Raw genomic sequence first — 381,050 nt, 5'->3', positions numbered from 1 at the left:
CGAGCAGGAGCCATCGCCCGCTGACCGTGCACCGCGGTCGGCCGAGCAGGAGCCATCGCCCGCTGACCGTGCACCGCGGTCGGCCGAGCAGGAGCCATCGCCCGCTGACCGTGCACCGCGGTCGGCCGAGCAGGAGCCGTCGCCGGCCGGCGTCGTCCCGGCGGCATCGGCGACGCACGAGACACCGCCCCATGCCCCGGCGACCCCGGCGACCCCGGAGCCCCATGAGACCCCGCGCCACCCCACGGCAGCCCCGCATCAGGCGCCGCAGGCCGCCGCACCGGCGGCGCGTCAGGCCCGGATCCACGCGACGGCGCCCGCGCCCCGGGAGCCGCGCCACCCCACGGCAGCCCCGCACCAGTCGCCGCGCCCCACAACACCGGCCGCGCGCCAGTCGCCGCCCCACGCCACGGCAGTCGCACGCCCGGTGCCGCCCCACGCCACCGCCTCACGCCCCCGGCGCCGGGGCGGGGCCGCCGTGCATCCCGGTGCCTGGTGGCTCTGGGCGATAGCGCTCGGGACCGCCGCCACCCGCACCACCAATCCCCTCCTCCTCGCCCTTCTCATCACCGTCTCCGCCTATGTGGTGGCGACCCACCGCAGCGCCGCCCCGACAGCCCGCTCCTACACCGCCTTCGCCAAACTCGCCCTCGCCGTGCTCCTCGTCCGCCTCTTCTTCGCCACCGCGCTCGGCTCCCCCATCCCCGGCACCCACACCCTCCTCACCCTCCCCGAGGTGCCGCTCCCCCACTGGGCCCAGGGCATCCGCCTGGGCGGCGAGGTCACCGCCGAAGCGCTCCTCTTCGCCGCCTACGACGGTCTGAAACTGGCCACCCTCCTCATCTGCGTCGGCGCCGCGAACGCCCTCGCGAGCCCGGGCCGCCTGCTCAAGTCCCTGCCGGGCGCGCTGTACGAGACCGGCGTGGCCGTCGTCGTGGCCCTCACCTTCGCCCCGCACCTGGTCGCGGACGTACAGCGCCTGCGCGCGGCCCGCCGGCTGCGCGGCCGCCCGGACCGGGGCGTCCGCGGACTGCTCCAGGTCGGACTGCCGGTCCTGGAGGGCGCGCTGGAGCGTTCCGTCGCGCTGGCCGCCGCTATGGAGGCGCGCGGTTACGGCCGTACCGCCGAGGTCCCGGCCCGGGTCCGCCGTACGACGACCGCGCTCACCCTCGGCGGCCTGCTCGGCGTCTGCGCGGGGACGTACGGCTTGCTCACCGCGGAGGGCGGCAGCTATGGGCTGCCGGTCCTGCTGGCCGGGGTTGCCGCCGCGCTCGCCGGGCTGCGGCTCGGCGGCCGCCGCTCGCTGCGGACCCGGTACCGGCCGGACCCCTGGGACCTGCGCGCCTGGCTGGTCTCCGGCTCGGGTGCCGCCGTCGCCGCGCTGCTCACGCTCGCCGCCGCACGCGACCCGGAGGACCTGCACCCCGGTGTCGTCCCCCTCGTCGCCCCCGCCCTCCCCCTCTGGCCGGCCGCGGCCGTGCTGCTCGCCCTGCTTCCCGCCTTCATCGTCCCCCAGGCCCCCGAGGAGCCGTCTTGATCCGCTTCGAGGACGTCGGCGTGACCTACGACGGCGCGACCGGACCCGCCCTCCACGGCGTCGACTTCGAGGTGCCGGAGGGTGAACTGGCGCTGCTCGTCGGGCCGTCCGGGGTCGGCAAGTCGACCGTGCTGGGCGCGGTCAGCGGGCTGGTCCCGCACTTCACCGGCGGCACGCTGCGCGGCCGGGTCACGGTGGCCGGCCGGGACACCCGTACCCACAAGCCGCGGGAACTCGCCGATGTCGTCGGTACGGTCGGACAGGACCCGTCGGCGCACTTCGTGACGGACGTCGTGGAGGACGAACTCGCCTACGGCATGGAGTCGTTGGGCCTCTCCCCGGCCGTCATGCGGCGCCGCGTCGAGGAGACCCTCGACCTGCTGGGCCTCGCCGCCCTGCGCGACCGCCCCCTCGCAAGCCTCTCCGGCGGTCAGCGGCAGCGGGTCGCGATCGGCTCGGTCCTCACCCCGCACCCCCGGGTGCTGGTCCTGGACGAGCCGACCTCGGCACTGGATCCGGCCGCGGCGGAGGAGGTGCTGGCCGTGCTCCAGCGCCTGGTCCACGACCTGGGTACGACGGTCCTGATGGCCGAGCACCGCCTGGAACGCGTCATCCAGTACGCCGACCGCGTCGTCCTGCTCCCCGGCCCCGGCGAAGCGCCCTTCATCGGCACCCCGGCCGAGGCGATGGCCGTCTCCCCCGTCTTCCCGCCCGTGGTGGCCCTGGGCCAGCTCGCGGGCTGGTCCCCCCTCCCCCTCACCGTGCGAGACGCCCGCCGCCAAGCCACCAGCCTGCGAGAACGCCTGTCGGTCGCGCATGGAGCTGCGGGCAGTCGGGCCGCCGGGCAAGCGACACCCCACCCGGCCAGCACAATCGCCGCGCGCCCCTCCCTCTTCCGCCGCCGCTCCAGCCGTACCGCGGACACCCCGTCCACCAACCTCGCCGACATCCACAACCTCTCCCTCCGCCGCGACAACAACCTCCTCACCCTCAACAAGATCAACCTCACCCTCACCCCCGGCGAGACCCTCGCCCTCATGGGCCGTAACGGCGCCGGAAAGTCGACGCTCCTGAACACCCTGGTCGGCCTGCTCGCACCGACCTCCGGGACCGTGCAGGTCGGCGGAGTCACCCCCCACCGCACCTCGCCCCGCGACCTCGTCCGCCGCGTCGGCCTCGTCCCGCAGGACCCCCGCGACCTCCTCTACGCCGACACGGTCGCCGACGAGTGCGCGGCGGCCGACGTGGACGCGGGCGCCCCGCCCGGCACCTGCCGCGCCCTGGTCTCCGAGCTGCTGCCGGGCATCACGGACGACATCCACCCCCGCGACCTCTCCGAGGGCCAGCGGCTGGCGCTCGCCCTGGCCGTCGTCCTGGCCGCCCGCCCGCCGCTGCTGCTCCTCGACGAGCCGACCCGCGGCCTGGACTACGCGGCCAAGGCCCGGCTGGTGACCGTACTGCGCGGGCTCGCGGCCGAGGGGCATGCGATCGTGCTGGCCACGCACGATGTGGAGCTGGCGGCGGAGATCGCCGACCGGGTGGTGCTGCTGGCGGAGGGCGAGGTGATCGCCGACGGTCCGACCGCGGAGATCGTCGTCTCCTCCCCCTCCTTCGCCCCGCAGGTGACCAAGATCCTGGCCCCGCAGCGGTGGCTGACGGTGTCCGAGGTCCGGCAGGCGCTGTCATGACCGCCGCCCGGGCCTCCCGGCTGCACGCCGTCCGTCTCGGCCCCCGCTCCCTGGCCGCTCTGGCGCTGGTCAGCGCGGTCGGTGTGGTCGCCTTCGGCTGGCCCTTCCTGGCCCCGCCCGACTCCCGGCTGAGCGCCCACGCCCAGGACGCGCCCTGGCTCTTCGCAGGCCTGCTGGTGCTGCTGGTCGCGGTCGTGGCGGCGACGATCGCCGAGTCGGACCTCGGGCCGAAGGCGGTGGCCATGCTGGGTGTGCTGGCGGCGACGGGGGCGGCGCTGCGGCCGATCGGTGCGGGTACGGCGGGGATCGAGCCGATGTTCTTCCTGATGGTGCTGAGCGGCCGGGTGCTCGGTCCCGGGTTCGGCTTCACCCTGGGTTCGGTGACGATGTTCGCGTCGGCGCTGCTGACCGGCGGGGTGGGGCCGTGGCTGCCGTTCCAGATGCTGGCGATGGGCTGGTTCACGATGGGCGCGGGTCTGCTGCCGGGCCCGGTGGCGCTGCGCGGCCGGGCGGAAGCGGTGCTGCTCGCCTGTTACGGCTTTCTCGCGGCCTTCGCCTACGGCACGGTGATGAACCTGGCCGGCTGGCCCTTCCTCGGCGCGGCCGCCTCGGGCATCTCCTTCGACCCGCACGCCTCCGTCCCGGCGAACCTGGCCCGTTTCGTCGCCTACTGCACGGCCACCTCCCTCGGCTGGGACCTGGGCCGGGCGCTGTGCACGGTGCTGCTGACCCTCACCCTGGGTCCGGCGGTGCTGCGGGCGCTGCGCCGGGCCACCCGGCGGGCCGCGTTCGAGACCGCGGTCACATTCGAGGGTCCCGGGCGGTGACCGCTGGGTGACGGGTTCCGTGCGGGCCGTGAGCGAGACGGTGAAGCACCCCACATGACGCAGGTCACCTACGACCCGGGACCGTAGCCCTAAATGTCCGATACATCCTTTCGGGCACCCCTTCTGACCTGCGCTTTGAGACCCACGCCACAGAGCCGATATTTCCGCTCGATCCGGCCACAACTAGTAAAAGGGGTCATTGCGGACGGCTGTGCGGGCTGCTTGTCTTGAGGACGTCGCCAGGCGCCACGAGCCCAAACGGGCCGCGGCGCCGACGCATGCCGGACCCACCACGTGGTCCATCCCGTGCAGGCGATCCCCTGTCCCCGACGCAAGAGGTTCTCCGTGTCCGTCGCTTTCATCCGCCGCATCGCTTCCCCGAAGAAGGCCCTCACCGCCGCCGCCCTGGCCGCCGCCACCGCCGGCATGGCGCTGAGCGCGGCGCCCGCCCAGGCCGCCACCACCTCGGCCTCCTCCGCCCAGGCGATCGCGCACAAGATGATTCCGGACGCCGCGCAGTTCAACGCGTTCAGCAAGATCGTGGAGCACGAGAGCGGCTGGAACCCCTCCGCCACCAACTCCTCCTCCGGCGCCTACGGCCTGGTCCAGGCGCTGCCGGGCTCGAAGATGGCCTCCGCCGGTGCCGACTGGAAGACCAACCCGGCCACCCAGATCAAGTGGGGCCTGGACTACATGAACTCCCGCTACGGCAGCCCGGTCAAGGCCTGGTCCTTCTGGCAGGCCAACGGCTGGTACTGAGCCGTTCCCCGCGCGTCGACCGCGCTGATGTGAGCTACCGCACCCCCGCCCTTCCCGGGCGGGGGTGCGCGTGTATGCGCGCCCGTTCCCCGTCCCGCGCCGCCGCCCGTGGTGGAGTGGAGCGGTGACGAGGACGCCCGCCCCGCAGGAACCGCCGAAGGCCCCGGACCGGGAGGCGCGCGGAGTGCGCCTGGTGGCCGTGCTGCTGGCACTGACCGTGGTGAGCGGGCTGATCGACGCGGTCAGCTATCTGGGGCTGGGCCGGGTCTTCACCGCCAACATGACAGGCAACGTCGTCGTCCTGGGCTTCGCGGCCGCCGGGGCGCCGGGCTTCTCGGTGCCCCACACGGCCGCGTCGCTCGGCTGCTTCCTGACCGGCGCGGTGACGGGCGGCCGGGTGGCGGCCCGCTTCGCCGCGGTGTCGCGCAGACGGTGGGCCCGGCTGGCGCTGGCGGCGGAGGCCGTGCTGGTGGGCGGGTCGGCGGCGGTGGCCTTCGTCTGGCCGGGCACCGTCGGCACGACGTACGCGCTCATCGCGCTGACCGCCCTGGCGATGGGCCTGCGCAACGCCACCGTCCGCAAACTGGGCGTCGCCGACCTGACCACCACGGTCCTGACCATGACCCTGACCGGCCTCGCCGCCGAGTCCCCGCTGGGCGACGCCACCGGCCACCGCACCCGGCGCCGTACCGCCTCCGCGGTCGCCATGTTCGCCGGCGCCTGCCTGGGCGGCTGGCTGGTCCTGCACCACGGCCTTGCGCTCCCCCTGCTGATCGCGGCCGTCACCGCCGCGGTCCTGGCGGCGCTGGCCTCCGGCCGGGAGTGAGGGACGGGCCGGGTCAGACCCGCACCCTCAGCTCCTTCACCCCGTTGATCCAGGACGAGCGCAGCCGCCGGGGGGCCTCGGTCAGGGTCAGGGTGGGCATCGCGTCGGCGATGGCGTTGAAGATCAGGTCGATCTCCAGGACGGCCAGCGACTTGCCCAGGCAGTAGTGCGGGCCGCCCCCGCCGAAGCCGAGGTGGGGGTTGGGGTCGCGGGTGATGTCGAAGGCGTCGGGGTCGGTGAAGACCTCGGGGTCGTGGTTGGCGGAGGCGTAGAAGAGGCCGACCCGGTCGCCCCGGGCGATCCGGACCCCGCCCAGCTCGGTGTCCTGGGTGGCGGTCCGCTGGAAGGCGTGGACCGGGGTCGCCCAGCGCACGATCTCCTCGGCGGTGGTCGACGGGCGCTCGCGGCGGAACAGCTCCCACTGGTCGGGGTGGGTGAGGAAGGCGTGCATGCCGTGCGTGATGGCGTTGCGGGTGGTCTCGTTGCCCGCCACCGCCAGCATCAGCACGAAGAAGCCGAACTCGTCGGCGTTCAGGTTGCCCTCGTCCTCGGCCGCGACGAGCGTGCTGACGATGTCCCGCGCCGGGCACTGTTTGCGCTGTGCGGCCATGGCCATCGCGTAGGCGATGATCTCGGCGGCCGACTGCGCGCCGACCTCCTCGGTGATGGCGTACTCGGGGTCGTCGTAGGCGATCATCCTGTTCGACCAGTCGAAGATCCGGGACCGGTCCTGCTGGGGCACCCCGATCAGCTCGGCGATGGCCTGGAGCGGCAGTTCGCAGGCGACCTCGGTGACGAAGTCGAAGGGGCCGGTGCGGGCGCGGGCCGCCGCGACGATCGCCTCCGCGCGGGCGCGCAGCCGCCCCTCCAGGGCCCGGATGGAGCGTGGCGTGAAGCCGCGCTGCACGATCTGGCGCACGCGCGTATGTTCCGGGGGATCCATGTTGAGCAGGATGAGCCGCTGGGCGTCGATCGTCTCGCGCCGGATGTGCGCGTCGAACCGGATGACCGCGGTGTTGAGGGAGGAGGAGAAGAGTTCCGGGTGGGTGGAGACGTACTTGACGTCCGCGTGCCGGGTGACGGCCCAGTAGCCCGTGTCCGCGAAGCCGGCGACCCTGCCGGCCTGCGGGATCCAGCGGACCGGTTCGCTGCGGCGCAGCTCGGCGAACTCGGGCAGGGGCACGCGGTGGTGCAGCAGATCGGGGTCGGTGAAGTCGAACCCGTCGGGCAGCGCTGGACAGGGCATCGGCGGCTCCAGCCATCTGACGGTCCATCAGCGAGTGGGGCGAACGTAGTAACGGGTTCTACAACTGACAAGAGGTACGGCCTCCCCAATCCGCCGGCCGCGCACCCGTAATCCGCTGCAAGACTCTTGCGGTGATGCACGTCACGTCAGCAGACTGCACAACAGAACTAGAACGCGTACTAGTTCGGAGGAGAGCCCTCTCGGAGAGGACCCGCACCCATGGCCGCCGAACCCGTGATCGTCGAAGCCGTACGGACCCCGATCGGCAAGCGCGGCGGCGCGCTCGCCAATCTGCACCCCGCCTACCTCCTGGGCGAGACCTACCGGGAACTCCTCGGCCGCACCGGCATCCCCGCCGACGCGGTCGAACAGATCGTCGGCGGCACGGTCACCCACGCCGGCGAGCAGTCCATGAACCCCGCGCGCACCGCCTGGCTGGCCATGGGCCTGCCCTACGAGACGGCCGCGACGACGGTCGACTGCCAGTGCGGCTCCTCCCAGCAGGCCTCGCACCTGGTCGCCAACATGGTCGCGACCGGGGTGATCGACGTCGGGATCAGCTGTGGCGTGGAGGCCATGTCCCGGGTGCCGCTGGGCTCGGGGTCGAAGCACGGCCCCGGCAAGCCGTTCCCGGACGAGTGGAACGTGGACCTGCCCAACCAGTTCGAGGCGGCCGAGCGCATCGCCCGCCGCCGGGGGCTGACCCGCGAGGACGCGGACGCGCTGGGCCTGCGCTCGCAGGAGCGGGCCGCCGTCGCCTGGTCCGAGGAGCGCTTCAAGCGGGAGACCTTCGCCGTGCAGGTGCCCACCACCGAGGAGGAGCAGCACGCCGGGCAGGGCATGTGGCGGCTGGTCGACAAGGACGAGGGGCTGCGCGACACCTCCCTGGCGGCGCTGGCGGGCCTGAAGCCGGTGATGCCGACGGCGATCCACACGGCCGGGAACTCCTCCCAGATCTCGGACGGCGCGGCCGCGATCATGTGGGCGTCGAAGCGGATGGCGCGGGCGCTGAAACTGCGGCCCCGGGCCCGGATCGTGGCCCAGGCCCTGGTCGGCGCGGACCCCCACTTCCATCTGGACGGGCCGGTGGACGCGACCCGTGCGGTGCTGGGCAAGGCGGGCATGTCCCTGAAGGACATCGACCTGGTCGAGATCAACGAGGCCTTCGCGTCCGTGGTCCTCAGCTGGGCCAGGGTCTTCGAGCAGGACCTGGACAAGGTCAACGTCAACGGCGGCGCGATCGCCCTGGGACACCCGGTCGGCGCGACGGGCGCCCGGCTGATCACCACCGCCCTGCACGAACTGGAGCGCGCCGACAAGGAGTTCGCCCTCATCACCATGTGCGCGGGCGGCGCGCTGGCGACCGGGACGATCATCCAGCGGCTGTAGCCTCACCACCGCCGAAGCGGCGGCGCACGTCGGCAGCTCAGCGCCCCACCCGGTGCAGGACGCCGTGCGGGCCGACCCAGGCCTCCAGGCCGGTGAGGCGTTCGCCGCTGGGGGCGGTCAGGGCGCGGGCCGTCTGACGGGCGGCGAGGAGGGCCGCCACGGCCCACAGGGCGAGCCGGGCGGCGCGCAGTCCGGCACCCGATGCGCTGCCGAAGGCGTCCCCGGGCCGCCTGCCGCGCTGCACATTCGCGTTCGCCACGTCTCGCCGGCCTCCCACCCCGTTCGTCCGCGGCGCCCTGCACGCCGAGGGGTTCCGTCGCGCACCCCATGAGGCGCGCGAGCCCCGGGAGGGAGACCCGGGATACGCCCGTTTCGCTTGACGTTCCTCCTTCTTTTGTCCGGAAAGACCATCATCCGTCCGGCCTCCGGACGCCCACGGGACGCGAGAAGGATCACAGCGAGCCCTCTGACCGGGGCGGAGCGAGCGGCCGGAAACGCCTGGGTGCGGCGCATTAAATTGCACCATGCACTTATTTGCATACGCCACGTAAGGGCCCCGAGTCGCCCTATGGTCGATTCAGTGTTCTTCGGTCCCGGGCGTCACCGCCGCCGCCCCCGGACCGCGTCCCTGTCCCCGTCGAAAGGCAGGCGAGCCCCGTTTTGGCCAGCGCCACAGCCGTCATCCCGCAGACCCGGCCGGTCGTACCGGCCCGCGACCGCAACCGCGACCTCACCGTCACCGACCCCGCGCTCGTCCGGCGTGCCGTGAAGGCGGCCGCGCTCGGCAACGCGATGGAGTGGTTCGACTTCGGTGTCTACAGCTACATCGCGGTCACCCTGGGCAAGGTCTTCTTCCCGTCCGGCAACCCGACCACGCAGCTGCTGTCGACCTTCGGCGCCTTCGCGGCGGCCTTCCTGGTCCGCCCGCTCGGCGGCATGGTCTTCGGCCCGCTGGGCGACCGCGTGGGCCGGCAGAAGGTGCTCGCGGTCACGATGATCATGATGGCGGCGGGCACGTTCGCGATCGGCCTGATCCCGTCGTACGGGGCGATCGGCGTGGGCGCGCCGCTGCTCCTGCTGGCCGCCCGGCTGGTGCAGGGCTTCTCCACCGGCGGTGAGTACGCGGGCGCCTCCACCTTCATCGCCGAGTACGCCCCCGACAAGCGGCGCGGCTTCTTCGGCAGCTGGCTGGAGTTCGGCACGCTGGCCGGGTACATCGGCGGCGCGGGCCTGGTCACCCTGATGACGGCTCTGCTGTCCACGGACCAGCTGCTGGCCTGGGGCTGGCGGATCCCGTTCCTGATCGCGGGCCCGATGGGTCTGATCGGCCTCTATCTGCGGATGCGGCTGGAGGAGACCCCGGCGTTCGCGGCCGAGGTGGAGAAGGCGGAGGCGGCCCGGCCGAAGGTGCCGCTGCGCGAGATGGTGGCGGGTCAGTGGAAGGCGCTGCTGCTGTGCATGGGCCTGGTGCTGGTCTTCAACGTCACCGACTACATGCTGCTGTCGTACATGCCGAGCTATCTGACGAGCGAGCTGAAGTACGACGAGACGCACGGGCTGCTGGTCGTGCTGGGCGTGATGGCGCTGATGATGATCGTCCAGCCGTTCGCGGGGGCGCTCACCGACCGGGTGGGCCGCCGCCCGGTGATCGCGGCCGGCTGTGCGGGCTTCCTGTTCCTGTCGGTTCCGGCCCTGCTGCTGATCCGCCAGGGCAGCCTGCTCGCCGTCGCGCTGGGCATGGGCGCGCTGGGCCTGCTCCTGGTCTGCTTCACGGCGGCCATGCCGGCCGCGCTGCCCGCCCTCTTCCCGACCCGGGTGCGCTACGGCTCCCTGTCCATCGGCTTCAACGTGTCCGTGTCGCTGTTCGGCGGGACGACTCCGCTGGTGGTGACCGCGCTGATCGGCGCGACGGGCAACATGATGATGCCCGCGTACTACATGATGGCCGCGGCCGTGGTCGGCGGTTTCGCGGTCTGGCGGATGGCGGAGTCGGCGGGCCGCCCGCTCCCGGGTTCCGCGCCGTCCGTCGAAGCGTCGTAAACCGGCAGGTGCCGGGGGTGCCTTGTGAAGGCCCCTCGGCCCCGGAACCGTCCGCGCGCACGTACCGTCTGTAGCCCTGGCGACGATCAACAGGGGGGCGGCACTTCATGCGCGGACGACTCGTACGGGGACAGCGGGCACATCCCGGGGCACAGCGCAGAGCCCGCGTCCTCGCGGTCGTCCTCGCCCTGCTCGGCATCCAGCTCGGCTGGCTGATCTCACCCGCCTACGCGTGCGGGTGCGGCGCCATGGTGCCGGACCCGTCGACCCGGATCGCCGTCTCCAGCGAGCAGTCCGTGCTCCGCTGGGACGGCCGGCAGGAACAGATCGTGATGCGGCTGACGGTGAACGGGGACGCCCGGCACGCCGCCTGGATCATGCCCGTCCCGCACCGGGCCGAGGTCCGGCTCGGTGACGCGGCCCTCTTCGACCAGCTGTCGAAGGCCATCGCCCCCGTGCACCGCACCCGCTACCACTTCTGGCCGCAGACCGGCGACTGGCCCTTCGACAGCCCTCTGAACGGCGACGGCGCCCTGCCCGCCCAGGCCGCCCCCGGGGTCGGCGTGGTCGACCGGCAGCGGCTCGGCCCCTTCGACGTGGCCCGCCTCACCGCCACCGACCCGGCCGGCCTCGCCGACTGGCTGCACCGCCACGGCTTCGGCTTCCCCGACCGGCTCCGCACCGCCCTGAAGCCGTACGTCGACCAGCACTGGGAGTACGTGGCGGTACGCCTCGCCCCGAAGAGCGAGGGCACCGCCCTGCGCGGCGCCCTGGACCCGCTGCGGCTCACCTTCGCCAGCGACCGGCCGGTCTACCCGATGCGGCTGTCCCGGCTGGCCAGCACCCCGCAGTCGCTCGGCCTGTATGTGCTCGCCGCGCACCGCATGGAGACCAGCGGCACCATCGGCGGCCTGACGCCCGAGGTGGTCTTCGCCGGCCGGCTGCACACCGGCTCCGCCGACGCCCTGGGCAGGCTGGCCCGCGGAACGCCCTACCTGACCGCCCTGACCCAGTCCTTCCCCTCCCCGGAGCAGATCACCGGCGACCACGAGCTGCGCCGGGCGGCCGCCGACACGCCGGTCCAGCAGGTGATCTACGACGACGAGCTGCGCCGGGTCGCCGGGATCCCGGCCTGGGTGCTGACCGCCGGCGGCGGACTGCTGGCCGTCGTGGCGGTGGTCGCCCTGATCGTCGTACGACGCTCCCGGCGGCCGGTGATCCCGCCGCCGCCCGTGCAGGCGCCGCCGCCGGTCACCCCGCGGGCGCCCCTGGGCTGAGACGATGGGACCGCACCATGCGCAGCCACACAGCCACCACCGAACTCTCTTCCACCGGTCACTCGGGAAAGGCAGCAGGAGCATGAACGGGTCGCAGGTCTGGGACGACGTCGACGACTACTTCATCAACCGTCTCTCCCCGGACGACGAGGTGTTGCAGGCCGCGCTGCGGGAGAGCGAGGCGGCCGGGCTGCCGCCCATCGCCGTCACGGCCGCCCAGGGCAAACTGCTGCATCTGCTCGCCCAGGTGCAGGGCGCGCGCTGCATTCTGGAGATCGGCACGCTCGGCGGGTACAGCACCATCTGGATGGCCCGCGCGCTGCCCGAGGACGGCAGGCTGATCTCACTGGAGTACAGCGCCAAGCACGCCGAGGTGGCGACCCGGAACCTCGCCCGGGCCGGCCTGGACCGGATCACCGAGGTGCGGGTGGGCCCGGCCCTGGAGTCGCTGCCCAAGCTCGCGGACGAGAACCCGGCCCCCTTCGACCTGGTCTTCATCGACGCCGACAAGGTCAACAACCCGCACTACGTGGAGTGGGCGCTGCGGCTGACCCGGGCGGGCAGCCTGATCGTCCTGGACAACGTGGCGCGCGGCGGCCGGGTCGCCGACCCGGACAACACCGACCCGGACGTGGTCGGCACCCGGGCCGCCCTGGAGCTGATCGCCACCCATCCCCGGCTGACCGGCACGGCCATCCAGACCGTGGGCCACAAGGGCTACGACGGCTTCGCCCTGGCCCGGGTGCTGGGCTAGGGCCTTTCTTTCGCCGGCAAGATCCGAAAGAGAGGCCCTAAGCAGCCCGGTCCGGTCTCACCCCTCGTGGTAGAAGCCGACGTTGACGCTGCGCGGCGCGGTGCGGTCCTGGACGATGATCTCGCCGGACGCCCCCCGCGGCAGCGCGACGCTGGTGCCGTAGGCCACCGTCTGCGCGTACTCCCCGACGACCAGCCGCACCTCGGAGGCCGGGTCGGCCTGGGAACCGCGCAGCCAGGTCAGCTGCCAGCCGCCGTCGGGGCCACAGCGGAACTCCAGATGGACGCGGGAGACGAACAGCCAGTCCTCCGGGGTGACCAGCCGGCACACCGCCCCGTCCCGGCCGACCCGCAGCACGGCGTCCGGCTCGCTCGGCGCGTCGGCCATCGTCATACCGGCCGTGGCGCCCGTGTCGTCCCCGGACACGGTGGCCATGGTGAGTTCGAGCACGCGTCTTCCCCCTGAAACGTCCCTGAGCGGCGGGCGGTTCGCCGTTCGTACCCGCCGCCGCATGATAAAACGCCCGGCGGGGTGGCGTCCGGCACAATGGGTTCATGACCGAGCGAAAGCCACCGGGCGTGTCGTTCGAGACCTGGGCGGACAAGCAGATCCGGGACGCGCAGGCGCGCGGGGAGTTCGAGCATCTGGCCGGGGCGGGGGCGCCGCTGCCCGCCGAGGTCGACTCGACCTATGACGAACTGTGGTGGGTCAAACGCAAGATGGTCCGCGAGGGGCTGTCCGTGCTGCCGCCCGCGCTGGCGCTGCGCAAGGAGGCCGAGGACGCACTGGCGGCGGCGTACGCGGCCCCCTCGGAGCGGATCGCGCGGAAGATCATCGAGGACGTGAACGTCAAGATCAAGGACATGATGTTCAAGCCTCCGCCCGGCCCGCCGCTCGGCAGGAAGCCGTACGACGTGGAGGAGGTCCTCCGCGAGCGCCGCCGCCGCAGAGGACCGTCCCCGTCGCCCGGGGCGTCAGAGGTGTAGCAGCCGTCCGGCCAGCTCCCGGTAGTCGCGCATCGCGAGCCGCAGCTGCTCGGTGTCGCTCTCGGAGTCCTGCCAGGACATGCGCAGGGTACGGCGCCGGCGGCTGACGGCCTCGCCGAACCGCTGGGCGATGTCCTCCAGCGCCCGGTCGGCCTGCGCGACGGCCTCCCCGGGCTGCTCCACGAACCCCGCGGCCAGCTCCCGCAGGCGCTGCTCCCAGCGCTCGGTCTCCTCGTGCGGGAGCAGCGGGGCACCGGCGCCGGCGGGTGCGGGGCCGCCGCCCGGCCAGGCGTCCCGGTCCGGGGCCTCGGAGCTGCGGGCCTCCCGTGCACTGGCCGGCTGCGCCGCGGGCGCGCCCAGCCCGTCCTCGGGCATCGCGCCCTCCTCGCCGCCGCTCGCCAGCTCCTCGGTGCCCGGCCGCAGCCCCTCTCCGCCGGACCACGCGTCCTCCCGGGATCCGGCGGGGCCCCGGTCGTCCCCGGTCAGCCCGTCCCTCCCGGGTCCGGCGGCGCCGGGCAGCCGGGAAGGCGGCTCGTCGGGAGCGGGTGCGGCCCCGCCGGGCGCCGACCGGGCGCCGGGCTCACCGGGCAGCCGCTCCTCCGGCCGCGCCGCCCGTGCCGCCTGCCGCCCCGGGGTCGCGTCCCCCGGCGCCCACTCGGCCCCGGTGTCGGCCCACTCGTTCCCGGTGTCCTCGTAGCGTTCCTGCCCGCTCGCCTCGACGCCGTTCCCGCCGCGGTCCTCGAAGCGGTCCGAGCGGGGCGCGGCGGAGTCGTCCGGCGGCCTGTCCCTCCGGTCCGGCATGGCTATACCCCCTCTTGCGAGCGGCCCCTGGTGGAGGAGCCGGCTGTGGTGGTCAGGTCGTCGAAGAGGGCGCGGGCGCCGACGAGGGCCCGGCGCATCTCCTCGGTCCCGGCACCGTTCCCGCCCGCGGCACCGGTACCGCCGGCCCCGCCCGACGCCACCCGGTGCACCTGCCGGTAGCCGTCGACGTGGTCGGGGTGGTGGACGGAGAGCGCGGCGAGCTGCTCCTCGTAGCGCGCGCCGTCCGGGTAGCCGCGGGCGGCGGCCAGTTCCGCGAGCAGCCGGTCGGCCTCGGCGACCGCCTCGCGCGGTGCCTCGACGAAGTGTTCCTGGACGGTCGCCCAGCGGTCCGTGTACTGCCGCAGCGCCGCCTCGTCCAGTGGACGTTCGCGCAGGTCGCCGTGGTGTTCCAGGCGGTCGGCCAGCTCCCGCTCGGCGGCTCCCGCGTCCCCGTCGTGCCGGGCGACCGCCCGGTCGTACTCGGGCCCGAAGCGCTGCTCCAGGCTGGGCCCGTGGCGCCGTGCCCGGCCGCGCAGCGCCAGGGCGACGGTGCCGACGACCACGACTGCCGCGATCACGATCAGAGCGATGATCAAGCCTGTGGACATGTCCTCCGGGTGACCCGGAAGGGGACCGGCAAACAGCGGCGCGCGGGAGTCGGCCGACAATGGCCCCCATGACATGGACCATCGCCCCGGAGCCGTACGACTCGCCCACGGCCGCCGCCCTGTGGCGGGCGTACTACACGGAGGTCAGCGACCGCTGGTACCTGCTGCACGAGGGGCGCCGCACCGACCCAGCGGAGCTGGAGCGGGAGATCGCGGCGGAGACCGGCGCCCATCTCGCGCCGCCCGGCGGGCAGTTGCTGGTCGGCCGGTACGACGGCGTCCCGGCCGGCTCGGCGGGCGTACGGCTGCTGAATCCGGACACCGCCGAGCTGACCCGGGTCTTCGTGGCCGAGGGCAGGCGCGGCACGGGCGGTGCCGCGCTGCTGGTGGCCGCCGCCGAGGAGGCCGCCCGCGCCCTGGGCGCCCGGCGGATCGTCCTCGACACCCGCTCCGACCTGCGGGAGGCCCGCGCCCTGTACGCCCGGCTCGGCTATGCGGAGACCGCACCGCACAACGCGGAGCCGTACGCCGAGCACTGGTTCCGCAAGGAGCTGCGGGTGGTCAGCTGACCTCGGCCCGCGGGCCGTGGTGGACCGGCTGCCCCTCCTCCGGCCCCTCCCGCGACGAGCCGCACAGCTCCCCGGTCAGCTCCTTCACCAGCTGCACCAGGTCGGTCGAGCGGCCCGGCTGCCACCAGTCGCCGAGCAGCTCGGCCAGGGACTCCTCGCGGGCCGCCGCCAGCCGTTCGGCGACCTCGCGGCCGGACGCGGTCAGGTACAGCTCCACGCCCCGGCGTTCGGCCAGCCGCCGCTCCTCGACCTGGCGGGCGGCGGCGAGGACGGCCTCCAGCGGGACGGGGCCGCGCTCGGCGAGCTGGGCCGGCTCGACGCAGCCGTGCTTGCGGATGCGCAGCAGCACCCAGCTCGCGGCGGGCAGCAGATCGTAGCCGGCCCGTTCGGTGATCTTCCGGTAGACCTGGCGGCGGCCCTCCCGGGTGCCGAGCACGGACAGCGCCCGGCAGACCTCGTCGTACGAGGACCGCTCGACCGGGTTGGGCGCGAGCGTCTCGGAGACGTCCGGCGCGGTGACCGAGCCGCGCAGCGGGTCCTCCTTCAGGAACCACGCCAGCACGAAGCCGAGGAGGGCGACGGGGGCGGCGTAGAGGAACACGTCGGTGATGGCGGACGCGAAGGCGTGCAGGGCCGCCGGGCGCAGCGCGGGCGGCAGGGCGGCGATGCCGCGCGGGTCGGCCTTGAGGGCGTTCGGGTCGGCCCCGGGCGGCAGCCGCACGCCCGCGAAGGCCGCGGTGAGCTTGTCGGCGAGACGGCCGGAGAAGATCGTGCCGAAGATGGCGACGCCGAAGGAGGCGCCGATGGAGCGGAAGAAGGTGGCTCCGGAGGTGGCGACGCCCAGGTCCTCGTACGCCACCGCGTTCTGCACGATCAGCACCAGCACCTGCATGACCAGGCCGAGACCGAGGCCGAAGACGAGGAAGTACACGCTCATCTCCGCGGTGCCGCTGTGCTCGTCGAGCCGGTGCAGGAGCAGCAGGCCGAGGGCGGTGACGGCGGTGCCGGTGACGGGGAAGACCTTCCACCGGCCGGTGCGGCTGACGATCTGCCCGGAGACGGTGGACGACAGCAGCAGGCCGAAGACCATCGGCAGCATGTACACGCCGGACATGGTGGGGCTGACCCCGTGCACGACCTGGAGGAAGGTCGGCAGATAGGTCATCGCGCCGAACATCGCGAAGCCGACGATGAAGCTGATGACGGCGGCGAGGACGAAGGTGCGGATCCGGAACAGCTTCAGCGGCAGGACGGGTTCCGCGGCCCGGCGCTCGACGGCGACGAACGCCACGGCCAGCAGCACACCCAGCACGGCCAGCCCGATGATCTGCGCCGAGCCCCACGCCCAGGTGGTGCCGCCGAGCGAGGCGTCGAGGACCAGGCAGGTGGCGACCGCCGCGATCAGGAACGTACCGAGGTAGTCGATGGCGTGCCGCTCGGTGCGGCGCGGGATGTGCAGGGTGGTGGCGATGACGGCGAGCGCGACGACACCGACGGGCAGGTTGACGTAGAACACCCAGCGCCAGCTCAGATGCTCGGTGAACAGGCCGCCGAGCAGCGGCCCGAGCACGCTGGTCGCGCCGAACACGGCTCCGAACAGCCCCTGGTAGCGGCCGCGGTCGCGCGGCGGTACGACGTCCCCGACGATGGCCATCGACAGCACCATCAGCCCGCCGCCGCCCAGGCCCTGCACCGCCCGGAACGCGATCAGCTGGGGCATGTCCTGGGCGGCCCCGCACAGCGCCGAGCCGATCAGGAAGATCACGATCGCGGTCTGGAACAGCCGCTTGCGCCCGAACTGGTCGCCGAGCTTGCCCCACAGCGGGGTGGCGGCGGTCGAGGCGAGCAGATAGGCGGTGACCACCCAGGACAGGTGCTCCAGACCGCCGAGGTCGCTGACGATGGTGGGCAGCGCGGTCGACACGATCGTCTGGTCGAGTGCGGCGAGCAGCAGCCCGAGCAGCAGGGCGCCGATCGAGACGAGCACATTGCCGGGGACGTGTTCGCCGTCCTTCACGTCCTTCGCCGTTCCGTGCGTGTCCAGGGCCATGGAGACCTCCCGGGGCTCGGTGCGCCTCTTCCATCGTGGTGGGTGTCACCGTTTATGGCCTGTTGAGTCCTGTGTCGCGGCGGGAGATGCGGAGAAGGTCTGCATAGTCTCGGAAGGCCGCGAGGGGGAGGGGCGAACACATGAGCGAGCACGGCAACGAGCACATAGGCGCGCGCAGCGCCGCCGTCTGCCCGGAGTGCGGGGCGCCGCGGGGAGCGGACCGCAGCCCGTCGTGCGACTGCACCGCGCGGGCCGCAAAGGTGCTGCGCGAGACGCGGACGGCCGAGGCAGCGGCGGCGGAGGACTTCGATCCGCTGCGGATCCGGCCGTACGTCGAGATGCCCGACCAGGACCCGGGAGCGGCGGCCACCGCGTCCTTATCGGTGGCCGTGGGGGCCACGCTGCCGCCGGGCCCGGACCGTGCGGACCCGCCGGTGTGGCAGAGGGACGGCGGACCGGCCGCGCAGGAGACCGGCCGGGGCCGGCGCCGTACGGTTCTGCTGTCGGTCGCGGGCGTGGGGGCCGCGGTCCTGGCGGTGGCCGGTTTCGCGCTGTTCTCCTATCACGCGCCGTCCCGGGACCGGGACCGGGCGGCGGCCGAGGAGGTCAGGGCGAGCGTCCCGGACGTCACCGCGCAGCGGTCCGCCTCGCCGACGGCCCGGGCGTCGGCCGCGACACCCCCGCCGCCCCCGCAGGCCCCGCCGGCCGCGTCGCCCCCCTCGCCTTCGGCCACCGCCGGCGCGTCCCCCTCCCCGACGCCCTCGCCGACGCACAGCGCGACCGCGTCCCCCTCCGCCTCCCGCACCCCGTCGGCGACGGCCAGCGCCGCTCCGGGCGCCACACCGGCCGCCGGCCCGGTGCTGCGGACCGGCGACTCGGGCCCGCAGGTCGTCGAACTCCAGGAGCGATTGCGCCAGTTGAATCTCTACGACGACCCGGTCGACGGCGTCTACGACCGCCCGGTGCGGGACGCCGTACGCACCTACCAGCTGGCGCGCGGCATCCAGGGCGACACGCTCGGCGAGTACGGCCCGGCGACCCGGGCGAGCCTGGAGGCGGAGACGTCGAAGCCCTGAGGGCAGGGGCCGTCAGCCGATGTGCAGCCGGATGGTGCCGTCCGCCGCGGGCTCGACGCGGACCCGGGTGAGGTCGGGCACGGTCACGTCGGGGCCGTGCGCGGCGGCGCGCGGGCCGACGCCGACCACCCGCATACCGGCGGCGCGCCCCGCCGCGATACCGGCGCCGGAGTCCTCGAAGACGACGCAGTCGGCCGGGTCGACGCCCAGCTCGGCGGCGCCCTTCAGAAAGCCCTCGGGGTCGGGCTTGCTCGCGCCGACCGACTCGGCGGTGACCCGGACCTCGGGCAGGGGCAGCCCGGCGGCGTTCATGCGCGCGGTGGACAGCGGCACGTCGGCGGAGGTCACCAGCGCGTGCGGCAGGCCGTGCAGGGCGGCGAGGAAGGCGCTCGCGCCGGGGATCTCCACCACGCCGTCGGTGTCGGCGGTCTCCTCGGCGAGCAGGCGCGCGTTGTCGACGAGGTTCTCCGCCACCGGCCGGTCGGGCAGGAGGACGGCCATGGAGGCGTGCCCCTGGCGGCCGTGGACGACCCGCATCACCGCGTCGCCGTCCAGCCCGTGCCGCCGGGCCCAGCCTCGCCAGACGCGTTCGACCACGGCGTCCGAGTTGACGAGGGTGCCGTCCATGTCGAGCAGGAGGGCGCGGGCGGTCAGGACGGCGGGCGTGGCGGTGGCCGGCATCGGCAGCTCCAGGACGGACGAGCCCCCGGGGAGACGCCGGGGTGCGGGACAAGGCGGCCCCGCCCGCCGGTCAGGGAGAACGGGCAGGAGCCACTTTGTTTCTCCACGGTACAAAACCGGGGGGCGTTTCCGCCACCGGCTTTCCCGGGTGCGCCGCCGGCGGACTCAGCCCGCCACCGCCTCCCACAGGGTCCACACGCCGAGCGCCAGCATCAGCAGCGCCGCGATCCGTGTGATCAGCCGCAGCGGCACCTTCCTCATCAGGGCCTTTCCGCCCACGATGCCGAGTCCGGCGACGGCCCACAGGCCGAGCGTCGCGCCGAGGCCGACGGAGAGCGGGTCGTCGTAGCGGGCGGCGAGGTTGGCGGTCATGATCTGGGTGAGATCGCCGAACTCGGCGACCAGGATCAGCATGAAGCCGGTGCCGGCGACCTTCCAGAAGGACTGGTCGGCGGGCTTCCTGATCTCCTCCTCGCCGTCGTCGTGCTTGAGCAGCAGCATCGCGGCGCCGCCGAGGAAGAGGACGCCGGTGACGGCGTGCACGAGCCACTGCGGCAGCAGGGTCAGCACGCTGCCGGCCGCGACGGCGAGCACGACATGCAGCAGGAAGGCCGCGGCGACACCGACGAAGACATGACTCGCGCGGTAGCGGGTGCCGAGGACCAGGCCGGCGAGCGCGGTCTTGTCCGGCAGCTCGGCGAGGAAGATGACGCCGAAGACGAGCGCCGTCACGGTGATGCTGATCAAGGTTCCTCAATCGGTCGGGGCTGCCCGCCGAGAGTGTGGTGCGTCCCACGATGACACCTCGGCACGGCAGCGCACTGGGCGCCCGCACCGGGGCACGGGCCTGCACTGCTTGCCGAAGGTCTCGCTGGCGGCCCGCACGAGGTCCGCCTCCGGGCGCCGGCTCAGCCTGGCTGAGCAGTATGTCGACGGTCCGGCGAAGAGCTACTCCCCTTCTGCGCTCCCCATCGTACGGGATGTGAAGGTTTTCCCGTGAACCTTGGCATGACATGAACACGCCATTACCTTCTTACCGAGCGCTCACCTCCCGGCAACACACCGCGGCGAGCATTGCCTCGCCCGCGCCCCAACCCCCCACATCCCACAGGGAGTTCGCATGCCGCAGAGCTACGCGCGTCGACGCTGGAGCATAGTCGGGGCGCTTACCGGACTCATAGCCTCCGCAGCCCTGTTCAACAGCCCGAGCGCCTCCGCCGCCCTGCCCACCCCGGTCAGCGCCGCCACCGCCCGCACCTACCTCGCCGAGCTCACCGTCGCCGCCGAGAACCGCACCGGCTACGACCGGAACCTGTTCCCGCACTGGATCACCATCAGCGGCACCTGCAACACCCGCGAGACGGTCCTCAAGCGGGACGGCTCGAACGTCGTCACCGACTCCTCCTGCGCGGCCACCGGCGGCAGCTGGTACTCGCCGTACGACGGCGCCACCTGGACCGCCGCCTCGGACCTGGACATCGACCACCTGGTCCCGCTGGCCGAGGCCTGGGACTCCGGGGCGAGCGCATGGACCACCGCCCGGCGCCAGGCCTTCGCCAACGACCTGACCCGGCCCCAGCTCATCGCCGTCACCGACAACGTCAACCAGGCCAAGGGCGACCAGGACCCGGCCACCTGGGTGCCGTCCCGCTCCGCCTACGTGTGCACCTATGTCCGCGCCTGGGTGCAGGTGAAGTACTACTACGACCTCTCGGTCGACCCGGCGGAGAAGACGGCGCTCACCCACTACCTGGCCGGCTGCTGAACCGGCGCCGCCCGGCGCGTCAGGAGACCGGGCGGCGGCGCACCAGGAAGCCCGCGACCGCCCCGACCCCGAACAGCGCGGCCACCGACACCCCCGTCGCCACCCAGGTGGCACCCAGCCACCGGGCGCCGTAGTAGCCGAGGGCGACGCTGTAGCCGGCCCAGGACAGACCGGCCAGGGCGGACCAGGGCACGAAGTCGCGGGCGCGGCGGTGCGCGGCGCCCGCACAGAAGGAGACCACCGAGCGGCCGGCCGGGGCGAACCGGGCCAGCACCACCAGCGCGCCGCCGCCCCGGGCGAGGGCCTCGCCGAGCCGCTCCTGGGCGCTGGTCAGCCGCCGGGAACGGGCTATCGCCCGGTCCAGCCGCTCACCGCCGCGCCAGGCGAGGCGGTAGGCCACCAGGTCGCCGAGGACGGAGGCGGTCGTCGCGCTGAGGATCAGCGCGAGGATGTCCGGCACATCGTGCGGCACGCGTCCGGTCGCCGCGCCCGAACCGGCCGCGGCGGCGGTGGCCGCCGTGATGACGAGCACCCCGCTCGGCAGCACCGGCAGAAAGACGTCGAGCAGCACGGACAGCGCCACCACGGCATAGATCCACGGCCCGGCCGCCAGCGACCCCAGGCTCTCCCACACGACGACTCCCGTTGCTCCCCCGTTGACAGCCATACAGCGTACGCGGGGGGTGTGACACCGGGGTCCCTGGGGCCTCGGGAGGCGGATGCGGCGGAGCCGCACGCACACACATCGGCGCCCTCCCCGAGGACCGGGAAGGGCGCCGTGGCACGGGTGACGCGGGATCAGGCCGCTATCGGGGCACGGTCGGTGGCGCGGCCGCCCTCGGCGGCGGTGCGGCGGCCGAACAGGCGGTCCAGGCCGAAGGCGCCGGAACCGGTGAAGACGAGCAGCAGGAACGCCCAGCAGAACAGGACGGACAGCTCGCCGCCGTTCTGGATGGGCCACAGCGCGACCTTCTGGTGCACGTCGAAGTACGCGTACGCCATCGAGCCGGAGGCGACCAGCGCGGCCCCGCGGGTGCCGAGGCCGAGGAGCACCAGGGCGCCGGCGACCAGCTGGATCACCGCCGCGTACCAGCCGGGCCAGGTGCCGGCCGGGACGGTGGCGCCGGTGCCCATGGCGCCGCCGAGGACGCCGAAGAGCGAGGTGACGCCGTGCACGGCGAAGAGCAGACCGATCACGATGCGGTAGAGCCCGAGGACGTAAGGCTGAGCGGAGTCGAGACGTGCGGACATGGGGGGTTCTCCTCTTCGGTGTCTTACGGGCCGGCCCGCCGGGGACGGACGGGACGGATGGGGAGCGGGTACCGAACGGAGAACTCAGGTTAGGCCGACCTAAGGAGTACTTGCAACTTCAACATTCAGCCGATTTTCCGCTTCCGCTTGCGGGCAGGCCGAGGACCCGCACCGCAACGTAGAGCCAATTCCGGGGCGGGGGAAGGAGATTGACGGCCAGTCAGCGCACGGGGTGGCCCCGCACCTCGAGGCCGCCCAGCAGCTCCGCTGTGGCTCGGGCCACAGCGTCCACGGCCTGGTCGAAGACCTCGCGGTTGTGGGCGGCCGGGGCCCGGAAGCCCGAGACCTTCCGTACGTACTGAAGGGCGGCGGCGCGAATGTCGTCCTCCGTGGCCTCACCGGGCAGCACGGGCGGACGCAGCGTCTTGATACTCCGGCACATACCCGAAGTCTCCCGCGCGCCCCGCGTTCCTGCGATGATCACGTGCGAAGGCGGCCACCGATCCCCGGGGCCGACCGTCGAAGGGAACAACTCCATGACCGACCAGCACTCTCCACAGCCTGCCCGGACGCCGTACAGCGTGGCGGTGCTCGGGCCCGGCGGCACGGGCGGTCTGCTCGCCGCCCTGCTGTCCCGGGCCGGCCACCGTGTCGTCTGCCTGGCCCCGGAGGCCACCGCGGACACCCTGCGGCGCGACGGAATCACCGTCCGCAGCGCCCAGTTCGGGAACTTCACCGCCCCCGTCGAGGCGGACACCGAGCTGCGCACCCCGGTGGACGCCTGCCTGATCACCGTCAAGCACACCGCGCTCGACGCCGCCCTGACCCGCGTCCCGCCCGCCGCACTCGGCGACGCCCTCGTCGTACCGCTGCTGAACGGCGTCGAGCACCCGGACACGCTGCGCGCCCGCTACGGCGCCGGCCGGGTCGCGCCGGCCGTGATCCGGGTGGAGTCCACCCGGGTGGCACCGGGCGTGATCGAACACGGCAGCCCGTTCACCGAGATCGACCTCGCCGGGCAGGCGGTACCCGGGCCGCGGCCGGCCGCGCTCGCCGCCGCCCTCACCGCCGCCGGTACGACGGCCCGGCTGGTCGAGGACGAGACGGCGGCGCTGTGGGCCAAGATGGCCTTCCTCGCCCCGTTCGCCCTCCTCACCACCCGCTACGCCCTCCCCCTCGGCGAGGCCCGCACCCGCCACCGGGAGGAGCTGGAGGCGCTGGTCGCGGAGACCGCCGCGGTCAGCCGTGCCTGCGGCGCCCCCGCCGACCCGGCCCAGGCCCTCGCCCGGTACGCCGCCTTCCCGGCCGCCACCAGGTCGTCCATGCAGCGCGACGCCGAGGCGGGCCGCCCGCTGGAGCTGGACGCCATCGGCGGCGCCCTGTTGCGGGCGGCCGAGCGGCACGGCGTACCGGTACCGGTGACGGCCAGGCTGGTCGCCGAGGTGGCGGCGGCCGGGGCCGCCCGCCCGCGGGACTGACCCGGGACACGACGAAGCCCCCGGCCGTGGTCGGCCGGGGGCTCCTCGTCGGTGGGCGCGGACGGTTTCGAACCGCCGACATCCTGCTTGTAAGGCAGGCGCTCTACCCCTGAGCTACGCACCCGCACCCCGGGCCGTACGCCCAGGACGAGTCGACAGCCTACCTTGCCCGGACGGGTGCACCGCAAACCCGTACCGCCGGGCCACAGGCCTATAGGGGGGTTATCCCCACCCTGGGCCGGGAGCAGGCCGGAATCCCTTCCCGGGCTTGATCGTCTACGGTCGTGGCAGACCATCTCAGGGGGAGTTCTCGCATGACCCGTTCCGTTCCCGTCCGCGCCGCCATCACGGCCGTACTCGCCGGTGCGCTCGTCGCCGGGCTGAGTGCCTGCGGCGCGTCCGCCGACGACGACAAGCACCCGGACCACCGGTCCTTCGCGCTGCACGGCCGCACCCTCACCGTCGACTCCGACGACGCGGCCCTCGAAGTCGTCCCCGCCCGGGGCGGCGGCAAGGCGGGCACGGTCGCGGTCACCCGCTGGTTCCAGGGCTCCGTGACCGTCGGCAGCGGGCCCTCGCTGAAGTGGTCTCTGGACGGCGACCGGCTGGTGCTGCGCACGGACTGCTCCGGGCTGATCGCCGACTGCTCGACCCGCTACCGCGTCGAGGTGCCGGCCGGGGTCGGCGTCCAGGTCGTCGACGGCAACGGCAGCGTGCGGGCGCACGGCTTCACGACCGCGCTCGGGATCCACACCAGCAACGGCGAGGTCCACGTCACCGACTCCACCGGCCCGCTGGACCTGCGCTCGGACAATGGCACGGTGCAGGCCACTGTCTCCTCGCGCCGGGTGCACGCCGAGTCCAGCAACGGCACGGTGGACCTGGAGCTGAAGGCCGTACCCGACTCCGTGGACGCCTCGACCGACAACGGCGCGGTGACGGTCACCCTGCCCCGCGCCGAGTACCACGTGCGGGCCGACTCGGACAACGGGGCGGTCTCGGTGGGGGTGCAGCAGCGCGACCGCAGCCCGCACCGGGTGACCGCGAACTCCTCCAACGGCTCGGTCACGGTACGGAACGCGAACTGACCGGCCCGTGTCTTCGTCCGCACCGGGTGGGAGAATGACTCCACGTCCGCCACCCAGGGCGAAGCACAGCACGGGAGAGGGATGTGACGGCGACACCCGGCACGCCATCGACACCGCCGTACCCGCCGCCGTCCGCCGCACCGGCCCGGCGCGGGCCGGGGTCGGCCACGGCCGTGCGGGACACCCTCACCCTGCTGGGGCTGCCGGTGCTGCTCGCGCTGGCGCTGCCCGGCGCGTTCGCCGGGGGCGGTACCCGGCGCTGGTTCGGCGGGCGGGCGGAGAGTCTGCGCGCCGAGGCGCAGGCCGCGAAGGACGCGGCGGCGGCCGCGTTCTACGAACTCGACACCGCCCAGCGGGATCTGCGGATCTCCGTGGAGACCATCACGGCCGTGGACGACTCCCCCGCCGCCCGCCGTACCGTCACCGACTTCGAGGCGCTCGGACAGCGCATCGACGAGGTCAGCCGGCGCTACATCCAGGCCGTCGACGCGCACGACCTGGACCGGGACGACCTGGAGGCCGCCGCCGCCACCCGGGCGCGGTCGGAGCTGACCGCGGCCCGCGACGAACTGGTGCGGGTCAAACAGGAGCTGGACCGGTTCGGCAGCTCGCTCGGGCCGCTGCTCGACAAGGCCGAGACCCAGCTGGCCCGGGTCGCGCCCGCCGTGGAGCGGGCCCGGCAGGCGCTGCTGGCCGCGAGCAACGCCCTGGACGCGGTACGGGAGCAGGGGCTGCGGGCCGACGACCTCGCCGCCCGGCTGGCCGCCCTCTCGCCCGAGCTGACCCGGCTGAACCAGGGGGCGGGGCAGCACGGGGTGCAGCAGACGCTGGAGCGGGCCGAGCGGGTGCAGCGGGAGGCCGGGGCGATCCGGGCGGAGGCCGAGCGGCTGCCGGAGCGGGCGGCCGAGATCGACCACCGGCTGGTCTCGCTGCGCACCCGGGCCCAGGCGCTGACCACCCGGGCCGGTCAGGTCGACCCGGTCCTCAGCGAGCTGCGCCGGCGGTTCTCGGCCGCCTGCTGGCAGGACCTCCAGCAGGTGCCGGAGCGGGCCGCGGAGGCGGTACGGCAGGCCGAGGAGAAGCTGCGCGAGGCGCAGACGGCGCGGGACGCGCAGCGCTGGGCGGACGCGGCCTCCCTGCTGTCGACCGTGCGGGCACTGCTGAACAGCACGGACGAGGCCGTCTCGGCCGCCGGGGAGCGGCTGAACCGGCTGAACGCCGTACAGAAGGACCCGCGGGCGGAGGTCGAGCGGACCCGGTTCGCGATCCGGGACGCGCAGCGGCTGGCGATGGCGGGGCGTACGACACCGGATCCCCGGCACGCCGGTCCGCTGGACGAGGCGGTGGCCCGGCTGGAGCGGGCGGCCGCGGCCGTGCAGGAGGGGCGGCACCCGGACTACTGGCACTTCCTGGGCGAGACGGAGGCCGTGCGGCGGGTCGCGGCGGCGGTGGTGGCGCGGATCCGGGAGGAGCGCGGCGGCCACTGAGCGCGGCGGCCGTCGGCGGCGGCCGGGTGCCGCCGGTTGCAGGGCTCCGGGCGGCGGGCGGATATTGGGGGGAACGGACGTATGGCCTCCGCTAGGGCTTTCTTTCGGATCAGGTCGGCTGCGGTGGCGGTGCCGTTCGGCGTCGGCAAGATCCGAAAGAGAGGCCTTAGCGCCCGAGGGAGGCGGACATGGCCACACATGCAGCTCACCCGGAGCCGCGACAGCAGCGGATCCGGTTCGACGAGCACCTTCCCGTCGACCACCGGCTGAACACCGTCTACCGGATCGGTGCGGGCCTGATCGGCGTGTTTCTGCTGGTCTTCGGCATCCTCGGGGTGCTCGACCACATCGGCTTCTTCAACACCGGCGGTGACACGGTCGCCGGGCTGAACACCAACGGCGCGCTGAGCTGGCTGTCGATCGTCGTCGGGGCGATCCTGCTGGCCGGCATGGTGGTCGGCGGAAACGTGGCGTCCACGCTGAACATGGTGTTCGGCGTGCTGTTCCTGCTGAACGGCTTCCTCAATCTCGGCCTGCTGGACACGACCCACAACTTCCTGGCGTTCAAGATCCAGAACGTGTTCTTCAGCTTCGTCGTGGGCCTGCTGCTGATGACCTTCGGCATGTACGGCCGGGTCGGCTCGGCCCTGCCGCACGACAACCCGTACTGGCGGGCCCGCCACCCCGATGCGGAGGAGCGGGCACGCCGGCTGACGCGGCAGGGCGAGCTGGACGGACCGGACCGGGGTCCGGGCCCGGGTCAGGTGCGGTAGGCGTAGAAGTACGCGTTCGGGTACGACGCGACGAGGCTCGCCACCGACCGGTTGTAGGTGTTGGTGGAGTGGTACGTCACGTACGGCACGCCCCAGCGGTCGCGGTAGGTGACGATCATCGAGTGGTCCTTGGACCCGTCCCGGTTGAAGTCCATTTGGATCACGTCGCCGAGGTCCGCCTGGTAGACGTTGGCGAGCGGCGTGACCCGCTTGGAGGACAGGGCGAACCAGGAGAACTCGTTGACGCCGACGAAGGAGTCCGACTGGATGTCGGCGTTGCCGAACCACTTGTGGAAGTCGTTCGTGTAGCCGGGCACGTGCTTCCAGCCGCCCGCCTTCAGGGACTGGCTGACGAAGTTGGTGCAGTCACCGCCGTCGGCCTCGCCGTTGAAGTCCGGGTAGTCCGGGTTGTAGTTGCGCCAGTACTTGGTCGCGTACGCCACCATCGCCTGGTAGTCGTAGGCGCCGCCGGTGAGGGTCTTGCGGTTGGCGGGCGCGGGCCAGCTGGTGGCCGCGCGGGGCGCGTCCGGCGGGCCGTCGTCCGCGGGGGTGGTCCGCGACTTGGCGACGGAGGGCGTGGCGACCTGGTTCACGGCCAGGTAGCCGTCGTCGGTGTCGCGGATCCCGGTCAGCTGCCAGTCGCCGCTCGCGTCGGCCTTGAAGCTCAGCTCGTGGTGGGCCTGGAATCCCGTGGTCTTCGGGCCCTTGGCCGCCGGCTTCTCGTAGGTCAGCGTGGTGGTCTCGGTGACGGCGACCTTGGCGCGCCGTCCGTGGACCTCGGTCGCGTCCAGGGTGACCCGGGTGCTGCCCGCGCTGTACTTCTCGCCGAGCTTGGCGAGCCGGGACTTGCGGGCGCGCAGCTGGCCCACGGCGGCCGTCTGCTGGTCCTGCTGCCCGCCGGACATCCGCACCGAGCCGGTGAACCCGGCGGTGTGCTTGGTCCCGGCGTTGCCGGCGCCGTCCACCAGGGCCTGGGTGCGGTCGGTGAACACCGCGTCGGCCAGCTTCTGGAAGGTCGCCTTCGTGGCCGCGTCCACCGTCGGGTCATTGGTGACGGCGGCGCCCGCGCTCCAGTTGGGGACGAGGGCCACCGCGGCGACCACGGCGGCGGCCGAGGCCGTGACTATGGCCGTACGGCTGCGCTTACGGCTCAGTTTTCTTGATCTCAATGATGTTCCCCTCTACGCCGGTACACCTACCGGGCGAGGGGCATCTTCGCATGCATCGAGCGTCGGTTGTGAAGGGGGTTGCACAAGTGGAATCTCCTGTGCCCCAGGGCTATTTGACGACCGATGACCAGTCCGGTGACTGTGCGGGATCAAGGCTGCGCAGAGCGGTGAGCGTTTCCGGCTTCTGCACGTCCAGCCAGTCGGCGAGTTCCTTGAACGACACGCACTTGACGCCCTTTTTGGTGCAGATCTTCGGAATGATCTGGTCGATGGCCTTCATGTAGATGCCGCCGTTCCAGTCCTCGAAGTGGTTGCCGATGAACAGCGGCGCGCGGCTGCCGTAGTAGGCCCGGTTGAAGCCGTCCATGTAGGAGGAGACGGTCTGCTGTTCCCACTCGGGGTACTTGGCCGGATCACCGTGGGTCTCGCCGTTGGACTGGTTGTAGAGGAAGTTGAAGTCCATGGACAGGCCCTGGAACTTGCCGTTCTCGTACGGCAGCATCTGGAGCGGGAAGTCCCAGACGCCGTTCTTCTTGGTCGGCCATATCTGGAAATCGCCCGGGGAGCTGGCGTCATAGCGCCAGCCGTAGCTCTTGATCGCTTTCAGCAGATTGGGCTGGCCCTCCAGACAGGGCGCGCGGCCGCCGGTGACCTCCTGCTTGAAGTCGAAAGGCAGGGCGGGAACGTCCGTGAAGCCGGTGTTGGTCTTCCATTTCTCCACGAACGAGTAGAACTGGTCGATCTCGCTCTTCCACTGGTCCACGCTCCAGTCGCCGCCGCCCTTGGCGCCGCAGAAGTGGCCGTTGAAGTGGGTGCCGATCTCGTTGCCCTGGTCGTAGGCGAGGCGCAGCTGTTCCAGGGTGCTGCGGATGTGGTCGTCGGTGGCGTAGTCGATCGCGGCGTCGCCGGGCGCGTGCATCGGGCCCTGGTACAGGGACTTCTTGCTCTTGGGCAGCAGGTAGATGCCGGTGAGGAAGAAGGTCATGTGGGCGTCGTACTGCCTGGCCATCTCCCGGTAGTGCGAGAAGAGGTGGTCGCTGCCCTCCAGCGCGCCGTCCCAGGAGAAGACCACGAACTGCGGCGGCTTCTCCCCGGGCTTGAGCGGCACCGGCTTCAGCTCGCCCTTCTGCGGGCCGGTGTAGGAGGTGGAGCCGTCCCCGAGGACCTTGGTCCTGCCGTCCCAGGAGGGGGTCGGCGAGACCTTCGGAGCGGCCTTGCCGCCATGGGCGCCGCCGGAGGCCGCGGTCGGCGCGGTGTCGTCCGGGCGGGACAGGGCGAGATAGCCGGCGACGAGCGAGGCCACGACGAGGAAGGCGGCCAGCGTCAGCACCTGCGGGCGGGTGGCGGCGGGGACACGGCGCCGGCGGCCGGCGGCCCGGCGGCGGCCGGTCGGTGACTTCTTGCGGGACATGCGCGGCTCATTCTCCGAGAGGGGCGAGTGGGGTACGGGTCTTGCTGTCAGCCAAGACCCATCGCGGCCGACCAGAGGTTGTACGGAACGCTGTCGGATGTTCCGGCCAGCCCCTCCAGCGGGAGGGGCTCCAGGGACTTGGCCAGATCCATCCGGTAGACCACGACCGCCGTCGACACCGAGCCGGCGGTGCCGGCGTACCAGGAAGCGGTGGGCTTGCCGGAGCCGTCGGTCTTCCCGACGGCGATCCCGGTGTCGGCGCTGCCCGCCTTCCCGGCCACCCCGTCCTGGGCGGCCGCCGTGGCCGGGTGGGTCAGGCGGAAGGACTCGGTGAGGGCCTCGGTGACGTCGTGGGCCACCTGCGCGCTCACCGCCGGGCGGGGGCGCGGGGTGTTGAGGGCGACGGGTGCGCCGTTGCGGGTGATGCGGCTCACCGAGTAGGGCTCGGTGTGGCTGCCGCCGGCGGCGAAGGTGGCGTACCCGCTCGCCATCCGGATGGCGCTGGGCGTGGAGGTGCCCAGGGACAGGGCGGGCACCTGGCTGCCGATGCTGGAGGACAGCAGTCCGGACGACACCGCGGTCTGCCGCACCTGGTCCAGGCCGGTGTCCATGCCGAGCTGCATGAAGGGCGTGTTGACGGACTTGGCGAGGGCCTCGCCGAGAGCGATCTTGCCGTAGGACCTGCGGCCGTCGTTGTGCGCCGCGACCTTCTTGCCGCTGCGGTCCCAGTAGGGCCCCTCCGGCGTGGTGACCGGGATGCCGTCGTCGCCGTCGTAGACGCTCTCGGGGGTGACCGGGGTGGCGGCTCCGTCGCGTGTCTTGTGCACGCCGTGTTCGAGTCCCGCCGCGTAGACGAACGGCAGGAACGCGGTGCCGGCCGGGACGGTGGCCGCGTTGGACTCGTTGTAGCCCTGGGTACGGTGGTCCGGGCCGCCGTAGACCGCGAGGATCCGGCCGTCGGTGGCGACCGAGGCGGCGCCGTAGTGCCCGTCCTTCGCCGCGCCCGGATGATCCCTCCTGGCCTGCTTGCGGGCCTGGGTGACGGCGTCGGTGAGGGCCTGCTCCCGCTTACGGTCGAAGGTCGTGTAGATCTGGTAGCCGCCGAGGTCGAACTGCTTGTCGGTGAGGTGCCCGGCCTTCTTGGCGTACTGCGCCGCCAGCTCCACCAGATAGTCGCTCTGCGCGCCGGTGTTGTAGAGCGGGTTGCTCTTCAGCGGCTCGGGGAAGGTGGTGTACCGGGCACGCTCCTGCGGCGACAGCCGGTGGATCTTGACCATCCGGTCCAGGATCCACTTCCAGCGCTCCTCGGCCCGGTGGTGGTTGGCCTTGCCGAGCGTCGGGTCGTACAAGCCCGCGCCCTTGAGCAGGCCGGCCAGCATGGCCGCCTCGGAGGCGTTGAGCTTGCTGACGTCCTTGCCGTAGTAGGCCTGGGCGGCGCGCTGGATGCCGTAGCTGCCGCGGCCGAACCAGCTGGTGTTGAGATAGCCCTCCAGGATCTGGTCCTTGCTCATCTTGTTGTCGAGCTTGAGGGCGATCATCGCTTCGGTGAACTTGCGGCTGACCGTCTGGTTCTGGGTCAGATAGACGTTCTTGACGTACTGCTGGGTGATGGTGGAACCACCCTCGGTGTCCCCCTGGCCCACCGTGCGGTACAGCGCCCGGGTGAGACCTTTGACGGATATGCCCGGGTCCGAGTAGAAACTCTCGTTCTCCGCGGCCAGCACCGCCCAGCGGACGTCCTCGGGTATGTCCTTCAGCGGCATCGCCTGCCGCTGCACCCAGCCCGTCCGGGCCATCGGGGTCCCGTCGGACCAGAAGTACACATTGTCCTGTTGTGTGGCGTACGAGTTGAGGTTGCTGGGTATGTCGGTGAGGGCGTACGCGGTCACCAGGAAGGCGCTGAGCAGCCCGAAGGAGGTCAGGACGCCGCCCACCCACTGCCGCCAGGACGGCATCCAGCGGCGCCAGCCGGTCCGGCCGGGACGCGGATAGCGGGGCCTGAGGCGGCGTATGTACGGCGCGAGGCGGCGCGCGTAGGGTGCCAGCGGCCCGAGCAGGCGGCCGACGGCGGCCGTGACGCGCTCCCGCGCGGCCGGGCGCGCACTGCGCCGCCGCTCGGCCCGGCCGCCGGCGGGCGGCTGGGCGGGCCCGCCCGGAGGCGGTGGCACACGCAGCTGCATGGTCTCGTCCGCTCTGAGAGCGTCCACTCTCAGATGCAGGGTCTCGTCGGCGGCGACCGGCTTGTCCGCACGGCCGCCGTCCCCCCGGGGGCGACCCTCCCCCTGCGACGCATCGGTCACGCCTGCGTCTCCCTCCGCACTCGCTGTTGCTCGCGCGGGGCTGAGCGTCCTCGCAACGGCGTTCACAAGTTATCAGCGATGTTTTCGAAACCCCCGCACAACTGTCGGGTGGCAAGGAACACTCACCAAAGATTGAGACACCGTTGTCGGCGGCTCCGTACAGCTACTCTGGCCCCATGCCTCGCTATGAGTACCGCTGCCGGAGCTGCGGCGACACCTTCGAACTGAGCCGGCCCATGGCCGAGTCGGCCGCCCCCGCGAGCTGCCCCGCGGGCCACGACGACACGGTGAAGCTGCTGTCCACCGTGGCCGTGGGCGGAAAGGCCTCCGCCGCCCCCGCTCCCGCCCCGGGGACCGGCGGCGGGGGCGGCTGCTGCGGCGGCGGCTGCTGCGGCTAGGGGCTCCGCCCCGCTCAGCCCTCCTCCGCCCGGCTCAGCCCCCTCCGCCCGGCGGTCCGGCTCGGCCCGGCGGTCCGGCTCGGCCCGGCGGTCCGGCTCGGCCCGGCGGTCCGGCTCGGCCCGGCGGTCCGGCTCAGCCCGGCTGTCTGGAGGCCCGCAGGAACTCCCGCAGGATCCGCTCGCCCGCCAGTACGCCCCGCTCCGGCAGGGCGGCGATCCGGGGGGCCGTCCACATCGTGTCCGCCAGCTCGCCGTGGCCGGGGCGCCAGCCCCGGTCCGCGGCCAGCAGCAGATCGGCGTCCAGCAGGGAGTCCCCGGCCGCCAGCGTCAGCTCCGCGCCGGTCCTGCGGGCCACCTCCCGGACCGCCGCGCTCTTGGTGAGCGGCCGCGGTACGGCGTAGATCTTGCGGCCCTGGAGCGAGACGGTCCAGCCCCGGTCCTCGGCCCACACCGCCAGCTCCTTCACCCACTCCTCGGGCAGCAGCTCGCGCTCGACGACGAGGTAGGTGAACAGGTCCTCGGCGACGCGGTGCTTGCGCACCCAGACCGGGTCGGCGGAGCGCACCAGATGCTCGTGGACCTCGCTCAGCGGCGCGCACTGCTCGGCGAGCCGGGCCTGCACGGCCGTGTGCCAGCCGGCGTCGGTGACCCCGTCGACCAGCAGATGGCCGCCGTTCGCGCAGATCGCGTACTTCGGCGGCGGGCCGGGCAGGTTGATGCGCTGGTACTGCTTGCGGGTCCGGGTGGTCGTGGGCACGAAGACCGCCGCGTCCCCGAGATCGGTCAGCAGCTGCCCGGCCGTCTCGGTCATGTACGACAGAGGCCTGCTCTCGTGCACCTCCACGCACAGCAGCCGGGGCGCCCGCGCGTCCGGCATGGTCAGCGCGAGGGCCGCCGAAGAGTAGATCAGCGTGCGGTCGAGGTCGCTCGCCACCAGCACCGGCATCAGACGTTCACCGCCTTGCCGTCGGCGCCCGTGGCGCCCCGGGTGTACTTCGGGTGGATCAGCCCGACACAGGTATACGGCAGCCCGCCGACCTCCTCGACGGGGACGCCCCGCTGCTCGGCGAGCAGGCGCACATGGTCCAGGTCGGCGCCGGCGCCCTCGCGGGCCAGGATCTTCCAGGGCACCCGGCGCAGCAGCACCCGGGTGGTCTCGCCGACGCCCGGCTTGACCAGGTTCACGTCGTGGATGCCGTACTCCTCGCTGATCCGCTCCACCGCCCGCCAGCCCTCCCAGGTCGGGGTGCGGTCCTCGGCGAGCAGTTCCTTCACCGCCGTGTCCACGCCATCGGCGACCTCCGGGAAGCGGGCCGCGACGGAGTCGAGGAAGACCCCGGAGACATCGGCCGCGGCCAGCTCGCGGTAGAACTTCGCGCCGTGGAAGTCGTCCGGGCCGACCAGGTCGGCCCGCAGGACGGTACGCGAGATCAGGCCGGAGACGGTGGAGTTGAGGCAGGCCGACGGGATGAGGAAGTCCTCGCGGGTGCCGTAGGTGCGCACGCAGGAGCCCGGGTCGGCGAGCACCGCGATCTCCGGGTCGAACCCGGTGATGCCCTCGGCCGCCTCGAACTCCGCTATGGCCTGGGCGAGTTCCCGGGTGATGGCGCCCTTGCCGGTCCAGCCGTCGACGAAGACGACGTCCCGGGGGTCGTGCCGGTCGGCGAGCCAGCGCAGCGCGTTGGCGTCGATCCCGCGGCCGCGCACGATCGACACCGCGTAGTGCGGCAGCTCGAGCCCGTGCCGGAACTGCGCCCAGCGCCGCATCAGCACGCCGACCGGGGTCCCGGCGCGGGCCAGCGAGACCAGGACCGGGCGGGGTGAGCGTTCGGCGATGACAGTGTCGGTCACCACGCCGACCGCCTGGGCGATCCGGGCCGCCGAGGCGTCCAGGGCGGTGTGGAACAGCTCCTGGTACTGCGCGCTGGGCTGGTACTCCACCGGCAGCGACTCGGCGTAGTGCGCGCCGCCGCTCTGGATGGCCTCCTCCCGCTCCTCGGTCGGGGCCTCCAGGGTGACGTCGGAGAGGTCCTGGAGCAGCCAGCCGACCTCCTCCGGTGCGTACGAGGAGAAAGCGGGGCCGCGGAGGGGCTCGGGCAGCATGGCCGGCCTTTCGGGAGCGTGCGGTGCGTACGACGGGACGACCGCGAGCAGGACGTGCGGAACATGGGCGGCGAGGCGGGCCAGCAGGCCGTCGGGCGCGTGCAGGGCCGGGGTGTCGGCGACGGAGTCGACCACGGCCACGACGGCGTCGAAGCCGGCCCCGGCGACGTTGTAGGCGTAGCGCTCGCCGGGCCCGTCGGCCGGGTCGTCATGGGCGGGGAAGGCCAGCCGGGTACGGATCGCGTACCCGGGGTCGTCCACCGCGAGGACGGGCGAGCGGGTGGTGGTGGAGAACCGCACCTCGGCAGCGGTGCCCCGCTCCAGCTCCCGGGCGAGGCGCAGCGGGGCGTACATCAGCTCCTCGAAGCCGAGCACGAGCACCCGGCGGGCGCCGGCGGGCAGGGCCTCGGCGACGCGCGCGGCCATCGCGGGCAGCGCGGCGTCGAGACGGGCCCGGTGGGCGGGCGTGAAGCCGTGCCGCCCGCCGTCGGGGAGACCCTGCGGCCAGTGCAGATCGACCCGGCTGACCTGGGGCGCCCCTGCTGCCGCCGGGTGGGCGCGCTCCGCCGCCTCGTGGTCGGCCACCAGCCGCCGCCCCTTCTCCAGCACGTCCGACGGCAGCCGTACGACCCCGGACGCGGCGGCGACCAGATCCACCCGCGCCCCGATCTCCGCGGCGAACCGCTCCAGCCGCCCGGCGTCCTCGGCCGACCGCATGTCGACGAGCGCGACCACCACGTACCGCTGCCGCGGATAGCGCTCATGCAGGTCACGGATAGTGTTCAGCACGGTGTTGCCGGTGGAGAACTCGTCGTCGACCAGCACCAGCGGGCCCTGTCCCGCCAGCAGACCGGGGTCCTCCGGCAGCAGCAGGTGGGACGTGGCGTGCGAGTGCGCCTCCTCGAAGCCGCCCGCGCGGGCGGCCCCGGCCACCGGCCGCCGGGTGGAGTGCAGATACGGCGCCGTGCCGAGCCCGTCGGCGACCGCGTGGCCCAGGCCGGTCGCGGTCTCCGCGTAGCCCAGGACGACCGCCGCGGCCGCCTCGGCCGGGGAGAGCAGCTCGGCGACCTTGCGGCCGAGCCGGACGCCATGGCCGTACACCACCGTCGGCGACTGCGGGACGTGCTTGCCGAGGACGTGGGACACCAGCAGATGGGCCCGCTTGGGATTGCGGCGCAGGGCGAGGCCCAGCAGGGCGCGCAGCCCGTCGTCCCCCTCGAGTTCGACGCCGAGCCGCTCCGCGACCCAGCTGCCGGACCAGATGCCGTCGTTCACTGCCTGATTCATGCATTCCTTGGACATGTCGAAGGCTCAGCCGGGTATGCCCGCGGCGAGCAGCTCCACGAAACCGACGTCCTCGTTGGCGACGCCGAACACCTCGGCGCGCAGCAGGGTCCGCTCGGCCCAGGCGCGGTGCGGCTTCACCTCGTTCATCTTGTTGGTGTAGGCCGAGCGAAGTACACCCCCGCCGCCGCGTTCCGGCCGCAGGATGTCCTGGGCGTCGCTGAACTCCTCGTGGCTGACCACGGACAGCGCGTGCACGGGGAGCACATGGGAGGGGTGGATGCAGGTCTTGCCGAGCAGGCCGTTGGCCTGGTCGAGGGAGATCTCGCGCAGCAGTCCGTCCATGGCGTGCTCGATCAGCCTCTCGCGCAGCTCGACGGCCTGCACCTCCAGGAAGGGGCTCTGCCGCAGCTGCGGCTTGAACATGCGCTCGGAGGCGCGGAAGTACTCCCAGACCGGTCCGGTGACGGTGAAGCCGGTGCCGTCGGCCCGGCCCAGCATGTTCACCACGTCGGCGATCACCGAGGCGACGATCTGGACGTCGTAGGCGGTCATGTCGGGGGCGCGGCGCAGGCCGTAGGAGGAGCAGAAGTCGGTCACGCCGAGGCGGAGGGCGAGGACCCGGTCGCGGAACTTGTCGACGGCGCGGAAGATCCCCTCCAGGGTCTCCACCCGGCTCTCGCGGTAGAGCAGCTCGGGGGATTCCAGCACCGGCATGGCGAACAGCCGGCGGCCGCTTTCGGCCTCGGCGGCGGCCAGGGCCTCCAGGAAGGGCAGCCCGCGCTCCTCGGTGAATTTCGGCAGCACGAACCCGGACAGCAGCCGCACGGACGCGCCGAGGCGGCGGACCAGGGCGGGTATCTGCTCGGGGGTGCGGACCCGGATGAACAGCAGCGGCGGCTCCACGCCCGCCCGGGCGTCCAGCTCGGCGAACTGGCGGACCAGGTTGTCCTCGCCCGCCGGCACGTCCGCGTCGTCGATCGAGTCCTCCAGGCAGAGCACCATCGACACCACGCCGTTCCCGGCCTGCTTGAGGATGTCGTCGGCGAGCCGGGGCCGGGTGGCCGGGCTGTACAGCGTGGCGCCCAGGGCGACGGCGAGCAGCCGGGCCGGGGAGTCGGCGGTGAACGCGCACGGCTCCTGGTGGAAGAGGCGCTCCCGCACCTGTGGGGCGATGTGCCCGAAATGACGCATTGGACTCCCCAGGGCTGCGAGCCGAGTCTCTGAGTTCGGTAAAGGGTGGCCGGTAATAGTACGTACGGGGTCGTGTCGGGGGTTCCCGCCGGGCATGAACTTCCGGTAACTCCCCCATGTCCGCCGCAACACCCCCGCATTGTCGTGACCAGGACCGAGAGGGCAGGATGACCGCATGACGCACGCGATGCTGAAGGGGTCGAACGTCCCGCTCGAGGCCACCACGGTGCGCGCGGTGCTGCGCTGGACCCCCGGAACGGGGGTCCCGGACGTGGACGCCTCCGCGCTGCTGCTGGGCCCCGACGGCCGTGTGCGCTCCGACGAGGACTTCGTCTTCTACAACCAGCCCCGGCACCCCTCCGGGAAGGTGTGGCGGCTGGGCAAGAAACGGGTCACCGACGGGCTGACCGACACGATCCAGGCGGATCTCTCCGGGGTCGAGCCGAGCGTTGGCCGGATCGTGCTGGTCGCCTCCGCGGACGGCGACCGGTTCGACCGGGTGCCCGGCCTGAGCATCCGGCTGTACGACGCCTCGGTGGCCGACGCCGAGCCGCTGGCCGTGTTCGAGATCAAGCCGGAGACCGGCGCGGAGACGGCGCTGATCTGCGGCGAGCTGTACCGGCGCGGGGAGGGCTGGAAGTTCCGCGCGCTGGGCGAGGGCTACTCCAACGGGCTGAAGGGGCTCGCCACGGACTTCGGCATCTCGGTGGACGAGTCGGAGGCGGAGCCGGAGCCGGCCGCCTCCCAGCCGCTGCCTCCGGAGCAGCCGACCTCGGCGGTGCCGCAGCAGCCGCCCGCGTACGGCTACCCGCAGCCGATGAGCCCGCCGCCCGGCCCCCCGGCGTACGCCGGAGCCTTCCGGCTGCCGCCGCAGGGGCCGCAATTCATCGGACGGTGACCTACACCTTGCTCTTGTAGCCCCGCCCCCACTGGAGTCCCCAGCCGTACAGCCGGTCCAGCTCGCCCTGGAAGCCGTACACGAACTTCACCTCGCGCCGGACGATCAGCTCGTCCTTCACGTTCTCGATCATCACCACCGCGCAGGAACGGGCCTGGGGGTGGCGTTCGTCGAGGCTTATCTCGATGCGGGGGCCGTTGCTGGGGTACAGGGTGACGATGGCGTGGGTACGGTCGAACGCCGGCGTCTGGTCGTAGATGTAGACGAAGACCAGCAGCCGCTTGATGGCGTCCCGGTGGTCGAGATTGACGTACATCGTCTCACCGGACGCCGAGCCGAACCGGTCGTCGCCGCTGAGCTTGATGTACGGCGGTGCGTTGACGTCGCCGAGGTAGTTGCCCAGCGGCTGGACGACCCCCTTGGTGCCGTCCGTCAGCTCGTACAGACAGCCCAGGTCGAGGTCGACGTCGACCATGCTCTGGCCGTGACCCTGCACCTCCGGCGGCCGCAGGGCCCGGAAGGGGTGCCGCAGCAGGCTGGTGCCGCCCTGGGTGTCGAAGTCGGAGGTGCGCATCCGCCAGGTGAGGTTGACGCGCAGGTTGCCGGTGGCCGCGCCCTGCTTGTTCAGGGACACCGCCGGGTGCCGTTTGCTCAGCTCGATCGCGTTGGTCGCCGCGCTGCCGGAGTCGAAGTCGGCGGCGCGCCCGCCCAGCAGTCCGTCGAAGAAACCCATTCCCGCCCCCAGGTATGCAGCTGTGCACAGACGCCGTCGGGGCGGCCGACCACGTCGGCCGCCCCGCTCAGAGCGTTCCTCACCGGCCGGGGTGTCACACCCCGGAGGAGAGGGCCGCCTTGTCGTCGGAGTCGCCGGAGCCCTCTTCCGCGGCCGCGAGGGCGCGGTTGCGGCGGACGGACGACCAGAACGACCAGGCGATCAGGACCACACCGATCAGGCCGGTGATGACCTCGTTGATCTCGTACTGGATGGTGACCATGAGGATCACGGCCAGCGCGCCGATCGCGTAGTGGGCGCCGTGCTCCAGGTAGACGTAGTCGTCGAGGGTGCCCTGGCGGACCAGGTAGACCGTCAGCGACCGCACGTACATCGCGCCGATACCGAGGCCCAGGGCCATCATCACGATGTCGTTGGTGATGGCGAAGGCGCCGATCACACCGTCGAAGGAGAAGGACGCGTCCAGGACCTCCAGGTAGAGGAACATGAAGAACGCGGCCTGGCCGGCCAGCAGCACCGCCGACTTCTGCTTGCCGGTGCGGGCGGCCTCTTCCTCCTCCTCGTGCTCGCGCTCCTCCTCTTCCTCCAGCTTGTCCTCGAAGTAGCCGGAGAGACCGCCGACGATCATGTACGTGATCAGGCCGGCGATGCCGGAGATCAGGACCGTCTGCGCCTTGTCGACGTGCACGCCGCCGTGCTGGTGGGCGTGGGTGGCGAAGGTGAAGGAGGTGATCAGCAGGACGATCAGGGCGATGCAGACCGACAGCATGTCGACCTTGCCGAGCTTGGCCAGGGGCCGCTCGATCCAGCGCAGCCACTGGATGTCCCGGTCCTCGAAGATGAAGTCGAGGAAGATCATCAGCAGGAACATTCCGCCGAACGCGGCGATCGCCGGGTGGGCGTCGGTGACCAGCTGCTGGTAGCGGTCCTTGTCGGTCAGGGCGAGGTGGACCGCGTCGTACGGGTTGAGCTTGGCGGTGATCGCGACGATGACGACCGGGAAGACCAGCCGCATGCCGAAGACCGCGATGAGAACGCCGACCGTGAGGAAGATCTTCTGCCAGAAGGCGTTCATCTTCTTCAGGATGCCGGCGTTGACCACCGCGTTGTCGAAGGACAGCGAGATCTCCAGGACGGCCAGGATCGCGACGACCCCGAAGGCCTCCCACCCCCCGTAGAAGACCGCGGCGACCAGGCCGAGCGCGGTGACCGCGAACGACCAGCCGAAGGTTTTCAGAAGCACTGGCTACCCAATCGTGTGCGTACGGGGCTCCCCCGCGCCGTACTCGGCTTTGCTAAACGTTGACCTGAGTCTAGAGGGGCACCCTACCCGTGACAGTGACCAGGGCAACCCTCACGGAAAAGCCACAGCACGCGACCGGAACGGGACCGGCCGGCTACGAGACGTTCACACCGAAGTCGAGAGCGATGCCCCGCAGGCCCGACGCGTACCCCTGACCGACCGCGCGGAACTTCCATTCGCCCTGGTAGCGGTAGAGCTCGCCGAAGATCATGGCGGTCTCGGTGGAGGCGTCCTCACTGAGGTCGTACCGCGCCAGCTCCTGCCCGTCCGCCTGGTTCACCACGCGGATGAAGGCGTTGGAAACCTGGCCGAACGTCTGGCCCCGCTCCTCCGCCATGTGGATGGAGACCGGGAAGACGATCTTCTCGCAGTGCGGGGGCACCTTGGCCAGGTCGACCAGGATGGACTCGTCGTCGCCCTCGCCCTCACCGGTGAGGTTGTCACCGGTGTGCTCCACCGAGCCCTCGGGGCTCTTCAGCTGGTTGTAGAACACGAACCACTCGTCGCCGAGCACCCGGTTGTCCGCGCCGCACAGCAGCGCGCTGGCGTCCAGGTCGAAGGGTGCGCCGGTGGTGGAGCGCGCGTCCCAGCCGAGTCCGATCATGACGTTGGTGAGGTTCGGTGCGGCCTTGGAGAGGGAGACATTGCCCCCCTTGGCGAGCGTGACGCCCATGCTGTTGGTCCTCCCCTGCTGCTGCTTGTCTGGTTGTCCTGCACGTCCGGCGCCGACCGTAAACGGTGCGGCGCCGGATCGGGAGCGGCTCTGCGTCAGACGTTGACGCCGAAGTCCTGGGCGATGCCGCGCAGCCCGGAGGCGTAGCCCTGGCCGATGGCGCGGAACTTCCACTCCGAGCCGTGCCGGTACAGCTCGCCGAAGACCATGGCGGTCTCGGTGGAGGCGTCCTCGCTGAGGTCGTACCGGGCGATCTCCTGCTGGTTGGCCTGGTTCACGACGCGGATGAAGGCGTTGCGGACCTGGCCGAAAGACTGCTGGCGGTTCTCGGCGTCATAGATCGACACCGGGAAGACGATCTTGTCGACGTCGGCCGGGACACCGGCCAGGTTGACCTTGATCATCTCGTCGTCGCCCTCGCCCTCACCGGTGAGGTTGTCACCGGTGTGCTCCACCGAGCCGTCGGGGCTCTTGAGGTTGTTGAAGAAGACGAAGTGCTGGTCGCTGATGACCTTGCCGGAGGTGTTCAGCAGCAGCGCGCTCGCGTCGAGGTCGAAGTCGGCGCCGGTCGTGGTGCGCACGTCCCAGCCCAGACCGACGTTGACCGCGGTCAGGCCCGGGGCCTCCTTCGTCAGCGATACGTTGCCGCCCTTGCTGAGGCTGACTCCCACGAGTCCTCCATGTGGTGTCCAGGGGCGGGGAGCCCCGTCGTGCTTCGGATATGGGATCAACGTGCCGATCCTAGTGACGGGTTCCCGCCCCCCGCAGACCCTGGACCCCGACTTTCGAAGGTGTCGGACCGGGGGTCCGCCGGATCAGAGGGTGTCGAGCGCCTTCACGTAGTCGTTCAGGTCACGGGCGTCCGGCAGGCCGTTGACCACGGTCCACCGCACGACGCCCTCCTTGTCGATGATGAAGGTGCCCCGGACGGCACAGCCCTTGTCCTCGTCGAAGACGCCGTAGGCGCGCGAGACGTTGCCGTGCGGCCAGAAGTCGCTCAGCAGCGGGTACTCCAGGCCCTCCTGCTCGGCGAAGACGCGCAGGGTGTGGATGGAGTCGTTGGAGACGGCGAGCACCTGGGTGTCGCGGTCGGAGAACTTCGGGAGGTTGTCACGCAGCTCGCACAGCTCACCGGTGCACACACCGGTGAAGGCGAACGGGTAGAAGAGCAGGACGACGTTCTTCTCGCCCCGCAGCTCCGAGAGCTTCACGGTGCGGCCGTGGTTGTCCTTGAGCTCGAAATCGGGCGCCTTGTCGCCGACCTGGATCGCCATCGTCGTACATCCCTTCGGTGAGCTGTTCGGGTGAGCACAGCGGACGCTCGGGTCCACCCTACGCAGCGATCACCGGGGGCTCCGGACGGGCCGGGGCGAGATCCGGCCCGTCCGGGGTGACCTCAGGTCACTTCTTGGACTTGGTCGCCTTCGGCGTCGCGAGTCGCGAGCCGCTCCAGTCCTTGCCCACACTGACGCTCTTGGCCGCCGTCAGGCCGGCCGTCGAGGCGGCGTCCTGGATGTCGCTCGGCTCCACATACCCCGATCGGCCGGTCTTCGGCGTCAGGAGCAGGATGGCGCCGCCTTCTTCGATGTACGTGGTGGCATCCACCAGCGCATCCGTCAGGTCGCCGTCGTCGTCACGGAACCACAGCACAACGGCGTCGGCCACGTCGTCGTAGTCCTCGTCCATCAGGTCGCCCTGAATGGCTTCCTCAATGGCCTTGCGGAACTCCTGATCGACGTCGTCGTCGTAGCCGAGCTCCTGGACCACCTGCTCGGGCTGGAACCCCAGCCTGGCGGCAGGGTTCGTCCGCTCCTCCGCGTGGTCCGCGGTCGCGCTCACGGGTTGCCTCCTGATCATGTCTTGGGAATAACTCAGCCACGCGCGTGCGCGAAGCATTGGCCGTAGTCCACACGGGCGGGACGGATCGCGCAAGTACCCGGCCGACGGGACCGCCGAAACGGTGACGATCCGGGCCGTGTCGACGCAACCTCTGGCAGCGTATCCCGCCTCCACGTGAGCCACACCACACCGATGTGCCCGGTTTGCGAGGTTCGGAACCATCCATCAGCGCCCCCCTCGAACAACTTTGCCGATCACATCACACCCCGGGCGTATCGTTGCGTTTTGACCGGTGGAGATGACGTACGCCTCCCCGAGGTACACGATGGGGACGGTGCAGGCACGAGTGACATATCGGCCCTCTGACAGGTAAGGAACAGCGTGGCTTCCGGATCCGATCGCAACCCGATCATCATTGGCGGCCTTCCGAGTCAGGTTCCTGACTTCGATCCCGAGGAAACCCAGGAGTGGCTCGACTCCCTCGACGCCGCGGTGGACGAGCGCGGCCGGGCGCGGGCCCGTTACCTCATGCTCCGGCTGATCGAGCGGGCCCGCGAGAAGCGCGTGGCCGTGCCGGAGATGCGCAGCACGGACTACGTCAACACGATCGCCACCAAGGACGAGCCGTTCTTCCCGGGCAACGAGGAGATCGAGCGCAAGATCCTCAACGCGACCCGCTGGAACGCGGCCGTGATGGTCTCCCGCGCCCAGCGCCCCGGCATCGGCGTCGGCGGCCACATCGCCACCTTCGCCTCCTCCGCCTCGCTCTACGACGTCGGCTTCAACCACTTCTTCCGCGGCAAGGACGACGGCCGCGGCGGCGACCAGATCTTCTTCCAGGGCCACGCCTCCCCGGGCATCTACGCGCGCGCGTACCTGCTCGACCGGCTCAGCGAGCGGCAGCTCGACGGCTTCCGGCAGGAGAAGTCGAAGTACCCGGACGGCCTGTCCAGCTACCCGCACCCGCGCTCGATGCCGGACTTCTGGGAGTTCCCGACGGTCTCCATGGGCCTCGGCCCGCTCGGCGCGATCTACCAGGCGCGGATGAACCGCTATATGCACGCGCGCGGGATCGCGGACACCTCCGCGTCGCACGTGTGGGCGTTCCTCGGCGACGGCGAGATGGACGAGCCGGAGTCGCTCGGCCAGCTGTCCATCGCCGCCCGGGAGGGGCTGGACAACCTGACCTTCGTGGTCAACTGCAACCTCCAGCGGCTGGACGGCCCGGTGCGCGGCAACGGCAAGATCATCCAGGAGCTGGAGTCGGTCTTCCGCGGCGCCGGCTGGAACGTGATCAAGCTGATCTGGGACCGCACCTGGGACCCGCTGCTCGCGCAGGACCGCGACGGGGTGCTGGTCAACCGGATGAACACGACCCCGGACGGCCAGTTCCAGACGTACGCCACCGAGTCCGGCGCGTACATCCGCGACCACTTCTTCGGTGACGACCTGCGGCTGCGCGCCATGGTCGAGAACATGACCGACCACCAGATCCTGATGCTGGGCCGCGGCGGTCACGACCACCGCAAGATCTACGCGGCGTACAAGGCGGCCCTGGAGCACCAGGGCCAGCCGACGGTCATCCTCGCCAAGACGGTCAAGGGCTGGACGCTGGGTCCGAACTTCGAGGGCCGCAACGCGACCCACCAGATGAAGAAGCTGACGGTCGACGACCTCAAGCGCTTCCGTGACCGGCTGCACCTGCCGATCTCCGACAAGGAGCTGGAGTCCGGCCCGCCGCCGTACTACCACCCGGGCCGGGACTCGGAGGAGATCCAGTACATGCACGACCGCCGCCGGGAGTGCGGCGGCTATGTGCCGACCCGGGTCGTCCGCTCCAAGCCGCTCCCGCTGCCGGACGACAAGGCGTACGCGACCGTGAAGAAGGGCACGGGCCAGCAGTCCATCGCGACGACCATGGCCTTTGTGCGCCTGCTCAAGGACCTCATGCGGGACAAGGAGATCGGCAAGCGGTTCGTGCTGATCGCGCCGGACGAGTACCGCACGTTCGGCATGGACTCCTTCTTCCCGAGCGCGAAGATCTACAACCCGCTGGGCCAGCAGTACGAGTCGGTGGACCGCGAGCTGCTGCTCGCCTACAAGGAGTCCCCGACCGGCCAGATGCTGCACGACGGCATCTCCGAGGCTGGCTGCACGGCCTCCCTGATCGCGGCGGGCTCGGCCTACGCCACGCACGGCGAGCCGCTCATCCCGGTCTACGTCTTCTACTCGATGTTCGGCTTCCAGCGCACCGGCGACCAGTTCTGGCAGATGGCCGACCAGCTGGCGCGCGGCTTCGTCCTGGGCGCGACCGCCGGCCGTACGACACTGACCGGTGAGGGCCTCCAGCACGCGGACGGGCACTCCCAGCTGCTCGCCTCGACCAACCCGGCGTGCGTGGCGTACGACCCGGCGTACGCCTACGAGATCGCGCACATCGTCAAGGACGGCCTGCGCCGGATGTACGGCGGCGACGAGGAGCATCCGCACGGCGAGGACGTCTTCTACTACCTGACCGTCTACAACGAGCCCATCCAGCACCCCGCCGAGCCGGCCGACGTGGACGTCGAGGGCATCATCAGGGGCGTCCACCGGATCAGCGCGGGCACGGAAGGCTCGATCCCGGCGCAGATCATGGCGTCCGGTGTGGCGGTGCCGTGGGCGCTCGAGGCCCAGCGGCTCCTCGCCGAGGAGTGGAACGTCAGGGCGGACGTCTGGTCGGCTACCTCCTGGAACGAGCTGCGGCGCGAGGCCGTGGAGTGCGAGGAGCACAATCTGCTGCATCCGGAGGAGGAGCAGCGGGTGCCGTATGTGACCCGGAAGCTCAGCGGCGCCGAGGGTCCGTTCGTGGCCGTGTCCGACTGGATGCGGTCGGTTCCGGACCAGATCGCGCGGTGGGTGCCGGGCACGTACCAGTCGCTCGGCGCGGACGGCTTCGGCTTCGCGGACACCCGGGGCGCGGCGCGCCGCTTCTTCCACATCGACGCCCAGTCGATCGTGGTCGCGGTGCTGACCGAGCTGGCCCGCGAGGGCAAGGTGGACCGGTCCGTGCTGAAGCAGGCCATCGACCGGTACCAGCTGCTGGACGTCTCGGCGGCGGACCCGGGAGCGGCGGGCGGCGACGCGTGACGCGGCGCTGAGCGGCGGCGATTCGGCCAAGGGCGGTGGAGTTCGATTCTCCACCGCCCTTACCTTTTCTTTACGATGCGTTCATGGAGCAACGGGCGGCAGCGGCACGGCTTTCGGCGCAGGCGCGGTGGGAGAGGCGCACCGAACGGCCCTTGCTGGCGCTCGCGGTGGCCTTCGCCGTCGCGTACGCGGTGCCGATCGTGGACGGCTCGGCGGGCTACTCGCTGACGTCTGTGTGCACGGCCGTGGAGTGGGTGGTGTGGGCGGCGTTCGCCACCGACTACCTGGTGCGGCTGGCCCTGGCCCCGCGGCGGCGGGAGTTCGTCCGGCGGCACTGGCCCGACCTGGGCGCGGTGATACTCCCGATGCTGCAACCGCTGCGGTTGCTGCGGCTGGTGGCGACGCTGCTGCTGGTGGGGCGGCGGGCGCGGATGGCTCCGCAGATCCGGCTGACGACGTATGTCGTGGGCTCGGTGATCGGGCTGCTGATGTTCGGGTCGCTGGCGGTGCTGTCGGTGGAGCGGGACTCGCCGCACGGGAACATCAAGACGCTGGGTGACGCGGTGTGGTGGTCGTTCACGACGATGACGACCGTGGGGTACGGGGACCACGCGCCGACGACGGGGCTCGGGCGGATGATCGCGGTGGGGCTGATGCTGTCCGGGATCGCGTTGCTGGGTGTGGTCACGGCGAACATCGCGGCGTGGTTCATCTCGCGCTTCGAGAAGGACGACGTGGAGGAGCGGCGCCAACGGGAGGCGCTGGCCGCGCTGACCGAGGAGGTGCGGCTGCTACGGCTGGAGGTGGCGCGGCTGAGCGCGGAGCGGAGAGAAGAACAGCGGCGCTGAGGCGCGGTAAGGGGCGCGGGCCCCGTAAGGGGCGCGGGGAACTGCGCGACCGGCCAGACACGGACCCGCACCCGGCGACGGTGAAGCACCCCCACGGCGGGAGGCCGAAGCGGACGCGCCCCCGGCGACGGTGAAGCAGCCCCACGGCGACGGACCGAAACGCCCCGCCCCCGGCGACGGCGAAGCACCCCCACGGCGACGGACCGAAACGCCCCGCACCCGGCGACGGGACACGCACCCCCCGCCAAGCCGGCGGCAGCCCAGCGCGCGCAGCCCCCTCCGCAGCGCGCGCCACGGCCCGCCGTCCTCCCATGCCCTGCGGAGGACGTGACCCACTGTGACCTGGGGCGCGCACCCAGGGCGAGCGATCTTTAGCGGAGTCACCCTGATAGGGGAACTCCGCCGCTCACTCCCCCCGCCGGAAGCACGTCAGATGTGCCCCACGCCCCCGCCGGCCTCCGCGTTCGCGCCCCGCTTGGTGAGCAGCGCGACCAGCACGGCGAACGCCGCCACCCCGGCCGCGACCAGCGCGGCCAGGCTCATACCGGAGATGAAGGTGTGATGGGCGACCTCGGCGATCTTCGCGGCGACCGGCGCCGGGGTGCCCTTGGGCACCGGGGCGACGCCCTGCTGGACGGCCTCGGCCACCTGGTCCAGCTGCCGCTGCGGCAGCTTCGGCAGGCCCGCGTCCGCCCAGTTCCCGGCGAGGGTGCTGTCGACCTTGGAGGCCATCACGGCGCCCAGCACGGCCGTACCGAGGCTGCCGCCGACCTGCATCGCCGCCTGCTGGAGGCCACCGGCGACACCGGCCAGCTCCAGGGGCGCGTTGCCGACGATGACCTCGGTGGCGCCGACCATGACCGGTGCCAGGCCGAGGCCGAGCAGCACGAACCACAGGGCCAGCGGTCCGTTGCCGGTGTTCTCCTTCAGCGTGGAGACGCCGTACATGGCGAACGCGGTGATCGCCATGCCGCCGGCCAGCGGGATCCGCGGCCCGAACCTGCTGATCATGGCTCCGGCGAGCGGCGAGCCGACGATCATCATGCCGGTCAGCGGCAGCAGGTGGAGACCCGCGTCGATCGGGCTCATGCCGTGCACGTTCTGGAGATAGAAGGTGACGAAGAACAGGCCGCCCATGAACGCGATGGCCATCAGCATCATCAGCACGACACCGGCGGACAGCGGCACCGAGCGGAACAGCGCCAACGGGATCAGCGGCTCGGACACCCGCCTCTCCCAGACGGCGAACAGCGCGAACCCGACGACCGCGACGACGATGAACAGCCAGGTCCGGCCGGCGCCCCAGCCCCAGGCCGGCGCCTTGATGAGCGCCCAGACCAGGCAGAACATGGCGCCGGAGAGCAGCGCGATGCCGAGCAGGTCGAAGGAGCGGGGTGCGTTCTCGGCGCGGTGGTCCCGCAGGATCAGCAGGCCGAGGAGGAGGGCGAGCGCGCCGATCGGCAGGTTGATGAAGAACACCGACTGCCAGCTGACGTGCTCGACGAGGACACCGCCGAGGATCGGGGCGCCCGCGGTGGACGCGCCGACCACCGACCCCCAGATGCCGATGGCCATGTTGAGCTTCTCGGCCGGGAAGACGGCCCGCAGCAGGCCGAACGCGGCCGGCATCAGCAGCGCGCCGAACAGCCCCTGGAAGACCCGGAAGGTCACCACGGCGCCGATGCTGTCCGACAGGCCGATGGCGGCCGAGGCGGCGGCGAAACCGGCCACGCCGATCAGGAAGGTGAGCCGGTGGCCGAAGCGGTCGCCCAGCTTTCCGGCGGTGATCAGCGAGACCGCGAGCGCCAGGAAGTAGGCGTTGGTGACCCATTGCAGCTGGGCCCAGCTCGCGTCCAGATGCTTGCCGATCGCGGGGTTGGCGATGGCCACGATGGTGCCGTCGAGGGCCACCATCATGACCCCCACGGCGACGGTCATCAGGGTGAACCAGGGATGGCCGCGCAGGCCCGCGGGCGGCGCCGGCTCCGCCGGGGCTGCCGGTGCGCCCCCCGGCCCGGTCGCGTCGATGGTGGTCCGACTAGTCATACCGACGAGGTTAGTGACAGTCGCTGACAATTGACAATCGGCCTCACTAGTCGGCAACTGACACGTCGCCGCCGCATAGGCTGAGCCGGACGGACATGCACCGAGGAAGGCCAGATGGAGACCCTGCGCGAGCGAAAGAAGCGGCGGACCCGGGAGGCGCTGCTGCGAGCGGCTCTCGAACTGTTCACCACGCAGGGTTACGAGCGCACCACCGTGGACGAGATCGCCGAGGCCTGCGAGGTCTCCCAGCGGACCTTCTTCCGCTACTTCGCCGGCAAGGAGGACGCGGCCTTCGCGGTGCAGGAGATGGCGGAGGCGCGCTTCGCCGAGGCCGTCCGCGCGCGCCCGCCGCACGAGGCGCCGCTGGAGGCGCTGCGCCAGGCGGTCCTGGAGGGCTGGGACGGGATCCGGGAGACGGTCGAGTCGGCCGTACCGGTGGAGCTGTATCTGCGGATGTACCGCACGATCGACTCGACGCCCGCGCTGCTCGCCGCGCATCTGGCGCGCTCGGCGGCCACCGAGGAGACCATCGCGCGGATCCTGGCCGACCGGGAGGGCGTGGACGTGGACACCGACCCCCGGCCGCGGCTGGCGGTGGCGGTGTTCGGTGCGGTGATGAGGGTCACGGACCGGCAGTGGTGTGCCGGCGACGACTTCAGCCTGGAGTCGATCCGCGCGCTGACCTCGTCCTACCTCGATCAGGTGGGCCCGGCGCTCACCGGGAACTGGCGCGCCCCGCAGGCCGGTTGACGGCCGGTGCGGCGAAGGGGAGATCATCCGCGCGGCGGCCCGGAGATCATCGGCACGGGAATGCCCTGATCATCGGCGCGGTGGGCCTCAACTGTTCGACTCCTGCCGAAACGTGAGACCTGTCACTCGGTTACCCCGAGACCCTCTCGTTCTCCTAGTGTGTCCTCCCAGTGACTTCCTTCGACACCTCCCCGCCCCTCAACGTCTGGCGCGCCCTGCTCGCGCTGGCCGTGGTGTTCGTGATGCTCGCGACCACCGGCTGGACCGCCCTGCACAGCCACCGGAAGCCGTCCGCGCTCCAGGCCTCGCGCACCGCGTGGCAGCACGGCCGGCTGCACGGCGCCCGGCTGCCGGACCCCGAGGCCGGGCCCGCGCCGCTCGCCCGGTTCTTCTCCTCCGTCGACGCCGCGGACCGCGACCGCCTCGCCCACCGCTACCCGCTCGCGGTCGGCAACATGAACGGCGCCCCGGTGGACCTGCGCTACCGCGCCAACCGCATCGCGCTGGAGCAGGCCCGCAGGGCCGAGCAGAAGCGCATGCACGACAGCCGGCTCAGCACGGCCGGGCAGCAGGACGCGGGCCGCCGGATGCACCGCTACGAGTCCCTGCTGGAGCCCGGCCGGCACATCCTCGCCTTCGACCCCGAGGGCTCGGGCCGGATCGCCGAGGTGTTCGGCGACCTCGACCACGCCCAGCGGATCTCGGTCGTCGTCCCCGGCGTCGACACCGACCTGCTCACCTTCCAGAAGACGTACCGCCCCTACAGCGCCCCGGTCGGCATGGCGACGGCGCTGTACGCGGCGGAGCGCGCGGCGAGCCCCGCGACGCGTACGGCCGTGATCGCCTGGGCCGACTACACCGCCCCCGACGGCCTCGGCATGGACGCGGCCACCGGGCGGCGCGCCGCCGAGGGCGCCCTGCGCCTGAACGCCCTGCTGCGCGCCCTGCCCGGCCGCGCCCCGGTGGCGATGTTCTGCCACAGCTACGGCTCGGTGGTGTGCGGGGTGGCCGCCCATGAGATGCCCGGCCGGGTGTCCGACATAGCGGTGGCCGCAAGCCCCGGCATGCGGGTCACCGGCGCCTCCCACCTGGGCACCGAGGCCCGGATCTGGGCCATGCGGGACGCCACCGACTGGATCCAGGACGTGCCGTACCTGGAGCTGGGCGGACTCGGACACGGCGCCGACCCGGTCTCCGCCGGCTTCGGCGCCCGGGTGCTGTCCGCCCGGGACGCCCAGGGACACGCCGGCTACTTCCAGCCCGGCACCGACAGCCTGCGCAACCTCGCCGCGGTGGGGGTGGCCGCGTACCCCGCGCTGAGCTGCGCACAGGACGACGACATGTGCCGGGCCGGGTTGCCCGGCACGACGACCGCCGGACGCGCGTAGAGACAGCAGGAAGTGCGGTCTGCGCGGGTGGCGACGGAGGAGCACGTGCCGCATACGATGAGCCGCATGGGTGACGTACTGGCGGGTTTTCATGCCGTCTGGGAGTTCGAGTCCGACTCCGTGCTCATCCGTTACGAACGGGGGATTCGGACTCCGAAGCTGTTCCAGGCCCTCGGCGAGCGGCGGATCCCGCTCGCCGCGGTCGAGGATGTGACGCTCGCACCGGGCAGACGCGGCACCGTCGTGCTGCGCCTGGTGCCGCGCCCCGGCGCCGATCCGCTGATGGAGGCGGCCGACGGGCAGTTGAAGGAGGGGGCCGATCCGTACCGGCTGGTGCTGCCGGCCGCGCGGGAGACCCTTGCCGAGTCCTACGCCGACGAGCTGAAGGGGCTGCTGACCGGGTCCGGGCCCGCCGACCGCCATCTGGTGGCCGCGCCCGAGGCGCCGCTGCACTTCAAGGCGTACGACGCGAAGGTGTCCTTCGACGGGACGTCCGTGCAGTTCCGGTGGTCGTGGGCGGGCGCGTCCTCGGCGAAGTGGAAGGCCGGCGACCAGAGCTTTCCGGTGACCGGCATCAGCGGGGTGGAGTGGCGGTCGCCGGAGGCGTTGGAGGGCTATCTGCGGCTGCGCACCGCGGGCTCCACCGATCCGGTGCAGCCCGACCAGGACCCGGCCGCGGTGGTCTTCGGCCGGGGCTACGGGCCCGTGCACGAGTCGTTGCCGTTCGCCGCGGCGGTGCTGGCGGCGATCCGCTCGCGCGGGGCGGCGGCAGTCGCCGCCACCACCGCGCGGCCGGACCCGGCGGACATCGCCGAGCGGATCCGGCATCTCGGCGAGCTGCACCGGGCCGGACTGGTCACCGACGAGGAATTCGCCGGCAAGAAGGCCGAGTTGCTGGCCGAGTTGTAGCTACTCCCGGCCCGCGGAGGCGAAGGACATGTCCGGGTAGCGGTCGCCCGCGACCTTGCCCGCGATCGGCTCCAGCCGGGCCAGTTCCTCGTCGGTCAGGACGAGCGAGACGGCCGCCACGTTCTCCTCGACCCTGCCCGGCTTGCGGGTGCCCGGGATGGGGACGACGGGCATGCCCCAGGCCGTGGCGCGCTGCTGGACCCAGGCCAGGGCGACCTGGGCGGGGGTGGCTCCGCGGGCGTCGGCGATGGCGCGCAGCGGGTGCAGCAGGGCGGCGTTGGCGGAGGCGTTGGCCCCGGTGAAGCGGGGCTGCCGGCGGCGGAAGTCGTCGGCCGTGAGGTCCTGTTGGGCGTCGGTGAAGGCGCCGGTCAGGAAGCCGCGGCCGAGCGGGGAGTACGGCACCAGGGTGACGCCCAGCTCGCGGGCGGCCGGCACCACCTTCGCCTCGATGTCCCGGCTGAACAGGGACCACTCGGACTGCACGGCCGCGATCGGGTGCACGGCGTGTGCGGCGCGCAGCTCGCCGGCGGTGACCTCGCTGAGGCCGAGATGCTTGACCTTGCCCTCGCGGACCAGCTCCGCCATCGTGCCGACGGTCTCCTCGATGGGGACGTCCACATCGCGGCGGTGCATGTAGTAGAGGTCGATCACATCGGTGCCGAGCCGCTTCAGGCTGGCCTCGACGGCCTCGCGGATGTACGGCGCGTCGTTGCGGATGATCCGCCGCGTCGGGTCGTCCGGCGGGATGGTCAGGGCGAACTTGGTGGCGATGACCACCTCGTCGCGGTGGTCCCGGAGGAACGGCGCGAGGAAGCGCTCGTTCTCACCGGCGCCGTAGACGTCGGCGGTGTCGTAGAGCGTGACGCCGAGTTCCAGCGCCCGCTCCAGCGTCGCCCGCGCCTGTTCGGTGTCGGTGGGGCCGTATCCGAAGCTCATGCCCATGCAGCCGAGCCCCTGGACGCCCACCTCCGGCCCCTGCGCGCCGAGCCGTGCCGTCGGAATCCTGGCGTCGGTCATCGAGTGGTCCCCTCCGTGGCATAGAAGCTGATCTTGCGGTCGAGTACCGCGAGTGTGTCGTGCAGTTCGGTGATCCGGTTGAGCACGTCCTGGCGGGTCGCCTCCAGCAGCGCCTGCCGCTCCGCATAGGTGCCCTCGCCCTCGCGCACCAGTTCCGCGTACCTGACCATGTCCGCGACCGGCATCCCGGTCAGCCGCAGCTTGGTCACGAAGTCCAGCCAGTCCAGGTCGCGGTTGCGGTAGCGGCGCTGGCCGGTGTGGGAGCGGTCGACGTGCGGCATCAGGCCGATCCGCTCGTACCAGCGCAGGGTGTGCGCGGTGAGGCCGGTGAACTCGGCGACCTCGCTGATCGTGTAGCGGTCCTGGCCGTCGGGCCGGGGGTGGCGCCGTGGCGGGGCGGAGCAGATGTCGGCGTGGGGGGCGCGCTGGGGGGCCGCTGGCGCGGTCTGCATCACCGTCATGGCCCCCACGCTATGACCTTGGAGTGCACTCGAAGCAAGCGGCTCCGGTGAGAAATCCGCAGGACACGATCATCGGTCGTTGATTAGCGTGCGCGCCATGAGTCTCGTACGGCGGGCCCGGCCCGAGGACGCCACGGAAGTGCTGCGGCTGCGGCAGGTGATGATCGACTCGATGTTCGAGGCCGGCGGCGGGCCGACCGGCTGGCACTCCGCGTCCCTTCCGGGTCTGCGAAGCCGACTGGCCGAGCCGGACGGGGAGTTCGCCGCCTTCGTCGTGGACCACCCGGACCGGCCGGCGGCGCTGGCCGCGCTGGCGTGCGGGACGGTGGAGTACCGCATCGGACGCTCCGGGAACCCGCACGGCCGGGTCGGGCACGTGTTCAGCGTCGCGACCGATCCGGACGCGAGGCGGCGCGGGTACGCGCGCGCGTGCATGGAGGAGCTGCTGGAGTGGTTCCGGTCCCAGGAGGTGCGGCAGGTCGATCTGAACGCGTCCGCGCAGGCCGAGCCGCTGTACGCGGCGCTCGGCTTCGTCCGCAAGCCCGACCCCTCGATGCGGCTGGAGCTGTGAGCGGCATAGGCTCGCCGGCATGTCGTTGCAGAGCCTGGCACTGATCGAGAACTGGCCCGTCCCGACCGCGGCGGCGGGCGTCGTACGAGCCGACGGGACCGTCCTCGGGACGTACGGCCCCGAAGCGCACCGCTTCCCGCTGGCCTCGGTGACCAAGCCGCTGGCGGCCTACGCGGTGCTCGTGGCGTACGAGGAGGGCGCGATCGAGCTGGACGAGCCGGCCGGGCCGCCCGGGTCGACCGTCCGCCATCTGCTCGCCCACACCTCCGGGCTGGCCTTCGACGAGCACCGGATGACGGCGCCCCCCGGCGACCGCCGTCTCTACTCCAACGCCGGCTTCGAGCAGCTCGGGGACCATGTCGCCAAGGCGACGGAGATCCCCTTCGCCGAGTATCTGCGCCAGGCCGTGCTGGAGCCGCTGGGCATGACGTCGACGACGCTGGAGGGCTCTCCGGCGAAGGACGGCGTGTCCACGGTCGGGGACCTGCTGCGCTTCGCCGCGGAGGTGCAGGCGCCGCGGCTGCTGGACCCGCGCACGGTCGCCGAGGCGATGAGTGTGCAGTACCCGGGGACGAAGGGGGTGCTGCCGGGCTACGGCCACCAGAACCCCAACGACTGGGGTCTCGGCTTCGAGATCCGCGACGCCAAGTCCCCGCACTGGACGGGCGCTTCCTCCTCGCCGCGCACCTTCGGGCACTTCGGCCAGGCGGGCACGTTCCTGTGGATCGACCCCGCGGCCGGGGTGGCGTGCACCGCGCTGGCCGACCGGCCCTTCGGCCCCTGGGCGGTCGAGGCCTGGCCGGCGTTCACGGACGCGGTGCTGACGGAACTGCGCGGCGCCTGACCGTCAGTCGGCCAGCTCCCACACCAGCAGCTCGGCCCGGGACGCGGCGAGTGCCTCCAGGTTCTCCGCCCGGGTGATCCGGGCCGAGTCGCCGGCGTGCAGGGTCTCCCCCGCCAGCGCCACCTCGCCGCGCACGACATGGACGTACACCTGCGCGGCGTCCGGTACCGCCGTCCGCCCGCCCGGCTCCAGCCGCCGCACGTGCAGCGTCGCGCCCGCGGCCGGGACCGCGTAGGGCGTGGCGTCGGCGATGCCGGGGACGACCCGGTAGGAGGGCTCGCCGCCCGGCTCCCGGGGGCTCAGCCACATCTGGACGAAGGTCAGCGGGCGGTCGGTGTCGTTGCGTTCCACATGGCGGACGCCCGCCGCCGCGCTGAGGTGCTGGACGTCGCCGGGGCGGACCGTCGTCCCGTGGCCCGTGGAGTCGCGGTGGGTCAGCTCGCCCTCGACCACCCAGGTGACGATCTCGGTGTGGCTGTGCGGATGCTCGTCGAAGCCGGCGCCGGGGGCGAGCCGCTCCTCGTTGCAGGCGACGAGCGGGCCGAAGCGCAGGTTGTCGGGGTCGTAGTGCGGGCCGAAGGAGAAGGCGTGCCGGGAGTCGATCCCGGCCTCCGCGTCTCCGCCGCGGTAGCGCTCGGCGGCGCGCCGTACGTCCATCACGCCCCTCACGGTAGCCCCCGGCACGGGCCTCCCCGAGGCCCACCCCGACCCGGCGACGCACGTCCACGTCCGGATAAGGCAGTCTTGTCCCCGTGCCCGAACCCGAATCCCACCGCAGCGACCCTGCCGCACACGCCGTCCACCAGCACTCCGCGACCCTGAAGCGACTGGAGAAGTCCTCCGGGAGTCTCGCCGCGCAGGCCATCGCGCGGATGGACGAGACCCTGCCGTGGTACCGGGCCATGCCCCCGGAGAACCGTTCCTGGATCGGACTGGTGGCCCAGGCGGGCATCGCGGCCTTCACCGAGTGGTTCCGGCACCCGGACGCCCCGCAGGCCATCTCGACCGATGTGTTCGGGACCGCCCCGCGCGAGCTGACCCGGGCCATCACGCTGCGGCAGACCGTGGAGATGGTGCGCACCACCATCGAGGTCATGGAGTCGGCCATCGACGAGGTGGCGGCCCCCGGGGACGAGAACGTGCTGCGTGAGGCGCTGCTCGTGTACGCCCGGGAGATCGCCTTCGCCACCGCCCAGGTGTACGCCCAGGCCGCCGAGGCACGCGGTGCCTGGGACGCGCGGCTGGAGTCCCTGGTCGTCAACGCCGTACTGAGCGGGGAGGCCGACGAGGGGGCCGTCAGCCGGGCCGCCGCGCTCGGCTGGAACTCCCCGGAGCATGTGTGCGTGGTGCTCGGTACGGCGCCCGACGGGGACAGCGAGCTGACCGTCGAGGCCATCCGGCGGGCGGCGCGGCACGCCAAGCTCCAGGTGCTCACGGGGGTCCTCGGGGACCGGCTGGTGGTGATCGCGGGCGGCAGCCCCCATCCGCTCGCCGTCGCCAAGTCGCTGATCGGGCCGTACGCGGCCGGGCCGGTGGTGGCCGGGCCCGTGGTGCCGGACCTGCTGGCCGCGACCCGGTCCGCGCAGGCCGCCGCCGCGGGGCTGAAGGCCTGTTCCGCCTGGCAGGACGCGCCGCGGCCGGTGCTGGCCGACGACCTGCTGCCGGAGCGCGCGATCGCTGGTGATCCCAGCGCCCGCGAGCAGTTGGTGGAGGAGATCTACAGACCTCTGGAGGAGGCCGGTTCCGCTCTCCTGGAGACCCTGAGCGTCTATCTGGAGCAGGCGAGCAGCCTGGAGGGCGCTGCCCGGATGCTCTTCGTTCACCCGAACACCGTGCGCTACCGGCTTCGACGTGTGACTGACGTCACCGGTTGGTCGCCTTCCGATGTACGATCCGCGTTCACGCTGCGGATCGCGCTCATCCTCGGGCGTCTGGCCGATGGCGAACCTCAGTCATAGGGTTTTGTCGGGGGCCCACAAAAGCCCTTCGTGTTCTTCGTCCCTGTCCCCACGGGCGGCCGTGCCCGTCCCCAAGAGAGAGTGTGAGAGTGCTCGTACTCGTCGCTCCCGGCCAGGGCGCCCAGACGCCCGGCTTCCTGACTCCCTGGCTCGAACTGCCCGGTGCCGCTGACCGCGTCGCCGCCTGGTCGGACGCCATCGGCCTGGACCTTGTGCACTACGGCACCCAGGCCGACGCCGACGCCATCCGGGACACCGCGGTGGCCCAGCCGCTGCTGGTCGCCGCCGGGCTGCTGTCCGCCGCGGCACTCGGTGACATCTCCGAGATCGCGCCGGGCGCGGTCGCCGGTCACAGCGTCGGTGAGATCACCGCCGCCGCCTTCGCGGGCGTTCTGGACGACGCGGCCGCGCTGGCCCTGGTCCGCAAGCGGGGTCTGGCCATGGCCGACGCCGCCGCGATCACCGAGACCGGTATGTCGGCGCTGCTCGGCGGCGACCCGGAGACGTCCGTCGCGCACCTGGAGAAGCTGGGCCTGACCCCGGCGAACATCAACGGCGCGGGCCAGATCGTCGCCGCGGGCACGCTGGAGCAGCTGGCCGCGCTGAACGAGGACAAGCCCGAGGGCGTCCGCAAGGTCGTCGCGCTGAAGGTCGCCGGCGCCTTCCACACGCGCCACATGGCGCCCGCCGTGGAGACGCTGGCCAAGGCCGCCGCGCAGCTGTCCCCGGCGGACCCGAAGGTGCCCTACGTCTCCAACAAGGACGGGCGGACCGTCGCGGCCGGCGCCGAGGTGCTGGAGCGGCTGGTCGGCCAGGTCGCCAACCCGGTGCGCTGGGACCTGTGCATGGAGACCTTCAAGGAGCTGGGCGTCACCGCGCTCATCGAGGTGTGCCCGGGCGGCACGCTGACCGGACTGGCCAAGCGTGCGCTGCCCGGCGTGAAGACGCTGGCCCTGAAGACCCCCGACGACCTCGACGCGGCCCGCGAGCTCATCTCCGAGCACGCAGGCACCGGCGCCTAAGGAGCCGTACATGGCGAAGATCAAGCCCAGCAAGGGCGCCCCGTACGCGCGCATCCTCGGTGTCGGCGGCTACCGGCCGACCCGGGTGGTGCCCAACGAGGTGATCCTCGAGACGATCGACTCGTCCGACGAGTGGATCCGCTCGCGCTCCGGCATCGAGACCCGGCACTGGGCGAGCCCCGAGGAGACCGTCGCCGCGATGGCGATCGAGGCCTCCGGCAAGGCGATCGCGGACTCCGGTATCGCCGCGCACCAGATCGGCGCCGTGGTGGTCTCGACCGTCTCGCACTTCAGCCAGACCCCGGCCATCGCCACCGAGATCGCCGACAGGCTCGGCACGGACAAGGCCGCCGCCTTCGACATCTCGGCCGGCTGCGCGGGCTTCGGCTACGGCCTGACGCTCGCCAAGGGCATGGTGGTGGAAGGTTCCGCCGAGTACGTCCTGGTGATCGGCGTGGAGCGGCTGAGCGACCTGACCGACCTGGAGGACCGCGCGACGGCCTTCCTGTTCGGCGACGGGGCCGGCGCGGTCGTCGTCGGCCCCTCCCAGGAGCCCGCGATCGGTCCGACCGTGTGGGGCTCCGAGGGCGACAAGGCCGGCACCATCAAGCAGACCGTCCCCTGGGACCGGTTCCACATCGGTGACGTGTCGGAGCTGCCCCTGGACAGCGCGGGCAACATCAAGTTCCCCGCGATCACGCAGGAGGGCCAGGCGGTGTTCCGCTGGGCCGTGTTCGAGATGGCGAAGGTCGCCCAGCAGGCGCTGGACGCGGCCGGGATCAGCGCGGACGACCTGGACGTCTTCATCCCGCACCAGGCGAATGTGCGGATCATCGACTCGATGGTGAAGACTCTCAAGCTGCCGGAGCATGTCACGGTCGCCCGTGACATCCGCACCACCGGCAACACCTCGGCCGCCTCCATTCCGCTCGCTATGGAGCGGATGCTGGCGACCGGGGAGGCGAAGAGCGGCGACACCGCGCTCGTCATCGGATTCGGGGCGGGTCTCGTGTACGCCGCCACGGTCGTTACCCTCCCTTAGGCACTCCGTGCCGGATCTTGTGGTCCGACTCGGGGACAACTGCCACCAACCGTCTGGATTATCGAAGAAGGAGCGCCCGACATGGCCGCCACTCAGGATGAGATCGTCAAGGGTCTCGCGGAGATTGTGAACGAGATCGCTGGCATCCCGGTTGAGGACGTCCAGCTGGACAAGTCCTTCACCGACGACCTGGACGTCGACTCGCTGTCCATGGTCGAGGTCGTCGTCGCCGCCGAAGAGCGCTTCGACGTCAAGATCCCGGACGAGGACGTCAAGAACCTCAAGACCGTCGGCGACGCTGCCGACTACATCCTCAAGCACCAGGCCTGAGTCACCTCTTAGGCAGTCAGGCTGCTGGCCCCGCCACCCGGCGGTGGCGCCGTCGAATCCCGTATCCGTTGGAGAAAGAATTCCCGTGAGCCCGACCAATCGCACCGTGGTCGTCACCGGTATCGGCGCAACCACACCGCTGGGTGGCGACGCAGCCTCGACATGGGAGGGCCTGATCGCCGGCAAGTCCGGCGTCAAGCCTCTGGAAGAAGACTGGGCGGCCGACCAGGCCGTCAAGATCGCGGCCCGGGTCGCCGTGGAGCCGACCGAGGTCATCCCCCGCCCGCAGGCCCGCAAGCTGGACCGCTCGGCGCAGTTCGCGCTGATCGCGGCTCAGGAGGCCTGGAAGGACGCGGGCTTCACCGGCAAGGCCGGTGAGGACGGAAGCGTCGACCCGGACCGGCTGGGCACCGTCATCGCCTCCGGCATCGGCGGTGTGACCACGCTCCTCGACCAGTACGACGTGCTGAAGGAGAAGGGCGTCCGCCGCGTCTCCCCGCACACCGTCCCCATGCTCATGCCGAACGGCCCCTCGGCCAACGTGGGCCTGCTCGTGGGCGCCCGCGCGGGTGTGCACACGCCGGTCTCCGCGTGCGCGTCGGGTGCCGAGGCCATCGGCTACGCCATCGAGATGATCCGCACCGGCCGGGCCGACGTCGTCGTCGCCGGTGGTACGGAGGCGGCCATCCACCCGCTGCCGATCGCCGCGTTCGGCAACATGATGGCGATGTCCAAGAACAACGACGACCCGCAGGGCGCCTCGCGTCCCTACGACACCGCCCGCGACGGCTTCGTCCTCGGCGAGGGCGCCGGTGTGCTGGTCCTGGAGTCCGCCGAGCACGCGGCCAAGCGCGGGGCGCGGGTCTACGCGGAGGCGGTCGGCCAGGGCATCTCCGCCGACAGCCACGACATCGTGCAGCCGGAGCCCGAGGGCCGCGGCATCTCCGCCGCGCTCCAGCACCTGCTGGACAACACCGACCTGGACCCGGCCGAGATCGTGCACGTCAACGCGCACGCCACCTCGACGCCGGCCGGTGACGTCGCCGAGCTGAAGGCGCTGCGGAAGGTGTTCGGGGACGACGCCGACCACATGGCCGTGTCCGCGACCAAGTCGATGACCGGTCACCTGCTGGGCGGCGCGGGCGGTATCGAGTCCGTCGCGACCGTGCTGGCGCTGTACCACCGGCTGGCGCCGCCGACGATCAACGTCGACAACCTCGACCCCGAGGCCGAGGCCAACGCGGACGTCGTCCGCGGTGAGGCGCGCAAGCTTCCCGTCGAGGGGCGCATCGCCGCGCTGAACGACTCCTTCGGGTTCGGCGGTCACAACGTGGTGCTGGCGTTCCGTTCCGTGTGACGTCGCGTCAGCCGAAAGCGGCCCGGTCTCCGTGGGGAGACCGGGCCGCTCGCTGTTCGGGGGGTCACACCACCTGGTGCAGCCAGCGCACCGGCGCGCCCTCTCCGGCGTACCGGAAGGGCTCCAGTTCGTCGTCCCAGGGCTTGCCGAGGAGCTTGGCGATCTCCGCCTCCAGGTCCGTCTCGCCCCGCTGGCTGCGCAGCAGGGCGGCGCGCAGCCGGTCCTCGGGGATGAGGATGTCTCCGTGGATGCCGGTGACGGCGTGGAAGATGCCGAGGTCGGGGGTGCAGCTGTAGCGCTCGCCCTCGGCGGTGGGGCAGGGCTCGGCGGTGACCTCGAAGCGGAGCAGGTGCCAGCCGCGCAGGGCCGACGCGAGCTTGGAGGCGGTACCGGCCTGGCCCTGCCAGGAGAACTCCGAGCGCCAGGTGCCGGGGGCCGCGGGCTGCCGGATCCAGTCGAGGTTGACGCGGGTGCCGAGCACCCCCGCGACCGCCCACTCGACGTGCGGGCACAGCGCGCGCGGCGCGGAGTGCACGTACAGAACTCCACGTGTCGTCACCGGAACCTCCGGGCAGAGCGGGACATCTTGCGGACTGGCTGGCGGCAGTGGCACGACGGCCGCGTTGATGGCGAGGCTACCCTGCGGCGGCGCAAGGAGTGTGACGTACCGTCGGTCCCGGTGCCAGGAAACCTCTGCCATTCACCCAGGGGGACGCTTGTACGGGTGCGGACCGTTCCAGGGGGCCCGGCCGGGAACCCGCACGCGTTGTTATGGGGGGAAGCACCGGGAATGCACCGGATCCGACGACGAGGGGATCACCAGGGATGCGGAAGGGAAGCAGCCGTGCGCGGGCCGCTCTCGCCGTCGTGGCGGCCGCCGTGCTGGGGGTCGCCGGGTGCGATGCCGGGGGCGGGAGCGCGCCGGGGCCGGAGGTGACCAAGGCGCGTGCCGAGCCTCCGCGGTGGGACCGCAGCCCCGCGTCGATCGCCGCGGTCGGTGACTCCATCACCCGCGGCTTCGACGCGTGCACGGTGCTGTCGGACTGCCCGGAGGTGTCCTGGGCGACGGGCAGTGACGCGAAGGTGGACAGCCTGGCGGTGCGGCTGCTCGGGGTGACCGGGGCGGCGGAGCGCAGCTGGAACTACGCGGTGACCGGTGCCCGGATGGCCGACCTGCCGACGCAGATGGCCCAGGCGGCGGCCCGGGCCCCGGAGTTGGTGACGGTGATGGTGGGCGCGAACGACGCCTGCCGTGCGTCGGCGGCGGCGATGACCCCGGTGGCCGACTTCCGCGCGGACTTCGAGAAGGCGCTGCGCACCCTGCGCGCGGCGCGGCCGAGGGCACAGGTGTACGTGGCGAGCGTGCCGAACCTGAAGCGGCTGTGGTCCGAGGGCCGCACCAGTGCGCTGGGCAGGCAGGTGTGGCGGCTCGGCATCTGCCCGTCGATGCTGTCGGACGCGGACGACCTGGGCAGCGTGGCCACCGCGCGCCGGGACCGGGTGCAGCAGCGGGTGGTGGCGTACAACAAGGTGCTGAAGGAGGTGTGCGCCGCGGACCTGCGCTGCCGCTTCGACGACAACCAGGTGTTCGACTACGACTTCGGCACCGGCCAGCTCAGCCAGTGGGACTGGTTCCATCCCAGCAGGGACGGGCAGGCGCGGCTGGCCGAGATCGCCTACCGCACGATCACGGCCGTCACCTAGGGTTTCCCACATGAGTGAACTTTTCGGCACACTTTCCGACGGCACCCCCGTGCACCGCTGGACGCTGGAGCGCGGCGGAGTGCGGGTGCGGGTGTTGTCGTACGGCGGGATCGTGCAGTCGGTGGAGGTCCCGGACCGGGACGGGCAGACCACCGACGTGGTGCTGGGCTTCCCGGACCTGGACGGCTATCTGAGTCACCCGGGACCGTACCTCGGCGCGCTGGTGGGGCGGTACGCCAACCGCATCGGGGGCGCCCGCTTCCCGCTCGACGGCCGCACCTACGCCCTGGCGCCGAACGACGCCCCGAACTCGCTGCACGGCGGTGAGCGCGGGTTCGACAAGCGGGTGTGGGAGGTGACGCCGGTTCGGCACGGCGTCCGGCTGAGCCGGGTCAGCCCGGACGGCGAGGAGGGCTTCCCCGGCCGGCTGGAGGTGACGGCGACGTACACGCTCGACGCGTCGGGCGCGCTGCACCTGGCCTACGAGGCGGTCACGGACGCGCCGACCGTCGTCAACCTCACCCATCACGGCTACTGGAACCTGGCCGGCTCGGGCCTTGCCGGCGGGCACGAACTGCGGCTGGACGCGTCCCGGTTCACCCCGGTGGACGCCGGGCTGATCCCGACCGGGGCGTTCGAGGACGTCACCGGGTCCCGCTTCGACTTCCGCAAACCCCGTGAGATCGGTGCGGGCTACGACCACAACTTCGTCCTGGACAAGGGCGTCACCGGCACCCCGCAGGAGGTCGCGGAGCTGCACGACCCCGGCTCCGGCCTCACCCTGACCGTGGCGACGACCGAGCCCGGCCTCCAGCTCTACACCGCCGACCACCTCCCGGACCCGTTCGTCCCCTGCGCGGGCGTGGCCCTGGAGACCCAGCACTTCCCGGACTCCCCCAACCGCCCGGAGTTCCCGAGCACGGTGCTGCGCGAGGGGGAGGTCTACCGCTCGGAGACGGTGTACGGCTTCGGGGTGCGCTGAGCCGGACCCCGCCGGCCGGACACGAAGGCACGAGCCCCGGCCCAGGGGTCAGGTCCCGGGCCGGGGCTGCTCGTGGGGGACTTGTCCCGGATCAGACGTTAATCGGCGCGGTCGGCCCGCGGTCCGCGATCGGGCATCCGGCGGGGATCTCGTACGAACCCTTCACATACGCCCACGACTTCGCCTCCTCGTCGGGCCGGCGCCGGCAGGCACCATGGCGTGGGCCACTTCGGGCACGCGATACTTCCGCCGTCCACCGCACCACGCGCCGCACAGCGACGGAAGGACCGACTCCCGTGCCTGCTCTGCCGTTCCAGCGCTTACGTCTCGGTGTTCTCGGCCTGGGCCTGGGGCTGGCCCTGACGGCCGGGCTGTCCGCCCCGGCCGCGGGCGCCTGCGCCGCGCCCGCCGCCCCCTCCCCCACCGTCGAGGAACAGCGGCTCGACCGGGCGGTCCCGCAGGAGATCCTCCGGCGGTCCGGATTCGACACGGTGGCGGAGGAGTTCGCCGGCGAGCTGGGGCGGGCCCGCTCGTACACCGAGGCCCGCCGCGTCGTCGTCCGCGCGGGGTCCGCGCTGTGGCGGCGGGCCGTGGCGCGGGCGCAGGGGCGGGGGCCCGCGGGCGGGGACCTGGACCGCGCCGACGACCGGCCGCTGTACTGGGCGCGGCTGGGCATGACCCGTGCGCTGCGCCTCTGGGAGCCGGACTTCGGGCTCGACGGCGGCCGGCGGGCGGCACTGCTCGACCGGCTGGAGCGCAGCTCGCGGGGGCAGGACGACATCCGGTATCCCGGCGACCCACGGCTCAGGCGGGTGCTGCTGACCGGCTTCGACCCCTTCACCCTGGACCGGGACATCCGTATCTCCAACCCGTCCGGGGCGGCCGCGCTGGCGCTGGACGGCACGGTGATCGAGACGGCGGACGGCCCGGCACGGGTCGAGACGGCTCTCTTCCCGGTGCGCTGGCAGGACTTCACGGACGGCACGGTGGAGCGGACGCTGCGGCCGTATCTGCCGCGGGTCGACCTGTTCACCACCGTGAGTCAGGGCCGGGTCGGCCGGTTCGACATCGAGCGCACCAACGGGGCCTGGCGGGGCGGCTTCCCGGACAACGACGGCATCGGCCGCACGGAGACCGTCCCGGTCGCCGGCCCGGCCGGCCAGCCGCAGTGGACGACGACCACCCTGCCGTACCGGGCGATCACGTCCGCGCCCACCGGACGGTTCCCGGTGTACGACCACACGGAGGTGACCGAGATCCCGGCCGGTGGCACGGAGCCCGTCGTACGGCCGGACGGCCCGACGCCCGGGTCCACGGCCCGTGCCGGGGGCGGCGGGGACTACCTCTCCAACGAGATCGCCTACCGGGCCACCCTGCTGCGCGACCGGCTGGGCCTGCACGGCACGCTGCCCGGCGGCCATGTGCACACGCCGGTCCTCCAGTTCGGGGCGGGCAACACCGACCCGGCGAACGGGGCGGTCACCGACCCGGAGTTCGAGCGCAACCGGGCGGACATCGTCGCGCAGGTGCGGTCGGTCGTGCGGGTGGCGGTGGAGGCGGCGCCCCCGGTCAGGCGGTGACCTGCGCGGCCTGGGGGTCCTGGGGGTCCTCGTGGTCGCCGGGGCGCTCCTCGGGGCCGTCCTCGGCGTTCTCCTCGCCGAGCAGGTCGCGGGCGAGCAGGGTGGCGCCCGCGACCGCGCCCGGCATCAGGAACACCGCGACGAACGGGACCAGGAAGGCCAGGCCGAGCGGGGTGCCGAAGCCCCAGACCAGCGCCTTGCGGGAGCGGAGCAGGGCGAGCCGGGCGCGCAGCTCCACGCCGCGGCGCTGGAGGGCGACGGCGGTCAGCTCCTCGGTGAGGAAGAAGCCGGTGACGAAGAATCCGGCCACGGGTACGACGGTCTGCCCGACGAAGGGCAGCAGGCCGAGGGCGAAGAGCAGCACGCCCCACAGCCCGGCCCGGACGAGGATGCGCAGGCTGTCACGGCCCGAGATCCACAGCTCCCGCCACAGGGGCAGCTCCGAGCGGGGGGCGGTGCCGTCGGGCGAGACGTCGGCGTCGACCCGCTCCGAGAGGGCCTCGTAGAAGGGCTGGCCGACGAGGAGGGTGACGGCGGTGAAGGTGAGGACCGCGAGGAGGAGGGCGAGGGCGAACAGGACGACGGTCAGGAAGCCACGGAAGAGGCCCTGCCAGGGGCTGGACCAGTCGTCGGCGAAGGGGGTGGCCCAGCCGACGGCGTCCTCGCCCCACAGGGCCAGCGCGAGGAGCGCGGCCGCGTACAGCACCAGGGTGATGAGGCCGGGCAGCAGACCGAAGCCGTAGCTCCGCCGGTGCCGGCCCACCCAGCGCTGGCCCTTCCACAGATGGCCGAATCCCGCCCCCAGCTCACGCATACACCCCACCCTACCGACCCGGCTGCGCCGCACCCGCCGGCTAGGCGTGCAGCATGCGGTGGAGCAGGTCGCGCAGTTTCAGGCGTTCCGTTTCCGAGAGGGCGGCCAGGGGTTCTCGGGCGAAGTGGAGTCCGTCCCGCAGTTCCCGGGCCACCCGCCGGCCCTCGTCCGTGGCCGCCGCGAGCTTGACCCGGCGGTCGCCCGGGTCCGGGCGGCGTTCGACCAGGCCGCGCGCCTCCAGGCGGTCCACGATCCCGGTGACGTTCGACGGCTCGCACTTCAGCTTGTGCGCCAGCTTCCGCATGGGCAGCGGCGCCAGCGCCAGCAGGCTGAGCAGCTTCGCCTGGGCGCCGGTCAGCGCATGGGCGGCGGCGGCCTCGTCGTAGTCCGCGTGGTAGCGGGCGACGACCTCGCCGATGAGATCCACGACGTCCAGGGTCACCTGGTCCGGGCGGGGTGTGTGCGGTGCGGGCATGGCTCCAGCCTACCCCTTTACTTGACAAGCTGAAATATTCAGCTGCACAGTTGTTTCAGTTACTGAACTAAATCCGGAAAGGCCCCCGTCATGATCAACCGCGAATGGCACCTGCTCAGCCGTCCCGTCGGCTGGCCGAAGCCCGAGGACTTCGCCCTGGTCGAGACCGAGGTCCCCACCCCCGGTGAGGGCCAGGTCCTCGTCCGGAACAAGTACCTCTCCGTCGACCCGTACATGCGCGGCCGAATGAGTGCCGCGAAGTCGTACGTCGCCCCCTTCGAGCTGGGCGAGGTCATGCAGGGCGGCGCGGTCGGCGAGGTGGTCGCCTCCCGCGCCGAGGGCCTCTCCGTCGGCGACCACGTCCTGCACTTCCTCGGCTGGCGCGAGTACGCCGTCGTCGACGCACAGCAGGCCGTCAAGGTGGGCCCGGCGGCCGTCCCGGCGGTCAAGGTCGACGCCGAGAGCCACGAGGTGCCGCTGTCGACGTACCTGGGCGTGCTCGGCATGACCGGCCTGACCGCCTACGCCGGTCTGCTGCGCACCGCCTCCTTCAAGGAGGGCGACACCGTGTTCGTCTCCGGCGCGGCGGGCGCGGTCGGCAGCCAGGTGGGCCAGATCGCCAAGCTCAAGGGCGCCTCCCGGGTCATCGGCTCGGCCGGCTCCGACGACAAGGTCAAGCTGCTGGTCGAGGAGTACGGCTTCGACGCCGCGTTCAACTACAAGAACGGCTCCGTCGCGGAGCAGCTGCGCGAGGCCGCGCCCGACGGTGTCGACGTCTACTTCGACAACGTCGGCGGGGACCACCTGGAGGCGGCCCTCGGCGCGCTGAACGTGGGCGGCCGGATCGCGATCTGCGGCATGATCTCGATCTACAACAACACCGAGGCGGCCCCCGGCCCGAAGAACCTCGCCCGGCTGATCCAGACCCGCGGCCGCATGGAGGGCTTCCTGGTCAGCGACCACTACGACCTCCAGCCGCAGTTCGTCCAGGAGGTCGGCCCGTGGGTCGCCTCGGGCGCGCTGAAGTACCGCGAGACGGTCGTCGAGGGCATCGAGAACACCCTGGAGGCGTTCCTCGGGGTCCTGCGCGGCGACAACACCGGCAAGATGGTCGTCAAGCTCTAGGCACTTCTTCACGGAGTTTCCGACATGCGGTAGCTTCTTTCCGAAATCCGCCGTCGATCGTGGGCGCGAGTCACGGCGGACCGAGGAGGAAGACAACCGCATGCCCATTCAGCAGTCCGACGTCCTGTACACGGCTGTCGCCACCGCCGAGAACGGCCGCGACGGCCGCGTCGCCACCGACGACGGCAGGCTCGACGTGATCGTGAACCCGCCCAAGGAGATGGGCGGCAACGGTGCCGGCACCAACCCCGAGCAGCTCTTCGCCGCCGGGTACAGCGCCTGCTTCCAGGGCGCGCTCGGTGTCGTCGCCCGCCAGGAGGGCGCCGACGTCTCCGGTTCGACCGTCACCGCGAAGGTCGGCATCGGCAAGAACGACGACGGGTTCGGGATCATCGTGGAGATCTCCGCGAACATCCCGAACGTCGACGCGGCGACGGCCCGGGACCTGATCGAGAAGGCCCACCAGGTGTGCCCCTACTCCAAGGCGACCCGGGGCAACATCAGCGTGACGCTGGTGTGAGGTCAGTCGTTTCCATCGAGGCAGCCGCACCCTTGGACGTGGGGTGCGGCTGCTCTCTTTCCGGCCTCGTGCAGGCCTTCAGAGCGCCAGCGCCGCCCGGTGCAGCGCCGCCACCAGCCCGTTGTTCTCCGGTGCCGCTCCGGGCGTGAGGGACCTGCGCCGGCGGGTGTAGCCGTAGGCCAGGCCGGTGTGCGGGTCGGCGAAGGCCTGGACGCCGCCCGCGCCCTCATGGCCGAAGGTGCCCGCGCCCAGGAACGGGTGAATGGTGTCCGAGGTCGCCTGGAAGCCGAGGGCGTACGCCTTGTGGGCGCGGAGCACCACGTCGTACCCGACGCAGTGGATCTGGGCCACCTCGGCGAGCGCGTCCGGCTTCAGCAGCGGTGAGCGGTCGTCCACCTCGCTGATCGCCGAGGCGTACATCCTCGCGAGGCCGCGCGCGGAGGCGACCCCGCCTCCCGACGCCGGCCCCTGGGCGCGCACCGGACGGGAGTTGATGTAGTCCTCGGGCGAGACCGGGTCCGGCACGTGCCGGTTGCCGGCGATCGCCATCAGGCTGCGCGGGGCGGGCGGCTGGGCCGCCGCGAGCGCCTGCTGCTCCGGGGTGAGGATCATCGACTGCACCGAACGGAAGCGCGGCTCCTCGGACTCCGGCAGGCCCAGATGGAAGTCCGTGCCGTACGGCGCCCGGATCCGCTCCTCGTAGACCTCCTGGAGCGTACGGCCCAGGACCCGGCGGACCACCTCGCCGGTGAGCGCGCCGATCACCAGCCCGTGGTAGCCGAAGGCCTTCCCCGGCCGCCAGAACGGCCGCTGGTCCGCGAGCCGTTCGGCCATCGCCCGGTCGTCGGCCAGCTCGGCGAGAGAGAACCCGGCGTCGGTCCCGATCACTCCGGCCTGATGTGTGATCAGCTCCCGCAGGGTGACCGACTCCTTGCCCTCGCAGCCGAACTCGGGCCAGTAGTAGGTCACTTTGCGGTCCAGCTCCAGCGTGCCGTCCTGCACCAGGAGCGCGACCACGAGATGCGCGGCGCCCTTGGTGGCCGAGAACACGCCGTAGAGCGAGTCCGCCTCCCCGCCCGCCCAGAGGTCCACGACCCGCCGTCCGTGCACATAGGCGCAGACCTGGCCCTCGTAGTCGGCGCGCTCCCCGGCGACGAAGCGGGCGAACTCCTCGCGCACCGCCTCGAACCCCTCGGCGACCGTGCCGTGGACGGTGATGTCCTGCGTCATCCGCTCTCCTCAACTAGGCCGCTGCCCGGCGCTCCTCCACGGCGGACGGTGTCACCGTTGCCCGGGACGGCGCAAGCGGGAAAGCGGGGCGGCTCAGGTGCACCACCACAGGAAGTGGTTGCAGGTCTTGGTGGGCGTGGGCTGCGGAGCGGGGGCGGAGGTCGTCGGGGCGGTGGTCGGGGTGGCCGGAGGTGGGGAGGCCGGCGCGGCGGAGGTCGTCGGGTCGGCGCCGGGGCCGGGGCCGGTGGTGGCCGACTGCACGGCCCGGTCGCTGACGGAGGCGGACGGGGAGGCCGACTCCTTGTCCTTCTTGGCCTTGGCGGCGGACGCGGAGGCGGAGGGGTCGGGAGAGGCCGAGACACGCGTGCCGTCACGGGCCGTCCGGGCGCCGGGCGCGGCCGGGCCGTCCGTGTGGCCCTGGTCCGCGGGGGACGCGGAACCGTCCGCCGCGGTGCCGTCGGGCGAGGAGGGCGCGTCGGGAGCGAAGGGCGAGAACGGGGCGTCGGTGCCGAGCGAGGCGAGGCTGAGGCCGCCGGCCGCCAGCACGAACCCGGCGGCGACCAGCACGGTACGGCGCCGACGGCGCCGGTGCGCGGCGGCCTTGCGGTCCCGCCGGCTGGAGTCGGCCTCGGCGGGGCCCGCCGTGCCGGCCCCGCGCCCCCTGCGCCGCCCGGCCCGCCCGCCGCCGTCCTCTTCGTCCTCTTCGTCCTCTTCGGCCCCTTCGCCCTCGTAGCCGCCGTCGTAGTCGTCCTGGTACTCGTCCTCGCCCCGCTCGGAAGCGGAATCAGGGTCGGGGTCGGGATCGGGGCCCAGATCGGGGCCCGGGCCGGGTTCCGGATCGGGATGAGCGTACGGCTGCGTCGCGTCGTACGGCTGCGTGGCGTCGTACGGCTGCGTCATGCCGTACTGCTGCTGCTCGTACCGCTGCTGCTCGTACTGCTGGGGTGCGCCGTACGCCGGGTACTGCTGCGGGTACTCCTGCGCACCCGCGTACGCGGCCGACACGTCGGCGGGTACGGCGAGTCGGTCGGCCGGTGTGCCGCAGCCCGGGCAGGCCAGGGCGCCGTTGAGGTGCCGTTGGCACGGGTGGCAGTAGTCCATGACGCGGGAAGACTAGAGTCCGCACGGGTCACGTTCCTAGCCGCCCCTGTGAAGGTTTCGTAGGGGAGCGAAAACATTCTCGAAAGGCTTGTCGAAACCGTTACCTGTTCGACCCATTGACACCCCGACCGCACCGTCCTTACTGTCACGCCAGCATTTCGAACGTGTGACGAAATCTCGAACAGCTGAGGGGCAACTGCCGTGCGCATCACCGGAATCAGCACGCACGTGGTCGGCACGCCGTGGCGCAACCTGACCTACGTCCAGGTGCACACCGACGAGGGGATCACGGGAGTCGGCGAGACCCGGATGCTCGGACACACCGACGCGCTGATCGGCTACCTGAAGGAGGCCGAGACCAACCACATTCTCGGATCGGACCCGTTCGCTGTCGAGGACCTGACCCGCCGGATGAAGTACGGCGACTACGGCCGCGCGGGCGAGATCGTGATGTCCGGCATCGCGGTCGTCGAGATGGCCTGCTGGGACATCAAGGGCAAGGCCCTGGGCGTGCCGGTGTGGCAGCTGCTCGGCGGCAAGGTCACGGACAAGGTGAAGGCCTACGCCAACGGCTGGTACACCACCGAGCGGACGCCGGAGGCGTACCACAAGGCCGCCCAGGGGGTCATGGAGCGCGGGTACAAGGCGCTGAAGATCGACCCGTTCGGCACCGGCCACTTCGAACTGGACCACCAGGAGACCGTGTACGCCGTCTCGCTGATCGAGGCGGTCCGGGACGCCATCGGGCCGGACGCCGAGCTGATGCTGGAGATGCACGGCCGCTTCTCCCCCGCCACCGCCGTGCGGCTGGCCAAGGAGATGGCCCCCTTCAAGCCGGCCTGGCTGGAGGAGCCGGTGCCGCCGGAGAACCTGAAGGCGCTGGAGAAGGTCGCCGCCAAGGTGGACATGCCGGTCGCCACCGGCGAGCGGATCCACGACCGGATCGAGTTCCGGGAGCTCTTCGAGAGCCAGGCCGTGGACATCATCCAGCCCGACCTCGGGCACATCGGCGGCATCTGGGAGACCCGGAAGCTCGCCGCGACCGCCGAGACCCACTACATGCTCATCGCGCCGCACAACGTCGGCGGGCCGGTGCTCACCGCCGCCTCGCTCCAGGTCGGCTTCACCTCCCCCAACTTCAAGATCCTGGAGCACTTCAACGACTTCGCCGACGCGGAGATCAAGAAGGTGGTCAAGGGCGCGCCGCAGGTCGTGGACGGCTACTTCCAGCTGTCCGACGCGCCGGGCCTGGGGGTCGAGCTGGACGTGGACGCGGCGGCGGAGTTCCCGCAGCAGCGGGCGCACTTCGACCTGTGGGCCGAGGGCTGGGAGAAGCGCAACCCGAAGGACGGCAAGTGAGTTCGCAGGTCGTCGTCGAGGCGCCGGGCACCCACCGGGTGGAGGCGCACACCCCGCGCGAGCCCGGCGCCGGGGAGGCGCTGGTGGCCGTGCACGCGGTGGGCATCTGCGGCAGCGACCGCGAGGTGTACCAGGGCAACCGGCCCGAGGGGTATGTGCGCTATCCGCTGACGCCCGGCCACGAGTGGTCCGGGACCGTGCGGGCGGTGGGCGCGGGGGTGCCCGAGGCGCTGGTCGGCCGGAAGGTCGTCGGCGAGGGCTTCCGCAACTGCCAGGTCTGCGACCGCTGCCACGCGGGCGAGACCACGCTGTGCACCTCCGGGTACGAGGAGACCGGGTTCACCCAGCCGGGTGCCATGGCCGCCACCCTGACCCTGCCGGCGCGGCTGCTGCACGTCCTGCCGGACGACGCCGACCTCGGCGCCGCCGCCCTGCTGGAGCCGGCCGCCTGTATCGCGGCCGCCGCGCTGAAGGCGGACGCGCAGCCGGGGCAGCGGGTCGCGGTGGTCGGCACCGGGACGCTCGGGATGTTCGCCGTGCAGTTCCTGAAGGCGATCTCGCCGACGGAGCTGCTGGTGGTGGGCACCCGGCGGGACCGGGAGGCGCTGTCCCGGCAGTACGGGGCCACCGGCTTCCGGCTCCGGGACGAGGAGTTGCCCGACGACTTCGACGTGGTCATCGAGACCGCCGGGTCCGCCTCCGCCGCCCGCACCGCCGCCGGGCTGCTCCGGCGCGGCGGACGGCTGGTGCTCACCGGGATCCCGGCGCCGGGCGCGGACGGGCTCGACCCGACCGATCTGGTCGTACGACAGCTGGAGGTGCACACCGTCTTCGGGGCGCCGCCGGACGCCTGGGCGCACGCCGTGCGGGTGTTCGCGGCCGGACTGCTCGACCCGCTGCCGCTGGTCACGCACGAGCTGCCGCTGACCGAGTTCTCGCAGGCCATCGAGCTGGTCGGGGCCGGTGACCCGAAGGTGGGCAAGGTGCTGCTCCGCCCCTAGCCGTACGCCGGTCAGGGTGAGACCTGACGGCGCCCTGACCGGCGTACCTCCATCGCCCCTTCCCCGCCTTTTTCGTACCCAGAGCCGCGAACCCCGTCCGACATATCGAACATCGCGCACGTCGCGTACCCCGCGTACGTCTCGAACGCCTCACCCGAAGGACACCTTGTGACCGACGCTTCCGCCCCGGCAGCCCGCAGGCCCGGCGAGCAGGTGCTCGCCGCACTCGGCCTGGGCGCGCCCGCCCTCGACCCCGCCGACGCCTCCGCCCACAGCTTCCCGGGCGGCGGCCGCTGGCGCACCGAGATTCCCTCGTGCGAGGGTCCCGAGGCGCTGGCGGTCGTGCTGAAGGAAGCCTCCCGGCTCGATGTGCCGATCCACCGGATCAGCCAGGGCAGCGGCGTGTGGATGCTCACCGACGCCGAGATCACCGAGATGGTGGACGCGACCCGGGAACGCGACATCGAGCTGTGCCTGTTCACCGGCCCGCGCGGCACCTGGGACATCGGCGGCTCGGTGCGGTCCGACTCGCGGGGGGCCGGACTGCGCGCCCGGGGCCACGACGCCGTCGCCGGCTGCCTGGAGGACGCCGTCCGCGCCACCGAGCTGGGCGTCAAGTGCCTGCTCGTCGCCGACGAGGGTGTGCTGTGGGCGCTGCACCAGGCGCGGCAGCGGGGCATCATCCCGGCCGACACCACCCTGAAGGTCTCGGCGCTGATCGGCCCGGTCAACCCGGCCTCGTACGCCGTGTACGAGCGGCTCGGCGGCGACTCCATCAACGTGCCCAGCGATCTGACGCTGGACCACCTGACCGAGATCCGCCGGGTGTCCGGCGCTCCGATGGACATGTACATCGAGGCCCCCGACGACCTCGGCGGCTATGTGCGGATGTACGAGGTCGCCGAGCTGATCCGGCGCGGCGCACCGCTCTACCTCAAGTTCGGTCTGTCCAAGGCTCCCGGCATCTACCCGTGGGGCACCCACCTGCGGGACGTGACCCTGGACACCGCCCGGGAGCGGGTGCGGCGCGGCCGCCTCGCCCTGGACCTGCTCGCCCGGCACGGCGCGGACGGCGACATGGCGCCGCTCGGCTCGCGGCTGCCCGGCACCCTCAACCGCTTCCCGAGCGAATAGCCCGCCGTATCCCGACGGCTGCATCTCAACGACGAGAAGACCAAGGACTGATCACCATGCGCAACCGCAGAGCCGCCATCGCCGCGATAGCCGGAGCCGCCTCGCTCGCCCTGACCCTGACCGCCTGCGGGCAGAGCGGCTCGGGCGGCAGCAAGGAGAAGACCGGTGACGTCAAGGGCGCCACCATCGGCATCGCCATGCCGACGAAGTCCTCCGAGCGGTGGATCAACGACGGCAACGACATGGTCAAGAACCTCCAGGCCAAGGGGTACAAGACCAAGCTGGTCTACGGCGAGGACGACCCGAGCACCCAGGTCTCGCAGATCGAGAACATGATCACGCAGGGCGTCAAGGGCCTGATCGTCGCGGCGATCGACAACAAGTCCCTGAACAACGTGCTCCAGGAGGCCAAGCAGGCCAACATCCCGGTCATCGCCTACGACCGGCTGATCCTCGGCACCAAGAACGTCGACTACTACGCCTCGTTCGACAACGAGAAGGTCGGCACCCTCCAGGGCACCTACATCGTGCACAAGCTCGGCCTGGACAGCGGCAAGAAGGGCCCGTTCAACATCGAGCTGTTCGCCGGTTCGAACGACGACAACAACACCCAGTACTTCTTCGACGGCGCGATGAAGGTGCTCCAGCCCTACATCGACAAGAAGCAGCTGGTGGTCAAGTCCGGCCAGACCAAGCTCAACCAGGTCACCACGCTGCGCTGGGACGGCACCACCGCGCAGAAGCGCATGGAGGACATCCTCACCTCCTCCTACAAGAGCGGCCGGGTCGACGCGGTGCTCTCGCCGTACGACGGCATCTCCATCGGCATCATCTCCGCGCTGAAGTCGGACGGTTACGGCTCCGGCAGCAACCCGCTGCCCGTCATCACCGGCCAGGACGCCGAGCTGGCCTCGGTGAAGTCGATCATCGCGGGCCAGCAGTCGCAGACCGTCTTCAAGGACAGCCGCAAGGAGACCGCGGTCGCGGTGTCCATGGTCGACGACGTGCTGCACGGCAAGAAGCCGCAGGTCAACGACACCAAGACCTACACCAACGGCGCCAAGGTCGTCCCCTCCTACCTGCTCCAGCCGGTGAGCGTGGACAAGACCAACTACGAGGACGTCCTGGTCAAGGGTGGCTACTACACCGACTCCCAGCTCAAGTAACCGGCCCTGACTCCCTACGGATTGAAAGGCACGACCATGGCGGGACCCGTCCTGGAAATGCGCTCGATCGTCAAGACCTTTCCCGGTGTCAAAGCGCTGTCGGACGTCTCACTGACCGTCCGTCAGGGCGAGGTCCACGCCATCTGCGGAGAGAACGGCGCCGGCAAGTCGACCCTGATGAAGGTCCTCTCCGGCGTCCACCCGCACGGCACCTACGAGGGCGAGATCCTCTTCGAGGGGGAACTCTGCCGCTTCAAGGACATCCGGGCGAGCGAGCAACACGGCATCGTCATCATCCACCAGGAGCTGGCGCTGGTGCCGTACCTCTCCATCGCGGAGAACATCTTCCTCGGCAACGAGCACGCCACGCGCGGGCTCATCAACTGGCGGGCGACCCTGCGGCACGCCACCGAGCTGCTGCGCCGGGTCGGACTCGACGAGCACCCGGAGACCCGCGTCGCCGACATCGGCGTGGGCAAGCAGCAGCTCGTGGAGATCGCCAAGGCGCTGTCGAAGGAGGTGAAGCTGCTCATCCTCGACGAGCCGACGGCGGCGCTGAACGACGAGGACAGCGGCAAACTCCTCGATCTGATCCTGGAGCTGAAGAACCAGGGCATCACCTCGATCATCATCTCCCACAAGCTCAACGAGATCCGCCGGGTCGCCGACTCGGTGACGATCATCCGCGACGGGCGTTCCATCGAGACGCTCGACGTGCGGGCCGAGGGCACGACCGAGGACCGGATCATCAGCGGCATGGTGGGCCGCGACCTGGACCACCGCTTCCCCGAGCGCACCCCGCACGAGCCCGAGGAGGGCGCGGCGCCGGCGCTGGAGATCCGCAACTGGACCGTCCACCACCCCATCGACCAGCAGCGCAAGGTCGTGGACGACGTCTCGCTCAGCGTCCGCAGGGGTGAGATCGTCGGCATCGCGGGGCTGATGGGCGCCGGCCGCACCGAACTCGCGATGAGCGTCTTCGGCCGCACCTACGGCCGGTACGCGGGCGGCACGGTCCTCAAGGACGGCGTCGAGATCCGTACCAAGACCGTCGCGGAGGCGGTGGACCACGGCATCGCGTACGTCACCGAGGACCGCAAGCACTACGGCCTCAACCTCATCGACACCATCAACCGGAACATCTCGCTGACCGCGCTGCGGAAGGTCGCCAAGCGGGGCGTGGTGGACGAGCAGGCGGAGCGGCGGGTCTCCGAGGGCTTCCGGAAGTCGATGAACATCAAGGCGCCGACCGTCTTCGAACCGGTGGGCAAGCTCTCCGGCGGCAACCAGCAGAAGGTCGTCCTCAGCAAGTGGATCTTCGCCGGCCCGGACGTGCTCATCCTGGACGAACCCACGCGCGGCATCGACGTGGGCGCCAAGTACGAGATCTACACGGTCATCGACCAGCTGGCGGCCCAGGGCAAGGCGGTCGTCTTCATCTCCTCCGAGCTGCCCGAGCTGCTCGGCATGTGCGACCGCATCTACACGATGGCCGCGGGACGGCTGACCGGCGAGGTGCCCCGGTCCGAGGCCACGCAGGAAGTGCTGATGCGCCATATGACGAAAGACAAGGCGCCCACGGACAACGCAAAGGACGAAGAGGTAACGCGATGAGCACGGACGTCACCGACAAGACCCCGGCCGCCGCGCCGCCGGGCAAGGGCGGATCGGCCGCCGACGAGAGCCTGTTGCAGCTGGTGCTCGGCGGCCTGCGCCGCAACATGCGCCAGTACGGCATGCTGATCGCGCTCGGTCTGATCGTCGTCCTCTTCCAGTTCTGGACCGGCGGCGACCTGCTGCTGCCCCGCAACGTCTCGAACCTGGTGCTCCAGAACAGCTACATCCTGATCCTCGCGATCGGCATGATGCTGGTGATCATCGCCGGGCACATCGACCTGTCGGTCGGTTCGATCACGGCGTTCGTGGGCGCGTTCGCGGCCGTGCTGACCGTGCAGCACCACGTGGCCTGGCCGATCGCCGTGGTGCTGTGCCTGCTGGTGGGCGCCGCGGCGGGCTCCGTACAAGGCTTCCTGATCGCCTATCTCGGCATACCATCCTTCATCGTCACCCTCGCCGGGATGCTGCTCTTCCGCGGTCTGACGGAGATCCTCCTCAAGGGCCAGACCCTCGGCCCCTTCCCGGACGGCCTCCAGAAGATCGGCAACGGCTTCCTGCCCGCGGTCGGCCCGAACACCAACTACCACAACCTCACCCTGCTCCTCGGCCTCGTCCTGGTGGCCGCCGTGGTCTGGCAGGAGGTCCGCGACCGGCGCCGGCAGCAGGAGTTCGCCCTCGACGTGGTGCCGCGCAACCTCTTCCTGCTCAAGCTGGTCGCCCTGGTCGCCGCGATCGTCGCCCTCACCATGCTGCTCGCCAGCTACGACGGTGCGCCGATCGTGCTGATCATCCTCGGTGTGCTGGTGGGCGGCTACGGCTACGTCATGCGCAACTCGGTCTTCGGCCGGCACATCTACGCCATCGGCGGCAATCTGCCGGCGGCCAAGCTGTCCGGTGTGAAGGACAAGCGCATCACCTTCCAGGTGTTCCTGAACATGGGCGTGCTCGCGGCCCTGGCGGGTCTGGTGGTCGCCGCCCGTCTGAACGCGGCCTCGCCGAAGGCGGGCGACGGCTTCGAACTGGAGGCCATCGCCTCCTCGTTCATCGGCGGCGCCTCCATGAGCGGCGGTGTCGGCACCGTGCTCGGTGCCATCATCGGCGGTCTCGTCCTCGGCGTGCTGAACAACGGCATGAACCTCCTCAGCGTCGGCACCGACTGGCAGCAGGTCATCAAGGGCCTGGCCCTGCTGGCCGCGGTCGGGTTCGACGTGTGGAACAAGCGCAAGTCCGGTTCGTAAGTCAGATCGGGCCCCGCCGGAGGAACCGGCGGGGCCCCTCCTTTTACAGGAGCCGCAGTGATGGAACTGAACAGACGCACGGTCATCGCGGGCGCGGCGGCGGCGGGAATCGCCGCCACCTCCCTCGGCCAGGGCACCGCCCAGGCCGCAAGCCGTCCGCAGGACGGCAAGCCGCGGAAGGAGCTCTTCGGCACGCTCGCCGACGGCACCAAGGTGTACCGCTGGTCGCTGGAGAACGGCGGGACCCGGCTGAAGGTCCTCTCCTACGGCGGCATCATCCAGTCCCTGGAGATCCCCGACCGGCACGGCCGGCACGTCAACGTCTCCCTCGGGTACGACAACCTCGACGCGTACGTCAAGGGGACGACCTTCTTCGGCGCCACCATCGGCCGCTACGGCAACCGCATCGCCAAGGGCCGGTTCACCCTGGACGGCACCACCTACCAGCTGTCCGTCAACGACGGCGAGAACAGCCTGCACGGCGGCGCCAAGGGCTTCAACACCAAGGTGTTCGACGTGGAGCCGTTCGTCTCCGGCTCCGACGTCGGCCTGCACCTGTACTACACCAGCGTCGACGGGGAGATGGGCTACCCCGGCACGCTGCGCACGAAGGTCACCTTCACGCTGAACCGGCACGGCGACTGGCGCATCGACTACCGGGCCACCACCGACAAGCCGACCGTCGTCAACCTCACCAACCACACGTACTACAACCTCGCCGGTGAGGGCAGCGGCAGCATCTACGGCCACGAACTCTGGCTGGCGGCGGGCCGGTACACCCCGACCGACAAGGGGCTCATCCCCACCGGCGAGCTGGCGAAGGTCAAGGGCACCCCCTTCGACTTCACCCACCCCAAGCCGGTCGGCCGGGACATCCGCACCGGCCACCCGCAGCTGGTCACCGCCAAGGGCTTCGACCACAACTTCGTGCTCGACAAGGGCGTCACCGCCCACCCCGAGCACGTGGCGACGCTGCGCGACCCCGGGTCCGGCCGCACCCTGAAGATCTACACCGACCAGCCGGGGGTGCAGTTCTACTCGGGCAACTTCCTCGACGGCACCCTGGTCGGCCCCTCGGGTCACACCTACCGGCAGGGCGACGGGCTGTGCCTGGAGACCCAGCACTTCCCGGACTCGCCGAACGAGCCGTCGTTCCCGTCGACCGTGCTGCGGCCGGGGCAGACGTACCGGACGACGACGATCCACCGGTTCAGCGCCTGAAAGCGGCCTCTTCGCGGCTGAGTTGAACGGCTCCGCCGCGGCCCGCGTATCCAAGGGCGGCCCGTGCTCCCCCGCACGGGCCGCCCTTGGACGGAGGTTCCCTTGGCCGGCAACGTCACCTCGTTGTTCCGCGGCACCGGCCCGGTGGACTTCCTTGTGCCGTGCAACCCGTACTTCCCCACCCCGGCCATCTTCGAGGAACTCTCGGCCCGGCTGCACGAGATCCTGGCCTCCGCCCCGAGCGGCGCCGACACCGTCACGGCCGAGCTGTGCGCCCTGCTCCAGCTGCCGCCCGCCTGCGTGGCGATGGGCAACGGCGGCACCGAACTGATCACCTGGATCGACCACCTGCTGGTCCACGAGTCCCTGGCGGTGCCGGTCCCCGCCCTCGGCCGCTGGACCGAGCAGCCGATGGAGACGGGCAAGCGGGTCGACATGTTCCCGCTCCAGGAGGCGAACGGCTTCGCCCTGGACCTCGCCCAGTACGCCGAGTTCATCCGGGCGCGCCGGACCCGGGTGGCGGTGATCTGCAACCCCGGCAACCCCGACGGCGGCGCCGTGTCCAGACAGTCGCTGGTGCGGTTCATGGACGCGATGGCGGACGTCGACCTGGTGGTCGTGGACGAGTCCTTCCTGGAGTTCGCCGACGCGGAGGCCGAGCCGAGCGTGGTCCAGGACGCCATGCTGCGGCCCAACGTCATCGTGCTGCGCAGCCTCGGCAAGAGCGTCGGCCTGCCCGGCGCCCGCCTCGGCTACCTGGTGGCGAACCCGGCCCTGGCCGGCCGTATCCGCGCCATGCTTCCCAAGTGGAACCTCAACTCCCTCGCCGAACACCTGGTGTTCATGCTGCGGGAGTACGGCACCGAGTACGCGCAGGCCCTCCAGCAGATCCGCCGCGACCGGCTGGAGATGGCCGGCCTGCTCGCCGCGCTGCCGGGCCTGACCGTCTACCCGTCCCAGGGCAACTTCCTCTTCGTGCGCCTCCCGGTCGGCGCCGAGGGCACGGTCGTCCGGGACCGCATGCTCGCCGAACACCGGATCCTGGTCCGCGAGTGCGGCGACACCATCGGATCCTCCAGCCGCTTCCTGAGACTCGTGGTGCGCCCCCAGGCCGACGTGCGTCGCCTGGTGTCCGGCCTGGAACAGGTGCTCTACGGGTCCGGGAGGGGAGCCGCCGTACCCGGGCCAAGCACCGGGACCAGCTACAGCTCGGGTACGGCGGCGGTGGACCGGCTGGTCGGCTCGACCAACGGGTCCGGCATACCGGGAGCGGCCGCATCGGCCCGGCCGCTTCCGCCCGCCGCACCCCTTCCGGCCGCCGGCACCGGCATGCCGCTCCCCGCCGCCACCCCACTGGCCGACGGGATGCCGGTGCCTGCGGCGCCTCAGCGGGTGCCTGCGGCGCGTCAGCCGGAACTGGTACCGGGGCCTGCGGTGCGCCAGCCGGAGCTGGCACCGGGGATGCCGATGGCGCCGGCGCCTGCGAGCCCCGAGCCGGTGCTGATGCCTGCGGCAGCCCAGCCGGTGCCGGGGCCGGGGGTCATCCAGCCAGTGGGTATGCCAGCGGCGCCCCAGCCGGTGCCGGTGGCAGCGACAGCCCAGCCGGCGGGGGTGCCTGCGGCGCCCCAGCCGGTGCCGATGCCTGCGGCAGCCCGGCCGGTGGGGGTGTCGGCGGCCATGCAGCCGGTGCCGGGGCCGGGGGCCATGCAGCCGGTGCCGGGGCCGGGGGCCATCCAGCCGGTGGGGATGCCTGCGGCGCCCCAGCCGGTGCCGGTGGCAGCGACAGCCCAGCCGGTGGGGGTGTCGGCGGCCATGCAGCCGGTGCCGGGGCCGGGGGCCATCCAGCCGGTGGGGATGCCGGCGGCGCCCCAGCCGGTGCCCGTGGCAGCCGCGCCCCAACCGGTGCCCGGGGCAGCCGCGCCCCAGCCGGTGCCCGGGGCAGCCGCGTCCCAGCCGATGGGGATGTCGGCGGCCTCCTCATTCGCGCCGGCGCCCGCGGCCTCCCCGCCGATGCCGGTCGCCGCGGCCTCCCGCCTGATGCCGGTCCCTACGGCCTCCCAGCAGGCGGGGGTGGCAGCAGCCCCCCAGCCGGTGCCCGCGGCCCTGGCCGCCCCGGGGCCGCAGTCACCGGGGCAGCAGCCCCTGATGCCCGTCCAGCAGCCCATGGCCCGGGCGCCGCAGGCCATGGCGGCCCCCGCTGGCCAGCCCATGGCCCCGGCACCACCGTCCCGGGCAGCCGCCGCACAGCCCGCGGTTTCCGCCACCCTGATGGCCCCGCCGGCCGCGTCCGCCACGCCCACCCCGCCCGGGGTCCCCGCCCGTGGGGGGCTCACCGCGGCCCAGGTGCGCGGTATGACGGCGCCGGCCCCCCTCTCCGCCCAGGGGCTGACCCCGGCTCCGGCCACCGGCTGGCCGAACGCGCAGAGCTGGCCGGACGCCGCCGGGCTGGACCAGGCCGCCGGATAGCCACGCACCCGGCCCGCGGGGGACACCCCCGCGGGCCGGGGCCTCGGTCGGTGCCTCGGTCAGCCGGCCGGGCACTGCTTCCAGGCCAGGTGGTACACCGTGCTGATGTCGCCGTCGGTCGAGTCCATCGTCATGAAACTGACCTTGCCGGGGGCCGTGCCGCCCGCGTTCACCCGCAGCTCCGTGTTGATGTTGAAGTTGCGGAGCACCCCGCAGGGCGCCCAGACGAGCTGGGCCCAGTCCGTGCTGTCGGTGGCCTGCCAGTCGTCGTTGTAGGGGCCGGTGAAGGGGTGTGTCCTCGGCACCGTGCTGGAGGAGCCCTGGAAGTAGTACGAGGCCCGCTGGGCGGCGCTCGCTCCGGGCTGGAGGGAGAGGAAGCCCCGGTAGTCCGCGCTGGCGACCGCGTAGGTGAAGCCCTGCGGGACATGGACCACCAGGTTGAGCTGGCAGTTCTTGCGGAAGGCCGTGGGGTCCGAATTGCCGCCGGCCTGGGCGAGATAGGAGCTGTAGGTGACCGTGAAGGCCGTGTTGTCCGGGGACACGGCGACCGCGGCCGTGCCCGCCGGACAGCCGGACCCGTTCACCGTGGCCACATCGATGACGATCTTGTCCGGGGGCGGGTCGTCGACCACGGGGGACGAGGCGCGCGCGGGGCTTGCGAGGGCGAGGGTGGTGAGCAGCGCGGCGAACGCGCCGCTCACCAGGGGTCTGCCGGTCATGGCTCTCCCTTTCCGGGTGGGGGGTGGCTGTCGCCCCCGGCCTGTGGAGAATCCATGGACGTGCCGTGAAGGCCGGGAGCGGTCCGCAGCGTACGAGTCGCCGCGGCGAGCCGACAGGCCGCTCCCCGGCCATTCACAGTCCCCTTTTCACACCCGCTCCCTCGCCGGTTCCGCGCTCCGTCACAGCTCCTCGAGGAGGCTCGTCACCGAGCCGTTCTCGAAGATCTCCCGGATCGCCTGGGCGATCAGCGGGGCCACGGACAGCACCTCCACCTTGTCCAGGCCGGTCGCGGCCGCGGTCGGCAGGGTGTCGGTGAAGACGAACCGGCTGACCCTGCTGTTCTTGACCCGGTCGACTGCCGGGCCGGACAGGATGCCGTGCGTGGCGGCGACGATGACGTCCTCGGCGCCCCCGGCGTACAGGGCGTCCGCGGCCGCGCAGATCGTGCCGGCCGTGTCGACCATGTCGTCCACCAGGACGCACACCCGGCCCTCGACGTCGCCGACCACCTCGTGCACGCTCACCTGGTGCGCGACGTCCTTGTCCCGCTTCTTGTGCACGATCGCCAGCGGCACCCCGAGCCGGTCGCACCACCGGTCGGCGACGCGGACCCGCCCGGCGTCCGGGGAGACCACGGTCAGCCGGTCGCGATCGACGAGCCCGGCGATGTGGTCGGCGAGCGTCGGCAGCGCGAACAGATGGTCCACCGGCCCGTCGAAGAAGCCCACGATCTGGTCGGTGTGCAGATCGATGGTGATGATCCGGTCCGCCCCGGCCGCGGTGAGCAGGTCCGCCACCAGCCGGGCCGAGATCGGCTCGCGGCCCTTGTGCTTCTTGTCCTGGCGCGCGTAGCCGTAGAACGGGGCGACCACGGTGATGCTGCGCGCGGAGGCCCGCTTCAGCGCGTCGATCATGATGAGCTGTTCCATGATCCACGTGTTGATCGGGGCGGTGTGCGACTGGACGACGAAGCAGTCCGCGCCGCGCACCGACTCCTCGTGCCGGACGTAGATCTCACCGTTGGCGAAGTCCCGTGCCTGGGTGGGGATCAGGGCCGTGCCCAGCTCGGCGGCGATGCGTTCGGCGAGGGCGGGGTGGGCCCGCCCGGTGAACAGCTGGAGCCTGCGCTCGGCGGTCCGGACGACCGGTCTCGGCTTCACCGGCCGCTGCCCTGGGCGAGCACCGGGTAGTCGGTGTAACCGCGGTGGTCGCCGCCGTAGTACGTCGACTCGTCGGCGGTGTTGAAGGGGCCGCCGGCCTGGATGCGGGCGGGCAGGTCGGGGTTGGCGAGGAACAGCGCGCCGAGCGAGACGGCGTCCGCGAGGCCGTCGTCGAGGACCGCCTGGGCGCTCTGCACACCGGCGGGGAAGGAGTCCGGGGTGGCGTGCGGGTTGACGACGAGACCGCCCTGCCACAGGTCGCGGATCGCCCGGGTCACCGGGCGGCTGACGATCTCGCAGACCTCCAGGAAGGCCAGCTCCGGCAGGGCCGGGACCAGGGCCGCGTAGAGCGCCTCGGTGTCGCCCTCGGCGATGTCGTTGTAGGTGTTGGCGGGCGAGACGCGCACGCTGGTGCGCTCGTTGCCGATCGCCGCGGCGACGGCCTCGGTGACCTCCACGGTGAAGCGGATGCGGTTCGCGAGGGAGCCGCCGTAGGCGTCGGTGCGGTGGTTGGTGTTCTCGGCGAGGAACTGGTGCAGCAGGAAGCCGTTGCCGGCGTGGATCTGCACCCCGTCGAAGCCGGCCTCGATCGCGTTGCGGGAGGCGGTGACGAAGTCCTCGACGGTGGCGGCGATCTCCTCCACCGTCAGCTCGCGCGGGAGCGGGTAGTCCTGCATGCCGTCCGGGGTGAAGCACTGGCCCGCGGCGGCCACCGGGGAGGGCGCGACGGACTGGTGGGCGCTCTCGTAGAGGGAGGGGTGGCCGATGCGGCCGGAGTGCATCAGCTGCACGACGATCTTGCCGCCCTTGGCGTGCACCGCGTCGGTGACGGTGCGCCAGGACTTCACGTGCTCCGGGTGGTGCAGGCCGGGGGTGTTGAGGAAGCCCTGGCCGACCTGGGAGGGCTGGGTGCCCTCGGTGATGATCAGGCCGGCGCCGGCGCGCTGGGCGTAGTACTCGGCCATCAGCTCGGTGGCGTCGCCGCCGGGCGTGGCCCGGTTGCGGCTCATGGGCGCCATGACGAGCCGGTTGGCGAGGGTGATCTTGCCGAAGGAGACGGAGTCGAACAGCGAGGTCATGATCTTCCTTTTCCGGTTCAGGAGGTGGCGGTCAGGTGGCGGGCGTGGGCGGCGGCCAGACGGCCCCCGACCTCCGCCGTGGAGATGAGGACGGCCATGTTGGCCTGGGCGGTGCGGCCCCCGGTGGCCCGGTCGACGGCGTGCATCAGGTACTTGGTGAGGCCCTGGCCGGTGACGCCGTCCCGCTCGGCCTGGGCGAGCGCGTCGGTGATCGCGGCCTCGGCGACGGCGGGGTCGACGGCGTCCTCGGCGCGCGGCGGGGTGGTGACGACGACTCCGCCGGGGTGACCGGTGGCCCAGTGGGTGGTGACGACCCGGGCGATGAGGTCCTCGTCGTCGATGCGGTGCGGGGCCTTCACACCGCTGGAGGCGCAGTAGAACGCCGGGAAGTCGTCGGAGCCGTAGGAGATGACCGGGACGCACTGCGTCTCCAGGTACTCCATGGTCAGCTTGAGGTCGAGGATCATCTTCGCGCCGGCGCAGACCACGGCGACCTTGGAGCGGGTCAGCTGGATCAGGTCGGAGGAGATGTCCATGGTGGTCTCGGCGCCGCGGTGCACCCCGCCGAGGCCGGCCGAGGAGAAGAACGGGATCCCGGCCAGTTCGGCGGCGACCAGCGAGGAGGCGACGGTGGTGGCGCCCCGGCCGCCGCGGGCGAGCACCACCGGCAGGTCCCGGCTGGAGACCTTCGGGATGCCGGACCCGGAGGCGAAGCGCTCGATGTCCCGCTCGGTCATCCCGACCCGGATCGCGCCGTCCTCGACGCAGATGGTCGCCGGGACCGAGCCGCCCTTGCGGACCGCGGCCTCGACCTGCCGGGCGGTCTCGGCGTTGTGCGGGTAGCTCAGTCCGTGCGTGATGACGTTGGACTCCAGCGCGACGACCGGGCGGCCCTCGTGCAGGGCCTCGCGCACCTCTTCGGTGTGGACGAGCGGGATCGCGGGGCTGGTGGGGCTCATCGGTTTCCTTCGGTCGGGACGGGCTCGGAGTAGTGCGGCTGCTTCCACAGCAGGTGGGCCTTGGCCTCGATCTCCGGGGTGTGGACCTCGGTCGTCCACACGGCGGGCTCGACGGGCTCCACGGCGATCGACACCGCGCCCGGTTCGACGCCGAACACCCGGGTGACGGTCCGGGTCAGCGCGGCGGTCAGGTCGGCCTTCTCGGCCTCGGTGAACGTGCGCGGGAAGTGTTTGATGCTGACGTGCGGCACGGCAGCGGACCTTTCGAGTGCGAGGGGGACCCCGCCCCGCGCCGGGGGAAGTCGCGCGGGGCGAGGAGTTTGGGTCGGGATCGTCGGCCGGATCGCGTCAGGATCCGTGCGGGATCACCCGTGGAACGTCACGTGCCGGATGCGGCCGATGAGTTCGTCCACGCCGTGCTGCTTGAGCACGCTGTAGTGGTCACCGTCGAGGTCGATCACCCGGGGCGGGCGGGCGGAGTAGCCGGAGCTGTTCTCCAGGAAGGAGTAGTCGTCGCCGCGCGCCTTGAAGATCGTCACCGGTGCGTCGATCCGGCGCTCCCGCAGTTCGCGGAAGCTGTACTCGAACTCGTAGGTCTCCGCGACGATCCGGGTGATGCGGCGGATCGTGCCCTCGTCGAGGGCGGGCATCCGGTCGTGGACGAAGGAGACGAAGGAGTCCTCGTCCGTGACCCGGCGCAGGCAGGCGTCGACGGCGGGGCCGTGGGCGGTGCCGGCGAAGACGGAGAACAGGATGGTGAGGTAGGCGGGGTTGGCGAAGGAGGCCTCCCGGCCCCAGCGTTCGGCGCCCTTCACCCGTACCTCGGGGTTGCCGGGGCAGATCAGCAGCAGGTTCTCCACCTTCTCGCCGAACTGCTCCAGCTGCCAGGCCGCCTCGAAGGCCACCCGGGCGCCGAAGGAGTAGCCCCACAGGGTGTACGGCCCGGACGGCCGGCTGCGGCGGATCTCCGCCACGTCGGCCATCGCCATCTCCCGGATGGTGGGGTACGGCACCTCGCCCGGGTTGATGCCCTGCGCCTGGACGCCGGTGACGGGGCGGTCCAGGCCGACGCCCTGGGCGAGCAGCCGCAGGTTCATCGGGTAGCCGCCGAGGCCGGGCCAGACGAACACGGGGTTGCCCGCGCCCTCCTGGTGCAGCGGCACCAGCCGGGAGCTGCGGGCCGGGGCGCCGCTGTCGATGCGGGCGGCGAGGTCGGCCAGCTTCGGCGTCTCGAAGATCACCTGGAGCGGCAGTGCGGCACCGAACTCCTTGTTGATCCGGTTCACCAGCGCCACGGCGTGCAGCGAGTTGCCGCCCGAGCCGAAGAACTCGTCCTCGGTGGAGACGCTGTCGGACTTCAGCATCCGGCCCCACTCGGCCGCCAGCCACTGCTCGGTCGGGGTCGCGGGGGCGACGTACACGGCCGAGCCGCGGGCCGTGACGACCTCCGGGAGGGCGGCCGCGGCCTTGGCGTCGATCTTGCCGTTGGCGGTGAGCGGCAGCTCGTTCACCACGACGACCCGCGCCGGGATCATGTAGTCCGGCAGGAACTGGGCGAGATCGTCGCGGATCATCTCGGCCGGTCCCTTGGTGTGCACCGCGTCCTCGGCCATGCCCTCGTGCGCGGCCTGCTCGGGGGTGATGCGGCCGCCGACGAAGAAGTACGAGGCGGGGGCCGGCGGGATCCCGGCCGCGGCGAGCAGGTCGTCCAGTCGCCGGGAGGCGGGCAGCGGGTTGCCGGTCTTCGAGGAGTAGCCGGAGGACATGAAGCCCATGCCGGGGGTGCGCTGGAGGCGGTGCAGCAGGGTGCCGAGCACGATGTAGTGCCGCCAGTCGTCGCTCGCCCGGGAGACCGCGCTGATGCCGAGGGACGACCGTTCGTAGACACCCTGGTTGATGGCGATGACATGACGCCGTTCCACCACCTGCTCGCCGAGCGGCTCCAGTTCGCCGTCCCGGTGCCGGTACAGGCCCGCCGGGAGCCCCGCGACGCGGTCGCCGTGCGCCTGCACGAACAGCTCCACCTCGTCGGGCCGGAGCCGGTCGTGGTACGGGGTGACGGCGAAGGTGCCGAGGTAGTGGTCGTCGGCGTCGGCGTCGAGCCGGGCGGCGACCGAGGCGTCGAAGCCCTCCGGTTCGATGGTCAGGCCGTGCCGGGGCAGCACCTCTTCGAAGACGCCGAGCATGTGCCCGGTCTCGAACTCCAGCACCTCCACGATGTTGTTCTTGTAGACGGGCTCGATGGCCTGCCGCCTGCCGAGGAAGTGCACCTTCAGGGGCGAGCCGCCGCTGCCGGCCGCGTCGCCGACCCGGACCAGGGTGTGGTCGACGGGGTGGTGGTAGTAGACGCCGGACAGGCCGAACAGGCCGTCGGTCTCCAGGTACAGCTGGGTGGCGTACAGGGCGCCCGGCGAGGCGTAGACGTACTTGGGCAGCAGCCGCTCGGCGCTGCGGAACGGGCCGAACCAGCGCAGGATCGTGCCGAGTTCGCCGAGCGTGAGGTCGCCGGGGGTGCGCGGGGCGGCGGCCTCGGCGGGGCGCGGGGCCAGCAGGGCGCGCACGTCGTCGACGGTCGTCGGGCCGCCGTCGTAGAAGCGGTAGGTCTTGCGGGCGAAGGCCGTGCGGCGCTGCTCCTCGGTGCCCTCGGCGCCGGGCAGCGCGGTGACGGGCCGGCCGGCCAGCCGCTCCGGCGGGCGCAGGCCCGGGTTGGACAGCTGGGCCTTGACCTGGAGCTTGGACGCCTTCGACTGGTGGTGGGCGGCGTCGTCGCGGCCCTGGTCCATGACCGCGGCCGTACGCTCGTTCAGCTCCACCGCGGCGACCAGGGTCCGGCCGCCGGTGCGGGGGTCGTCGGTGACGACCGCGGCGGCCCGGCGCACCCAGGTGTGCTCCTCGATCCGGGAGGCGACCTCCTCCAGCTCCACCCGGTAGCCGCGCAGCTTGACCTGGTTGTCGGTGCGGCCCATGAACTGGATGGTGCCGTCCGGGTTCCACTGGGCGAGGTCACCGGTGCGGTAGAGGCGCTCGGTGGGGTTGAACGGGGAGACGAGGAAGCGTTCCCGGGTCACCTCGGGCAGCCCGATGTAGCCGCGGGCCACCTGGACACCGCCGATGAACAGCTCGCCGCTCTCGCCGATGTCCACCGGCTGCCGGTTCTCGTCCAGGATGTAGCAGGTGACGTTGTCGGCGGGGACACCGACGGGGAGGATCGCGGGGGACGACTCGTCCAGCGCGTCCGGGTCCACCCAGTGGGAGGTGGCGTTGATGGTCGTCTCGGTGGGGCCGTAGAGGTTGACCAGGGAGACGCCGGGCAGCGCCTGGAAGAGTTCCTGGGCGAGGGCCCGGGTCAGCGCCTCGCCGCCGGAGAAGACCCGGGTCAGGGAGGTGCAGGCGCCGAGTTCCTCGGTGTCCACCAGGGCCTGGAGCAGCGTCGGGACGCCCTGGAGGGCGGTCACCCGGTGCTCGCAGATCATGGTGATGATGCCCTCGGGGTCGCGGTACAGGCCGGGGCCGCCCATCACGACCCGGGAGCCGACCGCGCAGGCGAGGATCTCCCACTGGGCGGCGTCGAAGCTCATCGGGGTCTTCTGGAGGATGGACACCTCGGGGCCGAGGTGTCCGCAGTTGTCCAGCCAGCGCAGCTGGGAGACGATGCTGCGCTGCTCGATCATCACGCCCTTGGGTTTGCCGGTGCTGCCGGAGGTGTAGATGACGTAGGCGAGCTGGTCGCCCTGCGGTAAGGCGTCGGGGGCCGGGGCACCGGCGGCGGGGCAGTCGTCCAGGGTGACGACGGCGGTGCCCTCGGGGACCAGCCGGCCGAGCCGCTCGCGCAGCCGCGGCTGGGTGACGACGACCCGGGCGCCGGAGTTCTCGAGCATGTACCGCAGCCGGGCCTCGGGGTAGTCGGGCGACAGCGGCAGATAGGCGGCGCCGGCGGTGAGGATGCCCCACACACCGGTGACCAGCTCGGCGGAGGGTTCGGTGTAGAGGCCGACGCAGGTGTCCGGTACGACGCCGAGCGCGGTCAGGCGGGAGCCGAGGCGGTCGGCCTCGGTGGTGAGTTCACGGAAGGTGAGGTCGCCGCCGGCCGCGGTGACCGCGATGTCGTCGGGGCGCAGCCGGGCCTGGTGGTCCAGCAGGCTGCGCAACGACGCGTGCTTGAAGAACACGCCGGATATAGGTGCCTGGGTGTTCATGTTCTGTGTGTCCCCCCGAACGGTTTGGTGGCCTAGACCCGGCTCGTGGCACGGGTCGTAGGCGCCTTTGATGTGGTGTCTCTCTTACGGGTGCGGCTGCGGGGCTGGGCGAGGACGACGGCACCGATCACGGCGGCGCCGCCGAGCAGCTGGAGCGGGCGCAGGGTCTGATCGAGGAAGAGGTAGCCGAGGACGGTCGCGCACAGCGGCGAGGCGAAGGACAGGAAGGACGCGGCGAGCGCGGGCAGCTTGGACAGTCCGCGGAACCACAGCACGTAGGCGATGAGCGCGCCGATGATGCAGAGGTAGGCGAAGCCGCCGATGTTGCGCCAGGTGAGGTGGTCCGGCAGGTCCTCGCTGGCGAGGGTGACGGGCAGCAGGGCCAGTCCGCCGACGGTGAGCTGCCAGCCGGTGAAGGTCAGCAGATTGACGCCCTCGGGGCGCCCCCACTTCTTGGTCAGCACGATGCCGGAGGCCATGCACAGGGCGCCGAGCAGGCCCGCCAGGACGCCGATGCCGTCGAGGCCGGCGTGCGGCTGGAGCACGAGCAGGGCGACACCGGCGGCGGCCAGCAGACAGGAGGCGATGTGCAGCGGCCGGATGCGGTCCTTCAGCAGGACGGCGCCGAGCAGGAGCACGATCATCGGCTGGATGGACATCACCAGCGCGGCCACTCCGCCGGGCAGGTGGTAGGCGGCGAGGAAGAGGAAGTAGAAGAACGCGCCGATGTTCAGCACGCCGAGCACGACGGCCCGCCACCACCAGATGCCCTGGGGCAGTTTCCGGGTGACCAGCAGCAGGATCAGGCCGGCCGGCAGCGCCCGCAGGGTGGAGGCCAGCAGCGGCCGGTCCGGGGGCAGGAACTCGGTGGTGACGAGGTAGGTGGAGCCCCAGACGGCGGGGGCGAGGGCGGTGACCGCGGAGGTCGCCGCGAGGCGTTGACTGCTCACTTCTTGGCTCCGGAATCGGTGGTCCCGAAGAAGCGGTCGCCGAAGTCGCCGATGCCGGGGATCATGAACGCGTGCTCGTTGAGCCGGTCCTCGATCGCGCTGGTGACGATCTTCATGCGGGGCCGTTCCTGGGCGACCCTGCGCAGTCCTTCGGGGGAGGACAGGAAATTGACCATGACGATGTGCTCCTCGCGCACCCCGGCGTCGATCAGCACGTCGACGGCGGCGAGCGCGGATCCGGCGGTGGCCAGCATGGGTTCGAGCAGCAGCACATGGCGCTCGGCGATGTCGTCGGGCAGGTGCTTGTAGTACAGGTGCGGCAGCTTGGTCCGCTTGTCGCGCTGGATGAGGATCTTGCCGATGCGGATGCCGGGGTGGATGTCGCGGAGTTCGCTCTCCATGGCCTCGCCGGCGCGGATGACGGGCACCGCGCAGATCTTCGAGGCGAACTCGAGTCCGTGGTAGGTGGCGCCGACCGGGGTGGTGACCTCCTTCTTGGTGAACGGCAGGAGGTCGAGGCCGTGTTCGAGCAGCAGGCGGATGACCCGGCGCGCGTAGAAGACGAACTCGGCGCGGGGGCAGTCCCGGTCCCGGATGATGGTGTGGATGGCGCGCAGCTGGTCGGTCTGCGGGATGAGATGCACGTTGTGGCCCGTGGTCACGTCGGACTCCTCGGGGTCGGCTGTCGACGGGTACGCGGGTGACGGGGGGCGCCCGGATCGTGTCGCGCGCGCGGCCGGGCGCCCACCCGGCGGGATGCTCAGCCGATCTCGTCGAAGGCCCGGCGGGCCTCGGCGACGAACTTCGCGACCTTGGCGCGGTCCTTGCGGCCGTCGGGGCCCTCCAGGCCGGTGTGCGCGTCGACCGCGGCGGGCCGGACCGCGCGGATCGCGTCGCCGACGTTCTCCGGGTTGAGACCGCCCGCCATCATCAGCGGCTTGGGCGAGCGGCGGACCAGTTCGGCGGAGACGTTCCAGTCGTGGGTGAGTCCGGTGGCGCCCTTGGCTCCGGTCCTCGGGTCGAAGGTGTCCGTGATGTACATGTCGACGTACGGGTGGGTGTCGTCGACCAGCTTCAGCAGTTCCTCGGCGTTGTCCTGCTTGACCACGAGGGACTTGAGCACGAACAGGTCGGACCGCAGCTCCTTCAGCCGGCGCAGCTGGCCGGTCTCCACGTCTCCGTGCAACTGGACGGCGACGACGCCGAGTTCGGTGCAGAACTCGCTGATCTCGTCGGCCTCGGTGAGGTAGCTGATGAGCACGCCGGCGTGCGGGGCCTTCAGGCCCTTGATGATGGCGGCGGCGTCCTGCTCGGGGATGTCGTCCTTGCCGGACGGCAGGCGCAGCGCGAAGCCGAGCCAGTCCGCGCCCTCCCCGATGATCAGGTCGGCTTCGTCGGCGTCGATGACACCGGCGACCTGGACGAGCTTGTTGACAGTGGTCATGTGACCATTCCCCCCTGTGGGACGCGCGGGTGCGCGTGATGTGCGGATGTACCGTGCCGGTCCCCTACCGGCCGTACGTCTCCTACCGGCCGTACGTCTCCTGGTGGACCGTCAGCTCGGTGCTGCGGCGGCCGGGGTGGAGCCGGGTCTCGGCCGGGCGGCCGAGCGGCATGAGCAGGGCGATGTGCAGGTCGTCGCGGTCCGGGATGCCGATGGCCCGCTTGACCTCGGCCTCGTCCCAGCCGCCCAGCGGGCTGGTGGCCAGCCCGGCGGCGTGCGCGGCGATCATCAGGAAGGACGCGGCGATCATGGCGTCCTTGACGGCGTACTCGCGTTCGAGGCCGCGCCGGCGCGGGTCCTCGTAGAAGGCGCGCACGTCGTCCGGCGAGGCCGCGGCGAACCGCTCCGACCACGCACCGCTGCGCCGCGCCTGCTCCCAGATGTCGCCGCGGTCCTCGCGCCAGGAGCCGGACTCGGCCACGAAGACCAGGGTCACCGGGGCCTCCTGCGGGTGCGGCTGGCCGCCGGTGGCCGCGGTGAGCGCCTTGCGGCCCTCCTCGCCGGCCACGACCACGATCGACCGGGACTGGAGATTGAAGCTCGACGGCGCTTCCAGGGCGAGTTCCACCAGTTCCCGCAGCAGCTCGGCGGGCACGGGATCCGGCAGGTAGTGACGGATGCTTCGCCGGGAGCGGATGATTCGGGACACGGTGGCGTGGTCCGCGGAAGGAATACCCACAGCTAGACCCCCCATCTTTCGACGTCGAACTATCTGGCATCGAAAAGGTATGACACCCTCTAGCCTGGGGTCAAACAGTTCCACGTCGAATTAATCTCGATGAAGCAAAGTGAAGGTGAGGTGACCAACATGCGCGACAGCGTCGACGAGTTCCTCGACCAGTGGGCCGCCCAGCGCAAGGACCTGGATCTCGACGCGATGGGCGCGATCGGCCGGGTGCTGCGTCTGTCCCGGGTGGTCAGCACACAACTGAAGGACTACTTCGCGCAGTACGGCATGGAGACCTGGGAGTTCGATGTGCTCGCCACGCTCCGCCGCAACGGCCGGCCGCTCACGGCCAAGGAGCTGGCCGCCAGCGTCATGATCGGATCGGCCGCGCTGACCAACCGCATCGACCGCCTCGTCGGCCGCGGCCTGGTCACCCGCGAGGCCGTCCCCGGGGACCGGCGCAGCCTGCACATCGCCCTGACCGACGAGGGCCGCGAGCTGGTCGACACGACCGTGCAGGGACATGTGCGCAACCAGCGCAGAATGCTCTCCGGCCTGGACGAGCAGGAGGCCGAGGAGTTCAACCGGCTGCTGCGCACCCTGCTGGTCTCCCTCGGCGACGTCCGCTGAGCCGAGCGGCACCGCACCGCGGGTGATCATCCCGCGCCGAGCTCCTCCCGCGTCCGCCGCGGGGCGCCCCCATGTGGACAATGACCTGACCCGCGCCCCGTAAGATCGCCCGGGAGGATCCACCTTGGCGCTCAGCAGACGTACCTTCAGTGCCCTTGCCGGCTCCGCCGCGCTGGGGCTCGTCCTCGACGGCAGCGGCGGCACCGGTACGCCCACGGCGTACGCGGCGCACAGTGTGCCGACCGGCCCGGCGCCCGCACCGCCGAGGGCCGACGGAGCACGGCACACCATCGGTTACGACCGCTACTCGCTGCTCGTGGACGGGCGGCGGCTGGTGGTGTGGTCCGGTGAACTGCACCCCTTCCGGCTGCCGAGCCCCTCGCTGTGGCGGGACGTGCTCCAGAAGATGCGGGCGCACGGCTACAACGCCGTCAGCATCTACGTGGCCTGGAACTACCACTCCCCCGCTCCCGGGAGCTACGACTTCACCGGCGTCCGGGACCTCGACCTGTTCCTGCGCACGGCCGCCGAGACCGGGCTGTACGTCATCCTGCGGCCGGGGCCGTACATCAACGCCGAGGTGGACGGCGGCGGCTTCCCCGGCTGGCTCACCGCGACCCCGGGCACGGCCCGCACCGACGACCCGGAGTACCTGGCGCACGCCGACGAGTGGCTGACCCAGGTCAACCGCATCGCCCGCAGGCACCTGTTCACCCAGGGCACCGGCACCGTCCTGCTCTACCAGCTGGAGAACGAGTACGACGCCCACGTCCAGGACGGCGTCGGCGCCCGCTACCTGTCCCACCTGTACCGGAAGGTGCGGGCGGACGGCATCGACGTCCCCCTCTTCCACAACGACAAGGGGCGCAACGGCTACTGGACGCCGGGCTCCTTCGACACCGGCGGCGAGCGGGGCGGCTGGCTGTACGGCTTCGACGGCTACCCCTCGCCCGAGCGGACCCCGCCGGACTGGGGGCTGTTCGGGCCCGGCGGGCCGAAGGGCGGGGCCAGCGCCTCCCCGCACACCCCCGGCTTCGTGCCCGAGTTCGGCGGCGGCTGGTTCGACCCGTGGGGCGGGGCCTGGTTCGACGGCAAGGGGTATGCCGAGGCGCGGCGCACCCGGGACGCCGCCTACGAGCGCCGCTTCTACCTGACCAACCTCGCCAACGGCCTCACCCTGCACAACGTCTACATGACCTTCGGCGGCACCTCCTGGGGCTGGCTGCCCGCGCCGGTGGTCTACACGTCGTACGACTACGGCGCCGCGATCGACGAGGCGCGCACGGTGACCGACAAGATCGCGCCGATGCACCAGATCGGTCATCTGCTTCAGCGCGTCCCCGACTTCGCCAAGCTGGACCGGGCGGCGGACGTGACGGCCGAGGGCCTGAAGGTCTACCACCTGGCCAACCCGGACACCGGCGCCCATGTGTACGTCGCCCGCAACGACGGCACCGACCCGGTCACCACCGATCTGCCCACCGTCGAGGGCAGGCTGCGGATCACCGTGCCCGGCCGGGACGCCAAGCTGATCACCGCCGGCCTCGCGCTGGGCGGACGGACGCTGAAGTACGCCAATGTCTCGCCGGTGTTCTGTGTGCGGGCGGGCCGGCAGAACGTCGCCCTGTTCGCCGGGCGGAGCGGCGAGATGGCCGAGGTGGTGCTGAAGGCCCCGGTCGAACCGGACGCCCTGCGGATGGACCCGGAGGCCGCCTGGGGCTACGACGGCGAGGCGCTCCATGTGAACGCGCCGCTCGGCAAGGACGGACTGACCCGGGTGCTGGTGCGGCACGGCGAGACCGAGACCCCGCTGCTGATCCTCTTCGCCGACGACGCCGCCTCCGTCCGGGTGTTCCCGTACGACACCCCGTCCGGCACCCTGCTGGTGTACGGCCCGACGCTGCTGCGGCACGCCGAGATCAGGGGCGGGGAGGTGCATCTGACCGGTGACCTCACCGGCCCGACGGCCATCGAGGTGTGGGGCCCGCGCGGGATCGGCAGCGTGGTGTGGAACGGCCGCCCCCTGGCCACCCGGGCCACCGCCTCCGGCAGCCTGCTGACCGACGGTGTGCTGCCGGGCGTCCCGGAGCTGCGGCTGCCGGAGCTGGGCGGCTGGCGGATGCGCCGGGAGAACCCGGAGGCCGGCCCCGGCTTCGACGACTCCGGCTGGCGGGCCGCCGACCGCAGGACGTCGTACAGCACCACCCCCGTCCCGGCCGGGCAGCCGGTGCTCTTCGCCGACGACTACGGCTTCCACTACGGCGACGTCTGGTACCGGGGCACCTTCACCGACTCCACCGGCCTGGAGGAGATCTCGCTCGCCTACAGCACCGGCACCCAGGGCCTGCTGATGGCCTGGCTGGACGGCGAACCGCTGGGCACGCACCGGATGCCCGTGCCGGACAAGGACACCACGATCCGCAAGGGCACCTGGACGGCGACCGCCGTGCTCCCGGTCCGCGCGGCGCTGCGCTCCCCCGGCCGGCACGTGCTGTCGGTGCTGGTCCGGCCGATGCAGCACGACGAGGACGGCAAGGCGCTCGACACCCACAAGGCGGCCCGCGGACTCACCGCGGCCACCTTCAAGGGCGCCGCACCGGACGTCGACTGGCGCATCCAGGGCGCGGCCGCGCCCGACCCGGTGCGCGGGCCGCTGAACAACGGCGGCCTGTACGGCGAGCGGGAGGGCTGGCACCTGCCCGGATTCCGGGACCACGACTGGGAGCCGGTGGCCTTCCCGCGGACCGCCCGCTACCAGGGGGTGACCTGGTACCGCACCAGGTTCCGCCTCTCGGTGCCGGGCGACGTCGACGCGTCGGTCGGACTGACCCTGGACGACGACCCGTACCGGGCCTACCGCGCCCAGATCTTCCTCAACGGCTGGAACCTGGGCCAGTACATCAACAACGTCGGCCCCCAGCACACCTTCGTGCTGCCGAACGGCATCCTGCGCACCCGGGGCTCCAACACCCTCGCGCTGGCGGTCCTCTCGGAGTTCACCACGCTGTCGGGCCCCGGGTCCGTGCGGCTGACGCTGCTCGGCAGCGCGAGCGGCGGCCTGCCGGTCACGCCAGTCTGATCACGTTCCAGGACAGCGGCTCCAGTACGGCGGTGAGGGTGCCGTCCCGCAGGGCGGTGCCCTCGACGGGGTGCGGGGTGACCCGCTCCGGGTCGTCCAGGGTGTTGCGGGCGTCGGGGTCGGCGTCCGCGAGAGCGCTGTGCTCGGTGACGGCCGTCAGGTCCAGCCCGGTGAGCGCGACCTCCAGCGGCATCGCCTCGGTGCGGCTGCGGTTGACGGCGAACACCGTGACCGTGCCGTCGGCCGCGCGGACGGCGGTGGCGTGCAGCAGGTCCGTCTCGCCGTACTTCTTCGTCTCGTACGTCGGCGAGTCGACCCGGACGTCCAGCACCTGGCCCCGGCCGTACTTCGAGGCCTGGGCGAACGGGAAGAACGTGGTCTGCCGCCAGGCCGCGCCGCCCGGCTCGGTCATGATCGGGGCGATCACGTTGACCAGCTGGGCCAGGCAGGCGACGGTGACCCGGTCGGCGTGCCGGAGCAGGGCGATGAGGAGCGAGCCGAGGACGACCGCGTCCGTGACGCTGTAGTTGTCCTCCAGCAGGCGGGGCGCCTCGGGCCAGTCGTCCTGCCCGAGGGTCTTGGAGTACTCCTCCCAGCGGGAGAGGTACCAGACGTTCCACTCGTCGAAGGAGAGGTTGATCTTCTTCTTCGACTTCAGCCTCGCGCCGACGTGGTCGACGGTGGCCACCACGTTCTCGATGAAGGACTCCATGTCGACGGCCGAGGCCAGGAAGGAGTCCACATCGCCGTCGACGGGCTCGTAGTAGGCGTGCAGCGAGATGTAGTCGACCAGGTCGTACGCCTCCTGAAGGACCGTGGCCTCCCACTCGGCGAAGGTGGACATGGCCTGGCTGGAGGAGCCGCAGGCGACCAGCTCGACACCGGGGTCGGCCTGCCGCATGGCGCGGGCGGTCTCGGCGGCGAGCCGGCCGTACTCGGCGGCGGTCTTGTGACCGGTCTGCCAGGGGCCGTCCATCTCGTTGCCCAGGCACCACAGCCGGATGCCGAAGGGGTCCTTGTCGCCGTGGGCCGCGCGCAGGTCGGACAGGGCGGTGCCGGAGGGGTGGTTGGCGTACTCCTGGAGCTCCAGGGCCTCGGCGACGCCCCGGGTGCCCAGGTTCACGGCCATCATCGGCTCGGCCTCGGGGCCGAGCTTCTTCAGGAAGGCGATGTACTCGGAGAGGCCGAACCGGTTCGTCTCCGTGGAGTGCCAGGCGAGGTCCAGGCGGCGGGGGCGGTCCTCGACCGGGCCGACGGAGTCCTCCCACTTGTAGCCGGAGACGAAGTTGCCTCCGGGGTAGCGGACCGCGGTCACGCCGAGTTCGCGGACCAGCTCCAGCACGTCGGTGCGCAGGCCCTCGGCGTCGGCCGAGGGGTGGCCGGGTTCGAAGATGCCGGTGTAGACGCACCGGCCGAGGTGCTCGACGAAGGAGCCGAAGAGACGCGGGTTGACGTCGCCGATCGTGAAAGCGGGGTTCAGGGTGAAGCGGGCGGTGCGCAAGGTTCGCCTCCCGGGCTGGGTGTCGTGTGATGCGTCGGCCGGGTGCGGGTCACTGAGGCGCATCTGTTCGGGATTTCGGCGGCCGCTCGCAACTTCGAACGGGACCGTAGATTCGAACCGGCCGTCCGTCAATGGGGCGAACACAAGCTCACGGCCGGTGCGGTGGCGGATCCGCAGGTCGTTCCCCGTTGAACGATGTCGGGGGGATCGCATGACGCGGGCACATCCGCGCGCGTACTCTCGGACGAGCGGGCAGACCGGCGGCGAGAAGGGGGAACAGGGACCCATGGGCATCGCGGGCGCGCGCCGGCGAACGGCACGCCTGGCCGCACGGTTGCGCCGCTCCCGTCCCGGCTCGGCGATGCGCTCCCTGGCCGCCGACCTCGCCGCCGCCGTCCGGGCCCGGCCCGGACAGCCGAAGGACGTACGGGAGTTGTGCCGGGCGCTGTGCGCGGAGATGGGCGCGCTGCGCGGCGGCCGCCCGGTGGAGCTGCGCTTCGAACGGTTCCCGGACGAGATCGAGGTCACCGGGCTGTGGGTGGAGTTCGCCGACTTCGACCTGGTCATCGTGGAGGAGCGGGCCGAGGCGGTGCAGCAACTGGTCATCCTGGGCCATGAGCTGTGGCATCTGCACGCCGGGCACCGGCACCATCACCTCGCCGGTGCCGGGGCCGCGGCGGCCCGGGCCCTCGCCGACGCGCCCGGCTGGCGGGACGCGCTGACGGTGGCCGCCCGCAACGGCTCCCGGGAGGCCGAGGAGGCCGAGGCCGACGACTTCGGCCACCGCCTCGCCGCCCGGTTCCGCACCCTCCTCGCCCCGCCCGGGGGCCCGCCCCTGGACCCGGTGCAGCGCTCTCTGGGCTATCGCGGACGCGAGACGGCGAGCGAGCCGAAGGGGCGCACCGGTACGGAGGGGGCGGACGGGGCGCCGGGGAAACGGGCGGGCCGGCTGCGGTGACCGGGCCGGCGTCGGACCCCGCGGGGCTCCTCCGCGAGCTGTACATCTCCTTCTGGATCCCCGCCGCCGTGCTCACCGCCGCGCTGGTGATCAGGCTGCCCACGATCATCCGGCTGTGGCGGGACCCGCTGCTGCGCGCGGTCGGCGGACTGCTGCTGCTGGCCTGCGCGGTCTTCGTCTTCTGCACCCCGTCCACGGTGGCCGCCGTCAACCGGCTGACCGGCGTGCCCAACATCTCGGCGCCCTGGTGCTATTCGCTGATCACCGCGTTCTGCGGGTCCTGTCTGCTGCTCCTCGTCACCTGGCGGGGCGGGCTGGGCAACGGATGCGCCACCGTCCGCCGGGCCGTGCGCTGGGTCGTCGCGGTCTACTCCGGGGTGATCGTCGCGCTGTGGGTGCTGTTCCTGCTCGCCGACGCCCCCGTGGAGCGGGTGCGCGACCTGGACACCTACTACGCCAACACGCCGTACATGCGCGAGGAGATCCTGCTCTACCTCGTCGCCCACGCGGTGGCCGTGCTGATCACCAACGGGCTGATCTGGAACTGGGTGCGCACCGGGGACCTGGACGGCTGGCTGCGCGGGGCGCTGAGCCTGCTGGGCGCCGGATACGTGCTGAACCTGACCTTCGACGTGGTCAAGCTGACCGCCGTCACGGCCCGCTGGACGGGCCGCGACCTGGACTGGCTGAGCACCGACCTGGCCCCGCCGGTCGCGGCGGTGTCCGCGATCCTCATCGCGGCCGGATTCATCCTGCCGCACGCCGGCCAGTATCTGCACGACCGCTGCCGGGTCCGGCTCGCCCACCGCGAACTGGGGCCGCTCTACCGGCTGCTGCGCACCGCGCACGGCGAGGGTGTGCCGTTCCGGCTGCGCGCCACGCCCGAACTCCGGCTGACCCGGCGCGAGACGTACATCCGGGACGCGCTGCTGCCACTGGCCCGGTACCTGGACCCCGGTATGTGCGGCCGCGCGTACGACGCGGCCCGCGCCCTCGGCCATCCCCCGGAGCGGGCTCGCGCGCTGGCCGCCGCGGCGGCCGTCCTCGACGCCCTGGAGGCGAGGGGCCGTACGCCGAGGGCGTCCGGGCCGGCCGAGGCACCGGACACGACGAGCCTGCTCCGGGAGATCGGGGCGGTGTCCCGGGCGCTGCGCCGGCCGGCCGAGATCGAGGCGGTGCGCCGCCGTGCGGCCGCCCCGGCACGGACCGTCGCCGTGCCCGAGTGACGCACGGCATGGGCCGCGCCCGGGCCGCTTGTTAGCCTCCCGCAGTCGAACCGTCGTACGACAGGGAGTCCGCCCGTGCCCCGCATCGCCCTCGCCACCTACGACCCCCAGGGCAGCGCCCCCAAGGACCGGGACCTGCCGGTGCTGGTGGCCGCGCTCACCGGCGCCGGAGCCGAGGCGGAGGCCCGGCACTGGGACGACCCCACGGTGCAGTGGGGCGCCTACGACCTGGTCCTCATACGCTCCACCTGGGACTACAGCTGGCGCGCCGGGGAGTTCGGGGACTGGGTGACACGGGTCGAGGCGGTGACCCGGCTCGCCAACCCGGCCGAGGTCGTGCGGTGGAACACCGACAAGCGCTACCTCGGCGAGCTGGCGGCGGCCGGGATCCCCACCGTCCCCACCCGCTACATCGCCCCGGGCGAGCCGGCCGAGCTGCCCGCCGGGCACGAGTACGTGATCAAGCCGACCTCGGGTGCGGGCGCCCGCTTCGCCGCCCGGTACACGCCGGACGACCACGACACGGCGGTACGGCACCTCGCGCGGATGCACGCGGAGGGCTTCACCGCGATGGTGCAGCCGTATCTGCGCGGCATCGACGCCACCGGTGAGCGGGCGCTCCAGTTCTTCGGCGGCCGGCTGCTGCACGCCAGCCGCAAGGGCGCCGTCCTCGCCCCGGGCACCCCCTACGACGCGGAGAAGACCGCCCACCCGGACCTCACCCCCTGGCAGCCCACCGACGCCGAACTCGGCGTCGCCGAGAAGGCGCTGGCGGCCGTACCCGGCACCGCGGAGCTGCTGTACGCGCGCGTGGACCTGGTGGACGGCGAGGACGGCCGGCCGTGCCTGATGGAACTGGAGCTGGTCGAGCCGAACCTGTTCCTCTTCCTCCACCCGGACTCCCTGCCCCGGGTGACCGAGGCGGTCCTCGCCGCCGCGGCCTGACCCTCGAAGGCGGTGTCAGCGGCGGCCCCCGACCGCGGCCCGGCACGCCTCGGCGTAGTCCCGGACCAGCGGGCGGGTGGCGTCCTCCCGGCGCCAGGCCAGCACATAGCGGCTGGGGGCGAGACCGCGCACCGGGCGGGTGACGACGCCGCCCAGGGTGATCAGCGGGGCGTTGCCGACCGCGACCAGGCAGACGCCGAGGCCGGCGAGGAGTGCCTCGTACGTCTCCTCGGCCCCGGCGATCTCCGCGCCGATCCGGGGCGGCCGGCCGCCCCGGGCGTCCAGGGCGAGCCAGTGGTCGCGCAGCACACCGGCGCTGCGCGGCAGGGCCAGGAACGGCTCGTCCAGCAGGTCGGCGAAGTCGATCTCGGTGCGGGCGGCGAGCGGATGGGTCTCGGGCAGGGCGAGCAGCCGGGGCTCCTCGGCGACCACCGTCCAGTCGTAGCGCTCCTCCTCCGGCAGCGGCAGCCAGACGAAGGCGACGTCCGCCCCGCCGTCCGCCAGGCCGGCCGTGGGATCGTCCCAGCTCATCTGGCGCAGCCGGACGGTGACCCGGGGATGCGCGGCGGTGAAGCGGGAGCGGACGGCCGGCAGCAGCCCGCCCCGGCCGGGGCTGGTGCTCATGCCCACCACGAGCGTGCTGCGCTGCGCCGCCTTGGCCGCCTCCACCGCCGCCGCGCCCGCCGTCCACCCGGCCAGCACCTCCCGGGCGTGCGGCAGCAGCGCCTCGCCGGCCGCCGTGAGGCCCACCCCGTGCCGGTCGCGCCGGAACAGCTCCGCGCCCAGCTGCCGCTCCAGCGCCCGGATCTGCTTGCTCAGCGCGGGCTGGGAGACGTACAGCCGCTCGGCGGCCCGGGTGAAGTGGAGTTCCTCGGCGACGGTGACGAAGTAGCGCAGGTCCCGGACATGCACATCGGTGGTCATAGCCGATGGTTATCACCAGAGATCTTGGACGGGCAACGATCACGTGCCGCAGGCTTGATCCTGTCGAAGAGAGCACGAGGCACAGGGAGTTGCCGTGAACAAGGTGTGGCTGGTGACCGGGGCGAGCAGCGGTTTCGGACGGGCGATCACCGAGGCGGCCGTCGCCGCCGGTGACGTGGTGGTCGGCGCGGCCCGGCGCCCCGAGGCCCTGGACGGCCTGGTGGCCGCCCATCCGGACCAGGTGGAGGCGGTGCGGCTGGACGTGACCGACGCGGCCGCGGTCGAGGCGGTGGTCGCGGATGTGGTGGCCCGGCACGGCCGGATCGACGTACTGGTCAACAACGCGGGCCGGACCCATGTCGGGGCCGTCGAGGAGACCACCGACGCCGAGCTGCGGGAACTGTTCGACCTGCATGTCTTCGGGCCGACGGCGCTGGTCCGGGCGGTGCTGCCGCACATGCGCGAGCGGCGCTCGGGCGCGATCGTGCAGATGAGCAGCATGGGCGGGCAGATGTCCTTCGCGGGCTTCGGGGCGTACAGCGGGACCAAGTTCGCCCTGGAGGGCATCTCGGAGGCGCTGGCGGACGAGGTGGCCGAGTTCGGGATCAAGGTGCTGATCGTGGAGCCGGGCGCCTTCCGGACCTCGCTCTTCGGCTCGGGGGCCGGGGTCAGCGCGGACAGCGGGGTGTACGCCAAGGTGAGCGAGACGCGCGGCTTCGTGTCCGGCGGCGACGGCACCCAGCCCGGCGACCCGGCCAAGGCGGCCGCCGTCATCCTGGCCGCCCTGGAGGCGGAGCACACCCCGCTGCGGCTGCCGCTCGGCGACGACGGGGTGAGCGCGGTCCTGGGCCACCTGGACCAGGTCCGCGACGAGGTCATCGCCTGGGAGAAGCAGACGAGGGCCACCGCGTTCGACGCGTGAGGCCCGGCTGCGGCGGCCGGCGCCCCGGGCGGCTCAGCCCTCGCGGCCGGTGAGTGCCGTGCGCTGGAGGAGGCCCCAGGTGAACTCGGCGACCAGGTCGTGATGGGTGCCGGTGCGGTCCGGGGCGGTGAGGGCCAGGGCCCAGCGGGTGGGGGCCGTGCCCTGGAGCGGGCGGGCCGGGGGGAAGGCGCGGGCGGCCTCGTCCACCGTGCAGGACCAGGGGGTGAGGTCCTCCAGGGTCTCCAGCCTGGGGGCGGGGGCGCCGGGCGCGCGCACCAGCCACTCGTTCCACACCGCGCCGTCGGGCCCGGCCAGCACCTCGAAGCGCAGGGAGGGCCAGAGGGGCAGGGCCCAGCGGCGGGCCTCGCAGTCGAGGTCGCCCAGGCGGCGCGGGACCACGGACTCGGGCGCGCCGAGGACCGCGCGGTAGGAGGCCGCGGCGGACCGGGCCCGCCGGGAGTGGACCATCGCCTGCCACCGCTTGTTGGCCTCCCGCATGTCCGCCGCCGAGGCGCCGAGCGAGCGGCGGGCGTCCTCCACCAGCCCCGGGTTGTGGTCGGCCATGCGGCGCAGCAGCACCAGCTGGAAGTCGAGATCCATGCCCCCATGGTGCCCGTGATCACGGCCGTCGCCGCCGACCCATTGCCGGGGCCAGCACTCCCTGTTTAGCCTGTGTTCGTCATGCCGATCGCCTGTTGATATATCGAACGTGATGCCGCTCCAACTCCGGTATCTCGAACAGGCTGAACCAAAGGAGGGGGCCGGACGTGGGACGCCTCGTGCCTGCCGTGACCCGGGCTCTCGACATTCTTGAGCTCTTCCTCGACGGGGACGGGACGCTCTCCGCCCCCGACATCGTGCGCAGGCTCCAGCTGCCGCGCACCACCGTGCACGAGCTGGTGACCACCCTGGCGGCGCGGTCGTACATCGTGCCCGTACCCGGACAGCCCGGACGGTACCGGCTCGGGGTGCGCCCGTACCAGCTCGGCAGCCGCTACGCCGAGCAGCTCGACCTCGCCGCCGAGGGCCAGCAGGTGGCCCGCTCGGTCGCCGAGACCTGTGACGAGACGGTCCACGTGGCCATCCTCGAGGGCACCGACGTCATCTACATCGCCAAGGTCGACTCCACGCACGCGGTGCGCATGGTCTCGGCCGCCGGCCGCCGGCTGCCCGCCCACTGCACCTCCGTCGGCAAGATGCTGCTGGCCGCGCTGCCTGAGCAGGAACTGGCCGCACGGCTCCCGGACGACGCCGAGCTGGCCGCGATGACCCCCAACAGCATCACGGAACCGGCCGCGCTGCGCGAGGCCCTGGCCCGGATCCGGGAGCGGGGCGTCGCGGTGGAGAACCGCGAGTCCAACCCGGACGTGTCCTGCGTGGCCGCGCCGGTGCGCGACCGCACCGGCCAGGTGGTCGCCGCCCTGTCCATCTCCGTGCCGATGATCCGCTGGAGCGAGGAGCGCCGGGACGAGCTGACGGAGCTGGCCGTCAAGGGCGCCGCCGAGCTGTCGGAGCGGCTGGGCCACCGGAGCGTGGCATGACGGCGGCGTACGAGGTCGCGGTGCGGGCCGAGGCCCGGCTCGGCGAGGGCCCGACCTGGGACGCGGCGGCCGGCCGGCTGCTCTGGCTGGACATCCTGGGCATGCGCATCCACACGTACGACCCGGTCACCGGCCGGCGCACCAGCCGTACGACGGAACAGCACGTCGGCGCGGCCAAGCCCCGGGCGGGCGGCGGGCTGGTGCTGAACCTGCGGGACGGCGTGGGACTCCTCGACCCCGACGACACCTTCCGCTGGCTGCACCACGAGCCGGTGCCGGGCCGGCGGGCGAACGACGCCGCCGTGGCGCCCGACGGCTCCCTGTGGGCGGGCACCATGCGCTACGACGAGACCGCCGGCGGCGGCACGCTGAGCCGGGTGACCGGCGCGGGCGAGGTGCGGACGGTCCTTCCGGACGTCGCCGTCAGCAACGGCACCGGCTGGAGCCCGGACGGCCGGCTGATGTACTACATCGACAGCCCGACCCGCCGGATCGACGTCTTCGGCTACGACGGCGAACGCGTCCACGACCGCCGCCCGCTGGTGGAGATCGAGGAGGGCGCGGGCTTCCCGGACGGCCTGACCGTCGACGCGGCGGGCTGTGTGTGGGTGGCGCTGTGGGACGGGGGCGCGGTACGGCGCTACACCCCGGACGGGGAGCTGGACCGGGTGATCACCCTGCCCACGCCCCGGACGACGGCCTGTGCGTTCGGCGGCCCGGGGCTGACCGACCTGTACGTCACCACGGCCCGCACCGGCCTCACGGCGCCGCACCCGCTGTCGGGCTCCCTGCTGGTGATCCCGGACGCGGGCGAGGGGCTGCCCCAGCCGGCCTTCGCGGGCTGACCGCCGCATCCGCCCGCCCCTCCCGGCCAGGTTCTCCGGGAGGGGCGGGCCGGTGCGGGCGTCAGTGCACCATGCCCACCTCGTAGTGGCCGCCGGGCTGGCGGGTGATGACGTTGCCGCGGTTGAAGGCGTTGATGAGGGCGATCTGGGCCACCAGGGCGGCGAGCTGCTCCTCGTCGTAGTGCTTGGCGGCGTTGGCCCACACCTCGTCGCTGACCCCGCCGGCCGCGTCGGCGATCCGGGTGCCCTCCTCGGCCAGCTCCAGCGCGGCCCGCTCCGCCTCGGTGAAGACGGTGGCCTCGCGCCAGGCGGCGACCAGGTAGAGGCGGGTCGGGTCCTCACCGGCGTGCAGGGCCTCCTTGGTGTGCATGTCGACGCAGCCGGAGCAGCCGTTGATCTGGCTGGCGCGGAGCGTGACCAGCGCCCGGGTGCCGGCGGGCAGCGTCGAGTCCGCCAGGATGTGGTGGGCGGCGATGAAGTGCTTGAAGACCTTCGACATGACCGGGCTGGCCATCACGTTCAACCGGGCTTCCATGGCGGGCTCCTGTGACTCTTGTCGATCGTCTGCCGATCGGTTCGTTGCCTACGCTCTTTGGACGAGACAGCCCCGCGCTCTGTGACACCGACGGCTGTGACCTGCCTCACGGACTGATCGTCCCGGGTGGCGGTGTAGGAAGGAGGGTGTCCCCGACAGCCGGTCACGGGCCGGCAGTAAGGAGTGCGCCGCGTGTCCTCCCTCTTCCCCGCCCTGGCGGACGGACCGGCCGAGCACAGCGAGACGGGGGTCCCCCCGGACGAAGTCCGGGGGAGGGTCGCCCTGCGGTTCGGCGATCGGTCGCTGACCTTCGGAGAGCTCGCACAGGCCGCCGGCGCGGTCGCCGCGCGGGTCCGGGAGGCGGGCCGGGTCGCCGTGTGGGCCACCCCGGAGCTGGAGACCGCCGTCGCCGTGACGGGCACGCTGCTCGCCGGGGCGGCCGCGGTGCCGCTGAACCCGAAGTCGGGCGAGAAGGAACTGGCGCACATCCTGGCCGACAGCGCGCCCTCCCTGCTGCTGGCCGCCCCCGGCGCCGAACTCCCCGCCGCGCTGCATCACGTGACGCGGGTGGACGTCGACGCCTCGGCGTCCGGAGCCCGGTTCGAGGAGCGGGGCGCGGAGGAGGACCCGGCGCTGGTCGTCTACACCTCCGGTACGACCGGGCCGCCGAAGGGCGCGGTGCTGCCCCGGCGGGCCCTCGCCACCACCCTGGACGCCCTCGCCGACGCCTGGCAGTGGACCGGGGACGACGTGCTGGTGCACGGGCTGCCGCTGTTCCATGTGCACGGGCTGGTGCTGGGCATCCTCGGCCCGCTGCGGCGCGGCGGCTCGGTGCAGCACCTGGGGCGCTTCTCCCCGGAGGGCGTGGCCCGCGAGCTGGGCTCCGGCGCGACCATGCTGTTCGGGGTGCCGACGATGTACCACCGGATCGCGGAGGCGCTGCCCGGCGACCCCTCGCTGGCCAAGGCGCTGGCCGGCGCCCGGCTGCTGGTGTCGGGCTCGGCCGCGCTGCCGGTGCACGACCACGAGCGGATCGCGGCGGCGACCGGCCGCCGGGTGATCGAGCGGTACGGCATGACCGAGACCCTGATGAACACCAGTGTGCGGGCCGACGGCGAGCCCCGGGCCGGGACGGTCGGGGTGCCGCTGCCGGGCGTCGAGCTGCGGCTGGTGGAGGAGGACGGCAGCGAGATCGCCGGGTACGACGGGGAGACCGTCGGCGAGATCCAGGTGCGCGGCCCGAACCTGTTCACCGAGTATCTGAACCGGCCCGACGCCACCGCGGCCGCGTTCACCGCCGACGGCTGGTTCCGGACCGGCGACATGGCCGTACGGGAGCCGGACGGGTATGTGCGGATCGTCGGCCGGAAGGCCACCGATCTGATCAAGAGCGGCGGGTACAAGATCGGGGCCGGGGAGATCGAGAACGCGCTGCTGGAGCATCCGGGGGTGCGGGAGGCGGCGGTCACCGGGGAGCCGGACGCGGACCTGGGCGAGCGGATCGTGGCCTGGGTCGTGCCCGCCGACCCGCAGGCGCCGCCCGCGGCCGAGGAGCTGGCCGATCACGTGGCCCGGCGGCTCGCCCCGCACAAGCGTCCGCGGGTGGTGCGGTACCGGGACTCGCTGCCCCGCAACGACCTGGGCAAGCTCATGAAGCGGGCGCTCACCGATGCCTGAGCGGCTCTCCGCCCGGGAGGTGCTGGGGTGCGTCGCCGATCCCGGCACCTTCACCGAACTCCCCGCCCCGCCACGGCAGTCCGCTCCGGACGGCCCGCTCGGCTGGCAGGGTTACGACGCCTCGCGCGCCCGGGCCGCCGAGCGCACCGGCGAGCAGGAGTCGGTCGTCTGCGGCACCGCCCGCGTGGCGGGCACCCGGGCCGTGCTGATCGCCTTCGAGTTCGGCTTCCTGGGCGGCTCGCTGGGCGAGCGCACCGGGGACCGGCTGGTGGCCGCCTACGCCCATGCCCGGGAACACCGGCTGCCGGTGGTGCCGTTGATCGCGACCGGCGGCAGCCGGATGCAGGAGGGCATGATCGCCCTCACCCAGCTCCAGCGGGTGGCGCGCGAGTCGGTGCTCACCCGGGAGGCCGGGCTGGCGCAGATCGCCGTGCTGCGCGACCCCACCACCGGCGGCGGCTGGGCCACGCTGGGCGCCGGGGCGGACATCGTGCTGGCGCTGCCCGGCGCCCAGGTGGGCTTCGCCGGTTCCCGGGTCCGGCCGCCCGACGCCGACCCGGCCGCGTACACCGCCGAGGCGCAGCTGGCGGCGGGCGTGGCGGACGCGGTGGTGCCGCCGGCCGAGCTGAGGGAGGTGCTCGGGGCCTGGCTGCGGCTGCTGACGAGCCCGGCCGCCGAGGCCCCGCCGCCCGCCGCACTGGGCGGCACCTCACTCCCGCGCACCGGCGCGGACGCGGTCCGGCGCGCCCGCGCCGCCGAACGCCCCCACGCCCGGGCCTACCTGGACGCCTACTTCGGCCACCGGCTCGCCATCGGCGGCGACCGGTGCGGGGGCACCGATCCCGAGGGGATGCTGTGCGGGTTCGGCGCGCGGGACGGCCGTACGGTGGCGTACGCGGCGCAGACCGGCACGGCGACCCGGCCGGCCGGCTACCGCACCGCGGCCCGGCTGATCCGGCTGGCGGACCGGCTCGGCATCCCGGTGCTGACGCTGGTGGACACCCCGGGTGCCGCCAATGACGCGGAGGCGGAGCGGCAGGGCGCCGGGGCGGCCATCGCCGAGGTGTTCGGGGCGGTGGCGGCCGCCCGGGTCCCCATCACCACGCTGGTGGTCGGGGAGGGCGGTTCGGGCGGCGCGCTGGCGCTGGCCGCGCCCGGCAACACCTGGGTCACGCCGGACGGCTACTTCTCGGTGATCGCGCCGGAGCTGGCCGCGGCGATCCTCAAGCGCCCGCCCGAGGAGGTGGAGGCGACCGCCGGTCAGCTGTGCATCCGGCCTCAGGACCTGGTGGCGCTGGGCGTGGTCCGGGGCATCGTGGACCACCACGGGTCCTGAGACGAGCGCCATGTGCCGCTGTCTGCCCGCATGTTGAACGATTCCGACCGGATGGTGCCCGGGATGTGACACCCGGGACACCGTCCGTAGCATGGGAGTCGGCCGACGAGTGGGTGTGCCGGGGAGACCCGGGGAACGGGGAGCGGGCGTCGTCATGGACAAACTGGTGCAGTTCGAGACCGAGGACGGCGCACAGGTCGTGGTGGAGGGCGTCAGCGTCCTGCCCGGCGCGCGCCTCGTCTCGCGCGGCGACGGACCGGTGCAGGCGGCGCGCACCTTCGAGGGCGCGCTGGACGGCGTACGCGGGGCGGCCGCGGCGGCGCTGCGGGTCTTCCGGGACGGCAGCCTGCGCCCCGACGCGGTGGAGATCGAGTTCGGCGTACGGCTGTCCGCGGAGGCCGGTGCCGTCATCGCCAAGGGCTCGACCGAGGGCCATCTGGTGGTCAAGCTCAGCTGGTCCCCCGGTCAGTCGCCGGCGCACGGCACCCCCGCCGCGGCCCTGCCGGGGCAGACCGCGGCGGACCCGGAGCCCGCCGAGCGGTGAGACACAGCGCCGCCTGGCACGCCCGGATCGTCTGCGGTCACGAGGTGGGCGCCGGCTTCCTCGTCACCGGCCGCCGCGTGCTCACCTGCGCCCATGTCGTCCGCTGGAGCGACAGCGCGCCGGTGACGGTCAGCTTCCCGCACGCCCGGGAGCTGGGCGAGCTGCCCGCGTCCGTGGTGTTCCAGGGCGGCTGGGCGGGCGCGGCCACCGACCCCGGCGATGTCGCCGTACTCGAACTGGACCGTGACGTCCCCCTCGCCCCGGCCGGTTTCGCGCCGCCCGACGCCGCCTACCGGGAGCCGTACCCCCGGCTGATCGCCTACGGCTTCCCCGAGGGCTACGACGAGGGCACGCTCGCCGAGTACCAGGCGGTCTCCGGGCAGTTGATCGCGGACGAGTGGCTGGAGCTGGTCGCCTGGCACGGGCACGGGCAGCCGCTCGTGGCCGGGTTCAGCGGGGCGGCCGCGACGCTGCCGGACGGCAGGGTGGCCGGCATGATCACCGCCGCCTCGGAGCTGCCGGAGGTGCGCAAGGGCCGGATGCTGCCGCTGGACGTCATGGCCCGGTACTGGCCCGAGCTGGGCGAGCTGGTGCCCACCCCCGGCCACCGGGACGACGCCCGCCGGCGGCTGTACGCCCTGCTGCGGCGGGCGGCGGACGGCGGCCGGGCGGTGTGCGACCCGCACCGGCTGTACGTGGACGTGGTGGGCCCCTTCGGGCCGCCCCTGCCGCCCGGCGGCTTCACCTCCCTGTGGGCGGCCGCCGCCTATGTGCAGTGGGAGGTGCCGGACCCGGACGCGGTGCACCGGCTCGCCGACCGGCTCCAGGAACTGCTGGACCCGGGGCAGCCGCAGCCCCCGGCGGCCGCCCCCGCTGCCGCCGCCCCGGCCGCTCCCTCCTGGTCGCCGGTCGTCGTGGAGATCGACCACAGCGGTGCCGGTCCCGACCAGGTGACCGTGGAGGTGTCCGCGTACCGCGACGGACAGCGCCGCCCGGTGGGCGCGCGCCGGCTGCCGCGCTCCGGGGTGCGGGCCTTCGTGCAGCACCGCATCGACGAGGCCCTCGCGCATCTCGCCCCGGACGCGGAGGAGCTGGTGACGTTCGTGCTGCCGCGCGAGTGGCTCAACGAGGCGGTGGCGCACTGGGAGTGCGGCGCGGACGACAGCACCCCGCTCGGCTGCGCCTACCCCCTCGTGGTCACCGACCGCGCCCGCCACCACAGCAACCGGCTGCGCCGCCAGCTGAGCCGGAAGTGGCAGAAGCTGGACTCCCGGCGCTCCGTCGGGCTGTACCGCGTCGCGTGCGACACCCAGGAGCGCCCCGCGGGCCTGCGCAAACGGCTGTGGGACGGCGACGCCGGGCTCGCCGGGTTCGCGGCCCCGCCCGCGGCGGCCCAGGAGCACTTCGAGGTCGGCCTCACCGTGCCCGTCCCGGTCCTGCTGTGGCCCCGCACCGGCTGCCCGCCCGACGCCCACACCCCGCCGGCGCAGCCGACGTGCGCCCCGGACGCGCCCGGCCCCGCGGACCCGCCCTGCCCCGGCACCGCGTTCCTGGACGCGCTCACCGACTCCGTCGCGGACGTCCCGCCGGCCGAACTCCCGCGCCATGTGCTGTCGTTACGGATGACCGCGGCCGCCGCCGACGAGCCGGACGCGCACTGGGCGAGAGACCTGCAACTGCTCTGGGACGATCCGCGCTGCTTCCCGGAGACCACCGCCAGCCTGCACTCGCCCGTCGCCTGACCGACCGTACGACCGCCCGCCCCGCCCCCACGGAGAAGAAGAGCCCATGCCCCTGTGGCCCGTCTACACCGGTACGAACGAGCCGCACGACGGCATCACCCGGCTGCCCCCGCCGCCGCCCTGGCGCGCCTTCGACGGCGGCCCCGTGCTCCCGGCGCCGGACGCGTCCGCCGACGCCTCGGCCGTCTCCCCGGACCGGATGCACCGCGCGGCCACCTACCAGGCCACCGAGGAGACGGTCCAGCTGGTCAACGCGGCCCTGTATCTGCGCCGGCCGCTGCTGGTCACCGGCCCGCCCGGCACCGGCAAGTCCTCGCTGGTGTACGCGGTCGCCCGCGAGCTGCGGCTCGGCCCGGTACTGCGCTGGAACATCACCAGCCGCAGCACCCTCCACGACGGCCTCTACCAGTACGACCCGCTGTCCCGGCTGTACGCGGCCCGGCAGCAGGCGGCCGCGGAGCAGCAGGGGGACGCGGCCGGCACCGGGGCGGGCGTCGAGCACCATCTGCGCCTGGGCCCCCTCGGCACCGCCCTGCTGCCGTACGGCCGGCCCCGCGCGCTGCTCATCGACGAGATCGACAAGAGCGACCTCGATCTGCCCAACGACCTGCTGAACGTGCTGGAGGAGGGCCAGTACGAGATCCCCGAGCTGGTGCGTGCCGCCCGGCTCACCCCGGACGGCGTCGCCGAGGTGCTGGTCGACGGCACCGACGACCGGGTCCCGGTGGCGCGCGGCCGGGTCCGCTGCCGCGCCTTCCCCTTCGTCGTGCTCACCAGCAACGGCGAGCGCGAGTTCCCGCCCGCCTTTCTGCGCCGCTGTGTCACCCTGCATCTGCGGCAGCCCGACGACCGGCACCTCGCCGAGATCGTCCGCGCCCACCTGGGCGAGCCCGACGGCCCCGCGCAGGCCCTGATCGACCGCTTCCTGGCCCGGTCCGGCGCCGGCGACCTGGCCACCGACCAGCTGCTCAACGCGATCTACCTGGCCCGCTCCACCGACCTGGACGCCACCTCCCTCGACCGGCTGGCCGAACAGCTGATGCCGTACCTGGGGCAGACCACGCAGTCCGATGTCTTCTGAACCCGCCGCCCCGGCCGGCCCGGACGGCCCGGACGGCCCCGCCGACCCCCTCATCCGGCTGGCCGACGTGCTGGCCGCGGCCTCGCGCGGGGTCCGCCCGACCCCGCGCGAACTGGCCGAACTGCTCTGGCTGGCCCGGCACATGAGCCCGGACCCCGCCACCACGCCCACCCCACCCACCGCACCCGAGCGGGAGACCCCCGCACCCCCGCACCGGCCGCCACCGGCCGACGCACCCACGCCGTCCCCGCACCCCGCAGCGGATCCCGCCCCCGCCCGCACCCCCCGAATCCCCCTCCACCTGCCCACCCGCGGCCCCGCGGCCGCGGCGGAGCACCGGCGGCACACCACCCTGCTCGCCCCGGCGCCCCCGATGCTGCGCCACCCGCTCGCGCTGCAACGCGCGCTGCGCCCGCTGGGGCGGCGGGTCGACGCGCCCGTCGGCCGGGAACTGGACGAGCGGGCCACCGCCGACCGCATCGCCCGCCTGGGCGCCGCCCCCGAGTGGTGGCTGCCGGTGCTCCGCCCCGCCCGGGAGCGCTGGCTGCGGCTGAACCTGGTGTACGACGCCGGGCCCACCATGCCGGTCTGGCGCCCCCTGATCCGCGAACTGCACACCGCCCTGGCCCAGTCCGGCGCCTTCCGCACGGTCGCCCTGTACCGCGCCGCCGCCGACGGCACCGTGCGCGGCCCCGACCCGCAGCCGCCCGCCGACGGCCGCAGCGCCACCCTGCTCATCAGCGACTGCATGGGCCCGCAGTGGCGGGAGGGCCCCGCCGGCACCAGGTGGTACGCCACCCTGCACCGCTGGGCACGCCGGATGCCGCTGGCCGTCGTACAGCCGCTGCCGGAGCACCTGTGGCGGGACACGGCACTGCCCACCACCGCGGGCCGGCTGTCCGCCCCGCACCCCGCGGCGGCCCCGGCACAGCTCACGTTCACGCCGTACGAGCAGCACGAGTCCCCGCTGTCCCGGGGTGCCGTGCCGCTGCCCGTGCTGGAGCCGGAGCCGGGCTGGCTCGGGAACTGGGCGGCCCTGCTCGCCGGCCCGGGCGGGGCGGAGTTCCCCGGCGCCGTGGCCGCGCTGGACCGTCCGCTGCCGGCGGACTCCGAGGACCGTACGGACGTGGGGCTGCTGTCCGCCGAGGAGCTGGTGCTGCGGTTCCGGGCGACGGCCTCGCCCGAGGCGTTCCGGCTGGCCGGGCATCTCGCGGTGGGGCGGGCCGACCTGCCGGTGATGCGGCTGGTGCAGGCCGCCGTGGAACCGGACCCGCGTCCGCAGCACCTGGCCGAGGTCGTGCTCAGCGGCATGCTCACCGCCGTGACCGAAGGCCCGCCCGGCGCCTACGCGTTCCGGGACGGCGTACGCGAGCTGCTGCTGCTCGGGCTGCCGCGCACGGCCCGCAACAGCACGACCGAACTGCTCGCGCGCGTCGGCGAGTTCATCGACCGCCGGGCCGGACGGGCACCCGGCGAGTTCCGCGCGTCGGTGCCGTCCGAGGAGGGGACCGGGACGGCCGTGGAGGGCGATCCGTTCGCCACGGTCAGCGAGGAGAGCGTGCGCCGGCTGTCGCAGCCGGCGGCCGGGGAGCTGTTCGCGGGGCGGTACCGGCTGGTGCGGGAGACGGGCGCCTCGGGGGTCGGCTGGCTCGCCGAGGACACCCGGGACGGGGACACGCCCGTGGTGGTGTGCGTGTACCCGCGGGATCTGCGCACCGACTTCACGGACCTGTGCGCGCGGCTGCGCAGGGTGCACCACCCCGGGATCGCCCGGGTCCGCTCCTACGGTTTCGCGGGCCCCACGCCCTATCTGGTACGCGACGTCACCCCCGGGCCCACGCTGCGCGAACGCCTCGACGGCGTCCCGGACGAGCTGTCCCCCGCCGAGATCGGCGCCCTGCTCCCGCCGCTCGCCGACGCGGTCCTCGCCTTGCACGCCGAGGACGGGCCGCGCGGCGTGCTGAACCCGCGCTCCGTCGCCCTCACCCCGGGCGGGCCGGTCCTGACGTGTCTGGACTCCGCGCCCCTGGTGAGCGGAGGCCGCGCGAAGTCGCTCTGGGCCCTGGGGAACATGGTCAAGGCCCTGTCCCGCAGCAGCCTCGCCCACGAGACGGCCGAACTCCTCGCGGCGGCCGACGAGTTGCTCGACGACGACTCCGAAGCCCAGCAGCGCGGTGTCCGTCGGCTGCTCCGGCGTCCCGCGCTCGCCACACCGCCCCCGCAGCCCCCCGCCGACGGCCCCGAGATCCACTTCACGGCCGGTGAGCTGAAGGGGCGGCCGGAAGCGCGGATCACCCTGGAGGCCACCGTGCACGAGATCCTCGCGCGCGGCTCCCTCGGCCCCCGCCAGTACCGGGTGGAGGTCCGCCCCGACGGCTACCTGGTGCGCGTCGAACCGGGCGCCTTCCTGCTGCCCGTGCTGGTCGCCGTACTCCGCGAACTGCCGCACTCCCTCGACCGGCTGAAGAACCCGCCGCGGCTGCGCGTGACCTTCGGCGCACCCCCCGTCCAGCCGCCGCAGGCGGCCGCGGACGTGCTGGTCGTCGTGGAACCCGCGCTGTACGACGACTTCGCCGCCAGCTCCGCCGCCCAGGGCTCGCGGCGCTTCTGGCCGCTGTACCGCAACAACGCCCCGGACGCCCCGCCGGCCGCCTGGTACTGCCCGCTCGGGCCGCCCGGCTCGCCGAGGGCGCCCGAGCCCGCCGAGGACGACCTGGTGCAGGGCCCGTTCATCACCGACGACCTGCGCCGGCTGGGCATCCCCACGCCGGGCCGTACCGCCGTCGTGCACACGCGGCCCGACGGCCCGCTCACCCTGCTCGACCCGATCCGCCCGTACGGCGACCGCCCGCCCCGCCCGGAGACCTACTACTGGGTCGACCTCAGCGTGCACCGGGACCGGCACACCGTGTCCCTGCCGAGTTCCGGCCCGGGCTCGTTCACCGCCTCGGTGCAGCTGTCCTGGTACGTCGTCGACCCGGTCGCCTTCGTCCGCGGGGAGACCACCGACGTCCCGGGGACCCTGCTGGCCCATGCCCGGGATTCCGCCGCGCGCTTCACGCGCCGGCATCCGCTGCGCCGGGTGGACGCGGCCGAGCAGCAGGTCAACCAGGCGCTGCGGGCCGGCTGGCCGGTGCCGGGGCTGACGGTGTCGTGCACCGTGCGGCTGACGACGGAGGGAAAGCCGCTGCCGGAGCCGGTGCGGCCGGTTCCGGCGCGCCGCCGGCTGTCGGGCCTGCTGTCCGCCGCCCGGGCCGTGCTGATCGGCTTCGACGGGCCACTCGTGCGGCTGTACACGGCACGGACGGCCCGCGAGAACGCGCTGTACCTGCTGTCCCTGGTGGCCGAGGACCGCGATCCGCGGGACGCGCTGGCGGGCCGTCCGCTGCCGGTCGCGGACACCGCCGGCCGGGACGGGCTGACGCACCCGCTCGACGTCGTACGGGCCTTCGCCCAGGACCGGCTCGGCCCGAGGCTGCTGAACACCCTGGACGAGCTGGAACTGCGCGCCGTCCGCGACGCGCCGATGACCCACCTCGCGCTGCCGCTCGTCCGGGCCCTGCACCGGTCCGGCCGCCCGGTCAGCGTGGCGACGGACGTGAGCAGCCAGGCCGTCCACCGCGCCCTGAACATCCATCAGCCGCCGTTCGCGGGCATCCACGGGCGCCGCCACGACCCCGGTCTGCTCACCCCCGACCCGGACTGTCTGCGGCGCGCCCTGACCGCCCTGGGGGCCGAGGCGGAGACGGCCGTCCTGATCGGCTCCTCGGTCTGCGAACTCACCGCCGCCCAGCAGCTCGGGCTGCGCTTCATCGGCTACTCCCCCACCGCCACCGGGCGCGCGCAGCTGCGGGAGGCGGGCGGCGACGCCGCCGTCTCCTCCCTCGAACCGCTGCTGGAGGCCGCCGGTCACCTCTGACGGGCCGACACACCGGTACGCCTCCCGCAAACCCCCCATTCAGCGGCGCCCCGCCCGGCCCTCTCCAGAAGGCGCCCGGCCCGCGGCGCCACGGAGGATGCAGGAAGAGGAAGCGGCCCGCCGGACCGGACGGGCGCACCCACGCCCGCGCACTCGGGAGGTTTTGCCGTGACCGTCAGTCTGGAGCAGTTGCGCCGCTGCCACTTCGCCGTCGACCTGGGGGCGGCCCGCACCCGGGTGTATGTGAAGGGCGCCGGTCTCGTGGTCGACCAGCCGTCCGTCGCGGCCGTGAACACGAAGACCGGCGCGCTCATCGCGGTGGGCGAGTTCGCGGAGAAGATGACGGGACGGACGCCGAGCTACATCAGGGTGGTCCGGCCGATCTCCGGCGGCACGGTGGTCGACATCGAGATGGCCCAGCGGATGCTGCGGCACCTCCTCGGCGACAAGATGCGCCGCACGCTGCGCCGCAACCTCCGGCTGCGGGCGGCGGCCTGCACCCCGCACGACGCCGATCCGCTGGCCCAGCGCGCGGTGATCGAGACGCTGGTCGGGCTGGGGGCGCGCCGGGTCGAGCTGGTGGACACGCTGATCGCGGCGGCGGTGGGCTGCGGGCTGCCGGTGGAACGCCCCGAGGCCACCATGATCATGGTGTGCGGTGCGGCCGCCACCCAGGTGGCGGTCCTCTCGCTCAGCTCCATCGTCACCGCCGAGCGGATCCCGGTGGGCGGGGACGCGGTGGACCACGCGATCGTGCAGCATCTGCGGCACGAGCACGAGCTGATGCTGCCCAGCCAGTCGGTACGGCCGCTGCAACTGGCCCTGTCCGGCAACGGTCTCACCCCGCACGGCCCGGCCCGCACCGAGATCCACGGCCGCGACGTGGCCACCGGTCTCGCGCGCAGCGTGCAGGTGGACACCGCCGCGGTACGCGACGCGATCCAGACCCCGCTGACCGCCGTGCTGGACGGCATCGGCAAGGTGCTGCGGCACTGCCCGCCCGACCTGGTCGCCGATCTCGCCGACCGCGGGATCACGATGGTCGGCGGTTCGGCGCTGCTGCCCGGCTTCGACCAGATGCTGCGGCAGGCCACCGGTATGCCGGTGCACATCGCCGAGCGGCCCGACATCTGCGCGGCGCAGGGCCTGGGCGCGATGCTGGAGGGCCGGATCGAGCCGCTGGTGCTGAACCCGCTGGCCGCCTGAGCGGTACGGCCGAGAAGGGGTCTTCCCACCCAGCCCCCGGAGGCGTAGATTCCGCATACCCCGCGACGGCGCCCCCCTGGGCGTCGGCCCGCCGATCCCGGGATGGCAGGCCACGCGGGGGCCAACGTATCGCCGAGCCGGCTTTGCGGACGTCCGTGGCCGGTCAGACCTTGGCGAGCCGGTCCACCAGCAGCTCCAGCCTCGGCTCGGCGTCCTCGGGCAGCAGGCGGCCCGCGCGGGTGAGGGTGGCGAGCCCGTGCAGGGACGCCCAGAACACCTCGGTGTACAGCCCCGGGTCGACCCCGTCCCCGGCGACCTCGGCCAGGGTCTCCAGCAGCGCGGCGAAGGCGTCCTTCAGCGGCTCCGGGGTGTCCTCCTGCGCGTACGGCAGGCCGCCGTCGAGCTGGAAGATGGCGTCGTACACCGCGGGGTTGCGCTCGGCGAAGTCGAGGTAGGCGCGGGCCAGGGCGGCGACCCGCTCGCGCGGCCCGGCCACGCCGGCGGTCGCGGCCCGCACCGCCACGGCCAGCTCGGTGGCGCCCTGGAGGGCGACGGCGCCGATGATCTCGCGCTTGCCGCGGAAGTGGCTGTACAGGACCGGCTGGCTGTACTCGATGCGCTCGGCGAGCCGGCGGGTGGTGACCGCGTCCCAGCCCTGCTGCTCGGCGAGTTCGCGGGCCGCCGCCACGATGAGGTGCTCCCGGGCGGCCCGTTCGCGCTCCTTGCGTTCCTTTACCGACATGCCCCGATCCTAGCACTGCTAGACAATCGAGCGGCAGCAGTACTAGCGTTGACTCGACAGCTAGCAACGCTAGTTCATCGGAGGGATCGTCATGCTCGGCACTCTCGAAGTCGTCACCACCGTCCTCGTCGGCCTGATGGTGGGGGTGGAGTTCTCCGTCGCCTTCGTCATGAACCGCATCCTGAACGCGCTGCCCGAGGACAGCGGCCAGCTCGGCCACGCCCACGGCGGCCGCATGCTCGGCACCCTGATGCCGTTCTGGTACATAGGCTCGCTCGTCCTCAGCGCGCTCTGGGCCGTCGCCGGATGGCACCACCACGGCGCCGGACTCGTCGTCACCGCCGCCGCTCTGCTGATCGTCAGCGTGGTGATGTCGGTGCTGCTGCTGGTCCCGATCAACAACCGGAACCGGACCTGGACCCCGGAGACCCGGCCCGCCGACTGGAAACAGCAGCTGGACCGCTGGGAGCGCTACCACTACGTCCGCGTCGCCGTCATCATCGCCGCCTTCACCCTGCTCGTCACCGCCCTCGTCTGACCCAGCCGCCGCCCCGGGAGAAGAGCCATGTCACTGAAGAAGACCAACACCGTCCTGACCGCCGCCTTCATCCTCTTCATCCTCTGGTTCGGGACGGAGTTCATCCTGATCCCCGAGACCCAGGCGCCCGGCTTCGGCCTGCCGAGCTGGCCGTCCGGCGACGGCGGCGGCTTCCTGATCGTCAAGGGAATCCGCGACGTCGTCCTGGCCCTGGTCCTGGCCGTCCTGCTGGTGACGGGCCAGCGCCGGGCACTCGGCTGGGTGCTGACGGTGGAGGCCCTCGCCGCGTACGGCGACATGGCCACCGTGCTGGCCCACCACGGTTCCGTGGCCACCGCGCTCGGAGTCCACGGCCTGACCGCGACCCTGATGGTGGTCAACGGCCTGCTGACCCTGCTCGAGACCCGGCGCGCCGCACAGCACGCCCCCGAGCACGCCGGGTGTAGCCGCCGGTCCCCCGGGCAGGCGAGCGCCGAGGGACTCCGAGCAGCGAGCGAGGCGAGGACATGACCTCAGCGGCACGCGTACCGCACGGTGGACGGCCGGTCCCCCTGACCGTCGACGAGCACACGGAGGGCGACCGGACGGTCCTGACCGTGCGCGGCGAGCTGGTGCACGGCTGCACGGAAGCCCTGGCCACGGCCCTGGCCACGCTGCCCGCCGGCGTCACCCGGGTCGAGGCGGACCTCGCCGGGGTGTCCTTCATGGACACGGCCGGGCTCGCGTTCCTGGACACGCTGAGCGCGTACGGCCGCCGGTACGGCGTCGCGGTGACCGCCACCGGCTGGCGGGGCCAGCCGCACCGCGTCCTGGAACTGGTCAGCGGCGACCCCGCCGGGCCGCTGCACGCCGAGACCCCCGCCCGCCCCGCCTCCGCGGTGGCCCGGGAACGCGACGAGCAACTGGACGTGCTGCGCCTGGAGATCGAACAGCTGCGCCACGCCCTCGACTCCCGCCCGGTGATCGACCAGGCCCGCGGCATCCTGATGGCCGCGCACTCCTGCACCCCGGAGCAGGCCTGGACGATCCTGCGGGAGGCCTCTCAGCGGTCCAACACCAAGCTGCGCCGGGTCGCGGCGGCGGTCACGGCGAGCGCGAGCCCCGACGGCCCGGCCCCGCCCGAACCGCTGCGCACCCAGCTGCGCTCGGCGGCGGCCCGGCTCACCCACTGAACGGTTCAGTACGGCAGGATGCGCCCCGAGGGCGTCCTGCGGTCGATCTCCTGCCCGCGCGGGGCGGCGGGCCGCCGGCTGACACGCACCCGGATCCGACGGTCCATGACGCCCTCCTCCTGCCGTACGGCCCGGCGGGTGGACGCCGGTTAGGGGGTGCGTGCCCAGGACACGGGCCGTTCAAGCATGGACGGGTCAAGTCAGCTCCGGCCGGGACCGTACGGCGCGGCGGCCGGACGGTGACGCCGGATCAGCCCGTCGAAGCCGTCGTACAGGTCGCGGGCCCTGCCGGGCGGCGGCACGAAGGCGGTGACGAACCCGTCGGTGCGCTGGACCGTCACCACCTCGCCGGTACGCGGGTCGGCCTGGTGCCACACCCCGGCGAGGGCCGCACCGGGCACCCAGCCGGGCTCGGTCTCCGGCCCGCCGCGCCGGCCGCGCAGCACCCTGCGCCGGTAGCCCGGGAACAGCAGCCCCGGCAGCGTCACCACGACGAACAGGACGAGCAGCAGGCCGGCGACCGCGTCGGCCGCCCAGCGCAGCAGCGCGAGGAGGAGGGCGTAGCAGAGGGCGGCGACGAAGACCCACAGGCAGGCCGTGACGGCGGCGGGCGGCGCACCGGCCTTGCGCAGCAGGCCGAAGAGCACGACCGAGGCCACCAGCACCAGGACCGTCACACACCCGGCCTCGTCGCCGAACAGCCGCTCGGCGATCCGGCTGCCGCGCCGGTCCGCGCCGACGACGTAACCGTGCTCGTGGAAGCGGACGGCGACCCGGCCGCCCGGCGTGGCGCGCACGCCCGTGATCTCACGCATTCCGGTGCTCCGCATCCGACGCCCAGGCCCGCAGCGCCTCCGCGTGTTCCCGGATCAGGGACATCCGGGCCTCCCATTCCGACCCGCTCCGGTGGTCGGGGTGGGCGGTGATCTGCCCCGCGTGCTTGCGGTAGGTGAGCCCGGTCTCGCCGATGAACCACCCGTCCGCCAGCGCGTCCAGACCGAGCAGCAGACCGGTGTCGCCGGAGGCGGGCAGCGCCATCCAGCCGCCCAGCAGCGCCAGCAGGGAGCGCCGCACGCACAGCGTGGCGGGGTGGACCCGGGGGCGGCGGTGCTCGGCCCAGAAGCCGAAGGCGCTGCCCCGCGGGAGCCGGCCCGGCTCCGGATCGCTCAGCTCGAACGACACGGTGCTGCCGTCCTCGAGGAGATCGACGACCCGGGACGTGGTCCAGCCCACCTCGGGATGCCGCTCCAGCACGGCGAGGTCGCGGGCGAGCGCGCCGGGGGCGAGCCGGTCGTCGGAGTCCAGGGTCTTGACGTAGCGCCCGGTGGAGCGGGCGAACGCCATGGTGCGCGCCACATGGGGACCGCCGGCCCGGGAGGCCGAGATCCGGATCCGGGGATCGTCCGCCGGAAGATGCTCCCGCGCCCGGACGCCGCCGCCGTCCTCCTGCACGCACCACTCCCATGACCAGCTGTCGGGAAGCTCCTGCGCGCGCAGGGACTCGTACGCCTCGGGCAGGAACCCCACGGCGCCGCCGTGCACCGGAGTCACGACCGAGACGATGTTCATGTGGTCTTTCATGGTCAGATCATCGCTGGCGGATCTCCGTGAGGATGGCGCGGGCCCAGTCGGCGGGGGCGGGGTTGTCCAGCCGGGCGGCCAGGCGGGCGGTGTGGCTGCGGCGTTCCGGGCGTGTCATCGTCACCGCGCGGTGCAGGGTGTCGACCAGGTCCTGGGGCGAGGCGGGGTCGGTGAGAAGGGCGGCGTCGCGGAGCTGGTCGGCGACTCCGGCGTGCCGGGACAGCACGAGGACCCCGCTGCGGCCGGTCGCGGCGAGCGCGGTGACGTACTCCTGGGCGGTGAGGTTCATGCCGTCGGCGAAGGAGGTCACCCAGAACACGTCCGCCGCCAGGTACTCCTCGACGATCCGGGCGAACGGCAGGGATCGCGGGATGTAGTCGACCGGCTGCCAGCCGGCGGTCGACCAGCGGGAGTTGAGTGCCGTGACGGCTCTTTCCAGTTCGGTGCGGGTGCCGTCGTAGGCGCGGATGCCGGGCTCCGGCGGAGGGCAGACCAGCCGGAAGCGGAGCCGTCCGCGCAGCGCAGGCTCGCGGTCCAGGAGGGCGGCCAGGGCGCGGATCTTGTGGACGGGTGCCTTCGCGTAGTCGAGGCGCTCGACCGAGAGCACGTTGATGCCGTCGCCGTCCGGGCGGGGTTGGGCGCGGCGCGCGCACCTCTCGACGGCCTGGCGGTCGATGCCCAGGGGGTGCACCCCCGTGCGGGGCGTCCGCGCGGCTCCGGCCAGCAGCCGCCGGAAGTTGCCGGCATGGGCGTCGGTGTGGAATCCGGCCCAGTCGAGCTGGGCGAGGGACGTGCGGAGCTGTTCCCAGGCAGGCAGCGCGCGGAAGGTCTCGGGCGCGGGGAACGGTGTGTGATGGAAGAGGCCGATCCGCAGGTCGGGGCGGCGCGCTCGGAGCAGGCCGGGCACCAGCCAGAGGTTGTAGTCGTGCAGCCAGACCGTCGCCCCGGGAGCGGCGTGGTCGTCGATGTGGTCGGCGAAGGCGGCGTTGACCGCCTCGAAGTCGGCCCACTGGTCCGGGTCGTGGCGGACGAGCCACGGCATGGACATCAGGACGGGCCACAGCGTCTCCTTGCAGGCGCCGTGGAAGTAGCCGCTCCAGGTCTCCCTCGACACGGGCAGCAGGGCGAGCGGCAGCGTCCCGGGCGGTTCGGGAGGGGCGCCGACCGCGACGTCCGGACCGGCGGGTGCGGAGGGCTCCGGGGACGTGACGATGGCGGCCGTCCACAGGGCGTGCCGTGGTCCTTCCGCGCCGGGTCCCAGGGCGGAGGTGAGGGTGGGCAGGATGCCGTTCGGGCTGGCCGGCGGGCGCCAACGCCCGTTGGACCAGTGGAAGGGCGGGCGGTGGTAGCCGACCACCACGGGCGCGGGCCCCGGGATCCAGCCGAGGCGTTCCAGGGCGGAGAGGATCGCCGCCGCGCCCTCGAGCGCGGGGCGGTGCACCCGGTCGCTGACCGGCACGGCGGCGGACAGCGCGGGCTCCGCGTTGCCCATGATCACCCCGTGCGCCCCCAGCGTGAACAAGGAGAGGTCGTTCAGCGTGTCGCCGGCCACGAGCAGGGACGAGGTGGGCCAGCGGAGCATGCGGGCGAGCGCCCGTACCGCCGGCCCCTTGCCCGCCCCTTCGGGCAGGACGTCGAAGTAGCGGTCCGCCGAGTACGTCCAGGTGCACCCCAGTTCCGCCACGGCGGCCCGGAGTTCGGCTGTCAGATGCTCGGGCGGCAGAAAGAACGAGCACCGGCCGTCCTGGACGACGCCCTCCTGGTAGACCAGCGCGGGGAACCGGCGGAGCGCCGCACGCACCAGGTCGGCGCCGGGCCAGCCCTTGCGCAGCCGGTCCTCGAGGTCTTCGAGATGACGCATGCCGGCGGCGTCGGCGACGCTCGCTCCCACGTCGGCGACGATCCAGCGGGGCGTGGGCACCCAGGGGTCGCGTTCCAGGACGGCACGGACCGACGGCACCGAACGGCCGGTGGCGAACACCACGGTGATATCGGGGTGCTGCGCCAGGACGCGGTGCAGTCGCCGGCGGGCGCGGTCGTCCCCGCCCAGCAGCGTGCCGTCGAGGTCGGTGATCAGCACGCGGGGGGCCGGGGGCTCGGCAACGGCCGGCCGGGGGCGTGCGGCGGTGGGTGGCGTGTCGGCCATGGGTGTTCCTCTCCGTACAACAGAAGGGGATCGCCGGCGGGCGGCTCGCAGGGCGGAGCGCAGGACGCCGGGGAACACACCCCTGGTGCCTGGACGTGCCCGAGGTCTGCGCCGCTTCCGGGCTAAGGCGCCGTCAGATGCGGTACGTCGCCCTCGTACGCACGGCCGTCCGCCGCCGGCCCCCGGCCTTCGAGCCATTCGCGCAGCCCGTTCGCGTCGAGCGCGGCGCTGGATCCGGGCGCGGTGACCGAGGCCGTCCCGCAGGCGATGCCCGCGGCCAGGCAGTCGGCGAGCGGGGCGTCGTCCAGCCACCGGTGCAGGAAGCCGGCGTTGAAGCAGTCCCCGGCCCCGGTGGTGTCGACGACGTGCACGTCCGGTGCCCCGCGCGCCACCCGGAGACCTCCGGACGCGGCGACGGCGCCGGCTCCGCCGCGCTTGACGACCACCGTGGGCACCAGGCCGGCCAGCACGTCGAGCGCCTCCCGCACCCCGGCCGCCCCGGTGATCCGCAGCGCCTCCGGCTCGTTGGGCGCGAAGACGTCCACCTTCTCCAGCACCTCGCGTACCGCCGGCATCCCCACGTGCCCGGCGTAGTCCTGACAGTCCATGAAGACCCGGGTGCCATGGCGGGAGGCCGCGTCGAGGGCCGCGCCGACCTCGGGTCCGTACTGGAGGAACGGCAGCACCAGCAGGGCCGGGCGGAAGGTGTCCACCAGCTCGGCCAGTGACCGCCGGGCCACCGGGTCCTCGTAGGCGATCATCGCTCTGTCCTGCGGCTGCGACAGCGCCACGGTCACGTTCCGGACCGGTCCCGCATGGTGCCGGAAGCCGCGCTCGTCGATGCCCTCGGCACGGGCGGCGGCGAGCACCTCCCGGCTGAAGACATCGGTGCCGAAGTCGGCGGCCCACACCACCTCGCGCCCCAGCCGCCGCATGCCCATGGCCGGGGTGAACGCACCACCGGGCACCATGCCCAGTCCGCCGGCCCACACCTCGGAGCCGGAGGCGACCGGCCCGGTCAGTTCCCGGAAGACCAGATCGACGGAGTACGCCCCCACCACCAGGACCGACTCCCCCGCATCCGCGGGCCGACGGTGCGTCAGATCCGGCTCATAGGTCATGACTCGAACCCTGGGCACTTGCAACCAGTAGTAAACTAGTGACTAATAGTGATGACCCGATGGGACCCATCAATGGCTCAAGGTCGACGAGCGAGCAGCCACCGGAGGCCCTATGTCCCCGACCGATCCGGCCTTCCAGGAGCTGCTGGCGGTGGTGCGCAGCACACCCCAGGAGGCGGTCGACCATCTGCTGCGGAGCGACGACCCCCATGTGCGCAAGCTCGCGCGCGCGATCCGGGACGTCCGGCGGGACGCCACGAGCCGGGACACGCCCACGCCGCCGGACGAACCACTTCTCCACATCGACCCGGTGACCCACGACCCGGCCTGGTGACCCCGGCACGTCCGAGGGAGTGAAGGAGGGCCGCCACGCTGGCGTGGCGGCCCTCCTTTGTCACGTGTCCGCAGCTAGAAACGCTTCTGCGTGTCCGGTGCGCGGTGGGGCGGGTGGGACTCGAACCCACGGCCGACGGATTATGAGTCCTTTCATGATCTTCCGATTAGTCCCCCGTATTGCCTCGATCTTCCTGTAGCCGCAGGTCAGAGACGTTTGGCTGCTCTGGCTCTGCCTCGGCCTTCCTGATTCTTCCGGATCCTTCCGTCCCCTGCGTGTCCCCTGGCGCGCCCCCGCTCAGCGGCCGAGGTCGGCCAGCAGGTCGTCGACCACGGTCTCCTCCTCGATACGCACGCCGAGTTCGGTGAGGGCCGCGGGCAGGTCCGGGTCCCACGCGGCAGTGGTCGGCGTGCCGGTCAGGGGCGAAGCCAGTGGGGCGGCGGCGACCGCGTTGCGATACTCGGCGGCCGTGTAACGCCAGGGGTGCCACGGGATGCGGCGCAGCAGGGCTGAGGCGATACGCAGGCCGCCCCAGTCGAAGTCACCGTGGTAGCGCAACGTGCTTCCGTGGGTGCGCAGGTGACGCAGCAGAGTCAGGGCGGCGGCCGAGGGCTGGCCCTGGAGGCAGACCAGCGGCGGGCAGGCGGTGCCCAGGGCGTCGGCCGCGGAGGCCAGGACGGCCGGGTTCTCGCAGACGCGGACGACGGCCGACGCCGTGTGCGGTGGTTGCCGGGTGAGCTGCCGCAGCGTCAGGACCGCCGGTTCGCCCTCGTCCGCCAACCGGTCCAGGGCGGGGGTGCCGCGCAGGCCCAGCGTGAGGACCGTGGAGGAAAGGGCATCCTTGAGGAGCCCGGCCGACGCCCATGCCTCGCGGCGCCACTCGGCTCCACTGCCGGCCGGGAAGCCCGTCAGAACGCGGACGCCCGACAGGACGAGGGTGGCGAGCGGGGTGCCTTCGTCGAGGGCGTGGGCGTCACCGAATGTGGCGCCTGCGAAGACGGGCAGGGACACGGCGGGAACGGCCGGCAGCCCGCGCAGGGCCTGGGCGGTGTCGCCCAGCAGGTTCTTCGCCGCCTGCGGGGTGCGGGCGAGCCGGCGTACGAGGCCGTCCGAGACGATCCTCTCCGCCCAGTCGCCCAGCTGGGGGTGGGTACGGACGAGTTCATCGAGCGGCGTGTACGCCTCCCGCCAGGCGCGCTCCTCCCGCTCGCGCACGTCGGCCAGTCGGGTGACGGGTCCGGTGAGGGCGGTGACGGCGGCACCCAGGCCGTCGGGGCTGACGCCCGAGCGGCGCAGGACGGCGTCCACGGCCTCAAGGCGAACGCTCAGCCCACGTCCTGCGCCGGGGGCGCGGCCCAGCAGCCGTTCGGCGGCGGCTCGCTGCGCGGAGGTGGGGGCGGTCAGCGTGACCGGGCCGGTGAGGCGTTCGCCCCGCGCCATACGGCGGCGTACGCGGTCGATCAGCCAGGCGAGGTCGGGCCCGCCGAGCAGCCGAGTCAGGCGGTCGCGGTCGACGGGTGCGGCGGGCTGCCGCGGGCTGCTCGAGCACCCCCCGGTGTCCTCCTGCTCGTTCGTGCCCCTCTCGCTCATGCCCACCGGGCCCGCCCGCCTTCACAGCCCATGCCGGTCGAGAATGCTCATCAGCTTGCGCCTGCGTTTCAGTTCCGCCCGCAGACCGGCGAGATGTGCGGCGAACGCGTCCTCGGTCCCCAGGGCACGATGGCACTCACGTGCACCCAGCAGCAGCCGTGCCAGGCGCTCGTAGGCGCGGTCCCCGGTCGGCTCCTTCCATCGATCGACCAGCCGCAGGTACACGCCGAGCGCCTCGGCCGGACGTGTCTGGCGCGACAGGTCGGCGAGCTGCTCCCACTGCCGGTCGTCGGCGCGGCCGGGGGCCTCCCGCCAGGCGGCGTCCAGGTCGCCGTCGTCGAGCAACGCGTCGATCAGCACGGGCCCGCCGTACCTTCCGCCGCGCTCACGACGGGCGTCCTCCTCCAGGGTGGCCAGCGCCGCCGCGCGCTCGGCCTCCCAGCACTGCGCTGTCTGAGCGGCAGCCCGCAGCTGCCGGTAGGCGGCCAGAGACCGCTCGACACGGAACCGGTCCCGCCGCACCGCAACCACGTCGTCCGCCCGCCCCGCCTTCGCGTACCGGGCGCACACATGGTCGGCCAGACGACCGTCGATATGTGTCTCGGCGGCGCAGTCCCGCAGCCCCCGCTCCACCCAGGCAAGTGCCTCGTCCGCGCGGCCCGCCGATTCCAGCTCCTCGGCGATGAGCAGATGGGCGGCACCGGACGGGTCGAGGTCCTGCGCGTGCAACGCGACCAGCGCGTCGACATCGCCCTCCGCCTTGACCAGACGCTCCATCAGGTACCGCTCCGCCCAGCCGGACGGCCTGCGCCTGAGTGCCTCGGCCGCCAGCTGCCGCACGCGGGCCAGTCCGCTCGGCCCCAGCACGTCGGCATAGTCGAGCGGATCCAGGGCCGTCATGTCGTTGCTGTCGTCGAGCACCGTGCCGACCAGCCACTCGGCCTGCCGATCCGGATCAGGGCGGGCGACCCCGCAGGCCTCCACATGGGCTTCGACCAACGCGGCGGCGGCCTCCCCGACCACACCGTCGGAGTCGTCGATCTCCCCGTATGCCTCCCCCAGCACCCGGATCGCCTCCTCGGCCAGGCCGACCGCCTGTGCCGCCTGCCCGTCGGCGGTCAAGGCGCGCAGGGCGCCCGCCGCCTCGGCGACTTGCCGCGCATACCCGGAGGCATCCGCGTACTCGATGTACCCGTACCGGGCGAACGGCCGCGGATCGATCAGGGCGATGATCCGATCCCGGACCGTACCGAGGTCGGAACGAGCAGCGGCTGCCCGCAGCTCCAGACGCCGACGCAGTTCCCGGTCCTCGGCGATCCGCTCCCGAACCAGCACCAGGAGTTCCTGGCGTGACAGCGCCGAAAGCCACGCCTCCAAGGCGGAAGACCGCGCCCGTGCCGCGGCCCGCTGATGCGGGATCGTCTTCGCCCGCCGCAGCACGGTCATCCCGACCGCCACACAGTGCTTGCAGAAGTTGCCCTCCTGCCCGTACGGGCAGTCGCACCACCCCGAGATGCCCTCGCCGCCACCGAGAGTGAGCTCCACCGCGTAGACATCCGTACCGTGCACCACGGCGGTGACCGAGCCCTCCCCCACCTCCAGTCCGCTCACCGCGTCCAGATACCCCAGCCCCCGCTCGAAGGACCGAGCCCCGGCCAGCGCCCTCAGATCGTCCTCGTCGAATCCCACCACTTTCCGCGCCACACCGGTATTCAACCGCGGAAGGCGCGGTGCCGACCGAGCTGAACGACGAGTGGGTGGAGGCCCCCGCCACATGGGACTTGACTTCGCCGGCCAACGGCCGCCTCTACCCGATCGGGACAGAAAACGGCGAGACAGGCCGCCCTGCCCACCGAGCCCACTGCATAGCCGCAAACGAGACCACCGAGTGGCTTCGCTACACCACTTCAGCGGACGCGCCGGGATCTGTGGACACGATCAAGACTCGTACTATATCTTGTACAAGTCGAGAAAGGAGGCAGCAAGCATGTCCATCACCGCCAGCGAGGCGCGTCAGAACCTGTTCCCGCTGATCGAGCAGGTCAACGAGGATCACGCTCCGGTTCACATCACTTCCCGCAAGGGGAACGCCGTGCTCATGTCCGAAGAGGACTTCAGCTCCTGGACCGAGACAGTGCACCTCCTGCGCTCCCCCAAGAACGCCCGCCGCCTGCTCGACTCAATCGCCGAGGCAGAGGCCGGCAAGGCCCAGAACCGCGCGCTGATCGACCCCGACGCGGAGCGTGCGTGAAGATCTCGTTCACGTCCCACGCCTGGGAGGACTACACCTACTGGGCCGAGAGTGACCGCAAGATGGTCAAGCGCATCAACAAGCTGATCGACGACACCATGCGCGATCCCTTCAAGGGCATCGGCAAGCCGGAGCCCCTGAAGGGTGACCTGTCGGGCTACTGGTCTCGGAGAATCGACGACACGCACCGACTCGTGTACAAGCCGACCGACGATGAGTTGATCATCGTCCAGGCTCGATACCACTACTGACTCGGTCCGAAGAATCAGCACCGGCCCCAAAACGTGGGGACGCCGCCAACAGAGAGCACCCAACTGCTCGTCCCGTTCGTAGCGGTGGGCCGAGCTGGCAGCGGATTGCGGGCGCTCCAGTGCAAACACGCCGACCGCCGATATGCCCGCCCCGGAACTGCGGCGCCCCGGCGTACGGAAGAGGCAGCCCAGAGCCGAGGCTCGCTCGACGCCTTCCACCCACGGCGCCAATCAGGCGATACGACCGATTCCGGCTATGACTCGCATGTCGCCTGACCGTGTCCCCTGCGCGTCCCCTGGATCTTGGTCTGAGGGAGTGAAGGAGGGCCGCCACGCTGGCGTGGCGGCCCTCCTTTGTCACGTGTCCGCAGCTAGAAACGCTTCTGCGTGTCCGGTGCGCGGTGGGGCGGGTGGGACTCGAACCCACGGCCGACGGATTATGAGTCCTTTTCTGATCTTCCGATCCAGCCCCATTCTTGCCTCGATCTTCCTATAACCGCAGGTCAGACGCACCTCGCCGTTCTGGCTCTGCGCCGGCCTTCCTGATCCTTCCGGGTCCTTCCGTCCACTGCGTGTCCACTGGCGGTCTCCCGAGAGCCTTCCGGGAGGAGGCGCTTGGGGACGTCAGCTGGATCAATGCAGGTTGAGCGTGGGGGAAGACGAGGTCTCGAACTCTCACGCAGCGGAGTGCCTTACAGACGGAAGGGACTCCGCCCCCTTCGCCCGGGGGTGGAGCCATACGGCGTTTCTACTGGTCAGCCGCCTGCGGACAAGAGTACCGAAGTCGGCCCCGAGCAGGGCGAGCATGTCCGCCCGGCTGCGTGCTGACACACTGGTCGAGGGCATCGACGGCCACTTGTGACCCGCCTTGTTTCCTTGTGAACTTGTCGCATGCACCGCTGGAAAGCGTTGAACGATCGACAACTCACGCTCCTCAGGAAACTTGCTGCCGACGAGGATCCCGGCGCTCAGGATCCGGGCATGCGGCGGTCAACCTATGCGCTGCGCGATCGGGGTCTCGTGACGGTGAGCCGCCGGGGTGGCGGCTGGCGGGCGGAAGTTACTGAGGCAGGGCGGTTCTACCTGCAGCACGGTCATCATCCGGAGCATCCGGCACACGGGCGCACGGCTGCTGGTGAGTCGAAGGCACCGGTTACCGTGGCGAAGGGCAGGGTCCGCGGCTCCACGACAACGGCGACAGCTCATGGGAGCAAGCCGGCGACCACCCATAAGAAGCAGCCAACGCCGTACAGCGAAAGGCCCATCCCCGTCGCACGCCGCGCAAAAGCGACCAAGCTCGTGGAACGATTGGTCGCCGAGCGCCATGTGGTCATATCAGAGCCTGACGAGGATGAGATCACCGAGTGGCGACGTGTCATCGACTTCGCCAAGCGGCACAAACTCGCGCCGGCGGGCAAGCGCATCGAGAAGCAGCGACTGTGGAACGCGGGCCGTGATCTGCAAATCTCGTTGGTAGACGGCCCACATGCCAACTCTGGGCGGAGGTCCCCAGAGGAGAACCCGCGGGTTTCAGTCCCCGGGCAGTTGCGCTCGCCGCACCGCGTCGTGGCGGCCTTGCGAGACAGCGAGCGCCGGCTTCTTATGCCGCCCTCTCTGCGTCGCCGTGCTTTGCTGCTGTTGCAAGGGCTCGCAGCAGAGGCGGAACGCCGGGGATACAACGTACGCGAGCAGCGGGTCCCTGAGCGTGACCACCGTTCAGCGCACTATTACAACGGCCGGTACTTCCCCGCGAGTTGTCGGGAAGGGGTGCTGGAGATCGTTATCGACGGCTTCACCAGCTGCGTCACTATCAAGCAGGAGTTTCCCCAGTCTGCCGATCCAGACCGCTCTCAGCAGCTCGCTCTGGACATCGGGTACAGCCGGTCCAAGAGGCAGCACCACTGGGGCGACCGCAAGCGGTCGAAACTCGAGGACGTCCTCGGGATCGTGCTCCGGGAACTGGAGACTCGCGCGGTCGAGGAGCAGCAGAGGAAGCTGGATGAGGAACGCGCGAAGGAAGAGCGCCGCATCAGCTGGGAAGCGGCCATGGCTACCGCCAAAGAGAAGGCTGCTCAGGCTCGCTTCGCAACGATTCTCCGTGAGCAGGCAAGGCAGTGGCAGGATGCGGATGCGCTCCGACAGTACTGCGACGCTCTGGAGCGCAGGATCAATGTAGCGGTGGACGAGGACGTCGACGTCGAATCGGCTCGTGTCTGGTTGCGGTGGGCGCGCGACTACGCAGAGACCCTCGACCCGCTGACACAACTACCGACCATGCCGTCCGGGCTGACGTTCGAGCCGGAAGATCTCAAGCCGCACCTCAACGGGTGGAGTCCCTACGGTCCGGAGGCGCACGCATCGGCTTGGAGCACTTTCTGAGGGGAGGCGTGCCTCGCCTTCGTGTAGTGCGAGCATCGCTAGCCGCACTCCTGACCGATGCGACAGGGCCGCACCATCTGCACCCAAGAGCGCGGCCCTGTCTGCGGTGAGCAGCCTCGTTGCGAGGTCACTCCGGGATGCTTCCTCCTCCTGGTGTTGCGGAGTCCACGCCTGATGCGCCTTCCGTTTGTTCGAGGTGGTGCACTGCGGCGATCTCTGCGGCGAGCGCCTGCCGAGCCTGCCTGAGGCGTTCGCGGTGCTTCCTCAGTGCCTGTTGGGTGCGCGCGAGGGCCCTTGCTTGACGTGCCTCCAGCTCAGTGAGCCTGGCTATCTGCCGTTCGGAGTGAGCAATCTCGTCTGATCGCAGAAGGGTCGTGGGCCGGCGGGCGGCCGGTTTACGGGCTGGCGTGCGTTCCTTGTTCATCTGTGCGTGGGCGAAGGACAGGAACTCGTCGCGGGGGATGTACTTCACGCGCCTGTCGCCGATACCCGTCAGCAAAACGATCTTCGGGAAGGTTGCGTGGCGCTTGGCCCAGTCGCTGACGGTGGAGCGAGTGACGCCGACGAGGGCTGCTCCGGCGGCGAGGTTGATCAGTTCGTCTTCGCGTCCCTTGTACTCGGGTCGGAGCCACGTGACGGACTTGGGGTCGCTCACGCCGCCTCGCTCTCGTGGTACTCCGGGAGCAGCGTTTCGATGATCGCTGTCCGATGCTCCGTCCTTGGCGGTTGTACGGCGAGGTCGTAGCCGCCTCCGGGCGCTTTGCCGGGCAGGTGCCGTTTCTCGATTCCTGTGCGGATGGTGCGCACGGGCCCGCCTGTGTCGAACCAACCCTTCGGGTACAGGTGCGTGGCGTGGGTGGTCCAGTGCCGGCCTCGGCGTTCGGGGAGTGGCGGGAGGTCGCGCCATCCCTCGTGGGTGTGGTCGTGGGCGTCTTCGACGGCTTGGTCAGTTCGTCGGCGGTCGGGGCCTTCCCAGGTGCAGCCGAGGCATGCACCTCGGTGGAGGTAGGTCCAGAGGTCGCCGGATCCGTCCGGGGCGAGGCGGCCCCAGTTGCGGACGAGGACGGTGGGCTGGTGATCGGCGGTGGGTTCGGGCGGTGTGTGATGGGTGAAGCCGGGGTGTCCCCAGGCGATGCGCCAGCGGTCGCGGCTGTTGCTGTTCTTGTCGCGGTAGTGGGGCAGGTAGTCGGTGTGGCGTGTGACGGCGCCACAGCGTTCGTCAGGCGTGGTCATGAGGTGCGTCTCCAGGGGCCCCGGCGGTTGCCGGGGCCACCGTGTTGGTCAGAGGGTGTCGAGGTCGGGTCGGCTTGCGGCGAACTCCGCCGCAGCCTCGCGGTACGTCGCCAGGAGCCGGGCCGGGTCGCACTCGGTGCGGATGCCGTCGAGCAGCAGCTTGGCCATCGTGTAGCCGGGGTTGCTGTCGAGGGCTTCGGCGAAGGCGTGGCTGGCGGTGACGGTGTCGCCCTGCCGCCAGGCGACCCAGCCGAGGAGGGTGAGGAGCGGCGGAGCCTTTTTGGTGTGCGGCGGCACGCAGCGCCGGGCGAGGTAGCCCCACAGTTGCCGCTCGTAGGGAAGGTCGCTCTCCTCGCCGGTGGACAGCGCGGCGTCCCTCGTGTGCAGATCTTGCAGGCCGAGGATGATGCGGGCGGAGATCTCGTCCATGAGCTGGGGACGGCCGTTGCGGAAGTCGGCCAAGGCTCCGTTGACGATGTCGATGGTGCCGAAGCGGGCGAGGAGTCGGCCGTCCTCGGTCTGGACCTGGTCGTAGTAGTGGGTGGCTGCTGCGTCGAGGGCTTCGCGGTAGCGCACCGCGGTGGTGTCGGTGGCAGGGCGGTATTCGCTGGCGACCTCGACGGCGTGCTGAAGGTGCGTCAGGCGGTGGGCACGGCCCTCGCGGGCGGAGGCGAGCCAGTTTCGGGGGTCTTCGCCGTCGATCGTGCCGAGGTGTATGCCAGTGGCCAGCTCGTAGTCGGGGTCGGTGGTGATGGCGTCGCGTAGGGCCAGCCGCGCGGCGATGAGGTCGCCTTGCCGCCAGGCGACGAACGCGAACAGCGTCAGGATGGGCACGGCCTCCTGTGTGAACGGTTCAGCGCAGTGCCGCGCGAGGTAGGCCCACAAGCGTCGGGCGTGGGGAAGGTCGCCGTCCTCCGCGTGGGCCACGCCGGCCTCCACGGCGGCGTCGTCTTGCAGGCCGACGATGAGCTGCGTGGTCAGGGCGCGGCTGAGGGCGGTCGCCCCGTCACGGAACCGGGCCATGGCGGCGTCGATTTGTTCCAGCGTCAACGCGAGCGTGGCGTCGCGTCCGGCGTTGGTCGCGCACCGCGAGTTGAAGTGGTCGGCGGCGGTGTGCAGGTCCTGGAGGAACGCGGGGTCTGCCGTGGCCGCCCGGAACTCCTTGATGATGTCGCGGGTGCGGGGGCCGGGAGTGCGGCCGAGGCTGGTCATCTGTGCGGCGACGCTGGTGGGGTCGTCGGGCGACGGGAGCGGGTCGCCCTCGCAGCACCCGTCGATGTCGCACTCGTAAGCCCACCACCGGTCCGCGACGAGGCCGATCGTCTGGAGGACGTTGGCGCGGTGCTCCATGAACTCGTTCGTGAGCCAGGTGCCGACGGGGGCGAGGAGCGCGGCGGTGTCCTCGGGGCTCTGGCCGGGGCGCGGTTCGCGGCAGAGATAGATGATGACGCCCTCAGCGAGGTCATGGCCGCGGTCGTGGGCGTAGGCCACGAACTGGCGGGCAGCGTGCTCGGCGGTGGCCTGCCACTCGGCGCTGTCGTCGGGGAGGGGGCACGTCATGGTCGGCCCGTCATGGAAGTTCGGGCCGGGCGCGTGGAGGGCGATGCTGTCGTCCGGGTAGTGGCCGAGGAGGTACGGCAGGATCTGGGCGAGGTTGGGCAGGCTGGTGACCTGCACGGTGTTGTCGGGCGTGCTCACTTCTGGGTTCCTTCCTTCTGCGATGCGGTGTCGGGCTGCCCGATACGGGCGGGCGGAGCGGGGGCGGGCATGCCGCGTGGCTTGTCCGTGAGGGCTGGGAGCAGCCGTTCGCGGACGAGCGCGGCGAGGTCGGCGGCCAGGGCTTCGCTGGTGCGTGTGGTGAGGACGGCGTGCCAGGTCCGGCCGGGCTGGAGCCGGGCGTCGTTGGCGGCTTGTGCTTCGGCTTGCTCGATGTCGGTGCCGTCGGGGATCGGCGGCAGGTCCGGGCCTGCGGTGATCCAGGTCTGAATGGCGAGGCCGCGGGACTGGACTCGCAGGCCGATGCGGTGGCCGTCGGGGTGCTGGTAGGCGACGGTGCGGTCAGGGGTGTCGGTGTCCTCCTTGCTCCACGGCGGGTCGAGGGTGGGGGCGAGCTGGTCGAGGGGCGGCAGGTCGATCTCGTCGCGGGGTCCGGCGAAGGCCGGGCGTCGACGGCGCGGCGTGGGGGTGGTGCCGGGTCGGTCGAAGGGGTCGGGTTCGGTCACGCGGCGTTCTCTTCGCTGGGCATGAGCTGGTCGACCAGGTCGAAGGCGCGGCGCCAGGCGACGATCGTGCTGGCGGTCTCCATGTACCGGTCGCGCTGCTCGAAGGCTTCTTTGGCTTCGGCGCGGGTCTTGGCGTAGTCGTCTTCCGGTGCGAGGGAGTCGGCGCAGCCGATGAGGCAGCGCGGGCCGAGGTCCCAGATGATCGCGTTGACGGCGGCGCACCCGGCGGACAGCGAGTCGATGTCGTTGCCGTACCAGTGGAAGTCGTGCGGGTTGAGGCCGAGATCGCGCAGGCGTTGGGCGACGGAGCGGAACATCGTGCCGGAGCCGACGGCGGGTTCGCGGAAAGACATGCCTGGCTTGGCGAAGTCCTTGTCCACGGTCATGTTGGCGAGCAGGTCGGTGACGCACGCCGGCGTGTGGTACTCGCCGCGCCACTTCTTGTCGCTCTTGTGGCGGAGGCCGGTGAGCAGGGGGCTGAGGACGTCGGCTTCGGAGCGTTGCCCGGGGTCGTCGTGGCCGGTGAGGTCCATCAGGCCGGTGTTGATGGCGGCGCGGGTGACGGCGTGGACGGCGCGGAGCTGCTGCTTGTCGGGGTTGGGGTTCCAGGCCCAATCGTGAAGGCGTATCGCGCGGTTGATCAGGTCGGGGCGCTTGATCCAGTGTCCGAGGTAGATCTCCGTGAGGAGCTGCGGAAGTTGTTCGGGCTGGAGGTTGAGCACCCAGTCCGCCAGGCCGGGCACGTTGCGCAGCAGGGAGAGTCCGGCGACGGTGCCGAGGGGGACGTCGATGCTGCTGCCGCCGAAGGACTGGTACCAGGCGTCGAGGACGTTCTCCGCGATCTTGCGGGCGTGCTCGTGCGGGTCGCGCGGGGCGGCGTAGCGGCGGGCGGTGATCTTGCCGGTGGGGCGGGCCTTGGACTGGGGCGGGGGCTTCTTCGCCCACGACGGCGCGGGACGCGCGGCGGTGGCCGGGGCTGCCGCGCGGGGCAAGAAGTCGTCGGACATGACGGCGGATTCCTTTCTGCGGGCGCGCATGGGGCCGCCCCGGTGCGCGGTGCGCGGCCGGGGCGGCGTGTGGATGGGTTGGGGAGCGGGGTCAGCTGGTCTGCTGGAGGTCCCGGAGGGTGGCGAAGATGCCGCGGATCTCGACGTCGTAGGCAGCGGCGGGGTACCCGGCCTGGCGCAGGCCGTTGATGAGGAACATCAGGGCCGCCTCGTCGGTGTCCATGTCGCTGATGAGCTGGTCGAAGCTGGTGTCGCGCAGCTCGTCGGGGCGGTGCTCGTAGCCGATGCGCAGGGTCTTCTCGATCTCGGCGAGGGTCGCGGCGGTCTGCTTGTCGGTGAGGCCGAGCAGGGCGGCCCAGGCCGCCAGGGTGGCGTCGTCAACGGGGAGCTTCACGGGCTGATGCCTTTCTGGTGGGCCGTGCCCGGCCGCGCGGGGCGGCCGGGCACGGGCGGGGTCAGGAGGTGGGGGCGGTGGGGAAGGGGTTGTCCCGGTAGTCGGGGTGGCAGGCGGCGTACAGGCCGCCGGGGAGGCGTTCGGTGATGACGCCCCATCCGGCCCAGCGCATGACGGCGAGGTAGCCGAGGTCTCCGCCCGCGAAGCCGGTGCGGCCCTTGGCGTCGGGGTCGGGCTTGATGAACACCCAGCCGGGCAGGTCTCCGGTGTCGTCCGGCATGACCTGGAAGCCGGGGCGCAGTTCGTGGACGCCGTCGGTGTGGATGGGCGGCATTCCGGCGGCGGTCAGGATGCGTACGGCGGCCTGGACGTGCGGGTGGCCGTGGCATTCGGGCAGGGTGCCGACGCCGGTGTGAAGGGGGCGCTCGTACGGGAGGCGGCCGACGGCGGCCTTGTAGATGGTCATGAGGAGTTGGGCGTCCTCGCGGCGGCCGGCGTGGCGCATCGCAAGGTTCGCGACGATGGCGATGGAGTGCCGGTCCTGGGTGAACAGGCGGCGGAACTGGTCGAGGGTCATGCCGGTCGTCACTTGCACGCGGGCGAAGGTGTGCGAGGCGAAGCGGACGGCGTATGCGACGTGCTCGGGGTCGAGCCCTATCTGGTGGGCGAGTTCGCGGACTCCGGGCGAGTAGTCGGTCATTGGGTCTCCAAGAGGCGCTTGCGCGTATGGGTGCGGCCCCGGCTGTCGGCCGGGGGCGCGGGGTGCTGCTGGGGTTCGGGGATGGTTAGCGGCGTCCGCCGCATCCGGCGTGGCCGCAGCCGCCGCAGAAGCCGCCGCTGTTGCACTCGCAGCCGCATCCGTGGTTCTGGGTTTCCATTCCAATTCCCCTTTCCATTCGGGCGTTTCCCGAATTCCTCACTTATATCTTAATGGCAAATACCCCAGAAGCAAGGTATGGCCGACTGAATGCGCATTTAATTTCCGCAATTCAATTTCCTAATTCGCGGCTGCCGGAATGAGATCGGGCCAGCGGACGGCCTCCAGCGCACGGCGGTGCGAGTCGGGTACCGGCACGGTCGGGTAGCCGAGCCAGTCGAGTCCCATCGCGGCGAGGATCGTGGCGTCCGCCTGGTCGTAGCGGCCCGGCCCTTCGCACGGGACGCCGTACCGCTCGACGGCCACCGAGCGCACCATGCCCTTCGCGATCCGGGCCCGGTCCTTGCGCGGGAAGTCCTGGGCCGGGTTGGCCCGGCCGGTCGCGTAGATCGTGCGCCCGTGCGGGGTCACCACGGCGTAGGGGATGCGGTGACGCCACAGGTACTGCGTGACCAGCCACCACAGCCCGGCCAGCTCGTGGTGCCCGGCCGTCCTTCACGCTCAGCGAGACGGCCGCGACCAGCCAGTCCAGCCGCTCGTGGCTGCAGCGGCGGCCGGGCCGGTAGGCGCGCGCCCAGTCCGTTCCCGCGATGCCGGTCGAGGTCAGCGACAGGTCGAGGCCGACGACCCGCGGCTGCCACTCCCCTTTCTCCTGCACGCTCGGCACCGTCACCGGGGCGCTTTGGAGTTCGGCCGTCACGCGACACCTCCCGCCCGCCGGATCACCTCGGCCATCGGCAGCTCCTGCTGGAACGGGACGCCCATCTCCTCCTCCAAGTCGGCGTACTCGCGCGCCGGCTCGGGGCGGAGCCCGGCCGCGCAGGTCAGGTCCGGGACGGAGGCGAGAACGCACAGGCTGCACGAGAGGCTTTTTCGGACTAGTGATGTGTTCCGGGCAGTCGACGCTGCGGAACGGTCAGTTACTCCCGGCCCTTCTGTGAGTGGCGAGATGCCTGTCGGGAAACAACGCGCCGGCCTCCACTGCGCCGCCCGTCGAAGTGCCGCGGCGGCGAGTTGGCCCCAGCGGCACCGACGCTATGGCGGGGCTGTACCGCTCCCAGGATGCGGGTGACGCAGGAGTGTGCTGGCCTGAAGAGGGGGACAACTTCACCCTCAGCTACATTTCAGACAAAAAGAGCGCCGAGTTCAGGTCAACAGCGAGGTGAAGTGTCGTGCCGATTCAACCACCTGCGGGCGACGACTGGTTCGACAGCGTGCCAGCAATGATGGAGCAACTGGCGGAGACACTTAATAGTTTCATGCGGGCGCCAAGCGACCAAGCTGCCCGGGAGGTTCTACGTCAGCATCCAGAGCTTCACAGTGAGCTGGCTTACAAATGGCTCAGAAAAGGTATCGACGATGCCCGTAGCCAGGGCTACCCCAAAGAGGCCGAGCGGATGAGCAAACGCATGGAACTCCTAGAAACGCAGATATAGCCTCTCTCCCGCCTTCTTAGCAGCTGAATCTGACATCGCATTGGAGGATCCAATGGGACCCCGCCTCATGGACGCGGAAGTTCGATTCAGTGAAGGAGTAGCCGGGGACCAAGCATCGGCATTCGAGGACAAGCTACGGTCCGCTGGCCTTGACATCATCCGAACGCGTGGCGGCCTAGCCGAGACAATCCCTTGGCTAGTCCTGATCGGTTTGCCGATGCAGTCATTTCTGAGCAGTCTGGGTGAAGATGCCTACCAAACCTTCAAGAAGGCGGTACGGGATCTCTTCAAGTCAACAGGTGATCCTGGGGATTCGGCCATATTGGAGGATGACCTATCAGGCATTCAGGTAATCCTAGAGTCGGATCTCCCCGAGGACGCCTACCAGCAGCTGCGTGCCCTAGATCTTCGACACTTCTCAAGTGGGCCGCTTCGATACGATCGAAATGAGCACTGCTGGCGGCCTGAGTAAGACGGGTGCATTCGTGAACCTTCCGTAACGCAATAGGCCCAGTGCCCTAGGTCCATCGGACATGGGGAGGACCAGGGATGACCGAGGAAGACTTTGTGGATCGCAGCTTCACTGCGGAGGAGCCGGAGGATCTTGCCCGGCTGGATTACCTTCTCAAAGACGGCTCCTTGTCCCCCGCAGATCGCGGTCGCGAGCTGCTCACCCTAGCGATCGACCTGACGAGGCATAACCGGAGCCTGGAGACCGCTTCTAAAGCCCTGACCGCTTGCGCTGTTATCGTCCGCAACATTCCCGAGGTGCAGAGTTCGCTACACCTCCTCCGCGGCGAGATAGCCAGCAAGCAAAATAAGATAAGGATGGCGAGAAAGAGTACCAAACGAGCTCTCATATTGGCTCGAATATCCAAAGACACAAAGGGTCAAATTAAGGCACACTTGCAACTCTCGGAATTGGCCTTCCGGGGAGGGTGCGACAAATCTGGACAGCGGCGTGCCGAAAAGGGGCTTGATCTCGCTGTAAAGATCCAGGATCCCTATTTGCAGTACCACGCACACCAACTGCTGGGAAAACGAGCGTTCAATAGGGGTGATCGGCAAAATTCAAAGGATCACGCCGAGCGTGCGGTCGAATCTGCAACCGCCTTGGGTGATCCGGAAGTGCTTGCCAACGCCTTTTATTTGCGGGCGATGGTCGCTTATGCGGAGGATGAACTCGAGGTCGCTCAACGATACGCCGAAGAAGCCCTTGAGTTGGGTGCGGCGGCGCAAGTTCCGTGGGCTCAGGCCGAGGCTCATAAATTGCTTGGAGATCTGGCCTTCTGGCGGGGAAATCTCGACGAGTCTCGAGAGAATGCAGAGCAATCGCTCAAGTATGCCATAATGTCGCGCGATCCGCAGGCACGGGCGCATTCCTATCAACTGCTGGGCGATCTAGCCCGTCAACGCAGGGACCTTCAACTAGCCAATAAGTACGCCCAACAGGCAATGTGGTTTTCTGAGGTGTCCGGCGACAATGAAGCACAAGCAAGTGCCCACGAACTGCTTGGTGACCTTGCACGGAGACGGGGTGAGATGCAAGTGGCTCAGCAGCATGTCTTGCGTTCGCTCGCCCTCGCCGAAGCATCCGGAGATAAACAAAGGCAGGCGAACGCCAACCGGACGCTCGGAGATCTCGCGTACCTGAGGAAAGACCTCAAGCAGATGATGCGGCATGCCCAGAAGGCATACTCCCTTGCCCAGGCCGCCGGGGATCGAGTGGGGCAAGCCAATGCCAAGACATTGATGGCTCGTTCGGCCATCGAAGACGAAGACTGGGCCAAAGCACGGACCCACGTCAAGCAGGCGATTGCCTTGAAGCTAGCAGCAGGAGACGTCGAGGGAACTGCATCAGCACAAATGATGCTCGGCCACGTGCTGGCCAATTCGGGACCACAAGGTTGGCCGGAGGCACTGAAGCACGCTCTGGATGCGGTACGCGTCCGCGAGCGGCTCCGCACAGAGCTTGGTAGCGCGGCTGCGCAGCGCGCTCGCTATCTCGCCGCCACCTGGGAGTGGGATCGGTTGCCACTGCAGTTGGCCTCAGATATCGGTGACGGCTGGGCAGGCTTTGAACTCATGGAGCTTGGCCGAAGCGAGGCATTGGCCAATCTTCTTCATCGCTACGCCGGCGGCGAGCAGGAACTGCCAGAGGGAGTGAAGCGTCTTCTGGCCGAACTTGAGACGCAACAAGCGATGGCTGAGACCGCCCTCGACTCACACTTGGGTGGCCGAGAGGCTGAGCATCCACATGTAGACCGCCAGTCGGTGGAAGCGCAGATTGCGAAGCTCCACACGAAGCTCGCAGCCTCGGTAGGCAACGCATTCCAGCAAGTGTTCACCGGATTCCAGACCACGCCACAAGAGCTGCGAAATCGCATACCCTCCGACGTACATGCCCTCTTGTTGAGGCTGCTACCTGGCGACGGATTGGGGGCCCGGCTGCTGTATTCGGTATGGGTGCCGCCAGATCCTAACCAACCTCCGGTCATTCAGCAGCGGTTCCTCTCCGATGAAGAAGATCACTGGTTGACTGAACTTACAGCTTCTGGGCCAGGAGGAAGGCATGCCGCAGGCCGGCGACTTTTGAGGGATACCACACACCCGTGGCGCCGGGAACTGTCGATGAAGCTGCTACCCGATGAGCTTTATGCACTCCTAAGCGACGTCGATCCTGAGGACGATGGTCCAGTACCCACCCTACTGATCGCACCGAGCGGAGAGTTGTGGGGCGTCCCATTTGCAGCCCTGGACATAGCTGACCGCTATCTTCTTGACCGTGCGGCCATCACGCTGCTGCCATCCTTGCGCCTGCTACCCCAGACCACTAGCTCCCACAGAGCACATCATCCGGATCGAGCCTTGACCTATATGGCCGGAGTGGCCGCACAGCCCGAGCGCAAGCAACTGCTATACGCCTACGCCGATCGCTTGGACGAGGTAACGGACCCCGAAGAGCTGGTGGAGAAGCTGCGCTCCGGCGATCGTTATAGGCTCGCGGTCCTCGCAGTGCATGGGGATGACAAGCTGGGTCTAGAACAGAGTCTGCTGCTGAGGGACAGGCCTCACCGTCGAATGTCGGCTGCCCAGCTTCTCGGCCTACGTCTGCCCGCGCACCTGGTCCTTGGGTCCTGCTGGTCCGGGCGTCTATCGCCTAATCCGGGTGAGGAGCCGATTGGACTGCCGACAGTAGCCCTTACCCGTGGAGCTGTCACGCTCACAACCGCGCTATATCCGGTTCCTGATAAAGCCACAGGAGAAATACTCGCTTCCTACTACCAGCAGTTGTCTACCAACATTCCCGCCACCTATGCATTGCGCAACAGCCAGCGCCGATATATCGCCGACACATCAAGTGGCGCGCTACCCGACGAAAGAGCAGAGCTGGACTCGGCCCCATGGTATTGGGCAGGCCTTACGCTGCTCACCACCGCACCGGGGCAGTAGATAGGAAACTTCTGACGCCAGCCTGATTCCTATCGAATGAGCGGAATTCCGAGCGTAACCGGGGTGCGGTTGCGCTTCCGGGCGAGACGGTTGAGGACCCGTCGGTCTCAACCACGCGGCCCCAGCGCGAGAGCCGGATTGCGTCGACATCGCGCTCCACATCGTTCGGTAGTGCTACACAACTCCGTCTATTCGGGTTGCGTAACCTCCTACCGATGCAGCACGGCCGAGCGTCCACAACACACGGTGTCGGTGCCAGTATTCCGGTCAACATGTCGGGACATGCCGGCGTCGTACGCCCAGTGGTAGGGCAGGCCGCGGTCCCGGATGCGCTGCCAGACCTCGGCGGTGCTCCAGCGCAGCACCGGGTACCACTGGCTCACGGTGCGCCGCCCGCTGCTGCCCCGGCGGTCGGTCTCGACGGCGGGCCGCCGGGCGCGGGCGCGGGACTCCTCCGCGCGGAAGCCCATGACGTGCACGATCCGCGCCGGGCGGCCGGTGATGCCCAGGGCGTCCACCTGCTCGGTCACGAACCGGTGCGCCACGCTCCGCTTCATGTCCGAGGTACAGAAGCGGCTCAGGAAGTGAGGAAACTGGCCGCGCGCCCGGATGCGGTGTACCAGGGACGGCCACTTCGCCGAGCGGCGGACCTCGAAGGGCAGCCCGTAATGGGCGGCCTGGCGGCGCGTCAGGTCTTCGGTTTCGGGCCACTCCACGGTGTGGCCGCGCGGGGTACGGCCGAGGTCGATATGCAGGACCACCATGCGGTCGCGGACCCCGGCCTCGTCGGCCAGGCGTACGGCCTCGTCCATGGCGGCAACGCTGTCCTTGCCGCCGCCGCTGTTGCTGATGACGATGCGGTCGGCGGCAGCGAGGTCGGGCACCGGCTCGAGACCGTGCACGGCGCGGGCGCTGACCAGTTCTGTCTGGCCGCTCACCGCTGGCCTTCCCCAGTCGCGGCACGGTGCTTGGTGATCAGGCGCTCCGCTTCGGCCATGGCCGGTCCCTTGTGGCGGTCGACCCACTCGCCGTCGTAGCTGCCGACCGGCCCCCACAGGTACCAGCCGGTGTCGTGGTAGCCGTCCTTCGGGTTCCTGCGGCGGTGGCTCAGCTCCCACCAGCCGTCGCGCCAGCGCCACAGGCGCTTCGCGGCCGGGTGGGGCACCCAGCCAGCCCGCTCGGCCAGGGTCTGGAGCCGTGCCACGTCGGTGCGCAGCATTGCCGCTTCGGCGGCGGCGTTCAAGTCGCGCGGGGCGGGGCGCTCGCCGCCGCCCGCCTGGTGCGAGGGCGAGGCGAGGCGAAGGCCGAGCTGTCGTACGGCGTCGTCCCTCTGGCGCGCGACGCGCCGTAGCAGACCGGCCGCGCCGACTGTGCCCCGCTCCTCCAGCCACTTCGCGGTGGCGTCGATCTCGACGCCCACGGAACGGTCGTTCATCTTGAACTCCTTCGGCAGGGCCGTCCCGGCGCGTGCCGGGACGGCCCCTGGTGTGCAGCGGGTTACGGGCGGGCGACCTTGGGGGTCTTGGGGTCCTTCTGGATGCAGTTGCCGGACTCGGGCATCGCCCGGCGGCCCGCGACGAGGTCCTGGAACCGGGCGCCGGGACGGAACTTCACGACCCGGCGTTCGGCGACCTCCACCGGCTCACCGGTCTGCGGATTGCGGGCGGTACGGGCCGGGCGCACCTCGGGGGTGAGGCTGCCGAAGCCGGTGACTGAGACGACCTCACCGGCGGCGACGGCGCGGACCATCGCGTCGAGCGCGGCCTCCACGGCGTCAGCCGCCTGAGCGCGGTTGCCAGTCACCTTCGCCACGGCCTGGATGAGCTGAGCCTTGTTCACGGGGCTTTCCTTTCGATTCGGCTGGGCCACAGGAGTCGAGGGACGGGCGCGCCACGCGGCGGGCCACGGGTTCAGTCCGTAGCCGGGGTCCGCGACGTGGTCGCACACCGAAGCGCGAGAGCACACACTTTGATTCATGAATGTCATCTATTTCGCGTTAGTCGGGCAGGCGGACGAGAAACTTGCCGACCGCGAGCACCTGGGAGATGGGCAGGGCGACGGCCGCGTAGTCGGCCGAGATCAGCCGCGGCTCCTCACCGGGGCGGGGCCGGGCGGGCACGACCCAGGCCCTACCCGTCCAGTCCGCGTAGCGCGCCCCGACCTCGAGGAACTGCCCGGCGAAAAGGAACAGGCGGGCGCGCAGCGACGAGGACCATCCTTCGCCCGGCACCGGGCCGTCCCCGTGCGGGGTCTGGAGGCCGAGGAAGTCGGGACCGGCGGTCACCAGGGTGCCCGCAGACCCCAGGGAGCGGAACTCGATCGCCTCGCCTTTGCCGCCGGCGTTCAGCCACCGGGACAGGTCGTCGGCGCTCAGCTGCACGTGCCGACCGTGCAGCGCGCCGTGGTCGCGGGCGTCGAGTACCAGGCGCAGCAGGGCGTGCCAGGGCAGGCGGCCGACGTGGGGTGCGGCGGGGATGGTGAGCTGCGCGACGCCCTCGGTGAAGCGGAGCAGCTGGTGGCCGCCGCTGGTGACGTGCTCGACGGTGACTGTGTCAGACGACTCCAGCCAGCCGCGCAGCGCGGTGGCGTCGTCGTAGCCAACGGGGGCCGTCCACACGTCGCCCGCGACGGGAGTGCGGGCGACGGCGAGCGTCCGGTAGCTGCACGCGACGACGTGGAGGTGGCCGGAAGTGCAATCAAGGATCAGGGCGTCGAGGTCATTGGCGTCCTCGTCCGCCCGGAAGCGGTGCGGGGCGGCCTGGTCGAGGATGGCCGTCAGGTCGCGGGCCTTGATGGTGAACATGTCGTGTCTCCGCAGGAGTTGTAGAGGTGATGATCAGGCGCCGGAGGCGCGCTTGCGGGCCCGGCGGGCTTGCTGGGCGAGCCGTCCGGCCTCCAGGCACAGGGAGCAGGCGCGCTCCCCGCGCCGGTTGTGGGCACGGGCACCGGCTTCGGTGCCGTGGGTGATCGGGCGTCGGCCGCGCTCGCGTAGTTCGACGGGCTGAGCACCCTCGCAGGTCGCGAGGACCTGCCCGTTGCACCAGAGCCGCCCGCCGCACACGCCGTCGAACAGGCTCGTGCTCGGCATGACGAGGTCGATGCACTGTGAACGGAACGGGCAGCCCTGGCAGGCCGCGAGGAGGGCGAGGACCAGCGGCTCCGTCGGGGCTTCGGCCGCCGTCTCCTCGGACGTGAAGCGGGCGTCCCCGGCGCAGGGGGCCTCAACGACCCACCCGTTGCCGCTCATCTGCTCCTCCTCCCGTCGGCTAGGCAGCAGGCGGCAGCGGCATCAGGCGGACCTGATCGCTGACGCTGGAGCCATGGGGATGGGCGAAGCCGCGCGGTACCGGCATCAGGTGACGGTCGGCCAGCGGCGGGAGAAGGAAGACCTGCGCGACGAGGCGCGTGAGAGCGTCGTCGCATGCGCGGCTGAGGCGTGGCCGGGCCACGGGGACGGGGGCGTCGCCATCAGCCTGGTCCTCGATGACCCCGATGACACGGCCCCCGCCCGCGCGGCCGTCCACGACGACCGCCGTCGCCGCAGGGTGGTGCCCGTGTATCAGCTCGGCCACGCGGGCCGCGCGGTCGACCGGGGGCAGCTCCAGGAGCCAACTGCCGTCCATGCCCGTGTTGCGGTGCACGAGCGCCCACGCGGGTGAGGACGGCGGCAGGAGCGCGTACTCGACGTCCAGGGTGATGTCCGAGTCGATCTCATTGAGCGGATGGCCGGTCTCGGTGCCGTCCCACAGCCAAGGGCACGCTCCCAGCGGACTCGGCTGCTCGCCGAGCACGCCGTGGACCGTGACAGCGCGGTCTTCGCCGCTGCGGTCGAAGGCCACGTAAACGGCTTCGGGGCAGCGGGCACGGATCTTGGCCGCGAGGTGATCGATGATGGCCAGGCAGTGCGCTTGCTCGGCTCGGCGGAGCGCGAGCGACAGCTCCTCCCGCTGTTGAGCCAGGATGGCCACCTGGTCGTGTGCTGACGTTGTCATGGCAGGGGTGTCCCTTCTTCTTGGGGATGGGGTCAGGCGAGGACGGGCTTGAGGCGTTCGCCGATCCACCGGGCGACGTTGACGCTCACCGCGTTGCCGGCCTGCTGGGTCTGGGCGGCCTTGGAGCCGACAACCTCGTAGGTGTCGGGGAACCGCTGGCCACGCAACTGCTCGCGGGGCTGCAACATGCGGAAGTAGCAGTCCTCGATGGCGGGCGCGGTCCGCACAATGGCCGCCGAGTCGCGGGTCGACAGGGTGTGCAGCGGCTCGCCCGCGGTCTTCGGCGCGGCCTTGCGGTACGGGATCACCAACGTGTTGCGGGCCCGGGTGCGGACGTTGCCGTCGGGCACGACCAGGCCGTGATGGCGGGCCGTGGCGATGGTGCTCAGCGGGGCGTCGATCAGCGCGGCGTCGCAGTTGTTGCGGAACTCCACGATGAACGGGTCCACCGTGACGAGGGCTTCGCTCTCGCGGGTGGTGCGGGTGCGCATGGGCTCCTCGATGGGCGAAGCCGTGTCGTTCCATGAGCCGCCCACCGGCACCAGCAGGGCCTCACCGAGCTTGGCCGTGCGGGTGGGCAGCGGCCGGGTGTGCGGGGCGAACGCGCGGTCGGTGCCGTCCTTGCCGTGTGTGAGGGTGACGACGGACGGCTCGTAGGGGAACTTCGCCAGTCCGGCCGCGATGCGGCGCATGGTGTTCGGCACCAGCGGGCGGACGCGGTCTCCGATGCGCTGGCCGATGTCGTCCCACATGATCACGTCGGAGGCGGGCCGGACGTACGGCTCCACCAGCGCGTGGCCACAGCGGCTGTTCGGGCAGCGGTAGTCGTACTGCTGCTGGTACTTGCCGACCTTCACCCGCGGGTCGCGCCAGCTCTGGCGCGCCTTGACGTCCCGCCCGCACTCGAAGCAGTACGCCAGTGGACGGGGGGCGAGGTCGGGGCGGCGGATCCCGGTGAGGGTGAAGACCAGGTACACGCGGTCGCGCCACTGCGGGGCGTAGGGATTTGTCTCCGACCCGATGTGCGCGGAGGACACGGAGACGATCTGGACGCGGTAGCCGAGCTTCTTCATGGCGCGGATCCACTCGGGGAACAGCAGCCAGTCGGTGATGTATTCGACGACGTTCTCCACGACGACGCACGGGAACCGCTTCGCCTCGGCGGCGCGCAGCACGCACCAGGCGGTCACCCGGGTCATCTCGAAGGCTTCCGGGGGCAGTTCGCGCCACTGCTCCTCTTCCTCGAACAGCGCGTCCTGCGCCGGGTCGGGCCGCTTCTTCCCGCCGGCGGGGCTGACCTCGGTGCAGATGACGCTGGCCCACAGCACGAGGGCCTTCGGGAGCCAGCGCATGGGGTAGTTCTGGATGTCAGCGCAGCGAGCCGCCGCATTCGGGTGGTTGAGCTCGAACGTGTCGACGGCGGTCTGCCAGTGGTTTATGCCGAGGATGGGGTCGAATCCGGCTTCCAACAGGCCGGTGGCATCTCCGCCCGCTCCGCAGAGCAGGTGGATGGATCGGGGCACGGTCTTGGGTCTCCAGGAGGCGGGGCCGCCCGGCCCGGATGGTGGGCCGGGCGGCCGTGGTCAGGACTCGTCGGAGGCGCGTAACGCGCGGTGGTGGCGGCTGTCCTCGATGCCGAGGGCGGTGAACCCCAGCAGGCCGAGGGCGCACACGATCAGCAGCCAGATCACCGGTCCGCGCCCCCGGTGGGGCGCGGTGCGCGGCGCGGCCGGTCAGTCATCGCTGCGGGTGACGCGGACGGTCGTGATGTGTCCGGCGCACTCGAACAGCGCCAGCGGGTAGCCGTCCGTCTGGGGCCGCTGCCAGACACGGCGGTAGCCCTCGTGGTCGGTGAGTCGCTGGGACCACTCCGAGAAGCGGGCGATGGCGGTGGCCGCGCCCTCGATCCCGGCGATCTGGTTGTGGCTCGCGCCGTACGGCGCGGTGTGCGTGGCCGAGACGATCAGCCTGGGTGCGCGGCGGGGAACGTCGAGGCCGTCGATGCGGGCCAGCAGCGGGATGAGGCTGTTGCGGTGGTGGCGCTGGGGGCCGTTGGGGGTGGAGTCGTACAGGACGGTGTGCCTGTCCGCGTTCTCCACGTCCTGGCGGACGGCCGTCCAGCCGTTCACCTCGTCGGGATCGGCGGGCAGGCTGTGCTCGGAGGCGATGATCAGCTCCGTGCCGTCCCGCAGGTCGGCGCGGACGAAGAACTCTCCTCCTCCGGCGGTCTCGATGTCGGTGACCCAGCCCGCGTAGCGCAGCGGGGTGATGACGTGGCTGTAGCGGTGGAAGAGCCGCTGCCACAGCGGGTCAGTGGTGCGGTTGTGGTCGGGCAGGGCCGCGATGGTGGTGGTCATGTGCTGGTCTCCAAGAGAGTGTGCACGGCGGGCGCACAGAAAGCACGCCCGCCGTTGAAAAATGTCACCTATCTCAGGTGAAGCGGACGTCAGACGGTGGGCAGTTCACTGCGAGCGAGGATCTGCACCGACCACATCCGGCCGCCGCGCGTGACGACGCAGCCGATCGCGCGCCCGTCGTGGGGCAGGACGAAGCCGCTGCCGCCCTCCTCCTGGCTCAGGTCGCTGACGAGCTCACGGACGCCGTGTTCGGCGCACTCGGCCGAGCAGTAGAGGTGGCTGCCGAGGCGCGGTGCGACCGGTGAGCCGTGGATGACTTCGGCGACGACGACGTAGACGTCGGGGGCCGGGGTAAGTGTGTCGGTCAAGGTGGTCTCCAAGAGGTCGGTGAGTTCGGTGGATCCCGAACTCATACTTATATCTTAATGGCGTACATCGGGGCGTCAATGTTGCCGATCTTGGGAACGCCCCTGTCTCCGGCGGGAGTTAGCACCCATCTCGCGCCCCATTCGAGCCAGGTCCCTCACTCGCTGGCGGGCCATCTCCAGGGCTTGCTGGTCCGTTGCCGCGACGCGCTGCTCCTGCTCGGCGAAGAACTGCCGTAGCCAGTCCTGCTGCTGGCGGTGCTCGCGGTCGGCCGCTTCTCGTCGCGCCTGCTCCCTCCCGGCACGCGGGTTCGTCCCACACCCCCGGCAGTTGCTCACCGGCTCGGCGTGCTTCGGGCAGCCCGCCCGCTGCGGCTCTCCACGCTCCGCCTCCGGCTCCCCTGCGGCGTCAGCCGTGGGGGTAGGGGGGTTAGGAAGAGAAGAGGAAGAAGGAGGAAGAGAAGGGGTTTCCCCAGGGGAACCCGCTCGGTTTCCCGAGGACAACCCACTGGGTTCCCCCAGGGCAACCCTGCCCGGAGCGTCATCAGGGTTCCCCTGGGGCAACCCTGGCTCCGAGGCGGCCTCGGCGGCGGCCCGTGCCTCTTCCCGCGCGGCGACGTCCTGCTGTGTCCGGGCCGCCGACGACGGCTTGCGGCGCGCGGTCTTGCGAGCGAGGCGGGGGTTGGTCGGGGCACGCTGCGCCGCCCGGCGCCGCTCGATCAGCTCCTCCGTCGACGGGATGGGCGGCACGCCGTGCGGGAACACCCGGTACTCGGCGCGGCGACCGACCCGTCCGACCGTGACCCGCTCGACCAGGCCAAGGCCGACGAGTTGCGTCACCACCGTGATGACCTGCTTCTCCCCTACGCCGGCCCAGGCCATCATCCGCTCCAGGCCCGGCCGGGCCAGCCTGGTCTGGTCATCGGCCGAGTCCGCGATCTTCATGAGGACCAGCTTCTGCGTGGTGTTGATCACCTCCTTCGGCAGGTAGGCGGCCACCACCATCAGTTGGATGCTCACCGGCACCTCTCCGTGTTCCGTCCCGTCCCCGCCGCGCCGGGGCGGGGACGGAGCACGCCGGCTCCGCCCCCGCAGACTGGCGCGATCAGGGCTTCTTGCGCGCGGTGACGTTGATGCTCACCGCGGTCCGCCGGTCGTGGTCGAGGCGCGTGGGCACGGGGATGCCCACCTCCTTCAGCGTCGCCTTCATCAACGCCGCGTCGGGCACCATCGGCACTTCCAGCCCTGCGCGGCGGTACAGCGCGACCATCGCCTCGATGTCATCGACCTTGGTCGGGTTTCCGCCGCTCCACTTCAGGACGTTGTCGCCGTAGACGCCGGGTTCAGAGCCTTCGAGCTGGGCGCGCAGGAACTTCTGCCGGTCCTTGAGCGGCTTGATCTGCTCGGAGACCTCGGCGTACTCGGCAAGCGCCTTCGCGCGTTCCTCGTCGTCGTGGATGAGCTGGCTCTGCGGGGAGCGCCCGGAGACGAGCGGGCCCCAGCACGCGGTGCGGAACGGGCAGTGGTCGCAGATCGCGGAGATGCCCGGCCCCTGGAAAGTGCGCGGCAACTCCTCCGGGGAGGCGGCGGCCCGCACCTGCCGAACCCACCAGCGGGCACGGCGGGCGCGGTCGGCCTCGTAGGCGATCTCCTGAACGTGGTCGTCACCCGAGTCGCGGTTGATGAACCGGAATCGGATGCGAGCGACAGGCACCGGCCCGAGGTGGGCAAGCTGCCGCTGGCCCCGGACGCTGGCGAAGCCTTCCGTGCCGAGCAGGTCGGCGTACAGGTACACCTGCCGCAGCTCTGCCTCGCTCGCGCCGTACCGCAGGACGCTGTCCCACTGGTACGTGCTCTTGGTCTTCACGTCCTCGACGGTCGTCTCCTCGGCCGGGAGCGTGGGACGCAGCCGCTTCGGGAGCCGTGCGGCAGTGGCGCTGTCGAGCTGGACGGCGTCGATGTGGCCCCGAAGGGTGTCGTCCTCGACGCGGCGCTCGACGAGCCAGCCGTACTCCTCGCAGGCGGCCTCGAGTATCCCGGCGTGCAGCCAGGTCCCAAGGATCGCTTTGCGCTTCTCACCGACATCGGTCGGGGTGCGGCCGTGCAGGAGGTATCCAGCCCGGCGGGCGCACACGGTGTCGCTGGCACCGAGCTTGGTCTGTTGGGAGCGGGGGCGGCGTGCGTCCGCCGCGTGAGCGGCGGGCCACAGGCTGACGGGCCGCTTGGGCGCGATGGCCATAGTGGTCACGGTGTTCTCCAAGAGGATGGGGTGCCGCCCGCCGACAGCGGGCGGCACCCGGTGTCGTCAGGGGTCAGGAGGCGCGGCGGGGCGCGGCGAGGCGCTTACGCGGGGTGCGCTTCGCCGGGGCCGGGGCCTCGTCGGACTCCGCAGCGGTGTCCGGCGTGGTCTCCGGGGTGGCCTTCTTCGCGGCACGCGCCCGCTTCTTCGGCGCGGGCTTGTCCGTGCTCTCGTCCTGGCCCACGGCCTGGGAGTCTTCGGCGGACTCGTCCTTCGCGTCGCCGCCCTTGTCGGTCGCCGCTTCGAGCCCGGCGGCCTCGCGTAGGCGTCGGGTCGCCTCTTCCGCCTCGCGGACGACGGCTTCGGCGTCGGCCCGCGCCATCTCCTCGTCCACGTAAACGCCGGACAGGTCCTGCGGTGCGGCCATGCGCAGCGCGCCGGCCTCGGCGCACTTGCGGAGCATGTGGGCGGGCATCTGCTGCCACATCTTCGCCACGACGTACGCGCCCTGCTTGCGGTCATAGTACGTCGGGGCGAACTCGTCCCAGCGGGCGATGAACGGGAACCTGGCGTTGCCGCGCAGGACGGTGACCTTGACCGCGGCCGGGTACGCCTTCGACAGCCAGACCTCGTGGGCGTTGCCCTCGGAGTCGTAGTAGACGGTGTCCTCGTACGAGATGGACTCCCCGGCCTTGATAGCCGCGCGGTGGGCGACCGTGCGGAAGCCGTCGATGCCGGTCTGGATGGTCCAGGTCTTCTCCGGCTCGTCGGGGTTGTCGGCGGCCTTCCAGTTGGTGCGGCCGATCATGTAGATCTGCCGCGCGAATGGGTCGAGGCCGGACCGCACGCAGAAGTGGAAGAACAAGGCCAACTGGGCACGCGGCGCCTGGGCGAGTCCTGGGCTGATCAGCGACAGGGCGGCCACCTGCCGTGCGTCGAACTCCACTTGGTCGGCGCGCAGCACAACGGCGCTCTGGGACACGCTGCGTTCGGGCAGCACCTCGGTGGCGGTCGGGGGCGGGGCGCTGGACGGAGCGTCGTCGCCCTGCTGCTCGGTCGGTTGATTCATGGGTCGTTCGTCTCCAAGAGAACTGGTTCAGTCGGTCCGCAAGGCGCGGACCTCGAACGCGCCCGCCCACTCGGGGTGGCGCTCGATGAGAAGCCGGACGTACCGGCTGCGGAAGTTGTTGTTGAGGCGGAACTCGTCGCCCTCGGTCGCCGTGACGTAGCGCCAGCGCAGGACCTCGAAGAGCATCCCGATGCCGACACGGCTCGCGCCGCGCTTCAGGTAGTCGGCAGTCAGGGCCTCCAACGCGCGCAGCACCCAGGGGTTGAGCTCGTGGAATGTCTCGAACTGGGCCTGGATCGAAGCCGGCTGGCCGTCCGGCTGCCTCACGGTGTGGATGACCAGGCCCGGTATCTCGTCCTGGACGGCTGCCATACCCACTCCCTGATGACTTCTTTCAAGAATGTCACCTATCTTGCGGGTCGGCGTACAGATGATCAACCCCACCGGCTACAGGCGCGACTTCACGCACTCAACCCGAGATCAGGCAGGGGTCCGCTCGGCCGCCTCCTCCATGCGCGCCTCGCGAGCCTCGTTGGCCGCCGATGCGGCCCGCAGGGCGTCGATGGCGACGTTGGACTCGGGATGCTTGAGGACGTAGAGCGAGAGGGCTCCTTCGACGACCAGGGCCTCACTGGCATTCATGACCGCGACCTCGCTGCCGCCCGGTATGGCGATGAACTGCACTGCTGCCTCCTTGATGAACTGCGGACCCCCGTAACGGGGATTACTTATATCTTATTTGCAATTCGAGGCTAAGTACAGTGTTCGCGCAGTTCAGAGGGCCTTCCGGGCATGGCGGCCTCGGGTCAGTACGCGGCTGCCGGGCCCGTCGTAGGTGCCGCCGCGCAGGGCGGCGACGACCTCTTCGTCCACGTCCCAGGACAGGCTCCGTGCGCTCTCGCGGAGCTTAGGGACGGCATCGAGGACGGTGTCCAGCATCCAGAGCATCGACCCGGACAGCAGCCAGTCGTGCTCCGGGAACCGCCCTGTCGCGATGGTCGTCGCCAAGTTGCCCTGCGCGGGCAGGTGGAACAGCTCGATGATTTCCTGCTGGCCGACGACTGGCGGCAGTTCATCCCCCAGGTTCGGCTCCCAGCCCTCGCCCTGCTCCGCGATGATCCGCGCCTTCACGTCCAGGTCGACCTGGCGGAAGCGCGCGGTGGTCGCTCCCCACCTGGCCGCGAAGCCGAGCGGCCAGTACCGCACCCCGCTGACGATGATGGCGGTCTCCGGATCCAGCACGCTGCCGCGGCTCGGCGACAGCCACTGCGCGACCTGCTTCGGATCGACGCGGTACAGCGCGGCGAACTCCTGGTGCCCGACCAGATACGGCTTGCCCCGACTCATCCCCGTCCTCCGGTGTCTGCCCTGAATGCAGAGGGCAGCGTAGCCGTACGCGCACGCCGGCGTACGCGGCGGCCGCTGCTATGGTGGCGGCGGTCTTTTCTCCAAGAGGCCAAACGGCCCCCGCCTCGGCGGGGGCCGTGTGCGTTGCCGCGCGCTCTACGCGGTCTTGCCCTCGGGCTGGTCGGCGGTGGAGCTGAGCCGGGTCGAGCCCTGCTCCTTCGCCTGCCGCGTGAACCGCAGGGCGTGGACGGTGCGCCCGCCGGTCACCTCGCGGAAGGCGGTCGCCACCTCTGCCTTGGTCAGCCGCCGCCCTTCCAGCGTGAACAGCGGCCCGTCCGTACGGGCCCCGATCAGCTCGCGCAGCGCGTTGGCCGCCGACACGGTGATCCCGGCCTCGTAGACGCCGCCCTCCTTCGCGTGCCGGATGACGACCAGACGGTCATCCAGCTCCGCATCCGGCACGTCGAACGCCAGGAGCTCGCCCAGCCGGACCTCCGACTCCCAGAGCAGTTGCCACACTGCGCGGATGGCGGCCGGGACCGCCGGGTCCGCGAGCGCGGTGTCCAACTCCAGGTCGCTGACGAGCAGGCTTGTCGTATGCATCATGACCCCCAGGCCGCAAGAACAAGTGCGTCCTCACGCTATGCGCGCTGTCGGACAACACCGTTTGACGGCAGGGGTGTTCGTCTCAGCTGCGGGCCAGGCTGAAGACCGTGAGCACCACCGCGGTGATGCTGGCCAGTACGGCGACGGTCGGCAGCGGCCACCTGGTCTTCTCCAGCGCGCTCACCCTTTCCTCCAGGTCCTCCAGGGCCTTGTCCGTTTGGTCGCTGCGCTGGACGAGCAGCGCCAACTGGCCGTCGATGCGCGCGAAACCGACCTCCAGCGCCTGGCGCAGCTCCGCCAGGGCGAGCGCGACCTGTCCTTCGGGCACGGTCCGTCCTCCTGTTCTCTCGCTGCCCGGCGAGTCAGTACTTGGGCGTGGCCGGGTCGCGCTTGAGCGGGAGCCACGACGCCGTTCCGGGCCTGCCCACGACGGTGCCGAGGGTGGACTTCAACGCGCTGAGCGCCGCGGGTATCGCGGAGACCGCGGCGGCCTGCCATGCCGACAGGGACACCATGTCCGTCGTGCTGGAGGCTGCCATCAGGCCCAGCAGCGACTGGAGGTAGGTCGCAACGGTGCGCTCGGCAACATCGGCAAGGGCCTGCGGCATCGGGTCGTGCTCCTGGTTCGGGCTGGCGGGGGTCGGGGCGGCGGCAACGGACTGGTGCGGGACACGGAGGTCCGCCCAGGTCTGCGGGCCGGGAATGCCGTCGGCGTCGGCGCCGTGGTGGCCGCGCTTGATCTGGTAGGCCGCGTAAGAACGGCGGTGCGCGTCGTTCCACACCGGGCCGGGCGGCGTGTCGTAGGAGTCGCAACCCTCGGCGATCAGCCGCTTCGCCATCGCGGCGATCACTGGGGAGGAGCGGCCCTCGCGGAAGAACTGCTTGCCCGGGTACGCCGCGTACTTCGGTGTCGGCCTCGGCTTGGGCTCCGGGTCTGGCTTCGGCTTGGGGTCGGGCTTCGGCCTACCGCCGTCCTTGAGGTGTCGAGCGACCCGGGCGCGGAAGTCGTCCATGTCGATGCCGCCCGGGTCCGGCTTCCCTGGCCGCCACTCCTTGTGACCGATGACGGAGTGCTCGTTCCATCCGTGCGCGCGGCAGATGGCCGCCGCCGCCCGCGCCATCGCGTCGAGCTGGGCCGTCGGCCACGGCTGGCTCCCGGTGTTGATGCATTCGAAGCCGTAGAAGTGCCTGTTGCCGTCGGTATCCGCTTCGTTGTCGCGCGGGAGGTCCGTCTTCTCCGCGATGACCGCGAGCAGGACGTCGGTGTCCCCCATGCCGGCGTGGTTGGTCCGGCCGTAGCCGACCAAGTGGACCGTCCCGGATCGGTCGATGACGCCATGGCACAGGGGACCTGGGAGGTCCTGGTAGCCGACGCGGCACAGCTCCACCATGTCCTTCTCGGAGCTGTACGGCCCGGTGTGGTGGATCATGACCCCGTTGGCGGGCCCCCAGTTGCCATGGCTGTTGCGATTATGGGTGCGCCATTTTCCATGCTCGACGACCCCCAGGCCCGCCTGTTTCAGCACGGACCGGAACTCGTTCGCGCTCAACGGAGTCGCCATGACTCGTCTCGCTCTTCTCCCCTGCGCCATACGGCAATTTGGCCGAACTCGCTAATGCGGAACGGTCCCCCGGAGAAGGCTGCGCAGCTGAGTGGGGGGTCACCCTTCATCCATGGTATCCAGCAGCGGATCGATCCACCGCAGGGCATCTTCCATGGCCTGTCTCAGAGAGTCATCGTCGCCAGCCTCAGGGCTCCACGTGGCAACGAAGAACGGAGGCTCAATGGATGCCTCCTGCATCTGCGGGCAATCGCTGAGATCACGAGCACCACAGACGACGACCACTAGGGGGACATACCTGTCCTGGGCAAGGATCTCGTCCAGCCGACTGAATGGACGAACCAAGGCCACCTCGATGATGAGGCCACTCTTCAGCCATACGTCCATATCCGCAGACCAGATGTGAGCATGGATCTGTCTGATCGCAACAACTTCGGGAAAGAGCATGTGCAGGCGCGCGCTGAGGAGATGTCGGTAGAGCTCGCTGTTCTGCTCCCAAAGATGCTCCTCCTCGTTGCCCGTGACTCCCCAGGTGAGGAGACTCCCCAGAGCTGAGACCTGTGAAGCCGTCCGCGCGAGCGGACGAAGGTCGGCCATCGACTGCGCGTTCAGTTCCTGATCCTCGGGTACGAGGACTTTCCAGGCCTTGCCCGTCGAGACGGCGGTGTGATTGCTGACGTGCTGCCAGTAAACCTTCCGGGTCTTGGGGTTGTAGAGCATCACAAGGACTGGAAGCGAATGTCCCAGCCAATAGGAGGCATGGGCTGCGTTGCACGTGAACCACCAGCCACCATGAGTGGCTGACCTGAAGTAGCTCAGGCCCGACTTGATCTGTACCCCTAGGAGCTGCCCCGTCGCCGTCGAAGCGGCGCTGTCCACGACCTCCAAGTGAGCGTCGATGCCAACGTCTACGGTTGGCTGCTCCCTGAAGATCCAGCCCAGCTCGCTAGTGACGAGGTGGCTGATCCACGCCACGCCCTCCCGCTCGACCTGTTGCGTCCGCTGAACCTGCACGACCTCAACCGCCCATGTTGTCGCTGAGTTGGGAGTAGAGACTCGCACAACACACTGACACTGACGTAGGCGAAGCCCAGGCGATCGCGCTAGTCGGGACCATCAGCTCGGAACCTTGCCCCATCCAGACTTATCCACGATGCCCTCACGTTGCCGCCGTCCTTGACCCGCAACGCCACCTGGCCCTCCGGGGTGATGTCGAGGTGGAGATCTCGTCGCGCGTTGGAGGCAACCGGCACGGTTCGCGGCGCGGCTGACTGGTACTCCTCGGGCAACACGGCGACGATTGCCTTGTCCACGGCTCGGCCTCCAGGCAGCCCGATCCGACCGCTGAATTCCACCATGTCCCAAGGATCGGCGCGGAACTGCGGCGGCTGCTCCTCGTCTGGAACGTTCGTGTCGCCGGTCAGCGGCAGGTCGCGCCACTCGGGGTACGGGGCACTGCGGGCGCGTTCCAAGGTGACGACGCGCTTCTCCAGCTTGGCCAGTCGGCGGCCGAGGTCGGCGATCGTGTCCGGCACCTACTGCTCCTCTCCTTCGCCCGCCTCGTGCTCGGGCTTGTTGGTGCGCTCCAGCTTCAGCGTCACGCGCTCGGCCGTCTCGCCCTCGCCGGGCCGCACCGTCCAGCCGACGACCCGGCACCAGCCGTCGTATTCGGTGTGCGGCTTGAACAGGCGGATCCGTACGTCGTCCCCGATGCGCAAGGCGTGGATCGGGGCCGCCGGGTGGTCGATGATCTCCAACTCGGTCAGCGAGGGCAGGACCTGGCGGGCCAGCCGTTCACGGCGGGCCCGCTGCTTCAGCTTCGCCTCGTCCTTCTCGCTCGTCTCCAGCCGGTGTTCCAGGCGCAGGCGCCCGTTGCGCACGCCATCCACGACGACCTTGCGCTTCTTGCCCTCGCCCGCGCCCAGACCGATGACCCACTGGGCGTAGGAGTCGGCGTCCTTGATGACATGCGGGGTACCGACCACGTTCGCGCCGGTCGTGAATGTCAGGTCCTCTCGGCGTCGGCCAAGGCGTGGCGCACCGAGGATGATGCGGCGCTCGGCGCGGCGCCCGCGCCAGGCCACGGTCTCCGACCACTCCAGGCCGTCATCGATCTCCGCCATCTCATCCACCATCTCGCCGAGGTTGCGCGGATCGGTCTTGGATGTGGTGTACGGGTCCTTCGCCGTGCCGGTCTTCGCCTTCGACTTCGTGTCGTCCACGACCACGCCCAGGTCGCCGTCCGGCTGGGCCTGCGCGTAGGCCCAGACATCGCGGATCACGTCACACGGGTCCGCTTCGATGTACGGGCCGCGACCGTCGAGGTTGCCGTGCAGGTCGAAGCGGCGGTGGACGTAGCTCGTGAACCCGGAGGCTTCGATGGGCAGGGTGTTGCCCTCCGGTTCGGCGCGCCACAGCAGCCCGCCCCAGTCGAGGCGGGCATTGCGCTCGACAAGGAGCACCGTGTCGCCGGCGTCGAGCGCGTCACCAAGGGAGCGACGGAACGCGGTCGGCAAGGTGGCCTTCAACGAGCCGGGCCCGGATATCTCCGGGCCGTACTCGACCTCGCTCAGCGGCAGGTTCCAGTGCAGAACAGCGCCGGTCGCGGCCCGCGCGACGATGTAGCGGTAGTCGGCCATCGTCACGCAGGCCCTTCCGTGAACGCGACGTCGAGCGTGACCGTCGTGCCCTTGGCCACGCTCAAGTCACCGTCGCCGTACTTGTCGTTCTGGTTGATCTCGACGGCCAGGTGCTGGCGGGTGCCACGGTAGGCGGGAGGCACAGCGAGCGTGTCGGCCAGGGTCACGGAGGAGCGGCGGGTGGTGGTGCCGTCGTCGTCCACCACGGTCGGCTTCGCGGCGCGCTCTCCGAGCCGGGTACGCAGCTCGGCATACACGGGGCCTGCCTCGGCGCGCAGGCCGGAGAGGGTGACGACGATGGTGGCTGTCGTCGCCCAGGCGGGGACGTCAAGGTCCCAGGCGGCCTCCCTGGGCCAGGCTGCCCAGTGGCCGTGCTTGCTGGGCACCTTCCCGGTGTGCTCGGGGTGCACGGTGCGCAGCGTGCGCTCTGTGCGCGGGTTGGCCAGCCGCCGCAGATCGGTGATCATCTCGGCGGTGATCGTGGCGGTGTTCCGTGGGATGGTGATGCGGGCCAACGGGATCGCAGTCATCTCCCGCAGCGCGGTGGTGTCCTGGGAGTCGATGCCCTGGATGAGGTGGAAGTAGCCGATGTTCTGGCGTCGCGGGTCGCGGTCGCCTTCGAATTCCGGGTCCTCGATGCGCAGCACCAGCAGGTCGGTGCGGACAACCGGCCCGGTCGGCGGCACGTCGACCACGGTGTCGCCGATGTTGGACTGGGTGTAGGCCCCTTGCCACGGCCGGGCGCCGTGGATCAGCGCGGAGCCGTCGCCGACCCGAACACCGGGGCCGGGAGTCTCCAGCGGGCGGACCTTCAGGTCCTCGCTCTCGGCAACGCCCTGCCGGCCGCGGGCAAGGTCGCGGATCATCAGGCGCATCGCGCGGGCGGAGTGGTCGGCCCCGCGCACCATCATGGGGGGTTGCAGCGTCATGAGTGCTCTCCGTTCACAGGGTGGTGTACGCGGACCGCCACGCCACCTCGAGGCGCGCGGTGCCGGACGGGTCGGTCGCGGTCCACGCGATCTCGGACCGGCCGGGCGGCAGGGTGAACAGGTCGAGACGGGACGCGGGGCTCAGGTCGTTGGCAACGTTGACGGTGCTGTTGCGCAGGGCCCAGCAGGTGCCGGGCCGGGTCTCCAGCTCCACCCACTCGCCCTCGCGCAGCGATATGTCGAGTTCGAGGACACGGCGGGTGACCGTGTTCCAGATCCGCGGTCCAGCGACCGGGCCGTGCACGCGCAGGCTCGGGTAGGTCGGCACGTCACCGTGGTTGGTGACCCATCCAGGCCGCTCGTCCCCCGGGCGGTGCGCACGGTCAGCGGGGCGGCGGCAGGCGGCGGGTCGGCCCATCGCCTCGTCGACGGTGCGGTCCGCGGTGGTCGCGTGGGCGGCTTGGTCTAGGCCGAGCGTCAGCTTCGACAGCTCGTCGTCGTACCAGCGAGGGTTGTCCAGGCCGACGAACTCGATGTCCAGGGGTATCCATCCGTGTACGGCGGTCGCGGTGCTGGTGGCCTCCATGCGGCGAAGTCGCCCGTACATTCGGCGCGTCGTGTGGCCGGGCCACCGGCCGCGCAGGATGTGGCGGCCGTCAGGGCTGGTCCGGGCGGCGGGGCTGTCCACGGCCCCCTCCAGCCGGGCGAGGATCTCGGCCGCCTTCACCGGGTCGCCGGGCGTCTTGATGCCTGCCTCGAAGCGCAGGGGGCGCGGACCGTAGAAGTCGCGGCCGGGCGACGAGCCGTCGCCGTTGGCGTTGTCGGCGTCCTGCGGCCGGGTGGCTGGTGATCCGAGTCCTTCGACGTTCCCGACCGGGACGTAGCTCCCGCTGCCGAGGACGACGCCGCCGATCTCGTATTGCCACGGGGCCAGTTCGGGGTTCTTGTTCGGTGCTGTGCTCATCACACTCTCCCGCCCCGCTGCGCGTTGCGCAGGGTGCGCATCATCTCGGAGCCGATCTGCTCAGGGGTGGCGGAGCTGTAGGTGACGGTGACCGGCATCGAGCCGATCAGCGGCTGCTGCTCGCGCACGACCACGACTTGGACCCGGCCGCCGACACGGGCATCGACCACTCGGGTGCGGGCGTGGTCGCTGCCGGTGCGCAGGTCGAAGGAGCGCACAACGCCCGCGATGGCCGCGGCACTTCGGGCCTGCTTGAAGGAGCTGGTGAGCATCGGTGTGTAGTCACGGCTGCGGGCTCCTCGGAGGCCGCCGTTGGCGAACCACTCGACCTGGCCACCGAAGCGGTCGACCACTTCCTCCACGATCGCCTTGCTCCGCTCGCGCTTGGATGCGGCCATCGGCACGTAAGCCTCCCCGCCGGTCTCCCGCTCACCCCAGATGCGGTAGCTGCCAGCCGGTGCGATCTGTGCGACGTGCCGCTCCCGGCGCGGACCGCCGGTGACGCCGCCGTCCGCGAAGTAGTCCACGACCGCGCCATCGGCATGCTTCTTGGCGGCGCGGGCCTGGGCGTCGGCCTGGCGCCGGATAGCGTCCGCGATGTTGGTGTTCTGCTCGGCGAGCTGGCTGAAGACGGAGACGTGCCGGGTGGTGACCGTAACCTCCTTGCCACGCAGGGCATCGATGCGCTGCTGGATGGCATCGGCGGCCTTGCGCGGGCCGCTGGTCGGCACAATGACCTTGACGTTCTTCGACCCGGGCACCTTCTCGATCCGGAAGCCGAGCGCCTGCAGCTGCTTGCGCGCCTCGGCCGTCGGCGCTTGCACGACGACATACTTCGCGCCCGGCGTCGCGCGGATCTTGGCCTGGACGGCCTCCAGGCTCTTGATCGCCGCGGCGGTCGGCGCCGAGACGGTGACCTTCTTGCTGCTGGGGGTCCGGCCGAGTTTGTCGATCAAGGTGTCCAGGTTCTTCTTCGCCACCGCGGTCGGCGCCGTGATCTTGATCTGGCGTGTGCCCGGCACGGTCTTCACGGTGAAGCCGAGGTCGCGTAGCTTCTTCTGCGCGCCATCGCTGAGGGAGTCGACCTTGATCGTCCGCTGCTTCGGCAGACGGCGGAACTCGGCCTGGACGGCGATCAGGTTCGCCAGGGTGGAGTCCATGCCCTTGGTCTGAAGCAGCAGCGACACCTTCGACGGCAGCAGACCGAGGCTGTCCGCGACGCCTTCGGCCTGGGCCTTGGTCAAGCCGTAGCCGCGGGCGGCCTTGATCGCCTCCGCGCGGGCGCGGCTCATCTGCTCGCGTGCCTTCGCGAGCGCCGCTGGCAGCGTCTCGCCGTTGCGCTTGGCCAGGTCGAACGTCGCCACCGAGGCGTCGGCCGCCGCGTCGGACAGGGCGGTGAGCTGGGTATAGAGCTGCTGGCCGTTCCTGGTCGTGGTGTTGAGGGTCTTGTCCTCGTTGACAAGCTGCTTGCCGCCGTAGCCCTGCCCGCGGTTGACGTTCCTGCTTCCCTCCTGCAGGTCCAGGACGGCGCTGTTCACCTTGGCCTTGGCGGCCTGAAGGGAGATCTGTCCACCGGACAGCAGGTCGAGGGCCGACTTCAGCGAACGGGTGCGGGTGTCGGCGTCGGCGGTCTCGTCGGCCAGGCCACCTACGGCCGCCTTGAGCCGGTCGTAGGCAGAGGTGCCGTCCCCGGCGCCCCTGGTCGCCTTCGCCAACTCGCGGGCGTTCTTGATCGACTCGGCCATCTCGCCCTTGACGGACCCGAGCGCGTCAGCGGCGTCCTTGTACTGCTGACCGACGTCGGTGTAGGCGAGGACTGTGGCCTTGTCGTTTGCCAAATCCTTGTAGTAGCGGTGCTTGTCGGCGGCGGCTTGCAGTTGCTTCTGCAGCGCCTCCAATGAGGTGCCCTGCCCGAGGTAGGCATCCGTCAGGGTCGCCAGCGGCACGCCGGCCTGCTCCATGACCTTCGTGAGCTGACCTTGCTCGGTCTTGGTGTCCAGCAGGACCTGGGCCGCCTGCTGGCGCACGTTGCTGTCGATCTGCCCGCCGGACTCACGAAGAGCCGAGGTCAGTGAGGAGATCCGCTGCTGGTGTTCGGCGGCGGCCTGCGCGGCCTTCTGCTGGCGTGCGGCGAGCAGCCCCAGGCCGACCGACACCCCTGCCATGACGACACCGAAGGGGCCGCCGAGGGCGTTGGTCACGCCGCCGAGCGCAGAGCGCAGCCCTGATCCGGCTGCCCGGCCGATCCCGTTCAGCGTGCCGGTGAACGTCACTCCGGCGCCGTTGGCGCTACGGAACGCGGCCGTCATGTTGCCGAGGAACCCGACTCGTGCCTGGACCGCGGCCCAGGCGGCGCCGTACCGGGACAGTGCGACGCCGGATGCGGCGGCCAAGGACTGCTGCACCCGCATCTCGTCGTTGAACGACCGGATGCCCGAGCGGACGGGCCCGCTCACCATGGTGGCCAGGTTGGTCAGAGTCGGCTGGGCGCGGCGGAACAGGAGCATGGCCAGGGCGGCGGACTGGATCGGGCCGGGCAGGGCGCCGAACGCCGTGACGAGGCCGCCGACGACGTGACCGATCGGCACGAGAACCAGGGACAGTCCGGAGACCGCGTCCATAGCGGCGTTGGCGACGGTCGCGATGATGTCGAGGGTGCCGGCCGCCGCGCCGCCCTCCTTCCCCAGGCCCGCGACGGCCTTCAGGAGCGGCTCGGCACCGTCGGCTGCATTGCCGAGGACATCGCCGAGGGTGGTTCCCGCGTTGATCAGCAGGTTGAGACCGGTTGCCAGGGAGTGCTCGCCGATCTCCTTGAGCGGACCGACTAGCTGCCGGGCCTCATCGATGAGCCCGCCCAGTCCGGCCTCAGTTCTCGCCTTCAGGTCCGGGCCGTACAGCGTGGCCAGGTCGCGGCCGTAGGCGAGGGCCGTGGTCAGGTATGGCGTGGCCCCGGCCATGCCGCGGGTGAGCAGACGGGTCACCCACTCCAGTCCGGGCGCCATCCCCTCGTACAGGGCGATGCCGGTCTGCCGGGCCTGGGTGCGCAGCTGCGTCATCGCACCGGTCAGGCCTTGGCCGCGGGAGGCGGTGATGGACGCCGCGGCCCCGGTCTGTCGCACGGCCATCGACAGGGCGTCGAAGGTCTCGGTTCCCTGGTGGGCCAGCGCCACCGCGCCGCTGAGCGCGGGCTTGCCGAACGCGCGCGTCACCTCGGCCGCGAAGTCCTTCTGGGACATGGAGTGTTCGGCCTTCGACAGCCCGTCGATCACCGTACGCAGGCCCCGGAAGCGCCCCTGTGCGTCCCACGCCTCGATCCCCAAGTCCTTCAGGGCACCCCGCATCTGGGGTGTCGGCGCCGCGAGGTTGGCGAAGATTCCGCGCAAGCTCGTGCCGGCTGTCTGGCCGAGGATGCCGCTCTTACCGAGCATGCCGACCGCCGCGGCGGTGTCCTGCAGGCTGACGCCGAGCGCGTGCGCGACCGGGCCGGCGTACCGCATCGAGTAGTAGATGTCGGTGATGGACCCGGAGGCGCTGTTGGCCGTGGCGGCGAGCGTGTCCGACGCCTTGGCCGCCTGATCAGCACCGAGACCGTACTGATCCATGATGTCGCCCAAATACTTGGCCGACGTGGCGGCGTTGACGTCGGCTGCCGCGGCGAGCTGGAGCGAGGCGCGCACGGCGTCGATCGACTGATCCGCGCGGAAACCAGCCTTGCTGAGCTCGACCATGCCCTCAGCGGCATCAGCCGACGTCGTGGTCGGCAGCGTCAGGTCGTTCCCGAGTTCCTGGGCGACCACGGCCGCCCTCTTCATCTGTGCGGCGGTCGCACCGGTCACCGCACGGAAGAGGTTCATCTGCCGCTGATAGCGATTGCCCTCCTCGATGATCTGCCCGGTGCCCAGGAGGAGGGCTCCGCCGGCGAGCATGTTGGCGCCGGTCAGGCCGCGCCGACCGGCGCTGGCGGTGGCCCGCTGCAGCCGGGACATCGACCGCGTCCCGTCCTCGCCCGCCGTGCGCAAGGCGGTGCGGGCTGCGGCGGCGCGGGCGCTGATCCGGTTCAGCTCCCCGACGGCCGCGCGGGAGGAACGATTCAGCGCGGCGAACTGCGCGGCCAGCCGCGCCCCGTTGGCGTCCAGTCGTGCCAGGGACCGGTTCGCGGCATCGGTCCGCTCCCCCAGGGTCCGCATCTGTCCGGAGGCAGCACGGGTTCCCGCGATCAGGTCGCGCACCTCGGCGCGCATCGCGACCGTGAGGGTGAACCCAGCCACCGCGGCGGCCTCCTTACTTACGTGGTGCGGGGTGGATCAGGGGCGCGGCTCGTACTGCTCGCGCGGGAGGAGCTGGATCTTCACGCCGTAGCCGGACCGGTCCTGGGGGACGTGATCGCGTTCCTGCTCGATCAGCTCGCAGCCGGGGCAGCGCAGGGTGTCGGTGACGTAGGCGTGGGGGTCGCCGCCGCGTTCGCGGTCCCACTCCTCCAGCCGGGTGTGGCACTCCGGACACACCGACCGCTGCCACTCCGCCCAGGCCAACGCCTTGGCCCGGTCGAGGTCGGACCAGCGGCCGTCGCCGCCGAGGAACTGCGAGTGCGGGATCCGGTACCGCTCGCACAGCTCCAGTTCGGCGCGCAGGCCGGCGTCACGGCTCAGCCTTTTCCCAGCTCGACCCGGCTCTCCTGCTGGATCTGCCAGGCGGCGTCCCACAGCGCGTTGGCGTCCGGCGCCGACCAGCCGTCCAGCAGCTCCTCGGCCTCCTCGCGGCTCATGCCGTCCACGGAGGCCGCCGCCACCAGCGCGGCGGGGAAGGTGTCGGCGTTGAAGATCGCCCCCTCCTCCGCCTGCTGTTCGGTGGGCGGGTGCTGGGCGATCAGCTCCTCCAGCACCGGGCGCGGCAGTGCGCGAAACGTCAGGAACTCCGAGGCGGCATCGAGCGCCTTGAGGGCCTGGTTCCGCGCTGTGTCGGCGTCGGCGGCCTGGCGCTCGGCCAGCTCGTCACCAGGGTTAGCCTCGGCGACGAACCGGGCACGGCGGGCTGCCAGCTCGGCGTCGTCGTACCGCTGGCGCAGCTCAGCGTCGTCGCAGATGCGGAGCCGGTTCTGCGGCCGGGTCCGTCGACGGAGGCGTTCCATCTTCGCGGACCAGGCCCCCTCCGCCGTCGTGGCGGAAGTGGACAGGGGCTTGGCCTGTGCGGGGCGCGACATCATCAGCCCTCGTCGGCGTCGTGCTCGCGGACCGTCGCCTCGGCCTTGGTCTTGGTCGTGCTGACCACGGTCACGTCGACGCGCTCACCGTCGTCGTCGTGGCGGCTGTGCCCGCGGTCGTCGTCGCAGTCATGGTCCGGCAGGGGGTGGGGGTGCGCCTGCGGTACCGGGCGGTCGAGCGACGGCTCGTCGGTGATAGTGAAGTCGACCTTGAACTTCGCGGCCTCGTTGCCGGTGGAGTAGGTCGCGGCGCGGGTGGCGACCTGGACCGGGAACACGTCGACCGAGCGGGAGCCGGGCAGGTCTCCCTTGCGGAGCAGGATGACGTAGCCCTTCGCGCCCTTGGGGAGCTGCTGCTCGATCGCGTCGGAGAAGCGGTCCTCGTAGAACGTCAGCGAGCTGTTCTCGGCCTTGTCGTTGCCCGGGATCGAGGAGTTGAACGTCGAGCCCATGTCGGGGGTCTCGATCGGATCGTTCTCCAGGGCCCAGCCCTCGATGTCCGAGACGGCGTCGGTCAGGCCGAACGCGCTGTTGATCTCCTGGCGACTGGGGTACTTCGGGTCGTTGAGGTCCTTCGACCAGAGGATCTTGGAGATGCCGCGCCGCAGAAATCGGGTCTGGGTCTTCTTCGTGCTCGTGGACACAGGTCCGCTCCCACTTCTGGGGCAGTGTCCCGTGCCGAGGCCCTGCCCCTTGAGGTTCAAAGGGGGTTCGCCTGGCCTGGGGCCTAGCGTCCGCGCGGGCCTCCGCGGTGAGGGGTGAAGAACCGAGTCTTCAGGCAGGTGTCACGGTGATCGTGAGACGCTGCACGTAGGACACGATAACGCCTGCCGCCGACACCGAGGGTTCGCCTGCGGCGTCATAAGTCAACTCGCGGTCGATGACGCGGGCTTCGGGTAGGTGCAGGTCGTGGGCCCAGCGACCGTCGCTCCGGCCGACGACGCCAGCGCGTACCCGGTCGGCCAACCATTCGACCTGATCCGTCCGTACACCGACCGAAGTGACCTGGTAGGTCCAAGCCGCGTCCGCGTGCCAGTCCCACAGGGGCGGGCCGCCGAACTCGGCGGGCAGCGAATCTAGGATCGTGTACGGGGCGGGTGCGGGCTCCCAGCCGGACTTCCCCTGCACACGCGGGAGTTCCCCGATACCGCACGGGCGGCCGGTGGCCTGCGCCAGGAGAGCGGCAAGCGCGCGGGTTACCGGAAGGCGGGCGGTCACGGCAGCACCCCTTCGGCCAGGGCCTGGATGAACGCTGGTTCGGTCTGCCGGAACGCCGGCTCAACGTGCGGAAACGGCGGCTGCCGGTAGTGCCGTCCGATCGAATCCACGCCGACGAAGCCGTACTCCAGCCGTCTCGCCTGTGGGGCGTCGGAGAACACCTCTGCCGTGACCTCGGCGCCGCTGGTGCGCATCCGCACGTCCCAGGAGGCACGGTACTGCCCGGTGATCACATTCGGGCCGGGCCTGCCGCTGGCGTTCCGCTGGATACGGACCCGCAGCAGCATGGCGTGATGCCGCGTGATCGTTCGCGTGCGGGCGCGGGCAGCGGGACCCATCCGGGCGAGCGCGGCGGCCAGCGCGATCGGGTCCCGGAAAGCCGCGGCGTCCGGGTGAGCGTGTGGGTGCGGAATCGCCGCAGCCATCAGTCGATCACCTGCACCCGTACGATCCGCACCACGCTGTAGGTGCCCACCGCTTCGTCCGAGACGCGGAACCGGCGGCCGACCAACTGCGGGTCGCGGGCGCCTTCGGGGCGGACCGAGCCCGCCACGCAGATCACGTCGTCGCGCCGCAGCACGGGCGCATCGACGGGCAGCACGGCTTGGTAGTCCGTGGTCGGCGGTTCAACGGCAAGCGCCCCGGAGACCGGCTGAGTGCGCGCGGGGCGACCGAGCGGCATCACCGCGCCCAGCCCGTCCCAGACCAACTCCTCATCCGGCGCGGGCGGCACCAGCCTGCCCGTGGTCTCGTCCAGCACGTCGTCTGTACGGCTGGCGCTGTCCCTCCACACCTCCAACTTGTCGTCGAGGATGCGGTCGACAACCCGGCGCGCGCCCTCCACATCAAAGGCCACGAGCCCACTCTCCGAGCTGGGTGAGCATGGCCTTCGTGAGGGAGTACGGCTCGGTGCCGAGGTCGGGGCGGGTCAAAGCCGCCCGCTCCAGGGCCTCCGGGTCGATCGCGTCGAGGAAGACGGCCGCCGCAGGACCGGGGTCCGGAAGGTCGGCTACCGCGATGCGAGCCATCCCGGACCAGCGGATGTCTCCTCGGTCGGCAACGTGCAGCAAGACCTCTGCTGGGTCCCCTGCGAAGTGGCTGACGGTGTACGCCTTGACGGCACTCGAGTCCATCCGAGTGCCGTCAATCTCGATGTCGGCTCGGCCACCCTGCGCAGTGATCTCAACGTGCCTGGGGCCGTCTGTGTCGGTCGTCTGATCCATCCAGCCGACGCTAAGACGAGTGTCGGACAGCGACGTGAGAGAGGTGAACCACTCCTACCGAGGTGGCCATGGCTCCCTAAAGAAGAACGGCGCCGACCCACACAGTGGGTCGGCGCCGCGTCTCCAACTCAGGCGTCGATACGGGCCACCTTACGGCCCACCTTGAGGTACAGCTCGGCACCTTCGAGCGTCCCGACCTCGCTCACGACCGCGCCGAGTGCCTGCTGAACCGAAGCCTCCGCGAGCTGCGTGGTCTGCTGCTCTCCGTCCGCCTCGCGGATCAGGCGGAGGCCGTTCTGCTGAGCGACACGGCGCACAGCAGAGATGCTGGGAGCGAAGTCCAGCGTGCGGCTGATCAGCGCCCCAAGCGAGTCCTCGGCGTGGTCCTTCAGTGAGACGACGGGGAGGTTCTGCGTGTCCCCGAAGGACCGCTTGGAGAAGCGCGCCGTGAACTCCGCGCGGGCGGCAGCAGCAGCGTCCAGACCATGGAGCGCCGCCACCACTTCGCCTGCCAGGATGCGCTTGACCGCCATCGGGTGCGCGGTGCCGGCCTCCAGGCGCTTGGTGACCACGTGGATTTCGTCGTCCGTCCACTCCGTGAGCAGCTGGAGGTACGGCTCGGTCAGGTGGTCGGGGATGGACATCAGTCGGCCGTAGACCTCGTCCGGAGACGCGGTCAGGCCCACGTAGTTGCCCTTGCTCTTGCTCATCTTGGCGCCCGTGCCGTCGGTGCCCTCGATGAGCGGGGTGGTGATGACGACCTCGGGGGTCTGGTCCGAGATCTCCATGACCTTGCGGCACATCTGGAGATTCAGCAGCTGGTCCACACCGCCGAGTTCGACGTCGGCATCGATGGCCACCGAGTCCCAGGCCATGACGACGGAGTAGACGAACTCGGCGACGGACAGCCCGTGGCCCTCGGCGAGCCGGGTACGGAAGTCCTCGCGCTGGAGCGACATGGACACCGGGACCCGGGCGAGGACCCCGACGAGCTCCGGCAGCGTGACCTTGTTCAACCACTCGCCGTTGAAGCGAAGGTCGGCGCGCTCGAAGTCGATGAATGGCGTGACCTGCTGCTGGTAGCCGCTCAGGTTGCGGGCGATGTCCTCGTCGGTGAGGGGCGGTCGCTCCGAGGAGCGTCCTGACGGGTCGCCGATCTTTGCCGTGACGTCGCCGATGATGAAGACGACGTGGTGGCCCATCCGCTGGAACCGGCTGGCGATGATGATCGGCACCGCGTGGCCGAGGTGGACGTCGGGCGAGGTCGGGTCGATGCCGTACTTGACGACGAACGGCCGTCCGGCGGCCTGCGCGGCTTCGATCTTCTCGGCGAGCACCGCGGCCGAGGGGATCAGGTGATTTGCGCGCCCCTCAACCAGGGCGGCCTGCTCCTGGGGGGAGAGGTCGGAGAGATCCAGAGTGCGCCGCGCTGTCGTCTCGCTGAGCAGCTGCGCGACCGTATAGTCCGCGCCCAGGTCCGCTCCATCGAGGATGTGCATGACACGGGTGACGGACTCACTCAAACGGCTCATGGCGCCTATACGCTCCTGCGTCGGACAACTGGCCTGACCAGTATGGGATTGGAAGCGGCGATTTTATCATCGCCACCCTCGTCGCATCGCCGGAATGATCATGTTTCAGCCTGCGCCCCTTCGTCCGACGCGAGCCGCACCAGCGGCCTGCCTACGATCACACTGGTGACGGACCGGAGCCACGGGGCTATTGGGTCTCGGGCCAGGAGCGCGGCGATGAGCATTCCCGGGATCAAGACCAGGGCGGAGAGACGCTTCTTTCGCTGCAAGGCGGATTCCACTCTGTGCCCGTAAGCGAGCGAACTGAAATGCCGAGAGATCTTCCTGAGCTGGCGAGTGGTCGCCCAGGCGGGCGGATTCCCGCACATCGCGCCGAGCCGATCAGAGAGCGCCATACAGACCTCGGCGCGATAATCCTGCGATAGGCCGGGCGTACTGCGGTCGGTCATACTCTGCGGGTGGACCCTATAGAAGGTCAACGGTTCCGAGAGGACGACACCCCGGCCAGCCTCGCGCAGCGCATGAAAGAAGATCTCGTTGCTCACTGGCAGAAGACTGAGAGCAGCGCGGCGTTGGACTACCAACGTGCTGGTGTTTCCGCCGGGGTGCGGGTCCTTGAGCTTGGGGCTTCCGTGGGAGTCGACGACGTTTTCCCAGTGCTCGATGAACAGCGTCTCGGCCGTCATCGCTTCAGCACATGTACGCAGCTTCGACGGGTGGAACCAGTCGTCGGCGTCGAGCGGAGCCACCCAGTCGCCGGTGCTGAGGAGAAAGGCATCGGTCAGGGTTTGACCGAAACCCTGCTGCTCTCTCCTGATGATCTTGACTTCGCCTTTGTGTCGCAGGCACACCTCCTCGGTTTCGTCGCTGGAACCATCGTCGATGACGATGACTTCGTGAAGGATAAAGTTTCCGAGTTCCTGTTCCAGGCAGCTGGTTATGGCCCGGTCGAGATACCGGCCATAGTTATGACACAGGATCACGCACGAAATACGCGGAGGGGTGCTCACCGGCCGCCTCCGTACACGCGGGCGTATTGCTCCAGAATCGTCCGGTGTTCCTGAGCCCTGTAGTCGAGGAACTCATGGTCCAGGCGGCGGGGCCTGGAATCGAGCCGCGCTGCCGCGTTTTCCAGCGCGGTGAGGAATTTCTCACCGAAGAGGTTGGGGTGCCCCTGCGACCAATCGAACCATTCGGGTTCCTCAACGAGTCCCTTGTGCCGTTCGTACTGCTCAGGCAGGTGCCCTGTGCGGGAGCAGACCGGAAGCAGGTTCAGGTCGAAGGCCAGCTCCAGTTGTCCGGAGTGACTGCCCCAGAGGTACGGGAGCAGCAGGGCGTCCGAGGCCAGCCCGGCTTTGACCACTTCCTCGTCCGTGGGGTATGGGCGCATAGTCAGACGGATGCGAGGGTCGCGTCCGGCCATCTCCAGAAGCAGCGGAGCACGGCCCCCGTCGGCGAAGTCGGCAGGGCTGAACGCTCGCAGAAGGACGTGGAGCGTGCTGCGGGGGTCCCTGATTCCCAGGCTCCAGTTGGCCATGGTGGACAGCTGGTCGCGGCTGGCCCGTGAGGCGCCGAACATGAGATACCGGGCCGCCGGGCCGCTTGACTCACGCTCCAGGTCAGCCAGCGGCTCCGGGGCTGCGACGTACCCGTGAGGAATGACTTTTGCATTGGGACGCTCGCCGAGGATCTCGGTCAGCTTCGTGACGGATCCTTGTGTGAGGCAGACCCAGTTGACCTCTGCCAAGTGGAGCATTCGCAGCCGCTCTACGAACTCCTCGGCATTGCCGACCATGGGCCTGGTGTCGTGGGCGGTGAAGACCACCTTGACTCCGTCACCCAGGCACGCGTCAAGCAGGCGCTCCAGGGTGGCGATGTCTTCGAAGTCGATGTGGTGCAGGTGAAGGACGTCGAGCCACGTGAGGGGGCCGTGTTCGAGGAGCCAGGTAGCAGTGACCGCCGCGGGCACCTTCTCGCCCGTGGGGATCTCCGTCCCGTTCAGGATGCGGAAGTCGTGGCTCTGCAACTTCCACGCGTACGGAGTACGAGCGGGGAGGTGTACGACGCGCATGCCCTGGGACCGCAGAACCGCTGTCACCGCTGTTCCCCCTCCGCCTCTCCCACGCCGACGAGGAGCAGCTGGGTTGACAGACCGTTGGAGGCGTCGTCGCTCCGAGTGAGCCCGGCGTAGTGGATCTCGAACCCGGACGCCCGCAGCAGTGCCTGGAACTCGTCGCTGGCCCATTCCCGGACGTGGCTGGGGTTGCGGGGCGGGCCCGGAGTGTCGTAACCGCTGCGGCACTCGCGCGCTGGCGTGGACAGCACGGCGGCGGCGCTGCCTTCTAGAAGAAGGCCACGGATAAGAGACAGGGCCGGCATCGGATTTACCAGGTGCTCGATGACGTCGGAGCAGACCACGATGGACCGGCGCACGAGAGAGGGGTCGATGGGCAGCCGCTCGGCCGACTCAAGATCGACCTCGATCCATTCCCCGAAGGGGTGGTTGTCACGGCACCAGATGAGGTTGTCCCCGAAGTCCACGCCGATGTAGGTCCAGGCCGGGTACTCGCCGGCCAGCGACGCCAGCTTGCCCGCCCGTCCGCAGCCGATGTCGATGACGACGTCGCGGCCGAATTCCTTGGCCCGGGCCGCGGCGTACGGGTAGACGTCGGGTTGCCAGGTGACGGTGTCGTCCGTCTCGTCGAGGAAGTACTCCACGCGGTCCCGGCTGCGGTAGCCGCTCCTGATGAAGTAGGACTCGGGACCGCCAACGGGCTGGCGGGAGGTCGTGGTGTTCGTGTGCACGAGAGGCTCCTTGGTTACTTCGGCCAGTGGGAGAACAGCGAGATCAGCCGCTCGACCAGCTGCTCCCGTACGGTGAGCCATTCCGGGCTTCCGGCGCGGCGCGCGGCCGAGGCCCGGTCGTACTCCCGACCGTCGACCTCGGGCAGACACGCGTACATCTGGAGCAGCGCCGAGCCGTCGTCGGTGGGCGCGGTGTCGGTGTCCGCCTGGAGCAGGACCCGGATGTCCTCGGCGCACATGGAGGCGTCAATCCCGGAGCCGGGGATGCTCTTGCTCATCTTCGGGAGGCCTCCGAGGCCCGGAATCATCTTGGTGTAGATGCCGGACAGGCGTTCCGCGGGCAGCCCCCAGCGTTCCGCTCCGCGCCGTGCGAGGGCGACGTACTTGTGCTCGTCGACCCCGAGAGAGACCAGGACGTGACGCCCTTCGCGGAGGAGGTGCACGAAGTCCGCGGCCATCAGTAGCGTGGCCTGCTTCATGCCGTAGTTGAGGTGGTCGAAGACTCCGTGGTTTCGGTAGAGGCCGGCGAGGTCCTCCTCCGCCCAATGGAAGTCCTCGTCATCCAGGTGGCGCGACAGCAGGAACGCAGTGGCCAGGACGTCGGTCTCGCCCTCCTGCCTGCGCAGCACACCACGCTTGGCATCGAACCCGAGGCCCAGGACGAACTCCTCGTACTGGTCGGCGAGTTTCCGAACGGAGTCCAGGGGCGTGCGGCGGGCGTTGTAGGAGTCGAGATCGCCCAGGACGATCTGGACGTCGAGGCCGCACTGCTGCAGTTTGATCGCGCGCAGCAGCTGGAAGAGGGTGCCGGCGTGAGGCGGGCCCCCGAGCCCGACCCCGGTGGTGACGATGGCGGGCTGCCCGTCCGCGACCGCCTCCGCGAACCCGCGCGCTCCCGTGTGGCACACCCACTTGGTGCGCAGGTCGTCGGGGCTCATCCCGGCAAGGGCGAAGTCGATGGCACCGAGCCTCAGGCGCTCGTAGCTGTGCTGGTCGATGACGTTCTCGTAGTACGCGGCGTCGAACTTCATGCGATTCCTTCCATCTGCGTCTGCTCACGGAGGGCGAAAGCCCGGCGGACCAGCGGCTCGAAGCCGTCAACCAGGAGGTCGCCCAGCACCTCATTGCGAGGAGCAGCGACGCTGCCGAGATCTGCGGTGACCGTTCCGTCGGCGAGGACCCAGACGCGGAACGGGTACTGGTCCTCCGGGGCACGCGTGGGCTGGGCGTAGATCTCCACCCCCTCGACCATGTCGCGCACGTCGTCCACGGCCCGTACGAAGTCGTCCCGCTCGAAGCCGTAGATCTCCGCCTTGCGCGTGTTCGCGCGGCCGATGGGGCGGTACTGGGAGATCAGCCAGTATTCGACGTCGGTCTGCTGGGCTACCCCGGCGATGAGCTGGGCGAGGCGGGGCAGATCTTTCACGGAGCCGGCCGTGGTGAAGGTGTTGAAGGCGAGCCGTCGCTGGTCGGCGGTGAGGAACTCGACGTTGGACAGGAACCGTTCGAAGTACCCCTGTCCGCGGAACCAGTTGGCGGTCTCGGCGTCCGGGCCGTCGACTGCCAGGGAGTAGATGGTCACGTGGTCGCGGAGACCGGCGTAACGATCGTTCAAGAGCAGCCCGTTGGTGTGAAGGTTGGTCTCGAAGCCGACTTTGGTGGCGTGCTGGAGGGCGATCTCCAGGTGGTTGTCGTACGGCATCACGGGGTCGCCGCCGGTGAAGACGCACCGGTGGGCCTCGGACTCGGAACGGACCCGGTCGATGACACGGCGGACCGTGTCCGCGTCAGTACTGACCCGGTTGCGCTCGCGGTAGCAGAAGCGGCACACGCCCGGTGAGGTCTTGGTCGGTGCCAAGTCCCAGGCGTTGCAGTCGGTGTTGAGGACCAGGTGGACGATTCCGAGCTCGTCGTGCGTCAGCATGGTGCCTCCTCCTTGACGCCGCGGCTGACCAGGAGGGCTGTCGGGGATACGGGTCGCAGGAGCGAGTTGAGTTGGTGCGGGGCACCGCCCGTAAGCCGTACGAATTGCTGGAGCGTGTCCAGACCCGTGCCTGCGTCGATGATGGTGAGGGCCTTGTCGATGCCCGACTGCATGGTGGGGACCACCTCGGACATCACCATGAGGAGAGCGGCGTTGAGGGCGACCGCGTTCCGCGCCTCGCTGGTGTCCCGGCCGGCCAGTACGCGTATCGCGGCGGCGACGTTCTCCTGCGGGTCCTCGTACTGGGTGACGGACGACAGGTCCTGGGGCATCGAGGCCGCACCCTTGCGTACCTCGCCGTTGAAAGCCAGATCCTCGTCGCCGGCGTTGATGCGGCAGGCCCGCACGGTGCTTCCGGGGAGCAGTTCGTCGACCTGGACCGCCTGGCCAACGCCGGAGTTGATGACCGCTACGTCCGGCAGGCCGAGCCGGGAGAGCAGCCGGGCGGAGGCACCGACTGCCGGGTGCGAGAGGCCATACACGTAGGCGGGGCATCGGACGGGGCTGAGGAGGGCGGGGAACGCCAGGCTGAGGGCGTGCACGGCCTGGAACCTGCCTCCATAGCGGCGGTCGAACTCGGGTACGCGGTTCTCGATGGAGAAGAACCCGAATCCGGTCTCCGCCGTGATGTCGACCATCTCCTGGTGCGGCACCGTGTCGCTCGTCGCCCCCACGAGGTCGATGAAGTCGCGGGACCCCGTCTTGGACGACGCACTGCGCGATCCGAGCTTCGCAATGTGTGCGCCCCCAGTGGCCGCCACCAGCGCGGCGACGGTACTGAGGTTGATCGTCTTGAAGGTCTTCTTCCCGCTGCCCGTATAGCCGACGAACCGCATGCCCTCTGGCGGCTGATAGAAGTCCCAGCCACTTCGGTCCAGGGCCGTCGCGGCCTGGACAGCGGCCTCAACCTCCTCCAATCTCGGCCCCCGCAGGAGCAGTCCCGTCAGGACGCTCCCCAGCATCACGTCGCGGGTGTGGCCCTCCGGTAAGGCGAGGATGCGCGTGATTCCGTCGTGGACGTCCTGGGGTGGGATGTCGGCCGGTGAGTTGATCTTGTGGGCCAGCAATGGCGTTGTGACCACCATGGCGTGGGCTCCTTCCGTCACGTGTCGGAGGTGAGCAGGACCTTGAAGGGGCGATGGCGCGCTTCGTTGTTCAAGGCCGCCAGTCCCTGCGGCAGTTCGCCGAGGGGGAAGCGGTCTCGGGTCATCAGGGCGGCCCAGTCGCCGCCCTTGGCAATGACGTTGATGGCGTCTCGTAAGTCGTCGTGGCCGTCTGTGCGGCAGTACGAGAAGGAGCCGCGCAGGGTGATCGAGCGGCGGAAGACATCTCGCAGGGGGACCGAGAGAACGACGCGGGGCGCGTAGGCGTTCTGGACGAGGACCGTTCCGCCGTCACGGACAGCCTTCAGTGCCTGCCGAATGGGGGCGTCGCTCTGACCGGACGCGGCGTCCACGACGGCGTCGCACGCCGAAAGCTCGGCAGAGTGAAGAGTGGTGTGCCGGTCGAGGACGTACCGCAGTTGATACGACCGCGAGGGTTCCCTGACCAGCATGTGGACGTCCCACCCCGCGTCTGCCGCGCAGATGGCCGTGCACACCGCAAGGACGCCGCCCCCGATGATGCCGAGCCGCCCCAGAGGCACCCGTAGCCCGCAGCGGACTCCGTGCAGGGCCACTGCCATCGGATCGGCGAGAACTCCGTGCGCGGGATCGTGCAGATGGGGAAGCGGGATGACACTGTCGCGGGGCACCCTCACGGCGCTGGCGAGACCGCCGGGCAGGTCCCAGCCGATACGTCGGAGTCGTGGGCAGAGGTGAACATGGCCACGGTCGCAGTAGTGGCACGTGCGGCACGGGACCAGCGGATCGATTGCGACCCAGCCGCCCGTCTCCGTGTCGACGCCGACGACCTCGTGCCCGGGGTACCACGGTTCCGGCAATCGCCCTTGCCACGGGTGATTGAGCTTTGCGACGTCGCTTCCGCACAATCCGGTGAAGCGCATCTCGACGAGCGTCGTGTCCCCCGCGGGGGGCATGGCGACGGGAGCGGGGAGTCGGCGGAGGATGCCGTTCTCGACTGCCCAGGCGTATGGGCTGCTCATCGCTTCCCCCAACTGTCCAGCAAGGAGGGGAGTGCTTCCACGTCGGGTATCGCGCTGCCGGACCAAGAGGTCTCGCCGAACGCGAGGCCGGTCGGCCCACCCCGGCGTTCCACGCGTACGGCGCGTATCCCGGCCCGCTCGGCGCCGGCCAGCTCGTCACCGCCGCCGTCGCCGCAGTAGAGGACCTGATGTGGGGCGACTCCGAGTTCTCGCAGGACCGCGCGGAAAAGCTGGGGGGCGGGCTTCACCGCACCTTCCCGGCAGCTGAAGACGGCAGCGTCGAAGTATGGCGCGAGATTGCCGCCGCTCCATGCTTCGGCGATGTCCGGGGAGGCATCGCTGAGGACGGCCAGCCTGACACCACGGCGCTGAAGCTGTTCCAGGGCCTGAAGGAGATTTGCATCGGCCTGAAGCCGGACGTGGGCGATCCGGGCCAGGAGCACTTCCAGCTCATCAACGCAGGCTGCAGAGACGTCGCAGCGGGTGACGAGGTAAGCCGCGACCTCGGCGGTGTACGCCAGATGCCCGTCGTGTCTCGCTTGCCAGCTGTCGGAGAGCACCGACTCAGCGACCGTCGGGGATACGCGCAGGAGTGCGGCGAACTGGGCGGCAGCAGCTCTCCGTTCAGCCGCACTCGGGGCTGCAACGAGCGTGCCGAAGAGATCGAGTACCACCGCTATCGGGCGGGAAGCCGGAGCAGCGGAGCTCCGCTGGAGTGAAGTGCCAAGCAGTACGTCGCCCACTGGGTGTGTGGCGATCGCGGGCATACTCGCCGACAAGGGGGTGCACGTCAGCGGATAGCGCATGGTGAGGCTCCATCAGTAGATCGGTGATCTCATTCAGAACCGAACTCGTCAGCGGGCTGGATGCCTACGACTCGACGCACCCCTGTCGGGCGTCTGATAGGCGTGGGAAAACGGCATGGCTGTCACCAGGCCGAGGAGTCCGTGCTGGGCCGCCAAGCCCAGCGGCGCTGTCGGCGGGTTCACAGCCTCAGCCCCGACAGCAGGTCTGCGACCGACGTCGTGACGTCCTTCGCGAACGGGCCGATGTTCTGGGTCCCGGCGAGATAGAGGCCGAAGACGGCACACACCACGGCGTGCCCCGCCTTGAGCCCACCTCCCCGGCACAGGAAGACGATCACGATGCCGAGGATCAGCAGGACAGCAACATCAACAGCCACCGCGGAAGCCCTCCGAATCTCGTACGGATACTGGAGACCGAGGCGGGTAAGCGATGACCGCGTCGGTGTGACCATGACAGCGGTCCGGAGGTGTGCGGAGTATCACGAGCTGTTGCCGAAACTGCTCATCAACAGCTCATGGCCAACTGACCTGACTTTTCAACATCCGCTTTCACATGCGTTCATGAGAGGCTGACCTAGGCTCCGGAACATGACCAGGGATGGGCAGGCGGTAAGCGCAGTGGGGAAGAGTCGCCCGGGATGGCGCCCGGACAGGCTGAGACAGCAACGCGAAGCCCACGGCCTTACGTTGGAAGGCGCAGGCGAGCAACTGCGCGAGGTGGCCCGAGCGGCGGGGCTCGCGGTGCCAGCAGCTAACTTCCAGACCCTGTGGCAGCACGAGCAGGGTGAGGTCTATCCCGGGCCCCACTATCGCCGCGCGTACTGCCTGTTGTACCGCGCGACCGAGCCCGAGCTCGGCTTCCGGAACGCCCTACCCGATGAGGCCAGGAAGCTTAAGTTCACCGCGTCGAGCGAACCTCACAACGGAGCCCACGTGTTGGCGGTAGAGCGGGCTCTGCTCCAACTGGCGCCCGGTACAGAGGACACCGATGGTAAGGGCGTACAGCAGCGCATCCTCGACGCCTGGAAGCGCCGCCACACTGGCGGCGACCCGAACAAGCCGACGCTGATGATGGTCGGAGGCTATGCGGGCAGCGGCAAATCGGAGTTTGCCCGGTTCATCTCCCAGCTCACTGGCTGGCCTGTCCTCGATAAGGACCCAATCACGCGCCCCCTCGTCGAACGTCTCCTCGTCGAAATGGGCAGCGACCCGAATGACCGGCACACCGACCTCTACAGGGAGAAGGTCCGCCCGCTGGAGTACCAGTGCCTCCTGGAGACCGCGTACGCGAACATCGACTGCGCGATCAGCACTGTACTCACCGCGCCGTTCATCGCCGAGGCCACCGATCCTCGGTGGATGCGGCGCCTGATCAACCGCTGCGAAGCACGTGGCGTCACCGTCGCTGTCGTCTGGATCCAGTGCGACCTCGACACTATGCACGAGTACATCAGCTTCCGGTCCGCCGCCCGGGACAGCTGGAAACTCCAGAACTGGGACACGTACGCAGCCGGGATCGATCCCGCGTTGAGGCCTGTTGTGCCGCACTTGGTTGTCGACAACCGCCTTGGCGCCGCGATATCGCTCACGGACCAGGTACGCCAGGTTTTCGGAACGGTGTTCCAGTGAGGCGGGGCATCCTGCTGTACGGGCCGCCGACGGCAGGCAAGGACACCGTCACCGACGTACTCACCGAACTCGGTGCCCGGTACGTGCGGTTCGCCCGGCTCAAGATCGGAGAGGGAAACACCAAGGGCTACCGGATGGGCACACCGGAGAATCTGGCTGACCTTGAAGCACGCGGCGACGTCATCTACCGCAACGAACGGTATGGCAACGTCTATGTCGTCGACCGGCCCGGTCTCGAACAGGCCATGCAGGGCGGCAGGACGCCCATCGTCCACCTCGGTCAGATGGCGGGGGTCGAGCAGGTGACCGCCCTCTTCCCGGCGCACTGGGTGCGCGTTCTGCTGTGGTGCTCCAGGGAGACCACCGCCCTACGCTCGCCACAGCGGGGCGACACCGACACATCAGCTCGGTTGGCCGCGTGGGACGCCACCCAGGCCGATCTTGCGGCTCATCCCCAGGCTCAGTGGGAGCTGCGCGTGGACACGGACACGACGGCACCTCAGGAAGCCGCGAAGAAGATCGATGCCATCGTCCGCACGACATCGCCGCGCTCCTGACAGCCAAGACGTCGGCAACCCGTTGGTGCGATCCTCAACGCGGGTCGTCCAGATCCCGCTCATCGCGTAGGGCTTCGAGTGCTTCCTCGATGTCCAGTCGCTCGTCTCTCTTGCCGTCCCACCGGGCGAGTGTCGCAGCAGCCGCGTGCATCAGGGAGTCCGGCAGGCCGGCGTCGGCTAGCAGAGCCGCCGCGTCCTCGAGTTCCGGGCCCCAACGCCAGGCCCGAGCTGCGGTCTTGGGGATGTAGTCGGTCTCCACCAGGTAGCTACCGGTGCGCTTGGCCGCAATCACCAGCAGCTCGTCCGCGACGCCGTACGATTCAGCGGCTCCGTACGCCACGGCAGCAAGGACGCGGGAGACCTTCTGGTAGCTGGAGTAGGCGAGCTTGAGTGCGGATGCTTGGCCGATGCTGTCACCGAGGACGTGGGTCCGGACATCGGTTCCCGCGAAGAGTTCAATGATCTGGCCGCTCTGCTTGCCGGGGCCAGACAGATAGAGCGTCGGGGTCTTGCCGCCCACCGGAGGCGATCCCACCACCGCGGCATCGACGACCGGCACGGGGACCAGGCGGTCGGCGATGCGCCGCACGCGCGGCGGAGCAACGGCGTTCGCTTCGACATAGATCGTGCCCGCGCCGACCATGTCGAGCTCGGCCACTTGGGCGGCGACCTCCTCCGCAGCGGCCGGTGGGCATAGGGAGAGCAACACATCGGAGCGGGAGACGAGCTCGGGCAGTGCCTCGGGTTCGAGACCCGCGTGCTCAGCCCTGTGGCAGGTAGCGTCGCTGCGTCCGTCAGGACACCACAAAACGGTGTGGCCGCAGGCGCGCAGCTGGGAGCCGAAGGCGGATCCCATGCTGCCGGGGTGCAGCAGTCCGACGGTGTACGTCATGCCGTGGCCCTCGCGTGGTCGGCGCCGTGCAGAAGCAGGTGGTCGATGGCGGCGCGTGCGTGCGGCACCGTGTGGTCGGGCCCAGGGTCGTCCAGCGGCCAAGAATGGCCGTTGGCGATCCACATGGTGCTCAGCCCCGCGGAGCGTCCGCCGCCGATGTCGTTGACAGGGTTGTCGCCGACCATCCAGCCGCCATCGCCCAGCACGGTGTCGCAGCGGGCCGCAGCCAGAGCGAAGTGTCGGCGCTGCGGTTTGCGTGCGTCAGCCTCCTCGGAGACGAAGATGCCGTCCACACGCTCGGTGATACCAGTGGTCCTCAACTTGGCGCGCTGGATGTCCACCGCACCGTTGGTCGCTACACCCACCCGCCAGCCGGCTCCACGCAGCTCGTCCAAGCCATCGAGGATCTCGTCCGGGCACGACACCGAGGCTACGATGTCGGCGCAGTACGTGCGCCACAACTCCTCGGGCGACATGGGCAGCCGGTACCGGGCGCGGATCACTTCGAATGTGGACGGATAGGCCCGCTCGGCCACCATGCCCAGCACGTGCGCCCGCTCCTCGTCAGCCAGACCGTGCCGGGCGGTGAACTCAGCGGACCAGTCGGCCAGCGTTCCCCGTCGGTCCACGAGGGTGTTGTCCAGGTCGAAAAGAACCAGTAGGCGCGCCACATCCCGCACTGTAATGCGCGAGATAGACCCGTCGTACTCCTCCACCTCACCCGTTCGATCGGAAGCCGGGCTCGTCGGGTACACCGTGAAACTGAAACCCGACGTAGGGCAGCGCAAGATGCAGCGTGCAGCTACGGAGTGAGTCGGTTCGGTCCACGGAAGAGGAACGTAGCCTCGCGGATCGACTCTAGGCCGAGCATCACCATCAGCACCCGTCCCAGTCCCATGCCCAAGCCACCGTGCGACGGGCAGCCGTACCGGAACGCGTTCAGGTAGTCCTGCATCGGCTCCAGGCCCATGTCCTTCTCGGCGGCCTGCTTCAGCAGCACTTCATACCGGTGCTCGCGCTGCGCGCCGGTGGTGACCTCCAGCCCTTTCCAGAGCAAGTCGAAGCTCAGTGTCACACTCGGATTGTCGGCGGGCCGCATGTGGTGGAAGGGCCGGATGCTCACCGGGTAGTGCGCGATGAACACGAACTCGTGGCCGGTGGCCTCCGGGATGTGGGCGCTGACGCTCCGCTCGCCCTCCGGGTCCAGATCCTCGATGCGGAGGAATGGAGTCGTGGGGACGGTGATCTCAACGCCGAAGTACTCTCGGATGGCCTCGCCGTGGGAGTCGGTGATCTTCGCGATCGCGTGGGCCAGCATCTGCTCCTCGAACGCCATGATGTCCTCGACGCCCTCGATCCAGGCGAGCTCGACATCGACGCCGGTGAACTCGGTGGCGTGCCGGGAGGTGAACGACGGCTCGGCGCGGAAGACGGGTCCGATCTCGAAGACCTGTCGCACCCGGCTGAGATCGCCATCTGCATCCCTGGCTACTCGTCTCCATCAACGCGTTGCCCAGCACGATACGGATCCCAGAGGCGCCGTCGCAGTCAAGAACCGCGAACTCCCGCATGATCTACGCCTTTTCCGGCGACGGCGCCGAGCCGTCGTGGCCGGCCGAGATGCTTGCGGACTACGGGGGCCAACCGCATAGCAGAGCCGGACAAGCGGCAGCGGAGGAAGATGCCACCTTCAGCACCCTTTCGTGTAACCCCTTGGCTGGCGCTGACCTGCCGAAGACAGCCCGCAGGCCAAAGATCACCGAAGCCATCGCGTCAGTAACGGTTCGTACAGCGTGGATCTTGAGGAGTGAGCGCGATTGGCCCAGCAGCAGCACGATGTGCTGGAACTGGGCCAATCGGAGGAAAGATCAAGCCGCGATCAGATGCTGGCTCACCCAGCGACGTATGCGACGGCGTCGTGGCTATGGATGCTTTCTAGGTTGCGGACCCTCACCGAGTGACGAAGACCCCGCTGGCGGCAGACGTGGCTGACCTCGCGTGCCATATCTTCCACAAACACAGGGTGGTCGTACGCCTGCATCGTCAACACGCGTTCATCCGGACGCTTTACCAAGGGCACGACAGGAGCGGACGCACACCGCTCGAGCAGCCGTACAGCCTCCTGCACCCCAAACGGATAGGGCGTGTCTCCATGTCCTGTCACGGACAGGGTGACACGGCTGCGCTGGTTGTGGGCACCGTAGTCAGAGATCGCTTTCGAGCATGGGCACAGGCTCGTGACCTCGGTGGTAACCGACGTGATCACCGTCGTGTCGCCGTCGTCCCAGCGGCCGTCGAAACGGACATCGTGAACCTGGCACGACTCGGCGCCGCTCGCAGGCGCGATCACGGTCGTACTCAATGGGACGGCAACCGACACCGCGAGCGCCGGCGCATCAAGAAGATCCGCACCGACTTTCAGGACGTACGGCAGCTTCCGCGGATCGAACCGGCGCAGATGTTCGTGGGCGAGAGCCACCATTCGGCTCATGTGAGTGCCACGGCGGTCATGCTGGAGCCGCACGGTCACTTCGATCTCGGCGATGCCCTCCTGGCGGAGGTGACCGTCCTCGAAGTACAGCGGGTACCGCAGGCCGCTGATGCCGACATCATCGATCTCGATGCCGCGAGGGTCCGTCTCGTTCTGAATATCGTGCATCGCTCACTCGCCCCGATAGGTGCAGCCAGACGTGCACGTCTCGCGAACGGTGAGGGCCGAGAGTGCGGGCAGGGTCGGCTGCAGCCGCTCCCAGATCCAGCGGGCGAGGACCTCGCTCGTCGGGTTCTCCAGGCCCTCGATGTCGTTGAGGTAGTAGTGGTCGAGCCGTGCTTCGAGAGGCTTGAAGGCCTTCTTGAGGTCGCCGAAGTCCATGACCCAGCCGGTCTCAGGGTCGACCGGAGCCTCGACGTGGACGATGACCTTGTAGGAGTGACCGTGCAGGCGCGAGCACTTGTGGCCCTCGGGCACGTTGGGCAGGCGATGTGCAGCTTCGAAGGTGAACTCGCGAAAGATTTCCATTACTGAATTCCCAGATACTTGTGCGTCTGGAGAGAGAGGGTCCAGCGCGGGTTCTTCTTGCAGTACTCAACGGTCGCCCTGGTGTTGGCCTGGGCGTCCGGGCCGTCCATGGGCTGGAGCCTGAAGTGCCGGAAATCCAGGTGCTCGAACTGGCGAGGGTCTCCGCCCAACTGGGGGTACACCAACTTCAGTTCGTCTCCGCGGGTGACGACCAACTCGGAGCCGATCTTGGGGCTGACGCAGATCCAGTCGATGCCCTTGGGCGGTACGCGGGTGCCGTTCGTCTCGACTGCCACCTCGAAGCCGTGGGCATGCAGCGCATCGATCGCTGCTTCGTCGAGTTGCAGGAGCGGCTCGCCGCCCGTGCACACCACGAAGCGGTGCTCTCGGGAGGACGACGGCCACGCATTTTCGACTGCTTGAGCGAGGTCGTCCGGGCTCCGAAACTTGCCGCCACCTTCTCCGTCAGTTCCGACGAAATCTGTGTCGCAAAACTGGCAGATCGCACGGTGACGATCCTTCTCCAGGCCCGTCCACAGGTTGCACCGGGAGAAGCGGCAGAAGACGGCCGGACGGCCTGCGTGGCTCCCTTCGCCTTGCAGGGTGTAGAAGATCTCCTTGACCAGGTAGGTCATTCTCACGCGCCCTGGTACTGCACAGGGTCGGTGACGCCAGCCTCGGCGAAGCCCTTGAGACGGAGCAGACAGGTCTCGCAGTGCCCGCAGGCCCGTCCCTGCTCGTCCGGGTCGTAGCACGAGGACGTCAGGGAGTAGTCCACGCCAAGGCGCAGGCCTTCACGGACGATGTCGGCCTTCGACATAGAGATGAGCGGGGAGTGCAGCTTGAGCTTCTGCGTGCCCTCAACTCCGGCGCGGGTGGCCAGGTTGGCCATCTGCTCGTACGCCTCCATGTACTCGGGCCGGCAGTCCGGGTAGCCGCTGTAGTCGACCGCCGTCACGCCCGTGAAGACGTCACTCGCTCCGACCGTCTCCGCGAAGGCCAGCGCGAAGGACAGGAAGATCGTGTTGCGTGCCGGAACGTAGGTGATCGGCACGCTGCTGTCGATGCCCTTGTCGTCAGCAGCATCCAGGGACTCGTGCTTCGGAACCTCGATGTCCGACGTGAGGGCCGAGCCACCGAAAACTCGCAGGTCGATGTCCGCGATCACGTGACGCGCAACCCCCTGCGCCGCGGCCACGCGCTTTGCGGACTCAAGCTCCACACTGTGCCGCTGGCCGTAGCGGAAGCTCAGCGCGTACGGCGTGTAGCCCTGGTCCTTGGCGATCGCCAGAACAGTCGTCGAGTCCAGCCCGCCACTCAGAAGAACGATCGCGGGACGCTCCGCCATGCCTGCTCCCTAGTTAGATCTCACGTGTACGGCTGAACACTAGCGTGAAAACTGCCAGGTAGAGTAACGGCAACAAACTTCTAGTTATACTCGTCGGGGAGTAGGGGCTGCGTGAAGCAACTAACGCTGGTCGTCACATGCACGGACCGCAAGGCTGCTGTGCCAGAGACCGAACTGCAGGCGAGGCAGCTTCCCGCAGGACCCGTGAAGGAGCGTGCCGCGCTCTGGAGCGAGCGCATCAACAGTGCCGCTCACACGCACTCGCTCGCCGAGCTCTACCGCGGCGACCATTGGACCCAGGCGCGCCGTCTCAGCGAAGCAGCTGCTCAGGCCGGATTCAAGGCCGACCTCTGGGTGGCCTCCGCCGGCCTCGGCCTTCAGCCCGTTTCTGCCTCCGCCCCCTCTTATGCGGCAACCTTCAGCACCCGACATGCCGACTCAGTAGCCACCACCGCAGAAGACGGCGCCCTGTGGTGGAGCCAACTCCAGGAGGGAACCGGTCGAGCAACGCTGCAGGAGCTCGGCAAGGCCAGCCCTGTCCTCTTGGTTCTTTCCGAAACCTACGCAAAGGCCATGGAAGCGGAACTCCGTGCCTTGGCGAACGTCGCCAGCGAGGCCCTTCTCTTCGGCGGAGTGGAAGTTGCCGGCATCCCAAGGGTCCCCGCCGACGCAGGGTTGAGGCGCACCTTGGGCGGAACGCTGACGAGCCTGAATGTGCGCATGGCCACGACGTGGTTCCAGCACTGCCAGGACGGTCAACTCACCTCAACGGCAACCATCGACTCCTGGAACAAATGGGCCACCAGTGAGTCGAGGCCCGAGCAGCACAACCGCCGACCGATGACCGATGAGCAGGTGATCGCCTTCATCCGAACGGAGACCTCGACCCATCCCGGCATCTCGCGGACGCGGCTTCTTCGCCTGCTTCGAGACGGCGGTCAGGCCTGTGAACAGAGCCGCTTTGCCAACCTGTACATCAAGACGATGGGGTGAGCCGTGACAGAGAACATTATCCGGCGCAGAGCCCTGCGCATCGAGCAGAACCCCAGCATCCCCCTCTACCTCTTCGCCCTCGAAGCCGGAGAGGTTGATCGCGTGGCTGACGTCGCCCGAATCTCCCGTGACGAGGCCGGGAAGCTGCTCGGCTACCAACGTCCTGAGAAGAAACACCACGTCAAGCAGATTCTTGATTACCTGGACGGCGAAGACGTCCTCTTCCCGAACGGTCTCATCCTCGCCCTTCCCTCCTCGGTCCGCTTCAAGGGCAGCCGAGGGCCCAACACCACCGATGGCTTGGCGACCATCGGAACCATCGAAATTCCGCTACCGGATTCCGATGACGCACCCCGCCCTGCCCTGATCGTGGACGGGCAACAACGAAGCCTCGCCCTCGCACGCACGAAGCGGTCGAAGCTTCCTATCACCGTTGCAGGATTCGTCGCTGAGGACCTCGAAGTGCAACGCGACCAGTTCCTTCGAGTCAACACCGTGTCGCCGCTTCCCAGTAATCTGGTGTCAGAACTTCTGCCGGAGGTCAACACCAAGCTCCCCACCAGGCTGTCGGCTCGGAAACTTCCCTCCGCGCTTGTCAATGCTCTAAACCAGGACAGCGACTCACCGTTCAAGGGGCTGATCAAACAGGCCTCGACGACTGGGGACAGAAAATCTGAGGCCGTCGTCAAAGACAACAGCCTCATCTCCGCGATCGAGGAGTCGCTCTCTCCCTCCGGAGTCCTCTTTCCGTACAAAAACCTCTCTAACGGAACCACTGACACCGCGGCGATGAGAGACATCCTCGTCGTCTACTGGACGGCTGTCAGGGACACTTTCCCGGAGGCGTGGGGCCTCTCGCCGGCAAAGAGTCGACTCATGCACGGTGTGGGAATTCGATCAATGGGGCGCCTCATGGACCGGATAATGGACCGTGTGCTGTTGAGTGCAGAAGTCGGGTCGAAAGACGCCTACGACATGGCCATGGCGGAACTGGAACTGGTTAAGCCTCACTGCCACTGGACCAAGGGGCGCTGGCCAGAACTCAACATTCCTTGGAACGATTTGCAAAACACGCCCCGTCATATCAGTACTCTGTCAAACGTCTTGATCCGGATCTACCTTCAGTCGAGGATGAGCGCGTCGTGAAGTTCTATTTCCCAGACAGTCAGGACCAAATCAGCCCCGGATACGATTTCATCAACGACGAATACCCGTATCATCGAGTCCGACAGAGGGACGATCTGTACGCCCACCAAGCGGTGAGCCCGGCGCCGTACGACGGGATACTGGTCAGCAAGGCCATCGTAGATGGAACGGTAAACGGCGCCGGAAAATACGCCGGAAAATACAGTACTGGACAGCGGGACCGGCTCTACCGAGACGGAGTGAGTCACTTCTTTGGGCTGCCCGACACGATGAGAAGCCTCGGCGACTGCGGGGCATTCAACTACATTGATCAGGAGTACCCGCCGTACAGTATTGATGAAGTCCTCGACTTCTACTATAAATGCGGATTCGACTCGGGAATCAGCATTGACCATGTGATCTTTGGTTACAAGCCCGACCTTCCTGAGGAGGACGCCGATCCGGCATGGGTGAAGCGTCGCGAGATTTCACTTGATTTGGCGGAAAAGTTCATCAAGGCTGTCAAGAGCCGCAACAGGATGATGCCGGAGGGGAAGAAGGGGCTTGAGCCAGTGGGCGCGGCTCAGGGGTGGAGTCCGGACAGTTACGCGGACAGTGTCTCCAGGCTTCAGAAGATGGGATACAAGAGGATCGCGCTGGGCGGCATGGTCCCACTGAAGACACCGGAAATCATTGCATGCCTCGAGCGAATCTCTGACGTTCGCAAGGATGGCGTTGAATTTCATCTCCTAGGAATCACTCGCGTTGACAGCATGGAACGGTTCGTCGACTTCCATGTCACGAGCTTCGACAGCACATCGGCGTTCCGTCAAGCCTTCATGGACGAGCGGAACAACTATCACACAGCCGACCGCGCATACATGGCGATCAGGGTTCCCCAGGTCGATGGAAATCTCGCCCTCAAGCGGCTGATTCTGGCGGGGGTGGTTTCGCAATCCGAGGCCATGAAGGCTGAACGAGAATGCCTCAAGTTGCTTCGCCGGTACGACGCTGACGACGGCGTCGAAGTTCAGGAAGTCATGGATGCGCTGCGCGCGTACCAGTCCCTTCTCGGCGACGAGAAGAAGCTGAAGAAGGTCGAGAAGTACGAGGCCACGCTCACGGACCGTCCCTGGCGGCACTGCCCATGCGATCTGTGCAGGCAGCACAAGATCGAGATGGTTATTTTCCGTGGAACGGAGCGAAACAAGCGCCGCGGATTCCATAACATGACGGTACTCGAAGCCAAGATGCGCAAGCTGCCGCTCACATAATCACCCAGACCGCGCATAGTACTCAAAGTAACTCAAACAGGAGATGATGTGGCCGACCGCTACGTGTTGAAGGTTCCCGCGCTCAAGGTGCTCCAAGGCAGCAAGGAGATCTACTGCTTTGCTGTCGACGGCAAGAAACTGCACGACTTCGCCTCCGTCTCGCGTATCCGCCGTGACGGCCAGAAGCAGTTGCAGGGATACCAGCGGCCCGAGGTCCTCAGCCACATCCGCTCGATCCGCCGCTACCTCGAGTCAGAGGGAGCGATGCTTCCCAACGCTGTGGTGCTGGCCTTCGACGAGCGGGTGACGTTCGAACCGGCCGTCCGCAGCAGCGACGTGAAATACTCCATCCCCGGCGAGCTGATCATCCCAGTCGATGAGTCACTTGCTGACGACCAGAAGCCGGCCTGGCTGGTGGACGGGCAGCAGCGCAGTGCCGCCATCAGGGACGCCGACCTCGCAGAGTTCCCAGTCGCAGCCGTCGGCTTCATCGCGTCACAGGAGGAGCAGCGGTCGCAGTTCATCCTGGTCAACTCGACGAAGCCGCTCCCCAAGGGGCTTGTGTACGAACTACTGCCCGAGACCACCGGCCAGTTGCCGCGTTCGTACGCGCGACGCCAACTCGCCGCCCGGCTCATGGTCCTCCTGAACATGAGCGACGGACCCTTTGGCGGCAGGATCAGCAGTCCTACGTCGCCGAATGGCAACATCAAGGACAACAGCGTCCTGAAGATGCTGGAGTACAGCATCTACGAAGGTGCCTTGTACCAGTACCGCAACGCCACCGACGGTACGGGCGACGAAGAGCGGATGCTGGCTCACCTGACGGCCTTCTGGACGCCAGTGGCAGACATCTTCGAGGACGCGTGGGGGAAGCCTCCTAAGGAGTCGAGGCTGACCCACGGTGTCGGCATCCAGGCCATGGGCTTCGTCATGGACCGGCTGACTTCGGGCACCCCGGTTGAAAAGGTCAAATGGGACAAGGTTCGGCGCACTCTCCGAGCCCTGGAGGACCACGTGGCCTGGACCTCCGGCACCTGGAAGTTCTCGGATGGCCAGGAGTACGGCTGGAACAGCCTCCAGAACACCATGAGCCATGTACGTCTGCTCAGCAGCCACCTTCAGGCTCTGGTCACGAAGTAGTGCCCGACGGCACTCCCCGATGGCGGCCGCCCCACCTCTGTGGGGCGGCCGCCCCGGTCACGACGCTGCAGCAGCAGCGCGAAGAGCGTCGACGGCAGCACGAAGAAGAGAAGCCGACCCACTGCCATTCGCGTATCCGATGTGCTCGGTCTCCGCGTTCTGATCGATGAAGCCGGTTGCAGCGTGCTTCGCACAGCGCGTCGCCAGTACGATCACATCCGCTGAACGGGCCTTCTGTCGGAGTTGCGGCGAACCGACGTGATCCGCGGCCGTCACGACCTTCACCGCCGGCGCGAGCTGCTTGACCTCTTCCTGGCAGCGGGCGAGGACGGATTCATCCAGCGAGTACAGCAGGAGCGTCAGCGGCGGGATGGCAGTCGCCAGCTCGTCATCGGCTTCATCACCGACAGGCGCCTCCCACGCAAACTCGATGCCGAGTTCTTGTGAGAGGCGCTTGGCGAACGCCAAGTCAGCTGCGTCGAGCCGTTGCTGATGCAGCCACAGTGGCTCCAGCAGCGCATACGCCAGGTTGCTGCGAGCATCCTCGCTGGGACATGCCGCAAGGAAGAGCCGGTCGACGAAGTCGAGGGCGATTGCTGCCCGTTCGGCAGCCACCCACCTGCTCCGCTCCGACCCAATCTCCTCCAGCAGGTCCCTGTACTCGGCCTCAGTGGGAGCCGCTCGTAGAGAAATCTCCATCAGGGCTTGGAGGACCACGAGATCCCCTGGGCCGAACCGGTCGAAGGTCAGCGCATTGCGAATGAAGGCGTGGGCCGTATGCCCTGCGGGTGCTTCATACCCAATGGCATCGATGAAGGCGCCTACCGAGCTCCACACACGGTCTGCCTCATGGTCCTGCAAGCCGTCCAGGAACTCAGCGAGCGCCGCATCTTCGGTTGCCGGACTGGGCCAGTCCACCCATCTGCGATCCTCCAGGACGGACTGGCCCTCAGGACCTCCCTCTGCGATCGCCTTCAAGAGATCGCCCCAGGACTCGACCGGTACGTGAGGCTTCAGCGCAAGCGCGACTGTTGACTCGACCAAAGTTGGCTGCTGTTCGGGGAGCAGGTCTGCTGACGCCTCCGTCGTCTTCTCCTGCTCCAGCAGTTCCACGACGTGCTGCCACACGGACGACGGGATTTCGCTGTCATGGCCGCTGTGCTGGACGGCGGCTACAAGGCGTTGCAAGACCGCCATGTCCTCACGGACTCTGGCGGCAAGCAACAGCACCGTCATGGCCTGGGGCCCGAAACTACTGAAGTCGCCGGAAAGTAGATCCGGGATCACCCTGCCAGCTTCGATCAGGCTGCTCTTCGCACCATCTAGATCGTTCTCCGTAAGCGACTTCTCCAACGCCACCGAATAGATGGCATTAAGAATTGCTTCCCGGACTGGAGCAGGAGGGTTCTGGCGAACTATGTCAAGCAGTCCGGGGAATGCAAGTACATCTGGACTGCGCCCCAACCGGTCCAGCCTCTTGATATGCAAGTTGGCCAGATTGGTCGCAGTAATGCCACCGGTTGCGGCCAACTGTTCCAGCACATCAAGAGATGCCGACTCGCCACCTGCTGACAGCGAGGCGTCGAACTCGGCCAAGAGCCGTCCCATGGGCTTGGCGAGTCGCCACAACCTGGGCGGCCGGTTGGCGACTGTCCGCTGCATGAGTTCGAGTGCCTCAGCCAGGCTGGTGCGGTGCTGAGGGGTCTTGCCGGTGGTGAGACGGAAGGTTACCCCGGGCCCGAAGTGGTCCAGGATGGCCTTCTCGATGGGATCGCCGGGGTCGAGTTCAGCGGGACGCAGGCCCCACAACGGGTTGTAGGCGATGTACGTCGGGCCGGCGAAAGCACGGATCAACTCAGCCGTCTTCGCCGCGTCCACTGTGTCTCTTGCGATGACGTACATCACGAACCGACGATCCCCGCTGGGGTACGTGCGGGGCAGCACGATGGGAGCATCGTCGCCGCGCCGAAACGCCTGCACGAAGGGTAGGGTCCGGTGGCCGTGCCGGTAGTCCGGGTCGAGGTCCGGCCAGACCCCGTTTCCTGTCCCAAAGAACGTCTGCAAGAAGTGCTCGGACTGCTCACGTGTACGCTGCTGGATCTGATTCACGCGCCGGCACCCCACCTCTGCCTCAGGTCCAGGCGGGCCTGGCTCGCCTCTGGACCGCCGACTTTGTACGTGACCGATTCATCGTTCACCGCCATGCCGCGCACGGTGTAGTTCATCGATCCGGTCAGAATCCATTCGTCACCGCAGAGTGTCTTCTCATGCACATCCGGGTTCAGCACGATGCGGATGAAGTCGCGCTCCGTTGACGACTCCAACCGCCGTAGGAAGAGTGCATTGTGGGGGTTTGGTCGCGTCACCACGTGGACGCGCGTCTCTCTGCTTGCGATCTGGATCAGGGCCTCGGACAACCGCCAGTCCAACGGAGGCACATCGCCGAAGAACGAGTCGTATGCGCCTTGGCTGTTGTCCAGAACCCGGATATCAGTGATCCACGGCGAAACCAGCCAGATCTCGTTGCTTGGGTTCACCACTTCGGCGATCAAAGCGGACGACAGCATCGCATCGACCCGAAGACCCGTACCCGCTCCGATGCGGACCGTCCGTTCCAGGACGCTCACTGCGCTGCCTCCCGAAGTTCCACTCGAACTTGAAGTTGATCGCCTTGGCGGGCGAAGCCGCGGACCTCGCCGTACACCCGCAGGACGTCCCGGTCTACCGGCAGGGCGGGCACGCGTACGAGAGCCTGTGCCATCGCTGAGCCTTCGCGCGCGGGACACACGAGATGTACCGCAGCGCCTTCTGACATCGCTTTCTGATACGTCAGGGCCCAGTCGGTCTCGGTTACGTCGATCTGCGCGATGCGCTCGTCGTGCGCGACCTGCACGAGCAGCCGGTCAAGCACCGGCGGCCCTACGTAGGGCTGGTAGTGCTGGAGATCTTGGGTTCGGGCCTGGCGTCCGCGAGGCCACAGCAGGCTGAACGCCTGGTCCGCGGTTACCTGCGAACTGGGCAACGCGAGGCGGCCCTTCCCGGCTGCGTACGCCACAACGCGGGCGTCGACCTCGACCCCGAGCCGGCGTTCCAACTCGTTCCAGGCGTCGACGAGGCCTAGCGCCACCGCGTCCGTATCGGGGCTTGAACCCGGACGCAGGAGTCGAGTCGACATGGCCGACACCGCCGTGCGCCTGGGCGGACCGTCCAGACGCTCCCAAGCTGACCGAAGCCTTCGGAGCGCCTCGGCCGCTGCCGTCGAATCATCAGCACCGCGAAGAGCCCTTATCGCGTCGGCGGCCTCGCCGCCGGGTTCCTGAATGAGGTGCTGTAGGAGACGAGTCAGCGTCGCGTCGACGTACTCGTAATCGCTGGGGGCCAACGCGCTGGCAACGAGCCCCCAGAAGCGGCGCGGGTCTTCGGTGTAGTAGTGCACGAGGTGCTCGACGACGCCCAGGCCCCCGATGGACGTCTCACTCAGCCACACAGTAGCCGGGTCGTCCGGGCCGTCTCCGGGGAGCACGTCGACGATCAGGTCGCCTTCCTGAGCGTCTGGGCAGGCGCGCTGCGCCGCGCTAGCTATTGCAGCGGCGAGGGTGTCTCGGTACGCCCGCTGAGCCAATCCTTCGGTCAGCACAGCCACGTCGGGCGCCACCAGGAGTTCCGCGGCCCTGTCGAGGGCCGCGATCACACGGGTCTCGTGGGACAACTCCAGGAGGGCAGCGACGAGACGATCACCGTCCACGGGCTGTTCGGAGTCGCTGTTGTCCCGGTAGAGGACCTTGAAGATCTCAGCGAGATTATGGCTCCATGAGCCATTGGCGAGCGAAGCCCGCACCTGCTCGCCGGTACGCATACCGTCGAGACCGGCCAAGGCGAACGCGGTCAGATAGACCTGGGCCAGCCACTCTCGCTGGAACGTGTTCGTGATTTCGGCGAGTGTTGGATCTTCGGAGACTGCCTGCGAAAACGCCAGCGATCGCCATTGAGGAGAGGCGAGATACGCACGGATCGCAGGATCCGCGAGGTCCAGCGGCCGCAGCCTGACGTGGAGCGCATCGACCTCAAGCCGGAACCCGAGAGCCGCTGGCTGGCCGTTCACTTCATAGCGCACGGTTCGCTTCTCACTCCCGCCGCGCTTACGAACGACCTCGCAGTCTGCACCCATCGTCATACGTCGAACCTCGATGGGGTTGCCGCCGGCATGCGTCGCAAAATTCACTCCCACGACGCGCTGAGACCACAGAGATGGGTAGGGAACAGCTGCCGGGCTCAGCGGCACGTCCTGGGAGGCAACGATCTGCGTGCCCCATCGAGGAATGCCCTGAGATCGGGTGTCGATCTCCTGCGGAGGCTGATCGAGGATGAGCTGATGCGGACGGAAGACCTCAACAGAGGCGTCTTGTCCGTGAGGGTGCCACGTCCCCTCGGGATCGTGACCGCGGACGATTTCCGTGAGCGGCAGGGTGTCCGTCCCGTCGGGAGGCAGCGGAAGCCACGTCCGATGCTCATCGCGACGGTATCCATAGCGGCGGCTGACCCGCCCCGGAACCGCCTCGCGCAGAGCCCGGGCGATGGGCAACTGCTCGACGCTGTCCCCCTCGGAGAACGGAAGCAGTAGGTCCACCTCTGGCAGATTCAGAGGCGCGAACAACGACTGGGTGACGAACTCTGGCAGCAGAGCACCTTCCCTTGCGCCAGAGTCTTCACGCAGAGGGTGCCACCGGCTCCGCAAACGACGCAGGGCTGTCGGTACGACGGCTAGGAGCAGCGAGCGGGGCTGCTCCCACAGCAGTGCCTGAGCTTCATCTGCGCTGATCTGGAGAGCTTTCACCAAATGGTTGGCGAGGTCATCCTGGAGTCCGGAATCGTCGAGGAGCGCCTGGAGCAGGTCTGCGAGCAGGTCTTCGGATGCCGGATCCCGCTTCTGCGTGGCATTGCTGTACGGGGCCTCCAGCAGCTTGCGAGGGTCGGCCCACGGGTTCCGGCGGCGGAGTTTACGGGCCGTCCAGTCAAGAAGAGCCTGCGCACCTTGGATCTTCAGGACGAACCGGTTGCCCACGGGCAGTGTTCGGGCCGGCACCTCTGGGGCGAATAGGGTTTCGTAAGCCTGGTAGGCAAGGCGGTCACGACCGTAGTCAGACAGCGTGACCACAGTGATGGGACGAGTCCCGCGCTGACGTCCGGCCCGACCACGGCGCTGGATGAACGCGGCGGCATCCCGAGGTGCCTTGTGCTGCAAGACCAGACCGACACGTGGGTCGTTGAAGCCGACCTCCAGCGAGGCAGTGGCCACTGTGAGGTCCGCGTCGTGGTCGACGCCCGCGTCCTGCGATGACGTACGGCCGATGCGCAAGTGATGGAGGCGAAGGCTGGGATCGAGGTCGTGGCCGATCTTTTCGACGAGATCCCAGGACTGCCCTTCGCGGTACCGGGCACCGTGCTCGTCTCGATCCGGGGAGCGAAGCCCTGCGAGCACGGGGTCCCAACCGTTACGGCGGCCGGTCCGGGTCTGGCCGCCTTCGGCATCACGGAGGTCGTCGTAGAAGCGGTTGGTGACGTCGAGGTCATCGGTGAACAGGAAGCCCTTGGAGCCGTATAGGAAGCGGTCGCTTTCGAGGTCCAGCACCCGCCCGTAGAGCATCGCTGTCTGGATCGATGCCGACAGCAGGCTCGCCCCGGCGACCGGGTCCCCGCGGAGGGCGATGGCGTATTCGCGGCCTTCGGCCTCCAACTCAGCTTCGGCCGGCTCGATCGACTCGATGTCGCCCGGACGCAGCCCCGTGAGCTGCGCGAAAAAGTGCTTGGCGTCTCGCAGCGTGGCGCTCAGCCCGACGAACGCGACAGGCCGATCGACCGCATCCCGCCAGCGGCGGAGGAGGAGAGCGACCTGCGCACCATGCACACCGGTATAGGTGTGAACCTCGTCGAGCAAGACAAGAGCGGGACCGGGGTTGCCGCCGCACCAGCCAAGCAGCCGCTCAAGGTTGCTGTTACCGCTGGCCTGGTTGAGCGTTTCCGTGGTCGTGAAGAGGAGGTCAGGCTCCTTGTCCTTCAGCGAGTCTCGCGTCAGTGCCAGGCAACCATCCTTGATCGTGTAGCCGCACTTCGTACAGGTGAGCCGTTCGCGACGCTGGAGCCGGTCACTGTCTGACCACACCAGGTCACCCGTCCCGCAATCGAGGTTGGGGCAGGGCAGGTACGGACAGATGGCCCCGTCTGCGGTTCGCGCCCAGGCGCCACGAGCCTGGCTCCCGGGCTGCAACTTGGGATCGTTGATGTTCCATGGCGTGCTGCCGTAGAGTGCGCCGATTCGCAGGGGACGGCGTCCTTGGGCACGCAGGGCGGGCTCTACGCCTTCAGCCGCGCGAACCGCTTCTCGCAGTTGATCGCGAAGCAGTTCCAGTCGTGGGTAGAGCGCGAGGGTATGCACGCGCGGTTTTGTGCCTGGGCGCGCGTGCTCTGCCATGGCGGCGAACGCCGGCAGATAAAAGGCGAGCGTCTTGCCGCTACCTGTGCCGGCGCCGACGATGATTCCCGCTGAGCGTCGACCGCCAAGCGCCGCAAATACAGCACGGGTCGCTTTCAACTGGAAGCGTGCCAGCTTGTAGCTCCCGACGTGGGCCGCTGCGACAGAGTGCTGGAGGTCGCGCCAGTGATCAAGATGGGCCAGTTCGGCCAGGGCGACATCCGCGGGGATGTCACGGCGGGGGTAGCGGCGTGGGGCTACGTGGAGCCGGTAGTCGGCAACCAGTCGCTTCTGCTGCCGCCACCAGCCTCGTTCCGGCGGCGAGGACCAACCGCCGCGTACAAAGAGTTGCCGAAGCCCAGCTGTCAGCCTCAAGGTCTCCGCCATGCGGGTGCGGTACCGCGGTGGAGAGACGACGGGGACTGGTACCTCCAGGAGCAGGGCTCGCTCGAGGCACTCCTCAAGAACCTCGTCGGGTGAGGCGCCGGATGGTGCGTCTTGCCGTGTGAGAAGTACTTCGTCGATGGTCTCCAGAACCTCGGCCTCGGAAAGCGAGCCTTCCGTCACGCCCCATGAGAGAAGCGGGAGTTCGCGATCTTCGAGCCGGTTGAGGAGCGCATTGGCGAACCCTTGATCGAAAAGCTGTGTCACGCGCCCTTCCTTGTCAGTGTGACCTGGCCGTCCATGGCGAATTCGCGCAGGAGGGCGATTTCCTGATCCGTGATGTCGAGGAGTGTCGGCGCGGGCCGACTGTCGAGGCGTTCGAGGAGCGCGAGCAACTCGGTCGGAGGCTCCTTTGCATCGCGCAGCGACTCGGCAAGAGACTCACACTTGGTCACGAACAACGTGATGTCGCCCGTGGTCACCGTTTTGGCTGATGCCGCCCGCTCTAGGTCAACGCGACGTGACCGAGCCGATGCTTGCTCTTGCGGAGGCAGCATCGGAATCCTGGCCAGGGGAAGAGTGGCGAGACGTCGACCAGACCACTCGGCCCACGCCGCTAGATTCTCTTCACGGATGGCCATGGCTGCTTCCTGCACCTTGCGCTTGGCCGTATTGAAGGCTTGGTCGCCGGGCCATCCGTTCTCAGCCCGCCGAGTGAACGGTTCCAGTCCGTCGCTGGCTGCCGACAGGCTCGCTACGACTGCTGCGCCCTGGTCCTTCAAGGCAAGCGCCACAGTGACTTCCCTGCGAAGCTCTGCCAGGCGTGCCGTCAATTCGCTGATCCGTGACGCAACTCGGGCTGCTTCCTTCTCGCCAGCCTCGCCCTCAGACAACTGCCTTGCACGGTCCTGTAGTTGCAGCGCCATCTCGTAGACGGGTCTTTGTGTCATTCGTTCTCCCCCTCGTGCGCGACGGGAGCCTCAGTCGTCCTCAAAGAGGCAGAGGCGAGTTGCGCTACCTCACTCCATTCACCGAGCACCGTTTGCATGGCGAGAGAGACGCTGTCGATGGCAGTGGTACCCGCTCGCGCTTCAGCCCTTCTCAGTGCAGCTTCCAGCCACGATTCGCTTTCGGAGAGCAGGAGAAGGATGTCTTGAATGCTTGTGCCGCGATCCTGCGCTGCCGCAGCAAAGCGAGCGGCCTGGCGGACACGGTCGGTTCGACTTTCATCTGATGCCCGGGCTAGGTCGTCTTCCAGTTCGGAGACCTTGCTCCATTCGGCCTGCCTGCCTCGCTCAAGAAATTCCTCGAAACGGAGTGTCTGATCAACTCCGAGGGGCATCAGCCCATTGACCTCCTTGGCCGCAGCTAGAGCTCCTTCAATTGCGGAGAGGGTGTGTGCGCTGTTGGTTCCACGAGGGTGACGGCTCCGGATCTCGCCCAGCTGCCCTTCGAGTTCGCCGAGTTGGGCGTCCACCAGCGTCGGAAGCGAGGCGAAGCCAGTTACTGCCTTCTGGACCCAAGACGGAACCTGCGTCCGGTCGACCGTCCATTCCCACTGAGACGCCGCTTGCCTCAGCAGGGGAAGCACTCGGGCCGCGTCAATCATCCTCACCGCTCCGGTTACACCCTGGGCGACGCCCACGGCTTCCTTGAGTCGATCGACGAGAACAGGACGCGCATCGAGGTGACGCTTCAAGGCGTCGTTCCACTGCTTTGTGCGCAGCGCGACGTCCGTCCGCCCCCATCCCTGGCCTTCGTCCAGGACCGCAGTCAGTAGAGCAGCGGTCCCCATCCCGGGGTACGCCTGACCAGCGAGCATCGCTCCCAGCAGGGAAGCACGTAGACCGAGTACCAACTGCTCGTCGGTGATCTCTAGGTGGCGCTGAACACGGGAAGTAAGGGCTGGTCCGTGCTGATCCGCGTATGTTGCGAGACGCCGAATGTCCTGGCTTCTGACCTGACCCTTTCCTGTCTCTGCACACAACAGGCTCTCAAAGAAGTAACTGTCCTTCGCTGTACGCCCAAAGCGGATAGGTGCGTCAGCAGCGCCAGCCAGGCGTTCATCCGCTCCAGTTACTGAGACCACGGTCGCATTATTAGGCCAGGCCTTATCTGTCACCTTCTTTGGCTGCTCATGCATGAGCGGCGATTCCCAGCGGTATCGCTGGAGCACGGCCGTTGCAATTATGGAGCGGACATTAAGAGCCGTCGTATTGTCGAGAACCTCTTCCTTTGTCAGCCAGACCTTGACGGTTTCCAGTTTCCGCTTCAGGGACCGGGGAATATTATCTGCGCCGGCAGTGGGCCCAGGCTCATTGTCCGGTTGATCAGTCTTTCGCTCTCCCGTGGAGATTATTGATGTTGCTGCCGGAATCCTTCGACTTTTCCCGTCCAGCGGAGGCAAGGAGAACGCTTCCAGGATTGTTTCATCGATCTCATTGGCGTCCGCAGGGGCGTCTCCCCAAAATAGCAGGAGAGTCTTTCGGCGTTCAGGATCGACGCGGTCATGGTCGTCGATGAAGGCATGCGCATCTCGTCCCAATTCCTTGTCGATTTTGGCTCTCGGGAACCGGCGTCGAAATTCAGAGTCGGGGAATTCTCCTCGGCGGATTTGGTCGGCGTGATTGATCAGAAGGGGGCGTACGACACTGCCAAGGACGGTCCGGGGGACGAACGACCAGGGTTTCGTTGAGTCAGCGGTAGAGTGGACGGTTCTGACAAGCGCGGAAGCATTGAAGGGGAACAAGCCGTAGCCCTCCGGCGTAACGCCGAAGGCCTCGTGACAGCGTTCCTGCAGAGTGCATCCGTCACACGCGTTAGGCGTCTCGCCGTCACGTGCAGTCTCCAGTGCGTTTCGGCCCACGCGGGCCGCATTGAGATAGCGTCCGACGAATGAGGCGATCTCTTGGCTTCCGGTATCAGTTTGACTGAAAGGGACATCCAGGTTGTAGACATACCCTGCTGTGGCTCGAATGCGACTCAGCGCGGTCTCTGGAATTTGTTCAAGGTAGCCTGGGGTGACAGCCATAAGCGTGCGGATTGGGGCGAGCGATGTCCTTCCATCTCGGTTCGCTGCTTCGATAACTGCGTCCAGGAGGTCCTGTTGGACGCCTTGGATGAGAGCAAAGTCCTCAATTAGAAGAATGATTTCCTTGCCCAGTCGCTGATACTCTGCGCGTACCTGCATCATGGCGTCTAGGAGCCGTCCTGCGCCAAGGTTGGCCGCGTTCTTGACCGCAGCTTCCAAATTCCTGTTGAGTAGATCCACGGCGGTGGCCTGTAGGTCGTCTCGCGTAGCGATCTGGTTAAGCAGCCGAGCGACCATATCCGAAGCGGCGTTGTCGTAATCGACGTCTAGGGGCAAGTCCTCGATGGTGAAGCTCTCGGGGCGCTCGTCTTGCCCGCTACGACGATCCTTGAGGAGTTGAGCCGCGAGTCGCGGAACAAACTTCCCCTCCGAAAGCATGTGCTGGCGAATGAACGGGTCATGCAGCATCGCCGCCAGTCTGCCGGGGCCGGCAAGAACCCGTCCTGGCCCAGGGATCTCCTTTGGTGGCGTCGAAGAGAGGCGCTCGCTCAGTTCATTGAGGATCCGGCGCCCAAGCGACTCTTGATCAATTTCAGCAGTGAACCTGTCGATATCATCCTTGAGTTGTGCTAGCTCGCTGCTGTCTGCCTTGGCGATGAGAGCCTTGACCACTGCCTTGAGGCTGGTCATAGAGCGTTCGAGATAGATGACCTCATGGGTGGCCGAGTCGGGAATGAACTCCGGGAGTTTCTCGCGCACCCATCGAATCAGATGGGACTTCCCGGCCCCGGTGTCTCCGAGGACCAACATCAGGAGAGCGCCTGAGTCCGACTTCTTCGTGAGGAAGTCGTCTATCACCGACCGTTCATTGATCAGGTCGCCGATGGGCTGGACCTGCTTGTCCTCCGAGACCAAGGCGCGCTTGATACGCAAGGGTGCATGCGTGGCAAGGAATACGGACCGGTGTGGGCTGATGGCCTCGGTGTTGATCGTGGCAGTTGCGGTCGCTGGATCCCAGCAGAGGTCGCGGAAGTCAGCCATTGACGGCCTCCAAGATGGTGATGGCGCTGACCGGCCGTGCAGATGACCTATCGGGGTCGTGTACTTGGAGAACGTGTTGGGCATCGTCATCGTGCTCCAGCCGCAACCACTTCTCGTCTTCACCGCGAAGCAGCGCAAATGAGAGAGCTGCGCCGGCTGCCGTGTCTCCCGGCGAGCGGAGTCCCACAGCTAGTGAGTGAGCACCACCTGGCAGTACAGGGAGCTGTTCGCGGAGGGTACGCAAGAGCTCCACCGCGTTTATCCTTACGTCGGTTTGCTGTAGTTCGGCAAGTGTTTGTCTCACGGCGACTGTGCAGTCAGGGACAAGCCGGTTTGCGTTGCCTTCCTCGATTTGGAAGAGAGGCGCTCCCGCTAGACCCAGAGGCGGCGCCCAGTAGTTGAAGCGAAGCCAACGAGTGTGGTTGGAGAAAACGGGTCCTGCCGCGGGGCGCATGGCCTCTCTCTGCTCGTTCTGCGCCCTGATCCAGTCCATCGGATCTGTGGGATCAAACGTGAGCAGCCACGCCAGAGCCCTGGTGAGGTCGCGAGGTCCGGTTTGGTCAGGTGAGTCGCCAAGCGATGTGTTCTTAGCCGGATCGAGGACCGCGCGTCGGAGTGCGGAGCCGAACGCGGATACGTCCTGGCCATCGAGGGCAACAGCCTGGCCGGCGAGAAACAGCTGCTGATCTTCCCCTTCGATCCGAATTAGGTCCAACTCTTCCAATGTGCTGATTGCCTTATCGAAGGGAGGCTTGTCCTGTGTCTTCTCACCGCGGATTGAAGGTGGAGACAACAGAGCACGCGCTTCTTCCAAGGGGGGTGCCTTCTCAAGGCAGGCGAGCAGCCGTACCACGGCCCATGCCTGGGAGGGCAGGGCTGCCCCCACGTTTAGGAGAGTCATCAGAGTTCCTCCAAAGCACGGGAGACCGGAAGCTTGGCTCGGTGAATATCGATCAGCAGGTCATTGGCCCGGTCTGGGTGTCGAGTTTGGTGCGGGTGGACGAGGTATGTGACGTCCTCCGAACTGAACCGTGCGGCGGTGTCGTAGTCGAGTGACGCTGAATCGTCCAAGATCCAAACCACCGGGCCGGCCCATGACTTCAGCAACTCCGCATCCTCGTCGAATACAACAGGGTGTGTACGTGCTGCCTTCTGGAGCACCTCTCGGCATCGTGCCGTGACACCAGGACCACCAACGATGGTCATGTCCCGCCGGACCAGCCGCTCCAGGAGGCGGGGGACGTAGAGCCGTAGCTCCTGCTCGTCCTCCCACCACAAACTCAGACACGATAGGCCGTCACGGTATTGGGCCAGCGGGTCTTCCACGGGAGGTACCGGGAAACGCAGCCACGGCCGAGGCTCACCCGCGAGCCGGTAGAAGCCAGACTTGTCGGGGTGCCCAGTTGCCCTGCAGTTCGGGCAACCGCGGCAGGTCACACGGGTTGGCAAGGAAGCTTGGCCTCGGCGCAGGCGGTAGTACTCCCCAAGAACATCACCAATGCACTGACTTCCACCAAGCGCCTCTTGAAGACCCTTGAGGGATTTCTTCTGCTCATCCAGAAGTTTCTTACGCTCTGCCTCGAAACAATCAGCGAAACGCTCCGTAGTGTTGACTTGTGGGTCCTTGATGGTGACGTCAGCCTGTGTCGCCACGCGTTTCTTGAACTCGTCAACGCGCTCCTCCCAGGCGGATTCGCGTTCCCCGCCTTCGCGTTGAGGAGGTTGCGGCACATGGAGTTCGATCAGCTTCGCGCGAACCATGAGATTCAGAACCCGAACGTTCCAAGATCGATTAGTTTCAGAATCCTCGCTGACGTGGCTGGGGCGGGAGTCTAGGTCGAGCCTGTAGCGGCTGCCGCCGAGTTCCTGTTCTCGTCGGAACATGGCATCCCAGCGTTTCCACGCTTTCTCAGAGGAGATGACTGGCTCGCTACCGAGGGTTTCGGCGATGTCCCGGTCACCGGGCGCTGTCACCATGTAAGCGACAGAGGGGTTTCCGTCGCGGCCGCCTCGACCGATCTCCTGGTAGTACCGGTCAACGGTTTCGGGTAGGCATGCGTGTAGCACTGTCCGAACATCCGGCAGATCTACACCCAGCCCGAATGCCGAAGTGCCCACGACAATGTCATACCTGGTGGAGACTCTGCTGTCGGCCTCGGTGGATCTACCGCCCCAGCCCTCCACTGCATCGCGTCGGTCCTGGTCACTTGAATCCCCGGTCACATGAGTAACTCGATGAAAGCCGGCAGTTCTAAGGCGCCTCGCCCACTCTTTTGCGTCTGCCACTGTCGAGACGTACAAGGCCATGGGTTTAGGCAGGAGCGACACCGCCTCAAGAATGTCGCTCTCGCGGCGTTGAGCGGTCTCGGCTGCGTTGATGTAATAGGTAGGTTCGTGACGAAGTTGGGAAGCCCAGACGATCTGAGCCCTGTCTGGTCCTGCAAAGAGATCTTCAAGCGTGCTGACTTGCTGTGTGGTGAAGGTGGCACTCATGGCGACCGTGACAGGTGCCAGGCCTTCGGGAGCCCTGCTCAACCACGTGCGTCGATGGCTGGACATGGTCTGGAACTCGGGTCGGAAGCCGTTGCCCCACTGTTCCACGAGGTGAGCTTCGTCGATGACGAAGTACTTGAGCAGACCAGCTCCTGCCGCGTCTTCAAGCGGCTTGCGCAGGCTCCTGACGAGAGCCTCAGGTGAGGTGAATACGAGGCGCTGCCGGCCCGTGCGGATGTCATCGCGCATCTGCTGCTTGACGTCGTCCGGCAGGCCACCGACAAAGGCATAGCGCCCCGTAGGACTGGTCCGCCCCTGCGCCTCCATCAGAGGGCGGGTACGGCGCTCCATGTCGAGGGCAAGAACGACGGTAGGCACGACTACCACCGAAACGCCGGCGCTTCGACTTGCGAGCAGCGCGGGTGCCTGGATGACTGCGGTCTTGCCGTGCCCCGTAGGCAGGCAGATGATCAGGGTGCTGCCCGGTTGCGCGAGCGCGACGGCCCGCGCAGCCTGCCTCTGGCCGAAGGACAGGTACCGCTCGTGCGTCGCACCAAGCGCCGCCGTCCAGAACGGATCCGCGGGGTGGGGTTCCCGGCGGCGACGGTGTTCGGCTGCTTCCCCTAGGTACACCTGTCGCAGATCCTCGCGAGCTACTGCCGCCGCATCGTTCTCTTCTACCGGCGGATGCCACGGCTTCGCTGTTATGTACAAGCCCCGCTCATGTGGCATCGCATCGCACTGCAGTTGTGACCACTGTTCTTGGGAGGGCAGTAGAGGGTGATTGGGGACAACTAGGCCGCTGTTGACCTCGCGGGCCTGGGCTTCAAGCAGGACTTGACGGATGAGGGACCCCGCATCTCGCCATCCCGACGACCTGTTGTCCAGTCCGACGAGGGCGTCGTGGAGGCGTCGCAGGGTGCCTTGGCTGTCGTCCATGGTCGGAATCGAGGGCCAGGAACGCAGAAGTTCGTCGGCCCCTGTCCAACTGTCGACGGCTAGACCAGCTTTGCGCAGGGAGGTGCCGCTTGCATCACGAGCCATGCCGCACCCTCCTATACCCGCTCTTCACGATGCACGTGGCCGCGACCAGTCGCACTGCTGGCTGGGTGAGTCCCTCAACAAGTGCGTCTGCAACGGACACGTCCGCTATGTAACTCTCGGTATCTCCCAGGAGGTGGCTGGCAGCCGCACGAGACTTGGCCTGGGCTGCAGCTACCGCGAGGCGACGGCGGGCCGCCTTCTGCGCGCGGTCGCACATGGCAGGGAGTTCGGTTACCCGCTCAAGCTCTTCGAGGGCGATTCCGTTGGCTGACTGTGCTGCGGCTGCGTAGTACTTCCAATCTCCGAAGACGTCGGTGAGTTCATGGATCAGTTTCGGGTTGTAGTTGTGGTCCTTGTTGTTGTCGTAGGGCTTCTCCAGCCACACGAGGGTCTGCTCGTCGGTAACGGCCTTTGTGCTGCCTGCTGCGACCCAGACCTTGAGGGCGAAGGGGGGAAGGATCCGGTCTGCCTGTCGTCGGAGCGCGAGGCGGGCCTTCTCCGCGCCCACATCATTGACCAGGGCGACCGCGCCGTTGATGTTGGCTTCCACCACGAAGTCAAAGCCGAAGTAGGGCTCCAGTTCGCCCCGATGGCTGGGGTCGAGTCGCCAGAAGGCCGTGGCCTGGCCTCGGTCATCGGTGTAGATGACCGAGGCCAGCATGTCGACGAGCGGGTTGCCGATCCGGAAGAGCCGAGTGCCGGAGGAGCGGAGCGCGTCGGCCCGGAAGAACGAGGCTTCAGCGGCTTCGGCTGGCACTTTGGCCTTCAGCGTCTCGTAGAGGTGCGGTGAGACCAGCGGCTGGGCGTCGAGGTTGAATTTGTGGCGGATGCAACCGTTCACCGAGCGTGTCCAGTGCGGCAGCTTGATACCGGAAGATCCGTCGCCGGCGTAGTTGAGCAGGGCATCTTCGATCTTGCGGCGCGGCTGCTCGAACTTTGCCATTTCGGCGGCAACGTCCGTTTGGTAGGTGGAGGACTCGTGGACAGCCTCGACTCGTTCGAATTTGGCGATGGCAGCCCGAGCGTCCTGCAACTGGGACGCGACGAGTGGCGCTGAGTTGGCCAGTCCGTCTGGCCCTTCGACGAGGGCGGTACACCACACGCCCGTGAGATCCCTTGCTATGGCGTCTTGCAGGGTGGAAACCGACCCGGAGAAGATCTGGTAGCCGTCTTTCAGTAGAGCCTGCCAGGCCCCGGTGAACTCCTCGGCCTCGGCAAGGACGAACTGAGTAGCGGGGTCCTGTCCGGACTCCTCGAAGTCGGGATATCGGTCGAAGCGGCCGAGTCGTTGCTCCAGACGGTTCGGTGACCAGGGAAGCCGCAGGTGTACTGCTGTGTTGGTGGTTTGCAAGTTCAGGCCGTCGTCAGCGGAGTCGTCCATGACGAGTACGCGAGGCAGCTTCTCAGCCCCACGAGTAGCCCGAGGGTTCTTCGGATAGGGCGCTCGCCACGCCTCTACGGCCTTGTGTGACGCTTCCGATCCGGCGTGACGGGTGTGCTCGGCAACGAGCACCTCGGGGAGGCGGCGCTGCAGTTCTGCGGCCAGATTCGATGCGAGCGAACCGGCTCCCGCGAAGATCGCGGTCCTTCCGCTCTGGGAGACGATGGGCAGGAGGACGGCAGTGAGTTCGTCCGTTTCCTCTTTGAAGAGGTTCTGTTCGAGCTTCGCTTCGAGCCGCTCCAGGAGAGTGGACTCGTGCGTGAGCAGCGGCGGGTCGGCCAGCAGATCGCGCTCCTGGCTCGTCAGGCCAGCACGGTCTGCTGCCTGCATGTCTTGGCGTACGCGCCACCGCAGGGAGTCCAGGAAGTCGTTGGAGGGACCGCCGAGTCGCGAGACGAGGATGCCGAGAACGAGACCGTACACGGATCGTTGTTCATCGAGGTTCTCGTCAAGGAGGCGGTCCCACGTTTCACGTTGCCAGGTCCGTGCAGTCTCCGTGGCAATGGAGTGCAGCGTCCCGTCACCGAGGAGTTGGGGGAGGGCGCGACCGCGTACTACATAGGGGACGAGGTCAGAGTCTTCGTCGTCACGCAGGACACGGGCTCGACGGTGACGGATCACTCGGCGGTCGAGTCGGTACGTCTCGCTGATGTGAGCGCGGAGCGCCTCGACACGCAGGGCGAGTTCGGACACGTTCGCTTCGTCGGCGAGTTCGTCGTACTCGTCGAGGAGTTCGAGGATTTGCGGGGCCAGGTCCTCGAAGAGCGGGTCTTCCGGGATGACTTCCCTGATGCGGTCGATCGTGGAGGGCAGAAGGGGAGGGAACTTCTCATCGAGGCCGGAGACGCGGTCCGCGAGCTTCTCACGCATCTCGTGACGACGCTCGAAGGCGTCCCGGTCTTCCCAGCTGTAGAGGGCGGGGTCGAGGAGGTGCAGAAGGGCCAACTGGGCTGTCGGGCCAGCCGTGATCGGTGTGGCTGACAGCAAGAGAAGCTTGGGGGCGGCGTGGACCAGGGCGCACAGTGCCCGATACCGGGGGTCATGGTTATCGGCGTTGTGCACCAGTTCGTGAGCTTCGTCCACGACGACGAGTTCGCTGTCGTGGTACTGGGCCCAGTTCTCCGGCGTCTCGTGAGATGAGTACCGCACGCGACGGTCAACGAAGTCACCGATGAAGAACTTCTCGCGCAGCTCGCTCAGCCACTGCCGCCGCAAGATCTCCGGCGTGATGATCGTGATCCGGGCGCCCGGGTTGTCGATCAAGGTCTGCCGAATGACGTAACCAGCTTGGATGGTTTTCCCCAGACCGACTTCGTCGGCGAGGAGATACCGCTGGACCGGATCGGAGAGCACGGTCAGGGCCGCGTGGATCTGGTGGGGGTAGATCTCGACCGCGGACGACAGCAGGGCGGGAGTACTGGCGCAGGCTGCTCGCTGGCCGATGAGGTTGTGAAGCAGCGGGAGCCGAGTGTTGTGGTAGTAGCCGGACTCGTTGCCCCCCGAGACCAACACTTGGAGCGGGTCGCGCACGGGTTTGTCCCACCGGACGCGAAGCTCGGCCTCCTGTACCGGCAGGTCGGACTGCGTGTTAGGGAAGTGGACGAAATACGTGGGACGACGGGCCAGTTGCACCCGCCCAGCGAGCCACGCACCCGTGTTCGGGTTGCGCCAGAAAACGCGAGTCTCCCGCTTGAGTACGGCGGGTCGGCATGCAGTCGCTGGAACTGTGCGCGACTCGACTTCTGGCTCGGCGACAGACTCGAAGAAGTCGATGCGGAGAGTGCCCCCGTCGACAGCCCCCACTCGGCCGATTCCGGGCGCTCCCGTGAACGTGACGAAGTGCCCGACTTCGAAGTCCGGAGACATCCTTCTGCTCGCCCCCCACCTGCTGATTTAACAACTGACACGAGCTTAAGCGCACCCACTGACAACACAGTCGACGGAGTAGATCGCAGATTCGCAAGTATTTTCGGTACTGCATAGTAAGTACTCATGGGGAACCCTCTTGCGGTGCCCCATACCCCAGCAATGCGGACTAAGCCGGATCAATCAGGCAGGCCCGCTGAGCGCATAGCGCCACAAAATTCGACCGAAACAACGTCTTGCTCAGAGGCGGCGACTCCGTCTCATGGAGCCATGCGCCGCAACGAGGCGCCCGCCATCGTCAGGGAACGACCTCTACTTGACCTGCGCCTGCATGCTCAAGGCGCAGCGCCTGGCGTGCCCTGACGCAGCCGGCGCGTGCCGACTCGATGCGAATATGCCTCGGGCAGTGCACTCAATCCCGGACAGAGTCTCCAAGATCAGGAGCGGTGCCGATGTCAGTGGCCTGGGTTGTACTGTCTGGGCGTTCGCCTCGCTGTCCGTCCACGGCGTGGTATCGGCGCAAACCGCCACATCACCGAAACAGAAAGAAGACCGTGAACGTCCCCGCCCCTGCCGGTATCGCGACCCTCGTCGCCTACGTCGCCACCATCCCTGCGGCCAACCTTGCCGTCACCCACTTCGGAGCCGTCTCCGTCGGCTTCGGCTACGCCGCCCCTGCCGGGGTCTACATGGTGGGTCTCGCCCTGGTACTTCGGGACCTCGCCCGTGAGTCCGCCGGCCGTGGTGCTGTTCTCGCGGCCATAGCCGTCGGCACCATCCTGTCGTACTTCCTTGCTGATCCGGCGCTGGCTGGCGCCTCAGCTGCCGCCTTCGCGGTGGCCGAGACAATGGACTTCGTCGTCTACGAGCCTCTCCGGAAGCGCGGCCTGCTGATCGCGATGCTCGCCTCGAACGCCGTCGGCCTGCTCGCGGACAGCCTCCTCTTCCTCAAGTTGGCCTTCGGTTCCTTCGAGTACCTGCCTGGCCAGATTCTCGGCAAGGCGTGGATGACCTTCGCTGCAATCGCCGTGCTGGCCCTACTTCGACGCCGCAAGCAGGCGAGCGCGAGCGCCTGATCACCTTCAGCACCGTTGGCGACGAGCTCGGCGGTTCTGGTGTGGGCGTCGCGTGGCAGTGACCTGTGCATGCGCAGTGCCAGTACAACTGCCCGTTAATGTCCGGCCATTGACGCCAGAGCACGAGTCGCAGTGTCAACTTGCCTCGCGCCTGGCGCCTCCGATACGGTCGCGTCATCAATGAGGGCCCCACCATGCCTAGGTCTGGTGGGGCCCTTTTGTGTCCTCTCGATCCCGGGGGGACCGAGCGTCGCGTGCCACCGTCTTCTTCAGGTTTGGCGGCCAGGGAGACGGCGGCCGTGCTCAAGCGAAAGGACAACTGTTGAGTACACACCATGGCACAGGCTCCAGCCAGCAGTCACCCGGGCATGGCCCCGCGGATGACGCCTGGGGCCCGGAGGCTCCATCGTCGACGTCCGCCCATGTACGGCGCGCAAACGTACAACTGCTGGTCGGCGGCCGCACCGTCGTCGCGGTGTACATCTCGCCCGCGATTGTGTCGGGTGCAGCAGTTGCGTCCCTGGTACTCGGGGCGGCGAGTTGGGGCCACTGGCCTTGGCCGTAGAACCGTGAGACACGCCGCGGGGGCACCTGCCCCCGCGGCCTTCGGGCGGTCTGAAGGCACAGACGAAGTGCTGCAGTGTCTCGCCGGCGTGGCCCCGGGCCGCGCGCTATCTGTAGCAGCGGGTCTGCACGAGCCTAGCCACTGCCAGAGTTTCGCTCGCTTTGTCTTCGTCCTCTGGCGCAGGCACCTGCCGTACAACTTCGATATGCCGCTCGATCCCTCGCAAGTTCTCCTGGAGGTCCATGGTCACCACCCCGTCCACGGTGACCTTCAGCGGGTCCGCGAGGAGCTTCGCTCGCCGCTCGCCCAGCACCTCCAGCGCAACTGCGCGCACCGAGCGCAGTCGGAAGAACCGGCGCTCCAGGTCGGCCGGGTCGGTGTCCGGCCCGATCTGCGCCAGCAGCCATGACCGCTGGAACTCGTCCACCCGCTACTCCCTCCACGCGGTGCGGCCCGCCGCCGGGCTGTTCCCGGTGGCGGGCCGCCTCCAGATGGTCACGACGCCGAGGACGCGGAACGACCCCCGCCCCGCCTTGACGGGGACTTCCTCGCCCCGCCCGTGCCGGCCGTCTCCTCCTGGCCGCCGTCCTTGTTCCCGGACGGCCCGAACTTCTCCACCACGACAGTCTCTGTCGGCTCGTCGCAGTCGTCCGGCGGTTCCTCCCACGCGTCCGGGTTGGTGATCAGCGCGGCGACCCCCGGCTCCGGGCAGTCTCCCGGCAGCAGGATCAACTCCTCCCGCGTGGTCGGGACCTGTACGTAGACCGCGGCCTTCAGCCGCCCCCGGTCCGCCATCACAGGACCTTCGCCACGATGTGCGCGTCCGGGGTGTGCATGACGGGCATCCCGACCGCGGCGCCCTTGGTCCAGATCTGCACGGGGTCATCCTGGACACCTCGGGTGATGATCAGGCCGGGAGCATCCTCGCGGATGATCTCGGGGTTCGTCCCGCGCGACAGCACCAGGGCCTCCGCGGTCACCCCGTACATGGTCTGGGCCCACTTCTCCCGGTCTGGCGGCACGAGAATCCACAGGTCCTCGGGCAGGACCTTGCGGGGCTTGCCGTCCACCCGCACCTGGGCCTTGTAGAACTGGATCGGCGGCAGGCTGTAGTTGCCGCGCACCACGTTGATCTGCTGCGGGGTGAGCGTGGCCGTCGGTGTGGTCGACGGGTTCACGCTGCCGTAGTAGGCCGCCCGGTAGGCGTTGTTCGCCGCCAGGTAGCTGAACGCCTTCCGGGAGGTGATCACCAGCTCCGGCTCCGGTGCGCCGATGTCGTCCAGGTGCTGAATCCACCGCAGCTCGTCCGCGATCGGGTCGGAGGCCGGGTCCGACCACGGTGTCCGGGCGACTGGCATGTTCTCGGCGGGGACGTTCCAGTCCACCTCCAGCGTCAGGCCGTTCTCCTGTTCCAGCGTGAACCGGCCGTCCGCGAGTACGTCGCCGGCGGCCAGCTCCAGCCGGGAGCGGATGGCCTCGACGTGACGTTCCACGTCGTCGTACAGCAGCTCGATCAGCCGGTCCTGGTCCGAGCCGTGCGACGCCTCCAGCAGGATCTGTTCCTGCTCGGAGACGACGAGCTTCTGGCCCAGCGCGGGCAGCGCGCCCTCGCGGGACGTCTGCCACGCCTCACGGGTCGCGAACGGCACCGAGGCGTTGAACGCCCGGTACTTGGCGACGTTGACGTACCGGCCGGAGTCCTTCGTACGCCACTTCACCTCCCGCATCTCCACGGTCGGGAAGATCGTCTGCGTGAGGAGGAAGTCCTTCGGAGACGGGATCGCCCTGGCGAACGCCGTCAGGTCCATGACCGAGACGTCCTTGAGCAGGTCCTGAATCGTCACAGCTCAGCCCCCGCTCACACGAAGCGGATCTGCGCGGCACGCGGGTGCCACACGAGCTGGGACACGTCGAGACCGCCCGGCACCTTCGACGCCTTCACCGCGCCGTGCCACAGCAGCGCGGCCGGAACACGGGTCTGGCCCGGAGCGAACGGGGCCTCGGCGATCACGAAGCCGCGCAGGATCTGGCGGCCGCAGTGCGCCTCCGGGTCGTACGGGCCATACAAGCCGGACTCCGCGACCCTGCCGACCGGCACACCGGACAGCACCCGACCGTACGGGTCGCAGCCGTCTCCGCACACGTAGTGCGTGCCCTCGCAGAACAGGTTCAGGTCGAGGGTGATCGTGTCGACGGAGTCGGTGCCGTGCAGGGACGCCAGCCACTCGCGGTTAGCGGTCGTGTACTCGGACTTCGAGACGGGCTGGATGGTCATGTGTCTGTCTCCATGGACGCTGCGGTCAGATTCCGCACACCGCCCACGGAGGCGATGCCGTCCACGAAGTTCAGGGGGCGTGGTCCCCCAAGGCCTGTGCCTGGGACTATCGGGCGGCGGAGTCGCTGAACTCCAGTATCAGGCCACGGCGCTTGGCCATCTCCAACCCGGCCGAACCGGGCTTGGACACCGGGGCCGTACGGGTCGGGCCGCGCCCCGCTGGAGCGCCCGCAGGGGCCGCCGGCACCGGGTTGCGGAACTCGCCGAACAGCTCAGGGCGGCGTGCCCGCAGGGCCTCGGCCGCCGACTGGATCTGCGCTTCGTCCGCGTCCTCGTCGTCCACGGCCAGCAGACGCTCCGCGTCGGCAAGGTCGTCGCCCTCCGCGCCGAGCGCCACCAGCGCGGCCCGGCGAAGCGCCGCCCTCTCCCGCTCGGCGGCCATCTCCTCCCGGCGCGCGGCCTGCAACTCGCGCTCGGCAGCCGCCTGTTCCCGGCGCTCCACCTCCGACAGCGCGGCCTGCTCGGCCTCCCGCTGTGTGGTCACGAACTCGGTGAGGGCCTTCGGGGAGTCGAAACCGAGCGTGGCCAACAGTCGCTTGATCGCGGCCCGTTCGCCCTGCGCCTTCTCGCGGGTGAGCATCTTGCCCAACCGGTCCTGGGTGACCGTGACCTGCTGCTCCTGGCCGCCGGTGTCCGTGGCGTCGTCGAGCTGGTCGTTCGTCTCGTCCTCCGACGAGGCACCGAGAATCGGGTAGATCGGCCGCCCGTCACGGCGGTGGCCGACAGGACGGCGAGGCGGCAGGGGCCGGACCATACATCTCCTCCAGAGCGCGCCCCCGCGCTGACGGCCAGTTTAGCCACCTGCGCCGACACCGCCACGATCCCTGTCCGACTGCCCCCACAGGATGGCGTCGAACAAGGCAGGCACCACCCCGAGGCCGCGTCACCGGCCCGCCTCCACCGGCCCCCGCTCGCTCACCTTCCCCACCGGCTTCCTCACCGACCCCGACCCGTCGTCCTGCGCATCGTCCTCGTCGCGCTCGCGCCGAGCAGCGGGCTCCGCCACTCGCACCGCGGCCTTCTGTTCCGCCTTAGCCCTGATCCGCTCTACCTCCTGCGAGGCGTCCTTGATCGGGTACCCGGCCTCCAGCAGCATCGCCACCGCCGTCTCCAGCGACAGCACCCCTGCCCCATACGCCTTGACGACCTCCTCCAGCACCGCACCCCGGTCCGTTGGCGTGTGCGGCGCCCACACCAGCCGCGCCGGCAGCGTCTCCCCAGCCGTCCAGCCTTCCGCCCGTCCGGCCTGGTACAGCCGCTGCACCATCTTGAACAGCAGCCGGTATTTGTGTTCACGGGCGAGCCGCATCATGCCGATCAGCGCGTCCAGCGGCCCCAGAGCCAGCTTCAGGGCGTACCCCGACGGGACCTCCGTGGCCTCCAGCGTTCCGAGCCCGGCCGCCGTCACCCGGCTGTTCGCCGCGATCCGCTCCAGCAGGTGATCCACGCGCGCCCGCAGTTCGGCCAGCTGCGGCGACGTGTCCAGGGCATCCATCCGCCCGGTTTCGCCGAGTTGCCACACCGCACCGGCCTTCACCTGAAGCTCCTGTGGCTTGCCCGTTGCCCGGTCCACCGGCAGCCGCGCACCCGCGAGGCCGATGATCGGCGTGCCCGTTGTCGCGGAGGCCGCGGAGCTGTCCGAGTCGGTGGCCGCGAGCTCATCGAGCGCCTGCAGAACCCGCGCCAGAATCGAGCGCCCCCACTGCTCCCCGCCGTCCGGGATCGTGTTCGCGATGTGCACCACCGGCACAAAGTCGATCATCAGATCCAGCCGGTTCAGCTCCGTGCCGTCCGATCTCACCCGGAAACGCGCCTTGTCCATCGGCAGCCGGTCTAGCGTCTCACCGTTCTTGAGGTCCTCGAGTAGCCACTCCGCGTCCGTGAGATAGCACGTCACGTTGGACGTCCGCCCCGGCTCCCACGGGTATTGCCGTCCACCAGCCGCAGCGCCGACGTCGCCGTCGGGCTCTTCCTCGAAGATCGGACCCAGCTCGTACGTCACCCGGCGCACCCTGGCCTTCAACCCTGCGTCGTCGTCCGCCGGCAGCTCCCACGCCAGATGCACACGGCTCGGGAAGTCCTCATCCTCATCAACCCACTGCGGGAAGAAGAACCCCGGATCGTAGACCCGCAGCGTCGGCCGCTGCTTCTGCGGGTTCCACGCCAGCACCATCACGCTGTCCCCGAGCAGCACCGCCACCCGCTCCGCCTGTTGCACCCGGAACGTCAGCAGCTCCTTGTCCGCCCACTTCCGCAACCGGTCCTGAACCGCGGCGGCCTCCGCCGCACCGGGCGTCGGCGTCTCCTCATCGGCGTGCTCCGCACCCTCGACCGCGACCTTCTGTTCTGAACCGAGGAGATAGCCGAGCGCGGTGTCTACGAGGTTCGCCGCGTCGCCCAGCTCCCGCCGCTCCAGCGCGCTCTCGTCGCCACCGGCCGCTGCGAGCTGTCCGGCCTGGTTGTTGTCGTACGCCGCCAGCACCTTGTATGCGGCCAGCCGCCGTAGCTCCTGCGGCGGGACCCACGTCTTGGCCAGCTCCGGAAACGCGCGGCTGCCGGGACGCCCGGCATCGGCCATCACGGGCTTGTAGTTCAGCCACGACCACGCATCGATCACGAGTTGGCGCAGGCCCACAGTCTCCTCCGGACGTCGGCCCCGCGCCGTTGATCAGCCTATAGCCCAGCGAACCCCACGACCCGGCTACGTGACACTGGTCGCCCAGGTGGCATGTCGTTCTGCCGCCACCTTGCGCAGGCGTTCGGTAAGCGCACCCCGCTCAGCTCCGTGCGTCTTGTTGCTATGGCAATTCGGGCACAAGGCGATCATCGCCGTCGGGTGATCCCGGCCGCCGCCAGCGTGGTCATCGATGTGGTCGACCTCCAGCAGCGGCTCCCCGGCCTTCGTCCGGTACGGGAGGTCCGGCAGCAAGCACTCTGGGTTCTCGCATCTTCCCTCACTTCGGATGACCACCGCCCGACGTGCTGCGGGATTCCGAACACGTCGGTCTCCCGCCACGGCCCGCCGCTCCTGATCCCGCCCGGACTCCTCCCATTCCGCCGCCCTCATACACAACGCCCGGTACGCGGCTACCGGGGTGGGGCGAGAACGCAACCGTCGGGGTGCGTACGGCTCGGGAACCAGATGGAAACTGTCCGGTGCGGCCTGATCACCTGCCGCCTCATCCAGCCCTGCCCATGCGACCTTCAGCTGTGCTTCGACCGCCTCCTGTTCGGCACGGTCCTTGACCACGAGCGTCAGCCTCTTGCCCTGCCTGGCCATCTCGATCGCCACCGCCACAGCGGTCGCGGTTTTCCCAGTCCCGGTGGGCAGACTCATCACGCTCTTCATGCCCACCCCGAACCGGCCGAGCACGCCCTCACGGCGAGATCTCATCTTGCGGGCGTCCACGACCGACGCCACGGCCGGAACCCCAACGGTCCGGCCGCTGGCCAGCCAAGCCGGCATCACCCGAGCTTCCCCCGCCATCCCCGACTCCCTGTCTGTCCATCGCCGATCAACTCGCAACGCTGCCACAACCCACTGACAACTGCCTTGGCCCAACTACCGCCGACCAGAGAGCCGCTGGTCATCGCCACCACGCGGAGGGGGCATCGTCGGATCCAGGAACAGGTCCCACAACGCCCACACCGCCGAGTCCAGCAGGTCGGGTGAGTCCTCGGTCTCTCCCTGGCCGACGAACGTCGTCATCTGTTCCTCCAGCTCCGCGAACCGCCGGGCCGGACCGACGTGCGACACCCTGGCCTGCTCGTACAGCTGCGCCGCCGGTGCCGCCCGCGCCCGCTTCCCACGCGTTGCATGAACGATCCGCCAGTTCACCGTCGGGTCCACCTGCTCCAGCAGTGCGGGCAGGTAGTCACCACCGTTGTTGGCCTCAATCACCACGCAGTCGGCGCGGTGCTCGTGGTATAGCTCAGCGGCCCGCTTCATCGCCTGCGTCGGCGTATGCCGGTCCTGCTCGCAGTGCAGCAGATACCCGCGAGGCCGGTCATCCCCGAACATCGTCTCCACTGGGAACCCACGGCCCGCCACGGTGAACGCGGTCATGTCCGCGTTCTCGTGCGACTTCGTGGCCGGATCGACGGAGACCACCACGCGCTGGAGGTCAGGCAGATGCTCGGGCCGGGGGCGGAAGCCCTCGGCTTCCAGCATCCACCCCTTCCACAGCGCGCCCTCCACGTCCTCGAGTAGCTCGCCGGACAGCTCCTGCCGCCCCAACCGGGTGCCGGCGTACTCCTCCTCCAGCTCTTCTCGGGCCGCCGCCGACAGGTTCGCGTCGTTCTCCCGCATGTGCCCGCGGGTCAGCACCACCCGAGGCGGCGCCCCGCCGTCCAGGTGCGCCTTCTCCTGGGCACGGCCCCGCTCGACGAGCCTCTTGACGTGTGGGAGCGGCTTCGGCGTCGTAGAGATCACGACCTGCGGGGTGTCCGCCTCACGCAGGCAGAACCACAGCATGTCGTAGACCTCTTGCGCGGTGTGCCGCGACCAGGCCGCGTACTCGTCGCACCATGCCTTGTCGAACGCCCAGCCGCGCAGGTTGTCCGGCGTCTCCGCACCGAATCCCCGGATCAGCGTGCCGTTCACCAGGCGCAGCGTCGTTTCACCCAGCGACGAGTTGTACTTCGCCACTTCCTCAGGCGGGAACACCGACAGCAGCCCCGACTTCGGGGACTCGAAGCAGATGTCCCTCACCAGCGTCGCGTTCTTCGCCACCACCGCGATCTGAAGACCTGGTGTCTGCGCCCACTCCCGCACCGTCTCCGCCGCCGTCCGGGACTTGCCCCAGCCACGGCCGGTGAGCAGCATCCACACCGTCCACAGCCACAATGGCTTACGCTGCGCCGCACGGGCATGGTGATGCAGCCACCCAACGTGGGGCAGCCCATCACAGGTCGGGACCTCGCACGCCCACCTGCGCGCCGACAGCTCATCGGCGCGGACCAGTGCGGCGACCTCGGCCTTCAGCTGCTCATCGCTCATTACCGACGGGTCCGCGAACCCCCCAACCATGCGGCGCTTGGCCCGACCGCGGCTCACTGCGCGCCCTCCGACAGCCGGCGCTCCAGTTCACGGCGGAGCTGGTCCATCCGGGCCCGGCGCTCCTCGTCCGACAGTGAGGCCACGTCCACGCCCTGGTCCCGGTCCTCGACCGTCCCGGCCGCCGGGGCCTCACCCACGGCCCGCCGTTCGATCTCCGCCGCGACCTGGATGTAGCGCAGCAGTTCGGATGGCGACAGTTCCCGCGGGTCGAGTGTCTGAAGCCGCGCGACCGCCTTGCTCTGAACGGCCTGCGCCAACTTCGCGTGCCTGCGGGCGATATCCCGCCGCGCCTGTGCCTGTTCCGCGAGGAACAGGCGGTCCTGCTCCCGGTCGTAGGCCGCGGCCCGCATCACCCATGCGTACTGCCGCGACCACCGGCCCAGCAGCGTGCGGGATTTATGCAACTCGCGTGCCGTCTTTGTCAGACTCCGCGCTGGACCGAGATCGCGGTACACGGCGAATGCCTCGAACGCCTGGACCGACTCCCCGCTCTGCCGCTCCCAGGACTCCACGGTGTCCTCAGCCACCGCTCACCTCCTGGCCGACGGCCGTCAGTTGCTCTGTGCGGCCAGGACTTCCAGCGCCCGCCACGGCTCGTCGGCCGGCACGGTGCCGTCCTGCACCATCCGATCGATGGCCGCCCGCACGACGGCGGCCGTCTCCACCGGCACGTCCCGAACGCCGAACACCGTCTCCAGCGGTGCCGTCCCCGCCCTCGTCGCCTCTCCCGTGGTCGTGTCGAACCAGCCTTCGGCCAGCTCGCCGAGATGCCGCTCGAACACAGCGAGGATCACGCTGAGGGCCGTCGCGCTGTTGCCGATCTTGTATGCGGCTCGGGAGGTCTCCAGAGCATCGAGCACCGGCTCGTACTGCTCCAGCCCGGCCACCCACCGCTGGTCCGCCGTCGCCGTGGATCGGGCCGCGTCGAACGCGGCCTCGGCTCGCTCCAGCTCATCGGGCAGGAACATGAACTGCACGCTGGCGAAGTCGAGGTTCGCCTCGCCCAGGGAGGCGACGTCCACCTTCTCCAGCAGGTCCAGGGCCTTGTCGTCCAGGCCCGTGTACTGCCGCCACTCCACCGACTCCAGCTCGTCGTACAGCTCCTTGAGGATCGCCGGATCGTCCTGGCCTGCGATGGCGTTGTGCGAGAGCTGGAGAGCGATCTGCCGCTGGCGGGGCAGCGGCTCGTCTATCTGCATCCACCAGATCTGCGACAGGCCGGCCTCGATCGCGGCGAGCGTGCGGTGGTTGCCGGACAGGACGACCAGCCGCCCCGTCTCGCGGTCCTTCCACACCAGCGGCGTCGAGGTCAGGCAGCCGTCACGCTCGATGTTCGCCACGAGCTGCCGGAACTGCTCGTGTGGCAGGAACCGCGCGTTGACGTCGAGCAGCGTCAGCGTGCGCGGGTCGCCTTGCACCATCTGCGGCGGGGCGAGGCGAGTGGTCTCCTCCATGGTCAGACTCCCGTCTTCGTCGTCGGGGCGCCCCACCGCTTCGCCCACATCTGAAGGGCCTCGGCCAGCGTGTGCTGGCCCATAGCCCCCTGGTATTGGAGCTGGAACTTCCAGCCGTCCTCGTTCGACGGGCTGCGTTTGTGCAGCCGCAGCAGCCCGCGGTACTTCATCGACACCGGGTTGTTGCTGAACGCCGTCGTCGCCACCCTCCGGATCCGCCGCGAGAACGCCCGCTGGCACAGCAACTGCGCCTCGGCGCTGGTGGCCGCGAGCACGATCAGCTTCGACAGCCGCGGGTAGTCCGTCGGCGCGACCGCGAAGTCCGAGAGCACGTACGCCTCGTCCGGCGTGTACGTGCTCGGAGCCATCGCGAACACGCCCAGGAGCCGTCCGCCACCTTCCTTCACCGCGACGGCCAGGTTCGCCGCGCCCGGCGCGATCTTCGGGTTGAGGTACCGGGAGCGCAGCGCGTTGAACTGGCCGGGCTTCAGCAGCGACAGCGTGAGCGGGCCGACCAGCTCGTCCCCCTCGCGCAGGCGGGGGACCTTCACCGGCTCGATCGGCTGGCGCGGAGCAACGATCCTCGTCCGGGCTTGACTGGCGTACACGTAGAAGGGAGCGGCGCGCGGGGTAGCCTTGATCACGCCGCGCAGGTAGGGGTGCAGCTCGGGCACGTCGTGGTTGGAGGCCGTCAGCCAGTACGGCCGATCCGTGATCGCGCCGAGGACGCTGACCACGTCGTCGTCGGACAGCGGCTCGTATTCAGGCGCGTCCCAGGTGAAGTGCGCCTCCAGCGGCTCGTACAGCTTCTCGTAGCCGCCGCCGTAGAAGGGAGGGAAGGAGCACACCGGGGCGTCACGGGGAACCTTCTGGAGCCAGGAGCGCACGTCTTCCACCTCGTACGAGGCGAGTTCGATGTCCGAGCCGGACAGCCGCTCGACCGTCTCGGCGTGCTTGACCTTCCACTGCTCCCGGTAGGAGCGGACGACCCGCTCGTGCCACAGCCCCTCGCGGCCGACACTGGCGAGGAACCGCGTGCCGAGCATCAGCGTGGCGACGGTGCCGACACCGTCGTCCAAGGAGTCCGCGAGCCAGCCGAGTTCGTCTCGGCTCTCCTCTCGGAGCTGGATGCCGACCGGTTGCCGGGTGAGCCATCGGCCGACCGCGCTGGTGTAGACGGACACGTCGGAGGAATGGAGGGCGAAGCCCATGCCGGCCACGCTGCGCTCGATGGTGAAGTTGCCGCAGCACGGGACGTACACCGGGCCGCTCGGCCACTGGCTGGCGGTCTCGCGCACGATGGAGCGCATGGGGCCCGGGATGGTGCCCTGGAACATCTCTCGCCTCCCGACGAACGACAACGCCCGGCCCCGGCGGGGTGCCGGGGCCGGGCGCTGCGCTGGAACCTTACACAAGGAGCAGGCAGCCCTTTGGAATCATGTCACCTATCTTTGCAGCGCGGTTCCGACGCTCATATCAAGGTGCCCTGCTGGTCCATCGGGGACAGCTCCCGCACGTCATCTCCGGTGGCCTCCTTCCACCAGGCGGCGAACACTCGGCGGTGGCACCACAGGCCCGGCTTGGCCAGGTCCTCGAAGCAGAGCAGCACCAGGCGGTGATCACCCTCGGCCTGCGTGATCTGCCGCAGCCGGGCGGCGATCCGCTCGGGCCCGAGCCGGTCGAGGTCAGCACGGTAGGCCGTCGTGAACTCGGGCTCGGGCTGGGAGAGGTAGTCCCGACGCGGCGCGAGCTCCCGCACCGAGTGGGTGAGGGAGTACGGGAGTTTGAAGCGGGGAGCGCCCAGGGTGATGCGTACCGGCACCCCTTGCGGGGGCTGGAACGCCTGGAAACGATTGGTGAACAGGGTGAGCACGTGGCCATTCCTTTCATGGTGCTCAGATGCCGGGGTGCGTCGACGTCGCCGCCGGCGGCCCCGGTGACCGATGATGCCGCCCGCTCGGACCTTCGGGGGCCTGAGCGGCACCGGGCGCGTAGGGAGAGTCCCCCTGCACGCCCGGCCCGGGCCGAAACGGGTTGGAATTCAGAGAGGAATTCAAGCGGAAAGAGGCGCGGCCGGAATTCCGGCCGCGCCCACTCACCCAAACCCGTAGGAGAGGAGGGGCGCGACCGCTGCCGCGCCCCTCCGTTCTACTTCGCTGCCGCTTCAGTCTTCTTGGCGGGCGTCCGGCGCGCCGGGGCCTTCGTGCCCGCGGCCGTGCGCGCCGCGGGCTTCGGGCCGGGCTTGGCCGCCGCCTCGGTCTTCTTCGCAGCCGCCGCCTCCTGCTGGACCTCCACGGCCGCCTTGTTGAACTCCTCGGCCATGGCCCGCTGGATACCCTGCGCCTTGCTCAGCAGGTTCCGTACCATCTGCACCTTGGCGTACAGGCGGCCGACGACCCGCAGGTGACGGGCGAGGTCGTCACCGAGGATGACAGCCAGGTCCTCCGGCTTCTTCTCCGCCAGTTCCTCCAGCAGCGGGATCAGGACCTCCTCCGCCTTGCCGAGCTCGTCCTTCGCCTTGGCCTTGGCCTTCTTCTGCTTCTCCTGCTCCTCGGCCGTCGGCGCCTTCTCGTTGGTGAGGGAGGTCTGCTGCTCCATCATCTTGAGGCCGTTGGCGAAGTGCTGCGCCTCGGCCTCGCTGTCGAAGTCGCCGCGCACGTACCGCATGGCGGCCACCATCTGGTTCGCCGGGTTGAGCTGGGCGATGTGCCAGGCGAGGTTGTTCTTGATCTGTCCCTGGTCGACCATCTCGGCCACCTCGGGGCGCAGGGTGAGCAGGCCCAGCCGCCAGGTGATGTGCGTCTCCGTCTTGCCGAACTGCTTGGCGATCTTCGCCGGGGTCCATCCGGCGGCCTTGAGGTCGGCGTACGCACCGGCCTCCTCCATGATGGTCATGTCCGCCCGGTTGACGTTCTCAGCGATGCTGAGGACGTACGCCTCCTCCTCGGTGGCACCCTCGACGACCTTCGCCGGGATGACCTCCAGGCCGGCCGCCTGGCAGGACCGCCAGCGCCGCTCGCCCGCGATCAGCATGTAGGGGACCTTGGCGCCCTCGACCGGCCGGACGACGACCGGCTGGAGGAGGCCGTTCTCCTTGATGCTGCTGGTCAGCTCATCCTGTGCCTCCTCCGAGAAGAACTTCCTCGGCTGCTCCGGGTTGGGAGCGATCTCGCTGACCTTGATGTTGATGAACTCGACCTTGTTGTCAGCCATTTCCCCGCGCCCTTTCGTGAATTCCGTTTGGGGTGTTCCCCTTTGTTCTTACGCTTATATCTTAATGGCGAATACCGCCAAAGCAAGTTCAGAACTCTTTTAATTCAAAGGAATTCAGAAAAGGGAATTCGCTGCATTTCCGAATTCCCCTTTCTGGCTGCGGACATGAGAGAGCCCGCCACGACCAAGCGGTCACGGCGGGCTGACTCCCGTCACGCACCCCGACGGCCGCACTGGACGGCCGACTCCTCGCCGGGTGGGGCGCGGGGGGGTCGGCCACCCGGCGAGGAGTAGGGAAGGACGCCGCTCACGCGACGCTGCCGTGCGGGGCTCCTGCGGCTGCTGTACCCGCCCAGCACGTCAGAACGTACAGCAGCATCTCAAAAATGTCACCTATCTGGCCCCGGTCTGGGTGCTGGTCACCCTGTGACTCAACAGCACCCATCCTCTTGCAGGCCGTCGTCTGGCTCCCGGCCGCGCATACCAGCCTGCCACTCCAGCAGCTTTCGGGCCTCCTGGCGGGTCGAGACGCCCGCCCCGCCTCGAAGCAAACACGGGGGCTGCTTGGCCAGTTCAGCGATCCGCCGCTCGTCGATTTCGGACATGCGATTCCTCCCGTGAACGGCAAGCGCGCCGCCTTCGCCCGCCCAGATGCGACTTCCTCGACAGCCCACCAAGAGGCAGGTAACGGAGCGCGTGACGCCCGCAGTTCACCCGCCGACTCCCCCGAGGAAACTGTCCAACAAACCCTATAACCCCTCCGAGCTGCGAGGTATCGTAGAGGCAGGGACGATTGTTACCGGCCAGTCACCTGCGGCAGCATACGACACGGCCAGAGAAGGCGGACATGACAGACACCACCGACCGGCGTCAACACATGAGTCTGGCCTCGAAGTTGCTCGTCCTGCTGCGCCTGCGCCGCGATCCGGACGGGTTCACGCCCAGCGCCCGGGACGTCTCAGATGGGACGACCCCCGCGGGACAGCGCAAGCCCCTGCTGTCGCACGGCACTGTCAACAGCTTGATGAACGGCACCAGTAGCAATCCCAGGTCGTCTACCATCACTGCGCTCGCTCAGGCACTCGACGCCCCGGCCGCGTTCCTGCTCTCAGGACGGGAGTGGGACGACCTCGCAGCCCTGTCCGTGTACCGGGAGCACCCTGAAGCCCGCGAAGTCCTGCGTTTAATGCAGGGCCTTGAAGTGCAGGACATTCTTGAAATCCGTTCGAAGCTCCGGGAGATCCGTGTTCGTAGGGGACTGTCCGAAGAGGTCCCCGCGATCCCCCCACCTCCCCCCGGCGTCGACCAGCCCCGTGAGGGCCGGCCGCGCCGCCTGCTGAGCCTGCACGAAGCCGCTGAGAGGGCAGCGGATGATCTGGAAGGACGTTGAACCTCTTGGACGGCCTCATCTACGGCGTCTGTGCCCTTGCGACAGCCATCAGCGCGGCGATACGCCTGCACTACACCCGTAAGCGTCGCAATCAAGCGGCCTATCAAATCGCCCACAGGGCCCGGGTATCGGCGTTCGCAGCCTGCTTCTTCGGCTCCCTCCTGGCGATCCCCACAGTCGCCGAAGCCGTTGACCGGCTCATGAACTTCAACGAGGTCTCATCCCTCGCCTCGGACCTCGCCGCGGTGATCTTCTGGGCAAGCCTCCAAGTCCTGATCGTGGACTGGACGCACTCAAGAAGCCACGTACAGGCGGGAGTCGCAGTGCGCCTCTTCGCCGTGTGCTGTGTTGTCGCAGCGATGATCTGGGAGTTCCATATGGCCGACACCGCACACACGGAGCTGTCCACGGCCTACGCGCGTAGAGCCGACGTCCGGCTGTACCTGCTCACCTACCTCGGCTTCACAGCCATTGCTGGGCTGGAAATCGGCGCCTTCTCCACTGGGCTTGCCATTGCGGCCTGGCAGCAACGACGCGCAGCTGCAACCGGACTGTCCATCGCTGCCGCCGGGGGCATCTTCGGCGTCGCCTATGCACTCAGCCGGAGCGCGTACATCATCGCTGACCGGACCGGGCATGCCTGGCCGCTGTCTGTCGAGAACGCCGTGAGCCCCGCGTTGGCGGGGCTCTCCATCATCTGTGTGGCCACCGGTCTCGCGTTGGCCACCATCGGCTACCACATCAGCCCCAAAGGCGCTGGCAGCGCAGTTTAGGCAGACTTCTGCTCAGACTCTGCGCCCCACTGACGCCAATGCAGTGCCACCCGGTCCGCGTCCACCGTGCGAGAGCCCCTGGACGCGGCCGGGTACACGGCCACCTTCTCCAGCATGAGAACCAGGACACCCTTCTTCGCCCTCATCGGCGCGTGCTTCCACCAGCGCACGAGGTCAGGGATGTCGCCGACCGGCACGTGCTTGACCTGCTCCAGGAGACGAGCCTTTGTCTCATTGTCCCGGATCAGCTGCGTGAGTTCCTTGTCGGCAGTCCTGAACGCCTTGAGCGACATGTCCGGCGAGCGCGCGTAGTCCACGCCCAGCTTCTTCTGCCGACGGCGCGCGGCTGCTGCCTCCTTACGCAGGAGGGCAGCCTGGGCCAGCAGTTCATCTCGCGCCTGACCAATCAGCGCGCTGACCTCCGGCTTGGCCAACTCGGCCAGCACGTGCTCAGCAACGTACGTCTCCAGCAGGTCAGCATTGATGCGGACCTTGCCGCACCCGCCCGGATGCTGCGCGGTGCTGGGCGCACACCGGTAGCCGCGGCTGCCTCGGTTCGAGGGAGAGGAGCCCAGCGAAGTCGCGCACAGCCCGCAGGTACCCATCAGACCCGAAATCAGGTACTCGCGCTGTGGAGCCCGCTGCTTGTCCGGGTCATGGACAGGGCGCATGGCACGGATGGCCTCGAAGTCCTCCCGAGGGATGATCGCGGGGCCGCCCGTTTCGACGAGGTTGCCGTTCTCTTCTTCCTCCAGGCCGGCGATGGCCGGGTGATCGAGCACGTTTGCCAGGACGTCTGGCTTCCACAGGCCACCGCGCGTCGTGCGGTACCCCTCGGCGTTCATCCACTCCGTGATGGCGGGATAGGGCTGCTTGAGCAACCGCCGCGAGGCGGCAGCACGAATGCCCTCCGCCTCGCTCTCGCGCACCCGCCGGTACGCCATGTCCTCAAAGCCGTACAGCCTCGGCATCTCCTCGCCCCTCCTACCGACCCCCTTTAGGGAACTAGTTTACCGAAGATAGGTCACATTGTTGGAAACCCAACAAACACCCCAAGATCACGCGCCGCCTCCGTCGATCACGTACTCACCCCCGCGTCCCGGCGCTGCTCGATGCCGAGGACCTTCCACAGCTCCACCGTTGGTACCCGGACTGTGCCGCCTAGCGGGAGCGTCCGAACAGGGAACTTCCCATTGCGGATCAGCTCGTACGCCTTGTCTCGGCCAATTCCCAGAGCACGCCCGGCAGTTGTCACGTTGACCGTGGCCGGAAGAGCCAGCAGCTCCTCCAGACCCATCGCTCCGGCCGAAGCCTGTCCGCCCGCTTCCTGAGCAGTCATCTCGTTGGTCGCAATCTCCCCCGCGCCAACTTGTCAGCAACTTTACAACGCTGTCCGACACCCCCAGCAAGATCGAGAGAGATCACGCCAGACACGTACGGACACGTACGCACACCAACGGCTGGCTGTGATCCAAGCGACAGTCAACAGGGAGCAGTGTCGGATGTTCGAGCCGAGCTACTACAGGCGGTGCCAGTGCAAGGGACCACTCAAGGACAACAAGGGCAACCCCGTCCTCGACGCCGACGGCAACCCCAAGATCGGCTCCATCGGCACGACGTGCCCCAAGCTAGGCAAGGGGCACGGCACCTGGAACTTCTACTTCGAGCTCGAACCAGCCGAGGGCGGCACCCGCCAGCGGGTACGCCGCGGCGGCTTCGCCAAGTTGGAAGACGCCAAGAAGAAGGCCAGGGAGATCTACGACGCCGCCATGGCCGGCGGCGACGTGCTGTCCGATGAGAAGTGCGGCGACTTCTTCCTCCGGTGGATCAAGGCGAAGAAGTCCCTGGCCCGTACGACCCGCCACGGCTACGAGGAGCACATCAACAACTACCTCCTCCCGCACCTCGGGCACATCAAGTGCCGTGACCTCAAGGTTCGGCACCTCGACAAGATGTACGACGCGATCGAGAAAGAGAACGCCCAGCGGATCCTCCACCGGCTGCATGTCGACGAGCTCCAGAAGAAGCGCGACGCCGCGCACCGGGCCTGGGTGAAGACGGCGGGCTATGCCAAGAAGAAGGAGCGCCGCGCCGCGCGCCGGGCATTTCTCGACGCGAACGCAGAGCTGCGCGAGGGAAAGAAGGGGCTGCGGAAGGTCACCTCCGCAGCCACCATGCACCGCATCAACGACACCCTCAGCTCGGCACTGTCCTGGGGCATCAAGCGCGAACAGCTCTTCCAGAGGAACTGGGCCCAGCTCGTGGAGCTGCCCCCAGTCACTCGCCCCAAGCCGCTCGTCTGGACTCCCGAGCGCATCGAGCACCGGAAGCGCACCGGCGAGAAGCCCGGCCCGGTCATGGTCTGGACACCGGAGCTGACCGGCCAATTCCTCGACTTCGTCAAGGACGATTGGCTCTACGAGCTGTGGCACAGCTTCATCTTCCTCGGCCCCCGCCGCGGCGAGATGGCCGCCCTGCCCTGGACGGAGGTCAGCCTCGATGCCCTGTGGCTACGGATCTCCCAGCAGATCGTCGAGGTGGCGTACGAGCTCTACGGAGAAGCGCCGAAGGCCGACAGCGTTCGCACCCTGTCGCTGAGCCTGGAGTCTGCGGACAACCTCGCCGCCTTTCGCGCGAAGCAGGAGAAGCAGCGCCAGGAGTGGGGAGACGCCTACGTCGAGAGCGGCCGGGTGTGGACGCACGAGAACGGCGAGGCGCTGCACCCCGACTGGATATCCCGACGCTTCACCCGCCTGGTCGAGCTGTCCGGCCTGCCGCCGGTCCGCCTCCACGACCTGCGCCACCTCGCCGCCACCCTGTCCCTGCTCGCCGGGCACGACATCAAGGTCGTCTAGGAGAAGCTGGGGCACTCCTCGCGCCAGATCACCTCCGACACGTACACCAGCGTGCTGCCCGAGATGCTGCGGGCCGAGGCAGAGTCGGTCATGGCCGTCGTCCCCCGCGACGTCCCCTTCCAGGTGCGCACCCCGCTGACGATCCCCGAGGCAGCTTGGCAGAACGACATCGCCGTCTTCTTCGCGCACGGCGCCAGGCAGTCAGGCGACACCTGGGCCGTCGGAGCGCAGACCCAACCGGACTCCGACCTCCTCGGCATGATCACCCTGACCGGCCGGGGTCAGGACGACGCCGCCAACGGAGCGGTGAAGTGGGTACGTGATCACTGCTCCGCGAGCGACCTGGAGCTGGTGCGCGTGGAGAACTTCAACGACCGCTACCTCGAGGAGCAGCGAGCCGACTTCTCGCTCACGCGCTTCACGGTCGCCCGCTCCGAGTCCCCGACCGTCGAGGCATGGGCCCTACCGACCGGCCTGCCTCCGGCGGCGTCCCGCCATGGTCTCCGGGCTCCGAAAGGGCGCCGGAAGGCGGCGTGAGGGCGCTTCTGTCCACTGAATCGCCCCCGCGTCCACTGTGTGTCCACTGGATCTTGGTCTGAACGGATGAACGGGGGGCACCACCTTGGAGTGGTGCCCCCCGTTCTTACGTTTCCGCAGGTAGAAACGGTTCTCCCCGCGTAGTGAGTGGTGGGGCGGGTGGGACTCGAACCCACGGCCGACGGATTATGAGTCCGCTGCTCTAACCGGCTGAGCTACCGCCCCATAGCGGCGTGTCGCGTACATGTGTACGCGCCGTCTGCCGCAGCATAGCCGCTCATACGATCTCCTGCTTCGGATGGTCGGCTTCTGCGCTGCTCATGACCTGGGACTCCGCGGCGGCCGCCGCGGTTCCCGCGGACATGAAAAAGGACCCCAGCGGGGTCCTCGTTCAGCGTGCTCCCCCGACTGGACTCGAACCAGTAACCTGCCGGTTAACAGCCGGCTGCTCTGCCAATTGAGCTACGGAGGACCGAAGCTCCCCCGACTGGACTCGAACCAGTAACCTGCCGGTTAACAGCCGGCTGCTCTGCCAATTGAGCTACGGAGGATCGCCTCGATTGCATCGAACGTACCTCCCTGGGTATTCGCCAGGGGGCGGGCGCTCGCTGCGACACATACATTAGCGCAAGCAGGGGGGTGCTCCGCCAATCGGTACCCCCGGCGCCCACGTCGCACCTCAGACCAAGGCATAGGGAAGGGTGGCAGCCATGCGCTACCGGCTCACGTTCGTCGCCGGACTGGCCCTCGGTTACGTACTCGGCACAAGGGCCGGTCGCGAGCGCTACGAGCAGCTGAAGAAGTCCGCACAGCGGATCGCGCAGAACCCCGCCGTACGCAACACCGCCGAGACCGCCGCCCACCAGGGCCGGCAGTACGCGGGCAAGGCCTTCCACACGGTCAGCCACAAGGTCGGCGACCGTGTCCCGGAGACCGTGGCCCAGCGTGTCCGCTCGCTGCGCGAGCGCAACATGAACGGCACCCCGGAGGACGACTGGGGTACCAGCAACACGTAAGGGGAGTTCCCGGTACCGGTCGGCGGCAACGGGCGGTCCGCGGATGCTGCAAAATTCTCCGCATGGGGATAGTCGCCGGGTTGGACAGCTCGCCCGATTTCACTCGCATCGTGGTCTGCGACACGGACAGCGGAGCCGTGCTCAGGCAGGGTTACGCCCCGCATCCGACGGAGGGCCGCCCCAGCGATGTCGACCCGCAGGCCTGGCTGCTCTCCCTCGGTGAGGCCGCCGGCGGCGGACTGCTGGAGGGCGTGCAGGCCATCGGCGTGTCGGCGCAGCAGCACGCGGTGGTCCCGCTGGACGCCCAGGGCAACACCGTGCGCCCGGCGATGGTCGGCGGTGACAAGCGGGCCCAGGTCGCGGCGGCCGACCTGGTGGACGCGCTCGGCGGCCGGGAGGCCTGGGCCCAGGCGGTCGGCAGCGTTCCGCAGGCCGCCCTGCCGGTGACCAAGCTGCGCTGGCTCGCCAAGAACGAACCGGAGAACGCCCGGCGCACCGCCGTACTGCTCCAGGCCCACGACTGGCTGGTGTGGCAGCTGCTCGGGCGGCCGGTGCGGCGGACCACCGACCGGGGCGGTGCCTCCTCGACCGGCTACTGGTCCGCGGCCACCGGCGGCTACCGGGCCGACCTGGTCGAGCTGGCCCTCGGTCACCAGGCGATGCTGCCGGAGGTGATCGGCCCCTCCGAGGCGGCCGGTACGACTCCGGAGGGGCTGCTGATCTCCGCCGGGACCGGGGAGACCATGGCGGCCGCGTTCGGGCTGGGGATCGGGCTCGGCGACGCCGTCGTGTCGCTCGGTGCCTCCGGGTCCGTGATGGCGGTGCACCCGGAGGCGCTCGCCGACCAGTCCGGGATGATCACCTCGCTCGCCGACGCGACGGGCATGCATCTGCCGGTCGTCACCACGCTGAACGCCGTACGCACCCTGCGCGGCACCGCGGAACTGCTCGGGCTGCCGGACCTGGAGACCCTGTCCGACCTGGCGGGGAAGTCCACGCCGGGGGCGCACGGGCTGGTGCTGCTGCCCTATCTGGAGGGCGAGCGGACCCCGCATCTGCCGCACACCGCGGGCACCCTCGCCGGGCTGCGGCGGGAGTCGATGAAGCCGGAGCATCTGGCGCGGGCCGCGTTCGAGGGCATGCTGTGCGGGCTCGGCGACGCGCTGGACGTGCTGCGCGGCCGGGGTGTGGAGGTGCGGCGGGTCTTCCTGCTCGGCGCGGCGGCCGGGCTGCCCGCCGTCCAGGCCTCGGCGCCCTCGCTGTTCGGCGCGCAGGTCGTCGTACCGCAGCCCGCGGACTACGCGGCGATCGGGGCGGCCCGGCAGGCGGCCTGGGCGCTCGGTGTGTCGCAGGGCACCCTCGACCCGCGGACCCCGCCGGCCTGGCAGGGCGCGGCGGCGCAGGTGCTGGAGCCGGGCGAGGAGCTGGCGGTGGGGCAGGCGGTACGGCAGCAGTTCACGGCCGTACGGGAACAGACGCATCCGGGTGCGTTCCAGGCGTGAACGGCAGAAAGGCGCGCGACAGCGCACAACCACCGGACCGGAGCCGCTCCACTGTTGGCTTAATCGGTTGAGGTAACGCGGGTGGAGTGAACGACGATAGGGGCCAGGGGACACCGACCAGCCCCTGTCGCCGACACCGAGAGACCTAGCGTGCTCATACGACTTCTGCGGGCCTATCTCAGGCCTTACAAGAAACCCATCGTCCTGCTGGTACTGCTCCAGTTCCTCCAGACCTGCGCCACCCTCTACCTGCCCACCCTCAACGCGCACATCATCGACAACGGTGTCGTGAAGGGTGACACGGGCTACATCCTGTCCTTCGGCGCCCTGATGATCGGCATCTCGCTGGTCCAGGTCGGCTGCAACATCGGCGCCGTGTACTTCGGCGCCCGGACCGCCTCCGCCCTGGGCCGGGACGTGCGCGGTGCCGTCTTCGACCGGGTGCAGTCCTTCTCCTCCCGTGAGGTCGGTCACTTCGGCGCCCCCTCACTCATCACCCGTACGACGAACGACGTACAGCAGGTCCAGATGCTGGCCCTGATGTCGTTCACCCTGATGGTGTCGGCGCCCATCATGTGCGTCGGCGGCATCGTGATGGCGCTCGGGCTGGACGTGCCGCTGTCGGCGGTGCTGGTCGCGGTCGTGCCCGTGCTCGCGGTGTGCGTGACCCTGATCGTGCGGCGGCTGCGGCCGCTGTTCCGGTCGATGCAGGTCCGCCTGGACACGGTGAACCGGGTGCTGCGCGAGCAGATCACCGGCAACCGGGTGATCCGCGCCTTCGTCCGCGACGAGTACGAGCAGGGACGGTTCGGCAAGGCCAACGCCGACCTCACCGAGATGCAGCTCGCCACCGGCCGGATGCTGGCGCTGATGTTCCCGATGGTCATGACCGTGGTGAACCTGTCGTCGATCGCGGTGGTGTGGTTCGGCGCCCACCGCATCGCCGACAACCAGATGCAGATCGGCGACCTGACCGCGTTCCTCGCCTATCTGATGCAGATCGTCATGTCCGTGATGATGGCCACCTTCATGTTCATGATGGTGCCGCGCGCGGAGGTGTGCGCCGAGCGCATCCAGGAGGTCCTCGGCACCGATTCCAGCGTGGTGCCGCCGGCCGCCCCGGTCGCCGAGCTGCGCTCCCACGGCTACCTGGAGATACGGGCGGCCGGCTTCCGCTACCCGGGGGCCGAGGAGCCGGTGCTGAAGTCCGTCGACCTGGTGGCCCGGCCCGGCGAGACGACCGCCGTGATCGGCTCCACCGGCAGCGGCAAGTCGACCCTGCTCGGGCTGGTCCCCCGGCTGTTCGACGCCACCGAGGGCGAGGTCCTCGTCAACGGCGTGAACGTCCAGGAGATCGAGCCGCGGCTGCTGGCGCGGACGGTCGGACTGGTGCCGCAGAAGCCGTACCTGTTCGCCGGCACGGTCGCCACCAACCTGCGGTACGGCAACCCGGACGCCACCGACGAGGACCTCTGGCACGCGCTGGAGGTGGCGCAGGCCAAGGACTTCGTGTCCCGGCTGGAGGGCGGGCTGAACGCGCCCATCGCCCAGGGCGGCACCAATGTCTCCGGCGGCCAGCGGCAGCGGCTCGCCATCGCCCGCACCCTGGTGCAGCGCCCGGAGATCTACCTCTTCGACGACTCCTTCTCCGCCCTCGACTACGCCACCGACGCCGCCCTGCGCGCCGCGCTGGGCCGGGAGACCGCCGAGGCGACCGTGGTGATCGTCGCCCAGCGGGTGGCGACCATCCGGGACGCCGACCGGATCATCGTGCTGGACGAGGGCCGGGTCGTCGGCTCCGGCCGGCACGCGGAGCTGATGGCGGCCAACGAGACCTACCGGGAGATCGTGCTCTCCCAGCTGACGGAAGCGGAGGCTGCCTGATGGCCGGGCCCATGGGACGCATGATGGCCGGAGGCGGCCCCGACCAGCGCTCGATGGATTTCAAGGGGTCGGGCAAACGGCTCCTGTCCCTGTTCAGACCGGAACGGCTCACCATCTGCGGCCTGCTGCTGTGCGTGGTCGTCAGCGTGACCCTGAACGTGATCGGCCCGAAGATCCTCGGCAAGGCCACCGACCTGGTGTTCGCCGGCATCGTCGGCCGGCAGATGCCCGCCGGGGCCACCAAGGAGCAGGTCCTGGACCAGATGCGGGCCCACGGCCGGGGCTCCATCGCGGACATGCTGAAGAGCACCGACTTCACCCCGGGCAAGGGCATCGACTTCGGCGCGGTGGGGGACGTCCTGCTGCTCGCCCTGGCCACCTTCATGGTCGCCGGTCTGCTGATGGCGGTGGCGACCCGGCTGGTCAACCGGTCCGTGAACCGCACGATGTACCGGCTGCGCGAGTCCGTGCAGACGAAGCTGTCCCGGCTGCCGCTGTCGTACTTCGACAAGCGGCAGCGCGGCGAGGTCCTCTCCCGCGCCACCAACGACATCGACAACATCGGCCAGACGCTCCAGCAGTCGATGGGGCAGCTGATCAACTCGCTGCTGACCATCATCGGCGTGCTCGCGATGATGTTCTACGTCTCGTGGATCCTGGCGCTGGTCGCCCTGGTCACCGTGCCGCTGTCGTTCTTCGTGGCCACCCGGGTCGGCAAGCGGTCGCAGCCGCACTTCGTGCAGCAGTGGCGCTCCACCGGCAAGCTCAACGCGCACGTCGAGGAGATGTACACCGGGCACACCCTGGTGAAGGTGTTCGGGCGGCAGGACGAGTCGGCGCAGGCGTTCGCCGAGCAGAACGAGGCCCTGTACGAGGCGGCGTTCAAGGCGCAGTTCAACAGCGGTGTCATGCAGCCGCTGATGATGTTCGTGTCGAACCTGAACTACGTCCTGGTGGCGGTGGTCGGCGGTCTGCGGGTGGCGTCCGGCGCCCTGTCCATCGGTGATGTGCAGGCCTTCATCCAGTACTCCCGGCAGTTCTCCATGCCGCTGACCCAGGTCGCGTCGATGGCGAACCTGGTGCAGTCCGGTGTCGCCTCGGCCGAGCGGATCTTCGAACTCCTGGACGCGGAGGAGCAGGAGGCGGATCCGGTGCCGGGCCTGCGGCCGGCGGAGCTGCGCGGACGGGTCGCGCTGGAGCAGGTGTCGTTCCGGTACGACCCCGAGAAGCCGCTGATCGAGGACCTGTCGCTGAAGGTCGAGCCCGGGCAGACGGTGGCGATCGTCGGCCCGACCGGCGCGGGCAAGACCACCCTGGTCAACCTGCTGATGCGGTTCTACGACGTGTCGGGCGGCCGGATCACCCTGGACGGCGTGGACATCCGGGACATGACCCGGGACGAGCTGCGCTCCGGCATCGGCATGGTGCTCCAGGACACCTGGCTGTTCGGCGGCACCATCGCGGAGAACATCGCGTACGGCGCGACCGGGGAGGTCACCCGCGGGGAGATCGAGGAGGCCGCGCGGGCCGCGCACGCCGACCGGTTCATCCGCACCCTCCCCGACGGCTACGACACGGTCATCGACGACGAGGGCACCGGGGTCAGCGCGGGTGAGAAGCAGCTCATCACCATCGCGCGGGCGTTCCTGTCCGACCCGGTGATCCTGGTGCTGGACGAGGCGACCAGCTCCGTCGACACCCGGACCGAGGTGCTGATCCAGAAGGCGATGGCCAAGCTGGCGCACGGGCGTACGTCGTTCGTCATCGCGCACCGCCTGTCGACCATCCGGGACGCCGACACGATCCTGGTGATGGAGAACGGCTCCATCGTGGAACAGGGCGCGCACGCGGACCTGTTGGCCGCGGACGGGGCGTACGCCCGGCTGTACAAGGCCCAGTTCGCGCAGGCCGTCGCCGAGGTGGACTGAGGGACGGAAGGCGGGGCGCTCACCGCCGGGTGAGCGCCCCGTTTCAGTCCAGATAGCCGCGCAGCTGGTCCGCGAAGGCGTGGTCGCGGAGCTTGTTGAGGGTCTTGGACTCGATCTGCCGTATCCGCTCCCGGGTCACCCCGAAGAGCCGCCCGATCTCCTCCAGGGTGCGCGGGCGGCCGTCGATGAGGCCGTAGCGGAGCTGTACGACCTTGCGCTCGCGCTCGCCCAGCGTGGACAGGACCGCTTCCAGGTGCTCCCTGAGCAGCAGGAACGCGGCGGATTCCACGGGGCTCGCGGCGTCGCCGTCCTCGATCAGGTCACCGAGGGCGACATCGTCCTCCTCGCCGACGGGGGCGTGCAGCGAGACCGGCTCCTGGGCGAGCCGCAGCACCTCCGACACCCGCTCGGGCGGCAGCTCGAGATGGGCGGCGACCTCGTCCGGGGTCGGCTCGTACCCCCGCTCCTGGAGCATGCGGCGCTGCACCCGGACGACCCGGTTGATCAGCTCCACGACATGGACCGGGACGCGGATCGTGCGGGCCTGGTCGGCGAGGGCGCGGGACATGGCCTGGCGGATCCACCAGGTGGCGTAGGTGGAGAACTTGTAGCCGCGGGCGTAGTCGAACTTCTCCACGGCCCGGATGAGTCCGAGGTTGCCCTCCTGCACCAGGTCGAGCATGGTCAGCCCGCGCCCGACGTACCGCTTCGCCACGGAGACCACGAGCCGCAGGTTGGCCTCGATGAGGCGGCGCTTGGCCATCCGGCCCATGACCACCAGCCGGTCCAGGTCGCCCGCCAACTGGCTGTCCACATCGGGGGTGTTGCTCAGTTTCTCCTCCGCGAACAGCCCGGCCTCGACCCGGCGGGCGAGTTCGACCTCCTCGGCGGCGGTGAGCAGCGGGATGCGGCCGATCTCGCGCAGGTACTGGCGGAACAGGTCGGCGGAGGGGCCGCTGGAGTCGGCGCGGACGGCGACCCGCACCTCGACGGTCTCGCCGGGTGCCTCGGGCTCCTCCGGTTCGTCGGCGAGGGCCTCGGGGGAAGGCTCCGCGGGCTCTGCCGGCTCCGCGGGCTCTACGGGCTCCACGGGCACCGCCTCCGGATGCAGGGCGGCGCGGCTCTGCGGAGGGACGGCCACGAGCACGCCCTGCTCCGCGTCCGGCTCGTCCACTGGTGTGCGGGTACTGCTGTCGGACTGGGTGAGGGTCTGGGTCTGCACCGGGGCGACCTCCAGGATGATCGCTGCCGTCGGCTGCGGCAGCGGGTCGTCGGGAGCGGAGAGTCACGGCCTGCGCTCCGCGGACTCGGGCACCGCACCCAGTGTGGAGTACGACACATCCCCGCCACGAGGGTCGTGCGGTGACTTTTTGCGTCCGCTCCGTGACCGGCTGGTGATCCGGTGGGTCAGAGGGCCGACGGGCCCTCGTCCTGGAGAGCCCTGTCGTACCTGGTGAGGATCATCATCTCGTTCTGCACGGCGGCCGACTGGGCCGGGTCCGAGTGCCCGAGCCGGGTCAGGGTGCCCTGGAGCTCGGTGAGCCGGCGGGCCACGGCCCGGCGACGGACGGTGACGAGCTGTTCGCCCGCGTAGGCCTCGTCGACCGTGCGCCGCAGGATCGCCTCGACCGCCAGCTCGGTGACCATCGCACGCACGGTGTCGTCGGGCGCCGCCTCGCGGACCCGGACCAGGTACTCCTGCGCGTCCTGTGCGCCGTACGCGGCGCCGCCCGCCTCCGCGATGGCCTGGCGTACGGCCGCGTAGGGCGGGGCGGTGAACTCGTCGGTGCCGTACGCGTCGAACGCGGGCGACACCAGCTCGGGGCGTTGCAGAGCGAGTTTGAGGAGTTCGCGCTCGGTGGCGTAGACGGGGTTGCGCAGGGTGAGGGCCGGGCCGGAGGCGACGGTGCGGGGGGCGGCCGCCCACTGCTGTTCCGGGCCGCGCGGGCGCTCCGGCTGCGGGGCCTTTCCGCCGCGGTCGCGGGCCCAGCGGGCCAGCTGGGCCACCCGGCGGACGACGAACTGGGTGTCGAGGATGCCGAGCATGCCGGCCAGTTCGACGGCCACCTCGTGCTGGGCGCCGCTGTTCTTGATGCGGGCGACGACCGGCGCGGCCTCGTCCAGGGCGGCGGCGCGGCCGGCGGGGGTGTCCAGGTCGTACCGGGAGACGATGTGGCGCAGCGCGAACTCGAACAGCGGGGTGCGCGGTTCGACCAGGTCGGCGACCGCCTCGTCGCCCTTGGCCAGCCGCAGGTCGCAGGGGTCCATGCCGTCGGGGGCGACCGCGATGTAGGTCTCGGCGGCGAACTTCTGGTCGTCCTCGAAGGCGCGCAGGGCGGCCTTCTGGCCGGCGGCGTCGCCGTCGAAGGTGAAGATGACCCGGGCGGAGCCGTTGTCCATCAGCAGCCGACGGAGGATCTTGATGTGCTCACCGCCGAAGGCCGTGCCGCAGGTGGCGATGGCGGTGGTCACCCCGGCGAGGTGACAGGCCATGACGTCGGTGTAGCCCTCGACGACCACGGCGCGGCTGGTCTTGGCGATCTCCTTCTTCGCCAGGTCGATGCCGTAGAGGACCTGGGACTTGCGGTAGATCGCGGTCTCGGGGGTGTTCAGGTACTTCGGGCCGGTGTCCGCCTCGTACAGCTTGCGGGCGCCGAAGCCGACGACCTCGCCGCCGATGTCCCGGATGGGCCACATCAGCCGGCCCCGGAAGCGGTCGATGGGCCCGCGCCGGCCCTCCTGGGAGATCCCGGAGAGGATCAGCTCCTTGTCGGTGAAGCCCTTGCCGCGCAGATAGCGGGTGAGGTGGTCCCAGCCCTGGGGGCTGTAGCCGACGCCGAAGTGCACGGCGGCGGCCTGGTCGAAGCCACGCTCGGCGAGGAAGATCCGGCCGGTCTCGGCCTCGGGGCTGGTGGCGAGCTGCTCGGCGTACCACTGGGCGGCGATCTTGTGTGCCTCGACCAGGCGGATGCGCTCGCCGCGCTGGTGGGCGGGGTTGTATCCGCCCTCCTCGTAGCGCAGCGTGATGCCGGCCTGGGCGGCGAGGCGTTCGACCGCCTCCGAGAAGGAGAGGTGGTCGACCTTCATCACGAAGGTGATGGTGTCGCCGCCCTCCTGGCAGCCGAAGCAGTGGAAGAGTCCCTTGCTCGGGCTGACCTGGAAGGACGGCGACTTCTCGTCATGGAACGGGCAGAGACCCTTGAGGTTGCCGCCGCCCGCGTTGCGCAGCTGGAGGTACTCGGAGACCACGGCGTCGATCGGGACCGCGTCCCGTACCGCCTTCACGTCCTCGTCGTTGATCCGTCCTGCCACGGATGAATTCTACGGGGGCGCAGTGACAGTCCCGGTGCCCTCGGGCGTCAGGGCAGAAGACTGTCCAGGGCCACATGGGGGTCGGAGAGGGCGTCGCTGTTCACCTGTGCCCGGGAGCGGATCAGCTTCTGGATGTGCTCTGTGACATCCCACACGTTCACGTTCATCCCGGCCAGCACCCTCCCCTCCCGCACCCAGAACGCGATGAACTCCCGCTTGCCCGCGTCGCCCCGGATCACCACCTCGTCGTACGAGCCCGGCGGCGCCCAGCCGCTGTACTCCATGCCCAGGTCGTACTGGTCGGTGAAGAAGTAGGGCACCCGGTCGTGGACCACGTCCTTGCCGAGCATCGAGCGGGCCGCCGCGGGGCCGCCGTTCAGCGCGTTCGCCCAGTGCTCGACCCGGATCCTGGTGCCGACCAGCTGGAGCGGGAAGGCGGCGACGTCACCGGCCGCGTAGATGTCGGGGTCGGAGGTGCGCAGCCGTTCGTCCACCGCGATGCCGCCGCCGTGCGCCCGGTCGGCCAGCTCCAGCCCCGCCGTCTCGGCCAGGCCGGTGCGGGGTACGGCACCGATCGCCGCGAGGACGTCGTGCGCCGGGTGCTCCTCGCCGTCGTCCGTGCGGGCGGCGAGGACCACGCCGTCCTGGCCGACGATCTCGGTGAGCTGCCGCCCGAAGTGGAAGCGGACGCCGTGTTCGCGGTGCAGCTCGGCGAAGACGTTGCCCAGCTCGGGGCCGAGCACGCCGTGCAGCGGGGTGGGCGCCGGTTCGATCACGGTGACCTCGGCGCCGTACTCACGGGCCGCCGCGGCGACCTCCAGGCCGATCCAGCCGGCGCCCGCGATCACGAGGTGCCCGTTGTCCCGGCCGAGGGCGGTGAGGACCCCCTTGAGGCGCTCGGCGTGGGCGAGGCGGCGCAGATGGTGCACGCCGGCCAGGTCGGTGCCGGGGATGTCGAGCCGGCGCGGTTCGGCGCCGGTGACCAGGAGCAGCTTGTCGTAGCGGACGAGGGTGCCGTCGTCGCCGAAGCGGACCGTCTTCGCGGTGCGGTCGATCGCGTCGACGGTCTGGCCGAGGTGCAGCTCGATGTCGTTCTGCGCGTACCAGGCGGGCTCGTGCACGAAGACGCTGTCGCGTTCCTTCTTGCCGAGGAGGTAGCCCTTGGAGAGCGGCGGGCGCTCGTAGGGGTGGTCGCGTTCGTCGCAGATCAGTATCACCCGGCCGGTGAAGCCCTCCGCACGGAGCGTCTCGGCCGCCTTCGCGCCGGCGAGGCCGCCTCCGACGATCACGAATGTCTGATCCGCGTCGACCACTTGATGCCTCCTCGTAAGGGTGCCGCCATCTGCGAGCCTCCCGCACAGGGCGGCGTGCGGGAAGAGGGAGTGACCCGATCAGGCCAGCCGGGTCACGTTCCTCTCACATATGCCCCGTCAGTCTCGCGTGCAGCGACCGCGCGGAGGCGTCGGTGAGCGAGGCGATCTGGTCGACGATCACCCGCTTGCGCGTGTGGTCGTCGCCTGCCCCGTGGAACAGTGCCCGAAACTGCGGGTCGAGGCCGTCCGGCGCGCGGGCGGTGAGCGCGTCCGCCAGCTCCGCCACGATCACCCGTTGGTCGGCGCGGAGCCGCTCCTGTTCGGCGCGCTGCATCACATACCGGTCGGCGACGGCCTTGAGCACGGCGCACTCCATGCGGGTCTCGCGCGGTACGACCAGCTCGGCGCCGTAGCGGGTGAGCCGGCCGGTGCCGTACGCGGCGCGGGTGGCGCCCTCGGCGGCGAGGCAGAACCGGCCGATGAGCTGGCTGGTGGCGTCCTTCAGCCGGGCCTGGGCGACCGCGGTGCCGTCGTAGCCGTGCGGCCACCACTCCTCGTCCAGCAGACGGTCCAGGGCCGCGGCGAGTTCGGCCGGGTCGGTGTCCGCGGGTGCGTAGCGGCGGGCGGCGACCTCGAACACCGCCTGCCGCTCGGGCTCGGCGTGCAGGCAGTTGGGGTCGATGTGGCCGGCGTGCAGTCCGTCCTCGACGTCGTGCACCGAGTACGCCACGTCGTCGGACCAGTCCATGACCTGCGCCTCGAAGCAGGTGCGGGCGCCGGGGGCGTGCGCCCTGACCCAGTCGAACACCGGCCGGTCGTCCTCGTACACGCCGAACTTGCCGGACCCCGGGTCGGTGGGGTGGGCGCCGCGCGGCCAGGGATATTTCGTGGCGGCGTCCAGGGTGGCGCGGGTGAGGTTGAGGCCGACGGACCGCTTCTCGGTGAACCGCTTGGGCTCGATGCGGGTGAGGATCCTGAGCGACTGGGCGTTGCCCTCGAAGCCGCCGCAGTCGTCCGCGAAGTCGTTCAGGGCCTGCTCGCCGTTGTGCCCGAAGGGCGGATGGCCGAGGTCGTGCGCGAGACAGGCCGCCTCCACCAGGTCCGGATCACACCCGAGGGCCGCGCCCAGCTCCCGGCCGACCTGCGCGCATTCGAGGGAATGGGTCAGCCGGGTGCGGGGGCTGGGGTCCCAGGTGTGGGTACGGGCGCCGGGCGTGACCACCTGCGTCTTCCCGGCGAGCCGGCGCAGCGCGGCACTGTGCAGGATGCGGGCCCGATCCCGCTGGAAGGCGGTACGCCCGGGCCGCTTGTCGGGCTCCCCGACCCAACGCTCGACCGACGCCGGATCGTAGCTGGTGGGGGATGCGGTGCCTTCCATGCCTCGACAGTAAGCGGCGCCGCTGACAATCGGGCGGTGCGGGGGGTGTGGGTGGGGGGTGGGTTATGTCGTTCGGGGGGTGAGGCGGGATCAGGCGGCTTCTGTCCAGAGGGGTGCCAGGCATGCGTCGTACCGGTGGATGATCAGGCGGGCCAGGGCCGGGTGTGCGCCCAGAGGGGCCGATGCGATCCAGGGGGCCTGTTCGGCGCACTGGGTGGCGAAGCGGCCCGGGGCGGTGAAGTACGACGCGATGGCCACCCGGTGCCGGCCACGGGCCGCGAGGGCGCGCAGTGCCATCGGGACGGTCGGGCTCGCCGCGGAGGCGTACGCGGGGACCACCGGGACGCCGAGCCGGTCGGCCAGGAGGCGGGCGGTGCGACGGGTGTCGGTCGCCGAGTCGGGGTCGCGGGAGCCGGCCGCGGCCAGGATCACCGCGCTGGTACGGCGCGCGGCGGGAGACATCTCGGGGTCCCAGCCGGCCTCGGCCAGACGCTCGTACAGGGTCTCGGCGAGGAGCGGATGCGGGCCGAGCGGGGCCGCCACGCGCGTGCGTGCCGGTGCGGCGGCCGCCATCTCGGGGATGTCGTGCTTGACGTGGTAGCCCCGGCCGAGGAGCAGCGGGACGAGGACGGCGGAGGTGTCGCCGAGCCCGGCGAGGGTGTCCGGCAGCAGCGGCTCGTTCAGCTCGATGTGGCCCAGATGGACGGGGAGGCCGGGGCGCACGTCGCGCACCCGGTCCATCAGGTCCCGCACGGTGCTCAGCGCGCGCGGGTCGCGGCTGCCGTGGGCGACCAGGACGAGCGCGGGCGGGGCCGGACGGTGGCCGCCCCGCAGCGGGGAGACGAGCCGCAGCCGGCCGACGAGCCCGCCGCCGATGCGGTCCATGAGGTGCGCCGTGCTGTCGCGGAAGCCGCGGGCCTCGTCCGGGGAGCCGTCGGCAGGGTGGGACGCCGTCATGCGGAAATCCTCGCGGTGTCAGATTGCGCGGTCGTTGCCGGGCCGTCACGGGTGTTTGCCGCGGCTTCACGTCGTACACGCGCGCGATGTGAGGCGAACCGGAGCGCGCCCGTCGGCGTCCTCCATGAGCGGAACCGAATCATGGGGGCACTATGAAGATCCGTCGACCGCGGCTGCCGCGCACACGCCAGGGACAGCGCCGGCTGGTGCAGGCCGTGGTGGCCGGATGCGTGCTGGCGCTGCTGCCGGCGACCTGGCTGTTCGTGTCGACGGCGGACCGGCTGCGCACGACGGCCGACGCGCCGCAGGCACCCGTCGCGGTGGTGTTCGGCGCGGGGCTGTGGAACGGCGAGCCGTCGCCGTACCTGGCGCACCGGCTGGACGCGGCGGTGACGCTGTACCGGCAGGGACGGGTCAAGGTCCTCCTGGTCACCGGGGACAACAGCCGCAAGGACTACGACGAGCCGGACGCCATGCGCACCTACCTGCGCCGGCACGGGGTGCCGGACGGGCGGATCGTGCGGGACTACGCCGGGTTCGACACCTGGGACTCCTGTGTGCGGGCCAAGAAGATCTTCGGCGTGGACCGGGCGGTGCTGGTCAGCCAGGGCTTCCACATCCGGCGGGCGGTGGCGCTGTGCGAGGCGGCGGGGATCGACTCGTACGGCGTGGGGGTCGCCGCCACCCACGACGTGACCTGGTACTACGGCGGCACCCGCGAGGTGTTCGCGGCGGGCAAGGCGGCGCTGGACGTGGTGTTCCGGCCGGATCCGCAGTTCCTCGGCCCCAAGGAGCAGGGGGTGACCCGGGCGCTGGCCACCGAGCGGTGACGGCTACGGCTACGGCTACGGCTACGGCTACGGCCTCACGGTGCCCGGTCGCGCGCGGGGAGGTCGCCGTGCCGGGGGTGTAACCGGGGGCGGGCACGGGCCGTAACACGCCGGAAGCACGCTGGGCACATGGAGAACACCTCGACGCCCACCCACTGCCCGTACTGCGCCTTGCAGTGCGGGATGAACATCACGCCCCTGCCCACGGGGGGCGTCGAGGTCACCGAGCGGGTGGACTTCCCGGTGAACCGGGGCGCGCTGTGTGGCAAGGGGCGTACGGCGGCCGAGGTGCTGTCGCCCGCGGTCCGGCTGACCTCGCCGCTGGTGCGGTCGGGCGGCCGGCTGGTGGAGGCGAGCTGGACCGAGGCGCTGGACCGGATCGCCGGCCGGCTCGGGGCGACGCGCGAGCGGTACGGCGCCGACGCGCTGGGCGTGTTCGGCGGCGGCGGACTGACGAACGAGAAGGCGTACGCACTCGGCAAGTTCGCCCGGGTGGTGCTCGGCACCTCGCAGATCGACTACAACGGCCGCTTCTGCATGTCGTCGGCCGCGGCGGCGGGCGCTAAGGCGTTCGGTCTGGACCGGGGCCTGCCTTTCCCGCTGGAGGACATCCCGAAGAGCGGGTGTGTGATCCTCGTCGGTTCCAACCTCGCGGAGACGATGCCGCCCTCGCTGCGGTTCTTCTCGGAACTGCGGGAGAACGGCGGCACGCTGATCGTCGTCGACCCGCGCCGCACCCGGACCGCCGAACAGGCCGACCTGCATCTCGCACCGCGCCCGGGCACGGATCTCGCCCTCGCCCTCGGCCTGTTGCACCTGGTGGTGGCCGAGGGGCGGGCGGACGAGGAGTACATACGGGAGCGGACCAGCGGCTGGGAGGAGGCCCGGGCCGGGGCCATGGCGCACTGGCCGGAGTACGTGGAGCGGATCACGGGGGTGTCCGTTCCCGAACTGCGCCGGGCGGTCCGGATGTTCTGCGAGCCCGAGTCGGCGATGGTGCTCACCGCGCGCGGGCCGGAGCAGCAGGCCAAGGGCACGGACACGGTGGGCGCGTGGATCAACCTGTGCCTGGCGACGGGGCGCGCGGGGCGGCCGTACAGCGGTTACGGCTGTCTGACCGGGCAGGGCAACGGACAGGGCGGCCGGGAACACGGGCAGAAGGCCGACCAGTTGCCCGGCTACCGCAGGCTGGACGATCCGGCGGCACGCGCGCACGTGGCCGGCGTGTGGGGCGTGGACCCGGACAGTCTGCCGGGTCCGGGCCGCAGCGCGTACGAACTCCTCGACGCCCTCGGTACGGAGGTCCGGGCGCTGCTGCTGATGGGCTCCAACCCGGTGGTGTCGGCGCCGCGCGCGGCCCACGTCGAGGAGCGGCTGCGGTCGCTGGACTTCCTGGCGGTGGCCGACGTGGTGCTGTCGGAGACGGCGGAACTGGCCGATGTGGTGCTGCCGGTCACCCAGTGGGCGGAGGAGACGGGTACGACGACCAGCCTGGAGGGCAGGGTGCTGCTGCGCCGCCGGGCCGTCGCTCCGCCGCCCGGGGTCCACAGCGACCTGTACGTCCTGCACGAGCTGGCGGACCGGCTGGGGGTGGAGAAGGGCTTCCCGGCCGACCCGGAGGAGGTCTTCGAGGAGCTCCGCCGGGCGAGCGCGGGCGGCCCGGCGGACTACTCGGGGATCACCTACCGCAGGCTGGCGGAGGAGAACGGGGTCTTCTGGCCGTGCCCGCAGGGGGCGGCGGGACCGGACACTGCCCCTGTCGCGCCGGCCGTGGCCGACGCACCTGCTGCCGCCGAGGGCGGATCCACAGCCGGTTCCGGACCTCATCCCGGCGCCCCCCGCCTCTTCCTCGACCGTTTCGCCACCCCCGACGGCCGGGCCCGGTTCGTGCCGGTGACGCACCGGCCGACGGCGGAGGAGCCCGACGCCGAGTACCCGCTGCTGCTGACCACCGGGCGGGTCGTGGCGCAGTACCAGTCGGGCGCCCAGACCCGGCGGGTGGCGGAGCTGAACGCGGCCGCGCCGGGCCCCTTCGTGGAGCTGCACCCGCGGCTCGCGCGCCGCCTCGGCGCCGCGGAGGGCGACCGGCTGGCGGTGGTCTCCCGCCGCGGCCGGGCGGTGGCACCGGCCCGCATCACGACCGCGATCCGCCCCGACACGGTCTTCATGCCCTTCCACTGGCCGGGCGAGGGCCGCGCCAACACCCTCACCAACCCGGCCCTGGACCCGACGTCCCGGATGCCGGAGTTCAAGGTGTGCGCGGTGCGGGTGGAGGTCGTGGGCCCTCGGGCGGAGGGCGGGGGCGCGGCGGAGGGCGGGGGCGCGGCGGGCCTCCACCCTGCGGTGCACAACGGCTTCCACCCTGCGGTGCACAACGGCTTCCACCCGTGATCCATCCGGGGGCCGAGGCGGGAAGGGGCCGGGTCCGCGTACGGTCCTGGTATGTCCGACAGCAAGCGATTCGATCTCGACGCCTATCTGGCCCGCATCGGGTGGGAGGGCGACCGGCGGCCCGGCCTCGGCACGCTGCGGGGTGTGCATCTGGCCCACGCCCGGTCCCTGCCCTTCGAGAACCTGGACGCCGTGTCCGGCAGAGTGCCGTCGCTGGCCGCCGCCGACCTGGTGGCCAAGATGGTGCACGGGCGGCGCGGCGGTTACTGCTACGAGCACAACACCCTGCTGCGGCTGGCGCTGGAGGCGCTCGGATTCCGGGTGACGCTGCTGGCCGGGCGGGTGGTGCTGGGCGCGGATACGCCGGAGAGCCGGCCGCGGACGCACGCGATGCTGCGGGTGGAGGTGCCGGGCGAGCCGGAGCCGTATCTGGCGGACGTCGGTTTCGGCGCGGTGGGGGCGCTGCTGCTGCCGGTGCCGCTGGTGACCGGTGTGGAGTTCGAGGGGGCGGGGCGCCGGCACCGGCTGGCGGTGCTGCCGCACCAGGGGCCGCTGGAGCTGTGGGCGTTGCAGGTGTACGACGGCCGGGAGCGGGACTGGGTCGGGCAGTACGCGTTCACCGTGGAGCCCATCGCGCCCGTCGATCTGGAGATGTTCAACTGGTACATCGCCACCAGCCCCCGCTCGCCCTTCACCCGCCGCCCGTATCTCCAGCGCACCACGGCCGACCGCCATCTCGCCCTGGACGGGACCCTGTTGACGGAGACGCTGGCCGACGGGACGGTACTCGAGAGAAAGCTGGCCGGGGAGGCCGAGGCGCGCCGGGTGGTGGCGGCGGAGTTCGGGATCGAGGTGCCGGCGGGGGTGCAGCTGACGGCCGGCTGAGCGTCCCCGGCGCGGACCCTCGCCCCCCATCTCCCGGCAGGCCTCACCCCCTCGCGCCCCGCCTGTCCCGGCCCCTCGCGCCAGGCCGGTCTCACCCCCTCGACAGCCAGTCCCCGCTGGCGATCCGTCGTCCCTCCGCTCGCAGCCGGGCGGCCACCGGTGGGGCTGCCAGGTAGACCCAGGCGCGGACCGGGGTGCCGTCGGGGCGCAGGGCGTCGCGGGTGACACGGTCGTAGAGGTTGCGGGGGTCGCCCGGGGTGTACTCCTCCAGCCGGTCCAGCGCGGCGAGGAGTGCGTCGTAAGCCTCCGGGCGGGCGGTGACCAGGGCGCCGTGGACGGAAGTGCCGGGGTGGTCGACGGCGTAGGGGTAGCCGGGGCCGTCGTACAGGGCGGTGTCCGGGAGGCGCGCGGGTCCCTCGGCGGCGGTGCGTCCGCGCAGGAACAGATCGTGGTTCGGCTCGCCGGGGCGGAGCGTGCCGTAGACGAAGAAGGGCAGCTGCGCGCGCTGTTCGGGGTCCGGGGCGATCACGGAACCGATTCTGGACCCCCTCGGGCTCCCCACACATCTCCATGAAGGCGCTATGGACATGACATGTCGTGGCCTCTTAAATCTCACTCGGCATCAGCGCCACCCCACGCCTTGACTGGCGCCTTCCCGAGGAGACAGATGAGCCGGATACGGCAGCACGTCCGAGGACCCCGTCGTCTCGCCACCGCCGGCGTCGCCGCCACCACCGCGACCCTGCTGGCCGTCGCCCTCTCCCCCGCCGCCCACGCCGACGCCAGACCCACCCGGGCGGCCGCGATCCAGAACGCCGCGTCGGCCCTCCTGAGCCACGCCGCGAGCCTGAACCTGACCGACGCCGAGCGCACCAGCGTCCGCGACGTGATCGTGGACAAGGACGGCACCCAGCACGTCCGCTACGACCGCACCTACCGCGGACTGCCGGTACTCGGCGGCGACTTCGTCGTCCATCTGACCCCGAGCGGCGGCTTCCGCGGCGCCGACCGCGCGACCAGGCGCACCATATCCCTGCCCACCATCACCCCCGCGATCAGCGCCCCCAAGGCCTCCGACCTGGCCGTGAACGCCCTGCGCGCCGTCCACCTCGGCGAGTCGCTACGGCAGGTCAAGGCCAAGCCCGAGCTGATCGTCGACGCCCTGCACGGCGCCCCCAGGCTGGCCTGGCGCACCAACGTGGCCGGCCTGGACTCGCTCGGCAACCCGGTCGCCCGCACCGTCCTCACCGACGCCCGCACCGGCGCCCGGATCGACGCCTGGGACAGCATCGAGACGGCGTCCGGGGACGGCCAGTCGCTGTACAGCGGCACCGTCCCGCTGGAGACGACCTCGTCCGGGTCGGCGTACCAGCTCACGGACCCCACCCGCGGCAACACCTACACCGGGGACGCGGCCAACAAGACCGACCTGTGCTTCCTCGGCATCTGCTTCAGCCGGGCCCCGTCGACCGTGTTCACGGACTCGGACAACCACTGGGGCACGGGCAGCAACGCCGACCGTTCCTCGGCCGCCGTCGACGCCCAGTACGGCACCAACATGACCTGGGACTTCTACAAGAACACCTTCGGGCGCAACGGCATCGCGGGCGACGGCAAGGGCTCGTACAACCGCGTCCACTACGGCAGCGGCTACAACAACGCCTTCTGGGACGACAGCTGCTTCTGCATGACCTACGGCGACGGCGACGGCAGCACCTTCGGGCCGCTGGTCGCGCTGGACGTCGCCGGGCACGAGATGACCCACGGGGTCACGTCGAAGACGGCGGCGCTCACGTACTCGGGCGAGTCGGGCGGGCTGAACGAGGCCACCTCGGACATCCTCGGCACGATGGTCGAGTGGTACGCCAACAACTCCTCCGACCCCGGTGACTACCTCATCGGCGAGAAGATCGTGAAGTCCGGCTTCGGCAAGACCGCGCTGCGCTTCATGGACCAGCCCTCCAAGGACGGCAACTCGGCCGACTACTGGAGCAGTTCGGTCGGGAACCTGGACGTCCACTACTCCTCCGGCGTCGCCAACCACTTCGCCTATCTGCTGGCGGAGGGCAGCGGAGCGAAGACCATCAACGGCGTCAGCTACAACTCGCCGACGTACAACGGCTCGACCGTCACCGGCATCGGCCGGGACAAGGTGGCCCGCATCTGGTACCGGGCGCTGACCACCTACATGACGTCCTCGACCAACTACGCGGGCGCCCGCACGGCCACGCTGAACGCCGCCAAGGACCTGTACGGCGCGGGCAGCACCGAGTACAACGCGGTGGCCGCGGCCTGGAGCGCGGTCAACGTGAACTGACGGCTCCTCGGGTGACGGCTCCTCGGGTGACGGTGTGGCCGTCCGCGCGCCGTCACCCGTTCAACGGCATCCGTCGCTCCATTCGTGTGTTCTTCGTACAACCCTCTCGTCCACGACCCCCGCACGCCCGTGACCTGCCCGGACTTCCGGCGGGATAGGCCGTGTGGGGGTCGTCGGCGACACCCGTTCACCGCAGTGCCGCCCGCCTGCCCGGCAAGCGGAACTCCCCGACTGCGACTTACCTCGGTAGCGAACGAGCCGACCGGACACGCCGGACGGACAAGCCGAACCGCGAGCCCTTGGGGAGCACCATGCGACGCCGACGCCTCGCCCGTCTGCTGACCGGCACCGCGCTCGCCGCGGCCGCGGCGGGACTCGCCGCGGCACCCGCGTACGGCGGCGCGGCCGGCCGCCTCGACGTGTACCCGTCCACGGTGGCGCCCGGCGCACAGGTCACGGTGAACACCGCGGTGTGCGGTGAGAAGGGCTCCGCGACCGGGGACGCGGGGGCGGTCGGCGCCGGGACGTTCACGCTGGCGCCCAGCACGCACGAGGGCGAGGCGATCGGCCAGTTCCGGGTGCCGTCGAGCGCGCAGCCGGGGACGTACGAGATCGTCGCCAAGTGCGCCGAGGGCGACCGCCAGGCGACGGGCGACCTGGTGGTCGCGCTGAGCGCGGCGCACGAGCAGGTGCAGCCGCGGGGCAGCCTGAAGACGGGGGTCGGCGGCGCACTCGGCCCCGACCCCGTGCAGACCGCGGCGGGCCTGGCGGCGCTGGCCGTCGCCGCCGCGGGCGGTACCTGGCTCCTGCATCGCCGGGCGAGAGGCGACGGGATCTGACGGACACCCTCCGCTGTCCGTCCGCCGGTACCGCACGCCCCACCCCCTCCGGGTCCGATGCCCCTCGCGGCCCGGAGGGGGAGGGGCCCAGCCTCGGGGGTCCGCCGTCAGGGTTCGCCTCCACGAGAGGGGGTTCGCATGCGCAGGACCGCCAGGACCGCCAGGACCGTCAGGACCGCGAGAACGGCCGGACCCGCCGGGACCGCCAGGCTCGGCGACACCGCGATAGCCGCCCTCACCGTCGTCGCCCTCTGCTCGGGCGTATGGCTGCTCGGCGGTGGCACCGGGACACACGCCCCGCCGCCCCAGCCGTCGGCCGCCGAGGGCCGGGCCACCGGCCCGCACGGCGGCGAGCAGCCCGCCGCTCCCGCGCTGCCGCCCTCCCCTCCCCGGCGCATCCGTATCCCCGCGATCCACGTGGACGCGCCGCTCATGGGACTGGCCCTCACCCGCTCCGGCAGCCTGGACGTCCCGCCCGCCGACCGGAAGAACCTGGCCGGCTGGTACGAGGCCGGCACCACCCCCGGCGAGACGGGCACCGCGATCGTCGCCGGCCATGTCGACAACGCCGAGGGCCCGGCCGTCTTCTACGGCCTCGGCGCGCTCCGCCGGGGCGCGGTCGTCGAGGTGGACCGCAGCGACGGCACGGTGGCCGTGTTCACGGTGGACGCGGTCGAGGTCTACCCGGCCCGCGACTTCCCCGACGAGAAGGTCTACGGCGCCGCCCCCCGCCCCGAACTCCGGGTGATCACCTGCGGCGGCGGCTACTCACGGACCACCGGCTACCAGGGCAACGTGGTCGTCTTCGCCCACCTGACGGGGAGCCGGCCCCTGGCCGAGGAAAGCCCCAGCCGGCCCATCCCCGAGGAAGAACCCCCCGGAGAATCGTCCTAGGCGGCCCCGGTCGTCCGGCGGATCACGTCCAGGGTGTGCCGTACCGTGCGCGCCGTGCTGTCCCGCATCCGCTCGATCGTGGCGGCGTCCGGTCCGGCCGCGGCGTCCTCGCCGTGGAAGGTGATCTCGCTGGCGAAGCTCAGGGTGAGTCCGCCGTCCGCGTCCTGCCCGATCTCGTTGTGGATCACCCAGGTGGCCCGGTCGTCGTCACGGTGGAAGCTGACCCGCCGGCCCGGCCGGAAGACGACGTCCTCCCTGATCCGCTCACCCCGCACGACCACCTCCCGCACCAGGCCGTCGGCCCGGCGCTCCAGCACCGTGCACTCGGACATGCCCTCGATGAAGGGGACAGCGTTCTCGGCCTTCCGCCGCAGCCCGTCCCACAGCTCGTCCCGGTCGAGCCGGTACTGCCCCTCCTCGGCGGGGTCGTTGACGGGCTGGGTGACCTCGATGCGTATCACGTCGATCACTGCGACTCCGGGAGACGGTCGGTCCGAAAGCTTCTCGATCCGTCAACCCGCCTGAGATCCAGCTCTATTCCGCGAGACTACGGCCATGGATCTGCTGTCGCTGCGCTACTTCCAGGCCGTGGCCCGCCACCAGCACATCAGCCGGGCCGCGGCCGAACTCCGGGTCGCCCAACCGTCGGTGAGCCGGACCATCATCCGGCTGGAGGCGGAACTCGGCGTCCCGCTGTTCGACCGCCCGGGCCGCCGGGTCCGGCTGAACGAGCACGGGGCCGCCTTTCTGCGCCGGGTCGACCGGGCGCTGGCCGAACTCGACGACGCCCAGCGGGAGATGGCCGACGCCTCGGGTGCCGGTCCGGGCCGGATCGCCGTCGCCGCCGAGACCTTGCTCCAGCTGTCCGACGTGCTGTCCGCCTTCCGGGCGCTGCGCCCCGAGGCGAAGGTGCGCCTGTTCCAGGCCCCGGTGGACGCCATGGCGCGCCATCTGGCCGGCGGGGACGTGGACTTCGCGCTCGCGTCCCAGCCGCTGGCCGGGCCGGAACTGCGCTCGGTGGAGCTGGTGCGGGAGGAGGTCCTGCTGGCGGTGCCGCCCGGGCACCGGCTGGCCGGACGGGACCGCGTCACCGTCGCCGAGCTGGCCGCCGAGGAGTTCGTCAGCACCCGCCCCGGACACTGGCAACGGGTTCTGCTGGAGCGGCTCTTCGCCCGGGAGGGGCTGACCCCCCGGGTGGTCTGCGAGGGTGACGAAGCCGCCGCCACCCCGGGGCTGATCGGCGCCGGGCTGGGCATCGGTCTGATGCCGGCCGTCGCCCGGCGGGCCCTCGGCGACGACGGCCGTGTGGCCTGGCTGCACCTGGACGCCCCGGACTGCCATCGCACGCTGACCCTGGTGTGGCGCCGGCACGCCTATCTCTCGCCCGCCGCGCAGGACTTCCGCAGGCTGGCCACCGAGCGGTTCGCCCTGTCCGACGGGCACTTCATACCCGATGCGCCATGAGCACATGACGGGATCGGTCGTGGAAGGCATGAGCGCCCGGCACTAGCGTCGTACACGCCCGTCCACCCGGTCCGACCAGGGAGAACACCCGCGATGAGCCAGCACCCCGGCACCGCCGAGGCCGGTTTCCGCAGCTACGTGGAGGCCGTCCTGCACACCCTGTCCGCCGACCCGTCCCGCGCCGCCGTCACCACCGCCGAGGGGCGGGTGATCAGCGCGGGGGAGTTCCGGGACCAGGTCCTCCGGCTCGGCGCGGAACTCGCCGCGCGCGGGGTGGGCCGCGGCACCACCGTCACCCTGCTCACCGGCAACACCGCCGAGGCACTGACCGCCCGCTACGCCGCCAATCTCGCCGGCGCCCGGGTGGTCGGCCTCTACGAGGGCATGAGCGCGCAGGTCATGGCCGCCCTGATGGCGAGCACGGACTGCGCCCTGCTCCTGGTGGACGGCCGGCAGCAGGGGCCCGCACGGGAACTGGCGGGCGTACCCGGCACTCCCCCGATGCTCCGCCTCGGACCCGGCGGCCTCGCCGAGGACGGCCCGGGCGAGGACGGCCCGGCCGAAGGCGGCCTCGCTGGAGACACCCTCGCCCAGGACATCGAAGACGTCCTCGCCGCGGCCGCCCGGCGCCCCGCACGGCCGGTGACCGCTCCGGTCGGCCCGGACGACGACTGGTGCATCCGGCACACCGGCGGCACCACCGGCATCCCCAAGGGCATCCGGATGCGTCACGGCTCGTACCTGAGCACCCTGGACCGGGGCCTCGCGGGCGCCGGCGACCCGCCCCGCTTCCTGGCCTGCACCCCCCTCGCGCATCTCGCCGGCATCCTCGCCGACATGGCGCTGTACCAGGGCGGCTCGGTGGTCCTGCGGCACGGCTTCGAGCCCGGGGACGTGCTCGCCGCGATCGAGCGCGAGCGCATCACCCACACCTGGCTGCTGCCGCCGCTGCTCTACCAGTTGCTGGACCACCCGGACCTGCCCGGCACCGACCTGTCCGGCCTGAGCCGGGTCACCTACGGCGGCACGGCCGCCTCACCGGCCCGGCTGCGCCAGGCGGCCAAGGCCCTGGGACCCGTGCTCTACGGCCTGTACGGGCAGGCCGAGACCCAGCACATCACGGAGGCGGGGCCCGGTGACGTGGAGCGGACCGGCCCGGGCGGACAGCTGACCGTCGGCCGGGCCCTGCCCGGGGTGGAGATCGCCGTCCGGGACGCCGACGGCACCACCCTGCCGCCCGGCGAACGCGGCGAGGTGCAGGTGCGCTCGCCGTATGTGATGAGCGGGTACTGGAAGCAGCCGGAGCTGACCGCGCAGGTGCTGCGGGACGGCTGGGTGCACACCGGCGACGTCGGCTGTCTGGACGAGGACGGCTTTCTCTACCTCGTGGACCGGATCAAGGAGATGATCGTGGTCGTCGGGGGCCATGTGTATCCGGCGGAGCTGGAGGAGCTGCTGCTCGGCCATCCGGGGGTGGCCCGGTGCGCGGTCTTCGGCGTGCGGGACGAGGAGTCGGTGGAGCATGTCCACGCGGCCGTGGTGCCCGCCGCCGGGCACCGGCCCTCGCTCGCGGAGATCCGGGACCATGTCACCGCCCGCAAGGGGCGCCTCTACGCCCCCGACGCCCTGCACCTGGTGCCGGACATCCCGCTGACTGCGGCCGGCAAGCCGGACAAGCGGCTGCTGCGGTCCACGCTGGCCGGACAGGACTGAGCGGGTCCTACGCCAGCCACTGCTCGTACGCCAGATTCGCCACCAGCGCGAACACCACCGTCAGCAGCACGCCCCGGACGAACCCGCTGCCCTTCTTCAGCGCGGTGCGGGCGCCGAGCATGCCGCCGGCGAGGTTGAACGCGGCCAGCAGCGCGGCCAGTTGCCACAGGACCGTGCCCTGCCAGGCGAACATCGCGAGGGCCCCGGCGTTGGTGCAGCAGTTGACGATCTTGGCGGTGGCGGAGGCGGTGACCAGGTCCAGCGGGAGCAGCGCGGTGAGCGTGAGGACCAGGAAGGTACCGGTGCCGGGGCCGATCAGGCCGTCGTAGCCGCCGATGCCGAGGCCGGCCAGGCCGATCGCGGCGAGCTTCTGCCGGCGGGTGGCCGGGCCCGCCGCCGGTGCCGTGCCGAAGGCCGGGCGCAGGATCACGAAGGCCGCGACCCCGAGCAGCACCACCATGATCACCGGCTTGAGCACCTCCGTACTCATCCCGGCGGCGAAGAAGGCCCCGGCGGAGGAACCGGCGAGCGCGGCCAGGCCGATGCGCACCGCCATGCCGACGTCCAGCGGCGCCCGGCGCGCGTAGGTCACGGCCGCGCCGCTCGTCCCCACGATCGCGACCGCCTTGTTGGTGCCGAGCACGGAGGCGGCCGGGGTCGCGGCGGGCAGGCCGAGCAGCAGGGCCGGCAGAAGCAGCAGCCCGCCCCCGCCGACCACCGCGTCGATCCATCCGGCCGCCAGGGCGGCCACACACAGCAGGGCTACGACGGTCACGGGTATGTCGGGCATGATCACGACCCTAGAGCAGCACGCGACCGCCCCGCCGCCCCTGCGGAACCCTCACAGCCCTTCCCGCCGCCCGCGCGGGACCCTCACACCCCCGGCGCGCCCCCGCTGAGGGCAGCGTTCCGCACGGGAAACAGAGGTGATGCTGCCGGGTAACGTCGGGGACGCACGCTCAGGGACATGACCTCGAATACGCGTGTGGTGGTGATCGGCGCCGGCCTCGCGGGCGTACGGCTCGCCCGGCGGCTCGGCGAGCTGGGCACGCCCGCGCTGCTCGTCGGCGAGGAGGAGCACCCGCCGTACAACCGGGTGCTGCTCGCCGAGGTGCTGGCCGGCCGGTACGCCCCCGAGGTGATCGGCCTCCCGGCCCCCGAGGGCCTGCTGCGTACCCGGGTCACCGGGATCGACCGGTCCGGGCGGACCGTCGAGTGCGCCGACGGCACCTCGATCGCATACGGCACCCTGGTCCTCGCGACCGGCTCCAACCCGGTACTGCCGCCGCTGCGCGGTCTGTTCACCCCCGGCCACCAGCTGCCCGAGGGCGTCCACGCGTTCCGCACCATGGACGACTGCCTGGGGCTGGCCAAGGCGGTCCGGCCGGGGGTGCGCGCGGTCGTCGTCGGCGGCGGGCTGCTCGGGGTCTCCGCGGCCCGCGCGCTCGCCGTGCGCGGCGCCCAGGTGGTCCTCGCCCAGCAGGCCGAGCGGCTGATGGAACGCCAGCTCGACCCGGACGCCTCCCGCCTGGTGCTGCGGCATCTGACGGACCTGGGCGTCGAGGTGCACACCGAGTGCCGGGTGCGCAACGTGCGCTCGGTCGCGGGCGCGGTCCGCTCGGTGGAACTGGCCGACGGCTACGCGCTCGACGCCGACCTGGTGGTCCTCGCCTGCGGGGTGCGGCCGCGCACCGGTCTGGCGGAGCAGGCGGGACTCGCCGTGCACCAGGGCATCCTGGTGGACGACGAACTGCGCACCTCCGACCCGCACATCCGCGCCGTCGGCGACTGCGTCCAGCACCGCGGCACGGTCTACGGCCTGGCCGCCCCGGCGCTGGAACAGGCCGACGCGCTGGCCGGGCTGCTCGCCGGGGACCCGGACGCGCGCTACACCGGCACCCGTTCCCTGACCCGGCTCACCCTCACCGGACCCGACGCGCCGTTCGACCTCGCCGCCTTCGGCGAGCCGGAGGCGCGCCCCGGCGACGACGTGGTGCGGCTCGCCGACGCCACCCGGGGCACCTATCGCAAGGTCGTCGTCCGCGACGACCGCCTGGTCGGCGGGGTCCTCGTCGGCGAACTCGGCACCGTCGGCGCGCTCGCCCGCGCCTGGGAGGGAGCGGAGCCGCTCCCCGACGACGGCCCCCTGCTGCACCTGCTCACGAATGACGGAGGCTCCTGATGTCCACGACCGCACCTGCCGGGGACCGCCCCACGATCGTGCTCGTCGGCCATGGCATGGTCGGCCAGCGCTTCCTCGAAGCGCTCGGCGAACGCGGTCTGACCGCGACGCACCGCGTGGTCGTGCTGTGCGAGGAGCCGCGTCCGGCCTACGACCGGGTCCAGCTGACCTCCTACTTCGCCGGCCGCACCCCGGAGGACCTGTCCCTGACGGACCTCGACTTCATCGCGGAGCACGGCATCGAGCTGCACCTCGGCGACCCGGCGGAGACGATCGACCGGGCGGCGCGCACGGTGACCGCCCGCTCCGGGCTGACCGTCGGCTACGACGTGCTGGTCCTGGCCACCGGCTCCTACCCGTTCGTGCCGCCGGTGCCGAACAAGGACGCCGCGGGCTGCTTCGTCTACCGGACCATCGAGGACCTGCTGGCCATCGAGGAGTACGCGAAGGCGAGGGCGACGACGGGTGCCGTGGTCGGCGGCGGGCTGCTGGGCCTGGAGGCGGCCGGCGCGCTGAAGGGCCTCGGACTCGACACGCACATCGTGGAGTTCGCGCCGCGGCTGATGCCGGTGCAGGTGGACGAGGGCGGTGGCGCGGCGCTGCTGCGCACCATCGAGGGCATGGGCCTGACCGTGCACACGGGCACCGGCACCCAGGAGATCGTCGTCGGCGACGACGGCTCGGTCACCGGGATGAAGCTGTCCGACGGCTCGCGACTCGACGTCGACATGGTGGTGTTCAGCGCCGGTGTCCGGCCCCGCGACCAGCTGGCCCGGGAGTGCGGCCTCACGGTCGGCGAGCGCGGCGGCATCGCCGTGGACGAGCAGTGCCGTACGGTCGGCGACCCGCGGGTGTTCGCGATCGGCGAGTGCGCGCTGGCGGCGGACGGCCGGGTGTACGGCCTGGTGGCGCCCGGCTACGAGCAGGCGGAGACGGCCGCGGCCACCATCGCCGCCGACGAGGCGTCCTTCACCGGCGCCGACCTGTCCACCAAGCTGAAGCTGCTCGGCGTCGACGTGGCCTCCTTCGGCGACGCGCACGGCACCACCGAGGACTGCCTGGACGTCGTCTACTCCGACTCCCGCGCGGGCCTGTACAAGAAGCTGGTCATCGGCAAGGACGGCACGCTGCTCGGCGGCATCCTGGTCGGTGACGCGGAGGCGTACGGCACTCTGCGGGCCCTGACCGGTTCGGTGCCGCCCGTCTCCCCCGAGTCGCTCGTCCTGCCCGCGGGAGCGGACGCGGGGGCCCGGCTCGGCCCGTCGGCGCTGCCCGACGAGGCGATCGTCTGCTCCTGCCACAACGTCAGCAAGGGCGCCATCCGCGAGGCGGTGACGGAGCACCGGTGCACCAGCGTGCCCGAAGTGAAGAAGTGCACCAGGGCGGGCACCGGCTGCGGCAGTTGCGTCAAGGTGCTGGGCCAGCTGGTGGACGCCGAGCTGGAGGCGTCCGGCATCGAGGTGGACACGGGGCTGTGCGGCTGCTTCGGGCAGACCCGCGAGGAGCTGTACGAGATCGTCCTGGCGCTGCGGATCACGTCGTACCGGGACCTCCTCGACCGCTACGGCCGGGAGGGCGCCCGGGGCGGCGACGGCTGCGAGGTGTGCAAGCCGGCGGTGGCCTCGATCATCGCCTCCCTGGCCCCGACGATCGGCGCCAGCGGCTATGTCCTCGACGGCGAGCAGGCGGCGCTCCAGGACACCAACGACCACTTCCTCGCCAACCTCCAGAAGAACGGCTCGTACTCGGTCGTGCCGCGCATCCCCGGCGGGGAGATCGCCCCCGAGAAGCTGATCGTGATCGGTGAGATCGCCCGGGACTTCGGCCTCTACACGAAGATCACCGGCGGCCAGCGGATCGACATGTTCGGCGCGCGGGTCGAGCAGCTGCCGCTCATCTGGGCGCGGCTGGTGGACGCCGGCTTCGAGTCCGGGCACGCGTACGGCAAGTCGCTGCGCACGGTGAAGTCCTGCGTGGGCCGGACCTGGTGCCGCTACGGCGTCCAGGACTCCGTCCGCATGGCGATCGACCTGGAGCTGCGCTACCGCGGTCTGCGCTCCCCGCACAAGCTGAAGTCCGCGGTCTCGGGGTGCGCCCGCGAGTGCGCCGAGGCCCAGTCGAAGGACTTCGGGGTGATCGCCACCGCCAACGGCTGGAACCTGTACGTCGGCGGCAACGGCGGCGCGACCCCGCGCCACGCGGACCTGCTCGCCCAGGACCTGTCGGACGCCGAACTGGTCCGGCTGATCGACCGGTTCCTGATGTTCTACATCCGCACCGCCGACCGCCTGGAGCGCACCTCGACCTGGCTGGAGCGGATCCCGGGCGGCCTGGACCACGTCCGGGACGTGGTGGTGCGCGACTCGCTCGGCATCTGCGACGAGCTGGAGAAGCTGATGCGGGCGCATGTCGCGCACTACCGAGACGAGTGGGCGGAGACCATCAACGACCCGGAGCGGCTCGCCCGGTTCGTGTCCTTCGTGAACGCCCCCGACACCCCCGACCCGGTGGTCGCCTTCGTCCCCGAGCGCGACCAGATCAAGCCCGACCTGCCGCTGCTGTCCATCGGCACGCGGCCCGCCGGAACCCCGGCCGACGTCCTGGAAGGAAGCGCCCAGCGATGACCCTGGCACTCGAGACCACCACCGACCTGAAGATCGAGCTCCGGCTGGCCGACGGCTGGCTCCCGGTCTGCGACCTGGACCGGCTGGTACCGGGCCGTGGAGTGGCGGCCCTGCTGCCGGACGGCCGCCAGGTGGCGCTCTTCCGGGACCGTACCGACCGGGTGTACGCCATCGGCAACGTCGACCCGTTCACCGGCGCGGCCGTCCTCTCGCGGGGCCTGACCGGCACCCATCAGGGCCGCCCGTTCGTCTCCTCCCCGCTGCTGAAGCAGCGCTTCGACCTGGCCAGCGGGGAGTGCCTGGACGACGAGTCGGTGCGGGTGCCGGTGTACGAGGTGCGCCGCGCCTGACCCGGCCGGTGCTCTCAGTCGATCCCCGACCGCTCCACCCCGGCCACGATCCACCGCTGGAAGCACAGGAACACCACCAGCAACGGCAGGACCGACACGACCGCCGCGAGGAACAGTTCGTGCAGCCGTACGACCTGGGAGGTGGTGAAGGCCGACAGCGCGACCTGCACCGTCCAGGCGTTCCGGTCCTGCCCGATCACCAGCGGCCAGAGGAAGGAGTTCCACGCTCCGAGGAACACGATCGTCCCGACGGCCGCGAACACCGGCCGCGCGTTCGGCACGACCACGAGCCAGTACGTGCGCCAGTACCCGAGCCCGTCCACCTGTGCCGCGTCCTCCAACTCCCTTGGAAAACCCAGGAAGTACTGCCGGAAGACGAAGCAGGCGAAGGCGGAGAACAGCGTCGGTACGATCAGCCCGCGCAGCGTGGAGACCCAGCCCAGCGAGGACACCAGGACGAAGCTGGGGACGAAGGTGACGGCGGCCGGGACGAGCAGGGTGCCGAGGATGCCGTAGAAGACCTTGTTCGCGTGCCGGTACGGGATGCGCGCGAGGCCGTACCCCGCGAGGGAGGCCAGGAGCAGGGTGCCGGCCGTCGTCGCGACGGCGATCAGCGCGGAGTTGAGCAGGGACCGCGCGAACGGCACGGACGGGTCCTGGAACAGCTCCGCGACATTGCCCCATCGCACCTCATGGGGCAGGAAGGTCCACTGCGGCGAGGTGATGTCCTGCTCGCTGGAGAGCCCGTTGCGGAGCAGCAGATAGAAGGGGACGAGGAAGACGACGGCGAGCACGAGGAGCAGCACCGTCCGCAACGCCCGCCCCGCCCGCACCAGAGAGTCACCCATCGGCGTCCGCCCTCCCCAGCCGCAGCCACCGCGCCTGTCCGACCGTGACGACCGCGATGATCAGCGCGAGGATCACCGCGCCGGCGCTGCCGAGCCCGAGATCCTGCCCCTGCCCCAGAGCGACGTAGTACAGATAGACCAACGGCGGCCGGGCATACGGCGGATAACCCCGCGCATCCGACAACAGATTATAAAACTCGTCAAAAGCCTGAAAGGCGTTGACGACGAGCAGCAGCACCACCGCGACCGAGGTGGCGCGCAGCTGGGGCAGGGTGATGTGCCGCAGCACCGTCCAGCCGGGCCGGGCCCCGTCCACGGCGGCCGCCTCGTACAGCACCGGATCGATCCGCTGAAGCCCCGCGAGGAAGAGGATCATGTAGAACCCGGCCTGCAACCACAGCCGTACGGTCACGATGACGAGCCAGTACCAGGGCGGATCCGCACTCGCCAGCCAGGCGACGGGATCACCCCCGAACCAGCCCAGCACGGTGTTGACCAGCCCGAACCGCACCCCGCTGAAGAGCGACATCTTCCACACGAGGGCCGCGACCACATAACTGCACGCGGCCGGAAGGAAGAACACGGACCGGAAGAAGGCGCGCGCCCACCGCACCCGGTTGACCATCAGCGCGAGGGAGAGCGAGACGAGGTAAGTGACGGGCACAATGAACGCGGCAAAAGCAAGAAAAGTACCTAAACTGCTCCTGAACGCCCCATCCTCGACCATTCTCAGATAATTGCCGAGTCCGACGAAGTGGGTGGGCATGACGGTGTTGTGCGCGTCGAAGAAGCTCAGCGCGACGCTCCACAGCAACGGAACATAGGTGAAGAGAACCAGCCCGCCGACGAACGGCCCGACGAACACCCAGAACCACAGCGCCCGCCGCGCCCTCACGACGCACTCCCGCCCTTCTTCACCCGCCTCAATTCCTCCTCCGCCTTCCCTACGACCCCCCGCATTTCCCGCTCCGGATCGGCGCCGTCCCTGATGATCCGGCTGAGGGCGTCCTGGTAGGCGGTCTGGGCGGCCGGGGTCCACAGCAGCGGCTGGGCGTAGCCGTGGTCGGTGGCGAACCGGACCGCGTCGGCGGCGGCACCGGAGCGGAGCGCGGCGGCCTTCTTGGCGAGGGAGATCCGTGCCGGAATATGAAACCCATATCCCAGCGCGAAATCCTCCTGGTATTCCGTCTTCTCCACCCACAGCCACCGCACGAACTCCTTGGCGGCCTCCCGGTGCCGGCTGCGCGCGCTGACGGCGGCGGCGTAGGCGCCGACGGGCGCGGCGGGCCGCCCGGCGCTGCCGTCCGCCGGGAAGGGCAGCACCCCGAAGTCGTCCCCCAGCTCCTTCCTCACCTGCGGCAGCGCCCACAGCCCGGACCACTGCATCGCGGTGAGCCCCTGCACGAAGGCCGACGGATCCGACCAGTCGCTGGGCGCGCCGAGCAGCAGCGACTTCTCGGCGTACAGCCGGTGCAGCTTGCCCAGGGTGCGGGCGGCGGCGGAATCGGCGAAGCCGACCTTCCCCTCCGTGGTGACCAGCTCGAGCCCGGCCGCGTAGAGCGGAGTCGCCCCCAGCGCCCCGGCACCGCCGTCGTTGCCGAGGAAGATCCCCTTCACCGCCCCCTTGGTGAGCTTCCGGGCCGCGTCCACGAGGGCGTCCACGGTGCGGGGCGGCTCGACCCCGGCCTCGCTCAGCAGGCTCTTGCGGTAGTAGAGCAACTGCATGTCGACGACCTGCGGAATCCCGAAGACCCGCCCCTCGTACGTCTTCGGCCCGAGCACGGCCGGGTTGAAGTCGTCCCTGACCCCCTCGAGCAGATCGCTGAGATCGACCACCTGCCCGCCCTGGATCTGGTCCAGGGTGGGCCCGTTGACCTCGAACACATCGGGCCCGGAGTCGGTGAGCAGCGCGGCGGCGGTCTGCTGGTCGTAGTTCCCCGGCCGCCACTGCACCTCGACCCGGGCCTTCTTGTAGGCGGCGGCATACCGCTCGACGGCCTGCTCGGTACCGGGCTCGCCGTACTGGTGATACCACTGCGACAGCGAGTCCCCGGCTCCTCCGCCGCGCCCGTTGTTCCCTCCGCAACCGGTCAGCACGCCGGCGGCTGTGGCCGCCAGCAGCGTCCTACGGCTGATGCTGGTCATCTCGTGCCCCCTGACGTCCGCCATCGATGCACGGCCCAACGATCAGCCATCCCCCCCGATTACGAAAGACCGCCTCCCCCACCCCCTCAATCCCGCCGAATCAACTCCGGATCAATCCGCCTCCCGAGCAACGGAAGCGAGCCGAGGGCGGCGATGAGGAGGAGGGCGAGGGCGGCGATGAGAAGGAGGGGGAGGCCTTGGGAGTCCCAGAGGACCGGTTCGCCGCCGCCCGTCAAATAGCTGGACTCCACCAGCTTTCCGGTGATCACGGCCAGCACCAGCCCCACCGCCAACGGCATCACCACCTGCGCCACCTGTACGGCACGCATTGTGCGAGCACGCGCGCCGAGCAAGGTGAGGGCGGTGATATGGGAGCGGCGCTCCAGGATTCGGTCGATGACGGCGACCATGTAGGCGGCTACGCCGATGACAAGGCCCAGGACCATGCCAACGCAGAGAAGCGTTCTGACAATGACAGCTGCTTGAAGCGCATCGGTATTGACACCTTGCACGGTCACTTCGGCGGTGGGAGCGACACGACCGATGCCGTCGAAGACCCTGCGCACGGTCTGTGGGCCGGAGTCGCTGAGCAGGGTGAGAAACGCCTCCGCAGGACGTACCCCTTTGGGCAGCATGGCGGGCGGGACGAGGATCGATCCACTTTCGAAGACCGAGACCATGCGCTGGTCGCGGTATCGCAGGATCCGTTCCGGCGCCGTGAACTCGACCCGACGGTGTCCTTCCATCTGGATGACGAGTCTCCCGTGCACAGGGTCCTCCCCCGGCTGCTCGGGGTCAGACAGTCGCAGCGGCTGCCCGTCGACGCACTTGTCGACCCGGGACACCACGGCACGGAGTTGGGCACACGTCGCCACCACCAGCTGAGAGGACGACTCGGCATCGGAGGCACCGACGCGCTCCGCGGACGCGGTGACAATATGGGCGCGTACGTGCGGAAGCCTCGCGAGGGCTTGCTGCCCGGCTGCGTCGAACTGATCCGTTGCCAGGTCGTACTGCAGAACCGGGAAGTCCGTTGTGGCGGCCCGGTCCATGTCGATGAGGACTCCCTGGACGAGCGAGACCGCGAACACCAGCAGAACCAGGCCGGCGGCCACTCGGAGCGCACCCCCCGGCTCGGCCTCGTTGCGCCGCATGGCGAGGCCGAGCGTGAGCGAGCGGGTGGAGTCGGCGATCCACCGCGCTGTGAAGCTGCACAGGGCCGGCAGGGCCGTCACGAGTCCGATGCCTGTCAGCACGGCTGCGGTGGGGATGAGAACGGCGTAGGTCGCCGTCTCCTGAGGTACGTACCCCAGCGCCCCGGCGATGCAATAGGCGGCGGCGATGCCCGTCCCGGCAAGCAGCGGCAGAAACCCCAGACTCGAAGGGGCTTTGGCGACGGCGTTCCTGCGAGCGGCCAGCGGGTTGAGAACAGCGTTCCGCGCACTGGCTCGCCCAACGAACCAGGCGAGCACCGGGCAGCCGACCAGGCAGGTGAAGAGGGTCGAGCCGGACAGCGCGCCGTCACTGGGATACCAGGTGAATCCGGGTAGACCGACGCGCGCGCCGAGCTGGTTCAGAATCCAGTACTCACCGAGTCCCAAGACAGCGCCGAACCAGGCGGCCACAACCGTCTCGGTGGCGTTCACCCGGCGCACGTCCTTGGCACTCATGCCCAGCAGCCGGAGTGCTGCCAGTCGACGGGCCCGCTCAGCGGCGGAGAGACGGGCGCATACGGAGAGGAACACGACAAGCGGCAGCAGTACGGCACCGGACATGGTGTACCGCAGCATGTCGAGCGCCGGCGGCTCGAGGGTGGAAGGCGGGACCCAGTCGTGCCCGAAGCCCGAAAGGGCGTAGCCGTCGCGGAGTTGATCGCGGCCGATACCGACGAACGCGACGAGTTCCCCCGGACGCGCCAGCCCCTGCGGGCCGACGATCCCGCGTTCCCGACCTGGCAGGCGTTGGGCCAGCGAGGGGTCCTTGCGCAGCAGTTCGTGCAGCCTCGGGGACACGTAGAAGTCTCCGCGCTCCGGGAAGTGCGTCAGCCCTGGTGGGGGCGTGACGGACTTCGCACCGCGTGCCAGGAAGATCCGGGTGAGGGGCCGCGAGTCGTAAGGGTCGGTGCGTTCCAGCCCGCGAGGATAGGCGTCCGCTTCGGAGGGGGGTGCGGAGGTCAGCTGCCGGGCCGCTACGCGTGCGTCCTGTGCCGCGAGCATTCCGGGGATCGTAAGCACGATGGCCAGGCAGCACACGCCGATCGATACGCCGACCACCATCAGCGCGAATCGCGCCCGGTTGCCTCGGCCGCTGCCGAGCAGCAGCCGCAGCCCCAGAAGGAATTCCATCACCGGGCTGCCCGATCCTGCCCGGTGAGTACACCATCCACCATGCGGTATCTGGTGTCCGCCCGGTCCGCTACCTCCGTGTCATGGGTGACCAGGACCACGGCGGAACCCTGCGAGCGAGCCAGCGTGAGGAACTCCTCCAACACCGTGTGTGCGCTCACGCTGTCGAGTGAGCCGGTCGGCTCGTCGGCGAAGACGACCGTCGGCCTGTGCACCAGTGCGCGTGCCACCGCAGCTCGCTGACTCTGGCCTCCGGACACCTGCGCGGGACGGCGCTCCCGCACCTCGCTCAGTCCCAGTCGGCCGAGCACTTCTCCTGCGGTGGCGAGCGCCTCCTTCTTGCGTTGCCCTGCCAGCCGCAGGGGCAGCGCCGCGTTCTCCTCCACCGTGAGTTCCGGCAGGAGTTCGCCGTATTGGAAGACGAACCCGAACCGGTCGCGGCGCAGGGAACTCAGCTCGTCGTCGCCGAGTTCCCCCAGCTTCCTGCCCTCGAACCGGACTTCGCCGGCGCTGACGGGCAGAACCCCGGCCAGGCAGTACAGCAGCGAGGACTTGCCCGAACCGCTCGGCCCTGTGATGGCGGCGATCTCCCCCCGCCGCACTGCGATGCTGGCACCTTTAACGGCTGCGGAAGAGCCGTAGGAGAGATGGATCTCCCGAGCAATCAGGATCTCGGACACCACGAGTTCCTCAGCTCTAACGGTGGGTGGAGAAATGCACGCCGTTGGTGCAGTCGTCCCACCTGAGCGCACCCCTGTCGAGGCAGACGCTGATGTCGGCGTCGTCCGTGTACAGCTGCGATCCCTCCCAGTTGGAGTGATGCATGCGGACCGTGGAGCGCTGCTTCCCGTAGTAATGGACCCAACCGCGATTCTCGACGCGAATCCGCACGTATCCGTTGCGCCCGTCCCCCGGGTCCAGGTCCTTCAGGGCGCCCCGCCATTCGAAGGCACCGTGGTTGTGGTGAGCCGGGTTGAACCGGTACTCGATGTCCTTGAGGACGACCTTCCTGTCCACCTCGATGGGATTGGCCTCCTTCCAGGACGACGCAAACGCCGTCCCCGCCCCCGCGAGAAACACCCCCGCCGCCAGCACACCCGCAAGCGCCTTCTTCATCACGCCACCTCTCTGCGATCCCAGCCACCCCAACCGGCAGCCCCATCACAGAACGTAGCGCCATGCTCACGCGGCGAATCCTTTACCCTCGCTCCCCTCCACCACATCAGGTGATCCAGATCAAGACACCGGCCGAAACCCCCACGCACCGAGAGGCGGCACCCCCGCACAGGGTGCCGCCTCTCTCTTTTCGTGCGCCGGAACAGCCGCCGATCGGTGAGGGTCGGGGACCAGCGGCTGGTCCGGGGTCGGGCCGCCCGGCAGGGACTAGCGGTGGTCGCTGCCTTCCGACTGCGTCGCCGCGCGGCCCGCCTCCAGGCGCGCCACCGGGATGCGGAACGGGGAGCAGGAGACGTAGTCGAGACCGACCTCGTGGAAGAAGTGGACCGACTCCGGGTCACCGCCGTGCTCGCCGCAGACGCCGAGCTTCAGGTCGGGGCGGGTGCGGCGGCCGGCTTCCGCGGCCGAGCGCACCAGGGAACCGACACCGTCCTTGTCGATCGTCTCGAAGGGGGAGACGCCGAAGATGCCCTTCTCCAGGTAGGCCGTGAAGAAGGAGGCCTCCACATCGTCCCGGGAGAAGCCCCACACCGTCTGGGTGAGGTCGTTCGTGCCGAAGGAGAAGAACTCGGCGGCCTCGGCGATCTGACCGGCGGTCAGCGCGGCCCGCGGCAGCTCGATCATCGTGCCGATCGCCAGCTTCAGCTGCGTACCGGTCGCGGCCTCCACCTCGGCGACGACCCGGTCCGCCTCCTCGCGGACGATCTCCAGCTCCTGGACCGTGCCGACGAGCGGGATCATGATCTCGGCGCGCGGGTCGCCCTTGGCGGACTTGCGCTCCGCCGCCGCCTCCGCGATCGCGCGGACCTGCATGGTGAACAGGCCGGGGATGACGAGGCCGAGGCGGACGCCGCGCAGGCCGAGCATGGGGTTCTGCTCGTGCAGGCGGTGGACGGCCTGGAGCAGCCGGAGGTCGTTCTCGTGCGGCTCCTGGCGGGACTCCGCGAGGGCCACGCGGACCGAGAGTTCCGTGATGTCGGGGAGGAACTCGTGCAGCGGCGGGTCCAGGAGACGGATCGTCACCGGAAGGCCGTCCATCGCCTCGAAGAGCTCGATGAAGTCCTTCTTCTGGAGGGGCAGCAGCGCCTTCAGGGACTCCTCGCGCTCCGCCTCCGTGTCGGCGAGGATCAGGCGCTCCACCAGCTCGCGGCGGTCACCGAGGAACATGTGCTCGGTGCGGCACAGGCCGATGCCCTGGGCGCCGAAGCGGCGGGCGCGCAGCGCGTCCTCGGCGTTGTCCGCGTTGGCCCGGACCCGCAGCCGGCGCTTGCGGTCGGCGAAGGCCATCATGCGGTGGACCGCCTCGACCAGCTCGTCGGCGTCGTCGGCACCGGGGTGCATCCGGCCCTCGAAGTACTCCACGACCGGGGAGGGCACGACCGGGACCTCGCCCAGGTAGACCTTGCCGGAGGAGCCGTCGATGGAGATGACGTCGCCCTCTTCGACCACGTGACCGCCCGGCACCGTCATACGGCGGCGCTTGGTGTCGACCTCCAGCTCCTCCGCGCCGCAGACACAGGTCTTGCCCATGCCGCGGGCCACCACGGCCGCGTGGGAGGTCTTGCCGCCGCGCGAGGTGAGGATGCCCTCGGCCGCGATCATGCCGTCCAGGTCGTCGGGGTTGGTCTCACGGCGGACCAGGATGACCTTCTCGCCGGAGCGGGACCACTTCACCGCGGTGTACGAGTCGAAGACCGCCTTGCCGACCGCCGCGCCCGGCGACGCCGCGATGCCGCGCGCCACCTGGTCGACCTTGGCCTGCTCGTCGAAGCGGGGGAACATCAGCTGGGCGAGCTGGGCGCCGGTGACGCGCTGGAGGGCTTCCGTCTCGTCGATCAGGCCCTGGTCCACCAGCTGGGTGGCGATACGGAACGCGGCACCCGCGGTGCGCTTGCCGACCCGGGTCTGGAGCATCCACAGCTGACCGCGCTCGATCGTGAACTCGATGTCGCAGAGGTCCTTGTAGTGGTTCTCCAGCGTCTCCATGATCTGCATGAGCCGGTCGTACGACTTCTTGTCGATCTGCTCCAGCTCCGCCAGCGGGACGGTGTTGCGGATGCCCGCGACCACGTCCTCGCCCTGGGCGTTCTGGAGGTAGTCGCCGTAGACGCCCTGGTGGCCGGAGGCGGGGTCGCGGGTGAAGGCGACGCCGGTGCCGGAGTCGGGGCCGAGGTTGCCGAAGACCATGGAGCAGATGTTGACCGCGGTGCCGAGGTCGCCGGGGATGCGCTCCTGGCGGCGGTAGAGCTTGGCGCGGTCGCCGTTCCAGGAGTCGAAGACCGCCTTGATGGCGAGGTCCATCTGCTCGCGCGGGTCCTGCGGGAAGTCCCGGCCGGCCTCCTTCTTGACGATCTTCTTGAAGGTGGTGACCAGCTTCTTCAGGTCGGCGGCCTCCAGGTCGGTGTCGACCGTGACCTTCTTGGCCGCCTTGGCGGCGTCGAGGGCCTCCTCGAACAGCTCGCCGTCGACGCCGAGGACGGTCTTGCCGAACATCTGGATGAGGCGGCGGTAGGAGTCCCACGCGAAGCGGTCGTCGCCGGCCTGCTTGGCCAGGCCCTGCACCGACTTGTCGGAGAGGCCGATGTTCAGGACCGTGTCCATCATGCCGGGCATGGAGAACTTGGCGCCCGAGCGGACCGACACGAGAAGCGGGTTGTCGGCCTGGCCGAGCTTCTTGCCCATGCGGGTCTCGAGGGCGTCGAGGTGCGCACTCACCTCGTCACGCAGTGCCACGGGCTCCGCGCCGCTCTCCAGGTAGACCTTGCAGGCCTCCGTGGTGATGGTGAAGCCGGGAGGCACCGGGAGACCCAGGTTGGTCATCTCGGCGAGGTTGGCACCCTTGCCGCCGAGGAGGTCCTTGAGGTCCTTGTTGCCCTCGGTGAAGTCGTAAACGAACTTCGTTACGTGGGGTTCTTTGTTTTCCGACACGGGTCTCGACTCCTTGAGGCCACGGTGGCTGCCCTGACGGCCAGGAACATACCCAGATCGAAGGTCTATGGGTACGTCTACTTGCGCGTCATGCGCCTGTAACCACCCGTCCGCCAGCGGATCGAAAGTCAAAGCTTGGCAAGCCCTAGCCGCTCCTTGTTTTCACTTCTTGAACGCAACCTGCTCCATAGGTGCGGTTTACCGCTCACATGAGCGCCTCTCGGCGCGACTGATTTCGGTCGATGAACGATCAAGGGGTGGCACCCAGTGCCACCCCTTGGAGAAGTGCAGTCGGCCTTGATCCGCTCATCTGAGCGCAACCCTTATCAAGGGTGGCGAGAATCACGCTCCCACACCCCGCCGGATTTCACCATGCGGACGGTCCGCCGGGTCCCGGAGGCCGACAGAAACCGCAGTACAAAGGGTGCGATACGCCGCATCACACGCCCAGCGCCAGCAGGCGCTCCTCCACCCGCTCCGGCGCGTACAGGTGTTCCACCACCAGCGCCCCCGCTCCGATGAGCGCGGCCCGGTCGCCCAGCCGGGACGTGACGACGTCCAGATGGGCCGTGGAGCGGGGCAGCGCCCGCTGGTACAGCAGCTCGCGCACCCCGGTGAGGAAGGGCGTTCCGGCCAGATCGCCGGCGATCATCAGCACCCCGGGGTTCAGCAGGGTCACCACCGTCGCCAGCACGTCCCCGACCCGGCGGCCCGCCTCCCGCGCCAGCGCCGCCGCCTCCGGATGCCCGGCCGCCAGCAGGTCCCGTACGTCCGAGCCGGAGGCCGCCGGCACCCCGGACTCCGCCAGCCGCCGCGCCACCGCGCCGCCGCTCGCCACCGCGGCGAGGCAGCCCTGCGAGCCGCACCGGCACAGCGCGTCCGCGCCCACCCGGATGTGCCCGATGTCGCCCGCGCCCCCGTCGACACCCCGGTAGACCGAGCCGTCCACGACCACGCCGGCGCCGATGCCGGTGGACACCTTGACCAGGACGAAGGCCGCGCAGTCGGGGTGTCCGGTGCGCTGCTCGCCGTAGGCCATCAGGTTGGCGTCGTTGTCCACCAGGACCGGGACCGCCGGGGCCCCGGTCTGCTCGGTGAAGGCGCGGCGGAGGCGGCCTCTTATGTCGTAGCCGTCCCAGCCCGGCATCATCGGCGGCTGCACCACCCGGCCGGTCTCGCTGTCCACCGGGCCGGGCACGGCCAGCCCTATGCCGCAGACCAGCTCGGCCGGCCGCCCGGCCTTCTCGAGCAACCGGGCGAACAACCGGCCGAGTTCGCCGAGCACCCTCTCCGGGCCGTCCTCGACGGCCAGCACCTCCGCGTGCTCGGCGAGGATCTCGCCGGTCAGGGAGAGGACCGCCGCGCGGGCGTGCCGGGTGTCGAGGTCGGCGGCGAGCACCACCGCGTGGGAGTCGTCGAACTCCAGGGTGATGGAAGGGCGGCCGCCGAGCGGCGAGTCCACCGGGCCGCCCGCGCCCTCGCGCAGCCAGCCGGCCCGGAACAGCCGGTCCAGCCGCTGACCGACCGTCGCCCGGGACAGCCCGGTCGCCTGCTGGAGCGCACCCCGTGTCACGGCCCTTCCGCTGCGCACCAGTTCGAGCAGATCCCCGGCGCCGGCCTGACTGCCGCCCCTGGAGCTCTTCACGGTCCTTCCCGGCCGTCCGGTCATGCGCACCCCCTTGTGTTCCTCAAGCCTGCATTACATAGTGAGTTTTGCGTGTTAAATAGACGTAACTCTACGGTGGCCACTGCCAAACCCGGTCGTCACGGCCGGTCGCCTTCGTCTTCGGGGAGCCCCGAGTGGATCGCACTGCCCAGCTCAACGCCCGTCCCGCGCAGTACGAGATCGCATACGATCCGCCCGCCATCCCCTCGTCCCTGCACGTCAGGGCCGCCCGGGTGCTCGACGCCAACTGGACGGGCAGTTCGACGGTCCCGTCCCGGAAGCTGTATCCGCACCAGTGGTCCTGGGACTCGGCGTTCATCGCGATCGGGCTGCGGCACCTCTCGCCGCTGCGGGCCCAGACCGAGCTGGAGACGCTGCTGGCCGCGCAGTGGGGCGACGGCCGTGTCCCGCACATCGTCTTCAACCCCTCCGTCCCGCTCGACGCGTACTTCCCGAGCCCCGATTTCTGGCGGTCCGCCACCGCCGGGAGCGCCGCGGGCGCCCCGCGCACCGTACAGACCTCGGGGATCGTGCAGCCACCGGTCCATGCGCTGGCGGCCTGGCTGGTGCACCGCGCCGACCCCGGGCTGTCCCGGGCGCGGGGCTTCCTGGCCCGGCTGTACCCGCGGCTGGCGGCCTGGCACCGCTATCTGCTGCACCGGCGGGACCTGGGCGGCGGCGGACTGGTGTCGGTGGTCCATCCGTGGGAGCAGGGCATGGACAACAGCCCCTGCTGGGACGCCCCGCTGGCCCGGATCGCCCCGGCCCCGGCCCGCTCCTTCCGCCGCGCCGACCTCGCCCACGGCGCCCCCGAGGACCGGCCGACGGACCTGGACTACGGCCGGTACGTACGGCTCGCGGCGGACTACCGGGACGGGGGGTACGGCGACGACGCCGGCCGGCGGGGAGGGGCCGGCCCCCGGGGCGGCGAGTTCGCCGTCGAGGATCCGGCGTTCAACGCCCTGCTCATCGCCTCCGAGCACGCGCTCGCCCGGATCGCCGAGGAGCTGGGCGCGGCCGGCGCCGCCCGCCGTGCGCGTGCGGAGCGGCTGACGGCGGCGCTGGTGGCGCGGCTGTGGGACCCGGAGGCCGGGATGTTCCTGTGCCGGGATCTGCGCGCCGGGCCGCCCGGATCCCGGCCGGGGCAGGGAGCGCTCGTCCCCGAGCGGAGCGTCTCCGGGCTGGTGCCGCTGCTCCTGCCCGGCCTGCCCCGCGCCATCGCCGCCACCCTCGTCCGCACCCTGCACGGCCCGCACTTCTCCCTCGGCGACCGCACCCGGCTGGTCCCCAGCTACGACCTGCTCGGCGAGGCCTTCGACCCGCACCGCTACTGGCGCGGCCCGGCCTGGTTCAACACCGGCTGGCTGCTGGAGCGGGGGCTGCGCACCCATGGGGAGCGGGACCGGGCCGACGCGCTGCGCACCGCGATGCTGCACCTCGCGGACAGCACCGGTTTCGCCGAGTACGTCGATCCGTACACCGGCGAGGCCTGCGGGGCGACCGGCTTCAGCTGGACGGCGGCGCTCGCGCTGGACCTCCATCACCAACTGGGCCAAGAGCTTCTCAAGCACCCCGCACCAGGCGTGTCCCCCACGGGCACCGGCACGTTCGACAGGAGTGACAAGGAAGGGAACCCGGCATGACGGACCGGCATCATCTGCTCGTGCACGGCGCGACGTTCGCCGCCGTGGGCGACCGGGGCGACATCAGCGGGGTCCGGGGCGGCAGCCTTCCGGACGGGTTATTCGTACGGGACGCCCGGCACCTCAGCCGCTGGCAGCTCACCGTCGACGGCGGGGTGCCCGAGCTGCTGAGCCCGGTCACGGACGGCGACGCCGCCGCCCACTGCGTCCTGGTGCCGCGCGGCGGCCGCCAGGAGCCCCCGGCACACACCCTCTTCCGCGAACAGGCCGTCGGTGACAGCGCGTTCGTGGAGACGCTCCGGGTGACCAGCAACCGCCCGGTGCCCACCACGGTCCGCCTCGCCATCACCGCCGACGCGGACTTCGCCGACCAGTTCGAGCTGCGCTCCGACCACCGCACCTACATCAAGGCCGGGGCCGTACGCTCCCGGCAAGTCCTCGACGACGGCATCGAGTTCGCCTACCGCCGCGCCGAATGGCGGTCCTGTACGACGATCAGCGCCGAGCCCGCTCCGGACGCCGTCGAGGAGACCGGCACCGGCGCCCGCCGACTGGTGTGGACCCTGACCCTGGAACCGCACGGCACGACCGAGCTGGTGCTGCGCGTGATGGCCCGCCCGCACGGCGACAAGCGGGCCCTGCGGGTGCCCCGCGGCCCGGCCGCCGTACGCGAGCACCTGCTGTCCCTGGAGGAGCGGTTCATGGAGGGGGTGGCCTTCCCCACCGGCTGGCCGGAGCTGGCGGAGGCCTGCGCCCGGGGCCTCGCGGACCTGGCGGCGCTCCAGGTGCCGGCCACCGGGCCGGACGGCGAGGAGCTGCGGGTGCCGGCCGCCGGCGCGCCCTGGTTCCTCACCCTGCTCGGCCGGGACGCCCTGCTCACCTCCCTGTTCGTGCTTCCCTACCGGCCCCAGCCGGCCGCCGCCGTCCTGCTGGCGCTCGCCGCCACCCAGGCGACCGACAGCGGACCGTTCCCGGTCGCCCAGCCGGGCAAGATCGTGCACGAGGTGCGCCACGGCGAGCTGGCGCACTTCGGCCAGGTGCCGTTCCGCCGGTACTACGGCTCGGTCGACGCCACCCCGCTGTTCCTGATCCTGCTCGGCGCGTATGCCGAGCGGACCGGCGACAGCGCCCTGGCCCGCCGTCTGGAGCCGCACGCCCGGGCCGCGATCGGCTGGATGCTCGACCACGGCGGCCTGACCTCCCGCGGCTACCTCGTCTACCGCGCCGACAAGGGCGGTCTCGCCAACCAGAACTGGAAGGACTCCCCCGGCGCGATCTGCTGCGCCGACGGCAGCCGGCCCACCGGCGCGGTGATGGCGGCGGGCGCCCAGGGCTATGCGTACGACGCGCTGCGCCGCACGGCGTGGCTGGCGCGCACGGTGTGGTCCGACGAGACGTACGCCGCGCTGCTGGAGCAGGCGGCCGCCGACCTCCGGGACCGTTTCCAGCGGGACTTCTGGATGCGGGAGCACTCCTTCCCCGCGCTGGCGCTGGACGGCAGGGGCCGCCAGATCGACGCGCTGGCCTCCGACGCCGGGCATCTGCTGTGGTCGGGGCTGCTGGACAAGGAGTACGGCGAGGTGGTCGGGCGCAGGCTGCTGGAGCCGGACTTCTTCTCCGGCTGGGGCGTCCGCACCCTGGCCTCCGGCCAGCCGGCGTACCACCCCCTCTCCTACCACCGCGGCTCGGTCTGGCCGCATGACAACGCGCTGCTCACGCTGGGGCTGGCCCGTTACGGCCTGCACGACGAGGCCCGTACGGTCGCCCACGCGCTGGTCGACGCGGCGACGGCCACCGGCCACCGGCTGCCGGAGGTCCTCGCGGGCTACGACCGCGGCACGCACAGCGAGCCGGTGCCGTACCCGCACGCCTGCCTGCGCGAGGCCCGCTCGGCGGCGGCCCCCCTCGCCCTCCTCACGGCGGTCGGGGGCGCCTAGGGCATGCGGGTCAGGGTGGGGCACCTCGCTTGAGAAGGCGTTTGCCGGGTGTTTGCCGACCGCCGTGAACAGCCGTCCGGGGCGGGCCGTACCGGATGACGGCGGGCCAGGCGGACCGTTCTCCGGTCCGCCCAGCCTCCCCGCGTGGCCCGCCCTTCGCCACGGCTGTCGTACGGAAGGACCTCCGGGTTGCCTCAGCACACAAGCACGCACCAGCCCTCGGACACCGGCCGGGCGGAGCCGGTCCAGGGCCCCGAGGACCTCCCCGACCCTCCCGCGCCCGCGACGGACCCAACCAGCGAACCCGAAGCGGAAGCCGAAGCCGAAGCCGCAGCCCCGCCCCAAGGCGAAACAGAAGCCGAAGCCGAAGCCCCGCCCCAAGGCGAAACGGAAGCCGAAGCCGCAGCCGAATCCCCCGCTTCCGGCCAAGCCGGAACCGCAGACCCTGCGCCCAGCCCAGCCGAAGCCGAAGCCGCAGACTCCGCTCCCGCTCCCCGCCGGGACGGCATCGCTGAGCTGCCCCGGCGCTCCCGGCGGCCCTGGGTGTTCTGGCGGGAGCGGTATCCGGTCGCCGCGCGGGTGGTGTCCTGTGCCGTGACCGTGTGCGCCGCCGTCCTGGTCCTCGCCGCGCTGGTGCTGCCGAACACCGTCGTACGGCTGGAGCCCACGGCGTTCACCCGGATCCCCGGGGAGGCGGTCATCGGCGCCGCCGTGCTGCTCGCGCTGCCGCGTCGGCCGCGGCTCGTGCTGGCCGTGGTGTCCGGGCTCGCGCTGGCGGCCATGACCGTGCTGAACCTGCTGGACATGGGCTTCAACCAGTACCTGGGCCGGGGCTTCAACGTCGTACTGGACTGGAGCCTGTTCGGCGACGCGGAGTCGTATCTGGCGGACTCCCTCGGCCGTACGACCGCTCTCGCCGCCGTGGTCGGGGTCATCGCCCTCGTCGTCCTCCTCTTCGTGCTGCTCACGCTGTCGACGGTCCGGCTGAGCAACCTGCTCGTCCGCAACCACGGCATCGCCACCCGGGGCACGCTGATCGCCGGGGTGGCGTGGATCACCTGCTCCTCGCTGGGCCTCCAGCTGGGCGGTGTGCCGATCGCCTCCGACGGCACTGCCTCCGCGATGAAGGCGCAGGTCCGGGAGGTGGCGAGCACGCTGCGGGACGAGGCGGAGTTCGAGAAGGTGGCCCGGGTCGACGCCTTCGGGAACACGCCGGGCAGCCAGCTGGTCCCCGATCTGCGCGGCAAGGACATGATCTTCACGTTCATCGAGAGCTACGGCCGCAGCGCGATCGAGGACCCGATCATGGCGCCGGGTGTCGACGCGACCCTCGACGCCCGTACCAAGGCGCTGGCCAAGGCCGGTTTCCACGCCAAGAGCGGCTGGCTGACCTCGGCCACCTACGGCGGCAGCAGCTGGCTCGGGCACTCCACCACCATGTCGGGCCTGTGGATCAGCAACCAGCAGCGCTACCGCACGGTGATGGCCAGCGACCACCTCAGCCTGACCGAGGCGTTCAAGAAGACGGGCGCCTTCGACACGGTCGGGGTCATGCCGGGCGTGCAGAAGGCGTGGCCGGAGCAGAAGTGGTACGGCCTCGACAAGGTCTACAACGCCTTCCAACTCGGCTACAAGGGACCGAAGTTCAGCTGGTCGACCATGCCGGACCAGTACGCGTTGCAGCAGTACCAGGACCGGGTGCACAGCAGGAAGCCCGCGGACGGCAAGGCACGCATGTCGCTGCTGATCCTCACCTCCAGCCACCAGCCGTGGGCGCCGATCCCGCACATGGTCGGCTGGGACCAGCTGGGCGACGGCTCGATCTTCAAGGGCATCCAGGCGGCGGGCAACAAGCCGGCCGACGTCATCGCCGACACCACCAAGTCCCGCCAGGAGTACGGCAAGACGATCCAGTACTCGGTGACCGCGCTCACCCAGTGGCTGGAGCGGTACGGCACCAAGGACACCGTCCTGGTCTTCCTCGGCGACCACCAGCCCATCGCCCGGGTCAGCGGGAACCACGCCAGCCGTGATGTGCCGGTGGCGATCGTCGCCAAGGACCCGAAGGTGCTGGACAGGATCTCCGGGTGGGGGTGGTCGGACGGCCTGCGGCCCGCCCACGACGCCCCGGTGTGGCGGATGAGCGCCTTCCGCGACCGCTTCCTGACGGCCTACGGCTCGACCCCGCACCCGAAGAAGGGCTGATACCCCCTAGGGGGCTCTCTCAGCCCCCGGAGGTGTCCAGCTCCGCGTCCTCGCTCACGCCCGCGCAGTCGTACGGGTCCTTCAGCCAGCCGTCCGGCAGCACCACCCGGTTGTTGCCGGACGTACGGCCCCGGGGCCCGTCCGCGCCGGACGGCCAGGCCTGGTCGAGGTCCAGCTCGTCCAGCCCGGCCCTCAGCTCCTCCAGCGAGGAGGTGATCGCGAGCCGCTTGCGCATCTCGGAGCCGACCGCGAAGCCCTTCAGGTACCAGGCGACGTGCTTGCGGAAGTCGATCACGCCCTTGGACTCGTCGCCGATCCACTCGCCGAGCAGCCGGGCGTGCCGGACCATGACGTCGGCGACCTCGCGCAGCGCGGGCCGGGCCACCTCGTCCGGGCGTCCTTCGAAGGCCGCGACCAGGTCGGCGAAGAGCCACGGCCGGCCGAGGCAGCCGCGGCCGACGACCACGCCGTCGCAGCCGGTCTCGCGCACCATCCGCAGCGCGTCCTCGGCGCACCAGATGTCGCCGTTGCCGAGCACCGGGATCTCCGGGACGTGCTCCTTCAGCCGGGCGATGGCGTCCCAGTCGGCGGTGCCGCCGTAGTGCTGGGCGGTGGTACGGCCGTGCAGGGCGATGGCGGTGACGCCCTCCTCGACGGCGATACGGCCGGCGTCGAGGTAGGTGAGGTGGTCGTCGTCGATGCCCTTGCGCATCTTCATGGTGACGGGCAGGTCGCCGGCGCCGGAGACCGCCTCCCGCAGGATGGCGCGCAGCAGGTTCCGCTTGTACGGCAGCGCCGAGCCGCCGCCCTTGCGGGTGACCTTGGGGACCGGGCAGCCGAAGTTCAGGTCGATGTGGTCGGCCAGGTCCTCTTCCACGATCATGCGGACGGCCTTGCCGACGGTCACCGGGTCGACGCCGTACAGCTGGATAGAGCGCGGCTGCTCGCTCGCGTCGAACCTGATCAGCTGCATGGTCTTGTCGTTGCGTTCGACCAGCGCCCGGGTCGTGATCATCTCGCTGACGAAGAGGCCCTTGCCACCGCTGAACTCCCGGCACAGGGTACGGAAGGGCGCGTTGGTGATCCCCGCCATGGGTGCGAGCACGACGGGCGGTGCGACGGCGTGCGGGCCGATGGAGAGCGGGTGGGTCATCACAGGGCTCCGGTACGGATGTACGACACAGTCAAGCCCCCATTGTCCCCCACCCGGGTACTCGGATGAGCCGGAGGTGGCGGACGACCGGCCGACCGGTCGCCGGGAAGAATCGTGTAGCTGTAATTAGTTAGACATACTATTGAAGTCGGGTACGATGAGACCATGCCCGAGTTGAGTCATCGCAGACGTCTGCTGGTGCTCGCGATCTGCTGTATGAGTCTGCTGATCGTGAGCCTCGACAACACCGTGCTGAACGTGGCGCTGCCGTCGATGCAGCGCGACCTGCACGCCACGACCGCCGGCCTCCAGTGGACGATCGACGCCTACACCCTGGTGCTGGCCTCGCTGCTGATGCTGGCGGGGTCCACCGCCGACCGCATCGGGCGCAGAAGAGTCTTCATGGCGGGCCTGGTGGTCTTCTCCGTCGGCTCGCTGCTCTGCTCGCTCGCGCCCAACCTGGAACTGCTGATCGTCTTCCGGATGGTCCAGGCCGTCGGCGGCTCGATGCTCAACCCGGTCGCCATGTCGATCATCACCAACACCTTCACCGACGCCCGCGAGCGTGCCCGCGCGATCGGTGCCTGGGGTGCGGTGGTCGGCATCTCGATGGCGGCGGGCCCGCTGGTGGGCGGACTCCTCGTCCAGTCGGTGAGCTGGCGCGCGATCTTCTGGATAAACCTCCCGGTCGGCCTCGCCGCCCTGCTCCTCACCCTGCGCTTCGTCCCGGAGTCCCGGGCGCCCAAGGCCCGCCGCCCCGACCCGGTCGGCCAGCTGCTGGTGATCGCCCTGTTCGGCGCACTGACCTACGCCATCATCGAGGCCCCCTCCTCCGGGCCCGGCACGGTGGCGCCGTTCGCCGCGGTGGCCCTGGCCGCGCTGCTGGCCCTGCTCTGGTACGAGCCCCGGCGCGAGGAACCCCTCATCGACCTGCGCTTCTTCGGTTCGGCCCCGTTCAGCGGCGCGACCGTGATAGCGATCAGCGCGTTCGCGGCGCTCGGCGGCTTCCTCTTCCTGTCCACCCTCTACCTCCAGAACGTGCGCGGCCTGGACGCGCTGCACGCGGGCCTGTGGATGCTGCCGATGGCCGCGCCCACCTTCCTGTGCGCACCGCTGTCCGGACGGCTGGTCGGCAGCCGCGGCCCCCGCCTGCCCCTCCTGATCGCCGGTACGGCGATGACGGCGAGCGCCGCCCTCTTCGCCGTCTTCGAGGCCGAGACCTCGAACGTCACGCGTCTGCTCGGCTACGTCCTGTTCGGCATCGGCTTCGGCTTCGTGAACGCGCCGATCACCAACACGGCCGTCTCCGGGATGCCGCGCGCCCAGGCCGGGGTGGCCGCCGCCGTCGCCTCCACCAGCAGACAGCTGGGCCAGACGCTCGGCGTCGCGGTGATCGGCGCGGTCCTGGCCTCCGGCGTCGGCTCCTCGCCGTTCAGATCCGCCTTCGTCTCGGCGGCCGGCCCCGGCTGGTGGATCCTCACCGGCTGCGGTCTGGCCGTCCTCGCCCTCGGCCTGCTCACCAGCGGCAGCTGGGCCCGTCGCACCGCCGAGCGCACGGCGGAGCGCCTGGAGTCCTCGGAGATCCGCCAGCCCGTGGGCGCCTCCGGACGGAGCTAGACCCGGTCGGGCGGGCCTAGATCCGGTCGGGCGGGCCCAGTTCGAGGGTGTCCGAGCAGATCTGGGCGTTGAGGTGGCGGCCCCGCCCGTCGGTCAGTTCGATGCGGGTGCCGTGCTCGCCCCGCCCGGGGTGCGGCGGGGTCACGTACAGGGCCGGATCGAGGTCGCCGGTGATGTAGCAGTACCCGTCCCGGTCCGTCCCGGTGCGGTAGTGGACCGGGAAGCCGGCCGCGTGGCCCGGTTCCAGCACCACCCGGGGCGCCGTGGCCCCCCGCTTCGGGCGCGACTCCATCCCCTGCGCCTTGCCCACCTGGGCGTCGAGTTCCGGGAAGCCGTCGAGGGCGCAGGGCCGCGTTCCGGTGTTGCGGGCGCTGAGCAGGGCGGCCGGATCCCCCGGATGCCCGCCGTCGGCCATGCGGGTCAGTGTCCAGCGCAGGTGCGGTGTCCCGCAGTCGGCGACGGCGCGGTGGCCGTCGGCGCAGCCGACCGCCCCCAGCAGCAGCGCCACGCCCAGGGCGGAGACGGCCGCGGTATGTCGTACCTGCACAAGAAACCCCCCGTGGCGAGGCGCCCTGCCTCTGCGGACAGGTAGATGCAGCCTCTCCCCCGGGGGGTTCCGTCAGCCGGTCCCGGCCGGTCTCAGCCGGCGTCGACCGGTCTCAGCCGTGCCGGCGGGTCAGTGACCGCTCTTCGCCAGGGCCGACACCAGGCGCAGGGCGTCCAGGGTGCCCACGCCGGTGGCCATGTCGTAGCCGTTGACCGCCTTGTAGCCGGTGACACCCTCGTAGCTGTTGTCGGTGCCGTCGTTGACGTCGACGATGCCGGCGCTCTTGTGCTTGTAGAGCGTGTACAGCGCCTCGTTGATGTGGCCGAGGCGGTGCCCGGCGGCCTGGTCGGCGAGGGCGACGATGCCCGAGAACAGCGGGGAGGCCTCGCTGGTGCCGCCGGAGACGTCCCAGCCGGTGGCCGTCGGGTCGAAGCTGGAGTAGACCCAGGCGCCACCGTCGACGGCCGCGGCCATCGAGATGTCCGGGGTGCCACGGCGGGTGCCGACGACCTTCTGCACACCGTTCTGGAAGGCGGGACGGCCGAAGACGTGCGACTGGCCGCCGCCGCCCGCGCCGTAGTCGTTGTACACGCTGTCCGGCTTGACGCGCTGGCCCTTGTCGTTCAGGTGCAGCTGGGTGCCGCCGATGGAGGTGACCAGCGGGTCCGAGGAGGGCCAGGAGTTGACGCGCTTCTTGTAGTAGCCCTTGCCGTCCGCGGTGTTGTCCGTGGCGCCGCCGTCACCGGAGGAGGCGAGCACGGTCACGTGCTTGCGCTGCGCGTCCTGGAAGGCGTACCGCAGCTTCTTGATGCTGGTGAAGTCACCCTTCTCGAAGCCCGGGAAGGTGTTCTCGGTGGCACCGAAGCTCTGGCTGATGACGTCGCCGACCCCGTGGTCGATCAGGTACTTCTCGGCGCTCATCATCTCCGGCAGACCGGTGGTGCCCTCGGTCTCCGAGACCGCCGTCTCCACCAGCACGATCTTCGCGCCGGGCGCCACGGCGTGGGCCATCTCGACGTCCAGCGTGGTCTCGCCGGCCCAGCCGGTCATGTCGCTGTTCTTCGGGTCGAAGGCGGGGACGTGCCCCCACTTCACGACCTTGACCTTGGTGCTGGGCAGACCGAACTGCTTGCTGTAGACGTCCAGGTCGTGCTGGACCGTCGGGGAGCCGAACGAGTCGACGATGACGATCGTGCGCCCCTTGCCCGTGATGCCCTTCTTGTACAGCGCGTTCAGGTTGTACGCGGTGCGGTACTGAAGGGGGTTGTAGCAGGCGATGTGCCACTTGCTCTGGCACTGCGCGATGGGGAGCGGCTTGGCCACGCCGTGGACCAGCTGGTGTCCCGCGACAGCCGGCGCCGCGAAGGTGTGCGGTACGGCGGCGGAGGCGGTGGTGTTGCCACCGGCCGGCGACGTCGTGGTCAGCGCGGCGGCGGCAAGGGCGGCGGTGACGGCCGCGGTGGCCGCGACGCCGCGCCCGGTACGGGCTATGTGCATGAATTCCCCTGAGAGAGGTCCGTGGTCGGACGTGTCCGTGATCGGACGAAGTGGTCACGCGCATCCCATCGAGTGAGTCATGCACAGAACAAGACCAGGTCAGGGTTATTGAACAGCCGATGTCGAAGCTTTTACCGGAACACCACCTCGGGTCGGCCCTTTTCCGGCCATGCGCTGCTGCGTCGGTTGCCGCCCGGGTACCCGGGCCGGCACGTCAAGCCCTGCTGAGCGCCAGCTCGTACAGCCGCTCCAGCCGCTCGGCGGTCTGCTCGTCCTTCGGGGTGTAGGTGACCATGCGGGCACCCAGCTCGGGGCCGAGCCACAGGTCCGTGTGTTCCAGGGTGAGCAGGCCGACGTACGGGTTGCGGAACTCCTTGGTCCTGGAGCGGGTGGCGACCACCTCGTAGCGCTCCCAGTTCTCGCGGAACGCGGAGTACTCCTTCAGCCGTTTGAGCAGCATCTTCCAGGCGGGTTCGCCGAGGTGCCCGGCGAGGGAGGCGCGCAGCCGGGCGGCCATCAGCCGCTGCGACTCCGCGAGGTGGACGACCCCCTGCTGCCAGCCCGGGTCGCTGTGCACGAGGATCATGCAGTTGCGGTCCTCGGGCGGGATGGCGTCCAGGTCGCCCAGCAGCAGGCCGTAGGTGCGGTTGTAGGCGAGGATGTCGTACCGGCTGTTCTGGATGCAGGCGGGGTTCGGGTCCAGCCGGTCCAGCAGGGTGCGCAGCGCCGGGGTGACGCCGGTGCAGTGCGCGGCGGGCGTCGGGTCGGTGGCCCCGGCCAGTTGGAAGAGGTGGGCGCGCTCGCTGGCGTCCAGCAGCAGGGTGCGGGCGAGGGCGTCCAGGACCTGCACGGAGACCTGGATGTCGCGGGCCTGCTCCAGCCAGGTGTACCAGGTGACGCCGACCGCGGAGAGCTGCGCGACCTCCTCGCGGCGCAGGCCGGGGGTGCGGCGCCGGGCTCCCCGGACCAGGCCCACCTGCTCCGGGGTGATCCGCTCGCGCCGGCTGCGCAGGAAGGCGGCCAGCTCCTGGCGGCGGATCTGCGAGGGCCGGCGCGGCTGCCGGGTGGCGGTGTCCTGGACAAGGGGCGGCGCGGTCGTCATGGTTCCAGGGTGCCGCCTGCGCCATCCTGTTTCCAGGTACTTCTGGTACCAGGATGAGGAGACTCTGGTACCACTCTGAGTGCGGGCGCAGGCTCGGTGCCATGAGCGAAACCGTCATCACCGCCCCGGCCGGCACCGCCCGGCCGGCGGCCGGTCCGCCGGGACTCGGCGGGCTCGGCCTGTTCACCGTTCTGCTGGCCGCGGCGCTGCCGCTGGTCGACTTCTTCATCGTCAACGTCGCCCTGCCGGCCATCGGCTCCGGCCTGGCCGCGAGCGAGGCCGTGCTGGAGCTGGTGGTCGCCGGGTACGGGGTGGCGTACGCCGTGCTGCTGGTCGTCGGCGGACGGCTGGGGGACCTGTTCGGGCGGCGCCGGCTGTTCCTCGGCGGCATGGCCGCGTTCGGGGTGACCTCGCTGGCCTGCGGCCTGGCGCCGGACGCCTGGACCCTGGTGGCGGCGCGGGTGGCGCAGGGCGCGGCGGCCGCCGCGATGCTGCCGCAGGTGCTCGCCACCATCCAGGCCGCCACCAGCGGCGCGCGCCGCGCGAAGGCCATGAGCCTGTACGGCGCGACGGCCGGGCTGTCGATGGTGGCCGGGCAGATACTCGGCGGGGTGCTGGTGGCCGCCGATGTCGCGGGCACCGGATGGCGGTCGGTGTTCCTGGTCAACGTGCCCGTGGTCGTGGTCGGGCTGGTGCTCGCGGTGCGGTTCGTGCCGGAGACCCGGTCGCAGCGTCCGGAGCCCGTGGACGGCCCGGGCACGGTGCTGCTCGCCGCGTCCCTGCTGACGCTGCTGGCGCCGCTCACCGAGGGCCGGGCGGCGGGCTGGCCGCTGTGGACGTGGCTGTCGCTGGCCGCGTTCCCGGTGGTGGCCGGGGCGTTCTGGGCGGTGGAGCGGCGGGCGGACCGGGCCGGGCGGACGCCGCTGGTGCCGCCGAGCCTGTTCGCGGTGGCGTCGATGCGGCGGGGGCTGGTGCTGATGGTGCCGTTCTCCATCGGCTTCGCCGGGTTCATGTTCGTGATCGCGCTGGCGCTCCAGCAGGGGGCCCGGCTCGGCCCGGTGCCGGCGGGGCTCGCGCTGGCGCCGATGGCCGTCGTCTTCCTCTTCGTCTCCCTCGCCGGTCCGCGGCTGGTCGCCCGGTACGGCACCCGGGTGGTCACCGCGGGGTCCGTGGCGCAGGGGGTGGGGGTGCTGCTGATCGCGCTGGCCGTGTGGCGGGACTGGCCGCACGTGGGCGTGGTGTCGCTGCTGCCGGGGATGGCGGTGGCCGGTGCGGGTCAGGCGCTCCAACTGCCCAATGTGATGCGGCTGGTGCTGTCCGAGGTGCCGGCGGCGCGGGCCGGGGTCGGCGGCGGGGTGATGGTGACGACCCAGCAGTCGGCGCTGGCGCTGGGTGTGGCCACGCTCGGCACGCTGTTCCTCACCCTGGTCCCCCACCTCGGCATGCGGGACGCGTTGCTGGTCACGCTGCTGACCCAGGTGGGCGGGATCGTCCTGACGGGCCTGCTGAGCCTGCGGCTGCCGAGGTCGGTGGGGTGAGCCACTGCTGAGGGGCGGGGCCCCGGTCAGGCCCCGCGGAGCCCCCGTATCAGCAGGTCCACCACGGCCCGGAACTCCTCCTCCACTCCTTCGCGCTGCCACTCTCGCGCGTAGCAGGGGTCGTGGAAGCGCCCGGTGGCCTGGAAGACGGCCCGGGCCGCGGCGGCGGGGTCGGACACGGTGAAGACGCCCGCCTCCGCTCCCGCCTCGACGATCCGGGTCAGCTGGCCGGTCAGGTCGGCGATGTGCTCACCGACGACGGTCCCGTTCTCGTCGGTGAGCACCGTGTAGGTCGCGAACAGCTCGGGATCGTCCCCGGCCTTGTGCCGCTTCGCCTCGAACAGCGCCGCGAGCCAGGCCCGCAGCCGCTCCTCGGGCGCGGCGTCCGCCGTGACGATGCCGGCCAGCTGTTGCGAAGTCCGGTCCAGCCAGCGCTTGGTGACGGCGCCCCGCAGCACCGCCTTGGTGCGGAAGTGCCGGTAGACGCTGCCGTGGCTGACGCCGAGCGCGCGGGCCACGTCGACCACGGTGGCCTTGGCCGGGCCGTGGCGGCGCAGCACCTCCTCGGTCGCTTCGAGGATGCGCTCGGCGGTCAGGGTCTCGCTGGTCGGTGCCATGTCTAGACCGTACCCGGCGGCCGGTTCAGCGTTCGCTGTCGAGGCTGGCCATCTGGGCGGGGGCGTAGCGCTCGCCGGCCGCCGCGTCCGCCGGGACGGCCTCCTCGACGGCCGCGAGGTCGGCCGCGTCCAGTACGACGTCCAGGGCGCCCAGCGACTCGCCGAGCCGCTGCCGGGTGCGGGCGCCGATCAGCGGCACGATGTCCTCGCCCCGGGCCAGCACCCAGGCGATGGCGAGCTGGGCGACGGTGGCGCCCTTCCGGTCGGCGATGCGGCGCAGGGCCTCGACCAGGTTCAGGTTGTGCCGGAGGTTGTCGCCCTGGAAGCGGGGCGAGTGGGCCCGGAAGTCGTTCGCGGACAGCTGCCGTTCCGGGGTGAAGTGGCCGGAGATCAGGCCGCGGGACAGGACGCCGTACGCCGTGATCCCGATGCCCAGCTCCCGTACGGTCGGCAGGATCTCCCGCTCGATGCCGCGGGAGATGAGCGAGTACTCGATCTGGAGGTCGGCGATCGGGGCGGTGGCGGCGGCCCGCCGGATGCTGTCGGCGCCGACCTCGCTGAGCCCGATGTGCCGCACGTACCCCTTCTCGACCAGCTCGGCGATGGCGCCGACGGTCTCCTCGACGGGCACGTCCGGGTCGAGGCGGGCGAGCCGGTAGACGTCGATGTGGTCGACGCCGAGGCGCTGGAGGGAGTAGGCGGCGAAGTTCTTCACGGCGGCGGGGCGGCCGTCGTAGCCGGTCCAGTTGCCGGCGGGGTCGCGCAGGGCGCCGAACTTGACGCTGACGAGGGCCTGTTCGCGGCGGGCCGGCGGGGCGGTGCGCAGCGCCTCGCCGACGAGCATCTCGTTGTGGCCCATGGCGTAGAAGTCGCCGGTGTCGAGGAGGGTGACCCCGGCCTCCAGGGCGGCGTGGACGGTCGCGACGGACTCCGCGCGGTCGGCGTCGCCGTACAGGGCGGACATGCCCATGCAGCCGAGGCCGAGGGCGGAGACCCGGGGGCCGGTGGTTCCGAGGTTTCGGGTTCGCATCGTCATGACCCCCACCCTGCCATGACAGCTGACAGATTTCAATATCTGTCAGCTGTCATTCGTCAGCTCGCGTCGGCGCGGCCCCCGCCGGAGAATGGGAGATGCCGACGTGCAGCCCCTCAGGCGGCGCCTGCCGTCGGCCGTGCGGTGTTCGCGCCGCCGAGGAGGCCGCCATGGTCGTCCGTATCGCCACCTACAACACCGAGAACCTGTTCCGCCGGCCTGCCGCCTTCCGGCTCGCCGACCCGGCCCAGCGGAAGCAAGTCCTCGACGATTTCGACACGTTGGTCGCGCTGCTCGACAAGGCGACGTACACCGACGCCGACAAGAAGGAAATCGCCGATCTCATCGTCACCAACCGGGCCTACGACATCGATCCGGACAATCCTCCGCTGATCTTCGTCAACCAGAACCGCCCGGGCAAGACCACCGGACTCTTCGACCCTCCCCCTCCGGGGGCCCAGGTCCAGGACCTGACCATCCACGCGACCGGCCGCGGCTCCTGGGCCGGCTGGGTCGAACTGGTCCAGGACGACCTGGACATGACCGCGGTACGGAACACCGCGCAGGTGGTCGCCGAGGTCACGGCGGACATCCAGCTGGTGGCCGAGGTCGAGGACCGGCTCACCCTGGACCTCTTCAACCGGCATGTCCTGGGCGCCGTCGAGGGCGCGCAGCCGTACCCCTTCAACCTGCTGATCGACGGCAACGATCCGCGGGGCATCGACGTCGGGATCCTCAGCCGCCGGGCGATCACCTCGGTCCGCCCGCACCTGTTCGACCCGGACCCGGCTCACCCCGACCGGCCCCTGTTCAGCCGCGACTGCCCCGAGTACGAGATCCAGCTCGGCGAGGGGACGACGCTGGTGCTCCTCGGCAACCACCTCAAGAGCAAGTTCCACGACGATCCGCGGCTGCGCCTGGCCCAGGCGCAACGGGTCGCGGAGATCTACCGGGCGGCGCTGGAGCGCACGCCGAACGTCGTGGTCGCAGGGGACCTCAACGACAGCCCGGACAGCGCGCCGCTGAAGGCGCTGCTCGACACCGGTCTGCGCGACGTGATGAGCCACCCGTCCTACCAGGGCGATCCGGGCACCCACGGCACCTGCCGCTCGACCCGGGACAAGCTGGACTACATCCTGTTGCCGCCCGCCCTCTTCGACAAGGTGCAGCGGGTCGGCCTGGAGCCGAGGGGCATCTTCGAGCACCAGGACCACTTCGGCTCCGTGCACTCGAAGCTCGACGAGGCATCGGACCACGCGGCGCTCTTCGTGGACCTGGACATCTGAAGCGACCTGGACATCCGAAGCAGAAACGCCCGCCCGCCCAGCCGACGGAGTCGGATGAGCGGGCGGGCGGGAGACAGCCTGAACGCCGCCGGCGTCAGCAGCCGAGCAGACGCTGGGCCAGGTAGCCCTCGATCTGGTCCAGCGACACGCGCTCCTGCTTCATGGAGTCACGCTCGCGGACCGTGACCGCGTTGTCCTCGAGGGTGTCGAAGTCGACGGTCACGCAGTACGGCGTACCGATCTCGTCCTGGCGGCGGTAGCGGCGGCCGATCGCACCGGCGTCGTCGAACTCGATGTTCCAGTTCTGCCGCAGCGCCTGGGCGAGACCCTTGGCCTTGGGCGACAGCTCGGGGTTGCGGGACAGCGGCAGCACCGCGACCTTGACCGGGGCCAGCCGGTGGTCGAGCCGCAGCACGGTCCGCTTCTCCATCTTGCCCTTGGCGTTCGGCGCCTCGTCCTCGACGTAGGCGTCGAGCAGGAAGGCCAGCATGGTCCGGCCGACACCCGCCGCGGGCTCGATGACGTACGGCGTCCAGCGCTCGCCGGCCTCCTGGTCGAAGTAGGAGAGGTCCTGGCCGGAGGCCTTGGCGTGCGCCGACAGGTCGTAGTCGGTGCGGTTGGCGACACCCTCCAGCTCGCCCCACTCGCTGCCGCCGAACTGGAAGCGGTACTCGATGTCGGCGGTGCGCTTGGAGTAGTGGGAGAGCTTCTCCTTCGGGTGCTCGTACCAGCGCATGTTCTCCTCACGGAGACCCAGGCCGGTGTACCAGTTCCAGCGCTGCTGCATCCAGTACTCCTGCCACTGCTCGTCCTCGCCCGGCTTGACGAAGAACTCCATCTCCATCTGCTCGAACTCGCGGGTGCGGAAGATGAAGTTGCCCGGCGTGATCTCGTTGCGGAAGGACTTGCCCATCTGCGCGATGCCGAACGGCGGCTTGCGGCGCGAGGTGGTCTGCACCTGGGCGAAGTTGGTGAAGATGCCCTGGGCGGTCTCGGGACGCAGGTAGGCGACGGAGCCGCTGTCCTGGGTCGGGCCGAGGTGGGTCGACAGCAGGCCGGAGAACTGCTTGGGCTCGGTGAACTGGCCCTTGTTGCCGCAGTTCGGGCAGTTGATGTCGGCCAGGCCGTTCGCCGGGGCGTGGCCCTTCTTCTCCTCGTACGCCTCTTCCAGGTGGTCGGCGCGGAACCGCTTGTGACACGCGGTGCACTCGGTCAGCGGGTCCGTGAAGGTGGCGACGTGACCGGAGGCCACCCAGACCTCGGAGGCCAGGATGACGGACGAGTCGATACCGACGACGTCCTCGCGCGACGTCACCATGTAGCGCCACCACTGGCGCTTGATGTTCTCCTTGAGCTCGACACCGAGCGGTCCGTAGTCCCAGGCGGCCCGCTGACCGCCGTAGATCTCACTGCACGGGAAAACGAAGCCACGGCGCTTGCTCAGGCTGACGATGGTGTCGATCTTGTCGGCGGCCACGGTGCTCTCTTCATGACGATTACGGCGACTGGCGTTGAAGCGGAGATGCTTCCAGCTTGCGAATGATTCAGGTTACCGGCGCAGGCTCCCCCAGAACCAAATCGGCCCCCTGCTCGACGGCCCTCACCAGGCTTGTTGACAACGGTTTCCATATTTGTTGAAAATGACTGTCATGAACGTACGACGACGCCTCATACCCGCCGCCGCGGTCGCCGCGGTCACCGCCCTCGGGATCGGCACCCTCTCCGCCTGCTCCGGCGACAAGGCGGAGGCGGCGAACACCGGCAAGTTCGACGTCGTCGCGTCCTTCTACCCCCTGGCCTTCCTGGCCGAGCAGATCGGTGGCGGCCATGTGCGCGTCACCACGCTCACCTCCCCCGGCCAGGAACCCCACGACCTGGAGATCAGCCCCCGGCAGATCGCGGCGCTCGACGACTCCGACGCCGTCCTCTACCTCAAGAACCTCCAGCCCGCCGTCGACGCCGCGGTGGCCCAGTCCTCGGTCGGCACGAAGATCGACGCGGCCTCCCTGACCACCCTGGAGAACCACGGCAACGAGGTCGGCGGACACGCCGCCGCGCACGACAGCCACCAGGGCGAGGAGGCGGGCGGCAAGGACCCGCACGTCTGGGTCGACCCGGTGCGCTACGCCACCATCGCCCAGGGCGTCGGCGCCGCCTTCGAGAAGGCCGACCCCAAGCACGCGGCCGACTACCGCAAGAACACCGCGGCCCTGGTGAAGAAGCTGAACGGCCTGGACACCGAGTTCCGCAGCGGGCTGGCGCACACCCGGACCAAGGTCTTCATCACCACGCACGCCGCCTTCGGCTACCTCGCCGAGCGCTACGGCCTCACCGAGGAGGCGATCAACGGCCTCGACCCCGAGTCGGAGCCGAGCGCCGCCCGGGTGAAGGACCTGGAGAAGATGGCCAGGGCCGACGGCGTCTCCACCGTCTTCTACGAGACCCTCGTCAGCGACAAGACCGCGAAGACCATCGCGGGCGACGCCGGTCTGAAGACGGACGTCCTCGACCCGATCGAGGGCATCACCGGCGCGTCCCGCGGCACCGACTACTTCTCCGTCCAGCGGGCCAACCTCAAGGCCCTCCAGCAGGCGCTGGGCGCCAAATGACGGGAGATGCGATGACCAACGAGCCTGTCATATCCCTGCGCGGGGTCACCGCCGAGCTGGGCGCCCGTCCCGTGCTGCGCGGCATCGACCTCACCGTCGGCCGCGGCGAGGTCGTCGCGCTGCTCGGCGCCAACGGCTCCGGCAAGTCCACGGCGATCCGCACGATCATCGGCCAGGTGCCGGTCAGCGGCGGCACGGTCGAGCTGTTCGGCACCCCGCGCCGCTCCTTCCGCGACTGGGCCCGCGTGGGCTACGTACCGCAGCGCACCACGGCGGCGGGCGGTGTCCCGGCGACGGTGACGGAGATCGTCTCCGCGGGCCGGCTGGCCCGCACCCGCTTCGGCGTCTTCCGCAGGGCGGACCGGGAGGCCGTGCACCACGCGCTGGACCTGGTCGGCATGGCCGACCGCGCCAAGGACTCGGTGAACGCCCTCTCCGGCGGCCAGCACCAGCGCGTACTCATCGCCCGCGCCCTGGTCTCCGAGCCCGAGCTGCTGATCATGGACGAGCCGATGGCGGGCGTCGACCTGGCCAGCCAGGAGGTGCTCGCCCGCACCCTCGCGGGGCAGGTCGAGGCCGGTACGACCGTCCTGCTCGTGCTGCACGAACTGGGCCCGCTGGAGCCCCTGATCGACCGGGCGGTCGTCCTGCGCGACGGCTGCGTGCTGCACGACGGCCCGCCCCCGAAGGCCCTGGGCCAGCACGCCCTGCCCGGCCACGACCACGTACACCCGCACGCGCCCGCGGCCGCCGAACCGCTCCGCACCGGCCTGCTGAGCTGATGGAGCTGTGATGGACTTCCTCGACTACGCCTTCATGCAGCGGGCCCTGCTCGCCGCCGTCCTGGTCGGCATCACGGCCCCCGCGGTCGGCATCTACCTCGTCCAGCGCCGCCAGGCCCTGATGGGCGACGGCATCGGCCACGTGGCCATGACCGGCGTCGGCCTCGGCTTCCTCCTCTCCACCTCCCCGGTGTGGATGGCGACCGCCGTCTCCGTCCTCGGCGCGGTCCTGATGGAGCTGATCCGCTGGTACGGCAGGACGCGCGGCGACATCGCCCTCGCGATGCTCTTCTACGGCGGCATGGCCGGCGGCGTGATGCTGATCAACCTCGCGCCGGGCGGCTCCAACGCCAACCTGACCTCGTACCTCTTCGGCTCCCTGTCCACCGTCTCGCAGTCCGACGTGACCGCGATCTGTGTGCTCGCCGCGCTCGTGCTGCTGGTCACGCTGGGCCTGCGCCGCCAGCTGTTCGCGGTCAGCCAGGACGAGGAGTTCGCCCGGGTCACCGGCCTGCCGGTGCGCGTGCTGAACCTGCTGACCGCGGTCACCGCGGCGGTCACCGTCACGGTCGCCATGCGCGTGGTCGGCCTGCTGCTGGTGTCCGCGCTGATGGTGGTGCCGGTGGCGGCGGCGCAGCAGCTCAGCCGCAGCTTCGCCGCGACCTTCGCGATCGCCGTCGCGATCGGGGTGGCCGTGACCGTCAGCGGCACCGTCACCTCGTACTACCAGGACGTCCCGCCCGGCGCGACGATCGTCCTCCTCACCATCGCCGCGTTCATCGCCCTGACCGCGCTCGCCACCCCGCTGGCCCGGCGACGCGCCCGCGCGGCAGCCGCGGCCCAGCCCTCCGGAGACCCCGCGGAGTGCTCGATTCCGGCCACCCGGAGCGCATCCGACGAGGTCGGCGTCTGACCGCTCACCGCCCGGGCTGGCAGAATGGCCCGGGCAGACAGCGAGACTGAGGAGGCAACCGGTGACGACCGCTGGACCGCCCGTGAAGGGCCGCGCGACCCGGCAGCGGGCAGCCGTGGCGGCGGCGCTGGACGAGGTCGACGAGTTCCGCAGCGCGCAGGAACTCCACGACATGCTCAAGCACAAGGGCGACTCGGTCGGACTCACCACCGTCTACCGCACGCTCCAGTCCCTCGCCGAGGCCGGTGAGGTGGATGTCCTGCGCACCTCCGACGGCGAGTCGGTGTACCGCCGCTGCTCCACCGGTGAACACCACCACCACCTGGTCTGCCGCGCCTGCGGCAAGGCGGTGGAGGTGGAGGGCCCGGCGGTCGAGAAGTGGGCGGAGGCGATCGCCGCGGAGCACGGCTATGTGAACGTGGCGCACACGGTGGAGATCTTCGGCACCTGCGCGGAGTGCGCCGCCGGCTGAGCGGGGCCGTCCCCCGCCGTCGCCGGCCGCGGCTGAGTGGGGGTTGCTCGCGCAGTTCCCCGCGCCCCTGAAGGGGCAGCTCCCCGCTCAGGCCCGCGTGATGTGCCGGTCCAGGAGAGACCTCAGGCGGTCCACGTCCGCCGGATCGGTCAGCGCCCGCTTCGGCAGCAGCGTCATGCACCGCGCGTTCCGGTCCCCGCTGAACAGTGCGAAGGAGTCCGCCGTCTCCCGGTACACCGGCCGCGCCCCCCACTCCTGCACCACCGTCACATGCTCCGCGCGCACCGTCACCCCCTCCTCGTCCACGGTCACCCGGCACGCCCCGCTCACCTCGGCCACCCGGGCCAGCCGCCGCGCCTGGAGCACCGGTGTCACGGCGAGCCCGACGCCGCAGTAGATCATCATCAGGACGGGGAAGAGATCCACCCGCCCGCCGGCCAGCTCCGCCGCGGCGGTCAGTGCGAAGGCGAGGAACATCAGGCCCAGCACCCCCGTCGCCAGCCGGCTCGACCTGCTGATCTTCCGCCGCGCCCGCAGCGCCGACACGAAGTCGCGCGCCTCCAGCCGAAACGCCAGCTCGACCGTCTCCCGGACGGCCTCCCGCCCCATGTCCATCGTCACGAGGCGGGATCGTACATGCGTCCCCCGGCCGTTGATCAGCCGCGTCCGAAGCAGCGTTCCAGCTCGTCCAGGTCGTAGAACGTGCTGCCCTCGGCGATCGGGCGGCAGCCCGACCTGAACGGTGTCTCGCGCTCGTTGTAGAGCATGCGGACGAGGTAGCGGCCGTCCTTCTCGTAGACGTCCCACTGGATGTTCGCACCGAGCGGGGAGACCGCGGCGCCCCGCCAGGGGTTGCTGGCGTACGTGTACGGCTCGCCCGGCGTCGCCGGCCGGGTGCTGCCCGGCAGGCCCATCAGCGCGGCCAGCGGGATGATCTCCTCGGCGTGGGTGAAGCGCAGCTCGGCGCCGAGGTCGCTGGTGCCGTCCCGCTTGGCCTCCACCTGCCGGAAGAAGTCGTCCAGCAGGACGTCCGCCATCCGGTAGGTGATGTCGCTGTCGGCGAAGCCGGGCCCCTTCTCGTAGAAGTCCTCGGCGTCGGAGAGGTAGCCGAACCAGGCGGCGTCCGACCGGGAGATGTACCGCTCCATGCCCCAGCCCCTGCCGTCCGGGCTCTCCTCGCTCATCGCGGGCGCGATGGCGTACAGGTTGTAGACGGCCTCGGCGGCGCCGACGGGGTCGGGGATCTCGGCGACGAACGGGTCGGTGAACAGCCGGCGCAGCACGCTGCGGGCGTGGTCGAGCGTGGCGGGCTGCCCGGCGATGCCCCGGAGGGTGTCCTTCAGGCGCTGGTCGTTCGCGAGGTAGTCGCGGTAGGCGGCGCCGCCGGCCGCCTTGTGGAAGTAGAGCAGGTCCTTGTCCGCCCGGGCCGGTCCGATCAACGGCGCGAGGGCCGGATCGGTGTCGGCGAGGGCCCCGGCGAAGACGGTGCCGCTGTCGACGGCGCGGCCCTGCCCGGAGCTGACGACGTCGATCTTCTCCCCGTCGTCGGCGATCTTCGCGAACAGCGACGGCAGCCGGTGTGCCAGCCTGACCGCCGTGTCCGTCAGTTCCTGCTTGCCGCGCCCGCTGAGGTTGCCGTAGCCGATCCGGGCCATGGCGGCCTCCAGGGCTTGCACCCGGGGCCCGAACTCCTCGCCCTTGTGGGTGAGTTGCCCGGCTGTCCGGGCCTTGTCCCACAGGGCGAGGACCAGGTCGCCGTCCGTGCCGGCGGTGGCCGCGCGGGAGCCGTGCCGGGAGACGTTCTCGGTGAGGACGGCGGTGTAGCCGGCCGGCGGCTGCTGGTAGCGCTGCGGGTCCTGCCCGCCGGCGTACGGGGCCTTGGTGCCGTAACTCTCGCGGTGCGCCGGGCCGTCGGCGGCGTGCGCGGGCAGCGCGGCCAGGAGCAGGGCGCCGAGGGCGAGCAGCGGGGTGAGACGTCTCATGGCCCGTATCCTCGGCAGCCCCGGTGAACCGCCGGTGGCGGTCAGGTGGCCGGCTTGCCCTCCATGGCCAGCAGCTCCTCGTTGGGGATGGCGCCGCCGAACCGCCGGTCGCGGGAGGCGAACTCGACACAGGCGCGCCACAGGTGGCGGCGGTCGAAGTCGGGCCACAGCACGTCCTGGAAGACCATCTCGGCGTACGCGCTCTGCCAGAGCAGGTAGTTGGAGGTGCGCATCTCGCCGCTGGGGCGCAGGAACAGGTCGACGTCCGGCATGTCCGGGTAGTACATGTACTTCTGGAGCGTCTTCTCGTTCACCTTGGACGGGTCGAGCCGCCCCGCCGCCACGTCCTCGGCCAGCGCCTTGGCCGCGTCGGCGATCTCGGCGCGTCCGCCGTAGTTCATGCAGAAGTACAGCGTGAGCAGGTCGTTGCCCTTCGTCTGCTCCTGGGCGACCTGGAGTTCCTTGGCGACGGACTTCCACAGCTTGGGCATCCGGCCCACCCAGCGCACCCGGATGCCGAGTTCGTCGAGCTGGTCCCGGGTCTTGCGGATGAAGTCGCGGTTGAAGTTCATCAGGAAGCGGACCTCGTCGGGCGAGCGCTTCCAGTTCTCCGTGGAGAAGGCGTACAGGGAGATGTTGCGGACGCCGATCTCGATCGAGCCCTGGAGGACGTCCAGCACCCGCTCGGCGCCGACCTTGTGTCCCTCGGTGCGCGGCAGCCCGCGGTCCTTGGCCCAGCGTCCGTTGCCGTCCATGACGATGGCGACGTGGTTCGGGACCAGCTCACCCGGGAGCCTCGGCGCACGGGCACCCGACGGGTGCGGCTCCGGCGCCTTGTGCTCGCGCCGCTGGCGCCCCAGGATCCCGCGTACGACCATGTGCCTCTCGTCTCTCTTCGTGGGTGTTACTTCTCGACGTACCTGAGCGAACGCAGTCCGCGCTCCAGATGCCAGTGCAGGTAGGCGGACACCAGCCCGCTGCCCTCCCGGACGTACCGCGCCTCGCAGGCGTCGGCCGTCTCCCAGTCTCCCGTAAGCAGGGCGCCCAGCAGAACCAGGGTCTGCGGGGACGGTACGACGCTTCCGGGCACCCGGCAGTCGACGCAGACGGAGCCGCCGGAGGCCACCGAGAAGAACCGGTTGGGGCCGGGCATCCCGCACTTCGCGCAGTCGCCGAAGCTCGGGGCGTAGCCGTTGACGGCGAGGGAGCGCAGCAGGAAGGCGTCGAGGACGAGATGCGGTGCGTGCTCGCCCCGCGCCAGGGTCCGCAGCGCCCCGACGAGCAGCAGGTACTGCTGGACCGCCGGCTCGCCCTCGTGGTCCGTGAACCGCTCGGCGGTCTCCAGCATGGCCGTCCCGGCGGTGTACCGGGCGTAGTCGGTGACGATCCCGCCGCCGTACGGCGCGATGGTCTCGCTCTGCGTGCACAGCGGCAGACCGCGCCCGACCAGCTCGCTCCCGCGGGCGAAGAACTGCACGTCCACGTGGGAGAAGGGCTCCAGCCGGGCGCCGAACTTGGACTTGGTCCGGCGCACGCCCCGGGCGACGGCGCGTACCCGGCCGTGACCGCGGGTGAGCAGGGTGATGATCCGGTCCGCCTCACCCAGCTTCTGGGTGCGCAGCACGATGCCGTCGTCGCGGAACAGACTCATGGACACCATTGTCGCCCAAGCGCTCCCCTGCCCCTGCCGTTGAACAATATGTTGAAGGCGGCGCGACGACGACATGGCAAGAACGCTCCGGAAGGAAGGTGCCGCCCGTGCCGCTCGACGGCTTCACTCCCTGGCCCGAGGACACCGCGCTGGCCTATCGCCGGGCCGGCCACTGGCAGGGCCGTCCGCTGCCCGGGCTGCTGCACGACTGGGCGCGCGAGCACGGCACCCGCACCGCGCTGGTGCACGGCACGGACCGGCTGACGTACCTCCAGCTGGACCGCCGGGTGAGCCGGACGGCCGCCGGTCTGCGGCTGCGCGGCATCGAGCCGGGCAAGCGGGTCGTGGTGCAGCTGCCGAACACCGTCGAGTTCGTCGTCGTACTGTTCGCGCTGATGCGGGCCGGGGCGGTCCCCGTGCTCTCCCCCATGAGCCACCGGGAGGCGGAGACCGCGCACGTCGTGGCCGCCACCGAGGCCGTCGGCTATGTCGGCCCTACCGTGCATCGCGGCTTCGACCACGCGGCGGCGGCCGCCAGGATCGCCGCCCGCTCGACCTCGCTGCGCCGGATCCTCACCCTGGCCCCGCCCGGCGAGCGGGCGGGCGGCTTCTCGATGCTGCCGGGCGGGACCCTCAGCTTCCCGCTGCACACCCTGGACGAGGCCCCGCCGGCCGACCGCGCCCTGGACGCCTCCGACGTGGCGTTCCTCCTCGCGTCCGGCGACACGGCGGCACCCGACCCGGCGGCACCCCCGCGGCTGGTCCCGCGCACCCATGACGACTACGCCTGCCAGCTCCGGGCCGCGGCCGGGGCACTGCCGCTCACCCCGCAGGACGTGTACCTGGCGGCGCTGCCCGCCGACTCCCCCGTCGTCCTCGGCGGCCCCGGCATCCTCGGCACGCTCGCGGCAGGCGGCACGGTGGTCCTGCTCGACGACCCGGCACCGGACACGGCCTTCGAGGCGATCGAGCGGGAACAGGTGACGGTCACCTCGCTCACCCCCGGCCGCGCCGCCCGATGGCTGGACGCCCTGCCCGGCACGCCGGCGGACCTCGGGTCGCTGCGGACGGTCCAGTTGGTCGGCAGCGCACCGGCCCCCGACCTGGCCGCCCGGCTGGAGCCCGCCCTCGGCTGCCGCGTCCAGCAGCTGTACGGCCTGGCGGAGGGACCGCTCCTCGCCGACGGCCGCCCGGTCTGCCCGGCCGACGAGATCCGCGTCGACGCGGGCGAACTCCTCGTCCGGGGCCCGCACACCGTGCGCGGCTACTACCGCTCCCCCGGCCCCGAGGCCCACGCCTTCACCCCGGACGGCTTCCTCCGCACGGGAGTCCGGGCCACCGGCTAGCTTTCGGGACCCGGGTCAGGCGGCGGCTTTCCCGGCCCTGGCCTGCTGTGCCCGGGGGCGCGTCGCGGTCCGGGCGAGGAGGGCGTCCTCCAGCGTTGCGGCGTGCGGGTGCGGGTTGGTGCGCGGGCGGACGTAGTGGAGGGCGGCCGGCGGCGCCCCGGTCAGCGGCAGGTAGAGGATGTCCGGGTCGGGGTGCTGGGCGGCCACCGACTCGGGCAGCACCCCGACGCCGCGGCGTGCGGCCACGGCGTGCAGGTACTCCTCGATGTTGGTGGTCTCCGCGCCGATCTCCGGCGTGTTGCCGCGCGGCCAGTCCTCGGGGGTGAGCGTGCCGCTGAGGGTGTTGACGACCAGGCACCGCCGGCCCAGGTCCCGCCAGGACACCGTGGACTGGACGGCCAGGGTGGAGCGCCGGCAGACGGCCGCGACCCGGGGTTCGCGCAGGAGTTCCACGGAGGTCAGCCGGGGATCGTCGACCGGGCCCCAGAGCAGCGCGGCGTCGACGGCCGCGTCCCGCAGCCCCGCCGTCCGGTCGTCGACGCGGACCGGCTGCACGAGCACCTGGTGCCGCTCCTCCATGTGCTCGATGGCCTGCCGGCCGAGCTTCATGGGGAAGCCCCAGGCGTAGCCGAGGCGGAACGCGGGCTGCGGCTCGGGGGGTTGCAGGGCGGCCTCCAGCCGCGGCAGCAGGGTGCGCAGCTCGGCCTGTAAGCGGCGGCCCTCCAGGGTGAGCCGCGGGTGCCGGGTGCTGCGGTCCAGCAACGACCGGCCCAGCACCTCCTCCAGGCGCCGGATCTGCCGGCTGAGGGTGGGCTGCGACACTCCGAGGCGGTCGGCGGCCCACGTGAAGTGCTGTTCCTCGGCGAGAGTGAGGAAGCACCGCAGGTGATGTATGCCGATGTCCATACAGGTCACACTACTCATTCCGCCCCCTGGACCACGGTCTCGGGGGCGCGCTCGGGCCCCGCGGACGCGGCGCGCCGGGTGAAGTGCCGTACGACCAGCAGGTGCAGGACGAGGGCCAGGGCCGCCAGGGCCGCCGTGCAGTAGGGCAGGTCGCCGGGTGCCACACCGGCGGCGATGACCGTACCGCCGAGTCCGGAGCCGATGGCGCTGCCGAGGTAGACCGCGGAGGAGTTGAGCGCCACGGCGACCGGTGCCTGCCGGGGCTGGGCGGCGATCAGCTGGTGCTGCTGCGGGACTTGCAGCGCCCAGCCGGCCGCGCCCCACACCACCAGGGGCGGCACCAGCGCCCACAGGCCCACCGCGGCCGCCGCCGGCAGCACCAGGTGAGCCGCCGTCACCAGCGCGAGCACACAGGCGACGATGGCGAAGGGACGCCGGGTGCGGTCCACCACCCGGCCGATGAGCAGGCTGCCGAGGACACCGCCCACGCCCCAGGCCCACATCGGGCCCACGGTGTCGGTGCGGCCGGCGGCGTCCGCGAGGAACGGCGCCAGGTAGGTGTAGAGCCCGAGGCTGGCCACACCGCCGAGCAGGGACACGACGGCGATCGACGCGACCCGGCCGTCGGCGAGGATGCGCACCCGGTCCCGCAGGGCGGGCGGCGGACCGGCGGTGGTGGCGGGCAGCAGGGTGATGCCGGCCAGGGCGATGGCGCCGAGGGCGGTGATCAGCCAGAGCGTGCCGCGCCAGCCGACGTGCTCGGCGATCAGGACGCCCAGCGGGACACCGACCACCGTGCCGATGCTCATGCCGCCCATCACCAGGGCGAGGCTGCGCCCCCGGCGTTCCTCGCCGACCAGTCCGGCGGCCGTGGCGGCGGCCATCGGCGAGTACAGCCCGGCGCCGATGCCCGCCAGCGCCCGGGCCAGCAGCAGCACCGGCAGGGCGGGGGCGAGGGCGGTGAGCGCGTTGCCCGCGGTGAACACCACCAGGGCACAGGCGAGGACGATCTTCGCCGGGCGGCCGGCCAGCGCGGCGGCGAAGACGGGCGCCGCGAGGGCGTAGCAGAGGGTGAACACGGTCACCATCTGGCCTGCGGAGGCCTCGGAGACGCCCAGGTCGTCCGCGACCCGGGGCAGCAGGCCGGCCATCACATAGGCGTCGAGTCCCAGCGCGAAGGCGCCGAGCGCGAGCAGCAGGACGAACCGGCCGCCGTGTGCGGGCCGCGTGCGGGTGCCGGTGTCGTGGCGGTTCGTCCCGGTCGTCGTCCCGTTCGTCATCCCAGTCGCTCCCAGTCGGCCTCGGTGGCGGTGGCCCGGCCGGCGGGGAAGTAGCGCGCCGGGCCGGTGGTGCGGGCGGCGTCCTCGATGCCGTTCAGCAGACGCTGGAGCCCGAGGGACTCCTCCAGGCCGGCGAAGGCCACCCGCGGCGCCTCGCCGTGGCGGACGAAGCGCAGCACGTCGGCGACGAGACGGCGCAGCTTGACGATGGTGCGCAGGGACGCGGGGACCTCGGCGCCCGTCGTGTCCACGGTGCACAGCGTCTCCTCGCCGCCCGGGACGCGCCGCCAGATCCGCAGGCGGTCGGCGTCCCATGTGGGGGTGTCGTACACCGCGGAGGCGTACACGAGGCCGCCGTCGGGGTCGCGGAAGGTGCAGTCGACGGTCCGCTGCCGGGTGATGTTGGTGAAGCTGCTGTACACGGTGACGGGGGCGCCGCCGAGGGTGGCGGTGAGGGCGACGCTGTCCAGGACGTCCGGACCCGAGATCGAGAAGTCGGAGGTGACGCCGAGGACGCCGGTCGGTTCGACGGCGGGGCCGCCGGGCGCGATCCACCGCAGCAGGTCCAGGGAGTGGATGACCTCGCTGGTGACGCCGACGGTGGGCCGGTGGTCGTCGATCCGGTCCTTGCCCCAGGTGGCGTGGGCGCGGACGAGCGTCAGCCCGTTCCGGCGCACATGGTCGCGCAGCGCGGCCGTGGCGTCGGAGTAGCGCTCCACCAGGTCCAGCGCGAACCCGGAGGTGCCGCGCAGGGCTCGGGTCACGGCGTCCAGGTCGTCGTGGCGCGAGGTGAGGGGCTTCTCGGCGAGGACGAACCCCTGGTAGCCGTCCAGCGCGGTGAGGATCTCGGCGTGCGCGGAGTCCGTGACGGCGACGATGACCACGTCCGGCCGGAACTCCGTGAGCGCCTCCTTGACGGAGGCGTAGTACGGGATGTCCTCGCGGGTGCGGTGCCGGGCGTGGTAGGCGATCTCCAGCCGGGCGTCCACCTCGTCGGTGCCGTCCAGGGTGCGCAGGGCGTTGAGGAAGCGGGAGCCGGCGTACCCCATTCCCGCGATCAGTACGTTCAGTGTTCTCGGCTCGCTCATACGGGCCTGGCCTCCTTGTGCGGGCGGAGCGGTCGGTACAGCAGGTCCTCGCCAGTGGGCAGGAAGCCCGAGCGACGGTAGAAGCCGTGCGCCGTGGGGGTGGTCTGGAGTACGGCCTCGTCCACGCCCCGGCTCTCCAGCCAGGCGGTGAGGTCGGCGACCACGGCCGCGCCGAGGCCCTGGCCCCGGTCGCGGGGGTCGGTCACCACGGACTGGAGCCACCCGGCGAGTCCGCTGGGGCACACCGGTGAGGGTGCCCGCTGGTCGATCACCGCGGTGGCGCAGGCCCGCAGCCGCCCCGGGCCGGGCACCACGGCGACGCGTACGGCGCTGTCGCGGCCCAGCCGTTCGCCGAGCCAGTCGCGGTAGCGGGCCCGCCAGGCGGAGCGCGCGCCGTCCGACGTGGCCGAGTAGGGCAGGCCGGCGGAGTCGGCGCCCTCCAGCAGAAGGGCCCGCAGCCGGATCAGTTCGTCGATGTCGGCGTGGGTCGCCTCGCGGACGAGGGTCCGGACGGTGGTGGTGGTCACGCCGGGATCCCCGTCGTCGCGGCGGCGGTCCCGAAGTGCGCGAAGACCTCGCTCAGCGCCCGCACCAGGTGGGCGATGTCGTCCTCGGTGTGGTTCGGGGTGACGTTGACCCGGAAGCGTTCCGTACCGACGGGCACGGTCGGGGAGTTGATGGGCTGGAGGTAGACGTCGTGCCGGTCCAGCAGCCGGGCGGCGGCCCGCTTGCACAGGTCCGCGTCGCCGACCAGCACGGGCAGCACGTGGGTGGTGCTGCACGGCATCACCTGGATACCGGCGTCCCGCAGGGCGCCGCGCAGCTGGGCCGTCTTGCGGTGCAGGGCGGTGCGTTCGGCGTCGGAGGTCTTCAGGTGCTCGACGCTGGCGTGGCAGGCCGCAACGACGGCGGGCGGCAGCGAGGTGGTGAAGATGAATCCGGAGGCGAAGCTGCGCACGGCGTCGATCAGGGTGGCGGAACCGGCGATGTAGCCGCCGATGACGCCGATGGCCTTGGCCATGGTGCCCTGGATGATGTCGACCTGGTGGTCGATGTTGAGCTGGGCGGCGATGCCCGCGCCGCGCGGCCCGTACATGCCGATCGCGTGCACCTCGTCCAGGTGCGTCAACGCGTTGTAGTGCTGGGCGACCTTGACGATCTCCTCGATCGGGGCGACGTCCCCGTCCATCGAGTACACCGACTCAAACACCACGATCTTCGGCCGGTCCAACGGCTGCGCCGCCAGCAGCTCCTCCAGGTGGTGCACGTCGTTGTGGCGGAACACGGCCCGCCCGGCCTTGGTGCTGCGTATGCCGTTGATGATCGACGCGTGGTTCAGCTCGTCGGACACGACGTACGGGTCGGGCAGCACCCGCAGCAGGCACTGGAGGGTCGCGTCGTTGGAGCCGTACCCGGTGGGGAACACCAGGGCGGCTTCCTTTCCGTGCCAGTCGGCGAGCGAGGACTCCAGCTTCGCGTAATGGGAGTGCGTGCCGCCGATGTTGCGCGAGCCGCCCGATCCGGCGCCGTACTCGTCCACCGCCCGGTGCATGGCGTCCAGCACCTTCGGGTGCTGGGACATGCCCAGATAGTCATTGCTGCACCACACCGTGACCTGATGGCTGCGTCCGTCGGCGGCGCGCCGCAGCGCCCTCGGGTACTCCCCGGCCCGCCGGTTGATGTCGACGAACTCCCGGTACTGCCCATGGGCGCGCAGCTTGTCGAGTTCGGCCGCCAGAAGGTCTTCGTACATTCCTGTCATCCCCGTTCCGGTGCGTGTCGTGCCGGGTCAGTACAGGCAGATACGTGCTCCCTACACCAATACGGGGGTCGCAAGATAGATGCGGATGATGAATGGCCGCAGTTCAGGCGGGGTCCGACCGGTCGATGAGTCGCTGCTCACAGTGCGGCCCGGCCCCCTAGGGCACCTCCCCACGGCTGCGGGCGTTGGCGTAGGCCGTCGCCGCGCTGAGCCGCTCGGCGGGGGTGGCGGGCCGCACGAGCTGGGGGTCGGCGTCCCATTCCCGCCCGCCCCCATAGGCTCTGAGCTGGATGTACGGCCCCACGTGCCCCATCACGATGCCGACGCGTCCGGTACGGCCGTCCACGACATGGCTGCCAATGACGGGCTTCACTCCGAAACACCCCCGCCCACGACTGCCGCGAGCCTGCGTGCGGTCTCCAGAGAACAGCGTCCCAATTCCACGAGCGGCCGGGGCACCTCCCGGGCAAGGGACACCGGGTCCAGCCCGAGCGACGGCAACATGATTCCGGCCTTTTCCAGTGCCGACCGCAATTCCCTCAAGGCCTCCTCGGCCTCTTCGATTCCGGCCATGGCGTACCCCTCCTTTTCCGGGTTCCACTCTTCACACATCCAGAGTGACGCTCCGCCCCTACACTCGGCAGGTGTCTGCGCCCTACAAGTGCACGGCAGATCAAGGGGGTTGGCCATGGCCAACGGTTCACGGCAGGCGGCGTGGGAGTTCTTCGGCGCGGAGCTGAAGAGGCGGCGGGAGGATGCGGGTATCACCCAGGTGGAGCTGGGGGCCCGGGTCTTCGTTTCCGGTGCTTACATCGGACAGTTCGAGCAAGCCATTCGAAAGCCTCAGCTGGATATCGCCAAACGGATCGACGAGATCCTGCAAACCGACGGTATTTTCGAGCGGCTGTGCAGGAAACTCATCGATGACAGGCGGTACGCGGAGTACTTCGCGGAGGTCGTGGAGCTGGAGCGGCTGGCGACACGGATCTGCGAGTTCGCGCCGACCGTGGTGCCGGGCCTGTTGCAGACGAAGGCATACGCGCAGGCGGTCACGCTCGCGGCCAACCCGTTCGTCACGAACGAGTATGTCGAGGACATCGTGGCGGCTCGCCTGGAGCGATCGAGCATCCTCAAGGACGCTACAAGGCCCGAGTATTGGGTGATCCTTCACGAGAACACCTTGCGTATCCCGGTGGGTGGCCCGCAGACAATGGCGGAGCAACTGGACCACATCGCAACCCTGATGCGGGAACGCGCAGTGTGGGTGACGGTGATGCCGTATGCGGTGGGCGCACACGGATCCGTGAACGGGCTGCTTCAGCTCATGGACTTCGAAGAAGCACCTCCGGTCGCCTATACAGAGACGTCGTTTTCAGGAACGTTGGTGGACGATCCGGCTGTGGTGAAGCAGGCACAGCGCGCATACGATCTGCTCAGGGTCGCCGCACTGCCGCCGGAGGCGTCCCTCGTCCTGGTCGAGTCGGCAGCTGAGGATCACAGACGATGCACAAGTACGACCTGAGCAACGCCCGTTGGCGCAAGAGCTCCTACAGCAACGGCGAGGGCGGCAGCTGCGTCGAGGTCGCCGACGGAGTCCCCGGCGTCGTCCCCGTCCGGGACAGCAAGGTGGGCGACGGGCCGGTGCTGGTGATCGGCGCTGCGGCGTGGGCGGAGTTCATCGGGAGCGTCGCAGCCTGACGATGCCGGACTTCGCGGCCGCGTCACGCCCCGGGCACCGCTATCGCTGCCACCATCCTGGGGAGGACCGTGCGACCCGCGACCCAGCCCGCCAGGAGCCGTGAATGACCTTCCCCGCCCCGCTCACCGGAGTCGTCCCGCCCGTGTGCACCCCGCTGACCCCGGAGCGCGAGGTGGACACGGCCTCGCTGCTCCGGCTGGTCGGGCATCTGGTGGAGGGCGGGGTGCACGCGCTGTTCGTGCTCGGGTCGTCCTCGGAGGCGGCCTTTCTGACCGACCGGCAGCGCCGGCAGGTGGTGGAGGCGGTGTGCGGGCATGTCGCCGGCCAGCTGCCGGTCCTCGCCGGCGCCATCGACATGACGACCCCGCGCGTCCTCGACCATGTCGCGGCGGTCACCGCGGCGGGCGCGGAGGCCGTCGTCGTCACCGCGCCGTTCTTCGCCCGCACCCACCGCGCGGAGCTGGTCCACCACTTCCGCCGGATCGCGGCCGCGAGTCCGGTCCCGGTCATCGCCTACGACATCCCGTCTTCCGTGCACACCAAGCTCCCCGCGGAACTGCTGCTGGGGCTGGCCGGGGACGGGGTGCTGGCCGGGGTCAAGGACTCCAGCGGCGATCTGGGCACCTTCCGGGACCTGGTCACCGGCGCCCGCACCCACCCCGGTTTCGCCGTCCTGACCGGCTCGGAGGTGGTCACCGACGCCGCGCTGGCGATGGGCGCCGACGGTGCGGTGCCGGGCCTGGCCAATGTCGACCCGCACGGTTACGTCCGTCTCTACCGGCAGTGCCGGGCGGGCGACTGGGCGGGTGCCCGGGCCGAACAGGAGCGGCTGTGCGCCCTGTTCCACATGGTCACGGTGGGCGACCCGGGCCGGATGGGCGGCAGCTCCTCGGCGCTGGGCGCGTTCAAGGCGGCCCTGCATCTGCGGGGTGTCATCGACTGCGCGGCGACGGCGGAGCCCCAGGTGCCGCTCTCCGGTGAGGAGGTCGAGCGGGTGGCCAAGCATCTGGCCGCGGCGGGCCTGCTCTGAGGGCTCTAAGGGTTCTGGCGGGTGGGCAGCCGGACCCTGCGGAACTCGATCGCCGTGCCGGGCCCGGTCTCCTGGAGGACGCCGACCGTGCCGGGGCCGAGCTGGACCAGGTCGGAGTAGCCGGCCGGGCCGTCGGAGAGGGTCAGCAGCAGGGTGAAGGTGCGGCCGGCGTCGGCGCTGGACCACAGGGCCGGGGCGCGGCGGGCGGTCGGGACGGAGGGCGCGGAGAACAGCAAGGGGGCGTGCGGGCCGCGGAGTTGGAGGAGGCTGCCCTGCACGACCGGGACCCGGTCCAGGGTCGGCTGGGGGGCGAAGGGCCGGTCCAGGGTGCCGCCGTCGTCGGAGGAGTAGCTGTCGAGGCGGTTGCCGGGGGCGGTGCCGTTCTGGTCGCGGGCGTTGAGATAGAGGCGGCCGTCGGGGAGCTGGGCGGCGGCGGTCTCGTTGACGTTGCGGACGCCGTCGTGGGCGTCGCTCGTGTATCCGAGGCGCCAGGTACGGCCGCCGTCGTCGCTGTAGAGGGCGTGACCGCCGTAATGGCGGGGCTCCCGGCCGGTGTCCGGGGAGCCGGGCGGCGGTGCGGCGGAGTGGTCGGCGGGGACCAGCAGCCGGCCGGTGTGCGGGCCGCGGGTGAGGGCGACGGCGTGGCCGGGACCGGTGGCGTACCAGCGCCAGCCGGGCCGGCCGGCCTCGGCGGTGATGTCCCGCGGTGTGGTGAAGCGCATGCCGTCGTCCCAGCTGTGCTGCACGTACACCCGGCGCTCGCCCTGCCCCCGCATGATCTGCGCCTCGGTCACTCCCCCGCGGTTGCCGCAGCTGAGGAGGACCACGGCGCCGGTGCGCGGATCGACCACCGGTGCCGGGTTGCCCCGGGTGTCCCCCCGCCCGGCGGCGACCACCGTCAGCGGCCCCCAGCTACAGCCGCCGTCGCCGGAGCGGCGCAGCACCACGTCGATGTCCCCGGTGTCCCCCGCCCCGTTCCACCGCCCCTCGGCGAACGCCAGGACCGTGCCGCGCCGGGTCCGCACGACGGCGGGGATCCGGTAGGCGGCGTACCCGCCCTGTCCCGCGGTGTACGGCACGGAGGACGGACACCCGGGCACGTCATGGCCTCCGGGCCGCGCGGCGAGCGAGGAAGCGATCGCCAGCCCGACAAGAAGCCCCCGGCTGAGAAACATCACCCCGAGAGCTTCCCCGCACACCCTCGAGGGGACTTCCTCCGCACGGGTGACGAGTACGGCACCCCCATGGCACGGCCCGCAGCAACCCCCTAGGGGCGCGGGGCTGTATCGATATGCGGCTCCGCCGCGTGGGCGCGACCAGCCAGAACGCACCCGCGGCCCCGCACAGCCTCAGGCACCCACCACTCTCAGGACGGCGTCCGCGCCGACGCCAGCAGCCTGCTCACATCGTCCGCGCAGATCATCAGCGCCGCCCCCACCGTCGCCAGCGCCTCCCGCTCCGCCGGGGTGTACGGCCCGTCCGCGAGGGCGATCCGCGCGCCCTGGAGGAACAGCGACTCACGGCCCGCCGGAGCGAGATGCGGCGCCAGCGGGTCCAGCGCCTCGTGCAGCTCTATCGTCAGGCTCGCCCCGCACGGCGGCCCCAGCACCCGCCCGGTGTCCGCGGCGACCGCCTCGACCAGCGCGGCCAGCTGCTCCTCCGTGCAGTCGGCGAAGCCCGCCGCGCGCACCATGCCCGCGGCCGTCTCCAGGGCCGTACGCGACCCCGTGCCGCCCGCGGTGAGCACGGCCAGGGCGACCGTGTGCACGGCGTCCCGGAGCATCCCGGAGAAGCGGCGGGTGGTGGGGTGGTCGAGCACCTCGGTGCCGTAGTGGCCGTGGCAGGCCGCGCACTCCACGACCGGCCCGGTCGCGCCGCGCGGCAGCACCGGCAGCCCGAACAGGGTGAGACGGCGGCGGCCGGTGAGCCGCTGGTAGTTGCGGTCGCCTCCGCAGCCCGGGCAGAAGAACTCGCCGTCTCCGACGGGAGTCCATGCGGTGCGGGTGCCCAGGATGCGCACAGCCCTGGCGGCACGGCCGTCTCGTCCCCGTACTGGCAGCACGTCGCACCTCCGTAACCGCACGGCAACATCGCCGCGCTGGCGTGATGTTAGCCACATCCCGGAGCCTGAGTCAGTACCCCGTACGAGACCTTGCCGTGACCTGAGGGGGCCGGTGGCCGATAACAGGCGGGGCTCCGGCCGCCGTGTACGGCGGCCGGAGCCCCGAAAAGCCCTGGTCGGAGAGGGGTCAGCGGGCCGAGCGGTTGACCGCGGAGACGACCGCCTTCAGCGACGCACGCGTCGTGTTCGCGTCGATGCCGATCCCCCACAGAACCTTGCCGTCGATCGCGCATTCGATGTAGGAGGCTGCCTGCGCGGAGGCGCCCTCGCTCATCGTGTGCTCCTGGTAGTCCAGCAGGCGTACGTCGATGCCGATGGACTCCAGCGCGTCGAAGAAGGCCGAGATCGGACCGTTGCCGGAACCGGTCAGGACGGTGTCCTCGCCGTCGACCGTCGCCTCGACGGTCAGCGTGTCCACGCCGTCGGTGTCCGTGGTCGACTGCCCGGTCCGGACCTGGATACGGCCCCAGGGGTTCTCCGGGTTCGGCAGGTACTCGTCCTGGAAGACCGCCCAGATCTCCTTCGGCGTGATCTCGCCGCCCTCGGCGTCCGTCTTCGCCTGGATGAGCTTCGAGAACTCGATCTGCATCCGGCGCGGCAGGTCCAGCTTGTGGTCGTTCTTCAGGACGTAGGAGATACCGCCCTTGCCGGACTGCGAGTTGACGCGGATGACGGCCTCGTAGGAGCGGCCGACGTCCTTGGGGTCGATGGGCAGGTAGGGGACGGCCCACTCGATGTCGTCCACCGTGACGCCCTTGGCCTTCGCGTCGGCCTCCATGGCGTCGAAGCCCTTCTTGATGGCGTCCTGGTGGGAGCCGGAGAAGGACGTGTAGACCAGGTCGCCCACGTACGGGTGGCGCGGGTGGACCTCCATCTGGTTGCAGTACTCCCACGTACGACGGATCTCGTCGATGTCGGAGAAGTCGATCTGCGGGTCGACGCCCTGGGAGAACAGGTTCATGCCCAGGGTGACCAGGTCGACGTTGCCGGTGCGCTCGCCCTGCCCGAACAGGCAGCCCTCGACGCGGTCGGCGCCGGCCATCAGCGCCAGCTCGGCCGCCGCCACCGCCGTACCGCGGTCGTTGTGCGGGTGGACGGACAGGCAGACGTACGCGCGGCGGGACAGGTTGCGGTGCATCCACTCGAACCGGTCCGCGTGCGTCGACGGGGTGGAACGCTCCACGGTGGCGGGCAGGTTGAGGATGATCTCGCGGCCCGGACCCGGCTGGTAGACGTCCATCACCGCCTCGCAGACCTCCAGCGCGAAGTCCAGCTCGGTGTCGGTGAAGATCTCCGGGGAGTACTGGTAGCCGAACTCCGTCTCCGGGCCCAGCAGCTTCTCGGCGTACTCCATCACCAGGCGGGTGCCGTCGACGGCGATCTGCTTGATGTCGTCCTTGGAGCCGCGGAAGACCACCCGGCGGAAGACGGGGGCGGTGGCGTTGTACAGGTGGACGGTGGCGCGCCGGGCACCCTTCAGGGACTCCACGGTCCGCTCGATCAGGTCCTCGCGGGCCTGGGTCAGCACGGAGATGGTCACGTCCTCGGGGATCGCGCCCTCTTCCTCGATGATCGAGCGCACGAAGTCGAAGTCGGTCTGGCCGGAGGCGGGGAAGCCGACCTCGATCTCCTTGTAGCCCATCTTGACCAGCTGGTCGAACATCCGGCGCTTGCGCTCGGGCGACATCGGGTCGATCAGGGCCTGGTTGCCGTCACGCAGGTCGGTGGAGAGCCAGCGGGGGGCGGTGGTGATCCGCCGGTCCGGCCAGGTGCGGTCCGGGATGTCCACCTGCTCGTAGCGGCCGTACTTGTGGATCGGCATGCGGCTGGGCTGCTGGCGGTTGGCCATGATGCGTGGGCTCCTCAGGATGTCCGGGTGGACGGCCGACGACGCAACGCCAAGCTCCGCGGGGAGGGAGTCGGCCTCTGACTACAGGCCCTCGCCGCGGCAGCTAAGAAGAAGCAGCCCGAAACGCATGATGCATCGCAGCGTAGCCGAGTCGTGTCGGTCATGGGGGTGCGTTCCAGTATGCGGGACCGGCGTCACAAAGCGGACAAAAAGTGCGGCATACCACTGTCGGTCACGGACGGTGGTCAAATGTCGCGATACTTCACCAATCATGGTGGCGAGTAGTGACTCCTGCGTCACACAGTGCGAAGGTTCTGTGCCATGACGACCCACGGGGGCTTGACGCCCGTCTTCTGCACGATCGTGCCGCCGCACGTCCTCGACAAGCTCGCACAGGCCGAGGACCCGGCAGTCTCCGACCCCGCCCGCCGGTCCCTGGAGCACGACGCCTACCAGCGCACCAAGCGCCGCCTGACCACGGTGCTCGGCGCGGCCCCCGTCGCGCGCGCCGCGGGCGCCCCGGCCGACCAGCCGCACCGCACCATCTACGACGCCCGCCACACCCAGGACCTGCCGGGCACCAAGGTCCGCGACGAGGGCTCCGACTCCGGCTCCGACGCCACCGTCAACCGCGCCTACGCGGGCCTCGGCGCCACCTTCGACCTGTATCTGAAGGTGTACGGCCGCCACTCCATCGACGGCGAGGGCCTGCCGCTGGACGCCACCGTGCACTTCGGCCAGGGCTACGACAACGCGTTCTGGAACGGCGACCAGATGGTGTTCGGCGACGGCGACGGCGAGGTCTTCCTCGACTTCACCATCCCGGTCGACGTCATCGGCCACGAGCTGACCCACGGCGTCACCCAGCACACCGCGAACCTGGAGTACTTCGGCCAGTCCGGCGCGCTGAACGAGTCGGTCTCCGATGTCTTCGGCTCGATGATCAAGCAGTACGCCCTCGGCCAGACCGCCGCCGAGGCCGACTGGCTGATCGGCGCGGACCTGCTCGCCCCGCAGGTGCACGGCACGGCGCTGCGCTCGATGAAGGCCCCGGGCACGGCGTACGACGACCCCAACCTCGGCAAGGACCCGCAGCCGGCGACGATGGACGACTACGTCCACACCAGCCGCGACAACGGCGGCGTGCACATCAACTCCGGCATCCCCAACCACGCCTTCTACCTGGTCGCGACCGCGATCGGCGAGCACTCCTGGGAGAAGGCCGGGCAGATCTGGTACGACGTGCTCACCGGCGGTGAGCTGAAGCAGGACGCCCTCTTCGTCGACTTCGCCACGCTCACGGTGAAGGCGGCGCGCGAGCGGTACGGCGCCGGGGACGAACTCCAGGCGGTACGGAAGGCATGGGAGCAGGTGGGGGTGCGGACGCTCTAGTTCCGTACTAGACAGTCCTCATGCGTATCCAAGTACGGCGCACCGGTGGTTTCGCGGGCATCGAGCGCCGGGCCGAGGTGGACACCTCGGCCCGGCCCGACGCCGACGAGTGGGAGGACCTGGCCGAACGCGCCCTCGCGTCCGGCCGGGCCGCCCCGCCCGCCGGTGTCCCGGACGGCTTCTCCTACGAGATCACGGTGGACGGCCGCACGGTGTACGCGGCGGACCCCCTGCTGACCGAGGAGCAGCGGGAGCTGATCTCCCGGGTGCTGAAGGAAGGCGCCTGAGGGACGGCGTCCGGGGGGTGTCCAGCGGTCATCTCTGCTGCCGGAGCATCTCCCGGAACCAGTGGTAGGAGGCCTTGGGGGTGCGCTTCTGGGTGGTGTGGTCGACGTGCACCAGACCGAAGCGGCGCGCGTACCCCTCGGCCCACTCGAAGTTGTCGATCAGCGACCACACGAAGTACCCGCGTACGTCGACGCCCGCCTCCAGGGCGGTGTGCAGGGCGCGGATGTGGGCGTCCAGGTAGGCGATGCGGTCCTGGTCGTCGAGGCCGTCGTAGGAGCAGCCGTTCTCGGTGATGACGACGGGCGGGAGCCGGTCGCCGTAGCGGTCGCGGAAGGCGGTGAGCAGTTCCGTGAGCCCCTCCGGTACGACCGGCCAGCCGAAGTCGGTCACCGGCCGCCCCTCGATCTCCCGGACGGAGAAGGGGAGTTCGGCGGGCAGGACGACACCGCCGTACTCGGTGTCGCTCCCGCCGCCGCCGGGCGCTCCGACCCTGGTCGGCGCGTAGTAGTTGATGCCGTACCAGTCGAGCGGCTCGGAGATCACGGCGAGGTCGGCCCCCGGGTCGGCCGCGCCCATCAGCTCGCCCAGGCCGTCGGGGTACGCGCCGAGCAGCACCGGTTCGGCGAAGAGCCGGTTGAGCAGCAGGTCGTAGAAGCCGGCCGCCTCGGTGTCGGCGGGGTCGTCGGAGGCGGGCCAGGTGGGGCCGTGCGAGTTGGTGATGCCGATCTCGGTGGCCCCGGCCGCGCGCAGGGCCCGTACGGCGAGGCCGTGGGCGAGGAGCTGGTGGTGGGCGGCGGGCAGGGCGTCGAAGAGGAGCTTCCTGCCGGGGGCGTGCACACCGAGGGCGTGCCCGAGCAGGGTGTGCTCGGCGGGCTCGTTCAGGGTGGTCCACCGGTCGACGCGGTCGCCGAGCCGCTCGGCCACGAGCGCCGCGTACTCCGCGAACCGCTCGGCCGTGTCCCGCCGCAGCCAGTCCAGGCCGACGGGCAGGTCCCAGTGGAAGAGGGTGGGCACGGGCCTTACCCCGGCCCCGCAGACCTCGTCCACCAGCCGGTCGTAGAAGTCGAGGCCGCCCGGGGAGTTCACGCGCGGCCAGGAGACCGAGAAGCGGTACGCGTCCACCCCGAGGCCGGCGAGCAGGGCGACGTCCTCCGGGTAGCGGTGGTAGTGGTCGCAGGCCACCGCCGTGGTCGAGCCGTCCTTCACCCGCCCCGGCTCGGCGGCGAAGACGTCCCACACGGACGGCTCGCGCCCCTCGGCGCCCTCGATCTGCTGCGCCGAGGTCGACACGCCCCACAGGAACCCGGCCGGAAACCGGGGCATCGCACCGATCGCGTCAGTCACCATCCCCGGATCATCCGTACCGCCGGTAACGGAAGTCAACGGGCGGGCGGGGAAAGGGTGTTGACGGGCGGGATCAGAAGCCGAGCCGGCGCAGCTGCTTGGGGTCGCGCTGCCAGTCCTTGGCCACCTTGACGTGCAGGTCCAGGAAGACCGGCGTCCCCAGCAGCGCCTCGATCTGCTTGCGGGACTTGATGCCGACCTCCTTCAGCCGCTTGCCCTTGGGGCCGATGATGATGCCCTTCTGGCTGGGCCGCTCGATGTAGACGTTGGCGTGGATGTCCAGTAGGGGCCGGTCGGCGGGCCGGTCCTCGCGCGGGAGCATCTCCTCCACGACCACCGCGATGGAGTGCGGCAGCTCGTCCCGGACGCCCTCCAGGGCCGCCTCGCGGATGAGTTCCGCGATCATGACCTGTTCGGGTTCGTCCGTGAGGTCGCCCTCGGGGTAGAGGGCCGGGCCCTCCGGCAGCAGCGGGACGATCAGGTCGGCCAGCAGGCCCACCTGCTTGTCGGCGACCGCCGACACCGGCACGATCTGGGCCCACTCGAAGCCCAGCTCCTTGCCGAGCTGGTCGATCGCGATCAGCTGCTCGGCCAGGGTCTTGGAGTCGACCAGGTCGGTCTTGGTGACGATGGCGACCTTCGGGGTCTTCCTGATCCCGGCCAGTTCCTTGGCGATGAAGCGGTCACCGGGACCGATCTTCTCGTTCGCCGGAAGGCAGAAGCCGATCACGTCGACCTCGGCCCACGTCGTGCGCACCACGTCGTTCAGCCGCTCGCCGAGCAGCGTGCGCGGCTTGTGCAGCCCGGGGGTGTCGACCAGGATCAGCTGGGCGTCGGGCCGGTGCACGATGCCGCGTACCGTGTGCCGCGTCGTCTGCGGCTGGTTCGCGGTGATCGCCACCTTCTGCCCGACCAGAGCGTTCGTGAGGGTGGACTTGCCCGCGTTGGGGCGGCCCACGAAGCAGGCGAAGCCGGCGCGGTGGCCGGTCTCGGCCGACTCTTCGGATGACGGGGTACGAACGCTCATGCCGCCCATTCTCCCTGATCCACGAGCCCGCCCCGTACCACGGCCGTCCGGCGCCCTCTCCTGTGAGGTTGCGGAAACCCGTACGCAACGAAACGTCACGGAAACACACCTGTACGCGACCGGAAACGCACACCGGTGACCCTCTGACGAGCCCGCACACCGTTGGAGACGCCCGTGATCCTGGCCGCCGCACATGTCGACACCGGCGACACCGCCTGGCTGCTCGCCTCGACCGCCCTCGTCCTGCTGATGACCCCGGGCCTGGCTCTGTTCTACGGCGGCATGGTCCGCACGAAGAGCGTCCTCAACATGCTGATGATGAGCTTCGTGTCGATCGCCCTGGTCACGGTGGTCTGGCTGGCGGTGGGCTACTCCCTCGCGTTCGGCGACGACATCGGCGGGGGCCTGATCGGCGGGGTGCACAACGCCGGCATGGCGCATCTCACCCCGGGCAGCACGCACGGCACGGTCCCCACCCTGCTCTTCGCCACCTTCCAGCTGACCTTCGCGATCATCACGGCCGCGCTGATCAGCGGCGCGGTGGCCGACCGCACCAAGTTCTCGGCGTGGCTGGTCTTCGTGCCGCTGTGGACCCTCGCCGTATACGTTCCGGTCACCCACTGGGTGTGGGGGCCGGGCGGCTGGATCCTGGAGAAGCTCGGCGCGCTCGACTTCGCGGGCGGTCTGCCCGTGGAGATCACCTCCGGTGCCTCGGGCCTCGCGCTCTGCCTGGTCCTCGGCCCCCGGCTGGGCTTCAAGAAGGACGCCATGCGTCCGCACAACCTGCCCATGGTGATCCTGGGCGCCGGTCTGCTCTGGTTCGGCTGGTTCGGCTTCAACGCGGGCAGCGCGCTCGGTGCGAACGGGCTCGCCGCGGCCGCCTTCCTCAACACCCTCGCGGCCGGCTGCACCGGACTGCTCGGCTGGCTCTTCGTGGAGCAGAAGCGCGACGGCCACCCGACCACCCTCGGCGCGGCCTCCGGCGCGGTGGCCGGGCTGGTCGCGATCACCCCGTCCTGCGGCACGGTGTCCCTGCTCGGCGCCCTCGTCGTCGGCCTCGCCGCCGGTGTGGTCTGCTCCTACGCGGTGAGCTGGAAGTTCCGGCTGAACTTCGACGACTCCCTGGACGTCGTCGGCGTCCACCTGGTCGGCGGTGTCATCGGCACCCTGCTGATCGGCCTGTTCGCGGAGAAGGCGATGACCGGCGGCACGGAGGGCCTCTTCTACGGCGGCGGGCTCGCCCCGCTCGGCAAGCAGCTGGTCGCCGTGGTGGTCGTGGCCGGATACGCCTTCGCGGTGACCTACGGCCTGGGCAAGCTGCTCGACAGGGCGATGGGCCTGCGGGCGGGCGAGGAGCAGGAGCGGACGGGTCTGGACCTTACGGTGCACGCCGAGACGGCATACGATCACGGCGTCCTGGGCCACGGCGCCCCGGTATCCCACTCCGTCCTCACCGGCACCAGCACCCAGAAGGTCGACACCCAGGCATGAAGCTCATCACCGCGATCGTCAAGCCGTACCGCCTCGACGAGGTCAAGACCGCCCTCCAGGAGCTGGGCGTGCACGGCCTGACCGTGACCGAGGCGAGCGGCTACGGCCGGCAGCGCGGCCACACCGAGGTGTACCGGGGTGCCGAGTACCGGGTGGACCTGGTGCCGAAGGTCCGCATCGAGGTCGTCGTGGAGGACGCGGACGCCGACGCGGTGATCGACGCGATCGTCAGGGCCGCGCAGACGGGAAAGATCGGCGACGGCAAGGTGTGGTCCGTACCCGTGGAGACGGTCGTCCGGGTACGCACCGGCGAACGCGGCCCCGACGCGCTCTGACCAGCAGAAACCCGGCCACCGCGAGCGCGAGGGCCAGCAGGGTGGCGGGCAGCCAGGGCAGGGCGAGGTAGGTGGCGGCGGCCGAGTCACGGGTATTGCGGGCGCTCGCGGTGAGAGTGATCCTCGTGCGGTCGAGCTGCGGCGCTCCCTGCCAGGTCTCGGTGAGCCGCACCTGCTGGCCCGGCAGCAGTTCGGACGGCACCCCGGTGAGCGGGCGGTCGAGCAGCGTACGGCCGAACAGCCCGCGCGCGGTCAGCCGCACCCTGGGGTTCAGGGTGACGTTGCCGGTGTTGCGCAGGGTGTAGGAGACGGTCGCCGTGCCGGTGCCGAGGCCGGGGATCAGCGGCTGGTGGTGGCTGATGCGCACCCGGCCGACGAAGAGCGCGGGCAGGGCGGGGCCGCCGACCCGGAGATAGACCCGGGCGCCGACGGCCTGCCGCACACCGAGCGCGAGGGAGCCGCTGCCGGGCTCGACCTTCTCGTCCAGGGCGACGATCGCCCCCGGATGGTCGCCGGGCTCGGCGCCCTCGGGGACCCGCAGGGTGAACGGCACGGTGACGGTCCGGTGCCCGGGGACGGTGAGCCGGTTCCGGCGAAGCCGCGTCCACGCCCCCACCCCGCGCATCCGCTCCCCTTGGCCGCGGACGGCGAAGCCCCCGTCCCGGGGGGTGTTGTAGGCGTCGGCCGCGTAGAGCCGGAAGGTGAGCGGCCGGCCGGTCCGGTTCCGGACGGCGACCCGGTCGGTGAGGGTCTGGCCGGGGTCGGCGGAGAGATAGAAGTAGGGCCGCGCGGCGATCGTCGAGGCGACCGGGTAGACGGACCAGCTGCCGTTGTCGGCGGCGCGGGCGGGGGTGGCCTGCCAGGCCGGCAGCCATGACAGCAGGAGCCCCAGAAGGAGGACGTACGGCTTGCGCATGGGTGCGGACCCCCACGGTCGAGGACGGCGAAGGGGAACGGGCGGGTGCGGACGCCCGTACGCTCAGGCGAGCGTGAGGGTGAGGACGCCGGAGTACGCGCCCGGGGGCGTGAACGCCGGTACGTCCAGGGAGAGTCCGGCGTCGACGGTGAACTCGCCGCCGGTGAGCGCGGAGTCCGGCGTCGACGCGAGGGTGGCTCCGGCACCGCCCACGCTCCCCGCCGACCCGGCCTTGCAGGTGCTGGGGCTGCCGGCCTTGGTCGCGCAGGCCGGGGTCCAGCTCAGCCGGCCCCCGTCGAGGGTGGCGCCGGGACCGGTGAAGCCGGTGACCCTGCCGGTCAGCGACCAGCCCGCGGGCCCGCCGCGGAAGTCCCGCACGGTCACCGTCTGGAGCTTGCCGGTGGCGGCCCCGCCCTTGCCGAAGTCGACCGCCGACAGCGCGACGGAGTCCCCGGCCTGGGACATGGACAGCGTGCCGGCCCTGACGCTCGTGGTCAGCTTCTGGCTGCCGGGCGGGACGGGCGTGTTGTCGTTGACGGCGTAGGCCGCGGGTCCGGCGCCGGTGTCCGCGCTCCAGGCGCTTCCCTCGTAGGCCACGATCCCGGTGGTCGCCTTGTCCTTGACGACGAGGGAGCCGCTGAAGGAGCCCTGGCCGTTCGCGGTCGCGGTGGCGGTGTCCGCGGTCTGGGTGTTCCCGGCCCGCCCGGCGAGAGTCACGGTCGCGCCCGGGGTGAAGTGGGTGCCGCTGACGGTGACGGCGGCACCGGCGTCGCCGGAGGCCGAACCCAGCGTGATGGCCCGGGTGTTGGCGGAGGTGCCGTCGGTCGCGGTGACCGTCTCCGAGGCCGGGGCGGGCGGGTCGGTGACCGTGCAGGGGGTGTCCAGCTCCATGATGTAGCTGGTGTGGATGTTGTAGTCGGCGGGCGAGAGGGTGATCCTCCCGGCCTTGGTGACGGTGAAGGTGCCGGTCATGGAGAAGGACGGGAAGGCGGCCTTGCCCGGCACCGGCGGGTTCTTCTTCGGCCCGGCCACGGTCACGTCCCCGCTCTGCGCGCCGCCCAGGGCGACCTTGCCGGTCGGGGTCATGATGTCGGCGGGCAGCGCGAGGTCGGTGGGGTTGGACGCGGCGGCCTTGACCACGGTGTAGGTCACGGTGACGGTGTCACCGACCTTGGGGCTGGTGTTGTCGACCGAGATGTTCGCGGTCGTGGTGCCGTCGATCGGCGGCAGGCCGGCGATGGCGGGCGGGATGCAGTGGGTGGCGAAGTCCACGTCGGTGCCGGCGGCGGTGGCCGGGCAGGCCAGCGCGCCGCCCGCGGTGACCGCGAGCGCGGTCGCCCCGAGCAGTGCGCTCCAGCGCCACCGTGGCGAGCTTCGCGGTCTGGGGGGTGTCGAACCCATGGGGCCCTCCTGAGGGTCGCGGGCGCAGCGGCTCCTCTGCGCCGACAGGGGGCATTGATGTGGAGCGGGGGTGAGAAGTCAATGGAGATGCCGCAGGAATCTGACGGACCGTCAACTTCCGCGGCATCTCCGCCCACTCGGCACCGGATCACCCAACGGGTCAGCCGGCGTGCAGGGTGAGCCGCACCGATCCGTCCGGCGCGGCCAGCAGCACCGGCGTCCCCGCTCCCCCGAGGTCGGCGACGGCGGCCAGGTCCTCCGGCGCCACGGCGTCCCCCGCGCTCACCACGGCCGCCGCCTCCAGCGACCGCGCCCCCGACGCCACCGCCATCGCGACGGCCGTCCGCAGCGCGCTGAGCTTCAGCGACGAAAGCTCCACCGACCCGGCGACATAGGTCCGCCCGGTCTCATCTCGTACGGCCGCCCCCTCGGGCACACCGTTGCGGGCCCGAGCCGAACGGGCCAGGGTGACGATCTTGCGGTCCTCGGGACCAAGCTCGCTGCTCTCGCTCATGCCCAGAGCATACGAACCCGGGAAACGGCCCCCTCACCCCGCCACGGGATACATCGCCCCCCGCCGGCCCTCCGGCGAGACCAGCCACTCCATCTTGGCCGCGGTGTTCGCCTCCTCCAGCGGGGTGTGCAGCACGATCATCAGATCCGGCCGGACCGGCACCTGCATCACCGTCGACTCCACCACCAGCAGCCCCGCCAGCGGATGGTCCAGCTCCTTGCGCACCTGGCCGTGGTCCTCGATGTCCCGCTCGGCCCACAGCGCCACGAACTCCGGGCTGCGCTCCGAGACGTCGTCGAGCACCGCCCGGAACCCCTCGTCGTCCGGCCGCGCCGCCCACGCCGCCCGGAACTGCGCCACCACGGTCCGCGCGTTCTGCTCCCAGCTCCTGCTCCGCGACCGGTACAGCGGGTCCGTGAAGAAGTCGATCAGGCAGTTCTGGGTGATGTCCGGGCGCATGCCGAGCACGATCGCGGCGGCGTCGTTGTACATCACGCAGTTGTAGTACCGGTCCATGATGTGCGCCGGATACGGCATCCAGGTGTCGATCAGCCGGCGCAGCCCGTCGCACATGTCCCGCCTGCCGGGCGCCACTTCGGGCGCGGGCGGGTTCATCCCGGCCAGCCGGTACAGATGCCGGCGCTCGGCGTCGCTCAGCCGCAGCACCCGGGCCACGGAGTCGAGGACCTGCGGGGAGACGGAGATGTCCCGCCCCTGCTCCAGCCACTGGTACCAGGAGGCGCCGACCCCGGCGAGCACGGCCACCTCCTCCCGGCGCAGCCCGGGGGTGCGGCGCCGGCCGCCGCCGACCGGCAGTCCGGCCTCCTCGGGGCTGACCCGGGCCCGCCGGCTCATCAGGAACTCGCGCAGTTCGTTGCGCCGTTGACTCTTCGCCGCCTCGGCTGCGGGCACGGCCCGTCCTCCCCCATGTCGTCTGGTGGTGCCACCACCACCATAAGTTGCGACTCCCCACGGTTGTTCCCGCGGCCGCAGGCTCGTGCCATGGCGATCGACACCACGACCTCACCGAACCCCCTCCACGAACCGCTCGACACCCCCAGGGCACCCCGGCTGTCGACGCGCGACAAGCTCGTCCTCTTCGTCCTGTGCGCGGCCCAGTTCATGGTCGCGCTGGACTTCTCCGTCCTGAACGTGGCCCTGCCGGAACTCGGCAGCGACCTGGGCATGAGCCGCTCCGCCCTCCAGTGGGCGGTCACCGCGTTCGCCCTGCCCTCGGGCGGCTTCCTGCTGCTCTTCGGCCGCATCGGCGACCTGTACGGCCGCCGCAAGCTGTTCCTGACCGGCCTGGCCGTGTTCGGCGCGGCCTCGCTGCTGGCGACCCTGGCCTGGGACCCGGCGTCCTTCCTGGCCGGCCGCGCACTCCAGGGACTGGGCGCCGCGGCGATCGTGCCGACCGGCATGTCCCTGCTGACCACCACCTTCCCGGAGGGCCCCGCCCGGGACCGCGCCCTCGGCATCTCCGGCACGCTGCTGTCGCTGGGCTTCACCGTCGGCATGGTCGCGGGCGGTGTGCTGACCGACGCGCTCGGCTGGCGCTCCACCATGGCGCTGCTCACGCTGTTCGCGGTGATCGTGCTGCCGCTGGCCCCGGGTCTGCTGCCCGAGTCGCGCACCCCGGAGCGCCCGCGCCTGGACGTGCCCGGCGCGGTCACCGTCACCGGCGGCCTGCTGTCGCTGATCTACGCCCTGTCCACCGCCGCCGACCACGGCTTCGGCCGCGCCGACGTCCTCACCACCCTGGTCGCCGGTCTGCTCCTGCTGACCGCGTTCGCGGTGGTCGAGTCCCGCGCCGCCGCCCCGCTCGTCTCGCTGCCCATGCTGCGCCGCCGCACGGTGGCCTGGGGCAACGTGGGCGGTCTGGTCACCTTCTCGATGATGTCGACGGTCATCTTCGTGCTGACCCTGTACCTCCAGGAGATCCTGCACCTGTCGGCGTTCGAGACCGGTCTGGTCTTCGGCGTCCAGGGCGTCCTGTCGGCCGTCGCCGGCACCCTCGCCGCGAAGGTCGTCGGCCGGTTCGGCGCCCGGCGCACCCTGGTCGGCTCGCTGACCGGGCAGGGCGCGCTGGTGGCGACCCTGGTGCTGCTGAACGCGCACACCTGGTCGGTGTGGCTGGCCGTGGCCGCGGTGTCCCTGGCGAGCATGTTCCACCTGGGTGCGATCGTGTCGTACGGCCTGACGGTGACCTCGGGCGTCCCGGACGAGGAGCAGGGCCTGGCCACCGGGCTGGTGACCTCGACCCAGCAGGTCGGCATCACGGTCGGCATCCCGCTGCTGGGTGTGCTGGCCACCACCGCGGACGACCTGATGACCGGCGTCCACACGGTCCTCGCCCTGGACGCGGCCGTGGTGCTGGCCGCCGCGGTCCTGGTCGGCCTGGGCCTGCGCCGGGGTCAGTCCAGGGTCTGAACGATCCCGCTCCGCGCGGCCGTGTGCAGCACACGGCCGCGCGCGCCGTTGACCAGCGGAAGGTACGGCGCGACATGGCCGCACTCGACATCGGCGACGATCGGCACCCCGAGCGTGCCGAGCGCGTCGAGGACCGCCTCGTGCTGGGTGAGGGTGGGGCTGTCGGGGGCGTGGGTGCGGCCGACGAGGACGGCGGCGGCCCGGTCGAAGAACCCGGCGAGCCGCATGCCGTGCAGGTGGCGGCAGATGGTGAAGGCGTTGTCCTCGCAGGCCTCGACGTACACGAGCAGCGGCTCGTCCCCGGCGAACCGGGAGGTGTCGAGGTACGGGGTGCCGGCCAGCGGACCGAGGGTCTCGACGCAGCCGCCGATCAGCCGGCCCTCGACGTCCACGTCCCCGTCGCCGTCCAGCCGGGTCCAGCCGCCCTCGGCGTCGAGGGTGAAGTCGCGGACCTCCGGGTGTCCGACGAAGTCGTCGAAGCGAGCGGTCCGATACCGGCCGGGCGGCTCCTGCGTGAACGGCTCGCCCTGCGGGGCCGTGACGATGTCGGGCCAGGACTTGAGGCCCTCGGGTGTCCGGTAGGGGGTCTCCATCAGGTTGTTGCCGTGGACGGTCGCGACCCCGGTGAGCAGGGTCAGCGGGGTGAGGATCGTGGACATGTCCGAGTAGCCGACGACCCACGTCGGCTCGGCCCGCCCGATCGCCTCGAAGTCGAGCAGCGACAGCAGGTCGATCGCGGTCTCGCCGCCCCACGGCGGCACCACGGCGCGGATCGTCGGGTCGGTCAGCATCGCGGTCAGCTCGGCGGCGCGGTCGGCGGCCGGGGCGCTGACGTGCGTCGAGCCGTCCATGCACCGGCCGACGACCACCTCGTAGCCGCGCTGCTCGAGGTCGCGGAGCGCCACGTCGAGACGGGCGCGCAGCTTCTCGGCCACCCCGCTGGACGGGGAGGTCACACCTATACGGTCACCGGGGCGCAGCGGGCGCGGATACCTGATCGTCATACCGGAGATCCGACCGCGTGCGGGCCGCGCCGGGCAACCGGATTTACGGCCGGTCCAACCGCAGCCGCTCCGCCCGGGGCAGGCCGGCGACGACCAGGTCGTAGGAGTCCTCGATCAGCTCTCTGACCAGCCGGTCCGGCAGGCCGCCGGCCACCGTCACGGTGTTCCAGTGCCGCTTGTTCATGTGCCAGCCGGGGACGATCAGCCCCTCGTGCTCGGCGCGCAGCCGGACCGCGTCCTCCGGGTCGCACTTGAGGTTGACCGTCAGGGGCCGCGCGCCCAGCTCGGACAGGGCGAACATCTTGCCCAGCACCTTGAAGACCGAGGTCTCCGGGTTGAACGGGAAGTCCTCCACCGCCGCGTTGAAGGACAGGCAGAAGGCGCGCAGCTCCTGGGGGGTCACTCGGGCTTCTCCTCCGGGTCCTTCGCGGCGGGCTCGACCAGCACGGTGACGATCTTGTTCCGGCGTCCGGCCGCCGCCTCCGCGGTGAGCGTCAGCCGCCGCTCGTCGGGCAGTTCGACCTGGGCGGACGCGCCCGCGATGGGCACCCGGCCGAGGGCCTTGGCGAGCAGCCCGCCGACGGTCTCCACGTCCTCGTCGTCGTACTCCTCCAGACCGTACAGCTCGCCCAGGTCGGTGATGTCGAGGCGGGCGGTGACCCGGTAGCGGTCGTCGCCGAGGTCCTCGACCGGCGGCAGCTCGCGGTCGTACTCGTCGGTGATCTCGCCGACGATCTCCTCCAGGATGTCCTCGATGGTGACGATCCCGGCGGTGCCGCCGTACTCGTCGATGACGACGGCGACGTGGTTGCGGTCCTTCTGCATCTCGCGCAGCAGGTCACCGGCGTTCTTGGTGTCCGGCACGAAGACGGCGGGCCGCATGGCGGTGGACACCAGGTCGCTCTCCGCCTCGCGGTTGATGTGCGTCCTGCGGACCAGGTCCTTCAGATACACGATCCCGACGATGTCGTCCTCGCTCTCCCCGGTGACCGGTATCCGGGAGAACCCGGAGCGCAGGGCGAGGGTGAGGGCCTGCCGGATGGTCTTGTACCGCTCGATGACAACCAGGTCGGTGCGCGGCACCATCACCTCGCGCACGAGCGTGTCGCCCAGCTCGAAGACGGAGTGCACCATCCGGCGCTCCTCGTCCTCGATCAGCGACTCCTTCTCTGCGAGGTCGACCAGCGCGCGCAGCTCCGCCTCGGAGGCGAAGGGGCCGCGCCGGAAGCCCTTGCCGGGGGTGAGCGCGTTGCCGATGAGGATGAGCAGGGACGGGATGGGGCCCATGACCCGGGCGAGCGGCAGCAGGACGTACGCCGCCGCGGTCGCGGTGTTGAGGGGGTGCTGCCGGCCGATGGTGCGCGGGGAGACCCCCACGGCGACGTACGACACCAGCACCATCACCCCGATGGCGACGAGCAGCGCCTGCCAGGTGACCGGGAACTGCTCCAGGCAGGCGTAGGTCACCAGGGCCGCGGCGGCCATCTCGCAGGCGACCCGGACCAGCAGGGCCACGTTCAGATAGCGGGTGGGGTCGGCGGCGACCTGGGCCAGCTTGGCGCCGCCGCGCCGCCCGGACTTGACCGCCTCCTCGGCCCGGAAGCTGGAGACCCGGGCCAGGCCCGCCTCCGCGCAGGCGGCGAGCCAGGCCACGACGACGAGCGCGATCGCGCCGAGGACGATCTGCGGGGACATTCGGGGCTCGTCCCGCTACGAGACGGTCGGCGCCGGGGACGGCCCGGTCAGCCCGTGCTCGGCGCGCCAGCCGTCCACGATGGCGGCCTGGAGCCCGAACATCTCCGCCTTCTCGTCCGGCTCCTCGTGGTCGTAGCCCAGCAGGTGCAGCACCCCGTGGACGGTGAGCAGTTGGAGCTCCTCGTCCATGGAGTGCTGGGTCGGGGCCTCCGCCCCCTGCCGGGCGGCGACCTCCGGGCAGAGCACGATGTCGCCGAGCAGGCCCTGCGGCGGCTCGTCGTCGTCCTTCGACGGCGGCCGCAGCTCGTCCATCGGGAACGACATGACATCGGTCGGACCCGGCAGGTCCATCCACTGGATGTGCAGCTGCTCCATGGCGTCGGCGTCCACGACGATCACCGAGAGCTCGGAGAGCGGGTGGATGCGCATCCGCGCGAGTGCGTAGCGGGCGATGTCGAGGATCGCCTGCTCGTCGACCTCGGTGCCGGATTCGTTGTTGACGTCGATCGACATGGTCGTGCTGGTCTACTTCCCCTTGGTGCCCTTGGCCCCGGTCCTGCCGTGGCCGCCCTTGGGCGCGCCGTTCTCGGTGCCGTGCTTGCTGTCGTACTTCTCGTACGCGTCGACAATACGGCCCACCAGCTTGTGCCGTACGACATCGTGGGACGACAGCCGGGAGAAGTGGACGTCCTCGACGCCCTCGAGGATCTCCTGCACCTGCCGCAGACCCGACTTCTGCCCGTTGGGCAGGTCGACCTGGGTCACGTCACCGGTGATCACGATCTTGGAGTCGAAGCCGAGCCGGGTGAGGAACATCTTCATCTGCTCGGGGCTCGTGTTCTGGGCCTCGTCCAGGATGATGAAGGCGTCGTTCAGCGTGCGGCCGCGCATGTACGCCAGCGGCGCGACCTCGATGGTCCCGGCCGCCATCAGCCGCGGGATCGAGTCCGGGTCGAGCATGTCGTGCAGCGCGTCGTACAGCGGGCGCAGATAGGGGTCGATCTTCTCGTAGAGCGTGCCGGGCAGGAAGCCCAGGCGCTCGCCGGCCTCGACCGCCGGGCGGGTCAGGATGATCCGGTTGACCTGCTTGGACTGGAGGGCCTGCACGGCCTTGGCCATGGCCAGGTAGGTCTTGCCGGTGCCGGCGGGGCCGATGCCGAAGACGATGGTGTGCTTGTCTATGGCGTCGACGTAGCGCTTCTGGTTGAGGGTCTTCGGACGGATGGTGCGCCCGCGCGAGGACAGGATGTTCTGCGTCAGTACCTGTGCCGGGGTCTCCGGGCCGTCACTCGTGCCGTTGTCGCTCGCCTTGAGCATGGCGATCGAGCGTTCCACTGCGTCCTCCGTCATCGGCTGCCCGGTGCGGAGCACCAGCATCATCTCGTCGAACACGCGCGAGATCAGGGCGACGTCGACGGGGTCGCCGACCGCGCTGATCTCATTGCCCCGGACATGGATGTCGGCCGCCGGGAAGGCCCTCTCGATCACACGCAGGAGGGAGTCGCCGGAACCCAGCACGGTCACCATGGGGTGCTGCGCGGGGACGGTGAACTGCGCTCTCGCCTGCTCCTGCGCGGGGGTGTGAGCTGTGGGTGTCTGTGTCATGGGCCGGCGCTGAAGGCCTGCGCTTCCTCCTCGTCACGGCCGCCTGGCTGTGGGCGGCCTCGCGCTTCCAGGGTACGACGGTGGACTGACAACGCCGTAGGGCTTTTCGAACGGCGCGCAGCCGCGGCCACCTCAGCCGGAACGCCGGAACCCGATGGTCGGCACGGCCCGGCGCAGCGGCCACGCCCGGTCCAGCTGCGCCGGCACCAGCCCCTCCAGGAACTCGTACCTGCGCAGCGCCCCCCGGTCCTGCCCGGGCAGGGACTGCACCCGCCGCCACCACGCCCCGATCTCCGACCACCCGGGCGCCGACAGCGACCCGCCGAACTCCTGCACCGACAGCGCCGCCGTGAGGCCCGCGAAGGCCAGCCGGTCCGCCAGCGGCCACCCCGCCAGGGAGCCGGTCACGAACCCGGCGACGAACACGTCCCCCGCCCCGGTCGGGTCCAGCGCCTCCACCGCGATGGCCGGTACCTCCGCGGCCTCCCCGGTCCGCCGGTCCACCGCGTACGCCCCTTCCGCGCCGAGGGTCACCACGGCCACCGGCACATGCTCGGTGAGGGCGTGCGCGGCCTGCCGGGGGCAGTCGGTGCGGGTGTACCGCATCGCCTCCGCCGCGTTGGGCAGGAACGCCTCGCAGTGCCGCAGGTCGGGCAGGGCGGCCAGATCCCACGCCCCGGTCTCGTCCCAGCCGACGTCCGCGAAGATCCGGGTGCCCTCCCGGGCGGCCGCCTCGACCCAGGGCGCCGGGTGGCCGGGGGTGAGCGAGGCGACGGCGGCACGCGCGCGGGGCGGGCAGCCGGTCGCCCCGTCCTCGATGAGCGCGGCCTCGGGCGGCGGCTCGTGCCCGTGGGACACCATGGTGCGCTCGCCCTCGTACGCCATGGAGACGGTGACCGGCGAGTGCCAGCCGGGCACGGTGCGGGACGCGGACAGGTCGATGCCCTCGCCCTGCTCCAGCGCGTCCCAGCAGTACTCGCCGTAGTGGTCGTCGCCGAAGGCGGCGGCGAGCGCGGTGCGCAGGCCGAGCCGGGCCAGCGCGGTGGCCATGTTGGCGACCCCGCCGGGGCTGGAACCCATGCCCCGGGCCCAGGACTCGGTGCCGCGCACGGGCGCCGAGTCCAGGCCGGTGAAGATGATGTCGAGGAAGACCGTGCCCATGAGGTAGACGTCCCAGGGCGGGTCGCCGGGTGTGCGCAGCGCGGCGAGCGGGTCGACCTGGGCCTGACAGCGTGCCGCCTGTGTGAGGTGTTCCGGTTCCTCTCCGGCAAGAGTGTGCGACGGGGTCACGGTGCGCTCCCTGACGTGGTGCGGATCTGGCCAGTGTGCACCAGATCACGTACCGGGATGTGCGCTACCGGTGAGCCGGGGCCGGCTACCAGCGGGGCATGTCCGGTGTCCGCCAGCCGGGTTCGGCCACCCGCATCGCCGCCGCGTCGTCGCGGTCGCGCAGCGAGCCGTCGTCCTCGGCCCAGCGCCGGTGCAGCCGCGCCAGTTCGTCGCGGTCGAGTTCGACGCCGAGTCCGGGTGCGTCGGAGACGGCGACCCGGCCGTCGGTGAAGGTCAGCCGCTCGGTGAGGACGTCCTCCGACTGCCAGGGGTAGTGCGAGTCGCAGGCGTGGTGGAGGTTCGGCACGGTCGAGGCGACCTGGGTCATGGCGGCGAGGCTGATGCCGAGATGGGTGTTGGAGTGCATGGACACCCCGACCCCGAAGGCGGCGCAGATCGCGGCCAGCCGCTGGGTGTTGCGCAGTCCGCCCCAGTAGTGGTGGTCGGAGAGGACGACCTGGACGGCGTCGCGGGTGAACGCCTCCTTGATCTCGCCGAAGGTGGTCACGCACATGTTGGTGGCGAGCGGGATGGTGGTCGCGGCGGACACCTCGGCCATGGCGGGCGTGCCGAGCGTCGGGTCCTCCAGGTACTCGAGGACGTCGCCGAGTTCCTGGGCCACCTTCAGCGAGGTGGCGACCGACCAGGCGCCGTTGGGGTCGAGGCGCAGCGGGTGTCCGGGGAAGGCCTCGGCGAGGGCGCGTACGGCGGCGATCTCCTCCTCGGGCGGGAAGACGCCGCCCTTGAGCTTGAACGACCCGAACCCGTGCCGCTCCTTGAACCGCCGGGCCTGGGCCACGACCCCGGCCGGATCGAGGGCGGCGCCCCAGTCGTCGGTCTCGGCGCGGACGCCCTCCGGGTGCGCGGCCCACTTGTAGAACAGGTAGGCGCTGTAGTCGACGGCGTCGCGCACCTTGCCGCCGAGCAGGGCGTGCACGGGCAGTCCGAGCGCCCGGCCCTGGGCGTCGAGGCAGGCGACCTCGAAGGCGGACAGCACGGACAGCCGCAGCTTGTCGGCGCTCTGCACGCCGCGCAGTCCGCCGGCGTCGACGTCGCCGTCCACCCGTGAGGCGTCGACCCCGAGGTCGAACTCGAAGAGGATGTTCACATCCATGACCGACCGGCCGGTGAGGCGCTCGGCGAGCGGCCGGGCCAGCTCCAGGTACTTGGTGTCCCCGTAGGTCTCGCCGAGCCCGGTCACCCCGTCCGCGGTGACGACCTCCACGATCAGCCGGGGGGTGTACGGCTGGTGCACGCCCTGGGTGTTCAGCAGCGGCGGGTCGGCGACCAGGATCGGGGTCAGTCGCACCTCGGCGATGGTCAGATCACGGCTCACGGGGCGACTCCTCGGGCAAACGCCGTCCATGTATGAGAACTCAGGCTATGGAGGCGAACGAGAGATCGTCAATGGCGCGCACACGAAAAGACGCCGGGGCGCGCCCATGTACCCGGACAGCGCCCCCGCACTCCTCGGCGGAACCGCCCGCCGTACCCGCGCGCACCGCCTACGAGACGGCGTCCCCGAACTCGTACGCCGCCACCTCGGCGAGGTAGCGGGCTCTGCGGTCTTCGTCGTCCTCCAGGAAGGAGGCGAGGAAGGAGTTGCGGGCCAGTTCGCGCAGCCGGTCCTGGGAGAGGCCCAGGGTCCGGTGCACGGCCGCGAAGTTGTCGCCGACGTAGCCGCCGAAGTACGCCGGGTCGTCGGAGTTGACCGTGCACAGCAGCCCGGCGTCGAGCATGGCCGGGAGCGGGTGGTCGGCGAGGGTGTCGACGGTGCGCAGCCGGACGTTGGACAGCGGGCACAGGGTCAGCGGGATCCGCTCCCGGACCAGCCGCTCGACCAGCGCGGGATCCTCCATGCAGCGCAGGCCGTGGTCCACGCGCTCGACGCCGAGCACGTCCAGCGCCTCGGTGATGTACTCCGGCGGCCCCTCCTCACCGGCGTGCGCGACCCGGCGCAGCCCGAGCGCGGCGGCGGCCTCGTACACCTCCCGGAACTTCACCGGCGGATGCCCGACCTCCGCGGAGTCCAGGCCGACCCCGGTGATCCGGTCCAGGTACGGCCGGGCCGCCTCCAGGGTCGCCAGGGCCGACTCGGCGGACTCGTCGCGCAGGAAGCACAGGATGAGCCGGGTGGAGATCCCGTGCTGCTCCTCGCTGCGGCCGAGCGCCCGCCACAGCCCCTCCACGACCGTCCCCATGGACACACCGCGGGCGAGGTGGGCCTGCGGGTCGAAGAAGATCTCCGCGTGCCGCACGCCCTGTGCGGCGGCCCGCGCGAGATAGGCGTCGGCCAGGTCCGCGAAGTCCTGCTCGGTGCGCAGGACGGCCATCAGCTCGTAGTAGAGGTCGAGGAAGGACTGGAGATCCTCGAACTGGTAGGCCTTGCGCAGCTCGTCCGTGTCCGCGTACGGCAGCTCGACAGCGTTGCGCGCGGCCAGCTCGAACGCCAGCTCGGGCTCCAGGGTGCCTTCGATATGGAGGTGCAGTTCTGCTTTGGGGAGGGGCATCAAAGCATCGTACGGCCGGATCACCGTCGTTTCGGTACGGGGACCCGCTGAAGGTCGTACGCCACCGTCAGCTCCCCCTCGAAGCCGGCCGCCCGGGCCTGCCGCTCGAACTCCTCCGGTTCGGAGTACCGCTGGCTGAAGTGGGTCAGCACCAGGTGCCGTACCCCGCCGTCCCGCGCCACCCGCGCCGCCTGCCCCGCCGTCAGATGACCGTGCTCCACGGCGAGTTCCTCGTCCTCGTCGAGGAAGGTGGACTCGATGACGAGCAGGTCGCACCCCTCGGCCAGCGCGTACACCCCGTCGCACAGCCGGGTGTCCATGACGAACGCGAACCGCTGCCCGCGCCGCACCTCGCTGACCTGCTCCAGGGTGACGTCCCCGAGCCGGCCCGCGCGCTGGAGCACCCCCACGTCCGGACCCGTGATCCCGTGCGCGGCGAGCCGGTCCGGCAGCATCCGGCGGCCGTCGGGCTCGGTCAGCCGGTAGCCGAAGGACTCCACCGGATGGGACAGCCGCCGGGCCTCCAGGGTGTACGACGGCGTGTCCGCGAGGACGCCGTCGGCCGCGACCGGGGCCTCGGTCAGCGAGACCGTCTCCCGGTAGGCCGTCGCGTACCGGAGCCGGTCGAAGAAGCGCTGCCCGGACCGCGGGTAGTGCGCGGTGACCTCGTGCGGCACCTGGTCGAGGTTGATCCGCTGGATCACCCCGGCGAGGCCGAGGGAGTGGTCCCCGTGGAAGTGCGTGACGCAGATCCGGTTCAGGTCGTGCGCGGCCACCCCGGCGCGCAGCATCTGCCGCTGGGTTCCCTCGCCGGGGTCGAAGAGGATGCCCTCGCCGTCCCAGCGCAGCAGATAGCCGTTGTGGTTGCGGTGCCGGGTCGGGACCTGGCTGGCGGTGCCGAGGACCACCAGTTCACGTACGGACACGCCGGCTCACCCGGGAGGCCATTCGAGGCCGCGGCCGCCGAGGACGTGCGCGTGGGCGTGCCAGACGGTCTGGCCGGCGCCGCTGCCGGTGTTGAAGACGGTGCGGTAGCTGTCCAGCTTTTCCTCGTCGGCGACGGCCTGGGTCTCGGCGAGAACGTCGGCGGCGAGCTGCGGGGCCTGCGCTCCGAGTTCGGCGGCGTTCGCGTAGTGGGCCTTGGGGATCACCAGGACGTGGGTGGGGGCCTGGGGGTTTATGTCGCGGAACGCGATGGTCGTCTCGGTCTCGCGGACGACCGTCGCGGGGATGCTGCCTGCGACGATCTTGCAGAACAGGCAGTCGTCCTGGGGTTCGCCTGGCATGCGCGCCTCCTGTTGATCAAGTCCGTGGGCATCGTAGTCGTTCGGCGGCGGGCCGCACACGGCCGGCCGCGCCGCTCAGTCGGGCATCCCCGGCGGAGTTTTCGCGGGTCGCTCCTCCAGCGCCTCCAGCGCGAGCGCGACCGCCGCGTCCAGCTGGGTGTCCCGGCCCGCCGCCCAGTCCTGAGGCCGCTGTACGACCTCCACGTCCGGGTCCACGCCGTGGTTCTCGACGTCCCAGCCGGCCCCCTCCAGCCACATCGCGTACTTCGGCTGGGTGACCAGGGTGCCGTCGACCAGGTGGTAGCGGCTGTCGATGCCGATGATGCCGCCCCAGGTGCGGGTGCCGACGACCGGGCCGATGCCGAGGGCCTTGATCGCCGCGTTGACGATGTCGCCGTCGGAGCCGGAGAACTCGTTGGCCACGGCGACGACCGGTCCCCGGGGGGCGTCGGCGGGATAGCTGGTGGGGCGCATGCCGCGCGGGATGTCCCAGCCGACGATCCGGCGGGCCAGCTTCTCGACCACGAGCTGGGAGGTGTGGCCGCCGCGGTTCTCCCGGACGTCGACCACCAGCCCCTCGCGGGCCACCTCGACGCGCAGGTCGCGGTGGATCTGGGCCCAGCCGGGGGCCTGCATGTCGGGGACGTGCAGGTAGCCGAGGCGGCCGGCGGAGGCCGCGTGGACATGGGCGCGGCGGTCGGCGACCCAGGCGTGGTAGCGCAGCGGTTCCTCGTCGGCGACGGGGACGACGACGGTGTGCCGGGGTTCGCCGCCGCCCGCCGGGGAGATCGTCAGCTCGACGGGGTGGCCGGCCGTGCCGACCAGGAGGGGACCGGGGCCGAGGACCGGGTCGACGGGGTGTCCGGCGACGGCGATGACGGCGTCACCGGGGCGGACGGCGGCGCCGGGCGCGGCCAGCGGGGAGCGGGCGTCGGGGTCGGAGGTCTCCGCCGGCAGGATCCGGTCGATGCGCCAGCTGCCGTCGGGGTGCCGGGAGATGTCGGCGCCGAGCAGGCCCTGCCGGGCGCCGCCGCCGGCGCCGCCGCGCGGGATGACATAGGCGTGCGAGGTGCCGAGTTCGCCGTGCACCTCCCACAGCAGATCGACCAGGTCGCTGTGGGTGGCGAGGCGGCCGAGGAGCGGTCGGTAGCGGTCGAGGACGCCGGACCAGTCGACACCGCCGAGGTCGGGGCGCCAGAAGTGGTCCCGCATGAGGCGGCCGGTCTCCTCGTACATCTGCCGCCACTCCACGGCCGGGTCGACCGTCTGGCGGACCCGGGCGAGGTCGACGGTGATGCTGCTGTCGCCGTCGTCGTCGGTGCCGGTGCGGCGGTCGCTGGGGACGACCCGGAGCCGGCCGTCGGTCCACAGCAGGACCCGCTTGCCGTCGCCGCTCACCTCGAAGTGGTCGGCGTCGGAGGCGAGGTGCTCCAGGCGGCGCTGGGCGAGGTCGTAGCGTTCCAGCTCGGTGTGCGGGGCGGGGTCGTCGGGGTGGGCGCGGGAGGCGCCGAGGACGCCGTGCACGGGGTGGCGCAGCCAGAGGACGCCGTCCTTGGCGGCGCGCAGCGTGGAGTAGCGGCCGGCCTCCACCGGGAAGGGCACGATCCGGTCGCCGAGGCCCTCCAGGTCGATCCGGGTGGCGGGGGTGCCCTCGCTGTCCGGGGTCTCGTCCTTGTCGGCGGCCTCGAAGGGGCGGCCGTGGCGCTGCGGGCCGAACGGGGAGGGGGTGGTGGCGGCCAGGGTGATCAGGTGCGGGCGGGCGCCGACCACGAACGCGAGATCGAAGACGTGTTCGTCGTAGACCGGGTCGAAGGCGCGGTTGGAGAGGAAGGCGAGGTGTTTGCCGTCGAGGGTGAAGGCGGGCGCGTAGTCCTGGAAGCGCAGCGGGGTCGCCTCGGTGACCGAGAGGTCGGTGGTGTGGGCGATGCGGAGCTGGCAGAGCGGGCGCGGGCCGGGGTGGGACCAGGCGAGCCAGGCGGAGTCCGGGGAGAAGGCCAGCCCGGAGACCTCGCCGTCGTCGCTGCGGTCGACCTCGCGGACCTCGCCGGTCTCCCGTTCGACGAGCAGCAGCCGTCCGTCGTGGGCGGCCACGGCGGCCCGGCTGCCGTCGGGGGCCATGGCCAGCTCCAGCACCCGGCCGAGCCGGCCGGCGGCGAGCCGGCGCGGGGTGGCGCCGGGGGCGAGTCCGGTGGCCGGCGCGAACTCCAGGGCGTCCTCGCCCTCGGCGTCCGTCACCCACACCGCCCACTCCTCGCCCTCGGTGCGGAAGGTGCGCGGGAGCCGGGCGCGGACCCCCGGGGTGGCGGCGAGGGCGCGGGCGGGCCCGGAGCGGTGGGTGACCCAGTGGACTCCGCCGCGCACGGACACGGCGCTGCCGCGCGCGGTGTGGTCGGGGCAGGCGGCGCCGAACCAGCGGGCCGCGTTCACCGGGTACGGGCGCAGGTCCAGGCGGGGTCCGCCGAGCCGGATGCCGAGCGGGCGCGGCTCGGCGCCCTCCAGGTCGTCCAGCAGCAGGAGTTCACCGCCCGAGGCGTACACGACCCGGGTGCCGTCACCGGCCGCGTGCCGGGCGTAGAAACCCTCGATCGGGGTGTGGCGGCGCAGGTCGGAGCCGTCGGCGAGGGAGGAGTACAGCGCGCCGGTGCCCTCGTGGTCGGAGAGGAAGGCGATGCGGTCCCCGGCCCACACGGGGCACTCGATGTTCCCGTCGAGGTCGGCGTGGAGCCGGACGAACTCGCCGTCGCCCTCGCGGTCGATCCACAACTTGCCCGCGGTGCCGCCCCGGTAGCGCTTCCAATGGGCGGCCTCGCGGCCCATCGGTACGGACAGCAGCACGGTGGCGGGGCCGGTGGCCACATCGCCGACCGGGCCGTACGGCAGGGTCTCGGCCGGTCCGCCGTCCAGCGGGACGGCGTGCGCCCAGGTGTGCCGGGAACTGGGCCGGCCGTGCGCGCCGAGCGCGAGGACCCGCCCGTCGGCGGTCCAGCCGCACACCTCGGTACGGCGGTTGCCCCAGTAGGTCAGCCGTCGGGCGGGGCCGCCGTCGACGGGGGCGACATGGACCTCGGGGGCGCCGTCCCGGGTGGAGGTCCAGGCGAGGAAGGCGCCGTCCGGTGATATCCGGGGCCGGGTCACCGGGACGTTGTCGGCGCTGACCCGCCAGGCCCGGCCGCCGTCGAGCGGGGCGAGCCAGACGTCGTCCTCGGCGACGAAGGTCACCAAGTCGCCGCGGAGATGGGGAAATCGGAGATAGCCCGGCACCGCCGCGGTCCCCGTCGAAGCACCCTGAGTCACCTTGTCACTGTACGCAGTGGCCGGTGTCCCCCGCTCCCGGTTCGGATCACTTCACGCCGTCTCATTTGCCCTGCACGGGCCAGCAGGTGGGGTCGCCCTTGCACCACAGGGTCCGGGTGACGGTGACCGTCACGGTGGGCCGGCCGCCGGGCGCATAGGTGGGCGGCCGGTACGTCGGCCCGGGCGTGGCGGCGCAGTCGCCGAGCCCGCTGACGTGGAACACCTGCCGTCCGCCGACCTTCCCGGTCAGGTCCCCGCGCACACAGGCCCCGTCGACCGCCTTGGTCACCCGCCCGGTGACGGTGATCTTCCGGCCGTCCTTGGTCCGGCCCCGGCAGTCGACGGAGACGACGTCGGTCTCGCTCGGCGAGGGCGTCGCCGCCCCGGCGCCCCGACCGCCGTACCGTCCGGTGCAGGTGAGCCAACTGACGTCCACGTGCTGCTGCTTGAGCCTGGCCGTCGCCGTGGTGCCGGTGGTGTAGGCGGCAGTGGCGGAACCGAGCCCGCCGGGCTGGCAGCCCACCAGGGCACCGCCCGCCACGACCACGAGCGACACCGGCAGAATCCGTCTCAACGCCCCCATACAGGCAGCGTCCCACCACCGCGCCCGCGCCGGAAGGGCACATACGGCCACTCACCCGTTCGGGCCGGGGCAAGTGCCCGGCGAGGGCGCCTCGGTCAGCCGCGCAGCAGCAGCCACTCCTGGAGTTCCACCAGGTTGCCCTCCGGGTCCTTGAGGTGGGCCACCCGCATGCGGTCGGTCAGGGCGGCCGGGCCGTGCAGCAGGGCGGCGCCACGGGCGGTGATCTCGGCGCAGTAGGCGTCGAGGTCGTCCACGCGCAGCACCACCAGGGAGCGGTGGCCGGTGGCGACAGTGCCCAGTTCGGCGAGGACCTCGGCCATCATCGCGCGGTCCTGCAAGGCGATCCCGGCGGACCCGGTGTGCGGGCTGAACTTCTCGTACGGCCCCTCGGCCGCGCCGGACTGCGGCTTGAGGCCGAGGACCTCGGCGTAGAAGCGGTAGCAGGCGGCGAAGTCGGTGACGAGCAGGCGTACCTGGGCGAGTTCCATGGTGTCCCCCGGTGGGTCAGGACCAGCGGCCGGTGCGGCCGAGGAGCAGGGCCGCGGCGGCGGTGCCGGCGGTGGAGGTGCGCAGCACCGAGGGCCCGAGCACACAGGTCCTGGCACCGGCCTCCTCGAAGAGCGCCAACTCGTCCTTGGACACGCCCCCTTCCGGCCCGACGACCAGCACGATCTCGCCCTGTTCAGGGAGTTCGGCGGTCGCCAGCGGCTCGCTGGTGTGCTCGAAGTCGGAGTGCAGCACGGCGGCGAAGTCGGCCCCGGCGAGCAGTGCCGCGACCTGCTTGGTGGTCGCCGCGTCCGCGACCTCGGGGAAGCGGACCCGGCGGGACTGCTTGCCGGCCTCGCGGGCGGTGGCCCGCCACTTGCCGAGCGCCTTCAGCCCGCGGTCGCCCCGCCACTGGGTGATGCAGCGGGCCGCCTGCCAGGGCACGATCGCGTCGACGCCGACCTCGGTCATCGTCTCCACGGCGAGTTCGCCCCGGTCGCCCTTGGGCAGGGCCTGTACGACGGTGATGCGCGGGCTGGGCGCCGGCTCCTCCCGGACGTCCGCCAGCTGGACGATCAGCCGGTCCTTGCCCTCGCTGCCGATCACCTCGCCGACTCCGTACCGTCCGGCGCCGTCGGTGAGGACGACCTCCTCACCGGGCTGAAGCCGCTTGACGGAGACCGCGTGCCGGCCCTCCGGCCCGTCCAGCACATAGCGGTGGCTGTGCGCGTCGACATGCTCGACCACGAAAACCGGGGCGGTCATCGCAGGTCACCTCCATGGTCCGTGACGTCCGACAACGCTGTCCGGGCGGCGTCGAGTTCCTCGGCCAGCACCTCCACCAGCCGCCCGGCCGGCAGTTCCCGGGCCAGCCGGTGTCCCTGCCCCGCCCACAGCGCCATGCCCTGCGCGTCCCCGGCCTGGGCGGCGGCCTTGCGCAGCGGGACGGTGAGGTGGTGGATCTCCGGGTAGGCGGCGGGGGCGTACGGGCCGTGCTCGCGCAGGAACCGGTTGACCAGTCCGCGGGCCGGCCGGCCGGAGAAGGCGCGGGTCAACTCGGTGCGCGCGAACAGGGGGTTGGTGAGAGCCTGCTTGTGCAGGGGGTGCGCACCGGACTCGGGGGTGGCGAGGAAGGCGGTGCCGAGCTGCGCCGCACAGGCCCCGGCCGCGAGGACGGCGGCGATCTGGCTGCCGCGCATGATGCCGCCGGCGGCGACGACCGGGAGGCGCACGGCCTCGCGGATCTGGGTGACGAGGGACAGCACTCCGATGCCGGAGGCGTCGTTCTCCGTCAGATCCCGGTGCGTGCCCTGGTGACCGCCGGCCTCCACGCCCTGCGCGATCACCGCGTCCGCCCCGGCCCGCTCGACCGCGCGGGCCTCCTCCACGGTGGTGGCGGTGACCAGGGTGACGGTGCCGGCCCGGCGCAGCCGCTCGAGCGTCTCCTCGCCGGGTACGCCGAAGTGGAAGGAGACCACCGGCACCGGGTTGTCGAGGAGGACGGCGAGCTTGGCGTCGTAGCCGTCGTCCCGTCCGCTGTCGGGGTCGCCCAGCTCGGTCTCGTACCAGGCGGCCTCACCGGCGAGCTGATGGGCGTAGACCTCCACCGCGCCGGACTCCGCGTACTCCGGCTGCGGCATGAACACGTTCACGCCGAAGGGGCGGCCGGTGAGCCCGCGCAGCTGCTTGATCTCCTGGTACATCCCGTCGGCGGTCTTGTAGCCGGCGGCGAGGAAGCCGAGCCCGCCGGCCTCGGAAACGGCGGCGGCGAGCCGCGGGAGGGAGACACCGCCCGCCATGGGGGCCTGCACGATCGGGTGGGGCAGGAGATCGGTCAGCGCGGAGGACATGACCGCATGTTGTCACGTCCTTCGAACAGTTCCGAATCGGGGCATCCGACGGCATAGGCCGGGGGCATAGGGGGCCGAAGGCCCACTTTCGCGGGCCACTTCACCCCCGCCCCCGGCACCGGATCAGCGGCCGACGACCGCGTCCGTCAGCGCCCGTTGAACGCATCCTTCAGCCGCGAAAACAGCCCCTGCTGACCCGGCTGACTATGCCTGCCCGGGGGGCAGCCCCCGGACCCCCGGCCGCCCGGCAGCTCCCGTCAGCGCCCGTCAGCGCCCGTTGAACGCATCCTTCAGCCGCGAAAACAGCCCCTGCTGACCCGGCTGACTATGCCTGCCCGGGGGGCAACCCCCGGACCCCCGGCCGCCCGGCAGCTCCCGTCAGCGGCCGTTGAACGCATCCTTCAGCCGCGAGAACAGCCCCTGCTGACCCGGCTGGAACTGGCCCTGCGGGCGCTCCTCGCCGCGCAGCGCGGCCAGCTCGCGCAGCAGCCGCTCCTGCTCGGGGTCCAGCTTGGTCGGGGTCTGCACCTCGACGTGCACGACCAGGTCGCCCCGGCCGCCGCCGCGCAGATGCGTGACACCGCGGTTGTGCAGCGGAATCGACTGCCCGGACTGGGTGCCCGGCCGGATGTCGACCTCCTCCATGCCGTCCAGCGTCTCCAGCGGCACCTTGGTGCCGAGCGCCGCCGCCGTCATCGGGAGGGTGACCGTGCAGTGCAGGTCGTCGCCGCGCCGCTGGAACATCGGGTGCGGCAGCTCGTGGATCTCCACGTACAGATCGCCGGCCGGACCGCCGCCCGGCCCGACCTCGCCCTCACCGGCGAGCTGGATCCGCGTGCCGTTGTCGACACCCGCGGGGATCTTGACGGTGAGCGTGCGCCGGGAGCGGACCCGGCCGTCGCCGGCGCACTCCGGGCACGGGGTCGGCACGACGGTGCCGAAGCCCTGGCACTGGGGGCAGGGCCGGGAGGTCATGACCTGGCCCAGGAAGGACCGGGTGACCTGCGAGACCTCACCACGGCCCCGGCACATGTCACATGTCTGGGCGGTGGTGCCCGGCGCCGCGCCCTCGCCGCTGCACGTGTTGCAGACGACCGCGGTGTCGACCTGGATGTCCTTGGTGGTCCCGAAGGCCGCCTCGTCCAGCTCGACCTCGATCCGGATCATGGCGTCCTGGCCGCGCCGGGTGCGCGAACGCGGCCCGCGCTGCGAGGCCGTACCGAAGAACGCGTCCATGATGTCGGAGAAGTTGCCGAAGCCGCCGGCGCCGAAGCCGCCAGCGCCGGCCCCGCCCGACTGCGAGAGCGGGTCGCCGCCGAGGTCGTAGACCTGCTTCTTCTGCGGGTCCGACAGCACCTCGTAAGCGGCGTTGATCTCCTTGAACCGCTCCTGGGTCTTCGGATCGGGGTTGACGTCCGGGTGCAGCTCGCGCGCGAGCCGACGGAACGCCTTCTTGATCTCATCCTGCGACGCGTCGCGGCGCACGCCGAGAACGGCGTAGTAGTCCGTGGCCACTTACGACTCCGCCAGGATCTGTCCGACGTACCGTGCCACTGCGCGTACCGCTCCCATCGTTCCCGGGTAGTCCATGCGTGTCGGTCCGACCACGCCGAGCTTGGCAACCGCCTCGCCGCCCGAACCGTAGCCGACCGACACCACGGACGTGGAGTTGAGTCCTTCATGGGCGTTCTCGTGCCCGATACGCACGGTCACGCCCGGATCCTTCGCCTCGCCGAGGAGCTTGAGGAGCACGACCTGCTCCTCCAGTGCCTCCAGGACGGGCCGGATCGTGAGGGGGAAGTCATGTCCGAAGCGGGTGAGATTGGCGGTACCGCCGATCATCAGCCGCTCCTCGTTCTGCTCGACGAGGGTCTCCAGCAGGGTGGAGAGCACCGCGGAGACAGTACCGCGGTCCTCGGCCTCGAAGGCCTCCGGCAGATCCTCGACCAGCTTCGGCACGTCCGCGAACCGGCGGCCGGCGACCTTGCTGTTCAGCCGGGCCCGCAGATCCGCGAGCGAGGCCTCCCCGAACGGCGCCGGGCAGTCGACCATCCGCTGCTCGACCCGTCCGGTGTCCGTGATCAGCACGAGCATCACACGCGCGGGAGCGAGCGAGAGCAGCTCCACGTGCCGGACGGTGGACCGGGTCAGCGACGGGTACTGCACGACGGCGACCTGCCGTGTGAGCTGCGCGAGCAGCCGCACGGTCCGGGCCACCACGTCGTCGAGGTCGACGGCGCCCTCCAGGAAGTTCTGGATCGCCCGCCGCTCGGGCGGGGTCATCGGCTTGACGCCCGCCAGCTTGTCGACGAACAGCCGGTAGCCCTTGTCCGTGGGGATCCGCCCCGCACTGGTGTGCGGCTGCGCGATGAACCCCTCGTCCTCCAGGGCCGCCATGTCGTTGCGGACGGTCGCCGGGGACACTCCGAGGTTGTGCCGCTCGGTCAGGGCCTTGGAGCCGACCGGTTCCTCGGTCCCGACGTAGTCCTGGACGATCGCGCGCAGTACCTGAAGCCTGCGTTCACTCAGCATTGCGCGCGCACCTCCAGCACGTCGTCCCCTCGGGTCCCTCGCCGTCGGCCTGGCACTCTTCCCATGTGAGTGCCAGCCTTCCCCGGCCCAGTGTACGGCTGTCGGGTACGGCCTGGGCAAGGTCGGTGCCGTCGGGACCGCTCGTGGAGCTAGCGTCGCGGTATGACGGTGGCTTGGGAAGAGCAGGGCTGGCAGCGGCTGACCGACCGGGTCGGGCGGTGCCGGCTGCCGGGCTGGGACTGTACGGCGGGCCTGGTCCTCGGGGCGGACACGGCGCTGATGGTGGACGCCGGTTCGAGCCTGGCCGAGGGCGCCCGGCTGCACGGCGAGGCGCGGGAACTGGCCGGCCACCGTGTGACCCATCTCGCGCTCACCCATCCCCACTTCGACCACGTCTTCGGCGCTCCCGCGTTCGCCGGGGCCGAGGTGTACGCGGCGGTGGGCATGGACGCGGCCCTGACGCGTGGGCGCGGGGAGCTGCGCGCGGACGCGGTCGGCAACGGCCTGCCGGCCGCCGACGCGGCCGAGGCGGCGGACGCCCTGGCCCCGCCGCGCCACCTGGTCTCCGGCGAGTGGACCCTCGACCTGGGCGGCGGGCACCAGGCGCTGCTGGCCAACGTGGGCCCGGGTCACACCGCGCACGACCTCGTGGTGCTGGTCCCCGGGGCGCCGGAGGTGGTCTTCTGCGGTGACCTGGTCGAGGAGTCCGGCGAGCCCCAGGCGGGCCCGGACGCGGTGCCGTCCCGCTGGCCGGACGCGCTGGACCGGCTGCTCGCCCTGGGCGGTGAGGACGCGCTGTACGTCCCCGGTCACGGAGCGGTGGTGGACGCGGCCTTCGTCCGTCGCCAACGGGACGCCCTGGCGGCCCGCTTCGGCGTGTCGTGAGCATCACCGCAACGCTTCTCCTATCGTCATCCGAATGCGCCCGCCCGTCTCCCGCCACCGCCCCTCCAACGAGGGCCCTTCGGGCCCACACCGCCGTCTGTACTCCGCCGACCTGACCCCTCCGTGGAAGAAGCAGCAGCCCGCGCCGGAGGTGCCGGCCGAGCCCGGTCTGGTGGTGGAGGAGCCCGGCACCGGCTTCTGCGGGGCGGTGATCCGCTGCGAGGCGGGCACGGTCACCCTGGAGGACCGCTTCGGCAAGCACCGGGTGTTCCCGCTGGAGCCGCGCGGCTTCCTGCTGGAGGGCCGGGTGGTGACCCTCGTACGGCCGTCCGCCGCGGCCCCGGTACGGCCTTCCCGTACCGCCTCCGGCTCGGTCGCCGTACCCGGCGCACGCGCGCGCGTGGCCCGCGCCGGGCGCATCTACGTCGAGGGCCGGCACGACGCCGAGCTGGTCGAGAAGGTCTGGGGCGACGACCTGCGCATCGAGGGCGTGGTCGTGGAGTACCTGGAGGGCGTGGACGACCTGCCGTCGATCGTCGCCGACTTCGCCCCCGGCCCGGACGCGCGCCTGGGCGTCCTGGTGGACCACCTGGTGCCGGGCACCAAGGAGTGGCGCATCGCCGAGTCGGTGACGAGCGAGCACGCGCTGGTCGTCGGCCACCCGTACATCGACATCTGGGAGGCGGTGAAGCCATCGTCCCTGGGCATCCCGGGCTGGCCGAAGGTCCCGCACGGCCAGGACTGGAAGACCGGGGTGTGCCGGGCGCTGGGCTGGCCGGCGGAGAACACCGGGGCGGTGTGGCAGGCGATCCTGAAGCGGGTGGGTTCCTACAAGGACCTGGAACCGGAGCTGCTGGGGTGCGTCGAGCGCCTCATCGACCATGTGACCGTGGGCTGAGCGGCGCACCGACCCCCGGGCCGGGCGGTCAGTCCACCAGGTCCCTGACCACCGCGTCCGCCAGCAGCCGTCCACGCAGCGTCAGTACGGCCCGCCCGGCGTCGTACGGCCCCTGCTGGAGGAGTCCGTCCGCCAGCGCCCGCCGGGAGGCCGCGAGGCCCTCGTGCTTCAGCAGCGCCAGCGGCACGCCCTCGCGCAGCCGCAGTTCCAGCAGGATCCGCTCCACCCGCCGGTCCTCGTCCGACAGGACCTCGCGCCCCGCGCCCGGTGACCGGCCGGCGGCCAGGGCCGCCGCGTACGCCCCCGGGTGCTTGACGTTCCACCAGCGCACCCCGCCCACGTGCGAGTGCGCGCCGGGACCGGCGCCCCACCAGTCGGCGCCCCGCCAGTACAGCTCGTTGTGCAGACAGCGGGCCGCCTCGGAGGTGGCCCAGTTGGAGACCTCGTACCAGTCGAAGCCCGCCCCGGACAGGATCTCCTCGGCGATCAGATAGCGGTCGGCGTGCACGTCGTCGTCGGTCGCCGGGATCTCGCCCCGGCGGATCCGGCGGGCCAGCTGGGTGCCCTCCTCCACGATGAGCGCGTACGCGCTGACGTGGTCCGGGCCCGCGCCCAGGGCGGCCTCCAGCGAGGCCCGCCAGTCCTCGTCGCTCTCCCCCGGTGTGCCGTAGATCAGATCGAGGTTGACGTGCGCGAAGCCCGCCGCACGCGCCTCCGCCACACAGGCCTCGGGGCGGCCGGGGGTGTGGGTGCGGTCCAGCACCTTCAGCACGTGCTGCCGCGCGCTCTGCATGCCGAAGGAGATCCGGTTGAAGCCGCCCTCCCGCAGGGCCGACAGATACCCGGGGTCGACCGACTCCGGGTTCGCCTCGGTCGTGATCTCCGCGTCCGCCGCCAGCCCGAACTCGTCCCGGATCGCGCCCAGCATGCGGACCAGGTCGCCGGCGGCCAGCAGGGTGGGCGTACCGCCGCCGACGAAGACCGTGCGGACCTCGCGCGGGTCGTCGCCGAGCACCTTGCGGGCCAGCCGGATCTCGTCGATCAGCGTGTCGGCGTAGTTGTCGCGGGAGGCGAGCACACCTGCGGTGCCGCGCAGCTCGGTCGCGGTGTAGGTGTTGAAGTCGCAGTAGCCGCAGCGGGTGGCGCAGTAGGGGACGTGCAGATAGAAGCCGAGCGGGCGGTCTGCGGCCCCGGCGAGCGCGGACGCGGGCAGCGCGCCGTCGGCGGGGACGGGCTCGCCGTCGGGGAGTGCGGAAGGCATGTCTTCCATTGTCCAGCACCCGGGCGGTCACTCCGCCTGGAGCACCAGCAGGGCGAGGTCGTCCTCGGGCAGAGTGCCCTCGCCGAAGTCGTGCACCAGGCGGCGGATCCTTTCGGCGATCTGCTCCGCGCCGAGCCCGGCGCAGCCGGAGAGGGCCGTGGCCAGCCCGTCTTTGTCGTCGAACTGGCGGGAGCCGCAGCGGCGCTCGGTCACCCCGTCGGTGACGCACAGCAGGCTGTCGCCGGGCCGCAGGTCGAGGGTCTCGCTGGTGTAGGTCTCGTCCTCGACCACACCGAGCAGGGTCTGCGGCCGGGCGACGGTGCGCACGGTGCCGTCGGGGCCGAGGACGAGGGGCAGCGGATGGCCCGCGGAGGCGAGGGTGCAGCGGACCCCGCCGTCGTACGGGGTCAGCTCGCCGTAGAGCAGGGACAGGAAGCGGGTCTGGGTGCCGTCGCCGCCCAGCAGGGTGTGGCCGCCGGCGGCGACCAGGGCGCGGGCGGCGGCGTCGGCGGCCTCCGTGGCGTCGTCCAGCAGGAGCTGGTTGAGCCGGTCGAGGACGTCGGCGACCCGGTAGCCCTCGCGGGCGAGGAGCCTGAGCCAGGGCCGGGCGAGGCCGATGACGACGGCCGCCTCCGGGCCCTTGCCCTGGACGTCGCCGACGGCGAAGCACCAGCGGCCGTCGCCGGCCGGGAACAGGTCGTAGAAGTCGCCGCTGGGGCCGCCCTTGTCGCAGGGCTCGTAGACCAGGGCGCTGCGCAGCCCGGGGATCTCGGCGACCGCGCCGGGCAGCAGGCCGCGCTGGAGGACGGCGCTGATGGTGGCCTGGCGGGCGTACTGGCGGGCGGCGCCGATGGCGAGGGCGACCCGGCGGCTGAGGTCCTCCACGAGCCCGGTGACCTCGTCCGGGAAGCCGGCCGGGCCGCACCGGCCGATGACCAGCGTGCCCAGCGGGCGGCCGCCGGCGATCAGCCGGTAGGCGAGGGCGGTGCCGTGCGGGCCGAGCGCGGCGGCGGGCCAGGGGTACGGCTCCGGGCCGGACCTGAGCCCGTCCAGGGGCTGGGGCGGCTCCTTCTCCAGGGCGCGGTGCAGCTCCTCGATGCGGTCCTCGCTCGCGTGCCAGACCCGGGCGGGGCCGCCGCCGTCGCGGGCGCGTGCGGTCGCCTCGTCCTCCAGCCAGACCGCGCACCAGTCGGCCAGCCGGGGCACCACCAGCTGGCCGGTGAGCGCGGCGACCAGGTTCTCGTCCAGCTGCCCGGCGAGCAGGTCGGAGGCCTCGGCCAGGAAGGACAGCGCGCCCCGGCCGAGCCAGTCCCGGTCGCGTCCGGCGCCGTAGGCCTGCGGGGCGAGGACCTCGGCGATCTCCAGGGCCGGTTCCGGTCCGGGCCCCTCGGCCGTCTTGCCGCCGGCGGGCAGCCGCGCCCACACCGTCTTGGCGCCGGTGCGGTAGGTGACGCCCCAGGAGTCGGCGAGGGTGCCGACCAGCCGGAGGCCGCGTCCGTACTCCGGTGCCTCGTACGGCGGGGCGCCGGCGGTGTTGTCGCGCGGGGCGCGGGAGGGGTGCCGGTCGTGCACCTCGACCACGAAGGCGCCGGTGTCCTCCAGCCGCCAGTCCACCTCCACATCGGTGCCGGCGTGCACGACGGCGTTGGTGACCAGCTCGCTGACGACCGCCATCGCGTCGTCCAGCAGCCGTGGCGCGAGCCCGGGCACCTCGGCCAGCGCCGAGCGCACCAGGGCCCGGGCGGTCCCGGGGGCGAGCGGGCTGCCGGTCAGGGTGGCCCGGCCGCGCACCTTAGGCGCGTGGGCCGCACTCTCCCGCTGCGTGGGTATGGCCGCCATGTCCATGCGGCCAGGGTGACAGAGCGGTGGCACTCATAAGCGCCGAGTTACCGAAGTGGGCAGAAGAGGGCGCGTTTTGAACGCACGCGAGCACAATCACCCACCGGGCGCCGGGAACCGCGGGCCGCCACCTCCGACCCGCGGTTCTCCCTCGCCGGACCGGCCCCCTACTTCTCCCGGGTCCCGGCGTACATCTCGTCGATCAGGTGCCTGTACTCCCGCTCGACCACGGGCCGCTTCAGCTTCAGGCTCGGCGTGATCTCGCCGTGCTCCACGTCGAGGTCCCGCGGCAGCAGCCGGAACTTCTTGATCGTCTGCCACTTCTGGAGCCCGGCGTTGAGCTGCTGCACATAGCCGTCGACCATCTCGACCGTCTGCGGGGCGGCGACGATCTCCGCGTACGCCCTGCCCTCCAGGCCGTTCTCCTTCGCCCAGTCCAGGATCGCGAGCTCGTCCAGGGCGATCAGGGCGGTGCAGTAGTTCCGGTCGGCGCCGTGCACCAGGATGTTGGAGACGTACGGGCAGATGCCCTTGAACTGGCCCTCGACCTCGGCGGGTGCGACGTACTTGCCGCCGGAGGTCTTGATCAGGTCCTTCTTGCGGTCGGTGATGCGCAGATAGCCGTCGGGCGACAGCTCGCCGATGTCGCCGGTGTGGAACCAGCCGTCGGACTCCAGCACCTCCGCGGTCTTCTCGGGCAGCTTGTGGTAGCCCTGCATGACACCGGGGCCGCGCAGCAGGATCTCGCCGTCGTCGGCGATCCGGACCTCCGTGCCGGGCAGCGGCTTGCCGACCGTGCCGGTGCGGTAGGCCTCGCCGGGGTTGACGAAGGAGGCGGCGGAGGACTCGGTGAGGCCGTAGCCCTCCAGGATGTGGATGCCGGCGCCGGCGAAGAAGTAGCCGATCTCCGGTGCGAGCGCGGAGGCGCCGGAGACACAGGCGCGCAGCCGGCCGCCGAAGGCCTCGCGGAGCTTGGCGAAGACGAGGGTGTCGGCGACCTTGTGCTTGGCGGCGAGCCCGAACGGCACACTGCGGTTGCCGGTGCGGCGGAAGTTGTCCTGGCTGACCTTGGCGTACTCGCGGGAGACCTCGGCCGCCCACTGGAAGATCCGGTACTTGGCCGGTCCGCCCTCGCGGGCCTTGGCCGCGACGCCGTTGTAGACCTTCTCGAAGATCCGCGGCACGGCCGCCATGTACGTCGGCCGCACCACCGGCAGATTCTCGATGATCTTGTCGACCCGGCCGTCCACGGCGGTGACGTGCCCGACCTCGATCTGGCCGGAGGTGAGCACCTTGCCGAAGACGTGCGCCAGCGGCAGCCACAGGTACTGCACGTCCTCGTCGCTGATCAGACCGGTCGCGGCGATCGCCTTCGCCATGTACGCCCAGTTGTCGTGCGGGAGCCTGACGCCCTTGGGGCGGCCGGTGGTGCCGGAGGTGTAGATGAGGGTGGCGAGCTGCTCCTTGGTGAGCGCGCCGACCCGCTCCTTGATCAGCTCGGGGTGCGTCTCCAGATAGGCGGCGCCACGCTTCTGGAGCTCGTCGAGGGTGGTCACCCAGTCGCCGGTCTCCACCCCGGCCGGGTCGATGACCACGACCTTGATCAGATCGGGCAGCTCCGCGCGCTTCTCCAGCGCCTTGGCGAGCTGGCCGGCGTCCTCGGCGATCAGCACCCGGCTCTCGGAGTCGGAGAGGATGAACGCGGACTCGTCGGCGTTGGTCTGCGGGTAGATCGTGGTCGTCGCCCCGCCGGCGCACATGATGCCGAGGTCGGCGAGGATCCAATCCACCCGGGTGGAGGAGGCGAGCGCCACGCGCTGCTCGGGCTCCAGCCCGAGTTCGATCAGGCCGGCCGCGATGGCGTAGACCTGCTCGGCCGCCTCGGCCCAGCTCAGCGACTTCCAGTCGTCGGGGCCCTCGCCCGAGGCGGGCGGGACGGGGTAGCGGTAGGCCTCGGCGTCCGGTGTGGCCGCCACGCGGTCCAGGAAGAGGGCCGCCACGGAGGGCGGACGGTTCTCGATCAGGGTCTGTGCGTCGCTCACGACATCCTCCGGGGCCCGCGACAGTGCGGCTGACTCGGTGCGGCTGGGTTTACTCACGGTGGGGGTACGGGCTCTTGTTTAACTCGCGAGTAACTATCGAGCAGGCATCAGAGTAAGGGGCGACCGGCCGCTGCGTAAGGGGCATCGGGCTGTCACTTTCCACGCAGAGCAAGGCTACGCACGCACCGGGGCCCGCCGCGCTTTCACACGACGGGCCCCCTTGTGCCCTTTTTACGGAGCCGGTTCGGCGTAACCGAGTGTTACCAGCGGTTACTTCTTGCCCTTGGCCGACCCCGCGCTGTCATCGCTCGACAGGACGGCGATGAAGGCTTCCTGCGGAACCTCCACGGAACCCACCATCTTCATCCGCTTCTTGCCTTCCTTCTGCTTCTCCAGCAGCTTCCGCTTACGGGAGATGTCACCGCCGTAGCACTTGGCGAGGACGTCCTTGCGGATGGCGCGGATGGTCTCGCGGGCGATCACCCGGGAGCCGATGGCGGCCTGCACCGGCACCTCGAAGGCCTGCCGCGGGATCAGCTCCTTGAGCTTGGCGACGAGCCGCACGCCGTACGCGTAGGCCTGGTCCTTGTGGGTGATCGCGGAGAACGCGTCCACCTTGTCGCCGTGCAGCAGGATGTCGACCTTGACCAGGGAGCTGGTCTGCTCGCCGGTGGGTTCGTAGTCCAGCGAGGCGTAGCCGCGGGTCTTGGACTTCAGCTGGTCGAAGAAGTCGAAGACGATCTCCGCGAGCGGCAGCGTGTAGCGGATCTCGACGCGGTCCTCCGACAGGTAGTCCATGCCGAGCAGGGTGCCGCGCCGGGTCTGGCACAGCTCCATGATCGAGCCGATGAACTCGGTGGGCGCGAGGATGGTGGCCCGCACGACCGGTTCGAAGACCTCGTTGATCTTGCCCTCGGGGAACTCGCTCGGGTTGGTGACCGTGTGCTCGCTGCCGTCCTCCATGACCACGCGGTAGACCACGTTGGGGGCGGTGGCGATCAGGTCGAGACCGAACTCGCGCTCCAGCCGCTCCCGGATCACGTCCAGGTGCAGCAGGCCGAGGAAGCCGACGCGGAAACCGAAGCCGAGGGCGGCGGAGGTCTCCGGCTCGTAGACCAGCGCGGCGTCGTTGAGCTGGAGCTTGTCCAGGGCCTCGCGCAGCTCCGGGTAGTCGGAGCCGTCGAGCGGATACAGACCGGAGAAGACCATGGGCTTCGGGTCCTTGTACCCGCCGAGCGCCTCCGTCGCCCCCTTGCTCTGGCTGGTGACGGTGTCACCGACCTTGGACTGCCGGACGTCCTTCACACCGGTGATGAGATAGCCCACCTCGCCGACGCCGAGGCCGTCGGCCGGCAGCATCTCGGGCGAGCTGACGCCGATCTCCAGCAGCTCGTGCGTGGCGCCGGTGGACATCATCCTGATGCGCTCACGCTTGTTGAGCTGGCCGTCGATGACACGGACGTACGTCACGACACCGCGGTAGGAGTCGTAGACCGAGTCGAAGATCATCGCGCGGGCGGGCGCGTCGGCCACGCCGACCGGCGCCGGGATCTCCTTGACGACCTTGTTCAGCAGCGCGTCGACACCGAGACCGGTCTTGGCGGAGACCTTGAGGACGTCGTCCGGGTCGCAGCCGACCAGGTTGGCCAGCTCCTCCGCGAACTTCTCCGGCTGGGCCGCGGGAAGGTCGATCTTGTTCAGTACGGGGATGATCGTGAGGTCGTTCTCCATCGCCAGGTAGAGGTTGGCGAGGGTCTGCGCCTCGATGCCCTGGGCGGCGTCGACCAGGAGGATGGTCCCCTCGCAGGCGGCCAGCGACCGCGAGACCTCGTAGGTGAAGTCGACGTGCCCCGGGGTGTCGATCATGTTGAGGATGTGCGTCGTGCCCTGGTCCGGGCCCTCGGTCGGGGCCCAGGGCAGACGCACCGCCTGGGACTTGATCGTGATGCCACGCTCGCGCTCGATGTCCATCCGGTCGAGGTACTGAGCACGCATCTGCCGCTGCTCGACCACACCGGTCAGCTGGAGCATCCGGTCGGCGAGCGTGGACTTGCCGTGGTCGATGTGCGCGATGATGCAGAAGTTGCGGATCAGAGCCGGGTCGGTACGGCTCGGCTCGGGCACATGGTTAGGGGTCGCGGGCACGCAGGGTCCTGTCTCTTGAGGCGCCTTATGCCTCGGGTCGGATCGATACGTAGTCTCCATGGTCCCACGCGAAGGGACCGGCGGCCGTTTTGGGCCGGTCGCAGGGCCACTGGTACTGTAGATGGCTGTGCCTCATGCCCTCTCAGCGCGAGGCGCGTCAGAAAATTTATGGATCACCGGTTCGGGACCCGAGCGGCCCCGCGCCTGAACCTGAAAAGGCTCCTTCGTGGCGAACATCAAGTCCCAGATCAAGCGGATCAAGACCAACGAGAAGGCTCGGCTGCGCAACAAGGCCGTCAAGTCCTCCCTGAAGACCGCGATCCGCAAGGCCCGCGAGGCCGCTGCCGCGGGTGACGTCGAGAAGGCCACCGAGCTGCAGCGCGCTGCTGCGCGTGCGCTCGACAAGGCCGTCTCGAAGGGCGTCATCCACAAGAACCAGGCCGCCAACAAGAAGTCGGCGCTTGCTTCCAAGGTCGCGTCTCTCTGAGGTTCAGCCTCCTTCTGATCTGACCGCCGGAAGGACCCCGAGCGGGCCCTCTCTCATCCGCTCCCGTCCGGCACCCCGGATCCGTACGCGGCCTGCGTTCGCCACGCGGGTGCGGATCCACCAGCTTGAGCCCAAGGCCTCGGCGCTCTCCCTTCCCCAGGGCGAGCACCGGGGCCTTTGGCGTGCGGTCCGGGTTCGGCGTGCGTGCGGCGCTGGCATGCGTGCGGCGCTGGCATGCGTCCGGGGTTGGCATGCGCCGCCCGGCGGCTGCCAGGGGCCGGCTTCTCGCGCCCGGGAGTGCGGGGCCGGCGGGAGTGCGCGGCCGGCCGGCGGCCGAGTGGCTGTCCGCGGCCGGGGGCTGTCCGCGGCCGGGGGCTGTCCGCGGCCGGGGGCCGTGCGCGGCCGGGGGCCGTGCGCGGCCGGGTGCTGTCCGCGGCCGGGGGCGGCTGTCCGCGGCCGGGGGGCCGTGCGCGGCCGGGCGCTGTCCGCGGCCGCGCCGAGTGGCTAGCCGCGGCCCCGTGAGCGGGCGGCTCGCGCCACCGTCACCACGGCCTTCTCCAGGGCGTACTCGGGGTCGTCCCCGCCTCCCTTCACTCCCGCGTCGGCCTCGGCGACAGCTCTGAGCGCCACGGCGACCCCGTCCGGGGTCCACCCCCGCATCTGCTGCCGCACCCGGTCGATCTTCCAGGGCGGCATGCCCAGCTCCCGGGCGAGATCGGCCGGCCGGCCGCCCCGCGCGGACGACAGCTTCCCGATGGCCCGCACCCCCTGGGCCAGCGCGCTGGTGATCATCACCGGCGCCACTCCGGTGGCCAGCGACCAGCGCAGCGCCTCCAGGGCCTCCGCCGTGCGCCCCTCCACCGCCCGGTCGGCGACCGTGAAGCTGGACGCCTCGGCCCGCCCGGTGTAGTAGCGCCCGACGACCGCCTCGTCGACCGTGCCCTCCACGTCGGCGACCAGCTGGGAGACCGCCGCGGCCAGCTCCCGCAGATCACTGCCGATGGCGTCGCACAACGCCTGGCAGGCCTCCGGCGTCGCCGACCGTCCCGCCGCCCGGAACTCCTGCCGGACGAAGGCCAGTCGGTCCGCCGGCTTGGTCATCTTGGGGCAGGCCACCTCGCGGGCGCCCGCCTTGCGTGCCGCGTCCAGCAGCCCCTTGCCCTTGGCGCCGCCCGCGTGCAGCACCACGAGGGTGATCTCCTCGGCGGGGGAACCGAGATACGCCTTCACATCCTTGATCGTGTCGGCGGAAAGATCCTGCGCGTTGCGTACGACCACGACTTTGCGCTCCGCGAAGAGCGAGGGACTGGTCAGCTCGGCGAGCGTGCCGGGCTGCAACTGGTCCGGGGTGAGGTCGCGTACGTCCGTGTCGGCGTCGGCGGCCCTGGCGGCAGCCACCACCTCCCGCACGGCACGGTCGAGCAGGAGGTCCTCCTGGCCCACGGCGAGTGTCACCGGGGCGAGAGGGTCGTCATTCGCAGTCTTCCTGGCCATCGTCTACAGCATCCCACGCGGCACCGACATCGAAGCGGCTCGCTCACCCTGACCGGTCCCGGAGCGCACCCCGAGCGCGTCTCGGGGTCACGGCTCCTCGCGCCAGCCGTCCCACTCGCCGGCGAACGCGTCCAACTCCTCCGGGTCCAGCCGCTCGCCCTCGTCCCGCAGCACGACCAGCCACTGGGCGTCCTCGGCGTCGTCCTCCCCGGCCAGGGCGTCCCGGACGATCCGGGGCTCCTCGTCGACGCCGAACCGCTCGGCGAGCACCTCGGCCACCTCCTTTGCCGCGTCCCGGTCGGGCAGCACCAGCACATGTCGCACATCGTTCACGCGCCCCATTCTGCGACACCGCTCCGGACGCGAAGGGGCAGGTCAGCCCCTGGGCACGACCTGCACGTCGAGGTCGACCCGAATGCTCGGACCGACCGCCGCGATGCCGCGCGCCAGCATGGACTGCCAGCTGACCGTGAAGTCGTCCCGGTGCAGTTCAGTGGTGGCGCGGCAGGCGGCCCGCGCCTCGCCCTGCATGCCGCTGCCGAGCCCGAGGTACTCGGTGTCGAGCGTCACGGTCCGGGTCACCCCGTGCAGCGACAGCGCCCCGACGACCGCCCACCGGCTGCCGCCCTTGTGCACAAAACGCTCGCTGTAGAACTCCAGCGTGGGAAAGCGCCGCACGTCCAGGAAGTCCGCGGACCGCAGATGGTCGTCGCGCATCCGCACCCCGGTGTCGATGGACGCCGCGTCGATCACGACATGCATCGCCGACCGCTCCACCCGGTCGCCGATCCGCACCACGCCGGCGAAGGAGTTGAACCGTCCGTGGATCCGGGCCAGCCCGATGTGCCGGGCGGTGAACCCGATCGAGGAGTGCAGCGGCTCGATCTCCCAGTCGCCCGGCGCCGGCGGCTGGGGCGGCTGCGCGACCTGGAGGGTCACATCGCCCAGCGGGGCGAGGGAGTTCTCGCCGACCAGCGCGGGGGCGCGGTAGGGCAGGTAGCCCTCGGCGGACACGGCGAGCCGGTACTCCCCCGCCGGCACCGTCACCAGGAACGCCCCGTACGGATCCGTGCCGCCGCTCACCACCGTGCGCCCCGTGAGGTCGCTGACCGCGAACTCCGCGCCCACCACCGGCTCGTTGACCGGGTCGACCACCCGACAGCTGAGCACCCCGGCGTCGGGCGGCGTCCGAACCGCCGCCAGCGGACCGGTCGGTTGCACTCGGTTCGTCCGGTTTCCCAGCCAGCGGCCGACCATCCACGACACCCCTGTACGCCTCGACACCACCCGTTGCCGAAGGTTCATTCGATCACTGACGCGGCTTTCGAGGCAACACGGACCCACATCGTGGGAATCCGGCATATGCGCCGGGCCTGGGCCGAATTAAGAGGTACGGTTCCGGTTTCTCACCGTCGGCACACGGTCCAGCTCGATCCCGAACCGCTCCCGGTACACGGCCAGCACCTCCGTGTCCGTCTCCCACTCCCGTGTCGTGCGCGTACCGTCGGCGGCCGTCGTCGTCAGCGTGCGTCCGCCGAGCGTGATCCTCCCCCCGTCCTCGGTGACCCGTGAGCAGACCAGCGAGCGGGTGAAGTGCGACAGCGGCGAGGTGCTGTGCCACCAGGCACCGGCCGCGAAGTCCGCGAGCGCCCGGGGCCGCGTCTCCAGCCGGTACTGCGCCCTGCCGTCGCGTACGACGTCCAGGTCACCGTCCTCCCCCGAGTCACCGCCACCGCGCGTCCCGGCCGCGTCCGCACCGGCCGCCACCACCTGGAACACCCCGCCCGGGTCGGTCTGTTCGCCGCGCTCCCGGTAGGCCAGCGGATAGTGGCTGTGCGCCCCGAACCCGACGTCGGCGAGCCGGTCCTCGCCGTCCGCCGTCCGTACCCGCAGCGCGAGATGGTCGTACGGGATCCCGAGCCGCCCCTCCTCGCCGTACACCCGCGCGGCGAGCAGGTCGACCTCGTAGCCGAGGGCCGTGAGCAACGCGCCGAACGCGCCGTTCAGTTCGTAGCAGAAGCCGCCACGCCGCCTGTCGGTGATCTTCTCCAGCAACCGGTCCTCCGCCAGTTCGATCTCCTCACCGAGGTGAACCGAGAGGTTCTCGAAGGGAACCGTCCGCAGATGGCACAGATGCAGCTCCCGCAGAGCCGCTCCGGTGGGCCGTGGCGGGCGGGAGGCACCGATCCGGTGGAGATAGGCATCGACCTGGCGTGAGTTCATACCCCCAGTCTCAGCCCCGCACCACCCGCACCTCCCCTCCCGCCCCCGACGGACCGCCGACCGCGAGGGCACCGTCCTGGTCGGTGCGGAGCACCCTCGCTCCTGCGGCCCGTAGTGCGGCCACGGTCGAGGGGGCCGGGTGGCCGTAGGGGTTGCCGGTTCCGCAGCTGATGAGGGCCAGGCGGGGGGCGGCCAGCCCGAGGAGCCGCGGATCCTGGTACGCCGAGCCGTGATGGGCCACTTTCAGGACGTCCACCCCGGCCAGCTCGGCCGCTTCCGGGGAGTTCAGCAGGGCCTCCTGGGCCGGGGGTTCGAGGTCGCCGAGCAGGAGCAGCCGCAGTCCGCCGGTGCGGACGAGCAGCGCCACGCTGGCGTCGTTGGGACCGTCCGGTTCCGGGACGGCGCCCGGCCAGGACGGCGGTAGCCATGGGCCTGTCGGCGACCCGGTGCCCGGCGGCGGCCACAGGACCCGCCAGGCGAGCGGGCCGGTGCGCCCCTCCTCCCCCGTCGCCGCCCGGGTGACCGGGATGTGCCGGGCGGCCGCCTCCCTGCGGACGAACTCGGCCTCGTCCGCGGGTTCGGCGAGCCCCGTGGTCTCGATGGCGGCGACCGAGCGGCCCCGCAGCACCCCGGGCAGCCCCGTCACATGGTCGGCGTGGAAGTGGGTGAGGACGAGGAGCGGGATGCGGGTGATGCCGAGCCGGCGCAGACAGCGGTCCACGGCCGCGGGATCGGGTCCGGCGTCCACCACCACTCCGGCTCCGTCGCCCGCCGCCAGCACCGTCGCGTCGCCCTGCCCGACGTCGCACATCGCGAACCGCCAGCCGGGCGGCGGCCAGCCCGTGATCACCCGGGTCAGCGGCACCGGCCGGACCACCACCAGCACGAGCACCAGCCCGAGCAGCCCGCACCACCACGGGTGCCGGAGCAGACGCCGCCCGGCCAGCACAACCGCCCCGGAGACCACCGCCAGCAACAGCGCCCCGGCCCAGCTCCCCGGCCAGTCCACCCCGGCGCCCGCAAGCGCCGCTCCGCTGCGCGCCACCCCGGCGATCCAGCCGGCGGGCCAACCCGCGCCCCAGGCCAGCGCCTTGGCCACGGGCATCGCCACCGGCGCCAGCCCGAGCGCCGCGAACCCCAGCACCGTGGCCGGTGCCACCGCCATCTCGGCCAGCAGATTGCACGGCACCGCCACCAGGCTCACCCGGGCCGACAGCACCGCCACGACCGGCGCGCACACCAGCTGCGCGGCGGCGGCCGCCGCGAGCGCCTCGGCGAGCCGCGGCGGCACCCGGCGCCGGCGCAGCGCCTCGCACCAGCCCGGCGCCAGGACCAGCAGCGCCCCGGTGGCCAGCACGGAGAGCAGGAAGCCGTAACTCCGGGCCAGCGACGGGTCGTACAGCACCAGCAGCAGGACGGCCGCCGCCAGCGCCGGGACCAGGGATCTGCGGCGACCGGTGGCCAGGGCCAGCAGGGCGACCACCCCGCAGGCGGCGGCCCGCAGCACGCTGGGGTCGGGGCGGCACACGATCACGAACCCCAGCGTGAGTCCCCCGGCGAGCACGGCGGTCGTCCGCAGGGAGAGGCCGAGGCGCGGGGCCAGACCGCGGCGCTCGGCCAGCCGGGCCAGGCCGGGCGGCCCGACGAGCAGGGCGAGCAGGACGGTGAGGTTGCTGCCGGAGACGGCGAGGGTGTGCGCCAGGTCCGTCTCCTCGAAGGCCGCCTCCAGCTCCGGTGTGATCCCCGAGGTGTCCCCGACGACGAGCCCGGGAAGCAGCGCCCGCGCATCCCCCGGTAGGCCGTCCGTGGCCTCCCGCAGCCCGGCCCTGAGACGCCCGGCGAGCCGCTGCGGCCCGCTCGGTCCCGCCACGATCCGTGGCCCCGGTCGGCCGCGCACCCGCAGCACGGCGGCGGTGCGGTCACCGCCCGCCAGAGCCGGCGCCAGCCGCCCGGTGACCCGCAGCCGCGTGGACGGCAGCACCCCCAGCCACCCGGCACGTCCGCGCTGCACGCCCGGTCCGGCCGGACCCGCCGGCCACCCGGAACTCCGCCCGTCTGTTCCCTCCGGCACCTCCCGGCCGCCGCTCCGCGTCGGTGCCGGGACGCCTCCGTCGACGACCAACAGCACCGGACTCCGGGTCCGCGTCCTCCTTCCGTCCCTTTCCTCGACACACAGCACCTCGGCCCGGGCCAGCACCGCGACCGGTGCCGTGTGGTCGCCGCGCACCCGGGGCCTGCTCAGCCAGGGGTCGCCGCTCACCTCGACCTCCGCGGTCACGGTCGCGAACCGCCGGGCCAGCTCCGGCACCGGCCCACGCCGTACGTCCGCCCCGTGCAGCCCGGCGGAGGCGGCAGCGGCGGCGGCGCAGAGCAGCACCGCCGCGGCCGAGGTCCGGGCCCAGGCGAGCCGCCCCCGTGCCCTCGGCGCCGCTTCCGCCCTGTGGCCGTACCGGGCAGCTCCCCTCTGGCCGGGCCGGGCGGCTCCCCCTTGTCCGATGTGCCGCGTCGCCAGCAGCACGGCTCCGCCGATCAGACAGCCAGCCACGATCCCGGCGGTCCAGCCCGCCGGCGCGTCCAGCGTCAGGGCCGCCGTCAGCCAGGCTGCGAGTGCGGGCGGCACCAGGCGCAGATCCATGGGGCCCGCCGGATCGCCGTCCACCGGCCTGCGCCGCTCGTCGTCCGCCGGCCTACGTGGCTTATGGCCGCCGTCCACCGGCCCGCGTGGCTCATGTCCGGCGCCCGCGGTGCCCCGCGACGCCCTCCGCCCCTGTCCGGCGCCCGCGGTGCCCCGCGACGCCCTCCGCCCCTGTCCGGCGCCCGCGGTGCCCCGCGATGCCCTCCGCCCCTGTCCGGCGCCTGGGGCGCCCCGGGATGCGGCCCGGCCCCGTCCGGCGCCCGCGCTGCCCCGCCCGTCGGTCTCCGGCGGTCCGCCGTTGTGCGTCCGGATCATGGCCGTACCAGATTCCGCAGATCGCCGAAGCGGCGGTCGCCGATGCCGTTGACCTCGCGCAGCTCGTCCACCGAGCGGAAACCGCCGTGCTGGGTGCGGTAGTCGAGGATGTGCCGGGCCAGCACCGGGCCGACGCCGGGCAGGGTGTCGAGCTGGTCCGCCGTGGCCGTGTTGAGGGAGACGGGGGTCGCCGGTCCCGCGCCCGCCGGGCTTGTGGCCGCTCCGCCGGGCGGGCCCGCGGGCACCGGCACCGCGGCGGGTGCCCCGACGGCGACCTGTTCGCCGTCGACCAGGAAGCGGGCCCGGTTGAGCCCTGCGATGTCCGTGCCCGGGCGGACACCGCCGGCCGCCCGCAGCGCGTCGGCCACCCGGGAGCCGGCCGGCAGCCGCTGGATGCCCGGCTTGCGGACCTTGCCGCTGACGTCCACGACGATCTGCCCGCCCGGCGTCACCGGGGCGCCGGTGACACCACCGGGCTTCGCCTCGTCGCTCCTCCTCGTGGACGTCTCGGCGCGCACCACCTGGGGGGCGCTGACGGTCTCGGTCCTCCCCGTCCAGTACTGCTGTGCGGCGAACCCGGCCGCGGCCACCAGCACCACCGCGAGCGCCATGACTCCCCTGCGCTCCACCGCGCACCGTGTCTGCAACCAGACCGGCATCCGCTCCCGCACCGCCGGCCCCAGGCGCTGGCGCAGCCCCACGGCGAGGGGTTGTTCCGGCGCCAACCGGGGCTCTCGGCCGACCTGTTCGGCATCAGCCGGTTCGGCGTCAGCCGTGGGCGCCTTCCCTCTCCGGCCCATCCCCGGCACCGAGCCGGTGGCCGTCGCGGTCGCCGCCGCCGGCTGCGCGGGCGCCTCCGCGTCCGGTGGTGCGTTCCCCGACTCCCGCCAGTGCGCGGCTCGTTCGCCGAAGAGGAGTTCCGCCCGGCGGCGCAGTTCCTCGGCCGGTGCGGGCGGGCGGTGGCGGGAGCGGCGTCGATCGGTGCCGGGGCGATGTCGGAGACGGAGACCGTCGCCGTGCCGGCCGTCGGAGCCGGGAGCGCGGCCGGGACCGCTGGTCGCACGAGTGCTGCGGGAGCGTGATCGAAGTGCCATGCGACGAGGATGGGTCATCCCGCCGATTCGCGATGATCTTGGTCAATTCCCGGGGAGAACCACCCCGTTGTGGAAAACTCCGCCACCCGCACGAGTGAACCGGAACCCGCGGACACGGGCCGGAACCCGCGGGCACCGGCCGGAACCCCGTGCCCACCGGGGTCAGCGGGGTGAGACCACCGCTCCCAGCAGTCCGGGGCCGGTGTGTGCCCCGATCACCGCACCGACCTCGCTGACATGCAGGTCGGCCAGGCCCGGGACCCGGGCCCGCAGCCGGTCGGCGAGGGCGGCGGCGCGGTCGGGGGCGGCGAGATGGTGGACGGCGATGTCCACCACGGCAGTGCCCGCCCGCTCCGCGGCGATCTCCTCCAGCCGGGCGATCGCCCTGGAGGCCGTGCGGACCTTTTCGAGCAAGTCGATGCGGCCACCGTCCAGCTGGAGCAGGGGTTTCACGGCGAGCGCGGAGCCGAGCAGGGCCTGGGCGGTTCCGATGCGGCCGCCGCGGCGCAGATAGTCGAGCGTGTCGACGTAGAAGTAGGCGGAGGTGCCCGCGGCCCGTTTCTCGGCGGCCGTGACGGCCTCGTCCACCGTGCCGCCGGACTCCGCCACCTCGGCCGCGGCGAGCGCGCAGAAGCCGAGGGCCATCGCGACCATCCCGGTGTCCACGACCCGCACGGGCACCGGCGCCTCCCGGGCCGCGATGACCGCCGCGTCGTAGGTGCCGGACAGTTCGGCGGACAGGTGCAGGGAGACGATGCCGCCCGCGCCGGACTCGGCGACCCTGCGGTAGGTCTCCGCGAACACCTCGGGGCCGGGGCGGGAGGTGGTGACCGGGCGCCGCTTCTGAAGCGCCTGGGCCAGCGAACGGGTCGAGATCTCGGTGCCCTCTTCGAGCGCCCGGTCGCCGAGGACCACGGTCAGGGGTACCGCGGTGATGCCATGGTGCTCCATCGTCCGGGGCGGCAGGTAGGCCGTTGAATCGGTGACGATCGCGACATGGCGGGACATGAGCTGGAGGTTACCTGGCGTGGCGGGCACGCGGCAGCCCGGCCCCTTTCGTGTGCCTTTGCAGTGGGCCGCTCATGCGGTGCTCTCCGGGCGGGGCTGCTTCTTCTGCCAGGGGTAGGTGGGCCGCGGCGTCGGCGGGGTGACCTCGGGCGCCTCGCGCCGTGGCGTGGAGGTCTGCGCGGGCTCGGCCGGCGCCCAGTGGCGCAAGGCGTCCGCTTCGATGCCGATCTGGCTGCTGAGCGCGTCGAGGTCGTCCTCGGCGAACCGGCGGGCCCGGTCCCGGACCGCCCAGCGCAGCGAGTCCGCGGACGTGGTGATGCGCTCGGTGCGGACGCGCAGGTCGGGCAGGCGGGCGGCGAGCGTGGCCCGGTCCGGCTCGGACTCCAGGCGCTTCAGATCGGCGTCCAGCACCTGTCCGTGTCCGCTGAGCCGCTCGAAGAGGCCCACGGACTCCTTCAGCGACTCGTCCTCGGCCACGCCCGCCGCCAGCGCGTCCTGGGTGGCGCGCATCGAGGTGCGCAGGGCGAGCCGCAGCTGGGCGATCTCGGCGGCCGGTCCGATCTGGGCGAAGGACTTGGCGCGCAGGGTGTGGTCCTCGACCGTGCGGCGGGCCTGTGCGATGGTGCGGTCCACTCCGCGTTTGGCCGCGCCCACCGCCTTGACCGTGGCGTACGTGCCCAGACCCACGAAGAGCAGGAAGAGCAGGGCCAACACGGCGAACACTGCTTCCATGACGCTCCTCCTCCGACCGGTACGGCTGGCACGACGCAAGCCGCTGCGCTCTCCACGGTAAACGCAGCGGGCAGGCCCGGAGTTCCAGAAGAACCCCGAACCTGCCCGTAGGGGACTACCCCGAGTCGGCCGGCACCCCGGCCGTCACGCCGGGCCGGAGCGAGCGGAAGCCCTCCGTCCCACTCCGGAGGACCCGAGCCGCGGCGGGCCCTGCGCTACGCCGGAACGATGTTCACCAGCTTCGGCGCGCGCACGATCACCTTGCGGATGCCCGCGCCGGCCAGTGCCGCGACGACCTTCTCGTCGGCCAGCGCCACCTTCTCCAGCTCCTCCTCGGAGATGGCCGGCGGCACCTCCAGCCGCGCCTTGACCTTGCCCTTGATCTGCACCACACAGGTCACGGTCTCGTCCACGACGTACGCCGGGTCGGCGACCGGGAAGTCCTGGTGGACGACCGAGTCGGTGTGGCCCAGCCTGCGCCACAGCTCCTCGGCGATGTGCGGGGCCAGCGGGGCGACCATCAGCACCAGCGGCTCGGCGACCGCACGCGGCACGGCCGTACCCGCCTTGGTCAGGTGGTTGTTCAGCTCGGTGATCTTCGCGATGGCGGTGTTGAAGCGCAGGCCCTCCAGGTCCTGGCGGACGCCGTCGATCGCCTTGTGCAGGGCGCGCAGCGTGTCCTCGTCGGGCGCCGAGTCCACCACCGTCACCTCGCCGGTGTTCTCGTCGACGATGTTGCGCCACAGCCGCTGGAGCAGCCGGAACTGGCCGACCACCGCGCGGGTGTCCCACGGGCGGGAGACGTCCAGCGGGCCCATGGCCATCTCGTACAGGCGCAGGGTGTCGGCGCCGTACTCGGCGCAGATCTCGTCCGGCGTCACCGCGTTCTTCAGGGACTTGCCCATCTTGCCCAGCAGCCGGCTGACCTGCTCGCCCTGGTGGTAGTAGGCGCCGTCCCGCTCCTCGACCTCGGCGGCGGGCACCGCGATGCCCCGGCTGTCGCGGTAGACGTAGGCCTGGATCATGCCCTGGTTGAACAGCTTGTGGAACGGCTCCGCGGAGGAGACGTGCCCCAGGTCGAAGAGGACCTTGGACCAGAAGCGCGCGTACAGCAGGTGCAGCACGGCGTGCTCGGCGCCGCCGACGTACAGGTCGACACCGCCGTGCGGCCGGCCCTCGCGCGGGCCCATCCAGTACTGCTCGATCTCGGGGTCAACCAGCTGTCCGGCGTTGTGCGGGTCCAGGTAGCGGAACTCGTACCAGCAGGAGCCGGCCCAGTTGGGCATGGTGTTGGTCTCGCGGCGGTACTTCTTCGGGCCGTCGCCCAGGTCCAGGGTGACGTTGACCCAGTCCTCGTTGCGCGACAGCGGCGTCTCGGGCTGGGTGTCCGCGTCGTCCGGGTCGAAGGTGCGCGGGCTGTAGTCCTCGACCTCGGGCAGCTCCAGCGGCAGCATCGACTCGGGCAGCGCGTGGGCGACGCCGTCCTCGTCGTAGACGATCGGGAAGGGCTCGCCCCAGTAGCGCTGGCGGCTGAACAGCCAGTCGCGCAGGCGGAAGTTGACGGTGCCCTCGCCGATGCCCTTGCCCTGGAGCCACTCGGTGATGCGGGCCTTGGCCTCGACGACGCCCAGGCCGTCCAGGGACACCTCGTCGCTCGCCGAGTTGACGATCTTCGCGTCGTAGGAGGCGAAGGCGTCGTCCCAGGTGGACGGGTCGGTGGAGCGGCCGTCGCTCGGCTCGACCACACAGCGGATCGGCAGCTCGAAGGCGCGCGCGAAGGCGAAGTCACGCGTGTCGTGCGCCGGGACGGCCATGATCGCGCCGGTGCCGTAGCCCATCAGGACGTAGTCGGCGATGAAGACGGGGACCTGCTCGCCGTTGACCGGGTTGGTCGCGTACGCGCCGGTGAAGACGCCGGTCTTGTCCTTGGCCTCGGCCTGGCGCTCGACGTCGGACTTGGCGGCGGCCTGCGCGCGGTAGGCGGCGACGGCCTCGGCCGGGGTGGCGTGACCGCCGGTCCACACCGGGTGGGTGCCCTCGGGCCAGGCCTCCGGGGTGAACTTCTCGACCAGCGGGTGCTCGGGCGCCAGCACCATGTAGGTGGCGCCGAACAGGGTGTCCTGGCGGGTGGTGAAGACCGTGATGTGCTCGCCGTCGATCGGGAAGTCGATCCGGGCGCCCTCGCTGCGGCCGATCCAGTTGCGCTGCTGGAGCTTGATGGCCTCGGGCCAGTCCAGCTCCTCCAGGTCCTCCAGCAGCCGGTCGGCGTAGGCCGTGATGCGCATGTTCCACTGGCGCAGCTTGGACTTGAAGACCGGGTAGTTGCCGCGCTCGGAGCGGCCGTCGGCGGTGACCTCCTCGTTGGCCAGCACGGTGCCCAGGCCGGGGCACCAGTTGACCGGCGCGTCGGAGGCGTAGGCCAGCCGGTACTCGCCCAGGACGTCGGAGCGCTCGGCGGCGGTCAGCTCGCCCCACGCGCGCGTGGTGCCCGGGATCGCGCGCTCACCGGACTCGAACTGGGCGACCAGCTCGGAGATCGGGCGGGCCTTCTTCGCCTCCGTGTCGTACCAGGAGTTGAAGATCTGGAGGAAGATCCACTGGGTCCACTTGTAGTAGTCCGGGTCGATCGTGGCGAAGGACCGGCGCTTGTCGTGGCCCAGGCCCAGCCGGCGCAGCTGGGCCTTCATGTTCTCGATGTTGGCCTCGGTGGAGACCCGCGGGTGCGTGCCGGTCTGCACGGCGTACTGCTCGGCGGGCAGGCCGAAGGCGTCGAAGCCCAGGGTGTGCAGGACGTTGTGGCCGGTCATGCGCTGGAAGCGGGCGAAGACGTCGGTGGCGATGTAGCCCAGCGGGTGGCCGACGTGCAGGCCGGCGCCGGAGGGGTACGGGAACATGTCCATGATGAACTTCTTGGGCCGGGCGGCCAGCTCCGGGTCGCCCGCCAGATCACCCTTGGGGTTCGGCGCAGCGTAGGTGCCGTCGGCGTCCCAGAAGTCCTGCCAGCGTGCCTCGACCTCGGCTGCCAGGGCGGCCGTGTAGCGGTGCGGCGCGGCCACCTCGGCGGTGCCGGCGGGGTTCGTCTCGCTCATGATCCTCAAAGCTCCATCGATCGTCTCTGCCTGCGGCTGCGACATCCAAGAAACGAAAAAACCCCTCGCACAGGAGGGGACGCCGCGCCGATGCCGACCTCACGGGTTCGACCGGGGGTCGGTACTGATCAGCGCGGCCCGCTAAGCAGAAGGCGTACGGCACGCATGGCGTTAGGGTACCGCAGCCCTTGAGCAAGCCGCGACGCGCTTCCGTATCCCTTGTGGACATGCCATACATCCACGCCGACCCCATCAGATTGTCCGTTGATAACAGCGCAATAACCGAAACCCCGTACTGATCGGTATGGCGCCACCTAGAGTTCGGCAGCGGGACCGCTTTCCCGAAACTGCTCGGAGTTGCCCCCATGAACCCTCGTCGTAGTACCAGCTCCCTCCCCAAACCGGGCCGCTCGGCCTATGGGGTGGCAACGGCTGTCGTCCTGCTGCTGATACCTGTGAGCGTGCTGGTCGGAGGCAGCCAGTTCCGCGATTTCCTCAACTTCGGCGCGGGCGTGATGTGCCTGGTCTCGCTGAGCTGCTCGGTGATCTGGGGCCTGTTCGCACAGGACCGGATCTTCCTCAACACCCGGCAGCGGATCATCGGCCAGGCCGTGCACCGCACGACCGCGGTCGCCTCGATCGCCTTCCTCCTGCTGCACATCACCATCAAGCTCGCCCTCGACCACACGCAGCTGATCGGCGCGATCATCCCGTTCTCCCTGGGCGTCACCGGGATCGGCGGCCTGATCGGACTGGGCTCGCTGGCCGGCCTGCTGATGATCTTCGTGGGCGTCACCGGCGCCCTGCGCAGCAACTTCGCCACCCCCGCCCCGGTCGCCGCCCGCTGGCGGGCGATGCACATGCTGGCCTACCCGGCCTGGTGCGCGGCGCTGGTGCACGGCCTGTACGCGGGCCGCCCGGTCAAGAGCCCGCTCTTCACCTACCTGTACGCGCTGTCCCTGATCGTGGTCATGGCCGCCCTCGCGCTGCGCGCCGCCCCGCGCCCGTTCAAGCGCAGGGTCACCAACCGGCTGGTGGCGCTGTTCGGCAGCGCGGAACCGCCCGGCATCGAGGAGCTGGAGGCGAGCCGGTCGCGGGCGGCCGAGCAGTCGCCCGCGGGCTTCCCGCGCCGCGGCGAGCCGGGACTGTCCGACGCCGCCACGGCGGCCTCCCCCCTCTACCAGACCCCCGTCTCCCCGGCCCCCGGGTCCGCCCCCGGCTTCGCGGCGGCCTACCGCGCGGTGTCCGTCCCCGGCGGCCGCTCCGAGCAGCCCTTCGGGGCTCCCCAGTCCTTCGCGGCCGACCGGACCGCCCGCATGGATCTGCCGCCGGAGCCGGCCGCGCCCTCCGGCGCAGCCGGCAGCTGGCCGGTCCCGTCCCCGCCGCCGGTCGGGGAGGCGCCGCCGTCCGCGTACGACCCGCTCCAGGACACCGGATACACCATCCCCGCCTATGGCAATCCGGGCGCCGCCGGATACGGCGGACGTGATGTGTACGACACCGGTGAGACAAACGGCCGCTACGGCACGTACAACGCGGGCAGCACGTACGACAGCGGTCCCGCCACCGAAACACTCTCCGGCACGTCCTTCGACGCGCCGGGTTCGGGCGAACCTTGGAACACGCCTTCCGGAGGCTTCCAGTGAACGAGGCCCTGCCCGATGTCCCCGAAGTCCGCGTCGTCGGACTTCCCCAGCTCACATCGGGTTTCGACCTTGTGGAACGGCTCGACCTGCCCATGCACCTGAAGGTGCACGGGCCGCTCGACCCGCTGGGCGGCGAACAGCTCGCCCAGCTCGCCGAACGCATCAACCTCAGGGGCCGCGGCGGCGCGGGCTTCCCCTTCCACAAGAAACTGCGCTCGGTCGCCGAGTCGGCGATCAAGCGCGGGGTACGGCCGGTCGTGGTCGTCAACGGCAGCGAGGACGAGCCGGCCTGCCGCAAGGACACGGTGCTGATCAACCGCGCCCCGCACCTGATCCTGGACGGCGCGCTGCTGTGCGCCGAGGCGCTGGGCGCGCGCACCCTCGTCATCGGCGTCACCCGGGAGTCCACCCAGCGCTCCATGGAGGCCGCGCTCGCCGAACGGGGTCTGAACAACAGCCGCCGATCGGCGCTGCGCGCATGGGTGCAGCGCAATCCGGTCCGGATGGTCACCGGTGCCGCCGCCTCGCTGATCCGCTCGATCGACGGCGGCCCGGCGATCCCGCCCGGCCGCAAGATCAGCGCCTCGCAGAGCGGCGTGGGCGGCGCACCCACCCTGCTGTCCAACGCGGAGACGTTCGCCCAGCTGGCCATCGCCGCCCGCATCGGCCCGGAGCGCTACGGCAACACCGGCCTGTACGACGAACCGGGCACCGTGATGCTGACGGTCTCCGGCGCGGTCGCCCGCCCGATGGTGATCGAGGTCCCCACGGGGGTGCCGCTGCGCTACGTGCTCCAGCTGGCGGGCGCCCCGCCGGTGCCGCAGGGGGTGCTGACCGGCGGCTACCACGGCAAGTGGATCGACGCGGCCACCGTCGACGAGGCGATCGTCTCCCGCAACTCGCTGGACCAGGTGGGCGGTTCACTGGGGGCGGGCGCGATCCTGCCGATCAGCCAGGAGACCTGTCCGCTGGGCGAGTCGCTGCGGGTGGCGCAGTGGCTGGCCGAGGAGAGCGCCGGCCAGTGCGGCCCCTGCTACCTCGGACTGCCCGCCGCCGCGCGCGGCATGGAGGACATCCTGAACGGCGGCGGACCGGCCGCCCTGGAGGCGCTCAAGCAGGTCGCGAAGAACGTCAAGCGGCGCGGCGCCTGTTCGCACCCGGACGGCTCGGCGATGTTCCTGGAGTCGACCATCAAGGCGTTCACCGACGACCTGGCCGCCCATGTCCTCGGCAACGGCTGCGGACGGCCCGTGGAGGGCGTTCTACCGCTCTTCGAGGGGGGCAGGGCCCCCACGGGCATCCCGGGCGGCGGAGAGCCCCAGGAGACCGGCGCCAGCCGCCAGAAGATCTACGTCGACTGGACGCTGTGCCGGGGCCACGGTCTGTGCGCCGACATCCTGCCCGAGGTGTTCGAACTCGGCGCCGACGGCTTCCCGACCGTCGCCCAGGCCCAGGTGCCGCGCTACGCGGAGGCGAAGGCACTGCGCGCGGTGCGCCGCTGTCCGGCACTGGCCCTGCGCATCGAGGAGGACACGCGCGGGCAGGCGCCGGCGCGCAATCTGCCGGTGCTCTCGCAGGGCCGTGGCCGGCGCGCGCTCGGCCGCTGAGCGACGAACGGCGGGTCACCCGGATCGGGTGGCCCGCCGCCGTCATACACCTGCGCCTGACGATTCCCCAACACGCCGAAGGCGGACCATCCATCGGATGGTCCGCCTTCGATTTCTGTGGAGCTAAGGAGAATTGAACTCCTGACCTCCTGCATGCCATGCAGGCGCTCTACCAACTGAGCTATAGCCCCTTGTTTAGTTTGTCCGCCCGGTTTCCCTCTCGGTTCCCCCGGCGACGTCGTAAACATTACAGGCCCTGCGGCGCAGCGCCAAATCCGTTCCTTCCGCGCCCCCGTTCGACGACCAATGTCCGGTTTGTCAGGCCCCGCAGGGCAGACCGTGCAGGTCAGGCCGTGACGAACGAGTAGAACCTCTTGAGCGTGCAGTGCTCCTCGAGGAGGCGGCCGTAGATCGGCTCGCCCTCCAGCTCCCGGTACGTCTCGATGGGGTCGCCTTTTATGATCAGCGCCCGCGCGCATTCCTCGCACCAGTACTGGTAGTCGGGGTTGATCGGCTCCATGTCCCGCACGATGGGCGTGCCGCTGCCGCACCAGTCGCACTTCCGCCTGTGTGCACCCATCGATCAGCTCCAGGAAGGGCGGCCGAGCCGGGTGGCCGTGTTCCGTATCAACGCTGCACCGAGGAGGTCGCCGCCCTCCTCGAGGATGCTCGCAGGCATCGCCACTCCCTCCCGTCGGGCCGCGCCCCCTTCCGGCCGTTTGATTCTGCCACGGCCGGGCCAATACGGTCAGCGACGCCTCAGTACCGGTCCGGACACGGCGCCCGCCGCGAGCGCCGCCGCGGAGGTATACGGGCGCGGGACCCGGGCGACTCAATCAGGCGCGGACAGCGGACAGGCCGGACAGCAGAAGATCCCGCCCCCTGAGGGACGGGATCTTCTTCACTGTGGAGCTAAGGAGAATTGAACTCCTGACCTCCTGCATGCCATGCAGGCGCTCTACCAACTGAGCTATAGCCCCTTGCGTTCTTCCCGCTCGGCGGGGCGAACAAGAAGAACTTTAGCCTGCGACCTGCCAGAAAGTGAAATCCGGGGTCCGGGAGGCTCCTGGCGCTCAGTCGTCGTCGCCGAGGACGGGCTCCGGGAGGGTGCCCGCGTTGTGCTCCAGCAGGCGCCAGCCGCGGCCGCCCTCGCCGAGCACGGACCAGCAGCAGTTGGAGAGGCCGCCGAGGCTCTCCCAGTGCCGGGGCTCCAGTCCGAGGAGCCGGCCGATGGTGGTGCGGATGGTGCCGCCGTGGCTGACGACGACCAGGGTGCCGTTCTCGGGCAGCTTCTCGGTGTGCCGCAGGACGACGGGGGCCGCCCGGTCGGCGACCTCGGTCTCCAGCTCGCCGCCGCCCCGGCGGACCGGCTCGCCGCGCTTCCAGGCGGTGTACTCCTCGCCGTGGCGGGCGAGGATCTCCTCGTGCGTCAGCCCCTGCCAGACGCCCGCGTACGTCTCCCTGAGGCCTTCGTCGTGGGTGACGTCGAGGCCGGTGAGCTCGGCCAGCTCGGCGGCGGTCCGCGCCGCCCGCTGGAGGTCCGAGGAGACGATCGCGTCGGGGCGCAGGGAGGCGAGCAGCCGGGCGGCCCGGCGGGCCTGGCCGAGCCCGGCCTCGGTCAGCTCGACGTCCGTGGAGCCCTGGAACCGGCGCTCCACGTTCCACGAGGTCTGGCCGTGCCGCCACAGGATGATGCGGCGGCCGCGGCCGGTGCGGTCGGTCACCTCACCTGTGGCGCTCATCACCACTCCCCGCCCGGCTCCTGGTCGGCCTCGGCGGCCTGCATCCGGGCGTGCTCCTCGGCCTTGCCGCGGGTGGCCTTGGCGTCGGCGGACAGCTCGATCTCGGGGCAGTCCTTCCACAGCCGCTCCAGGGCGTAGAAGACCCGCTCCTCGCTGTGCTGCACATGGACGACGATGTCGACGTAGTCGAGCAGGATCCAGCGGGCGTCGCGGTCGCCCTCGCGGCGGACCGGCTTGGCGCCGAGCTCCTTCTGGAGGCGCTCTTCGATCTCGTCGACGATGGCCTTGACCTGGCGGTCGTTGGGTGCGGAGGCCAGCAGGAAGGCGTCCGTGATCGACAGGACGTCGCTGACGTCGTAGGCGATGACGTCGTGGGCGAGCTTGTCGGCCGCCGCCTGGGCGGCGGTGTTGATGAGCTCAAGGGAACGGTCGGTGGCGGTCACTACATGGCTTTCCGTCGGCGGTCACTGAACCTCAAGGGTCTCACGGACCGCCGGGGGCACCCAGGTGATTACCGCGTCACCCGGGGTGCCCCCGGTCGTGCTCAGGACGAGGACGGCTTGTAGTCCTGGCCGAGGACCACCGAGACGTCGGCACCGGAGGAGACGGAACCCTTGGTCACCGAGGCGGCGGGCAGGCCGAGGGTCTTGGCGACCTCGGCGGCGTTGTCCTTGTCCGCCGCGTCCGCGTAGACGACCTTGGAGGCGGTCTCGGTGCCGGCGGCGGTGCCGCCCTCCAGGAAGGTGAAGCCGCCGTTGAGGAGGACCACGCGGGCCTTCTGGGTGTCGTCCTTCACACCGGTGGCGTTCTGGACGGAGACCCGGACCGCGGAGCCGGCGTCGGGGCTCTTGGCGGCGCCGCCGAGGATGTCCTTGACCACGCTGTCGCTGGTCCTGGCGCTCAGCGTGCCGTCGGCCTGCACGGGCAGCAGGGCGGTCTTGTACGCGCCGGTCTTGGCGAGGTCGGCGAGCTTGGCGAGGAAGGCGCCGAGGTCCTTGTCGGTGAGCGAGGGGTCGAGGATCTGCGCGAGGGTCTGCACGGTCGTGGTGGCCGAGGAGGGGTCGGAGGACATCTTGCGCAGCACGCCCTGCACGACCTGGCCGAACCGCTCCAGCTGGGCGGTCTGGGACTCGCCGGGCGCGCGGTAGGTGGCGTAGGCGACGGCCATCTTGCCGCTGAGGGTCTGGCCGGTGCCCTTGTGGACGAGCGGCTCGGCGCCCTTCTTCTTGCTGTCCGGGTCGGGGACGTCCGTGTTGGTGTCGATGTCGATGTTGCCGACCAGTTCGACCAGGTTCTGGAGGTAGGGGGTGTCCAGCCGCCAGGTGCCCTGGATGCTGGTGCCGAGGACGGTGTCGAGCTGGTCGCGGGTGCCGCTGGAGCCGTCGTCGGCCACGGACTTGGCGAGGGTGGTGGTGGAGCCGTCGCCGTCGGTCAGGGCGAGGGAGTTGGGCAGCAGGACGGTGGTGCCCTGCTTGGTGGTGGTGTTGTCGACCAGCAGCACGGTGGAGGTGCCGCCCTTGCCGGTGTTGTGCAGATGGACGACGATCACGTCCCGTTTCTGCGCGGCGACGGGCGTGCCGGTGCCGGCCGTGCCGCCGGAGGACGACAGGCCGGGCAGCTTTCCGGCGTACCAGAGGTAGCCGACGCCGCCGACGGCCACGAGGGCGAGGACGACGAGCAGGGCGACGATCCGGCTGCGGGCGCGGCGGCGGGCCTCCTCGCGGCGTTCGGTGCGGTTCTCGGTGAACTTCAGCCAGTCGATGACGTCCTCGGAGTCACCGTCCGGCTCCTCGACGAAGGCGAACTGCTCGGTGCGGTAGTCCGGTTCACCGGGGGCGTGCCCGGTCTCCGCGGGGGCCGGCGGGTCCTCCGCGGGGCCGGCCTGCTGCGGGATGTAGGGGGTCTGTTCGGCGACCCGGGGCTGCTGGCCGCTGCTCGCGGCCTGCCCGTAGGGGTCGTGACCGGGTGCGCCCTGCGGGCCGGCGGCGGTTCCGGCGCCGGTGCCGTGCGGGGCGTACGGGTCGTACGGGGACGAGCCGTAGGGGTCGTACGGCTGGTGCCCGGACCCGTACGACGGGGTCTGCTGCTGGTCCGTGGCGTAGGGGTCGTAGCCGTAGCCGCCCTGCTGGGCGTACGGGTCGTAGGTCTGCTGCGGTGCCTGCTGTGCCGGGACCTGCCGGTACACGGGCTGTCCGTACTCGTCGTAGCCGACGAGTTCGTAAGGGCCGTCCCCGTACCCCGCGTCGTATCGCTCGTTCACCGGTGCCCCTCTCGGCTCACTCGCCGCGGTACAGCTCGCGCTTGGCGATGTAGCGCACGACCCCGTCCGGCACCATGTACCAGATGGGTTCGCCCTTGGCGACCCTCGCGCGGCAGTCGGTGGAGGAGATGGCCAGCGCCGGCACCTCGACGAGCGAGACGCCGCCCTCCGGCAGGCCCGGGTCGGTCAGGTGGTGGCCGGGGCGGGTGACGCCGATGAAATGCGCGAGAGAGAAGAGTTCCGCCGAGTCGCGCCAGGTCAGCAGCTGCGCGAGGGCGTCGGCACCGGTGATGAAGAAGAGGTCGGTGTCGGGGTTGAGGGCGCGCAGGTCCCGCAGGGTGTCGACGGTGTAGGTGGGGCCGCCGCGGTCGATGTCGATGCGGCTGACGGAGAACTGCGGGTTCTCGGCGGTGGCGATGACCGTCATCAGATAGCGGTCCTCGGCCGGGGAGACCTTGCGGTGGGACTTCTGCCAGGGCTGGCCGGTGGGGACGAACACCACCTCGTCCAGCTGGAACTGCGCGGCGACCTCACTGGCCGCCACCAGGTGCCCGTGGTGGATCGGGTCGAAGGTGCCGCCCATGACGCCCAGGCGTCGCTTGCCCTCGTGGGCGGGGCCGTGGCCCGGCTGGTACTGCCGGTACTGCGGATGCTCGACCGTGGTCTCGGCGTTCTCGGCGCTCGCGTGCGCCGGACCGGTAGGCATGTCCTGCTCTCCCATGCGTGCAGACCCTACCGGCCCGGCTTCGGGCTCCCTGCCGGGGACGGCCTCGCGGCTCAGCGGTCGCGGTTGAAGCGGGTGGTGATCCACAGCAGAAGCAGCAGGATGACGAGGGCGCTGCCACCGGTGACGGCCGGGTTGAGGCTGTTGTGGTTGCCGCCCTCGCTCTCGGCGAGGGTGACCAGCTGGGCTGCGGCGCTGTGAAGGCTCATCTTCGGCAGGACCTATCGCGTGTGGGCGGGATAAAGATGTCGGCCCATCGTAAGCGGGCGGTCCCGAGGCGATCACGCCGACTCCGCCGTTGGGGAGGAGCGGTGCCCGTCCCGGGGCCGGCGGCGGGGAACTTTCCCCGGCGATCAGTCGTCCTTCCGCTTGTAGCCGCGCAGCAGGAACCAGGCGGTCAGTGCACAGCCCAGGACCATGACGACGAGGACGATGCGGAGCAGATTCCCCGCCCCGTGCTGCTGGACGGCGCTCGCGGCGGCCTCGGTCAGCCAGGTGGCTGCGGGGTGGTGCTCCATCACGTGGACTCCTTCGGCTGTACTGCCCGTCCACCGTAACTCGGCCTAGGCTGGGCCCTGCCTCGGGGGCGCACCGGGTTCTGACACGCACATGGGGGAAGACATGTCCGACGACGGCCACCAGCAGACGGGGCACGAGCGGGTGCCCAGCCGGCAGCGCAGGCGCTTCCCGGGAATCTCCTCGCGTGCGTACGAGCATCCGGCCGACCGCTCGGCGCTGGTCGCGCTGCGCAAGCTGAGCGGGTTCGACACGGTGTTCAAGGCGCTCAGCGGGCTGCTGCCGGAGCGGAGCATCAGGCTGCTGTTCCTGTCCGACTCGGTGCGGGTCTCCGAGCGGCAGTTCACGCATCTGCACGACATGCTGCTCGACGCCTGTTACATCCTGGATCTGGAGAAGGTCCCGCCGATGTACGTCACGCAGGATCCGCAGCCCAACGCGATGTGCATCGGGCTGGACGAGCCGGTCATCGTGGTGACGACCGGGCTCGTGGAACTGCTGGACGAGGAGGAGATGCGGGCGGTCGTGGGCCACGAGGTGGGCCACGCGCTGTCCGGCCACTCGGTGTACCGCACGATCCTGCTGTTCCTGACGAGCCTGGCGGTGCGGGTCGCCTGGATCCCGCTCGGCAATCTGGCGGTCATGGCGATCGTCACGGCGCTGCGGGAGTGGTTCCGCAAGTCGGAGCTGTCCGCCGACCGGGCCGGGCTGCTGGTGGGCCAGGACGTCCAGGCCTCGATGCGGGGCCTGATGAAGATCGCGGGCGGCAATCATCTGCACGAGATGAACGTGGACGCGTTCCTGGAGCAGGCCGAGGAGTACGACTCCGGGGGCGATCTGCGGGACTCGGTGCTGAAGATCCTCAATGTGCTGCCCCGCTCGCACCCGTTCACCACCGTGCGGGCGGCCGAGCTGAAGAAGTGGTCCGAGTCGCGGGACTACCAGCGGCTCATGGACGGTCACTACCCGCGGCGCAGCGAGGACGCGGACGCCTCGGTCAGCGACTCCTTCCGGGAGTCTGCGGCGAGCTACGCCAGCGATGTGAAGGACTCCAAGGATCCGCTGATGAAGCTGGTCACGGATCTCGCGGGCGGCGCGGGGGAGCTGGGCGGCCGGTTCCGGCGCGGTTTCAACGGCTTCACCAGCCCGCCCCCGGCCAAGGGCGCGGACGCTCCGCCGGAGGACGGCGAGTAGCGGTTCAGCCCGTCGGGCGGGTGCTCTGCGCCAGGGTTCCGCACAGTGCCGGGGGGTTGTCCGTGTCGTAGAGGTTGGTGCCCGCGGGGCCGCCCGCCCTGGCCGTCTGGCCGGCCAGCAGGGGCCGCAGGTAGCTGGTGGAGTCGTCGGCGCAGGACAGCGGGCCGGCCTGGGTGTGGGCCGTGACCAGCTGGGCCTGGCGGGTGCGCAGGTCGTCGCGGTCGAAGCGGAAGGTCAGCTCGCGGCGGACCATGAAGAGGGAGGCGGGCGCGTCGGCGGCGGCGTGGGCGGGGCGCAGGGCGTAGACGAAGAGGTGGTCGGCGGTGACCTCCAGCGTCGCGGAGTCGGTCTCGACGGCCGTGAGGTCGCCCTGGACGCGGATGCGGTCGTCGGCCAGCTGGACACGGGAGGGGTCGAGCCGGACCAGCCAGCCGGTCGGGGCGTGCCGTCCGTCGGCCGCCGGGCGGGCGAAGCTCTGCTCGAACTGGTCGAGCTGGTCGGGGTCGATCAGGGCGCGGGCGGGGCCGGTCTGCCGGCCGGTGAGCACCTCGGGGTAGAGCGAGGAGCGGACGAGGTAGTCCTTGGCGATGCTGAGCGCGGCCACGATCTGGCTTTCGGAGAAGTGCGCGGTGGCGCGGGAGGCGGGCAGCGGTATCCCCTCCGCGCCGATCTCGAACTGCGCTGCGGGGCTGTGTGCGTACAGGTGCTCGGCGTCGGGGTCTCCGGGCACCGTTCCCTGGGGGGCGAGCGGGACGACCGTCATCCGCAGCGGCTGCACCGGGCGCCGGGCCTCGGGGGCGTACGGGTGGCGGACGCCCATGTAGACCGCGGTGGCGAAGGCGACGGCGATCAGCACCACGAGGACCAGGAGCTGCCGGGTGAGTCCGCGGGACAGCGGCGGACGGCGGCGTACGGCGGGGGCGCGGTCGGCCATTCGCTCCTCGGCGGAGTACTCCCGGAGCCGGGCAGCGCGGACGAACGACTCGTCGAAGACGACGGATCGGTATTCGTCCTCCGCACCTCCGGGGCCGCCCTCGGGTGTCCCCTCCGGTGGGTCTCCAGGCCCGCCCATACTTTCAGAGTAGGTCTCGGGAGCCCCGGGTAAACGCCCTGGTACCGACAACTTCTGACAGGTTCTCAACAGGTGCCGGGCGCCGGTTCCCCGCGGGCGGCGGGGCCGGGGTTCAGGGCGAGCGCGGAACGGCGGAGATGGCGGGCCGGTCGGAGTCGGCGGACACGGAGGGGGTGGCGGCGGCGCCCTGTTCCAGGCCGGTGGGGGCGTGGGCGGGCACCCGGTCGCGGGTCCCGCCGGAGGAGCCCCGGTAGACCGCGGCGAAGGCCAGCGCGACCATGCCGATGCCCATCACGACGGCGAGCACCCAGGCGACGGGGCGGTGCCAGCGGACCTGCTTGCCGTGGCCGAAAGGGGCGTAGGGACGGTCGAGGAGGAAGGTGTCCTCCAGGTCGTCGTCGTCCGGGTCGTGGCCGAGGTCGGTGCCGTCGGGGCTGTACCGCTCCTCGTAGCGCTCGCCTCGGGCGCGGGCGCGGCGGGCCTCCGCCTCGGAGGCCTCGGCTCTGGCCTGCGCGGCGGCCACGAGGCGTTCCACGGCGGTCGGCTCATGGACCGTGGCCGCCTGGACGAAGGCCTCGTCGAAGACCACGGAGGCGAACTCTTCGTCCGACACCCCGTGGTCGTGGTCGTCGTCGGGCTCCCAGCCGTCAGGGAACGGCGTGCCCCCCACGTCCTCCGGCACGGATCCAGAGTAGACCTGGGGGGTCAATTTGGGCAGACGGTATGGAAGTTCGTCTGACTGGTGAGACACCTTTTCGGCCGTGTGCCGCCCTTTACGGACATACGGCCGAGCGGGTGAAACCTCAGGGGCGTACGTGTCCGTCGCCGGTGACGATGTACTTGGTGCTGGTCAGCTCCGGCAGGCCCATCGGGCCGCGGGCGTGCAGCTTCTGGGTGGAGATGCCGATCTCGGCGCCGAAGCCGAACTGGCTGCCGTCGGTGAACCGGGTGGAGGCGTTCACGGCGACGGTGGTCGAGTCGACCAGCTGGGTGAAGCGGCGGGCGGCCGCCTGCGAGGTGGTGACGATCGCCTCGGTGTGGCCGGAGGTCCACAGCCGGATGTGCTCGACGGCCTTGTCCAGGGAGTCGACGACGGCGGCGGCGATGTCGTAGGAGAGGTACTCGGTCTCCCAGTCCTCGGTGGTGGCCTCCACCACGGTGGCCTTGGAGTCCTTGCCGTAGGCCATGACCCGCTCGTCGGCGTGGACGGTGACGCCGGCCTCGGCGAGGGCGTCCAGGGCGCGGGGCAGGAACTCGGCGGCGATGTCCTGGTGGACCAGCAGGGTCTCGGCGGCGTTGCAGACGCTGACCCGCTGGGCCTTGGAGTTGATCAGGATCTCGATCGCCGTGTCGATGTCGGCCTGGGCGTCGACGTAGACATGGCAGTTGCCGGTGCCGGTCTCGATCACGGGGACGGTGGACTCGTTCACCACCGTCTGGATGAGGGAGGCGCCGCCGCGCGGGATCAGCACGTCGACCAGGCCGCGGGCGCGCATCAGCTCGCGGACGGAGTCGCGGCTCTCGCCGGGCACCAGCTGGACGGCGTCGGCGGGCAGCCCGGCGCCGCCGACGGCGTCGCGGATCACCCGGACGAGGGCGGTGTTGGACTCGTAGGCGGAGGCGGAGCCGCGCAGCAGGACCGCGTTGCCGGACTTCAGGCAGAGGACGGCGGCGTCGACGGTGACGTTGGGGCGGGCCTCGTAGATGATGCCGACGACGCCGAGCGGGACCCGGACCTGGCGCAGGTCGATGCCGTTGGGCAGGGTGGAGCCGCGGACGACCTCGCCGACCGGGTCGGGCAGCTTGGCGACGTCGCGGACGTCGGCGGCGATGGCGCGGACCCGCTCGGGGGTGAGGGTGAGCCGGTCGACGATGGCCTCGCTGGTGCCGTTCTGCCGCGCCTTGGCCACGTCCTGGGCGTTGGCCTCGACGATCTCGGCGGTCCGGACCTCCAGGGCGTCGGCGATCGCGAGCAGCGCGTCGTCCTTCACGGCACGCGGCAGCGGCGCGAGGTCGGCGGCGGCGGCCTTGGCCCGGTACGCGGCCTGGGTGACCGGGGACATCGAGTCGTACGGCGAGAGCGTGGTCATGAGGGAAGGGTAGTGCGCCGGGGCGGGCGGTCCGGTGACCGTCCCACACCCCGAGACGGGACGAAACCCCTCAGAAGGGGTGCACGCCCACCGGGGTCGCGGGTGCCGGTCCGTAGCCCTTGGCGATGCGCTGGTGGTAGGTCTCGCGGTCGATGACCTCCAGGCCGACGATCTCCCAGGGCGGCAGTCCGGCGCTGTGCCGGTGCTCGCCCCACAGGCGCAGCGCCACCGCGGCGGCGTCGTGCAGGTCGCGGGCCTCTTCCCAGTACCGGATCTCCGCGTGGTCGGTGGCGTATCTGCTGGTCAGCAGGAAGGGGTGGTCGTGGGCGAGCTGTTCCAGGGCCCGCCGCAGCTCCGCCAGCGGGACCTGCTCGCCGGAGACGCTGAGGGTGACATGCCACAGGCGGGGCAGGTCCACGGGCTCGTCGTAGGCGTCCCCGGCCGCGACACTCGTCAGAGCACCGCGGGACGCCGCCTGCCCAGGGCGCACTCGTCTCACGACGGCCTCCTTCACAACCGCTCGGGAACATGTTCCTGAGTTCTCAGTTGAGCAGGCCCTATGGGTTTGTGGGGCGGTTTTACGGAACGTCCCCCACCGGGGGCCGTCGTTACGCCCCGGTTTACGAGTGCAGCAGCACCAGGTCGTCCCTGTGTACGACCTCGCGTTCGTACGCCGGTCCCAGCTCGCGGGCCAGCTCCCGGGTGGAGCGCCCGAGCAGCCGGGGGATCTCCTTGGCGTCGAAGCTGACCAGTCCCCGGGCCACCGCGTGACCGGCCGCGTCGCGCAGCTCGACGGGGTCGCCGGCGCTGAACTCACCCTCCACGGCGGCGATTCCGGCGGGCAGCAGCGACTTGCGGCGCTTGACGACCGCGTCCACCGCGCCGTCGTCCAGGGTGAGCGCGCCCTGCGGGGTGGAGGCGTGCTGGAGCCAGAGCAGCCGGTCGGCGGAGCGCTTGCCGGTGGGGTGGAACCAGGTGCCGGTGTCGCCGCCGCCCAGGGCGTCGGCCGCGTGCACGGCGCTGGTGAGGACGACCGGGATGCCGGCGGCGGCCGCGATCCGGGCGGCCTCGACCTTGGTGACCATGCCGCCGGTGCCGACCCCGGCCTTGCCGGCGCTGCCGATCTCGACGCCGGCCAGGTCCTCGGGCCCGCGCACCTCGGCGATCCGGGAGGTGCCGGGCTTGCCGGGGTCGCCGTCGTAGACGCCGTCGACGTCGGAGAGGAGGACGAGCAGGTCGGCGTGGACGAGGTGGGCGACGAGGGCGGCGAGACGGTCGTTGTCGCCGAAGCGGATCTCGTCCGTGGCAACGGTGTCGTTCTCGTTGACGATCGGGAGGGCGCCCATCGCCAGCAGCTTGTCCAGGGTGCGGGAGGCGTTGCGGTGGTGGGCGCGGCGGCTCATGTCGTCGCTGGTCAGCAGCACCTGGCCGACGCGGACGCCGTAGCGGGCGAAGGAGGCGGTGTAGCGGGCGACGAGCAGTCCCTGGCCGACGCTGGCGGCGGCCTGCTGGCGGGCCAGGTCCTTGGGCCGGCGGCGCAGCCCGAGGGGGGCGAGACCGGCGGCGATGGCGCCGGAGGAGACGAGGACGATCTCCCGCTCTCCCCCGCTGCGGCTCTTGGCGAGGACGTCGACGAGCGCGTCGACCCGGTCGGCGTCGAGGCCGCCGGCGGCGGTGGTCAGCGAGGAGGAGCCGACCTTGACGACGATCCTGCGGGCCTTGGCGACCTGATGCCTTGCCGCTGACACGTGCTTCCCTCCACCCTCGCGCCCACGTCCCGTCGGGCGTGGCCGTAGCAATCTACGCGATGTGCACGGAGCGTGCCCGGACGGTCCACAGGGCGGACCGGCGGTCAGAGGTGGGCGAGGTCGTTGACGAGCGCGCCGAAACCGATGAGCGACCCGATTCCGGCGACGATCCTGAACCGGTCGGGCGTCATTCTCGGATTCCGTACCGCCGAGGTCATGGATTCCAGGAGATCGAAGACCCGGAGCCCGAAGTTGCGGTAATCGATCGCCACGAAAAAGAAGAAGAAAGCGGGGACCGCGGAACAGAGAATCCGGATGGTCTCGGGCATGCGGATCCTCCCTGGCCGTCGGTGGTGAACCCGCACAACGTACCAGCCCCCTGCCCCCCCGACCAGGGGGAACAGGGGGCTGGATCTCATTGATCAGCGAATTCGGCCGATGCCTTTACCGGAGGGCTACCAGAGGGCGTGCCAGAGCTTTCCGAGGGTCAGCGACCCCACGAGCTTCGGCATGTCGGCGACTCTGGTGATACCGGTGGTTCCCGATCCGAAACTCGCGCCGAGTCCCATCTGGAGACCCCAGCCGCCGGAGAAGGAATTCACCGTGTCACCGCGGGCGTTCTTCGTCGCGTACGTGCCGCGCCAGCCACCGCTGAACGGACCGAACTGGCCGTCGATGCCGGACCCCATGCCGCGCAGCTCGTTGAGCGAGTCCGCGTTGCTGAACAGGCCGCTCAGGCTCAGACCTGCTGCGGCCTTCGGACCGACCGTGTCCTCCTTGGTGTAGGTGAAGGCCCACGCCGTCTTGCCCTTGGCCGAGGTGGTCCGGACGAGACAGATACTGCGGGACTTGCCGAAGGCGATCGCCGCACCGGCGGTGCCGCAGATACCCGTGGTGTTGGTGTAGCTCCCCAGGTAGTTGCCGATCTTCTTGATGGCACCCAGCAGATCCGGGCCCTTGCCCATCTGTCCCGGCGCCAGGGTGATGGCGTTCTGGACGGACGTGTTGATGGTCGGGATGAGCTTCTTGATCAGCGCCTTGGCCTGCTGGATGGCGTCCTGCTTCGCGACCGAGCCGGTGTCCACCAGGGCCCAGCTGCCCTGCGGCTCGTCGGGCCCGGTGTCCACCAGGGCCCAGCTGCCCTTGGGCTGCGGGGGGTCGAAGTCCGGCATGTGCATCAGCCCGGTCGGGTCGCTGTAGTTGACCGGGTTGTTGCCCGAGTAGCTGTAGCCGCTCAGCGCCTGGGGGTCGTACGGCTTGATCAGTTCGTCGGGACTGATGAACCGGCCCAGTGCCGGGTCGTACATCCGCGCGCCGAGGATCGACAGCGAGGTGCTGTCGTCCTCCGGCTTGCCGAGGAAGCCCCGGTCGAGGTCGGACGGCAGGGTGCCGCCCACGCTGCGCTGCTTGCCGAACGGGGTGTAGCGGCGGCGGATCACCGCTCCGCCCATGGCGATCAGCAGGGACGTGGACGCCTGGGCGTCGTCCGCCAGCCAGGTCAGCTTGCCGTTCGCCGAGCCGTCGCCCTCCCGCAGCGCGACCGTGGTGCCGGCCGCGGAGTACAGCCGCGTCGCCTTCACGCCCTGGCCGGCGGCCTTGTGCAGCTCATGGCCGTCCAGGTAGAGGACGTTCTCGTCGTGCGAGGTGCGCAGCAGCAGGTTGCCGGCCGGGTCGTAGACGTAGCCGGACACCTGGTCGCCGGTGGACTTGTGCACCGTGATCTGGCTGACCCGCTTCTGGGCGTCCCAGCCGATGGTGGAGCTGACGCCGTTCACCGTGCGGGTCTCCATCTGGCCCGCCGCGTTGTAGCCGAAGCTGTCGGATCCGGCCTTGGTCGCCGCGTGCGGGTGGGCCTGGCCCGCCGTGTACGTGGTGCCGTCGGCGCTGTAACCGGGGTAGCCGTACTGCTTGGTCGTCGACCCGCTCGCCGTGGTGTCCGTGACGGACATCAGGTTGCCCAGTTCGTCATAGGTGTACGACTGGTTGTACGGGTCCAGGCTGCTGCTCAGGTCGGGCGTGGCCGCGCCGGTGCAGCCGTCGGTGGCCTCGGTGGTCCACGCGTGGCCGAGCCGGTTCAGCTCGTCGTACGTGAAGCACTCGCTCTGCTTGGCCACACCGTCGGTGACACCGGTGACCTGGCCGCCCAGATCGCGCGTGAAGGTGTCGTCCTGCGCGGTGCTGGTGGTGCTGCCGCTGGTGACGGTGGTCTTGATGTTGGACAGCAGGCCGCTGCCGTCGGTGTCGTTGTAGGCGTAGGCGCGGTTCACCGTGGCGTCCGAGCCGCCGGCGCCGAACGCGCGGCCGTTGAGGCGGCCGAGACGGTCGTAGCCGATGTTCGACTGGTAGGTGGCCAGCGGCGAGGAGACCTGGGACGGCAGGCCCTGGGCCGAGTACGTCGTGGTCACCGTCTCCGCGGGCAGCTGACCGGCCGACGCGTCACCGATCTGCGGGTAGCTGACCGACGTCATGTGGTTGGCGAGGTCGTAGCCGTAGCCGAAGGTGTAGGTGCCGGCCAGGCCGGAACCGTCGTCCGGGATGACGTACTTCCGGCCCGTGATCCGGCCGCGGGCGTCGTAGCCGGTGATGCTCTCGGTGTACGCCTTGCCGTTCGCGTACGTGGTCGACGCGGCCAGCTGGCCCACACCGCCGGGGGCGGTGTCGTAGTCCAGCCTGGACAGGACGGTCGTGCCCTGCGAGAGGGTCGTCTGCCGCTGGAGGTTGTCGTACTGGTAGGTGAGCGTGGTGCCGTTGTCGGTCTGGGTGCTCTCCTTGCCGTTCTCGTCGTAGGTCGTCGAGGTCGATCCGGCGTCGGGGTCGACCGCCGAGGTCCGGTCACCGGCCCAGTTGTAGCCGTAGGTGGTGACGTTGCCCTTGGCGTCCGTGATCGTCTTCAGCTTGCCGCTGCGCGTGTACGTGTACGACGTGCTGCTCGGGCCGGTCGGCCCGTACTGGACCACCTTGGTGGTCTGGCCGAAGACGTCCGTGTAGGTGTCGCTGCGCTCGCCGGTGGCGGGGACGGTCGTGGTGTGGTCGCCGTAGTAGTACGTACGGCTGTGACCGGTCGCCTGCACCGTGCCGTTGACCAGGATCTGGGTCTGCGTGGCGCGGCCCGCCCAGTCGATGACGGGGTCGGTGTACGACGGCAGGTCGGCCACCGTCGGCAGCACCATCCCGGAGCCCGCCGCGCTGGAGTTGTAGAAGGCGGTGGAGACGCCGGTGACGTTGCCGGAGGTGTCGTAGCGGGTGGAGACCACGTCCCGGCCGGTGCCGTCCGGCGCCGTCGTCTGGGTCTCGCGGGCGCGGCCGAGGCCGTCGGAGTACGCGTAGGAGTTCACGTACGTCGTCCCGGACTGAAGGACGCTCGACGTCACCAGCGGCGGGCCGGTGACCGAGTCGGGCACCCCGTCGCTGTTGGTCGCGGTCGGGATCGTGTAGGTGAACTTCATCGACGGGCTGCCGTCGGGGTAGTTGCCGATCTCGGTCGCCTTGAACACCTGGCTGGTGCGGCCCACGGAGTCGAGGACGATCCGGGTGGTGTGGCCGTTGGCGTCGAGGATCCGGTACGGGACCCCCCACAGCCGGGAGGAGTAGGTGGTCGAGGACGCGGCGGTGCCCGGTCCGCCGCCGTCCGGGTCGGGCGTGGTGACGGTGACGCCGCTGGTCGGCCAGGTCGTGTTCGGCGAGTAGACCGTCGTGGTCTTCTGGCCCTTGCCGTCGTAGGAGGCGGTGACGCGGCCGGCGCCGTCGTAGTCGTACCGGGTCGAGCGGTGGGTGCTCGCGTCGGTGTAGACCTGCTTCTCCGTGGGGTTGCCGTCCACCAGGGCCGCGTCGTTGTTCGCGACCGACGTCGAGCCGTCGTACAGGGTGACCTTGTACGAGTCCTGGTTGGCGGAGCCGCGTGAGGCGCAGTCCGCCGCGTAGTGGCGCTCCTCGTCCTCGAAGACCATCCAGCGCTTGACGTCCGAGTTGGGGAAGTTGGCCGTGTTGTAGGCGCGGCCGTAGGTCGTGCAGCGGTTGTCGTCGACGTTGACCTCGCCCCAGTCGTTGGTGCGCAGGGGCAGACCGTAGGTGGTGCTGGTGGAGGAGGTGTCGTCGAACTCGTTGTTGACGACGTGCTCGCGCCAGCCCGTGGAGGTCAGATCGTCCGTCGTGGTCTTGCTCTCGCGCACGAAGCGGGCGTCGGGCAGGCCGTCGTAGTGGGCGGTGTCGTGGACCCAGTACTCCTGGCGGACGCGCTGGTGCGAGTTGCCGTCGCCGTCGCGCTTGGAGTACTCGAGGTTCCGGCCGGCCAGCCAGGCGGAGTCGGTCCAGGAGGTGCCGTAGCCGTCGGTGACCGAGACGCTGCGGGTGGCGGAGGAGTCCGTCTTGGAGGTGCGGTCGCCGTCCAGGCCGCGGTAGAGCCAGTAGTAGGTGGAGGCGGCGTTGGACTTGGTGCCGGAGAAGACCTCGACCTGCTGGTAGCCGCGCCAGTCGTTCCAGGTCTCGTCGGAGTCCGGGATCAGCGGGTCGTTGGTGTACCGCCAGCCGGCGCCACCGTGGTACTGGTACGTCGTGGTCATGACCGGGTCGCCGTCGGAGTTCGCGCCCTGGCCGACGCCCGGGTCCACGGAGACCTGGGTGACCAGGTACTTCTTGAACCAGCCGGTCTTGTTGGTGGAGGAGCCCTCGGGCGTCCACTTCTGCCAGAAGCAGTCCTCGGTGTTGGAGGACTCGCTGGGCAGGTTGTTGATGTCGCAGGCGTCCGGCTGGCCGTAGGTGACGCTGGTCACCGAGCCCAGGTCGCCGTAGATCTTGTTCACCCGGCGGAAGTTGAGGGTGGAGGAGCCGACCTGGTTGTCCAGCCACTCACCGTTGAAGTTGATCACCGGCAGGCGCTGGTCGGGGCCGTCGCCGTAGCCCTTGCGCTGGACGTAGTCCAGCCACAGGGTCTTGCCGACGGTGCCGTCGGGGTTCGGCAGGCCGTACTTCATCTGGTACTGCATCGCCGGGTCCCACGTGGTGCCGCCGTCGTCGCTGACGTAGGTCTTGATGTCCCACAGCATGTCGGTGCCGAAGAACGTGGGGTAGTACGTCTTGCCCGCGCAGTAGTTGTCCGCCGAGGTGCCGTCGCACATCAGGTCGGTGGGCACGTCGGGGTAGGAGTCGGGGTTGCTGGAGATGCCCGGGCAGGCCGCGGGCTCCTTGCCCAGCGGGTCGGCGTCGCTCATCCGCTCCACGCAGCGGCCCACATGGCTCAGCTCGACCTTGGCCGGCAGCAGCGCGTTCGGGATCTGGGAGGCCCAGCCGTACTCGATGCGGGTCAGGTAGCTCCCCGCGTCGTAGGCGCGGGCCTGGTCGGTGTTGATCACCGAGCGGTAGTGGTTGACGAACTTGTCGTAGAAGTAGGCGTTCTCGACCTCGTTGGGGTCGACCACGCGGTCCAGGTTCCAGCGCCAGGCCTGGGTGCAGGGCTCGGGGAACGTGGAGTGGCAGGGCTCGCCGGTGTCGTCGCCGGCCACCGGGACGGTCAGCACGGAGTGGGTCGCGTCACCGGTGCGCTCGGCGCGGCCCCAGCCGAAGTAGTAGCGCATGCCGTCCTGGCTGGAGATCACCCAGTACTCGTCGTCGGCGCCGTGGCCGCCGCTCAGGTGCTGGACGCGCCAGCCCGGGTCGTCCTGCACGTGGTAGGAGCCGGTGCCGTTGCCGTCCTGGACGAGGGCCGAGTTCACGCCGTTGAGGCTGATGACGTACTCGGCGCCGTCCGGCTCGGTGCTGGGGTTCGGGGACTGCCAGCACAGGTCGCCGACGGTGTTGTTCACGTCCTGCGAGCAGTTGCGGTAGACGCGCTGGATGTAGCCGACGTCCAGATTCCAGCCCATGCCGGCCCAGGACGCCTGGTTGTTCGTCGCCGAGGTGCGGCCGTCCACCGACTGGGAGTCGTACGTCAGCGACAGGTCCGGCGTGGTGCCGAAGGGCGCCTTCGGCAGGGTGACGGGCAGGTCGTAGGTGAAGTCGCCGGAGCCGGTCGACACGTCCCACTTGCCGGTCGGGCTGAGCGTGGAGGCCCGGTAGTCGCCCGCGTCCGAGGACGAGCCGGTGGTCAGCGTCGTCACCGTGGAGGTGGTGGCCGCCATCGCCATCATGCCGGACGACGGGGTGCTCGCCGTGGTCGCCGGGTCGGCGTCGGCGTAGACGGTCGCCGTCAGCCTGCCGGACTTCACGTCGTTGTGGACGGGCAGGTAGCGGCGGGTGTCCGGGGAGCAGCCGCGCTTCTTCGGCGTGGTGAGCGCGCACGCGGGCATCTGCACCAGGCGCAGCCGGGAGGCGAAGTCACCGCCGTAGGCGTACTTGAAGGCGTTGTAGTCGATGGTGACGCCGACCGGCCCGGGGGCGGGCTTGTGGTCCTTGCGGGTCAGGCGGAGCGCCATGCCCACGCCGCCGATCGACTTGATCGTCTTGCGGTCCAGGACCTGCACGTCGACGTCGCCGGGCGTGGAGCCGGACGGGGTGAAGTCCCGGCCGCCGGTGAGGGCGTCCTTGGCGGGCTTCTGGCCGAGGGCGAACGCCGTCTGCGGCGGCAGACCCGCGGTGCGGACCTGGGCCGCCGTCGGGGTCCGCACCGCCACCACGGCGGCCTTGGCCGCGGCGCCGCCGGCCGAGGCGTCGACGACGGCGCCCGAGGGCGACACGGCCAGGGAGTGCCCGGACCGGGCCTCAGCGAGGTGCACCCGGGCGCTCACCCCCTTGGGCCAGGTCACCTTCGGCGCCTTGGTCATGGTCGGCTCCGCCTGCTGCTCAGGCACCTTGTCGCCCTTGCGTGCCGACACGCTCACGGTCCTGTCCTTGGGCTTCGCCACGGCAACCGACGCGGCGAAGGCAGGGGCGGACAGGAGAGCGGACAACAACGCACTGGAGACCGTCACGACGAAGCCGCGTCTGTACGACGCAGGTATCACAACGCCCCACCCATCTGGCCGAAAATCGACCCCAAAACGGTCAAAAAGAGCGTGCCGCGACACGAAGGCATCACAAGGCCGACGCATAGCGATCACGCGTAGGCGGGAGACTAACCAGATCTTTAATCGCGCCAATACCGGGCAAAGTGGATCGCTATCCACCAAATTCCAGGGCCGCTTGAGGGAAGCTTTGCGCTGCCATGACCAACGGAACATTCGATTCCGTCGTCTCTACCGCAATCGATTCCCAGGTGCTTTAATTACCGGCCAGCAATCCAGCCAACTCGGACATTGGCGCTTTTTCTTTTCTCACCCAGGGGGCTTCCGTCACCATGCTCGATCGCAGACGCTTTCTGCGCACAGGAGGCGCCATCGCCGGCGCGGCGGCCGTTCCCCTCGTCGCCGTCGGCGCCGCCGAGGCCGTCTCGCACGCCCGGCGGACCTCCGCCCGGCAGGACGACGCCACGCCCGGCTCGGTCACCGCGAGCAAGCGGTTCGACCTGACCGACCCGTCCGACATGCTGCTGCGCGAAGTGCAGTTGACCGGCACCCGGGTGCTCCAGTCCTTCGCCTTCGACAACACCCGCGGGCATCTCTTCATCGTGCAGCTGGTCGACGGCGGAATCCCGCTCCCCGGAGAGACGCAGACGTACTCGGGCGCCGACCGCGAGGCCAACGGCGACCTCGTGCTGACCCGGCTGGACCTCTCCGGGAACATTCTCGGCTCGATGTATCTGCGCGGATTCGGACACGGCGTGCAGATAGGCGTCGAATCCACCGCGTCCGGCTCGTATCTGTGGACCGAGACGCACAGCGTCCGCTCCGCGAACACCGATGGCACCTACACCGGCTGGGGCGACCGGCTCGCCCGGTTCAAGTTCGCCAACGGCACGTTGCTCACCGCGGACTCCCCCGCGCTCACCCCGTACACGCTGGAGAGCGGAGTCGACCGCACCACCTGCACCATCGACCCGGTCAACAACCGGCTCGCGGTCCGCTGCCGGGTCAACGGCGCCTTCCGCTTCCGGCTTTACGACCTCGCCGCCTTCAAGTCGGGCGGCCGGACCACCCTCGCCGACGTCGCCCAGCCCGCCGACCTGCAACCCGGATACACCGACGTCTTCCAGGGGTTCGCCAGTTACGGCAGCTACCTCTACTTGCTGGCCGGTTCCGCCTACGGCAGCAACGGATCGGTCTCGCCGGACGGCAACACGTTCATCACCACCGTGGACTGGAACACCGGTTCGGTCGTGGAGCAGAAGCTCACCAAGGCCGCCTACTCCCTGCTCTACCGGGAGCCCGAGGGCATGGCCATCCAGATCCCCGACCCCGCCAACCCGTCGGCGGTGCGGCTGTGCAGCGGCTTCGCGTCGTACACCTCGGACACCGACCAGAGCAAGCGGGCCAGCATTTACTACAAGGACGCGCTGATCTGATACCAAGGCGTACGGCCCGGGCGGGCCGGAGGTGAGCTCCGGGTGTGCCGGGTGAGCTCCGGGTGAGCCGGGGTGAGCCTTGCCACACCCGCGCTGACCAGCGGCGGACGGAGTGGGGTAAGAACATCACACCGGTCGCGTTGGGGTACGCTTAAATCAACGTTAACCTGGCACTTCTTGTGCCTTCTCGCGTCCGCGTCCCGCAGGCCAGCCAGCGGGGCGCGGTTGCGTCTGACCGACAGTCCAGGAGCCCCAAGCATGCCCCTCGCGAATGGAAGCGCTTCGCCGAAAATAAGCGTGGTTGTCCCTGTTTATAAAGTTCAGGGGTATCTGCGCGCGTGCTTGGATTCCATCCTCTCCCAGTCCTTCGAGGACTTCGAGATCGTCGCCATCGACGACCACTCCCCCGATGCCTGCGGCCGCATACTCGACGAGTACGCCGCCCTCGATAACCGGGTCATACCGGTGCACTTCGAGGAGAACCGGGGCATCGGCAAGGCCCGTGACGCCGGTGCGCTGAAGGCCCGCGGCGAGTACATCCTGTTCCTGGACAGCGACGACACCCTCGCCGAGGGCGCGCTCCAGGCGATCGCCGAGCGCCTCGAAGTGACCGGCAACCCGGACATCCTGCTCCTCAACCACGTCCGCACCTACTGGACCAACCGCGTCCAGGCGAGCGCGGCCGGCGAGATGCTCGCCGCCGCCGGCACGGACGTCTTCACGGCGCTGGAGCGGCCCGAGTACCTCGGGATGTTCGCCGTGGTGTGGAACCGCGCCTACCGCCGCGAGTTCTACGTCGACCAGCACAACTTCACCTTCACCGACGGCATCTACGAAGACGCGCTCATGGTCTACAAGACCATGCTGACCGCGGAGCGCATCGCCGCCACCGACCACGTCTGCGTCGAGTACCGCCAGCGCCGCCAGGGCAACTCCATGCGGACGCCGGGCCGCAAGCACTTCGGCATCTTCGAGCAGTACGCCCGTCTCTTCGAGTTCCTCGACGAGCGCCCCCACCTGGAGCCGGTGCGGGCCCTGCTGTTCGAGCGCGCGGCCAGCCACTACCTGTTCACCCTGGCCCGTGAGGACCGCATCGTCCCCAAGGACCGCGCGGAGTTCTTCAAGCTGGCGGCCGCCAACTACAAGCGCTACAAGCCGAAGGGCTTCGTGCTGCCGGAGGGCTCGCAGGGCGTCCGGTTCCAGCTGCTGGAGCGCGGCTCCTACACCGCGTACGCGGCGGTGACGGCCGCCGGCAACACCCGCCGCCAGGTGATCAAGCGGGCCACCAAGGTCAAGACCAAGATCGGCAAGGCGGCCTACAACCGCCTGTACCAGCTGCACCTGCGCCGCCCGGTCGACGAGAACCTCGCGGTCTACGCGGCCTACTGGAACCGCGGTGTCGCCTGCAACCCCGCGGCCATCTACCACAAGGCCAAGGAACTCGCCCCGAACGTCCACGGCGTGTGGATCGTGAAGCGCGACGCGGTGGACACCATCCCGGCGGGCGTCGACTACGTGGTGGCGAACTCGCCCCGCTACTGGGAGGTCATGGCGCGCGCCAAGTACCTCGTCAACAACGTCAACTTCCCGAACAACTTCGTGAAGCGCCCGGAGCAGGTCCACCTCCAGACCCACCACGGCACCCCGCTGAAGCAGATGGGCATCGACCAGCAGCGCTACCCCGCCGCGGCGAAGGGCATGAGCTTCGGCAAGATGCTGGAGCGAGCCGACAAGTGGGACCTCAGCCTGACCTCCAACCAGCACTCCACGGAGATCTGGGAGCGGGTGTACCCCTGCGCCTTCGAGGCGGTCGAGTACGGCTACCCGCGCAACGACGTCTACTTCCGCGCCACCGGCGACGACGTCCTGCGGATCCGCCGTGAACTGGGCATCGAGGACGGCAAGAAGGCCATCCTCTACTGCCCGACCGTGCGCGACTACCAGAAGGGCTACGTCCCCCGGATCGACCTGGAGCGGTTCTGCCGGGAACTCGGCCCGGACTACGTCGTCCTGGTCCGCACCCACTACTTCTACGGCGCCGACCCGCGGCTGGCCGTGCTCCAGGAGCGGGGCCTGATCAAGGACGTGTCGCGCTACCCGGTGGTGGAGGACCTCTGCCTGGCCGCCGACGCGCTGATCACGGACTACTCCTCGATCATGTTCGACTACGCCTGCCTCGACCGCCCGATCGTCACCTACGCCGACGACTGGGAGGTCTACCGCAAGGCCCGCGGTGTCTACTTCGACATCCTCTCCGGCAAGCCGGGCGAGACCCCGGGCGCGACCGCGACCACCGAGGACGAGCTGATCGAGGTCTTCCGTTCCGGCGCCTGGCAGAGCGACCGGGCCGCGGAGCTGCGGTCCGCGTTCCGTGAGCGGTTCGTGCAGTTCGACGACGGCAACGCCGCCGAGCGCGTCGTACGGCGGCTGTTCCTCGGCCAGGAGCCCACCCCCGAGGTGCTGCCCCTGGACGAGCGCACCCCGGCGCCCTCGCCGGCCGCCATCGCCGCCGCGCACATCCCGCTTCAGCCGACCGGTGAGCGCGGTCTCATCGGCGCCTGAGACATGCAGAACGAGAGAGACGAGCACCACATGGTTCCCCGCCCCGCCGTGACGAAGGCCGTCATCCCGGCGGCGGGCCTCGGCACCCGGTTCCTGCCGGCCACCAAGGCCACGCCCAAGGAGATGCTGCCGGTCGTCGACAAGCCGGCGATCCAGTACGTGGTCGAGGAGGCCGTGTCGGCGGGGCTCGACGACGTCCTGATGGTCACCGGGCGCAACAAGCGCCCGCTGGAGGACCACTTCGACCGCAACTACGAGCTGGAGTCGGCGCTCGAGAAGAAGGGCGACGCGGAACGGCTCGCCAAGGTGCGGGAGTCCAG

Annotated in this window: 338 protein-coding genes, 6 tRNA genes and 4 pseudogenes; 123 read left to right on the top strand and 225 right to left on the bottom strand. The window is 70.7% G+C overall.

Features of this window, described 5'->3' with window-relative positions; genetic code table 11:
- Positions 1–478: 478 nt before the first annotated feature.
- From ACZ5CZ_RS12680 to ACZ5CZ_RS12660, 5 genes are all read left to right on the top strand, one after another.
- Positions 479–1,537, top strand: coding sequence for an energy-coupling factor transporter transmembrane component T (locus tag ACZ5CZ_RS12680; RefSeq protein ID WP_385845212.1), 1,059 nt, complete (start codon positions 479–481; stop codon positions 1,535–1,537).
- Positions 1,534–3,225: an ABC transporter ATP-binding protein gene (locus ACZ5CZ_RS12675; RefSeq protein ID WP_468942066.1), complete on the top strand. Its 1,692-nt coding sequence runs from the start codon at positions 1,534–1,536 to the stop codon at positions 3,223–3,225. Before ACZ5CZ_RS12680 ends, ACZ5CZ_RS12675 begins: the two co-directional genes overlap by 4 nt.
- Positions 3,222–4,052: an ECF transporter S component gene (locus ACZ5CZ_RS12670; protein WP_468942063.1), complete on the top strand. Its 831-nt coding sequence runs from the start codon at positions 3,222–3,224 to the stop codon at positions 4,050–4,052. The genes ACZ5CZ_RS12675 and ACZ5CZ_RS12670 overlap by 4 nt, the downstream gene beginning before the upstream one ends.
- A gap of 345 nt (positions 4,053–4,397) precedes the next feature.
- Complete coding sequence (locus ACZ5CZ_RS12665; RefSeq protein ID WP_385845215.1) at positions 4,398–4,811, top strand: aggregation-promoting factor C-terminal-like domain-containing protein; 414 nt, start codon at positions 4,398–4,400, stop codon at positions 4,809–4,811.
- A gap of 124 nt (positions 4,812–4,935) precedes the next feature.
- Positions 4,936–5,637 (top strand): YoaK family protein, encoded by a 702-nt coding sequence (locus tag ACZ5CZ_RS12660; RefSeq protein ID WP_385845216.1) that lies wholly within the window; start codon positions 4,936–4,938, stop codon positions 5,635–5,637.
- Positions 5,638–5,650: 13 nt separating this feature from the next.
- Here the strand turns inward: ACZ5CZ_RS12660 and ACZ5CZ_RS12655 are convergent, their stop codons facing one another.
- The gene (locus ACZ5CZ_RS12655) at positions 5,651–6,883 is read right to left on the bottom strand and encodes a cytochrome P450 (protein ID WP_468942059.1); all 1,233 of its coding nucleotides are present in this window, start codon (positions 6,881–6,883) and stop codon (positions 5,651–5,653) included.
- Positions 6,884–7,102: 219 nt separating this feature from the next.
- On the opposite strand from ACZ5CZ_RS12655, the gene ACZ5CZ_RS12650 reads away from it, so the two are divergent.
- Positions 7,103–8,272, top strand: coding sequence for a steroid 3-ketoacyl-CoA thiolase (locus tag ACZ5CZ_RS12650; protein ID WP_385845218.1), 1,170 nt, complete (start codon positions 7,103–7,105; stop codon positions 8,270–8,272).
- A 37-nt stretch (positions 8,273–8,309) separates the two neighbouring features.
- On the opposite strand, the gene ACZ5CZ_RS12645 is transcribed toward ACZ5CZ_RS12650, so the two are convergent.
- Positions 8,310–8,531 (bottom strand): hypothetical protein, encoded by a 222-nt coding sequence (locus ACZ5CZ_RS12645; RefSeq protein WP_468942055.1) that lies wholly within the window; start codon positions 8,529–8,531, stop codon positions 8,310–8,312.
- A gap of 401 nt (positions 8,532–8,932) precedes the next feature.
- Between ACZ5CZ_RS12645 and proP the strand changes: the two genes are divergently transcribed.
- The 3 genes from proP to ACZ5CZ_RS12630 all read left to right on the top strand — a co-directional run bounded on the left by proP (position 8,933) and on the right by ACZ5CZ_RS12630 (position 12,343).
- Positions 8,933–10,312 carry a glycine betaine/L-proline transporter ProP gene (gene proP, locus ACZ5CZ_RS12640; RefSeq protein WP_385845220.1) on the top strand — a complete coding sequence of 460 codons (1,380 nt, stop codon included), beginning with the start codon at positions 8,933–8,935 and terminating at the stop codon, positions 10,310–10,312.
- 107 nt (positions 10,313–10,419) lie between these two features.
- The gene (locus tag ACZ5CZ_RS12635) at positions 10,420–11,589 is read left to right on the top strand and encodes a DUF2330 domain-containing protein (protein ID WP_468942044.1); all 1,170 of its coding nucleotides are present in this window, start codon (positions 10,420–10,422) and stop codon (positions 11,587–11,589) included.
- An 82-nt stretch (positions 11,590–11,671) separates the two neighbouring features.
- Entirely contained in the window at positions 11,672–12,343 is a 672-nt protein-coding gene (locus tag ACZ5CZ_RS12630; protein WP_468942041.1) for an O-methyltransferase, read from the top strand.
- Positions 12,344–12,400: 57 nt separating this feature from the next.
- Here ACZ5CZ_RS12630 and ACZ5CZ_RS12625 read toward each other — a convergent pair whose 3' ends face one another.
- Positions 12,401–12,793, bottom strand: a complete 393-nt coding sequence (locus ACZ5CZ_RS12625; RefSeq protein WP_385845223.1) for a hypothetical protein — start codon at positions 12,791–12,793, stop codon at positions 12,401–12,403.
- A 104-nt stretch (positions 12,794–12,897) separates the two neighbouring features.
- Between ACZ5CZ_RS12625 and ACZ5CZ_RS12620 the strand changes: the two genes are divergently transcribed.
- Complete coding sequence (locus tag ACZ5CZ_RS12620; protein ID WP_385845224.1) at positions 12,898–13,329, top strand: DnaJ family domain-containing protein; 432 nt, start codon at positions 12,898–12,900, stop codon at positions 13,327–13,329.
- Here the strand turns inward: ACZ5CZ_RS12620 and ACZ5CZ_RS12615 are convergent.
- Both ACZ5CZ_RS12615 and ACZ5CZ_RS12610 read right to left on the bottom strand, forming a co-directional pair.
- On the bottom strand, positions 13,318–14,130 hold the full coding sequence (locus tag ACZ5CZ_RS12615; protein WP_468942038.1) for a hypothetical protein: 813 nt from the start codon (positions 14,128–14,130) through the stop codon (positions 13,318–13,320). The two genes, ACZ5CZ_RS12620 and ACZ5CZ_RS12615, sit on opposite strands and share 12 nt — an antisense overlap.
- Before the next feature lie 2 nt (positions 14,131–14,132).
- Positions 14,133–14,738, bottom strand: a complete 606-nt coding sequence (locus ACZ5CZ_RS12610) for a hypothetical protein (protein WP_468942035.1) — start codon at positions 14,736–14,738, stop codon at positions 14,133–14,135.
- 68 nt (positions 14,739–14,806) lie between these two features.
- On the opposite strand from ACZ5CZ_RS12610, the gene ACZ5CZ_RS12605 reads away from it, so the two are divergent.
- On the top strand, positions 14,807–15,307 hold the full coding sequence (locus ACZ5CZ_RS12605; RefSeq protein ID WP_468942032.1) for a GNAT family N-acetyltransferase: 501 nt from the start codon (positions 14,807–14,809) through the stop codon (positions 15,305–15,307).
- On the opposite strand, the gene ACZ5CZ_RS12600 is transcribed toward ACZ5CZ_RS12605, so the two are convergent.
- Complete coding sequence (locus ACZ5CZ_RS12600; RefSeq protein ID WP_468942029.1) at positions 15,300–17,357, bottom strand: DHA2 family efflux MFS transporter permease subunit; 2,058 nt, start codon at positions 17,355–17,357, stop codon at positions 15,300–15,302. The genes ACZ5CZ_RS12605 and ACZ5CZ_RS12600 overlap by 8 nt on opposite strands.
- A 140-nt stretch (positions 17,358–17,497) precedes the next feature.
- On the opposite strand from ACZ5CZ_RS12600, the gene ACZ5CZ_RS12595 reads away from it, so the two are divergent.
- Positions 17,498–18,433, top strand: a complete 936-nt coding sequence (locus ACZ5CZ_RS12595) for a peptidoglycan-binding domain-containing protein (RefSeq protein ID WP_468942026.1) — start codon at positions 17,498–17,500, stop codon at positions 18,431–18,433.
- A gap of 12 nt (positions 18,434–18,445) precedes the next feature.
- Here ACZ5CZ_RS12595 and ACZ5CZ_RS12590 read toward each other — a convergent pair whose 3' ends face one another.
- Positions 18,446–19,114: an HAD-IA family hydrolase gene (locus ACZ5CZ_RS12590; RefSeq protein ID WP_468942023.1), complete on the bottom strand. Its 669-nt coding sequence runs from the start codon at positions 19,112–19,114 to the stop codon at positions 18,446–18,448.
- Between the two features lie 165 nt (positions 19,115–19,279).
- Positions 19,280–19,861 (bottom strand): TMEM165/GDT1 family protein, encoded by a 582-nt coding sequence (locus ACZ5CZ_RS12585; protein ID WP_468942020.1) that lies wholly within the window; start codon positions 19,859–19,861, stop codon positions 19,280–19,282.
- Positions 19,862–20,234: 373 nt separating this feature from the next.
- Between ACZ5CZ_RS12585 and ACZ5CZ_RS12580 the strand changes: the two genes are divergently transcribed.
- Entirely contained in the window at positions 20,235–20,879 is a 645-nt protein-coding gene (locus tag ACZ5CZ_RS12580; protein ID WP_468942017.1) for an HNH endonuclease family protein, read from the top strand.
- A 19-nt stretch (positions 20,880–20,898) separates the two neighbouring features.
- Here the strand turns inward: ACZ5CZ_RS12580 and ACZ5CZ_RS12575 are convergent, their stop codons facing one another.
- The 3 genes from ACZ5CZ_RS12575 to ACZ5CZ_RS12565 form a co-directional block, all read right to left on the bottom strand.
- Positions 20,899–21,546 carry a DedA family protein gene (locus ACZ5CZ_RS12575; RefSeq protein WP_385845237.1) on the bottom strand — a complete coding sequence of 216 codons (648 nt, stop codon included), beginning with the start codon at positions 21,544–21,546 and terminating at the stop codon, positions 20,899–20,901.
- 131 nt (positions 21,547–21,677) lie between these two features.
- The gene (locus ACZ5CZ_RS12570) at positions 21,678–22,130 is read right to left on the bottom strand and encodes a DoxX family protein (protein ID WP_468942014.1); all 453 of its coding nucleotides are present in this window, start codon (positions 22,128–22,130) and stop codon (positions 21,678–21,680) included.
- 220 nt (positions 22,131–22,350) lie between these two features.
- Positions 22,351–22,572, bottom strand: coding sequence for a DUF2277 domain-containing protein (locus ACZ5CZ_RS12565; protein WP_385845239.1), 222 nt, complete (start codon positions 22,570–22,572; stop codon positions 22,351–22,353).
- A 94-nt stretch (positions 22,573–22,666) separates the two neighbouring features.
- On the opposite strand from ACZ5CZ_RS12565, the gene ACZ5CZ_RS12560 reads away from it, so the two are divergent.
- Positions 22,667–23,608 (top strand): ketopantoate reductase family protein, encoded by a 942-nt coding sequence (locus ACZ5CZ_RS12560; RefSeq protein ID WP_468942010.1) that lies wholly within the window; start codon positions 22,667–22,669, stop codon positions 23,606–23,608.
- A gap of 52 nt (positions 23,609–23,660) precedes the next feature.
- Here the strand turns inward: ACZ5CZ_RS12560 and ACZ5CZ_RS12555 are convergent.
- Positions 23,661–23,732, bottom strand: a tRNA-Val gene (locus tag ACZ5CZ_RS12555).
- 190 nt (positions 23,733–23,922) lie between these two features.
- Here ACZ5CZ_RS12555 and ACZ5CZ_RS12550 point away from each other — a divergent pair.
- The 3 genes from ACZ5CZ_RS12550 to ACZ5CZ_RS12540 all read left to right on the top strand — a co-directional run bounded on the left by ACZ5CZ_RS12550 (position 23,923) and on the right by ACZ5CZ_RS12540 (position 26,956).
- On the top strand, positions 23,923–24,696 hold the full coding sequence (locus ACZ5CZ_RS12550; protein ID WP_468942007.1) for a DUF4097 family beta strand repeat-containing protein: 774 nt from the start codon (positions 23,923–23,925) through the stop codon (positions 24,694–24,696).
- Positions 24,697–24,779: 83 nt separating this feature from the next.
- Complete coding sequence (locus ACZ5CZ_RS12545; RefSeq protein WP_468942005.1) at positions 24,780–26,183, top strand: hypothetical protein; 1,404 nt, start codon at positions 24,780–24,782, stop codon at positions 26,181–26,183.
- A 188-nt stretch (positions 26,184–26,371) separates the two neighbouring features.
- Positions 26,372–26,956 carry a DUF4383 domain-containing protein gene (locus ACZ5CZ_RS12540; protein ID WP_385845245.1) on the top strand — a complete coding sequence of 195 codons (585 nt, stop codon included), beginning with the start codon at positions 26,372–26,374 and terminating at the stop codon, positions 26,954–26,956.
- Here the strand turns inward: ACZ5CZ_RS12540 and ACZ5CZ_RS12535 are convergent.
- From ACZ5CZ_RS12535 to ACZ5CZ_RS12525, 3 genes are all read right to left on the bottom strand, one after another.
- A complete protein-coding gene (locus tag ACZ5CZ_RS12535; RefSeq protein ID WP_385845292.1) occupies positions 26,944–28,059 on the bottom strand; it encodes an amidase domain-containing protein in 1,116 nt (371 codons plus the stop codon). The two genes, ACZ5CZ_RS12540 and ACZ5CZ_RS12535, sit on opposite strands and share 13 nt — an antisense overlap.
- A 175-nt stretch (positions 28,060–28,234) precedes the next feature.
- Positions 28,235–29,536: a polysaccharide deacetylase family protein gene (locus ACZ5CZ_RS12530; protein WP_385845246.1), complete on the bottom strand. Its 1,302-nt coding sequence runs from the start codon at positions 29,534–29,536 to the stop codon at positions 28,235–28,237.
- A 47-nt stretch (positions 29,537–29,583) separates the two neighbouring features.
- Positions 29,584–31,716 carry a transglycosylase domain-containing protein gene (locus ACZ5CZ_RS12525; protein ID WP_468942102.1) on the bottom strand — a complete coding sequence of 711 codons (2,133 nt, stop codon included), beginning with the start codon at positions 31,714–31,716 and terminating at the stop codon, positions 29,584–29,586.
- A 296-nt stretch (positions 31,717–32,012) separates the two neighbouring features.
- Between ACZ5CZ_RS12525 and ACZ5CZ_RS12520 the strand changes: the two genes are divergently transcribed.
- Positions 32,013–32,234 carry an FmdB family zinc ribbon protein gene (locus tag ACZ5CZ_RS12520; protein WP_385845248.1) on the top strand — a complete coding sequence of 74 codons (222 nt, stop codon included), beginning with the start codon at positions 32,013–32,015 and terminating at the stop codon, positions 32,232–32,234.
- Positions 32,235–32,367: 133 nt separating this feature from the next.
- On the opposite strand, the gene ACZ5CZ_RS12515 is transcribed toward ACZ5CZ_RS12520, so the two are convergent.
- From ACZ5CZ_RS12515 to ACZ5CZ_RS12505, 3 genes are read right to left on the bottom strand one after another with little or no spacing between them, the layout of a single operon-like run.
- Complete coding sequence (locus ACZ5CZ_RS12515; RefSeq protein WP_468942001.1) at positions 32,368–33,180, bottom strand: HAD family hydrolase; 813 nt, start codon at positions 33,178–33,180, stop codon at positions 32,368–32,370.
- Positions 33,180–35,624 carry a phosphoribosyltransferase gene (locus tag ACZ5CZ_RS12510; protein ID WP_468941998.1) on the bottom strand — a complete coding sequence of 815 codons (2,445 nt, stop codon included), beginning with the start codon at positions 35,622–35,624 and terminating at the stop codon, positions 33,180–33,182. Before ACZ5CZ_RS12510 ends, ACZ5CZ_RS12515 begins: the two co-directional genes overlap by 1 nt.
- 24 nt (positions 35,625–35,648) lie before the next feature.
- Positions 35,649–36,815 (bottom strand): HpcH/HpaI aldolase/citrate lyase family protein, encoded by a 1,167-nt coding sequence (locus ACZ5CZ_RS12505; protein ID WP_468941995.1) that lies wholly within the window; start codon positions 36,813–36,815, stop codon positions 35,649–35,651.
- A 175-nt stretch (positions 36,816–36,990) separates the two neighbouring features.
- On the opposite strand from ACZ5CZ_RS12505, the gene ACZ5CZ_RS12500 reads away from it, so the two are divergent.
- Positions 36,991–37,713: a TerD family protein gene (locus ACZ5CZ_RS12500; RefSeq protein ID WP_385845253.1), complete on the top strand. Its 723-nt coding sequence runs from the start codon at positions 36,991–36,993 to the stop codon at positions 37,711–37,713.
- Between the two features lies 1 nt (position 37,714).
- On the opposite strand, the gene ACZ5CZ_RS12495 is transcribed toward ACZ5CZ_RS12500, so the two are convergent.
- The 6 genes from ACZ5CZ_RS12495 to ACZ5CZ_RS12470 form a co-directional block, all read right to left on the bottom strand.
- Positions 37,715–38,446: a TerD family protein gene (locus ACZ5CZ_RS12495; protein ID WP_385845254.1), complete on the bottom strand. Its 732-nt coding sequence runs from the start codon at positions 38,444–38,446 to the stop codon at positions 37,715–37,717.
- Between the two features lie 94 nt (positions 38,447–38,540).
- Complete coding sequence (locus ACZ5CZ_RS12490; protein ID WP_468941991.1) at positions 38,541–39,689, bottom strand: DUF475 domain-containing protein; 1,149 nt, start codon at positions 39,687–39,689, stop codon at positions 38,541–38,543.
- A 154-nt stretch (positions 39,690–39,843) separates the two neighbouring features.
- Positions 39,844–40,422, bottom strand: coding sequence for a TerD family protein (locus ACZ5CZ_RS12485; RefSeq protein WP_385845258.1), 579 nt, complete (start codon positions 40,420–40,422; stop codon positions 39,844–39,846).
- Positions 40,423–40,517: 95 nt separating this feature from the next.
- Positions 40,518–41,093 carry a TerD family protein gene (locus ACZ5CZ_RS12480; protein WP_385845259.1) on the bottom strand — a complete coding sequence of 192 codons (576 nt, stop codon included), beginning with the start codon at positions 41,091–41,093 and terminating at the stop codon, positions 40,518–40,520.
- A 144-nt stretch (positions 41,094–41,237) separates the two neighbouring features.
- On the bottom strand, positions 41,238–41,696 hold the full coding sequence (locus ACZ5CZ_RS12475; RefSeq protein WP_385845260.1) for a peroxiredoxin: 459 nt from the start codon (positions 41,694–41,696) through the stop codon (positions 41,238–41,240).
- Positions 41,697–41,823: 127 nt separating this feature from the next.
- On the bottom strand, positions 41,824–42,261 hold the full coding sequence (locus ACZ5CZ_RS12470; RefSeq protein ID WP_385845261.1) for a DUF3052 domain-containing protein: 438 nt from the start codon (positions 42,259–42,261) through the stop codon (positions 41,824–41,826).
- Positions 42,262–42,642: 381 nt separating this feature from the next.
- Here ACZ5CZ_RS12470 and aceE point away from each other — a divergent pair, with 381 nt between their 5' ends.
- Both aceE and ACZ5CZ_RS12460 read left to right on the top strand, forming a co-directional pair.
- A complete protein-coding gene (gene aceE, locus ACZ5CZ_RS12465) occupies positions 42,643–45,390 on the top strand; it encodes a pyruvate dehydrogenase (acetyl-transferring), homodimeric type (protein WP_468941986.1) in 2,748 nt (915 codons plus the stop codon).
- Positions 45,391–45,473: 83 nt separating this feature from the next.
- On the top strand, positions 45,474–46,238 hold the full coding sequence (locus tag ACZ5CZ_RS12460) for a potassium channel family protein (protein ID WP_385845264.1): 765 nt from the start codon (positions 45,474–45,476) through the stop codon (positions 46,236–46,238).
- 429 nt (positions 46,239–46,667) lie between these two features.
- Here ACZ5CZ_RS12460 and ACZ5CZ_RS12455 read toward each other — a convergent pair whose 3' ends face one another.
- On the bottom strand, positions 46,668–48,176 hold the full coding sequence (locus ACZ5CZ_RS12455) for an MFS transporter (RefSeq protein WP_468942099.1): 1,509 nt from the start codon (positions 48,174–48,176) through the stop codon (positions 46,668–46,670).
- A 222-nt stretch (positions 48,177–48,398) separates the two neighbouring features.
- Between ACZ5CZ_RS12455 and ACZ5CZ_RS12450 the strand changes: the two genes are divergently transcribed.
- The 3 genes from ACZ5CZ_RS12450 to ACZ5CZ_RS12440 all read left to right on the top strand — a co-directional run bounded on the left by ACZ5CZ_RS12450 (position 48,399) and on the right by ACZ5CZ_RS12440 (position 51,331).
- A complete protein-coding gene (locus ACZ5CZ_RS12450) occupies positions 48,399–49,034 on the top strand; it encodes a TetR family transcriptional regulator (RefSeq protein WP_385845266.1) in 636 nt (211 codons plus the stop codon).
- A gap of 170 nt (positions 49,035–49,204) precedes the next feature.
- Positions 49,205–50,422, top strand: a complete 1,218-nt coding sequence (locus tag ACZ5CZ_RS12445; protein ID WP_468941980.1) for an alpha/beta hydrolase — start codon at positions 49,205–49,207, stop codon at positions 50,420–50,422.
- Between the two features lie 66 nt (positions 50,423–50,488).
- Positions 50,489–51,331, top strand: a complete 843-nt coding sequence (locus ACZ5CZ_RS12440; RefSeq protein ID WP_387054070.1) for a DUF4429 domain-containing protein — start codon at positions 50,489–50,491, stop codon at positions 51,329–51,331.
- On the opposite strand, the gene ACZ5CZ_RS12435 is transcribed toward ACZ5CZ_RS12440, so the two are convergent.
- Positions 51,332–52,348 carry an aldo/keto reductase gene (locus ACZ5CZ_RS12435; RefSeq protein ID WP_468941976.1) on the bottom strand — a complete coding sequence of 339 codons (1,017 nt, stop codon included), beginning with the start codon at positions 52,346–52,348 and terminating at the stop codon, positions 51,332–51,334.
- Positions 52,345–52,809 (bottom strand): MerR family transcriptional regulator, encoded by a 465-nt coding sequence (locus ACZ5CZ_RS12430; protein ID WP_468941974.1) that lies wholly within the window; start codon positions 52,807–52,809, stop codon positions 52,345–52,347. The genes ACZ5CZ_RS12435 and ACZ5CZ_RS12430 overlap by 4 nt, the downstream gene beginning before the upstream one ends.
- A 97-nt stretch (positions 52,810–52,906) precedes the next feature.
- Between ACZ5CZ_RS12430 and ACZ5CZ_RS12425 the strand changes: the two genes are divergently transcribed.
- Together ACZ5CZ_RS12425 and ACZ5CZ_RS12420 are read left to right on the top strand one after the other, a co-directional pair.
- Positions 52,907–53,380, top strand: coding sequence for a GNAT family N-acetyltransferase (locus tag ACZ5CZ_RS12425; RefSeq protein WP_468941971.1), 474 nt, complete (start codon positions 52,907–52,909; stop codon positions 53,378–53,380).
- Positions 53,381–53,399: 19 nt separating this feature from the next.
- Positions 53,400–54,224: a serine hydrolase domain-containing protein gene (locus ACZ5CZ_RS12420; RefSeq protein ID WP_468941968.1), complete on the top strand. Its 825-nt coding sequence runs from the start codon at positions 53,400–53,402 to the stop codon at positions 54,222–54,224.
- 3 nt (positions 54,225–54,227) lie between these two features.
- Here ACZ5CZ_RS12420 and ACZ5CZ_RS12415 read toward each other — a convergent pair whose 3' ends face one another.
- On the bottom strand, positions 54,228–54,881 hold the full coding sequence (locus ACZ5CZ_RS12415; RefSeq protein ID WP_468942097.1) for a pirin family protein: 654 nt from the start codon (positions 54,879–54,881) through the stop codon (positions 54,228–54,230).
- Between the two features lie 95 nt (positions 54,882–54,976).
- On the opposite strand from ACZ5CZ_RS12415, the gene fasR reads away from it, so the two are divergent.
- From fasR to fabF, 5 genes are all read left to right on the top strand, one after another.
- Complete coding sequence (fasR, locus tag ACZ5CZ_RS12410; protein ID WP_385845276.1) at positions 54,977–56,182, top strand: fatty acid biosynthesis transcriptional regulator FasR; 1,206 nt, start codon at positions 54,977–54,979, stop codon at positions 56,180–56,182.
- Between the two features lie 89 nt (positions 56,183–56,271).
- On the top strand, positions 56,272–57,204 hold the full coding sequence (locus tag ACZ5CZ_RS12405; RefSeq protein ID WP_385845277.1) for an ACP S-malonyltransferase: 933 nt from the start codon (positions 56,272–56,274) through the stop codon (positions 57,202–57,204).
- Positions 57,205–57,214: 10 nt separating this feature from the next.
- The gene (locus tag ACZ5CZ_RS12400; RefSeq protein ID WP_385845279.1) at positions 57,215–58,246 is read left to right on the top strand and encodes a ketoacyl-ACP synthase III; all 1,032 of its coding nucleotides are present in this window, start codon (positions 57,215–57,217) and stop codon (positions 58,244–58,246) included.
- Positions 58,247–58,327: 81 nt separating this feature from the next.
- On the top strand, positions 58,328–58,576 hold the full coding sequence (locus tag ACZ5CZ_RS12395; protein WP_385845280.1) for an acyl carrier protein: 249 nt from the start codon (positions 58,328–58,330) through the stop codon (positions 58,574–58,576).
- Between the two features lie 85 nt (positions 58,577–58,661).
- Positions 58,662–59,933 (top strand): beta-ketoacyl-ACP synthase II, encoded by a 1,272-nt coding sequence (gene fabF / locus ACZ5CZ_RS12390; RefSeq protein WP_385845282.1) that lies wholly within the window; start codon positions 58,662–58,664, stop codon positions 59,931–59,933.
- Between the two features lie 64 nt (positions 59,934–59,997).
- Here fabF and ACZ5CZ_RS12385 read toward each other — a convergent pair whose 3' ends face one another.
- Positions 59,998–60,492 carry a DUF3145 domain-containing protein gene (locus tag ACZ5CZ_RS12385; RefSeq protein WP_385844807.1) on the bottom strand — a complete coding sequence of 165 codons (495 nt, stop codon included), beginning with the start codon at positions 60,490–60,492 and terminating at the stop codon, positions 59,998–60,000.
- A gap of 266 nt (positions 60,493–60,758) precedes the next feature.
- On the opposite strand from ACZ5CZ_RS12385, the gene ACZ5CZ_RS12380 reads away from it, so the two are divergent.
- From ACZ5CZ_RS12380 to ACZ5CZ_RS12370, 3 genes are all read left to right on the top strand, one after another.
- A complete protein-coding gene (locus tag ACZ5CZ_RS12380) occupies positions 60,759–61,637 on the top strand; it encodes an SGNH/GDSL hydrolase family protein (protein ID WP_468941961.1) in 879 nt (292 codons plus the stop codon).
- A 10-nt stretch (positions 61,638–61,647) separates the two neighbouring features.
- Positions 61,648–62,619, top strand: a complete 972-nt coding sequence (locus tag ACZ5CZ_RS12375; protein ID WP_468941958.1) for an aldose epimerase family protein — start codon at positions 61,648–61,650, stop codon at positions 62,617–62,619.
- 296 nt (positions 62,620–62,915) lie between these two features.
- Positions 62,916–64,199: a pyroglutamyl-peptidase I gene (locus ACZ5CZ_RS12370; RefSeq protein ID WP_468941955.1), complete on the top strand. Its 1,284-nt coding sequence runs from the start codon at positions 62,916–62,918 to the stop codon at positions 64,197–64,199.
- On the opposite strand, the gene ACZ5CZ_RS12365 is transcribed toward ACZ5CZ_RS12370, so the two are convergent.
- Positions 64,189–65,013 carry an EI24 domain-containing protein gene (locus tag ACZ5CZ_RS12365; RefSeq protein WP_468941952.1) on the bottom strand — a complete coding sequence of 275 codons (825 nt, stop codon included), beginning with the start codon at positions 65,011–65,013 and terminating at the stop codon, positions 64,189–64,191. The genes ACZ5CZ_RS12370 and ACZ5CZ_RS12365 overlap by 11 nt on opposite strands.
- Positions 65,014–65,053: 40 nt before the next feature.
- A complete protein-coding gene (locus ACZ5CZ_RS12360; RefSeq protein WP_385844803.1) occupies positions 65,054–65,488 on the bottom strand; it encodes a MarR family winged helix-turn-helix transcriptional regulator in 435 nt (144 codons plus the stop codon).
- 90 nt (positions 65,489–65,578) lie between these two features.
- On the opposite strand from ACZ5CZ_RS12360, the gene ACZ5CZ_RS12355 reads away from it, so the two are divergent.
- Complete coding sequence (locus tag ACZ5CZ_RS12355; RefSeq protein ID WP_385844802.1) at positions 65,579–66,613, top strand: NADP-dependent oxidoreductase; 1,035 nt, start codon at positions 65,579–65,581, stop codon at positions 66,611–66,613.
- Between the two features lie 100 nt (positions 66,614–66,713).
- Positions 66,714–67,133: an organic hydroperoxide resistance protein gene (locus ACZ5CZ_RS12350; RefSeq protein WP_385844801.1), complete on the top strand. Its 420-nt coding sequence runs from the start codon at positions 66,714–66,716 to the stop codon at positions 67,131–67,133.
- Positions 67,134–67,211: 78 nt separating this feature from the next.
- Here the strand turns inward: ACZ5CZ_RS12350 and ACZ5CZ_RS12345 are convergent, their stop codons facing one another.
- On the bottom strand, positions 67,212–68,363 hold the full coding sequence (locus ACZ5CZ_RS12345; RefSeq protein WP_385844800.1) for a serine hydrolase domain-containing protein: 1,152 nt from the start codon (positions 68,361–68,363) through the stop codon (positions 67,212–67,214).
- 93 nt (positions 68,364–68,456) lie between these two features.
- Positions 68,457–69,464: an SCO2400 family protein gene (locus ACZ5CZ_RS12340; protein ID WP_468941945.1), complete on the bottom strand. Its 1,008-nt coding sequence runs from the start codon at positions 69,462–69,464 to the stop codon at positions 68,457–68,459.
- Positions 69,465–69,665: 201 nt separating this feature from the next.
- Between ACZ5CZ_RS12340 and ACZ5CZ_RS12335 the strand changes: the two genes are divergently transcribed.
- The 8 genes and pseudogenes from ACZ5CZ_RS12335 to ACZ5CZ_RS12300 all read left to right on the top strand — a co-directional run.
- Positions 69,666–70,823, top strand: coding sequence for a mandelate racemase/muconate lactonizing enzyme family protein (locus ACZ5CZ_RS12335; RefSeq protein WP_385844798.1), 1,158 nt, complete (start codon positions 69,666–69,668; stop codon positions 70,821–70,823).
- Positions 70,820–71,824: a zinc-dependent alcohol dehydrogenase gene (locus ACZ5CZ_RS12330; protein ID WP_385844797.1), complete on the top strand. Its 1,005-nt coding sequence runs from the start codon at positions 70,820–70,822 to the stop codon at positions 71,822–71,824. The genes ACZ5CZ_RS12335 and ACZ5CZ_RS12330 overlap by 4 nt, the downstream gene beginning before the upstream one ends.
- 168 nt (positions 71,825–71,992) lie before the next feature.
- Positions 71,993–72,958 carry a hypothetical protein gene (locus ACZ5CZ_RS12325; protein WP_385844796.1) on the top strand — a complete coding sequence of 322 codons (966 nt, stop codon included), beginning with the start codon at positions 71,993–71,995 and terminating at the stop codon, positions 72,956–72,958.
- A 56-nt stretch (positions 72,959–73,014) separates the two neighbouring features.
- The gene (gene chvE, locus ACZ5CZ_RS12320) at positions 73,015–74,124 is read left to right on the top strand and encodes a multiple monosaccharide ABC transporter substrate-binding protein (protein ID WP_385844795.1); all 1,110 of its coding nucleotides are present in this window, start codon (positions 73,015–73,017) and stop codon (positions 74,122–74,124) included.
- Positions 74,125–74,160: 36 nt separating this feature from the next.
- Positions 74,161–75,738 (top strand): multiple monosaccharide ABC transporter ATP-binding protein, encoded by a 1,578-nt coding sequence (gene mmsA / locus ACZ5CZ_RS12315; RefSeq protein ID WP_385844794.1) that lies wholly within the window; start codon positions 74,161–74,163, stop codon positions 75,736–75,738.
- Positions 75,735–76,979 carry a multiple monosaccharide ABC transporter permease gene (gene mmsB, locus ACZ5CZ_RS12310; RefSeq protein ID WP_385844793.1) on the top strand — a complete coding sequence of 415 codons (1,245 nt, stop codon included), beginning with the start codon at positions 75,735–75,737 and terminating at the stop codon, positions 76,977–76,979. Before mmsA ends, mmsB begins: the two co-directional genes overlap by 4 nt.
- A 60-nt stretch (positions 76,980–77,039) precedes the next feature.
- The gene (locus ACZ5CZ_RS12305; protein ID WP_468941938.1) at positions 77,040–78,200 is read left to right on the top strand and encodes an aldose epimerase family protein; all 1,161 of its coding nucleotides are present in this window, start codon (positions 77,040–77,042) and stop codon (positions 78,198–78,200) included.
- A gap of 102 nt (positions 78,201–78,302) precedes the next feature.
- Positions 78,303–79,958: pseudogene (locus ACZ5CZ_RS12300) on the top strand (pyridoxal phosphate-dependent aminotransferase); the annotation flags it as partial.
- A gap of 767 nt (positions 79,959–80,725) precedes the next feature.
- Here the strand turns inward: ACZ5CZ_RS12300 and ACZ5CZ_RS12295 are convergent.
- From ACZ5CZ_RS12295 to ACZ5CZ_RS12250, 10 genes are all read right to left on the bottom strand, one after another.
- Positions 80,726–81,385, bottom strand: coding sequence for a DUF4360 domain-containing protein (locus ACZ5CZ_RS12295; protein ID WP_385844790.1), 660 nt, complete (start codon positions 81,383–81,385; stop codon positions 80,726–80,728).
- Between the two features lie 180 nt (positions 81,386–81,565).
- The gene (locus ACZ5CZ_RS12290) at positions 81,566–82,546 is read right to left on the bottom strand and encodes a ribose-phosphate diphosphokinase (protein ID WP_385844789.1); all 981 of its coding nucleotides are present in this window, start codon (positions 82,544–82,546) and stop codon (positions 81,566–81,568) included.
- Complete coding sequence (locus ACZ5CZ_RS12285) at positions 82,543–83,625, bottom strand: alkene reductase (RefSeq protein WP_468941934.1); 1,083 nt, start codon at positions 83,623–83,625, stop codon at positions 82,543–82,545. Before ACZ5CZ_RS12285 ends, ACZ5CZ_RS12290 begins: the two co-directional genes overlap by 4 nt.
- A gap of 17 nt (positions 83,626–83,642) precedes the next feature.
- Positions 83,643–84,584: a pseudouridine-5'-phosphate glycosidase gene (locus tag ACZ5CZ_RS12280; protein ID WP_468941931.1), complete on the bottom strand. Its 942-nt coding sequence runs from the start codon at positions 84,582–84,584 to the stop codon at positions 83,643–83,645.
- On the bottom strand, positions 84,581–84,835 hold the full coding sequence (locus ACZ5CZ_RS12275) for a tautomerase family protein (RefSeq protein ID WP_385844785.1): 255 nt from the start codon (positions 84,833–84,835) through the stop codon (positions 84,581–84,583). The genes ACZ5CZ_RS12280 and ACZ5CZ_RS12275 overlap by 4 nt, the downstream gene beginning before the upstream one ends.
- Before the next feature lie 114 nt (positions 84,836–84,949).
- Complete coding sequence (locus ACZ5CZ_RS12270; protein WP_468941927.1) at positions 84,950–88,780, bottom strand: non-ribosomal peptide synthetase family protein; 3,831 nt, start codon at positions 88,778–88,780, stop codon at positions 84,950–84,952.
- A gap of 32 nt (positions 88,781–88,812) precedes the next feature.
- Positions 88,813–89,730, bottom strand: a complete 918-nt coding sequence (locus tag ACZ5CZ_RS12265) for a DMT family transporter (protein WP_385844782.1) — start codon at positions 89,728–89,730, stop codon at positions 88,813–88,815.
- Positions 89,727–90,374 carry a uracil phosphoribosyltransferase gene (gene upp, locus ACZ5CZ_RS12260; RefSeq protein WP_385844816.1) on the bottom strand — a complete coding sequence of 216 codons (648 nt, stop codon included), beginning with the start codon at positions 90,372–90,374 and terminating at the stop codon, positions 89,727–89,729. The genes ACZ5CZ_RS12265 and upp overlap by 4 nt, the downstream gene beginning before the upstream one ends.
- A gap of 116 nt (positions 90,375–90,490) precedes the next feature.
- Complete coding sequence (locus tag ACZ5CZ_RS12255; protein ID WP_468941923.1) at positions 90,491–91,174, bottom strand: phosphoribosylanthranilate isomerase; 684 nt, start codon at positions 91,172–91,174, stop codon at positions 90,491–90,493.
- 82 nt (positions 91,175–91,256) lie between these two features.
- Positions 91,257–91,883: a nitroreductase family protein gene (locus ACZ5CZ_RS12250; RefSeq protein WP_468941920.1), complete on the bottom strand. Its 627-nt coding sequence runs from the start codon at positions 91,881–91,883 to the stop codon at positions 91,257–91,259.
- A gap of 159 nt (positions 91,884–92,042) precedes the next feature.
- On the opposite strand from ACZ5CZ_RS12250, the gene ACZ5CZ_RS12245 reads away from it, so the two are divergent.
- On the top strand, positions 92,043–92,531 hold the full coding sequence (locus ACZ5CZ_RS12245) for a MarR family winged helix-turn-helix transcriptional regulator (protein WP_385844778.1): 489 nt from the start codon (positions 92,043–92,045) through the stop codon (positions 92,529–92,531).
- Positions 92,532–92,655: 124 nt separating this feature from the next.
- On the top strand, positions 92,656–95,610 hold the full coding sequence (locus ACZ5CZ_RS12240; RefSeq protein ID WP_468941916.1) for a glycoside hydrolase family 35 protein: 2,955 nt from the start codon (positions 92,656–92,658) through the stop codon (positions 95,608–95,610).
- On the opposite strand, the gene arfA is transcribed toward ACZ5CZ_RS12240, so the two are convergent.
- Entirely contained in the window at positions 95,597–97,111 is a 1,515-nt protein-coding gene (gene arfA, locus ACZ5CZ_RS12235; protein WP_468941913.1) for an arabinosylfuranosidase ArfA, read from the bottom strand. The two genes, ACZ5CZ_RS12240 and arfA, sit on opposite strands and share 14 nt — an antisense overlap.
- A gap of 286 nt (positions 97,112–97,397) precedes the next feature.
- On the opposite strand from arfA, the gene ACZ5CZ_RS12230 reads away from it, so the two are divergent.
- From ACZ5CZ_RS12230 to ACZ5CZ_RS12220, 3 genes are all read left to right on the top strand, one after another.
- Positions 97,398–98,069, top strand: a complete 672-nt coding sequence (locus ACZ5CZ_RS12230; RefSeq protein ID WP_385844774.1) for a toxin-antitoxin system, toxin component family protein — start codon at positions 97,398–97,400, stop codon at positions 98,067–98,069.
- Complete coding sequence (locus tag ACZ5CZ_RS12225) at positions 98,066–99,295, top strand: MAB_1171c family putative transporter (protein ID WP_468941909.1); 1,230 nt, start codon at positions 98,066–98,068, stop codon at positions 99,293–99,295. Before ACZ5CZ_RS12230 ends, ACZ5CZ_RS12225 begins: the two co-directional genes overlap by 4 nt.
- A 75-nt stretch (positions 99,296–99,370) precedes the next feature.
- The gene (locus ACZ5CZ_RS12220) at positions 99,371–100,240 is read left to right on the top strand and encodes an ATP-grasp domain-containing protein (protein ID WP_468941906.1); all 870 of its coding nucleotides are present in this window, start codon (positions 99,371–99,373) and stop codon (positions 100,238–100,240) included.
- 15 nt (positions 100,241–100,255) lie between these two features.
- On the opposite strand, the gene ACZ5CZ_RS12215 is transcribed toward ACZ5CZ_RS12220, so the two are convergent.
- The gene (locus ACZ5CZ_RS12215; protein ID WP_468941903.1) at positions 100,256–101,164 is read right to left on the bottom strand and encodes a LysR family transcriptional regulator; all 909 of its coding nucleotides are present in this window, start codon (positions 101,162–101,164) and stop codon (positions 100,256–100,258) included.
- Between the two features lie 94 nt (positions 101,165–101,258).
- Between ACZ5CZ_RS12215 and ACZ5CZ_RS12210 the strand changes: the two genes are divergently transcribed.
- On the top strand, positions 101,259–102,086 hold the full coding sequence (locus tag ACZ5CZ_RS12210) for an oxidoreductase (RefSeq protein WP_385844769.1): 828 nt from the start codon (positions 101,259–101,261) through the stop codon (positions 102,084–102,086).
- Between the two features lie 33 nt (positions 102,087–102,119).
- On the opposite strand, the gene ACZ5CZ_RS12205 is transcribed toward ACZ5CZ_RS12210, so the two are convergent.
- Positions 102,120–102,686, bottom strand: a complete 567-nt coding sequence (locus ACZ5CZ_RS12205; protein ID WP_468941899.1) for a hypothetical protein — start codon at positions 102,684–102,686, stop codon at positions 102,120–102,122.
- 167 nt (positions 102,687–102,853) lie between these two features.
- Between ACZ5CZ_RS12205 and ACZ5CZ_RS12200 the strand changes: the two genes are divergently transcribed.
- Positions 102,854–103,627, top strand: a complete 774-nt coding sequence (locus tag ACZ5CZ_RS12200; RefSeq protein WP_385844767.1) for an IclR family transcriptional regulator — start codon at positions 102,854–102,856, stop codon at positions 103,625–103,627.
- Positions 103,624–104,472 (top strand): SMP-30/gluconolactonase/LRE family protein, encoded by an 849-nt coding sequence (locus ACZ5CZ_RS12195; RefSeq protein ID WP_468941894.1) that lies wholly within the window; start codon positions 103,624–103,626, stop codon positions 104,470–104,472. Before ACZ5CZ_RS12200 ends, ACZ5CZ_RS12195 begins: the two co-directional genes overlap by 4 nt.
- 61 nt (positions 104,473–104,533) lie before the next feature.
- On the opposite strand, the gene ACZ5CZ_RS12190 is transcribed toward ACZ5CZ_RS12195, so the two are convergent.
- On the bottom strand, positions 104,534–105,007 hold the full coding sequence (locus ACZ5CZ_RS12190) for a carboxymuconolactone decarboxylase family protein (protein WP_468941891.1): 474 nt from the start codon (positions 105,005–105,007) through the stop codon (positions 104,534–104,536).
- A gap of 192 nt (positions 105,008–105,199) precedes the next feature.
- On the opposite strand from ACZ5CZ_RS12190, the gene ACZ5CZ_RS12185 reads away from it, so the two are divergent.
- The 7 genes from ACZ5CZ_RS12185 to ACZ5CZ_RS12155 all read left to right on the top strand — a co-directional run bounded on the left by ACZ5CZ_RS12185 (position 105,200) and on the right by ACZ5CZ_RS12155 (position 116,512).
- Positions 105,200–106,684 (top strand): acyl-CoA synthetase, encoded by a 1,485-nt coding sequence (locus ACZ5CZ_RS12185; protein WP_468941888.1) that lies wholly within the window; start codon positions 105,200–105,202, stop codon positions 106,682–106,684.
- Positions 106,677–108,020, top strand: a complete 1,344-nt coding sequence (locus ACZ5CZ_RS12180; RefSeq protein ID WP_468941885.1) for a carboxyl transferase domain-containing protein — start codon at positions 106,677–106,679, stop codon at positions 108,018–108,020. Before ACZ5CZ_RS12185 ends, ACZ5CZ_RS12180 begins: the two co-directional genes overlap by 8 nt.
- A 154-nt stretch (positions 108,021–108,174) precedes the next feature.
- Complete coding sequence (locus ACZ5CZ_RS12175; RefSeq protein WP_450787875.1) at positions 108,175–108,564, top strand: CU044_2847 family protein; 390 nt, start codon at positions 108,175–108,177, stop codon at positions 108,562–108,564.
- Positions 108,561–110,306 (top strand): VMAP-C domain-containing protein, encoded by a 1,746-nt coding sequence (locus tag ACZ5CZ_RS12170; RefSeq protein WP_468941881.1) that lies wholly within the window; start codon positions 108,561–108,563, stop codon positions 110,304–110,306. The genes ACZ5CZ_RS12175 and ACZ5CZ_RS12170 overlap by 4 nt, the downstream gene beginning before the upstream one ends.
- Before the next feature lie 46 nt (positions 110,307–110,352).
- Positions 110,353–111,387 carry an AAA family ATPase gene (locus ACZ5CZ_RS12165; protein ID WP_385844756.1) on the top strand — a complete coding sequence of 345 codons (1,035 nt, stop codon included), beginning with the start codon at positions 110,353–110,355 and terminating at the stop codon, positions 111,385–111,387.
- Positions 111,377–115,306 (top strand): SAV_2336 N-terminal domain-related protein, encoded by a 3,930-nt coding sequence (locus tag ACZ5CZ_RS12160; RefSeq protein ID WP_468941877.1) that lies wholly within the window; start codon positions 111,377–111,379, stop codon positions 115,304–115,306. The genes ACZ5CZ_RS12165 and ACZ5CZ_RS12160 overlap by 11 nt, the downstream gene beginning before the upstream one ends.
- Positions 115,307–115,474: 168 nt before the next feature.
- Positions 115,475–116,512, top strand: coding sequence for a rod shape-determining protein (locus ACZ5CZ_RS12155; RefSeq protein ID WP_450787881.1), 1,038 nt, complete (start codon positions 115,475–115,477; stop codon positions 116,510–116,512).
- Between the two features lie 163 nt (positions 116,513–116,675).
- Here the strand turns inward: ACZ5CZ_RS12155 and ACZ5CZ_RS12150 are convergent, their stop codons facing one another.
- The gene (locus ACZ5CZ_RS12150; RefSeq protein ID WP_385844752.1) at positions 116,676–117,254 is read right to left on the bottom strand and encodes a TetR/AcrR family transcriptional regulator; all 579 of its coding nucleotides are present in this window, start codon (positions 117,252–117,254) and stop codon (positions 116,676–116,678) included.
- A gap of 91 nt (positions 117,255–117,345) precedes the next feature.
- Between ACZ5CZ_RS12150 and ACZ5CZ_RS12145 the strand changes: the two genes are divergently transcribed.
- The 3 genes from ACZ5CZ_RS12145 to ACZ5CZ_RS12135 are packed head-to-tail and all read left to right on the top strand — an operon-like array spanning position 117,346 to position 118,964.
- Entirely contained in the window at positions 117,346–117,792 is a 447-nt protein-coding gene (locus ACZ5CZ_RS12145; RefSeq protein WP_385844751.1) for an anthrone oxygenase family protein, read from the top strand.
- A gap of 27 nt (positions 117,793–117,819) precedes the next feature.
- Positions 117,820–118,302, top strand: a complete 483-nt coding sequence (locus ACZ5CZ_RS12140) for a DUF4267 domain-containing protein (protein ID WP_468941871.1) — start codon at positions 117,820–117,822, stop codon at positions 118,300–118,302.
- Positions 118,299–118,964, top strand: a complete 666-nt coding sequence (locus tag ACZ5CZ_RS12135) for an ANTAR domain-containing response regulator (RefSeq protein ID WP_385844748.1) — start codon at positions 118,299–118,301, stop codon at positions 118,962–118,964. Before ACZ5CZ_RS12140 ends, ACZ5CZ_RS12135 begins: the two co-directional genes overlap by 4 nt.
- A 200-nt stretch (positions 118,965–119,164) precedes the next feature.
- Here ACZ5CZ_RS12135 and ACZ5CZ_RS12130 read toward each other — a convergent pair whose 3' ends face one another.
- The 4 genes from ACZ5CZ_RS12130 to ACZ5CZ_RS12115 form a co-directional block, all read right to left on the bottom strand.
- Positions 119,165–119,779: a hypothetical protein gene (locus ACZ5CZ_RS12130; RefSeq protein ID WP_468941868.1), complete on the bottom strand. Its 615-nt coding sequence runs from the start codon at positions 119,777–119,779 to the stop codon at positions 119,165–119,167.
- A complete protein-coding gene (locus ACZ5CZ_RS12125; protein ID WP_385844746.1) occupies positions 119,772–120,545 on the bottom strand; it encodes a glycosyltransferase family 2 protein in 774 nt (257 codons plus the stop codon). The genes ACZ5CZ_RS12130 and ACZ5CZ_RS12125 overlap by 8 nt, the downstream gene beginning before the upstream one ends.
- A 7-nt stretch (positions 120,546–120,552) precedes the next feature.
- Entirely contained in the window at positions 120,553–122,691 is a 2,139-nt protein-coding gene (locus ACZ5CZ_RS12120) for a trehalose-6-phosphate synthase (RefSeq protein ID WP_468941863.1), read from the bottom strand.
- 122 nt (positions 122,692–122,813) lie between these two features.
- Positions 122,814–123,812 (bottom strand): carbohydrate kinase family protein, encoded by a 999-nt coding sequence (locus tag ACZ5CZ_RS12115; protein ID WP_468941860.1) that lies wholly within the window; start codon positions 123,810–123,812, stop codon positions 122,814–122,816.
- 112 nt (positions 123,813–123,924) lie between these two features.
- On the opposite strand from ACZ5CZ_RS12115, the gene ACZ5CZ_RS12110 reads away from it, so the two are divergent.
- On the top strand, positions 123,925–124,146 hold the full coding sequence (locus ACZ5CZ_RS12110) for a hypothetical protein (protein WP_468941857.1): 222 nt from the start codon (positions 123,925–123,927) through the stop codon (positions 124,144–124,146).
- 297 nt (positions 124,147–124,443) lie between these two features.
- On the opposite strand, the gene ACZ5CZ_RS12105 is transcribed toward ACZ5CZ_RS12110, so the two are convergent.
- Complete coding sequence (locus ACZ5CZ_RS12105; RefSeq protein ID WP_468941854.1) at positions 124,444–125,736, bottom strand: TIGR02679 family protein; 1,293 nt, start codon at positions 125,734–125,736, stop codon at positions 124,444–124,446.
- Positions 125,737–125,757: 21 nt separating this feature from the next.
- Entirely contained in the window at positions 125,758–127,428 is a 1,671-nt protein-coding gene (locus ACZ5CZ_RS12100; RefSeq protein WP_468942093.1) for an SWIM zinc finger family protein, read from the bottom strand.
- 295 nt (positions 127,429–127,723) lie between these two features.
- On the opposite strand from ACZ5CZ_RS12100, the gene ACZ5CZ_RS12095 reads away from it, so the two are divergent.
- From ACZ5CZ_RS12095 to ACZ5CZ_RS12085, 3 genes are all read left to right on the top strand, one after another.
- A complete protein-coding gene (locus ACZ5CZ_RS12095; RefSeq protein ID WP_351228691.1) occupies positions 127,724–127,987 on the top strand; it encodes a type II toxin-antitoxin system Phd/YefM family antitoxin in 264 nt (87 codons plus the stop codon).
- On the top strand, positions 127,984–128,238 hold the full coding sequence (locus ACZ5CZ_RS12090; protein WP_385844740.1) for a Txe/YoeB family addiction module toxin: 255 nt from the start codon (positions 127,984–127,986) through the stop codon (positions 128,236–128,238). The genes ACZ5CZ_RS12095 and ACZ5CZ_RS12090 overlap by 4 nt, the downstream gene beginning before the upstream one ends.
- 891 nt (positions 128,239–129,129) lie before the next feature.
- A complete protein-coding gene (locus ACZ5CZ_RS12085) occupies positions 129,130–130,617 on the top strand; it encodes a hypothetical protein (protein ID WP_383371641.1) in 1,488 nt (495 codons plus the stop codon).
- Between the two features lie 127 nt (positions 130,618–130,744).
- Here ACZ5CZ_RS12085 and ACZ5CZ_RS12080 read toward each other — a convergent pair whose 3' ends face one another.
- The 8 genes from ACZ5CZ_RS12080 to ACZ5CZ_RS12045 all read right to left on the bottom strand — a co-directional run bounded on the left by ACZ5CZ_RS12080 (position 130,745) and on the right by ACZ5CZ_RS12045 (position 136,764).
- The gene (locus ACZ5CZ_RS12080; protein ID WP_468941849.1) at positions 130,745–131,272 is read right to left on the bottom strand and encodes a hypothetical protein; all 528 of its coding nucleotides are present in this window, start codon (positions 131,270–131,272) and stop codon (positions 130,745–130,747) included.
- Positions 131,269–131,850 (bottom strand): DUF6349 family protein, encoded by a 582-nt coding sequence (locus tag ACZ5CZ_RS12075; protein ID WP_383371643.1) that lies wholly within the window; start codon positions 131,848–131,850, stop codon positions 131,269–131,271. The genes ACZ5CZ_RS12080 and ACZ5CZ_RS12075 overlap by 4 nt, the downstream gene beginning before the upstream one ends.
- Before the next feature lie 48 nt (positions 131,851–131,898).
- Entirely contained in the window at positions 131,899–133,548 is a 1,650-nt protein-coding gene (locus ACZ5CZ_RS12070) for a DUF4192 family protein (protein ID WP_468941845.1), read from the bottom strand.
- On the bottom strand, positions 133,545–134,072 hold the full coding sequence (locus ACZ5CZ_RS12065) for a hypothetical protein (RefSeq protein WP_468941842.1): 528 nt from the start codon (positions 134,070–134,072) through the stop codon (positions 133,545–133,547). Before ACZ5CZ_RS12065 ends, ACZ5CZ_RS12070 begins: the two co-directional genes overlap by 4 nt.
- Positions 134,069–135,079: an N-6 DNA methylase gene (locus ACZ5CZ_RS12060; protein ID WP_468941839.1), complete on the bottom strand. Its 1,011-nt coding sequence runs from the start codon at positions 135,077–135,079 to the stop codon at positions 134,069–134,071. Before ACZ5CZ_RS12060 ends, ACZ5CZ_RS12065 begins: the two co-directional genes overlap by 4 nt.
- Positions 135,080–135,170: 91 nt before the next feature.
- A complete protein-coding gene (locus ACZ5CZ_RS12055; RefSeq protein ID WP_073751632.1) occupies positions 135,171–135,473 on the bottom strand; it encodes a hypothetical protein in 303 nt (100 codons plus the stop codon).
- A 61-nt stretch (positions 135,474–135,534) separates the two neighbouring features.
- Entirely contained in the window at positions 135,535–136,173 is a 639-nt protein-coding gene (locus tag ACZ5CZ_RS12050) for a hypothetical protein (protein ID WP_383372370.1), read from the bottom strand.
- Between the two features lie 297 nt (positions 136,174–136,470).
- On the bottom strand, positions 136,471–136,764 hold the full coding sequence (locus ACZ5CZ_RS12045) for a hypothetical protein (RefSeq protein WP_468941834.1): 294 nt from the start codon (positions 136,762–136,764) through the stop codon (positions 136,471–136,473).
- Positions 136,765–137,522: 758 nt separating this feature from the next.
- Here ACZ5CZ_RS12045 and ACZ5CZ_RS12040 point away from each other — a divergent pair.
- Both ACZ5CZ_RS12040 and ACZ5CZ_RS12035 read left to right on the top strand, forming a co-directional pair.
- A complete protein-coding gene (locus ACZ5CZ_RS12040; protein WP_468941832.1) occupies positions 137,523–137,786 on the top strand; it encodes a hypothetical protein in 264 nt (87 codons plus the stop codon).
- Positions 137,787–138,335: 549 nt separating this feature from the next.
- The gene (locus ACZ5CZ_RS12035; RefSeq protein WP_468941829.1) at positions 138,336–141,239 is read left to right on the top strand and encodes a CHAT domain-containing protein; all 2,904 of its coding nucleotides are present in this window, start codon (positions 138,336–138,338) and stop codon (positions 141,237–141,239) included.
- A 209-nt stretch (positions 141,240–141,448) separates the two neighbouring features.
- On the opposite strand, the gene ACZ5CZ_RS12030 is transcribed toward ACZ5CZ_RS12035, so the two are convergent.
- The 41 genes and pseudogenes from ACZ5CZ_RS12030 to ACZ5CZ_RS11830 all read right to left on the bottom strand — a co-directional run bounded on the left by ACZ5CZ_RS12030 (position 141,449) and on the right by ACZ5CZ_RS11830 (position 176,557).
- A complete protein-coding gene (locus ACZ5CZ_RS12030; RefSeq protein ID WP_468941826.1) occupies positions 141,449–142,177 on the bottom strand; it encodes a phosphoadenosine phosphosulfate reductase domain-containing protein in 729 nt (242 codons plus the stop codon).
- On the bottom strand, positions 142,174–142,674 hold the full coding sequence (locus ACZ5CZ_RS12025) for a hypothetical protein (RefSeq protein WP_468941824.1): 501 nt from the start codon (positions 142,672–142,674) through the stop codon (positions 142,174–142,176). The genes ACZ5CZ_RS12030 and ACZ5CZ_RS12025 overlap by 4 nt, the downstream gene beginning before the upstream one ends.
- Positions 142,675–142,736: 62 nt before the next feature.
- Positions 142,737–143,078 carry an HU family DNA-binding protein gene (locus ACZ5CZ_RS12020; protein ID WP_031477204.1) on the bottom strand — a complete coding sequence of 114 codons (342 nt, stop codon included), beginning with the start codon at positions 143,076–143,078 and terminating at the stop codon, positions 142,737–142,739.
- 157 nt (positions 143,079–143,235) lie between these two features.
- Positions 143,236–144,042, bottom strand: a complete 807-nt coding sequence (locus tag ACZ5CZ_RS12015; protein WP_468941821.1) for a hypothetical protein — start codon at positions 144,040–144,042, stop codon at positions 143,236–143,238.
- Between the two features lie 33 nt (positions 144,043–144,075).
- Positions 144,076–144,486, bottom strand: coding sequence for a hypothetical protein (locus ACZ5CZ_RS12010; protein WP_468941819.1), 411 nt, complete (start codon positions 144,484–144,486; stop codon positions 144,076–144,078).
- 19 nt (positions 144,487–144,505) lie between these two features.
- Positions 144,506–145,207: a hypothetical protein gene (locus ACZ5CZ_RS12005; RefSeq protein WP_468941817.1), complete on the bottom strand. Its 702-nt coding sequence runs from the start codon at positions 145,205–145,207 to the stop codon at positions 144,506–144,508.
- A 56-nt stretch (positions 145,208–145,263) separates the two neighbouring features.
- On the bottom strand, positions 145,264–146,754 hold the full coding sequence (locus tag ACZ5CZ_RS12000) for a DNA cytosine methyltransferase (protein WP_468941814.1): 1,491 nt from the start codon (positions 146,752–146,754) through the stop codon (positions 145,264–145,266).
- Positions 146,755–146,964: 210 nt separating this feature from the next.
- Positions 146,965–147,588 (bottom strand): hypothetical protein, encoded by a 624-nt coding sequence (locus ACZ5CZ_RS11995; protein ID WP_055550398.1) that lies wholly within the window; start codon positions 147,586–147,588, stop codon positions 146,965–146,967.
- Between the two features lie 89 nt (positions 147,589–147,677).
- Positions 147,678–148,001 (bottom strand): hypothetical protein, encoded by a 324-nt coding sequence (locus ACZ5CZ_RS11990; protein ID WP_468941810.1) that lies wholly within the window; start codon positions 147,999–148,001, stop codon positions 147,678–147,680.
- Between the two features lie 30 nt (positions 148,002–148,031).
- Positions 148,032–148,973, bottom strand: coding sequence for a helix-turn-helix domain-containing protein (locus ACZ5CZ_RS11985; RefSeq protein ID WP_468941807.1), 942 nt, complete (start codon positions 148,971–148,973; stop codon positions 148,032–148,034).
- A gap of 85 nt (positions 148,974–149,058) precedes the next feature.
- Positions 149,059–150,192, bottom strand: a complete 1,134-nt coding sequence (locus ACZ5CZ_RS11980) for a PD-(D/E)XK nuclease family protein (RefSeq protein WP_468942091.1) — start codon at positions 150,190–150,192, stop codon at positions 149,059–149,061.
- 73 nt (positions 150,193–150,265) lie between these two features.
- A complete protein-coding gene (gene bet, locus ACZ5CZ_RS11975; protein WP_468941804.1) occupies positions 150,266–151,261 on the bottom strand; it encodes a phage recombination protein Bet in 996 nt (331 codons plus the stop codon).
- A 27-nt stretch (positions 151,262–151,288) separates the two neighbouring features.
- Positions 151,289–151,633 (bottom strand): hypothetical protein, encoded by a 345-nt coding sequence (locus tag ACZ5CZ_RS11970; RefSeq protein ID WP_051814244.1) that lies wholly within the window; start codon positions 151,631–151,633, stop codon positions 151,289–151,291.
- 108 nt (positions 151,634–151,741) lie between these two features.
- A complete protein-coding gene (locus ACZ5CZ_RS11965) occupies positions 151,742–151,945 on the bottom strand; it encodes a hypothetical protein (RefSeq protein WP_468941802.1) in 204 nt (67 codons plus the stop codon).
- A 90-nt stretch (positions 151,946–152,035) separates the two neighbouring features.
- Positions 152,036–152,608: a hypothetical protein gene (locus ACZ5CZ_RS11960; RefSeq protein ID WP_468941799.1), complete on the bottom strand. Its 573-nt coding sequence runs from the start codon at positions 152,606–152,608 to the stop codon at positions 152,036–152,038.
- A 156-nt stretch (positions 152,609–152,764) separates the two neighbouring features.
- A complete protein-coding gene (locus ACZ5CZ_RS11955; protein ID WP_468941797.1) occupies positions 152,765–153,214 on the bottom strand; it encodes a hypothetical protein in 450 nt (149 codons plus the stop codon).
- A gap of 82 nt (positions 153,215–153,296) precedes the next feature.
- Positions 153,297–153,542: a hypothetical protein gene (locus ACZ5CZ_RS11950; RefSeq protein ID WP_121746849.1), complete on the bottom strand. Its 246-nt coding sequence runs from the start codon at positions 153,540–153,542 to the stop codon at positions 153,297–153,299.
- A 334-nt stretch (positions 153,543–153,876) separates the two neighbouring features.
- Positions 153,877–154,776 (bottom strand): annotated as a pseudogene (locus ACZ5CZ_RS11945) (peptidoglycan-binding protein); the annotation flags it as partial.
- A 99-nt stretch (positions 154,777–154,875) separates the two neighbouring features.
- Entirely contained in the window at positions 154,876–155,751 is an 876-nt protein-coding gene (locus ACZ5CZ_RS11940) for a DUF4365 domain-containing protein (protein ID WP_468941794.1), read from the bottom strand.
- 128 nt (positions 155,752–155,879) lie between these two features.
- On the bottom strand, positions 155,880–156,311 hold the full coding sequence (locus tag ACZ5CZ_RS11935) for a hypothetical protein (RefSeq protein ID WP_468941792.1): 432 nt from the start codon (positions 156,309–156,311) through the stop codon (positions 155,880–155,882).
- Positions 156,312–157,421, bottom strand: a complete 1,110-nt coding sequence (locus tag ACZ5CZ_RS11930; protein ID WP_468941789.1) for a hypothetical protein — start codon at positions 157,419–157,421, stop codon at positions 156,312–156,314. It abuts the gene before it with no gap.
- Positions 157,418–158,344 carry a hypothetical protein gene (locus ACZ5CZ_RS11925; RefSeq protein WP_468941786.1) on the bottom strand — a complete coding sequence of 309 codons (927 nt, stop codon included), beginning with the start codon at positions 158,342–158,344 and terminating at the stop codon, positions 157,418–157,420. The genes ACZ5CZ_RS11930 and ACZ5CZ_RS11925 overlap by 4 nt, the downstream gene beginning before the upstream one ends.
- 13 nt (positions 158,345–158,357) lie before the next feature.
- On the bottom strand, positions 158,358–159,308 hold the full coding sequence (locus ACZ5CZ_RS11920) for a phage tail family protein (RefSeq protein ID WP_468941784.1): 951 nt from the start codon (positions 159,306–159,308) through the stop codon (positions 158,358–158,360).
- Entirely contained in the window at positions 159,308–163,576 is a 4,269-nt protein-coding gene (locus ACZ5CZ_RS11915) for a phage tail tape measure protein (RefSeq protein WP_468941781.1), read from the bottom strand. The genes ACZ5CZ_RS11920 and ACZ5CZ_RS11915 overlap by 1 nt, the downstream gene beginning before the upstream one ends.
- Before the next feature lie 36 nt (positions 163,577–163,612).
- On the bottom strand, positions 163,613–164,011 hold the full coding sequence (locus ACZ5CZ_RS11910) for a TFIIB-type zinc ribbon-containing protein (protein ID WP_079088895.1): 399 nt from the start codon (positions 164,009–164,011) through the stop codon (positions 163,613–163,615).
- Complete coding sequence (locus tag ACZ5CZ_RS11905; RefSeq protein WP_468941778.1) at positions 163,954–164,511, bottom strand: hypothetical protein; 558 nt, start codon at positions 164,509–164,511, stop codon at positions 163,954–163,956. Before ACZ5CZ_RS11905 ends, ACZ5CZ_RS11910 begins: the two co-directional genes overlap by 58 nt.
- On the bottom strand, positions 164,511–165,152 hold the full coding sequence (locus ACZ5CZ_RS11900) for a phage tail tube protein (RefSeq protein WP_468941776.1): 642 nt from the start codon (positions 165,150–165,152) through the stop codon (positions 164,511–164,513). Before ACZ5CZ_RS11900 ends, ACZ5CZ_RS11905 begins: the two co-directional genes overlap by 1 nt.
- A gap of 130 nt (positions 165,153–165,282) precedes the next feature.
- The gene (locus ACZ5CZ_RS11895; RefSeq protein WP_468941773.1) at positions 165,283–165,726 is read right to left on the bottom strand and encodes a hypothetical protein; all 444 of its coding nucleotides are present in this window, start codon (positions 165,724–165,726) and stop codon (positions 165,283–165,285) included.
- Positions 165,723–166,151 carry an HK97 gp10 family phage protein gene (locus ACZ5CZ_RS11890; RefSeq protein WP_450678014.1) on the bottom strand — a complete coding sequence of 143 codons (429 nt, stop codon included), beginning with the start codon at positions 166,149–166,151 and terminating at the stop codon, positions 165,723–165,725. Before ACZ5CZ_RS11890 ends, ACZ5CZ_RS11895 begins: the two co-directional genes overlap by 4 nt.
- Positions 166,151–166,582 carry a DUF6093 family protein gene (locus ACZ5CZ_RS11885; protein ID WP_468941771.1) on the bottom strand — a complete coding sequence of 144 codons (432 nt, stop codon included), beginning with the start codon at positions 166,580–166,582 and terminating at the stop codon, positions 166,151–166,153. Before ACZ5CZ_RS11885 ends, ACZ5CZ_RS11890 begins: the two co-directional genes overlap by 1 nt.
- A complete protein-coding gene (locus tag ACZ5CZ_RS11880; protein ID WP_468941768.1) occupies positions 166,572–166,949 on the bottom strand; it encodes a hypothetical protein in 378 nt (125 codons plus the stop codon). Before ACZ5CZ_RS11880 ends, ACZ5CZ_RS11885 begins: the two co-directional genes overlap by 11 nt.
- A gap of 128 nt (positions 166,950–167,077) precedes the next feature.
- Entirely contained in the window at positions 167,078–168,481 is a 1,404-nt protein-coding gene (tyrS, locus tag ACZ5CZ_RS11875) for a tyrosine--tRNA ligase (RefSeq protein WP_468941766.1), read from the bottom strand.
- Positions 168,482–168,579: 98 nt separating this feature from the next.
- Complete coding sequence (locus ACZ5CZ_RS11870) at positions 168,580–169,491, bottom strand: glycosyltransferase family 2 protein (RefSeq protein WP_468941764.1); 912 nt, start codon at positions 169,489–169,491, stop codon at positions 168,580–168,582.
- A complete protein-coding gene (locus ACZ5CZ_RS11865; protein WP_468941762.1) occupies positions 169,488–170,507 on the bottom strand; it encodes a hypothetical protein in 1,020 nt (339 codons plus the stop codon). Before ACZ5CZ_RS11865 ends, ACZ5CZ_RS11870 begins: the two co-directional genes overlap by 4 nt.
- A gap of 68 nt (positions 170,508–170,575) precedes the next feature.
- Entirely contained in the window at positions 170,576–171,286 is a 711-nt protein-coding gene (locus ACZ5CZ_RS11860; protein WP_468941759.1) for a methyltransferase domain-containing protein, read from the bottom strand.
- 14 nt (positions 171,287–171,300) lie between these two features.
- Complete coding sequence (locus tag ACZ5CZ_RS11855; RefSeq protein WP_468941756.1) at positions 171,301–172,317, bottom strand: nucleotidyl transferase family protein; 1,017 nt, start codon at positions 172,315–172,317, stop codon at positions 171,301–171,303.
- Positions 172,314–173,210: a radical SAM protein gene (locus ACZ5CZ_RS11850; protein WP_468941754.1), complete on the bottom strand. Its 897-nt coding sequence runs from the start codon at positions 173,208–173,210 to the stop codon at positions 172,314–172,316. The genes ACZ5CZ_RS11855 and ACZ5CZ_RS11850 overlap by 4 nt, the downstream gene beginning before the upstream one ends.
- Entirely contained in the window at positions 173,204–174,355 is a 1,152-nt protein-coding gene (locus ACZ5CZ_RS11845) for a hypothetical protein (RefSeq protein ID WP_468941751.1), read from the bottom strand. Before ACZ5CZ_RS11845 ends, ACZ5CZ_RS11850 begins: the two co-directional genes overlap by 7 nt.
- A 17-nt stretch (positions 174,356–174,372) precedes the next feature.
- On the bottom strand, positions 174,373–175,308 hold the full coding sequence (locus tag ACZ5CZ_RS11840) for an alcohol dehydrogenase catalytic domain-containing protein (protein WP_468942089.1): 936 nt from the start codon (positions 175,306–175,308) through the stop codon (positions 174,373–174,375).
- A 62-nt stretch (positions 175,309–175,370) separates the two neighbouring features.
- The gene (locus tag ACZ5CZ_RS11835) at positions 175,371–176,180 is read right to left on the bottom strand and encodes an HAD family hydrolase (protein ID WP_468941747.1); all 810 of its coding nucleotides are present in this window, start codon (positions 176,178–176,180) and stop codon (positions 175,371–175,373) included.
- A 179-nt stretch (positions 176,181–176,359) separates the two neighbouring features.
- The gene (locus ACZ5CZ_RS11830; protein ID WP_330283574.1) at positions 176,360–176,557 is read right to left on the bottom strand and encodes a hypothetical protein; all 198 of its coding nucleotides are present in this window, start codon (positions 176,555–176,557) and stop codon (positions 176,360–176,362) included.
- 211 nt (positions 176,558–176,768) lie between these two features.
- Here ACZ5CZ_RS11830 and ACZ5CZ_RS11825 point away from each other — a divergent pair, with 211 nt between their 5' ends.
- Positions 176,769–177,809 (top strand): AAA family ATPase, encoded by a 1,041-nt coding sequence (locus ACZ5CZ_RS11825; RefSeq protein WP_351232363.1) that lies wholly within the window; start codon positions 176,769–176,771, stop codon positions 177,807–177,809.
- On the top strand, positions 177,806–178,366 hold the full coding sequence (locus ACZ5CZ_RS11820; protein WP_468941743.1) for a phosphotransferase-like protein: 561 nt from the start codon (positions 177,806–177,808) through the stop codon (positions 178,364–178,366). The genes ACZ5CZ_RS11825 and ACZ5CZ_RS11820 overlap by 4 nt, the downstream gene beginning before the upstream one ends.
- A 34-nt stretch (positions 178,367–178,400) precedes the next feature.
- On the opposite strand, the gene ACZ5CZ_RS11815 is transcribed toward ACZ5CZ_RS11820, so the two are convergent.
- From ACZ5CZ_RS11815 to queC, 7 genes and pseudogenes are all read right to left on the bottom strand, one after another.
- Entirely contained in the window at positions 178,401–179,258 is an 858-nt protein-coding gene (locus ACZ5CZ_RS11815; protein ID WP_468941740.1) for a DUF1932 domain-containing protein, read from the bottom strand.
- On the bottom strand, positions 179,255–179,974 hold the full coding sequence (locus ACZ5CZ_RS11810; protein WP_468941737.1) for an HAD family hydrolase: 720 nt from the start codon (positions 179,972–179,974) through the stop codon (positions 179,255–179,257). Before ACZ5CZ_RS11810 ends, ACZ5CZ_RS11815 begins: the two co-directional genes overlap by 4 nt.
- 86 nt (positions 179,975–180,060) lie before the next feature.
- Positions 180,061–180,737 (bottom strand): annotated as a pseudogene (locus ACZ5CZ_RS11805) (amino acid--tRNA ligase-related protein); the annotation flags it as partial.
- A 412-nt stretch (positions 180,738–181,149) separates the two neighbouring features.
- The gene (locus tag ACZ5CZ_RS11800) at positions 181,150–181,917 is read right to left on the bottom strand and encodes a GTP cyclohydrolase, FolE2/MptA family (RefSeq protein WP_468941734.1); all 768 of its coding nucleotides are present in this window, start codon (positions 181,915–181,917) and stop codon (positions 181,150–181,152) included.
- Positions 181,918–181,920: 3 nt separating this feature from the next.
- Entirely contained in the window at positions 181,921–182,277 is a 357-nt protein-coding gene (queD, locus tag ACZ5CZ_RS11795; RefSeq protein WP_256638162.1) for a 6-carboxytetrahydropterin synthase QueD, read from the bottom strand.
- Positions 182,277–182,912, bottom strand: a complete 636-nt coding sequence (queE, locus tag ACZ5CZ_RS11790; RefSeq protein ID WP_450678886.1) for a 7-carboxy-7-deazaguanine synthase — start codon at positions 182,910–182,912, stop codon at positions 182,277–182,279. The genes queD and queE overlap by 1 nt, the downstream gene beginning before the upstream one ends.
- A 2-nt stretch (positions 182,913–182,914) precedes the next feature.
- On the bottom strand, positions 182,915–183,625 hold the full coding sequence (gene queC / locus ACZ5CZ_RS11785; protein WP_450678885.1) for a 7-cyano-7-deazaguanine synthase QueC: 711 nt from the start codon (positions 183,623–183,625) through the stop codon (positions 182,915–182,917).
- Positions 183,626–183,829: 204 nt separating this feature from the next.
- Here queC and ACZ5CZ_RS11780 point away from each other — a divergent pair, with 204 nt between their 5' ends.
- From ACZ5CZ_RS11780 to dbpB (ACZ5CZ_RS11765), 4 genes are read left to right on the top strand one after another with little or no spacing between them, the layout of a single operon-like run.
- The gene (locus tag ACZ5CZ_RS11780; protein WP_468941730.1) at positions 183,830–184,618 is read left to right on the top strand and encodes a hypothetical protein; all 789 of its coding nucleotides are present in this window, start codon (positions 183,830–183,832) and stop codon (positions 184,616–184,618) included.
- A gap of 3 nt (positions 184,619–184,621) precedes the next feature.
- Positions 184,622–185,764 carry a DGQHR domain-containing protein DpdB gene (gene dbpB / locus ACZ5CZ_RS11775; protein WP_468941727.1) on the top strand — a complete coding sequence of 381 codons (1,143 nt, stop codon included), beginning with the start codon at positions 184,622–184,624 and terminating at the stop codon, positions 185,762–185,764.
- Complete coding sequence (gene dpdA / locus ACZ5CZ_RS11770; protein ID WP_256638167.1) at positions 185,761–187,017, top strand: tRNA-guanine transglycosylase DpdA; 1,257 nt, start codon at positions 185,761–185,763, stop codon at positions 187,015–187,017. The genes dbpB (ACZ5CZ_RS11775) and dpdA overlap by 4 nt, the downstream gene beginning before the upstream one ends.
- Positions 187,018–187,065: 48 nt before the next feature.
- Positions 187,066–188,160, top strand: a complete 1,095-nt coding sequence (gene dbpB, locus ACZ5CZ_RS11765) for a DGQHR domain-containing protein DpdB (protein WP_450678881.1) — start codon at positions 187,066–187,068, stop codon at positions 188,158–188,160.
- 57 nt (positions 188,161–188,217) lie between these two features.
- Here dbpB (ACZ5CZ_RS11765) and dpdD read toward each other — a convergent pair whose 3' ends face one another.
- Genes dpdD through dpdE form a run of 8 tightly spaced genes read right to left on the bottom strand, consistent with a single transcriptional unit; the run spans position 188,218 to position 205,929 of the window.
- On the bottom strand, positions 188,218–190,269 hold the full coding sequence (gene dpdD / locus ACZ5CZ_RS11760; protein WP_468941723.1) for a protein DpdD: 2,052 nt from the start codon (positions 190,267–190,269) through the stop codon (positions 188,218–188,220).
- Positions 190,266–190,787, bottom strand: coding sequence for a phospholipase D-like domain-containing protein DpdK (dpdK, locus tag ACZ5CZ_RS11755; RefSeq protein WP_468941720.1), 522 nt, complete (start codon positions 190,785–190,787; stop codon positions 190,266–190,268). Before dpdK ends, dpdD begins: the two co-directional genes overlap by 4 nt.
- Positions 190,784–195,280 (bottom strand): protein DpdJ, encoded by a 4,497-nt coding sequence (dpdJ, locus tag ACZ5CZ_RS11750; protein ID WP_468941717.1) that lies wholly within the window; start codon positions 195,278–195,280, stop codon positions 190,784–190,786. Before dpdJ ends, dpdK begins: the two co-directional genes overlap by 4 nt.
- A complete protein-coding gene (locus ACZ5CZ_RS11745; RefSeq protein WP_468941714.1) occupies positions 195,277–195,963 on the bottom strand; it encodes a hypothetical protein in 687 nt (228 codons plus the stop codon). Before ACZ5CZ_RS11745 ends, dpdJ begins: the two co-directional genes overlap by 4 nt.
- Positions 195,960–199,085 (bottom strand): protein DpdH, encoded by a 3,126-nt coding sequence (dpdH, locus tag ACZ5CZ_RS11740; protein WP_468941712.1) that lies wholly within the window; start codon positions 199,083–199,085, stop codon positions 195,960–195,962. The genes ACZ5CZ_RS11745 and dpdH overlap by 4 nt, the downstream gene beginning before the upstream one ends.
- A complete protein-coding gene (gene dpdG / locus ACZ5CZ_RS11735; protein ID WP_468941710.1) occupies positions 199,078–199,986 on the bottom strand; it encodes a protein DpdG in 909 nt (302 codons plus the stop codon). The genes dpdH and dpdG overlap by 8 nt, the downstream gene beginning before the upstream one ends.
- Positions 199,986–202,622 carry a protein DpdF gene (gene dpdF, locus ACZ5CZ_RS11730; RefSeq protein ID WP_468941707.1) on the bottom strand — a complete coding sequence of 879 codons (2,637 nt, stop codon included), beginning with the start codon at positions 202,620–202,622 and terminating at the stop codon, positions 199,986–199,988. Before dpdF ends, dpdG begins: the two co-directional genes overlap by 1 nt.
- Entirely contained in the window at positions 202,612–205,929 is a 3,318-nt protein-coding gene (dpdE, locus tag ACZ5CZ_RS11725; protein ID WP_468941706.1) for a protein DpdE, read from the bottom strand. Before dpdE ends, dpdF begins: the two co-directional genes overlap by 11 nt.
- A 554-nt stretch (positions 205,930–206,483) precedes the next feature.
- Between dpdE and ACZ5CZ_RS11720 the strand changes: the two genes are divergently transcribed.
- Complete coding sequence (locus tag ACZ5CZ_RS11720; RefSeq protein WP_468941703.1) at positions 206,484–207,005, top strand: VUT family protein; 522 nt, start codon at positions 206,484–206,486, stop codon at positions 207,003–207,005.
- Positions 207,006–207,676: 671 nt separating this feature from the next.
- Here the strand turns inward: ACZ5CZ_RS11720 and ACZ5CZ_RS11715 are convergent.
- The 14 genes from ACZ5CZ_RS11715 to ACZ5CZ_RS11650 form a co-directional block, all read right to left on the bottom strand.
- The gene (locus tag ACZ5CZ_RS11715) at positions 207,677–207,997 is read right to left on the bottom strand and encodes a hypothetical protein (RefSeq protein WP_468941701.1); all 321 of its coding nucleotides are present in this window, start codon (positions 207,995–207,997) and stop codon (positions 207,677–207,679) included.
- A 68-nt stretch (positions 207,998–208,065) separates the two neighbouring features.
- Positions 208,066–208,365 (bottom strand): hypothetical protein, encoded by a 300-nt coding sequence (locus ACZ5CZ_RS11710; protein WP_468941698.1) that lies wholly within the window; start codon positions 208,363–208,365, stop codon positions 208,066–208,068.
- Positions 208,365–209,414 (bottom strand): major capsid protein, encoded by a 1,050-nt coding sequence (locus ACZ5CZ_RS11705; RefSeq protein ID WP_468941695.1) that lies wholly within the window; start codon positions 209,412–209,414, stop codon positions 208,365–208,367. Before ACZ5CZ_RS11705 ends, ACZ5CZ_RS11710 begins: the two co-directional genes overlap by 1 nt.
- A gap of 14 nt (positions 209,415–209,428) precedes the next feature.
- Positions 209,429–209,845, bottom strand: coding sequence for a head decoration protein (locus ACZ5CZ_RS11700; RefSeq protein WP_468941692.1), 417 nt, complete (start codon positions 209,843–209,845; stop codon positions 209,429–209,431).
- Positions 209,846–209,951: 106 nt separating this feature from the next.
- Positions 209,952–210,659: a hypothetical protein gene (locus ACZ5CZ_RS11695; RefSeq protein WP_468941690.1), complete on the bottom strand. Its 708-nt coding sequence runs from the start codon at positions 210,657–210,659 to the stop codon at positions 209,952–209,954.
- Positions 210,660–210,788: 129 nt separating this feature from the next.
- Positions 210,789–212,540: a hypothetical protein gene (locus tag ACZ5CZ_RS11690; RefSeq protein ID WP_468941687.1), complete on the bottom strand. Its 1,752-nt coding sequence runs from the start codon at positions 212,538–212,540 to the stop codon at positions 210,789–210,791.
- 66 nt (positions 212,541–212,606) lie between these two features.
- Positions 212,607–213,392: an HNH endonuclease gene (locus tag ACZ5CZ_RS11685; protein WP_468941684.1), complete on the bottom strand. Its 786-nt coding sequence runs from the start codon at positions 213,390–213,392 to the stop codon at positions 212,607–212,609.
- 75 nt (positions 213,393–213,467) lie between these two features.
- On the bottom strand, positions 213,468–214,904 hold the full coding sequence (locus ACZ5CZ_RS11680; RefSeq protein ID WP_468941681.1) for a terminase large subunit domain-containing protein: 1,437 nt from the start codon (positions 214,902–214,904) through the stop codon (positions 213,468–213,470).
- A 53-nt stretch (positions 214,905–214,957) separates the two neighbouring features.
- The gene (locus tag ACZ5CZ_RS11675) at positions 214,958–215,491 is read right to left on the bottom strand and encodes a hypothetical protein (RefSeq protein WP_224736245.1); all 534 of its coding nucleotides are present in this window, start codon (positions 215,489–215,491) and stop codon (positions 214,958–214,960) included.
- Positions 215,492–215,515: 24 nt separating this feature from the next.
- Positions 215,516–216,418 (bottom strand): ParB N-terminal domain-containing protein, encoded by a 903-nt coding sequence (locus ACZ5CZ_RS11670; protein ID WP_389063298.1) that lies wholly within the window; start codon positions 216,416–216,418, stop codon positions 215,516–215,518.
- 2 nt (positions 216,419–216,420) lie between these two features.
- Entirely contained in the window at positions 216,421–217,755 is a 1,335-nt protein-coding gene (locus tag ACZ5CZ_RS11665; RefSeq protein WP_468941677.1) for a putative antirestriction adenine methyltransferase, read from the bottom strand.
- A gap of 134 nt (positions 217,756–217,889) precedes the next feature.
- Positions 217,890–218,291 (bottom strand): DUF488 family protein, encoded by a 402-nt coding sequence (locus ACZ5CZ_RS11660; protein WP_330283556.1) that lies wholly within the window; start codon positions 218,289–218,291, stop codon positions 217,890–217,892.
- Between the two features lie 275 nt (positions 218,292–218,566).
- A complete protein-coding gene (locus ACZ5CZ_RS11655; protein WP_468941674.1) occupies positions 218,567–219,631 on the bottom strand; it encodes a ParB/RepB/Spo0J family partition protein in 1,065 nt (354 codons plus the stop codon).
- Between the two features lie 431 nt (positions 219,632–220,062).
- Entirely contained in the window at positions 220,063–220,236 is a 174-nt protein-coding gene (locus tag ACZ5CZ_RS11650; RefSeq protein WP_468941672.1) for a hypothetical protein, read from the bottom strand.
- Between the two features lie 242 nt (positions 220,237–220,478).
- On the opposite strand from ACZ5CZ_RS11650, the gene ACZ5CZ_RS11645 reads away from it, so the two are divergent.
- Both ACZ5CZ_RS11645 and ACZ5CZ_RS11640 read left to right on the top strand, forming a co-directional pair.
- Positions 220,479–221,021, top strand: a complete 543-nt coding sequence (locus ACZ5CZ_RS11645; protein WP_468941669.1) for a hypothetical protein — start codon at positions 220,479–220,481, stop codon at positions 221,019–221,021.
- A 5-nt stretch (positions 221,022–221,026) separates the two neighbouring features.
- Positions 221,027–221,794 (top strand): hypothetical protein, encoded by a 768-nt coding sequence (locus ACZ5CZ_RS11640; protein ID WP_468941666.1) that lies wholly within the window; start codon positions 221,027–221,029, stop codon positions 221,792–221,794.
- Here ACZ5CZ_RS11640 and ACZ5CZ_RS11635 read toward each other — a convergent pair.
- On the bottom strand, positions 221,791–222,765 hold the full coding sequence (locus ACZ5CZ_RS11635) for a recombinase family protein (protein WP_468941664.1): 975 nt from the start codon (positions 222,763–222,765) through the stop codon (positions 221,791–221,793). The two genes, ACZ5CZ_RS11640 and ACZ5CZ_RS11635, sit on opposite strands and share 4 nt — an antisense overlap.
- 531 nt (positions 222,766–223,296) lie before the next feature.
- On the opposite strand from ACZ5CZ_RS11635, the gene ACZ5CZ_RS11630 reads away from it, so the two are divergent.
- Positions 223,297–224,649: a tyrosine-type recombinase/integrase gene (locus ACZ5CZ_RS11630; protein ID WP_468941662.1), complete on the top strand. Its 1,353-nt coding sequence runs from the start codon at positions 223,297–223,299 to the stop codon at positions 224,647–224,649.
- 90 nt (positions 224,650–224,739) lie between these two features.
- The gene (locus tag ACZ5CZ_RS11625) at positions 224,740–225,186 is read left to right on the top strand and encodes a hypothetical protein (RefSeq protein WP_468941660.1); all 447 of its coding nucleotides are present in this window, start codon (positions 224,740–224,742) and stop codon (positions 225,184–225,186) included.
- A gap of 148 nt (positions 225,187–225,334) precedes the next feature.
- Here ACZ5CZ_RS11625 and ACZ5CZ_RS11620 read toward each other — a convergent pair.
- From ACZ5CZ_RS11620 to ACZ5CZ_RS11610, 3 genes are all read right to left on the bottom strand, one after another.
- Positions 225,335–225,411 (bottom strand) — tRNA-Ile (locus tag ACZ5CZ_RS11620).
- A gap of 174 nt (positions 225,412–225,585) precedes the next feature.
- A tRNA-Asn gene (locus ACZ5CZ_RS11615) sits at positions 225,586–225,658 on the bottom strand.
- A gap of 6 nt (positions 225,659–225,664) precedes the next feature.
- Positions 225,665–225,737: transfer RNA gene (locus ACZ5CZ_RS11610), tRNA-Asn, on the bottom strand.
- A 159-nt stretch (positions 225,738–225,896) separates the two neighbouring features.
- On the opposite strand from ACZ5CZ_RS11610, the gene ACZ5CZ_RS11605 reads away from it, so the two are divergent.
- The 4 genes from ACZ5CZ_RS11605 (at position 225,897) to ACZ5CZ_RS11590 (ending at position 231,516) form a co-directional block, all read left to right on the top strand.
- Complete coding sequence (locus ACZ5CZ_RS11605) at positions 225,897–226,202, top strand: YtxH domain-containing protein (protein ID WP_385844738.1); 306 nt, start codon at positions 225,897–225,899, stop codon at positions 226,200–226,202.
- A gap of 62 nt (positions 226,203–226,264) precedes the next feature.
- On the top strand, positions 226,265–227,704 hold the full coding sequence (locus tag ACZ5CZ_RS11600; RefSeq protein ID WP_385844736.1) for an FGGY family carbohydrate kinase: 1,440 nt from the start codon (positions 226,265–226,267) through the stop codon (positions 227,702–227,704).
- Between the two features lie 150 nt (positions 227,705–227,854).
- Complete coding sequence (locus ACZ5CZ_RS11595; protein WP_468941657.1) at positions 227,855–229,588, top strand: ABC transporter ATP-binding protein; 1,734 nt, start codon at positions 227,855–227,857, stop codon at positions 229,586–229,588.
- A complete protein-coding gene (locus ACZ5CZ_RS11590; protein WP_468941655.1) occupies positions 229,588–231,516 on the top strand; it encodes an ABC transporter ATP-binding protein in 1,929 nt (642 codons plus the stop codon). The genes ACZ5CZ_RS11595 and ACZ5CZ_RS11590 overlap by 1 nt, the downstream gene beginning before the upstream one ends.
- Positions 231,517–231,559: 43 nt before the next feature.
- On the opposite strand, the gene ACZ5CZ_RS11585 is transcribed toward ACZ5CZ_RS11590, so the two are convergent.
- From ACZ5CZ_RS11585 to ACZ5CZ_RS11565, 5 genes are all read right to left on the bottom strand, one after another.
- Complete coding sequence (locus ACZ5CZ_RS11585) at positions 231,560–232,780, bottom strand: RNA polymerase sigma factor (protein ID WP_450788074.1); 1,221 nt, start codon at positions 232,778–232,780, stop codon at positions 231,560–231,562.
- A gap of 143 nt (positions 232,781–232,923) precedes the next feature.
- Entirely contained in the window at positions 232,924–234,828 is a 1,905-nt protein-coding gene (dnaG, locus tag ACZ5CZ_RS11580; RefSeq protein ID WP_385844732.1) for a DNA primase, read from the bottom strand.
- Positions 234,829–234,875: 47 nt separating this feature from the next.
- Positions 234,876–236,141, bottom strand: coding sequence for an NAD(P)/FAD-dependent oxidoreductase (locus ACZ5CZ_RS11575; protein ID WP_385844730.1), 1,266 nt, complete (start codon positions 236,139–236,141; stop codon positions 234,876–234,878).
- A gap of 103 nt (positions 236,142–236,244) precedes the next feature.
- Positions 236,245–237,519: a deoxyguanosinetriphosphate triphosphohydrolase gene (locus tag ACZ5CZ_RS11570; RefSeq protein WP_468941651.1), complete on the bottom strand. Its 1,275-nt coding sequence runs from the start codon at positions 237,517–237,519 to the stop codon at positions 236,245–236,247.
- A 90-nt stretch (positions 237,520–237,609) separates the two neighbouring features.
- A complete protein-coding gene (locus ACZ5CZ_RS11565; protein WP_468941648.1) occupies positions 237,610–238,476 on the bottom strand; it encodes a sirohydrochlorin chelatase in 867 nt (288 codons plus the stop codon).
- Between the two features lie 152 nt (positions 238,477–238,628).
- Between ACZ5CZ_RS11565 and ACZ5CZ_RS11560 the strand changes: the two genes are divergently transcribed.
- The 3 genes from ACZ5CZ_RS11560 (at position 238,629) to ACZ5CZ_RS11550 (ending at position 242,582) form a co-directional block, all read left to right on the top strand.
- A complete protein-coding gene (locus ACZ5CZ_RS11560) occupies positions 238,629–239,306 on the top strand; it encodes a SanA/YdcF family protein (protein WP_385844726.1) in 678 nt (225 codons plus the stop codon).
- 129 nt (positions 239,307–239,435) lie between these two features.
- On the top strand, positions 239,436–241,697 hold the full coding sequence (locus tag ACZ5CZ_RS11555) for a molybdopterin oxidoreductase family protein (protein ID WP_468941644.1): 2,262 nt from the start codon (positions 239,436–239,438) through the stop codon (positions 241,695–241,697).
- Between the two features lie 51 nt (positions 241,698–241,748).
- Positions 241,749–242,582: an arylamine N-acetyltransferase family protein gene (locus ACZ5CZ_RS11550; RefSeq protein WP_468941642.1), complete on the top strand. Its 834-nt coding sequence runs from the start codon at positions 241,749–241,751 to the stop codon at positions 242,580–242,582.
- A gap of 91 nt (positions 242,583–242,673) precedes the next feature.
- On the opposite strand, the gene ACZ5CZ_RS11545 is transcribed toward ACZ5CZ_RS11550, so the two are convergent.
- Positions 242,674–243,111, bottom strand: coding sequence for a gamma-glutamylcyclotransferase family protein (locus ACZ5CZ_RS11545; protein WP_468941639.1), 438 nt, complete (start codon positions 243,109–243,111; stop codon positions 242,674–242,676).
- A gap of 138 nt (positions 243,112–243,249) precedes the next feature.
- Between ACZ5CZ_RS11545 and ACZ5CZ_RS11540 the strand changes: the two genes are divergently transcribed.
- From ACZ5CZ_RS11540 to ACZ5CZ_RS11530, 3 genes are all read left to right on the top strand, one after another.
- The gene (locus ACZ5CZ_RS11540; RefSeq protein WP_385844720.1) at positions 243,250–244,899 is read left to right on the top strand and encodes a M4 family metallopeptidase; all 1,650 of its coding nucleotides are present in this window, start codon (positions 243,250–243,252) and stop codon (positions 244,897–244,899) included.
- A gap of 311 nt (positions 244,900–245,210) precedes the next feature.
- Positions 245,211–245,738: a hypothetical protein gene (locus ACZ5CZ_RS11535; RefSeq protein WP_385844719.1), complete on the top strand. Its 528-nt coding sequence runs from the start codon at positions 245,211–245,213 to the stop codon at positions 245,736–245,738.
- A gap of 138 nt (positions 245,739–245,876) precedes the next feature.
- Entirely contained in the window at positions 245,877–246,632 is a 756-nt protein-coding gene (locus tag ACZ5CZ_RS11530; RefSeq protein ID WP_468941635.1) for a class F sortase, read from the top strand.
- On the opposite strand, the gene ACZ5CZ_RS11525 is transcribed toward ACZ5CZ_RS11530, so the two are convergent.
- On the bottom strand, positions 246,629–247,102 hold the full coding sequence (locus ACZ5CZ_RS11525) for an SRPBCC family protein (RefSeq protein ID WP_385844717.1): 474 nt from the start codon (positions 247,100–247,102) through the stop codon (positions 246,629–246,631). The genes ACZ5CZ_RS11530 and ACZ5CZ_RS11525 overlap by 4 nt on opposite strands.
- An 85-nt stretch (positions 247,103–247,187) precedes the next feature.
- On the opposite strand from ACZ5CZ_RS11525, the gene ACZ5CZ_RS11520 reads away from it, so the two are divergent.
- Entirely contained in the window at positions 247,188–248,096 is a 909-nt protein-coding gene (locus tag ACZ5CZ_RS11520) for a LysR family transcriptional regulator (protein ID WP_385844716.1), read from the top strand.
- 93 nt (positions 248,097–248,189) lie between these two features.
- Positions 248,190–249,809 (top strand): AMP-binding protein, encoded by a 1,620-nt coding sequence (locus tag ACZ5CZ_RS11515; protein ID WP_468941631.1) that lies wholly within the window; start codon positions 248,190–248,192, stop codon positions 249,807–249,809.
- 7 nt (positions 249,810–249,816) lie between these two features.
- On the opposite strand, the gene ACZ5CZ_RS11510 is transcribed toward ACZ5CZ_RS11515, so the two are convergent.
- Positions 249,817–250,599 carry a sulfite exporter TauE/SafE family protein gene (locus tag ACZ5CZ_RS11510; protein WP_385844713.1) on the bottom strand — a complete coding sequence of 261 codons (783 nt, stop codon included), beginning with the start codon at positions 250,597–250,599 and terminating at the stop codon, positions 249,817–249,819.
- 177 nt (positions 250,600–250,776) lie between these two features.
- On the opposite strand from ACZ5CZ_RS11510, the gene ACZ5CZ_RS11505 reads away from it, so the two are divergent.
- Genes ACZ5CZ_RS11505 through nirD form a run of 3 tightly spaced genes read left to right on the top strand, consistent with a single transcriptional unit; the run spans position 250,777 to position 254,965 of the window.
- Positions 250,777–251,991, top strand: a complete 1,215-nt coding sequence (locus ACZ5CZ_RS11505) for an NAD(P)/FAD-dependent oxidoreductase (protein ID WP_468941628.1) — start codon at positions 250,777–250,779, stop codon at positions 251,989–251,991.
- Positions 251,991–254,615 carry a nitrite reductase large subunit NirB gene (nirB, locus tag ACZ5CZ_RS11500; protein WP_468941626.1) on the top strand — a complete coding sequence of 875 codons (2,625 nt, stop codon included), beginning with the start codon at positions 251,991–251,993 and terminating at the stop codon, positions 254,613–254,615. The genes ACZ5CZ_RS11505 and nirB overlap by 1 nt, the downstream gene beginning before the upstream one ends.
- Complete coding sequence (gene nirD / locus ACZ5CZ_RS11495) at positions 254,612–254,965, top strand: nitrite reductase small subunit NirD (RefSeq protein ID WP_468941624.1); 354 nt, start codon at positions 254,612–254,614, stop codon at positions 254,963–254,965. The genes nirB and nirD overlap by 4 nt, the downstream gene beginning before the upstream one ends.
- 14 nt (positions 254,966–254,979) lie before the next feature.
- Here the strand turns inward: nirD and ACZ5CZ_RS11490 are convergent, their stop codons facing one another.
- The 8 genes from ACZ5CZ_RS11490 to ACZ5CZ_RS11455 form a co-directional block, all read right to left on the bottom strand.
- On the bottom strand, positions 254,980–255,813 hold the full coding sequence (locus ACZ5CZ_RS11490; protein WP_385844707.1) for a carbohydrate ABC transporter permease: 834 nt from the start codon (positions 255,811–255,813) through the stop codon (positions 254,980–254,982).
- On the bottom strand, positions 255,806–256,708 hold the full coding sequence (locus tag ACZ5CZ_RS11485; RefSeq protein WP_385844705.1) for a carbohydrate ABC transporter permease: 903 nt from the start codon (positions 256,706–256,708) through the stop codon (positions 255,806–255,808). Before ACZ5CZ_RS11485 ends, ACZ5CZ_RS11490 begins: the two co-directional genes overlap by 8 nt.
- A complete protein-coding gene (locus ACZ5CZ_RS11480; protein ID WP_468941621.1) occupies positions 256,705–257,958 on the bottom strand; it encodes an ABC transporter substrate-binding protein in 1,254 nt (417 codons plus the stop codon). Before ACZ5CZ_RS11480 ends, ACZ5CZ_RS11485 begins: the two co-directional genes overlap by 4 nt.
- 86 nt (positions 257,959–258,044) lie before the next feature.
- Positions 258,045–260,303, bottom strand: coding sequence for an FtsX-like permease family protein (locus tag ACZ5CZ_RS11475; protein WP_468941618.1), 2,259 nt, complete (start codon positions 260,301–260,303; stop codon positions 258,045–258,047).
- A complete protein-coding gene (locus ACZ5CZ_RS11470; protein ID WP_385844702.1) occupies positions 260,303–260,983 on the bottom strand; it encodes an ABC transporter ATP-binding protein in 681 nt (226 codons plus the stop codon). Before ACZ5CZ_RS11470 ends, ACZ5CZ_RS11475 begins: the two co-directional genes overlap by 1 nt.
- 16 nt (positions 260,984–260,999) lie before the next feature.
- A complete protein-coding gene (locus tag ACZ5CZ_RS11465; protein ID WP_385844701.1) occupies positions 261,000–261,419 on the bottom strand; it encodes a hypothetical protein in 420 nt (139 codons plus the stop codon).
- Between the two features lie 267 nt (positions 261,420–261,686).
- Complete coding sequence (ppdK, locus tag ACZ5CZ_RS11460; protein WP_468941615.1) at positions 261,687–264,407, bottom strand: pyruvate, phosphate dikinase; 2,721 nt, start codon at positions 264,405–264,407, stop codon at positions 261,687–261,689.
- A gap of 439 nt (positions 264,408–264,846) precedes the next feature.
- A complete protein-coding gene (locus tag ACZ5CZ_RS11455; protein ID WP_468941612.1) occupies positions 264,847–266,076 on the bottom strand; it encodes an ROK family transcriptional regulator in 1,230 nt (409 codons plus the stop codon).
- 131 nt (positions 266,077–266,207) lie between these two features.
- On the opposite strand from ACZ5CZ_RS11455, the gene ACZ5CZ_RS11450 reads away from it, so the two are divergent.
- The 3 genes from ACZ5CZ_RS11450 to ACZ5CZ_RS11440 all read left to right on the top strand — a co-directional run bounded on the left by ACZ5CZ_RS11450 (position 266,208) and on the right by ACZ5CZ_RS11440 (position 271,858).
- Positions 266,208–267,716 carry an MGH1-like glycoside hydrolase domain-containing protein gene (locus tag ACZ5CZ_RS11450; protein WP_468941609.1) on the top strand — a complete coding sequence of 503 codons (1,509 nt, stop codon included), beginning with the start codon at positions 266,208–266,210 and terminating at the stop codon, positions 267,714–267,716.
- Positions 267,713–269,653 (top strand): amylo-alpha-1,6-glucosidase, encoded by a 1,941-nt coding sequence (locus ACZ5CZ_RS11445; protein ID WP_385844696.1) that lies wholly within the window; start codon positions 267,713–267,715, stop codon positions 269,651–269,653. The genes ACZ5CZ_RS11450 and ACZ5CZ_RS11445 overlap by 4 nt, the downstream gene beginning before the upstream one ends.
- 543 nt (positions 269,654–270,196) lie before the next feature.
- Complete coding sequence (locus ACZ5CZ_RS11440; protein WP_468941606.1) at positions 270,197–271,858, top strand: LTA synthase family protein; 1,662 nt, start codon at positions 270,197–270,199, stop codon at positions 271,856–271,858.
- Positions 271,859–271,877: 19 nt separating this feature from the next.
- Here the strand turns inward: ACZ5CZ_RS11440 and dusB are convergent, their stop codons facing one another.
- A complete protein-coding gene (gene dusB, locus ACZ5CZ_RS11435; protein ID WP_468941603.1) occupies positions 271,878–273,011 on the bottom strand; it encodes a tRNA dihydrouridine synthase DusB in 1,134 nt (377 codons plus the stop codon).
- 165 nt (positions 273,012–273,176) lie between these two features.
- Here dusB and ACZ5CZ_RS11430 point away from each other — a divergent pair, with 165 nt between their 5' ends.
- Positions 273,177–274,628 carry an MFS transporter gene (locus tag ACZ5CZ_RS11430; RefSeq protein WP_468941600.1) on the top strand — a complete coding sequence of 484 codons (1,452 nt, stop codon included), beginning with the start codon at positions 273,177–273,179 and terminating at the stop codon, positions 274,626–274,628.
- A 16-nt stretch (positions 274,629–274,644) separates the two neighbouring features.
- Here the strand turns inward: ACZ5CZ_RS11430 and ACZ5CZ_RS11425 are convergent, their stop codons facing one another.
- The 3 genes from ACZ5CZ_RS11425 to ACZ5CZ_RS11415 form a co-directional block, all read right to left on the bottom strand.
- Positions 274,645–275,175: a DUF4232 domain-containing protein gene (locus ACZ5CZ_RS11425; protein WP_468941597.1), complete on the bottom strand. Its 531-nt coding sequence runs from the start codon at positions 275,173–275,175 to the stop codon at positions 274,645–274,647.
- 129 nt (positions 275,176–275,304) lie between these two features.
- Positions 275,305–276,672 carry a S53 family peptidase gene (locus ACZ5CZ_RS11420; protein WP_385844689.1) on the bottom strand — a complete coding sequence of 456 codons (1,368 nt, stop codon included), beginning with the start codon at positions 276,670–276,672 and terminating at the stop codon, positions 275,305–275,307.
- A gap of 214 nt (positions 276,673–276,886) precedes the next feature.
- Positions 276,887–277,774, bottom strand: coding sequence for a helix-turn-helix transcriptional regulator (locus ACZ5CZ_RS11415; protein ID WP_468941594.1), 888 nt, complete (start codon positions 277,772–277,774; stop codon positions 276,887–276,889).
- Positions 277,775–277,875: 101 nt separating this feature from the next.
- On the opposite strand from ACZ5CZ_RS11415, the gene ACZ5CZ_RS11410 reads away from it, so the two are divergent.
- Positions 277,876–279,312, top strand: coding sequence for an MFS transporter (locus ACZ5CZ_RS11410; protein ID WP_468941591.1), 1,437 nt, complete (start codon positions 277,876–277,878; stop codon positions 279,310–279,312).
- 26 nt (positions 279,313–279,338) lie between these two features.
- Here ACZ5CZ_RS11410 and ACZ5CZ_RS11405 read toward each other — a convergent pair whose 3' ends face one another.
- On the bottom strand, positions 279,339–279,929 hold the full coding sequence (locus ACZ5CZ_RS11405; RefSeq protein WP_385844685.1) for a TetR/AcrR family transcriptional regulator: 591 nt from the start codon (positions 279,927–279,929) through the stop codon (positions 279,339–279,341).
- 25 nt (positions 279,930–279,954) lie between these two features.
- A complete protein-coding gene (locus ACZ5CZ_RS11400; RefSeq protein ID WP_468941586.1) occupies positions 279,955–280,965 on the bottom strand; it encodes an aldo/keto reductase in 1,011 nt (336 codons plus the stop codon).
- Between the two features lie 167 nt (positions 280,966–281,132).
- Between ACZ5CZ_RS11400 and ACZ5CZ_RS11395 the strand changes: the two genes are divergently transcribed.
- A complete protein-coding gene (locus tag ACZ5CZ_RS11395) occupies positions 281,133–282,248 on the top strand; it encodes an endonuclease/exonuclease/phosphatase family protein (protein ID WP_468941583.1) in 1,116 nt (371 codons plus the stop codon).
- 94 nt (positions 282,249–282,342) lie between these two features.
- On the opposite strand, the gene ACZ5CZ_RS11390 is transcribed toward ACZ5CZ_RS11395, so the two are convergent.
- Positions 282,343–283,725, bottom strand: coding sequence for a glycine--tRNA ligase (locus tag ACZ5CZ_RS11390; RefSeq protein WP_385844681.1), 1,383 nt, complete (start codon positions 283,723–283,725; stop codon positions 282,343–282,345).
- 172 nt (positions 283,726–283,897) lie between these two features.
- Between ACZ5CZ_RS11390 and ACZ5CZ_RS11385 the strand changes: the two genes are divergently transcribed.
- The 4 genes from ACZ5CZ_RS11385 to ACZ5CZ_RS11370 all read left to right on the top strand — a co-directional run bounded on the left by ACZ5CZ_RS11385 (position 283,898) and on the right by ACZ5CZ_RS11370 (position 287,024).
- Positions 283,898–284,857, top strand: a complete 960-nt coding sequence (locus tag ACZ5CZ_RS11385) for a metal ABC transporter substrate-binding protein (RefSeq protein ID WP_385844679.1) — start codon at positions 283,898–283,900, stop codon at positions 284,855–284,857.
- An 11-nt stretch (positions 284,858–284,868) separates the two neighbouring features.
- Positions 284,869–285,639, top strand: coding sequence for a metal ABC transporter ATP-binding protein (locus tag ACZ5CZ_RS11380; protein WP_385844678.1), 771 nt, complete (start codon positions 284,869–284,871; stop codon positions 285,637–285,639).
- Between the two features lie 10 nt (positions 285,640–285,649).
- Positions 285,650–286,552, top strand: coding sequence for a metal ABC transporter permease (locus tag ACZ5CZ_RS11375; protein WP_385844676.1), 903 nt, complete (start codon positions 285,650–285,652; stop codon positions 286,550–286,552).
- A gap of 61 nt (positions 286,553–286,613) precedes the next feature.
- Positions 286,614–287,024 (top strand): Fur family transcriptional regulator, encoded by a 411-nt coding sequence (locus ACZ5CZ_RS11370; RefSeq protein WP_385844675.1) that lies wholly within the window; start codon positions 286,614–286,616, stop codon positions 287,022–287,024.
- An 87-nt stretch (positions 287,025–287,111) separates the two neighbouring features.
- Here the strand turns inward: ACZ5CZ_RS11370 and ACZ5CZ_RS11365 are convergent, their stop codons facing one another.
- The 4 genes from ACZ5CZ_RS11365 to recO are packed head-to-tail and all read right to left on the bottom strand — an operon-like array spanning position 287,112 to position 290,657.
- Positions 287,112–287,645, bottom strand: a complete 534-nt coding sequence (locus ACZ5CZ_RS11365) for a hypothetical protein (protein WP_468941577.1) — start codon at positions 287,643–287,645, stop codon at positions 287,112–287,114.
- 35 nt (positions 287,646–287,680) lie between these two features.
- Positions 287,681–289,006 (bottom strand): histidine-type phosphatase, encoded by a 1,326-nt coding sequence (locus ACZ5CZ_RS11360; protein ID WP_468941574.1) that lies wholly within the window; start codon positions 289,004–289,006, stop codon positions 287,681–287,683.
- 41 nt (positions 289,007–289,047) lie between these two features.
- Positions 289,048–289,884 (bottom strand): isoprenyl transferase, encoded by an 837-nt coding sequence (locus tag ACZ5CZ_RS11355; RefSeq protein ID WP_385844669.1) that lies wholly within the window; start codon positions 289,882–289,884, stop codon positions 289,048–289,050.
- Between the two features lie 26 nt (positions 289,885–289,910).
- Positions 289,911–290,657 carry a DNA repair protein RecO gene (gene recO, locus ACZ5CZ_RS11350; RefSeq protein WP_014672589.1) on the bottom strand — a complete coding sequence of 249 codons (747 nt, stop codon included), beginning with the start codon at positions 290,655–290,657 and terminating at the stop codon, positions 289,911–289,913.
- 107 nt (positions 290,658–290,764) lie between these two features.
- On the opposite strand from recO, the gene ACZ5CZ_RS11345 reads away from it, so the two are divergent.
- Positions 290,765–292,003 carry an AMP-binding protein gene (locus tag ACZ5CZ_RS11345; RefSeq protein WP_468941570.1) on the top strand — a complete coding sequence of 413 codons (1,239 nt, stop codon included), beginning with the start codon at positions 290,765–290,767 and terminating at the stop codon, positions 292,001–292,003.
- A 15-nt stretch (positions 292,004–292,018) separates the two neighbouring features.
- Here ACZ5CZ_RS11345 and ACZ5CZ_RS11340 read toward each other — a convergent pair whose 3' ends face one another.
- The 7 genes from ACZ5CZ_RS11340 to ACZ5CZ_RS11310 form a co-directional block, all read right to left on the bottom strand.
- A complete protein-coding gene (locus ACZ5CZ_RS11340) occupies positions 292,019–292,909 on the bottom strand; it encodes a LysR family transcriptional regulator (RefSeq protein WP_468941567.1) in 891 nt (296 codons plus the stop codon).
- Between the two features lie 14 nt (positions 292,910–292,923).
- Entirely contained in the window at positions 292,924–294,189 is a 1,266-nt protein-coding gene (locus ACZ5CZ_RS11335) for an MFS transporter (RefSeq protein WP_468941564.1), read from the bottom strand.
- Positions 294,186–295,277: a Gfo/Idh/MocA family protein gene (locus ACZ5CZ_RS11330; RefSeq protein ID WP_468941561.1), complete on the bottom strand. Its 1,092-nt coding sequence runs from the start codon at positions 295,275–295,277 to the stop codon at positions 294,186–294,188. Before ACZ5CZ_RS11330 ends, ACZ5CZ_RS11335 begins: the two co-directional genes overlap by 4 nt.
- Positions 295,274–295,804: a GNAT family N-acetyltransferase gene (locus tag ACZ5CZ_RS11325; protein WP_468941558.1), complete on the bottom strand. Its 531-nt coding sequence runs from the start codon at positions 295,802–295,804 to the stop codon at positions 295,274–295,276. The genes ACZ5CZ_RS11330 and ACZ5CZ_RS11325 overlap by 4 nt, the downstream gene beginning before the upstream one ends.
- On the bottom strand, positions 295,801–297,030 hold the full coding sequence (gene hemA, locus ACZ5CZ_RS11320; protein WP_468941555.1) for a 5-aminolevulinate synthase: 1,230 nt from the start codon (positions 297,028–297,030) through the stop codon (positions 295,801–295,803). Before hemA ends, ACZ5CZ_RS11325 begins: the two co-directional genes overlap by 4 nt.
- A gap of 166 nt (positions 297,031–297,196) precedes the next feature.
- Complete coding sequence (locus tag ACZ5CZ_RS11315; RefSeq protein ID WP_450787983.1) at positions 297,197–297,412, bottom strand: hypothetical protein; 216 nt, start codon at positions 297,410–297,412, stop codon at positions 297,197–297,199.
- Entirely contained in the window at positions 297,409–297,612 is a 204-nt protein-coding gene (locus ACZ5CZ_RS11310) for a hypothetical protein (RefSeq protein WP_468941552.1), read from the bottom strand. The genes ACZ5CZ_RS11315 and ACZ5CZ_RS11310 overlap by 4 nt, the downstream gene beginning before the upstream one ends.
- A gap of 115 nt (positions 297,613–297,727) precedes the next feature.
- Here ACZ5CZ_RS11310 and ACZ5CZ_RS11305 point away from each other — a divergent pair, with 115 nt between their 5' ends.
- The 3 genes from ACZ5CZ_RS11305 (at position 297,728) to ACZ5CZ_RS11295 (ending at position 299,768) form a co-directional block, all read left to right on the top strand.
- On the top strand, positions 297,728–298,561 hold the full coding sequence (locus tag ACZ5CZ_RS11305; RefSeq protein WP_450787986.1) for a helix-turn-helix domain-containing protein: 834 nt from the start codon (positions 297,728–297,730) through the stop codon (positions 298,559–298,561).
- A complete protein-coding gene (locus ACZ5CZ_RS11300; RefSeq protein WP_468941549.1) occupies positions 298,543–298,737 on the top strand; it encodes a DUF397 domain-containing protein in 195 nt (64 codons plus the stop codon). Before ACZ5CZ_RS11305 ends, ACZ5CZ_RS11300 begins: the two co-directional genes overlap by 19 nt.
- Positions 298,738–298,841: 104 nt before the next feature.
- On the top strand, positions 298,842–299,768 hold the full coding sequence (locus ACZ5CZ_RS11295; protein WP_385844665.1) for a dihydrodipicolinate synthase family protein: 927 nt from the start codon (positions 298,842–298,844) through the stop codon (positions 299,766–299,768).
- Positions 299,769–299,773: 5 nt separating this feature from the next.
- On the opposite strand, the gene ACZ5CZ_RS11290 is transcribed toward ACZ5CZ_RS11295, so the two are convergent.
- The 3 genes from ACZ5CZ_RS11290 to leuA form a co-directional block, all read right to left on the bottom strand.
- Positions 299,774–300,943, bottom strand: coding sequence for a sialidase family protein (locus ACZ5CZ_RS11290; protein WP_468942084.1), 1,170 nt, complete (start codon positions 300,941–300,943; stop codon positions 299,774–299,776).
- 191 nt (positions 300,944–301,134) lie between these two features.
- A complete protein-coding gene (locus ACZ5CZ_RS11285) occupies positions 301,135–301,830 on the bottom strand; it encodes a TerB family tellurite resistance protein (RefSeq protein ID WP_385844664.1) in 696 nt (231 codons plus the stop codon).
- Between the two features lie 187 nt (positions 301,831–302,017).
- Positions 302,018–303,739, bottom strand: coding sequence for a 2-isopropylmalate synthase (gene leuA, locus ACZ5CZ_RS11280; RefSeq protein ID WP_385844663.1), 1,722 nt, complete (start codon positions 303,737–303,739; stop codon positions 302,018–302,020).
- A 321-nt stretch (positions 303,740–304,060) separates the two neighbouring features.
- On the opposite strand from leuA, the gene ACZ5CZ_RS11275 reads away from it, so the two are divergent.
- Both ACZ5CZ_RS11275 and ACZ5CZ_RS11270 read left to right on the top strand, forming a co-directional pair.
- Positions 304,061–305,131: a M4 family metallopeptidase gene (locus ACZ5CZ_RS11275; RefSeq protein WP_468941545.1), complete on the top strand. Its 1,071-nt coding sequence runs from the start codon at positions 304,061–304,063 to the stop codon at positions 305,129–305,131.
- A 20-nt stretch (positions 305,132–305,151) separates the two neighbouring features.
- Positions 305,152–305,418 (top strand): protealysin inhibitor emfourin, encoded by a 267-nt coding sequence (locus ACZ5CZ_RS11270; protein WP_468941542.1) that lies wholly within the window; start codon positions 305,152–305,154, stop codon positions 305,416–305,418.
- A 28-nt stretch (positions 305,419–305,446) separates the two neighbouring features.
- On the opposite strand, the gene ACZ5CZ_RS11265 is transcribed toward ACZ5CZ_RS11270, so the two are convergent.
- Positions 305,447–306,766, bottom strand: a complete 1,320-nt coding sequence (locus ACZ5CZ_RS11265) for a GH1 family beta-glucosidase (protein ID WP_468941539.1) — start codon at positions 306,764–306,766, stop codon at positions 305,447–305,449.
- Between the two features lie 70 nt (positions 306,767–306,836).
- Positions 306,837–307,790: a GTPase Era gene (era, locus tag ACZ5CZ_RS11260; protein WP_385844658.1), complete on the bottom strand. Its 954-nt coding sequence runs from the start codon at positions 307,788–307,790 to the stop codon at positions 306,837–306,839.
- Positions 307,791–307,964: 174 nt separating this feature from the next.
- Between era and ACZ5CZ_RS11255 the strand changes: the two genes are divergently transcribed.
- Both ACZ5CZ_RS11255 and ACZ5CZ_RS11250 read left to right on the top strand, forming a co-directional pair.
- Complete coding sequence (locus ACZ5CZ_RS11255) at positions 307,965–309,281, top strand: ammonium transporter (RefSeq protein WP_385844657.1); 1,317 nt, start codon at positions 307,965–307,967, stop codon at positions 309,279–309,281.
- On the top strand, positions 309,278–309,616 hold the full coding sequence (locus ACZ5CZ_RS11250; protein ID WP_385844655.1) for a P-II family nitrogen regulator: 339 nt from the start codon (positions 309,278–309,280) through the stop codon (positions 309,614–309,616). Before ACZ5CZ_RS11255 ends, ACZ5CZ_RS11250 begins: the two co-directional genes overlap by 4 nt.
- Here ACZ5CZ_RS11250 and ACZ5CZ_RS11245 read toward each other — a convergent pair.
- From ACZ5CZ_RS11245 to ACZ5CZ_RS11230, 4 genes are all read right to left on the bottom strand, one after another.
- Positions 309,510–310,532 carry a DUF916 domain-containing protein gene (locus ACZ5CZ_RS11245; RefSeq protein WP_468941535.1) on the bottom strand — a complete coding sequence of 341 codons (1,023 nt, stop codon included), beginning with the start codon at positions 310,530–310,532 and terminating at the stop codon, positions 309,510–309,512. The two genes, ACZ5CZ_RS11250 and ACZ5CZ_RS11245, sit on opposite strands and share 107 nt — an antisense overlap.
- 63 nt (positions 310,533–310,595) lie before the next feature.
- Positions 310,596–311,933 carry a beta-xylosidase gene (locus tag ACZ5CZ_RS11240; RefSeq protein ID WP_468941532.1) on the bottom strand — a complete coding sequence of 446 codons (1,338 nt, stop codon included), beginning with the start codon at positions 311,931–311,933 and terminating at the stop codon, positions 310,596–310,598.
- 160 nt (positions 311,934–312,093) lie between these two features.
- Entirely contained in the window at positions 312,094–312,447 is a 354-nt protein-coding gene (locus ACZ5CZ_RS11235; RefSeq protein ID WP_385844652.1) for a cytidine deaminase, read from the bottom strand.
- Positions 312,448–312,480: 33 nt separating this feature from the next.
- Positions 312,481–313,302, bottom strand: coding sequence for a helix-turn-helix transcriptional regulator (locus ACZ5CZ_RS11230; RefSeq protein ID WP_450788077.1), 822 nt, complete (start codon positions 313,300–313,302; stop codon positions 312,481–312,483).
- A gap of 147 nt (positions 313,303–313,449) precedes the next feature.
- Here ACZ5CZ_RS11230 and ACZ5CZ_RS11225 point away from each other — a divergent pair, with 147 nt between their 5' ends.
- The gene (locus ACZ5CZ_RS11225; RefSeq protein WP_385844651.1) at positions 313,450–314,877 is read left to right on the top strand and encodes an MFS transporter; all 1,428 of its coding nucleotides are present in this window, start codon (positions 313,450–313,452) and stop codon (positions 314,875–314,877) included.
- Here the strand turns inward: ACZ5CZ_RS11225 and ACZ5CZ_RS11220 are convergent.
- The 17 genes from ACZ5CZ_RS11220 to hrcA all read right to left on the bottom strand — a co-directional run bounded on the left by ACZ5CZ_RS11220 (position 314,862) and on the right by hrcA (position 333,051).
- The gene (locus ACZ5CZ_RS11220; RefSeq protein ID WP_468941529.1) at positions 314,862–315,881 is read right to left on the bottom strand and encodes a S66 family peptidase; all 1,020 of its coding nucleotides are present in this window, start codon (positions 315,879–315,881) and stop codon (positions 314,862–314,864) included. The genes ACZ5CZ_RS11225 and ACZ5CZ_RS11220 overlap by 16 nt on opposite strands.
- Positions 315,882–315,924: 43 nt before the next feature.
- Positions 315,925–316,284: an MmcQ/YjbR family DNA-binding protein gene (locus tag ACZ5CZ_RS11215; protein ID WP_385844648.1), complete on the bottom strand. Its 360-nt coding sequence runs from the start codon at positions 316,282–316,284 to the stop codon at positions 315,925–315,927.
- Entirely contained in the window at positions 316,281–317,576 is a 1,296-nt protein-coding gene (locus ACZ5CZ_RS11210) for a hemolysin family protein (protein WP_385844647.1), read from the bottom strand. The genes ACZ5CZ_RS11215 and ACZ5CZ_RS11210 overlap by 4 nt, the downstream gene beginning before the upstream one ends.
- A gap of 15 nt (positions 317,577–317,591) precedes the next feature.
- On the bottom strand, positions 317,592–318,089 hold the full coding sequence (gene ybeY, locus ACZ5CZ_RS11205) for an rRNA maturation RNase YbeY (RefSeq protein ID WP_385844645.1): 498 nt from the start codon (positions 318,087–318,089) through the stop codon (positions 317,592–317,594).
- Between the two features lie 12 nt (positions 318,090–318,101).
- The gene (locus ACZ5CZ_RS11200; protein WP_450788007.1) at positions 318,102–319,181 is read right to left on the bottom strand and encodes a PhoH family protein; all 1,080 of its coding nucleotides are present in this window, start codon (positions 319,179–319,181) and stop codon (positions 318,102–318,104) included.
- Positions 319,182–319,313: 132 nt separating this feature from the next.
- A complete protein-coding gene (locus ACZ5CZ_RS11195; protein ID WP_385844642.1) occupies positions 319,314–320,471 on the bottom strand; it encodes a carbohydrate kinase family protein in 1,158 nt (385 codons plus the stop codon).
- Positions 320,472–320,556: 85 nt separating this feature from the next.
- Positions 320,557–321,876, bottom strand: coding sequence for a glucarate dehydratase family protein (locus ACZ5CZ_RS11190; RefSeq protein ID WP_468941523.1), 1,320 nt, complete (start codon positions 321,874–321,876; stop codon positions 320,557–320,559).
- A 139-nt stretch (positions 321,877–322,015) separates the two neighbouring features.
- Positions 322,016–323,020: an adenosine deaminase gene (locus ACZ5CZ_RS11185; RefSeq protein ID WP_468941520.1), complete on the bottom strand. Its 1,005-nt coding sequence runs from the start codon at positions 323,018–323,020 to the stop codon at positions 322,016–322,018.
- Positions 323,021–323,040: 20 nt separating this feature from the next.
- The gene (locus ACZ5CZ_RS11180) at positions 323,041–323,946 is read right to left on the bottom strand and encodes a ribonuclease Z (RefSeq protein WP_385844638.1); all 906 of its coding nucleotides are present in this window, start codon (positions 323,944–323,946) and stop codon (positions 323,041–323,043) included.
- Positions 323,947–323,952: 6 nt separating this feature from the next.
- The gene (locus ACZ5CZ_RS11175) at positions 323,953–324,306 is read right to left on the bottom strand and encodes a histidine triad nucleotide-binding protein (RefSeq protein ID WP_385844637.1); all 354 of its coding nucleotides are present in this window, start codon (positions 324,304–324,306) and stop codon (positions 323,953–323,955) included.
- A gap of 75 nt (positions 324,307–324,381) precedes the next feature.
- The gene (locus ACZ5CZ_RS11170) at positions 324,382–327,600 is read right to left on the bottom strand and encodes a S41 family peptidase (protein WP_385844636.1); all 3,219 of its coding nucleotides are present in this window, start codon (positions 327,598–327,600) and stop codon (positions 324,382–324,384) included.
- 61 nt (positions 327,601–327,661) lie between these two features.
- Positions 327,662–328,183, bottom strand: coding sequence for a hypothetical protein (locus tag ACZ5CZ_RS11165; RefSeq protein ID WP_468941513.1), 522 nt, complete (start codon positions 328,181–328,183; stop codon positions 327,662–327,664).
- Between the two features lie 95 nt (positions 328,184–328,278).
- Positions 328,279–328,671 carry a VOC family protein gene (locus ACZ5CZ_RS11160; protein ID WP_385844633.1) on the bottom strand — a complete coding sequence of 131 codons (393 nt, stop codon included), beginning with the start codon at positions 328,669–328,671 and terminating at the stop codon, positions 328,279–328,281.
- A gap of 16 nt (positions 328,672–328,687) precedes the next feature.
- Entirely contained in the window at positions 328,688–329,434 is a 747-nt protein-coding gene (locus ACZ5CZ_RS11155) for a 16S rRNA (uracil(1498)-N(3))-methyltransferase (RefSeq protein WP_468941509.1), read from the bottom strand.
- Positions 329,431–330,519, bottom strand: coding sequence for a nitronate monooxygenase (locus tag ACZ5CZ_RS11150; RefSeq protein ID WP_385844630.1), 1,089 nt, complete (start codon positions 330,517–330,519; stop codon positions 329,431–329,433). Before ACZ5CZ_RS11150 ends, ACZ5CZ_RS11155 begins: the two co-directional genes overlap by 4 nt.
- Before the next feature lie 378 nt (positions 330,520–330,897).
- Positions 330,898–332,034, bottom strand: a complete 1,137-nt coding sequence (gene dnaJ / locus ACZ5CZ_RS11145) for a molecular chaperone DnaJ (protein ID WP_385844629.1) — start codon at positions 332,032–332,034, stop codon at positions 330,898–330,900.
- Positions 332,035–333,051 carry a heat-inducible transcriptional repressor HrcA gene (gene hrcA / locus ACZ5CZ_RS11140; protein ID WP_385844628.1) on the bottom strand — a complete coding sequence of 339 codons (1,017 nt, stop codon included), beginning with the start codon at positions 333,049–333,051 and terminating at the stop codon, positions 332,035–332,037. It abuts the gene before it with no gap.
- A 162-nt stretch (positions 333,052–333,213) separates the two neighbouring features.
- Between hrcA and ACZ5CZ_RS11135 the strand changes: the two genes are divergently transcribed.
- Entirely contained in the window at positions 333,214–333,936 is a 723-nt protein-coding gene (locus ACZ5CZ_RS11135) for an MBL fold metallo-hydrolase (RefSeq protein ID WP_468941504.1), read from the top strand.
- 34 nt (positions 333,937–333,970) lie between these two features.
- On the top strand, positions 333,971–334,834 hold the full coding sequence (locus tag ACZ5CZ_RS11130) for a DUF3097 domain-containing protein (protein WP_468941501.1): 864 nt from the start codon (positions 333,971–333,973) through the stop codon (positions 334,832–334,834).
- 28 nt (positions 334,835–334,862) lie between these two features.
- Here the strand turns inward: ACZ5CZ_RS11130 and hemW are convergent, their stop codons facing one another.
- The 4 genes from hemW to lepA all read right to left on the bottom strand — a co-directional run bounded on the left by hemW (position 334,863) and on the right by lepA (position 342,121).
- Complete coding sequence (gene hemW, locus ACZ5CZ_RS11125; RefSeq protein WP_468941498.1) at positions 334,863–336,095, bottom strand: radical SAM family heme chaperone HemW; 1,233 nt, start codon at positions 336,093–336,095, stop codon at positions 334,863–334,865.
- 27 nt (positions 336,096–336,122) lie between these two features.
- The gene (locus ACZ5CZ_RS11120; RefSeq protein WP_468942082.1) at positions 336,123–337,934 is read right to left on the bottom strand and encodes a SpoIIE family protein phosphatase; all 1,812 of its coding nucleotides are present in this window, start codon (positions 337,932–337,934) and stop codon (positions 336,123–336,125) included.
- Positions 337,935–338,101: 167 nt separating this feature from the next.
- Entirely contained in the window at positions 338,102–339,976 is a 1,875-nt protein-coding gene (locus ACZ5CZ_RS11115) for an AMP-dependent synthetase/ligase (RefSeq protein WP_468941495.1), read from the bottom strand.
- A 270-nt stretch (positions 339,977–340,246) separates the two neighbouring features.
- Positions 340,247–342,121, bottom strand: a complete 1,875-nt coding sequence (gene lepA / locus ACZ5CZ_RS11110; protein ID WP_450788033.1) for a translation elongation factor 4 — start codon at positions 342,119–342,121, stop codon at positions 340,247–340,249.
- A gap of 226 nt (positions 342,122–342,347) precedes the next feature.
- Between lepA and rpsT the strand changes: the two genes are divergently transcribed.
- On the top strand, positions 342,348–342,608 hold the full coding sequence (rpsT, locus tag ACZ5CZ_RS11105; RefSeq protein ID WP_208900914.1) for a 30S ribosomal protein S20: 261 nt from the start codon (positions 342,348–342,350) through the stop codon (positions 342,606–342,608).
- Positions 342,609–343,112: 504 nt separating this feature from the next.
- On the opposite strand, the gene holA is transcribed toward rpsT, so the two are convergent.
- The 9 genes from holA to leuS form a co-directional block, all read right to left on the bottom strand.
- A complete protein-coding gene (gene holA, locus ACZ5CZ_RS11100) occupies positions 343,113–344,102 on the bottom strand; it encodes a DNA polymerase III subunit delta (protein ID WP_468941490.1) in 990 nt (329 codons plus the stop codon).
- 87 nt (positions 344,103–344,189) lie between these two features.
- Entirely contained in the window at positions 344,190–344,435 is a 246-nt protein-coding gene (locus ACZ5CZ_RS11095; protein WP_385844618.1) for a hypothetical protein, read from the bottom strand.
- A 42-nt stretch (positions 344,436–344,477) separates the two neighbouring features.
- Entirely contained in the window at positions 344,478–345,359 is an 882-nt protein-coding gene (locus ACZ5CZ_RS11090; RefSeq protein WP_468942079.1) for a YceI family protein, read from the bottom strand.
- A 126-nt stretch (positions 345,360–345,485) separates the two neighbouring features.
- A complete protein-coding gene (locus tag ACZ5CZ_RS11085; RefSeq protein ID WP_468941486.1) occupies positions 345,486–346,325 on the bottom strand; it encodes an arylamine N-acetyltransferase family protein in 840 nt (279 codons plus the stop codon).
- A 10-nt stretch (positions 346,326–346,335) separates the two neighbouring features.
- The gene (locus tag ACZ5CZ_RS11080; protein ID WP_468941483.1) at positions 346,336–348,960 is read right to left on the bottom strand and encodes a ComEC/Rec2 family competence protein; all 2,625 of its coding nucleotides are present in this window, start codon (positions 348,958–348,960) and stop codon (positions 346,336–346,338) included.
- A 311-nt stretch (positions 348,961–349,271) separates the two neighbouring features.
- Positions 349,272–350,369, bottom strand: coding sequence for a ComEA family DNA-binding protein (locus ACZ5CZ_RS11075; protein ID WP_468941480.1), 1,098 nt, complete (start codon positions 350,367–350,369; stop codon positions 349,272–349,274).
- Positions 350,370–350,531: 162 nt separating this feature from the next.
- Complete coding sequence (locus tag ACZ5CZ_RS11070) at positions 350,532–351,377, bottom strand: DegV family protein (RefSeq protein WP_385844614.1); 846 nt, start codon at positions 351,375–351,377, stop codon at positions 350,532–350,534.
- 72 nt (positions 351,378–351,449) lie between these two features.
- The gene (locus ACZ5CZ_RS11065; protein ID WP_385844613.1) at positions 351,450–352,109 is read right to left on the bottom strand and encodes a hypothetical protein; all 660 of its coding nucleotides are present in this window, start codon (positions 352,107–352,109) and stop codon (positions 351,450–351,452) included.
- Positions 352,110–352,324: 215 nt separating this feature from the next.
- On the bottom strand, positions 352,325–355,198 hold the full coding sequence (gene leuS, locus ACZ5CZ_RS11060) for a leucine--tRNA ligase (protein WP_468941475.1): 2,874 nt from the start codon (positions 355,196–355,198) through the stop codon (positions 352,325–352,327).
- 365 nt (positions 355,199–355,563) lie between these two features.
- Here leuS and ACZ5CZ_RS11055 point away from each other — a divergent pair, with 365 nt between their 5' ends.
- Both ACZ5CZ_RS11055 and ACZ5CZ_RS11050 read left to right on the top strand, forming a co-directional pair.
- A complete protein-coding gene (locus tag ACZ5CZ_RS11055; protein ID WP_468941472.1) occupies positions 355,564–356,844 on the top strand; it encodes a cytochrome b/b6 domain-containing protein in 1,281 nt (426 codons plus the stop codon).
- Positions 356,841–358,451, top strand: coding sequence for an NADH-ubiquinone oxidoreductase-F iron-sulfur binding region domain-containing protein (locus ACZ5CZ_RS11050; RefSeq protein WP_385844609.1), 1,611 nt, complete (start codon positions 356,841–356,843; stop codon positions 358,449–358,451). The genes ACZ5CZ_RS11055 and ACZ5CZ_RS11050 overlap by 4 nt, the downstream gene beginning before the upstream one ends.
- Positions 358,452–358,569: 118 nt before the next feature.
- Here ACZ5CZ_RS11050 and ACZ5CZ_RS11045 read toward each other — a convergent pair.
- Positions 358,570–358,642 (bottom strand) — tRNA-Ala (locus tag ACZ5CZ_RS11045).
- A gap of 65 nt (positions 358,643–358,707) precedes the next feature.
- Between ACZ5CZ_RS11045 and ACZ5CZ_RS11040 the strand changes: the two are divergent.
- Positions 358,708–358,788: pseudogene (locus ACZ5CZ_RS11040) on the top strand (hypothetical protein); the annotation flags it as partial.
- Positions 358,789–358,797: 9 nt separating this feature from the next.
- Here the strand turns inward: ACZ5CZ_RS11040 and ACZ5CZ_RS11035 are convergent.
- The 8 genes from ACZ5CZ_RS11035 to ACZ5CZ_RS11000 form a co-directional block, all read right to left on the bottom strand.
- Positions 358,798–359,031: a hypothetical protein gene (locus ACZ5CZ_RS11035; protein ID WP_006136074.1), complete on the bottom strand. Its 234-nt coding sequence runs from the start codon at positions 359,029–359,031 to the stop codon at positions 358,798–358,800.
- Positions 359,032–359,358: 327 nt separating this feature from the next.
- Positions 359,359–359,431 (bottom strand) — tRNA-Ala (locus tag ACZ5CZ_RS11030).
- Between the two features lie 93 nt (positions 359,432–359,524).
- The gene (locus ACZ5CZ_RS11025; RefSeq protein WP_385844608.1) at positions 359,525–360,193 is read right to left on the bottom strand and encodes a histidine phosphatase family protein; all 669 of its coding nucleotides are present in this window, start codon (positions 360,191–360,193) and stop codon (positions 359,525–359,527) included.
- Complete coding sequence (gene rsfS / locus ACZ5CZ_RS11020) at positions 360,193–360,636, bottom strand: ribosome silencing factor (RefSeq protein WP_385844606.1); 444 nt, start codon at positions 360,634–360,636, stop codon at positions 360,193–360,195. The genes ACZ5CZ_RS11025 and rsfS overlap by 1 nt, the downstream gene beginning before the upstream one ends.
- A gap of 101 nt (positions 360,637–360,737) precedes the next feature.
- Entirely contained in the window at positions 360,738–362,453 is a 1,716-nt protein-coding gene (locus ACZ5CZ_RS11015; RefSeq protein WP_385844605.1) for an LCP family protein, read from the bottom strand.
- A 16-nt stretch (positions 362,454–362,469) separates the two neighbouring features.
- Positions 362,470–363,174, bottom strand: a complete 705-nt coding sequence (gene nadD, locus ACZ5CZ_RS11010) for a nicotinate-nucleotide adenylyltransferase (protein WP_385844604.1) — start codon at positions 363,172–363,174, stop codon at positions 362,470–362,472.
- Positions 363,175–363,230: 56 nt separating this feature from the next.
- Positions 363,231–363,386, bottom strand: coding sequence for a hypothetical protein (locus ACZ5CZ_RS11005; protein WP_385844602.1), 156 nt, complete (start codon positions 363,384–363,386; stop codon positions 363,231–363,233).
- 144 nt (positions 363,387–363,530) lie between these two features.
- Positions 363,531–363,695 (bottom strand): hypothetical protein, encoded by a 165-nt coding sequence (locus tag ACZ5CZ_RS11000; RefSeq protein WP_385844601.1) that lies wholly within the window; start codon positions 363,693–363,695, stop codon positions 363,531–363,533.
- Positions 363,696–363,798: 103 nt separating this feature from the next.
- Between ACZ5CZ_RS11000 and ACZ5CZ_RS10995 the strand changes: the two genes are divergently transcribed.
- Positions 363,799–364,887: a M48 family metallopeptidase gene (locus ACZ5CZ_RS10995; protein ID WP_468941464.1), complete on the top strand. Its 1,089-nt coding sequence runs from the start codon at positions 363,799–363,801 to the stop codon at positions 364,885–364,887.
- Positions 364,888–364,891: 4 nt separating this feature from the next.
- Here ACZ5CZ_RS10995 and ACZ5CZ_RS10990 read toward each other — a convergent pair whose 3' ends face one another.
- The 7 genes from ACZ5CZ_RS10990 to ACZ5CZ_RS10960 form a co-directional block, all read right to left on the bottom strand.
- Positions 364,892–365,959, bottom strand: coding sequence for an SCO2583 family membrane protein (locus ACZ5CZ_RS10990; protein ID WP_385844598.1), 1,068 nt, complete (start codon positions 365,957–365,959; stop codon positions 364,892–364,894).
- 112 nt (positions 365,960–366,071) lie between these two features.
- Positions 366,072–366,641, bottom strand: coding sequence for an SCO2584 family spore wall biosynthesis protein (locus ACZ5CZ_RS10985; protein ID WP_468941461.1), 570 nt, complete (start codon positions 366,639–366,641; stop codon positions 366,072–366,074).
- A 121-nt stretch (positions 366,642–366,762) separates the two neighbouring features.
- Entirely contained in the window at positions 366,763–368,049 is a 1,287-nt protein-coding gene (locus tag ACZ5CZ_RS10980; RefSeq protein WP_385844595.1) for a glutamate-5-semialdehyde dehydrogenase, read from the bottom strand.
- Between the two features lie 70 nt (positions 368,050–368,119).
- Entirely contained in the window at positions 368,120–368,548 is a 429-nt protein-coding gene (locus ACZ5CZ_RS10975) for a hypothetical protein (protein ID WP_385844593.1), read from the bottom strand.
- A 121-nt stretch (positions 368,549–368,669) separates the two neighbouring features.
- Positions 368,670–369,797, bottom strand: coding sequence for a glutamate 5-kinase (gene proB / locus ACZ5CZ_RS10970; RefSeq protein ID WP_468941456.1), 1,128 nt, complete (start codon positions 369,795–369,797; stop codon positions 368,670–368,672).
- Between the two features lie 104 nt (positions 369,798–369,901).
- On the bottom strand, positions 369,902–370,126 hold the full coding sequence (locus tag ACZ5CZ_RS10965; protein WP_468941453.1) for a hypothetical protein: 225 nt from the start codon (positions 370,124–370,126) through the stop codon (positions 369,902–369,904).
- A 126-nt stretch (positions 370,127–370,252) separates the two neighbouring features.
- Positions 370,253–376,609 carry an RHS repeat-associated core domain-containing protein gene (locus ACZ5CZ_RS10960; protein WP_468941450.1) on the bottom strand — a complete coding sequence of 2,119 codons (6,357 nt, stop codon included), beginning with the start codon at positions 376,607–376,609 and terminating at the stop codon, positions 370,253–370,255.
- Between the two features lie 455 nt (positions 376,610–377,064).
- On the opposite strand from ACZ5CZ_RS10960, the gene ACZ5CZ_RS10955 reads away from it, so the two are divergent.
- The 3 genes from ACZ5CZ_RS10955 to ACZ5CZ_RS10945 all read left to right on the top strand — a co-directional run.
- Positions 377,065–378,168, top strand: a complete 1,104-nt coding sequence (locus ACZ5CZ_RS10955; RefSeq protein WP_385844587.1) for a phage baseplate protein — start codon at positions 377,065–377,067, stop codon at positions 378,166–378,168.
- Positions 378,169–378,426: 258 nt separating this feature from the next.
- Positions 378,427–380,730 carry a bifunctional glycosyltransferase/CDP-glycerol:glycerophosphate glycerophosphotransferase gene (locus ACZ5CZ_RS10950; protein WP_468941446.1) on the top strand — a complete coding sequence of 768 codons (2,304 nt, stop codon included), beginning with the start codon at positions 378,427–378,429 and terminating at the stop codon, positions 380,728–380,730.
- A gap of 30 nt (positions 380,731–380,760) precedes the next feature.
- Positions 380,761–381,050: sugar phosphate nucleotidyltransferase (locus tag ACZ5CZ_RS10945; RefSeq protein ID WP_468942076.1), on the top strand; the 290-nt coding region annotated here is incomplete at its 3' end.

The organism is Streptomyces sp. NPDC031418 (assembly GCF_055581605.1).
Note: the sequence above shows the minus strand (reverse complement) of the source record. Positions and strands in the feature narration are given on the sequence as shown.

Bases quoted from the DNA above. Each gene is read 5' to 3' on its own strand.
- ACZ5CZ_RS11355 (WP_385844669.1), bottom strand. From the start codon at position 289,884: ATGGTCGTACGCGGGATCCTGGGGCGCCAGCGGCGCGAGCACAAGGCG.
- ACZ5CZ_RS12565 (WP_385845239.1), bottom strand. From the start codon at position 22,572: ATGTGCCGGAGTATCAAGACGCTGCGTCCGCCCGTGCTGCCCGGTGAG.
- ACZ5CZ_RS12110 (WP_468941857.1), top strand. From the start codon at position 123,925: ATGTCCCCGACCGATCCGGCCTTCCAGGAGCTGCTGGCGGTGGTGCGC.
- ACZ5CZ_RS11375 (WP_385844676.1), top strand. From the start codon at position 285,650: ATGGACTTCCTCGACTACGCCTTCATGCAGCGGGCCCTGCTCGCCGCC.
- ACZ5CZ_RS11465 (WP_385844701.1), bottom strand. From the start codon at position 261,419: ATGAAGAAGGCGCTTGCGGGTGTGCTGGCGGCGGGGGTGTTTCTCGCG.
- ACZ5CZ_RS12495 (WP_385845254.1), bottom strand. From the start codon at position 38,446: ATGGGTTTCTTCGACGGACTGCTGGGCGGGCGCGCCGCCGACTTCGAC.
- ACZ5CZ_RS12610 (WP_468942035.1), bottom strand. From the start codon at position 14,738: ATGTCCACAGGCTTGATCATCGCTCTGATCGTGATCGCGGCAGTCGTG.
- ACZ5CZ_RS12095 (WP_351228691.1), top strand. From the start codon at position 127,724: ATGTCCATCACCGCCAGCGAGGCGCGTCAGAACCTGTTCCCGCTGATC.
- ACZ5CZ_RS12505 (WP_468941995.1), bottom strand. From the start codon at position 36,815: ATGCGTCATTTCGGGCACATCGCCCCACAGGTGCGGGAGCGCCTCTTC.
- ACZ5CZ_RS11560 (WP_385844726.1), top strand. From the start codon at position 238,629: ATGAAGATCCGTCGACCGCGGCTGCCGCGCACACGCCAGGGACAGCGC.
- ACZ5CZ_RS12670 (WP_468942063.1), top strand. From the start codon at position 3,222: ATGACCGCCGCCCGGGCCTCCCGGCTGCACGCCGTCCGTCTCGGCCCC.
- ACZ5CZ_RS12010 (WP_468941819.1), bottom strand. From the start codon at position 144,486: ATGAGCGGCAACGGGTGGGTCGTTGAGGCCCCCTGCGCCGGGGACGCC.
- ACZ5CZ_RS12375 (WP_468941958.1), top strand. From the start codon at position 61,648: ATGAGTGAACTTTTCGGCACACTTTCCGACGGCACCCCCGTGCACCGC.
- ACZ5CZ_RS11625 (WP_468941660.1), top strand. From the start codon at position 224,740: ATGGCCGTCGTCCCCCGCGACGTCCCCTTCCAGGTGCGCACCCCGCTG.
- ACZ5CZ_RS11310 (WP_468941552.1), bottom strand. From the start codon at position 297,612: ATGGCCGGAATCGAAGAGGCCGAGGAGGCCTTGAGGGAATTGCGGTCG.
- hrcA (WP_385844628.1), bottom strand. From the start codon at position 333,051: ATGCTGAGTGAACGCAGGCTTCAGGTACTGCGCGCGATCGTCCAGGAC.
- ACZ5CZ_RS11250 (WP_385844655.1), top strand. From the start codon at position 309,278: ATGAAGCTCATCACCGCGATCGTCAAGCCGTACCGCCTCGACGAGGTC.
- ACZ5CZ_RS11555 (WP_468941644.1), top strand. From the start codon at position 239,436: ATGGAGAACACCTCGACGCCCACCCACTGCCCGTACTGCGCCTTGCAG.
- ACZ5CZ_RS12060 (WP_468941839.1), bottom strand. From the start codon at position 135,079: ATGTCCGACGACTTCTTGCCCCGCGCGGCAGCCCCGGCCACCGCCGCG.
- ACZ5CZ_RS11070 (WP_385844614.1), bottom strand. From the start codon at position 351,377: ATGTCCCGCCATGTCGCGATCGTCACCGATTCAACGGCCTACCTGCCG.
- ACZ5CZ_RS11475 (WP_468941618.1), bottom strand. From the start codon at position 260,303: ATGGAATTCCTTCTGGGGCTGCGGCTGCTGCTCGGCAGCGGCCGAGGC.
- ACZ5CZ_RS12570 (WP_468942014.1), bottom strand. From the start codon at position 22,130: ATGTCCGCACGTCTCGACTCCGCTCAGCCTTACGTCCTCGGGCTCTAC.
- ACZ5CZ_RS12605 (WP_468942032.1), top strand. From the start codon at position 14,807: ATGACATGGACCATCGCCCCGGAGCCGTACGACTCGCCCACGGCCGCC.
- ACZ5CZ_RS11710 (WP_468941698.1), bottom strand. From the start codon at position 208,365: ATGGCGGACCGGGGGCGGCTGAAGGCCGCGGTCTACGTACAGGTCCCG.
- ACZ5CZ_RS12540 (WP_385845245.1), top strand. From the start codon at position 26,372: ATGGCCACACATGCAGCTCACCCGGAGCCGCGACAGCAGCGGATCCGG.
- ACZ5CZ_RS11385 (WP_385844679.1), top strand. From the start codon at position 283,898: ATGAACGTACGACGACGCCTCATACCCGCCGCCGCGGTCGCCGCGGTC.
- ACZ5CZ_RS12140 (WP_468941871.1), top strand. From the start codon at position 117,820: ATGTCACTGAAGAAGACCAACACCGTCCTGACCGCCGCCTTCATCCTC.
- ACZ5CZ_RS11745 (WP_468941714.1), bottom strand. From the start codon at position 195,963: ATGACACAAAGACCCGTCTACGAGATGGCGCTGCAACTACAGGACCGT.
- ACZ5CZ_RS11340 (WP_468941567.1), bottom strand. From the start codon at position 292,909: ATGGACATCGGCATACATCACCTGCGGTGCTTCCTCACTCTCGCCGAG.
- ACZ5CZ_RS11185 (WP_468941520.1), bottom strand. From the start codon at position 323,020: ATGCCCCTCCCCAAAGCAGAACTGCACCTCCATATCGAAGGCACCCTG.
- ACZ5CZ_RS11085 (WP_468941486.1), bottom strand. From the start codon at position 346,325: ATGAACTCACGCCAGGTCGATGCCTATCTCCACCGGATCGGTGCCTCC.
- ACZ5CZ_RS11800 (WP_468941734.1), bottom strand. From the start codon at position 181,917: ATGCACGATATTCAGAACGAGACGGACCCTCGCGGCATCGAGATCGAT.
- ACZ5CZ_RS11410 (WP_468941591.1), top strand. From the start codon at position 277,876: ATGAGCGAAACCGTCATCACCGCCCCGGCCGGCACCGCCCGGCCGGCG.
- ACZ5CZ_RS11210 (WP_385844647.1), bottom strand. From the start codon at position 317,576: ATGTCCCCGCAGATCGTCCTCGGCGCGATCGCGCTCGTCGTCGTGGCC.
- ACZ5CZ_RS11535 (WP_385844719.1), top strand. From the start codon at position 245,211: ATGCGACGCCGACGCCTCGCCCGTCTGCTGACCGGCACCGCGCTCGCC.
- ACZ5CZ_RS12575 (WP_385845237.1), bottom strand. From the start codon at position 21,546: ATGGCTGTCAACGGGGGAGCAACGGGAGTCGTCGTGTGGGAGAGCCTG.
- ACZ5CZ_RS12530 (WP_385845246.1), bottom strand. From the start codon at position 29,536: ATGTCCCGCAAGAAGTCACCGACCGGCCGCCGCCGGGCCGCCGGCCGC.
- ACZ5CZ_RS12295 (WP_385844790.1), bottom strand. From the start codon at position 81,385: ATGACCGGCAGACCCCTGGTGAGCGGCGCGTTCGCCGCGCTGCTCACC.
- ACZ5CZ_RS11920 (WP_468941784.1), bottom strand. From the start codon at position 159,308: ATGAGCACAGCACCGAACAAGAACCCCGAACTGGCCCCGTGGCAATAC.
- ACZ5CZ_RS11480 (WP_468941621.1), bottom strand. From the start codon at position 257,958: ATGACCAGCATCAGCCGTAGGACGCTGCTGGCGGCCACAGCCGCCGGC.
- ACZ5CZ_RS11815 (WP_468941740.1), bottom strand. From the start codon at position 179,258: ATGACGTACACCGTCGGACTGCTGCACCCCGGCAGCATGGGATCCGCC.
- ACZ5CZ_RS11510 (WP_385844713.1), bottom strand. From the start codon at position 250,599: ATGCCCGACATACCCGTGACCGTCGTAGCCCTGCTGTGTGTGGCCGCC.
- ACZ5CZ_RS11680 (WP_468941681.1), bottom strand. From the start codon at position 214,904: ATGAGCGATGAGCAGCTGAAGGCCGAGGTCGCCGCACTGGTCCGCGCC.
- ACZ5CZ_RS12550 (WP_468942007.1), top strand. From the start codon at position 23,923: ATGACCCGTTCCGTTCCCGTCCGCGCCGCCATCACGGCCGTACTCGCC.
- ACZ5CZ_RS11960 (WP_468941799.1), bottom strand. From the start codon at position 152,608: ATGAGTCGGGGCAAGCCGTATCTGGTCGGGCACCAGGAGTTCGCCGCG.
- ACZ5CZ_RS11905 (WP_468941778.1), bottom strand. From the start codon at position 164,511: ATGATGTCGCGCCCCGCACAGGCCAAGCCCCTGTCCACTTCCGCCACG.
- ACZ5CZ_RS11380 (WP_385844678.1), top strand. From the start codon at position 284,869: ATGACCAACGAGCCTGTCATATCCCTGCGCGGGGTCACCGCCGAGCTG.
- ACZ5CZ_RS12450 (WP_385845266.1), top strand. From the start codon at position 48,399: ATGGAGACCCTGCGCGAGCGAAAGAAGCGGCGGACCCGGGAGGCGCTG.
- ACZ5CZ_RS11605 (WP_385844738.1), top strand. From the start codon at position 225,897: ATGCGCTACCGGCTCACGTTCGTCGCCGGACTGGCCCTCGGTTACGTA.
- ACZ5CZ_RS11245 (WP_468941535.1), bottom strand. From the start codon at position 310,532: ATGCGCAAGCCGTACGTCCTCCTTCTGGGGCTCCTGCTGTCATGGCTG.
- ACZ5CZ_RS10955 (WP_385844587.1), top strand. From the start codon at position 377,065: ATGCTCGATCGCAGACGCTTTCTGCGCACAGGAGGCGCCATCGCCGGC.
- ACZ5CZ_RS12130 (WP_468941868.1), bottom strand. From the start codon at position 119,779: ATGCGTGAGATCACGGGCGTGCGCGCCACGCCGGGCGGCCGGGTCGCC.
- ACZ5CZ_RS11035 (WP_006136074.1), bottom strand. From the start codon at position 359,031: ATGGGTGCACACAGGCGGAAGTGCGACTGGTGCGGCAGCGGCACGCCC.
- ACZ5CZ_RS11175 (WP_385844637.1), bottom strand. From the start codon at position 324,306: ATGCCAGGCGAACCCCAGGACGACTGCCTGTTCTGCAAGATCGTCGCA.
- ACZ5CZ_RS12635 (WP_468942044.1), top strand. From the start codon at position 10,420: ATGCGCGGACGACTCGTACGGGGACAGCGGGCACATCCCGGGGCACAG.
- ACZ5CZ_RS12590 (WP_468942023.1), bottom strand. From the start codon at position 19,114: ATGCCGGCCACCGCCACGCCCGCCGTCCTGACCGCCCGCGCCCTCCTG.
- ACZ5CZ_RS12230 (WP_385844774.1), top strand. From the start codon at position 97,398: ATGGGCATCGCGGGCGCGCGCCGGCGAACGGCACGCCTGGCCGCACGG.
- ACZ5CZ_RS12560 (WP_468942010.1), top strand. From the start codon at position 22,667: ATGACCGACCAGCACTCTCCACAGCCTGCCCGGACGCCGTACAGCGTG.
- ACZ5CZ_RS11400 (WP_468941586.1), bottom strand. From the start codon at position 280,965: ATGACGATGCGAACCCGAAACCTCGGAACCACCGGCCCCCGGGTCTCC.
- ACZ5CZ_RS11665 (WP_468941677.1), bottom strand. From the start codon at position 217,755: ATGTTCCAGGGCACCATCCCGGGCCCCATGCGCTCCATCGTGCGCGAG.
- ACZ5CZ_RS12350 (WP_385844801.1), top strand. From the start codon at position 66,714: ATGCCCATTCAGCAGTCCGACGTCCTGTACACGGCTGTCGCCACCGCC.
- ACZ5CZ_RS12135 (WP_385844748.1), top strand. From the start codon at position 118,299: ATGACCTCAGCGGCACGCGTACCGCACGGTGGACGGCCGGTCCCCCTG.
- ACZ5CZ_RS11550 (WP_468941642.1), top strand. From the start codon at position 241,749: ATGTCCGACAGCAAGCGATTCGATCTCGACGCCTATCTGGCCCGCATC.
- ACZ5CZ_RS11990 (WP_468941810.1), bottom strand. From the start codon at position 148,001: ATGAGTTCGGGATCCACCGAACTCACCGACCTCTTGGAGACCACCTTG.
- ACZ5CZ_RS12025 (WP_468941824.1), bottom strand. From the start codon at position 142,674: ATGAACGACCGTTCCGTGGGCGTCGAGATCGACGCCACCGCGAAGTGG.
- ACZ5CZ_RS11055 (WP_468941472.1), top strand. From the start codon at position 355,564: ATGAACCCTCGTCGTAGTACCAGCTCCCTCCCCAAACCGGGCCGCTCG.
- ACZ5CZ_RS12270 (WP_468941927.1), bottom strand. From the start codon at position 88,780: ATGAACACCCAGGCACCTATATCCGGCGTGTTCTTCAAGCACGCGTCG.
- ACZ5CZ_RS12455 (WP_468942099.1), bottom strand. From the start codon at position 48,176: ATGACCGTCGCCGTGGGGGTCATGATGGTGGCCCTCGACGGCACCATC.
- holA (WP_468941490.1), bottom strand. From the start codon at position 344,102: ATGGCCAGGAAGACTGCGAATGACGACCCTCTCGCCCCGGTGACACTC.
- ACZ5CZ_RS11150 (WP_385844630.1), bottom strand. From the start codon at position 330,519: ATGTCCTCCGCGCTGACCGATCTCCTGCCCCACCCGATCGTGCAGGCC.
- ACZ5CZ_RS12085 (WP_383371641.1), top strand. From the start codon at position 129,130: ATGCACCGCTGGAAAGCGTTGAACGATCGACAACTCACGCTCCTCAGG.
- ACZ5CZ_RS11265 (WP_468941539.1), bottom strand. From the start codon at position 306,766: ATGGTGACTGACGCGATCGGTGCGATGCCCCGGTTTCCGGCCGGGTTC.
- dpdE (WP_468941706.1), bottom strand. From the start codon at position 205,929: ATGTCTCCGGACTTCGAAGTCGGGCACTTCGTCACGTTCACGGGAGCG.
- ACZ5CZ_RS12115 (WP_468941860.1), bottom strand. From the start codon at position 123,812: ATGACCTATGAGCCGGATCTGACGCACCGTCGGCCCGCGGATGCGGGG.
- ACZ5CZ_RS12515 (WP_468942001.1), bottom strand. From the start codon at position 33,180: ATGCCGGTGCTGGTGGCGAGCGACCTCGACCGCACGCTGATCTACTCT.
- ACZ5CZ_RS11130 (WP_468941501.1), top strand. From the start codon at position 333,971: ATGCGCCCGCCCGTCTCCCGCCACCGCCCCTCCAACGAGGGCCCTTCG.
- ACZ5CZ_RS11850 (WP_468941754.1), bottom strand. From the start codon at position 173,210: ATGCTGACGCACGACGAGCTCGGAATCGTCCACCTGGTCCTCAACACC.
- ACZ5CZ_RS12075 (WP_383371643.1), bottom strand. From the start codon at position 131,850: ATGACCACGCCTGACGAACGCTGTGGCGCCGTCACACGCCACACCGAC.
- ACZ5CZ_RS11880 (WP_468941768.1), bottom strand. From the start codon at position 166,949: ATGGATCAGACGACCGACACAGACGGCCCCAGGCACGTTGAGATCACT.
- ybeY (WP_385844645.1), bottom strand. From the start codon at position 318,089: ATGTCGATCGACGTCAACAACGAATCCGGCACCGAGGTCGACGAGCAG.
- ACZ5CZ_RS11515 (WP_468941631.1), top strand. From the start codon at position 248,190: ATGAGCCAGCACCCCGGCACCGCCGAGGCCGGTTTCCGCAGCTACGTG.
- ACZ5CZ_RS11490 (WP_385844707.1), bottom strand. From the start codon at position 255,813: ATGGGTGACTCTCTGGTGCGGGCGGGGCGGGCGTTGCGGACGGTGCTG.
- mmsB (WP_385844793.1), top strand. From the start codon at position 75,735: ATGAGCACGGACGTCACCGACAAGACCCCGGCCGCCGCGCCGCCGGGC.
- mmsA (WP_385844794.1), top strand. From the start codon at position 74,161: ATGGCGGGACCCGTCCTGGAAATGCGCTCGATCGTCAAGACCTTTCCC.
- ACZ5CZ_RS12180 (WP_468941885.1), top strand. From the start codon at position 106,677: ATGCCTGAGCGGCTCTCCGCCCGGGAGGTGCTGGGGTGCGTCGCCGAT.
- ACZ5CZ_RS11290 (WP_468942084.1), bottom strand. From the start codon at position 300,943: ATGTTTCTCAGCCGGGGGCTTCTTGTCGGGCTGGCGATCGCTTCCTCG.
- ACZ5CZ_RS11980 (WP_468942091.1), bottom strand. From the start codon at position 150,192: ATGGCCATCGCGCCCAAGCGGCCCGTCAGCCTGTGGCCCGCCGCTCAC.
- ACZ5CZ_RS11835 (WP_468941747.1), bottom strand. From the start codon at position 176,180: ATGCGCTATCCGCTGACGTGCACCCCCTTGTCGGCGAGTATGCCCGCG.
- ACZ5CZ_RS11190 (WP_468941523.1), bottom strand. From the start codon at position 321,876: ATGGACGGCGTTTGCCCGAGGAGTCGCCCCGTGAGCCGTGATCTGACC.
- queD (WP_256638162.1), bottom strand. From the start codon at position 182,277: ATGGAAATCTTTCGCGAGTTCACCTTCGAAGCTGCACATCGCCTGCCC.
- ACZ5CZ_RS12205 (WP_468941899.1), bottom strand. From the start codon at position 102,686: ATGGATCTCGACTTCCAGCTGGTGCTGCTGCGCCGCATGGCCGACCAC.
- hemW (WP_468941498.1), bottom strand. From the start codon at position 336,095: ATGCCTTCCGCACTCCCCGACGGCGAGCCCGTCCCCGCCGACGGCGCG.
- ACZ5CZ_RS12630 (WP_468942041.1), top strand. From the start codon at position 11,672: ATGAACGGGTCGCAGGTCTGGGACGACGTCGACGACTACTTCATCAAC.
- ACZ5CZ_RS11160 (WP_385844633.1), bottom strand. From the start codon at position 328,671: ATGGAACTCGCCCAGGTACGCCTGCTCGTCACCGACTTCGCCGCCTGC.
- nirD (WP_468941624.1), top strand. From the start codon at position 254,612: ATGACCCTGGCACTCGAGACCACCACCGACCTGAAGATCGAGCTCCGG.
- ACZ5CZ_RS12395 (WP_385845280.1), top strand. From the start codon at position 58,328: ATGGCCGCCACTCAGGATGAGATCGTCAAGGGTCTCGCGGAGATTGTG.
- ACZ5CZ_RS12520 (WP_385845248.1), top strand. From the start codon at position 32,013: ATGCCTCGCTATGAGTACCGCTGCCGGAGCTGCGGCGACACCTTCGAA.
- ACZ5CZ_RS12360 (WP_385844803.1), bottom strand. From the start codon at position 65,488: ATGCCCGCACCGCACACACCCCGCCCGGACCAGGTGACCCTGGACGTC.
- ACZ5CZ_RS10965 (WP_468941453.1), bottom strand. From the start codon at position 370,126: ATGCCCGAGACCATCCGGATTCTCTGTTCCGCGGTCCCCGCTTTCTTC.
- ACZ5CZ_RS12425 (WP_468941971.1), top strand. From the start codon at position 52,907: ATGAGTCTCGTACGGCGGGCCCGGCCCGAGGACGCCACGGAAGTGCTG.
- ACZ5CZ_RS11645 (WP_468941669.1), top strand. From the start codon at position 220,479: ATGACAGACACCACCGACCGGCGTCAACACATGAGTCTGGCCTCGAAG.
- ACZ5CZ_RS12305 (WP_468941938.1), top strand. From the start codon at position 77,040: ATGGAACTGAACAGACGCACGGTCATCGCGGGCGCGGCGGCGGCGGGA.
- ACZ5CZ_RS12600 (WP_468942029.1), bottom strand. From the start codon at position 17,357: ATGGCCCTGGACACGCACGGAACGGCGAAGGACGTGAAGGACGGCGAA.
- ACZ5CZ_RS12440 (WP_387054070.1), top strand. From the start codon at position 50,489: ATGGGTGACGTACTGGCGGGTTTTCATGCCGTCTGGGAGTTCGAGTCC.
- nadD (WP_385844604.1), bottom strand. From the start codon at position 363,174: ATGGGAGAGCAGGACATGCCTACCGGTCCGGCGCACGCGAGCGCCGAG.
- ACZ5CZ_RS11295 (WP_385844665.1), top strand. From the start codon at position 298,842: ATGACCTTCCCCGCCCCGCTCACCGGAGTCGTCCCGCCCGTGTGCACC.
- ACZ5CZ_RS12015 (WP_468941821.1), bottom strand. From the start codon at position 144,042: ATGTTCACCATCAAGGCCCGCGACCTGACGGCCATCCTCGACCAGGCC.
- queE (WP_450678886.1), bottom strand. From the start codon at position 182,912: ATGACCTACCTGGTCAAGGAGATCTTCTACACCCTGCAAGGCGAAGGG.
- ACZ5CZ_RS11200 (WP_450788007.1), bottom strand. From the start codon at position 319,181: ATGACACAGACACCCACAGCTCACACCCCCGCGCAGGAGCAGGCGAGA.
- tyrS (WP_468941766.1), bottom strand. From the start codon at position 168,481: ATGAGCCGTTTGAGTGAGTCCGTCACCCGTGTCATGCACATCCTCGAT.
- ACZ5CZ_RS11635 (WP_468941664.1), bottom strand. From the start codon at position 222,765: ATGCCGAGGCTGTACGGCTTTGAGGACATGGCGTACCGGCGGGTGCGC.
- ACZ5CZ_RS12415 (WP_468942097.1), bottom strand. From the start codon at position 54,881: ATGGACGTACGGCGCGCCGCCGAGCGCTACCGCGGCGGAGACGCGGAG.
- ACZ5CZ_RS12280 (WP_468941931.1), bottom strand. From the start codon at position 84,584: ATGAGCCCCACCAGCCCCGCGATCCCGCTCGTCCACACCGAAGAGGTG.
- ACZ5CZ_RS12175 (WP_450787875.1), top strand. From the start codon at position 108,175: ATGGACAAACTGGTGCAGTTCGAGACCGAGGACGGCGCACAGGTCGTG.
- ACZ5CZ_RS12285 (WP_468941934.1), bottom strand. From the start codon at position 83,625: ATGACCTCGCTGTTCGACTCCGTCTCCTTCGGCAAGATCACCCTCGCC.
- hemA (WP_468941555.1), bottom strand. From the start codon at position 297,030: ATGTACGAAGACCTTCTGGCGGCCGAACTCGACAAGCTGCGCGCCCAT.
- ACZ5CZ_RS12400 (WP_385845279.1), top strand. From the start codon at position 57,215: ATGGCGAAGATCAAGCCCAGCAAGGGCGCCCCGTACGCGCGCATCCTC.
- ACZ5CZ_RS12620 (WP_385845224.1), top strand. From the start codon at position 12,898: ATGACCGAGCGAAAGCCACCGGGCGTGTCGTTCGAGACCTGGGCGGAC.
- ACZ5CZ_RS11220 (WP_468941529.1), bottom strand. From the start codon at position 315,881: ATGACGATCAGGTATCCGCGCCCGCTGCGCCCCGGTGACCGTATAGGT.
- ACZ5CZ_RS12215 (WP_468941903.1), bottom strand. From the start codon at position 101,164: ATGACCACCGATGTGCATGTCCGGGACCTGCGCTACTTCGTCACCGTC.
- ACZ5CZ_RS11655 (WP_468941674.1), bottom strand. From the start codon at position 219,631: ATGGCTGACAACAAGGTCGAGTTCATCAACATCAAGGTCAGCGAGATC.
- ACZ5CZ_RS11090 (WP_468942079.1), bottom strand. From the start codon at position 345,359: ATGGTCGGCCGCTGGCTGGGAAACCGGACGAACCGAGTGCAACCGACC.
- ACZ5CZ_RS11395 (WP_468941583.1), top strand. From the start codon at position 281,133: ATGGTCGTCCGTATCGCCACCTACAACACCGAGAACCTGTTCCGCCGG.
- ACZ5CZ_RS12475 (WP_385845260.1), bottom strand. From the start codon at position 41,696: ATGGCGATCCAGGTCGGCGACAAGGCGCCCGATTTCGAGCTCAAGGAC.
- ACZ5CZ_RS12500 (WP_385845253.1), top strand. From the start codon at position 36,991: ATGACGCACGCGATGCTGAAGGGGTCGAACGTCCCGCTCGAGGCCACC.
- ACZ5CZ_RS12365 (WP_468941952.1), bottom strand. From the start codon at position 65,013: ATGCGTGAGCTGGGGGCGGGATTCGGCCATCTGTGGAAGGGCCAGCGC.
- ACZ5CZ_RS12125 (WP_385844746.1), bottom strand. From the start codon at position 120,545: ATGAAAGACCACATGAACATCGTCTCGGTCGTGACTCCGGTGCACGGC.
- ACZ5CZ_RS11445 (WP_385844696.1), top strand. From the start codon at position 267,713: ATGACGGACCGGCATCATCTGCTCGTGCACGGCGCGACGTTCGCCGCC.
- ACZ5CZ_RS12245 (WP_385844778.1), top strand. From the start codon at position 92,043: ATGCGCGACAGCGTCGACGAGTTCCTCGACCAGTGGGCCGCCCAGCGC.
- ACZ5CZ_RS11845 (WP_468941751.1), bottom strand. From the start codon at position 174,355: ATGGTGGTCACAACGCCATTGCTGGCCCACAAGATCAACTCACCGGCC.
- ACZ5CZ_RS12420 (WP_468941968.1), top strand. From the start codon at position 53,400: ATGTCGTTGCAGAGCCTGGCACTGATCGAGAACTGGCCCGTCCCGACC.
- ACZ5CZ_RS10995 (WP_468941464.1), top strand. From the start codon at position 363,799: ATGTCCGACGACGGCCACCAGCAGACGGGGCACGAGCGGGTGCCCAGC.
- ACZ5CZ_RS11840 (WP_468942089.1), bottom strand. From the start codon at position 175,308: ATGCCCCCCGCGGGGGACACGACGCTCGTCGAGATGCGCTTCACCGGA.
- ACZ5CZ_RS12655 (WP_468942059.1), bottom strand. From the start codon at position 6,883: ATGCCCTGTCCAGCGCTGCCCGACGGGTTCGACTTCACCGACCCCGAT.
- ACZ5CZ_RS12340 (WP_468941945.1), bottom strand. From the start codon at position 69,464: ATGGACTACTGCCACCCGTGCCAACGGCACCTCAACGGCGCCCTGGCC.
- dusB (WP_468941603.1), bottom strand. From the start codon at position 273,011: ATGACCCACCCGCTCTCCATCGGCCCGCACGCCGTCGCACCGCCCGTC.
- ACZ5CZ_RS11570 (WP_468941651.1), bottom strand. From the start codon at position 237,519: ATGGAAGGCACCGCATCCCCCACCAGCTACGATCCGGCGTCGGTCGAG.
- ACZ5CZ_RS12035 (WP_468941829.1), top strand. From the start codon at position 138,336: ATGACCGAGGAAGACTTTGTGGATCGCAGCTTCACTGCGGAGGAGCCG.
- dpdH (WP_468941712.1), bottom strand. From the start codon at position 199,085: ATGGCTGACTTCCGCGACCTCTGCTGGGATCCAGCGACCGCAACTGCC.
- ACZ5CZ_RS11520 (WP_385844716.1), top strand. From the start codon at position 247,188: ATGGATCTGCTGTCGCTGCGCTACTTCCAGGCCGTGGCCCGCCACCAG.
- ACZ5CZ_RS11080 (WP_468941483.1), bottom strand. From the start codon at position 348,960: ATGGATCTGCGCCTGGTGCCGCCCGCACTCGCAGCCTGGCTGACGGCG.
- ACZ5CZ_RS11300 (WP_468941549.1), top strand. From the start codon at position 298,543: ATGCACAAGTACGACCTGAGCAACGCCCGTTGGCGCAAGAGCTCCTAC.
- ACZ5CZ_RS11165 (WP_468941513.1), bottom strand. From the start codon at position 328,183: ATGGGGGCGTTGAGACGGATTCTGCCGGTGTCGCTCGTGGTCGTGGCG.
- ACZ5CZ_RS12435 (WP_468941976.1), bottom strand. From the start codon at position 52,348: ATGACCGACGCCAGGATTCCGACGGCACGGCTCGGCGCGCAGGGGCCG.
- ACZ5CZ_RS12150 (WP_385844752.1), bottom strand. From the start codon at position 117,254: ATGTCGGTAAAGGAACGCAAGGAGCGCGAACGGGCCGCCCGGGAGCAC.
- ACZ5CZ_RS11600 (WP_385844736.1), top strand. From the start codon at position 226,265: ATGGGGATAGTCGCCGGGTTGGACAGCTCGCCCGATTTCACTCGCATC.
- ACZ5CZ_RS11155 (WP_468941509.1), bottom strand. From the start codon at position 329,434: ATGACCGCCCCGGTTTTCGTGGTCGAGCATGTCGACGCGCACAGCCAC.
- ACZ5CZ_RS11360 (WP_468941574.1), bottom strand. From the start codon at position 289,006: ATGAGACGTCTCACCCCGCTGCTCGCCCTCGGCGCCCTGCTCCTGGCC.
- ACZ5CZ_RS11225 (WP_385844651.1), top strand. From the start codon at position 313,450: ATGGCGATCGACACCACGACCTCACCGAACCCCCTCCACGAACCGCTC.
- ACZ5CZ_RS11955 (WP_468941797.1), bottom strand. From the start codon at position 153,214: ATGATGCATACGACAAGCCTGCTCGTCAGCGACCTGGAGTTGGACACC.
- ACZ5CZ_RS11455 (WP_468941612.1), bottom strand. From the start codon at position 266,076: ATGACCGGACGGCCGGGAAGGACCGTGAAGAGCTCCAGGGGCGGCAGT.
- ACZ5CZ_RS11430 (WP_468941600.1), top strand. From the start codon at position 273,177: ATGCCCGAGTTGAGTCATCGCAGACGTCTGCTGGTGCTCGCGATCTGC.
- ACZ5CZ_RS11505 (WP_468941628.1), top strand. From the start codon at position 250,777: ATGACCTCGAATACGCGTGTGGTGGTGATCGGCGCCGGCCTCGCGGGC.
- ACZ5CZ_RS11230 (WP_450788077.1), bottom strand. From the start codon at position 313,302: ATGAGCCGGCGGGCCCGGGTCAGCCCCGAGGAGGCCGGACTGCCGGTC.
- chvE (WP_385844795.1), top strand. From the start codon at position 73,015: ATGCGCAACCGCAGAGCCGCCATCGCCGCGATAGCCGGAGCCGCCTCG.
- ACZ5CZ_RS12345 (WP_385844800.1), bottom strand. From the start codon at position 68,363: ATGACGCAGGACATCACCGTCCACGGCACGGTCGCCGAGGGGTTCGAG.
- ACZ5CZ_RS12120 (WP_468941863.1), bottom strand. From the start codon at position 122,691: ATGGCCGACACGCCACCCACCGCCGCACGCCCCCGGCCGGCCGTTGCC.
- ACZ5CZ_RS11650 (WP_468941672.1), bottom strand. From the start codon at position 220,236: ATGTCCGAAATCGACGAGCGGCGGATCGCTGAACTGGCCAAGCAGCCC.
- ACZ5CZ_RS12255 (WP_468941923.1), bottom strand. From the start codon at position 91,174: ATGACCACTGTCAACAAGCTCGTCCAGGTCGCCGGTGTCATCGACGCC.
- ACZ5CZ_RS11855 (WP_468941756.1), bottom strand. From the start codon at position 172,317: ATGAAGTTCGACGCCGCGTACTACGAGAACGTCATCGACCAGCACAGC.
- ACZ5CZ_RS11065 (WP_385844613.1), bottom strand. From the start codon at position 352,109: ATGGAAGCAGTGTTCGCCGTGTTGGCCCTGCTCTTCCTGCTCTTCGTG.
- ACZ5CZ_RS10980 (WP_385844595.1), bottom strand. From the start codon at position 368,049: ATGACCACGCTCTCGCCGTACGACTCGATGTCCCCGGTCACCCAGGCC.
- ACZ5CZ_RS11005 (WP_385844602.1), bottom strand. From the start codon at position 363,386: ATGAGCCTTCACAGCGCCGCAGCCCAGCTGGTCACCCTCGCCGAGAGC.
- leuS (WP_468941475.1), bottom strand. From the start codon at position 355,198: ATGAGCGAGACGAACCCCGCCGGCACCGCCGAGGTGGCCGCGCCGCAC.
- ACZ5CZ_RS12485 (WP_385845258.1), bottom strand. From the start codon at position 40,422: ATGGGCGTCACGCTCGCCAAGGGGGGCAATGTCTCCCTCTCCAAGGCC.
- ACZ5CZ_RS11995 (WP_055550398.1), bottom strand. From the start codon at position 147,588: ATGACCACCACCATCGCGGCCCTGCCCGACCACAACCGCACCACTGAC.
- ACZ5CZ_RS12355 (WP_385844802.1), top strand. From the start codon at position 65,579: ATGATCAACCGCGAATGGCACCTGCTCAGCCGTCCCGTCGGCTGGCCG.
- ACZ5CZ_RS11970 (WP_051814244.1), bottom strand. From the start codon at position 151,633: ATGGCAGCCGTCCAGGACGAGATACCGGGCCTGGTCATCCACACCGTG.
- ACZ5CZ_RS10950 (WP_468941446.1), top strand. From the start codon at position 378,427: ATGCCCCTCGCGAATGGAAGCGCTTCGCCGAAAATAAGCGTGGTTGTC.
- ACZ5CZ_RS12510 (WP_468941998.1), bottom strand. From the start codon at position 35,624: ATGAATCAGGCAGTGAACGACGGCATCTGGTCCGGCAGCTGGGTCGCG.
- ACZ5CZ_RS11235 (WP_385844652.1), bottom strand. From the start codon at position 312,447: ATGAGCGAGAGCAGCGAGCTTGGTCCCGAGGACCGCAAGATCGTCACC.
- ACZ5CZ_RS12525 (WP_468942102.1), bottom strand. From the start codon at position 31,716: ATGCAGCTGCGTGTGCCACCGCCTCCGGGCGGGCCCGCCCAGCCGCCC.
- ACZ5CZ_RS11305 (WP_450787986.1), top strand. From the start codon at position 297,728: ATGGCCAACGGTTCACGGCAGGCGGCGTGGGAGTTCTTCGGCGCGGAG.
- ACZ5CZ_RS12160 (WP_468941877.1), top strand. From the start codon at position 111,377: ATGTCTTCTGAACCCGCCGCCCCGGCCGGCCCGGACGGCCCGGACGGC.
- ACZ5CZ_RS11270 (WP_468941542.1), top strand. From the start codon at position 305,152: ATGCGTATCCAAGTACGGCGCACCGGTGGTTTCGCGGGCATCGAGCGC.
- ACZ5CZ_RS11330 (WP_468941561.1), bottom strand. From the start codon at position 295,277: ATGAGCGAGCCGAGAACACTGAACGTACTGATCGCGGGAATGGGGTAC.
- ACZ5CZ_RS11025 (WP_385844608.1), bottom strand. From the start codon at position 360,193: ATGAGCGCCACAGGTGAGGTGACCGACCGCACCGGCCGCGGCCGCCGC.
- ACZ5CZ_RS11530 (WP_468941635.1), top strand. From the start codon at position 245,877: ATGCGCAGGACCGCCAGGACCGCCAGGACCGTCAGGACCGCGAGAACG.
- ACZ5CZ_RS12615 (WP_468942038.1), bottom strand. From the start codon at position 14,130: ATGCCGGACCGGAGGGACAGGCCGCCGGACGACTCCGCCGCGCCCCGC.
- recO (WP_014672589.1), bottom strand. From the start codon at position 290,657: ATGAGTCTGTTCCGCGACGACGGCATCGTGCTGCGCACCCAGAAGCTG.
- era (WP_385844658.1), bottom strand. From the start codon at position 307,790: ATGAGCGTTCGTACCCCGTCATCCGAAGAGTCGGCCGAGACCGGCCAC.
- ACZ5CZ_RS11700 (WP_468941692.1), bottom strand. From the start codon at position 209,845: ATGACCATCCAGCCCGTCTCGAAGTCCGAGTACACGACCGCTAACCGC.
- ACZ5CZ_RS11565 (WP_468941648.1), bottom strand. From the start codon at position 238,476: ATGACGGCGTCCCACCCTGCCGACGGCTCCCCGGACGAGGCCCGCGGC.
- ACZ5CZ_RS12165 (WP_385844756.1), top strand. From the start codon at position 110,353: ATGCCCCTGTGGCCCGTCTACACCGGTACGAACGAGCCGCACGACGGC.
- ACZ5CZ_RS10990 (WP_385844598.1), bottom strand. From the start codon at position 365,959: ATGGGCGGGCCTGGAGACCCACCGGAGGGGACACCCGAGGGCGGCCCC.
- ACZ5CZ_RS11000 (WP_385844601.1), bottom strand. From the start codon at position 363,695: ATGGAGCACCACCCCGCAGCCACCTGGCTGACCGAGGCCGCCGCGAGC.
- ACZ5CZ_RS12650 (WP_385845218.1), top strand. From the start codon at position 7,103: ATGGCCGCCGAACCCGTGATCGTCGAAGCCGTACGGACCCCGATCGGC.
- bet (WP_468941804.1), bottom strand. From the start codon at position 151,261: ATGAATCAACCGACCGAGCAGCAGGGCGACGACGCTCCGTCCAGCGCC.
- ACZ5CZ_RS12580 (WP_468942017.1), top strand. From the start codon at position 20,235: ATGCCGCAGAGCTACGCGCGTCGACGCTGGAGCATAGTCGGGGCGCTT.
- dpdF (WP_468941707.1), bottom strand. From the start codon at position 202,622: ATGGCTCGTGATGCAAGCGGCACCTCCCTGCGCAAAGCTGGTCTAGCC.
- ACZ5CZ_RS11825 (WP_351232363.1), top strand. From the start codon at position 176,769: ATGACCAGGGATGGGCAGGCGGTAAGCGCAGTGGGGAAGAGTCGCCCG.
- ACZ5CZ_RS11695 (WP_468941690.1), bottom strand. From the start codon at position 210,659: ATGGTCCGGCCCCTGCCGCCTCGCCGTCCTGTCGGCCACCGCCGTGAC.
- ACZ5CZ_RS11590 (WP_468941655.1), top strand. From the start codon at position 229,588: ATGGCCGGGCCCATGGGACGCATGATGGCCGGAGGCGGCCCCGACCAG.
- ACZ5CZ_RS11540 (WP_385844720.1), top strand. From the start codon at position 243,250: ATGAGCCGGATACGGCAGCACGTCCGAGGACCCCGTCGTCTCGCCACC.
- ACZ5CZ_RS11630 (WP_468941662.1), top strand. From the start codon at position 223,297: ATGTTCGAGCCGAGCTACTACAGGCGGTGCCAGTGCAAGGGACCACTC.
- nirB (WP_468941626.1), top strand. From the start codon at position 251,991: ATGTCCACGACCGCACCTGCCGGGGACCGCCCCACGATCGTGCTCGTC.
- ACZ5CZ_RS11420 (WP_385844689.1), bottom strand. From the start codon at position 276,672: ATGCACATAGCCCGTACCGGGCGCGGCGTCGCGGCCACCGCGGCCGTC.
- ACZ5CZ_RS11415 (WP_468941594.1), bottom strand. From the start codon at position 277,774: ATGACGACCGCGCCGCCCCTTGTCCAGGACACCGCCACCCGGCAGCCG.
- ACZ5CZ_RS11890 (WP_450678014.1), bottom strand. From the start codon at position 166,151: ATGGCTGCGGCGATTCCGCACCCACACGCTCACCCGGACGCCGCGGCT.
- ACZ5CZ_RS12050 (WP_383372370.1), bottom strand. From the start codon at position 136,173: ATGACCGACTACTCGCCCGGAGTCCGCGAACTCGCCCACCAGATAGGG.
- ACZ5CZ_RS12460 (WP_385845264.1), top strand. From the start codon at position 45,474: ATGGAGCAACGGGCGGCAGCGGCACGGCTTTCGGCGCAGGCGCGGTGG.
- dpdG (WP_468941710.1), bottom strand. From the start codon at position 199,986: ATGACTCTCCTAAACGTGGGGGCAGCCCTGCCCTCCCAGGCATGGGCC.
- queC (WP_450678885.1), bottom strand. From the start codon at position 183,625: ATGGCGGAGCGTCCCGCGATCGTTCTTCTGAGTGGCGGGCTGGACTCG.
- ACZ5CZ_RS11075 (WP_468941480.1), bottom strand. From the start codon at position 350,369: ATGGCACTTCGATCACGCTCCCGCAGCACTCGTGCGACCAGCGGTCCC.
- ACZ5CZ_RS11685 (WP_468941684.1), bottom strand. From the start codon at position 213,392: ATGGCGGGGGAAGCTCGGGTGATGCCGGCTTGGCTGGCCAGCGGCCGG.
- ACZ5CZ_RS12595 (WP_468942026.1), top strand. From the start codon at position 17,498: ATGAGCGAGCACGGCAACGAGCACATAGGCGCGCGCAGCGCCGCCGTC.
- ACZ5CZ_RS11670 (WP_389063298.1), bottom strand. From the start codon at position 216,418: ATGGAGGAGACCACTCGCCTCGCCCCGCCGCAGATGGTGCAAGGCGAC.
- leuA (WP_385844663.1), bottom strand. From the start codon at position 303,739: ATGGCCAACCGCCAGCAGCCCAGCCGCATGCCGATCCACAAGTACGGC.
- ACZ5CZ_RS11405 (WP_385844685.1), bottom strand. From the start codon at position 279,929: ATGGCACCGACCAGCGAGACCCTGACCGCCGAGCGCATCCTCGAAGCG.
- ACZ5CZ_RS11335 (WP_468941564.1), bottom strand. From the start codon at position 294,189: ATGACGAACGGGACGACGACCGGGACGAACCGCCACGACACCGGCACC.
- ACZ5CZ_RS11925 (WP_468941786.1), bottom strand. From the start codon at position 158,344: ATGACGCTGCAACCCCCCATGATGGTGCGCGGGGCCGACCACTCCGCC.
- ACZ5CZ_RS12145 (WP_385844751.1), top strand. From the start codon at position 117,346: ATGCTCGGCACTCTCGAAGTCGTCACCACCGTCCTCGTCGGCCTGATG.
- ACZ5CZ_RS12190 (WP_468941891.1), bottom strand. From the start codon at position 105,007: ATGGAAGCCCGGTTGAACGTGATGGCCAGCCCGGTCATGTCGAAGGTC.
- ACZ5CZ_RS11135 (WP_468941504.1), top strand. From the start codon at position 333,214: ATGACGGTGGCTTGGGAAGAGCAGGGCTGGCAGCGGCTGACCGACCGG.
- ACZ5CZ_RS12430 (WP_468941974.1), bottom strand. From the start codon at position 52,809: ATGACGGTGATGCAGACCGCGCCAGCGGCCCCCCAGCGCGCCCCCCAC.
- ACZ5CZ_RS11120 (WP_468942082.1), bottom strand. From the start codon at position 337,934: ATGGCGGCCATACCCACGCAGCGGGAGAGTGCGGCCCACGCGCCTAAG.
- ACZ5CZ_RS12195 (WP_468941894.1), top strand. From the start codon at position 103,624: ATGACGGCGGCGTACGAGGTCGCGGTGCGGGCCGAGGCCCGGCTCGGC.
- ACZ5CZ_RS11240 (WP_468941532.1), bottom strand. From the start codon at position 311,933: ATGGGTTCGACACCCCCCAGACCGCGAAGCTCGCCACGGTGGCGCTGG.
- ACZ5CZ_RS12105 (WP_468941854.1), bottom strand. From the start codon at position 125,736: ATGAGCGAGAGGGGCACGAACGAGCAGGAGGACACCGGGGGGTGCTCG.
- ACZ5CZ_RS12380 (WP_468941961.1), top strand. From the start codon at position 60,759: ATGCGGAAGGGAAGCAGCCGTGCGCGGGCCGCTCTCGCCGTCGTGGCG.
- ACZ5CZ_RS11275 (WP_468941545.1), top strand. From the start codon at position 304,061: ATGACGACCCACGGGGGCTTGACGCCCGTCTTCTGCACGATCGTGCCG.